417 protein-coding genes, 1 other RNA gene and 2 pseudogenes (2 of these 420 running past the window's edge) are annotated in these 454,035 nt (G+C 61.4%); 228 read left to right on the top strand and 192 right to left on the bottom strand.

All coding sequences use genetic code 11. From position 1 onward, the window contains the following. The 4 genes from glyQ to M2400_RS03110 form a co-directional block, all read left to right on the top strand. A protein-coding gene (glyQ, locus tag M2400_RS03125; RefSeq protein ID WP_003213601.1) for a glycine--tRNA ligase subunit alpha crosses the window boundary here: on the top strand, positions 1–678 show its 3' portion. It extends 276 nt beyond the left edge of the window; 678 of the gene's 954 nt are visible here — the last part of the coding sequence; its start codon lies beyond the left edge, outside the window; the stop codon is at positions 676–678. Then, on the top strand, positions 675–2,729 hold the full coding sequence (glyS, locus tag M2400_RS03120; RefSeq protein ID WP_177043603.1) for a glycine--tRNA ligase subunit beta: 2,055 nt from the start codon (positions 675–677) through the stop codon (positions 2,727–2,729). The genes glyQ and glyS overlap by 4 nt, the downstream gene beginning before the upstream one ends. Further along, positions 2,729–3,268: a D-glycero-beta-D-manno-heptose 1,7-bisphosphate 7-phosphatase gene (gene gmhB / locus M2400_RS03115; protein WP_177043878.1), complete on the top strand. Its 540-nt coding sequence runs from the start codon at positions 2,729–2,731 to the stop codon at positions 3,266–3,268. The genes glyS and gmhB overlap by 1 nt, the downstream gene beginning before the upstream one ends. Before the next feature lie 84 nt (positions 3,269–3,352). Beyond that, the gene (locus tag M2400_RS03110) at positions 3,353–4,123 is read left to right on the top strand and encodes a 1-acyl-sn-glycerol-3-phosphate acyltransferase (protein WP_003213596.1); all 771 of its coding nucleotides are present in this window, start codon (positions 3,353–3,355) and stop codon (positions 4,121–4,123) included. A gap of 227 nt (positions 4,124–4,350) precedes the next feature. Here the strand turns inward: M2400_RS03110 and M2400_RS03105 are convergent, their stop codons facing one another. The 4 genes from M2400_RS03105 to M2400_RS03090 form a co-directional block, all read right to left on the bottom strand. Further along, positions 4,351–4,626 (bottom strand): hypothetical protein, encoded by a 276-nt coding sequence (locus M2400_RS03105; protein ID WP_259198928.1) that lies wholly within the window; start codon positions 4,624–4,626, stop codon positions 4,351–4,353. Between the two features lie 49 nt (positions 4,627–4,675). Next, positions 4,676–6,979: a CHASE2 domain-containing protein gene (locus M2400_RS03100; protein WP_259198929.1), complete on the bottom strand. Its 2,304-nt coding sequence runs from the start codon at positions 6,977–6,979 to the stop codon at positions 4,676–4,678. An 18-nt stretch (positions 6,980–6,997) separates the two neighbouring features. Further along, a complete protein-coding gene (locus M2400_RS03095; protein WP_256348098.1) occupies positions 6,998–7,984 on the bottom strand; it encodes a FecR domain-containing protein in 987 nt (328 codons plus the stop codon). Positions 7,985–8,261: 277 nt separating this feature from the next. Next, positions 8,262–8,513 carry a hypothetical protein gene (locus M2400_RS03090; RefSeq protein ID WP_177043607.1) on the bottom strand — a complete coding sequence of 84 codons (252 nt, stop codon included), beginning with the start codon at positions 8,511–8,513 and terminating at the stop codon, positions 8,262–8,264. 173 nt (positions 8,514–8,686) lie between these two features. Between M2400_RS03090 and M2400_RS03085 the strand changes: the two genes are divergently transcribed. Next, on the top strand, positions 8,687–9,409 hold the full coding sequence (locus M2400_RS03085) for a response regulator transcription factor (protein ID WP_259198930.1): 723 nt from the start codon (positions 8,687–8,689) through the stop codon (positions 9,407–9,409). 97 nt (positions 9,410–9,506) lie between these two features. On the opposite strand, the gene gyrB is transcribed toward M2400_RS03085, so the two are convergent. The 4 genes from gyrB to dnaA are packed head-to-tail and all read right to left on the bottom strand — an operon-like array spanning position 9,507 to position 15,722. After that, the gene (gene gyrB, locus M2400_RS03080; protein ID WP_177043609.1) at positions 9,507–11,930 is read right to left on the bottom strand and encodes a DNA topoisomerase (ATP-hydrolyzing) subunit B; all 2,424 of its coding nucleotides are present in this window, start codon (positions 11,928–11,930) and stop codon (positions 9,507–9,509) included. Positions 11,931–11,934: 4 nt separating this feature from the next. Further along, positions 11,935–13,038 (bottom strand): DNA replication/repair protein RecF, encoded by a 1,104-nt coding sequence (gene recF, locus M2400_RS03075; protein ID WP_003213585.1) that lies wholly within the window; start codon positions 13,036–13,038, stop codon positions 11,935–11,937. A 20-nt stretch (positions 13,039–13,058) separates the two neighbouring features. Beyond that, positions 13,059–14,162, bottom strand: coding sequence for a DNA polymerase III subunit beta (gene dnaN, locus M2400_RS03070; RefSeq protein WP_003213582.1), 1,104 nt, complete (start codon positions 14,160–14,162; stop codon positions 13,059–13,061). A gap of 39 nt (positions 14,163–14,201) precedes the next feature. Continuing rightward, positions 14,202–15,722, bottom strand: a complete 1,521-nt coding sequence (dnaA, locus tag M2400_RS03065) for a chromosomal replication initiator protein DnaA (RefSeq protein WP_032868695.1) — start codon at positions 15,720–15,722, stop codon at positions 14,202–14,204. A 585-nt stretch (positions 15,723–16,307) separates the two neighbouring features. Between dnaA and rpmH the strand changes: the two genes are divergently transcribed. From rpmH to M2400_RS02950, 23 genes are all read left to right on the top strand, one after another. Beyond that, positions 16,308–16,442 (top strand): 50S ribosomal protein L34, encoded by a 135-nt coding sequence (rpmH, locus tag M2400_RS03060; protein ID WP_003213577.1) that lies wholly within the window; start codon positions 16,308–16,310, stop codon positions 16,440–16,442. A 16-nt stretch (positions 16,443–16,458) separates the two neighbouring features. Next, complete coding sequence (rnpA, locus tag M2400_RS03055) at positions 16,459–16,863, top strand: ribonuclease P protein component (protein ID WP_256390017.1); 405 nt, start codon at positions 16,459–16,461, stop codon at positions 16,861–16,863. Continuing rightward, positions 16,856–17,101, top strand: a complete 246-nt coding sequence (gene yidD, locus M2400_RS03050; protein ID WP_003213574.1) for a membrane protein insertion efficiency factor YidD — start codon at positions 16,856–16,858, stop codon at positions 17,099–17,101. The genes rnpA and yidD overlap by 8 nt, the downstream gene beginning before the upstream one ends. Positions 17,102–17,103: 2 nt before the next feature. Continuing rightward, positions 17,104–18,786, top strand: a complete 1,683-nt coding sequence (yidC, locus tag M2400_RS03045; protein ID WP_003213572.1) for a membrane protein insertase YidC — start codon at positions 17,104–17,106, stop codon at positions 18,784–18,786. 80 nt (positions 18,787–18,866) lie between these two features. Continuing rightward, positions 18,867–20,237, top strand: a complete 1,371-nt coding sequence (gene mnmE / locus M2400_RS03040) for a tRNA uridine-5-carboxymethylaminomethyl(34) synthesis GTPase MnmE (protein WP_259198931.1) — start codon at positions 18,867–18,869, stop codon at positions 20,235–20,237. A gap of 551 nt (positions 20,238–20,788) precedes the next feature. Then, positions 20,789–22,681, top strand: a complete 1,893-nt coding sequence (mnmG, locus tag M2400_RS03035) for a tRNA uridine-5-carboxymethylaminomethyl(34) synthesis enzyme MnmG (protein WP_259198932.1) — start codon at positions 20,789–20,791, stop codon at positions 22,679–22,681. Beyond that, positions 22,678–23,322: a 16S rRNA (guanine(527)-N(7))-methyltransferase RsmG gene (gene rsmG / locus M2400_RS03030; RefSeq protein ID WP_003213561.1), complete on the top strand. Its 645-nt coding sequence runs from the start codon at positions 22,678–22,680 to the stop codon at positions 23,320–23,322. The genes mnmG and rsmG overlap by 4 nt, the downstream gene beginning before the upstream one ends. Positions 23,323–23,340: 18 nt before the next feature. After that, entirely contained in the window at positions 23,341–24,138 is a 798-nt protein-coding gene (locus M2400_RS03025; protein WP_003213559.1) for a ParA family protein, read from the top strand. A 9-nt stretch (positions 24,139–24,147) separates the two neighbouring features. After that, positions 24,148–25,020, top strand: coding sequence for a ParB/RepB/Spo0J family partition protein (locus M2400_RS03020; RefSeq protein WP_177043613.1), 873 nt, complete (start codon positions 24,148–24,150; stop codon positions 25,018–25,020). Between the two features lie 148 nt (positions 25,021–25,168). Beyond that, positions 25,169–25,576, top strand: a complete 408-nt coding sequence (locus tag M2400_RS03015) for a F0F1 ATP synthase subunit I (protein WP_177043614.1) — start codon at positions 25,169–25,171, stop codon at positions 25,574–25,576. 16 nt (positions 25,577–25,592) lie between these two features. Continuing rightward, entirely contained in the window at positions 25,593–26,462 is an 870-nt protein-coding gene (gene atpB / locus M2400_RS03010) for a F0F1 ATP synthase subunit A (RefSeq protein WP_177043615.1), read from the top strand. 133 nt (positions 26,463–26,595) lie between these two features. Beyond that, positions 26,596–26,853, top strand: coding sequence for a F0F1 ATP synthase subunit C (gene atpE, locus M2400_RS03005; protein ID WP_002555987.1), 258 nt, complete (start codon positions 26,596–26,598; stop codon positions 26,851–26,853). A gap of 56 nt (positions 26,854–26,909) precedes the next feature. Next, the gene (locus tag M2400_RS03000) at positions 26,910–27,380 is read left to right on the top strand and encodes a F0F1 ATP synthase subunit B (protein ID WP_008439543.1); all 471 of its coding nucleotides are present in this window, start codon (positions 26,910–26,912) and stop codon (positions 27,378–27,380) included. A 12-nt stretch (positions 27,381–27,392) separates the two neighbouring features. Continuing rightward, on the top strand, positions 27,393–27,929 hold the full coding sequence (locus M2400_RS02995; protein ID WP_003213551.1) for a F0F1 ATP synthase subunit delta: 537 nt from the start codon (positions 27,393–27,395) through the stop codon (positions 27,927–27,929). Between the two features lie 21 nt (positions 27,930–27,950). Continuing rightward, positions 27,951–29,495, top strand: coding sequence for a F0F1 ATP synthase subunit alpha (gene atpA, locus M2400_RS02990; RefSeq protein WP_003213549.1), 1,545 nt, complete (start codon positions 27,951–27,953; stop codon positions 29,493–29,495). Positions 29,496–29,545: 50 nt separating this feature from the next. Continuing rightward, positions 29,546–30,406 (top strand): F0F1 ATP synthase subunit gamma, encoded by an 861-nt coding sequence (atpG, locus tag M2400_RS02985; RefSeq protein ID WP_003213547.1) that lies wholly within the window; start codon positions 29,546–29,548, stop codon positions 30,404–30,406. A 27-nt stretch (positions 30,407–30,433) separates the two neighbouring features. Continuing rightward, positions 30,434–31,813 (top strand): F0F1 ATP synthase subunit beta, encoded by a 1,380-nt coding sequence (gene atpD, locus M2400_RS02980; RefSeq protein ID WP_003213545.1) that lies wholly within the window; start codon positions 30,434–30,436, stop codon positions 31,811–31,813. A 44-nt stretch (positions 31,814–31,857) separates the two neighbouring features. Continuing rightward, positions 31,858–32,283, top strand: coding sequence for a F0F1 ATP synthase subunit epsilon (locus M2400_RS02975; RefSeq protein ID WP_008439541.1), 426 nt, complete (start codon positions 31,858–31,860; stop codon positions 32,281–32,283). A gap of 115 nt (positions 32,284–32,398) precedes the next feature. Then, positions 32,399–33,766, top strand: coding sequence for a bifunctional UDP-N-acetylglucosamine diphosphorylase/glucosamine-1-phosphate N-acetyltransferase GlmU (gene glmU, locus M2400_RS02970; protein ID WP_259198933.1), 1,368 nt, complete (start codon positions 32,399–32,401; stop codon positions 33,764–33,766). Between the two features lie 240 nt (positions 33,767–34,006). After that, on the top strand, positions 34,007–34,774 hold the full coding sequence (locus tag M2400_RS02965; RefSeq protein ID WP_177043617.1) for a DeoR/GlpR family DNA-binding transcription regulator: 768 nt from the start codon (positions 34,007–34,009) through the stop codon (positions 34,772–34,774). 10 nt (positions 34,775–34,784) lie between these two features. Continuing rightward, positions 34,785–36,617, top strand: coding sequence for a glutamine--fructose-6-phosphate transaminase (isomerizing) (gene glmS / locus M2400_RS02960; RefSeq protein ID WP_177130097.1), 1,833 nt, complete (start codon positions 34,785–34,787; stop codon positions 36,615–36,617). 161 nt (positions 36,618–36,778) lie between these two features. Next, positions 36,779–37,360, top strand: a complete 582-nt coding sequence (locus M2400_RS02955; RefSeq protein ID WP_177112317.1) for a LemA family protein — start codon at positions 36,779–36,781, stop codon at positions 37,358–37,360. Then, on the top strand, positions 37,357–38,523 hold the full coding sequence (locus tag M2400_RS02950; protein ID WP_259198934.1) for a hypothetical protein: 1,167 nt from the start codon (positions 37,357–37,359) through the stop codon (positions 38,521–38,523). The genes M2400_RS02955 and M2400_RS02950 overlap by 4 nt, the downstream gene beginning before the upstream one ends. Here M2400_RS02950 and pbpC read toward each other — a convergent pair whose 3' ends face one another. The 3 genes from pbpC to M2400_RS02935 form a co-directional block, all read right to left on the bottom strand. Then, positions 38,524–40,821, bottom strand: coding sequence for a penicillin-binding protein 1C (pbpC, locus tag M2400_RS02945; RefSeq protein ID WP_259198935.1), 2,298 nt, complete (start codon positions 40,819–40,821; stop codon positions 38,524–38,526). Continuing rightward, on the bottom strand, positions 40,802–46,645 hold the full coding sequence (locus tag M2400_RS02940; protein ID WP_259198936.1) for an alpha-2-macroglobulin: 5,844 nt from the start codon (positions 46,643–46,645) through the stop codon (positions 40,802–40,804). The genes pbpC and M2400_RS02940 overlap by 20 nt, the downstream gene beginning before the upstream one ends. A 79-nt stretch (positions 46,646–46,724) precedes the next feature. Next, positions 46,725–47,354 (bottom strand): LysE family translocator, encoded by a 630-nt coding sequence (locus M2400_RS02935; RefSeq protein WP_259198937.1) that lies wholly within the window; start codon positions 47,352–47,354, stop codon positions 46,725–46,727. Between the two features lie 145 nt (positions 47,355–47,499). Between M2400_RS02935 and M2400_RS02930 the strand changes: the two genes are divergently transcribed. Then, entirely contained in the window at positions 47,500–47,973 is a 474-nt protein-coding gene (locus tag M2400_RS02930; RefSeq protein WP_026078018.1) for an Lrp/AsnC family transcriptional regulator, read from the top strand. A 662-nt stretch (positions 47,974–48,635) separates the two neighbouring features. Here the strand turns inward: M2400_RS02930 and M2400_RS02920 are convergent. The 7 genes from M2400_RS02920 to M2400_RS02890 form a co-directional block, all read right to left on the bottom strand. Continuing rightward, positions 48,636–49,568, bottom strand: a complete 933-nt coding sequence (locus tag M2400_RS02920; protein WP_177079113.1) for a phosphatidate cytidylyltransferase — start codon at positions 49,566–49,568, stop codon at positions 48,636–48,638. Between the two features lies 1 nt (position 49,569). Continuing rightward, positions 49,570–50,190 (bottom strand): 1-acyl-sn-glycerol-3-phosphate acyltransferase, encoded by a 621-nt coding sequence (locus M2400_RS02915; protein ID WP_177043625.1) that lies wholly within the window; start codon positions 50,188–50,190, stop codon positions 49,570–49,572. A gap of 9 nt (positions 50,191–50,199) precedes the next feature. Beyond that, positions 50,200–50,643 carry a hypothetical protein gene (locus M2400_RS02910; RefSeq protein WP_259195375.1) on the bottom strand — a complete coding sequence of 148 codons (444 nt, stop codon included), beginning with the start codon at positions 50,641–50,643 and terminating at the stop codon, positions 50,200–50,202. Further along, positions 50,633–51,931 (bottom strand): phosphatase PAP2/dual specificity phosphatase family protein, encoded by a 1,299-nt coding sequence (locus M2400_RS02905; protein WP_259195376.1) that lies wholly within the window; start codon positions 51,929–51,931, stop codon positions 50,633–50,635. The genes M2400_RS02910 and M2400_RS02905 overlap by 11 nt, the downstream gene beginning before the upstream one ends. 3 nt (positions 51,932–51,934) lie before the next feature. Beyond that, entirely contained in the window at positions 51,935–53,689 is a 1,755-nt protein-coding gene (locus M2400_RS02900; protein ID WP_259195377.1) for a bifunctional alpha/beta hydrolase/class I SAM-dependent methyltransferase, read from the bottom strand. Between the two features lie 10 nt (positions 53,690–53,699). Further along, positions 53,700–54,320: a CDP-alcohol phosphatidyltransferase family protein gene (locus M2400_RS02895; protein WP_259195378.1), complete on the bottom strand. Its 621-nt coding sequence runs from the start codon at positions 54,318–54,320 to the stop codon at positions 53,700–53,702. A gap of 99 nt (positions 54,321–54,419) precedes the next feature. Next, entirely contained in the window at positions 54,420–54,902 is a 483-nt protein-coding gene (locus M2400_RS02890; protein ID WP_218171053.1) for a DUF6392 family protein, read from the bottom strand. Positions 54,903–55,385: 483 nt separating this feature from the next. Here M2400_RS02890 and hflK (M2400_RS02885) point away from each other — a divergent pair, with 483 nt between their 5' ends. From hflK (M2400_RS02885) to cfaB, 8 genes are all read left to right on the top strand, one after another. Next, a complete protein-coding gene (gene hflK / locus M2400_RS02885) occupies positions 55,386–57,317 on the top strand; it encodes a protease modulator HflK (RefSeq protein WP_259195379.1) in 1,932 nt (643 codons plus the stop codon). Between the two features lie 9 nt (positions 57,318–57,326). After that, entirely contained in the window at positions 57,327–58,325 is a 999-nt protein-coding gene (gene hflC, locus M2400_RS02880) for a protease modulator HflC (protein WP_173860313.1), read from the top strand. Then, positions 58,322–59,356, top strand: coding sequence for a protease modulator HflK (hflK, locus tag M2400_RS02875; RefSeq protein WP_177043631.1), 1,035 nt, complete (start codon positions 58,322–58,324; stop codon positions 59,354–59,356). Before hflC ends, hflK (M2400_RS02875) begins: the two co-directional genes overlap by 4 nt. Beyond that, positions 59,353–61,248, top strand: coding sequence for a cation-translocating P-type ATPase (locus tag M2400_RS02870; RefSeq protein WP_177130117.1), 1,896 nt, complete (start codon positions 59,353–59,355; stop codon positions 61,246–61,248). Before hflK (M2400_RS02875) ends, M2400_RS02870 begins: the two co-directional genes overlap by 4 nt. 116 nt (positions 61,249–61,364) lie before the next feature. Then, positions 61,365–61,616 carry a hypothetical protein gene (locus tag M2400_RS02865; protein WP_177043633.1) on the top strand — a complete coding sequence of 84 codons (252 nt, stop codon included), beginning with the start codon at positions 61,365–61,367 and terminating at the stop codon, positions 61,614–61,616. A 65-nt stretch (positions 61,617–61,681) separates the two neighbouring features. After that, positions 61,682–62,527, top strand: coding sequence for a DUF692 domain-containing protein (locus M2400_RS02860; protein ID WP_259195381.1), 846 nt, complete (start codon positions 61,682–61,684; stop codon positions 62,525–62,527). Next, complete coding sequence (locus M2400_RS02855) at positions 62,518–63,303, top strand: DNA-binding domain-containing protein (RefSeq protein ID WP_259195382.1); 786 nt, start codon at positions 62,518–62,520, stop codon at positions 63,301–63,303. Before M2400_RS02860 ends, M2400_RS02855 begins: the two co-directional genes overlap by 10 nt. 87 nt (positions 63,304–63,390) lie before the next feature. Further along, positions 63,391–64,575: a C17 cyclopropane fatty acid synthase CfaB gene (cfaB, locus tag M2400_RS02850; protein WP_177043636.1), complete on the top strand. Its 1,185-nt coding sequence runs from the start codon at positions 63,391–63,393 to the stop codon at positions 64,573–64,575. Positions 64,576–64,681: 106 nt separating this feature from the next. On the opposite strand, the gene cls is transcribed toward cfaB, so the two are convergent. Further along, positions 64,682–66,121: a cardiolipin synthase gene (cls, locus tag M2400_RS02845; RefSeq protein WP_177043637.1), complete on the bottom strand. Its 1,440-nt coding sequence runs from the start codon at positions 66,119–66,121 to the stop codon at positions 64,682–64,684. A 130-nt stretch (positions 66,122–66,251) separates the two neighbouring features. On the opposite strand from cls, the gene M2400_RS02840 reads away from it, so the two are divergent. Continuing rightward, the gene (locus M2400_RS02840; RefSeq protein WP_010168411.1) at positions 66,252–66,773 is read left to right on the top strand and encodes a DUF3617 domain-containing protein; all 522 of its coding nucleotides are present in this window, start codon (positions 66,252–66,254) and stop codon (positions 66,771–66,773) included. A gap of 134 nt (positions 66,774–66,907) precedes the next feature. On the opposite strand, the gene M2400_RS02835 is transcribed toward M2400_RS02840, so the two are convergent. Genes M2400_RS02835 through folE2 form a run of 7 tightly spaced genes read right to left on the bottom strand, consistent with a single transcriptional unit; the run spans position 66,908 to position 72,550 of the window. After that, on the bottom strand, positions 66,908–68,245 hold the full coding sequence (locus M2400_RS02835; protein ID WP_259195385.1) for a dihydroorotase: 1,338 nt from the start codon (positions 68,243–68,245) through the stop codon (positions 66,908–66,910). Positions 68,246–68,247: 2 nt separating this feature from the next. Then, positions 68,248–68,808 (bottom strand): carbonate dehydratase, encoded by a 561-nt coding sequence (locus M2400_RS02830; protein ID WP_177043639.1) that lies wholly within the window; start codon positions 68,806–68,808, stop codon positions 68,248–68,250. Further along, the gene (gene hisI, locus M2400_RS02825; RefSeq protein WP_259195388.1) at positions 68,805–69,230 is read right to left on the bottom strand and encodes a phosphoribosyl-AMP cyclohydrolase; all 426 of its coding nucleotides are present in this window, start codon (positions 69,228–69,230) and stop codon (positions 68,805–68,807) included. Before hisI ends, M2400_RS02830 begins: the two co-directional genes overlap by 4 nt. Further along, a complete protein-coding gene (locus M2400_RS02820) occupies positions 69,227–70,111 on the bottom strand; it encodes a metal ABC transporter substrate-binding protein (RefSeq protein WP_177043641.1) in 885 nt (294 codons plus the stop codon). Before M2400_RS02820 ends, hisI begins: the two co-directional genes overlap by 4 nt. An 11-nt stretch (positions 70,112–70,122) precedes the next feature. Then, the gene (locus tag M2400_RS02815) at positions 70,123–70,989 is read right to left on the bottom strand and encodes a metal ABC transporter permease (protein ID WP_017476789.1); all 867 of its coding nucleotides are present in this window, start codon (positions 70,987–70,989) and stop codon (positions 70,123–70,125) included. Continuing rightward, the gene (locus M2400_RS02810; protein WP_177112336.1) at positions 70,989–71,657 is read right to left on the bottom strand and encodes a metal ABC transporter ATP-binding protein; all 669 of its coding nucleotides are present in this window, start codon (positions 71,655–71,657) and stop codon (positions 70,989–70,991) included. The genes M2400_RS02815 and M2400_RS02810 overlap by 1 nt, the downstream gene beginning before the upstream one ends. Then, the gene (gene folE2 / locus M2400_RS02805; protein WP_177079127.1) at positions 71,654–72,550 is read right to left on the bottom strand and encodes a GTP cyclohydrolase FolE2; all 897 of its coding nucleotides are present in this window, start codon (positions 72,548–72,550) and stop codon (positions 71,654–71,656) included. Before folE2 ends, M2400_RS02810 begins: the two co-directional genes overlap by 4 nt. A gap of 128 nt (positions 72,551–72,678) precedes the next feature. On the opposite strand from folE2, the gene M2400_RS02800 reads away from it, so the two are divergent. Beyond that, on the top strand, positions 72,679–73,890 hold the full coding sequence (locus tag M2400_RS02800; protein WP_177043644.1) for an N-acetylmuramoyl-L-alanine amidase: 1,212 nt from the start codon (positions 72,679–72,681) through the stop codon (positions 73,888–73,890). On the opposite strand, the gene M2400_RS02795 is transcribed toward M2400_RS02800, so the two are convergent. Next, entirely contained in the window at positions 73,887–74,255 is a 369-nt protein-coding gene (locus M2400_RS02795) for a glutamine synthetase (protein ID WP_177043645.1), read from the bottom strand. The two genes, M2400_RS02800 and M2400_RS02795, sit on opposite strands and share 4 nt — an antisense overlap. 127 nt (positions 74,256–74,382) lie before the next feature. Here M2400_RS02795 and dksA point away from each other — a divergent pair, with 127 nt between their 5' ends. Genes dksA through M2400_RS02775 form a run of 4 tightly spaced genes read left to right on the top strand, consistent with a single transcriptional unit; the run spans position 74,383 to position 77,672 of the window. Next, a complete protein-coding gene (gene dksA, locus M2400_RS02790) occupies positions 74,383–74,787 on the top strand; it encodes an RNA polymerase-binding protein DksA (protein WP_177043646.1) in 405 nt (134 codons plus the stop codon). Positions 74,788–74,814: 27 nt separating this feature from the next. After that, positions 74,815–76,020 (top strand): zinc metallochaperone GTPase ZigA, encoded by a 1,206-nt coding sequence (gene zigA, locus M2400_RS02785; protein WP_259195391.1) that lies wholly within the window; start codon positions 74,815–74,817, stop codon positions 76,018–76,020. Beyond that, a complete protein-coding gene (locus M2400_RS02780; protein ID WP_177043648.1) occupies positions 76,020–76,664 on the top strand; it encodes a DUF1826 domain-containing protein in 645 nt (214 codons plus the stop codon). The genes zigA and M2400_RS02780 overlap by 1 nt, the downstream gene beginning before the upstream one ends. Before the next feature lie 45 nt (positions 76,665–76,709). Beyond that, positions 76,710–77,672 (top strand): GTP-binding protein, encoded by a 963-nt coding sequence (locus tag M2400_RS02775; RefSeq protein ID WP_259195393.1) that lies wholly within the window; start codon positions 76,710–76,712, stop codon positions 77,670–77,672. Here the strand turns inward: M2400_RS02775 and M2400_RS02770 are convergent. Beyond that, positions 77,666–78,064, bottom strand: coding sequence for a DUF3301 domain-containing protein (locus M2400_RS02770; RefSeq protein ID WP_259195394.1), 399 nt, complete (start codon positions 78,062–78,064; stop codon positions 77,666–77,668). The genes M2400_RS02775 and M2400_RS02770 overlap by 7 nt on opposite strands. 117 nt (positions 78,065–78,181) lie before the next feature. On the opposite strand from M2400_RS02770, the gene pdxY reads away from it, so the two are divergent. Both pdxY and M2400_RS02760 read left to right on the top strand, forming a co-directional pair. Continuing rightward, positions 78,182–79,054: a pyridoxal kinase PdxY gene (gene pdxY, locus M2400_RS02765; RefSeq protein WP_063033787.1), complete on the top strand. Its 873-nt coding sequence runs from the start codon at positions 78,182–78,184 to the stop codon at positions 79,052–79,054. 81 nt (positions 79,055–79,135) lie between these two features. Further along, complete coding sequence (locus M2400_RS02760) at positions 79,136–80,179, top strand: hypothetical protein (RefSeq protein ID WP_177043650.1); 1,044 nt, start codon at positions 79,136–79,138, stop codon at positions 80,177–80,179. 130 nt (positions 80,180–80,309) lie between these two features. On the opposite strand, the gene M2400_RS02755 is transcribed toward M2400_RS02760, so the two are convergent. Then, on the bottom strand, positions 80,310–80,795 hold the full coding sequence (locus M2400_RS02755) for an acyl-CoA thioesterase (RefSeq protein WP_177043651.1): 486 nt from the start codon (positions 80,793–80,795) through the stop codon (positions 80,310–80,312). 295 nt (positions 80,796–81,090) lie between these two features. Here M2400_RS02755 and M2400_RS02750 point away from each other — a divergent pair, with 295 nt between their 5' ends. Further along, on the top strand, positions 81,091–82,854 hold the full coding sequence (locus M2400_RS02750; RefSeq protein ID WP_010168375.1) for a cation:proton antiporter: 1,764 nt from the start codon (positions 81,091–81,093) through the stop codon (positions 82,852–82,854). A 167-nt stretch (positions 82,855–83,021) separates the two neighbouring features. Here the strand turns inward: M2400_RS02750 and M2400_RS02745 are convergent, their stop codons facing one another. The 3 genes from M2400_RS02745 to uvrD form a co-directional block, all read right to left on the bottom strand. Next, positions 83,022–83,429 carry an SMI1/KNR4 family protein gene (locus M2400_RS02745; protein WP_003213456.1) on the bottom strand — a complete coding sequence of 136 codons (408 nt, stop codon included), beginning with the start codon at positions 83,427–83,429 and terminating at the stop codon, positions 83,022–83,024. Between the two features lie 136 nt (positions 83,430–83,565). Continuing rightward, positions 83,566–84,438 carry a Tim44 domain-containing protein gene (locus M2400_RS02740; RefSeq protein ID WP_177043653.1) on the bottom strand — a complete coding sequence of 291 codons (873 nt, stop codon included), beginning with the start codon at positions 84,436–84,438 and terminating at the stop codon, positions 83,566–83,568. Positions 84,439–84,629: 191 nt separating this feature from the next. Beyond that, positions 84,630–86,813: a DNA helicase II gene (uvrD, locus tag M2400_RS02735; protein WP_003213452.1), complete on the bottom strand. Its 2,184-nt coding sequence runs from the start codon at positions 86,811–86,813 to the stop codon at positions 84,630–84,632. Between the two features lie 269 nt (positions 86,814–87,082). On the opposite strand from uvrD, the gene M2400_RS02730 reads away from it, so the two are divergent. Together M2400_RS02730 and hexR are read left to right on the top strand one after the other, a co-directional pair. Then, positions 87,083–89,956 carry a GGDEF domain-containing phosphodiesterase gene (locus M2400_RS02730; protein ID WP_177119952.1) on the top strand — a complete coding sequence of 958 codons (2,874 nt, stop codon included), beginning with the start codon at positions 87,083–87,085 and terminating at the stop codon, positions 89,954–89,956. Between the two features lie 161 nt (positions 89,957–90,117). After that, positions 90,118–90,984, top strand: coding sequence for a transcriptional regulator HexR (hexR, locus tag M2400_RS02725; protein ID WP_010168370.1), 867 nt, complete (start codon positions 90,118–90,120; stop codon positions 90,982–90,984). 108 nt (positions 90,985–91,092) lie between these two features. Here hexR and M2400_RS02720 read toward each other — a convergent pair whose 3' ends face one another. Beyond that, complete coding sequence (locus M2400_RS02720; RefSeq protein WP_256348109.1) at positions 91,093–91,272, bottom strand: hypothetical protein; 180 nt, start codon at positions 91,270–91,272, stop codon at positions 91,093–91,095. Between M2400_RS02720 and M2400_RS02715 the strand changes: the two genes are divergently transcribed. Beyond that, entirely contained in the window at positions 91,210–91,407 is a 198-nt protein-coding gene (locus M2400_RS02715) for a PA3496 family putative envelope integrity protein (RefSeq protein WP_084250771.1), read from the top strand. The genes M2400_RS02720 and M2400_RS02715 overlap by 63 nt on opposite strands. Here the strand turns inward: M2400_RS02715 and M2400_RS02710 are convergent. After that, entirely contained in the window at positions 91,337–92,311 is a 975-nt protein-coding gene (locus M2400_RS02710) for a LysR family transcriptional regulator (protein ID WP_177043656.1), read from the bottom strand. The genes M2400_RS02715 and M2400_RS02710 overlap by 71 nt on opposite strands. Positions 92,312–92,505: 194 nt before the next feature. Between M2400_RS02710 and M2400_RS02705 the strand changes: the two genes are divergently transcribed. Together M2400_RS02705 and oadA are read left to right on the top strand one after the other, a co-directional pair. Continuing rightward, positions 92,506–93,921 (top strand): acetyl-CoA carboxylase biotin carboxylase subunit, encoded by a 1,416-nt coding sequence (locus M2400_RS02705; RefSeq protein WP_003213442.1) that lies wholly within the window; start codon positions 92,506–92,508, stop codon positions 93,919–93,921. An 11-nt stretch (positions 93,922–93,932) separates the two neighbouring features. After that, the gene (oadA, locus tag M2400_RS02700; RefSeq protein ID WP_259195404.1) at positions 93,933–95,741 is read left to right on the top strand and encodes a sodium-extruding oxaloacetate decarboxylase subunit alpha; all 1,809 of its coding nucleotides are present in this window, start codon (positions 93,933–93,935) and stop codon (positions 95,739–95,741) included. Between the two features lie 70 nt (positions 95,742–95,811). Here the strand turns inward: oadA and M2400_RS02695 are convergent, their stop codons facing one another. Beyond that, positions 95,812–97,116 carry an autotransporter domain-containing protein gene (locus tag M2400_RS02695; protein WP_177043658.1) on the bottom strand — a complete coding sequence of 435 codons (1,305 nt, stop codon included), beginning with the start codon at positions 97,114–97,116 and terminating at the stop codon, positions 95,812–95,814. Between the two features lie 110 nt (positions 97,117–97,226). After that, positions 97,227–100,199, bottom strand: a complete 2,973-nt coding sequence (locus M2400_RS02690; protein ID WP_259195405.1) for an autotransporter domain-containing protein — start codon at positions 100,197–100,199, stop codon at positions 97,227–97,229. Between the two features lie 229 nt (positions 100,200–100,428). On the opposite strand from M2400_RS02690, the gene M2400_RS02685 reads away from it, so the two are divergent. Then, positions 100,429–101,763, top strand: coding sequence for a HipA domain-containing protein (locus M2400_RS02685; protein WP_259195406.1), 1,335 nt, complete (start codon positions 100,429–100,431; stop codon positions 101,761–101,763). Then, positions 101,760–102,035 (top strand): helix-turn-helix domain-containing protein, encoded by a 276-nt coding sequence (locus tag M2400_RS02680; RefSeq protein WP_177043661.1) that lies wholly within the window; start codon positions 101,760–101,762, stop codon positions 102,033–102,035. The genes M2400_RS02685 and M2400_RS02680 overlap by 4 nt, the downstream gene beginning before the upstream one ends. 100 nt (positions 102,036–102,135) lie before the next feature. On the opposite strand, the gene M2400_RS02675 is transcribed toward M2400_RS02680, so the two are convergent. The 3 genes from M2400_RS02675 to M2400_RS02665 are packed head-to-tail and all read right to left on the bottom strand — an operon-like array spanning position 102,136 to position 103,896. Continuing rightward, positions 102,136–102,807, bottom strand: coding sequence for a GNAT family N-acetyltransferase (locus M2400_RS02675; RefSeq protein WP_177043662.1), 672 nt, complete (start codon positions 102,805–102,807; stop codon positions 102,136–102,138). Between the two features lie 10 nt (positions 102,808–102,817). Continuing rightward, on the bottom strand, positions 102,818–103,264 hold the full coding sequence (locus M2400_RS02670) for a GNAT family N-acetyltransferase (protein ID WP_259195409.1): 447 nt from the start codon (positions 103,262–103,264) through the stop codon (positions 102,818–102,820). After that, positions 103,261–103,896 carry an FMN-binding negative transcriptional regulator gene (locus M2400_RS02665; protein ID WP_259195410.1) on the bottom strand — a complete coding sequence of 212 codons (636 nt, stop codon included), beginning with the start codon at positions 103,894–103,896 and terminating at the stop codon, positions 103,261–103,263. Before M2400_RS02665 ends, M2400_RS02670 begins: the two co-directional genes overlap by 4 nt. A 90-nt stretch (positions 103,897–103,986) precedes the next feature. Between M2400_RS02665 and M2400_RS02660 the strand changes: the two genes are divergently transcribed. After that, positions 103,987–105,549: a PLP-dependent aminotransferase family protein gene (locus M2400_RS02660; RefSeq protein WP_259195411.1), complete on the top strand. Its 1,563-nt coding sequence runs from the start codon at positions 103,987–103,989 to the stop codon at positions 105,547–105,549. A 30-nt stretch (positions 105,550–105,579) separates the two neighbouring features. Here the strand turns inward: M2400_RS02660 and M2400_RS02655 are convergent, their stop codons facing one another. From M2400_RS02655 to aspA, 7 genes are all read right to left on the bottom strand, one after another. Next, the gene (locus tag M2400_RS02655) at positions 105,580–106,671 is read right to left on the bottom strand and encodes a polyamine ABC transporter substrate-binding protein (protein ID WP_177079140.1); all 1,092 of its coding nucleotides are present in this window, start codon (positions 106,669–106,671) and stop codon (positions 105,580–105,582) included. Then, the gene (locus M2400_RS02650; protein ID WP_259195412.1) at positions 106,668–107,702 is read right to left on the bottom strand and encodes a histone deacetylase family protein; all 1,035 of its coding nucleotides are present in this window, start codon (positions 107,700–107,702) and stop codon (positions 106,668–106,670) included. Before M2400_RS02650 ends, M2400_RS02655 begins: the two co-directional genes overlap by 4 nt. Before the next feature lie 133 nt (positions 107,703–107,835). Continuing rightward, the gene (locus M2400_RS02645) at positions 107,836–108,828 is read right to left on the bottom strand and encodes an AraC family transcriptional regulator (protein WP_259195413.1); all 993 of its coding nucleotides are present in this window, start codon (positions 108,826–108,828) and stop codon (positions 107,836–107,838) included. 48 nt (positions 108,829–108,876) lie between these two features. Beyond that, positions 108,877–113,445, bottom strand: coding sequence for a hypothetical protein (locus M2400_RS02640; protein WP_259195414.1), 4,569 nt, complete (start codon positions 113,443–113,445; stop codon positions 108,877–108,879). Between the two features lie 100 nt (positions 113,446–113,545). Continuing rightward, positions 113,546–114,523, bottom strand: coding sequence for an asparaginase (locus tag M2400_RS02635; RefSeq protein WP_259195415.1), 978 nt, complete (start codon positions 114,521–114,523; stop codon positions 113,546–113,548). 86 nt (positions 114,524–114,609) lie between these two features. Further along, positions 114,610–116,061, bottom strand: coding sequence for a sodium:alanine symporter family protein (locus M2400_RS02630; RefSeq protein WP_259195416.1), 1,452 nt, complete (start codon positions 116,059–116,061; stop codon positions 114,610–114,612). Positions 116,062–116,496: 435 nt separating this feature from the next. Further along, positions 116,497–117,921 (bottom strand): aspartate ammonia-lyase, encoded by a 1,425-nt coding sequence (gene aspA, locus M2400_RS02625; RefSeq protein ID WP_010168341.1) that lies wholly within the window; start codon positions 117,919–117,921, stop codon positions 116,497–116,499. A gap of 181 nt (positions 117,922–118,102) precedes the next feature. On the opposite strand from aspA, the gene M2400_RS02620 reads away from it, so the two are divergent. The 5 genes from M2400_RS02620 to M2400_RS02600 all read left to right on the top strand — a co-directional run bounded on the left by M2400_RS02620 (position 118,103) and on the right by M2400_RS02600 (position 121,898). Then, positions 118,103–119,011: a LysR substrate-binding domain-containing protein gene (locus M2400_RS02620; RefSeq protein ID WP_177043671.1), complete on the top strand. Its 909-nt coding sequence runs from the start codon at positions 118,103–118,105 to the stop codon at positions 119,009–119,011. Positions 119,012–119,342: 331 nt separating this feature from the next. Beyond that, complete coding sequence (gene purE, locus M2400_RS02615; RefSeq protein WP_003195648.1) at positions 119,343–119,834, top strand: 5-(carboxyamino)imidazole ribonucleotide mutase; 492 nt, start codon at positions 119,343–119,345, stop codon at positions 119,832–119,834. A 12-nt stretch (positions 119,835–119,846) separates the two neighbouring features. After that, a complete protein-coding gene (locus tag M2400_RS02610; protein ID WP_083356067.1) occupies positions 119,847–120,932 on the top strand; it encodes a 5-(carboxyamino)imidazole ribonucleotide synthase in 1,086 nt (361 codons plus the stop codon). Between the two features lie 105 nt (positions 120,933–121,037). Then, positions 121,038–121,283, top strand: coding sequence for a GlsB/YeaQ/YmgE family stress response membrane protein (locus tag M2400_RS02605; RefSeq protein WP_003213408.1), 246 nt, complete (start codon positions 121,038–121,040; stop codon positions 121,281–121,283). A gap of 78 nt (positions 121,284–121,361) precedes the next feature. Further along, a complete protein-coding gene (locus tag M2400_RS02600) occupies positions 121,362–121,898 on the top strand; it encodes a DUF3299 domain-containing protein (RefSeq protein WP_177043673.1) in 537 nt (178 codons plus the stop codon). A 58-nt stretch (positions 121,899–121,956) separates the two neighbouring features. Here the strand turns inward: M2400_RS02600 and M2400_RS02595 are convergent, their stop codons facing one another. Further along, complete coding sequence (locus tag M2400_RS02595) at positions 121,957–122,856, bottom strand: D-hexose-6-phosphate mutarotase (RefSeq protein ID WP_259195420.1); 900 nt, start codon at positions 122,854–122,856, stop codon at positions 121,957–121,959. 58 nt (positions 122,857–122,914) lie between these two features. Continuing rightward, a complete protein-coding gene (locus M2400_RS02590) occupies positions 122,915–123,319 on the bottom strand; it encodes an acyl-CoA thioesterase (protein WP_003176975.1) in 405 nt (134 codons plus the stop codon). A 457-nt stretch (positions 123,320–123,776) separates the two neighbouring features. Here M2400_RS02590 and M2400_RS02585 point away from each other — a divergent pair, with 457 nt between their 5' ends. The 10 genes from M2400_RS02585 to M2400_RS02540 all read left to right on the top strand — a co-directional run bounded on the left by M2400_RS02585 (position 123,777) and on the right by M2400_RS02540 (position 134,927). Further along, positions 123,777–125,066, top strand: a complete 1,290-nt coding sequence (locus M2400_RS02585; RefSeq protein WP_177112351.1) for an MFS transporter — start codon at positions 123,777–123,779, stop codon at positions 125,064–125,066. A 262-nt stretch (positions 125,067–125,328) separates the two neighbouring features. Further along, positions 125,329–126,315 (top strand): phosphate ABC transporter substrate-binding protein PstS, encoded by a 987-nt coding sequence (locus tag M2400_RS02580; protein WP_065883793.1) that lies wholly within the window; start codon positions 125,329–125,331, stop codon positions 126,313–126,315. 487 nt (positions 126,316–126,802) lie between these two features. Continuing rightward, entirely contained in the window at positions 126,803–128,836 is a 2,034-nt protein-coding gene (locus M2400_RS02575) for an ABC transporter permease subunit (RefSeq protein WP_177043880.1), read from the top strand. 15 nt (positions 128,837–128,851) lie between these two features. After that, the gene (gene pstA, locus M2400_RS02570; RefSeq protein ID WP_177079145.1) at positions 128,852–130,522 is read left to right on the top strand and encodes a phosphate ABC transporter permease PstA; all 1,671 of its coding nucleotides are present in this window, start codon (positions 128,852–128,854) and stop codon (positions 130,520–130,522) included. A 175-nt stretch (positions 130,523–130,697) separates the two neighbouring features. Continuing rightward, a complete protein-coding gene (gene pstB / locus M2400_RS02565; protein WP_177043677.1) occupies positions 130,698–131,531 on the top strand; it encodes a phosphate ABC transporter ATP-binding protein PstB in 834 nt (277 codons plus the stop codon). Positions 131,532–131,603: 72 nt separating this feature from the next. Then, positions 131,604–132,365: a phosphate signaling complex protein PhoU gene (gene phoU, locus M2400_RS02560; RefSeq protein WP_177043678.1), complete on the top strand. Its 762-nt coding sequence runs from the start codon at positions 131,604–131,606 to the stop codon at positions 132,363–132,365. A 124-nt stretch (positions 132,366–132,489) separates the two neighbouring features. After that, entirely contained in the window at positions 132,490–133,389 is a 900-nt protein-coding gene (locus M2400_RS02555) for a response regulator (RefSeq protein ID WP_177043679.1), read from the top strand. A 190-nt stretch (positions 133,390–133,579) separates the two neighbouring features. Next, a complete protein-coding gene (locus tag M2400_RS02550; protein ID WP_259195425.1) occupies positions 133,580–133,903 on the top strand; it encodes a type II toxin-antitoxin system RelE/ParE family toxin in 324 nt (107 codons plus the stop codon). 4 nt (positions 133,904–133,907) lie between these two features. Then, positions 133,908–134,207 (top strand): helix-turn-helix domain-containing protein, encoded by a 300-nt coding sequence (locus M2400_RS02545; protein WP_259195426.1) that lies wholly within the window; start codon positions 133,908–133,910, stop codon positions 134,205–134,207. Between the two features lie 66 nt (positions 134,208–134,273). After that, positions 134,274–134,927 (top strand): M23 family metallopeptidase, encoded by a 654-nt coding sequence (locus M2400_RS02540; RefSeq protein ID WP_259195427.1) that lies wholly within the window; start codon positions 134,274–134,276, stop codon positions 134,925–134,927. Between the two features lie 3 nt (positions 134,928–134,930). On the opposite strand, the gene M2400_RS02535 is transcribed toward M2400_RS02540, so the two are convergent. The 3 genes from M2400_RS02535 to phoB form a co-directional block, all read right to left on the bottom strand. Next, positions 134,931–136,271, bottom strand: coding sequence for a hemolysin family protein (locus M2400_RS02535; RefSeq protein ID WP_076013189.1), 1,341 nt, complete (start codon positions 136,269–136,271; stop codon positions 134,931–134,933). A gap of 123 nt (positions 136,272–136,394) precedes the next feature. Then, complete coding sequence (gene phoR / locus M2400_RS02530; RefSeq protein WP_177043681.1) at positions 136,395–137,717, bottom strand: phosphate regulon sensor histidine kinase PhoR; 1,323 nt, start codon at positions 137,715–137,717, stop codon at positions 136,395–136,397. Positions 137,718–137,761: 44 nt separating this feature from the next. Next, a complete protein-coding gene (gene phoB / locus M2400_RS02525) occupies positions 137,762–138,451 on the bottom strand; it encodes a phosphate regulon transcriptional regulator PhoB (RefSeq protein WP_003195617.1) in 690 nt (229 codons plus the stop codon). Positions 138,452–138,603: 152 nt separating this feature from the next. On the opposite strand from phoB, the gene M2400_RS02520 reads away from it, so the two are divergent. Next, entirely contained in the window at positions 138,604–138,984 is a 381-nt protein-coding gene (locus tag M2400_RS02520; RefSeq protein ID WP_177043682.1) for a hypothetical protein, read from the top strand. A gap of 145 nt (positions 138,985–139,129) precedes the next feature. Here M2400_RS02520 and ubiA read toward each other — a convergent pair whose 3' ends face one another. Both ubiA and M2400_RS02510 read right to left on the bottom strand, forming a co-directional pair. After that, positions 139,130–140,020 (bottom strand): 4-hydroxybenzoate octaprenyltransferase, encoded by an 891-nt coding sequence (gene ubiA / locus M2400_RS02515; RefSeq protein ID WP_177043683.1) that lies wholly within the window; start codon positions 140,018–140,020, stop codon positions 139,130–139,132. Next, positions 140,020–140,583: a chorismate lyase gene (locus M2400_RS02510; RefSeq protein ID WP_259195428.1), complete on the bottom strand. Its 564-nt coding sequence runs from the start codon at positions 140,581–140,583 to the stop codon at positions 140,020–140,022. Before M2400_RS02510 ends, ubiA begins: the two co-directional genes overlap by 1 nt. Before the next feature lie 196 nt (positions 140,584–140,779). Here M2400_RS02510 and M2400_RS02505 point away from each other — a divergent pair, with 196 nt between their 5' ends. The 3 genes from M2400_RS02505 (at position 140,780) to M2400_RS02495 (ending at position 142,592) form a co-directional block, all read left to right on the top strand. Continuing rightward, positions 140,780–140,947, top strand: coding sequence for a rubredoxin (locus tag M2400_RS02505; RefSeq protein ID WP_003213373.1), 168 nt, complete (start codon positions 140,780–140,782; stop codon positions 140,945–140,947). Between the two features lie 29 nt (positions 140,948–140,976). Then, positions 140,977–142,125: an NAD(P)/FAD-dependent oxidoreductase gene (locus M2400_RS02500; RefSeq protein ID WP_259195430.1), complete on the top strand. Its 1,149-nt coding sequence runs from the start codon at positions 140,977–140,979 to the stop codon at positions 142,123–142,125. Between the two features lie 191 nt (positions 142,126–142,316). Continuing rightward, positions 142,317–142,592, top strand: coding sequence for an HU family DNA-binding protein (locus M2400_RS02495; protein WP_003213368.1), 276 nt, complete (start codon positions 142,317–142,319; stop codon positions 142,590–142,592). 762 nt (positions 142,593–143,354) lie between these two features. Here the strand turns inward: M2400_RS02495 and M2400_RS02490 are convergent. The 14 genes from M2400_RS02490 to tssA all read right to left on the bottom strand — a co-directional run bounded on the left by M2400_RS02490 (position 143,355) and on the right by tssA (position 161,911). After that, a complete protein-coding gene (locus M2400_RS02490; protein ID WP_177119963.1) occupies positions 143,355–143,918 on the bottom strand; it encodes a hypothetical protein in 564 nt (187 codons plus the stop codon). 123 nt (positions 143,919–144,041) lie between these two features. Further along, complete coding sequence (locus tag M2400_RS02485; RefSeq protein WP_177119964.1) at positions 144,042–144,239, bottom strand: hypothetical protein; 198 nt, start codon at positions 144,237–144,239, stop codon at positions 144,042–144,044. Positions 144,240–144,369: 130 nt separating this feature from the next. Then, positions 144,370–145,131 (bottom strand): pentapeptide repeat-containing protein, encoded by a 762-nt coding sequence (locus tag M2400_RS02480; RefSeq protein WP_259195432.1) that lies wholly within the window; start codon positions 145,129–145,131, stop codon positions 144,370–144,372. Further along, the gene (locus M2400_RS02475; protein WP_259195433.1) at positions 145,128–149,510 is read right to left on the bottom strand and encodes an RHS repeat-associated core domain-containing protein; all 4,383 of its coding nucleotides are present in this window, start codon (positions 149,508–149,510) and stop codon (positions 145,128–145,130) included. Before M2400_RS02475 ends, M2400_RS02480 begins: the two co-directional genes overlap by 4 nt. Positions 149,511–149,524: 14 nt before the next feature. Beyond that, positions 149,525–149,959 carry a DUF1795 domain-containing protein gene (locus M2400_RS02470; protein ID WP_259195435.1) on the bottom strand — a complete coding sequence of 145 codons (435 nt, stop codon included), beginning with the start codon at positions 149,957–149,959 and terminating at the stop codon, positions 149,525–149,527. 15 nt (positions 149,960–149,974) lie between these two features. Then, positions 149,975–151,921 carry a type VI secretion system Vgr family protein gene (locus M2400_RS02465; protein ID WP_259195437.1) on the bottom strand — a complete coding sequence of 649 codons (1,947 nt, stop codon included), beginning with the start codon at positions 151,919–151,921 and terminating at the stop codon, positions 149,975–149,977. A gap of 3 nt (positions 151,922–151,924) precedes the next feature. Then, complete coding sequence (tssH, locus tag M2400_RS02460; protein WP_259195439.1) at positions 151,925–154,588, bottom strand: type VI secretion system ATPase TssH; 2,664 nt, start codon at positions 154,586–154,588, stop codon at positions 151,925–151,927. Beyond that, complete coding sequence (gene tssG, locus M2400_RS02455; protein ID WP_259195440.1) at positions 154,581–155,624, bottom strand: type VI secretion system baseplate subunit TssG; 1,044 nt, start codon at positions 155,622–155,624, stop codon at positions 154,581–154,583. The genes tssH and tssG overlap by 8 nt, the downstream gene beginning before the upstream one ends. After that, positions 155,588–157,447: a type VI secretion system baseplate subunit TssF gene (gene tssF, locus M2400_RS02450; RefSeq protein WP_177043693.1), complete on the bottom strand. Its 1,860-nt coding sequence runs from the start codon at positions 157,445–157,447 to the stop codon at positions 155,588–155,590. The genes tssG and tssF overlap by 37 nt, the downstream gene beginning before the upstream one ends. Continuing rightward, a complete protein-coding gene (gene tssE, locus M2400_RS02445) occupies positions 157,444–157,959 on the bottom strand; it encodes a type VI secretion system baseplate subunit TssE (RefSeq protein ID WP_010168272.1) in 516 nt (171 codons plus the stop codon). The genes tssF and tssE overlap by 4 nt, the downstream gene beginning before the upstream one ends. 209 nt (positions 157,960–158,168) lie before the next feature. Beyond that, positions 158,169–158,657: a type VI secretion system tube protein Hcp gene (locus tag M2400_RS02440; RefSeq protein WP_003213345.1), complete on the bottom strand. Its 489-nt coding sequence runs from the start codon at positions 158,655–158,657 to the stop codon at positions 158,169–158,171. A gap of 174 nt (positions 158,658–158,831) precedes the next feature. After that, positions 158,832–160,328, bottom strand: coding sequence for a type VI secretion system contractile sheath large subunit (tssC, locus tag M2400_RS02435; RefSeq protein ID WP_017476732.1), 1,497 nt, complete (start codon positions 160,326–160,328; stop codon positions 158,832–158,834). Between the two features lie 2 nt (positions 160,329–160,330). Then, complete coding sequence (gene tssB / locus M2400_RS02430) at positions 160,331–160,837, bottom strand: type VI secretion system contractile sheath small subunit (RefSeq protein ID WP_010168268.1); 507 nt, start codon at positions 160,835–160,837, stop codon at positions 160,331–160,333. Positions 160,838–160,891: 54 nt separating this feature from the next. Further along, positions 160,892–161,911: a type VI secretion system protein TssA gene (gene tssA, locus M2400_RS02425; protein ID WP_259195442.1), complete on the bottom strand. Its 1,020-nt coding sequence runs from the start codon at positions 161,909–161,911 to the stop codon at positions 160,892–160,894. 404 nt (positions 161,912–162,315) lie between these two features. On the opposite strand from tssA, the gene tagH reads away from it, so the two are divergent. From tagH to M2400_RS02360, 13 genes are all read left to right on the top strand, one after another. After that, positions 162,316–163,638, top strand: coding sequence for a type VI secretion system-associated FHA domain protein TagH (tagH, locus tag M2400_RS02420; RefSeq protein ID WP_259195444.1), 1,323 nt, complete (start codon positions 162,316–162,318; stop codon positions 163,636–163,638). A 52-nt stretch (positions 163,639–163,690) separates the two neighbouring features. Next, positions 163,691–164,197, top strand: coding sequence for a type VI secretion system lipoprotein TssJ (gene tssJ / locus M2400_RS02415; RefSeq protein ID WP_177043696.1), 507 nt, complete (start codon positions 163,691–163,693; stop codon positions 164,195–164,197). A gap of 14 nt (positions 164,198–164,211) precedes the next feature. After that, the gene (gene tssK, locus M2400_RS02410) at positions 164,212–165,546 is read left to right on the top strand and encodes a type VI secretion system baseplate subunit TssK (RefSeq protein WP_177043697.1); all 1,335 of its coding nucleotides are present in this window, start codon (positions 164,212–164,214) and stop codon (positions 165,544–165,546) included. Positions 165,547–165,552: 6 nt separating this feature from the next. After that, on the top strand, positions 165,553–166,842 hold the full coding sequence (locus tag M2400_RS02405; protein WP_259195445.1) for a DotU family type VI secretion system protein: 1,290 nt from the start codon (positions 165,553–165,555) through the stop codon (positions 166,840–166,842). Beyond that, positions 166,839–170,339 (top strand): type VI secretion system membrane subunit TssM, encoded by a 3,501-nt coding sequence (gene tssM, locus M2400_RS02400; RefSeq protein WP_177079159.1) that lies wholly within the window; start codon positions 166,839–166,841, stop codon positions 170,337–170,339. Before M2400_RS02405 ends, tssM begins: the two co-directional genes overlap by 4 nt. Then, a complete protein-coding gene (gene tagF, locus M2400_RS02395; RefSeq protein ID WP_177112365.1) occupies positions 170,336–170,989 on the top strand; it encodes a type VI secretion system-associated protein TagF in 654 nt (217 codons plus the stop codon). The genes tssM and tagF overlap by 4 nt, the downstream gene beginning before the upstream one ends. Beyond that, positions 170,990–171,709 (top strand): PP2C family serine/threonine-protein phosphatase, encoded by a 720-nt coding sequence (locus tag M2400_RS02390; protein WP_177043700.1) that lies wholly within the window; start codon positions 170,990–170,992, stop codon positions 171,707–171,709. Beyond that, positions 171,706–174,708 carry a serine/threonine-protein kinase gene (locus M2400_RS02385; protein WP_259195447.1) on the top strand — a complete coding sequence of 1,001 codons (3,003 nt, stop codon included), beginning with the start codon at positions 171,706–171,708 and terminating at the stop codon, positions 174,706–174,708. Before M2400_RS02390 ends, M2400_RS02385 begins: the two co-directional genes overlap by 4 nt. Further along, positions 174,708–175,412: an ABC transporter ATP-binding protein gene (locus M2400_RS02380; RefSeq protein WP_177043702.1), complete on the top strand. Its 705-nt coding sequence runs from the start codon at positions 174,708–174,710 to the stop codon at positions 175,410–175,412. Before M2400_RS02385 ends, M2400_RS02380 begins: the two co-directional genes overlap by 1 nt. Further along, positions 175,412–176,596: an ABC transporter permease gene (locus tag M2400_RS02375; protein ID WP_259195449.1), complete on the top strand. Its 1,185-nt coding sequence runs from the start codon at positions 175,412–175,414 to the stop codon at positions 176,594–176,596. Before M2400_RS02380 ends, M2400_RS02375 begins: the two co-directional genes overlap by 1 nt. Further along, entirely contained in the window at positions 176,589–178,301 is a 1,713-nt protein-coding gene (locus tag M2400_RS02370; protein WP_177119974.1) for an SUMF1/EgtB/PvdO family nonheme iron enzyme, read from the top strand. Before M2400_RS02375 ends, M2400_RS02370 begins: the two co-directional genes overlap by 8 nt. A gap of 84 nt (positions 178,302–178,385) precedes the next feature. Next, positions 178,386–179,309 (top strand): type VI secretion system-associated lipoprotein TagQ, encoded by a 924-nt coding sequence (gene tagQ / locus M2400_RS02365; protein WP_010168230.1) that lies wholly within the window; start codon positions 178,386–178,388, stop codon positions 179,307–179,309. A 125-nt stretch (positions 179,310–179,434) separates the two neighbouring features. Continuing rightward, positions 179,435–179,815 carry a hypothetical protein gene (locus M2400_RS02360; RefSeq protein WP_010168229.1) on the top strand — a complete coding sequence of 127 codons (381 nt, stop codon included), beginning with the start codon at positions 179,435–179,437 and terminating at the stop codon, positions 179,813–179,815. 147 nt (positions 179,816–179,962) lie between these two features. On the opposite strand, the gene M2400_RS02355 is transcribed toward M2400_RS02360, so the two are convergent. The 9 genes from M2400_RS02355 to exbB all read right to left on the bottom strand — a co-directional run bounded on the left by M2400_RS02355 (position 179,963) and on the right by exbB (position 188,600). Beyond that, entirely contained in the window at positions 179,963–181,363 is a 1,401-nt protein-coding gene (locus tag M2400_RS02355; RefSeq protein WP_177112372.1) for an aminoacyl-tRNA deacylase and HDOD domain-containing protein, read from the bottom strand. 78 nt (positions 181,364–181,441) lie between these two features. Further along, positions 181,442–183,517, bottom strand: coding sequence for an ATP-dependent DNA helicase RecG (gene recG, locus M2400_RS02350; RefSeq protein WP_177043706.1), 2,076 nt, complete (start codon positions 183,515–183,517; stop codon positions 181,442–181,444). An 8-nt stretch (positions 183,518–183,525) separates the two neighbouring features. Continuing rightward, complete coding sequence (locus M2400_RS02345) at positions 183,526–184,446, bottom strand: hydrogen peroxide-inducible genes activator (protein WP_003213305.1); 921 nt, start codon at positions 184,444–184,446, stop codon at positions 183,526–183,528. Between the two features lie 113 nt (positions 184,447–184,559). Then, entirely contained in the window at positions 184,560–185,090 is a 531-nt protein-coding gene (locus M2400_RS02340) for an iron transporter (protein ID WP_024078112.1), read from the bottom strand. Between the two features lie 19 nt (positions 185,091–185,109). Further along, positions 185,110–185,928 carry an FTR1 family protein gene (locus M2400_RS02335; protein WP_177119976.1) on the bottom strand — a complete coding sequence of 273 codons (819 nt, stop codon included), beginning with the start codon at positions 185,926–185,928 and terminating at the stop codon, positions 185,110–185,112. Positions 185,929–185,931: 3 nt separating this feature from the next. Then, positions 185,932–186,267 carry a cupredoxin domain-containing protein gene (locus M2400_RS02330; RefSeq protein WP_177043709.1) on the bottom strand — a complete coding sequence of 112 codons (336 nt, stop codon included), beginning with the start codon at positions 186,265–186,267 and terminating at the stop codon, positions 185,932–185,934. Positions 186,268–186,435: 168 nt separating this feature from the next. Next, positions 186,436–187,185 (bottom strand): energy transducer TonB, encoded by a 750-nt coding sequence (locus M2400_RS02325; RefSeq protein ID WP_177043710.1) that lies wholly within the window; start codon positions 187,183–187,185, stop codon positions 186,436–186,438. Then, entirely contained in the window at positions 187,182–187,607 is a 426-nt protein-coding gene (gene exbD / locus M2400_RS02320; protein ID WP_017476711.1) for a TonB system transport protein ExbD, read from the bottom strand. The genes M2400_RS02325 and exbD overlap by 4 nt, the downstream gene beginning before the upstream one ends. Before the next feature lie 6 nt (positions 187,608–187,613). Continuing rightward, positions 187,614–188,600 (bottom strand): tonB-system energizer ExbB, encoded by a 987-nt coding sequence (gene exbB / locus M2400_RS02315; RefSeq protein ID WP_177079164.1) that lies wholly within the window; start codon positions 188,598–188,600, stop codon positions 187,614–187,616. Positions 188,601–188,789: 189 nt separating this feature from the next. Between exbB and M2400_RS02310 the strand changes: the two genes are divergently transcribed. Further along, the gene (locus M2400_RS02310) at positions 188,790–189,641 is read left to right on the top strand and encodes an SDR family oxidoreductase (RefSeq protein ID WP_177119978.1); all 852 of its coding nucleotides are present in this window, start codon (positions 188,790–188,792) and stop codon (positions 189,639–189,641) included. A gap of 5 nt (positions 189,642–189,646) precedes the next feature. Here the strand turns inward: M2400_RS02310 and M2400_RS02305 are convergent, their stop codons facing one another. The 7 genes from M2400_RS02305 to M2400_RS02275 all read right to left on the bottom strand — a co-directional run bounded on the left by M2400_RS02305 (position 189,647) and on the right by M2400_RS02275 (position 195,261). Then, positions 189,647–189,826 (bottom strand): hypothetical protein, encoded by a 180-nt coding sequence (locus M2400_RS02305; RefSeq protein ID WP_259195641.1) that lies wholly within the window; start codon positions 189,824–189,826, stop codon positions 189,647–189,649. 118 nt (positions 189,827–189,944) lie between these two features. Beyond that, positions 189,945–190,688: a hypothetical protein gene (locus M2400_RS02300; RefSeq protein WP_177079167.1), complete on the bottom strand. Its 744-nt coding sequence runs from the start codon at positions 190,686–190,688 to the stop codon at positions 189,945–189,947. A 63-nt stretch (positions 190,689–190,751) separates the two neighbouring features. Beyond that, entirely contained in the window at positions 190,752–191,132 is a 381-nt protein-coding gene (locus M2400_RS02295) for a RidA family protein (protein WP_003213288.1), read from the bottom strand. A 36-nt stretch (positions 191,133–191,168) separates the two neighbouring features. Continuing rightward, positions 191,169–193,274 carry a bifunctional GTP diphosphokinase/guanosine-3',5'-bis pyrophosphate 3'-pyrophosphohydrolase gene (gene spoT / locus M2400_RS02290; protein WP_008439435.1) on the bottom strand — a complete coding sequence of 702 codons (2,106 nt, stop codon included), beginning with the start codon at positions 193,272–193,274 and terminating at the stop codon, positions 191,169–191,171. Between the two features lie 60 nt (positions 193,275–193,334). Further along, on the bottom strand, positions 193,335–193,598 hold the full coding sequence (gene rpoZ, locus M2400_RS02285; protein ID WP_003176920.1) for a DNA-directed RNA polymerase subunit omega: 264 nt from the start codon (positions 193,596–193,598) through the stop codon (positions 193,335–193,337). 167 nt (positions 193,599–193,765) lie between these two features. Then, on the bottom strand, positions 193,766–194,386 hold the full coding sequence (gene gmk / locus M2400_RS02280; RefSeq protein WP_010168203.1) for a guanylate kinase: 621 nt from the start codon (positions 194,384–194,386) through the stop codon (positions 193,766–193,768). Between the two features lie 11 nt (positions 194,387–194,397). Beyond that, positions 194,398–195,261 (bottom strand): YicC/YloC family endoribonuclease, encoded by an 864-nt coding sequence (locus tag M2400_RS02275; protein WP_177128851.1) that lies wholly within the window; start codon positions 195,259–195,261, stop codon positions 194,398–194,400. Between the two features lie 216 nt (positions 195,262–195,477). Between M2400_RS02275 and rph the strand changes: the two genes are divergently transcribed. Beyond that, positions 195,478–196,200 (top strand): ribonuclease PH, encoded by a 723-nt coding sequence (rph, locus tag M2400_RS02270; RefSeq protein WP_003213280.1) that lies wholly within the window; start codon positions 195,478–195,480, stop codon positions 196,198–196,200. A gap of 22 nt (positions 196,201–196,222) precedes the next feature. After that, the gene (locus M2400_RS02265) at positions 196,223–196,591 is read left to right on the top strand and encodes a DUF4870 domain-containing protein (RefSeq protein WP_088422066.1); all 369 of its coding nucleotides are present in this window, start codon (positions 196,223–196,225) and stop codon (positions 196,589–196,591) included. Positions 196,592–196,649: 58 nt separating this feature from the next. On the opposite strand, the gene M2400_RS02260 is transcribed toward M2400_RS02265, so the two are convergent. After that, positions 196,650–197,429, bottom strand: a complete 780-nt coding sequence (locus M2400_RS02260) for an exodeoxyribonuclease III (RefSeq protein ID WP_003195493.1) — start codon at positions 197,427–197,429, stop codon at positions 196,650–196,652. 82 nt (positions 197,430–197,511) lie between these two features. Here M2400_RS02260 and pyrE point away from each other — a divergent pair, with 82 nt between their 5' ends. After that, positions 197,512–198,156, top strand: a complete 645-nt coding sequence (pyrE, locus tag M2400_RS02255; protein ID WP_177043716.1) for an orotate phosphoribosyltransferase — start codon at positions 197,512–197,514, stop codon at positions 198,154–198,156. Between the two features lie 69 nt (positions 198,157–198,225). Here the strand turns inward: pyrE and argB are convergent, their stop codons facing one another. The 4 genes and pseudogenes from argB to coaBC form a co-directional block, all read right to left on the bottom strand. Then, positions 198,226–199,131: an acetylglutamate kinase gene (gene argB, locus M2400_RS02250; RefSeq protein ID WP_003213275.1), complete on the bottom strand. Its 906-nt coding sequence runs from the start codon at positions 199,129–199,131 to the stop codon at positions 198,226–198,228. A 22-nt stretch (positions 199,132–199,153) separates the two neighbouring features. Then, positions 199,154–200,569: pseudogene (locus tag M2400_RS02245) on the bottom strand (phosphomannomutase/phosphoglucomutase); the annotation flags it as partial. A gap of 259 nt (positions 200,570–200,828) precedes the next feature. Beyond that, positions 200,829–201,284, bottom strand: a complete 456-nt coding sequence (gene dut, locus M2400_RS02240) for a dUTP diphosphatase (RefSeq protein ID WP_003213270.1) — start codon at positions 201,282–201,284, stop codon at positions 200,829–200,831. A gap of 5 nt (positions 201,285–201,289) precedes the next feature. After that, entirely contained in the window at positions 201,290–202,498 is a 1,209-nt protein-coding gene (gene coaBC / locus M2400_RS02235; RefSeq protein WP_010168193.1) for a bifunctional phosphopantothenoylcysteine decarboxylase/phosphopantothenate--cysteine ligase CoaBC, read from the bottom strand. 130 nt (positions 202,499–202,628) lie between these two features. Here coaBC and radC point away from each other — a divergent pair, with 130 nt between their 5' ends. Beyond that, a complete protein-coding gene (gene radC / locus M2400_RS02230) occupies positions 202,629–203,303 on the top strand; it encodes a DNA repair protein RadC (protein WP_177079169.1) in 675 nt (224 codons plus the stop codon). Positions 203,304–203,330: 27 nt separating this feature from the next. Here the strand turns inward: radC and M2400_RS02225 are convergent, their stop codons facing one another. Beyond that, complete coding sequence (locus tag M2400_RS02225; RefSeq protein WP_177128855.1) at positions 203,331–204,923, bottom strand: ABC transporter substrate-binding protein; 1,593 nt, start codon at positions 204,921–204,923, stop codon at positions 203,331–203,333. Between the two features lie 458 nt (positions 204,924–205,381). Between M2400_RS02225 and rpmB the strand changes: the two genes are divergently transcribed. Both rpmB and rpmG read left to right on the top strand, forming a co-directional pair. Next, positions 205,382–205,615, top strand: a complete 234-nt coding sequence (gene rpmB, locus M2400_RS02220; protein ID WP_003213263.1) for a 50S ribosomal protein L28 — start codon at positions 205,382–205,384, stop codon at positions 205,613–205,615. 11 nt (positions 205,616–205,626) lie between these two features. Continuing rightward, positions 205,627–205,782 (top strand): 50S ribosomal protein L33, encoded by a 156-nt coding sequence (gene rpmG / locus M2400_RS02215; RefSeq protein ID WP_003176906.1) that lies wholly within the window; start codon positions 205,627–205,629, stop codon positions 205,780–205,782. 71 nt (positions 205,783–205,853) lie between these two features. Here rpmG and M2400_RS02210 read toward each other — a convergent pair whose 3' ends face one another. After that, complete coding sequence (locus M2400_RS02210) at positions 205,854–206,216, bottom strand: cupin domain-containing protein (protein ID WP_177043720.1); 363 nt, start codon at positions 206,214–206,216, stop codon at positions 205,854–205,856. 230 nt (positions 206,217–206,446) lie between these two features. On the opposite strand from M2400_RS02210, the gene M2400_RS02205 reads away from it, so the two are divergent. Both M2400_RS02205 and M2400_RS02200 read left to right on the top strand, forming a co-directional pair. Beyond that, the gene (locus tag M2400_RS02205) at positions 206,447–207,940 is read left to right on the top strand and encodes an aldehyde dehydrogenase (protein WP_177043721.1); all 1,494 of its coding nucleotides are present in this window, start codon (positions 206,447–206,449) and stop codon (positions 207,938–207,940) included. Between the two features lie 183 nt (positions 207,941–208,123). Next, the gene (locus tag M2400_RS02200; protein ID WP_259195464.1) at positions 208,124–209,266 is read left to right on the top strand and encodes an MFS transporter; all 1,143 of its coding nucleotides are present in this window, start codon (positions 208,124–208,126) and stop codon (positions 209,264–209,266) included. 124 nt (positions 209,267–209,390) lie between these two features. Here M2400_RS02200 and M2400_RS02195 read toward each other — a convergent pair whose 3' ends face one another. Beyond that, positions 209,391–210,953, bottom strand: coding sequence for a phospholipase D family protein (locus M2400_RS02195; RefSeq protein WP_259195465.1), 1,563 nt, complete (start codon positions 210,951–210,953; stop codon positions 209,391–209,393). A gap of 62 nt (positions 210,954–211,015) precedes the next feature. After that, positions 211,016–212,440, bottom strand: coding sequence for a PLP-dependent aminotransferase family protein (locus M2400_RS02190; protein WP_177043724.1), 1,425 nt, complete (start codon positions 212,438–212,440; stop codon positions 211,016–211,018). A gap of 165 nt (positions 212,441–212,605) precedes the next feature. Between M2400_RS02190 and M2400_RS02185 the strand changes: the two genes are divergently transcribed. Continuing rightward, positions 212,606–212,842: a DUF1127 domain-containing protein gene (locus tag M2400_RS02185; protein ID WP_177079174.1), complete on the top strand. Its 237-nt coding sequence runs from the start codon at positions 212,606–212,608 to the stop codon at positions 212,840–212,842. Between the two features lies 1 nt (position 212,843). On the opposite strand, the gene M2400_RS02180 is transcribed toward M2400_RS02185, so the two are convergent. Beyond that, positions 212,844–214,136 (bottom strand): FAD-binding oxidoreductase, encoded by a 1,293-nt coding sequence (locus M2400_RS02180; protein ID WP_259195469.1) that lies wholly within the window; start codon positions 214,134–214,136, stop codon positions 212,844–212,846. A 115-nt stretch (positions 214,137–214,251) separates the two neighbouring features. Here M2400_RS02180 and M2400_RS02175 point away from each other — a divergent pair, with 115 nt between their 5' ends. Continuing rightward, the gene (locus M2400_RS02175; protein ID WP_177112377.1) at positions 214,252–214,605 is read left to right on the top strand and encodes a YkgJ family cysteine cluster protein; all 354 of its coding nucleotides are present in this window, start codon (positions 214,252–214,254) and stop codon (positions 214,603–214,605) included. 3 nt (positions 214,606–214,608) lie between these two features. Here the strand turns inward: M2400_RS02175 and M2400_RS02170 are convergent, their stop codons facing one another. Beyond that, positions 214,609–215,097, bottom strand: coding sequence for an Lrp/AsnC ligand binding domain-containing protein (locus M2400_RS02170; protein WP_003206849.1), 489 nt, complete (start codon positions 215,095–215,097; stop codon positions 214,609–214,611). A gap of 156 nt (positions 215,098–215,253) precedes the next feature. Between M2400_RS02170 and dadA the strand changes: the two genes are divergently transcribed. The 6 genes from dadA (at position 215,254) to M2400_RS02140 (ending at position 221,359) form a co-directional block, all read left to right on the top strand. Next, on the top strand, positions 215,254–216,555 hold the full coding sequence (gene dadA / locus M2400_RS02165) for a D-amino acid dehydrogenase (RefSeq protein WP_259195473.1): 1,302 nt from the start codon (positions 215,254–215,256) through the stop codon (positions 216,553–216,555). Next, complete coding sequence (locus tag M2400_RS02160) at positions 216,527–216,880, top strand: RidA family protein (RefSeq protein ID WP_046034864.1); 354 nt, start codon at positions 216,527–216,529, stop codon at positions 216,878–216,880. Before dadA ends, M2400_RS02160 begins: the two co-directional genes overlap by 29 nt. An 80-nt stretch (positions 216,881–216,960) precedes the next feature. After that, positions 216,961–218,037: an alanine racemase gene (gene alr / locus M2400_RS02155; RefSeq protein ID WP_177079177.1), complete on the top strand. Its 1,077-nt coding sequence runs from the start codon at positions 216,961–216,963 to the stop codon at positions 218,035–218,037. Positions 218,038–218,153: 116 nt separating this feature from the next. Further along, positions 218,154–218,702: a cupin domain-containing protein gene (locus tag M2400_RS02150; RefSeq protein ID WP_003208755.1), complete on the top strand. Its 549-nt coding sequence runs from the start codon at positions 218,154–218,156 to the stop codon at positions 218,700–218,702. Positions 218,703–218,884: 182 nt separating this feature from the next. Next, on the top strand, positions 218,885–219,301 hold the full coding sequence (locus M2400_RS02145) for a cytochrome c5 family protein (protein WP_003208757.1): 417 nt from the start codon (positions 218,885–218,887) through the stop codon (positions 219,299–219,301). A 135-nt stretch (positions 219,302–219,436) separates the two neighbouring features. Continuing rightward, positions 219,437–221,359, top strand: a complete 1,923-nt coding sequence (locus M2400_RS02140; RefSeq protein ID WP_259195486.1) for an acetyl-CoA hydrolase/transferase C-terminal domain-containing protein — start codon at positions 219,437–219,439, stop codon at positions 221,357–221,359. A 161-nt stretch (positions 221,360–221,520) separates the two neighbouring features. Here the strand turns inward: M2400_RS02140 and M2400_RS02135 are convergent, their stop codons facing one another. Both M2400_RS02135 and rep read right to left on the bottom strand, forming a co-directional pair. Further along, on the bottom strand, positions 221,521–222,093 hold the full coding sequence (locus M2400_RS02135) for a xanthine phosphoribosyltransferase (protein WP_177043730.1): 573 nt from the start codon (positions 222,091–222,093) through the stop codon (positions 221,521–221,523). Between the two features lie 58 nt (positions 222,094–222,151). Further along, a complete protein-coding gene (gene rep, locus M2400_RS02130) occupies positions 222,152–224,161 on the bottom strand; it encodes a DNA helicase Rep (RefSeq protein WP_008439414.1) in 2,010 nt (669 codons plus the stop codon). Positions 224,162–224,428: 267 nt separating this feature from the next. Here rep and M2400_RS02125 point away from each other — a divergent pair, with 267 nt between their 5' ends. Further along, on the top strand, positions 224,429–226,099 hold the full coding sequence (locus tag M2400_RS02125; RefSeq protein WP_177043731.1) for a bifunctional diguanylate cyclase/phosphodiesterase: 1,671 nt from the start codon (positions 224,429–224,431) through the stop codon (positions 226,097–226,099). A 157-nt stretch (positions 226,100–226,256) separates the two neighbouring features. On the opposite strand, the gene M2400_RS02120 is transcribed toward M2400_RS02125, so the two are convergent. After that, positions 226,257–227,660 carry a NorM family multidrug efflux MATE transporter gene (locus M2400_RS02120; protein WP_259195490.1) on the bottom strand — a complete coding sequence of 468 codons (1,404 nt, stop codon included), beginning with the start codon at positions 227,658–227,660 and terminating at the stop codon, positions 226,257–226,259. A gap of 152 nt (positions 227,661–227,812) precedes the next feature. Here M2400_RS02120 and M2400_RS02115 point away from each other — a divergent pair, with 152 nt between their 5' ends. Together M2400_RS02115 and M2400_RS02110 are read left to right on the top strand one after the other, a co-directional pair. Further along, the gene (locus tag M2400_RS02115) at positions 227,813–228,733 is read left to right on the top strand and encodes a LysR substrate-binding domain-containing protein (RefSeq protein WP_177043733.1); all 921 of its coding nucleotides are present in this window, start codon (positions 227,813–227,815) and stop codon (positions 228,731–228,733) included. Positions 228,734–228,911: 178 nt separating this feature from the next. After that, positions 228,912–230,888 carry a methyl-accepting chemotaxis protein gene (locus M2400_RS02110; protein WP_259195492.1) on the top strand — a complete coding sequence of 659 codons (1,977 nt, stop codon included), beginning with the start codon at positions 228,912–228,914 and terminating at the stop codon, positions 230,886–230,888. Positions 230,889–231,046: 158 nt separating this feature from the next. Here the strand turns inward: M2400_RS02110 and M2400_RS02105 are convergent, their stop codons facing one another. Continuing rightward, positions 231,047–232,543: a YifB family Mg chelatase-like AAA ATPase gene (locus tag M2400_RS02105; protein ID WP_177079181.1), complete on the bottom strand. Its 1,497-nt coding sequence runs from the start codon at positions 232,541–232,543 to the stop codon at positions 231,047–231,049. 97 nt (positions 232,544–232,640) lie between these two features. Further along, on the bottom strand, positions 232,641–233,549 hold the full coding sequence (locus M2400_RS02100; protein ID WP_177043737.1) for a LysR family transcriptional regulator: 909 nt from the start codon (positions 233,547–233,549) through the stop codon (positions 232,641–232,643). 234 nt (positions 233,550–233,783) lie between these two features. On the opposite strand from M2400_RS02100, the gene cfa reads away from it, so the two are divergent. Further along, entirely contained in the window at positions 233,784–234,896 is a 1,113-nt protein-coding gene (gene cfa, locus M2400_RS02095; protein ID WP_259195493.1) for a cyclopropane fatty acyl phospholipid synthase, read from the top strand. Between the two features lie 51 nt (positions 234,897–234,947). On the opposite strand, the gene M2400_RS02090 is transcribed toward cfa, so the two are convergent. Continuing rightward, positions 234,948–235,208 (bottom strand): accessory factor UbiK family protein, encoded by a 261-nt coding sequence (locus tag M2400_RS02090; RefSeq protein ID WP_003208783.1) that lies wholly within the window; start codon positions 235,206–235,208, stop codon positions 234,948–234,950. Positions 235,209–235,630: 422 nt separating this feature from the next. On the opposite strand from M2400_RS02090, the gene glnK reads away from it, so the two are divergent. The 4 genes from glnK (at position 235,631) to sutA (ending at position 238,409) form a co-directional block, all read left to right on the top strand. Then, positions 235,631–235,969, top strand: coding sequence for a P-II family nitrogen regulator (glnK, locus tag M2400_RS02085; protein WP_002555808.1), 339 nt, complete (start codon positions 235,631–235,633; stop codon positions 235,967–235,969). Between the two features lie 34 nt (positions 235,970–236,003). After that, positions 236,004–237,344, top strand: a complete 1,341-nt coding sequence (locus M2400_RS02080) for an ammonium transporter (RefSeq protein ID WP_177043739.1) — start codon at positions 236,004–236,006, stop codon at positions 237,342–237,344. A gap of 209 nt (positions 237,345–237,553) precedes the next feature. Next, the gene (locus M2400_RS02075) at positions 237,554–237,979 is read left to right on the top strand and encodes a secondary thiamine-phosphate synthase enzyme YjbQ (protein WP_017476675.1); all 426 of its coding nucleotides are present in this window, start codon (positions 237,554–237,556) and stop codon (positions 237,977–237,979) included. 103 nt (positions 237,980–238,082) lie between these two features. Beyond that, positions 238,083–238,409, top strand: coding sequence for a transcriptional regulator SutA (sutA, locus tag M2400_RS02070; protein WP_003208791.1), 327 nt, complete (start codon positions 238,083–238,085; stop codon positions 238,407–238,409). A 255-nt stretch (positions 238,410–238,664) separates the two neighbouring features. Here the strand turns inward: sutA and M2400_RS02065 are convergent, their stop codons facing one another. From M2400_RS02065 to M2400_RS02040, 6 genes are read right to left on the bottom strand one after another with little or no spacing between them, the layout of a single operon-like run. Then, positions 238,665–239,363, bottom strand: coding sequence for an HAD family hydrolase (locus M2400_RS02065; RefSeq protein WP_259195494.1), 699 nt, complete (start codon positions 239,361–239,363; stop codon positions 238,665–238,667). Beyond that, positions 239,360–240,259, bottom strand: a complete 900-nt coding sequence (xerC, locus tag M2400_RS02060) for a tyrosine recombinase XerC (RefSeq protein WP_177043741.1) — start codon at positions 240,257–240,259, stop codon at positions 239,360–239,362. Before xerC ends, M2400_RS02065 begins: the two co-directional genes overlap by 4 nt. 2 nt (positions 240,260–240,261) lie before the next feature. Next, on the bottom strand, positions 240,262–240,978 hold the full coding sequence (locus M2400_RS02055; protein ID WP_167664014.1) for a DUF484 family protein: 717 nt from the start codon (positions 240,976–240,978) through the stop codon (positions 240,262–240,264). 13 nt (positions 240,979–240,991) lie between these two features. Next, on the bottom strand, positions 240,992–241,822 hold the full coding sequence (gene dapF, locus M2400_RS02050; protein WP_177043743.1) for a diaminopimelate epimerase: 831 nt from the start codon (positions 241,820–241,822) through the stop codon (positions 240,992–240,994). A 4-nt stretch (positions 241,823–241,826) separates the two neighbouring features. After that, entirely contained in the window at positions 241,827–243,074 is a 1,248-nt protein-coding gene (lysA, locus tag M2400_RS02045) for a diaminopimelate decarboxylase (RefSeq protein WP_259195497.1), read from the bottom strand. A gap of 9 nt (positions 243,075–243,083) precedes the next feature. Then, positions 243,084–243,245, bottom strand: a complete 162-nt coding sequence (locus tag M2400_RS02040) for an LPS translocon maturation chaperone LptM (protein WP_003208801.1) — start codon at positions 243,243–243,245, stop codon at positions 243,084–243,086. Between the two features lie 239 nt (positions 243,246–243,484). Between M2400_RS02040 and cyaY the strand changes: the two genes are divergently transcribed. The 3 genes from cyaY to rnk all read left to right on the top strand — a co-directional run bounded on the left by cyaY (position 243,485) and on the right by rnk (position 244,580). Beyond that, positions 243,485–243,817, top strand: coding sequence for an iron donor protein CyaY (gene cyaY, locus M2400_RS02035; RefSeq protein WP_177043745.1), 333 nt, complete (start codon positions 243,485–243,487; stop codon positions 243,815–243,817). A 2-nt stretch (positions 243,818–243,819) separates the two neighbouring features. Then, positions 243,820–244,038, top strand: a complete 219-nt coding sequence (locus tag M2400_RS02030; protein WP_177043746.1) for a DUF1289 domain-containing protein — start codon at positions 243,820–243,822, stop codon at positions 244,036–244,038. 131 nt (positions 244,039–244,169) lie between these two features. Further along, positions 244,170–244,580: a nucleoside diphosphate kinase regulator gene (rnk, locus tag M2400_RS02025; protein ID WP_010168013.1), complete on the top strand. Its 411-nt coding sequence runs from the start codon at positions 244,170–244,172 to the stop codon at positions 244,578–244,580. On the opposite strand, the gene M2400_RS02020 is transcribed toward rnk, so the two are convergent. From M2400_RS02020 to M2400_RS02010, 3 genes are all read right to left on the bottom strand, one after another. Then, complete coding sequence (locus M2400_RS02020; protein WP_177043747.1) at positions 244,577–247,417, bottom strand: class I adenylate cyclase; 2,841 nt, start codon at positions 247,415–247,417, stop codon at positions 244,577–244,579. The two genes, rnk and M2400_RS02020, sit on opposite strands and share 4 nt — an antisense overlap. A 168-nt stretch (positions 247,418–247,585) precedes the next feature. After that, positions 247,586–247,834 carry a TIGR02647 family protein gene (locus M2400_RS02015; protein ID WP_177119991.1) on the bottom strand — a complete coding sequence of 83 codons (249 nt, stop codon included), beginning with the start codon at positions 247,832–247,834 and terminating at the stop codon, positions 247,586–247,588. A gap of 148 nt (positions 247,835–247,982) precedes the next feature. Then, positions 247,983–248,267, bottom strand: a complete 285-nt coding sequence (locus M2400_RS02010; RefSeq protein ID WP_088422102.1) for a hypothetical protein — start codon at positions 248,265–248,267, stop codon at positions 247,983–247,985. A 125-nt stretch (positions 248,268–248,392) separates the two neighbouring features. Between M2400_RS02010 and M2400_RS02005 the strand changes: the two genes are divergently transcribed. Beyond that, the gene (locus tag M2400_RS02005; protein ID WP_177043749.1) at positions 248,393–249,052 is read left to right on the top strand and encodes a glutathione S-transferase family protein; all 660 of its coding nucleotides are present in this window, start codon (positions 248,393–248,395) and stop codon (positions 249,050–249,052) included. A gap of 110 nt (positions 249,053–249,162) precedes the next feature. On the opposite strand, the gene argH is transcribed toward M2400_RS02005, so the two are convergent. Continuing rightward, positions 249,163–250,557, bottom strand: a complete 1,395-nt coding sequence (argH, locus tag M2400_RS02000) for an argininosuccinate lyase (RefSeq protein WP_177043750.1) — start codon at positions 250,555–250,557, stop codon at positions 249,163–249,165. A 564-nt stretch (positions 250,558–251,121) separates the two neighbouring features. Between argH and M2400_RS01995 the strand changes: the two genes are divergently transcribed. From M2400_RS01995 to M2400_RS01965, 7 genes are all read left to right on the top strand, one after another. Beyond that, positions 251,122–251,868, top strand: a complete 747-nt coding sequence (locus tag M2400_RS01995; protein WP_259195498.1) for a LytTR family DNA-binding domain-containing protein — start codon at positions 251,122–251,124, stop codon at positions 251,866–251,868. A gap of 138 nt (positions 251,869–252,006) precedes the next feature. Further along, positions 252,007–252,948 (top strand): hydroxymethylbilane synthase, encoded by a 942-nt coding sequence (hemC, locus tag M2400_RS01990; RefSeq protein WP_177043752.1) that lies wholly within the window; start codon positions 252,007–252,009, stop codon positions 252,946–252,948. Next, positions 252,945–253,712, top strand: a complete 768-nt coding sequence (locus M2400_RS01985) for a uroporphyrinogen-III synthase (RefSeq protein WP_177043753.1) — start codon at positions 252,945–252,947, stop codon at positions 253,710–253,712. The genes hemC and M2400_RS01985 overlap by 4 nt, the downstream gene beginning before the upstream one ends. Positions 253,713–253,730: 18 nt before the next feature. Further along, positions 253,731–254,849: a uroporphyrinogen-III C-methyltransferase gene (locus M2400_RS01980; protein WP_177043754.1), complete on the top strand. Its 1,119-nt coding sequence runs from the start codon at positions 253,731–253,733 to the stop codon at positions 254,847–254,849. Positions 254,850–254,854: 5 nt separating this feature from the next. After that, the gene (locus M2400_RS01975; RefSeq protein ID WP_177043755.1) at positions 254,855–256,096 is read left to right on the top strand and encodes a heme biosynthesis protein HemY; all 1,242 of its coding nucleotides are present in this window, start codon (positions 254,855–254,857) and stop codon (positions 256,094–256,096) included. A gap of 237 nt (positions 256,097–256,333) precedes the next feature. Further along, positions 256,334–256,855: a disulfide bond formation protein B gene (locus tag M2400_RS01970; protein WP_259195499.1), complete on the top strand. Its 522-nt coding sequence runs from the start codon at positions 256,334–256,336 to the stop codon at positions 256,853–256,855. A 206-nt stretch (positions 256,856–257,061) separates the two neighbouring features. Then, on the top strand, positions 257,062–257,520 hold the full coding sequence (locus M2400_RS01965; RefSeq protein ID WP_008439329.1) for an Rsd/AlgQ family anti-sigma factor: 459 nt from the start codon (positions 257,062–257,064) through the stop codon (positions 257,518–257,520). Positions 257,521–257,573: 53 nt separating this feature from the next. On the opposite strand, the gene M2400_RS01960 is transcribed toward M2400_RS01965, so the two are convergent. Beyond that, positions 257,574–258,239, bottom strand: a complete 666-nt coding sequence (locus tag M2400_RS01960; RefSeq protein WP_259195500.1) for an FKBP-type peptidyl-prolyl cis-trans isomerase — start codon at positions 258,237–258,239, stop codon at positions 257,574–257,576. A 192-nt stretch (positions 258,240–258,431) separates the two neighbouring features. Between M2400_RS01960 and M2400_RS01955 the strand changes: the two genes are divergently transcribed. Next, positions 258,432–259,682, top strand: coding sequence for an AlgP family protein (locus tag M2400_RS01955; protein ID WP_259195501.1), 1,251 nt, complete (start codon positions 258,432–258,434; stop codon positions 259,680–259,682). On the opposite strand, the gene M2400_RS01950 is transcribed toward M2400_RS01955, so the two are convergent. Next, positions 259,679–260,140: a TIGR02444 family protein gene (locus tag M2400_RS01950; protein WP_177119993.1), complete on the bottom strand. Its 462-nt coding sequence runs from the start codon at positions 260,138–260,140 to the stop codon at positions 259,679–259,681. The genes M2400_RS01955 and M2400_RS01950 overlap by 4 nt on opposite strands. A 50-nt stretch (positions 260,141–260,190) precedes the next feature. Here M2400_RS01950 and M2400_RS01945 point away from each other — a divergent pair, with 50 nt between their 5' ends. The 3 genes from M2400_RS01945 to M2400_RS01935 all read left to right on the top strand — a co-directional run bounded on the left by M2400_RS01945 (position 260,191) and on the right by M2400_RS01935 (position 263,500). Next, a complete protein-coding gene (locus M2400_RS01945; protein ID WP_177043760.1) occupies positions 260,191–262,101 on the top strand; it encodes an ATP-binding cassette domain-containing protein in 1,911 nt (636 codons plus the stop codon). Continuing rightward, on the top strand, positions 262,101–262,664 hold the full coding sequence (locus tag M2400_RS01940) for a mechanosensitive ion channel family protein (RefSeq protein ID WP_259195503.1): 564 nt from the start codon (positions 262,101–262,103) through the stop codon (positions 262,662–262,664). Before M2400_RS01945 ends, M2400_RS01940 begins: the two co-directional genes overlap by 1 nt. 203 nt (positions 262,665–262,867) lie before the next feature. Beyond that, complete coding sequence (locus M2400_RS01935; protein ID WP_259195504.1) at positions 262,868–263,500, top strand: LysE family transporter; 633 nt, start codon at positions 262,868–262,870, stop codon at positions 263,498–263,500. 138 nt (positions 263,501–263,638) lie between these two features. Here M2400_RS01935 and M2400_RS01930 read toward each other — a convergent pair whose 3' ends face one another. The 4 genes from M2400_RS01930 to M2400_RS01915 are packed head-to-tail and all read right to left on the bottom strand — an operon-like array spanning position 263,639 to position 266,782. Further along, complete coding sequence (locus tag M2400_RS01930) at positions 263,639–264,382, bottom strand: penicillin-binding protein activator LpoB (protein ID WP_259195505.1); 744 nt, start codon at positions 264,380–264,382, stop codon at positions 263,639–263,641. Positions 264,383–264,385: 3 nt separating this feature from the next. Beyond that, positions 264,386–264,973, bottom strand: a complete 588-nt coding sequence (gene lpoB, locus M2400_RS01925) for a penicillin-binding protein activator LpoB (RefSeq protein ID WP_010167979.1) — start codon at positions 264,971–264,973, stop codon at positions 264,386–264,388. Positions 264,974–265,002: 29 nt separating this feature from the next. Beyond that, entirely contained in the window at positions 265,003–265,374 is a 372-nt protein-coding gene (locus M2400_RS01920) for a YcfL family protein (protein ID WP_259195506.1), read from the bottom strand. Between the two features lie 10 nt (positions 265,375–265,384). After that, entirely contained in the window at positions 265,385–266,782 is a 1,398-nt protein-coding gene (locus M2400_RS01915; RefSeq protein ID WP_177128898.1) for a COG3014 family protein, read from the bottom strand. 296 nt (positions 266,783–267,078) lie between these two features. On the opposite strand from M2400_RS01915, the gene M2400_RS01910 reads away from it, so the two are divergent. Beyond that, on the top strand, positions 267,079–268,974 hold the full coding sequence (locus M2400_RS01910; protein WP_177112403.1) for an FTR1 family protein: 1,896 nt from the start codon (positions 267,079–267,081) through the stop codon (positions 268,972–268,974). Between the two features lie 2 nt (positions 268,975–268,976). Continuing rightward, positions 268,977–269,429, top strand: coding sequence for a YaiI/YqxD family protein (locus M2400_RS01905; protein ID WP_177043765.1), 453 nt, complete (start codon positions 268,977–268,979; stop codon positions 269,427–269,429). Here the strand turns inward: M2400_RS01905 and elbB are convergent. Continuing rightward, positions 269,426–270,091 (bottom strand): isoprenoid biosynthesis glyoxalase ElbB, encoded by a 666-nt coding sequence (gene elbB, locus M2400_RS01900; protein WP_177043766.1) that lies wholly within the window; start codon positions 270,089–270,091, stop codon positions 269,426–269,428. The two genes, M2400_RS01905 and elbB, sit on opposite strands and share 4 nt — an antisense overlap. Before the next feature lie 115 nt (positions 270,092–270,206). On the opposite strand from elbB, the gene M2400_RS01895 reads away from it, so the two are divergent. Then, positions 270,207–271,442, top strand: coding sequence for a sterol desaturase family protein (locus tag M2400_RS01895; RefSeq protein WP_259195507.1), 1,236 nt, complete (start codon positions 270,207–270,209; stop codon positions 271,440–271,442). Here M2400_RS01895 and M2400_RS01890 read toward each other — a convergent pair. Beyond that, positions 271,423–272,061 carry a DedA family protein gene (locus tag M2400_RS01890; protein WP_177043768.1) on the bottom strand — a complete coding sequence of 213 codons (639 nt, stop codon included), beginning with the start codon at positions 272,059–272,061 and terminating at the stop codon, positions 271,423–271,425. The genes M2400_RS01895 and M2400_RS01890 overlap by 20 nt on opposite strands. A 229-nt stretch (positions 272,062–272,290) precedes the next feature. Here M2400_RS01890 and hemB point away from each other — a divergent pair, with 229 nt between their 5' ends. Together hemB and ppk1 are read left to right on the top strand one after the other, a co-directional pair. Beyond that, positions 272,291–273,304 carry a porphobilinogen synthase gene (hemB, locus tag M2400_RS01885; RefSeq protein ID WP_177043769.1) on the top strand — a complete coding sequence of 338 codons (1,014 nt, stop codon included), beginning with the start codon at positions 272,291–272,293 and terminating at the stop codon, positions 273,302–273,304. A gap of 18 nt (positions 273,305–273,322) precedes the next feature. Next, complete coding sequence (ppk1, locus tag M2400_RS01880) at positions 273,323–275,551, top strand: polyphosphate kinase 1 (RefSeq protein ID WP_177043770.1); 2,229 nt, start codon at positions 273,323–273,325, stop codon at positions 275,549–275,551. Positions 275,552–275,698: 147 nt separating this feature from the next. Here ppk1 and ppx read toward each other — a convergent pair whose 3' ends face one another. Then, complete coding sequence (ppx, locus tag M2400_RS01875; protein WP_177043771.1) at positions 275,699–277,201, bottom strand: exopolyphosphatase; 1,503 nt, start codon at positions 277,199–277,201, stop codon at positions 275,699–275,701. Between the two features lie 478 nt (positions 277,202–277,679). On the opposite strand from ppx, the gene M2400_RS01870 reads away from it, so the two are divergent. The 4 genes from M2400_RS01870 (at position 277,680) to M2400_RS01855 (ending at position 282,245) form a co-directional block, all read left to right on the top strand. After that, on the top strand, positions 277,680–278,327 hold the full coding sequence (locus M2400_RS01870; protein ID WP_177128905.1) for a DUF1120 domain-containing protein: 648 nt from the start codon (positions 277,680–277,682) through the stop codon (positions 278,325–278,327). A 142-nt stretch (positions 278,328–278,469) separates the two neighbouring features. Then, entirely contained in the window at positions 278,470–279,162 is a 693-nt protein-coding gene (locus M2400_RS01865) for a fimbria/pilus chaperone family protein (RefSeq protein WP_259195511.1), read from the top strand. Between the two features lie 94 nt (positions 279,163–279,256). Next, positions 279,257–281,695, top strand: a complete 2,439-nt coding sequence (locus tag M2400_RS01860; RefSeq protein WP_259195636.1) for a fimbria/pilus outer membrane usher protein — start codon at positions 279,257–279,259, stop codon at positions 281,693–281,695. Continuing rightward, positions 281,649–282,245, top strand: a complete 597-nt coding sequence (locus M2400_RS01855; protein WP_256351975.1) for a hypothetical protein — start codon at positions 281,649–281,651, stop codon at positions 282,243–282,245. Before M2400_RS01860 ends, M2400_RS01855 begins: the two co-directional genes overlap by 47 nt. Here M2400_RS01855 and M2400_RS01850 read toward each other — a convergent pair. Genes M2400_RS01850 through M2400_RS01835 form a run of 4 tightly spaced genes read right to left on the bottom strand, consistent with a single transcriptional unit; the run spans position 282,217 to position 285,063 of the window. After that, the gene (locus tag M2400_RS01850) at positions 282,217–282,954 is read right to left on the bottom strand and encodes an amino acid ABC transporter ATP-binding protein (RefSeq protein ID WP_177128911.1); all 738 of its coding nucleotides are present in this window, start codon (positions 282,952–282,954) and stop codon (positions 282,217–282,219) included. The genes M2400_RS01855 and M2400_RS01850 overlap by 29 nt on opposite strands. Next, positions 282,941–283,591, bottom strand: a complete 651-nt coding sequence (locus tag M2400_RS01845; RefSeq protein ID WP_177043777.1) for an amino acid ABC transporter permease — start codon at positions 283,589–283,591, stop codon at positions 282,941–282,943. Before M2400_RS01845 ends, M2400_RS01850 begins: the two co-directional genes overlap by 14 nt. Continuing rightward, positions 283,588–284,256, bottom strand: coding sequence for an amino acid ABC transporter permease (locus M2400_RS01840; protein WP_003213995.1), 669 nt, complete (start codon positions 284,254–284,256; stop codon positions 283,588–283,590). The genes M2400_RS01845 and M2400_RS01840 overlap by 4 nt, the downstream gene beginning before the upstream one ends. Positions 284,257–284,277: 21 nt before the next feature. Then, positions 284,278–285,063 carry a transporter substrate-binding domain-containing protein gene (locus M2400_RS01835; RefSeq protein ID WP_017476630.1) on the bottom strand — a complete coding sequence of 262 codons (786 nt, stop codon included), beginning with the start codon at positions 285,061–285,063 and terminating at the stop codon, positions 284,278–284,280. A 254-nt stretch (positions 285,064–285,317) separates the two neighbouring features. Between M2400_RS01835 and M2400_RS01830 the strand changes: the two genes are divergently transcribed. From M2400_RS01830 to M2400_RS01805, 6 genes are all read left to right on the top strand, one after another. Then, on the top strand, positions 285,318–286,013 hold the full coding sequence (locus tag M2400_RS01830) for a FadR/GntR family transcriptional regulator (protein WP_177043778.1): 696 nt from the start codon (positions 285,318–285,320) through the stop codon (positions 286,011–286,013). A gap of 121 nt (positions 286,014–286,134) precedes the next feature. Then, complete coding sequence (trxA, locus tag M2400_RS01825) at positions 286,135–286,464, top strand: thioredoxin TrxA (RefSeq protein WP_003213989.1); 330 nt, start codon at positions 286,135–286,137, stop codon at positions 286,462–286,464. 234 nt (positions 286,465–286,698) lie between these two features. Further along, positions 286,699–287,958: a transcription termination factor Rho gene (gene rho / locus M2400_RS01820; protein ID WP_008438874.1), complete on the top strand. Its 1,260-nt coding sequence runs from the start codon at positions 286,699–286,701 to the stop codon at positions 287,956–287,958. A gap of 155 nt (positions 287,959–288,113) precedes the next feature. Next, positions 288,114–290,099: an acyltransferase family protein gene (locus M2400_RS01815; protein ID WP_259195513.1), complete on the top strand. Its 1,986-nt coding sequence runs from the start codon at positions 288,114–288,116 to the stop codon at positions 290,097–290,099. A gap of 89 nt (positions 290,100–290,188) precedes the next feature. Then, entirely contained in the window at positions 290,189–291,655 is a 1,467-nt protein-coding gene (gene ubiD, locus M2400_RS01810) for a 4-hydroxy-3-polyprenylbenzoate decarboxylase (protein WP_177128922.1), read from the top strand. Beyond that, a complete protein-coding gene (locus tag M2400_RS01805) occupies positions 291,655–292,623 on the top strand; it encodes a CDP-6-deoxy-delta-3,4-glucoseen reductase (protein ID WP_177043780.1) in 969 nt (322 codons plus the stop codon). Before ubiD ends, M2400_RS01805 begins: the two co-directional genes overlap by 1 nt. 52 nt (positions 292,624–292,675) lie before the next feature. On the opposite strand, the gene M2400_RS01800 is transcribed toward M2400_RS01805, so the two are convergent. Beyond that, positions 292,676–293,152, bottom strand: a complete 477-nt coding sequence (locus M2400_RS01800; RefSeq protein WP_259195514.1) for a sn-glycerol-3-phosphate transporter — start codon at positions 293,150–293,152, stop codon at positions 292,676–292,678. A 327-nt stretch (positions 293,153–293,479) separates the two neighbouring features. On the opposite strand from M2400_RS01800, the gene M2400_RS01795 reads away from it, so the two are divergent. Both M2400_RS01795 and M2400_RS01790 read left to right on the top strand, forming a co-directional pair. Beyond that, positions 293,480–295,873 carry a TonB-dependent siderophore receptor gene (locus tag M2400_RS01795; protein WP_259195515.1) on the top strand — a complete coding sequence of 798 codons (2,394 nt, stop codon included), beginning with the start codon at positions 293,480–293,482 and terminating at the stop codon, positions 295,871–295,873. Between the two features lie 40 nt (positions 295,874–295,913). Beyond that, entirely contained in the window at positions 295,914–296,567 is a 654-nt protein-coding gene (locus tag M2400_RS01790) for a gamma-glutamylcyclotransferase (protein WP_177043783.1), read from the top strand. On the opposite strand, the gene glpT is transcribed toward M2400_RS01790, so the two are convergent. From glpT to M2400_RS01775, 3 genes are all read right to left on the bottom strand, one after another. Further along, complete coding sequence (glpT, locus tag M2400_RS01785; RefSeq protein ID WP_177112411.1) at positions 296,564–297,901, bottom strand: glycerol-3-phosphate transporter; 1,338 nt, start codon at positions 297,899–297,901, stop codon at positions 296,564–296,566. The genes M2400_RS01790 and glpT overlap by 4 nt on opposite strands. A 220-nt stretch (positions 297,902–298,121) precedes the next feature. After that, a complete protein-coding gene (locus M2400_RS01780; RefSeq protein WP_177043784.1) occupies positions 298,122–298,739 on the bottom strand; it encodes a flagellar basal body-associated protein FliL in 618 nt (205 codons plus the stop codon). Between the two features lie 75 nt (positions 298,740–298,814). Further along, on the bottom strand, positions 298,815–299,792 hold the full coding sequence (locus tag M2400_RS01775) for an NADPH:quinone oxidoreductase family protein (protein ID WP_177128927.1): 978 nt from the start codon (positions 299,790–299,792) through the stop codon (positions 298,815–298,817). 149 nt (positions 299,793–299,941) lie between these two features. Here M2400_RS01775 and M2400_RS01770 point away from each other — a divergent pair, with 149 nt between their 5' ends. Continuing rightward, positions 299,942–300,349: a flagellar basal body-associated protein FliL gene (locus M2400_RS01770; RefSeq protein ID WP_177043786.1), complete on the top strand. Its 408-nt coding sequence runs from the start codon at positions 299,942–299,944 to the stop codon at positions 300,347–300,349. A 159-nt stretch (positions 300,350–300,508) separates the two neighbouring features. Here M2400_RS01770 and M2400_RS01765 read toward each other — a convergent pair whose 3' ends face one another. The 4 genes from M2400_RS01765 to M2400_RS01750 form a co-directional block, all read right to left on the bottom strand. Next, entirely contained in the window at positions 300,509–301,627 is a 1,119-nt protein-coding gene (locus M2400_RS01765; RefSeq protein ID WP_177112415.1) for an ABC transporter permease, read from the bottom strand. A 1-nt stretch (position 301,628) separates the two neighbouring features. Beyond that, positions 301,629–304,349: a ribosome-associated ATPase/putative transporter RbbA gene (rbbA, locus tag M2400_RS01760; protein ID WP_177112417.1), complete on the bottom strand. Its 2,721-nt coding sequence runs from the start codon at positions 304,347–304,349 to the stop codon at positions 301,629–301,631. Continuing rightward, positions 304,346–305,311, bottom strand: a complete 966-nt coding sequence (locus tag M2400_RS01755) for an HlyD family secretion protein (protein WP_177043789.1) — start codon at positions 305,309–305,311, stop codon at positions 304,346–304,348. The genes rbbA and M2400_RS01755 overlap by 4 nt, the downstream gene beginning before the upstream one ends. A gap of 139 nt (positions 305,312–305,450) precedes the next feature. Next, entirely contained in the window at positions 305,451–305,900 is a 450-nt protein-coding gene (locus M2400_RS01750; RefSeq protein WP_259195516.1) for an EVE domain-containing protein, read from the bottom strand. A gap of 196 nt (positions 305,901–306,096) precedes the next feature. Here M2400_RS01750 and M2400_RS01745 point away from each other — a divergent pair, with 196 nt between their 5' ends. Next, positions 306,097–306,246, top strand: a complete 150-nt coding sequence (locus M2400_RS01745) for a hypothetical protein (protein WP_177043791.1) — start codon at positions 306,097–306,099, stop codon at positions 306,244–306,246. A gap of 7 nt (positions 306,247–306,253) precedes the next feature. On the opposite strand, the gene M2400_RS01740 is transcribed toward M2400_RS01745, so the two are convergent. The 4 genes from M2400_RS01740 to M2400_RS01725 all read right to left on the bottom strand — a co-directional run bounded on the left by M2400_RS01740 (position 306,254) and on the right by M2400_RS01725 (position 307,672). Next, positions 306,254–306,883, bottom strand: a complete 630-nt coding sequence (locus M2400_RS01740) for a 5-formyltetrahydrofolate cyclo-ligase (RefSeq protein ID WP_177043792.1) — start codon at positions 306,881–306,883, stop codon at positions 306,254–306,256. Between the two features lie 56 nt (positions 306,884–306,939). Further along, positions 306,940–307,118, bottom strand: a non-coding RNA gene (gene ssrS / locus M2400_RS01735) — 6S RNA. 30 nt (positions 307,119–307,148) lie between these two features. Continuing rightward, a complete protein-coding gene (locus tag M2400_RS01730) occupies positions 307,149–307,466 on the bottom strand; it encodes a cell division protein ZapA (RefSeq protein ID WP_003213956.1) in 318 nt (105 codons plus the stop codon). Then, positions 307,463–307,672 (bottom strand): TIGR02449 family protein, encoded by a 210-nt coding sequence (locus tag M2400_RS01725; protein WP_003213954.1) that lies wholly within the window; start codon positions 307,670–307,672, stop codon positions 307,463–307,465. The genes M2400_RS01730 and M2400_RS01725 overlap by 4 nt, the downstream gene beginning before the upstream one ends. 138 nt (positions 307,673–307,810) lie before the next feature. On the opposite strand from M2400_RS01725, the gene M2400_RS01720 reads away from it, so the two are divergent. The 9 genes from M2400_RS01720 to gcvH all read left to right on the top strand — a co-directional run bounded on the left by M2400_RS01720 (position 307,811) and on the right by gcvH (position 317,282). Then, the gene (locus M2400_RS01720) at positions 307,811–308,368 is read left to right on the top strand and encodes a YecA family protein (protein WP_003213952.1); all 558 of its coding nucleotides are present in this window, start codon (positions 307,811–307,813) and stop codon (positions 308,366–308,368) included. A 20-nt stretch (positions 308,369–308,388) separates the two neighbouring features. Next, complete coding sequence (pepP, locus tag M2400_RS01715; protein WP_259195517.1) at positions 308,389–309,711, top strand: Xaa-Pro aminopeptidase; 1,323 nt, start codon at positions 308,389–308,391, stop codon at positions 309,709–309,711. Beyond that, complete coding sequence (ubiH, locus tag M2400_RS01710) at positions 309,708–310,895, top strand: 2-octaprenyl-6-methoxyphenyl hydroxylase (protein ID WP_259195518.1); 1,188 nt, start codon at positions 309,708–309,710, stop codon at positions 310,893–310,895. Before pepP ends, ubiH begins: the two co-directional genes overlap by 4 nt. After that, positions 310,888–311,373, top strand: a complete 486-nt coding sequence (locus tag M2400_RS01705; RefSeq protein ID WP_177043795.1) for a DUF4442 domain-containing protein — start codon at positions 310,888–310,890, stop codon at positions 311,371–311,373. Before ubiH ends, M2400_RS01705 begins: the two co-directional genes overlap by 8 nt. A 9-nt stretch (positions 311,374–311,382) precedes the next feature. Further along, entirely contained in the window at positions 311,383–312,600 is a 1,218-nt protein-coding gene (locus M2400_RS01700; RefSeq protein WP_177043882.1) for a 2-octaprenyl-3-methyl-6-methoxy-1,4-benzoquinol hydroxylase, read from the top strand. 209 nt (positions 312,601–312,809) lie between these two features. Continuing rightward, complete coding sequence (locus M2400_RS01695; RefSeq protein ID WP_259195519.1) at positions 312,810–313,814, top strand: extracellular solute-binding protein; 1,005 nt, start codon at positions 312,810–312,812, stop codon at positions 313,812–313,814. 177 nt (positions 313,815–313,991) lie between these two features. Continuing rightward, entirely contained in the window at positions 313,992–315,608 is a 1,617-nt protein-coding gene (locus M2400_RS01690; protein ID WP_259195520.1) for an iron ABC transporter permease, read from the top strand. A 156-nt stretch (positions 315,609–315,764) separates the two neighbouring features. Continuing rightward, a complete protein-coding gene (gcvT, locus tag M2400_RS01685; RefSeq protein WP_259195522.1) occupies positions 315,765–316,847 on the top strand; it encodes a glycine cleavage system aminomethyltransferase GcvT in 1,083 nt (360 codons plus the stop codon). A gap of 51 nt (positions 316,848–316,898) precedes the next feature. Then, positions 316,899–317,282, top strand: a complete 384-nt coding sequence (gene gcvH, locus M2400_RS01680) for a glycine cleavage system protein GcvH (RefSeq protein WP_177043798.1) — start codon at positions 316,899–316,901, stop codon at positions 317,280–317,282. A gap of 42 nt (positions 317,283–317,324) precedes the next feature. On the opposite strand, the gene M2400_RS01675 is transcribed toward gcvH, so the two are convergent. The 7 genes from M2400_RS01675 to M2400_RS01645 all read right to left on the bottom strand — a co-directional run bounded on the left by M2400_RS01675 (position 317,325) and on the right by M2400_RS01645 (position 323,403). Further along, complete coding sequence (locus tag M2400_RS01675; protein WP_177043799.1) at positions 317,325–318,464, bottom strand: DegT/DnrJ/EryC1/StrS aminotransferase family protein; 1,140 nt, start codon at positions 318,462–318,464, stop codon at positions 317,325–317,327. 158 nt (positions 318,465–318,622) lie between these two features. Beyond that, a complete protein-coding gene (locus tag M2400_RS01670) occupies positions 318,623–319,294 on the bottom strand; it encodes an outer membrane protein (RefSeq protein WP_259195523.1) in 672 nt (223 codons plus the stop codon). A gap of 158 nt (positions 319,295–319,452) precedes the next feature. Beyond that, the gene (locus M2400_RS01665; RefSeq protein WP_010167882.1) at positions 319,453–319,770 is read right to left on the bottom strand and encodes a DUF2388 domain-containing protein; all 318 of its coding nucleotides are present in this window, start codon (positions 319,768–319,770) and stop codon (positions 319,453–319,455) included. Positions 319,771–319,839: 69 nt separating this feature from the next. Then, positions 319,840–320,286, bottom strand: coding sequence for an NfeD family protein (locus M2400_RS01660; protein WP_259195524.1), 447 nt, complete (start codon positions 320,284–320,286; stop codon positions 319,840–319,842). A gap of 10 nt (positions 320,287–320,296) precedes the next feature. Further along, complete coding sequence (locus M2400_RS01655) at positions 320,297–321,217, bottom strand: SPFH domain-containing protein (protein WP_003213925.1); 921 nt, start codon at positions 321,215–321,217, stop codon at positions 320,297–320,299. Positions 321,218–321,276: 59 nt separating this feature from the next. Next, positions 321,277–322,980 (bottom strand): GspE/PulE family protein, encoded by a 1,704-nt coding sequence (locus M2400_RS01650; protein ID WP_177112431.1) that lies wholly within the window; start codon positions 322,978–322,980, stop codon positions 321,277–321,279. An 84-nt stretch (positions 322,981–323,064) separates the two neighbouring features. After that, the gene (locus tag M2400_RS01645) at positions 323,065–323,403 is read right to left on the bottom strand and encodes a hypothetical protein (RefSeq protein WP_259195527.1); all 339 of its coding nucleotides are present in this window, start codon (positions 323,401–323,403) and stop codon (positions 323,065–323,067) included. A 127-nt stretch (positions 323,404–323,530) separates the two neighbouring features. On the opposite strand from M2400_RS01645, the gene M2400_RS01640 reads away from it, so the two are divergent. Beyond that, entirely contained in the window at positions 323,531–324,001 is a 471-nt protein-coding gene (locus tag M2400_RS01640; protein ID WP_010167872.1) for an Lrp/AsnC family transcriptional regulator, read from the top strand. Positions 324,002–324,087: 86 nt separating this feature from the next. Here the strand turns inward: M2400_RS01640 and M2400_RS01635 are convergent, their stop codons facing one another. After that, on the bottom strand, positions 324,088–325,455 hold the full coding sequence (locus M2400_RS01635; protein WP_003213918.1) for an inorganic triphosphatase: 1,368 nt from the start codon (positions 325,453–325,455) through the stop codon (positions 324,088–324,090). A 158-nt stretch (positions 325,456–325,613) separates the two neighbouring features. Between M2400_RS01635 and argE the strand changes: the two genes are divergently transcribed. The 10 genes from argE to M2400_RS01585 all read left to right on the top strand — a co-directional run bounded on the left by argE (position 325,614) and on the right by M2400_RS01585 (position 336,066). Then, positions 325,614–326,762, top strand: coding sequence for an acetylornithine deacetylase (gene argE, locus M2400_RS01630; protein ID WP_177043804.1), 1,149 nt, complete (start codon positions 325,614–325,616; stop codon positions 326,760–326,762). Positions 326,763–326,897: 135 nt separating this feature from the next. Beyond that, positions 326,898–328,196, top strand: coding sequence for an amino-acid N-acetyltransferase (gene argA, locus M2400_RS01625; RefSeq protein WP_177043805.1), 1,299 nt, complete (start codon positions 326,898–326,900; stop codon positions 328,194–328,196). A 594-nt stretch (positions 328,197–328,790) separates the two neighbouring features. Next, positions 328,791–330,149: an OprD family porin gene (locus tag M2400_RS01620; RefSeq protein ID WP_177043806.1), complete on the top strand. Its 1,359-nt coding sequence runs from the start codon at positions 328,791–328,793 to the stop codon at positions 330,147–330,149. A 276-nt stretch (positions 330,150–330,425) separates the two neighbouring features. After that, a complete protein-coding gene (locus tag M2400_RS01615) occupies positions 330,426–331,064 on the top strand; it encodes a peroxiredoxin (RefSeq protein WP_177112435.1) in 639 nt (212 codons plus the stop codon). A gap of 315 nt (positions 331,065–331,379) precedes the next feature. Further along, positions 331,380–331,973 (top strand): NADPH-dependent FMN reductase, encoded by a 594-nt coding sequence (gene ssuE / locus M2400_RS01610; protein WP_177043808.1) that lies wholly within the window; start codon positions 331,380–331,382, stop codon positions 331,971–331,973. Positions 331,974–332,080: 107 nt separating this feature from the next. After that, the gene (locus M2400_RS01605; protein WP_177043809.1) at positions 332,081–333,049 is read left to right on the top strand and encodes a sulfonate ABC transporter substrate-binding protein; all 969 of its coding nucleotides are present in this window, start codon (positions 332,081–332,083) and stop codon (positions 333,047–333,049) included. A gap of 25 nt (positions 333,050–333,074) precedes the next feature. After that, complete coding sequence (ssuD, locus tag M2400_RS01600) at positions 333,075–334,223, top strand: FMNH2-dependent alkanesulfonate monooxygenase (RefSeq protein WP_003213905.1); 1,149 nt, start codon at positions 333,075–333,077, stop codon at positions 334,221–334,223. Positions 334,224–334,232: 9 nt separating this feature from the next. Continuing rightward, complete coding sequence (ssuC, locus tag M2400_RS01595) at positions 334,233–335,021, top strand: aliphatic sulfonate ABC transporter permease SsuC (RefSeq protein ID WP_010167854.1); 789 nt, start codon at positions 334,233–334,235, stop codon at positions 335,019–335,021. Then, the gene (gene ssuB, locus M2400_RS01590; protein ID WP_177043810.1) at positions 335,018–335,821 is read left to right on the top strand and encodes an aliphatic sulfonates ABC transporter ATP-binding protein; all 804 of its coding nucleotides are present in this window, start codon (positions 335,018–335,020) and stop codon (positions 335,819–335,821) included. Before ssuC ends, ssuB begins: the two co-directional genes overlap by 4 nt. Before the next feature lie 29 nt (positions 335,822–335,850). Beyond that, on the top strand, positions 335,851–336,066 hold the full coding sequence (locus M2400_RS01585) for a molybdopterin-binding protein (protein WP_003213899.1): 216 nt from the start codon (positions 335,851–335,853) through the stop codon (positions 336,064–336,066). A 103-nt stretch (positions 336,067–336,169) separates the two neighbouring features. Here M2400_RS01585 and M2400_RS01580 read toward each other — a convergent pair whose 3' ends face one another. Continuing rightward, positions 336,170–336,805 (bottom strand): TetR/AcrR family transcriptional regulator, encoded by a 636-nt coding sequence (locus tag M2400_RS01580; RefSeq protein WP_259195528.1) that lies wholly within the window; start codon positions 336,803–336,805, stop codon positions 336,170–336,172. 250 nt (positions 336,806–337,055) lie between these two features. Next, positions 337,056–338,432 carry a glutamine synthetase family protein gene (locus M2400_RS01575; protein WP_003213894.1) on the bottom strand — a complete coding sequence of 459 codons (1,377 nt, stop codon included), beginning with the start codon at positions 338,430–338,432 and terminating at the stop codon, positions 337,056–337,058. Positions 338,433–338,710: 278 nt separating this feature from the next. Between M2400_RS01575 and M2400_RS01570 the strand changes: the two genes are divergently transcribed. The 8 genes from M2400_RS01570 (at position 338,711) to M2400_RS01535 (ending at position 347,883) form a co-directional block, all read left to right on the top strand. Further along, positions 338,711–339,490, top strand: a complete 780-nt coding sequence (locus M2400_RS01570; protein WP_259195529.1) for a gamma-glutamyl-gamma-aminobutyrate hydrolase family protein — start codon at positions 338,711–338,713, stop codon at positions 339,488–339,490. 39 nt (positions 339,491–339,529) lie between these two features. Further along, complete coding sequence (locus M2400_RS01565) at positions 339,530–340,888, top strand: glutamine synthetase family protein (protein WP_177043813.1); 1,359 nt, start codon at positions 339,530–339,532, stop codon at positions 340,886–340,888. A 58-nt stretch (positions 340,889–340,946) separates the two neighbouring features. Next, positions 340,947–342,311, top strand: coding sequence for an aspartate aminotransferase family protein (locus M2400_RS01560; protein ID WP_093203921.1), 1,365 nt, complete (start codon positions 340,947–340,949; stop codon positions 342,309–342,311). 207 nt (positions 342,312–342,518) lie between these two features. Continuing rightward, entirely contained in the window at positions 342,519–343,613 is a 1,095-nt protein-coding gene (locus M2400_RS01555; protein WP_177043883.1) for a polyamine ABC transporter substrate-binding protein, read from the top strand. 164 nt (positions 343,614–343,777) lie between these two features. Then, a complete protein-coding gene (locus M2400_RS01550) occupies positions 343,778–344,872 on the top strand; it encodes a polyamine ABC transporter substrate-binding protein (protein ID WP_177043814.1) in 1,095 nt (364 codons plus the stop codon). Positions 344,873–344,939: 67 nt separating this feature from the next. Continuing rightward, the gene (locus tag M2400_RS01545) at positions 344,940–346,082 is read left to right on the top strand and encodes an ABC transporter ATP-binding protein (RefSeq protein WP_003195240.1); all 1,143 of its coding nucleotides are present in this window, start codon (positions 344,940–344,942) and stop codon (positions 346,080–346,082) included. Further along, the gene (locus M2400_RS01540) at positions 346,079–346,999 is read left to right on the top strand and encodes an ABC transporter permease subunit (RefSeq protein ID WP_177043815.1); all 921 of its coding nucleotides are present in this window, start codon (positions 346,079–346,081) and stop codon (positions 346,997–346,999) included. The genes M2400_RS01545 and M2400_RS01540 overlap by 4 nt, the downstream gene beginning before the upstream one ends. Beyond that, positions 346,996–347,883, top strand: a complete 888-nt coding sequence (locus tag M2400_RS01535) for an ABC transporter permease subunit (RefSeq protein ID WP_259195530.1) — start codon at positions 346,996–346,998, stop codon at positions 347,881–347,883. The genes M2400_RS01540 and M2400_RS01535 overlap by 4 nt, the downstream gene beginning before the upstream one ends. Before the next feature lie 143 nt (positions 347,884–348,026). On the opposite strand, the gene M2400_RS01530 is transcribed toward M2400_RS01535, so the two are convergent. Then, positions 348,027–348,668 carry an HD domain-containing protein gene (locus M2400_RS01530; protein WP_177043817.1) on the bottom strand — a complete coding sequence of 214 codons (642 nt, stop codon included), beginning with the start codon at positions 348,666–348,668 and terminating at the stop codon, positions 348,027–348,029. Positions 348,669–348,923: 255 nt separating this feature from the next. Here M2400_RS01530 and M2400_RS01525 point away from each other — a divergent pair, with 255 nt between their 5' ends. Beyond that, positions 348,924–349,889, top strand: coding sequence for a GlxA family transcriptional regulator (locus M2400_RS01525; protein WP_177043818.1), 966 nt, complete (start codon positions 348,924–348,926; stop codon positions 349,887–349,889). Here the strand turns inward: M2400_RS01525 and M2400_RS01520 are convergent. Next, complete coding sequence (locus M2400_RS01520; RefSeq protein ID WP_016973032.1) at positions 349,867–350,220, bottom strand: carboxymuconolactone decarboxylase family protein; 354 nt, start codon at positions 350,218–350,220, stop codon at positions 349,867–349,869. The two genes, M2400_RS01525 and M2400_RS01520, sit on opposite strands and share 23 nt — an antisense overlap. A gap of 100 nt (positions 350,221–350,320) precedes the next feature. Here M2400_RS01520 and M2400_RS01515 point away from each other — a divergent pair, with 100 nt between their 5' ends. Further along, positions 350,321–351,223 (top strand): AraC family transcriptional regulator, encoded by a 903-nt coding sequence (locus tag M2400_RS01515; RefSeq protein ID WP_259195531.1) that lies wholly within the window; start codon positions 350,321–350,323, stop codon positions 351,221–351,223. A 160-nt stretch (positions 351,224–351,383) separates the two neighbouring features. Here M2400_RS01515 and M2400_RS01510 read toward each other — a convergent pair whose 3' ends face one another. Then, positions 351,384–353,738, bottom strand: coding sequence for a penicillin acylase family protein (locus tag M2400_RS01510; protein WP_177043821.1), 2,355 nt, complete (start codon positions 353,736–353,738; stop codon positions 351,384–351,386). A gap of 226 nt (positions 353,739–353,964) precedes the next feature. On the opposite strand from M2400_RS01510, the gene M2400_RS01505 reads away from it, so the two are divergent. Further along, positions 353,965–355,050: a GNAT family N-acetyltransferase gene (locus M2400_RS01505; RefSeq protein WP_259195533.1), complete on the top strand. Its 1,086-nt coding sequence runs from the start codon at positions 353,965–353,967 to the stop codon at positions 355,048–355,050. After that, positions 355,047–355,928 (top strand): hypothetical protein, encoded by an 882-nt coding sequence (locus tag M2400_RS01500; protein ID WP_177079215.1) that lies wholly within the window; start codon positions 355,047–355,049, stop codon positions 355,926–355,928. The genes M2400_RS01505 and M2400_RS01500 overlap by 4 nt, the downstream gene beginning before the upstream one ends. On the opposite strand, the gene M2400_RS01495 is transcribed toward M2400_RS01500, so the two are convergent. The 4 genes from M2400_RS01495 to M2400_RS01480 form a co-directional block, all read right to left on the bottom strand. Continuing rightward, positions 355,918–357,144 carry a DegT/DnrJ/EryC1/StrS family aminotransferase gene (locus M2400_RS01495; RefSeq protein ID WP_259195537.1) on the bottom strand — a complete coding sequence of 409 codons (1,227 nt, stop codon included), beginning with the start codon at positions 357,142–357,144 and terminating at the stop codon, positions 355,918–355,920. The two genes, M2400_RS01500 and M2400_RS01495, sit on opposite strands and share 11 nt — an antisense overlap. Then, the gene (locus M2400_RS01490; RefSeq protein ID WP_177043825.1) at positions 357,141–357,554 is read right to left on the bottom strand and encodes a multidrug efflux SMR transporter; all 414 of its coding nucleotides are present in this window, start codon (positions 357,552–357,554) and stop codon (positions 357,141–357,143) included. The genes M2400_RS01495 and M2400_RS01490 overlap by 4 nt, the downstream gene beginning before the upstream one ends. After that, positions 357,554–357,910: an EamA family transporter gene (locus M2400_RS01485; protein WP_177043826.1), complete on the bottom strand. Its 357-nt coding sequence runs from the start codon at positions 357,908–357,910 to the stop codon at positions 357,554–357,556. Before M2400_RS01485 ends, M2400_RS01490 begins: the two co-directional genes overlap by 1 nt. 109 nt (positions 357,911–358,019) lie before the next feature. Then, positions 358,020–358,604 (bottom strand): DUF6436 domain-containing protein, encoded by a 585-nt coding sequence (locus M2400_RS01480; RefSeq protein ID WP_177043827.1) that lies wholly within the window; start codon positions 358,602–358,604, stop codon positions 358,020–358,022. A gap of 112 nt (positions 358,605–358,716) precedes the next feature. Between M2400_RS01480 and M2400_RS01475 the strand changes: the two genes are divergently transcribed. Further along, complete coding sequence (locus M2400_RS01475; RefSeq protein ID WP_177079217.1) at positions 358,717–359,658, top strand: alpha/beta hydrolase; 942 nt, start codon at positions 358,717–358,719, stop codon at positions 359,656–359,658. A 103-nt stretch (positions 359,659–359,761) separates the two neighbouring features. Here the strand turns inward: M2400_RS01475 and M2400_RS01470 are convergent, their stop codons facing one another. Further along, the gene (locus M2400_RS01470; protein WP_177043829.1) at positions 359,762–360,514 is read right to left on the bottom strand and encodes a DUF2059 domain-containing protein; all 753 of its coding nucleotides are present in this window, start codon (positions 360,512–360,514) and stop codon (positions 359,762–359,764) included. Positions 360,515–360,645: 131 nt separating this feature from the next. Between M2400_RS01470 and M2400_RS01465 the strand changes: the two genes are divergently transcribed. Beyond that, positions 360,646–361,278 (top strand): 2OG-Fe(II) oxygenase, encoded by a 633-nt coding sequence (locus M2400_RS01465; RefSeq protein WP_177128989.1) that lies wholly within the window; start codon positions 360,646–360,648, stop codon positions 361,276–361,278. 2 nt (positions 361,279–361,280) lie between these two features. Then, positions 361,281–361,775 carry a DUF523 domain-containing protein gene (locus tag M2400_RS01460; protein WP_177128991.1) on the top strand — a complete coding sequence of 165 codons (495 nt, stop codon included), beginning with the start codon at positions 361,281–361,283 and terminating at the stop codon, positions 361,773–361,775. A 109-nt stretch (positions 361,776–361,884) separates the two neighbouring features. Here M2400_RS01460 and M2400_RS01455 read toward each other — a convergent pair whose 3' ends face one another. Continuing rightward, positions 361,885–362,664 (bottom strand): transporter substrate-binding domain-containing protein, encoded by a 780-nt coding sequence (locus M2400_RS01455; RefSeq protein ID WP_177079218.1) that lies wholly within the window; start codon positions 362,662–362,664, stop codon positions 361,885–361,887. A gap of 126 nt (positions 362,665–362,790) precedes the next feature. Between M2400_RS01455 and M2400_RS01450 the strand changes: the two genes are divergently transcribed. Next, positions 362,791–363,231 carry a DUF4399 domain-containing protein gene (locus tag M2400_RS01450; RefSeq protein WP_017139512.1) on the top strand — a complete coding sequence of 147 codons (441 nt, stop codon included), beginning with the start codon at positions 362,791–362,793 and terminating at the stop codon, positions 363,229–363,231. A 140-nt stretch (positions 363,232–363,371) separates the two neighbouring features. On the opposite strand, the gene serA is transcribed toward M2400_RS01450, so the two are convergent. Further along, on the bottom strand, positions 363,372–364,601 hold the full coding sequence (gene serA, locus M2400_RS01445; protein ID WP_003213846.1) for a phosphoglycerate dehydrogenase: 1,230 nt from the start codon (positions 364,599–364,601) through the stop codon (positions 363,372–363,374). A 204-nt stretch (positions 364,602–364,805) separates the two neighbouring features. On the opposite strand from serA, the gene M2400_RS01440 reads away from it, so the two are divergent. The 4 genes from M2400_RS01440 (at position 364,806) to M2400_RS01425 (ending at position 369,080) form a co-directional block, all read left to right on the top strand. Continuing rightward, on the top strand, positions 364,806–366,200 hold the full coding sequence (locus M2400_RS01440) for an FAD-binding oxidoreductase (RefSeq protein ID WP_259195538.1): 1,395 nt from the start codon (positions 364,806–364,808) through the stop codon (positions 366,198–366,200). A gap of 22 nt (positions 366,201–366,222) precedes the next feature. Next, complete coding sequence (locus M2400_RS01435; protein ID WP_177043831.1) at positions 366,223–366,888, top strand: fumarylacetoacetate hydrolase family protein; 666 nt, start codon at positions 366,223–366,225, stop codon at positions 366,886–366,888. 237 nt (positions 366,889–367,125) lie between these two features. After that, positions 367,126–368,055 (top strand): SdiA-regulated domain-containing protein, encoded by a 930-nt coding sequence (locus M2400_RS01430; RefSeq protein ID WP_259195540.1) that lies wholly within the window; start codon positions 367,126–367,128, stop codon positions 368,053–368,055. Between the two features lie 119 nt (positions 368,056–368,174). Next, positions 368,175–369,080: an SdiA-regulated domain-containing protein gene (locus M2400_RS01425; RefSeq protein ID WP_177043833.1), complete on the top strand. Its 906-nt coding sequence runs from the start codon at positions 368,175–368,177 to the stop codon at positions 369,078–369,080. A 119-nt stretch (positions 369,081–369,199) separates the two neighbouring features. Here M2400_RS01425 and rpiA read toward each other — a convergent pair whose 3' ends face one another. Beyond that, positions 369,200–369,871: a ribose-5-phosphate isomerase RpiA gene (gene rpiA / locus M2400_RS01420; RefSeq protein WP_259195541.1), complete on the bottom strand. Its 672-nt coding sequence runs from the start codon at positions 369,869–369,871 to the stop codon at positions 369,200–369,202. 136 nt (positions 369,872–370,007) lie between these two features. Here rpiA and ilvA point away from each other — a divergent pair, with 136 nt between their 5' ends. Next, positions 370,008–371,522 carry a threonine ammonia-lyase, biosynthetic gene (gene ilvA / locus M2400_RS01415; RefSeq protein WP_003213834.1) on the top strand — a complete coding sequence of 505 codons (1,515 nt, stop codon included), beginning with the start codon at positions 370,008–370,010 and terminating at the stop codon, positions 371,520–371,522. 40 nt (positions 371,523–371,562) lie between these two features. After that, the gene (locus M2400_RS01410; protein WP_259195542.1) at positions 371,563–371,976 is read left to right on the top strand and encodes a DUF2269 domain-containing protein; all 414 of its coding nucleotides are present in this window, start codon (positions 371,563–371,565) and stop codon (positions 371,974–371,976) included. A 120-nt stretch (positions 371,977–372,096) separates the two neighbouring features. Here the strand turns inward: M2400_RS01410 and M2400_RS01405 are convergent, their stop codons facing one another. Then, positions 372,097–372,753 (bottom strand): HAD family phosphatase, encoded by a 657-nt coding sequence (locus M2400_RS01405; protein ID WP_177043835.1) that lies wholly within the window; start codon positions 372,751–372,753, stop codon positions 372,097–372,099. A gap of 143 nt (positions 372,754–372,896) precedes the next feature. Between M2400_RS01405 and M2400_RS01400 the strand changes: the two genes are divergently transcribed. Continuing rightward, the gene (locus tag M2400_RS01400) at positions 372,897–373,376 is read left to right on the top strand and encodes an RNA pyrophosphohydrolase (protein WP_003176750.1); all 480 of its coding nucleotides are present in this window, start codon (positions 372,897–372,899) and stop codon (positions 373,374–373,376) included. Between the two features lie 22 nt (positions 373,377–373,398). Then, positions 373,399–375,678 (top strand): phosphoenolpyruvate--protein phosphotransferase, encoded by a 2,280-nt coding sequence (ptsP, locus tag M2400_RS01395; protein WP_010167790.1) that lies wholly within the window; start codon positions 373,399–373,401, stop codon positions 375,676–375,678. 112 nt (positions 375,679–375,790) lie between these two features. Here ptsP and M2400_RS01390 read toward each other — a convergent pair whose 3' ends face one another. Further along, positions 375,791–376,537 carry an NRDE family protein gene (locus M2400_RS01390; protein WP_259195543.1) on the bottom strand — a complete coding sequence of 249 codons (747 nt, stop codon included), beginning with the start codon at positions 376,535–376,537 and terminating at the stop codon, positions 375,791–375,793. Between the two features lie 89 nt (positions 376,538–376,626). Between M2400_RS01390 and M2400_RS01385 the strand changes: the two genes are divergently transcribed. The 3 genes from M2400_RS01385 to M2400_RS01375 all read left to right on the top strand — a co-directional run bounded on the left by M2400_RS01385 (position 376,627) and on the right by M2400_RS01375 (position 379,173). Next, complete coding sequence (locus M2400_RS01385) at positions 376,627–377,409, top strand: sulfite exporter TauE/SafE family protein (protein ID WP_177043837.1); 783 nt, start codon at positions 376,627–376,629, stop codon at positions 377,407–377,409. Positions 377,410–377,475: 66 nt separating this feature from the next. Continuing rightward, on the top strand, positions 377,476–378,288 hold the full coding sequence (lgt, locus tag M2400_RS01380) for a prolipoprotein diacylglyceryl transferase (RefSeq protein WP_010167785.1): 813 nt from the start codon (positions 377,476–377,478) through the stop codon (positions 378,286–378,288). 51 nt (positions 378,289–378,339) lie between these two features. Beyond that, positions 378,340–379,173 (top strand): thymidylate synthase, encoded by an 834-nt coding sequence (locus M2400_RS01375; protein WP_076013026.1) that lies wholly within the window; start codon positions 378,340–378,342, stop codon positions 379,171–379,173. 93 nt (positions 379,174–379,266) lie between these two features. On the opposite strand, the gene cadR is transcribed toward M2400_RS01375, so the two are convergent. After that, positions 379,267–379,716: a Cd(II)/Pb(II)-responsive transcriptional regulator gene (gene cadR, locus M2400_RS01370; RefSeq protein WP_259195545.1), complete on the bottom strand. Its 450-nt coding sequence runs from the start codon at positions 379,714–379,716 to the stop codon at positions 379,267–379,269. Positions 379,717–379,801: 85 nt separating this feature from the next. Between cadR and M2400_RS01365 the strand changes: the two genes are divergently transcribed. From M2400_RS01365 to M2400_RS01335, 7 genes are all read left to right on the top strand, one after another. Then, positions 379,802–382,072, top strand: a complete 2,271-nt coding sequence (locus M2400_RS01365) for a heavy metal translocating P-type ATPase (protein ID WP_259195546.1) — start codon at positions 379,802–379,804, stop codon at positions 382,070–382,072. 16 nt (positions 382,073–382,088) lie between these two features. Beyond that, the gene (locus M2400_RS01360; protein WP_259195547.1) at positions 382,089–382,952 is read left to right on the top strand and encodes a LysR family transcriptional regulator; all 864 of its coding nucleotides are present in this window, start codon (positions 382,089–382,091) and stop codon (positions 382,950–382,952) included. A 229-nt stretch (positions 382,953–383,181) separates the two neighbouring features. Then, positions 383,182–384,246 carry a putative 2-aminoethylphosphonate ABC transporter ATP-binding protein gene (locus M2400_RS01355; RefSeq protein ID WP_177120016.1) on the top strand — a complete coding sequence of 355 codons (1,065 nt, stop codon included), beginning with the start codon at positions 383,182–383,184 and terminating at the stop codon, positions 384,244–384,246. A 1-nt stretch (position 384,247) separates the two neighbouring features. Continuing rightward, positions 384,248–385,972, top strand: coding sequence for a putative 2-aminoethylphosphonate ABC transporter permease subunit (locus M2400_RS01350; protein ID WP_177043841.1), 1,725 nt, complete (start codon positions 384,248–384,250; stop codon positions 385,970–385,972). 23 nt (positions 385,973–385,995) lie between these two features. Beyond that, the gene (locus M2400_RS01345; RefSeq protein WP_177079226.1) at positions 385,996–387,021 is read left to right on the top strand and encodes a putative 2-aminoethylphosphonate ABC transporter substrate-binding protein; all 1,026 of its coding nucleotides are present in this window, start codon (positions 385,996–385,998) and stop codon (positions 387,019–387,021) included. A 126-nt stretch (positions 387,022–387,147) separates the two neighbouring features. Next, positions 387,148–388,272 (top strand): TIGR03364 family FAD-dependent oxidoreductase, encoded by a 1,125-nt coding sequence (locus M2400_RS01340; RefSeq protein ID WP_259195548.1) that lies wholly within the window; start codon positions 387,148–387,150, stop codon positions 388,270–388,272. Next, complete coding sequence (locus tag M2400_RS01335; protein ID WP_177043844.1) at positions 388,272–388,826, top strand: phosphonate degradation HD-domain oxygenase; 555 nt, start codon at positions 388,272–388,274, stop codon at positions 388,824–388,826. The genes M2400_RS01340 and M2400_RS01335 overlap by 1 nt, the downstream gene beginning before the upstream one ends. Here M2400_RS01335 and M2400_RS01330 read toward each other — a convergent pair. Both M2400_RS01330 and M2400_RS01325 read right to left on the bottom strand, forming a co-directional pair. Further along, entirely contained in the window at positions 388,823–390,196 is a 1,374-nt protein-coding gene (locus M2400_RS01330) for a DUF3482 domain-containing protein (protein WP_177112464.1), read from the bottom strand. The genes M2400_RS01335 and M2400_RS01330 overlap by 4 nt on opposite strands. Beyond that, positions 390,189–391,568 carry a DUF2868 domain-containing protein gene (locus M2400_RS01325; RefSeq protein WP_259195549.1) on the bottom strand — a complete coding sequence of 460 codons (1,380 nt, stop codon included), beginning with the start codon at positions 391,566–391,568 and terminating at the stop codon, positions 390,189–390,191. The genes M2400_RS01330 and M2400_RS01325 overlap by 8 nt, the downstream gene beginning before the upstream one ends. Positions 391,569–391,658: 90 nt before the next feature. On the opposite strand from M2400_RS01325, the gene M2400_RS01320 reads away from it, so the two are divergent. Beyond that, positions 391,659–392,171, top strand: a complete 513-nt coding sequence (locus tag M2400_RS01320) for a dihydrofolate reductase (protein WP_259195550.1) — start codon at positions 391,659–391,661, stop codon at positions 392,169–392,171. Between the two features lie 167 nt (positions 392,172–392,338). Here the strand turns inward: M2400_RS01320 and M2400_RS01315 are convergent, their stop codons facing one another. Further along, positions 392,339–393,730, bottom strand: a complete 1,392-nt coding sequence (locus M2400_RS01315) for an L-cystine transporter (protein WP_177043848.1) — start codon at positions 393,728–393,730, stop codon at positions 392,339–392,341. 241 nt (positions 393,731–393,971) lie between these two features. On the opposite strand from M2400_RS01315, the gene M2400_RS01310 reads away from it, so the two are divergent. From M2400_RS01310 to M2400_RS01295, 4 genes are all read left to right on the top strand, one after another. Further along, entirely contained in the window at positions 393,972–395,030 is a 1,059-nt protein-coding gene (locus M2400_RS01310) for a haloacid dehalogenase-like hydrolase (RefSeq protein WP_256348106.1), read from the top strand. Positions 395,031–395,241: 211 nt separating this feature from the next. Continuing rightward, positions 395,242–395,775 (top strand): RNA polymerase sigma factor, encoded by a 534-nt coding sequence (locus M2400_RS01305; RefSeq protein WP_177079232.1) that lies wholly within the window; start codon positions 395,242–395,244, stop codon positions 395,773–395,775. Continuing rightward, on the top strand, positions 395,772–396,719 hold the full coding sequence (locus M2400_RS01300; RefSeq protein WP_259195551.1) for a FecR family protein: 948 nt from the start codon (positions 395,772–395,774) through the stop codon (positions 396,717–396,719). Before M2400_RS01305 ends, M2400_RS01300 begins: the two co-directional genes overlap by 4 nt. A gap of 131 nt (positions 396,720–396,850) precedes the next feature. Then, entirely contained in the window at positions 396,851–399,298 is a 2,448-nt protein-coding gene (locus tag M2400_RS01295) for a TonB-dependent receptor (RefSeq protein WP_259195552.1), read from the top strand. A 55-nt stretch (positions 399,299–399,353) separates the two neighbouring features. Here M2400_RS01295 and ilvD read toward each other — a convergent pair whose 3' ends face one another. The 3 genes from ilvD to M2400_RS01280 form a co-directional block, all read right to left on the bottom strand. Beyond that, a complete protein-coding gene (ilvD, locus tag M2400_RS01290) occupies positions 399,354–401,195 on the bottom strand; it encodes a dihydroxy-acid dehydratase (RefSeq protein ID WP_122716573.1) in 1,842 nt (613 codons plus the stop codon). A 259-nt stretch (positions 401,196–401,454) separates the two neighbouring features. Beyond that, positions 401,455–402,648, bottom strand: coding sequence for an MFS transporter (locus tag M2400_RS01285; RefSeq protein ID WP_177043852.1), 1,194 nt, complete (start codon positions 402,646–402,648; stop codon positions 401,455–401,457). A gap of 199 nt (positions 402,649–402,847) precedes the next feature. Continuing rightward, positions 402,848–404,044: a class I SAM-dependent rRNA methyltransferase gene (locus tag M2400_RS01280; protein WP_259195553.1), complete on the bottom strand. Its 1,197-nt coding sequence runs from the start codon at positions 404,042–404,044 to the stop codon at positions 402,848–402,850. Positions 404,045–404,357: 313 nt separating this feature from the next. On the opposite strand from M2400_RS01280, the gene M2400_RS01275 reads away from it, so the two are divergent. Next, the gene (locus M2400_RS01275; RefSeq protein ID WP_259195637.1) at positions 404,358–405,170 is read left to right on the top strand and encodes an HDOD domain-containing protein; all 813 of its coding nucleotides are present in this window, start codon (positions 404,358–404,360) and stop codon (positions 405,168–405,170) included. 21 nt (positions 405,171–405,191) lie between these two features. Continuing rightward, positions 405,192–406,004 carry a bifunctional DNA-formamidopyrimidine glycosylase/DNA-(apurinic or apyrimidinic site) lyase gene (gene mutM, locus M2400_RS01270; RefSeq protein ID WP_259195554.1) on the top strand — a complete coding sequence of 271 codons (813 nt, stop codon included), beginning with the start codon at positions 405,192–405,194 and terminating at the stop codon, positions 406,002–406,004. Here the strand turns inward: mutM and M2400_RS01265 are convergent. The 5 genes from M2400_RS01265 to M2400_RS01245 all read right to left on the bottom strand — a co-directional run bounded on the left by M2400_RS01265 (position 406,001) and on the right by M2400_RS01245 (position 410,659). Further along, the gene (locus M2400_RS01265) at positions 406,001–406,252 is read right to left on the bottom strand and encodes a YfhL family 4Fe-4S dicluster ferredoxin (protein WP_003213796.1); all 252 of its coding nucleotides are present in this window, start codon (positions 406,250–406,252) and stop codon (positions 406,001–406,003) included. The genes mutM and M2400_RS01265 overlap by 4 nt on opposite strands. A gap of 183 nt (positions 406,253–406,435) precedes the next feature. Further along, the gene (gene coaD, locus M2400_RS01260; RefSeq protein ID WP_003176711.1) at positions 406,436–406,915 is read right to left on the bottom strand and encodes a pantetheine-phosphate adenylyltransferase; all 480 of its coding nucleotides are present in this window, start codon (positions 406,913–406,915) and stop codon (positions 406,436–406,438) included. Positions 406,916–407,028: 113 nt separating this feature from the next. After that, the gene (locus M2400_RS01255; RefSeq protein WP_259195555.1) at positions 407,029–408,624 is read right to left on the bottom strand and encodes a GMC family oxidoreductase; all 1,596 of its coding nucleotides are present in this window, start codon (positions 408,622–408,624) and stop codon (positions 407,029–407,031) included. Between the two features lie 33 nt (positions 408,625–408,657). Further along, positions 408,658–409,203: a twin-arginine translocation pathway signal protein gene (locus tag M2400_RS01250; RefSeq protein WP_177043855.1), complete on the bottom strand. Its 546-nt coding sequence runs from the start codon at positions 409,201–409,203 to the stop codon at positions 408,658–408,660. Positions 409,204–409,231: 28 nt separating this feature from the next. Continuing rightward, positions 409,232–410,659, bottom strand: a complete 1,428-nt coding sequence (locus tag M2400_RS01245) for a coniferyl aldehyde dehydrogenase (RefSeq protein ID WP_259195556.1) — start codon at positions 410,657–410,659, stop codon at positions 409,232–409,234. A gap of 147 nt (positions 410,660–410,806) precedes the next feature. Here M2400_RS01245 and M2400_RS01240 point away from each other — a divergent pair, with 147 nt between their 5' ends. Further along, positions 410,807–411,478, top strand: coding sequence for a TetR/AcrR family transcriptional regulator (locus M2400_RS01240; RefSeq protein WP_003213791.1), 672 nt, complete (start codon positions 410,807–410,809; stop codon positions 411,476–411,478). Positions 411,479–411,517: 39 nt separating this feature from the next. Then, positions 411,518–412,373 (top strand): annotated as a pseudogene (locus M2400_RS01235) (sulfurtransferase). 120 nt (positions 412,374–412,493) lie between these two features. Here the strand turns inward: M2400_RS01235 and M2400_RS01230 are convergent. From M2400_RS01230 to M2400_RS01215, 4 genes are all read right to left on the bottom strand, one after another. After that, entirely contained in the window at positions 412,494–413,489 is a 996-nt protein-coding gene (locus M2400_RS01230; protein ID WP_259195557.1) for a hydrolase, read from the bottom strand. Between the two features lie 252 nt (positions 413,490–413,741). After that, on the bottom strand, positions 413,742–414,359 hold the full coding sequence (gene rsmD / locus M2400_RS01225) for a 16S rRNA (guanine(966)-N(2))-methyltransferase RsmD (RefSeq protein WP_177112478.1): 618 nt from the start codon (positions 414,357–414,359) through the stop codon (positions 413,742–413,744). Beyond that, positions 414,359–415,849, bottom strand: coding sequence for a pitrilysin family protein (locus M2400_RS01220; RefSeq protein ID WP_177043860.1), 1,491 nt, complete (start codon positions 415,847–415,849; stop codon positions 414,359–414,361). The genes rsmD and M2400_RS01220 overlap by 1 nt, the downstream gene beginning before the upstream one ends. Next, positions 415,842–417,197, bottom strand: a complete 1,356-nt coding sequence (locus M2400_RS01215) for a pitrilysin family protein (RefSeq protein WP_177043861.1) — start codon at positions 417,195–417,197, stop codon at positions 415,842–415,844. The genes M2400_RS01220 and M2400_RS01215 overlap by 8 nt, the downstream gene beginning before the upstream one ends. Before the next feature lie 231 nt (positions 417,198–417,428). On the opposite strand from M2400_RS01215, the gene ftsY reads away from it, so the two are divergent. From ftsY to rpoH, 4 genes are all read left to right on the top strand, one after another. Then, positions 417,429–418,838, top strand: a complete 1,410-nt coding sequence (gene ftsY / locus M2400_RS01210) for a signal recognition particle-docking protein FtsY (RefSeq protein ID WP_259195559.1) — start codon at positions 417,429–417,431, stop codon at positions 418,836–418,838. Further along, a complete protein-coding gene (ftsE, locus tag M2400_RS01205) occupies positions 418,835–419,506 on the top strand; it encodes a cell division ATP-binding protein FtsE (RefSeq protein WP_003213784.1) in 672 nt (223 codons plus the stop codon). The genes ftsY and ftsE overlap by 4 nt, the downstream gene beginning before the upstream one ends. Next, positions 419,503–420,525: a permease-like cell division protein FtsX gene (gene ftsX, locus M2400_RS01200; protein WP_177043863.1), complete on the top strand. Its 1,023-nt coding sequence runs from the start codon at positions 419,503–419,505 to the stop codon at positions 420,523–420,525. The genes ftsE and ftsX overlap by 4 nt, the downstream gene beginning before the upstream one ends. Positions 420,526–420,654: 129 nt before the next feature. Further along, positions 420,655–421,509, top strand: a complete 855-nt coding sequence (gene rpoH, locus M2400_RS01195; protein ID WP_003176698.1) for an RNA polymerase sigma factor RpoH — start codon at positions 420,655–420,657, stop codon at positions 421,507–421,509. A gap of 210 nt (positions 421,510–421,719) precedes the next feature. Here rpoH and mtgA read toward each other — a convergent pair whose 3' ends face one another. Further along, the gene (gene mtgA / locus M2400_RS01190; RefSeq protein WP_177043864.1) at positions 421,720–422,442 is read right to left on the bottom strand and encodes a monofunctional biosynthetic peptidoglycan transglycosylase; all 723 of its coding nucleotides are present in this window, start codon (positions 422,440–422,442) and stop codon (positions 421,720–421,722) included. Between the two features lie 74 nt (positions 422,443–422,516). Between mtgA and M2400_RS01185 the strand changes: the two genes are divergently transcribed. The 4 genes from M2400_RS01185 to trmB all read left to right on the top strand — a co-directional run bounded on the left by M2400_RS01185 (position 422,517) and on the right by trmB (position 424,761). Beyond that, positions 422,517–422,894 (top strand): DUF423 domain-containing protein, encoded by a 378-nt coding sequence (locus tag M2400_RS01185; RefSeq protein WP_003213781.1) that lies wholly within the window; start codon positions 422,517–422,519, stop codon positions 422,892–422,894. A gap of 71 nt (positions 422,895–422,965) precedes the next feature. After that, positions 422,966–423,166: a sulfur carrier protein ThiS gene (thiS, locus tag M2400_RS01180; RefSeq protein WP_010167710.1), complete on the top strand. Its 201-nt coding sequence runs from the start codon at positions 422,966–422,968 to the stop codon at positions 423,164–423,166. 65 nt (positions 423,167–423,231) lie between these two features. Then, positions 423,232–424,026 carry a thiazole synthase gene (locus tag M2400_RS01175; protein WP_259195560.1) on the top strand — a complete coding sequence of 265 codons (795 nt, stop codon included), beginning with the start codon at positions 423,232–423,234 and terminating at the stop codon, positions 424,024–424,026. Positions 424,027–424,035: 9 nt separating this feature from the next. Then, positions 424,036–424,761, top strand: coding sequence for a tRNA (guanosine(46)-N7)-methyltransferase TrmB (trmB, locus tag M2400_RS01170; protein WP_259195561.1), 726 nt, complete (start codon positions 424,036–424,038; stop codon positions 424,759–424,761). A 138-nt stretch (positions 424,762–424,899) separates the two neighbouring features. Here the strand turns inward: trmB and M2400_RS01165 are convergent, their stop codons facing one another. The 9 genes from M2400_RS01165 to M2400_RS01125 form a co-directional block, all read right to left on the bottom strand. After that, positions 424,900–425,223, bottom strand: coding sequence for a DUF3392 domain-containing protein (locus M2400_RS01165; RefSeq protein WP_003213776.1), 324 nt, complete (start codon positions 425,221–425,223; stop codon positions 424,900–424,902). A 19-nt stretch (positions 425,224–425,242) separates the two neighbouring features. Beyond that, entirely contained in the window at positions 425,243–426,445 is a 1,203-nt protein-coding gene (hemW, locus tag M2400_RS01160) for a radical SAM family heme chaperone HemW (protein WP_259195562.1), read from the bottom strand. Beyond that, complete coding sequence (gene rdgB, locus M2400_RS01155) at positions 426,442–427,038, bottom strand: RdgB/HAM1 family non-canonical purine NTP pyrophosphatase (protein WP_177043868.1); 597 nt, start codon at positions 427,036–427,038, stop codon at positions 426,442–426,444. The genes hemW and rdgB overlap by 4 nt, the downstream gene beginning before the upstream one ends. Then, the gene (locus M2400_RS01150) at positions 427,035–427,469 is read right to left on the bottom strand and encodes a DUF4426 domain-containing protein (RefSeq protein WP_010167700.1); all 435 of its coding nucleotides are present in this window, start codon (positions 427,467–427,469) and stop codon (positions 427,035–427,037) included. The genes rdgB and M2400_RS01150 overlap by 4 nt, the downstream gene beginning before the upstream one ends. A gap of 21 nt (positions 427,470–427,490) precedes the next feature. Beyond that, positions 427,491–428,111 (bottom strand): methionine biosynthesis protein MetW, encoded by a 621-nt coding sequence (gene metW, locus M2400_RS01145; RefSeq protein ID WP_010167698.1) that lies wholly within the window; start codon positions 428,109–428,111, stop codon positions 427,491–427,493. A 7-nt stretch (positions 428,112–428,118) separates the two neighbouring features. Further along, entirely contained in the window at positions 428,119–429,258 is a 1,140-nt protein-coding gene (locus M2400_RS01140) for a homoserine O-acetyltransferase (RefSeq protein WP_026077845.1), read from the bottom strand. Positions 429,259–429,386: 128 nt separating this feature from the next. Next, a complete protein-coding gene (locus M2400_RS01135) occupies positions 429,387–429,974 on the bottom strand; it encodes a YggT family protein (RefSeq protein WP_177043870.1) in 588 nt (195 codons plus the stop codon). A gap of 24 nt (positions 429,975–429,998) precedes the next feature. Continuing rightward, positions 429,999–430,817: a pyrroline-5-carboxylate reductase gene (gene proC, locus M2400_RS01130; RefSeq protein WP_010167692.1), complete on the bottom strand. Its 819-nt coding sequence runs from the start codon at positions 430,815–430,817 to the stop codon at positions 429,999–430,001. Between the two features lie 33 nt (positions 430,818–430,850). Beyond that, positions 430,851–431,537, bottom strand: coding sequence for a YggS family pyridoxal phosphate-dependent enzyme (locus M2400_RS01125; RefSeq protein WP_177079246.1), 687 nt, complete (start codon positions 431,535–431,537; stop codon positions 430,851–430,853). Between the two features lie 57 nt (positions 431,538–431,594). Between M2400_RS01125 and M2400_RS01120 the strand changes: the two genes are divergently transcribed. Further along, a complete protein-coding gene (locus M2400_RS01120) occupies positions 431,595–432,629 on the top strand; it encodes a type IV pilus twitching motility protein PilT (RefSeq protein WP_259195563.1) in 1,035 nt (344 codons plus the stop codon). Between the two features lie 173 nt (positions 432,630–432,802). On the opposite strand, the gene M2400_RS01115 is transcribed toward M2400_RS01120, so the two are convergent. Beyond that, positions 432,803–433,438 (bottom strand): C40 family peptidase, encoded by a 636-nt coding sequence (locus M2400_RS01115; RefSeq protein ID WP_177043889.1) that lies wholly within the window; start codon positions 433,436–433,438, stop codon positions 432,803–432,805. Between the two features lie 250 nt (positions 433,439–433,688). Here M2400_RS01115 and M2400_RS01110 point away from each other — a divergent pair, with 250 nt between their 5' ends. Further along, a complete protein-coding gene (locus tag M2400_RS01110) occupies positions 433,689–434,117 on the top strand; it encodes a TM2 domain-containing protein (RefSeq protein WP_177043873.1) in 429 nt (142 codons plus the stop codon). A gap of 138 nt (positions 434,118–434,255) precedes the next feature. Here M2400_RS01110 and M2400_RS01105 read toward each other — a convergent pair whose 3' ends face one another. The 7 genes from M2400_RS01105 to gshB form a co-directional block, all read right to left on the bottom strand. After that, positions 434,256–435,527: a dihydroorotase gene (locus M2400_RS01105; protein ID WP_259195564.1), complete on the bottom strand. Its 1,272-nt coding sequence runs from the start codon at positions 435,525–435,527 to the stop codon at positions 434,256–434,258. Beyond that, on the bottom strand, positions 435,524–436,528 hold the full coding sequence (locus tag M2400_RS01100) for an aspartate carbamoyltransferase catalytic subunit (RefSeq protein ID WP_177112488.1): 1,005 nt from the start codon (positions 436,526–436,528) through the stop codon (positions 435,524–435,526). Before M2400_RS01100 ends, M2400_RS01105 begins: the two co-directional genes overlap by 4 nt. 24 nt (positions 436,529–436,552) lie before the next feature. Then, positions 436,553–437,059, bottom strand: a complete 507-nt coding sequence (pyrR, locus tag M2400_RS01095) for a bifunctional pyr operon transcriptional regulator/uracil phosphoribosyltransferase PyrR (RefSeq protein ID WP_177079248.1) — start codon at positions 437,057–437,059, stop codon at positions 436,553–436,555. A 72-nt stretch (positions 437,060–437,131) separates the two neighbouring features. After that, on the bottom strand, positions 437,132–437,569 hold the full coding sequence (ruvX, locus tag M2400_RS01090) for a Holliday junction resolvase RuvX (RefSeq protein ID WP_008434150.1): 438 nt from the start codon (positions 437,567–437,569) through the stop codon (positions 437,132–437,134). Next, positions 437,569–438,138, bottom strand: a complete 570-nt coding sequence (locus M2400_RS01085; protein WP_003213742.1) for a YqgE/AlgH family protein — start codon at positions 438,136–438,138, stop codon at positions 437,569–437,571. The genes ruvX and M2400_RS01085 overlap by 1 nt, the downstream gene beginning before the upstream one ends. 190 nt (positions 438,139–438,328) lie before the next feature. After that, a complete protein-coding gene (locus tag M2400_RS01080; protein ID WP_003213740.1) occupies positions 438,329–439,228 on the bottom strand; it encodes an energy transducer TonB in 900 nt (299 codons plus the stop codon). A 77-nt stretch (positions 439,229–439,305) separates the two neighbouring features. After that, positions 439,306–440,259 carry a glutathione synthase gene (gene gshB / locus M2400_RS01075; RefSeq protein ID WP_003213738.1) on the bottom strand — a complete coding sequence of 318 codons (954 nt, stop codon included), beginning with the start codon at positions 440,257–440,259 and terminating at the stop codon, positions 439,306–439,308. Positions 440,260–440,498: 239 nt separating this feature from the next. On the opposite strand from gshB, the gene pilG reads away from it, so the two are divergent. The 10 genes from pilG to M2400_RS01025 form a co-directional block, all read left to right on the top strand. Further along, entirely contained in the window at positions 440,499–440,906 is a 408-nt protein-coding gene (gene pilG / locus M2400_RS01070) for a twitching motility response regulator PilG (RefSeq protein ID WP_010167670.1), read from the top strand. 47 nt (positions 440,907–440,953) lie between these two features. Further along, complete coding sequence (gene pilH, locus M2400_RS01065; RefSeq protein ID WP_017476512.1) at positions 440,954–441,319, top strand: twitching motility response regulator PilH; 366 nt, start codon at positions 440,954–440,956, stop codon at positions 441,317–441,319. Between the two features lie 12 nt (positions 441,320–441,331). Continuing rightward, complete coding sequence (locus M2400_RS01060) at positions 441,332–441,856, top strand: chemotaxis protein CheW (RefSeq protein ID WP_259195572.1); 525 nt, start codon at positions 441,332–441,334, stop codon at positions 441,854–441,856. Further along, a complete protein-coding gene (locus tag M2400_RS01055) occupies positions 441,853–443,904 on the top strand; it encodes a methyl-accepting chemotaxis protein (RefSeq protein WP_259195573.1) in 2,052 nt (683 codons plus the stop codon). The genes M2400_RS01060 and M2400_RS01055 overlap by 4 nt, the downstream gene beginning before the upstream one ends. A 185-nt stretch (positions 443,905–444,089) precedes the next feature. After that, entirely contained in the window at positions 444,090–449,921 is a 5,832-nt protein-coding gene (locus M2400_RS01050; protein WP_259195574.1) for an Hpt domain-containing protein, read from the top strand. After that, positions 449,914–450,369 carry a chemotaxis protein CheW gene (locus M2400_RS01045; protein ID WP_088425480.1) on the top strand — a complete coding sequence of 152 codons (456 nt, stop codon included), beginning with the start codon at positions 449,914–449,916 and terminating at the stop codon, positions 450,367–450,369. The genes M2400_RS01050 and M2400_RS01045 overlap by 8 nt, the downstream gene beginning before the upstream one ends. Positions 450,370–450,867: 498 nt before the next feature. Further along, positions 450,868–451,194 carry a DUF6124 family protein gene (locus tag M2400_RS01040; RefSeq protein ID WP_177043121.1) on the top strand — a complete coding sequence of 109 codons (327 nt, stop codon included), beginning with the start codon at positions 450,868–450,870 and terminating at the stop codon, positions 451,192–451,194. Positions 451,195–451,490: 296 nt separating this feature from the next. Then, positions 451,491–453,161, top strand: a complete 1,671-nt coding sequence (gene mdcA / locus M2400_RS01035) for a malonate decarboxylase subunit alpha (RefSeq protein ID WP_177079252.1) — start codon at positions 451,491–451,493, stop codon at positions 453,159–453,161. After that, positions 453,162–454,010, top strand: coding sequence for a triphosphoribosyl-dephospho-CoA synthase (locus M2400_RS01030; RefSeq protein WP_259195578.1), 849 nt, complete (start codon positions 453,162–453,164; stop codon positions 454,008–454,010). Next, positions 454,010–454,035, top strand: partial view of a malonate decarboxylase subunit delta gene (locus tag M2400_RS01025; RefSeq protein ID WP_003216806.1) — the 5' portion only. 274 nt of this gene lie beyond the right edge of the window; only the first 26 of its 300 coding nucleotides appear in the window; it begins with the start codon at positions 454,010–454,012; the stop codon falls past the right edge of the window. The genes M2400_RS01030 and M2400_RS01025 overlap by 1 nt, the downstream gene beginning before the upstream one ends.

The raw sequence follows: 454,035 nt of genomic DNA, 5'->3' as shown, positions 1-454,035 counted from the left end.
CCGGACAACTTCCAGGAGCTGTACCTCGGCTCGCTGAAACACGTCGGCCTGGACCCGCTGGTCCACGACATCCGTTTCGTCGAAGACAACTGGGAATCGCCAACCCTCGGCGCCTGGGGCCTGGGCTGGGAAGTCTGGCTCAACGGCATGGAAGTGACGCAGTTCACTTACTTCCAGCAAGCCGGCGGCATCGAGTGCTACCCGGTGACCGGCGAGATCACCTACGGTCTCGAGCGCCTGGCCATGTACCTGCAAGGCGTGGATTCGGTCTACGACCTGGTGTGGGCTGACGGCCCGTTCGGCAAGGTCACCTATGGCGACGTGTTCCACCAGAACGAAGTGGAGCAGTCGACCTACAACTTCGAACACGCCAACGTCGAGAAGCTGTTCGAACTGTTCGACTTCTATGAAAGCGAAGCCAAGCGCCTGATCGAACTGGATCAGCCGCTGCCGTTGCCGAGCTATGAAATGGTTCTGAAGGCATCCCACACCTTCAACCTGCTGGACGCCCGCCGTGCCATCTCGGTAACCGCGCGCCAGCAATACATCCTGCGTGTACGCACCCTGGCGCGTTCCGTCGCCCAAGCCTACCTGCTGGCTCGCGCCAAGCTGGGCTTCCCGATGGCAACCCCGGACCTGCGTGATGAAGTGTTGGCTAAGCTGGAGGCTGCACAATGAGTGCTCAAGATTTCCTGGTTGAACTGGGCACCGAAGAGCTGCCACCCAAGGCACTGAACACCCTGGCCGATGCGTTCCTGGCCGGTATCGAAAAAGGCCTGCAGACCGCTGGCCTGAAGTTCGCCGCAAAGAAGGTCTACGCCGCGCCGCGCCGCCTGGCTGTGTTGCTCACCGCACTGGAAACCCAGCAGCCGGACCGCAGCATCAACCTCGACGGCCCGCCACGCCAGGCCGCCTTCGATGCTGAAGGCAACCCGACTCAAGCCGCCCTGGGTTTCGCCAAGAAGTGTGGTGTTGAGCTCAGCGAAATCGACCAGAGCGGTCCGAAACTGCGTTTCAGCCAGGTGATCACCGGCAAGCCGACCGCCAGCCTGTTGCCGACCATCGTCGAAGACTCCCTGAACGACCTGCCTATCCCCAAGCGCATGCGCTGGGGTGCGCGCAAGGAAGAGTTCGTGCGTCCGACCCAATGGCTGGTGATGCTGCTCGGTGACCAGGTCATCGACTGCACCATCCTCGCCCAGAAGGCAGGCCGTGATTCCCGTGGTCATCGCTTCCACCATCCTGAAGCCGTGCGCATCACCTCGCCGGCCAACTACGCCACTGACCTGCGTGCCGCCTACGTGCTGGCGGACGCCAATGAGCGTCGCGAGCTGATCAGCAAGCGCACCGAAGAGCTGGCCCGCCTGCAGGAAGGCACCGCCATCGTGCCGCCAAGCCTGCTGGACGAAGTGACCGCTTTGGTTGAATGGCCAGTGCCGCTGGTGTGCTCATTCGAGGAACGTTTCCTCGACGTGCCGCAAGAAGCGCTGATCACCACCATGCAGGACAACCAGAAGTATTTCTGCCTGCTGGACGTGGACGGCAAGTTGCTGCCGCGCTTCATCACCGTGGCCAACATCGAAAGCAAGGACCCGCAGCAGATCATCGCCGGTAACGAAAAAGTCGTTCGCCCGCGCCTGACCGACGCCGAGTTCTTCTTCAAGCAAGACAAGAAGCAGAAGCTCGAAGACTTCAACCTGCGCCTGCAAAACGTGGTGTTCCAGGAAAAACTCGGCAGCGTCTACGACAAGGCGGTGCGGGTTTCCAAGCTGGCGGCCTACATTGCGCCACGCATTGGTGGCGACGCGGCCTGGGCTGCGCGTGCCGGCCTGCTGTCCAAGTGCGACCTGGCCACCGAGATGGTCGGCGAGTTCCCGGAAATGCAAGGTGTTGCCGGTTACTACTACGCCCTCAATGACGGCGAGCCGGACGACGTCGCCCTGGCGCTGAACGAACAGTACATGCCGCGCGGCGCTGGCGCCGAGCTGCCGACCACCCTCACCGGTGCGGCCGTGGCCATCGCTGACAAGCTGGATACCCTCGTCGGTATCTTCGGTATCGGCATGTTGCCTACCGGCAGCAAAGACCCGTATGCCCTGCGCCGTGCAGCCCTGGGCGTGCTGCGCATCCTGATCGACAAGAAGCTCGACCTCGACCTGACCCAGGCCGTGGTGTTTGCTGTCGGCCAGTTCGGTGCCAAGGTCAAGCAAGCCGGCCTGGCCGAGCAAGTGCTGGAGTTCGTGTTCGACCGCCTGCGTGCGCGTTACGAAGACGAAGGCGTGGACGTTTCGGTCTACCTGTCGGTGCGTGCCCTGCAACCGGGTTCGGCGCTGGACTTCGACCAACGCGTGCAGGCCGTACAAGCCTTCCGCAAGTTGCCGGAAGCCGATGCCCTGGCCGCCGTGAACAAGCGTGTGTCGAACCTGCTGAGCAAGGCCGACAACCTCGGCAATGCCGAAGTCGACCCGGGCCTGTTCGCCGATGCCAAGGAGTTCTCGCTGAACTCGGCCATCGCCAAGGCAGAAAATGCAGTGAAGCCGCTGATCGCCGAGCGCAACTACGCCGAAGCACTGGCGCGTCTCGCGACTTTGCGTGAGCCGGTGGATGCGTTCTTCGAAGCGGTGATGATCAATGCCGAAGACGCAGGTGTGCGGAAAAACCGCTACGCCATGCTGGCGCGTCTGCGTGGCCTGTTCATCAATATCGCTGACATTTCCGTACTGGGCTGATCATGTTGAAACTGCTGATTCTCGATCGGGACGGAGTGATCAATTACGACTCCGACGCTTACATCAAATCGGTGGCGGAATGGATTCCACTGCCCGGCTCGATCGAGGCCATCGCGCAGTTGAGCAAAGCGGGCTGGACGGTGGCCATCGCCACCAACCAGTCCGGCATCGCCCGCGGCTACTACGACATCGCCACCCTCGACGCCATGCACGCGCGCCTGCGCACGCTGGTGGCCGAGCAGGGCGGTGAAGTAGGGCTGGTGGTGTATTGCCCCCACGGCCCGGACGAAGGCTGCGATTGCCGCAAGCCCAAACCGGGTATGCTTAAAACTATTGCTGAACATTACAACGTGCCGTTGGCGGGTCTATGGTTTGTCGGGGACAGCCTCGGTGACCTGGAAGCCGCCAAAGCCGTCGACTCTCAGCCAGTTTTGGTAAAAACCGGGAAAGGCGAAAAGACCCAGGCTAAAACCCTGCCGGTAGGTACCTTGATTTTTGACGATCTGGCGGCGGTTGCCGCAGAACTTATCAACAACTAGCAGCCCTTCTGACTTCCTGACCAAGGACTGTTCGGGAGCGCGCTTTTAACAGGCGGGCGTTGTCCCGCAACGGTAAATGCCGCCATGTCGATTTTGCAGGCCATCAGAACCTTCTTCTTTTACCTGCTGCTGGGCACCAGTTCCTTTCTGTGGTGCACCCTGAGCTTTTTTATCGCGCCTTTTCTGCCGTTCAAGGCGCGCTATCGTTTCATCAACGTCTTTTGGTGTAACTGCGCGTTGTGGTTGACCAAGGTGTTCCTGAACATTCGTTTCGAGATCAAGGGCGCCGAAAACGTCCCGGACCAGCCTTGCGTGATTCTGTCGAACCACCAGAGCACCTGGGAAACCTTCTTCCTGTCTGCGTACTTCTCGCCCCTGAGCCAGGTGCTCAAGCGGGAGCTGCTGTACGTGCCGTTCTTTGGCTGGGCCATGGCCATGCTGCGACCGATCGCCATCGACCGCGACAACCCCAAGGCCGCACTCAAGCACGTGGCGAAGAAGGGCGACGAGTTGCTCAAGGACGGGGTTTGGGTACTGATCTTTCCGGAAGGTACGCGGGTGCCCTACGGCACTGTGGGCAAGTTCTCACGCGGCGGTACAGCTTTGGCGGTGAACGCCGGCCTGCCGGTGCTGCCGATTGCCCACAACGCCGGCAAGTTCTGGCCAAAGACGGGCTGGGCCAAGCGGGAAGGCACCATCACCGTGATCATTGGCGAACCGATGTATGCCGAAGGCGAAGGCCCACGGGCGATTGCAGCGCTGAACGACCGTGCCCAGGCATGGAATGAAGCGCAACAACGGGCCATGGGTTCACTGCCGCCGGAGCCGGTCGTGGTCGACACGCCGGTGATTTGAGTTTCTGTGGATAACCTGTGTACGGTTTGTTGGCGAATTGAGCTTTTTAGCTTATAGGCTGCTGATTTAATTACATATTTCTCAAGCTCATAAAACAGCGGAAAAGGTGCATAAGTTTTTCCCAGCCTCGCTCAGAGACGATTTAAAGTCATAAAAAAAAGCCCCACATCTGTGATATGGGGCTTTTTTATGGCTTTTTTCAAAGCGATCTGCAAACCAGCAAGCTCTTACCGAGACAGCGCATTCTGACTGGCATCAACCATCGCCCGCGTGAGCATTAGAAAACTGTCATCGTCGAGGCTCCCATTGCTGACTTTAGCCGCCAGATCCCCAAGCGCACCGGAAAATTGATCTTTGTAACGGAGGTCAAGGGCAGCCACAAATCCCCGGGCCTGATCCTGGTTGCTTATTACCGGTTGAGACAGTGGTTGAGGTTGCTGCGTATCAACGTTAGTCGGCGCATTAAGGGCAGGCGAAGAAAGCGACAGATGTGGACCGTTCATGAGTTACTCCAAGACATTTCAGAGCACTTGGGTGGCGAAGACCTCATGATCAGTTCCATTCTTTCCCTTCTAACAATGGAAACAGGAGTGTGAACGTCGTGCCTTTACCGACAAAGCTCTCACAAAAGATCCGACCTTGATGTCGGTCAACTACAGCCTTGACCATCGTCAGCCCCAATCCTAAACCCTCCACATCCTTCACTGAATCAAAGCGCCGATATTGAATGAACAAATCGGGCAAATCTTCAGGGGCAATACCTGGGCCTTGATCGCTGATCCGGCATCTCAGCCCTTGGTCCGAGCAATTCAAGCTCAAGGTTACCCTCGTTCCAGACGGGCTGTATTTGACAGCGTTTTCCAACAAATTGAACAAGGCACGGGTGAGCAGCGATTGATCCGCCCAGACCATCTCGTCGCCGTCTTCATCCAGGTCGTGAACCAGCTGTATACCTTTCAACTGCGCGTGCACCGCGACTTGATCAAATGCATCCAGCACCAGCATGGCGAACAGGCTGGGCTGGAACTGATAACCGTCAGATTCAGCTTTCGCCAGTTGCACGAATGATTCGGTCAGGTTGAGGGCACGGCGGACCTGTTGTTCGATCTGGGCAAATATCGGCTCGGCGCTGTCCTGGACATCCAACAAGGCGAGGATCGCCGAATGCGGCGCACGCAAGTCGTGGGACAGAAAGCGCAGCAAGGTTTCCCGCTGCTGCTGGGCGTCGCGCTCGATACTCAGGTCTGTGAGGCTCAGCAGCCAGCCGAGGGCCACGTCACCGTCTGCGGGTAGCAGTGGGGCCAGGTCGAGGCGCAGGCTGCGATTCAGGGTGTCACGAAACTCGATGATTTCCAGCGCCGCCAGGGCAGGGCGAAAGCCGCCCTGCAGCGGTGGATAACCCAAAGCGGCGAGCTGTTCCAACAGGTTTTCAGCCGCCAGTTCGTTGCCGAACACATCACGGGCGATCCGGTTGGCCAGCAGGATATTGCCCTTGGGGTCGGTAATCAAAGTCGCTACAGGCAAACACTCCAGGCCATCGGCCATAAAGCGTCGAGTGTCCCGAGTACGGCTGACCGCCTGTTCAAGGGCGAAGATTCGTCCCTGCAATACATCGCCCTGGCTGGCGGGCGCCCGGCGGCGCTCAGGGAGTACTTTGGGCTCGTTGTCCAGGCGTGCCAGTTCCCAGCCGAAGTAGGCCAGGATCACGCTCAGGCGCCGCCAGTTCCAGATCAGGTAGCTGAGTAGCATGCCAATCAGGCTCGCCGCCGGCGACCACCAATGGCCCAGGCGCAACAGGCCCCATGAACCGAGAAGCGCGGCGCCCATGCAACCGAGGGTCAGCCACAGGGCATAACGCGGGCGAAGTAGCAGAAGGCCCAATAGCAAGGCGACCATCGCGGTGGCCAGCAGCGTCGTCATCCACACGGGCAGATCGACGATGCTGCGCCCTTGCAGCAAGCCATTGAGGATGTTTGCCTGGATCTCCACGCCCGGCGTGGTACCGACGCTGGCCGACAGCGGCGTGACATAACGGTCGCCCATGCCCGGTGCAGTAGCGCCGATCAAAATCAGGCGGCCACGCAGCAGTTCGGGCGGCACCTCCCCTCGTAATACGCTGGTATACGGCACGCTGGGGAAGCCGGCGCCACTTGCAATGAAAGGAATTCGAATGGCATTTTCCCGCTGCCAGTTGGCGCTGTCCGATGGACCAGGCGCGCCCGGCATCACGGATTGCTGGCCGCTCAGTTCAAAGGCCAGCCAGGCGAGCTGCGGCGTCATATTCCCTGGCGGACCTTCGCGCAAATACAGGCTTCGAACGATACCGTCACTGTCCGCTTCTACATTGATATGGCCGACACTCCTGGCGCAGTCACGCAGCGGCAGCACAGGCAGGATTTGCGCCACAGGCTGGCCGTAGCGGGGCGTGCCTTCACGGATCAAGGGCAACAGGACGGTCCCGGCGTTGCACATCGCCTCGGCCAGGCGCAGGTCATTGGCCGGTTCCCGGGCGGGCTCGCTGAAGATCACATCAAACAGAATGCCTGCAGGCTTGGCCGCAGTCAGCCTATCCAGAAGGTCGGCATGTACGCGCCGGGACCACGGCCACTGGCCGAGTTCTTTCAGGCTTCGGTCATCAATGGTTACCAGCAGGATGCGGGGATCCACCGACAACGGTGCCAGGCGACGCAGGCTGTCATACAACAGATTATTGAGGGCCAGACCTGGGCTCAGCGACAGAAACGCCGTGATGGGCAACAGCAAAAGGCTGACCCAAAGCCATTCGCGCACCAGCCCATTGAACAGCCGCTGCGCCTGAGTCGGCTGGCGCTTTTCAGCCCTGTGCCACAGCCTCACCGGCACGCTTCCGAAGCGCTATTGCACACGCGTCGCAGGCGGGTAATAGAAGATGTCATAGACGCCGGTTTCTCCCTCCAGCCCGTGTTCATCATAGGCCGACAAGCGAACGTGATAGAACGATGCTTTCAGCCCAGTGAAGCGCATTTGTGGCTTATCGGAGAAGTTTTCCTGCTTGATATTCAGAAACTCCTTATCGGTCGCGACCTGAGCCCTGTAACGCTGGGCACCGGCCAATGGCCGCAGGAACAGAGTCCAGACAGGCGCGTCACCCTTTTGGCCGTCCTGGCCGACCAGCCGCGGTGCATCAAGCAGTTCCACGGGTTTGAGTTCACCTTGTTTCTTGAACGCCAGGCCCTGCCGGGCACCGACCTTCACTTCACCCGCCACCGGACCGGTAATGGGTTTTTTCTTGATGGGACGCGGGGTGGCTGGAGCATCATCACGATTGACCGCCACTTGCCCATTGAGCACTTCCACCAGCGATTGTTCGCCATCGTTGCGCACACGGAAATGCGTACCGCGTACACCCAGGACGCCCACCGGGGTCATGATCTGGAAACGGTCATAGTCGCTGGCACGCTTGATCACGTAAGCCTCGACCTGACCTTCTTCAAGAATGACCTGGGGGATGGATTGTTCTTCGACCAGATGCAGCCGGACCTGGGAGCTGGACGGCAAGACAATACGCGAGCCGTCCCCCAGCAGCAGGCTGACAAACGCCGCCGGTGAGGTTTTTACGCTCTCTTGTTCATCGATGAGCATGCCTTCTTCCAGGACAGTGGAAACACCCTTGGCATCCAGTTTCCAGGCTTCACCCGTCAAGTGCTGCACCACCGCCGGAAGAGGCTGCGCGCGGCACATCCGGTTGTCGTCAATGTAAGGCGCGCGCGGAGGGGCGGGACGTGCCAAGGCCGGCAGACTCACTACGCCAAGCGTAACGATCAAGCCAGAACCCAACAGGGTAGAAACGGCAAAGCGGAATCGGCAGGGGAAAAAGGTCATGGCGCTCGTCAAGATTCTAGTTCTAATGGGGCATCAGAAAGCACGTTCAGGAAGCGTCTTACAGCGGGAAGACCTTGAGTACCGTCTACGATACTCGATGAGGTATCGCGGTCGATAGCCGAAATGTCTGGGGAGTGGGATCCATGCTGAAGATGACACGTCCCTGTGTCGGAGCACTTCCCTCGCCCCAATCCGTGTGTCATCCAGCGACAGCGAATTTACCTACAACATAGGTGCATCGGATCGATTCGCAACATTTGTTCAGATTTGGCGGTACTTAAAATACCCAGCGTTGGGTCTGCTGCTGTTCGCGGAGCTGCTGAAACGGTGAGCTGGCGAAGCCCATACCATCACCGGGCTCACTCAAGGTTTGACGCTCATCGAACGGCGCTGGTGTTACCGGCTTGGATGCGCCCACCGTTTCCGTCCCCAGGGTTGCCGCCACTACCACCAACACCAGTCGTCCCCAAACACTAACCTTCTCTAGAACGGCCTCACGTCTCGAAACAGCATAAAACCAGATTGCCATTGATCCTTTTCCTGAAGGTCTCGAGCCGGTATCTTCCCAGCTTGGGTATTGACGAATTCCAATGGCTTACGGCCATTTGATATCAGCGTACCGAGAGATTCAGAGGGCCTGAGAATCTGGCCATAATTGTTCAGATTCAACGCCCGCATTCTTCAATAAGAAAGGACCCTGCCATGCGTGTCGCAATACTGGATGACGAACCTGCCGAACTGCGGCGGGTGGAACAGACACTGCGACAAATCCCCAGCGCTGCGGATCAGCCATGGACCCTGCACTGCTTCGAGCGTGGAGAAGACCTGCTACGCCAACTGCGCCGGGAAACCTTCGACCTGCTGATCCTGGACTGGCAACTGCCCGACCTCAGCGGCCTGGCGTTGCTGCGCTGGACCCGCGAGCACATGGAAGCGCCACCTGCCGCCATCATGCTCACCAGCCGCGATGCCGAGAGCGATATTGTCCAGGCGTTGAACAGTGGCGCGGATGATTACGTCAGCAAGCCGTTTCGTCCCAACGAACTGAAGGCACGGGTGAACGCCGTTCTGCGGCGTCACGGCCTGCAAAAGACCGCGGCCAGTGAAGTGTTGACCTTCAACGACCTGACCTTTGATGATGCTGAACTCACGGTGAGCAGGGCAGGGAAACCCATCAGCCTGACGGAACGTGAATACCGCCTGGCTCGGTGCCTGTTCGAAAACCTGGCCCGGCCGCTGTCTCGGGAATATCTGTATGAGCGGTTCTGGACCCATGAAGAAATGGTGTCATCACGGCCGCTGGATACGCATATTTATAGGCTGCGGAATAAGCTGGGACTGACAGCGGATCGGGGTTGGCAGTTGCTGACGATTTATGGGTATGGATATCGGTTGGAGAGTGTAACGGCGGCTACCGAGGATTGAGATGTTCCACGTGGAGCATTTATAAAACCCCGTCTTCCACCCAATAAAAAAGGCCAACGCTAAGCGTTGGCCTTTTTTGTTTTGCGCTACGACCTGATCAGAAGTCCAGGTTGGACACCGCCAGGGCGTTGCTCTCGATGAAGTCACGACGAGGCTCGACCGCATCACCCATCAGGGTGTTGAAGATCTGGTCCGCGCCAATGGCGTCTTCGATGGTCACACGCAACATGCGACGCTGAGCTGGGTCCATGGTGGTTTCCCACAGCTGATCCGGGTTCATTTCGCCCAGACCTTTGTATCGCTGAATGGTGTGACGCTTGGTGCTTTCAGCCATCAGCCAGTCCAGGGCTTCCTTGAACTCTTTGACGGCTTTCTTGCGTTCGCCACGCTGAATGTAGGCACCGTCGTCCAGCAGGGTGCTCAGTTGCGCGCCGAGGGTGACAACCGTCTTGTAGTCGTTGCTGCCGAAGAAGTCGCGGTTGAAGGTGACGTAGTTCGACAGGCCGTGGGAGATCAGTTCGACCTCTGGCAGCCAGACGTTACGTTCACGGTCTTCACGCAGGCTGGCTTTGTACACCAGGCCAGATTTTTCAACGGTGCGCAGACGCACTTCGTACTGGGCCAGCCAATCCTGCATGTGTGCATGATCGCCCAGCTGTTCCAGGGTGACGGCTGGCAGGTAGATGAAGTGCTCGGTCAGCTCCTGAGGGTACAGGCGCGACAAACGCTTGAGGGTCTTCATCACCATGCGGAAGTCGTTTACCAGGCGCTCCAACGCTTCACCGGAGATGCCCGGGGCTTCGTCGTTCAAGTGCAGGCTCGCATCTTCCAGGGCCGACTGCGTCATGTACTCTTCCATGGCGTCGTCGTCTTTGATGTATTGCTCTTGCTTGCCCTTTTTCACTTTGTACAGCGGCGGCTGGGCGATGTAGATGTAGCCGCGCTCGATCAGCTCCGGCAACTGACGGAAGAAGAACGTCAGCAGCAGGGTACGGATGTGCGAACCGTCGACGTCAGCATCGGTCATGATGATGATGTTGTGGTAGCGCAGCTTCTCGATGTTGTACTCATCGCGGCCGATGCCACAGCCCAAAGCGGTGATCAAGGTGCCGACTTCCTGCGAGGAAATCATCTTGTCGAAACGCGCCTTCTCGACGTTGAGGATCTTCCCCTTCAACGGCAGGATGGCCTGGGTGCGACGGTTACGACCCTGCTTGGCGGAACCGCCAGCAGAGTCACCTTCCACCAAGTACAGTTCGGAAAGGGCAGGGTCTTTCTCCTGGCAGTCAGCCAGTTTGCCTGGCAGGCCAGCGATATCCAGTGCGCCTTTACGACGGGTCATCTCACGGGCTTTACGCGCCGCTTCACGAGCCCGCGCCGCATCGATCATCTTGCCGACGACCAGCTTGGCTTCGTTCGGGTTTTCCAGCAGGAAGTCGGAGAAGTACTTGCCCATTTCCTGTTCAACCGCGGTCTTCACTTCGGAAGACACCAGCTTGTCTTTGGTTTGGGAGCTGAACTTCGGGTCCGGAACCTTGACCGAGATAATCGCAGTCAGGCCTTCACGTGCATCGTCACCGGTGGTGGCGACTTTGTGCTTCTTCGCCAGGCCTTCCGCTTCGATATAGGTGTTCAGGTTACGCGTCAGTGCCGAACGGAAACCCACCAGGTGAGTACCGCCATCGCGCTGAGGAATGTTGTTGGTGAAGCACAACAGGTTCTCGTTGAAGCTGTCGTTCCACTGAAGGGCGATTTCAACGCCGATGCCGTCTTCACGCTGGATGTTGAAGTGGAACACCTGGTTGACCGCAGTCTTGTTGGTGTTCAGGTATTCAACGAACGCACGCAGGCCGCCTTCGTACTTGAACAGCTCTTCCTTGCCGCTGCGCTCGTCCTTGAGGACGATACCCACACCGGAGTTGAGGAAGGACAGTTCACGAATCCGCTTGGCCAGGATATCCCAGCTGAAGTGGATGTTTTTGAAGGTATCAGCCGAAGGCTTGAAGTGAATCTGCGTACCGGTGCTTTCGCTGTCACCGACGATTTTCATCGGTTCCTGTGGAACACCGTGGACATAAGTCTGTTCCCAGATCTTGCCGCTACGGCGCACGGTCAGGATCAGCTCTTCGGAAAGGGCGTTTACTACCGAAACACCTACACCGTGCAGACCGCCGGATACTTTATAGGAGTTATCGTCGAACTTACCGCCGGCGTGGAGCACGGTCATGATGACCTCTGCCGCCGAAACGCCTTCTTCTTTATGCACATCTACCGGAATGCCGCGACCGTTGTCGCGTACGGTAATGGATTCGTCCGGGTGGATGATGATGCTGATGTCGTCGCAGTGACCGGCCAAAGCTTCGTCGATCGAGTTATCGACCACCTCGAACACCATGTGGTGCAGACCGCTGCCATCATCGGTATCACCGATGTACATACCGGGACGTTTGCGTACGGCATCCAAACCTTTAAGCACTTTAATGCTGGTCGAGTCGTACGTATTCGTATTTTCTTCGCTCATGCCTTCACTCCCGATGGTCGTGGGTCTGGGTGATACGGCCTTGTTCCACGTGGAACAAAGCGACTGGCGTTTCCGTCTGCCAGCCTTCCCTCAATAATTCGTGGTCTACACAGGTGATAAACACCTGGCAGCGTAAGTCTTCCAACAAGCGGCATAACGCGCGGCGGTGCTGCTCGTCCAGTTCGGACGGCAAGTCATCCACCAGATAAATACACTGCCCGCGCCGGGCCTGGCTAACCAGATGCCCTTGGGCGATACGCAGGGCGCAGACCACCAACTTTTGCTGACCGCGGGACAAGATATCCGCGGCATTATGTGCGCCCAATCTAAGGCGCAAATCAGCCCGTTGTGGTCCGGCCTGGGTGTGACCAATTTGCTGATCCCGCTGTAAGGACGTCGCGAGCACTGCACTCAGTTCCCGGTCTTTGTCCCAACCACGGTAGTAGCTCAACGTCAGCCCTTCGAGTTCAAGCAACTCGCTCAAGGTCTGCTCAAAGACTGGTTTCAAGGCTTTGATATAGGCACGGCGGTATTCATCTATTTCAGCGCTGGCCAGGCACAGTTCCCGGTCCCAAGCAGCTTGCGAAGCGGCGTCAAGTGTACCATGCCGCAGCCATGAGTTCCGCTGCCGCAGGGCCTTCTGCAGGCGCTGCCAAGTGGCCATGAAACGCGGTTCCACGTGGAACACTCCCCAATCGAGGAATTGTCTGCGGATCTTTGGTGCACCTTCCAGCAAGCGAAAGCTATCCGGGTTGATCAGTTGCAGCGGCAGAATTTCCGCCAGTTGCGCGGCACTGCGAGCGTTTTGCCCGTCAATGCGGATTTGAAACTCTCCCTGCCGGTCTCGAGAGATCCCCAGGCTGCTGTGACCGCCTTCCGCCAATTCGACTTGGCCAAATACCGTGCACGCCAGTTGTTCGTACTGAATCACCGGTAATAGGCGGGCGCTGCGAAAGGAACGGGCGAGCCCCAGCAGGTGAATGGCTTCCAGCACGCTGGTTTTGCCACTGCCGTTGGCGCCGTGGAGGATATTGATGCGGGGGGAGGGGGAGAAGGTCACCGGGTGCAAATTGCGCACCGCGGTGACCGAGACACGACTGAGGGACATCTAGCTTCTGCTGAACATGATTACAGGCGCATCGGCATGACAACGTAAGCCGAGTCATCGTTGTCGGATTCTTGTACCAGGGCGCTGCTGTTGGAGTCGGACAGGATCAGGCGGACCTGTTCGGTGGTCATCACGCCCAGCACGTCGAGCAAATAGCTGACGTTGAAGCCGATTTCCAGGTTGCCGCCGTTGTAGTCGACGCCCACTTCTTCTTCCGCCTCTTCCTGCTCCGGGTTGTTCGCCTGGATTTTCAGTTGGCCGTTGGCCAATTGCAGGCGAATACCGCGGTACTTCTCGTTGGAAAGAATCGCAGTACGGCTGAACGCTTCACGCAGGGCCTGACGATCGCCGATCACCAGTTTGTCGCCACCTTTAGGCAGCACGCGCTCGTAATCCGGGAACTTGCCGTCAACCAGCTTGGACGTGAAGGTGAACTCACCAGTGGTCGCGCGGATATGGTGCTGACCCAACACGATGCTGACATTGCCGTCCGGCTCGGTCAGCAAGCGGGCCAGTTCCAGGATACCTTTACGCGGCACGATGACCTGATGGCGATCCGGCTGACCGATATCGGCTTTCATCGAGCACATAGCCAGACGGTGACCGTCGGTGGCGACGGCGCGGATGATGCCTTCAGAGACTTCCAGCAGCATGCCGTTGAGGTAGTAACGCACGTCCTGCTGGGCCATGGCGAAGCTGGTGCGCTCGATCAAACGGCGCAGTCGGCTTTGCTCCAGGCTGCAGGTCAGCGAGCCAGGACCTTCTTCCACGGTCGGGAAGTCGTTGGCAGGCAAAGTCGACAGCGTGAAGCGGCTGCGACCGGCCTTGACCACCAGCTTCTGCTCATCAACCTTGATGTCGATCAGCGCGTCGTTGGGCAGGCTTTTGCAGATGTCCATCAGCTTGCGCGCCGGCACGGTGATCTCGCCCGGTTCGGCGGGCTCTTCCAGCTGGACACGACCGACAAGCTCGACTTCCAGGTCGGTACCGGTCAAGGACAATTGCTGGCCTTCTACAACCAGCAATACGTTGGAAAGCACCGGCAAGGTCTGTCGGCGCTCGACGACGCCTGCGACCAGTTGCAGGGGTTTCAACAGGGCTTCGCGTTGAATGGTGAAATGCATGGTCTAGTCCCTTGCCTTAATAAGCTGCGCTGGTGTTCATCAAGTAGTCAGTGTACGCAGCAGGTTCTTGTAGTCCTCGCGAATATCCGCGTCGGATTCCTTAAGTTCGTTGATCTTGCGGCACGCGTGCAAGACCGTGGTGTGGTCGCGACCGCCAAACACATCACCAATTTCCGGCAGGCTATGGTTGGTCAGCTCTTTGGAGAGCGCCATCGCCACCTGACGGGGACGTGCCACCGAGCGCGAACGGCGCTTGGACAGCAGGTCGGAAATCTTGATCTTGTAGTACTCGGCCACGGTGCGCTGGATGTTATCCACACTCACCAGCTTGTCTTGCAACGCCAGCAGGTCTTTCAGGGATTCGCGAATCAGCTCGATGGTGATGTCGCGGCCCATGAAGTGCGAGTGAGCGATGACCCGCTTGAGCGCGCCTTCCAGCTCACGCACGTTGGAACGAATGCGCTGGGCGATGAAGAACGCGGCGTCATGAGGCAGATCGACTTTAGCCTGGTCGGCCTTCTTCATCAGGATTGCGACGCGGGTTTCCAGCTCCGGCGGCTCTACCGCAACGGTCAGGCCCCAGCCGAAGCGCGACTTCAGACGCTCTTCCAGACCTTCGATTTCCTTCGGATAGCGGTCACTGGTCAAGATGACCTGTTGGCCGCCTTCGAGCAATGCGTTGAACGTGTGGAAAAACTCTTCCTGGGAACGTTCCTTGCGGGCGAAGAACTGAATGTCATCGATGAGCAAGGCATCAACGGAACGGTAGAACCGTTTGAACTCGTTGATTGCGTTGAGCTGCAGCGCCTTGACCATGTCGGCCACGAAGCGCTCCGAGTGCAGGTACACAACCTTGGCGTTCGGGTTCTTCTTTAACAGGTGGTTACCCACAGCGTGCATCAAGTGAGTTTTACCCAAGCCAACGCCGCCATAAAGGAAGAGCGGGTTGTAACCGTGCTTGGGGTTGTCGGCGACCTGCCAGGCAGCCGCACGGGCCAACTGGTTGGATTTACCTTCGACAAAGTTCTCAAAGGTGAACGTGCGGTTCAGGTAACTGGTGTGCTTGAGCGCACCTTCTACCTGGACGGTGCGCTGTTCAGCACGAACCGGAGCCTGTTGGGAGCTGGCGCCGGCCATTGGGTCAAAGCTGTCGCGGGACGGCTCTTCATTTATAGGCGCGTTTTTCTGCGACGAGGATTTCGAAGGCGTCTGGGCAACCGGTGCTGGCGAGTTATTAACAGGTGCCGCCGCGGCCTGAGCCTGCGAAGCACTCGCTGCCAGCGGTGCATTCGGCGCAGCACGAGGTGCCGAGCTGCGTTTGCTGCCTATTAATAAGGAGAGTACCGGAGCAAGCCCGTTGCCGTGTTCGTCGAGCAATTCGAGAACGCGGCTCAGGTATTTCTCGTTGACCCAGTCGAGAACAAAACGATTGGGTGCGTAGACACGCAACTCGTCGCCTTCGGCTTCGACCTGTAGCGGACGGATCCAGGTGTTGAATTGCTGGGCAGGCAGCTCATCGCGCAAAAGCTCCACGCACTGCTGCCAAAGTTCCACTGACACGGATATCCCCTAAGTTGAAAGCCGGTGAGGCAAAAACAGCCGCCATTGTAGCGGCCAGCCGTCCACTTATCCACATGTAGGTTGCTCACAGGGCGCCAAGAATCAATGCCTTAACCGTAAAAAAGGCGACAAATGGTCTGTGCATAAGCTCTGTGGATAAGCGACCCTAAGCCCGTTGTACAAGTGGGGTCGAAAGTCTGTGGGTAACTGGCCTGTGGATAAGTAGCCATTCCACACACAGCTTATCCGATAGCGCAGCACAGGCAGAGCACCGTTTCTCCCCCGTGTTGTCATTCTCTGTACATCACGTGGAATATGGGCTGAAGGTAGTTATCCACAGAAGATCGCCTCCCTAGCTTTTATAAGCTTTACAGAAAAGCTTTAAATAACTTCCTTCTTTATTTTTATATCTATGGCATTGCTCGTGAAAGCCGAACCGCACGGATTCGGTTCAAATGCCTCCAGAGATCTAATTAAAGGAAAAGCTGGTTGGAAATTGACCTAGAGGCTTGCTTTCTCTAGAATCGCCGGTCTCTTAAAACGGGGGCCATTCCGGCCCGTTGTGGACGAACCAGGTAACACGCCATGAAACGTACTTTCCAACCAAGCACCATCAAACGCGCCCGTACTCACGGCTTCCGTGCTCGCATGGCCACCAAGAACGGCCGTGCTGTCCTGTCGCGTCGCCGCGCCAAAGGTCGTGCGCGTCTGGCAGTTTGATAATCCGGTACTGGTGGTGAGTCAGGACTTCAGTCGGGAAAAGCGTCTGCTAACCCCCCGGCATTTCAAGGCAGTCTTTGACTCCCCCACCGGCAAGGTTCCGGGGAAAAATCTCCTGCTCCTTGCGCGTAACAACGATCTGGATCACCCCCGTCTCGGGTTGGTGATCGGCAAGAAGAGCGTAAAGCTCTCCGTTGAGCGCAATCGCCTCAAGCGTCTGATGCGCGAATCGTTTCGCCTCCACCAGGAGACTCTGGTTGGTTGGGATATTGTTATCGTCGCGCGCAAAGGCTTGGGGGACGTAGAAAACCCCGAATTGATTCAGCATTTCGGCAAGCTCTGGAAACGTTTGGCTCGTACCAACAAGCCAACACCAGCTGTCAGCACCGAAACTGTAGGGGTAGACAGTACTGATGCGTAAACTGGCACTCGTTCCGATCCAGTTTTACCGCTATGCCATTAGTCCCCTGATGGCAAATCACTGTCGTTTCTACCCCAGTTGTTCCTGCTACGCGTTGGAAGCCATAGAAAATCATGGCCTTCTGCGCGGTGGCTGGCTGACCTTTCGTCGTTTAGGTCGCTGTCATCCGTGGAATCCCGGTGGTTATGACCCGGTTCCACCTATCCCTACCTCCCGTTCTTCTTCGATGGCCGAGTAATCATGGATATTAAACGCACGATCCTGATCGTCGCCCTGGCAATCGTGTCCTACTCTATGGTTCTTAAGTGGAACCAGGATTATGGCCAAGCTGCCCTGCCGACTCAGAATGTTGCTACCAATCAGTCGGCGCCGGCTATTCCGGACACGCCACTGGGTAACAATGCTGCCGCCAGTGCCGATGTACCCAGCGCGAATGCCGATACCAGCACCCCGGTAGAAACCCCGGTCGTCACCAATAAAGACCTCATCCACGTAAAAACGGATGTACTGGACCTGGCTATCGATCCACAAGGTGGTGATATCGCCCAGCTGAAGCTGCCGCTGTATCCACGTCGCCAAGACCATCCGGATGTTCCGTTCCAGCTGTTCGATAACGGCGGCGAACGTGTATATCTGGCGCAAAGTGGCCTGACCGGCACTGACGGTCCGGATGCTCGTGCTACCGGTCGTCCGGTTTATTCGACCGAACAGAAGACTTATCAACTGGCTGATGGCCAGAACCAGTTGAACGTCGACCTGAAATTCAGTCACGACGGCGTCAACTACATCAAGCGTTTCAGCTTCACCCGCGGTTTGTACGATCTGAAAGTCACCTATCTGATCGACAACGAAAGCGCGAAGCCGTGGACTGGCAACCTGTTTGCCCAGCTCAAGCGCGACAACAGCGCCGATCCTTCTTCCAGCACCGCCACCGGCACCGCGACTTACCTGGGCGCAGCCCTGTGGACAAGTAGCGAGCCGTACAAAAAAGTGTCGATGAAAGATATCGACAAGGGCGCGCTGAAAGAAACAGTCCAAGGTGGCTGGGTTGCCTGGTTGCAACACTACTTCGTGACCGCATGGATCCCGAACAAGGGTGATGCGAACCTGGTTCAAACCCGCAAAGACAGCCAGGGCAACTACATCATTGGCTTTACTGGCCCGACGTTGACCGTCGCTCCGGGTGCCAAGGCTGAAGCCAGCGCTACTCTGTATGCCGGCCCGAAAAGCCAGGCAGTCCTCAAAGAGTTATCCCCAGGTCTGGAACTGACTGTGGATTACGGCATTCTCTGGTTCATTGCCCAGCCGATCTTCTGGCTGCTGCAACATATCCACAGCATTGTGGGTAACTGGGGTTTCTCGATCATCCTGCTGACCATGCTGATCAAGGGGATCTTCTTCCCACTGTCGGCTGCCAGCTACAAGTCGATGGCGCGTATGCGTGCCGTGGCCCCGAAACTGGCCGCGCTGAAAGAACAACATGGCGATGACCGGCAGAAAATGTCGCAGGCCATGATGGAGCTGTACAAGAAAGAGAAGATCAACCCGCTGGGTGGATGCTTGCCGATTCTGGTGCAGATGCCGGTATTCCTGTCGCTGTACTGGGTTCTCCTGGAAAGCGTGGAAATGCGTCAGGCACCGTTCATGCTGTGGATAACTGACCTGTCGATCAAAGACCCGTTCTTTATCCTGCCGATCATCATGGGCGCGACCATGTTCATCCAGCAGCGTCTGAACCCGACTCCGCCGGACCCGATGCAGGCCAAGGTAATGAAAATGATGCCAATCATCTTCACCTTCTTCTTCCTGTGGTTCCCGGCTGGTCTGGTGCTGTACTGGGTGGTCAACAACTGCCTGTCGATCTCTCAACAGTGGTACATCACACGTAAAATCGAAGCGGCTACCAAAAAAGCCGAGGCGTAATTTACTCTGTGGATAACACCACTCAAGACGCCCCCTAGTGGGGCGTTTTGCTTTCCGTCACTTTTAGCCGGGTACCCGCCATGAGCGCTCCTCGTGAAACCATCGCCGCTGTCGCCACCGCTCAAGGTCGTGGTGGTGTCGGTATCGTTCGTATTTCCGGGCCGCTCGCCGGCGTGGCGGCCCAGGCCATCAGTGGGCGGGAGCTGAAGCCTCGGTATGCGCATTACGGGCCTTTTCTAGGCGTCGAAGAAGAGGTTCTGGACGAAGGGATTGCCCTTTATTTCCCGGGCCCGAACTCATTTACCGGCGAAGATGTGCTTGAACTGCAAGGCCACGGCGGCCCGATCGTTCTGGATATGCTGCTGCAGCGTTGCCTTCAACTGGGTTGCCGCCTGGCACGCCCGGGCGAATTCAGCGAGCGCGCGTTCCTCAACGACAAGCTCGACCTGGCCCAGGCCGAAGCGATTGCCGACCTGATCGAAGCCAGTTCTGCACAAGCCGCGCGCAATGCGTTGCGCTCATTGCAGGGTGCGTTTTCCCTACGTGTGCATAACCTCACCGAGCAGTTGATCAGCTTGCGCATCTACGTAGAGGCGGCGATTGATTTCCCCGAGGAAGAAATCGACTTCCTCGCCGATGGCCATGTCCTCGCGATGCTGGATAAAGTCCGTGACGAGTTATCCACAGTACTGCGTGAAGCGGGGCAAGGAGCCTTGCTGCGCGACGGTATGACCGTGGTGATTGCCGGCCGGCCCAACGCTGGCAAGTCGAGCCTCCTCAATGCCCTGGCCGGACGCGAAGCGGCCATCGTTACCGAGATTGCCGGCACTACACGGGATATCTTGCGCGAACATATCCACATCGATGGCATGCCGCTGCATGTCGTGGACACGGCCGGGCTGCGTGACACCGATGACCAGGTAGAGAAGATCGGAGTAGAACGCGCGTTGAAGGCAATCACTGAAGCCGATCGCGTGCTGCTGGTGGTTGATGCCACCGCGCCGGAAGCTGCGGACCCGTTCGCACTGTGGCCAGAATTCCTCGAACAACGGCCAGACCCCGCCAAGGTCACGCTGATTCGTAACAAGGCTGACCTGACGGGCGAAGCAATCGCCCTGGAAGTCAGCGACGATGGCCACGTCACCATCAGCCTCAGCGCCAAGTCGGCAGGGGATGGCCTGGAGTTGCTGCGCGACCATCTGAAGGCCTGCATGGGTTACGAGCAGACCTCGGAAAGCAGCTTCAGTGCTCGCCGCAGGCACCTGGAAGCGCTGCGGCATGCCAGTGCGGCCCTCGAGCACGGTCGGGCCCAGTTGACCCTGGCAGGTGCTGGTGAGCTGCTGGCAGAAGATCTGCGCCAGGCTCAACAGTTATTGGGCGAGATTACCGGTGCTTTCAGCTCCGATGATCTGCTGGGACGGATCTTTTCCAGCTTCTGCATCGGTAAATAACGTTTACCGTTCCCCAGACAGGCCATTCGGGCCTGTCTGTTTTGCCCGTTTCAGGGCATTCAATTCTTTTTTCTGAATAACGCGAACGTCGCGACGGCTTTCCTGCGTCCGGGATTTGCCTCATTTGACGCTTTTCTGTGGATTAAGCCCTGTGAATAACCGCCCCTGTGCCCAGTTGATAACAGGGCGTAAAACCTGAGTAAAAACCCCTCTGTGGATAACCACTTGTTTAATCCACAGGCTTACACCACTTATCCAAGGGCCTCCTTGGCACCTAACCACAGACTTTTGAATCTCTGTACATAAAGTAAATAAAGGCCTGTAGCGATCTATCCACAGAAACATGCCTCAGTAGAAATAAACATAAAAACAAAGATTTAATAAATTTCTCTCTTTTAATTTCTATTGTTCGTGATTCATCCACAGCTGGTTAAATTTTGTGCAAAGGGTTCTTTAGGAAGGGCGAAGTCCCTATACTTGCCGACTCGTTCGAAAACCTGATCTCGAACGCTCATTCCTAATTACCTACAGAAGCAGGCACGAGGTGCGTGGTGGATTTCCCTTCCCGTTTTGAAGTGATCGTCATCGGCGGCGGTCATGCCGGTACCGAGGCAGCACTGGCGTCAGCACGCATGGGGGCAAAAACCCTGTTGCTGACGCATAACGTGGAAACCCTCGGTGCCATGAGCTGCAACCCCGCGATTGGCGGGATTGGCAAAAGCCACCTGGTCAAGGAAATCGATGCCCTGGGCGGCGCGATGGCCATGGCTACCGACAAAGGTGGTATTCAATTTCGCGTATTGAACAGCCGCAAAGGCCCGGCCGTGCGAGCCACTCGTGCTCAAGCCGACCGGATCCTGTACAAGGCCGCTGTCCGCGAAACCCTGGAAAACCAACCGAACCTGTGGATATTTCAGCAGGCAGCCGATGACCTGATCGTCGAGCAGGACCATGTACGCGGTGTTGTCACCCAAATGGGCCTGCGTTTCTTCGCAGAATCCGTGGTGTTGACCACCGGTACGTTCCTCGGTGGACTTATCCACATCGGTATGCAGAACTATTCCGGTGGCCGCGCTGGTGATCCGCCGTCAATCGCCTTGGCACAACGCCTTCGCGAACTGCCACTGCGCGTTGGTCGCCTGAAAACCGGCACGCCGCCACGTATCGATGGCCGTTCGGTGGATTTCTCGGTGATGACCGAGCAAGCCGGCGACACACCGATCCCGGTCATGTCGTTCATGGGCTCCAAGGAACAGCATCCGAAACAGGTCAGTTGCTGGATTACCCACACCAACGCCCGAACCCACGAAATCATTGCCGCGAACCTCGACCGTTCGCCGATGTATTCCGGTGTGATCGAAGGCATTGGGCCACGCTATTGCCCGTCGATCGAAGACAAGATCCATCGCTTTGCCGACAAGGAAAGCCACCAGGTCTTCATCGAGCCGGAAGGTTTGACTACCCACGAGCTGTATCCGAACGGGATTTCCACTTCCTTGCCGTTCGACGTGCAAATCCAGATCGTGCAGTCGATTCGCGGTATGGAAAATGCGCACATCGTGCGGCCTGGCTATGCCATCGAGTACGACTACTTCGACCCGCGTGACTTGAAATACAGCCTGGAAACCAAGGTGATCGGCGGTTTGTTCTTTGCTGGCCAAATCAACGGCACCACCGGTTACGAAGAAGCCGGCGCCCAGGGTTTGCTGGCCGGAGCCAACGCCGCACTGCGTGCACAGGGCAAAGACAGCTGGTGCCCGCGTCGCGATGAGGCGTACATCGGTGTGTTGGTCGACGACCTGATCACCCTCGGCACCCAGGAACCGTACCGGATGTTTACGTCCCGGGCCGAATATCGCCTGATCCTGCGGGAAGACAACGCCGACCTGCGCTTGACCGAAAAAGGTCGCGAGCTGGGCTTGGTCGACGACGCGCGTTGGGCTGCCTTCTGCAAAAAACGCGAAAGCATCGAACTGGAAGAGCAACGCCTGAAAAGTACCTGGGTTCGCCCGGGCACCGAGCAAGGCGATGCGATTGCCGAGAAATTCGGCACCCCGCTGACCCACGAGTACAACTTGCTGAACCTGCTGTCCCGTCCGGAAATCGACTACGCTGGTCTGATCTCGGTCACCGGTGGTGGCGCAGAAGATCCACAGGTCGCCGAGCAGGTCGAAATCAAGACCAAATACGCCGGTTACATTGACCGTCAGCAGGATGAGATCGCTCGTCTGCGGGCCAGTGAAGACACCAAGCTGCCTGTGGATATCGATTACACAAATATTTCCGGCCTGTCGAAAGAGATTCAAAGCAAGCTGGGGATAACTCGACCAGAGACCCTGGGCCAGGCTTCCCGTATCCCAGGCGTCACGCCGGCAGCCATTTCGCTGTTGATGATTCATTTGAAAAAACGCGGCGCGGGCCGTCAGTTGGAGCAAAGCGCTTGAGTTCGTTGGTCACCTCGCAACACGCCGAAGAGTTATCCACAGGTGCTCGCCAGCTTGGCGTCAACCTGACTGAAGCCCAGCACGAGTTGCTGCTGGGTTATCTGGCCCTGTTGATCAAATGGAACAAGGCTTACAACCTCACTGCAGTGCGTGACCCGGACGAAATGGTTTCTCGCCATCTGCTCGACAGTCTCAGCGTGATGCCGTTTATCGAAAACGGCCGCTGGCTCGATGTTGGCAGCGGTGGCGGTATGCCAGGCATCCCGCTGGCGATCCTGTTTCCCGAGTCGCAAGTGACGTGCCTGGACAGCAACGGCAAGAAAACCCGCTTCCTGACCCAGGTCAAACTCGAACTCAAGCTGGATAACCTGCAAGTTATCCACAGTCGCGTCGAAGCCTTCACGCCTGAACAGCCTTTCAACGGAATTGTTTCCCGGGCTTTCAGCAGCATGGAGAACTTCAGCAACTGGACCCGCCACCTCGGCGACCGCGACACCCGTTGGCTGGCAATGAAGGGCGTTCATCCAAGCGACGAGCTGTTAGCATTGCCGGCAGACTTCCACCTCGATAGCGAACACGCCTTGGCCGTACCCGGTTGCCAAGGCCAACGCCATCTGCTGATACTGCGCCGCACGGCATGATTGGGAACACAAGCAAGAATGGCTAAGGTATTCGCGATAGCGAACCAGAAAGGTGGCGTGGGCAAAACCACCACCTGCATCAACCTCGCAGCATCCCTGGTCGCTACCAAGCGTCGGGTGCTGTTGATCGATCTCGATCCACAGGGCAACGCCACCATGGGTAGCGGTGTGGATAAACACGGCCTGGAAAACTCGGTCTATGACTTGCTGATTGGCGAGTGCGACCTGGCCCAGGCCATGCACTTCTCCGAGCACGGCGGTTACCAACTGCTGCCGGCCAACCGCGATTTGACCGCGGCGGAAGTGGTGCTGCTGGAAATGCAGATGAAAGAAAGCCGTCTGCGCAGCGCCCTGGCGCCGATCCGCGAGAATTACGACTACATTTTGATCGACTGCCCGCCGTCGCTGTCGATGCTGACACTGAACGCATTGGTTGCCGCCGACGGGGTAATTATCCCCATGCAGTGCGAGTACTTCGCGCTGGAAGGGTTGAGCGACCTTGTGGATAACATCAAGCGTATCGCCGAGCTGCTCAACCCGAACCTGCAAATCGAAGGCCTGCTGCGGACCATGTATGACCCGCGCCTGAGCCTGATGAACGATGTGTCGGCGCAGCTCAAGGAACACTTCGGCGATCAGCTCTACGACACCGTGATTCCACGCAACATCCGCCTGGCCGAAGCGCCAAGCTATGGCATGCCCGCGCTGGCGTATGACAAGTCATCCCGCGGTGCCATTGCCTATCTGGCTCTGGCCGGTGAGATGGTTCGTCGTCAACGCCGCAATTCACGCACCGCTGCAGCCCAGCCAACTTAAGGAATCCCCATGGCCGTCAAGAAACGAGGTCTCGGACGTGGACTGGATGCACTGCTGAGTGGTCCGACTGTCACGACCCTTGAAGAGCAAGCGGTGCAGGCCGACGAGCGTGAGCTGCAGCACCTGCCGCTGGACCTGATCCAGCGCGGCAAATACCAGCCGCGCCGGGACATGGATCCCCAGGCGCTGGAAGAATTGGCGAACTCGATCAAGTCCCAGGGCGTGATGCAGCCGATCGTGGTGCGCCCGATTGGTGCAGGCCGCTTTGAAATCATCGCCGGCGAACGCCGCTGGCGTGCCAGCCAACAGGCTGGCAAGGAAACCATCCCGGCGATGGTGCGCGATGTACCGGATGAAACCGCCATCGCCATGGCACTGATCGAGAACATACAGCGCGAAGACCTCAATCCGATCGAGGAAGCGATCGCCCTGCAGCGTTTGCAGCAGGAATTCAAACTGACTCAGCAGGAAGTCGCGGATGCGGTGGGCAAGTCCCGGGTTACCGTGTCCAACCTGTTGCGTCTGATCGCACTGCCGGAAGTCATCAAAACCATGCTTTCCCATGGCGACCTGGAAATGGGTCATGCCCGTGCTTTGCTCGGTTTGCCGGAAAATCAACAGGTTGAAGGGGCGCGACACGTTGTCGCACGAGGCCTCACCGTTCGTCAGACCGAGGCCCTGGTTCGCCAGTGGCTCAGCGGCAAACCTGCACCGGTCGAAACTGCCAAACCTGATCCGGATATTGCACGCCTGGAGCAGCGCCTGGCCGAACGCCTAGGCTCTGCGGTGCAAATTCGCCACGGAAAGAAAGGCAAAGGGCAATTGGTCATCGGATATAACTCATTGGATGAGCTTCAGGGCGTTCTTGCCCACATCCGCTGAAACAATTGCTTCTGTAGCGCGCAGTCGGAAATCACTACCCGGCAGTTGAATAGGGGCTGAACCGCCCCTATACTCTGCGCGCATTTTGTCGGCACAAATTATGCCAAGTTATTGATTTCCGGCAGCCGACTATTGAGGAGCAAGAGTGATGGAAACCCGCACGCCAAACACGTCGCCGTTCCATCGCTTGGCCGTTTTCCCGGTTTTAGTGGCTCAATTTGTCATTTTACTGATCGCCTCTTTGGCGCTCTGGTATTGGTATGGAGTCGTAGCCGGGTACTCAGGACTCTGCGGAGGCCTGATAGCCTTGCTGCCCAATATGTATTTTGCTCACAGGGCCTTTCGGTTTTCCGGCGCCCGAGCAGCCCAGGCTATCGTCCGGTCTTTTTATGCCGGCGAGGCGGGGAAACTGATTTTGACGGCAGTGCTGTTTGCACTGACCTTTGCAGGTGTGAAGCCATTGGCGCCGCTAGCTGTATTCGGCGTCTTCGTGTTGACCCAATTGGTCAGCTGGTTCTCGCCCCTGCTGATGAGAACAAGACTTTCGAGACCTTAGGGCGTTTGAGGCAACCATGGCAGAGACAACCGCTTCGGGCTATATCCAGCACCACTTGCAGAACCTGACCTTCGGTCAGCTACCCAATGGCGGCTGGGGCTTTGCCCACACCGCAGCAGAAGCCAAAGAAATGGGCTTCTGGGCATTCCACCTGGATACTCTGGGCTGGTCTGTCGCATTGGGTCTGATTTTCGTCCTGATTTTCCGCATGGCGGCAAAGAAGGCGACTTCCGGTCAGCCAGGTGCATTGCAGAACTTCGTTGAAGTATTGGTCGAATTCGTCGATGGCAGCGTGCGTGACAGCTTCCATGGTCGTAGCGCGGTGATTGCACCGTTGGCACTGACCATCTTCGTCTGGGTGTTCCTGATGAACGCCGTCGACCTGATTCCGGTCGACTGGATTCCTCAGCTGGCCATCCTGATCTCCGGCGATCAGCACATTCCATTCCGTGCAGTTTCCACCACGGACCCTAACGCCACCCTGGGCATGGCCCTGTCGGTGTTTGCGTTGATCATTTTCTACAGCATCAAGATCAAGGGTATCGGCGGCTTCATCGGCGAACTGACCCTGCACCCGTTCGGCAGCAAGAACATCTTCGTTCAAGCCCTGCTGATCCCGGTGAACTTCCTGCTGGAATTCGTGACCCTGGTCGCCAAGCCGATTTCCCTGGCCCTGCGACTGTTCGGCAACATGTATGCCGGCGAGCTGGTGTTCATTCTGATCGCTGTGATGTTCGGCAGCGGTCTGCTCTGGCTTAGCGGCCTGGGCATTGTTCTGCAGTGGGCGTGGGCTGTGTTCCACATCCTGATCATCACCCTGCAGGCGTTTATCTTCATGATGCTGACCATCGTCTACCTGTCGATGGCGCACGAAGAGAACCATTAAGACCAGTTTCGACTAGTCTGATGTCCCTCCCGGTCAAACGGGAGGGGAGCCCTGAAGGGCTATGAAACGATTTGTTTTACCGCTTTAAAATCTAAAAAACCTAAACCATACGACGTAAAAGTCGGGAGGAAAGATGGAAACTGTAGTTGGTCTAACCGCTATCGCTGTTGCACTGTTGATCGGCCTGGGCGCCCTGGGTACTGCCATTGGTTTCGGCCTGCTGGGCGGCAAGTTCCTGGAAGGCGCAGCGCGTCAGCCAGAAATGGTTCCAATGCTGCAAGTTAAAATGTTCATCGTCGCCGGCCTGCTCGACGCCGTGACCATGATCGGTGTTGGTATCGCTCTGTTCTTCACCTTCGCGAACCCCTTCGTTGGTCAACTCGCCGGTTAATCACTCGTTTTTTCGAGTGATTGGTGTGTTGTGCAACGAACGAGCGAGGTATTGGCGTGAACATTAATGCAACCATTATTGGTCAGTCCTTAGCGTTCTTGATTTTTGTTGTTTTCTGCATGAAGTTCGTATGGCCTCCGGTCATCGCGGCTTTGCACGAACGTCAGAAGAAGATCGCAGACGGACTGGACGCTGCCGCACGAGCAGCTCGCGACCTGGAGTTGGCCCAAGATAAAGCGGGTCAACAACTGCGCGAAGCGAAAGCTCAGGCAGCTGAAATCATTGAGCAAGCCAAGAAACGCGGTAACCAGATCGTTGAAGAGGCTGTTGAAAAAGCCCGTATCGACGCTGACCGTGTGAAGGTTCAGGCTCAAGCCGAGATCGAGCAGGAACTGAACGGTGTCAAAGATGCGCTGCGTGCCCAACTGGGTGCTCTGGCCGTCGGCGGTGCTGAGAAGATCCTGGGTGCCACAATCGATCAAAACGCGCACGCGGAGCTGGTAAACAAACTGGCTGCTGAAATTTAAGCGAGGGCGATCATGGCAGAATTGACCACGTTGGCCCGACCTTACGCTAAGGCAGCCTTCGAGCACGCCCAGGCCCACCAGCAGCTGGCCTCTTGGTCAGCCATGCTCGGCCTGGCTGCAGCAGTGTCGCAAGACGACACCATGCAGCGCGTGCTCAAGGCCCCGCGACTGACGAGCGCAGACAAGGCCGCCACGTTTATTGACGTGTGCGGCGACAAGTTTGATGTAAAAGTGCAGAACTTCATCCACGTCGTTGCCGAAAACGACCGTCTCCCGCTTCTGCCGGAGATCGCCGCTCTGTTTGACCTGTACAAGGCCGAACAAGAGAAATCGGTAGATGTTGAAGTGACCAGTGCTTTTGCATTGAACCAAGAACAGCAAGACAAACTCGCCAAGGTTCTCAGTGCACGACTCGACCGGGAAGTGCGCCTGCAAGTTGCGGAGGATGCCACCCTGATTGGTGGTGTCATCATTCGCGCCGGCGACCTGGTTATCGATGGCTCGATTCGCGGCAAACTCGCGAATCTTGCCGAAGCATTGAAATCTTGAGTTTGAAGGGGCAGCAGAGCAATGCAGCAACTCAATCCTTCCGAAATAAGTGAAATTATCAAGGGCCGCATCGACAAGCTCGATGTGACCTCCCAAGCCCGTAACGAAGGCACTGTCGTCAGCGTATCTGACGGCATCGTGCGGATTCACGGTCTGGCCGACGTAATGTACGGCGAGATGATCGAGTTTCCGGGCGGCGTCTACGGTATGGCCCTCAACCTGGAGCAAGACTCTGTAGGTGCCGTTGTATTGGGCTCCTACCAGACTCTGGCCGAAGGCATGAGCGCCAAGTGCACAGGCCGCATCCTGGAAGTTCCGGTTGGTAAGGAACTGCTGGGTCGCGTTGTCGACGCACTGGGTAACCCAGTTGACGGCAAAGGTCCGCTGAACAACACCGAGACCGATGCGGTCGAGAAAGTTGCTCCAGGCGTGATCTGGCGTAAGTCGGTAGACCAGCCTGTACAGACTGGCTACAAGGCTGTCGATGCCATGATTCCTGTCGGCCGTGGCCAGCGTGAGCTGATCATCGGTGACCGTCAGATCGGTAAAACCGCTCTGGCGATCGACGCGATCATCAACCAGAAAGACAGCGGGATCTTCTGCGTCTACGTAGCTATCGGTCAGAAACAATCGACCATCGCCAACGTGGTTCGCAAGCTGGAAGAAAACGGCGCCCTGGCTAACACCATCGTCGTGGCCGCCAGTGCTTCCGAATCCGCTGCACTTCAGTTCCTGGCACCGTACTCCGGTTGCACCATGGGCGAATACTTCCGCGACCGCGGTGAAGACGCGCTGATCGTTTATGACGATCTGTCCAAGCAAGCAGTGGCTTACCGCCAGATTTCCCTGCTGCTGCGCCGTCCACCAGGCCGTGAAGCTTACCCAGGCGACGTGTTCTATCTCCACTCCCGTCTGCTGGAGCGCGCATCCCGCGTTTCGGAAGAATACGTAGAGAAGTTCACCAACGGCGCAGTGACCGGCAAAACCGGTTCCCTGACCGCACTGCCGATCATCGAAACCCAGGCTGGCGACGTTTCCGCGTTCGTTCCGACCAACGTGATTTCCATCACTGACGGTCAGATCTTCCTGGAATCGGCCATGTTCAACTCCGGGATCCGTCCTGCAGTGAACGCCGGTGTTTCGGTATCCCGTGTGGGTGGTGCCGCTCAGACCAAGATCATCAAGAAGCTCTCCGGTGGTATCCGTACCGCTCTGGCTCAGTACCGTGAACTGGCGGCATTCGCCCAGTTCGCTTCTGACCTGGACGAAGCGACCCGTAAGCAACTTGAGCATGGTCAGCGCGTTACCGAGCTGATGAAGCAGAAGCAATACGCACCAATGTCGATCGCTGACATGGCGCTGTCGCTGTATGCCGCTGAGCGTGGGTTCCTGACCGACGTTGAAATCACCAAGGTCGGCAGCTTTGAACAAGCGCTGATTGCTTACTTCAACCGCGATCACGCCGAATTGATGGCGAAGATCAACGTGAAGGGTGACTTCAATGACGACATCGATGCTGGCATCAAAGCCGGTATCGAGAAGTTCAAGGCCACCCAAACCTGGTAAGCCGCAGCGGGGGCCGCGAGGCTCCCGCTTGCTAACCTGATAGGTGTTACATGGCAGGCGCAAAAGAGATTCGCAGTAAGATTGCGAGCATCAAAAGCACGCAAAAGATCACCAGCGCCATGGAAAAAGTGGCGGTCAGCAAAATGCGCAAGGCACAAATGCGCATGGCTGCTAGCCGTCCCTACGCGGAGCGTATCCGCCAGGTTATTGGTCATCTGGCCAACGCCAACCCGGAATATCGCCACCCGTTCATGATCGATCGCGAAGTAAAGCGCGTTGGTTATGTCGTGGTGAGCAGTGACCGTGGTTTGTGCGGTGGTTTGAATACCAACCTGTTCAAGGCCCTGGTCAAGGACATGGCGGTAAACCGCGAAAAAGGCGTCGAGATCGATCTGTGTGTGGTCGGTAGCAAGGGTGCGGCCTTTTTCCGCAACTTCGGCGGTAACGTCGTTGCAGCTATCAGCCACCTGGGCGAAGAACCGTCGATCAATGATTTGATCGGCAGCGTCAAAGTGATGCTGGATGCATACCTGGAAGGCCGGATTGACCGCCTGTCCGTGGTATCCAACAAGTTCATCAACACCATGACGCAACAGCCTACCGTGGAGCAGTTGATTCCATTGGTGGCCGCCCCGGAACAAGAACTCAAGCACCACTGGGACTACCTCTACGAACCAGACGCCAAAGAGCTGCTTGACGGCTTGATGGTGCGCTACGTGGAGTCGCAGGTGTACCAGGCGGTGGTCGAGAACAACGCGGCTGAACAAGCTGCGCGGATGATCGCGATGAAGAACGCTACCGACAACGCCGGTGATTTGATCAGCGATTTGCAGCTGATCTACAACAAGGCGCGTCAGGCTGCGATCACCCAAGAGATCTCGGAAATCGTCGGCGGCGCTGCCGCGGTTTAACGGTTCAAATATTCAGAGGATCCAGCTATGAGTAGCGGACGTATCGTTCAAATCATCGGCGCCGTTATCGACGTGGAATTCCCACGCGACAGCGTACCGAGCATCTACAACGCTTTGAAAGTCAAAAGCGATGCAGGCACCACCCTGGAAGTTCAGCAGCAGCTGGGCGACGGCGTGGTTCGTACCATTGCAATGGGTTCCACCGAAGGCTTGAAGCGCGGTCTGGAAGTCACTGACTCTGGCGCAGCCATCTCCGTACCGGTCGGTAAAGCGACCCTGGGCCGGATCATGGACGTCCTCGGTAACCCGATCGACGAAGCCGGTCCAATCGACACCGAAGAGCGCTGGGGCATTCACCGTCCTGCGCCTTCCTTCGCGGAACAAGCGGGCGGCAACGACCTGCTGGAAACCGGCATCAAGGTTATCGACCTGGTTTGCCCGTTCGCCAAGGGCGGTAAAGTCGGTCTGTTCGGTGGTGCCGGTGTAGGCAAAACCGTAAACATGATGGAACTGATCCGTAACATCGCCATCGAGCACAGCGGTTATTCCGTGTTCGCCGGTGTGGGTGAGCGTACTCGTGAGGGTAACGACTTCTACCACGAGATGAAGGATTCCAACGTTCTGGACAAAGTGGCACTGGTTTACGGTCAGATGAACGAGCCGCCGGGTAACCGTCTGCGCGTAGCACTGACCGGCCTGACCATGGCCGAGAAGTTCCGTGACGAAGGTAACGACGTTCTGCTGTTCGTCGACAACATCTATCGTTACACCCTGGCCGGTACTGAAGTATCCGCACTGCTGGGCCGTATGCCTTCCGCGGTAGGTTACCAGCCGACCCTGGCCGAAGAGATGGGTACTCTGCAAGAGCGTATCACTTCGACCAAAAACGGTTCGATCACCTCGATCCAAGCGGTATACGTACCTGCGGATGACTTGACTGACCCGTCGCCAGCGACCACGTTCGCCCACTTGGACGCCACCGTCGTACTGTCCCGTGACATCGCCTCCCTGGGTATCTACCCAGCGGTCGATCCACTGGACTCGACTTCGCGCCAGCTGGACCCGAACGTCATCGGCCAGGAACACTACGACACCGCTCGCGGCGTCCAGTACGTTCTGCAGCGTTACAAAGAACTGAAGGACATCATTGCGATCCTGGGTATGGACGAGCTGTCGGAAACCGATAAGCAGTTGGTATCCCGCGCTCGTAAGATCCAGCGTTTCTTGTCGCAGCCGTTCTTCGTGGCTGAAGTCTTCACCGGTGCCTCGGGTAAATACGTTTCCCTGAAAGACACCATTGCTGGCTTCAAAGGCATCCTCAACGGTGACTACGACCACCTGCCAGAACAAGCGTTCTACATGGTCGGCGGCATCGAAGAAGCGATCGAGAAAGCCAAGAAACTGTAATTCCGGCGCCCGGTAACGGGCGCTAATCAGGTTGAGGCAAGCAGATGGCTATGACATTCCATTGCGATATCGTCAGCGCGGAAGGGGAAATCTTCTCCGGTCAGATCGAGAGTGTGATTGCACACGGCGAACTGGGCGACCTGGGTATTAACTTTGGCCACGCGCCATTGATTACATCCTTGAAGCCTGGTCCGATCACTCTGACCAAGCTGGGCGGGGAACGGGAGGTGTTTTACATCTCCGGTGGTTTCCTCGAGGTTCAGCCGAACATGGTCAAGGTACTTGCCGACACCGTGCAACGTGCTGCTGACCTGGATGAAGCCTCCGCTCAGGAAGCCGTCAAGGCTGCCGAGAAGGCCCTGAACGAAAAAGGCGCAGATTTCGACTACGGTTCTGCTGCTGCACGTCTGGCCGAGGCCGCAGCTCAGCTGCGCACCGTCCAGCAGATCCGCAAGAAGTTTGGCGGCTAAGCCGTCAAGCCTCATGTGTGATTGATTAAAAAGGGTAGCCTCGGCTACCCTTTTTCTTTTTTAGCAAAACACTTCTTTGGTCTTAAGTCTGACCGCCCAGGATTGGTAGCCATTCATGTCTCTCGAAATCGTAATTCTTGCCGCAGGCCAGGGCACCCGCATGCGTTCGGCCTTGCCCAAGGTGTTGCACCCGGTTGCCGGCAACTCGATGCTCGGCCATGTTATCCACAGCGCCCGGCAACTTGATCCACAGCGCATTCATGTGGTGATTGGCCACGGCGCCGACGTGGTGCGTGAGCGGCTGGCGGCGGACGACTTGAATTTCGTATTGCAGGACAAGCAATTGGGTACCGGCCATGCCACCGCGCAAGCGGTGCCGTTCATCAAGGCCGACACCGTGCTGATCCTTTACGGTGACGTGCCGCTGATCGAAGTGGAAACCTTGCAGCGCCTGCTCAAGCATGTGGTGCCTGGCCAGATGGGCCTGCTGACCGTTGAGCTGGATGACCCGACCGGCTACGGCCGCATTGTGCGCAACGCTGACGGCAAGGTCGCGGCCATCGTCGAGCACAAAGACGCCAGCGAAGCCCAGCGTGCCATCACCGAAGGCAATACCGGAATCCTCGCCGTGCCGGCCGATTGCCTGGCTGACTGGATGAGCCGCCTGTCCAACAATAACGCCCAGGGCGAGTACTACCTGACCGATGTCATCGAGATGGCTGTCAGTGATGGCCTGTTGGTCGCCACCGAACAGCCCCACGACCCGATGGAAGTGCAGGGCGCCAACGACCGCAAGCAACTGGCGGAGCTGGAGCGTCACTATCAACTGCGCGAAGGCCGCCGCTTGATGGCGCTGGGCGTGACACTGCGGGATCCGGCACGTTTCGATGTGCGGGGTGATGTCACTGTGGGTCGCGACGTGCTGATCGACATCAACGTGATCCTGGAAGGTCGCGTGGTGATTGAAGATGACGTGATCATCGGCCCGAACTGCGTGATCAAGGACAGCACCCTGCGCAAAGGCGTGGTGATCAAGGCCAACAGCCATATCGACGGCGCGGTGATGGGTGAGGGCAGTGACGCTGGTCCATTTGCACGCCTGCGTCCGGGTAGCGTGCTGGGGGCCAGGGCCCATGTGGGTAACTTTGTAGAACTGAAAAACGCACAGATGGGCGACGACGCCAAGGCCGGGCACCTGGCCTACCTCGGTGATGCCGTGATTGGTGCGCGCAGCAATATCGGCGCCGGCGCCATCACGTGTAACTACGACGGCGCCAACAAGTACCAGACGACCATTGGCGAAGACGTGTTTATCGGCTCCAACAACTCGTTGATTGCACCCGTCAGCATTGGTGATGGTTCAAACACAGCGGCAGGCTCAACCATCAACCAGGATGTGGATAAGTCTCAACTGGCGGTGGCCCGCGCCCGCCAGCGCAACATCGACGGCTGGAAGCGCCCGGTCAAGATCAAGAAGACCTGAGTTATCCACAGTCTGATTGACCACCACTTTCACCTGTAGGAGCTGGCTTGCCGGCGATGACGGAGTGCCAGACAACATCAACGTTGGCTGTCAGACCGCTATCGCAGGCAAGCCAGCTCCCACAGTTGTTTAGTGTTGTTGCCAGACTTTTCGCAAAAATTGACCTCGCTCCCTTGACGATCCTCAGCCAATAGGTTTTGATTGCCTTCGTTATCTTTCGAAACGAAACTTATCATCACCATGTCGAAACGAAATACACCCCAACGTCGCCACAACATCCTTGCCATGCTCACTGAGCAAGGTGAAGTCAGCGTGGACGAATTGGCCAAACGTTTCGAAACGTCGGAAGTCACCATCCGCAAGGACCTGGCGGCCCTCGAAAGTAACGGCCTGTTGCTGCGTCGCTATGGCGGCGCCATCACCATGCCCCAGGAACTGGTCGGCGATCCGGCCCAGCCCATTTCGGTCTACAAGCGCGCCATCGCCCGTGCGGCCGTCCGGCGTTTGCGCGAACACGCCCGCATCATCATCGACAGCGGCAGCACCACCGCCGCCATGATCCCCGAACTGGGCCATCAGCCCGGCCTGGTGGTGATGACCAACTCCCTGCACGTGGCCAGCGCCCTGAGCGAACTGGAACACGAGCCGGTACTGTTGATGACCGGCGGCACCTGGGACCCGCATTCGGACTCGTTCCAGGGCCAGGTCGCCGAGCAAGTGCTGCGTTCCTACGATTTCGACCAGCTCTTCATTGGCGCCGATGGCATCGACCTGGAGCGCGGTACCACCACCTTCAACGAGTTGCTGGGGCTGAGCCGCGTCATGGCCGAGGTCGCCCGCGAAGTGGTGGTGATGGTCGAGTCCGACAAGATTGGCCGCAAGATCCCCAACCTGGAACTGCCCTGGAGCAGCGTCCATACCCTTATTACCGATGATCGCCTGCCGCTTGAGGCCCGCGACCAGATCCAAGCCCGCGGCATCACGCTGATTTGCGCGGCAGTCATCTAGGAGAAAAACCATGTGTGGAATTGTTGGCGCAGTCGCTGAACGAAACGTCACCGCCATTTTGCTCGAAGGCCTCAAACGCCTGGAATACCGCGGCTACGACAGCGCCGGTGTGGCGCTCTTTACCAACGCCGGCAAGCTTGAGCGCATGCGTCGCCCGGGCAAGGTCAGCGAACTCGAACAAGCGTTGGCCGGTGAGCCGCTGGTAGGCCGCCTGGGTATCGCCCACACCCGTTGGGCCACCCACGGCGCACCGTGCGAGCGCAACGCTCACCCACACTTCTCCGGTGACCTGGCGGTGGTGCACAACGGCATCATCGAAAACCACGAAGTGCTGCGTGAACAACTCAAAGGCCTGGGCTACGTCTTCACTTCGGACACCGACACCGAAGTCATCGCCCACCTGCTGAACCACAAGCTTAAAGACCTGGGCGACCTGACCAACGCCCTCAAGGCCACCGTCAAGGAACTGCACGGCGCCTATGGCCTGGCCGTGATCAGCGCCAGCCAGCCCGACCGCCTGGTCGCCGCCCGCAGTGGCAGCCCATTGGTGATCGGCCTGGGCCTGGGCGAGAACTTCCTCGCCTCCGACCAACTGGCCCTGCGCCAGGTGACCGACCGCTTCATGTACCTGGAAGAAGGCGACATCGCCGAGATCCGCCGCGAAAGCGTGTCGATCTGGGACGTCAACGGCAAGTCCGTTGAACGTGAAGCCGTGCAGTACCGCGACGGTGCCGAAGCCGCCGACAAGGGCGAGTTCCGCCACTTCATGCTCAAGGAAATCCACGAGCAACCGGCCGTGGTGCAACGCACCCTGGAAGGTCGCCTGAGCCAGAACCAGGTGTTGGTACAAGCCTTCGGCCCGCAAGCCGCCGAGCTGTTCGCCAAAGTGCGCAACGTGCAAATCGTCGCCTGCGGCACCAGCTACCACGCCGGCATGGTCGCCCGTTACTGGCTCGAAGAACTGGCCGGCATCCCGTGCCAGGTCGAAGTCGCCAGCGAATTCCGCTACCGCAAGGTGGTGGTGCAGCCCGACACCCTGTTCGTCACCATCTCCCAGTCCGGCGAAACCGCCGACACCCTGGCCGCCCTGCGCAATGCCAAGGAACTGGGCTTCCTCGGCAGCCTGGCAATCTGCAACGTCGGCATCAGCTCCTTGGTGCGCGAGTCCGACCTGACCCTGCTGACCCAGGCCGGTCGCGAAATCGGCGTGGCCTCCACCAAGGCCTTCACCACCCAGTTGGTGGGCCTGTTGCTGCTGACCCTGTCCCTGGGCCAGGTGCGCGGCACGCTGGAAGACGGCGTCGAAGCCAAGCTGGTGGAAGAACTGCGCCGCCTGCCGGCCCGCCTGGGCGAAGCGCTGGCCATGGACAGCACTGTGGAAAAAGTCGCCGAGCTGTTCGCCGACAAACACCACACCCTGTTCCTTGGCCGTGGCGCGCAATACCCGGTGGCGATGGAAGGCTCGCTCAAGCTTAAGGAAATCTCCTACATTCACGCCGAAGCCTACCCAGCCGGTGAGCTCAAGCACGGCCCGCTGGCCCTGGTGGATGACGACATGCCAGTGGTGACCGTCGCGCCGAACAACGAACTGCTGGAGAAGCTCAAATCCAACCTGCAGGAAGTGCGCGCCCGTGGCGGCCAATTGATTGTGTTCGCCGACGAAAAGGCCGGCATGACCAATGGCGAAGGCACCCACGTCATCAACATGCCGCACATCCACGACACCTTGTCGCCGATCCTCTACACCATCCCGCTGCAGTTGCTGTCGTACTACGTGGCTGTGCTTAAGGGCACTGACGTTGACCAGCCGCGCAACCTGGCGAAGTCGGTGACGGTGGAGTAAAGCCTCACCCGTACCAGCAAAACCCCCGATATTCGGGGGTTTTGCTTTTTCAGGCTACCGAGCATCGGCTCCTGCCGTTTCTGTGGACTAATTCCGGGAGTATTCCCCCGCTTTACCCCTAGAATGCGCCCTGTGGATAACTAGCCAGGGAATGCCGCACCATGAACATCGAACTGCTGATCGCCGGTATCGTCGTGCTGATTATTGTCGTCGGCCTGGTCGGCTGGCTGGTGGGGGTCTACAACGGCCTGGTGATGCGGCGCAACGATGTGGATAAAGCCTTCGCCAACATCGACGTGCTGCTCAAGCAACGGGCCGACCAGATTCCCGACCTGATGCGCGTGGTGCAAACCGCCATGAACCATGAGAACGCGCTGTTCACCCGCCTCAGCGACGCCCGTACCGCGTACCTCAACGCCAGCAACCTCACCGATAAGGTCGATGCCTCCAACCAGCTCAATACGGCGCTCAAGTCGGTGATTGCGGTGGCCGAGAATTATCCGACGCTGATCTCCGGCCCCAACATGGTCGAGTTGCAGCAGGCGATCTCGGCGGTGGAAGAACGCATCGCCGACCGCCGCGAGTTCTTCAATGAGTCGGTGAACCTCTACAACATCGCCATCGCGATTTTCCCGGATCTGTTCTTTGCCAAGATGCTCGGCTACCAACGTATCCCGCTGCTGGCCATCAGTGCCGAAGAAACCCGCTACGAAGGCGTAAAGCTTGAGGTGCCGGGAGCATGAAAACTACGCAGGCGGGTGTTGTCGCGAAAAAGCCGGCTTGGAAAACCGTGGTGGCGCTGATCTTTCTCGCCGGCTTCATCGGCCTGATGGTTTACGCCCCGACGATCCTGGTTGCGCTGTTTTTCCCCGTCTGCATTTTGATCGGTTTGCTGGCCAGCTTCGGCCCCAACTTCTATCGCACCGAACAGCGCCTGGCCACCAGCCAGATACGCTCTTTGGCCATGGGCCTGGTGGAGGTGAACGGCAAGGTGATCGTCGACACGCCGCTGATCTCTCCGGTCAACGGCAAACCCTGCGCCGGCTACGTGTGGATCATCGAGGAAGGCACTAAAGACAAGGATGGCGACTGGAGCTGGAGCGAGGTCTCGGCCGAGGCTCGCTGCAACGACTTCCGCCTGCAGGACGCCACCGGTGAAGTGACGGTGATTGCCGAAGGCATCGACTTGTTCGGCAAGAAGCGTCCTGACGACCATGAGTGGATCAGCAACTCCCGCCGCCAGGGCGAACTGCTCCTGACCCAGGATATGCAGGTGATGCTGATTGGCGACGCCTGCGAACGTGAGGGCAAGACGGTGATTGCCCAGGGCCGGCAACGTGACGCGGTGTTCGGCCTGGCCGAGACCAAGGATGTAGAAAACCGCCGGGTGCTGGCGCCGCTGTGGCGCGCCGGTGGTTTCTACGCGGTGGTGGTGGGGTTGATCGGTGTCGGCATCATGGCCATGACCCCGGAACATTTTGCCCAGCTGCATTTGCCGGGCCCCGCCACTTATCAGCAAATGGCGGCGCTGAACCCGGCCTATCGTTTTCTGGCCTGGTTGTACCGTGACAACGGCTTCGTGATTCCCTTCATGGCCGCGTTTGGCTTCTTGCTGTCGATGTTTGTGGTGTTGCTTGCACTGCGACTCTTGCTGCCCAAGGGCATGCGCCTGGCGGTAGGCCGTGTGCTGGGCGCCTGGATGGGCTTGGGCATGGTGATTGGCGGCGTGGTGACCTTGTTGCTGGTGGTGGCCCAGGTGGACACCATGAAGGTGTTCCTGGTGTGGATGATGATTCTGCTGGGCACCCTGGTGTTCTCGATCTTTGAGCAACGCAAGCTCGGCGCGGCGTACAAGCATTTTACAAAAGACGCAGGCGCCGCCAGTTTCGGCGACGAAGACGCCTGATCAGGGCACGAACTCCACTTTCAAGCCCCGGCTCGCGCTGCGCCCCTGATCATCAGTGACCCGCAGCCGGTACTCCCCCGATTTACCCGGCCGCCAGTTCAGCGTGGTTTGCGGCGGGCCCTGGCCGATCAAGGTCTGGTCGGCAAACCAATACAGCGTCAGCGCATCACTGGCCGCGTTGGCGTTCAGCGGGATGCTTTCCTGGGGTTGCGACAGGCGCAGGTGATAGCTGACCTGGGTCAGCGGCGAGCGAATCTGCGGCGCTTCGCTCTGGTCGCCGATTCGATTGGGTTGGCAGCTTTTCTGCACATTGGGCGGCGTGCGCCGTGGTAGCCCGGCGGCGCGGAACAGCCGCTGCACATCGCTGGGCCAGAATTCGAAGACTTCTTCACGGGTGTACTGCGGATCGAACGGCGGGCACGCGGCCTTGCCGGTGCGGGTGTCGATCAGCACCGGGCGGTGCAGGTTGGACACGCGAATCGGTGACACGCCCGGGATGTACCAGGTCTTGCGGGTGCGCGGACACCAGCGGTTGGGCAACTCGCCGGAGGCGGCGCAGACGTCGATGCGGATCAAACCGGCGGGTGGCTTGTCGGGTTTGATCACCACGTTGGGCAAGGCCAGGGGCAAGGCGTCGGCGATACGGAAGAACAGCGGCGCTGCGGTTTTCGCGCCGATAAATTCCGGATTCGGACGACCGTCGAAGTTACCTACCCACACCACCAGCACGTACGGGCCTACGAGGCCGGCGCTCCACGCATCGTGAAAACCCCATGAGGTGCCGGTCTTCCAGGCTGTGCGCCAGTGGCGTCCCGGCAGCCCGTCCGGGCGCGGGTTGCGCCGCAGCATATCGCGCACCATAAACGTGGCCTGCGGGGTGAGTAACTGGGCGCCGGTGGTTTGCGGCTGCTCCTGCAAGTAGCGCAGGGGCCGCAAATGCCCGTCACCCGCCAACATCACATACAGCCGCGCCAGTTCCTCGGGGGTCATCTCGCCGCCGCCCAGGGCCAGCGCCAGGCCGTAATGGCTTTCGCCACGCAGGCCCTTAATGCCTGCGCGTTGCAGCAAACCATAGAGTGACGGCGAGCGGACCTGACTGGCCAGCCAGACCGCCGGGATGTTGCGGCTGCGGATCAACGCATCGCGGGCTGTCACCGGGCCGACAAAACTGCCGTCGAAATTTTCCGGCTGGAAGTAGCCGAAGTTACTCGGCATGTCCTTGAGGATGCTCATGGGGTGAATCACCCCTTGGTCCAGCGCCAGGCCATACAGGAATGGCTTGAGGGTGGAGCCCGGCGAGCGCCGCGACAACACGCCGTTGACCTGGCCGTGGATGCCTGTGGATAAGTAGTCCGCCGAACCCACCAGGGCTTTTACGCTCCGGTCGCGACTGTCGACCAGAATCGCCGTGGCGTTTTCCACACCGCTGCTGCGGCGCTCGGCGATGAAGCCGGTGATCAGGCGTTCCAGCAATTGTTGCAGCGGCAGGTTGAGGGTGCTGTTCAACTCGTTGCCGGTTTGCGATGCCAGCAGCTGTTCGCTCAAGTGTGGCGCCAGAAACGGGATCTGCTGGCGGTTACGGGCTTCCAGGGGCAGGTCCAGCAAACTGTCATTACGCGGGTCCTGTGGATAAGTTTCCCGCCAGTCGGCCATCAGCCGTTGCCGGGCGGTTTGCAGCGATGGCCCGAAGCGCGCGCGGCGACCGGGCTGTTGGGGAATAACTGCCAGCGCCAGCGCTTCAGACAACGACAATTGCGCCGCAGACTTGCCAAAATAAATCCGGCTGGCCGCCTCGGCGCCTTCGATATTGCCGCCCATGGGCGCCAGGTTGAGGTAGGCCTCCAGGATGTCGTGCTTGCTGTAACGTGCCTCCAGCCACAACGCCAGGGCCATCTGCTCCAGCTTGCCGGGTACCTGACGAGTGTTGAGATCCCACAGGCGCCTGGCCAACTGCATGCTCAGGGTTGAACCGCCCTGACGCTGGCCACCGCTGTAGGTGGCCATGGCCGCCCGCAGCAAGGCCGGGGGATTGACCCCCGGGTGCCAGTAGAAATTGCGGTCTTCCTTGAGCAGCAGCGCTTCAACCAGTGACGGAGAAATCCGCTCCAGTGGTAGCCACAGGCGATATTGCCCGTCAGCCGCCAGGGTCATGCGCAGCAGCGAACCGTCGTCGGCCAGCACCACCCGTGAGGAGGTGGCCGCCTGTTCCAGCGGTGCGTGGGGCCACAACCGCAGCCCCGCCAGAATCAACGCCGCTGCCAGCAGCGGCGTCAGGCGTTTAAGGCTTGGTAATTTCAAGCTGGCCTACTTTGCCGCGTCCTTGCAGGGTGGTTTCGTACATGCCCTCGGCGTAGGCCGGTGGCGTATTGAAGGTGCCTGCGTTGGTGGCGCGTACGCGGTACACGAAGGTGCCTACATCCCGCAGCGCGGTGCCGTACAACACCACTCGGTCATCACGCACATCAACATAGTCCGGCTGCCAGTTGCTCAGGTCGGTCTCGCCGATCGGCGCTTGCCAGGCGTCGGCTTCCTCGGTGTCTTCGCTGGTTTCAACGTACTCCGAATCGTCACCTTCGCTTTCCTCGCTGCTGGCCGCTTCCGGTTCCGGCGGCAAGTTATACACAGGCTCGACGCCACCCGGCAGCAAGTCGACCACGGCCACTTGCTGCACCTGATCACGGTCGGTGGCCCGCAGGCGCAGGCGCACCAGGAATTCATCACCTACGGCGACCTTGCTGACTGGATTGCCTTTGAGGTCGAGGTATTCGTGGATGATTTCCAGGCCGTTGTTGATCGGCTTGAGGTTGGCGCCCTTGTCATAACCCGCTTCGCTCAGCATGTAGAACGCCGCCGGGCCGTCGGATTTTTCCATCTGCAGTTTTTGCGTGCCGGCAGGCACCGCTGCACGTGGCGGCTGGCCGGCCATCTGCAACAACTGTTGCTGCTTGTCGCCGAGCCACGCGGTGGCTTTGAGGGTCATATCGCTTTGGGCGCGTTGGCCATAATTGTCCAGGGCCCGCAGCAACAGTGCCGCCGACAGCGAGTTGTAGCGCTGCTCGTTGAGGCGCTTGCCAAGTTTATCCAGCAGGCTGGCCGGCACGTCGTCGAGCAACTCGGGGAAGTGACGGGCCAGCAAATGCAGGTGCTCGGCGTCGTGCACCAGCGGGTCGTAATACAGGCCGTCGCTGTCCCACTTATCCGAGAGCGAGAGCCATGGCACCTTGCGGAACAGCGCATCGGCCTGACGATCCTGCTTGAGCAACTTGTAGCTGGCGGCCAGGTACGCGGCGCCAATGTCGTTCTGCCAGGTGTCCTTGAAGTAGCTTTCGTAGCGCTCGCGGATATCGCTTAAGGCGCCGCTCACCAGAATCCCCTGACGGCTCAACAGGTAACTGGCGTAGGCGCGGTTGCGCAATTCCGACAGGCCTTCGCTTGGGCCATTGGCCAGGTCGGTGAGGTACGCGTTGGAACGTTGCAGCAAGTCTTCCGGCACCGGCAGTCCGCGTTCCCGGGCTTCGATCAGGAAGTCGGTGGCGTACAGGCTGGCGTACGGCGCCACGTCCGGGTTGGCCGCCCACAAACCGAAACCACCGGCCTGGTTCTGCCGCTGACGCAGCATACGCACCGCACCGCTGAAGGCCTGCTCGGCCTCGGGTGCATTACCGCCCCAGATCAACGCCGGCATGGCCTTGGACACCAATTGCTCGGTGCAGGCGTAGCCGTAGTCATCCAGGTAATGCTTGAGGCCGTTGGCCCAGACCAGCGGGGACGCGGCGACGCCCAATTGCACGTCGCGCAACTGGCCGAACAGCTCGCGGGTCGGTTTCAGCTCTTTGCTGGCGCTGTCGAAACGGCCCAGGCTCAGCGCCACCCGATGCTCGCTCAATGGCCGGATCGACGTGGTTTCCGCCACCTGGATCCGCTTGCCATCCGGCAGCACCGCGACGAAGCGCAAGTCTGCCGAGCCGAGGGTTTCACCGACCTTGATCTTGAACTCGGCGACGCCTTCCTTGCGCGGTTGCAGCGCCAGGGTGCTGGCCTTGTCGCCCTGTACCTGCAGGCCATCGCTGGTCTGCACTTCAAACTTCACGTCGGCTGCCGCTTCCAGGTTGCTGAACACCCCGGCGCTGACACTGAACACATCCCCCGGTGCGACAAAAGCCGGCACGTTCGGGGTGATCACCAGCGGCCCGCGCACTTCAGTGTTGGCCTCGCTGACGCCCACGCTGTCGCTGTCCACCGCCACTGCAAACAGGTGCAGCTTGCCGTTGAAGCTGTCCGGCACCTGGTAATGCAGTACGGTTTCACCGGCCGGCAAGTCCACCAGGCCAGACCACCAGGCCACAGGCGGCTGATGTTTACGCTTGAACGGGTTGAGATGGTTGGCCAGGGCGCCTTCGGTATCGCCACCGGGCGCTGCCCCACTGAGCAGGCGGCTGAATTCCGGCAGGATCAGGTCAAGGATCTGACTGGTACCGACCTCCAGCGCACGCTTCTGGAAGAAGAAGCCCAGCGGGTCCGGTGTCTGGTAACGCGCCACCTGCAGGATGCCTTCGTCCACCGCATAAACCACTGCGCGGCCCGGGCGGTCGGCGTTGACCTTGATGTCCAGGGTCTGCCCCGGTTCGATCTTCGCCGGGCCTTCGACTTTCAGTGCCATGCGCCGCGCGTCCAGGTTGATGCTGAACGGCACCACGCCGTAGGACAGCGGGCTCATGTAGACCTCGGACGAACCGATGTCCCGCACGAACTGCACGTTGACGTAGGCATTGCCCTCAAGCCCTGCGGGAACGCGGATGTGTTGCACGCTGTTGGTGCTGTCGGCCTTGAACCACTGCTGGGTGTAGACCTTGTCCCGTTCGATGGTGATCAACCCGGCGCCGGTGTACGGCGCGCGAATGCTGATGGCGATCTCATCACCGGTGGCGTAGCTGCGTTTATCCAGGCGCAGTTGCAGCTCGGCGTTACGTTCCAGGGAGCGTGAGGTGTTGCCCCGGCCGGCGACGCTGTAGTCGATCTGGTTCAGCAGGTTGCCGTTGGCGTCTTTCAGTTGCAGGGTGAAATCACCCGGGGTGCCGGTGTTCAGGGTTTGCTTGGCGCCGTCCTTGGTCATCACCAGCGGCGAGGCCGGCTGGCTGATGTTCTTGATGCGCGACTCGTATTTGTAGGTGCCGTTGGACTGCTTCACCAGCACCGAAACGTAGCGGTGCTCGACCACTTCGCTGGTCAGGCCGTCGACTGCGACGGGCGTGAGGTCTGGCGCCACGGCCAGCCATTGCACTTCACGCGGGGCGTCCTTGGCGACGAACGACAGCGAATCCTTGCTCTTCACACCCACCAGGTACGGCGCCGCCGAGACCAGCAACGCGCTTTGTGCGGCGACGTTGCGACCGCCTTCGGCTTCGTACACCTGGGTCATCACTTGCAGGCGATAGGTGCTGTTGGCGAAGCGTTGCAGGTTCAGGTCCAGCACGGCCTGGCCATTGTCGTCGACGGTGGTTTCGGCCAGGTCTTCGGAACTGGCTTCTTCCAGCGAGTCATTCAGGCGGAAACGGTAATCCGGGTAGCGATCAAAGGCCGCGAGCGTCGGGCTCAGGGACATTTTTGCGGTGACGCGACGGCCCGCCGCCGGAGCGCCGAACAAGTGCATCGCAGTGACCTTGGCCACCACCTGGTCCGGCGGGATCCAGCCCGGCACCGGCGTGTCGTGCAGGCTCAGGCTGACCTTCATGCGGTCCGGTTCAAAGTCGCGGACCTTGAAGCTGACGCTGCCCAGGTCAGTGCGCCGCTGCTTCTCGCCGATCAGTTGCAGGGTCGCGGTGTAATCGCCGGAAGGCGCCACTTCGCTGCTTGGGAAATCAAAAGTTTCAAAGCCGCTGGCGGAGAGCTTCAATGGCTGGCGAATCACCTCCAGGCCACGTGGGTCGGTGATTTGCAGCTCCACCGGCAGGCCTTGCAGCGCGCCTTTCCAGTCGCCGCTGCGCACGATCATGCCCAGGTGCGCGGTCTCGCCGGGCCGGTACAGGCCGCGGTCGGTAAACAGATAAGCGCTGAGGCGATTGATCGCACCGTCTTCTTCCAGGCCGCCTACATCAAAGCGCGACAAATCCAGCTGTTGGGACTGACGGGCAATCGGCAGGAAGGATTGGTCGTTGCCACGACTGACCACATACATCAGCGGGGTTTTCTCGCGGCGCAGTTCATCCAGCTTGGCAAAGTGCGCATGGCCTTCGGCGTCGGTGCGGCCGCTGGCGACCGGCAAACCGTTGCGGCCGATGATATCGACCTGGGCGTCGGACACTGGCGAGCCGTTGCCGATGGACTGCACATAAACGTCGTGGCTGCCATCGCTGGAGCGCTTGGCGATGATGCCCAGGTCGGTGACCACGATGAAACGCAGGTCGCTGGTGGTGTTGCGTTCGTACTCGAAGGTGCGATCAGCCGGGTCGTCCTGCGGGCTGAGCTTGAGCACGAAAATGCCCCGGCGGCCGCCGTTGGCTGTCAGGTAGTTGCTCAGGTCGACGTTGTCGTAGACGGTTTTGGACGGGTCGCTAGCCGACAGCGGAATGTCCAGGCTCTGACGCTCCACCATCCGGTCGAAGTAGTCATTGGCAAAATTCGGTCGGGCAAAGCTGCCGCTGCTCTGGTCCACCAGATGTTGCAACTGGTTGGGCAACAGGCGGGCGATTTCCACATGGGCGCCGGGCACGCCACGGGCCATGAAGCCCAGGCGTTTTTCGCCGGTGAGGCTGAGCAGGGCGCCGTCGGACAGGAACTGCAACGTGCGCGGATAAGCCGGCATGCTCACGAGGGAAGCTGTAGGGTTTTTCGCCAGGTAGCCGCCGATGGCTTCCAGGTTGGCCGGTACCCGCACATACAGGGCGCGGCCAGGCGGGGCCTTGAATTTGAAGGCGTGCAGGGTATTCAGCGGTTCGACGCTCGGCACGTGGGTCAGTTTGACCTTGGTGCTGCTGGCCAGCAGCTTGTCGTCGATGTCTTGCAGGTTCCAGGGGCGTGTATCGTCCTCGGCTTTTTCCGGCAGCATCCAGGCCTGGACCTTGTTGGCGATAGTCTCGTCGGCCACGGCGCTGGAACTGCTGAACATCAATACCGGCTCGGGCTCGGCGCGCTCGTTGTCGACAAAGCTGACTTCGGCACCGGTAAAGGTCAGGCGATAGCGGCCGGGCACGGTGACTTCGGCCACCAATGGCGCAGGGCTGGCATTGCCGCCGTCGCGGGCCTTGAGGCCTTCATCGAGCTTGGCACTGACCGGGGTGCTTTCCAGCGGTGTGGCCAGGGCGGCGGAGCGCACGAAGGCGTTGAGCTTGTGCTCGTCAAAGGTGATTTCCGGGCGATTGGGCAGTTGCGCGTCGCGGTAGGCCAGGCCTTTGCCGAGGGTTACGGAGGCACGTTTGCGTACGCTGTCTTCGTCTACCGGGTGGGAAAAGTGGAAGGTCGCGACCAGCTGTTTCTGCGTCGGATTGCTCGGGTCTTGATACAGCTCGTTTTGCGCCAAGGTGGCGCGGAACGGCTGGGTGGAGAATTGGCTGCTGTATTGGCTTAGCAGTACGCCATCGGCCAACAGGTTCTTCTTGGCCAGGTCGATGGTGTAGTGGGCGTCGACGGGCCAGTCTTTTTCCGGGGTGAACACCAGGCTGCGGTCATCCGCCCAGCGCCAGGCGCCGGCGATGGCAGGCTTGAGGGTGATGCCTTCGGTGACCGGCTTGCCGATGGCCGCCAGCGGTGCCACGGATTCGGCGAAGCGAACCTGCAAGTTATCCACAACCGGCTGCGGCTGGGTGTAATCCGTCAGGTTGGGCTTGTGCAGCGAATAGCCCACGGTGTGGGGCTGCGGCAGGTGGGAATACCAGTGCCAGCCATACACGCCAGCGGCCACCAGCAACACCAGGGCCAGGACTCCGCCGGCCGCCTGGCGCGGATAAGCCCGGGCCTTGTGGCCGAGATTGACCAGGCCGTTGCCTGTGGCTTGCAGCCAGCGCGGCGGTTGCCACTGGCCAAACAGGCTACGGGCCAGCCATCGCACGGCGCTGAACAGAACACTCACCACTGAGATCAAGGCCCCGAAAAAACGGCGGCTGGTCGCTTTTAACGAATCAAACATGGTGAGCATCCCTGGCAATGTGTCGCGTATCTTACACGTCTCTTTGATACAAAAGATGACGGCAAATGCGCCGCAAAGCTCAGGCTTGCTGTACGAAGGTGAGGCGTATCGCAAAACCGATCAAAAGGCTGCCAAACAGCCATTGCTGAAGGCGCTGGGCGGACGGGCTACGCTCCAGCCAGCGGCCGATTCTGGCACCGGCCAATCCATAGCAACCGTCGAAAGCCAGGCCGACCGCCACCAGAATCGCGCCCAACAGGGCGAACTGTGCCGTCACCGATGCGCCGTGTGGATCGATGAATTGCGGCAGCAGTACGGAGCAGAACAGCAGCGCCTTGGGGTTGAGCAGATTGGTCAGCAGGCCGCGCTGGAAGGCTCCGCGCCAGGCGTGGGCCGGTGCGGTACCGTCCTCGGCGTTCAGGTTGGGCAGCAGGTTGGCGCGCAGGCACTGGATGCCGATCCACAGCAGGTACGCTGCCCCGCCCAGGCGCACCACATCGAAGGTCCAGGGCGCGACCTTGAACAGGGTCGCCAGGCCCATCCCTGCCAGCGCGACGTGGCAGGCCCTGGCCAGCCCCAAACCGGCTGCGGTTGCCAGCGCCATTGCCTTGCCCTGGCGGGCGCCGGTTTGCAGCAGCAGGATCATGTCCGGGCCGGGCAACAGGTACACCACCGCCAGCGCGAGTAAAAACAACCAGAGTTCTGCCATGTGCCTGCCCCTTGCGGTAGGTGATTCGTAGGGCAATTTTAGGGGCGAAGGCCGGGGCAGGTGCTTGCGTAGTCAGCTGGAAAAGCGTCTAGTCTTGGCACAATCTGCCACTTCTGCTAGGCGAAACACTTCACTTATGCCAAATCTGAAACTGGATGCGTTTGACCGCAAGATTCTTGAAGCCCTGCAACGGGATGGCCGCCTGAGCAATGTGCAACTGGCGGATGAGATCGGCCTGTCGGCCTCACCTTGTTTGCGCCGGGTGCGACTGTTGGAAGAGGCGGGCGTGATCCGTGGTTACCAGGCGAGTCTTGACCGGGATGAGGTCGGGTTGGGGCTGACTGTGTTTGTCGGGGTAAAAGTGGAGCGGCATAACGACGAACAGGCGGAGGCGTTTCGGTTGGCGGTGACGGCATTGCCTCAGGTGATTTCGGCGTTTCTGGTGTCGGGGGAATCGGACTTTCTGCTGCAAGTGGTGGTGCCGGATTTACGCGGGTATGAGCGGTTCCTGACCGGGAGTTTGTTGAAGTTGCCGGGGGTGAGTGATATCCGCAGCAACTTTGCGATTCAAACGGTGAAGACGCCGGGAGCGTTGCCGTTGGGGCATCTTCCCGGCTGACGATTTCTTATTGTGATGAGGACGCTTGTTGTGGCGAGGGAGCTTGCTCCCGCTGGGCTGCGTAGCGGCCCCAAAATCTTGGGAGCGCTGCGCACTCCAGCGGGAGCAAGCTCCCTCGCCACAGGGGTTGTGTGTGCTCGGGCTATTGGGGATGCAGGCATCCACCATCACCTTGGCCATTTCCACCAGGTGCATGACTGCGGGCGAAGTTTCGCTCAACTCCTGAGCGCAGTGAAGCAGGTCCGATGCATAGGCCAAGGCGTCTTCGAAGCTGAGTTCTGGATGCGTTGTGAAGAAAGGGAATAGGTGGCCGGGCGTTACTTTGGTCATGGAATAACTCCAATTGTGCGCCCAATGTTGAACGTTCGAGCTGCTAAACCCGGTCACTGAATTGACAGTGACGGACGCTGACTAGACGCCGAAAAGACGGGGCACAAGCGGCTGGGATTCTCTCGGAAATGTCCTGCGAAGGAAAGGGAAGGGGCGCTCAAGCGGAGCATTTTCAGACTTTGTCGCAACCTTGAAAACACCGCAAAAAAGTGTGGGAGCTGGCTTGCCGGCGATGACTGACTAACCTTCAACAGTAATGTTGACTGTTAAACCGCTATCGCAGGCTAGCCAGCTCCCACATTGGAATTTAGTCGTGTTGGAGGTGGGTGTTTTCAGGTCCACCAATAGCGCACGAGATGGAAGAAGATCGGCGCCGCAAAACACACGGAATCCAGCCGATCCAGCATCCCGCCGTGCCCTTCGATCATGTGCCCCCAATCCTTCACGCCCCGGTCGCGCTTGATCGCGGACATCACGATCCCGCCGGCAAACCCCAGCAGGTTGATCAATAGCGCAATCAGGAACGACTGCCAGGGATTGAACGGTGTGGTCCACCACAGCGCCGCACCGATCAGCGATGACAACAGAATCCCGCCGACAAACCCTTCCACGGTCTTCGACGGCGACAGGTTGGGGGCGATCTTGTGTTTGCCGAACAGCTTGCCGCACACGTACTGCAGTACGTCCGACAGCTGCACCACGATCACCAGGTAGGCGATCAGCAGCAGGTTGCGGCCTTCATAGCCGACGATGTCCAGGGTCAGCAGCGCCGGGACGAAGGACACGCAGAACACCGCGATCATCAGCCCCCATTGCACTTTCGACGCCCGTTCCAGGAAGTGCGTGCTGTCACCGCCCAATGAAGCAAGGATCGGCAGCAGCAGGAACACGTACACCGGGATAAAGATCGAGAACAGCCCGTACCAGTCGAAGTAGATCAGCAGGTATTGCAGCGGCAGGGCCAGGTAAAACGCCGCCACCAGTGCCGGGTAATCGCTGCGCCGGGTCGGCGTGAGGGTGAGGAATTCCCGCAGCGCATAAAACGACACGGCGTAGAACAGCAGGATCACCGCGCCGGTGCCGAGCCAGAAGGCCACGCCGATCACCACCACCATCACCCACCAGGCGTTGATGCGGGCGTTGAGGTTGTCGATTACCGCGTTCGGCGAGCCACGGGTGCGCAGTTTGAGGATCAGGCCGATCAGTGAGGCGAGCACCAGGATCGCGCCGATCCCGCCGAACAACATCAGGGTTTGGCTATCCATCTCAGGAATGCTCCGGGGCGAGGGCAAGCAAGGCGTCGCGGGTGCGGGCGAGGAACAGCGCCTTGTCTTCGCCGTCCTCCAGTTGCAGCGGTGCGCCGAAGCTGGTGGTGCACAGCAATGGCAGCGGCAGCACGCGGCCCTTGGGCATGACCCGGTTGAGGTTGGCGATCCACACCGGGATCAATTCGGCTTGTGGATAACTCTTTGCCAGGTGATACAGGCCGCTTTTGAAGGGCAACAGGCCGTCTTCCAGATTGCGCGTGCCCTCAGGGAAGATGATCAGCGAGTCACCGTTTTCCAGAGCCTGGAGCATCGGTGCCAGTGGGTTATCCACAGGGTCCTTGCGCTCACGATCAATCAGCACGCCGTTGAACACCCGGTTGATGATGTAGCGGCGCAGGGCGCTTTTGTTCCAGTAATCGCTGCCGGCCACCGGACGGGTGAATTTACGCAGGTTCTGTGGCAACGATGCCCACAACAGTACGAAGTCGCCGTGGCTGCTGTGGTTGGCGTAATAGATGCGTTGCACCGGCACGGGCGCACAGCCAAGCCACAGGCTGCGGGCGCCGGTGACGGTGCGGGCCATGGAGGTAATCAGGGTGGCGACCACGGGTTCGAACATGAGGATTCCTTATCCGGCGAAGGGCAGCCAGGGGCTGGCCAGGATGACGGCCACGGTCAGCAGCACTTGCGCCGCCAGCAGGTAGGCTTGCTTGCGCAACAGTTTCAGGGCGCCGCGACGGCGTTCGGTCCAGGGCCGGCCGGCGCGCTTGGCGGATTGCAGGCCGAGGGCTTGCATGGCCTCGTCGAAGTCGGGCGTGCGCTCGATGTCGCGGGCCAGCAGGGCGAACAGGTCGGCGTCGAAGGCCACCCGCAGCGCCCAGTATTTTTCCAGCAGCCCGAGCACAATCATCCACAGGCTGAGGATCAGGCAGATCGGCGTGATGCTGGCCATCAGCAGTTGCGCCAGGCCAAACAGTACGCCGAGCAAGGTCAGGCCTGTGGATAACTGGTCCAGGGAACGGCCCCGGCGCAGCAGGCTGGCGACGACCTGTAATTCCATATCAGCGGGCATGGGTTAAACCCTCCAGGGCTTCACGGTGAGCAGGATGCAGGACCACACGTGGGCGTGCTGTACAAATAATAGCCACCGCCTCGTCGACATTGGCTGCGCGCCCGGTGTGGAGCAGCCATGCGGCCACGGCGGTGGCGCTGCGCGAGTAACCGAGGGCGCAGCACACCAGCAGCGGCCCGGCTGAGCGTAGCCGTTCAATGGCCTGGGCGGCTTCCAGGCATTGCGCCGCAGTGGGTGCCGTGAGATCGAGTACAGGCAGGCTGTAATAGGCGCGGCCCTGTGGATTAATCGGCAATTCGGCGCATAGATCGACGACGGCCTTGAATGAATCCATCTCAGTGCCTGCAGGAATTCGCCCCAGCCAAACGTTATCCACAACCTGATCGGGCTGTGGATGTTTACGTGTCCACAGGCGGGAATTGATCCAGGCGGCTGCCAGATAGGGCGCGAACAACCAGCGCGCCGCCGGAGTGAGTCGTCCGTCCGCACGCTTCTGAAAGCCCGAAACGCCCAGCACCAGGTAATTCGCCTTCATCAATCCAAGGGAAACCGCCGGCCAAAGTAGCCATAACCAACCGCCGCCGAGGCTGAACGCCAGGATCAAACACACCAACGATCCGAAGCCATAGCGCAATCCCAGCCGCCAACGCTGCCGGTCCCGGGTCAGGTGGGCATTCAGCAGCGGGCTCGGATGCTCCAGCGGCCACAGCCATACGCACAGCCAGCCCGCGAGGGCGCCTGTGGGTAAGTCGATAAAGTGATGTTGATAAGTGGTCAGCACCGAAAGGCCGATCAACGCGAACCAGCCATGCACCAGCCAGCGCCACAGGCCTTGGCTATGCCGCAGGTACATTATCCACAGCACCACCAGCAGGGCGATGTGCAGCGACGGTGCTTGGTTGAACGGCTTGTCGAACCCGGCGAGTACCGCAAACAGCCAGCCGAATACGCCATCCAGCTCCGGCCGTTCGAAGGTGAAGCGCAACGGCCAGATGAGGAAGCAGGTGACAGCAATCACCTGGGCCGTGAGCAGGCGCAGGGCATGCTGTTTCAGCTCATGGCGCGTACTGGGCAGTAGCAGGGAGAAGCCGTAAAGCAGGTCGATGGACCAGTAGGGCACGATGGTCCAGGCCCAGAACGGGATATGAGTTTCCCAGCCGAACACCATCGTACCCACGTCGCTGCGCTGGCTGGTGACCCACGTGGCAAAGCCGTAGGTGCTGAAAAACAGCGGCGCCAACAGCAGCAGCCACAGCACCGCCGGTTTTAACAGGCCCGGTTCACGCATGGGTCAGACCCGCTGCGCCAGGGACACGCTGAAAATCCCCCATTCATCCACGCGTTGGGTGATCTTGCGGAAACCGGCAGCTTCCACCAGTTGATCCATTTCCGCCTGGCTGCGCCGGCGCATCACCCAGGCCTGGCCCTGACGGTGGCTGGTGAGGGCGCGGGCGATCAGTTCCAGTTGCGGGTGCCACGGTTGGCCGGTGTACACCAGGTAACCACCGGGCTCCACAGCTTCGGCCAGGCCGGCGAGCGAGCCACCGACCATCGCGTTATCCGCAAACAGCTCATACAGCCCGGACACCACCGCCAGCGTCGGCTTGGGTTCCAGCGCCGCCAGGTCTGCCCGGTCAAACGCATCGCCTTTGACGAACCGGGCGATGTCGCCCAGGCCTTTCTCACGAATCAGCGCGCCACCGTCCCGCACGTTGATGTCGCTGTAGTCCCGCAACAGGATCGATTCCGGCAACGGCGAAACGCCCTGCAAGGCTTCCAGAATGTACCGACCATGCCCGGCGGCGATGTCGACGATGCGTACTTCCTTCTGCTCATCACGCAACTTGCCCATCGCCAGGCGCAGCAGCTCTTCCACGTTCAATTTGCGCTGGCGAATGCCGCGCCAGCCGATGGAGTTCAGGTAGTTGGTGTCGATCATCCGCCCCAGCCCGCCTTTGCCGGTGGGCGTATTGCGGTACACATAGTCCAGGGTGCTGCCGGAGTCGAAGCCAGTGTCGAAACCGAGCTTCACGCCATCCGACAGCTTGCTGCCCAGGCCCATGCTGGCGCGGGTCATGCGCCAGTAGAGGTCGCGCGGCGAGTTGCGCGGCAACGGTGCGGCCAGGGATTCGGATTCGGCGCAGGTCAGGCCTATCTTGTCGGCATCCAGCAAGTTGGCGCGGTCCAGCGGGTGCTCGAAGTTCTGCAGGATAAAGCGCCGGGCGCTGTTCAACGCCACGGCGCGGTCACGCTCACCGAGGGTGTCGTGGAAGAAACCGGGCAGGATGTGCAGCTCTTTCTTCAGGCTGCCCAGGCGGTCGAAGAACTGCTGCTGGGGTTTGCGGTGCACCACAAAGTCCGAGCCGGAGATCAACAGCTGGGTGGGCACCTGAATCGCCTGGGCATCGGCTACAACCCGGTCGGCCGCTTCGTACAGGCCCAGCAGCACATTCACCGAGATGGCTTTGGTAATCAGCGGATCAGTGTCGTAGGACGCCACGCGCTCCGGGTCATGGCTCAGGAACTTGGCCTTGACGTAACTGTTGACGAAAAAGTTGCCGCGAAACTTGCGCATCAACCCCAGGCCCGGGCGGGCGAAGGGCACGTAGAGCTTGACCTTGAATGCCGGGGAGGCGAGCACCAGCGAGCGAATCTTCGGCGCGTAGTCGTGCACCCACGTGGCCGCGATCACCGCGCCGACGCTTTGGGCGATCACCGCGAGGTTCTCTTCCTCAATGCTGTAGGTGGCGCCGATATGGTCGACGAAGGTCTGCACGTCCCGGGCGCTGGTGGCGAAGCTGGGGCTGTCGCCGCGTTCGCCGGGGGATTGGCCGTGGCCGCGGGCGTCCCAGGCGAAGAAGTCGAATTCCGGCAGGTTGAGTTCGTCCACCAGGTGGGCAATGCGTCCGGAGTGCTCGTGGCCGCGATGGAACAGCACGATCGCCTTGCGCGGCGCAAAGCCCGCCGGTGCGGTGGCGGGCCAGTGACGGTAGAAAAGCTCCACCCCGTCATGGGTGCTGAAGGTGTGCTCTTGCTGTTCACGCATCGCAAAATCCTTATGCAGAAGGGGAGGTTTGTTCTTCTTTGAGGCCTTGGCGCACGCGGTTGACCAGGGTGTAGGCCAGCAACGCCGCGACCAGCCACATCACCGCGTCGACCCAACCGGCACCGAGCCAGCCCAGCGCCACACCGGTGGCCAGCACACCGAGCACAAACGCCCGATCACTCTTGCCCATGGGCCCGTCGTAGCGCCGGGAAGCCCCGACCATCGGCCCGAGCACGCCGGCGTACTCGCTGAACACCGCCAGCAGCGCTACCAGCAGTACCGGCGCCAGGCTGACCTCGGGGATCAGCGCAAACGGCAGGATCAGCGCGCTGTCGGCGATCACGTCACACAGTTCATTGAGGTAGGCGCCGAGTCGCGACTGCTGGCCGAATTCCCGGGCGAGCATGCCGTCGATGGCGTTGAGGGCCATGCGCAGGATCATCCACAGCGGGATCAGCGCAAACAGCCACACATGTTGAGCAAAGCCGGCGATCAGCAATCCCACCAGCAGGGAAACCACCCCGGCGAGCACGGTGATCTGGTTGGCGGTGGTACCGTTGTCGTAGAGGCGCTGCACCAGCGGACGCAGCAGGTTCTGAAAACGCGGTTTAAGCTGATAGATCGAAATCATGGGGAGTGACGCTTCCTTGTCCGTAAGCCCGCGAAAAACTGTGGGGAGTGTGCCGATTTATCACGGCTGAAACCAGTGATGGCTCGTGTTTCTGGGGACTTAGTCATGCCCTTCAGTTATCAGGGAGAAACAGATGTTGTTCACAACAAGGTTTTCGAGGTAGCTGAATGTCACCTTGACGTTGAGGTGAGTTTTTTGATCCATGGCATAGGTGTCAGAGCCGCCTTGTATTCCCAGAACACCGGGAAGTCTGGCCGGAGGAATGGAGTCCATTGGTGTTCCCAGAACGTTACGTATGAAGCTCTGGTCCATGTTCAATGTGAATGGAGCGGGCAGTTGGCCGATATAGACGGGCTGGCCTACGGTCTGCACCAAGATGATCAATACTTCTTTCAGACGATGGGTGTCCGCCGAGAACCAAAGTTCGATGCCGGCAATTGGCTTTTGGATCAAGTCTTCGTTGTCATCATCTTCAAACAGTGGCATCAGGGGGGCGCCAGAACCAGTACCCTCCCTCACAAGTTCGTGGTACTCACGACCGAGTGCTGTCACCCAATGCTGAATTTTTTCTGCATCCACCATCAGTACCACCCCTGATCTTCATTAGTTTTGTGCATTTTGGTGCGGGGTATTGGCGATGAAACCTGTGGTGCCGCAAGCAGCACCGAATCACCTTCCCGGGATATGGGCTGGCCCCCGATATTGGCCCGGTTGCAGCCGGTCAGCACGGTGCCGCCTGCCGTGGTTTTCGCCCCCACGGTGATATTGCAGCGCCTCATATCGCGCGCTCTATTTTTGGACTGTCCATTGTCTTTCCTTTTCTCCCGCTCAAGCGCGCTCGAACACTGTAAAAGTGTTGATTCAAGAGGGAGCCTGAATGGCGGGGGAAAGATGCTGCTAAATAACCCTGGACCAAACAACTGACCGTTCGGTTAGGTGGTGTACTTGTTAGCAGAGCAAGGAGACTCTCTACGCCAGGGAATTCGTATGTTTTGCAATGACCAAACAAAAATTTCACGCCCCGCGTTATAGGGTAACCAATTGTTTCTGGGTGGGCGTTTGGGGATGCGAGTGGATCTGGACGCTGATGACGTGGCCATTGAAGGGCTGCCGCGTTTTCAGCAAGGGTTGTTTCATGCCCGCCGGTTAAGGCAGGCCGGCATTGGCCTGACGGTGCTGGCGGTTGGCGGCTGGATGCTGGCACTGTTTGTGGCGCTGTTCGCCCCGCTGTCGATCTGGCCGGTGGTGCTGATCAACTGTGCCTCGGCGTTGCTGGTGCTGGTGGCCGGTTTGCAATCGGCGTGGTGGGTCGCGGACTGGCGGGCCATGGCGCTGGGGGAACCGACGGCGCTGCTGATCGAGCCGCCGTTGCCGGCAGAAGACTCCGGTTGGCTCAACCGTCTGTTCGGCCGCGTCGGTAGCGGCTTGCTGACGCAGATTGGCGCTCCGGTGTTCTGGCTGTGCGGCTGGTCGTTGCTGGCGCTGTTCAGCGTCCTGGAATTCTGGAGCCTGACATTGCCCGCCGCCGCGGTGGGCCAGGCTGCCAGCGTGGGCGCGGCCATTGCCCTGGCGCTGGCCTTCGGCTTGCTGGTGTTTGAACGGCGCATGGCCCAGGAAAGCACCGCCCAATGGCCGGAAGCGGCGCAACTGGCGCAATTGAGCCGGGTGGCGATTATTTGCCTGGTGATCAGTGCGATTTGTCTGCTGTTTGCCGGTGAAGAATCCGTGTGGCCGTTGCGCCTGGCGGTGTTGATCGGCCTGTTGCCGGCCCTGGTGGCGCTGGAGTTTCTGCTGCGAGGCCTGCTGTCGCTGTTCAGCCCGCGCCAGGAGCGCCTTGAGCCACGGCTGATGGCGCAGAGTTTTATCGCCGGGATGCTGCGCTGGCCGCCGCAACCGTTGCTCGCCCTGCAGCATGAATTGCACAACCGTTTCGGCATCGACCTGCGGCAGATCTGGGCCTTTACCTACATGCGCCGGGCGTTCCTGCCGGTGCTGGTGGTGGTGCTGGCCGTAGGCTGGATGCTGACCGGCGTGCATGAAGTCGCCCTACAAAGCCGTGGGATTTATGAACGCTTTGGCAAGCCGGTGGAGGTCTTCGGGCCTGGCCTGCATGCCGGTTTGCCGTGGCCGCTGGGCCGGGTGCTGAACGTGGAAAACGGTGTGGTCCATGAACTGGCCACCAGCGTTGGCGAAGCGGCGACCACCGACGTCGCACCCGCCGAAGGCCCGGCGCCGTTGATCGCCAACCGCCTGTGGGACGCCAGCCATGTGAATGACAAATCCCAGGTAATCGCCAGCAGCAGCGGCGACAAGCAGAGCTTCCAGATCGTCAATATGGATGTGCGCTTCGTGTACCGCATCGGCCTGAGCGACCAGGCGGCACTCGCGGCCACCTATAACAGTGCCGATGTGCCCACGCTGATCCGCAGCACCGCCAGCCGTATCCTGGTTCACGAATTTGCCTCGCGAACCCTCGACGAGTTGCTCGGCGAACAACGCAACAGCCTCGCCGACGAAATTGGCCAGGCGGTGCAGGCGGACCTGAAGAAACTCGACAGCGGCGTGGAAATCCTCGCCACCGTGGTGGAAGCCATTCACCCACCTTCCGGTGCGGCCAATGCCTACCACGCGGTGCAAGCGGCGCAGATCGGTGCCCAGGCGCTGATCTCCCGGGAGCGCGGCGCCGCCAGCGAGCAGACCAACCAGGCGTTGCTGCAAGCCAGCACCGCCCGCGACCAGGCCCAGGCCACGGCCCATGAGGTCAGTGCCGGCGCCCAGGCGGCGGACCTGCGTTTCAGCGCCGAACAAAAGGCCTATCAACAAGCTGGCCAGGCCTTCGTGCTGGAGCAGTACCTGAGCCAACTGAGCCTGGGCCTGGCCCACGCCAAATTACTCATTCTTGATCATCGCCTGGGCGCCAGTGGCGCACCGACCATCGATCTGCGTTCCTTTACCTTACCGGCCGACCCTGCGGTGCCGCGTAAAGCCGTTCAATAAGGAGTTCATCTGTTGAGCGCTCATTCTCACGATCACGCAGGCCATGGTCACCACCACGGCCATCATCATCACCATCACGGCGATGAACAGGAAGCCGGCCCGTTCCCTTGGCGGCGCATGGGCTGGGCGGTGCTGCTGGTGCTGTTCGCCGTGGCTGCGGCGAGCCTGGTGCAGGTGCGTTCCGGCGAAGCCACGGTGATTACCCGCTTCGGCAACCCGTCGCGGGTGCTGCTGGAGCCGGGCCTGGGCTGGCGCTGGCCGGCGCCGTTCGAAGCGGCGATTCCGGTAGACCTGCGCCTGCGCACCACCTCCAGCGGTTTGCAGGATGTGGGCACCCGCGATGGCCTGCGGATCATCGTGCAGGCCTACGTGGCCTGGCAGGTGCAGGGCGACCCCGACAATGTGCAGCGTTTTATGCGTGCGGTGCAGAACCAGCCGGATGAAGCGGCGCGGCAGATTCGCACCTTCGTCGGCTCGGCGCTGGAAACCACCGCCGCCAGTTTCGACCTGGCCAACCTGGTGAACACCGATGCCAGCCAGGTGCGCATCGCCGATTTTGAAGCGCAGTTGCGCCAGCAGATTGATCAACAATTGCTCACCACCTATGGCGTGCGCGTGGTGCAGGTTGGCGTTGAACGGCTGACCTTGCCCTCGGTGACACTGGCTGCCACCGTCGACCGCATGCGCGCCGAGCGCGAGACCATCGCCACTGAACGCACCGCCGTGGGTAAACGTGAAGCGGCGCAGATTCGTTCTGCCGCCGAACGTGATGCGCGGATCGTGCAGGCCGATGCCACGGTGAAAGCCGCCGATATCGAAGCGCAATCCCGGGTGGAAGCCGCACAGATTTATGGCCGTGCCTACGCCGGCAACCCGCAGCTGTATAACCTGCTGCGCTCCCTCGACACCCTCGGCACCGTGGTTACGCCGGGCACCAAAATTATCCTGCGCACCGACGCTGCACCGTTCCGCGCCTTGGTGGACGGGCCGAAGGATGTCCAGCCATGAGTGAGCGGGAAAGCCTCGACAGCCCGTGGATCCAGGCTGGACGGCTGACGTTCCTGGCGCTGTATGCGGTGACGGTATTGGCCGCGTTGGCGTGGGCGTTTTCCAACGTACGGCAGATCGACCCGCAGAACCGCGCCGTGGTGCTGCACTTCGGCGCGCTGGACCGGATTCAGAATGCCGGGCTGCTGCTGGCCTGGCCGCGCCCGTTTGAACAAGTGGTGCTGTTGCCTGCAGCGGACCGGGTGATCGAGCGCCGGGTGGAAAACCTGCTGCGTTCCGATGCGGCCACGCAAGCCGATCGCGTGGCCAGTTTTGCTACGCCCCTGAGCGACGCCCTGGCCGGCTCCGGCTACCTGCTGACCGGCGATGCCGGCGTGGTGCAGCTGGATGTGCGGGTCTTCTATAAGGTCACCGAGCCTTACGCTTTTGTGTTACAGGGCGATCATGTGCTGCCGGCCCTGGATCGATTGGTCACCCGCAGCGCCGTGGTGCTGACCGCGGCGCGGGATCTGGACACCATCCTGGTGGCGCGCCCCGAGCTGATCGGCGCCGACAACCAGGCGGCCGAACGTCGCGAGCGGCTGCGCGGTGATCTGGTGCGAGGCATCAATCAACGCCTGGCTGACCTGGCGTCCACCGGTCTTGGCCTGGGCATCGAAGTCACCCGGGTCGACGTGCAATCGAGCCTGCCGGGCCCGGCAGTCAACGCTTTCAACGCGGTGCTGACTGCCAGCCAGCAAGCCGACAAGGCCGTGGCCAATGCCCGCACAGACGCGGAAAAACTCACCCAGACCGCCAATCAGGACGCCGACCGCGCCGTGCAGGTGGCCCACGCCCAGGCCAGCGAGCGCCTGTCCAACGCCCGGGCGCAAACCGCCACCGTCGCCAGCCTGGCACAGGTCAAGGACCCAGGCCTGTTGCTGCGCCTGTACCGCGAACGCCTGCCGAAGATTCTCGGCCAGGCCGGTTCCGTGACCACGGTGGACCCTAAAGACGATTCCCGCCTGATCATTCAGGGAGCCGAACAATGACTGCCCACGCCGCCCCGATGCTCTCATCGGCCGAACAACGCAGCGCCGCGCGGCAACTGACCTTGGCGATGCTCGCCTTGGGCCTGCTCAGCCTGGGCCTGGTATGGCGCTGGCTGGCGCCGGACCAGACCGGCGTCAGCCAATTGCTGCTGGGCGTTGCCTCGTTGCTGGTGGCTGTGCCCGTGATGCGCTCGGCCTGGTACAGCCTGCGTTATCCGAGCCTGCATGGCATCACCGACCAACTGATCGCCCTGGCGATGCTCGGCGCCTGGGCCACCGGTGACCTGCTGACCGCCGCGCTGCTGCCGATCATCATGATCTTCGGCCATGTGCTGGAAGAGCGCAGCGTCATCGGTTCCCAGGAAGCGATTCATGCCCTGGGCAAACTGACCCGCAGCCACGCGCGCCTGGTGCAGGTGGACGGGACGATTCTGGAAGTCGACAACGGCATCCTGAAGACCGGCGATATCGTCGAAGTGCGCGCCGGTGACCGGGTGCCTGCTGACGGCGTGGTGCTGTCGGGCCAGGCCAGCCTCGACACCGCGCCGATCACGGGCGAATCGGTGCCGCTGGAGGCGAGTGTGGGCGTGCAGGTGTTTGGCGGCGCGATCAACCTCGACGGCTTGCTGCGCCTTGAAGTGACCCGCACCGGCAATGAGTCGACCCTGGGCAAAGTCATCGCCCTGATGCAGAGCGCCGAACGCTCCAAGCCGCCGATCACCCGGCTGCTGGAGCGCTACGCCGGTAGCTACATGGTGCTGGTGTTGTTGCTGGCGGCGGTCACCTGGTTTGTCACCAATGACGCCCAGGCGATGCTTGCGGTGCTGGTGGCGGCGTGCCCGTGTGCGCTGGTGTTGTCGGCACCGGCCACGGCGATTGCGGGAATTGCCGTCGCAGCTCGTCATGGGATTCTGATTCGCAGCTCGGCGTTTCTTGAAGAGTTGGCGGACCTGACGTCACTGGTGGTCGACAAGACCGGCACCCTGACGTTTGGCACCCTGCGTTTGCAGTCCATCGACACCCGCGAGCCGGATCGGCAGGTGTTGCTGAATCTGGCGGCCAGCCTCGGCTCGGCCAGCAGCCATCCGGTCAGCCGGGCGTTGGCGGGGTTGGCGACTCAGGAGCAAATGCTGGTGCTGTCGGATATTCGTGAGCGTCAGGGCCTCGGTGTGGTGGCGAAGACGGAGCAGGGCGAAGCGGCTCTTGGCCGGCCGGAATTGTTTGAGCAACTGGGCATCGCGACCACGGCAGTTCCCACTCATGATGGCCCGATTGCCGGGTTGGCGTTGAACGGACAATTCCTCGCCTGGTTGCTGCTGGCGGACAGCGTGAAACCTGAAGCCCGCCAAGCGATGAAGGAGCTGCGTGAATTGGGTCTCGGTCGCCAACTGCTGCTGACCGGCGACCGCCAAAGCGTGGCCGACAGCCTGGCACTGGAAGTGGGCATCAGCGACGTCGAGGCCCAGGCCCTGCCGGAAGACAAACTCAACCGCGTATTGGGCGAAATCGGCAGCGGCTTCCGGCCCATGGTGGTGGGCGACGGGATCAACGATTCCCTGGCGCTCAAGGCCGGTGTGGTCGGCGTGGCGATGGGCGCGGGCGGGGCGGATATCGCCTTGGCATCGGCGGACGTGGTGCTGATCGGCAGCGACCTGCGACGCCTGGGCACGTGTGTGCGCTTGAGTCGCCAATGCCGGCACACGTTGCAGGTCAACGTGATCATCGGCCTGGGCTGGACGCTGGCCATCGTGGTGTTCGCCGCATTCGGCTGGCTGGGCGCGGCGGGCGCCATGATTGCGGCGGTGTTGCACAACCTCAGCACGCTGCTGGTGCTGGGGAATGCGGGGCGTTTGTTGCGCTTTCAGGAGCCGCTGTTGAAGCTCGACGAATAAATTTTAAAATTTTTTCAGCCTCGCTGTAACGCCATTGGGGGACCTCACTCTAGTGCTATGTCGAGACTGAACAATCCGTTCAGACCGACTCCACAATCGATCATGAGGAATACACAATGAACATCAAATCCGCTGCTGCTGGTGCCGCCCTCGCTTTCGCTGCTGCCGGCATGTTTGCTGGTGTTGCTACCCAGGTGCAGGCAGCAGACGCGCCGATCCATTGCTATGGCGTCAACGCCTGCAAAGGCCAGAACGACTGCAAGACCAAAGACCACGCTTGCAAAGGCATGGGTTCTTGCAAAGGCCAGGGCTTCTTGTCGATGAGCAAAGCCATGTGCGACCAGAAAGGCGGCAAAGTCGGCGAGTAACCGACCACCGAGTGCAACCGCAGCGGGGCCCCCGCCGCTGCGGACACTTTCCCCAGGAGTGTTTTATGTCCGCCTCCCTTCCGAGCCTGGGTTACGGCCTGGGTTTACGCAGCGAGTACTACCAGCAGATCCTTGAACAATCGCCGGCCGTGGATTGGTTCGAAGTGATCTCCGAGAATTATCTGGTCCAGGGCGGCAAGGCCTTGTACTACCTGGATGCGATAGCCGAGCGTTATCCCCTGGTGATGCATGGTGTGTCCCTGTCCATCGGCGGGCCCCATGCCCTCGATATCGATTACCTGAAACAACTCAAGCAGCTCGCCGAGCGCATCCAGCCGGCGTGGATTTCCGATCACCTGTGCTGGAGCCGTGGCAACGCGCACCAGCTGCATGACCTGCTGCCACTGCCTTATACCGAAGAAAGCCTGTACCACGTTGCCGGTCGCGTACGGCAAGTGCAGGACGTGTTGCAGCGTCCTTTCGTGCTGGAAAACGTCTCCAGCTACGTGCGCTTCAAGGCGGACGAGTTTACCGAGTGGGAGTTTCTCAACGCCCTGACCCATCTCACCGGCTGTCAGCTGTTGCTGGACGTGAATAACGTCTACGTCAGCTCACGCAATCACGGGTTCGACGCCTGGGAATTTATCCGCAACCTGCCGCCCGAAAGCATCCGCCAACTGCACCTGGCCGGGCACATGGATTACGGCGACTACGTGATCGACACCCATGACCACCCGGTTTGCGATCCGGTGTGGGCGCTGTATCAGCAGACGCTGGAACACCTTGGGCCGGTCTCCACCTTGCTGGAGCGCGATGACCATTTCCCGCCGTTCCAGGAGCTGCTCGACGAACTGGCCAAAGCCCGCGAACTGGGCGCCAGCGCATTGGACAGGAGGGCGTTATGCGCCTGATCGACTGGCAATTGGCGTTCGAGCAGCATTTGCTGGCGCCGACGTTCACGGCCGAGAAAGGCTTCAGCGCCACCCTGATCGGTGGCCCGACCCTGGATGTCGAGACGGGCCTGGCGATTTACCACAACGCCTATCACGCGCGGCTGCTGGAAGTACTGCGGGATGACTTCAGCGCCGTGTGGTACTGGCTGGGGGACGATGAGTTTGCGCAGATGGGTTCGGCCTATACCTGCCGTTATCCCTCGGCTCATTACAGCCTGCGCTGGTTTGGCGAGCGTTTCCCGGGGTTTATCCTCGAGCATTTTCCCGAGCAGGGTGCACCGCTGGCCGAGCTGGCACGGCTGGAATGGGCATTCACCCTGGCCTTTGACGCGCCGCAAGGCGAGCCGCTGACCGTGCAAGACATGGCAACACTGCCGCCGGAAGATTGGCCAGGGTTGCAGGTCCAGTTGGCGCCCTCGGTGCAGCAGGTGCTGTGTGATTTCAACAGCCTGGGCATCTGGCGCGCCAGCAAGGGCGAGTGGGACTTCCCTGGCAGCGAGGCCTTGCCGTTGAAGCAGGTGTGCCTGGTGTGGCGCCACCAGAATGTCTGCCAATACCGCAGCCTGGAACCGGCTGAAGCCAGCGCGCTGGCGGGCATGGCCACCACCGGCTGGAATTTTTCCGAACTGTGTGCCGAGCTGGCAGTCACTTATCAGGAGGGCGCGCCATTGCAGGCGGTTACCTGGCTGAAACAGTGGATCCAGGACGGCTTGCTCCAGCGGCGGGCACCATAGAAAAGGGCTATCGTTTCGATAGCCTGCTAATTTTTCCGTGGATGGTCTACCCTCATTTCAGACGTCTGAAACAAGGGGGGACTACTCATGCTCGCGCAACTTCCACCGGCCTTACAGAATCTCAAGCTACCGCTGCGTCTTCGACTCTGGGACGGCCATGAATTCAACCTGGGCCCGGATCCCAGTGTCACCATTGTGGTCAAGGACCCCATGATGGTTTCAACGCTTAGCCATCCGACGCTCAATTCACTGGGCGAAGCCTTCGTCGAGGGCAAACTGGAGCTGGAAGGCTCCATTTCCGAAGTGATCAGGGTGGTTGACGAGTTGAGTCATGCCCTGGTGGATGACGACGAGGACACTCGTCCGGTGCGCTCGATCCACGACAAGGCAACTGACGCAGCCGCTATTTCCTACCATTACGACCTGTCCAACGAGTTCTACCAGCTCTGGCTGGACCGCGACATGGCCTATTCCTGCGGGTATTTCGAGACTGGCAGCGAATCCCTCGACCAGGCCCAACAAGACAAATTCCGCCACCTGTGCCGCAAATTGCGGCTGCAGCCGGGGGAGTATTTGCTCGACGTGGGCTGCGGTTGGGGCGGGCTGGCGCGGTATGCCGCGCGGGAATTCGGGGTCAAGGTGTTCGGCATCACCCTGAGCAAGGAACAGCTTGAGCTGGCTCAAGAGCGAGTGAAAGCCGAAGGCCTGGAAGACCAGGTCGAACTGACACTGCTGGACTACCGCGATTTGCCCCAGGATGGCCGCTTCGACAAGGTGGTGAGCGTGGGCATGTTTGAGCATGTGGGCCACGCCAACCTGGCGGAGTACTGCAAGATTCTAAATGGCGCGGTACGTGAGGGCGGCCTGGTGATGAACCACGGCATTACCGCCAAGCATACCGATGGCCGGCCGGTGGGCCGTGGCGCCGGGGACTTTATCGAGCGTTATGTGTTTCCCAATGGCGAGTTGCCGCACCTGGCGATGATGACCGCCGAGATCAGCGAAGTGGGGCTGGAAGTGGTCGACGTCGAAAGCCTGCGCCTGCATTACGCGCGCACGCTGGATCACTGGAGCGAGCGCCTGGAAGACAACCTGGAGGCGGCGGGCAAGATGGTGCCGGAGCAGGCCTTGCGCATCTGGCGGCTGTACCTGGCTGGCTGTGCCTATGCGTTTGCCCGGGGCTGGATCAACCTGCATCAGATTCTGGCGGTGAAACCCCATGCCGATGGTAGCCATGAGCTGCCGTGGACACGGGATGACTTGTACCAGTAAACCTCTGTGCCTGTAGGAGCGAGCTTGCTCGCGAAAAACCGGAGGGCGCCGCGTTTATCCAGAATAAACGCGTCATCGTTAACGTTTTTCGCGAGCAAGCTCGCTCCTACAGGATTGGAGAGATAAGCCGTGCGACCCGCATGCCAAGCTGTTGCAGGCGGTGGGTCTGGCGGTTTTCTTCCTGGCTGATTTCATGGGCCAGGGCGAAATCGTCCAGCAGCATGCGCTCCACCTGGCTGGCGAAGGTGTCATCCACCGTCAGCAACATCACTTCGAAATTCAGCCGGAACGAACGGTTATCCAGGTTCGCACTGCCGATGGCGCTGATTTCGCTGTCTACCAACACCACTTTCTGATGCAGGAACCCGGGCGTGTAGCGGAAGACCCGAACCCCGGCGCGCACCGCTTCGATCGCATACAGGCTGGAAGCGGCATAGACGATGCGGTGATCGGGCCGCGACGGCAGCAACAGGCGCACATCGACGCCGCGCAACACCGCCAGCCTCAGGGCAGAAAACACCGCCTCATCGGGAATGAAATACGGGCTGGTGATCCACACCCGCTCGGTCGCCGCGTGAATCGCCTCGACGAAAAACAGCGAACAGGTTTCATAAGGATCCGCCGGCCCGCTGGCCAGCAATTGGCAGAGCACGCCGTCATCCGGGTAGGTATCCGGCAGCAGCAGCGGCGGCAACTCCCGCGCAGCCCAGAACCAATCCTCGGCAAACGACTCCTGCAAGCACGCCACCACCGGGCCGCTGACCTGCACATGGGTGTCGCGCCACGGCGCCAGGGGCGGTTTCTTGCCCAGGTATTCATCGCCCACGTTATGCCCGCCGACAAACCCGGTGATGCCATCGACCACCACGATCTTGCGGTGGTTGCGGAAGTTGACCTGGAAGCGGTTGAGCCAGCCGCTGCGCGTGGCGAAGGCCTTGACCTGCACCCCGGCGTCCCGCAGCGACTGCACATAACGATGGGGCAGGGCGTGGCTTCCGATGCGGTCGTACAGCACGAAAATCGACACGCCTTCGGCGGCTTTTTCCTTGAGCAAGGTGTGCAGTTGGCGGCCGAGTTCGTCGTCATGAATGATGAAAAACTGGAACAGCACAGCGGTCTTTGCCGACCGGATCGCCTCGAAAATCGCGCCGAACGTGGCCTCGCCATTGATCAACAAGCGCACCTGATTGTTCGCCAGGCACGGCATGCGCCCCAACTTGGGCATGGCCCGCAGCGAGGCGTAGGCCTGGGAGTTGCGCGCGGCCAGCGCTTCTTCGACCCACGGGCGCCAGTTCAGCTCGGTGATCGCCTTGTGCATTTCCTGGTTGGCCTGGCGTCGCGCCTGAATGTAGGCGTCGAAGGTGCTGCGGCCGAAGATCAGGTAGGGAATCAGCGTCAGGTAAGGAATGAACATCAGCGACAAGGCCCAGGCAATCGAGCCTTGGGCGGTCCTGACGGTCAGCACCGCGTGGATGGCGGCAAGGGTGCCCAGAAAATGCAGCGTGGCAATGAAATAGGCGAGCAGGTGCGGGCCAAAGAAATCCATGGACAACGGTACTCCTGACAAACAAGTGCCTAACAGACCATGTTCGGCCCCGAATGTCGCTATTTTATTTGCTGTGCAACACTGGCGTTTTTGCGGCGTCTAACGCCGACAATTACCCAGGAGTTACCCGATGAATGCTCGTCTGCTTGGTTTGGCCATGGTTGTTGGTTTAACGCTGCCCGTGGCGGCGCAAGCGCAGATGCTGGCGCCGGGTTTGTGGGAATTGACCACCAGCAACATGAAGGTCGATAACCAGGACCTGCCGGACTTGTCGCTGATCCTCGGTCAGCTCAAGCAACAGATGACCCCGGAACAGCGCGCCATGCTCGAGAAACAAGGCATCACCATGGCTGGCAAAGGCGTGCAGGTGTGCCTGACACAAGCCCAGGTGGCGTCCGATTCCATCCCGCTGACCGACCCCCAATCGGGCTGCAAGCAGGAAGTGACGGACAAGACCGGCAACCAGTGGAAATTCCGCTTCAGCTGCCCGAAAGCCCAGGGCACTGGCGTGGCAACGTTTCAGAGCCAGCAGGAATTCACCACCACGGTTAACGGCACCTTCAACGCCACCGGCGTGCAGCAGAAGGGCAGCCTGGACACCCACGCGCAGTGGCTGGGCAGCAACTGCGGTACCGTCAAACCCCGCGCTTAAGAACCACCGCACCCAAGTGTGGGAGCAGGCTTGCCTGCGATTGCATCACCTCGGTCTCACTGAAAAACCGAGTCGCTCGCATCGCAGGCAAGCCAGCTCCCACAGTTGATTGGGTTGCCAGTTCCGGACTCTCTTCAGCGCTGAAAATGCAGCGGCAAACCCTGGCAGCTGTCATGCACGCGCCCGTCGTGCCAGGCCACGTGGCCGGAGACCAGCGTGGTGCTGACGCTGTGCCGGAAGCTGCGTTCGGCAAAGGGCGTCCAGCCGCAGCGCGCCAGGATCGGCTGGCCGCTGACGGGCTTGCCGTGGGGCTCGGGCTGGATCAGCACCAGGTCGGCCCAATAACCTTCCCGCAGATAGCCTCGATCAGGGATTGCAAACAAGTCCGCGACGCGATGGCTGGTTTTTGCCACCAGCGTGGTCAGCGGCAGCAGCCCGTCGGCCACCAATTCCAGCAGCGCCGGCAGGGCGTGTTGCACCAGCGGCAAGCCTGACGGCGCTTCGCGGTACGGCAGCTGTTTTTGCGCCCAGGTGTGGGGCGCATGATCACTGCCGATCACATCCAGACGATCACTCAACAACGCCAGGCGCAGGGCGTTGCGGTCGGCGCGTGTCTTGATCGCCGGGTTGCATTTGATCTGGTGGCCGAGGTGCGCGTAGTCGCGGTCATCGAACAACAAGTGATGCAGGCAGACTTCCGCCGTGATGCGTTTTTCCGCCAGGGGCTTGTCTTCGAACAGCGCCAGCTCGCGTTCGCTGGTGATGTGCAGCACATGCAGGCGCGTGCCATGCCGCTTGGCCAGTTCCACCGCCAAAGACGATGAGCGATAGCACGCCTCGGCGTCGCGAATCAGTGGATGAGCCACGGCCGGTATGTGCTCGCCGAAGCGCTCGCGCATCCGTTGTTCATTGGCCTGGATGCTGGGCGTGTGCTCGCAGTGGGCCAGGAGAATGGTCGGTACTTCAGCGAACAGACGCTCGAGAATCTTCGGATCATCCACCAGCATATTGCCGGTGGAGGCGCCCATGAATACTTTGACGCCGGCGACTTCCCGCGGGTCCAGTGCGGCCACGGTGTCGAGGTTGTCGTTGCTCACCCCGAAGTGAAAACCGTAGTTGGCCACCGAATGCAGCGCCGCGCGGCGCTTCTTGTCAGCCAGGGCTTCCAGGTTCAGGGTCGCCGGGCTGGTGTTGGGCATGTCCATGAAACTGGTGATGCCACCGGCCACCGCCGCGCGGGACTCGCTGTAGAAACTGCCTTTGTCCGGCGCTCCGGGTTCACGGAAGTGCACCTGGTCGTCGATCATCCCCGGCAGCAGCCACTGGCCTTGGGCATCGATTTCCACCGCGGCATTGGCGTTGTCGATGCTGCTGGCGATCTTCTCGATACGGCCATTGGCGACCAGCAGGTCGGCCTCGAATGTCTGGCCTTCGTTTACCAGGCGGGCGTTGCGGATCAGCAGGCGGCTCATGGTCAGAACTCGTTTTGCAGGGCTTTGTAACCCAGTACCAGGTCGACATTGGTGCGCGCCACGTCTTCGGAAAACTCCGAAGCGCTGACACTCACCGGCGGGAATTGGGACAAGTCGGTGTTGGGGCCGATCCGGGTGGTGGAGGGCACGTAGAACGCATCGGGCAAGTCGCGGCCGTCGACTACGGAGTTGTGGCGCACCACGCAGCCGTCGCCGACGACGCAGTTGAACAGCACGCTGTTGAAGCCGATGAATACCCGGTTACCGACGGTGCAAGGGCCGTGGACGATGGAGCGATGGGCGATGGAGGTGAACTCGCCAATGGTCACGGCGGCGCCGGACTTTGAGTGGATGACTACGCCGTCCTGGATATTCGAATTGGCGCCGATGGTGATCGGGTCCATGTCGCCGTTGGCGTCGACTTCGTCGGCGCGGATCACCGCGTAAGGGCCGACAAATACGTTTTCGCCGATGATCACCTTGCCGCAGATGATCGCGGTTTTGTCGACGTAGGCCGATTCGGCAATCACGGGCAGATCGCCGGAAGGGTTTTTGCGGATCATGGGTCTGGCTCCTTGAGGGGCGCGGTGATGATGTGTACGTGGCCGCCTTCGATGGCGTTGTAGAAACAGGTGGGCCGGCCCGTGTGACAGGCCGGTCCTTGCTGGTCGACGATCAGCAGCACGGCGTCGCCGTCGCAATCCAGGCGCGCCTCCACCAGCTGTTGCCAGTGGCCGGAGCTTTCGCCCTTGCGCCACAGTTGCTGGCGCGAGCGGGACCAGTAGCAGACCTGCCCGGTGGCCAGGGTTTCGTCGAGGGCCCGGCGGTTTATCCAGGCCAGCATCAACACCTCGCCGCTGCCGTGTTGCTGGGCGATGGCGGCAATCAGGCCATCACTGTTCCACGGCAGGGCGTCGAGCACGCGGTCGAGTGGAAAGCGGCTGCCGACGGCAGCCCCTTCCAGGTCGAGCATGCTCAGGGTCATGGCTTGCTCAGGGCCGCACACAGAGTGTTGAGGTTGTATTCGAACAGGCCGGTAAAGGTGCTGGCCGGGCCTTCTGCGGCCAGGGCGTCCGAGTACAGCGTGCCGCCGATTTGCGCGCCGCTTTCGTCAGCGATCTGCTTGAGCAGGCGCGAGTCCTTGATGTTTTCCATGAACACGGCCTTGACCTTGTCCTTGCGGATCTGGGTGATCAGCGTGGCGACTTCGGCGGCAGACGGTTCACGTTCGGTGGAGAGGCCTTGAGGCGACAGGAACTCGATACCGTAGGCCTGGCCCAGGTAACCGAAGGCGTCATGGGAGGTCACGATGCGGCGGTTGCCCGGTGGCAGCGCGCCGAACTTGGCCTTGGCTTCAGCCAGCAGGCGGTAGATTTCTTTCAGGTACACCTGGCTGTTGTGCTCGTAGTCCGCCTTGTTGGCCGGGTCGGCAGCGATCAGCGCCTTGGTGATGTTGTTCACGTAGATAACGGTGTTGGCCAGGTTGTGCCAGGCGTGCGGGTCGGGGATGGTCTCGCCGTCCTCTTCCATGGTGTGGGACAACACGCCTTTACTGGCGGTGACCACAGTCGCCTTGGTCTCGGTGCTGGTGACCAGTCGATCCAGCCACGGCTCGAAGCCCAGACCATTTTTGATGATCACCCGGGCCTTGAGCAGCGCCTTGGCATCGTCCGGCGTCGGCTCGTAGGTGTGGGCATCGGCGTCGGGGCCGACCATGTTGCTGATCTGAATATGATCGCCACCGACCTGGTGGGTCATGTCGTCAAGAATACTGAAGCTGGTAACCACCTGAAGCTTGTCGGCAGCCTGGGCCGTCGCGAACGACAGCGGCAGCAACACACTGAACAGCACGAGTAGAGCGCGCATCGGGAAACACCTCATTGGGATGTAAGCAAAGGCGGGCGGCGCAGCAAGCCGTGCACCGGACCGAAGACCACGGACAGCAGGTACAAGCCGCCAGCCACCAGCACAATGGCCGGGCCGCTGGGCAGCGAGTAGTAGAACGACAGCAACAAGCCAAGCCACACCGACAGGCATCCCAGCACCGCGGATATGGCGATCAACACCGGCAGGCGCCGGCTCCAGAAGCGTGAAGCAATCGCCGGCAACATCATCAAGCCGACCACCATCAGGGCGCCGATGGCCTGGAAGCCGATCACCAGGTTCAGCACCACCAGCGTCAAAAACAGGCCGTGGGCCAGCGGGCCCAGGCGGCTGACGGTTTGCAGGAACAGCGGGTCGAGGGTGTCCAGCAGCAGCGGTTTGTAGATCACCGCCATGGCGATCAGGCTGAATCCCGAGACCCAGAGCATGCCGGTGAGGGTCGGGCCGTCGACCGCCAGGGCCGAGCCGAACAGCAGGTGCAGCAGGTCGAGGCGCTTGCCGGCGAGGCCGAGGATCAGCACGCCGCTGGCCAGGGAAATCGGGTAGATGGCGGCGAGGCTGGCGTCTTCCTTAAGGCCCGTGCGACGGGTGATCCAGGCGGCGAGGCCGGCCATGCTCAGGCCGGCGCCCAGGCCGCCGATGGTCAGCGCGGGCAGGCTCAGGCCGGCAAACCAGAAGCCCAGGGCGGCGCCGGGCAGGATGCCGTGAGACACCGCGTCACCGATCAGGCTCATGCGCCGCAGGATCAGGAACACTCCCAGCGGCGCCGTGCTGCATGCCAATACCAATCCGCCGACGAGGGCGCGGCGCATGAAAACGAAGTCGAGAAACGGCATCCACAGGTGGGCGGCAAAGTGCATCAGGCCACCTGCATCTGAGGCTGTGGGCGGATCAGCTCTTTGCTTGAACCGAATACGCAGCCACTGCTTTTGATCTGCACCACTTGCTGGGTGTGTTGGCGCACGGAGCCGAGGTCATGGCACACCACGACCACGGTGCGGCCTTCGTCGTGCCAGGCGTGGATGTGTTTCCAGCACAACGCCTGGCCGTCTTCGTCGAGGGCGGCGTGGGGTTCGTCCAGCAGCAATATCGGCGACTCGGCCAGGCTCATGCGAGCGAGCAGGGCGCGTTGCAGTTCGCCACCCGACAACGCCATCAACGGCCGATGCTCCAGGCCGCTGAGGCACCAGTCTTCGAGCACGGCACTCAGGCGTTTGGTGCGTTGTTCAGGGGGTTGCTTGCTGCCCCAGAAGCCGGCCGCCACCAACTCTTCGAGGCTTATAGGAAACTGGCGATCGAGGTTCTGTTGCTGGGGCAAAAACGACAGCCCACCACGGCGTGGAACATCAATCGTCACTTTCCCGGCCAGGGGCTTCTGCAGGCCGGCGATGACTTTCAGCAAGCTGCTTTTGCCGGTGCCATTGGCGCCGATGATGCCAGTGAGGCTGCCTTTTTCCAGGGTGAAATCTATAGCCGGGGTGAGAGGTTGGCCGGGAGCGCCCCAGCGCAAGGCGGTGCAGGTGATCATTCGGAAGGTCTCGTCCAGCGGCTTTCAGCTACGGCATCGTGCGCGTGCAGGCTTTCGGCGTGGATCACTTTCAAGTGGAAGGCAATGACCGCATCCGAGCGTTTCAAGGCGAGGTTAAGGCGGCGGGCGGCGTCTTCGCAGAACATCAGGTTCTGCCCGTTGGCCAGGGCGAAGGCTTGTTCGTCCGCACGCTTTACGGCGGTTTGTACGGCAGTGCCGAGGGCGGCTTCGGTTTCGTCGATCAATTGCGTCAGCGGCAGTGTGGGCTGATCGCCTTGAAGACGGACCTGCAACAGCGCGCTGCTGCGCTGGCTGTGGGGTGTGGCGACGATGCCGTTGGCGCTGCCCAGCCAGGTCAGCACGTCTTCGTGTTGCAGCGGTGTGTTACCGAAGTCTTCGATAAATTGCTGCTGAATCAATTGCCTGGCGAGGGCAGCCGAGCAAGGGCAGGTTGAAGAGTAAGTAACGTCAATTTTTAGTTCCACGTGGAACATCTGGTTTTCCAGACGCGCCTCGATGCTCACTGGATAGCTTTTCCAGCCGGCTAACGGGCTGACCAACGCGGGACGTTTCAGCAGCAAGTCTGCATGAATCCGCAGGTAGGCATTTGTGGATAAACCTTCATGACTGTCGAGAAAACGTTGCAATACACTGCGCAGCAGTGCTGGCGAAAGCGGCTGCTGTTCAAGCATTTCCAGCGCCAGGTAAAGCCGCGACATATGAATGCCACGGGCCTCGCCATCGTCCAGGCTGACGCCCGCATCAGCCTTGGCGCTGAGGCGCTGGCCGTCGATCTGAATGGGCAGGGCAATGCCGCACATGCCTACCCAATCCAGCGGCAAGGCTTGGCGTGAAGCCTGCGCGGCGATATCGGGCAGAGTCAGCGCGTTCATGAGCAGGTCCATCGTTGGAAATAAAAAGACATGTTATATTATAACTATTGAGTCGACGAAATTTTTTCTGCTCTGTCTTTTATTCAGTCATGTCGAGTACGGAAGCTCCTTTATTTGCGGTGTAAGTCATGCACAGACGTCAACTCCTCAACCTGCTGCTGGCCAGCGCGGTGTTCACCTTGCCCTTTGGCGTGTCTGCCGCGCAGATCCGCAATGCACGGCTGTGGCGCTCGGATAACAAGCTGCGGCTGGTGCTGGATCTCAGCGGCCCGGTGCAATACAAGACCTTTACCCTGACCGCGCCGGAGCGGTTGATCATCGATTTGAGCGGCGCGAAGCTGACCGGTGATTTCAGCCAACTGGCCCTGACCAACAGCGGCATTACCTCGATTCGCTCGGGGCACTTTGGCCAGGGTGATACGCGGATCGTGCTGGATTTGAAGGCGCCGATGCAGCTCAACAGCTTTCTGCTGCCACCGCAGGATGGCCAGGGCCACCGCCTGGTGCTGGACCTGACCAGCGCCACCCATGCCCCTCAGCAAATCGCGGCCGCGCCTGCACCCTTGGCGGCGCCGGTGGACAAGGCCCATCCGAAACGCGACATCATCGTGGTGGTCGACCCAGGCCATGGCGGCAAGGATCCTGGTGCTATCGGCTCTAAAGGGCAGCGCGAAAAAGACGTGGTGCTTTCCATCGCCCAATTGCTGGCCAAGCGCTTGAAACGCGAGAAGGGTTTCGACGTGAAGCTGGTGCGCAACGACGACTTCTTCGTACCGCTGCGTAAACGCGTGGATATCGCCCGCCAGCACAAGGCCGACATGTTCATCTCGGTGCACGCCGATGCGGCGCCACGGCTTACGGCGTCTGGCGCCTCTGTCTATGCGTTGTCCGAAGGTGGTGCGACGTCCGCCACCGCGCGCTTCATGGCACAACGGGAAAACGGCGCCGACCTGTTGGGCGCCACCACCTTGCTCAATCTCAAGGACAAGGACCCGATGCTCGCCGGGGTGATTCTCGACATGTCGATGAACGCCACCATCGCCTCCAGCCTGCAACTGGGCAGCTCGGTGCTGGGCAGCCTGCAAAGCATCACCACGCTGCATCAAAAACGTGTGGAACAGGCCGGCTTTGCGGTACTGAAGTCGCCGGACGTGCCGTCGATCCTGGTGGAAACCGGGTTTATCTCCAACACCCAGGACGCCCAGCGGCTGGTCACCGCGCGCCATCAACAGGCGGTGGCAGACGGTTTATTTGAAGGGTTGAAAAACTACTTCCAGAAGAACCCGCCGATGAACAGCTACATGGCCTGGGTTCAGGAACAGAAAAACGGCCAGGTCTAACAGCCGGTAATCCGGCTGCAGGTGAACTTGGCGCTGGCACCACCGGAACTGGAAAACCGGTTGATGGTGGTCCAGCCCACTCGCCGCGTGTAGCCCACCCACGCCTCACCGTCGGACGCCAGCCCGGTAAAGAACGTCAGTTGCCCGTAGCGGCTGCTGGTCTGTGCCCAATAGCGTTTGCCGATCACCTCGAACCCCCGCAAATACGTAGTGCTGCCCACTGTCGCGACGCTGTAGGCATTGCCCTGCGCGTCGACGCACGCCAGCAGGTTGGCGCTGCGCGTGCAGTTGGCCAGCAGGCTTGGCACCTGGGCGCCGGCCTGGCCCGTCACCATCAGCAACACACCGCACAACAGGTATTTCATAGAGGCTCTCGGGGCGTTAATCGGCTGCCAGCATTGCGCCCTTCGTCACTCTGAGCAAGGGGGATTGGCTTATTTGCATTGTTATACTATAACATTAAAAAACAGCCTGACCCGTGAACCGCCTCCGATGACCGAACAAGACCTTCTCGCCCAACCGTCCGCCGATTATATGAATGAAGCCCAGCAGGGTTTCTTCCGCGAGCTGTTGCTGGCCCAGCGCAATGAGCTGCAAGTGCGCATCGACGCTGAATTCATGGTGCTGCGCGAACAGGAACCCAACAGCGACCCCGCCGATGTCGGCAGCGCCGAAGAACAGCGCCAATGGCAACTGCGCCTGCTGGAGCGCGAAAAAAAGCTGTTGGACAAGATCGACGAAGCCCTGGAGCACCTGGCCCGCGGCGAGTACGGCTGGTGCCGTGAAACCGGCGAGCCCATTGGCCTCAAGCGTCTGTTGCTGCGCCCCACGGCCACCCTGTGTATCGAAGCCAAAGAACGTGAAGAGCTGCGCGAACGCCATCAACGGGCGATTTGACCGGCCAACCCTGATGAGGAACACCTGATGCCCAATCGTCTCCCCGTTACTGTGCTGTCCGGATTTCTCGGCGCCGGTAAAAGCACGCTGCTCAACTACGTCCTGCGCAACCGCGAAAACCTGCGGGTGGCGGTGATCGTCAACGACATGAGCGAAATCAACATCGATGGCAGTGAGGTCCAGCGCGACGTCACCCTCAACCGCTCCGAAGAAAAACTGGTGGAGATGAGCAACGGCTGCATCTGCTGCACCTTGCGCGAAGACTTGCTGGAAGAAGTCGCAAAGCTCGCCAAGGAAGGCCGGTTCGATTACCTGTTGATTGAATCCACGGGCATTTCCGAACCGCTGCCGGTGGCCGAGACCTTCACCTTTCGCGATGAAGAAGGCCAGAGCCTGGCGGATACCGCCCGGCTCGACACCATGGTCACCGTGGTCGACGGCATGAACTTCCTGCTCGACTACCAGGCCGCTGAAAGCCTGGCGTCCCGGGGCGAAACCCTGGGTGAAGAAGACGAGCGCTCGATCACCGACCTGTTGATCGAGCAGATCGAATTCGCCGACGTAATCCTGATCAGCAAGATCGACCTGATCAGCAGCAGCGAGCGCCAGGAGTTGATGGCGATCCTGGAACGCCTGAACGCCCAGGCGGAAATCATCCCGATGGTCATGGGCGAAGTGCCGCTGGAGAAGATCCTCAACACTGGCCGCTTCGACTTCGAGCGCGCTTCCCAGGCGCCCGGTTGGTTGCAGGAGCTGCGGGGCGAACATGTGCCGGAAACCGAGGAATACGGCATCGCCTCCACCGCCTATCGCGCCCGTCGCCCGTTCCATCCACAGCGGTTCTTCGACTTTATCGACCGGCCTTGGGTGAATGGAAAACTGCTGCGCTCCAAGGGCTTTTTCTGGCTGGCCAGCAAACACCAGGACGCTGGCAGCTGGTCCCAGGCCGGCGGCTTGATGCGCCATGGCTTTGCCGGGCGCTGGTGGCGTTTCGTGCCGAAAACCCAGTGGCCGCAGGATGAGGAGGGTGTGGCCGCGATAATGGGCAACTGGCAGCCGAGCACCGGCGATTGCCGGCAAGAGCTGGTGTTTATCGGGCAGAACATCGACTTCGCGCAGATGACTGCCGAGTTGGACGCTTGCCTGCTGACCGACGATGAAATGGCCACAGGTGTCGAAGGCTGGCGCTTGTTGGCTGATCCCTTTGGCCCTTGGTTCGAAGAGGCAGCCTGATGCTGGCACCGACTCTGAAACTGCGCCCGGTGATTCGCCAGATCCACGGCGAAACCCCGGCCGTGCTCACCGATATCCTTGAAGACGGCGTAAACCTTGCGGTGTGGCAGCGCCAGTTGCCGCTGCACATCGCCGAGTTCGGCGCGTTGCTGGTGGCGCTCAATGAACCATTGGCCGAGTCGCTGGTGGTTGAGCTGAACACTGAAGACGCCGAGCCCAACTTGCAGGACTTCGCCTCGGGTTGCCGCGACCTTGAAGGCTACGAAGGGTTTATTGCCGACGTGTCGTGGCTGGTCAGCGCCTTTGCCTGTTTGCTGGGTGCCAAGCGCATCGGCGTGCGTTTGCGGCTATTGGACAAGGCCATGTGCCCGCGCTTTCACGTGGACCATGTGCCGGTGCGGCTGATCACCACCTACGCCGGCATCGGCAGCCAGTGGCTGCGCGAAGGTGTGATGGAGCGGCGGCACCTCAGCCAGGCAAGCGCGGAGCCGCAAGAGCGCATCGAGCAAATCAACTGTGGCGAAGTGGCCTTGCTCAAGGGCGAAAAATGGCACGGTAACGAAGGCTTTGGCCTCATCCACCGCTCGCCGCCGCTGCAAGCCGATCAACGACGGTTGATTCTGACGCTGGATTGGTTGGCGTAACCGGGTAGGATCAAACCTCTCTACACGGTCTGAATGATGTCCACCATGCTGCAGAATATTCCCACCCATGTGATTGCCGGGCCCCTGGGCGCCGGCAAGACCAGCCTGATCAAGCACCTGCTGGCCCAGCGCCCGGCCAACGAGCGGTGGGCGGTGTTGATCAATGAGTTCGGGCAGATTGGCCTGGATGCAGCGCTGCTGACCCGTGATGACGACGGTATTGCCCTCGGTGAAGTGGCGGGCGGCTGCCTGTGTTGCGTCAATGGGGCGCCGTTCCAGGTAGGACTGGGCCGTCTGCTGCGTAAGGCCAAGCCCGATCGGCTGTTTATCGAGCCGTCCGGCTTGGGGCATCCGGCTCAATTGCTCAAGCAACTGCGGGAAGCGCCCTGGCAGCAGGTGCTGGCGGTGCAGCCGTGCGTGCTGGTGCTGGACGCCCAGGCGCTGGCGGCGGGCAAGCCGTTGCCAGGGGCTCAGCTTGAAGCGTTGGCCAGCGCCGGGCTGCTGGTATTGAACAAGCATGAAACCCTGAGTGACGCGCAGCGCGTAGCGATTGAAGAACAGCTACCCGAGCGGCCGATCTACTGGACACAGCAGGCTCAGTTGCCCTTGGCGCAGTTACCTGGCTTGAACGCTCAAGCCAGGGTGGCTGTGGATAACGTCGAGGTGCCCAAAGGTGTAGGGCAAATGCCGGCCATCTGGACGGATCCGACATCGCCGATCTGCCTCAGTCAGGGCCAGGAAGACGGCTGGAGCATCGGCTGGCGCTGGCACCCGAGCCAACAATTCGACCGGCGGCGCCTGCAGCAATGGCTGGAGCCGTTGGCGTGGCGGCGGGCAAAACTGGTTATCCACAGCCTGGACGGCTGGGTATCGGCCAACGCTGTGGATAACGCCGCCTTGGCCTGGCAGCCCAGCGAATGGCGGCGGGATTCGCGTATCGAATTGATCTTCAGCGAGGCGCAGGATGTTGCGCAATTGCAGCGTGCCTTGGCCGATTGCCGTCAGTGACGGGTCTTGCTGCTCCCGTGCTCCTGGCGCCACTGGCTTAGCTCGATGATTTCGGCGCTGGGCAGCGGGGTCTTGATCTCGAACGGGTAGGGCGCCAGCTCGATTTGCGCGCTGTGGGCGCCGAACTGGGTGATGGTCCCCGTGTGCCGCGTTTCGCCGGTCACGGTGAATTCAAAGTTGTAGATCCGCGCCAGGCGCCGCCGACCGCTGGCATCCTTCACAAACCCGATGCGCTTCAATGCCACGGCGCCATCGAGCAGCTCGATATCGAGCTTGGCGCAATGCTGCTTGACCCTTTCCAGCGCCCGCTCGCGCAGGCCGTGGTTGTGCCACAGCCAGGCGGCACCGGTCGCCAGCAGCATCAGCACGAAGATATTTCCGAGGGTCAGCATTCGATGAACTCCAACAAAGTAGGGCCAGCTTAACTGCGTCTCCGGTCTGTCGTACAGGCCGCGTTTAGTCGCATACTGCGCAGCCAGAATTTCAACGGCTTTACGGAAATCCCCTGCATGAAACGTACGCCCCATCTGCTTGCGATCCAGTCTCATGTGGTCTTTGGCCACGCCGGAAACAGCGCCGCCGTGTTCCCCATGCAACGGGTCGGGGTGAACGTGTGGCCGCTCAATACCGTGCAGTTCTCCAACCACACTCAGTATGGCCAGTGGGCGGGAGAAGTGTTGGCGCCGCAGCAAATTCCTGCGTTGGTGGAAGGCATCGCGGCGATCGGCGAGCTGGGCAACTGTGATGCGGTGCTGTCGGGCTACCTGGGCAGCGCGGCCCAGGGCCGGGCGATTCTTACCGGCGTGGCGCGGATCAAGGCGATCAACCCCAAGGCCCTGTACCTGTGCGACCCGGTGATGGGCCATCCGGAAAAAGGCTGCATCGTGCCCCAGGAGGTCAGTGACTTCCTGCTGGACGAAGCAGCAGCCATGGCTGACTTCCTGTGCCCCAACCAGCTGGAGCTGGACAGCTTTGCCGGGCGCAAGCCGCAGTCGCTGTTCGATTGCCTGGGCATGGCCCGTGCCTTGTTGGCCCGTGGGCCGAAAGCGGTGTTGGTCAAACACCTGGATTACCCCGGAAAACTGCCGGACGGCTTTGAGATGTTGCTGGTGACGGCCGAAGGCAGCTGGCACCTGCGCCGGCCACTGCTGGCGTTCCCGCGCCAGCCAGTGGGCGTGGGTGACCTGACGTCGGGCCTGTTCCTGGCGCGGGTATTGTTGGGCGACAGCCTGGTGGCGGCCTTTGAGTTCACGGCCGCGGCGGTGCACGAAGTGCTGCTGGAAACCCAGGCGTGCGCCAGCTACGAGTTGGAACTGGTGCGTGCACAGGATCGGATTGCCCATCCGCGGGTACGCTTTGAGGCGACGCCAATCGGGCTGTAGGAATATTCCTGATTGAGCGAGGCAAAGGACGTCCGGTACCATCGGCCGTCTTTTTGCCCTCTGCGTTCATCAAGGAAGATCATGTCGCTATCCCTGCTTCATTCGCCACGGGCATTGGCTGCCCTGGTTCTGGCATCTCTGCTCAGCGGATGCAGTATCCACGGCGCCTACACAGATGCCAGCGCGCCCGACGCGGCGAAGCTACGGTTCATCTCCAACACGTCGAACACCACCCTCGATATCTACGACGCACAACACTGCACGGGCCAGAACACGGGCATGCTCAACAACTTCCTGGTGGTGGACACCAAGCGCCGGGCCGATATGCTCGTGCCGCCGCCGGCCAAGGCCCGGGGCATGCTGGAGGTCAAGCTGGCGCCCGGCAAGGAAACCATGCTGGCGATCAACACCAACGGTGGTAGCTACATCTGCGGCAAGACCTTCAGCTTCACGCCCAAGGCGGGCGAGGAATATGAAGTGACCTTCGATATGGCGGGCGGCCGTTGCAGTACGCTGTTCCAGCGCCTGACCCAATTTAACGGCAAAGACGTGCGCATCCCGCAGCCGGTGTTTGATACGGGTTTCCCGGTGTGCCAGGGGCAAAGTCCGATATTCGCCAAACCGTTGCCCGATACGGCGCAGCGGACGGTACTGATCGATCGGATCCTCGCGGAGAACGCGCAGGCGATCACAACCCTGGACCCGCCCAAGGCCGACAGTTCGATGTTTTCGCCGGAAAAAATCGACGCGCTGATTGCCAAGCGAAAGGCATCGATGGGCACGGTCACCTTGCCGGACGAATACTGGACCCAGTACCGGCAGAACCTGAAGCTGTTTCATGACGAAGCTGCCGGGCGCCAGGCGCGGGCGCTGGGCATGTTTACCGATGTGTACCGCCTGCGCTTGCGCAGTACCAACGACATCATGTTGCAGCAGTGGCTGCAGCCCACGGACAACGCTGTACGCCAGATGATTACCGCGAGTGACGAGTACATGCTGCGGTACTACATGAACACCAACAAGAGCGTGGCGCTGGACATCCTTAATCACCACATTGAGCGCATGGCCCAGTTGGACCAGCGCTTTGATGTGTGTGCGCGATTTGACGATTGCTGGCACTACTGATAACACCGCAGAACCCATGTGGGAGCGGGCTTGCCCGCGATGGGATCAACTCGGCTTGTCTGAAGCACCGAGGTGTCTGCATCGCAGGCAAGCCAGCTCCTACAGTTTGATTGGGTTTACAGCGTAGGACTTACGGCGCGTCTGCCTTGATTTCCTGATACCGCTTCTCCAGCTCCTGGCGAATCTGCCGGCGCTGTTGAGCCTGCACAAACCGGCGCTTGTCTTCGCTGTTCTGCGGTTGCAGCGGCGGCACGGCGGCCGGTTTGCGCTGGTCATCCACCGCGACCATGGTGAAGAAGCAGCTATTGGTATGGCGCACCGAACGCTCGCGGATGTTCTCGGTGACCACCTTGATCCCCACTTCCATCGACGTGTTGCCGGTGTAGTTGACCGAGGCCAGGAAGGTCACCAGCTCGCCGACATGGATCGGCTCGCGAAAAATCACCTGGTCCACCGACAACGTCACCACATAGCGTCCGGCATAACGGCTGGCGCAGGCGTAGGCCACTTCGTCGAGGTACTTGAGCAGCGTGCCGCCGTGCACATTGCCTGAGAAGTTGGCCATGTCAGGGGTCATCAATACTGTCATCGACAGCTGGGTGTTTCCGGGTTCCATAGCACACTCACGGGTTGTAGGCATTGGGTGGGGAGGCACCTCTGCGGGTGCTGGAATCTTTGCAGAGCCATTCATAACGGGACGCTGGCCCTCGGCTTGCCGTCACGCCAGTGGCGATCTGTTTCCATATATTGCACCGGCTTTCTGTCGCAAGTCGCGGTGTTACCCTTCAAAAGCCCGCCTCAAGGGCAATTCTTACGATCAAGGCAGACTTTTCTTTCCGTTCATTGCGACCTTTCGGGGCGAATGCGTGGAAATGGGAAAAGCGCCAGTACCCCTCAAGGAGCCCCTCGCCATGCACGCCATCAGCTTTATCCAGGACCTGGCCGTGATCATGCTGGTGGCCGGGGTGGTGACGATCCTGTTTCATCGGCTCAAGCAGCCGGTGGTGTTGGGTTATATCGTCGCCGGCTTCATCATCGGCCCTCACACCCCACCGTTTGGCCTGATCCACGACGAAGACACCATCAAGACCCTGGCCGAGTTGGGGGTGATCTTCCTGATGTTCTGCCTGGGCCTGGAGTTCAGCCTGCGCAAGCTGTTCAAAGTCGGCGCCACCGCGTTTATTGCCGCGTTCCTCGAGATCATCCTGATGATCTGGATCGGCTACGAAATCGGGCGCTGGTTCGACTGGAACACCATGGACTCACTGTTCCTCGGCGCGATCCTCGCGATTTCCTCGACCACCATCATCGTCAAGGCACTCAATGACCTGAAGATGAAAAACCAGCGCTTTGCCCAGCTGATTTTCGGTGTGCTGATCGTCGAAGACATCCTTGGCATCGGCATCATCGCCTTGCTGTCGAGCATCGCCGTCAGCGGCACGGTCAGCTCCGGCGAGGTGTTTTCCACCGTCGGCAAGCTCTCGTTGTTCATGATTGTTGCGCTGGTCATCGGGATTTTGCTGGTGCCACGCCTGTTGGAGTACGTGGCCAGGTTCGAAAGCAACGAGATGCTGCTGATCACCGTGCTGGGCCTGTGCTTCGGCTTCTGCCTGCTGGTGGTCAAGCTGGAATACAGCATGGTGCTGGGCGCTTTCCTGATTGGCGCGATCATGGCCGAATCCCGGCAATTGCTGAAGATTGAGCGCTTGATCGAACCGGTTCGCGACATGTTCAGTGCGATCTTTTTTGTGGCGATTGGCTTGATGATCGATCCGCAGATCCTCCTGCAATACGCCTGGCCGATTGCGGTGATTACTGTGGCGGTGGTGCTGGGCAAGATGTTGTCCTGCGGCCTTGGGGCGTTTATCGCGGGTAATGATGGCCGTACCTCGCTGCGGGTGGGGATGGGCCTGTCACAGATTGGCGAATTTTCATTCATCATCGCTGCGCTGGGGATGACGTTGCAGGTCACCAGTGACTTCCTGTATCCGGTGGCGGTGGCTGTGTCGGCGATCACCACGCTGCTCACGCCGTATCTGATTCGTGGCGCAGACCCGCTGTCGCTGAAGATCGCGGCGGTGATGCCCAAGCGTTTGAGCCGGGTGTTCGGGATGTATGGCGAATGGCTGCGCAGCATTCAGCCCCAGGGCGAGGGCGCGATGCTGGCGTCGATGATCCGCAAGATCATTTTGCAGGTGGGGGTAAACCTGGCGCTGGTGGTGGCGATCTTCTTTGCCGGCAGTTTTTTCGCGGCGCGCATTGGCAGTTATCTGGAAGGTTGGGTCAGTGATCCGAGCTGGCAGAAGGCGTTGATCTGGGGCGGGGCGTTGCTGCTGTCGTTGCCGTTCCTGATCGCGGCGTACCGCAAGCTCAAGGCATTGTCGATGCTGCTGGCAGAGATGAGCGTGAAGCCGGAAATGGCCGGGCGCCACACGCAGCGTGTACGACGGGTGATCGCCGAAGTGATCCCGATTCTTTCGCTGCTGGTGATTTTCCTGCTATTGGCAGCCTTGTCGGCCAGTATCCTGCCGACCAACAAGTTGCTGGTGCTGATCGCCGTGGTGACGGCCGCGGTGGCCGCGGTGCTCTGGCGCTGGTTCATCCGCGTGCATACGCGGATGCAGGTCGCCTTGCTGGAGACCCTGGATAACCACAAGGATACCCCGGAGCACTGACCGGTTTTGTGGCGAGCGAGCTTGCTCGCGCTGGGCTGCGAAGCAGCCCCAAAACCTTCACCTCATATCCCGCCAGGAAGAGCGCGTTGCTCTGACAGGGGCTGCTTCGCAGCCCAGCGCGAGCAAGCTCGCTCGCCACAACAAGCACCCTCGGCACACAGTAGGTCTCAGCTTTCCAGCCAGACGTCCCGCGCCCAGTGCCACACCGACTCCCAGGTTTCTTCGGTGACGAGTTCTTCTTCGCCGGACCACAGCACCACAGTGCCGTCTTCTTCGACGCAGTAGTAGTCGTCGCCGTCCTGGCAAATCGGGATCATGCTGCGGTCGACACCGGCATCCCAGGCGTTGGCGGCAACGTCCGGCAGGTAGGTGTGGGACTGTGGGTCGGTGACGGTCACCGGCTCCAGGCTGCCGTAGACCACATCGCTGACGGTCAGCAGAAATTCACGGAAGACGAACGGGATATCGATGAACAGTTGTTCCTCGATTTCCACCAGTTGGTCTTCGTCAGGCAGTTCCAGAGGAACCGGTACCGGTTCGTTGGCTTCACGCAATTGTTCGATAACTTCTTCCACGGCCGGGATCCTCTTGCTAGATGGCGCGGTTTATAGGGGCGTTTTATACAGTAGCTCGCTATAAGTGCAACCGTGAAATAGAAAACCCCGGACAAGTCCGGGGTTTTTGCTACTGCGTATTCAAAGCGAGCAGGGATCAGCCGTTCTGGCGGATACCGGCCACCAGCCAAGGCTGGTTTTCGCCTTGCGGGCGTTCCATGTTCCAGCTTTCGCTGAACACTTCGCCCTGGTCGAAACGCGAGGTCTTCGACACGCCGCTGAAGGTCAGGGTGGCGATGGTCTTGTCGGCGCGGTCGTCCACACCTTCAAGCTGCACTTTCAGGTCTTCGATGTAGGTCGACTGGAAGCCGTCGCCCAGGTCGGCACGTTCGCGCTTGAGGAACTCCAGCAATTGCGGGGTCACGAACTCGGCGATCTTGTCCATTTCGTTGGCGTCCCAGTGTTGCTGCAGGGACTGGAAGTGGCTGCGGGCCGCTTCGACGAAACGCTCTTCGTTGAACCAGGCTGGCGCATTGATCACCGGGCGAGCAGCAGCCGGTGCGGCCGAACCACCAAACATCGAGTTCAGGGCTGGCTTTTGCTCGAACACTTCACGCTGCATCGGCGCGCCGGCTGGAGCCATGTGCTCCTGCTGCTTGCGGCGACGGGCGGCGATAAAGCGGAAGATCAGGAAGGCGATGACCGCCATGATCAGGATGTCGAAGATTTGCATGCCCTGGAAGCCGCCGCCCATGAACATGGAGGCGAGCAGGCCGCCGGCCGCGATACCGGCCAGAGGGCCCAACCAGCGCGAAGCACCGCCAGCCTTGGCAGCAGCGCCTGCGGCACCGGCAGCACCAGCGGTCGCAGCTGCGCCGCCCATGCCGCCGCCGGATGGGGCCATTTGGCTGGTCTGGTGGCTCGGCGCCGAGCCCATGGATTTGCCGCCACCGAAGCGCTTGGCGTTGGCGTCGAGGCTCATCGTCAGGCCGATGCACAACGCCATGGCGATGCTAAGAAAACGTTTCATAAAGGGAATTCCCATTTGTGGATTGCACGCGCGCCATGTTGCACAGGTGTGATGTCAGTGGCTAGCGGCATAGTGTTTCGGGCTTTTGCGTAGGGCCAATACCGAATCGTCTGTAGGACTTGTTACAGATATTGGCCCCACCCCTGCCAAATACAAGGGCGGACCCACATCCTTCATCTTCTACAGTTGTTTCAGATTGCTTCGAGCTTGGCGTAGCCCATCATCAGCCACTTGCTGCCTTCGGCGAAGTTCACCTGCACCCGGGCCTGGGCGCCGGCGCCTTCGAAGTTGAGGATCACGCCTTCGCCGAAGATCGCATGCTTGACCTGCTGGCCAAGGCTGAACGGCGTCTCGGGGATTTCCGAGCCGGCAAACATGCTGCTGGAGTTCTGCTGCTGGCCGCCGCCGAACGGTCGGCTGACGCTGTTGGACAGGCGCACTTCCTGAATCAGGCCTTTGGGCACCTCACGTACGAAACGCGATACCTTGTTGTAGGTCTCGCTGCCGTACAGGCGTCGGGTTTCGGCGTAGGTCATCACCAGGTTCTGCATGGCCCGGGTGATGCCCACATAGGCCAGGCGGCGTTCTTCTTCAAGGCGGCCGGGTTCTTCCAGGCTCATCTTGTGGGGGAACAGGCCTTCTTCCATGCCCACCAGGAACACGTACGGAAATTCCAGGCCCTTGGCGCTGTGCAAGGTCATCAGCTGGATGCTGTCTTCGTGCTCGTCAGCCTGGGTGTCGCCGGCTTCCAGCGAAGCGTGGCCGAGGAATGCCGCCAATGGCGTCAGGTCTTCGTCTTCTTCGGTGTTTTCGAACGCGCGGGCGGCGCTGACCAGTTCCTCAAGGTTTTCTACCCGTGCCTGGCCTTTCTCGCCTTTTTCCGCTTCGTGGTAGGCGATCAAACCGGACTGCTCGATCACTGTCTGGGTCATCAGGTGCAGGGGCATTTCCATGCACTTGGCGGCCAGGTTCTCGATCAGTTCGACAAACACGCTCAGGGCGCCGGCGGCGCGGCCGGTCAGGCCCTTGTTGGCGATCAGCAGGCGCATCGCTTCCCACATCGACACATCGCTGTGGCGGGCGTGGTCGCGAATGGCTTCGACGGTCTTCTCGCCGATGCCACGGGCCGGGATGTTGATCACCCGCTCCAGCGCCGCATCGTTGCCACGGCCTTCGAGCAAGCGCAGGTAGGCCATGGCGTTCTTGATTTCGGCACGCTCGAAGAAGCGCTGGCCGCCATAGATGCGGTACGGAATGCGTTCGCGCAGCAAGGCTTCTTCCAGCACCCGCGATTGGGCGTTGGAGCGGTAAAGAATCGCGATATCGCTGCGGGCCAGGCCGGTTTTCAGGGCGCTTTCGATGGTTTCCACCACGTAGCGCGCTTCATCGTGCTCGTTGAAGGCGGCGTAGAGGTTGATCGCCTCGCCTTCGCCGCCGTCGGTCCACAGCTCTTTGCCCAGGCGCCCGGTGTTGTTGGCGATCAAGGCGTTGGCGGCCTTGAGGATCCCGGCGGTGGAGCGATAGTTCTGCTCCAGGCGAATGGTTTCGGCGTCCGGGAAGTCGTCGCTGTACTGGTAGATGTTCTCGATTTTCGCGCCGCGCCAGCCGTAGATCGACTGGTCGTCGTCGCCCACCACCATCAGGCTGTCGCCGCCCTTGGCCAGCAGGCGCAACCAGGCGTACTGCACGGCGTTGGTGTCCTGGAACTCGTCCACCAGGATGTGGCGGAAGCGCTTCTGGTAGTGCGCCAGCAAGCCCGGGTTGTCGCGCCACAGGTCGAGGGCGCGCAGCAGCAGTTCGGAGAAGTCGATGACGCCGGCGCGTTGGCAGGCCACTTCATAGGCTTCATAAATGCTGCGCATGGTGGCCAGGAACAGGTCACCGCTGGCCTGGATATGTTGCGGGCGCAGGCCTTCATCTTTCTGGCCATTGATAAACCACTGGGCCTGACGGACCGGCCAGCGTTGTTCATCCAGGCCCAGCTCGCGGATCACCCGCTTGACCAGGCGTTGCTGGTCGTCGCTGTCGAGAATCTGGAAGGTCTGGCTCAGCCCGGCTTCCTGCCAATGGGCCCGCAACAGGCGGTGCGCCAGGCCGTGGAAGGTGCCCACCCACATGCCGGCCGGGCTGATGCCCATCAACTGCTCGATGCGATGACGCATCTCGGCAGCGGCCTTGTTGGTGAAGGTCACCGACAGGATGGAATGCGGTGAGGCGTTCTCGACCTGGATCAACCAGGCGATACGGTGCACCAGCACTCGGGTTTTACCGGAGCCAGCACCGGCCAGGACCAACTGACGGCCAACGGGGGCTGCTACAGCCTGGCGTTGGGCATCGTTGAGGGAGTTCAGCAAAAGGGAGAGATCATCGCGCATCGGCGCATTCTAGGGTGCCCGGGGGAGTCGGGCAAATCCCAATGCCGGATGGTCGATGGAAAACTTCACCGGTCTGTTTTTGATAAGTGCCTGGTGATGACCGGTCGGTCATTGGCCACAGCCCGCGCCCCGTCTCACTCAAACCGTCTGGGACCAAGGTTTGCGGCCAATTATTGCGATATTTTAATGACGTAGAGCAGTTTGGCCCCGGCGTTTGCTTGTGTATGCTCCGTGCACGTTTCGGGCTCACCATTATAAGAACACTGCCTATGACCCTTAGCATTGACCTGGCTGGCCCCTCGGTGGCGCCGGCGCAGGTTATCCGCAAACACTACGCCATGGAGATGGCGGTCGAGCGCACGCGCCTGCTTTACCAAGGCTCCCTGCTGCCTACCTTATTAATGCTGGTGAATGGACTGGTCTGCGCCTGGTTGCTCTGGAGCCCGCAGCGCTACCTGCTGGACAGCATTTGGCTGGTGTGGCTGCTGGCGCTGGTGGCCCTGCGGGTGATTCAGGTGGCGGCGTTCGATTCCGCGATGCCCAGCCGCCAGGCGCAGCCGATCTGGCGGCGGATGTTCATGCTAGGGTCCGCGGTCAGTGGCCTGACATTGGCCAGCGCCGCCATCGCCCTGGTACCGGTGGACAGTTTCGCGCAACAAGCCTGGGTGTTCGGCCTGCTGGGTGCGGCGACCTTGTCCGCCAGCGTTGCTTATGCCGTCAGCCTGCCCGCCTTCCTGTCGTTTGCCGTGCCTTGCCTGGTGCCGGCGATTATCTATCTGTTCTGGAGCGGCGATCCGCAGCAGCAGGGCTGGGGCTGTTTGGGCCTGATCCTGCTGGCGTCCCTGAGCCTGGTGGCGTGGCAGGTCAATCGCCTGATTCAGCGCGGGCTGCTGCGGCGTTTCCAGAACCAGGCGTTGATCGAGCATTTGCAGCAAGCGCAGCACCGTAGCGAGCAGCTCAATCAGGAACTGGTGCGCGAAGTGGAGCAGCGGCGCCAGGTTGAACAAGAGTTGCGCGAGGCACAGACCGGCCTGCAGCAGCGCGTCGATCAGCGCAGCCAGGAGCTGGACGCGGCGAGCCTGGCCCTGAGCAAAAGCGAGGCGCGCCTGGCGATGGCGTTGCAGGCCAGCGAACTGGGCCTGTGGGACTGGAACCTGCAAACCGACGAGGTCCACCACACCCAGCTCAAGGAGCTGTTCGGCCTGGAGCCGGAATACGTCACGGCGATGCTCAGCCATCTCAAACCAAGGCTGCACCCGGACGACTTGCCACTGCTCAAGCGCGCGCTGGTGGAGCACCTTAAAGGCCGCAGCGAGGACTACCTGGTGGAATACCGGGTGCGCCATGGCGCCGGCCATTGGGTGTGGATCCAGGACCGTGGCCGCGCCGTGGAGCGCTCGCCGAGCGGGCGTGTGACGCGGATGCTGGGCACCCGGCGCGACATCAGCGCCGGCAAGGCTCTGGAGGAGGAGCAGCGCCTGGCGTCGACGGTATTCGAGGCGGCCAGCGAAGGCATTGTGATTCTCGACCCGAACTACGTGCTGATCGCCGTCAACCAGGCGTTCAGCCGCGTCACCGGCTTCGACATTGACGACATGATCGGCCGCAATGTCGTCGAGCTGCCCAGCAGCCGCGACGCACGTCGCCACTTCCCGGTGATCCGCCAGGCGCTGCTCAGCCACGGCACCTGGCAGGGTGAGCTGGTGGAAACCCGCAAGAACGGCGAACTCTACCCGCAATGGCTGCAATTGAATGTGGTGCGTGATGTTCGAGGAAACGTCAGCCATATCGTGGGCTTCTTCGCCGATCTTTCTGCGCGGCGCGAATCTGAGGAGCGCATGCGCTACCTCACTCACTATGACGAATTGACCGGGCTGGCCAACCGTTCGCTGTTCCGCGAGCGGCTGCGCGAAGCCCACCAGCGGGTGCGCCAGGGCGGCCGCAGCCTGGCCTTGCTGCATATCAACCTGGACCGTTTCAAGCTGCTCAACGACAGCCTCGGCCATGAAGTGGCCGACCAGCTGTTGCAGAAAATGGCCCGCCGCTTGATCAACGCCTTGCCTGAGGCCGACACCATCGCACGCCTTTCCGGCGATGAATTCGCCGTGTTGTTCGACGCCTACGGCAACCTGTCGAGCCTGGCGCGGGTGGCCACACGGTTGCTGGCCAAGTTGCGGGTGCCGGTGACGGTGGAAGGGCACGAGCTGGTGGTCAGCGCCTCAATGGGCGTCAGCCTGTTGCCTGACAATGCGCGGGAAATCTCCGCACTGGTCAGCCAGTCGAACATGGCCATGCAGCACGCCAAGCATCTGGGCGGCAACAATTTCCAGTTCTACACCGACAGTCTGCAAGCCAGCACCCTGGAGCGTTTGCAGTTGGAAAACCAGCTGCGCAAGGCGATTGATGAGCGTCAACTCACGGTGTTCTACCAACCGAAGTTGTGCCTGGCCAGCGGCAAGTTGAATGCCGCCGAGGCGTTGATTCGCTGGGAGCATCCCCAATGGGGCATGGTGCCGCCCGGCGATTTTATCGGGCTGGCCGAAGAGACCGGCCTGATCGTGCCACTGGGGGAGTTCGTGTTGCGTCAGGCCTGCTGGCAGGCCTGTGAGTGGCAGCGCCAGGGGCTGGCGCCGATCCGTGTGTCGGTCAACCTGTCGGTGCATCAGTTGCGCCAAGGCAAGCTGGTCAGCCTGGTGCGTCAGGTGCTGGAGGAGACCGGGCTGGATCCGCAGTACCTGGAGCTGGAGCTGACCGAAAGCCAACTGCTCGACAGTGTCGAGCACATCATCTTGACCTTCCAGCAACTGCGCGACCTGGGCGTGAAGCTGGCGATCGATGATTTCGGCACCGGCTACTCGTCCCTCAGCTACCTCAAGCGTATCCCCGTGGACTACGTGAAGATCGACCAGACCTTCATCCGGGGCCTGGGCCAGGGGCGGGAAGACGCTTCGATCACCCGCGCCATCATCGCCATGGCCCACGGCTTGTCGCTGAAGGTAGTGGCCGAGGGCGTGGAAGATCAGCAGCAGCTGGATTTCCTGCGGGCTGAGCAATGCGACGAGGTGCAGGGCTATTTGATCAGTCGGCCGATGGAAGCAGACGGCCTGGCGGATTTGTTACGAAAAAATGCCGATTTTCTGTAGTTGAGCCCAAGCCGCGCGCGGGGCTACATCAAGCCTGCCCGCTGAATCAGCGGGCAGCAGCGCGATTTAGTGATGCATCGAGCGGGCAAATCGGTAATTCTTGTAGTATAACTACAAGCTTGCTACATCCCTGGCTCCGCCCATAACAAGAGTCCTGCCCTTTGAACCTGTTGCAACATATCGCCCAGTCGCGCCACCTGTTACGCAAATCGGAACTCAAGGTTGCCGATCACGTGCTGCTTGACCCTGCGGCTGTGATGCACAGTTCCATGGCCGACCTGGCCCACAGCGTGGGTATCAGTGAGCCGACCATCGTGCGTTTCTGCCGCGCCATCGGTTGCTCCGGTTTCCAGGACTTGAAGCTCAAGCTGGCCCAGAGCCTGGCCGCCGGTGCGAGCTTTGGCCAGTTCGCGATTCACGAAGACGATTCCGTCGCCGACTACAGCCTGAAAATCTTCGACACCACCCTGCACACCCTGATGGAAGTGCGGGAAAAGCTCGACCCGGTGGAACTGCAAAAAGCCGTGACCGCCATGTCCCAGGCCCAGCGCGTGGAGTTCTACGGCTTTGGCGCGTCCGGCGCAGTGGCGGCGGATGCCCAGCACAAGTTCTTCCGGTTGCTGCTGACGGCGGCGGCCTACAGCGACCCGCACATGCAGGCGATGTCGGCGGTGACGTTGAAGCCTACCGACGTGGCGATCTGCATTTCCCAGTCCGGCCGTTCCAAGGATCTGCTGATCACCGCCAACCTGGTGCGTGAAAGCGGTGCGACCCTGATTACGTTGTGCCCGAGCCAGACACCGTTGGCGGAGCTTTCCACCGTCAACCTGGCGATCGACGTGCACGAAGACACCGAAATCTACACGCCGCTGACCTCGCGTATCGCCCACTTGGTGGTGATCGACGTGTTGGCGATGGGCGTGGCCATGGCGCGCGGCCCGAGCCTGGTCAACCACCTCAAGAGCGTGAAGCGCAGCTTGCGCAGCCTTCGGTTGTCGCCCAAATCCGTAAAAGCCCTCGACGACTGACTCAAGGGCATACTCGGTCAAAATGTGGGAGCTGGCTTGCCTGCGATAGCGATCTGTCAGTTGCCATCTTCATTGGCTGATGCACCGTTATCGCAGGCAAGCCAGCTCCTACAGTTGATCGTGTTTGAGCCTCAGAAGATTCATCGTCCTGTCATCCCCGCGCCGCCAAACCGTCATCGCCTGCGCCCATCCTGAACTCCCCGTACTCGCATTGGGAGACTCGAAATGGCTCGGCAATACGAAGAAAGCAACAGCACCGTCAAGACCCGCCGCCAACAGGAAGACCAGCGCCGCATGGCCTTCCGTCGTGCAATTGAAGACCGCTGCGATCAGCGTCAATTGCAACAGAGCATCAGTGACTATCCGGAACTCCATTGGCAGGCGCCCGCAGCTGCCCAGCGAAGCGCTCAGCCAGGGCGCTGATCTGCAGCCGCTCGCTGCGGATAAAGCCCAGGAACGCATGGGCAACCGGTGACAGGCGCTTGGCCTTGGCCTGCACCAGGCACCAACTGCGGTACAGCGGCAGCTCTTCCACCGGCAGCTCCTTGAGCCCGCCGGTGGCCAGTTCCAGGTTGACCGCGTGGCGCGTCAGCAACGCCACGCCCAACCCGGCGGTCACGCACTCGCGTTGCGCTTCGGCGGAAGACACTTCTACCGTCTGGGTGAAATGCACGCGCTTCTCCTTGAAGTACTCCTCGCACGCCATCCGCGTCCCGGACCCCGGCTCGCGCAGCAGCAGCGTGTAAGGCTCAAGATCCTGCAGGCGCAACGGCCCTTGATGACTCAGCGGGTGGTCGTGGGGCGCCACCGCCACAATCGGGTTATTCAGGAACGGCAGGAATTCCAGGCCCATGTCCTGGGGCACCATGGACATGATCACCAGGTCATCCCGGTTGTCTGAAAGCCGGCGAATCACCTGGGCGCGGTTGACCACCGTCAGGTGCAGGTTGACCTCCGGGTGCTGGCGCTTGAAGGCGGCAAACAGGTGCGGCACGAAGTACTTGGCGCTGGACTCCACCGCCAGTTTCAGCTGGCCTTGCAGCGAGCCCTGCATGTCCGAGAGCTGCATGTCGAGGTTTTCCAGGCGCCCGAAGATGTCGCGGCTGGCCCGTTGCAGGGCTTCAGCTGCTTCAGTCATATAGAGCTTTTTGCCGACGTAATCGAACAGCGGCTGGCCCAGCAGCTCTTCCAGCTGCTTGATTTGTAGGCTAACGGCCGGTTGCGTGAGTGACATTTCCTCGGCTGCGCGGCTGTAGGAACGCAAATCACAGACTTCATTGAAAATCTGCAACTGACGCAATGTCATACGCATCAATGACTTACGCATTATTCAAGCACTCCCGCCGACCTCTGATGCGACGACTATAAGTCTTTGCTTATACACAACCCAATTATTATTGATTTTTGTTAATCCCTGCAGGGGCATAGTGTGTGTCACGCGACTGCCATGAAACATTTGGTCACGCGCCGACCCGCCTCCAGGGTCGAAGTAGGTAGCAATCGGCTCAAGGGAATTTCCAAGTGATAAAAAAGATCCTGATCGCCAACCGTGGTGAGATTGCCGTACGTATCGTGCGTGCCTGCGCCGAGATGGGCATTCGTTCGGTCGCGGTCTATTCCGATGCCGATCGCCATGCACTGCATGTAAAGCGCGCAGATGAAGCCCACAGCATCGGTGCCGAGCCGCTGGCCGGTTACCTGAACCCGCGCAAGCTGGTGAACCTGGCGGTGGAAACCGGTTGCGACGCGCTGCACCCCGGCTACGGCTTCCTCTCGGAAAACGCCGAGCTGGCAGATATTTGCGCCGAACGTGGGATCAAGTTTATCGGCCCGTCGGCGGAAGTGATTCGCCGCATGGGCGACAAGACTGAAGCCCGCCGCAGCATGATCAAGGCCGGCGTACCGGTCACCCCTGGCACCGAAGGCAACGTTGCCGACATCGCCGAAGCCCTGACCGAAGGCGACCGTATCGGTTACCCGGTAATGCTCAAGGCCACCTCCGGTGGTGGCGGTCGCGGCATTCGTCGCTGCAATAGCCGTGAAGAACTCGAACAAGCTTTCCCCCGCGTGATCTCCGAAGCCACCAAGGCGTTCGGGTCGGCGGAAGTGTTCCTGGAAAAATGCATCGTCAATCCCAAGCACATCGAGGCGCAGATCCTCGGTGACAGCTTTGGCAACGTGGTGCACCTGTTCGAGCGCGATTGCTCGATCCAGCGCCGCAACCAGAAGCTGATCGAAATCGCCCCAAGCCCCCAGCTGACCCCGGAACAGCGCGCCTATATCGGCGACCTGTCGGTGCGCGCCGCCAAGGCCGTGGGCTACGAGAACGCCGGCACCGTGGAGTTCCTGCTCGCCGAGGGCGAGGTGTACTTCATGGAAATGAACACCCGGGTGCAGGTGGAACACACCATCACCGAGGAAATCACCGGCATCGACATCGTGCGTGAGCAGATCCGCATCGCGTCGGGCCTGCCGCTGTCGGTCAAGCAGGAAGACATCCAGCACCGGGGTTTCGCGTTGCAGTTCCGCATCAACGCCGAAGACCCGAAGAACAACTTCCTTCCAAGTTTCGGCAAGATCACCCGTTACTACGCGCCCGGCGGTCCCGGCGTGCGCACCGACACGGCGATCTACACCGGCTACACCATCCCGCCGTTCTATGACTCCATGTGCCTGAAGCTGGTGGTGTGGGCGTTGACCTGGGAAGAAGCCATGGACCGTGGCCTGCGCGCCCTGGACGACATGCGCCTGCAAGGCGTGAAGACCACCGCCGCCTATTACCAGGAAATCCTGCGCAACCCGGAATTCCGCAGCGGCCAGTTCAACACCAGTTTCGTGGAAAGCCACCCTGAGCTGACCAACTACTCGATCAAGCGCAAACCCGAAGAGCTGGCCCTGGCCATCGCCGCCGCCATCGCCGCCCACGCAGGCCTGTGAGGAATATAAGAATGAGCAAGAAGATCTTCGTAACCGACACCATCCTGCGCGACGCCCACCAATCGTTGCTGGCGACCCGCATGCGCACCGACGACATGCTGCCGATCTGCGACAAGCTCGACAAAGTCGGCTACTGGTCCCTGGAAGTCTGGGGCGGCGCGACCTTCGACGCCTGCGTACGCTTCCTGAAAGAAGACCCGTGGCAGCGCCTGCGCAAACTGCGTGCGGCACTGCCTAACACGCGCCTGCAAATGTTGCTGCGTGGCCAGAACCTGTTGGGCTACCGCCACTACAGCGACGACGTGGTCAAAGCCTTCGTTGCCAAGGCTGCCGTCAACGGTATCGACGTGTTCCGCATTTTCGACGCCATGAACGATGTGCGTAACCTGCGGGTGGCCATCGAAGCGGTAAAAGCCGCCGGCAAACATGCCCAGGGCACCATCGCCTACACCACCAGCCCGGTGCACACCGTCGAGGCGTTCGTGGCCCAGGCCAAGCAGCTGGAATCCATGGGTTGCGACTCGATCGCGATCAAGGACATGGCCGGCTTGCTGACCCCGTACGCCACCGGCGAGCTGGTCAAGGCGCTGAAGGCCGAGCAAAGCCTGCCGATCTTCATCCACTCCCATGACACCGCGGGTTTGGCTGCGATGTGCCAGCTCAAGGCGATTGAAAACGGTGCCGACCATATCGACACCGCCATCTCCAGCTTCGCCTGGGGCACCAGCCACCCGGGCACCGAGTCGATGGTCGCGGCCCTCAAAGGCAGCGAATTCGACACCGGCCTCAGCCTGGAACTGCTGCAGGAAATCGGCCTGTACTTCTACGCCGTGCGCAAGAAGTACCACCAGTTCGAAAGTGAATTCACCGCCGTCGATACCCGTGTGCAAGTCAACCAGGTACCGGGCGGGATGATTTCCAACCTGGCCAACCAGTTGAAAGAGCAGGGCGCGCTGAACCGCATGAGCGAAGTGCTGGCGGAAATTCCGCGGGTGCGTGAAGACCTCGGCTTCCCGCCACTGGTCACCCCGACCTCGCAGATCGTCGGCACCCAGGCGTTTTTCAACGTGCTGGCCGGCGAGCGCTACAAGACCATCACCAACGAAGTGAAGCTGTACCTGCAAGGCGGCTACGGCAAGGCGCCGGGCACCGTGAATGAAAAACTGCGGCGCCAGGCCATCGGCAGCGAAGAGGTGATCGACGTTCGCCCGGCCGACCTGCTGAAGCCGGAAATGACCAAGCTGCGCGGCGAAATCGGTGCGTTGGCCAAGTCCGAAGAAGACGTGCTGACCTACGCGATGTTCCCGGACATCGGGCGCAAGTTCCTCGAAGAGCGCGACGCCGGCACCTTGAACCCTGAAGTGCTGTTGCCGATTCCTGAAGCCGGCGGCGTGGCCCGTGCCGGTGGTGAAGGCGTGCCGACCGAGTTCGTGATCGACGTGCACGGCGAGAGCTACCGCGTGGACATCACCGGGGTTGGCGTCAAGGCTGAAGGCAAGCGCCACTTCTACCTGTCCATCGACGGCATGCCGGAAGAAGTGGTGTTCGAACCGCTCAACGAGTTCGTCAGCAGTGGCGGCAGCAAGCGCAAGCACGCTACCGCGCCAGGCCATGTCAGCACCGCGATGCCGGGCAATATCGTCGACGTGCTGGTCAAGGAAGGCGACGTGGTCAAAGCCGGCCAGGCCGTGTTGATCACTGAAGCGATGAAGATGGAGACCGAAGTGCAGGCGGCCATCGCCGGCAAGGTCACCGCCGTTCACGTGGCCAAGGGCGACCGGGTCAACCCGGGTGAAATCCTGATTGAAATCGAAGGCTGAACAACAGCCTTCGTGACTACCGCTTAAACCTCGGGGGGGCATGTGCCCCCTTTTTTTTCGCCTGCAAGAATCAGAACGCCAGGGTCCATTGGCCGGTCAGGCCCTGGTTGCGACTGCTGCTGGCGAACTCTGCGGTGTAGGCCAGGCCCACGGTGTGTCGTTTCGACAGCGCCAGGTCGAGCCCGGTGTGAATGGCCACGCTGTCCCGGTCCAGGGAGGCGCCCTCAATCGTGAAGTTGCTGTTGAAGCCAGGCCTTTTTACCCAGGCGGAGGATTGGCGAACGCGGCTGCCCACATCGCCGTAGAGGTGTTTCCAGCTCGTGCTCAAGTGGGGTTTGAGGACCATTTGACCGTCCAGGGTGTAGGCGCTGGCCAGGCGAACGCCGAAGGTGCTGCTGAGATTTTGCTGGGTCTGTTTGTCGACGTTCAGGGCGTTGATGCCGCCTTTTTCCTGGTAACGGCCGCGGTGATAACGCTGGTAGCCCAGGCCGCCGAAGGGTTCGGCACTGAAGCCGTCGGTGCCCAGCTGGTAGCCCAGCTCGGCGAAGGTATTCTGGCTTTGGGCGCTGTACTTGCCACTGAGTTGTTCCCGGTAATCCACCAGATTGAAGTCGACGCTGCGCTTGTTCTCGCCGGTGTGGCTGCTATGGATTGCTCCCAGGCGCAGCGCCAGAGGCCCGTCCTGACGCACTGCGTAACCGCCCAGGTGCCAGCTGTCCAGCGTGCCGTTGAAGCGGTTGGCACTCAGGTCGCTGGCGGATTTGGCGCCCAGCACGCCGACGCGCCAGGCGTGGTCCACCGCCCAGTCGGTGCCCAGCACCAGGCCCTGGGTGTGTTGCCGCAAGCCGAGGCCGCCGTGCTGCCCGTAGAGCTTGCCGCTGTTTTCCAGGCCCTGTAGCCAGACGCGTGGGGCACCGCCGGTGTTGTGTGTGTCACTCAACTGACGCATCGCTGAAAGCAGGCTGTTGTTCAGGGCTTTCTGGCTGTTCTGGGTGGCGGCAGCCAGGTTGGCATTCTGGCTGCCTGCCAGTTGCTCAAGGAACGCACCCAGGCGCCCGGGCTGCAAGTTGCCCAGCTCCCGGGCAAAATTTTCAACTTCGTACTCTTCCCACTCGTTCAGCTCGCCTGATGCCAGCAGCGTATCCAGGGCGTGATCCAGCACACGGGCGATGCTTTGGCCATTGTGGGTGGTAGCGTGGTCGGCGAAGTGAAAGTCATGGCTGGGCTCCGGATGAGCAGGGTAGCCGCCGACGGGTGTAGGGGTTATCCACTCACTGTCGGGCTCGATATCCCCGCGTGCCAAGGCGTGTTGGACGCTGGCAAGACCCAGGGTGAGGGTGATGGCGAACGCGATTTTTTTCTTTATGAACGGCATGTAGACCCGACCTCTTGATGGATGAGGCCGGGAATTTAGCGAGGTGACGGGCAGATAAATGTCAGGCTGCCGACCCGTCGCGTGCGGGAGAAGTCTCTAGTGGGCGACGATTAAAAACTCATCTGCCATTGCCCGATCAGCCCGTGATTGCGGCTGTTACTGCCTATTTCTCCGGTGTAGCCCACACCTAAGGTATGGCGGGCCGACAGGCCTACGTCCAGGCCGGCCTCCAGCAGCAGGCTGTCGCGGTCCAGGGCGCTGCCTTCGACATTGAACGCGGTGCCGCCCATCAGGAAGGCCTGGCGCGTGCTGCTGTCGACATCGCCGTAGGTGTGTTTCCAGCCGGCGCTGACCCGTGGCGTGAGGCTGATGCCATTGTCCAGTTGGCTCAGGTGCGCCAGGCGCAGGCCGAAGGTACTGCTGAAATTATCCTGGGTTTGCCCGTCGACATGCAGGGCCGCGGCACCGCCTTTTTCGTTGTAGCTGTCGCGGTGGTAGCGCTGGTAGCCGAGGTTGGCGAACGGTTCGGCACTCAGGCGCCCGCTGCCCATGGCGTAACCCAGTTCGGCGAAGGCTTGCTGGCTGTTGGCGTCGTAGTCACCTTTGGGCCGGTCGCTGAAACCGTCGAAGGCTACGGTGCGTTTGCTGTCGCCCTGATGCCCGCTGTAGGCGGCGCCCAGGCGCAAGGCCAGCGAGCCGCTCTGGCGCATGGCGTAGACGCCGGCGTGCCAGCTGTCGACGCTGCCGTCGACGCCCGTGGTGTCCAGGTCGGTCTTGGAGTAACCGCCCAGCACACCTACGCGCCAGTCCGAATCGAGTGCCCAGTCGGCACCCAGCACGCTGCCTTTGGTGCGTTGGGTCAGGCCGTTGCTGCCGTGGTCGCCGTCGAGCTTGCCGTAGCTGCCGATGCCTTGCAGCCACAGGCGGCCCCGGGCATTGGGGTCATTGAGGTTGCGCGCCTCGGCGGGTACGCCGGTGGCGGCCAATACCGGCGTGTCTTTTTGATCGAAGCCCACCAGCAATCCTGCGCCTCCACCCAGTTGATGCATGGCGCTCAGCATGCTGTTGCCCACCTGGGCGCTGGCGCCAAGGGTGGCGCTGGTCAGGTTGGCGGTGCTGCTGCCCGCCAGTTGTTCGATGGCGGCACCGGCGCTGCTGTTGGTGGTGTTGAGCAGGGCGTTATACAGCGGGTTGTTCTTGCCCAGGCTCGCCAGGGCGTTGGCGGCGCTGGTGCCGTTGCCGGTGTTGGCGAATTGATTGAAGGCCACATCGTTGCGGGTATAGGTCAGGCTGACCTGGGTGGGGCTGTAATCCAGGGTCGGCGTGAGGAAGGCATAGTCGCTGGTGACCTTGCCGAACGTGCCATTGATACTGCCGGCTTGCAGCACCGTGTAGTGGCTCTGCCACGGGTAGGTGCCGCTGCCGGGATTGATCGCCAGGGTCGCGCCATTCAGGTAGGCGGTGCCACCGACCTGCACCGGGGCGCTGCTGCCGTCGGCGTTCACGCCATAGGCCAGGGTCGAGCCGTTGGTCATGGTCAGGTCGCGGGTGATGCTGGCGGTGCCGAGTGCGGTATTGGTCTGCAAGGTGCCTTTGACCAACAGGCTGCCGACGCTGCCGCCACCGGCATAAATACCGCCTTCATCGATGGTCAGGTTGCCGGCGATCCCGCCCTGGTTGATCAGCTTGGCGCCGCTGAAAATCTCGCCGCCGTCGCTGAAATCGCCGCTGCCGGTGAGGGTCCAGGTGCCTTGCTTGACGTCCAGCCATTCGAAGTTGCGGCTGTCGCCAAAACTGCCGCCGGCGGCGTCGTCCATGGTCAGGCGGTCGTAGCCCGTGCCGCCGTCCACCACGCCGACGAAGCGGCTGCCACCGAGCAGGGTCAGCGTGTCATCGCCGCCGCCCAGATCCAGGGCCAAGCCGTTGCTGCCGCTGATGGTGCCTGCGTTGACCACCGTGTCGGCAAACTCGCCGACGAACTTCACACCAAAGCCGTCCAGGCCCTGGATGGTGCCGTGGTTGATCAGGGTGGTGGCTGCCAGTCCCGGGCCGTCGCTGCCGTCGTCCACCAGGATCGCGTTGTTGGCACCGCTTACCAATGCACCGACGCCGTTGAACACGTAGCCACCGCCGAGGGCGATGCCTTCGCTGCCGTTGGCAAAGCCGTTCTTGTCCACGCCGCCGGCGCCCACGCCCTGGATGATGCCGTAGTTTTCGATGTGGGCGATTTTGTCGATGTCCACGCCATCGCCGTCGCCATCGGGTTGCAGCCCGGAATAGGCGCCGGTGATGGTGCCGTGGTTGATCACCGTGCCGTCGCCGTCAGAACCAAAGCCCGAGCCGTTGCGGCCGATCACCGTGCCGTAGTTGGTCAGCGTGGCGCCCAGGTCGGTGGTGATGCCGTGGCGCCCGCCGGAAATCAGGCCGTAGTTGGTCACCGTCACGCCGGTGGCGGAGTCGATGTCGACGCCGTCGAACTTGTCGTCCCGGGAGAAGGTGTCGCCGGTGGAAATCTCACCGTAGTTAGTGATGGTGGCGTTGGCGCCGGTCTTCATGCCGTCGCTGGCGTCGCCGCGAATCAACCCGCCCAGGCGGTTGATGATGGTGGTCGTGACGTTGGGGCTGCGGATCGCATCCAGGTCCAGCCCTTGGCCGGTGGCGGAGCGAATGGTGCCGCTGTTGTCGATCAACAGGCTGCCGCTGGCGAAATTGCTGTCGATGCGCAGCGCGTCGTTGGCGCCCTGGATCACACCGCCGGCGCGGTTGTAGATGCTGTAGTTGCGCGTGCCGGTGAGGTCGCCGTTGCTGTCGATGGCGCGGCCGCCGGTGGAGATGATACTGCCGGAGTTGTCGATCACTACGCCATTGCCGCTGGTGCTGCCAGCCAAGGTGACGGCCACTTTATTGGTGGTGACGCTACCGGGTGCCGAGATCGTCAGCGAGTCACTGCCGCCCAGGGTGAGCGCGGTGGTGGTCGGGGTGTCGATCTGCAATGTCTTGGGTGGAGCGGGTGCTGCGTCAGCCAAACCGCTGCCCACCAGCAGGCCGAGGGTGAGTGCGAGGCGCTGGGGTGACGGAGGCATGGCGGACGTCCTTGTTTTTAGAAAAGAGTCGACCTGTATAGCGGAGGTTTTTTACAGAATGATGGCGGGGAGCAAAATGGGAGTAGATTTGCATTTTATTGCGTTGTAGGGCCCTGACTTCATCAGGATATGCATTTTAATGCATAAATATAATCTGCGACAAAGCGGTTTATGCACTATATTGCATTTTTGAGTGACCCAATTCCCCTATAGGTGCATTAAATTGCAGATGGCGACCACCTACCGATTGATGCTTCAGATATTTGCCAACGGCCGTTGGCATGACGCTGTGCGATTGGAATTTACTGAGCCGCAAAAGGGCTTCGACGGGCCTTGTCAGTTTGCTTATAGGCAGGACTATCTCGTCGAAAATCTTGAGGATATTCAGTTACCTTTTTCCAAAGCCGTTAGTGCGCGAGTGCCTTTGGATTGGGATGTTAAATTTCTGAAGACGGCCCCTGCCTTTCTACACGACATCGCACCTGCGGGTGCGGCAAAGCGATTTCTCATGGCGCATGTCGGTCGAGAGAAGCCTGACTATCTAAGTGCCGATTTATTTTTGCTGGGCCGCAGTACGCCAGCACCGATTGGCAATATGCGAATCAAGGAGTCAGTCGAGGTAGTGGATGACAGGCCTCCCATCGGGTTTCCTCGCAACGAGGTCGTTATACGAGACCAGAATTTCCTGGAGTATGCCTATGAACAAGGCGCGGCTATTGGCGGTGCAAGTGGGGCGGGCGGGGAAGCACCTAAGTTATTGATGGCTGAAGATGCAGAAGGGCTCCTGTATCCGGATGCCATATTGGTTGATGCGGATGTATCTCAACACTGGTTTATCAAGTTTGCCCGCAATAACGCGACCCAGAATGACCAAGACATATTGAGAAGCGAGTTTCACTACTACAAAGCACTCCAGGTACTGGGAATCGAAACGGTTGCCGCCCAGGGGCTTGCATTGGAAGAGGCCGCCAAGCCTAGCCTGTGGATGCACCGCTTTGATCGCAAGGTTACTGATCAAGGAGTCGAGCGTCTTGCTATTGAGTCGATCTACTCCCTGGCGAATGAGGTCATCCCTGGTGCCAGAATGGACCATATGGAGGTGATCCGGTTGTTGGTCAACCAATGGAACAGTGCGGGTCAGGGCGACCAAACAGACGAACTGGTGGCGGAATATCTGCGCCGGGACCTATTGAATAAAATTTTGGGCAACTCAGACAATCCTGGACGTAACACTTCGATTATCCGGGGGGAGGACTCGTTGCGACTGGCACCGATTTATGATTTGGCACCCATGGTAATGGACGCTGAAGGTATTCCCCGAACAACCAAGTGGCCAAAAAACTTAGAAGTGGGCGGTCAGATAGATTGGCGCGGGGTGTGCGATGCGTTGGTTGGCATTGTGGATCCCGAACAAGCCTTTGAGCGGTTGCGCAAAGATGCCGATCATTTGCGTGCGTTGCCGGATATTTTGGCGGGCAGTGGGCTGCCGTCAGTCACTATGAACCATCGTCACATCCCCCTCGGGAAGCTTGACCAGCGATTACAGGAGTGGGGGTTGAGATGACGATTACCATTGATGCTCGTGCCCTTTTAATTGAGAGCATTGAGCAAGGGTTAGCGGATGGTTCGCTTGAGATAGGCGAAGCCGTGCGTCGCTTGCGAAACGAAGTCACCGGTCTTCACCAAAGCCAATTCGCCAAGATGTGCAAAATTTCAGTGCGCACCTTGGTACATATCGAACATGGCGAGGGCAATCAGACGCTCAAATCGTTGAATGCGGTATTCAGGCCGTTTGGGTTGAAGATGGGGGTGGTGAAGGTCCGTAGAAATATGTAGGAAAGGCGATGGCGGTGTGTCAGTCGACGCAGTCAGTGACTGAGCCACCGCTATCGCAGGCAAGCCAGCTCCCACAGGTGTTTGGTGGCGTTTTATAGATTCAGGTTCGGCACTCTGCCAGTGTTTTCAATTGACCGGAGCCCGCCTGGTTTGCATCCGACAGCCACGCTTCAAACCCCGCCCCAATCGCTGGCCATTCCCCATCCAGGATCGAATACCACGCGGTATCCCGGTTCTGCCCCTTGACCACCATGTGCTGGCGAAACACCCCTTCAAAGCTGAATCCCAACCGCTCGGCCGCGTATTTGGAGCGGGCATTGCCGTTGTTGCACTTCCATTCCAGGCGACGGTAACCCTGTTCGAACGAGTACTTGGCCAGCAGGTACACCGCCTCGGTGCTTTTTGGTGAACGTTGCATCGGCGCGCCGAAGGTGACGTGGCCGATTTCGATGCGGCCCTGGGCCGGGACGATGGACATCAGGCTGAGGATGCCCTGTACGTCGCCGCTGGCTTTGTCGATCACGCTGAAGAAGTACGGGTCGCTGTTGGCTGCATGGTTGTTCAGCCAGGCATCGAAGGCGGCGCGCTCCAGAAACGGGCCGTAAGGCAAATAGTCCCACAACTTCGGATCGGCGCCCGGGCCTTGCAGGGCTTGCCACAAACCATCGCCATGGCGGGCCGGGTCGAGTTTTTCGAGGCGGATGAAGCGCCCTTCGATAACGGTCGCGGTGGGCGCCGGAACACCTTTCCAATCGGCCAATGATGTCGACATGCTGCTCTCCTTAAAGACCTTTGCGGAACTGGATAAAGCCGGGGCGTTCGGCGATGCGTTCGTACAGCTGGATGGCGGTGGCGTTGGTCTCGTGGGTCAGCCAGTGGACCTTGCAGCAGCCGTCGGCCTTGGCGGTGGCGTAGACGAATTCGATCAGTTTGCGCCCGACGCCGGTGCCGCGTTGGGCCGGGTCGACCAGCAGGTCCTGCAAGTAGCAGGAGTTTTCAATGCTCCAGTTGGAACGATGGTAGATGAAGTTGACCATGCCCACGGCCTTGCCGTCCTGCCAGGCCAGGGCCGAATGGGTCGGCTCATTGGCGTCGATCAGGCGTTGCCAGGTGTTCTGGCTGACGGCGTCCGGCAGCTCGGTGTTGTAGAAGCGCAGGTAGGCTTGCCACAGGGGCAGCCATGCGGCGTGGTCGGCGGCGGTGACTGGGCGAATCTCGATCTGGCTCATGTTGGCTCCTTGGGAATAAAGCGGGCGAGGGTCTGGTCGCGCACGTCGGTGCTGGCGGCCAACCCTTCGCGAACGCCGGCGATATCCGCCGCGCTGCGGTTCTGGCTGAGTTTGCGTTTGCCTTCCAGGCGCTGGATCGGCAGGGCAAAGCCGACGATGGCCTTGAGCATGCCGTCGATGTAGTCGGCCGGCGCGTCGCTGACTTTCCACGGCTGGGTACGATTGCCTTCGTGGCGGTCGGTGAGGGCGCTGACCAGCGCGAGCAGGCGCTCGGCATCGGTGAACACTTCCCCGGTACCGTAGGCGTGTACCGCGATGTAGTTCCAGGTGGGCACGACTTTGCCATGCTCAGCCTTGGCCGGGTAAAACGCCGGGCTGATGTAGGCCTCGGCGCCGGCAAAAATCACCAGGGCTTCGCTGCCATTCTGCAGGTCCTGCCACTGGCGGTTGGCTTTGGCCATGTGCCCGTACAGCGTGCCGTTGGGGCCTTCGTCGGGGTTGAGCAGCAGAGGCAAGTGGCTGGCTTGCAGGCCTTGCTCGCCACAGGTGATCAGCTGCGCCAGGCGGGTGTGCTGGATCAGTTGCTGGATTTCGGGCAAGTCGTCGAGGGCAAAGGCGCGTGGTGTGTACATGAAGATTTTCCTTGGCGAATGCCTGCATCCTAGGCAGGCTATTGGTTCGTTGTAAGAGCCATCTAGCACCAATTTCATAGGTCCAATGTCATGCCTCCGATTGAGCCACCGTTGTCGTTCAACCCCGCCGGAATTGAACTGGATCGCCGTCAAGGCCTGACGCGCCAGCTTTACCATGCACTACGCCAACGGGTGCTGGACGGGCGGCTGGTGAGCGGCACCCGGCTGCCCGCCAGCCGTGATCTGGCGGCGGCGTTGTCGATCTCCCGCAACAGTGTGGTGCGCGCCTACGACCAGCTGTATGCAGAAGGTTTTATCGAAGGTCGGGTCGGTGATGGCACTTACGTCGCGCAGTTGCCGCAAACCCGGGGCGTCGACAAAAAATTATCCACAAAAGTATCCACAGGGTTTTCCACAGGCTTATCCCCAGGGTTATCCACAAATTGGCTGGATTTACCTGTGGTTTCATCCAGCCAGGTTATCCACAGCCCCGCCTTGGAACGGGTGGAAATTAACCATTTGCCCCTCCCGCCGACGGGACCGCCACGGGCGTTTCGGGTGGGCGTGCCGGCCTTCGATCTGTTTCCCTTTGACGTGTGGGCCAAGCTGAATGCGGCTTTCTGGCGCAAGCCGGACCTGCAGCAACTGTGTTATGGCGACCCGGCAGGTGACGAGCGCTTGCGCGGCCTGATCGCTGCGTACTTGCGCAGTTCCCGCGGCATGCAGTGCACGGCTGAGCAAATAGTGATCACCAGTGGCGCACAGCAGGCAATCAGCCTTTGTGCACAGCTGCTGGTGGCGCCGGGGGACAGCGTGGCGGTGGAAAACCCGGGGTACCGCGCCGCAGGCCATGCCTTCGCGATTGCCGGGGCGAAACTTCACGGGGTGGCTGTGGACGGCGAGGGCATCGATTGCACGGCGCTGCATGCCATCGACCAGTGTCGCCTGGCCTATGTCACGCCTTCTCACCAGTACCCGTTGGGCGTGGTGATGAGCCTGGCGCGGCGCCTGGAACTGCTGGCCTGGGCCGAGCGCACCGGGGGCTGGATCATCGAGGACGATTACGACGGCGAGTACCGGTACAGCGGCGCACCGCTGGCGCCGTTGGCGGCGCTGGACCGCAGCGGGCGAGTGCTCTACGTCGGCACCTTCGGCAAGGTGGCGTTTCCGGCATTGCGCCTGGGCTATCTGGTATTGCCCCAGAATTTGGTGCAGGCCTTCGCCCGGCGCCGGGCGGTGGATGTGCGCCATTCCGAGGTCAGTACCCAGGCGGTGATGGCCGAGTTCATGGCGGCCGGGCATTTCCAACGGCATGTGCGCCGCATGCGCCGCGCCGCCTTGAGCCGTTTGAACACCTTGCTTGGCGAATGGCCCGAGGGCATCGACGGCATTGGCAAGCTGCCCAGTGTGGCGGCCGGCTTGCACCTGACGGTGCCGGTGGATGATCTGGCGCGGGAGCGGGTTCTGGTTGCCCAGGCCGCAGCGGTGGGTGTGGAAATCAACGGGCTGAGCAGCTATTGGTTGCCCGACTCCAGCCCCTTGCCCGACCGGCATGCCGGGCTGGTCCTGGGCTTCGCCGCCGTGCCTGAAGCGCAAATCAGCCTCGCGCTGAGCCGCTTGGGCCAGGCGTGGGCATCCGCTGTAGTGAGTTAGCGGCACCCGCAGGTGCCGCCATTGCGCCGGTCAGGTGCCGGATTTGATCTTGGTCCAGGCCCGCGTGCGTGCGCGCTCGGCATCACGGCCCAGGGGTTTCAAGGTGTAGAGCGTGGCCATGGCCGCCTCGGTAGGGTACAGGTTGGGGTTATTGCGGATCGCCGGGTCCACCAGGCTGGTGGCGTCCTTGTTCGGGTTGGGGTAGCCGACAAAATCGCTGATCGGTGCGATCACAGCCGGTTGCAGCAGGTAGTTGATGAAGGTGTAAGCGTCTTCCGGATCTCTTGCTCCCTTGGGAATCGCGAGCATGTCGAACCAGATCGGCGCGCCTTCCTTGGGCAGGCGCATGTCCACGGTCACGCCGTTCTTCGCTTCTTTGGCACGGTTGGCGGCCTGGGAGAAACTGCCGGAATAACCGACGGCCACGCAGATGTCACCGTTGGCAATATCAGCCATGTACTTGGACGAGTGAAAGTAGGTGATGTACGGGCGGATTTTCATCAGCAGCGCTTCGGCTTTGACATAGTCCGCCGGGTTGCTGCTGTTGGGGTCCAGGCCCAGGTGCTGCAAGGCCAGCGGCAGGATCTCCGACGGCGAATCCAGCAGCGCCACACCGCACTGCTTGAGCTTGCTGATGTTCTCTTCGTTGAAGATCAGGTCCCAGCTGTCCACTGGCGCATTTGCACCGAGCGCGGCCTTGACCTTGTCCGGGTTGAAGCCGATGAGGATGGTACCGTACATGTAGGGCACGGCGAATTTGTTGCCGGGGTCGTTGGCTTCGATCAGCTTCATGAGCTTGGGATCGAGGTGGTTCCAGTTGGGTAGTTTGCTGCGGTCCAGAGGCTGGAACACCGAGGCTTCGATCTGCTTGGCCAGGAACACGTTGGACGGCACCACCACGTCATAGCCGGAGTTGCCGGTCAGCAGCTTGGCTTCCAGGGCTTCGTTGGTGTCGAAGATGTCGTAGACCAGTTTGACCTTGGGGTTCTGGGCCTTGAAGTCTTCCAGGGCCTTGGGGGTGATGTAGTCGAACCAGTTGTAAACCCGCAGGGTGGTTTCTTCGGCGTGTGCCACACCGCTGAACACCGCGGCGCACAGGACCAGATGCTTGAGCATGTTCATGATGCTGCCCCCTCAAACCCTTCAAGAACGTTGACGGCGTTGATGCCGATTTCTTCGACGGCGTAGCCGCCTTCCATCACAAACAGGGTCGGCTTGCCCAGTTGGGCGATGCGCGCGCCCATGGCCAGGTAGTCCGGGCTGTCGAGCTTGAACTGCGAGATCGGGTCGTCCTTGAACGTGTCGACACCCAGGGACACCACCACGATGTCGGCGCCATAGCGCTGGATTTCCTCACAGGCCTGTTCCAGTGCCGCACTCCAGGTATCCCAGCCCGAACCGGCCGGCAGCGGATAGTTGAAGTTGAATCCTTCGCCCGGGCCTTCTCCCAGCTCATCGGCATAACCCAGGAAGAACGGAAACTCCGCCTCCGGGTGGCCGTGGATCGAGGTGAACAGCACGTCGCTGCGTTCGTAGAAGATCGATTGGGTGCCGTTGCCGTGGTGGTAGTCCACGTCAAGAATCGCGACCTTTTTGTGGCCCTGGTCGAGAAACGCCTGGGCGGCGATGGCGGCGTTGTTGAGGTAGCAATAGCCGCCCATCAAGTCGCTGGCGGCGTGATGCCCGGGTGGGCGACACAGGGCGAAGGCACTGCGGGCGCCTTGCTGGATCGCTTGTTGGGCGGTCAGTGCAACCTGGGCTGCGCTGTAGGCGGCTTGCCAGGTGCCGGCGGTAATCGGCGCGCCGCCGTCGAAGCTGTAATAGCCAAGTTGGCCGTGCAGGCTGGTGGGAATCACCTTGCGCAAGGTGCGGGCGGGCCAGGTGTAGGGCAGCAAGTCGCCGTCCTGGTTAAATTCTGTCCAGCGTTGCCAGGCGCCTTTGAAGAAGTCCAGGTAGGCCGGGCTGTGGATACGTTGCAGCGGCGCCAGGCCGAAGTCCTGCGGCGCATGCACCGGGCCCAGCTCGCGCTCCTTGACCCGTTGCAGCACATGGTCGGCGCGGGAGGGCATTTCGAAGCAGGGCATCAACTGCCCGTCCATCAACTCGCAGCGGCCGTGGTGCAGGTGGTGATCGTCTGAGTAGATCGTCAGCATATTGTTGTTCTCCGCAGGCTGTATCGGTGCATGCAGTCTTGCGGCGGGCAGGGTTTATGAGAACGGCAGGAGCGGCCAAAAGGGGATAAATACGGCCAATGTGTGTGACCGCAATTCGCCCCTCAATGGGGCGTCATGCGCGAAATTGGCTCGGCGCGACGCCGCTCCAGCGTACAAACGCGTGGCGGAAGCTGGCGGTCTCGCTGAAACCCAGGGTTTCGGCGATCCGATAGATCGGCAGTTCATCCTCCCCCAGCAACTGCTTGGCCCGCTCGAAGCGTAGCTCGTCGAGCAGTTCCTGGTAGCTGCAACCCTGTTCGTGCAGGTGCCTGCGCAGGGTGCGCGCCGAGCAGTTCATCTGTTGGGCCAACCCCTCAAGGCCGGGCGCGGCCTGCAATTGGCCGGCGAGCACTTGGCGGATTCGGCCCAGCCACGCCTGGCGGCCGGTGAACTCCAGGTTCTGCTTGCGGCAACGCTCGGCCATGGCTTGGTGGGTAACGGCGTCGGCCAGTGGCAACGGCTGGTCGAGCCAGCGTCTGTCGAAGGCAAAGGCATTGGCGGTGGCTTGAAACTGCAACGGGCAGTCGAAGCGTTCGCGGTAGCGCGCCTGATAATCCGGCGCGTCGTATTCAAAGCGCGCACCGAGCAATGGCAGCGGATGGCCCAGCAAGTCGTCGCAGATGACTTTCAGGGAGACCAGGCAGAACTCGACGTTGAAGGTTTCCAGCGCCGGGTTCTCGCGATAATCGCCGGCGCTGAACCAGATGCGCTCGCCGTCTTCCACCAGGCTCAGCTCGAAAAGTGTTCCCAACAGCGCCGGATAACGCAGGGCCAGGCGCAAAGCGTCACCGAAGGTGGCACTGGTGAGCAGGGCGTAGCCGAGCATGCCGTATGACGAAACGTGCATGCGCCGGCCCAGTTCCAGGCCGATATCCCGCTGCAACGCCACGGCATTGGCGCACACGCGCATCTCCTGGTTAGTGGTGATACGTGTGTCGGCACGGCTCAAGTCCGCCGGGCAGATGCCGCTTCCGGCGAGCAGGGTTTCAGCGGGCAGGCCCAGGTGCTTGAACGCGTCGAGTACCAGCGAGACGGCATTGAGGGTGGTGAGGTGGGAGTGCAGCATGCGGGGTTCCAGGCAAGGGTTGCCTGGAACCGAGCAAGTTGTGTGCCGTCACTCCGCCCCGAAGAACACTCGCCTTGCCTGTTCCAGGCTGATTTCACTGCGGTAGAAGTCGATCTTCTGTTGATCGCTCAGGTTTGGGATGTGGTTGGCGTCCGCACCTTGGCGCACTTCTTCCGGGGTTTTAAGGCGTGCCGAGATAAATGACTTGGCCATGGTCCACGCGGCTGAATAGTGAAAGTGTGCGTACCAGAGGAGCATGTGGGTGCTGCGTTCGCTGATGGTGTACACGTCCAGATAGTCGGTCGGCCCCTTGCGCTGGCGGTTGACGGTTTTTTTGATGCTGATCTCATTTTTGCTTTTGAGCCACTCAATGCCCTCGACGGTGGGTGGCCGTTGCTTGATGGTGAGCAGCCGGTAGCTGCTGGCCTCCTCATACAGCTTCTTCACCGCAGTGCTGAGCTGTTTGCCCACGGTGGCGGCCGAGCGTGTCTCGCTTTCGGTGGCATTGCTCTGGGTAAGGGCGTGCTCGACGGCGTCGTTGGCCCGCTCCAGCGACATGGCATGCTGGTGCAGCATGTATTCGATGCCGGACGCGGTGCGGGTAGCCTCGCTGATCTGGGTACTGGCGCGTTGATTGAATACCGGCAACCCGTCAAGCAATGCCTGGCCGGCGTCGATACTGGCCGACAGGTCGAGCGCCGGAGCCGGCGTTGGGGAGGGCTTGATTTGCTGGACCCATTGCCCGGGCTGTTTCTCATGAAAGGTCGCCATCACTTGCTGGGTCAGCGGTGAGCGAATGTCCACCATGTCGGTCTCCAGCCCCGCCGGCGTCAGACGCGGCTCGCCGATGAGCACGCCGTTGTAGCGTGTGTTGATGAATTTCTTCTTGGGCCTGGGGGGCGTGGGAGGCGGGGTCGGGCGGCTTCTGAGGGATTCTCGGTCAGTGTGCAGCATGCCCAGCTCGATCAATGCCCGTCGAGCATAGATGCCGATCTGCTCACGCAAGCGCGCAATCGGCTGGTCCTGGGCCTGGTCGGGGAAGTCTTCCTGGAAGTCCTGCAAGCGTTCGTCGAGCGTCTTGAACTGCTCGATCAGGCTGTTGAGGGTTTCGATGCGTTCGTCGAGCCGTGCTTCGCTGCGTTCCTCCAGAGTATCGCGCAGGCTCTGCACGGCGATTTCGGCGGTATCGACAATGCGGTCGATGGCCACCCAGGCGTCTGGTGCGCTGGCTGTGCTGTTCTCGGACAAACACAAATTGCGCGCCAGGGTGACTTGCAGGGCGTTGAGGTCCTCGCGGGTGTACGCGGGCATCAGGCGTTTGGTGTTCTGGATCAGTTGCAACCCTTCCCGTGCCAACCCCTGGAGACGGATGAAACGCGACTGCACGTAATCCAGGCGCGCGATCATGTCGCGGTTCATCTCGCTCATCTGCCGGGCGTCCGCGACATGCCGCTGTTGCGGGGATTCGGCTTGGATTTCGATCTGGTTGAGGACGGTCCTGAGCTTGGGCGTAAAGGTGGTAAGGGCTTCGGTAATGCCGGCCTGTGAGAGGTCCAGTTGCGCCTTCAGGTAGCCCAGGGCTTGTTGCTGATAGTTCGTCACCGGCGCAAAGACATTCAGAGTCTGCAGTTGCGTCAGTGCGGTGTCGTAGTCCTGGCGCTGGTTTTCCAGAGTGGCCAGGTACAGCCGGCGATGGGTGGCTTGCGCGGAGGTGGACGGCGCGTCGGCCATGGCATTCTGGACTTGTTGCAGATGGGTTTGAGCGGCGGTTTTTTCGCGCTCGAACTTCTCCAGCTTGGCACGCACCTCAAGGGCTTTCAGGCTCGCCACGTCCTTGGCCTTTTTGGTCTTGAACTTGGGACCGCCACCACGCAGGCGCAGGCGCGTATCGATAAACCATTCGCCCTTGGCATTGTTGATCAGGGGTGGGCCGTTATGGCCTGGCTGTTTCGGGTCGATGATGACGACGGTATCGCCTTCATCCACCGTGACCTCAAACCAGCGCGGCCCCACCGGGGCATACCATTTTGGCCCCAGCGGGTAGAGATGCGTGTAGGCACCGGTGGCGGTGTTCTGGCTGCCCAGGCCTTGAGGCTTGCTGACTTTGATGCTGTCCAGCCGCTTCGCCAGGCTGCTTGCGGTGAGTGTTATGGCACCGCCGGTGTACAGGGATTGTGGATGATCGTGCGGCAGTTCGGGGCCGCTGATGTCCTTGAGTTGTTTCACATCCAGCGCGACGGGGGAGGCAGATACCGGCTTCTCGGCAGAGCTTGCGGGCAAACGGCGCCTGGCGGGCTGGGTGCGACGCACAGCGTGCAAGGTGATCGCCATGCCCAGGTTCATCAGCAGTTCAACGAGGGCCGCCCAGCGCTCCTGGTCTTTATGGCGCTGCTGGGCGTCGACGATCTGTTGCAGTTGGTCCATGACTTGCCAGACCCACGCGGCGGCGCCCGCGGTACTGCCCAGAAATGGCAGCGCGGCATTCAGCACCAGCCAACCGGCGTGCTTGAAGGTGGCCCAGCGGTTTTCCGCATTCGACACCGATTGGCGGTCGGCCAACTCCACCAACGCATTGGCGTTGGCCTTGAACAGGCTGGCGAGCAGGTCGCCGTTGAGCGGCGTGCCGCCAAGGCTCATGGGGCCGCTCATGATGAGCAGTTTGGCCGGGTCCACCAGAAAACGCACAACCGCCCACGGCGACGGCAATTGCCCCGGGAAGGTGTAGTTGGCGTAGTCATTGCGCACGGCCTCTGGCAGCCAGGCGAGCACTGCGTCCCGCAGGTCGAGGTCCTGGGTTATCGCGTAAAGCAGGTTGGTGGGTGACGGATATTGGATCAGCGGCGGTTCGAACAGCGGGCGATACAACAGGCACGGGCCAGTGCTTGGGTCCTGGGGGCCGATGACATACATATTCGCCACCTCATCGGCGGCGCCGCCGTCCCGGCGCAAGGGCAAAAAGGCCAGGGGCCGCAAGACGATGGGTTGGCCGTCTACCTGGCGGTCGGCGTCCAGTGGCTCCATCAGTGCCGCCACATACCGATAGCCGCGCTCGTCGATGCCGGACTGCCCGAGAATCTTGTACTGCAGGGCCAGCAATGGCAGTTGGATGCGCAGGTGCTGGCTGTACAGGGCTTGCCGGTGTGCCGATTCCTGCGGGTCGTCCAGCAGTTTTTGCTTGATCAGCAGGGGGTATTGGCGGCCGATATCGACCTGGCTTACGAGGCTTTCCACATAGTCCGTGGTCAACCACTCGGGCACGCTGCGCGCGTTGTGCAGCACCAGGCTCTTGTTGCCCAAGGGCAGGGCGATCAGGTTTTGCAGCGCCAGGTCGACCAGGCTGAAGGTGGCCGTCTCGACCTTGCCAGGCACCGTGAACAGCCCCCAGACCACCTGGCTTTGCACGCGAATCTCGAGGTCGCCGAGGGTGAGCGCTGCGGCGTCGGCATGTTGCGCAATCATCTGCGTGCGCAGCGCATCGAGGGTGTACTCGCGCAGCGGCGCGATACCTTCCTGATAGGACGCGCCGGCGTTAGTGCTGTGCAGCGCCGCCAGCTCCTTGAGGTGTCTGGAGTACAACGCCATGTCGCTGCTGGACGCGCTCTTCAACCACTCGGGCAGCGCGTCCTGATACCACTGGATGTCCGGGCCATTGGAGGGAGTCAGGGTCTCGACTGCGGGCGGGGAGCTTAGCGTCACGCCGTTGGCATCACCTTGGCGCATGGCGGAAAAATCAATCGCGCCGATGGCCTCGAGCTGGATTGCAATCAGCGCGCAGGCCTGCTGGTCGAAGAAGTTGCCGTCGGGTTCGAACAGTCGCCATTGCAGGGGCGCGTCGGACCCCGAGGCGATCACATACCGCGGCAAGGCCTTGCCCAGCTCCGCCAGGGAGTCGAATCGTTCATAACCGTGCAGCAGCGAGTACGTGAGAATAATCGTGCGGGTTTCATGGGTGCCGGCCAGTACTGCGATTGGCAGTACCTTGAGGCTGCTGGTATCTGCCTCCACACCTTGCCCAATATCGATCAGGCAGGCTTTGCAGGCGAACGGATCGCCCGTCCGGTTCAGGCGGTCGGGGTTGTTGAACAGCTGGCGCGCCATGTCGAAGTCCTTGCCTTTCCAGTTGGGGGCCGTGGTCACATCCCACATGTTGCGCAGGCAGGTGGACAGCATCTGCCACTGCGGCGCCATGCCGTTGCGGGTGTTCCAGAAGGCGAGCTGCTGCTCCTGATAAGCGCTGAGCATCACCGGCGCCAGCAGGTTGATCAGGTTACCGACCTCGCTGATGCGCACCGGCAAATGCACGGCCGGTACGGTAATGGGCTGTTGGGTGAGGAAGTGTTCACTCTCAATGAACACGCTTGGTACAGCAAGTACGGCCTGTATGGCGAGCACGTCGGTCAGCGCCTGGTAGTGCGCGGGGGCAGGCAGGATCTGATCGTCCACGATGTGCCAGGCGGGTGTGCAGACCAGGGTGATATCTGGGTCGATAGCCAGCGTCGGATATAAGTCCCGCAGCGATTGACGCAGCAGCGTTGCGGCGATTTCGCGGAAGGAGGGGCCGAGGCGCAGTTGGGTCAGCAAGGCGTCGGCGGCGTTGGAGTGGGTGGGTGAGGTCATGGGCGTGCCTGTCATGCGCATAGGGAAACCCGAGGCAAGACCTCGGGGTTTCCATGCTAAGCAGCGGCGCGCCAGGCAGGCGGTGGATATGTAGCGGGCTTTAGCTCAGCTCACCGCAGAGGTCGAGTTCGATCAGCCGGCGAACTTCGGCATTCTCCAGGCCCGCGCCGAGCAGCGCATTGAGCTTGCCGAACACCGCTTCCCGGGTCATCCCGCCGCCGGACAACACGCCCACGCTGCGCAAGCGGCTGCCGGCTTCATACACATCTAGCTCCACGCCGCCTTCATGGCATTGGGTAATGGCGACGACGATTACGCCGTTGTCCTGCGCCCGCTTGAGGCTGGCGAGGAATTCGGGGTTATCGCTCGGCCCGGTGCCGCTGCCGAAGCATTCGAGCACCAGCGCCTGGATGCCGCTGTCGATCAGCGCGTCCAACTGCGCGGCGCCAATGCCGGGCACCAATGGCAGCACGCCGACATTGGCCAGCCCCTTGGCCTGGCGGTAATGCAGCGCCGCGGGAAGCATTTCTGCCTGGGCCACGCCGCCGTTACGCTGCAACGCGGCAAACGGATGGCGACCAAAACTGCGGATTTTTGCGCAGCGGGTTGGGGCCATCAGCACGCCGTGGAAATACAACTGCACGCCCGGTACCAGGCCTTCGCCCAAGGCCACCAGCGCGCCGCTGACGTTTTCCCAGGCATCGCTGTCGGGCACGCCGGCCGGCAGCATCGAACCGGTAAACACCACCGGTACAGGCAGGCCCAGCAGTTGGAAACTCATGGCGGCCGCACTGTAGGCCAGGGTGTCGGTGCCGTGCAGGATCAGCACGGCGTCGCAGCCGGCATCGACTGCTTCGATCACGGCCACACGCAAGCGCTGCCAATAGGCGGGCGTCATGTTGGCGCTGTCGATCAGCGGGGACATTTCCTGGAAGCGCCAGGCCGGCACGTCCAGTTGGGCGAGGGCTTCGCTCATGCGGGCTTCAAAACCCGAAGCCGGCGCCAGGCCGTTGGCACTGGCCTGCATGCCGATGGTGCCACCGGTGTAGAGCACCATGATGTTAGTAGCTGGGGACATCGAAGAATCTCCTGAACGAAAAACGCCGCCGGGCCCAGAGCATGCCCAAGGCCGGGCGGCGTGTCATCTATCTAGGCTTGCGCCGCTTAGCGCTGGGCTTGAGCGTTCAGCTCTGCCGTTGCTTGAGCGGCAGGTTCCGGCTTCACCGGATTGGCCGGCCAGGCCTTGCGGTCCAGGTCCAGGTCCGGGAACTGGCTGGAATCGAACACCGGAGTCTTGATGCCCGCAGCGCGCTGGTTGTCGTAGTCGTTCAGGATGCGCATGGCGATCTTGAACAGGAACGCCAGGGCGAACAGGTTGACGAACGCCAGCAGGGTCATGGTGATGTCGGCGAAGGCGAACACGGTGCCGAGGTTCTCGATGGAACCCCAGAAAATCAGCACCAGCACCAGCGCGCGGTAGCCCATCAACACCTTGCGGTTGTCGCCCACAATGAAGCGCAGGTTGCTCTCGCCGAGGTAGTAGTTGTACATGATCGAGGTGAACACGAACAACGCCAGGGCTACCGAGATGAACATCCGGCCCCAGTCACCCACCACGGCCGCCAGGGAGTTCTGGGTCAGGGCAATGCCGTCGCCTTCGAAGCCCGGGGTGTAGAAACCGGACAGCAGGATCAGCAGCGCGGTGCAGGTGCAGATCACGAAGGTGTCGAGGAATACGCTGAACGCCTGAACCACGCCTTGGGCGATCGGGTGTTCAACCGAGGCCACGGCTGCCACGTTAGGCGCACTGCCCAGACCGGCTTCGTTGGCGAACACGCCGCGCTTCACACCCATGATGATTGCGCTGCCCACCAGGCCACCGAAGGCTTGGTCGAGGCCGAAGGCGCTCTTGACGATGGTCGCGAGCATGGCCGGCACGTGGTCGAATTGCAGCACGATCACGTACAGGGTCACGGCGATGTAGACCAGGGTCTTGACCGGTACCAGCAGGTCCGCAATCGAGGCGATACGCTTGATCCCGCCGATGAACACCAGGCCCAGCAGCACGGCCAGGGCCAGGCCGGTGTAGGTGGTGTCCAGGCCAAACGCATTGTTCAGCGAGTGAGTCACGGCGTGGGCTTGCAGGCCGTTGAAGGCGAAACCGAAAGTCACCAGCAGCAGGAACGCCATCACCATGCCCAGCCAGCGTTTTTGCAGGCCGTGCTGAATGTAGTAAGCCGGGCCGCCACGGTAGGTGCCTTCAGCGTCGGTGCGCTTGTAGAGCTGGCCGAGGGAGCATTCGATAAAGCTCGAGGACATGCCCACCAGTGCGGTGACCCACATCCAGAACACGGCACCGGGGCCGCCCAGGGTCACGGCAATGCCGACGCCTGCGATGTTGCCGGCACCCACGCGCCCGGCGAGGCTGAGCATCAGCGCCTGGAACGAGCTGAGCTGGCCGGAGCTGCTCTTGAGGCTGTCTTTGAACACCGAAAACATGTGGAAAAAGTGACGCAACTGAACGAAACGCGAGCGGATCGTGAAGTAACCACCGAGCCCGACAATGAGCACGATCAATACTTTCCCTGAGAGGAAGTCGTTGATGACTTCTAGCATGGAGTGTTCCTCGCTGATTTTTCTAATGGCAAACGCAGGACGGTCCGACGCATCGCTCGGCACCAGGCAGTGCACGACGCTTCGCCCCAATCCTTTTGCGGGTGTTGTTATTCATGCGGTTTCGCGCTTCCCAGGGTCTCGTTACCGACGACCGCTGACGCGAAGAGGGGCGGCACTATACCTAGCAGCATTCAATCCGTCTGCATGCGGTGACTAAAGGTCTGTAGGAGCGAGCTTGCTCGCGAAGGTCTTTAACGATGATGAGTTCCTCCTGGATTAACGCAGCGCCTTGAAGTTTTTCGCGAGCAAGCTCGCTCCTACAAGACGCGCGTGGGGTATTTCGAGCAAAAAAAAGGGCCTGAAGAACGAGCCTTCAGGCCCTCAAAAGGTGAGAGGTGTCTAGTCCCTCAACCTGGTGAGCGGTGCAACAAACGCTTAGGCCTTCAACGGGACCAAACGTGGGGCAATCATGTTTTCGGGGCGCAGGATGTCGTCGAGCATGGCGTCGTCGAGCAAGCCTTCTTCGCGCACCAGTTCCAGCACGCCGCGGCCGCTTTCAAGGGCGATACGGGCGATGCGGGTGGCGTTTTCATAGCCGATGTACGGGTTCAGAGCGGTGACCAGGCCGATGGAGTGTTCCACCAGCTCGCGGCAGCGGGCTTCGTTGGCGGTGATGCCGACGATGCAGTGCTCGCGCAGCATGTCCATGGCGCGTTGCAGCAGGCGGATCGAGTCGAAGATCTTGTAGGCGATCAACGGCTCCATCACGTTCAGTTGCAGCTGGCCGCCTTCGGCCGCGATGGTCAGCGCCAGATCGTTACCGATGATCTGGAACGCCACCTGGTTCACGGCTTCCGGGATTACCGGATTGACCTTGCCGGGCATGATCGAGCTGCCTGGCTGGCGGGCCGGCAGGTTGATTTCGTTGATGCCGGTGCGTGGGCCGCTGGACAGCAGGCGCAGGTCGTTGCAGATCTTCGAGAGCTTCACCGCGGTACGCTTGAGCATGCCGGAGAACAGCACGAAGGCGCCCATGTCGGAGGTGGCTTCGATCAGGTCGGCAGCCGGTACCAGCGGCTGGCCGCTGATGGTGGCCAGGCGTTGAACGGCCAGGGCCTGGTAACGCGGGTCGGCGTTGATGCCGGTGCCGATGGCGGTGCCGCCCAGGTTCACTTCGGTCAGCAGCTCTGGCGCCAGGGTTTTCAGGCGGGCCAGGTCTTCACCGAGGGTGGTGGCGAAGGCACGGAATTCCTGGCCGAGGGTCATCGGCACGGCGTCTTGCAGCTGGGTACGGCCCATTTTCAGGACGTGGCTGAATTCTTCACCTTTGGCGGCGAACGACTGGATCAGGCTGTCGAGGCTGGCCAGCAGGGCGTCGTGGCCCAGCAGCAGACCCAGGCGGATCGCGGTCGGGTAGGCGTCGTTGGTCGACTGCGCCATGTTCACGTCGTTGTTGGGGTGCAGGTACTGGTATTCGCCCTTGTTGTGGCCCATGGCCTCCAACGCGATGTTGGCGATGACTTCGTTGGCATTCATGTTGGTTGAAGTGCCAGCGCCGCCTTGAATCATGTCCACCACGAACTCTTCGTGGAAATCGCCGCGGATCAGACGGGCACAGGCTTCGCTGATGGCAGCGTGCTTGGCTTCGCTGAGCTGGCCCAACTCGCGGTTGGCGTCAGCGGCCGCTTGCTTGACCATTGCCAGGCCGACCACCAATTTCGGGTAATGCGAAATCGGAACGCCCGAGAGGCGGAAGTTATTCACCGCTCGCAGGGTCTGGATGCCGTAATACGCTTGAGCGGGTACTTCGAGTACGCCAAGCAGGTCTTTTTCTGTGCGGAAAGATGCAGCGGAGGACATGACGGAAATCATCTCGATAGGGACCCGGGCTAGGCCGGAACGCTGTGAATGCTAGGCTTGCGGGAAGTTTTGGGCCAATGCTGTTAAACACTGGCCTATGCATAAACGGCATAATGTCGGTGTGACCCCGTTACCATGGCGGACGTGTGTGCCAAAATGGTGCGTGCCCCGGGAGGATGTGATGAACCTTGAAAGCAAATGGCTGGAAGACTTTAGCGCCCTGGCTGCCACTCGCAGCTTCTCCCAGGCGGCGGAGCGGCGCTTTGTCACCCAGCCGGCGTTCAGTCGGCGCATCCGCAGCCTGGAGGCCGCGCTTGGCCTGACCCTGGTCAATCGCTCGCGCACCCCGGTCGAACTGACGGCAGCGGGGCAGTTGTTCCTGGTCACCGCGCGTACCGTGGTCGAGCAGCTCGGCGAAGTGCTGCGGCACTTGCATCACCTGGAAGGCGGGCAGGGCGAAGTCATGCAGGTGGCGGCGGCCCACTCCCTGGCGCTGGGCTTTTTCCCACGCTGGATCGCGCAGTTGCGCAATGAAGGACTGAACATCGCCACCCGGTTGGTCGCCACCAACGTCGGCGACGCGGTGCACGCGCTGCGCGAAGGCGGCTGCGACTTGATGCTGGCGTTCTACGACCCGGACGCGGCGATGCAGATGGACCCGGAGATCTTCCCGTCGCTGCACCTGGGCAACACCGAGATGCTCCCGGTGTGCGCCGCCGATGCTGACGGCAAGCCGCTGTTCGACCTGGAAGGCGAGGGCAGCGTGCCGCTGCTGGCCTACAGTGCCGGCGCGTTTCTCGGGCGTTCGGTAAACCTGTTGCTGCGCCAGCGAGCGCTGCGCTTCACCACGATTTACGAAACCGCCATGGCCGACAGCCTCAAAAGCATGGCCCTCGAAGGCCTGGGCATTGCCTGGGTGCCGCAGTTGAGCGTGCGGGCGGAGCTGGCGCGGGGCGAACTGGTGGTGTGCGGCGGTGCGCAATGGCATGTGCCGCTGGAGATTCGCCTGTACCGCTGCGCCCTGGTGCGCAAGGCGAACGTGCGGTTGTTGTGGCGCAAGCTGGAAGGTGGTGCGGCGCAGAATACCTGAGCCAACACAGGTCAAATGTGGGAGCTGGCTTGCCTGCGATTGCGGTGGGTCAGCGCCTGAAATGTTGGCTGATACACCGCTATCGCAGCCAAGCCAGCTCCTACAGGGTTTTGTGGTGTTTTCGCTGACCTGGAAGTCAATAAAACCGCTACTTTGCGCCACTGGACAGATGGTCATTCCAGGGGCTGTTTATCTGCGTTATTACGGTATACTGCGCGGCCTTCGGCCGGTCCCACCGGCCTTAATTCGTACACCAAGCCACGCCGGATTTCCCGCGTGGCTTGTTGTTTTTTGACGCGCCTGCGGGCGCCCAGAGAGAAGAGGCACGACGATGAGTGCATTGGTTGGCGTGATCATGGGCTCCAAGTCCGATTGGTCCACCCTTAGCCACACCGCCGATATGCTGGAAAAACTCGGCATTCCCTACGAAGTGAAGGTGGTTTCCGCCCACCGCACGCCGGATTTGCTGTTCCAGTATGCCGATGAAGCAGAATCCCGTGGCATCGAGGTGATTATCGCCGGTGCCGGCGGTGCCGCTCACCTGCCTGGCATGTGTGCCGCCAAGACTCACCTGCCCGTGCTGGGCGTACCGGTGCAGTCGTCGATGCTCTCGGGCGTGGATTCGCTGTTGTCCATCGTGCAGATGCCCGCCGGTATTCCGGTGGCTACCCTGGCGATCGGCAAGGCCGGCGCGATCAACGCAGCATTGCTGTCTGCCAGCATCCTCGGCGCCAAGCACCCGCAGTTCCACGCGGTGCTGAAAAAATTCCGTGCTGAGCAGACAGACAGCGTCCTGGACAATCCGGACCCACGCATTGCCTGAGGTTGTTGATTGATGAAAATCGGTGTAATCGGTGGCGGCCAACTGGGTCGCATGCTGGCCCTGGCGGGTACGCCGCTGGGGATGAACTTCGCTTTCCTGGACCCGGCGCCAGACGCCTGCGCGGCTGCGCTGGGTGAACACCTGCGGGCTGACTACAGCGACCCGGATCACCTGCGCCAGCTGGCCGATGAAGTCGACCTGGTGACCTTCGAGTTCGAAAGCGTCCCGGCTGAAACCGTGGCCTTCCTGTCGCAGTTCGTGCCGGTGTACCCGAGTGCCGAAGCCTTGCGTATCGCTCGCGACCGCTGGTTCGAGAAGAGCATGTTCAAGGACCTGGGCATCCCGACGCCGGCCTTCGCCGACATCCAGTCCCAGGCCGACCTGGACGCTGCAGTCGCCTCCATCGGCCTGCCGGCCGTGCTGAAAACCCGCACCCTGGGTTACGACGGCAAGGGCCAGAAAGTCCTGCGCACCGCTGCCGATGTGGTCGGTACCTTCGCCGAGCTGGGCAGCGTCGCCTGCCTGCTGGAAGGCTTCGTGCCGTTCACCGGTGAAGTCTCGCTGATCGCCGTGCGTGCCCGGGATGGCGAAACCCGCTTCTACCCGCTGGTGCATAACACCCACGACAGCGGCATCCTCAAGCTGTCCGTGGCCAGCACCGACCACCCGCTGCAAGCCCTGGCCGAAGATTATTCGAGCCGCGTGCTCAAGCAGCTGGATTACGTCGGCGTGATGGCGTTCGAGTTCTTTGAAGTCGACGGCGGCCTCAAGGCCAACGAAATCGCTCCGCGAGTGCACAACTCCGGGCACTGGACCACCGAAGGCGCCGAGTGCAGCCAGTTCGAAAACCACCTGCGGGCGGTAGCGGGCTTGCCATTGGGCTCCACGGCCAAGGTCGGCGAGAGCGCCATGCTCAACTTCATCGGCGTGGTGCCGCCGGTTGAGCGCGTGATCGCCATCGACGACTGCCATCTGCATCACTACGGCAAGGCCTTCAAGGCCGGGCGCAAGGTCGGCCACGCCAACCTGCGCTGCAAGGACCGCGCGACGCTGCAAGCGCAGATCCTCAAGGTAGAGGCGTTGATCGCCGAGCAATAAGCCGAGTCCGACGGGAACCATTGGTGACCGTCGTCTCTCTGATTGCAGGACGCCAAAGTCTGACTAGGCTTTGGCTTACGCACACTCAATTCAGAGGGAAATGCCATGGGCATCATTGGAACCATCTTTATCGGCCTGATCGTCGGCCTGCTGGCGCGTTTCCTGAAACCAGGCGACGACAGCATGGGCTGGATCATGACCATCCTGCTGGGTATCGCCGGTTCGCTGGTTGCGACCTATGGTGGCCAGGCACTGGGCATCTATCAGGCTGGCCAGGGTGCAGGCTTTATCGGCGCGCTGGTAGGTGCCGTGGTACTGCTGGTGATCTACGGTCTGCTGAAAAAGAAGTAATTTAGCGACCAGGCCCTCTGCGCTGCGCAGGCGCAGAGGGCTAGAATGCCGGCACTGTATTCCTTGCCGAGCCTCTCCATGCGCCGTCTCCTGTTGACTCTTCTTTTGCTGGGCTGTGGCCTGGCGCACGCTGGCGAACTGCCGGAAACCGACTGGCTGGAACTGATGCCCAAGTCGGACCAGAAAGCCCTCGAAGAAATGCCCGAAATCGACCACAACTCCCCGGAAGCCCAAGGCACCTTCACCGCAAAGGGTGGCCTGAAGCAGAGCAAGGGCTTGCCAGCGGTGATGTATTCCACCAAGACCGTGGCCGCGATGAACGGCAAGAACATTCGCATCGGCGGCTACCCTGTGCCGCTGGAAACCGACGCCAAGGGCCGCAGCACGCTGTTCTTCCTGGTGCCTTACCCGGGCGCGTGCATCCACGTGCCGCCACCGCCGCCCAACCAGTTGGTGCTGGTGCGTTATCCCAAGGGGTTGAAGCTGGATGATATCTACACGCCGCTGTGGGTCACGGGCACGCTGAAGGTGGAGAAGGTCAACAACGACCTGGCCGATGCGGCCTATGCGCTGGATGCGGGGAAGGTACGGGCAGTCAAAGAGTCGGACTTGTAAGCCGCGACGCAATTCAAAATGTGGGAGCTGGCAAACCAGCTCCCACATTTGATTGGGTTTACAGGGCGATACCGCTGATGCTCACACCCAGGGTATGGCTTTCGCCCGGTGCCAGTGTCACCGCATCGTCCAGCACGTTCGCCGTCTCGATGCACAGCATGCCCTGCCAGCCGTCGTCGGCCATGTCGCTGAAGGCCTTGGCACGTTCGGTCCACGGGTTCCAGATCACCGTCGAGCGCGAGCCCGTGCTGGTGAGCTGGACGCGACGCTGCCAGTCTTTATCGACAATGTTCAGTTGCGCCGGCGTGTCGAGGTAGATGCGGTCGGTCTCGGCGGTGAAGTGCAGGAGCCCGGATTGCTGCTTGTGGGTCCAGCCGTCGGCGGTATCGATATAGGTCAGGCCGTCCAACCCTTCGACCTGCACCTTGCGTACATCACTGACGGCAAAGTAGCTGTGCAGCGCCTGGCTGAGGCTGACGGTCTCGGTGCCACGGTTATGGCTGGTCAGGCGGATGTGCAGTTGATCATCCAGCAGGATGCTCATCTTCACGTCGACCTGATGGGGCCAGCCCGGGAATCCACCTTCGGGCACCGGCAGTTCCAGCTCCACACGCAGCGCTGTGCCTTGCGCTTCAACGCCCGCCAACGTCCAGTCGGCGGTCCGCACGAAGCCATGGGCGCCAGCCGGCTCATCACCCTGGTACATGGCCTTGACGCTCTGCGGGTTACGGTCAAATACGCCAAACCACGGCCAGCACACCGGCACGCCGGTACGAATGCCTTTGCCTTTCTTGAACACCACTTCGTCGTTGGGCCAGATCAGCGGCTTCTCGCCGGCGCGCTGGTAGCTGACGATGTGCGCACCTTGCTGGGCCACCACCAATTCGGCGCCGTCATGGCGGATGCGCCAGGCGTTCAGCTCATCCAGTTTTACGGTTTCAACGTTGGGTGTAGACATGGGCGCGCGCTCTCAATGGCAGACAATGTGGCAATGGACCGTCAAAACGTCGCGATGTTTAACGCGCCCGCGACGGAACCGAGCGGGTGCGACCGCTGCCGTCGATGGCCACGAACACAAACACCGCCTCGGTCACTTTGCGCCATTCGCTGGACAATGGGTCGTCGCTCCACACTTCGACCATCATCTGGATCGAGCTGCGGCCGATTTCCAGGGCCTGGGTATAGAAGGACAATTGCGCGCCGACGGCTACCGGCACCAGGAATGCCATGCGGTCAATGGCGACGGTCGCCACGCGGCCACCGGCAACCTTGCTCGCCATGGCCGTGCCGGCCAGGTCCATCTGTGCGACCAGCCAGCCGCCGAAGATGTCGCCGAAACCGTTGGTTTCACGCGGGAGTGCGGTGATTTGCAGGGCGAGATCGCCTTGCGGGATAGGATCTTCTTGTTCGAGTTCGATCATGCCGGTGCCTCTGACCCGTGACGCTTCATGGGTATTTCAAGTGGATAGCCGTCTTCTGGAAAAACGTTTCAGCACCAACATACACCGCTCGATGCGTTTCTCGTAAGGCGTACTAAAGGGAAACTCTGCCAAATCGGCTGGCGGGCGGCCAACGACGTTTTGGCACAGCAGCCCCTCAAGGATGCGGGTCTGGCGCTTGCAATGGCCGAGTATATCGAGCCGTCGGCGCCACGACGACCTCCCGCCGCTCATTTGGTCGGTAAATCGACGCTGTATCGCGGCTTTTTCCGGCAACTGTGCTCTTGCTCATGTTAATTGCCCATCTGCGACGGGAATATTTCGCGGATCTGAACTGTTAAGTGCTCAACGCTGTGCTTTTTCAAGCGATTTGCTATCTTGCCAAGCCTGCCGCAAGTCCCGGGCTTGCCGTCCTGACTACTATAAGAGAAGCCTTGCCATGTCCTCCGTGCCCGCAAGCAGTGCGCAACCGTCGCGCCCGCTGACCCGCAACGACTACAAAACCCTGTCGCTGTCTGCCTTGGGCGGGGCGCTGGAGTTCTACGACTTCATCATTTTCGTGTTTTTCGCCACGGTGGTCGGGAAGCTGTTCTTCCCTGCCGACATGCCTGAATGGCTGCGCATGATGCAGACCTTCGGCATCTTCGCCGCCGGCTACCTGGCGCGGCCGCTGGGCGGGATCATCATGGCGCACTTCGGTGACCTGCTGGGCCGCAAGAAGATGTTCACCCTGAGCATCTTCATGATGGCCGTGCCGACCCTGATCATGGGCCTGCTGCCGACCTACGCGCAGATTGGCCTGTGGGCGCCGATCCTGTTGCTGCTGATGCGGGTGATCCAGGGCGCGGCGATTGGGGGTGAAGTCCCGGGCGCCTGGGTATTCGTGTCCGAGCACGTGCCGCCGCGTCATATCGGTTATGCCTGCGGCACCCTGACCAGCGGCCTGACGGCGGGCATCCTTTTGGGTTCGCTGGTGGCAACCGCCATCAATACCCTCTACAGCCCGGAGCAGGTGTCGGATTACGCGTGGCGGATTCCTTTCCTGTTGGGCGGAGTGTTTGGCCTGCTGTCGGTGTACCTGCGTCGCTGGCTGCATGAAACCCCGATCTTCGCCGAAATGCAGCAGCGCAAGACCCTGGCGGCTGAACTGCCATTGCGTGCCGTGCTGCGTGACCACCGTGGTGCCATCGTGCTGTCGATGCTGCTGACGTGGCTGCTGTCGGCGGGTGTGGTCGTCGTTATCCTGATGACGCCGACCGTGCTGCAAACGATCTACCACTTCAGCCCCACGGTGGCGCTGCAGGCCAATAGCCTGGCCATCGTTACCCTGAGCCTGGGGTGCATTGCCTCCGGTGCCCTGGCCGACCGTTTTGGTGCCGGCCGCGTGCTGATCATCGGTTGCGCCTTGTTGCTGGCCACTTCCTGGACGCTCTATCACAGCCTGATGGCTCACCCGGACTGGCTGTTCCCGTTGTACGCCTTGACCGGTCTGTTTGTAGGCACCATCGGTGTGGTCCCCTACGTCATGGTGAAAGCGTTCCCGCCGGTGGTGCGTTTCAGTGGCTTGTCGTTCTCCTACAACGTCGCCTACGCCGTATTCGGTGGCCTGACGCCATTGGCGGTGTCGCTGCTGATGAAGGAAAGCCCGATGGGCCCGGCCTACTACGTCGCTGTTCTGTGTGTGATGGGGATGCTGGTGGGTGCTTACCTCTGGAAACGCGGGCGCTGACTTACCGATAACCTTGTGGTGAGGGGGCAAGCTCCCTCACCACAGATTTTGCTCGGCAACGCTTACAGTGTGTTTCCAGCGAACTGCTGCAGTCGCTTCAACCTCCTCGCAAGCTCCCGGATTTATTGATTTTCCCCTTCCTGACAGGTTTTTCATAAATGATGGCCTTTCATCTAATTGTCATATTCCAGACATAGAGTGTTCACACGGCCTACCGATACTTGGCCCCGATCCAATTATCCCTATCTGCTAGGAGCAAGGCATGAAACTGAAACGTTTGATGGCGGCAATGACTTTTGTCGCTGCTGGCGTTGCGACCGCTAACGCGGTAGCCGCTGGTGTTGACCCGGCCATTCCGGCTTACGTGAAGACCACTGGTGTGTCGGGCAACCTGTCCAGCGTTGGTTCCGATACCCTGGCAAACCTGATGACCTTGTGGGCTGAGGGTTACAAGAAGGAATACCCGAACGTCAACATCCAGATTCAGGCCGCCGGCTCCGCCACTGCACCACCTGCGCTGACTGAAGGCACCTCCAACCTGGGCCCGATGAGCCGCAAGATGAAGGACACCGAACTGGCTGCCTTCGAGCAGAAGTACGGCTACAAGCCAACCGCTATCCCGGTTGCCGTGGATGCCTTGGCCGTGTTCGTGCACAAGGACAACCCGATCCAGCACCTGACTATGGAACAGGTCGACGCGATCTTCTCCTCGACGCGTCTGTGTGGCGCCAAAGCTGACGTCAAGACCTGGGGCGACCTGGGCGTGACCGGCGACCTGGCCAACAAGCCAGTGCAACTGTTCGGTCGTAACTCGGTATCAGGCACCTACGGCTACTTCAAGGAAGAAGCCCTGTGCAAAGGCGACTACAAACCTAACGTGAACGAACAACCTGGTTCGGCGTCGGTTGTACAGTCCATCAGCTCCTCGCTGAACGGCATCGGTTACTCGGGCATCGGTTACAAGACCGCCAGCGTGAAAACCGTGGCCCTGGCCAAGAAAGGCAGCACTGAGTTCATCGAAGACAGCGAAGAAAACGCCCTGAACGGCAAATACCCGCTGTCGCGCTTCCTGTACGTTTACGTCAACAAAGCCCCGAACAAGCCTCTGGCCCCGCTGGAAGCCGAGTTCGTGAAGCTGGTTCTGTCCAAACAGGGCCAGGAAGTGGTAGTGAAAGACGGCTACATCCCGCTGCCAGCCAAAGTTGCCGCCAAGGCACTGGCTGACCTGGGTCTGAAAGAAGGCAACTAAGCCTGTAATACCCTGTGTAGGGGCAGGCTTTTAAGTGGGAGCGGGCTTGCCCGCGATGCTGGCGACGCGGTTCAAGGTTGAAATCGTGTTGATGCCATCGCGGGCAAGCCCGCTCCCACACAAGCCCGGCCTACACCATCAATTTTTTAATCCGCTGCCAGCCATGCTACGCGGCGGATTTCTTGCGTCACTACACTGTCATCTTTCTGTCATACAGGACCGCTAGGGTGTGCGCATGAATGATCTGGCCAATTCCACCATGACGACGACTTCTCCCCCCAAGCGCATTGATTTCAATACGCCTGAGCTGCAACGCAAGCGCCGTATTCGCGCGCTCAAGGATCGCCTGACCCGCTGGTATGTGCTGATTGGCGGCCTCGCCGTGCTGGGCGCGATCACCTTGATCTTCTTCTTTCTGGCCTACGTGGTCGCGCCACTGTTCCACGGTGCCAACCTGACCAAGGAAGATGCGTTGACGCCGGCCTGGCTGCAGGACGCCGGCAAGCCGCTGATGATCTCCATGGAAGAGCAGAACCAGGTCGCCATGCGGGTTTCCGACAAGGGCCAGGCGCTGTTCTTCAACGTTGATACGGGTGCCGAGCTCAAGCGTGTAGACCTGCCGTTGCCGGCCGGTGCCACAGTCGCCTCCATTGGTGAAGACCAGCCCGGCAGCCCGCTGGTGATCCTTGGCCTGTCCAACGGCCAGTCGCTGGTGTTCCGCCACACCTATAAAGTGTCGTACCCGGACGGCAAGAAAACCATCTCGCCAGCCATCGAATACCCTTACGGCGAAACGCCGATCGTCCTCGACGAACAAGGCCTCCCGCTTGAGCACGTAGCCTTGAACGCTACCGACTCGTCGCTGGTGGTGGCCGGTTCCAGCGGCGCCCATCTGAACGTGCTGTCCATCAGCCGTGAAGAAAACATGATGACCGAGGAAGTCACCACCGAGCAGAAGCGCATCGAACTGCCGCAGATGACCGAGCCGGTGAAAGCCATCTTCGTCGATCCGCGCCAGCAGTGGCTTTACGTGATCAACGGCCGTGCCCAAGCCGACGTTTTCAGCCTGCGGGACAAGAGCCTCAACGGTCGATACAAATTATTGGAAGATGGCGTGGCGCAAGTCACGGCCAGCACCCAACTGGTGGGCGGCATTTCGCTGATCATCGGTAACTCCAGCGGTGGACTGGCGCAGTGGTTCATGGCCCGCGATCCGGACGGCGAGCAGCGCCTGAAGCAGATCCGCACCTTCCAGATGGGCACCGCGCCTATCGTTGAAATCACCGCCGAAGAGCGTCGCAAAGGCTTCACCGCCCTCGATGCTTCCGGCAAGTTCGGCGTGTTCCACAGCACCGCCCACCGCACGCTGCTGGTGGACAAGGTGGTCGACGGCACCGGTGTCTTCGGCATGTCGCCACGGGCCAACCGGGTGATCGTCGAGGCCGGCGGCAAGCTGCAACCGCTGTTGCTGGACAACCCGCACCCGGAAGTTTCCTGGAGCGCGTTGTGGAGCAAGGTCTGGTACGAAAACTACGACGAGCCTAAATACGTCTGGCAATCGACCGCCGCCAACACCGACTTCGAACCCAAGATGAGCCTGGCGCCGCTGACCTTCGGTACCTTGAAGGCTGCGTTCTACGCCATGCTGCTGGCGGCGCCACTGGCGGTTGCCGCTGCGATCTACACTGCCTACTTCATGGCCCCGAGCCTGCGCCGCAAGGTCAAGCCGGTGATCGAATTGATGGAAGCGATGCCGACGGTGATCCTCGGTTTCTTCGCCGGCCTGTTCCTGGCGCCGTATGTCGAAGGGCATCTGCCGGGGATTTTCAGCCTGCTGATGCTGTTGCCGATTGGCATCCTGGTGGCCGGTTTCATCTTCAGCCGCCTGCCTGAGTCGATCCGCCTGCGGGTCCCGGATGGCTGGGAAAGCGCGATCCTGATTCCGGTGATCCTGTTTGTGGGCTGGCTCTCGCTGTACATGAGCCCGTACCTGGAAACCTGGTTCTTCGGCGGCGACATGCGCATGTGGATTTCCCATGACCTGGGCATCACCTACGACCAGCGCAACGCCCTGGTAGTCGGCCTGGCCATGGGTTTTGCGGTGATCCCGAACATTTACTCCATCGCTGAAGATGCCGTGTTCAGCGTGCCGCGCGGCCTGACCCTGGGCTCCCTGGCCCTGGGCGCCACGCCATGGCAGACCATGACCCGCGTCGTCATCCTGACCGCCAGCCCGGGCATTTTCTCGGCGTTGATGATCGGCATGGGCCGTGCGGTGGGTGAAACCATGATCGTGCTGATGGCCACCGGCAACACCCCGGTGATGGAGATGAACCTGTTCGAGGGCCTGCGCACCCTGGCGGCCAACGTCGCGGTGGAAATGCCCGAGTCGGAAGTCGGCGGCAGCCACTACCGCGTGCTGTTCCTCTCGGCGCTGGTGCTGCTGCTGTTCACCTTCGTCATGAACACCCTCGCCGAGCTGATTCGTCAGCGTCTGCGCAAGAAATACTCGTCGCTTTAAGAAAGGTAGAAGTCTGTGAAACAGAACTCCCTGAATGGATGGTTCAAGAGCGGCGCCCCGGGCGTCTGGATCAGCGGTGGCGCGGTGTCCATCGCGGTCATCATGACCATTGGTTTGCTGGCCGTGATTGCCGTGCGTGGCCTGGGCCACTTCTGGCCGGCCGACCTGATCCAGGCCAACTACAACGTGCCGGGCCAGGAAAACCATATCGTCATCGGCGAAGTGGTGCAGAAAGAAGAAGTGCCCCGCGAGCGCCTGAAAAGCGCAGGCTTGCCGGTGCCGGACCAAGGCCCGGAGTTCATGACCCGCGAGTTGATCAAGGTCGGCAACCGTGACTTGAACGGCAACGACTTCACCTGGATCGTCGGCGAGTGGCTGACCAATCAGACCAAGCCCGCCGAACTGATGACCATCGAGCGTCGTGAGTGGGGCAACTTCTACGGCACCCTGGTCAACGTCAAGCAGGACGGCAAGGTGATCGCTGAAGGCGAGGCCGCCTGGCCGGAGCTGCAAGCCCGTGTCGACCGCGTCAACAAGCTCGCCGCCCAGCTCAAGACCCTTGAGAAGTCTGACATCGGCGCGATCAACGCCGGCCTCGAACGCATCCGCCTGCACGGTCGCAAACTGGAGCTGGAAGGCAAGCTGGACGCCACCGCCCAAGCCGACATGGACAGCGGCCGCGCCGAACTGAACAACCGCTACAAAGACATCGAAGCCCGCCTGGCCGACCTGCACACCCAGTTCAACCGCGACAGCCTCACCGCCCGCGATGGCAACGGCAAGGAAATCGAAATCGGCATCGGCAAGGTGGTGCACGCTTACCAGCCGAACGCCATGGGTTACCTGACCAAGGTCGGTTTCTACTTCAGCAAGGTCTGGGAATTCCTCAGCGATGACCCACGGGAAGCCAACACCGAAGGCGGGATTTTCCCGGCGATCTTCGGCACCGTGATGATGACCCTGATCATGGCGATGATCGTGACCCCGTTCGGCGTGCTGGCGGCGGTGTACCTGCGTGAGTACGCCAAGCAGAACACCCTGACCCGCATCATCCGCATCGCGGTGAACAACCTGGCCGGTGTGCCTGCCATCGTTTACGGCGTATTCGGCCTCGGCTTCTTCGTCTACGTACTGGGCGGCTCGGTCGACCGGCTGTTCTTCGCCGAAGCGTTGCCGGCGCCGACCTTCGGTACGCCGGGCCTGCTGTGGGCATCCCTGACCCTGGCGCTGCTGGCGGTGCCGGTGGTGATCGTGGCCACCGAAGAAGGCCTGGCGCGGATTCCCCGCACCGTACGTGAAGGCTCCCTGGCACTGGGCGCGACCAAGGCGGAAACGCTGTGGAAGATCGTGCTGCCGATGGCCAGCCCGGCGATGATGACCGGCATGATCCTCGCCGTGGCCCGCGCCGCCGGTGAAGTGGCGCCGCTGATGCTGGTGGGTGTGGTGAAACTGGCGCCGTCGCTGCCGGTGGACGGCAACTACCCTTACCTGCACCTGGACCAGAAGATCATGCACCTGGGCTTCCATATTTATGACGTCGGCTTCCAGAGCCCCAACGTCGAGGCCGCTCGGCCGCTGGTGTACGCCACTGCGTTGCTGCTGGTGCTGGTGATTGCCACGCTCAACCTGTCGGCGGTGTGGATTCGTAACCACCTGCGCGAGAAGTACAAGGCGCTGGACAGTTAAGCGGGCACCTGTGGGAGCTGGCTTGCCTGCGATGCAGGCGACTCGGTTGAACAGGTACACCGCGGTGATGCCATCGCAGGCAAGCCAGCTCCCACAGGGTTGGCGCTAGACACAGATTTTGAGTAAGCCGCCCCGGCGGTTCAACGAAACGAATTGGTAGCACAGGGAGCATCCCATGCAACAAGAAACCCATTCCCACGGCATCAACATGTCAGCCCTGGGTCGCGACAAGCAGAGCCTGAGCCTGGCCCAGGAAACCGTGGCCATCGAAGTGCCGGGCCTGAGCCTGTACTACGGCGACAAGCAGGCGCTGTTCGACGTCAGCATGAATATTCCGAAGCAGCGCGTGACCGCCTTCATCGGCCCGTCCGGCTGCGGCAAGTCGACCTTGCTGCGCACCTTCAACCGGATGAATGATCTGGTGGACGGCTGCCGCGTCGAGGGCGCGATCAACCTCTACGGCACCAACATCTACCGCAAGGGCGAAGACGTGGCCGAACTGCGTCGCCGGGTGGGCATGGTGTTCCAGAAGCCCAACCCGTTTCCCAAGACCATCTACGAAAACGTGGTGTACGGCCTGCGCATCCAGGGCATCAACAAGAAGCGCATCCTCGACGAAGCCGTTGAGTGGGCACTGAAAGGCGCGGCACTGTGGGATGAGGTCAAGGACCGCCTGCACGAATCGGCCCTGGGCCTGTCCGGCGGCCAGCAGCAACGTCTGGTGATCGCCCGCACCATCGCCGTGGAGCCGGAAGTGCTGCTGCTCGACGAACCGTGCTCGGCACTCGACCCGATCTCCACGCTGAAAGTCGAAGAGCTGATCTACGAACTGAAATCCAAGTTCACCATCGTGATCGTGACCCACAACATGCAACAGGCGGCGCGTGTTTCCGACTACACCGCGTTCATGTACATGGGCAAACTGGTGGAGTTTGGCGACACCGACACCCTGTTCACCAACCCGGCGAAGAAGCAGACCGAAGACTACATCACCGGTCGTTACGGCTAGCAGCTGGCAGGTTGCACACTGAACTGATGCTGCGGTCGACCGCACCTTACCGGACGTTCCAAGGACGCCAACATGATTAGCAAAGAAGGCCTTACCCATCACATCTCCGCGCAGTTCAACGCCGAGCTTGAGGAAGTGCGCAGCCACCTCCTCGCCATGGGCGGGCTGGTGGAGAAGCAAGTCAACGATGCCGTCACCGCGCTGATCGAGGCCGACTCGGGCCTGGCCCAGCAAGTGCGCGAGATCGACGACCAGATCAACCAGATGGAACGCAACATCGACGAAGAATGCCTGCGCATCCTGGCCCGTCGTCAGCCGGCGGCGTCCGACCTGCGTTTGATCATCAGCATCTCCAAGTCAGTGATCGACCTGGAGCGTATCGGCGACGAAGCCACCAAGATTGCCCGTCGCGCCATCCTGTTGTGCGAAGAGGGCGAAGCGCCGCGGGGCTACGTCGAAGTGCGCCACATCGGCGACCAGGTGCGCAACATGGTCCGTGATGCGCTGGATGCGTTTGCCCGTTTCGACGCCGAGCTGGCGTTGTCGGTGGCCCAGTACGACAAAGTCATCGACCGCGAATACAAGACCGCCTTGCGTGAACTGGCCACCTACATGATGGAAGACCCGCGCTCTATCTCGCGGGTGTTGAACATCATCTGGGTGCTGCGTTCCCTGGAGCGCATCGGTGACCACGCGCGCAATATCTCGGAACTGGTGATCTATCTGGTGCGTGGTACCGACGTACGGCACATGGGCCTCAAGCGCATGAAAGCTGAAGTTGAAGGCACCGCCGATCAAATCCCTAATGTTCCTGGCGTTCCTGACGATAAGTAAGATTGCCCGAGAAATAAACGCCCGGCCTTTGGTCGGGCGTTTTTGTTTGCGGTGTCTGAATATTTGGCAAATTGCCATCAGGGAAGCGTTATGCTTGCCGAGGTTTTTATAGGATGAAGGGTCGATGAGCAAAGTCAGTGTATTAGTGGTGGATGACGCCTCGTTTATTCGCGATCTGGTGAAGAAGTGCCTGCGCAACTACTTCCCGGGGATCAAGATCGAAGATGCGGTGAACGGCAAAAAGGCCCAGGCCATCCTGATGCGCGAAACCTTCGACATGGTGCTGTGCGACTGGGAAATGCCGGAAATGTCCGGCCTGGAACTGTTGACCTGGTGCCGCGAGCAGCCTCATCTCAAAGCCATGCCGTTTGTGATGGTGACCAGCCGTGGCGACAAGGAAAACGTGGTGCAGGCGATCCAGGCCGGCGTTTCCGGCTACGTCAGCAAGCCGTTCACCAACGAACAGCTGCTGAACAAGGTCAAGCAGGCGCTGAACAAGATCGGCCGCCTCGACGCACTGATCGCCAGCGCACCGACCAAGATGAACTCGGCGTTCGGCAACGACTCCCTCAGCGCCCTGACCGGCGGCAAGCCTGAAGCGGTCAAGCCGGCTCCAGTGGCGGCACCCAGCAAAGGCCTGCTCAACAGCCCGCCGGTGCAGGCCGCTCCGGCAGCGTCGCCTGCCAGCGGGCGTGGCCAGGGCCAGTTACGGCTGTCCAGCGGCACCCAGCAATGTGTGATCAAGGCGCTGAGCATCAAGGAAGCGCTGCTGGTGGTGCGTCGCGGTGAAGTCCTGCCTCAGGTACTGGAAAGCGCCGTGCTCGACCTGGAGCAGGGCGACAACGCCGAAGTGGCGCGCCTCAACGGCTACCTGCACGCCGTTGTGGCCTACGAGCCCAAGCCGGACAGTGATTGGCTGCAACTGACCTTCCGGTTTATCGACCAGGATGCGCAGAAGCTCGATTACATCTCGCGGCTGATCGCCCGCGGGACTGCGCAGAAGCATTTTGTGCCGGGTGCGTGATTTCCCCTCTAATACCGGGAATCGACCAACCGTCTGATTCTCGGTCTTCGGCTTGATTTATATCGATTTGGATATAGTCTTTCGTTGGCAGCACCACTGCTATCAACTGTTCGCTACGCCTTGAAACATACCGCCCCCTCTCTGAGCTGAATCATCTATTACGCTTCTCCTTCCAGAACAGGAGAAGTGGATGCCAAGGCACAAGGATGTGGTGTTTGTGGGGAGCTCGCTCAAGGATCTCAAGTCGTTCCCGCTTGATGCGCGACGAGCCGCCGGTTTTCAGTTGGACCTCTTGCAGCAGGGGGAACAGCCTTTTGACTGCAAGCCGATGAAGACCATCGGGCGTGGCGTTCATGAGATCAGGATTTTCGACGAATCAGGAGCGTTTCGGGTTTTTTATGTGGTCAACCGGCCGGAGGCCATCTATGTGCTGCATGCGCTGCGCAAGACCACTCAGAAAACCGAAATGCGGGATATTGAATTGGCTCGCGCCAGACTGCAGGAGCTAGGTTAAGCCCATGACAGATCAACAGTTTCAAACCGAACGTTTCAGCAGTGTTTGGGATGCCCTGGAAGATACTCCCCAGCAGGCGGCCAACATGCGTTTGCGTTCAAAGCTCCTTCTGGAGCTGTGCAAAACCATTCGCAGTTGGGAGCTTTCCCAGAACGACGCAGCCCATCGACTTCACATCAGCCAGCCGCGCCTTAATGACGTTCTGAGCGGCAAGATCGACAAGTTCTCGCTGGATGCTTTGGTTAACCTGTCAGCAGCGGCTCATATGGACGTGGATATCTGCTTCACACCACTGCCGGCCTGAGGCCACTTAGCACTGTCATGATCCCTTGTTAGCCTGCCATTCAGTCGTCCCTGGCAGGCCAACCCCATGCTCGTGCGCTCACTGCTGTTCTGTGGACTGTTCGCCGTCGCCACGTCGGCGATGTCCATGACCCTCTACAAATCCATCGATGCGGACGGTGTCGTGGTCTTCAGCGACCGGTACACGCCCGGGGCGCAGGCGTTTGTGTATCAGGAGCGGGTGATACCCAAGCGGGTCTATCCTGCCCAACCCGCCGCGTCCTATCGTTATCCCTTGCCCTGGCGCGGCGGCCCGTTCCGTCTCACCCAGGGCCCGAATGGCACGTTCAGCCATTCCGAGCTCAAAAGCCGCTATGCGATGGACATCGCCATGCCTGAAGGCACGCCCATCATCGCGGCCCGTGGCGGCGTGGTACTGAAAACCGAGAACGACCAGAGCGGGCGCGGCGGCGACCCGTCGGGGAATTTCGTGCGGGTGCAGCACGATGACGGCACCCAGGGCGTGTATCTGCACCTCAAGCAAGGTTCGGTCAGCGTCAGGGAAGGGCAGCGAGTGGCGGTGGGCAGCCCGCTGGCGCTGTCGGGCAATACCGGCAACAGCAGCGGGCCGCATCTGCATTTTGTGGTGCAGCGCACGACGGCGTCGGGGCTGGTGTCGATTCCTTACGAATTCAACCAGCCGGTGCAGGCGTTGCCCAATTTTGCATTGGGCACGCGGTGAGGCTTAATCGAGCAGCAGCACCTTGGCCAATACGATCTTCGGCCCTTTCATCTTCTTGATAATGATGCGCAGGCCTTCGACTTCCAGCACTTCTTCCTCTTCCGGCACCCGTTTCAGGGTGTCGTAGATCAGCCCGGCGAGGGTTTCAGCTTCGATGTGGTCCAGGTCGACGCCCAGCAGGCGCTCGACCTTGAACAGCGGCGTGTCGCCCCGTACCAACAGCTTGCCCGGCTGATACGCGAGGATGCCGCGCTCGGCCTTGCGGTGTTCGTCCTGGATGTCGCCTACCAGCACTTCCAGCACGTCTTCCATGGTCAGGTAGCCGATGATCTTGCCGTCGGCTTCTTCCACGAGGGCAAAGTGCGCGCCGCCTTTGCGGAACTGCTCGAGCAATTGCGACAGCGGCATGTGGCGCGATACGCGCTCCAGTGGGCGGGTCAGCTCGGCCAGGTTGAACGACTCGGGAATGTGGTCCAGGGCCGCCAGTTCCAACAGCAGGTCCTTGATGTGCAGCAGGCCGACGAACTCGTTGCGCACCGCGTCGTACACCGGGTAGCGGCTGAACTTGTGGCGACGGAACAGTGCCAGGATTTCCTTGAGCGGGGCGTTGAAGTCCAGGGTCACCAGGTCTTCCCGGGAGTTGGCCCAGTCCACCACTTCCAGCTCACCCATTTCCACGGCGGAGGCCAGTACACGCATGCCCTGGTCGCTCGGGTCCTGGCCACGGCTGGAGTGCAGGATCAGTTTCAGTTCTTCACGGCTGTAATGGTGCTCGTGGTGCGGGCCTGGCTCGCCCTGGCCGGCGATGCGCAGGATGGCATTGGCGCTGGCGTTGAGCAGGTAGATCGCCGGGTACATGGCCCAGTAGAACAGGTACAGCGGCACGGCGGTCCACAGCGACAGCAACTCGGGCTTGCGGATGGCCCAGGACTTGGGCGCCAGTTCACCGACCACGATGTGCAGGTACGAGATCACGAAGAAGGCGGCAAAGAACGACACGCCCTTGATCACTTCCGGCGATTGCACGCCGATTGCACCCAGTAACGGTTCGAGGATGTGCGCAAAGGCCGGCTCACCGACCCAGCCCAGGCCCAGGGAGGCGAGGGTGATACCCAGCTGGCAGGCCGACAGGTACGCGTCGAGCTGGCTGTGTACGGTGCGCAGGATCTGCCCGCGCCAGCCGTTTTTGTGGGCGATTGCCTCGACCCGGGTCGAGCGCAGTTTGACCATGGCAAATTCCGCCGCAACGAAGAAGCCGTTGAGCAGTACCAGGATCAGTGCAAAAAGAATCATGCCGAAGTCGGCGAAGAGTGTCGCGAGGGTGATGCCAGGGGAAGGGTCCATGATGGGGTTTTGCGGGTTCCGTCTAATCAAAAAGGGTGAGCAGGTGGCCTGAAAGGCAGGCGCAAGTCAGCCAATGTAGCGGCTGACGGGGCGCTTGCCTAGTGGCGGCTGCCGGGTGGAGGGTCACTCGTCCTGATGAACGACCCGTGAACGTGTCACCTGGGCCGGCGGGAAATGACAGGTGAAGGTACTGCCATGGCCCAGCACGCTGCTGATTTCCAGCCGCGCGCGATGGCGCAGCAGCACATGCTTGACGATGGCCAGACCCAGCCCCGTGCCGCCGGTGTTGGAGTTGCGGCTGGAGTCGACGCGGTAGAAGCGCTCGGTGAGGCGCGGCAGGTGTTTGGCGTCGATGCCCATCCCCGAGTCCTGCACGCTGAGGTGTGCGCCCTGGTCATCGGCCCACCAGCGGATGCGGATATTGCCCTTGTCCTGGGTGTATTTGACGGCGTTGAACACCAGGTTGGAAAACGCGCTGCGCAACTCGCCCTCGCTGCCCTTGAGCAGGATCGACGGGTCGGCTTCCAGGGTGATGTTCTGTTCGCGTTGCCCGGACAGGGCCTGGGCGTCGCCCTTGATGGTCTGCAACAGGCTTTGCACCGACACCGGATGGTTGTCGGAGGGGTAGTCGGTGGCTTCGAGCTTGGCCAGCAACAGCAGGTCGTTAAGCAGGGTCTGCATGCGCGAGCCTTGCTGCTGCATTTGCTGCAGGGCGCGGGTCCAGCGCGGGTTCACGTCTTCGACGTTGTCGAGCAGCGTCTCCAGGTAGCCGCAGATCACCGTCAGCGGGGTGCGCAGTTCATGGGAGACGTTGGCGACGAAATCCTTGCGCATCTGTTCCAACTGATGGATGCGCGTGACATCGCGCACCAGCATCAAATGTTCGTTATTGCCATAGCGCGTCAGGTACAGCTGGATGCGTACGCGGTCGTTGGTCGGTGACGGGATTTCCAGGGCTTCTTCGTAGTTGTCCTGCTCGAAGTACTCCTTGAAGCGCGGGTGACGCACCAGGTTGGTCACCGGCTGGCCGCTGTCCTGGGGCGTCTTGAGGCCCAGCAGGGTTTCTGCGGCGCGGTTCCACCATTCCAGGTTGCCGTCGCTGTCGAGCATGATCACCGCGTCTTTCAGTGCGGCGGTGGATTCCTGCACGCGGTCGATCACTGCCTGCAGGCGCCCGCGTACGCGTTGGTCGCGGCGTTGCAGGTGATAGATGCTGTCGAACACCTCGCCCCACAGGCCGTAGCCGTCGGGCGGTGCTTCGTCGGGTTTGTGCTGGCGCAGCCACTCGTGCAGGCGCAGCAGTTGCTTGAGGGTCCAGCCGAGGTAGAGACCCAGGCCGACGGCCAGGCTCCAGCCGTAATAGCCGCTGACCAGGCCCACCAGCAGGCAGCCGGTGATCAACAGCAACATGTGGCGGATCAGGGTGCCATACCAGTTTTGGTTCACTTAAACACGCGTCCTTTCAGCTGTCTGGGGCAGTTGGATCCGGTTCAGCCTTTGGTGGAAAACCGGTAGCCGGTGCCGCGCACGGTTTGTACCAGATTCTCGTAAGCGTCGCCCAAGGCTTTGCGCAGGCGGCGGATATGCACGTCGACGGTGCGCTCCTCCACATACACGTTGCCGCCCCAGACCTGGTCCAGCAGTTGGCCGCGTGTGTAGGCGCGCTCCTGATGGGTCATGAAGAATTGCAGCAGGCGGTATTCGGTAGGGCCCATCTCGGCGGGTTTGCCGTCGATGGTCACGCGGTGGCTGATCGGGTCGAGGATCAGGCCGTCGACTTCGATAGGCGCTTCGCCATCGGTGGGGCCGGCACGGCGCAGAACGGCTTTCAGACGGGCGACCAGTTCCCGTGGGGAAAAGGGCTTGGTGATGTAGTCATCGGCGCCAACTTCCAGGCCCTGGATCTTGTTGTCCTCTTCGCCCTTGGCGGTGAGCATGATGATCGGAATATCCCCGGTCAGCTCGTCACGCTTCAGCCGGCGGGCCAGCTCGATGCCGGAGGTGCCGGGCAGCATCCAGTCCAGCAGGATCAGGTCAGGCTTGCGGTCGACGATAATGGCATGGGCCTGCTGGGAGTTCTCCGCCTCCAGGCAGTCATAGCCGGCCATTTCCAACGCAACGGCGATCATCTCGCGAATGGGCGCTTCGTCGTCAACGATCAGAATGCTCCTGCCAACCATGCTAAATCCTCTTGTCATTTAACTGTCTTGCGCCGCATTAGATAACGGAATTATTGCAGTCGTGTGACAGTAATTTAGTCGCTTGGGCAATCCTTGCCTCCCTGGACTACGCTTTGGGTCCGAATCCTGACAACCACAAAAGGAAGGTTCCCATGACTCACAGTACTTTTTCCTGGAAAGCCCTGCTGGTAACGGCCGCGTTAACGCTGCCGACACTGGCCTTTGCGGCAGACCCTGCGATGACCAAGGACGGGATGCTGGTGGACCACAAGGGCATGACCCTCTACACCTTTGCCAAGGATGCTGATGGCAAGTCCATGTGCAACGACAAGTGCGCCACCAACTGGCCGCCACTGATGGCCGAATCCACCGACAAGCCCATGGGCAAGTGGACCGTCATCACCCGTGACGACCAGAAAAGCCAGTGGGCCTACAGCGGCAAGCCGCTCTACACCTTCGTCATGGACAAGAAGGCCGGTGACATGACCGGCGAAGGCAAAATGGACGGGGCCTGGAAGGTTGCCAAGCCCTGATCTACGTCGACCTTGAGACCATCGCGGGCAAGCCCGCTCCCACAGTTGATCTTCAGCGCACACAAAATATGTGTTCAACAGAGATCCCTGTGGGAGCCGGGCTTGCCCGCGATTGCGTCGGCTCGAACGCCGCCATTCCCAAGCTCTAGCGAAACCCGTAGTCCGCCACAATCCCGACAAAAATCGCCAACCCGGCCCAGTGGTTGTGCAAAAACGCCTTGAAGCATTTGAGCCGGTCCTTGTCCCGGGTGTACCAGAACTCCCAGGCAAAACACCCGGCGGCCGCCAGCAAGCCCAGGTGGAACCAGCCGCCCAGCTCAAAGCGCATTCCCGCCAGCCACAGGCACACCAGTGCCAGGCCCTGCAAGGTCAGGATGATCACCCGGTCGGCATCGCCGAACAGAATGGCGGTGGATTTGACCCCGATTTTAAGGTCATCGTCGCGATCGGTCATGGCGTAGTACGTGTCGTAACCCACCGTCCACAACAGGTTGGCGATGTACAGCAGCCAGGCCGCCGCCGGCAGGCTGCCCGTCTCGGCGGTGAACGCCATCGGCATGCCCCAGGAAAACGCCGCGCCCAATACCACCTGCGGGTAATAGGTGTAGCGCTTCATGAACGGGTAGCTGGCCGCCAGCGCAAGGCCGCCCAGGGACAGCCAGATCGTCGTGGAGTTGGTCAGCAGCACCAGCAGGAAACTGATGAACATCAGCACCGCGAAGAACACCAGCGCCTCTTTCGAGCTGATCTTGCCGCTCACCAGCGGGCGCTGCTCGGTGCGCTTCACATGGCCGTCGACCTTGCGGTCGGCCCAGTCATTAATGACGCAGCCACCGGCCCGGGTGAGTACCACGCCGAGCACAAAGATCAGGATATTGAGCAGCGATGGCGAACCCTTGCCGGCAATCCACAGCGCCCACAGCGTAGGCCACAGCAGCAGATAAATGCCGATGGGCTTGTCCATGCGGGTCAGCTGGACGAAGTCCCAGGCCCTGGGGTTCAGGTGATTCAGGGATTTGAGCAGGCGCTGATACATCAGCAATTCTCCGGGTGGTCGTGCACGGCTTGCCACAAGGTCGGCAGGAAGATTTCGGCCACCAGCACGCTCAGCGGCCCGCGATCAAAGCGCGAGCGGCGCGCCCACAGGTGATCGGCCTGGTCCGCCGTGGGCAGCCATTCCCGTGGGTAACGGCACACCTCGATGGCCTGGCGCGTGAAGGCGTGGTCACAAAACAGCAACTCCCCCAGCGACCGGCTGCCCAACTCATCCATGTGCAAACCGTCACCCTGCAAGGCGCTGCGGGCCGCCACGCTGCGGGCAAACACCCACGGCTGGCCATGGCCACGCAAATACACCTCGCGCACCCAGCCGATGCTGGCGGCGGGCAAGTCCAGCGTGGCGCATTCGTCGTCCCGCAGTGGCTGCCAGCCTTCGAACAGCGGCGTCACGCTGAAGCCATCACCGGACAGGCGCGTGAGGCGCCGGGTCAGCGAACCTTCATCGAACAGCCAGTTGAGTGTCAGCGGCGCGGGCAGGGGGCTCAGAAGGCTCTGGGTCAGCCATCGGCAAACATCTGGAAGGGCGTTTGAATGCGGCACGGAGGGTCATTATTGGCAGTTAATGAGGCGGCGAGCTTACCATGGCGCCCTGGACTTTTGCCGGAGCGCGCCAGGCCCATGCGTCGATCATGCTTGCATCTGCGCCGGCTGATCAGTACAAAACGCCCTGAGCCGTGCGGCAAGGTTACATCTATCGACCGTCGGCCAACGCGCCTGGACCCTGAGGAAGCAAGTAATGAAGAAGTGGCAATGTGTCGTCTGTGGCCTGATCTACGACGAAAAAGACGGATGGCCGGATGACGGTATCGCTCCGGGCACCCTGTGGCAGGACGTTCCCGAAGACTGGCTGTGCCCGGACTGCGGTGTGGGCAAGATGGATTTCGAAATGATCGAAATCGGCTGAAACCAGAATTTAACTACAAGGAGAAAGGAATGAACGCACCTGTCGTGATCGTCGGCACGGGTTTGGCCGGTTATAACCTGGCTCGGGAGTTTCGCAAGCTCGATAGCGAGACCCCGCTGTTGCTGATCACTGCAGATGACGGGCGCTCCTACTCCAAGCCCATGCTCTCCACCGGCTTTGGCAAGAACAAGGAAGCCGACGGCCTGAGCATGGCCGAACCGGGCGCCATGGCCGAGCAACTGAAGGCCGAAGTGCGCACCCACACCCGCATCAGCGGCATCGACCCGGGCCACAAGCGCTTGTGGATCGGTGAGGAAGCGGTGGCCTATCGCGACCTGATCCTGGCCTGGGGCGCAGAAACCGTGCGGGTGCCGGTACAGGGCGACGCCGCCGAGCTGATTTTCCCGATCAACGACCTTGAAGACTACGCACGCTTTCGCGCGGCGGCGGCGGGTAAACGCCGGGTGCTGCTGCTGGGCGCCGGCCTGATCGGCTGCGAGTTCGCCAACGACCTGATCCTTGGCGGCTACGAGATCGACCTGGTGGCGCCGTGCGAGCAAGTCATGCCCACCCTGCTGCACCCGGCAGCGGCCGCAGCGGTGCAGGCCGGGCTGGAAGGCCTGGGAGCGCGTTTCCACCTGGGCCCGGTGCTCAATCGCCTGCAACGCAGCGCTGACGGCCTGGAAGCCCACCTGTCTGACGGTGAAGTAATCCAGTGCGACCTGGTGGTGTCTGCCATCGGCCTGCGCCCGCGGGTCGACCTGGCCGCCGCCGCCGGCTTGCAGACCAACCGCGGGATCATGGTCGACCGTCACCTCAAGACCTCCCACGCCAACATCTACGCCCTGGGCGACTGCGCCGAGGTCGATGGCCTGAACCTGCTGTACGTGATGCCGCTGATGAGCTGCGCCCGCGCGCTGGCCCAGACCCTGGCGGGCAACGCGACGGCCGTCAGCTACGGCCCGATGCCCGTCACGGTCAAAACCCCGATCTGCCCGCTGGTCGTCTCGCCACCGCCACGGGGCACCGAAGGCGTTTGGAGCGTCGAAGGGCAGGGCGCGGACATCAAGGCCCTGTGCCGCGACGCCAACGGGCGCCTGCTGGGTTATGCCCTGACTGGCACGGCCGTGATGGAAAAACTGGCCCTCAACAAAGAACTTCCGCCGTTGCTGGCGTAAATAGCGGTCGTTCTGTCGGATTAAGCATCATTTTGACCGTAGAAAGGTCGCCGTGAGACTGGCGCAGGCCCCGATGGCATGCCATCCTCACTCCCGTCTGCCGCAGAGTAGAGCCTGCGGCGCCTTGGGCGCTGCTCCGATAGAGAGCAGCACGGACATAACAACAAAAAACCGTCAAAGAGGCTTCACTTATGCGTAAACCAGAACTCGCAGCCGCTATTGCAGAAAAAGCAGACCTGACCAAAGAACAGGCCAACCGCGTACTCAACGCCGTACTTGAAGAAATCACCGGCGCGCTGCATCGCAAGGACAGCGTCACCCTGGTGGGCTTCGGCACCTTCCTGCAGCGCCACCGCGGCGCCCGCACCGGCAAAAACCCGCAAACCGGCGAGCCGGTGAAAATCAAGGCGAGCAACACCGTTGCGTTCAAGCCAGGCAAGTCGCTTAAAGACAGCGTCAATCCGTAAGTCATGTAGAACGCGCTACGCACATGCGAGTGTGAGCGCGGGATGAAAAATGGGCACGCCGACTGGGTCGGGTGCCCATTTTTTGTTGGGGGCTGGTACGTATGCCAGATTAAGCCAGTTCGCCTAAACGCGTTTTTAGAGCGTCGATTTGCTCTTCCACTGCCTTGATGACATCAGCACTGCCTCCCCACATATCAAGAAACCCCAGTCTTCATTGGGTGGGTCAATCATTTGGGTCAGTATTGAAATCGCGTGCTGGATCAGGGGCTTCAGTTCTGCCAAAGGCTCCGCTGGCCATATATAGGGGTTGCCTAGGGTTTGTAATAGATAACAGGCAGCCCTAAAGGCGTCATAACGTTCTTCAGTGGGATCAAACTGGTTAATTTCGTTGATCAGGACTGCGAAATTCTGTTGTTTCCAAAATTCTTGAAACCAGTCGGCGGCTTCATCGTTTTCTCAAGGATTGTAATTCCAGGCGCCCACTTTTTACTCCTCAGAAAATTTTCCGCCGGTGACGGGGAAGGATTTATTTAATTGATCTGATGATGATTGGTCTAAATAAATCTGCCAATTTTATAGTTCTCAGGCCTAGTGCTCACCCTATAAGTATTGCACTTTATAATACTATAGGGATGTACGAAATAATTTTGTCGGCGATGAACTCGGCAGTCTATCCATGTTGGAAAATATAGGTAAAGGGGACGGATTTATTTAATTTATCTGAAGGCCTTTTATCTAAATAAGGCTGTACCTTTATACCCATTAATTTTGAGGCGAAATAATTTTACTGATGTCGGCTCCTCTCAGTTTTAATGATTTTATCGCGCTTTTAATCTCAAGTGCGGTTTCGATACCGAGAATAATGGAGGGGCTCTTTTCCTTGCCGCTACCAAAGCCAATACTTGTGAAAAATATCCCGTACTCAAGCGGTTTGCCAGTTTCCTGATAGAAAATTGGGAGCGGCGCCACACAGTCAAAGTACTGGTGACAGGTACTGCAGAGGTTTTCCTGCTGTTGAGCACTGTAACTGATGCCATGTTTTGGCTGGATGAGAAAAATCTGTTTTTTTTCATTGATCAATGAGAAGTCAGTATCCAGCTTTAAACTTTCAATATATTCCTTGAATCGTAGTGACACGATGAGGCGCCGATCATACGTTGCGCCAATATCAGCTTTGTTAGTTGTTTTAAGCTCAGCAGGTAGGTAGCAGGGATCGATACAGCAACCGCATGTTTTACAAAATATATTTTCAGGTGCCCCCTCAAAAAAATAGGCATGATTATTTATGGCACTTAAGTCGTAGGCAATGGTTACGAATTTAGTCACTACTTCAACCTCGATATAAAGGGGCGGATTTATCTAATTTATCTGATAGCCTTTCTCTAAATAAATCTTTCCCCTTTGCTCTTTGCTTCACAGGCCTAGTACTCACCCTATAAGGATTGCACTTTATAATACTATAGGAACGTACGAAATAATTTTGTCAGCGATGAACTCAGCGGTCCATTCATGTTGGAAAATATAGTTGACAGCATCCGGATCTAAAACACTATTTACCAATAAGTCTATGTCCGCATCTACCTCTTCTTCAGTTCCTTCGTTGTGCTGAATTTTCAATATAAGCTTTATTAATTCGTGACGAGACATAGGCAACTCCTAAGAAGTGATTTTCTCTGCCTAGTACATCCAAATTGAGTTTATAGACGTAGGAGGGCAGATTGGTGTGCGGTAATTAAACGGCCACCCCCTCTTAATGTGTCTTTTCCCTGCGCCTTGCTTAAGCATCTTGAAGAAGTGAAATAAATCGTGAGGTGAATTCCCTACCCTCATAATCTTCAAGGTTTTCAATGTTGAAAACAGCGCCTCTTTGAGTTGTAAGCTTTAACAGTCGACGCTTCAATATTTTATTGATCTGACTTTCAGGTTCTGCAGATATGATAGTAAGTGCTTTTTTCGCACGGACCGCCACGTCTTCGAAGAAAATGTGTTTAGGGTCGATGGGTGGGATTATATTTTCCAGGTTGCAGTTTTCAAAGGTTACATAATCGAGTTTGCAAAGTTCAAAGTCGGCAGAAAGTGGGATGTTGGACTGTTCTGATATGAAATTAACTTCCTGAAGTTTTCCAGCGAATTTAATCGTGGATATGTTTTTTGCATTAAATGAATTGTCAATAATCTTGCACTGAGAGAATGTGCAGTTGAGGAAGGTGCAGTCCCTCAAGGACGCTTCTCGAAAGTCGCACTTCACAAATGTGCAGTTCTCAAATTTGCTATTGCTGAATCCTGATCCTTGAAAGTTTGTGTTTTTGAACGAGCAACGGGTCAAAGATGTTTTATTGAAGAATCGCGATCCGGAAAAGTCGGCTTTCTCAAAGTCGCAATCTTCCAAAATGCATTGATCAAAAATCGGATCGCAGAGTTTCGCGTCTTTTAATTTACAACCACTGATCAGCTCGTTTTCAAAACGCGTTTTTTTAGGTAAAACGAGTCCGTCCTGCGAAACGCTGGAAAGTACTTTTGATGAAATTTTGTCACTCACCATAATATTCCTTCATAACCATTGCCCCAGTCCCCATAACGCCGCTGATGCGTTCCTCTTTTCCAGTCAGCCTTCGTCGTGAGATCCCACCAGGTTTTAGTTTTAGTTTCATACACATCGGGTAGACGTTGCCCTGATTTTGACACCTCCAAATGCCCAAGTGACGGATCATTTTTCACTCTGATTTTGAAGTCTGCATCTATTCGCTGCCCTACATACCGACGATAGCGTGAGCGTGCTTGTCCGAGATCGCCTCTGTCATAGGCTCGTTTTACTGCTGCTCTTTGTTTTGGGGTCAAAGACCTTTGAGGGTTACTGTAAACGGCCTTTCTAGCGGCATTGGCGTGTGCCTGAAGCTTGCTAGTTGTTGCGCCGCAAGGTGCCCACCCCAACGGATCGATCCATCCCGAAGGGTTAGGAGAATACTGATAAAGGTTAAAACCTCCTGCCAGCCCGACAGGGTCAGGCGTTGTAAAACGGCCCACATCCGGATCATAAAACCGAAATATATTGAAATGCAGCCCCGTCTCCCGGTCCAGGTACTGTCCCTGAAACCTTAGATTCTGCTCTTCAAGGTAGTAAGGCTCGCGCACCTCCTCCGACGTATTGCCCCACACTTGGTAACTGGCCTGCCAGAGGGTGTGTCCATCGATCTCGGTCAACTGCTCAGGGAGCCCGTTCAGATCATTGTGGTAGTAGCGAATTTTTTGCAGCGACCCGGTACCGTCTATTCGGGCTAGAGGCTCGTAGCTTTCCCCATCATAAACATAAAGGCTGGTCTGGCTGTGTTTGTGTTCCTGCAATAGGCGTAAACCATCCCAGATAAAACGCGTCTGGCCCAGTAGATTGCCATTGTCGTCATGCTCTGTTTTTTCGACGCGTCGCCCCAGTGGGTCATAGCTTATCCTGACAACGCTGCCGCTCTCATTTCGCACTTCAACCAGGCGACTTTCAGCGTCGTAGGCAAAGCGCTGAAAACCCCGGACGCTACTGCGTTTTTCGATCATACGACCCAAGGCATCGTATCGATAACGCTTGTCCTGATAGGTGAGCAACCGGTTATGCCGTACAAGGCCCCCCTGATGCGGGCTATCCACCAGGTTGGCTGCGGCGTCATAGGCGTAGGTTTCGCTCCTTCCCACTTGGTGGCAGACAAGAATCCGGTCGGTACTGTCGTAACCCAAGTGCTCTTGACGATCATGAACACGGTCAACACGCCGACGCCCGATCAGGTTATCGCTGGGATCGTAGCTGTAGTCAGTTTCAACCAACGGCGGCAACTGCCACGGTTGATCAATACTGCGGCGCTGGAGCGAGCGAACCCTTCCACTGCGGTCATACGCGGTGTTCGTTCTGAGTTGGCCCTGAGTGCGCTGCACTTCGCGATGCAGACGATCACGCTCGAAGTCGCTGATGACCTTCCCATCGAGATTCAACTGATGCAGGTGACCGCTGCCGTAGTAGAGGCGGTTCAGCCATCGACCGTCGGGCAATTGGGTCTGAATCAGGTTCCCCAATTCGTCGTAGTGATGCTGCAAGGAGCCCGCTGTGCTTTGCTCCTGCAGCAGTTGCCCCAGCGCGTCGTAGCTGAAACCCAGTCGCTGCTGCTGACCGTCAAGCGCGGTGAACGTGACGCCGACCAGTTGGTCGTTCAGATCATGTTCATAAACGGTGGAACCGTCCGCTGTCACTTTGCTGACCAGACGTCCAACAGCATCTCGCTGAAACTGGTGCGACAACGGCGCTACCGGTTCGCCTTCCGTCCCCGGCAGGTAGTCCACGGCGACGACATCATCCAGCGGATCATAGGTGTAGCAGCGCCGACTCTGGTCGAGGTCTTGCTGCTGAACCATGCGGTCGCACGCATCCCACTCAAAGCGATAGCTTTCGCCGTTCTCATTGGTCAGCTTGCGCAGTCGCCCATAGGCGTCGTGATCGAACATGACTGTGCGGTTGTGCGCGTCCCAGCGTTGTTTGACCAGGCCACGCAGGTCATAGGCATAGCGCGTGGTGCTACCGGCCGGGTCGACATGGGCCGTGAGGTAACCGCTGGTACTGCGTTGGAACTGCTCCACGCGACCATCCGGGAGCTGGCATTCCAGCAATAACCCCTCGGGTCCGTACCGGTAGCGAACCGACTCACCTTCCGCATTGGTCTGCACCACCAGATTGCCGAAGGCGTCGTATTGATAACGGGTGGGATAACCCGAGCAATCCACCGCTTCGACCAGTTGGCTCCATTCGTTCCAATGCAGCGTTTTGGTTTTTTCGGTGGCATCGATAATGCGCACCGGCTGGCCGAACCCGTCATAGACGTAGCGTGTGCTGTTGCCCAGTGGGTCGACTTCCTCGATACAGTTGCCGCGCTGGTCGTAGCGATAATGCCAACTGTTGCCTGCCGGGTCGGTTTCCACCTGGGGCAATGCCCAATGTGCCAACCACTGTGTGCCGCTGGTTCTGGACAGTGGGTCGATCACCGCGCTCAGGTTGCCGGACTCATCGTAATTGAAGCGCCACTGGCCGTTTTGTGGATCAATCGCGCCGAGCAACAGGCGATCTTCGTTCCATTCGAATTGCCAGGTATGGCCCAGGTTGTCGACGTAGCGGGTGATCTGGTACTGAGGGTTCCAATGCCGGGTGCTGACACGCATCAGGCCGTCGGTCACCCGGGTAATGCCGGCGTCGAGATCGTAGTCGAAGCTGTATTCATCGCCTGCGTCTGTCCAGTGGCGACTCACGCGCCACTCCTCACCGTGGGGCCCGGACACTGCCGCCCATTGATAGAAGCAGCGCAGGCCACTCGGCAGCTGGTGTTCGACCATTCGCCGGCCATGGTCATAAGCAAAGCGTCGACGGGTTGTACCTTGCACGTCCAGGACTTCAGACAGGTCGCCGTTGCTGTCATAGCGGTAACTGACGAGCACATCGCTGCGCGCATCGAAATGTTCCTGGCGCAGGTAACGCCGTTCGATGTGGCTCACGCGCCGTGGGTGTTCGGCCGAGTAGTTCAGCTCGACGTGCATCAAGTCATGGGTGTCGCGCAGGCGATGCAGCCGGCCCTGAGTGTCGTAGTCGAGAAAGATCCGCCCTTCATTGCGATCACCCAGCAGCTGCAGACGCATCCGCGCGCTGTTCAGCGGGTCGGGCTCGAACAGTCGATACAGACCGTCGATGCTCTCGATCAATACCGCGCCGTCGGCACTGCGCCTGACCGCAAGGCCTTGGCCCGGGTCGAACGCTCCGCCAAACAACGGGATGTAGCCGATCTCCAGGCGGCGCCCTTGCTCATCGATGTAGAGCAGGTTTTCGTCTGCATCTACCTCGATCGACACTTCATACGCAACGCTCCAGCCCGCGCCAAAGAGGCCGTCCTGGCGTGTGTCGAGGCTGCTGTAGAAGCGCTGCCAATCTATCGGGAGCAAGCCCGGCAGCACGAAATCCAGCTCTTCATCCCCGCCGAGGATCTTGGCCCCAGTGGCACTGTGAACCGGATTGGGCGAACCATTCATGGCGCTCTTGAGCGCCGAAGTGACCTTGCTGGTTGCGTATGAGATGGCGCCACCCACCAGCAAACCACCGACCAGGCACGGCAGCTTGGTCCAGAAGCATTTCAGGTTGCCCCGCAACGCCATCACCACGGCAATTGCCAGGCCTACGCCCGGCGTTTTTCCGCTGCGAATTTCCTGCACCACGATGGTCCCGCCACCGATGCGCACATCCGGCGAGATCAGGCCCGGGGCTGTACCAATCTTGGCGTCGCACGTACTGCGATCGCCACTGCGCGCCGCAGGCTGGCCGTTGATGAACACCGAGCTGGACCCCTCGGCAATGAATTGCAGGGGCATGGGCGGGTGCTTGGTGCACGCCACGGTATCCAGCGGGCAAGGCTCGGTGCCGGGGGCAGGCGAGGCGACGGTCGGGCGCCACATTTGTGAGAAAAACTCCCCGGCCATGTCCAGGAAGCTGGGCGCCGGTGGCTCGCTGGGCGCGACCGGCACGGCCGTCATCTTGCCGGCGGCGCGGGCCGCCTTTTTGCCATTGATGAAGACGTCGTCCGAGCCGCTGGTGATAAAGGCGTCGATCACCGGCGGGAACACCCAGTTGGCGGCTGACTCGCACCAACTGGATATTTTCAGATCAGCCCCTGTTAGCCCCGCGGTAATGCCTACGACGGCACCCACGACCAACACCAGGGCAACGCCGCCGGTAGCGATAGTCGCACCGGTTGTTATGGCAACAGCCGCCGCTACCGCCAGGCAGCCCACAGTGGTGATCGCCGCATAGGCTGCCACTTCCAGTACACCGCCGAGAATATCGGCCATCACCGAGGTGTGCAGCAGTGCGTCGCCTTCGCGGGCAGCCCAGAGGTCTTCACTCATTGTTCAGACTCTGCTCAGGGGGTGACGGCAAAGTTGAGCGTGTTCTTGAGCGTTGCCCAATGTGCCGCCTCGGCAGGCCCCAGGGGCTGGGTCTTGACGTAGCTCAAGGCGATCAGGTTGCGTGTGCCGGGTATCTGCATTGCCAACTGATATTGGTAAATATTGTCGCTGCCCTTGTTGAAACGGTTCTGGACTTCAAAGGCGTCGATGTCCTGCGCCGGCCCCACCTTGATGGCTTGCGCTGGCGAATAACGAAGGTCTTTGACCTGCTGTTCGAGCTTTTTCAGCTGGCCCTCGAAGTTGTCTTGCAAGGTCTCGCCATCGGCCAACGGGCTGCGACTCACCACCAGCGTGGTGCCCAGCTTGGCGAATTTGAGAATGTTGATCGAGGTGTCCTGTACCTCAGCGTCGGGCAGGGTGAATTGGGCTTCGTTGATCAGGTAATTCATGGTGGATAAATCTCGTTATTGACCAGCGCCGGGCTTGCCGGGAAATTTTGATTCGACGGCGGACTTGATCGTGCTTTGCACGCCTTGGGCGCCGGGCACCGTGCCCTTGTCGCTGCCCAGGTTGATATCCAGTTTGCCCTTCGTCTGGATTTTGCTGCTGCCGGTGGAAAACAGATTGAACGAGCCACAGGTCAGGTTGATGTCGCCGCCAGCCTTGAGCTCGATGACGCTGTCACCGCATACCAGGCGAATACTGTCGCCGGCCTCGATGGTGTAGGTCGTGGCGGCGCTGTCGGACTTGGCACCGCCCACAATCACGGTGTCGTTGTTGCGCACAACCCGCAGGCGGTTACTACCAATCGTCACCGTCTCGTTATGCCCAATACTCTTATTCCGGTCATGCCCCACCGAATGACTTTCATCCACCTCCACCACGATGTCCTGATTCCGCTCGGCATGGATGTACAACTGCTCCAACCCCTTCTTGTCCTCCATGCGGATTTCATTGAAGTTGGCCGGTGTGCCGCCTTTGCTGGAGCGGCTTTTCATCCCGCTTTGGGTGGCGTTTTCCGGCAAGTCGTAAGGCACGGTCTGCTCGGCGTTGTACACCCTTCCGGTGATGATCGGCCGGTCCGGGTCGCCTTCCAGGAAGCTCACAATCACTTCCTGGCCGATCCGTGGAATCTGCATCGAGCCCCAGTTTTTCCCGGCCCAGGACTGTGACACGCGAATCCAGCACGAGCTGTTTTCGTTGGATTGGTCGTGGCGGTCCCAATAGAAATGCACCTTCACCCGGCCATATTGGTCGGTCCAGATTTCCTCGCCCTTGGGGCCCACCACCAGTGCGGTTTGCGGGCCTTTGACGATGGGCCGGTAGGTGTTGGCCAGCGGGCGGAAGCTCTGTTGTGCGTCGATGCAGGTGAGGGTGCTTTCGAACTGGGCCGAAGGCGCGGCGCCGCCGCTTTCGAGGCTCTCCTGGGAGATGTAGTAACGGGCGCCGACGATCAGGTATTCGCGGTTCTGGTCGCGGCGGCTGAAGCCGGTGAGGCTGAACAGGTGGCCGGAACCCAGGCCTCGCGCGTTGCCGCTGAACTCCACTTGTTCGTGCAGGGTTTGCAGGGCTTCGATGCGGGTGCGCGCGTAGTGTTCGCCGTCTTCGCTTTTGACGTAGGTGCCGGGGTAGTCGTACAGCGGGTAGTCGCCGGCGGTGTGCGGGCGCGGCATGGCCGAGCGCACGTCGATGCTGGCGCTGGGGCGCTGGAAGTCGTAGTCGTTGAGCTCAAGGGAACCGGGCTGTACTTCCTGCGCCAGGTGCCAGTTGTGCATATGGTCGCGCTCGCGCTGCTGCGCGTCCTTGGGGTAGTACGGCACCGAGGCGTAGCCAGGCACGTTGGCGTGGGCGCCGTAGGCGTCGGCCAGCACCAGCACATGGCGGTCCTGTTCGTGGCGGAAGAAGTAGTAGATGCCTTCCTGTTCCATCAGGCGGCTGACGAAATCGAAGCTGGTCTCGCGGTACTGCACGCAGTATTCCCACTCGCGGTACGGCCGGCTCAAGGCGTCCTCGAAGTCGGAAAACCCCAGGTCGCGGAACACCTGCTTGATGATCTGCGGGATGCTCAGGTTCTGGAAAATCCGGCAGTCGGAGGTGCGGCTCAGCAGCCACAACCATGGGCGCAGGGTCACCTGGTAACTGGCGAACTGGCCCTGGTCGATGTTCTGGCTGCAGCGCGCGACGATGCCATGAAAGTGCCGCTCGCCACCGTCCGCCAGTTGCAGGTTCAGGCTCATCGGCTTGCCCAGCAACTGGTTGAGGTCGATGTTGGCGTCCAGCGAGGTCAGCTGCAATTCGAAGTTGAACAGCCGACCCAACTCTTCGCCGCCGCCCATTTCATTGAGCAACAGCACATCCGGCCCCAGGGGGCTGGTGATCTTGGCCAGGCGTGACGATTGGTTGAATAGCATTGTTTACGCCGCGTCGCTGAAGTCGTAGTGCAATTCGTTATCCCGCGTGCTGATGCGCACGCCTGCCAGTGCCTTGCCTTCGAGCATGCGGGTGAGGAATTCGCGGCTCATGTCCGGCAGCAGGCTGTTGGTCAGGAGGGTGTCGATCATCCGCCCGCCGCTTTCGGTTTCGGTACAGCGGGACACGATCAGGTCGACCACGTCGTCGTCGTAGTTGAAGTCGACCTTGTGGGTGTTCTCCACGCGCTTTTTGATGCGGTTGAGTTGCAGGCGAGTGATCGCTTTCAGCATCTCGTCGCTCAGCGGGTAGTACGGGATGGTCACCAGGCGGCCGAGCAGCGCCGGCGGGAAAATCTCCAGCAGCGGCTGGCGCAGGGCCTTGGCGATTTCTTCCGGCTCGGGGATGTTCGCCGGGTCCTTGCAGACCCGGGAAATCAACTCGGTACCGGCGTTGGTGGTGAGCAGGATCAAGGTGTTCTTGAAGTCGATCACCCGGCCTTCGCCGTCTTCCATCACGCCTTTGTCGAACACCTGGAAGAAGATCTCGTGCACGTCCGGGTGGGCTTTTTCCACTTCGTCCAGCAGCACCACGCTGTAGGGTTTGCGCCGCACGGCTTCGGTCAGCACGCCGCCTTCGCCGTAGCCGATGTAGCCCGGTGGCGCACCCTTGAGGGTGGACACGGTGTGGGCTTCCTGGAACTCGCTCATGTTGATGGTGATCACGTTCTGCTCGCCGCCGTACATGGCTTCGGCCAGGGCCAGGGCGGTTTCGGTCTTGCCCACGCCGGAGGTGCCGGCGAGCATGAACACGCCAATCGGCTTGCTTGGGTTGTCGAGGCCGGCGCGGGAGGTCTGGATGCGCTTGGCGATCATCTGCAAGGCATGGTCCTGGCCGATGATGCGTTTCTTCAGGTGCTGGTCGAGGTTGAGCACCGTCTCCAGTTCGTTGCGGGCCATGCGGCCCACCGGGATGCCGGTCCAGTCGGCGACCACCGAGGCCACGGCCTGGTAATCCACGGTCGGCAGGATCAGCGGGGTTTCACCTTGCAGGGTGCTGAGGCGCTGTTGCAGGTCGACCAGTTGGGCGCGCAGTTCATCGTTGCCGCTGTCCACGACGCCGGCTTTTTCACGCAACGTGGCGCGGGTAGCGAGCAGCTCATCGACCAGGGTTTTTTCTGCGGCCCAGCGGGTTTCAAGGGTGGCCAGGCGCTCGCGTTCGGCGCTGAGCAGGGCTTCGCTGTTGGTCTGGCGCGTACCGATGGCGATGCCGATTGCATGCTCGCGGGCGATGATTTGCAGCTCGGTTTCCAGTGCCTCGATACGGCGCCGGCTGTCATCCACTTCCGCCGGCACCGCGTGCAGGCTGATGGCGACGCGGGCGCAGGCGGTGTCCAGCAGGCTCACGGATTTGTCCGGCAACTGGCGCGCCGGGATGTAGCGGTGGGACAGCTTCACCGAAGCTTCCAGCGCTTCATCGAGGATCTGCACCTGATGGTGCTTTTCCATGGTCGAGGCCACGCCGCGCATCATCAGCAGCGCCTTGTCTTCCGAGGGCTCGGCCACTTGCACCACCTGGAAACGGCGAGTCAGGGCCGGGTCTTTTTCGATGTGCTTCTTGTACTCGGCCCAGGTAGTGGCGGCCACGGTACGCAAGGTGCCGCGAGCCAGTGCAGGCTTGAGCAGGTTGGCCGCGTCACCGGTACCGGCGGCGCCACCGGCACCCACCAGGGTGTGGGCTTCGTCGATAAACAGGATGATCGGTTTCGGCGAAGCCTGGACGTCTTCGATGACCTGGCGCAGGCGCTGCTCGAACTCGCCTTTCATGCTCGCGCCGGCTTGCAGCAGGCCCACATCGAGGCTGCGCAGTTCCACGTCTTTCAGTGCCGGCGGCACGTCGCCGGCGACGATGCGCAGGGCGAAGCCTTCCACCACAGCGGTCTTGCCGACGCCGGCTTCACCGGTGAGGATCGGGTTGTTCTGGCGCCGACGCATCAGGATATCCACCAGCTGGCGGATCTCTTCATCGCGCCCCACGATCGGGTCCAGCTTGCCGCTGCGGGCCTGCTCGGTCAGGTCGACGGTGAAGCGCTTGAGGGCTTCCTGCTTGCCCATCGCGCTCGGCGCCATGGCACCGCTGGCTTCGCCGGGTACGGCCCCGGCGTTGAAGCCGTCGCTGGCGCTCAGGGCGTTTTCCGGCGAATCACCGACGTATTCATCAAAGCGTTCGCTCAGTGCTTCGGCCTTGATCTTGTCGAACTCACCGGACAAGCCCAACAGCGCATGGCGCAGGCTTGGCGTCTTGAGAATCCCCAGCACCAGGTAACCGGTGCGCACCTGGCTTTCGCCAAACATCAGGCTGCCGTAGACCCAGCCACGCTCCACGGCTTCTTCCACATGGGACGACAGGTCGGTGATCGACGTCGAACCACGGGGCAGGCGGTCCAGGGCCTCGGTCAGGTCACGAGCCAGCCGCGCCGGCTCGACATTGAACTGGCGGATGATGCGGTGCAGGTCCGAGTCCTGCAGTTGCAGCAACTGGTGGAACCAGTGGGCCAGTTCCACATACGGGTTGCCCCGCAGTTTGCAGAACACGGTGGCGGCTTCGATGGCCTTGTAGGCCACGCTGTTGAGTTTGCCGAACAGTGCGGCGCGACTGATTTCACCCATGCTCTGGATTCCTTGAGGTGTTGGCGTGTTCGGCGTAATGCCGGGCCAGGATTAGGTCGTTGGCGTCGTGCCCGGGTTGGCCGAGCCAGGTGTTGAAGCCCAGGCGGAACTGGCCGTTGAGTTGCAGGGCCGGTACTTCCGGTTGTTGCAGGATCAGGTTCAGGTCCCAGTCCAGTTCATGGCCCAGGTACTCGGCGACCCACGCCACCAGCTCGTTGAACGGCTGGCTGCCGGGCAGCATGCCCATGTAGTCATCGAGCTTCAGCGGGCCGAGACGAATGCGGAATTTATGCTGGCGGTCCCACACGTGGCTGCCCAGGCAAAAGTCCACGCCCAGCTGGTTGGCACTGACACTCACGCGGCTGCGCTCGGGCAGTTCCAGCCATTGGCCGACGTATTCTTCGATCTCCACCGGCAGCCCGAAGTACTCGCCGAGAATCGCCTTCAGGCCGTCCGGGTAGCGGGTTTGCGCCGACAGGTGGCCGCTGTAGTGCAGCTTTGCCGTGTCGGGGATCAGGCCCTGGTTGAGCAGGCTCGGGGTGCCTCGACCGCTCAAGGCGGCCAGGCGCGCCGACCAGTAGTCATCGTCCGGGCGGTCGTGGCTGACCGTGGGCCGCGCCTCCGCCCAGGCCCGGTAGAACAGGGTCAGCAGACGGTGGTGGAACACATCCAGGAAGCGCTTGCTGGTGCTGTCGGCATTGTTGCGCTGACGCTCGCGCACGTATTCGGTGATGTGCAGCGGCAGCGGGCCGTTGGGGCCGCCGAGGCCAAAAAAGAACTGCTCCAGCCGTGCCGGATTGCCATCCGCACCGGGCTCGACCGAGGCGAGTGTGGCCGGCGCAAAGGTGCAATCGGCCTGCTGCCCGAGGCGCAACGGATCATCCGCCAGGCGCAGGGAATGCCCCAGGCGTGGCAGCTCCGGCGATTCGCACTCGATACGACGCAGCGCCTGGAAGAAGTCATATTCCCAGGGCTCCTGATGCATCGCATCCAGGGTGGTCACAGGGTCGGACGACGTCCGGGCTTGGCTTTCCATCGCATGATCTCGCCGCGTTCGGTGGTACGGATCACCGTCTCGGTAAAACTGTTGATCGACACGTAGCGTGCCAGGAACCGTTCAAACACCGCACCGAGCAGGAACACGCCGGTGCCGCGGAACGCGTTTTCATCAAATTCCAGGGTGATCTCCAATCCCCGGCCAAACACGATCGGGCCGGGCATCGGCAGGCGGCGGGTCACCGCCTTGCTGCTGACCTCGCGCAGGCCCTCGATCTGCAGTTGCAGGGCGGCGTCGTTGCTGTCGCCATACAGGCGCAGCAGCTCGCGCAGTGCGGCGGCGCCCTGGCCTTGTTCGCTCAGCGACAGGTAGTTCAACGACAACTGGCTGATCAGGCGCCAGGCCTTGGCATCATGGGCATGGCTGGCGCGCGGGCGGCTTGGCCCGGCGACGCAGCGCACCGCCAGCACCGGGGCACTGTCGGCCAGTGTGAAGTCGGTTTTGCCATTGCCCACGCTCATGAACAACGGCAAGTCGCGGTTGGTGCACAGGGCGGTGACGCCCAGTTGGCGCAGGTCATGACGGTACGGCGCTTGCTGGCTGTCCACCAGGCTGACGAAGGTTTCGCTGCCCACGTAGGTGGAGCGCGGCCCGTTGCGGCGTTGGTCGCTCGACAACACGCGGGGTTCGCGACGCACCGTGTAGTAAGCCTGGTCACGACCGTAGCGCGACGGATCGCGCACGGCGTAGAACGGCAAAAAAGGCTGCTCCGGCCCGGTGCCGTGGCCCGTGATACCGCTCAGGGAGTGAATCTCGAAATCCATCGGCCGGGTGCGGTCGGCGATCACGTGGTGTTCGTTGACCCGCTCGGACAAGTGAATCCGATCCACGCGCTTGGGAAACAGGTTGATCGCCGGGGTGCAGAACGGCACGAATTGCGCCTTGCCGACGCTGCCTTCCAGGCTCGGATCGTGACGGTCGAACAGCACGATCAGCTCCAGCTCCTGGCCGTCACAGCGTTTGACTGCGCGGCTCAGCTCAGCGAACTCCACGAACAGGAATCGGTGGGGCAGGGCGAAGTATTCCTGGAGCAAGCGATAGCCCTGGAAGGCGCGGGGCACCACCGGCATCGCAGCATCGGCGTCGTCAAAACCCCGGGAACGCAATGCGTCCGGCGGCAGGCGCTCGACCCAGTCGCCACCAGGTTTGCGTGCAAACACCGCGCAGGCATTGCCCAGCAATTGTTCGTAGAGGCGGAACGGTTGCTCGTCGGCACCGCTGAGGTATAGCGGCAAGTTATCCAGAGCGAGGCTGTTGAACGGCAGTTCGGCGCCGGTTCGCAGGGTCAGGCGCAGGCCGGCCTTGGCCTTGGGCTCACTGGCGGCCAGGCGTCCCAGCACCGCGGACGGGTTGCCGAAATACTCGGCCTGGGCGACCTGCAACGGCCACAGCGTCACCGGGTGAGCGGTGCGGTACTCGCAGCAGGTCTGGGTTTCGCGGCCCAATGCGGCGCGCAATACGGTGTCGCGGGGCAGCGGAAAACCGCTGGCCAGGGAACCTTCATCGGGATCGGCCTGCAACTGCACCACGGTCATCGACGGGGTCGGCGCCAGGTAGTGCGGGTAGGCGATCTCCAGCAGGTTATTGGTGAAGGTCGGGTACTCGGCGTCGAGCTTGAGCTGGACCCGGGCCGTGAGATAGGCAAAGCCTTCGAGCAAGCGTTCGACGTACGGGTCGGCGCAGTCCATGCCGGACAGGGTCAGCCGACTGGCGATCTTCGGGTATTCCTTGGCGAACTCTGCGGCGCTTTCGCGCACGTGGTGCAGTTCCTGGTTGTACAGCTCCAGCAGGCGCGGGTTCATGGGCGTCTCCGCTGGTCGGCGTTCACCACACGCACATGGCCGGACTCCAGGTCCAGGTCGGTTTGCAGCAACAGGCGCAACGGCACCGGCTGCGCCCACAGGTCGCCCTCGATCTCGAAGCTCAAGGCGTTATGGTTCATCTCGCCATGGCCGACGCGTGCCTTGACCCGCAGGGTATGGCGCAGGATACGTGGCTCGAAGGTCGCGATAGCCTGTTGGATCAAGGCCTCCAGGGCACTCACGTCGACACTGGAGACACTGTTGCCCGCCAGCGCCGGCAGCCCGTAATTGACCACCGAGGTACCGGCCGGCGTGTGCAGCGTGGCATCGGCGTTGAGCAGTGAGGTGGTGTTGAGCAGCCACGTCAGGTCACGCAACACCGAGGCTTTCAATTGGCTCAGGGACAGCACGCGTTTGTCGGCGCTTTCCTTGGGATTGGTCGGGTCATCGTCGGTCAACCGGTCCAGCAGGGACGGTTGCAGACGATCGCGGGAAGCAATTTCAGTTACCACCAAAGCAGCTCCACGGACTGGTTGCGAGAGGAACAAAGTACCGACCCGTAGCAGCTGTCGAGCGAAGCGAGGCTGCGTTCGGCTGCGAAGCAGTCGTAAAACGGACACCGGGACTTATCAGTCAATTATCGGTGGCCGGATTGCGAGGACTTCGTCCTCGAACGCAGCCTCGCTCCGCTCGTCAGCGGCTACGGGGCGAGGGTTACAGATCAGCGTTTGGTGTTGGAGCGGATGTTCCAGCCAAACTTGATCGCGCCACCGTCTTTGGTGCCGTCGGCTTTCTGTGGCTGGTAGTCCACCATCACCTGGGCAAAGTTCAGGGTGACGTTTTCGGTCAGGCGATCATCGCTGCCCGAGCCGCCGGTGCTCAGGGAGGTCACCAGCACTTCTTCCAGGTTGATGATCATGTATTCGACCTGGCTTTCACCGCCGGCCTTGCGCACGGTCAGGGTGACCTTGTCGATGTGCTTGCCGCTGGCGCAGTGCATCATCAGGTTCGGCGAGGCCTTGTCGACGTACTTGGTCAGCGACAGGTCCTGGATGTTCACCTTGCCCGCGCCGCCGCCACCGCCCACGTGCATGTTGCCGGACTGGGCCATGCCCCAGCTCCAGTTCAATACGTCGATTTCGTCCTTGTGGGCCTTGTCCATGGACTCGCCCTTGATGTCGCCGATCTTGATGAAAATATCAACAGCCATGTTTTCTCCCTGTGTGGTCTCAGCCACGATATTTGGTTAACCCAAGGGCGGTGCTTTTCTGTGGGAACCGGGCTTGCCCGCGATGGCATCACTGCGGTCTGACTGACAGACCGCGTCGCCTGCATCGCGGGCAAGCCCGGCTCCCACAAAAAGCCCGGTCCCGGCGGATCTTTATTACGCGCCTTTCGCCGAAGGCAGTTTCGATACCAGACGCAGCGACACGGTCAGCCCTTCGAGCTGGTAGTGCGGGCGCAGGTAGAACCTGGAGTTGTAGTAACCCGGGTTGCCTTCAACGTCTTCCACGATCACTTCGGCGGCCGCCAATGGATGCTGGGCCTTGGTGGTTTCGGTGGAGTGCGCCGGGTCACCGTCGACGTAGTTGAGGATCCAGTCCTGCAACCAACGCTGCATCTCGTCCTTCTCTTTGAAGGAGCCGATCTTGTCGCGCACGATGCACTTCAAGTAGTGGGCGAAACGGCAGGTGGCGAACAGGTACGGCAGGCGTGCGGCCAGGTTGGCGTTGGCGGTGGCGTCCGGGTCATCGTATTCGGCCGGTTTCTGCAACGACTGGGCGCCGATGAAGGCGGCAAAGTCGGTGTTTTTCTTGTGCAGCAGCGGCATGAAACCGTTCTTCGCCAGTTCCGCTTCACGGCGGTCGCTGATGGCGATTTCGGTCGGGCACTTCATGTCCACGCCGCCGTCATCGGTCGGGAAGGTGTGGGCCGGCAGGTTCTCGACTTCACCGCCCGACTCCACGCCACGGATGCGCGAGCACCAGCCGAAGTGTTTGAACGAACGGTTGATGTTCACCGCCATCGCGTACGCCGCGTTGGCCCAGGTGTACTTGGAGCTGTCAGCACCGTCGGTGTTTTCTTCGAAGGCGAAGGCTTCCACCGGGTCGGTCTTGGCGCCATACGGCAGGCGCGCCAGGAAGCGTGGCATGGTCAGGCCGATGTAGCGCGAGTCTTCCGATTCACGCAGGGAGCGCCAGCCGGCGTATTCCGGGGTGGTGAAGATCTTGGTCAGGTCGCGCGGGTTCGACAGTTCCTGCCACGAGCCCATGCCCATTACGGTCGGCGAGGCAGCGGCAATGAACGGCGCGTGCATCGCAGCGCAGACTTTCGACAGCTCGCCCAGCAGTTCCACGTCGGGAGGCGACTGGTCGAAGTAGTAATCGCCTACAAGGCAACCGTAAGGTTCGCCGCCGAACTGGCCGTATTCTTCTTCGTACATCTTCTTGAAGATCGGGCTCTGGTCCCACGCGGTGCCCTTGAATTTCTTCAGGGTCTTGTGCAGGTCCGGCTTGGAGATATTGAGCACGCGAATCTTCAGTTGCTCATCGCTCTCGGTGTTGTTCACCAGGTAGTGCAGGCCACGCCAGGCGCTTTCCAGCTGCTGGAAATCCTGGTGATGGATGATCTGGTTGACCTGGGCGGTGAGCTTGGCGTCGATGGCGGCGATGATCGATTCAATCGACTTGATCGCGTCGTTGGACACCAGGTCCGTCTGGGCCAGTGCCTGCTCGGCCAGGGTGCGTACTGCCGTTTCGACGGCTTCGCGGGCGCGCTCGGTCTTGGGTTTGAATTCTTGCAGCAGCAGCGACGCGAACTCGCTGGTTTCTTCGGTGGCGCCCAGGTTCTGGGCGCCTTCGCGTGCGGTATTCTCGGTCATGATTACTGATCCCCTGCCGGCTTCGGCGCGCTCGCAAGGGCCTGCAGCAATGCCGGGTCCTTGATCGCTTTCATGATGATTTCTTCAGCGCCGGTCTTGCCGTCCATGTAGGTCAGCAGGTTGGCCAGTTGCGTGCGGGCTTCGAGCAGCTTGTTCAGCGAATCGACCTTGCGCGCCACGGCGGCGGGGCTGAAGTCGTCCATGCTTTCGAAGGTGATGTCCAGGCTCAGGTTGCCTTCGCCGGTCAGCTCGTTGGGCACGTGGAACGCGACGCGTGGCTGCATGGCCTTGAGGCGCGAGTCGAAGTTGTCGACGTCCACTTCAAGGAACTTGCGGTCGGCCACAGGCGCCAGAGGTTCGGCGGGCTTGCCGGCGAGATCGGCCATCACACCCATGACGAAGGGCAACTGGACCTTTTTCTCGGCGCCGTAGAGCTCGACGTCGTACTCGATCTGCACTCGAGGCGCACGGTTGCGCGCGATGAATTTCTGAGAACTTTGCTTCGCCACGTTGCTGCTCCTGGTCGCTTGAGCGACGGTGTTGTAACTGCGCGATCCGTACGCTTACTCGCTGTCCGGCCCACGCAGATTTTCAAATTGGGACATGCCGTCCGGAATCAGGTTGCGCACGATGGCCGCAAAGTCGGCGTGCACCAGATTCTTCGCCCGGTTCAACAGCACCGGCAGCGGGCTCGAAGGCTCGTGCCGGGTGTAGTACGCAAGGATTTTGTCGAGGCTGCGCAGCACTTCGTCGCGGTTGGCGATGTCGCCGCTGGGGCGTGCTGCAACGGGCGCGGCGGCGTATTCAACCGAGGGGGCATTGTCGTCACTGACAACCTCGGGCTCGCTGGCGGCGCCACTGTGTGGGGCATATTGGTTGAGTATCTGCACGGCCTGCTTGAGCAGTTGCTTCAAGGGGCCGAGGTCTACGCCCTGGGCGGAACCGACCTGGTCGCTGACGTATTGTTCGATGGCTTCGCAGGCCGTACGGGCGGCGTTCAGCGCGTCGCGGGTGGCTTGCAGTTGCTCGGCGTCGCTGTCGAGGAATGCGCCGTTGAGCTGTTCGGCACCGAGGTTTTCGCCGGGGAAAGGTTGCAGCCCGCTGGCATTCAGCGCAGCCCGCAGGCTGACGGGGCCGAAGGTGCGCGAGCGGGTGAGAATGGCTTCGCGCAGCAGGCGGATGTTCGCGTCGCTGGTCACGCCGCTGAGGGCGTTGATGCGCACGGTGGGGTCGTTGTCGTCATCGGCATCCAGGCGCGGATGCAGGTCGGCCCAGTACTCGCGCAGCAGCGCGTTGATCAGCGTGAGCACGTCGGCAAGCCCCGCAATACCCTGGAGGGCGAGGGCGCTTTGCAACAGGAAATGGGTGATGCGCAGGTCTTTGCTGCGTTGCAGGAGGTCGAGGCTTTGCTGCTGGATGCTGCGCCATTCCGGAGGTTCGGCAGGCAGGATCGAGTCGCCCATGCTGCGCTCGGGTTGACCCTGTGCGGCACGCTCAAGATGCAAATAATCGGCGTCATATTCCAAGTCTTCGCCACAAGGCGAAGTCGCGGAAACGGCGGCGAGCAGCAGAGGCACATCCACTAAATTCGATCTCCCTATCAGCCCGTTAGATGACGGGCAACTCATGCATTAGTTGCGCGAGGAACTTTGCATGTTTTCTTGGTCATATTAAGCGCTTTGACATCGTGCTGATTTCAAAGTGCCATCATTGGTGTTCAAGAAGTTGTGCATTTTTGGTGTAGTACTTATGCCTTGTCAAGGTAAGCTATTCGCCCTCTATGACAGATGTGCGGTGCTTAACATCTTGTGCGACTGATCAGTCGAAGCAGGTGCCGGGGCAGGATTTTTGTCATAGAGGCCGGTTAAGATCAGCAATTACGCGGGTTGAAGCAGGCTTTCAAGGTATTGGAAGGATCTGTCGTGGATCTCTCGGGAGCACTTCTCCCCAGAGATGGCCGCGCGCGAAGTATCAGCAAGGAGGCAAGATGTCGCTGTGCTTGACTATCACTAGTTATCACAAGATTACCCCTGGCCAGTGCCCTGAAAAGTCCATGGAACAGGGAGTGATGGCTATTGGCCGCGGTTCCGAAAATGACTGGATACTGCCTGATCCCGAGCGCCTGGTTTCCACGCAACATTGCGTTATTCAGTACAAAGATGGCCGTTACTATTTAACCGATAACAGCACTAATGGTGTTGAGTTAGTGCATGCCGGTATTCGTTTGCGCCGGGGAAACAGCGAGCCATTACACGACGGCGAACTGATCCGCATCGGTGATTACGAGATCCAGGCGCGCATCGATTTCAACCTGAAAGTGACAGACAACCCGGCGTTCGCCGGCGACTCCTCCAACAGCTTCGAAGCCCTGATGGGCGCCGCCGTGAAGGCCCCGACGCCGCAACCGGTGATCGCGCCGCAGTTCCAGGGCGCCTCGTCGATGGACACCCTGCCGGACCTGTTCGACTTCCTCGCGCCCACCAGCGTCCCGCCGGCTACCGTGCACGATCACGTGCCGGCCGAACAACACGACTTCCGCCCGCCGACGCCGCAGCCTGTGGTTGAGCCACCGGCGCCGGTGGTCTCCGGCTCGGTGATTCCTGAAGACTGGGATCTGTTCGGCGACGCCCCAGCGCCCAAGCCGCTTGCGCCGCCACCAGCGCCACCACCGATCATCGAGCCACCCAAGGTCGAGCAACCGCTCCCGGTGGCCGACGCCAATCAACCAGACTTATTGCAAGCCTTCCTGCGCGGTGCGGGCCTTGATCAATTGCGCCTGGACAAGGCCCAGGCTGAAGCGCAGATGGAAAGCATCGGCCGCAGCTACCGGCTGATGGTCGAAGGCCTGATTGACGTGTTGCGTGCCCGCGCCAGCCTCAAGGGCGAGTTCCGCATGCAGCAGACGGTGATTCAACCGGTGGAAAACAACCCGTTGAAATTCGCCCCGAATGCCGATGAAGCGCTACTGCTGCTGCTACGCCACAGCAACCAGGCGTTTATGGCGCCGGACTTGGCCGTGCGCGACAGTTTCGACGATTTGCGTGCTCACCAACTGGCCGTCATGGCCGGGGTCGAGGCCGCCATCAAACACCTGCTGACACGCTTCGAACCGGCGCAGCTCGAAGAGCGCATGGGCAAGCCCGGCGGGCTGTCGAGCCTCTTTAACGGTTCGCGCCAGGCCCAGTACTGGCAACAGTTCACCGAGCTCTACAGCAATATTTCCCGCGAAGCCCAGGAAGATTTCCAGGACCTGTTCGGGCGTGAATTCAGCCGTGCCTACGAAGAGCACAGCACCCGACAGCGACGTTGACAACGCGGTACATGGAACAACGGATAGCTAAGTACGTCATTGAGGACGCAGGATGATTCCCAGGTTTTTACTCGCAGCCGCTACAGCGTTTCTGCTGACGGCGTGTGCCAAGGACGCAGCCAAACCCGAGGCCCCCGAGGCTGAGGCCGACACCGCCGCCGTCGAGCTGCATTTTCACGCCATCTCCGGGCTCAACCCCGGTTCCAATGGCCAGGCAGCCCCGGTGCGGGTGCGGATTTTCGAACTGAAAAACGCCGCCACCTTCAGCCGTTCCGACTACTTCGCCCTGGCCGATCGCGCCCAGTCGACCCTCGGCCTCGACCTGCTCGACCAGGACGAAGTGGTGATCCAGCCCGGCCAGCAATTGAGCGTCCAGCGCGACCTCGACCCGTCCACCCGCCAGATCGGCCTGCTGGTGGGCTATCGCGAACTGGACCGCGCCGAGTGGCGCACCGTACTGAATGTGCCGGCGCGTCAGTACACCGAATACCAGATCAGCCTCGATGTGCATGCGGTGCGTGCCGACGTCGTGGCTCCCCCCTCCAGCCCTGCCCAATAAGAATCGGAGCCCCCATGTCCTGGAACAATCGCGTGGTCTGGTCGGAAGGCATGTTCATCGGAACGCAGCACTTCCAGCAGCATGACCGTTACCTGGAAAACCTGATCGATGCGCGCAGTCGCCCGTTGTCGGCGGGGGCCTGGGGTTTCTCCGAGTTGTTGATCGACCAGGGCCTGCTGGCCCAGGGCAAGCTGGCGATCGTCTCGGCGCGTGGCCTGTTGCCCGACGGCACACCGTTCAATATCCCCCAGGATGACCTGGCGCCGAGCCCGCTGAACATCGACGAGCACCTGCGGGATGGGCTGGTCTACCTGGCGTTGCCCCTCAAGCGTGCCGGCGCCCGCGACACCGTCGACGAAGGCGAAGCCCTGGAAGCGGCGCGCTACGTCAGCCAGGTGCGCGAAGTGCGCGACGACAACGCGCCCTTCGAAAACCGCGCGCCCGTGGCGGTCGGCTCCCGCGCCTTGCGCCTGTTGACCGCCCAGGATGGCATCAGCGATTACGCCGCCATCGGCCTGGTGCGCATCAAGGAAAAACGCGCCGACCGCGCGCTGGTGCTGGACGACAGTTACATCCCGCCGGTACTCGACGTGACCGCCAGCAAACCGCTGACTGCGTTTCGCAGCGAGCTGCTGGGCCTGCTGCACCAGCGTGGTGAAGCATTGGCCGGGCGCGTGGTCGCTTCTGGCGCCGGTGGTGCTTCAGAGATTGCCGACTTCATGCTGCTGCAACTGGTGAACCGCGCCCAACCGCTGATCCAGCACCTGAGCCAGTTGAGCCCGCTGCACCCGGAACGGTTCTTCAGCGAACTGGTAAGCCTGGCCGGCGAGTTCTCCACCTTCTCCACCAGTGGTCGCCGCCCCCAGGAATACCCGCAATACCAGCACGACGACCTGAGCCTGAGCTTCACCCCGGTGATGCAGGCCCTGCGTGAAGCACTGTCGATGCTGATCGACAGCAAGGCCACGCCGATCCCGATTGTCGAGAAAGCCTACGGCGTGCACGTGGCGATGCTGGCCGACAAAACCCTGATCGACAGCGCCAGTTTTATCCTGGTGGTACGCGCCGACGTGCCCGGCGAAACCCTGCGCGCGCGCTTCGGCCAGCAAAGCAAAGTCGGCTCGGTGGAACACATCCGCGACCTGGTCAACCTGCAACTGCCGGGCATTGGCCTGCTGCCGTTGCCGGTGGCGCCACGGCAGATTCCGTACCACGCAGGCTCCACCTACTACGAGCTGGACCGGGGCAGCGAGCACTGGCAGCAACTGAGCAACTCCGGTGGTTTTGCGTTCCACATCGCCGGCCAGTTCCCGGGGTTGAACCTGGCTTTCTGGGCCATCCGAGGATAATCCGCGATGCATCCGAATGACGATGACCGCACCCAGTTCATGCCGCGCCCGGGTGGCCGCGCGCCGGAGCCTGTTCGTGCAGAGCCGGCGCCGCTGTCGATGCCTGCGGCACCGATTTTGACCGGCAAGGCCCAAGGCCTGAACCCGCTGGAAAGCGCCGCCGGCCCGCTGCTGTCGCTGCTGACCCGCCTACGCAATACGATCTCGCACCCTGCGCCGTCGAGCCTGCGTGCGCAGTTGCTGGCCTACCTGCGCCAGTTCGAAGAGCGTGCCGAGGCGGCCGGCGTGGCGCGCAATGACGTGCTGCTGGCGCGTTACGCGCTGTGCACCGCCCTCGATGAAGCGGTGCTGAGCACCCCGTGGGGCAGTGCCAGTGACTGGGGCAAGCAGAGCCTGTTGATCACCGTGCACAACGAAGCCTGGGGCGGCGAAAAGGTCTTCCAGTTGCTGGATCACTGCCTGCAAAGCCCGCGCGAACGCCTGTACCTGCTGGAGCTGTTGTACCTGTGCCTGTGCCTGGGTTTCGAAGGCCGCTACCGCGTGATGAATGACGGCCGCAGCCAGTTGGAAGCCCTGCGTGAGCGCACGGCGGCGGCGATTCGCAGTGCCCGTGGTGAGCATGAGCGCGAGCTGTCGCCCCACTGGCGTGGCGTGACCGTGGCCCGCGATCGCCTGGCGCAATTCATGCCGCCGTGGATCGCCGTGGCCATCGGCGTGGCGCTGCTGCTGGCGTTGCTGTTCGGGTTGCGGATGAAACTGGCGTCGGATGCCGAGCCGGTATTCAAGAACATTCATGCCTTGGGCGAGATCCCGGTGCAGGCCATCGACCGTCCGGTAGCCCAGCCGAAAATCATCGAGCGGCCGCGCCTGGCGGGCTTCCTGGTGGAAGACATCAAGGCCGGTCGCGTCGCGGTGGAAGATGCCGTCGACCGCTCCGTGGTGACCATCCGTGGCGACGAACTGTTCGCCTCGGCCAGTTCCAGCATCGTCGATGACTTCCAGCCGCTGATGCTGCGCATCGCCGACGCCATCCGCAAGGTCAAGGGCCAGGTGCGCGTTACCGGCCACAGCGATAACCGTCCGATTGCCACCCTGCGGTTCCCGTCCAACTGGGCGCTATCCGAGGCGCGGGCCAAGTCGGTGCTGGAGATTCTCGCGGCCAAGACCGGCCAGCCGGAACGCTTCAGCGCCGAAGGCCGCAGCGACACCGAGCCGGTGGCGACCAACGCCACCGCTGAAGGCCGCGCGCGCAATCGCCGGGTAGAAATCACCGTATTGGCGGAGGGGGTCGAGTGAAGGCGTTTTTCAGTTTTGTGATTCGCTGGGTGATCCCGTTGCTGGGCCTGATCGCCTTGAGCCTGATCATCTGGTTTGTGGGCCCGTTGCTCGACGTGCTGGTGCCGGAAGGGCGCCGCTGGGCGCTGATCATCCTGGTGTTCGCGGTGTGGATTGCCTACCGCGTATTCCGGGTGATCCAGGCCCGCCGTCAGGCGGCCGAAGTGATGCGCAGCCTCGCCGCAGAAACCCCGCCAGACCCTGCCAGCGTTGCTACTGCCGAAGAGCTGGCGACCCTGCGCCAGCGCATGGACGAAGCCCTGGCCCTGTTGAAAAAGGCCAAGCTGGGCGGTGATGAGCGCCGCAACCTGTATGAGTTGCCGTGGTACGTGATCATCGGCCCGCCGGGTTCGGGCAAGACCACCGCGCTGGTCAATTCCGGGCTGCACTTTCCCTTGGCCGCGCAACTGGGTGCCGGTGCGGTGCGTGGCGTGGGCGGTACGCGCAATTGCGATTGGTGGTTTACCGACCAGGCCGTATTGCTCGACACCGCTGGCCGCTACACCACCCAGGACAGCAACTCCACGGTGGACAAAGCCGCCTGGCTGGGCTTCCTCGACCTGCTGAAAAAGCAGCGTTCCCGGCGCCCGATTGACGGTGCGTTTATCGCCATCAGCCTCTCGGACCTGCTGCTGGGCAGCGACGCCGAGCGTGCTGCCCATGCCGCTGCGATCCGCCTGCGTATCCAGGAACTGTACACCCAGCTGGGCGTGCGTTTCCCGATCTACCTGATGCTCACCAAGCTCGACCTGGTGCCGGGCTTCATGGAGTTCTTCGACAACCTGAGCAAGGAAGAGCGCGCCCAGGTGTGGGGCATGACCTTCGCCCTGGACGACGGCAAGAACAGCGACAGCCCGCTGGCCCACCTGCAAAGCGAATTCGCCGGCCTGGAACAGCGCCTCAACGAGCGCCTGGTGGAACGCCTGCAACAGGAACGCGACCCGGCGCGGCGCGACCTGATCTACGGTTTCCCGCAGCAGTTCGGCGCGTTGAAGGATTGCCTGCAAGGCTTCCTCGAAGGCGTGTTCAAACCCAATGCCTTCGAAGAACGCGTGTTGCTGCGCGGCGTGTACTTCACCAGCGGCACCCAGGAAGGCAGCCCGATTGACCGCCTGATCGGCGCCATGGCCCAGAGCATGAACCTGGACCGCCAACACCTGGCGCGCCAGACCGGCACCGGGCGCAGCTACTTCATCGAAAAACTGTTCACCGCCGTGGCCTTCGCCGAGCGTGGCCTGGTGGGCGTCAACCCGAAGGTGGAGCGCCGCCGCAAGTGGATTGCCCGTGGTGTGCTGGCCGCAACCGTGGCGTTGGTGGTGGTGGTGAGCACCCTGTGGTGGGTGAGTTATCGCGCCAACCAGGCCTATATCGCCCAGGTCGACCAGAAGGTCGCGCCCCTGGGCCAGACCGTGCAGAACCTGAGCCCGGCACAGCGCGAAGTGCTCGCGGTATTGCCGTTGCTCAATGCCGTGAAGAACCTGGCGGGCGACTCGCCGAGTTGGTCCGAAGGCTTGGGCCTGTATCAGGGCGACATGCTTGAGGCCGAATCCGCCAGCGTCTACCGCAAGCTGTTGATCGCCGTGTTCGCGCCCCGTCTGGTGACGCGCATCGAGGAGCAATTGCATGGCGGCGGCAATTCCGATTTCCTCTACGAAGGCTTGAAGGCCTACCTGATGCTCGCCGATAACGAGCATTACGACCCGGACTTCATCAAAGCCTGGATCGCCCTGGACTGGGATCGCAACCTGCCGCGGGACCTGCCGGCTGATCAGCGCCAGGCGTTGATCGGACATTTGCAGGCGTTGTTCGAACGTCATCCGCCAAGCGCCCGTCTCGACCCGCGCTTGATCGACGACCTGCGCCGGCAACTGCAACAACTGCCGGTGGCCCAGCGGGTGTACGACCGCATCAAACGCCAGAAACTGCCCGAAGGCGTGCCGGACTTCCGCCTCAATGAGGCAGCGGGCCGCGATGCGGCGCTGGTGTTCAGTCGCAAGAGCGGCAAGCCGCTGGGTGAGCCATTGAGCGGCTTCTTTACCGCCAAGGGTTATCGCCAGGGCTTCCTGCTGACCAGCCTGAACCAGACCGGCACCCTCGCTGAAGAGCAATGGGTGCTGGGCCGCGAACAGGCCGATCAACAGAACGTGGTCAGCCTCGCCGCCGATGTGCGTCGCCTGTATTTCCAGGACTATCAACGCCAGTGGGACGCCTTGCTGGCGGATATCGACTTTGTGCCGATCACCAGCGTGGCCCAGGCGGCCGACGTGTTGCGGGTGATATCCGGGCCGACCTCGCCGCTGAAAAAACTGCTGGTGGCGGTCTCCAAGGAGACCGACTTGCAGGCGGAGGAACGCCTGCTGGCCGCCAAGGGCGCGCCGGTTGAAGGCGGCGTGGACAAGCTCAAGGAGCGCCTCGGCAGCCTGTTGGGTCAGGACCAGCCGAGCGCGAATGCACCGGCGGCCAGTGAAGATCCGGTGACGGCGCACTTCGCCGAACTCAACAGCATCGTCAGCAAGAACGAAGGCGAACCCGCGGCCATCGACGGCTTGCTTGCGGACATGAACGCGCTGTATGTGCAGGTCAGCGCCATGGTCGGCGCCAGTGGCGATGCGCTGCTGGGCGAGGCGAAAAACCAGGCGGCGGCTGCGGCCACGCGGGTCAGCCTGAATGCCGAACGCCAGCCGCCGCTGGTGCAGGGCATGGTCAAGTCGGTGGTCAACTCCACCACCAACAGCATGATGGGCGGGGTGCGCAATCAACTGAACGCGGCGTGGGTCAGCGAAGTGGTGAACGTGTATCGCCAGTCCCTGGCCGGGCGTTATCCGATGTCGCCCGGCAGTGCGCGGGACGCGACGCTGGATGACTTCGGCCAGTTCTTCGGGGTGGGCGGGGTGATGGACAACTACTTCCGCAAGTACCTGCAGCCTTACGTCGACACCTCCACGCAGACCTGGCGCTGGCAGCCGGGCGCGGCGCAGAAGCTCGGCATTGCGCCGGGCGTGCTGCAAACCTTCCAGCGGGCGGCGACCATCCGGGATGCGTTTTTCCGTGCCGGTGGCACTCAGCCGATCGTGCGGTTCGAACTCAAGCCGGTGGCGATGGACGCGACCATCACCCAGTTCCTGCTGGACCTCGACGGCCAACAATTGAGCTACGACCACGGCCCGAGTCGCCCGGTCGCGATGCAGTGGCCCAACCCCGGCAGCATTGGCGTGGTGCGCATTTCCATCATGCCGCCGTCGGCCAGCGGGCGTTCCGGCGTGACGCTGGACGGGCCGTGGGCCTGGTTCCGGCTGCTTGAGCAATCGGATCTGACCGCCGGCAACTCGCCGGACCGCTTCAACCTGCGGCTGCGGGTCGATGGTGCGAGCATCTCCTACGAGCTGCGGGCCAACAGCGCCTTCAACCCGTTCAAGAGCCGCGTGCTTAACGGCTTCAGCCTGCCGGAGCGGTTATGACCACGTTGGGCTTCTACGGCAAGCTGGCCAGCCGTGGCGACTTTGTCAGCCGCGCGCTGCCACAGAGTTTTATCGGCCCCTGGGACAGTTGGCTGGCGTCCGGATTGCTCGCCAGCCAGAACCACCTTGGGGCTGGCTGGTTGAACGCTTACCTGGTCAGCCCGCTGTGGCGCTTCGTGCTGGCGCCGGGCGTGTGCGGGCCGGACGCGGCGGTGGGCGTGGTGATGCCGAGCATCGACCGGGTGGGGCGCTATTTCCCGCTGACGGTGGCTGCGCTGTTGGATCACGACACCGACCCGGCCTCCGTCATCTGCGGCCCGGACGCCTGGTTTGAGCAGGCGGAAGAATTGCTGCTGAGCACGCTGGATGCCGGCGCTACGTTCGAAGGGTTCAGCGACGGCATCGACCGCCTCGGTGCGCCAGCCTGCCAGCCACGCCTGTTGGGCCGCCGCTTCGCCAGCCTGCAGCGCGTCGATGTCACTGACCCGCAAGGGCGGATGACCGCACTCGCCGAGCTGGCCTGTGAAGGTGCCAGCTTGTGGTGGGGCCGTGGCTCGCAACAGATTTCCCCCGGTTTATTGCGGTGTCAGGGCCTGCCTGCCGCCGGCGATTTTGCGCAATTTTTGCTCGGCCAAGAAGGTGTTGTGTAGATGCGGTCCACGTTCAAATCCGCCAGCAAAAGCCATGTCGGCATGGTTCGCCAAGTGAATGAAGACGCCTGCCTCGACCTGCCGGAAAACGGCCTGTGGGTGGTGGCCGATGGCATGGGCGGGCACGCGGCGGGAGATTACGTCAGCAGCCTGATCGTCGACAGCCTGCGCAGTCTGCCCGTGGGCCGTTCCCTTGAGGAATACACGGCGGCGTTGCGCAGCGACCTGTTGCGGGTCAATGGCGCGGTGCGCGAAGAAACCGCCCACCGGGGCGTGACCATGATGGGCAGCACGGTGGTGCTGCTCGCCACCCGAGGCTTGCGCGGCGTTTGCCTGTGGGCCGGCGATAGTCGCCTGTATCGCCTGCGGGACGGCGTGCTGGAAGGCATCTCCCGCGATCACAGCTACGTGCAGGACTTGCAGGACAGCGGCCTGCTCAGCGAAGCCGACGCCCGGGTGCATCCTCGGGCGAATATCGTCACCCGCGCCATTGGTGTGGAAGCGCAGCTGGCGTTGTCGTCGGTCGACCTGTTGATCGCTCCTGGCGACAGTTACCTGCTGTGCAGCGACGGCCTGAACAAGACCGTCGAAGACCACGAGATTCGCGAAGTGCTGAGCCATGACGAGCCGGATGAAATCGTCCGCAGCCTGGTGCACCTGGGGCTCAACCGCGGCGCGCCGGACAACATCACCGCCATCGTTGTGAAGGTGTCGACATGAACATCATCATTCCCGGCTACGACATCGAAGGCGAGATTGGCGTTGGCGCCATGGCCAGCGTGTACCTGGCAACCCAGCGCTCCCTGGAGCGCAAGGTTGCGTTGAAGATCATGGCGGCGGCGCTGGCGGCCGACCCAAGCTTCTGCGAACGCTTCCTGCGCGAAGGCAAGACCCTGGCGCGCCTGTCCCACCCACACACCGTGACCATCCATGACATCGGCAATGTCGGTGAGCTGTATTACATGGCCATGGAATACCTGCCCAACGGCACGCTCAAGGAGCGCATCGCTGCCGGCCTGACGCCGGAGCAGGGGCTGACGTATATCCGCCAGATCGCGTCGGCGTTGGGTTATGCCCACGCCCAGGGTTTGGTGCACCGCGATGTGAAGCCGGCGAACATTCTGTTCCGCGCGGATGGCACGGCGGTGCTGTCGGACTTTGGTATCGCCAAGTCGCTGGATGACCGCACCCAGTTCACCCAGGCCGGGTTTGCCGTCGGCACGCCTAGCTACATGAGCCCGGAGCAGGCGCGGGGCCAGGAGATTGATGGCCGGGCCGACCTGTATGCGCTGGGCGTGGTGCTCTATGAAATCCTGGTGGGCAAGCTGCCGTACAACGGCACCGATGCGCTTTCCACGGCGCTGGCGCACCTGACTGAACCGCTGCCGGAATTGCCGGTGCACCACGGGCGTTATCAGGAAGTGCTGCGCAAGTTGCTGGCCAAGGACCCGGCGGAACGTTTCCCGGATGCGGCGGCGTTGCTGCTGGCATTGGACCACTTGCCGAAGGAGGAGCAGGTGGAGGCGACGCTGATTCGGCCTTTGCCGATTCCGGTTCCAGTCTCGAATGACCTGGCCGGACTCACGCCGGTTTCCATCGAAATCCCGACCGATAAACCCCAGCCACAACCGGTGCGCCAGCCGGTAGTGACACCGACGCAGCACTCCGCCGTGTCCGAACAAAACCGTGGGCCGGTGCTGGCGTTGGCGGCGGTTGCCGTGGCGGTCGCGCTGGCGATTGGCGGTGCGAGTTACTGGTGGCTGAAAGATGACGCGCCAGCCGCCGCGCCGCCGGTTGTCGAGGCTGCCAAAACCGTTACGCCGCCAGCCGCGCAACCTGTGGTCGTGGAGGCCGACGGCGGTCAACGCCCGTTGCTGATGGCCGGCAAGAAAACCCTGTTCCAGCGCGTATTGAGCAAGCCGGGCGCCAAGCTTTCCCACGAAGCGGCCGGGGCGCCGGGCGAAGGCTTGCCGGCGTTTTCTGTGCTCTATGTCTATCAGCGCAAGGACATCGACGGCAGCCCGTGGCTGCGTGTGGGCGCCGCCACCGACGGGCGCAGCGACGGCTGGTTGCCGGCGGCGCAAGTCAGCGACTGGAAGCAAAGCCTGGTGCTCAGGTTCACCGAGCGTTCGGGCCGGGCGCCGGTGATGTTCCTGCGCCAATCCGCCGAAGTGGAAAAGCTGCTGGCCGACCCTGCGGCGGCAAAAAACCTGCTGCTCAAGGTTCAGAAAAACAGCGAGGACAACCAGCAAGTGCTGGCCCTGGAACCCACTGCCAGCGCCGTCCCGCAGAACCAGTTCTACCTGCTGCCGATTTTCGACTCCAAGGAGAGCTTCGACGAGAACGGCCAGCCGGTGCAGTTGCTCAACGTCGCCTCCATCGACCCCGGCAACACGCCGAACACCGTGGCCAAGGCCGTTGCGCGCGCACCCGTGGCGGATGCCGACGCCTTCCGTACCGCGGTGGTGCTGGTGGTCGACACCACCGTCTCGATGCAGCCCTATATCGACCAGGTGCGCGACGTGGTGCACGAGCTGCAGACCCGCATCGCCGAGCGTGGCGAGCTGGACAGCGTGAGCTTCGGCCTGGTGGGCTTTCGCAACAGCATCAAGAAAACCCCGGGCCTGGAATACGTGGCCAAGACTCTGATCACCCTCGACCAGGGCCGCGACCCGCAACGCTTCCTCGACATGGCGCGGCAGGTGAAGGCATCCACCGTGTCCAGCCACTCGTTCAACGAAGATGCGTTCGCCGGGGTGATGCAGGCGGTAGAGGGCATGGACTGGTCCGGCTACGGCGGACGCCTGATCCTGCTGGTGACCGACGCCGGTGCGTTGCGCAAGAACGACCCGTTCGCCACCACCCAGATGAACGAGGCCGAAGTGCGCCAGGCGGCATTGGGCAAGCAGATCAAGATCTACGCCCTGCACCTGCGCACCGACGCCGGCAAGAAAACCCACAGCGGCGCCGAAACCCAATACCGCACCCTGACCGCCGACGCCAACCCGCAGATCGGCGATTTGTACACGCCGGTTCCGGGGGGGGATGTGCGCAAGTTCGGCGAGCGCGTCGATGAGATCGGCACCGTGTTTGCCAACCTGGTCCATCAGGTGCGCAGCAATACGCCGCAGCCGGTGCCGCTGCTCAGCGCTGCGCCGACCCTGGCAGACAAGTCCGCCGCCGTCGGTTATGCGATGCACATGGATTTCCTCGGGCGCAAAACCGCGAGCCAGGCGCCGCAACTGGTGAGTGCCTGGACCGCCGACCGCGACCTGACCAACACCGCGCTGCCGGCCTTCCAGGTGTGCGTGATGCTGACAAAGTTGCAGCTCAACGATTTGCAGCAATCGCTGAAACTGATCGTCGACGCGGCGCGCAAGACCCAGACCTCACCGAAGGATTTCTTCCAGGAAATCGCCAGCGCCTCGGCCTATATGAGCCGCGATCCACAGGCCTTGAAAAAAGGCGGAAACCTGGCTGACGGCGGCATCCTTGGCGAGTACCTGGAAGGCCTGCCGTACCGCAGCAAGTCGCTGAACATGACCCAGGACTTGTGGCTGTCGTTGAGCGTGGCCGAGCAGGAAGACTTCATCGACGAGTTGGATTCGAAGATTCGCCTCTACGAAACCTTCCACAACGATGTGGCGAATTGGGTCCGTTTCGGCGATGCCGAGCCGGGCGATGCGTTGTACCGCGTGCCGTTGTCGACGCTGCCGTAATGCTGAACCTGAGCGCGGTGCACAAGAGCCGGGGCGTGGGCGCCCAGCGCTACAGCCTGGTGATTCCGGGCCTGCAACTGCGTGCGGGTGAACAGCTGGCGGTGGTCGGGCCGAGCGGCTGCGGCAAGAGCACCCTGCTGGATTTGCTGGCGCTGGTATTGGCGCCGGATCAGGTCGGGCAGTTTGATTTCAACGGTGCCGACATCGCCGGGCTTTGGCGGGCTGATCAGCAAAGCGCGCTGGCGGATTTGCGCAGTCGGCACCTGGGTTATGTGCTGCAAACCGGTGGCCTGCTGGGCTTTCTCGATGTGCGCGGCAACATTGCGCTGTCGCGGCAACTGCTGGGCTTGAAGGACGACGGCAGCGTGGCGCGGTTGGCTGAGCAGTTGGAGATCACCGATCAGTTGGCTAAGAAGCCGGCGGCTTTGTCCGTGGGCCAGCGTCAGCGGGTCAGTTGCGCGAGGGCTCTGGCCCACGGCCCGCAACTGTTGCTGGCGGATGAGCCCACCGCGGCGCTCGACCCGTTGAACGCCGAGCGGGTGATGCAGGCGCTGCTGGCCCAGGCCCGGAATAACAGCGCCTGCTGCGTGATCGCCACCCATGACGAACCCCTGGCCCGTGCCAGCGGCTTGCAGGTGCGGCGCATCAGTTGCCGTCGCGACACCGACGGCGGCGTCACCGCCACCCTCGGGGAGGCCTGCTGATGCGTATCGCATTGGTGGCCTCCCTGGCCTGGCAGGATTACCGCAACGATGCGTGGCTGTCGGTGTGTTCGGTGCTTGCGCTGGTGGCCGTGATCGCGCCGCTGCTGGTGTTATTCGGCCTGAAATATGGACTGGTTGGCAGTTTGACCGAACGTTTGGAAAACGACCCGGCCACCCGCGAAATTATTCCGTTGGGCGGTGGTCGATTCAGCAGCGAATTTGTCCAGCAGCTCCGCCAGCGCGGCGACGTGGCGTTTGCCTTGCCGCGCACCCGGCAGATTGCGGCGACGGCGCAGTTGGGCGCCGTCACGGTGGAGATGCTGCCAACCGCTGACAACGACCCGTTGCTGGCCGGCATGCCAATGCCCAAGGGCCTGGATCAAATCGTCCTGAGCCATACCGCCGCCGAGAAGCTCGGGGCAAAGGCCGGGGATTGGCTGCAGGCGAGTTTCGGTCGCCAGGTGGCGGGCCGGGTCGAGGCGCAACGCACTCGTCTGCAAGTGCTGCAGGTGTTGCCGCTGGAAGCCTTCGCCCGGGATGGATTGTTTGCGCCTCTGGGCTTGCTGGAGGCGGCGGAAGATTATCGCGATGGCCGCGCCGTGCCGGCGTTTGGCTGGGACGGCGATGCGGTAGGCGTGAGTGAGCAGCGGGTTTACCCGGGGTTCCGCTTGTATGCGCGGCGCCTGGTGGATGTGGAGCCGCTGCGGGTGTATTTCGCCGGGCAGAACGTGCTGGTGTCGACCCAGGCCCAGACCATCGCCCAGGTGCAGTCGTTGAGCCGCAACCTGTCGATCGTGTTCTGGATCATCGCCGGGCTGGCCCTGGCGGGTGCGTTTGCCGCGATTTTTGCCGGCGCGCTGGCGGCGGTTGCACGCAAGCGCCGGGAATTGTCGGTGCTGCGGTTGTTGGGTTTTTCCACGGCGGGGCTGTTGCTGTTCGTGGTGTTGCAGGCGCTCTACAGCGCAGGGTTTGCCGCGGTGTTGAGCGGCGTGTTGTACGGCCTGGCAGAGTCAGGCCTGAACCAATTATTCGTGCAGGTGCCGGGCGAGTACGCCAGTCACCTGCTGGCGCGTCATTACGGCCTGGCCCTGGCTGCTGTCCTGGGCGTCAGCGCCGTGGCGGCGGCCTGTGGCGGTTGGCGAGTGGCGCGTATCCAGGCTTCTGAAGGAATCAGAGATGTATAAGTTACTGGGCGCCGCCGTGGCGCTGACCCTGTCCTGCGTGGCATGGGCCGATGAGGCAAGCGACAAGCTGGACAACCCCAAGCCGTTGCCGGACGACGTCAGCCTGCCGCTGCCCTGCGAAGGCAACATGGTGTTCCGCTACGCCTATGTGCTGGCCCAAGGCACCCTGGACGACCGCGAGATCAGCCTCGGCTACCCGTTCAGCGAAGGCGAGGCGGGCTACCAGCAGTCGTTCATTTCCGGTTATCGCCGCGACTTTATCAACGGCCAGTTCACCCTCAAGGACCTGCCCAAGGACTGGAACAAGGTCATCGCCCCGCTGATGCCCAAGACCGACGCCAAGACCCCGCTCAAGCCGATGCTGTACTTCATCGGCAAGTACGAAGTCACCGCCCGGCAATACGCCCAGGTCATGTCCCAGGCGCAATCCCTGGCCAGCGGCGAGCCGGCCCCGGCGTGCGACGTACCCACCGGCATGGCGGCGCGGTTGCCCAAGGTCAAGCTGTCGCGCTTTGAGGCTGAGCGCTTCTCGGCGGTGTACAGCGCCTGGCTGATGAAATACCACCGCGACTTGCTCCCGGTGAGTGGTCGCGGCGCTTCGGCGGATGACGGCGGCCTGGGCTTTGTGCGCCTGCCCACCGAAGTGGAATGGGAGTTCGCCGCACGCGGCGGCCAGGCGGTCAGCCGTCAGGACCTGGAAGGCCGGCTATTCCCGCGGCGCACCGAAGGCAGTGAAAGCGACGGCCCGCTTGCCGATTACGCAGTATTCAACCAGGTCGCCGGTGGCACCGGCCAGGCTGCACGGTTGATGCCCATCGGCACCAAATTGCCCAACCCGATCGGCATGTTCGATGTGATCGGCAACGCGGCGGAAATGGTCCAGGAATCGTTCCAGCTGGTGCACGCCGGGCGTCGCCAGGGCACCTACGGCGGCTTTGTGGTCAAGGGCGGCAACTACCTGGAAGGCGAGGGCACGCTGTTTACCGGCATGCGCCGCGAGTACCCGTTGTTCGCCGCCGACGGCACCGAACAAAGCAACGAGACCACCGGCTTTCGCGTGGCGATTGGCGCCTTGTCGGCACCCCGCTCGCGCTACAAGGAACTGTTCGCCCAGTGGCAGAAAGAAGGCCGCCTGGCCTCGCTGACCGACGCCATCGACGACGCCCAGGACCCGACCAAGCGCCTGGACAGCATCATCGCCGCCAGCGTCGACCCGCGCCTGCAAGCCGAACTTGGACTGGTCAACGAAGAGCTCAAGCGCAACGTCTCGCTGATCGCCCAGCAGCGCGAAGAAGCGGCCGGCAACCTGATTCAGTCTGCGGCCCTGGTGGCCGAGACCATCAACAACTACAACATCCGCCTGATCAATTTGCAGAAGAGCCGCCAGCAGGCCATCGACGCCAAGGACGAGGCCAGCGCGCAGCTGTTTGCCACGGCGATCACCAATGGCCGCAGTGCGCTGGACGGTGCGGTGGCGATCTACATCGACAACCTGGCCACCGGCACGCGCTACACCGATGCGGTGATCCAGGCGCAGTTTCAACGGATCAAGGAAGAGTTGGATCGCAAGCCGGTGCTGGGCAAGAGCCTGGTGACGCGCGCGACGTTATTCGTTCGCCATGTGGGCAGCTACCGCAAGCAACAGCGGGCCGACCCGGCAACGATTTTGAAGGAATTGCTCGCAGCGAGCGGTCAGCGGTCTTGACCGTTGGTTGTATGGCGAGCTTGGAAGGGACTCAGGCGGCGGTGGGCCGTGCTGGGCAAGTCAAACTTAAAAGAGAACACACCTATGCTTTTTTCCCGTAAGGCGGTTTCCAAGCGTCATCTGCTGTTGATCGCTGCCGGTTTCAGCACTGTGCTGACCGGTTGCGCAACGTCGCCGACCTCCAAGGTCGCCTCGACCACCAAGGTCGAGTACTACCCGAACTGCTACGAGCCGGTGCAGCACCTGCGCGCAACCGATTCGGACCTCACCAAGTCGGTCGTCACCGGTGCGGCTATCGGCGCCGCCGGTGGTGCACTGTTGGGCGCCCTGACCGGCGACTCCGACAAGCGCGGCCGCAATGCCGCCATCGGCGCAGCGGGCGGCGCCCTGGCTGGCGGTGCAGCGGGTTACTACACCGAGCGCCAGAAGCAGATCACCGATGACAACCAGCGCATCGCTTCCTACGCCACTGACGTCAACAAGCGCGCCTCCGACATCGACCGCAGCACCGCGTACGCCAAGGCGTCCCAGCAGTGCTACCAGAGCGCGTTCACCAAGCTGGTGGCTGACCGCAAGGCCAAGACCGTCAATGACGTTGAAGGCCGCAAGCGCCTGGCAGAAATTGTCTCCGGCCTGAAAGAGTCCAACGACCTGATCGTGGCAGTCAACGGCAAGGCCAGCGAAGACCTGAACAACTACACCCAGGCTTACGAGCAGGACCTGCAACAAGTGGGCGTACAACGTGCCGACGTAGTAACGGTTGCGACTGCCGATACCACGCCGGTGGTGACGCCAGCCAAAGGCAAGAAGCCGGTAAAAGTGGCGAAGAAGCCTGTGTTGCCAACCGTGCCGAAAGAAGCGGTCGCCACCGAGAAAACCATCCAGACAGCGCAGACCAAGCAAGCTGAAAGCAAGCAGGTCGCCAGCGCCGGTAAAGCGCAGATCGAAGGCACGTGCCGCGATCCAAACCTGGCGGACTGGGCTCCGGTTCCTTGCCCTAACGTCTGAGTGAAGTTGTTGCTATAAGCGTTAAACGCCAGCCGATCTCCTGCTAAAACGGGAGATCGGTAGCGTTATTTGCACAAATCGTTAAACTGCTGCGGCCACTCAATAATTACACTGAGGCCGTGTGCATGAAATTTCGTTTTCTTCTCTGGATGCTTGGCCTGTTGATGGGCAAAGCCAGCCGCACCAACCCTGCGTTCCAGCAGCAGTTGGGTGACAAGGACCTGGCGTTCCAGCTGCAAACCCTCGACGGCAAGGTTGCCCGTCACTTCATCGTCAAAGACCAGCGCATCACCAGCCGTTCGGGTGTTCATCCTGCGCCGGCGTTTGCCATTGCCTTTAAAGACGCCGCCTACGGCTTTGCCACGATGCAGGCGAAGAACAAGCAACTGGCGTTCATGACGGGGATTCAGGACAAGTCGATCCAGATCAAGGGCAACCCGGCGCTGGTGATCTGGTTCCAGGGGTTGACCAAGTATTTGAAGCCGAAGAAAAAGCCGAAGGCTTGATGGCTGCACCCCAACTCATGGGGTGAGAATGCTTGCTGTGGCGAGGGAGCTTGCTCCCGCTGGGCTGCGAAGCGGCCCCGGCTTTTTTGGGAGTGCTGCGCACTCCAGCGGGAGCAAGCTCCCTCGCCACATTGATCTCCTGAGGCTTCAGGCCTGGCTGAACTGGGATGCCAACTCCCGCAGCAACGTTTCCGCATCCAGCACTTTAGCCACCACATCCTCCGCCTTGTCCCGGGTCAGCCCCAGGCGCTCAAGCAGTTCGTCCGGGATCTCTTCATCCGGCCCGGAACCGATGCCACGACTGCGCAACAGGCGCACGGCCAGGCACACCAGGTTCGGGTACTCAGCATATTGCCCGTCGTAGGTCGGGTCGTGCTGGAAGCGCAGGGCGGTGGACAGTTCGTCCGGCATGTCCCAATAACGCATCAGCCACGCACCAATCTGCTCGCGGCTGATGCCCAGCAGATGCTGCTCGATGTAGCTGTGGCACAGGTGCGGGTTGACCTCCAGGTGCCGGCAGATCAGCGAAAAGTGCGGCGGGAACACGTGGGCCAGCAACAGGTAGCCGAAGTTGTGCAGCAGGCCGGCGAGGTACGTCAGGCCGGCTTCCGGGCGCTGGGCGCGGGGCATGGCACGGGTCAGCCCTTCGATCACGGCGGCGGTGTAGATCGACTGGTGCCAGTACGGAGTGGCCTGTTGCGGCTGGTCCTTGGGCAGGCTCAAGGTCTTGCCCAGGGCCAGGCCCAGCGCGAGGTTGATCACCAAATCAAAGCCCAGCACGCGGACGATGGCGTCTTCCACCGAACGGATCTTGCCCGGCGAAGCGTAGTAGGGCGATGCCGCCCAGCTCACCACTTGGGCGGCCAGGGCCGGGTCGGTTTCCACCACACCGGTGATGTCGTCGATGGTGGCGTTGGGGTCGACCCGCAGCTTGATGATCTTTTGCGCCGTGTCGGCCAGCGGTGGAATCTCGATGGTCGCTTCCAGGCGCTGCTGGATACGGCGGGCGGTGAACGCCTGCATCGCCTGGGTGATTTCCTCGCGGTCGTCGTTGGGGCGATCAAGGTTCGGCCGGATGCTGCTCAGCGGCTCGCCGAAGCTGGCGGCGCTGGCCTTGGTCAGCATGCTCTTGAAGGCGTCGCTGGAAATCTCCAGCAGCAGCCCCGCCTCACCCGAGTGCACCAGCACGGTGGGTTCACGCAGCAGGCTTTCTTCGTACAGGCACGGGGAGCTGGTCAGCGGCGGCAGGCCGGGCAGCAGGCTCAGGCTGTGTTTGCCAAGCATGCGTTCGAGGCGCTCGGGGGACACGGCCGTGAGGCGCCGGCCGGTCAGTTCGGCCAAACGATTGAGGTCCAGCAATTGGTTCTGCGGAAACATCACCATGAGTGCACCCACGGCATCATCGAGCAGCACTGCCTGAACCTTTTGCGCCGGGTTCAGGCCAGGCCGTTCGGCAACTTCCGTGTAGCTGATGGCGAGCTTTGCAAGCAGCGTCCGAATCACCGAGGGTGCGGTCGGTGGGGCTGTGGCGAGGGCAACTTCTGACATGGCCTGAATCCAATTTCCTACAGTCATTGGAGTATAACCAGCTTGATACAAGTGAGGGTTGTCTAAGTGAGTCAGCCGTCACACTTGGCCGTATTGCTGCCCATGTCGAAGCCAGCGGTCCAGCAATGGGCTGACATGTTCCGGCCAGCGCTCGATCAACGCCTGGGCGGCATCTCGCACGGCGGGCAGCAGGTCGGCGTCGCGCATCAGGTCAGCCACCTTGAATTGCAGCAGGCCGGTCTGGCGGGTGCCGAGCATTTCGCCGGGGCCGCGCAGTTCGAGGTCTTTTTCAGCGATCACGAAACCGTCGTTGGTTTCACGCATGATTCCCAGGCGCTGGCGGCCGATCTGTGACAGCGGCGGGTGGTACAGCAGCACGCAATGACTGGCGGCGCTGCCCCGGCCCACGCGACCACGCAATTGGTGCAGTTGCGCCAGGCCCAGGCGCTCGGGGTTTTCGATGATCATCAGGCTGGCGTTGGGCACGTCGACGCCGACTTCAATCACCGTGGTGGCCACCAGCAGTTGCAGGTTGCCGGCCTTGAACTCGGCCATCACCGCGGCTTTTTCCACGGGCTTCATGCGGCCGTGAATCAGCCCGACCTTGAGTTCGCCCAACGCACTGGTGAGGTCTTCGTAGGTGGTTTCGGCGGCCTGGCAGGTCAGCTCTTCGGACTCTTCGATCAGCGTGCACACCCAATACGCCTGGCGGCCTTCGGCACAGGCGCCGCGTACCCGTTCGATCACCTCGACCCGGCGGGTGTCGGTGACCAGCACGGTGTTGACCGGCGTTCGGCCCGGCGGCAGTTCGTCGAGGATCGAGGTGTCGAGGTCGGCGTAGGCACTCATGGCCAGGGTGCGCGGGATCGGCGTGGCGGTCATGATCAGCTGGTGCGGGCTCATGCGGCCGCCTACGCCTTTCTGGCGCAGGGCCAGGCGCTGTTGCACGCCGAAACGGTGCTGTTCGTCGATGATCACCAGCGCCAGGTTCTTGAATTTCACTTCGTCCTGGAACAGTGCGTGAGTGCCCACCACCATCGGGGCGCCGGCGGCGATCTGTTCCAGGGCGGCTACGCGGTTCTTGCCCTTGAGTTTGCCGGCCAGCCAGGCGACTTCCAGGCCCAGGGGCTCGAGCCAGCGCTTGAAGGTGATGAAGTGTTGTTCGGCGAGAATCTCGGTGGGCGCCATCAGCGCCACCTGATAGCCGGCTTCGAGAGCTTGCAGCGCGGCGAGGGCGGCGACCACGGTTTTACCCGCGCCCACGTCACCCTGGATCAGCCGCAGCATCGGCTCTTTCTGGCTCAGGTCGTAGGCGATTTCATTGCCGACCCGCTGCTGGGCGCCCGTCGGTGCAAACCCCAGGTTGGCCAGGTATTGCGCAGGCAGGCGCTTGGCCTTGGGCATGGCCGGCGCGCGCAGCGAACGCATGCTCTCGCGCAGGCGTTGCTGGGACAGTTGGTGGGTCAGCAGTTCTTCGAACGCCAGGCGATGCTGGGCCCAGTGATGACCGAGTGCGAGTTCGTCGACGTCGGCGTCGGCGGGTGGGTGATGCAGGTAACGAATCGCATCATCCAGCGGTGCCAGTTGGTAGTCGCGCGCCAGTTCCTGAGGCAGCCAGTCGGGCAGGCTTTTCGGCCCGAGCATCGTCAGGGTTTGCATGCACAGCTGGCGCAGGCGCTGTTGGGTCAGGCCTTCGGTGAGCGGGTAGATCGGCGTGAGGGTGGTGTCCACCGGCGGCGGCTCGTCGCCGGTAATGGCGCGGTATTCCGGGTGGTAGATTTCCAGCCCCGAAGCGCCGGGCCGGGCTTCGCCGTAGCAACGCACGCGGGTGCCCCGCTTGAGGCCTTCCTTCTGGGCGTTGCTGAAATGGTAGAAGCGCAGGCTCAGGCCGCCGGTGCCGTCTTGCAGGCGCACGACTAAACTGCGGCGTTTGCCCATCACCACGTCGGCGCCGCTGACGGTGCCTTCGACCACCGCGTCCTGCCCGGGACGCAATTGGCCGATGGGCACCACGCGGGTGCGGTCCTGGTAACGCAGGGGCAGGTGGAACAATACGTCCTGGAGATTTTCCAGGCCGACCTTGGCCAATTTCTCGGCCATGGCCTCCCCGACACCCTTGAGTGCCGTCACCGACACCTGCGACAGCTCAGTCATACCGTTACTTAGCTCGCAGCAGGCGGCTTGGCCACCGAACACAGGCGGATCGAGTCGGCGAGGATTTCAATCGCTTTCGGGCGTGGGAAGCTCGCGCGCCAGGCAATCGCCACGGTGCGGAACGGCACCGGCGGCGTGAGTGGGCGCACGGCGATCACGCCTGGGGCGTAGTGATGGCTGTCGACCGCCGACAGCGGCAGGATCGAAATGCCCAGGCCGGAGGCGACCATATGCCGAATGGTTTCCAGGGAACTGGATTCCACGGTGGTGTGCTTGGCGCCGTCGTTGCCCTTGGTCAGGGTCGGGCAGGCTTCCAGTACCTGGTCGCGGAAGCAGTGGCCTTCGCCCAGCAACAGCAGGCTCTTGTCGTTGAGCAGGCCCGCGTCGATGGTGTCTTTCTGCGTCCAGGGGTGGGACGCCGGCATCAGCACGTAGAACGGCTCATCGTAGAGTGGCAGGGTCAGCACATCTGCCTCGTTGAACGGCAGGGCGATGATGATCGCGTCGAGCTCGCCGTTGCGCAGTTTGTCGCGCAGCACGTGGGTGAAGTTTTCTTCGATATACAGCGGCATCTGCGGCGCGACGCGGTGCAGTTGCGGAATCAGGTGCGGGAACAGGTACGGGCCGACGGTGTAGATGGCGCCGACTTTCAGCGGTGCGGTCAACTGGTTCTTGCCGGCCTGGGCCAGTTCGCGAATGCTTTGGGCCTGTTCCAGGACCTTCTGGGCCTGGGCGACGATGCCTTCGCCCACGGGCGTGAGGCGCACGGCGCTTTTGCTGCGCTCGAAAATCAGCACACCGAGTTCGTCTTCAAGCTTTTTCACACCCACCGACAGCGTCGGCTGGCTGACGTGGCAACGCTCGGCCGCGTGGCCGAAGTGCTGCTCTTGGGCGAGGGTAACGATGTAGCGTAATTCTGTAAGAGTCATAGCGGGCGTCCATGAGGTTGCGGGCCAAGCATACCGGCTGCAATCGATAGACGCACGTTATCAGACAGCATGGGGTTTACGACACCTGGTAATCAGGTGTCGCGCTCATGCTTTCAGCTTTGCGGGTATTTGAAGGTGAAGGTTTTGGTGAAAGGGCCCCACCATTCCGGTACGCCGGTTTCCTTGTCCACATGGTGGAAGAAGCCTTTGATCTGCGGGCTCTCATAGCGCAATACCACGGTGTAGGTGCCGGGGCCGTCCATTTTCACGTTGTTGGCGTAATGGGCGCCGTCTTTGGCCACCATCGGCAGCAAGGTGCCGATTTCCTTGTAGTCGGGCGAGCCCTGCTTGACCAGCGAGTAGGTGATGGTCAGGTAGGGCACCCACTCGCCGTTGGACAGGCCGTACTTGTTGTCGGCGGTGGCGTGCACGTCCGTCTCAAGGTGCACCGAATCCTTGCTCATCACCATGCCCGGTGGCATGGGGGCCATTTCGATGCCGACCAGATAGGAGGAGGCGATTTCCATGTCGTTGACCTGGACCGGTCCGCCAATCGGGTACTCGCGGGCTTGGGTCAGGGTGGAAGCGGCCAGGGCGCTGACGAGTACCAGTGCGGTGGCCAAGGGGTTGCGCAGGTGTTTCATGGTGGGGCTCCTAGGGCAGTTAGCGTGATTGCGTCGGACGTGAATGCAGCAAGCGGTTACCCAGCACCAGGAGCGCGAGGGTGACGGACCAGGCGACCAACTGGACCCCCAGCGGCCGGTCGGTGTAGCCCACCAGCGCAGTCAATGCGCGGCCGGTGAGGCTGCCATCGGAGACCAGCCAGGAGGTGTCCCAGAGTTGGTAGCCCCAGGCGGGAATCAGGTCGATACCGGCGAGGATCGCAGCGGCCCGACCGGCCATGCCGGCGGCGAGCAAGGCAATCATCCAGCCGGTAATCGAGAACAGGCGCTTGAGGCTGATGGCGACCAGCCCGCGGTACATCAGCCAGGACAGCGCGGCGCCGGCGGCGATGCCGAGCACGCCGCCGGTCAGCATCGACAGTGGGTCCGCCTGGCTTGATGCAGCGATGCCATAGAGGAACAGCACGATTTCCGAGCCTTCGCGCAGCACGGCCACGGTGATCACCACGGCCAGGGCCCAGAGCGATTTTTCGCCAGTGAGTACCGCATTGCCCGCACTGCGCAGTTGGGTTGCCAGCTCGCGACCGTGGCTGGCCATCCACAGGTTGTGCCAGCCCAGCATCACGACGGCGACCACCAGAATGGCCGCGTTGAAAATTTCCTGGCCGAAGCCTTGCAGCGCCTGGGTGATTGCGCCGGTAAAGAGCGCGAGGATGCCGGCGCCCAATACGCCGGCCGCGATCCCGCCGCCGATAAACAGTCCGCGCCTTGCCAGGCCTTGGGTGGCGGCCATCACGATGCCCACCACAATCCCGGCTTCCAGTACTTCACGAAACACGATCAACAGACAGGCCAGCATGGCTTACTCCTTGGCCGCGACGGCAGTGACCGTGCCTTTGGCCTGGTCTGGGTGGTAGTCATCGAAGAAGGTGTAGGTGCCGGGATGCAGCGGGCCTGCAAACACCGTCACGGTGTTGCCGGGGACGATGATTTTTTCGAATTTCATGTCGTAGCTTTCGAACTCATCGACGCTTTCGTCGTGGCTGGTGAGTTGAATGCGAAAGCGCTCGCCGGCCGGTACCTCGAAACTTGAGGGGCTGAAGGTGTGGTTTTGAATGACCAGGGTGACCAGCTGATCCGCATGGGCTGCGACGGGAAAAGCCAGTAGGAGGAGAGCCAGCCGGGCAAGGTTGGGCATGCCGAATGTCCGCTAATGAGAACTATTCGCGGATGATTGGCTTTGTCTTTAAATGTTACAAGTGAAGATGGAGTTAGGTGGCGGCCTGTTCAACCGTGGTTCAGGTTGCGGTGGCGCGGGGGGGAGGGAACAGCAGCCGTGGGCACCCGAGAGTGCCCACGGAGGTGATTACCGGCGACGTTTTTCGATGTTGTAAACGAACGGCGCAACGATCTCGATGCTGCCGCCTTTCAACATGTCGGCCGGCGGCTTGGGCAGCGGCTGGGCACGACGGATCATGTCGAGAGTCGCGCGGTCCAGGTCGGCGTTGCCGGAGCGGCCGACCAGTTCGTAGGACAGCACGTTGCCATCGGCATCCACCACGAAACGCAGGCGGTTCAGGCCTTCCTTGCCGCGTGCCTGGGCACTTGCCGGGTACTTTTTATACTTGGCCAAGTGTCCGAGCAGCGTGCTTTCCCAGGTGGCCTTGGCAGCGATCTGCTGCGGCGAAGGGCCCGGTTGAGGCTGGGCGGATTTTTCCGTAGGCGCGTTGTTTTGCGGAGTTTCGCTCGGCGGCTCTTCGGAAGGTTTTTCCTTGGGCGGATCGGGCTTCTTCTCTACAGGCTTGGGCGGCTGCGGTTTTGGCTTGGGCTTGACCGGCTTTGGCACCTGGATCGTCGGCTTGGGTGCTTCCGCCAGTTTCGGCAATGGCAGCTCTTCCACCGGCGCGGGCGGTTGCGGCGGCGTGATCACCTTCGGCGGGGCCGGAGGTGGTGGCGCCGGCATCGGTGCCAGGTCAATGACCATGGCCGCCGGTGGCAGTTGGACCATATGTGGCGCCGACCACTGGAGCGCGATGATGATCGCGACGGCGTGGACGCCCAGCACGACGGCGAGGCTGGTGCCATAACGCGTCAGTTTGTGGCGCGTCGTGATCATTTCTTGGCTGCCGTCTCAAGTCCGACCAGGCCTACCTTGAGGTAGCCGGCTGCCCGCAGGGCATCCATCACGCTCATCAGGTCGCCGTAGTCCACGCCCTTGTCGGCCTGGAAGAAGATGGTGGTGTCTTTCTTGCCCTGGGTCTTGGCGTCGAGCACCGCGCCCAGGGTTTCGGATTTCACTTCTTCTTCGCCCAGGAACAGACGCTGGTCCGCCTTGACGCTGAGGAATATCGGCTTCTCTGGCCGCGGCGCAGGTTTCGCGCTGGAGGCAGGCAGGTCGACCTTGATGTCCACGGTAGCCAATGGTGCGGCCACCATGAAGATGATCAGCAGCACCAGCATCACGTCGATAAACGGCGTGACGTTGATTTCGTGGTTCTCGACGAGCTCGTCGTCGCCTTGATTCAAATGCAGGCCCATGGCCGATTACCCCACTTTCACCATGTGCGGTTGCGAGCTGCGCTCGGTAGGCAGGTGATCGAGGTCACGGCTGACCAGCAACAGGACTTCTGCCGAAGCGTCGGACACCTGGGCCTTGTAGCCGGCGATCGAACGGGCGAAGACGTTGTAGATGACCACCGCAGGAATCGCGGCAACCAGGCCCAGTGCGGTTGCCAGCAGGGCTTCGGCAATGCCGGGCGCCACGACGGCGAGGTTGGTGGTCTGGGTTTTGGCGATGCCGATGAAGCTGTTCATGATGCCCCACACGGTACCGAACAGGCCGACGAAGGGCGCGGTGGAACCGATGGTTGCCAGCACGCCGGTGCCGTTGCTCATGTTGCGACCGCAGGCGGCAACCAGGCGCTCCAGGCGGAAGCTGACGCGTTCCTTGATGCCTTCTTTTTCACGGCTGTTGGCCGACAGGCGCATCTCTTCGAGTGCGTCGTGAACCAGCAGGTGCGCCAGGGTTCCCTTCTTCGCCGCGCTTTCGCTGGCTTCTTTGAGGGTGGTGGCTTTTTTCAGGTGGACGATTTCAGTGCGCAGGCGACGCTTGGCGCCCAGCAGCTCGAAGCCCTTGGCGATCCAGATGGTCCAGGTGATGATCGAGGCGATGGCCAGGCCGATCATCACGATCTTCACGATGATGTCAGCGTTCTGGTACATGCCCCAGGGCGACAGGTCGTGGGCCATGCCCAGGCTGTTGTCTTCTTCCAGCACGACGCCGGTCTCGTCAGCCGGTGCGCCTTCGGCGGCGAGGGCAGGGTCGGTGGCAGCCGGTGCGGCAGCCGGAGCAGGAGCATTTTGCTCGTGGGCTGGCGCGGTGGCAGCAGGCTGGGCAGCCGGCGCAGTGTTGTCGGCGAATGCGGCGGTCGGTGCCAGCAGAACGCTGAACAGCACTGCAGCAATCGCACGCCAGGCGCGGGACGGGCTGTGAGGCTTGGTTGGCGAAGCGGGGGATGTATTGCGTGTCATGCTGGCCGGACCTGAGAGAAAAAATGAGTGGTTGTCCTTCCAGACCTGTAACGGGTCGAGGACAAAAGGGCGGTTATTATTGCAAGTAATTCTTGTTAACAGAAGCAATACGGATACTTTATTTGTCGTTTTGCTGGCCGCTGGTCATCTGCGGGGGCTAATCTTGACCTTTGAGAACGGAGTTTTGTGATGTCTGCGCCTTCTGTGGTGATTGCCGGTTGCGGCGATGTCGGTAGCCGTCTGGCCACCCAATTGCTGGCCCAGGGCTGGGAGGTTCATGGCCTGCGCCGGGATATCTCGCGCCTTCCCAAGGGTGTTATTGGCATTGCCGGCGACCTCTTCAATGAAGACTGCCCCGACACCTGGCCGGTGGGCGGGGTGGATTACCTGGTGTACTGCGCGGCGGCCACCGATCACGACGAGGCCGGCTATCGCGCCGCTTACGTGCAGGGGTTGCAGCATGTGCTGGAGTGGTTGAACGACTACGGCCAGGAGCCTAAACATCTGCTGTTTGTATCCAGCAGCAGCGTGTATGGGCAGCAGAATGGTGAGTGGGTCGACGAAAGCTCCGAGACCCAGGCGGGCGGTTATTCCGGGCAAGTGATGCTGGAAGCCGAGCAAGTGGCATTGAATAGCGGCATTCCCGCGAGCGTCGTGCGCCTGACCGGTATCTACGGCCCCGGCCGGGAATGGCTGTTGAGCCAGGTGCGCCAGGGTTATCGTGTGGCGATTGATCCACCTTTATATGGCAACCGCATCCACGCGGATGACGCTGCGGGTTTGCTGGCGTTTTTGCTGCAACACGTGGAGCAGGGCGGTGTGCTGGATAAATGCTACATCGGCGTCGACGACGCGCCGGCACCGTTGGCCGATGTGGTGGGCTGGTTACGCGAGTACCTTGGCGTGACCGAATGGGCCGAGAACGCCAGCGTGCGTCGGGCCGGCAGCAAGCAATGCAGCAACGCCCGGGCCAAGGCGCTGGGCTGGGTGCCACGTTATCCCAGTTATCGCGAAGGGTATGCGGCCATTCTCGAGGGTTGATGGTGTCACTGTTTTTCCAGCAGCCACTGGCGTGGGCCTGGAGTGAGTTGGGGGATTTCGTCGGGCTGGGACAGGTTGATCGCCTGGAGAATTTCCAGCCGTTTGCCGTAGCGGACGAAAATCCACCCGTCTCCGACATCGCCCTTGCCGAGCTCGAACGCATTGCTGACTTGCGCCAAAACCATGGGGCCCAATGTAGGAGCGAGCTTGCTCGCGAAAAACGCAAAGACACCGCGTTAATTCAGGATGCTGGCGTTATCGTTGACGCCCTTCGCGAGCAAGCTCGCTCCTACAGATTCTGTATCACTGTTTTTCCAGCAGCCACTGCCGCGGCCCCGGGGTAAACGAGGGCACCTCGTCGGCCTGGGCGGTATTGATCGCCTGGAAGATTTCCAGTTGTTTGCCTTTGCGCGCAAAGATCCACGGGTTGCCCTGGCCGTTCAGTTGCAGCCAGATGCTGTCGTAGCCGCCGCTCATGGAGGCGCAATCGCCTGCCAGGCACAGCGAGTACTGATCGGCGCCCGGCAGGCCGGTCACCTGGCCATTGGCCTGGAACTGCACGGTCGCGCCTTCGCCATTGCCGCTGCTGATCTTCCAGGTGCCGCCCATATAAGCGGCGTACAGCGTGCGCTCGAAGTTGGCGCCCAGCGGCGCGCCTTCGGGGGCAGGGTCTTTGGCACGGGCGAACAGTTGCTCGGGCTCGTTATCATTGGCCCCTTGCAGCAGTTGTTTGCCTTTACGCTTGAGTTCGGTGGCGGTGCCACCGTAGAAATCGACACTCCAGGCGCCGGATTTTTCACCCAGCAACTTGCCTTCAGCTACTTCAAAACCGTTGTAGTAGCGGGCCTGGGATGCTTTGGTGTTCACCTCCCATTCGAGGTTCGGACCATAGCTCTGCAGGGCTTCACGCAAAGGGCCGCCCTTGGCTGCCGCATCGATGGCGGCCTGGTTGATCCAGGTGCCGCTCACATCCAGGTCGGCGGGATTGCTGGCGCAGCCGCCGAGCAGCAGGGCGAGCAACGAAGAGGCAACGAGCGCTTTGCGCATTACGAAATCCTTCCAAGAACCAATTCGGCGCAGCCTTCCCGTGGAAGCGCTGCGCCGGATGTTTTACTCGATGACCAGAATGGCGTCCATCTCAACCTGCGCGCCCTTTGGCAGGGCGGCAACGCCGATGGCGGCGCGGGCTGGGTAGGGTTGTTCGAAGTACTTGCCCATGATCTCGTTGACCTTGGCGAAGTGGCTCAGGTCGGTGAGGAAGATGTTCAGCTTGACGATGTCCTTGAACGAACCGCCCGCGGCTTCGGCAACCGACTTCAGGTTTTCGAAGACCTGGATGGTTTGTGCTTCAAAGCCTTCAACCAACTCCATGGTTTTTGGGTCCAGTGGAATCTGGCCGGACATGTAGACGGTATTGCCCGCCTTGATCGCCTGGGAATAAGTACCGATTGCTGCTGGTGCCTTGTCGCTGGTGATAACAGTCTTGGTCATGAGGACTCCTTGTAATGGGCGGGGCTAAATGAAGAGCTAGGCGCGCATCCGGGTGATGCGGATGACCCCGGTCAGGGCGCGCAGTTTCTTGATTACGCGGGCCAGGTGCACGCGGTCGTGCACGCTGACCACCAGTTGGACCACGCTGATGCGGCCATCGCGTTCGTCCATGCTGATTTTCTCGATATTGCCGTCGGCCGCATTGACGCTGCTGGCCAGCAGGGCGATCAGGCCGCGCTGGTGTTCCAGCTCGACCCGCAGTTCGACGTTGAATTCGCCGGTGACATCCTTGGCCCACGAAAGCTGGATGCATTTCTCGGGGTTGTGGCGGATTTCACTGATGTTGCGGCAGTTGTCCAGGTGCACCACCATGCCTTTGCCGGCGGACAGGTGGCCAACAATCGGGTCGCCCGGGATCGGCGTGCAGCATTTGGCGTAGCTGAGCACCAGGCCTTCGGTGCCGCGAATCGCCAGCGGGCCTTCGGGGCTTGGCAGTTGTTCGCCTTCGCCCAGCAGGCGGCGGGCGACCACATAGGCCATGCGGTTGCCCAGGCCAATGTCTTCCAGCAAGTCTTCGATCAGTTCCTGGCGGTACTCGTGGAGCATCGCCTGCACGCGCTCGGCCGGGATCTTGTCCAGGGAGCTGTCGAAGCCGTTGAGCACCTTGTTCAGCAGGCGTTCGCCCAGGCTGATGGACTCGGAGCGGCGTTGCAGTTTCAGGGCGTGACGGATGTGGGTACGGGCCTTGCCGGTAACCACGAAGTTGAGCCAGGCCGGGTTCGGGCGTGCGCCCGGTGCGCTGACGATCTCCACCGTGGAGCCGCTTTGCAGCGGTTCCGACAGCGGGGCCAGTCGACGATTGATCCGACAGGCTATGCAGCTGTTACCCACGTCGGTGTGCACCGCGTAGGCGAAGTCGACCGCCGTGGAGCCTTTGGGCAGCTCCATGATCCGGCCTTTGGGTGTGAACACGTAGACCTCGTCCGGGAACAGGTCGATCTTCACGCTTTCGATAAATTCCAGGGAGTTGCCGGCACGTTGCTGCATTTCCAGCACGCCCTTGACCCACTGGCGGGCGCGGGCATGGGTGCCTTTTGGCTGCTCGTCACCGGTGGACTTGTACAGCCAGTGGGCGGCGATGCCGTTGTTGGCCATCTCTTCCATTTCGCGGGTGCGGATCTGGATCTCGATCGGCACCCCGTGCATACCGAACAGCGTCGTATGCAGCGACTGATAGCCGTTGGCCTTGGGAATCGCGATGTAGTCCTTGAAGCGTCCCGGCAGGGGTTTGTACAAATTATGTACAGCGCCCAGCACGCGGTAGCAGGTATCGACCTTGTCGACGATGATCCGGAACGCGTACACGTCCATGATTTCGTTGAAGGCCCGGCGCTTGCCGCGCATCTTCTTGTAGATGCCGTAGATGTGTTTCTGCCGGCCGCTGACCTCGCCCTCGATCTCATCGATCGCCAGGCAGTGGCTCAGGGACTCTTCGATCTTGTTGACGATTTCCTTGCGATTGCCCCGGGCGCGCTTGACTGCCTGGTAGATGCGTGCGGAACGCATCGGGTGCATGGCTTTGAAGCCGAGGTCTTCGAACTCGATACGAATGGCGTGCATGCCCAGCCGGTTGGCGATGGGCGCGTAGATTTCCAGGGTTTCCTTGGCGATGCGCCGGCGTTTTTCGCCGGACAGCACTTCCAGCGTGCGCATGTTGTGCAGCCGGTCGGCCAGCTTGACCAGGATCACGCGGATGTCCCGGGCCATGGCCATGGCCATCTTCTGGAAGTTTTCCGCCTGGGCTTCGGCCTTGGTCTCGAAGTTCATCTGGGTCAGTTTGCTGACCCCGTCGACCAGTTCGGCCACGGTTTCGCCAAATTGCGCACTGAGCGCTTCCTTGGCAATGCCGGTGTCTTCGATCACGTCATGCAGCATCGCAGCCATCAAACTCTGATGGTCCATGTGCATGTCGGCAAGAATGTTTGCCACGGCAAGAGGATGCGTGACGTACGCCTCACCACTGCGGCGGCGTTGGCCGTCGTGGGCTTGTTCGGCGTAGAAATACGCTCGGCGGACCAGGTTGACCTGGTCTGGGCCGAGGTAGGTCGATAAGCGATCGGCGAGGGCGTCTATGCTCGGCAAAGTATTAACTCCTGCCGTTGGCTGTGACCCCGCGCCGTGCTACGTCGACCAGGCATAGGCTTAGACGGCCTCGTTGGACTCGTCCTCGAACGCTGCAAACAGCGGTTCGTCTTCAACGATTTCGGCGTTGGCGATGAACTCGTAGCTCATCAGGCCTTCAGCGATTTCACGCAGGGCTACAACGGTAGGCTTGTCGTTTTCCCACTGGACCAGGGGCTCTTTGCCGCCAGTGGCCAGTTGACGGGCACGCTTGGTAGAGAGCATGACCAGCTCAAAGCGGTTATCCACGTGTTCTAGGCAGTCTTCAACGGTTACGCGGGCCATGGTATTCCTCGGAGCGAATGCAATATGCGCGCTGCCCGGTTGGGCGAGCGGACTGAACAGTTTAAAAAATCACCAGCGTTTAGGGAAGCGCTGATTTTTCGCAGGCCATCGCAAACGCGCTACAAGTGCCAATGTAAAGCCCTTGCAGCGGTTTTGGGAAGAGCCAATCAGCCGAGCAGTTCAGCCAATAATTTGCCGAAACGCTGCTGCTGACGCTTTTGCTGAAGCTGATTGGTGCGGAAAATTGCCTTCAAATCGTCCAAGGCGTGGGCGAAATCGTCGTTGATGATCAGGTAGTCGTAGTCGACGTAGTGGCTCATTTCACTGACGGCTTCGCGCATGCGGCCTTCGATGATCTCGTCGCTGTCCTGGCCACGGTTGGTCAGGCGCTGGTGCAACGCTTCCAGCGATGGCGGCAGGATGAAGATCGAACGGGCTTTCGGCATCAGCTGGCGCACCTGCTCGGCGCCCTGCCAGTCGATTTCCAGGATCAGGTCGTGGCCTTCGTCCAGGGTCTGCTGCAGGTGGCTTTGCGAGGTGCCGTAGAGGTTGCCGAACACTTCGGCGCGCTCGAGGAAATCACCGTGCTCGATCATCTTCACGAACTCGGTGCGTTCGACGAAGTGGTAGTGCACGCCGTTCACTTCACCCGGGCGCATGGCGCGGGTGGTGTGGGACACCGAGATGCGGATCTGCTCGTCAGCGTCGGTCAGGGCTTTGACCAGGCTGCTTTTGCCCGCGCCCGATGGGGCAGAAATGATGTAGAGGGTGCCGGTGCTGTGGGTCATGTCAGGGTGCCTTACTCGATATTCTGTACTTGTTCGCGCATTTGCTCGATCAACACTTTGAGGTTGACCGCCGCCTGTGTGCTGCGCGGATCAAAGGCTTTGGAGCCCAGTGTATTGGCTTCGCGGTTGAGTTCCTGCATCAGGAAGTCCAGGCGCCGACCGGCGGCACCGGCCGACTTGAGCACGCGGCGCACTTCCAGGATGTGGGTGCTCAGGCGGTCGAGTTCTTCGGCGACGTCGCTCTTCTGTGCCAGCAGCACCATTTCTTGCTCAAGACGTACCGGATCCAGCTCGGCCTGCATGTCGGTGAAGCGGTCCAGGACCTTCTGGCGCTGGGTGGCAAGCATCTGCGGCACCAGTTCGCGCAGGGTCACCACGTCTTGTTCGATGGAGGTCAGGCGGTCGCTGATCAGGCGGGCCAGTTCGGCACCTTCGCGTTCGCGGCCGGCCTTGAGTTCTTTCAAGCCCTGGTTGAACAGGGCAAGGGCCTCGGCATTCAGGGCTTGCGGGTCGGTGGCGTCGGCCACCAGCACGCCGGGCCAGGCCAGCACTTCCAGTGGATTGATGGCGGCAGGCTGTTTGATCAGGCTGGCGATGGTTTCGGCGGCGGCGACCAATTGGGCTGCGCGCTCGCGATCCACTTGCAACGGCTTGCCAGTGGTTTCCTCGGTAAAGCGCAGGGTGCATTCCAGCTTGCCGCGGGAGATGCCTTGGCGCAGTGCCTCACGGACCGCGCCTTCGAGGTCGCGAAACGATTCCGGCAGGCGCAGGTGCGGCTCCAGGTAGCGGCTGTTGACCGAGCGCAATTCCCAGCTCAGGGTGCCTTGGACGCCGGCTTTTTCGACGCGGGCGAAGGCGGTCATGCTGTGCACCATGGAGGTACCTCGCGATGCAGTCCCGCAAACGGGCGGGCTGATGGGTAGATTGAAGCCGACAGGCTGCGAAGGCGCAGGATTGTAGCTCAACGGGACGGGTGGCCCCAAACAGTGGCTTCGCTGCCTGGTTTGTAACAGGATTTTTTAGCCGTGCCGATCAGGGCTGGCGGCTCTATAATGCTCGGCAGTTTTTCGTCCTCCGTACAGGTATCCCCTATGAAACGTCCAAGTGGTCGCGCTGCCGATCAGCTCCGCTCGATCCGCATCACCCGCAACTACACCAAACACGCCGAGGGATCCGTACTGGTCGAGTTTGGCGATACCAAGGTTATCTGCACCGTCAGCGTCGAAAACGGCGTGCCGCGTTTCCTCAAGGGCCAGGGCCAGGGTTGGTTGACCGCCGAGTACGGCATGCTGCCGCGCGCCACCGGCGAGCGTAACCAGCGTGAAGCCAGCCGTGGCAAGCAAGGCGGCCGCACCCTGGAAATCCAGCGCCTGATCGGTCGTTCCCTGCGTGCTGCGCTGGACATGTCCAAGCTGGGCGACGTCACCCTGTACGTCGACTGCGACGTGATCCAGGCCGACGGTGGCACCCGCACGGCATCCATCACCGGTGCCATGGTTGCCCTGGTCGATGCGCTCAAAGTCATCAAGAAACGTGGCGGCCTGAAAGGCGGCGATCCGCTCAAGCAGATGATCGCGGCAGTGTCGGTCGGCATGTATCAGGGCGAGCCTGTGCTGGATCTAGACTATCTTGAAGATTCGGCTGCCGAGACCGACCTGAACGTGGTGATGACCAGCACCGGTGGTTTCATCGAAGTGCAGGGCACCGCCGAAGGCGCGCCATTCCAGCCGGCAGACCTGAACGCCATGCTGGCGCTGGCCCAGAAAGGCATGACCGAGATCTTCGAACTGCAGAACGCCGCATTGGCGGACTGATTCAACCCCAAGGAGCTACGCCATGAGTGACAGTCAACTTCCACTGCCGACACCGTCCAAGGAAGTTCGCCAGTGGGCGATGCTCTGTCACTTCGCGGCGTTCTTCGGGTTGATGTTCCCGTTCGGCAGCCTGCTGGGGCCGTTGATTCTCTGGCAGGTGAAGAAGGACACGGACCCGTTCATTGATGACCAGGGCAAGGAAGCGCTGAACTTCCAGATCACCGTGGGCATTGCCTGGGCGGTCTGCTTCCTGCTGGGCTTTATCGTGATCGGCTTTGTGTTGATGACCGTGCTGGTGATTGGCGCGGTGGTGATGACGATCATTGCCGGCATCAAGGCCAACAAGGGCGTGGCTTATCGTTATCCGTGGACGTTGCGGTTGATCAAATAACCACCGCCCACAAAAAAACCGACAGCGATGTCGGTTTTTTTGTGCCAGGAAAAAGACCTTAGATGGTCAGTGTCCAGTCGTAGTCCACGATCAGCGGCGCGTGCTGCGAGAAGCGCGGCTGGCGTGGCAGGCGTGCGCTGCGAACGAAGCGGCGCAGGCCCGGGGTCAGCAGTTGGTAATCAAAACGCCAGCCCAGATTCAGCATCTCGGCCTGTTCGTTATCCGGCCACCAGCTGTACTGGTCGCCTTCGCGGCTGACTTCCCGCAGGGCATCGACATAGCCCATGTTGCCGACAATCTCGTCCATCCAGGCCCGTTCCGGCGCCAGGAAACCCGGGGATTGCTGGCTGTCGCGCCAGTTCTTGATATCCAGCTTCTGTTGCGCCACGTACAGCGAGCCACAGTAAATGTACTCGCGACGTTTGCGCCGCTGTTTATCCAGATAACGGGCGAAGTCGTCCATTAGCTTGAACTTCTGGTTCAAGTCTTCATCGCCATTCTGCCCTGATGGAAGCAGCAAGGTCGCAATGCTGACCTTATCGAAATCGGCTTGCAGGTAGCGCCCGTAGCGGTCGGCTGTCTCGAAGCCGAGGCCGCTGATGACCGCCTTGGGTTGCAACCGCGAATACAAAGCCACGCCACCTTGGGTGGGAACTTCGGCATCACAGGCATAAAGGAAGTAGCCATCCAGTTGGAAGGCTGGGTCGTCCAGTTCAAAGGCGGAGGCGCGGGTGTCCTGCAGGCAGATGACGTCGGCATTCTGGGCTTGCAGCCAACTGAGCAAACCACGCTCGACTGCAGCCTGAATACCATTGACGTTCACACTGATGATCCGCATAAATGGCCCCAAAAATCGCGTGCGTGTATGATACACGCCGTCTACCTAATTAGCTAAATCCGTGGTATCTGAGGCTTTTTTCATGCAGGCGTATCAACGCGATTTCATTCGTTTTGCCATCGATCGCGGCGTATTGCGCTTCGGTGAGTTCACTCTGAAGTCCGGGCGCACCAGCCCTTACTTCTTCAATGCCGGCCTTTTCAACTCGGGTTCTGCCCTGGCGCAGCTGGGTCGTTTCTATGCGGCCGCCATCGTTGAAAGCGGTATTTCCTTCGACGTGCTGTTCGGCCCGGCCTACAAGGGCATTCCCCTGGCCGCCGCGACCGCCGTGGCGTTGGCTGAACATCACGGGCAGGATCTGCCATGGTGCTTCAACCGCAAGGAAGCCAAGGCACACGGCGAAGGCGGCAGCCTGGTGGGCGCACCGCTCAAGGGCGACGTGCTGATCATCGATGACGTGATCACTGCCGGCACCGCGATTCGCGAGGTGATGCAGATCATCGCTTCCCAGGACGGCGCCAAGGCCGCCGGCGTGTTGATCGCGCTGAACCGCCAGGAGCGTGGCAACGGTGAATTGTCGGCGATCCAGGAAGTGGAGCGCGATTTCGCGATTCCGGTGGTGAGCATCGTGTCCCTGAACCAGGTGTTGCAGTTCCTGGAAGATGACCCGCAGCTCAAGCAGCATTTGCCGGCGGTCAAGGCCTATCGCGAGCAGTTCGGCGTTTGATCTGAAAGCCAGGCAATAAAAAAGCCCCCGCTCAACCAGGTTGAGCGGGGGCTTTTTGTTTTCTGCGCTTTAAGGGCGCTTGCGATTGCTGATCAGGGTACCCACACCGGTGTCGGTGAAGATTTCCAGCAGGATCGCATTTGGAACCCGGCCGTCCAGGATCAACGAACTGCCGACGCCGCCTTGCACCGCTTCCAGTGCGCAGCGGATCTTCGGCAGCATGCCGCCGTAGATGGTGCCGTCGGCGATCAGGTCGTCCACTTGCTGGGTCGTCAGGCCGGTCAAGACCTTGCCTTCCTTGTCCATCAAGCCGGCGATGTTGGTGAGCAGCATCAGCTTCTCGGCCTTCAGCGCCTCGGCCACCTTGCCGGCCACCAGGTCGGCGTTGATGTTGTAGGACTCACCGTTGGCACCCACGCCGATAGGCGCGATCACCGGAATGAAATCGCCTTTCACCAGCAGGTTCAGCAGATCGGTGTTGATGCCGATCACTTCGCCCACCTGGCCGATGTCGATGATTTCCGGCTGGGTCATCTCCGGGGTCTTGCGGGTCACGGTGAGCTTCTTCGCGCGGATCAGCTCGGCGTCCTTGCCGGTCAGGCCGATGGCGCTGCCGCCATGGCGGTTGATCAGGTTGACGATGTCTTTGTTCACCTGGCCACCCAGGACCATCTCCACCACGTCCATGGTCTGGGCGTCGGTCACGCGCATGCCGTCGATGAAGTGACTCTCGATGGACAGGCGCTTGAGCAGGTCACCGATTTGCGGGCCGCCACCGTGTACCACCACCGGGTTGATCCCGACGGCTTTCATCAACACGATGTCGCGGGCAAAGCCGGTCTTCAGCTCGTCGCTTTCCATGGCATTGCCGCCGTACTTGATCACCAGCGTCTTGCCGACGTAGCGTCGAATGTAAGGCAACGCTTCGGAAAGGACCTTGGCGGTATTGGCGGCGGCTTCGCGTTCGAGGGTCATTCAGGGCTCCGGTACAAAAAAATCAGAACGGTAATTGGAGATCAGGGGCAACACGTTTCAACTGGGCGTGGAACACGTCCTTGATGCGCTGCAACTCAGCCTCGGAATCCGCCTCGAAACGCAGCACCAGCACCGGTGTGGTGTTGGACGCGCGAACCAGGCCCCAGCCTTTGGCGTAATCGACCCGCACGCCGTCAATGGTGGTCAGGTTGGCGCCTTCGCCCCATTGCGCATCGTGCAGTGCGTCAATGATGCTGAATTTGCTCTCTTCGGTCACATGGATATTGATCTCTGGCGTAGAAATATCATCCGGGAAGGTTGCAAACAGGTCTTCGGCGGTGGATTTTTCGTTGCTGAGGATCTCCAGCAGACGAGCGGCGCTGTAAATACCGTCGTCAAAACCGAACCAGCGCTCTTTGAAGAACACGTGGCCGCTCATTTCGCCGGCCAACAGGGCGCCGGTTTCCTTCATTTTCTTTTTGATCAACGAGTGACCGGTCTTCCACATTAGCGGACGACCGCCGTATTCCTTGATCAGCGGCGTCAGGCGGCGGGTGCATTTGACGTCGAAGATGATCTCGGCGCCCGGGTTGCGTGCCACGACGTCGCGGGCAAACAGCATCAGCAGGCGGTCCGGGAACACGATATTGCCGGTGTTGGTCACCACACCGACGCGGTCGCCGTCGCCATCGAAAGCCAGGCCCAGGTCGGCGCCGGTTTCCTTGACCTTGGCGATCAGGTCTACCAGGTTTTCAGGCTTGCCCGGGTCCGGGTGGTGGTTGGGGAAGTTGCCGTCGACCTCGCAAAACAGCGGGATCACTTCGCAATTCAGCGCTTCGATCAGTTGCGGGGCGATCACGCCGGCCGCGCCGTTGCCGCAATCCACCACCACTTTCAGGCGGCGGGCGAGTTTGACGTCGCGGGTGATCTCGTCCGAATAACGATCGAGAATCTCAACCTTGGTGATGGTGCCGGCACCGCTGGTCAGGTCGTTGGTCTTCAGGCGGGTGTGCAGGGCCTGGATCTGTTCGTTGGCCAGGGTATCGCCGGCGATCACGATCTTGAAGCCGTTGTAGTCCGACGGGTTGTGGCTGCCGGTGAGCATCACGCCCGACTTGCCGGCCAGTACGTTGGCCGCGTAGTACAGCGCCGGCGTCGGCACCAGGCCTACATCGCTCACATGGCAGCCGCTGTCGGCCAGGCCCTGGATCAGTTGCTCCACCAGCTCGGGGCCGGACAGGCGGCCGTCACGGCCTACGGACACGTTGGGCTCGCCCTGGGCCAGGCTCTGGGAGCCAATGGCGCGGCCGATCCAGTAGGCGGTCTCGGCGGTCAGGGTCTTGGGGACCACGCCACGGATGTCATAGGCGCGGAAAATGCTGTCGGGAAATGACGGGGCGACTCGGGCTGCGTTGCTCATTGCGGGGGGGAACTCCATCTGAAAAGGGCGGGGCTGGCCTCAAGGGTGCTGACCGGCAGGCTCAAACTGAAGGGTAAGACGGCGTTTTTGGCATAGAGTTCGTGGTGCAAAAGTGCCATCGGCGCCGGAGCTCCGCTCTTTTGCCCGCTTAATGCCCTGATTTCACTGGGGAAATCTTGCTGATAAGTTCCGCGCATTCTTCATCCTGAAAGGCCATGCGTTGGCGTCAGGCCAGGTGAGGCACCCGGCCAGGTTCGGCTAAGTCAGTTCAGCTTAGTCAGTGGCTGCCGGAATGCCCGAAGCCGCCTGCACCGCGCTGGGTTTCGTCGAATTCTTCGACCAGTTCGAAGTGCGCCTGCACCACCGGCACCAGTACAAGCTGGGCAATGCGCTCGCCGACGGCGATGTTGAACGCGGTCTGGCCGCGGTTCCAGCACGACACCATGAGCTCGCCCTGGTAGTCCGAATCGATCAGGCCCACCAGGTTGCCGAGGACGATCCCGTGTTTGTGACCCAGGCCGGAGCGCGGCAGGATCAGCGCCGCCAGGCCAGGGTCGCCCACGTAGATCGACAGGCCGGTCGGAATCAGAATGGTCTGGCCCGGCTCAAGCACGGTGTCCTGCTTGAGCATGGCGCGCAGGTCGAGGCCGGCGGAGCCCGGAGTGGCGTAGGCCGGCAGCGGGAATTCGTTGCCGATGCGTGGGTCGAGGATCTTGGCTTGCAAAGCGTGCATGGAAATTAAACCTGGTTCAGCCGTAGGGCGATAAAAGAGATCAGTTGGCGGGCAATCTTGCCCTTGCTGGTCTGGGCGAAAACGGTAGCGTGCAACTCGCGGTCGATCACGCTGATGGCATTTTCCTCGCTGTTGAAGCCGATGCTCGGGTTGGCGACATCGTTGGCGACAATCAGGTCGAGGTTTTTGTCTTTCAGTTTGCGTGCGGCGTAGTCCAGCAGATGCTCGGTCTCGGCAGCGAAACCGACGCTGAACGGACGGTCTTCACGGGTGGCGATGGTGGCCAGAATGTCCGGGTTGCGGACCATTTGCAGGAGCAGGCCGTCGCCGCTTGTAGGGTCTTTCTTGAGCTTCTGTGGTGCAACCACTTCCGGGCGGTAGTCCGCCACCGCTGCCGAAGCGATGAACAGGTCGCAGGGAATCGCCGCCTCACAGGCCGCCAGCATGTCGCGGGCGCTGACTACGTCGATTCGGGTGACGCGATCCGGGGTCGGCAGATGCACCGGACCGGTGATCAAGGTCACCCGTGCGCCTGCCTCGACCGCTGCTTCAGCCAGGGCAAAGCCCATTTTTCCTGAGCTATGGTTGGTGATGTAACGCACCGGGTCGATGTTTTCCTGGGTCGGGCCGGCGGTGATCAGCACGTGCTTGCCGGTCAGGGCCAGGTGCTGGAAGCAGTCGGCGGCACATTGGGCGAGGTCGGTGGCTTCGAGCATGCGGCCCATGCCCACGTCGCCACAGGCCTGGCTGCCGGAGGCCGGGCCGAAGACCTTGAGGCCGCGGCTTTGCAGGAGTTGGGTGTTGGCCTGGGTGGCCGGGTCGCGCCACATGGCCTGGTTCATGGCCGGGGCGATGGCCACGGTGGCGTCGGTGGCCAGCACCAGGGTGGTCAGCAGGTCGTCGGCAATGCCCTGGGCCAGGCGGGCGATCAGGTCGGCGGTGGCCGGGGCGATCAGTACCAGGTCGGCCCATTTGGCCAGCTCGATGTGGCCCATGGCAGCTTCGGCCGCAGGGTCCAGCAGGTCGAGGTGAACCGGGTGGCCGGACAAGGCTTGCATGGTCAACGGGGTAATGAATTCACTGCCGCCACGGGTCATGACCACGCGCACTTCGGCGCCTTGGTCCAGGAGCCTGCGAACCAGCTCTGCGCTCTTGTAGGCGGCAATGCCGCCGCCGACGCCGAGAACGATGCGTTTCCGATACAGACGCTGCATTGGCTTGCCTTTCCAGTTCAGTGATGGCGTTGCGATGCCCCCTCCCCAGGTGAAATCGCACGCAAAAAGATGGCCTAAGATACCACAGCGTCCGCCATGCAACAGCGGCGCACATGCACACGGAGGTGGGATGAGTATTCGCGATTGGCCCGCAGCAGAGCGTCCGCGGGAGAAGCTGTTGGAGTTGGGCGCGGAGAACCTTTCCGACGCTGAGTTGCTGGCGATTTTCCTGCGTACCGGGGTGGCCGGTAAAAGTGCCGTGGACCTGGCACGTCACCTTCTGGCGCAGTTTGGCAGCCTGCGCTCGCTGATGGAGGCCAGGCAGGCGGTGTTCAGCCAGCATTTGGGGTTGGGGGCGGCCAAGTTCGCCCAGCTCCAGGCGGTGCTGGAAATGGCCCGCCGTCATTTGGCCGAGCGTCTGCGTAACGATTCGGTGCTGGAAAGCCCGGTGGCCGTGCGCGACTACCTCAAGGCGCTGCTACGCCATGAGCCCCACGAGATATTCGGCTGCCTGTTTCTCGACGCCAAGCATCGGGTGTTGGGCTTTGAGAAGCTGTTTCAAGGGACTATCGACAACGCCACGGTCTACCCCCGGCAAGTGGTCAAGCGCGCCCTGGACTACAACGCTGCGGCACTGATCCTGTGCCACAACCATCCTTCCGGCAACGCCGAGCCAAGCATGGCTGATCGAAAATTGACCAAGGTGCTGCAAAAGGCCCTGGAAATGGTGGACGTGCGGGTACTGGACCACATCATCGTGGGGGAGGGTGACCCGCTGTCGATGGCGGAGTATGGGTGGATGTAGGGGCCGGCATGCCGGCCCCGGGCAGGTTCAGGGTTTGACGCTGACCTTGGAGTAATCCTGGCGACCAAACGGGCTCACCTGATACCCCTCGACATTCTTGCGCGTCAGGGCAAACGCGGTCGGGTGCGCCAGTGGCAGCCATAGCGCCTGTTGCTGGATCTGCGCCTGGGCCTGTTGGTACAGCTTGCTGCGCACGCCTTGTTCGCTGGTGGTCTTGCCGGCGCTGATCAGCTTGTCCAGCGCAGGGTCGCAGTAGCGGGCGAAGTTGGTGCCGGACTTCACCGCCGCGCAGGAGAACTGCGGCGTGAGGAAGTTATCCGGGTCGCCGTTGTCGCCGGCCCAGCCCATGAACAGCAGGTCGTGCTCGCCGGCCTTGGCGCGGCGGATCAGTTCGCCCCATTCGATCACGCGGATTTCAGCCTGGATGCCGACCTTGGCCAGGTCTGCTTGCAGCAACTGTGCGCCCAGGCTTGGGTTGGGGTTCAGCAGGCTGCCCGACGGCCGGGTCCAGATGGTGGTCTTGAAGCCATCCTTGAGCCCGGCGCGGTCAAGTAGCTGCTTGGCCTTGGCGATGTCTTGCGGATAGCCCGGCAATTCCCTGGCGTAGCTCCAGGTGTTGGGCGGATACGGGCCGTTGGCGGCTTCGGCGGTGCCTTCAAATACGGCCTTGAGGTAGCTGGCCTTGTCGAAGGCCAGGTTGATCGCCTGGCGAACTTCAGGCTTATCCAGCGGCGGATGCTGGCTGTTGATGGCGACGAACGCGGTCATGAAGGCTGCGGTTTTCTCGATCTTCAGGTCAGCGTCTTTCTTGGCGGCATCGATGTCCAGCGGCTTGGGCGACAAGGCGATCTGGCATTCGTCGCGACGCAATCTCTGCAGGCGCACGTTGGCGTCCGGGGTGATCGCAAAGATCAGGTTGTCCACCGCAGGCTTGCCGGCGAAATAGTCCGGGTTGGCCTTGTAGCGAATCGTCGCGTCTTTCTGGAAACGCCCGAAAACGAACGGCCCGGTGCCGATAGGCTGGCTGTTGAGCTTCTCGGGTGTGCCGGCCTTGAGCAGCTTGTCGGCGTACTCCGCCGGGTAGATCGAGGCAAAGCCCATGCTCAATGCGGCGAGGAAGGTCGAGTCGGCGTGGTCCAGGGTAAAGCGCACGGTCAGCGGGTCGAGGGCGTCGATCTTTTTGATCAGCGTGGGCAATTGCAGCGACTGGGCGTGGGGGAAGCCGCTCTGGGCGATCTTGTGCCACGGGTTGGCCGGGTCGAGCATGCGCTCGAAGCTGAAGCGCACGTCTTCGGCGGTCAGGGTGCGGCTTGGGGTGAAGTACTCGGTGCGATGGAATTTCACATCCGGGTGCAGCTTGAAGGTGTAGGTCAGGCCATCCGGCGACACTTCCCAACTGTCCGCAAGGCTCGGGACCAACTTGCCGCTGGTGGCGTCGAAGTCCACCAGGCGGTTCATCAATACGTCTGCCGAGGCGTTGGTGGTGGTCAGCGAGTTGTATTGCACTACGTCGAAGCCTTCGGGGCTGGCTTCGGTGCAGACGCTCAAGGTGGTGGCCGCCTGGGCGTGTGCAGCGATAAAAAGAGGGGCTAGCAATAGCGGTAGGGCAGCGAGGCGCATATTCGGTTTCCTTTGCAGATCGAAGGCCCATCTGCGAGTGCAGTCTGGAAAAGTCCTACCGTAGTGGCCTGATTCACAAATGACTAGCCCATTTTTGCCTGTGCTTTTGCCTCAAATACTGTTTTGATGGCGCCTCAGGTCGTTTTGCCGAGCACTTTGCAGTGCGCGCGGGCGCTGTAAATCATTCTGTGCGACGAGCGGTTAGCTTCTATAGCGGCCCACCCTGGCAACGGCTCAGGCGTCCATGGCCTGGATTTACGCGTGTAAAAACACACGGCCTGTTGTTGCACTGGGGTCTTTCTGGTATAAAGCAGCGCTCTTTTCTAGGGGCCCGGTTCCTTCGCTAGTAGGTGTAGCCGGTAAGACCCTAAAGAAACGCGGCGCCTGGCGCCAAATGACTGAGAGATTAAGCGGCCAACCCATGCCGGGTTGGGCATGTGGTTTTAGAGGGCTGAGGCATGTCGAGAGTCTGTCAAGTTACCGGTAAGGGTCCGGTGACTGGGAATAACATTTCCCACGCAAACAACAAAACCCGTCGTCGTTTCCTGCCAAACCTGCAGCATCATCGCTTTTGGGTTGAAGAAGAGAAACGTTTTGTCCGTCTGCGCGTATCTGCCAAAGGCATGCGTGTTATCGACAAGCGTGGCATCACTGTCGTGCTGGCCGAACTGCGCCGCGACGGCAAAATCTAAGGAGCTAAATCATGCGTGAATTGATTCGAATGATCTCTAGCGCCGGTACTGGTCACTTCTACACTACCGACAAGAACAAGCGTACTACCCCGGACAAGCTCGAAAAGAAAATGTTCGACCCGCGCGTTCGCAAGCACGTGATCTACAAAGAAGGCAAAATCAAGTAATTGGTTTTCTTTCTTGTGAAAAAAAGCCCGTATCTCACGATGCGGGCTTTTTTTTGTGCCTGAAGAATTGATCAGGCCTTTTCTTCGAACACCACGTAGATCTTGCGGCACGGCTCCAGCACTTCCCAGGTGCCGCTGAAACCGGCCGGGATGACGAAGCGGTCGCCGGCCCGCAAGGTCTTGGCGTTGCCATCGGCGTCACGCAATACAGAGACGCCCTGCACGATCTCGCAGTACTCATGCTCGGTGTAGTTGACCTTCCACTGCCCGACGTCACCCTCCCAGACCCCGGCGCTCATCTGGCCGCACGGACTGTTGTAGTGGTTGTAGACGGTTTGCTCGGGATCGCCCTTGAGGATTTTCTCCGCGGCCGGACGGTAGCGGTCAGGTTCGGTCCTGGCCTGGCTGAAGTCGACGATATTCTGGATGTTCATGGGCGTGTCCCGTCTGGCCTGCGGTTGGAGAGCTCAAAGTCTATGTTTATTAAAATGAACATCGCAAGGGCGTTTGCTGGCGTTATGTCAAATATATTGAAACATCCATCGTCGCTGGTTTAGGGTGGCAGCTGCCTTGAGCCGAACAGCTGGCTGGCCGGGCAAGAATTCTTCGAAGGTGCCTGGGTACATCGCCCGGCCCTTGTATTCAATAAGAGGAGGACACTCGCATGACCACCCTGACCCGTGCCGACTGGGAACAGCGCGCCAAGGATCTGAAGATCGAAGGCCGCGCCTACATCAATGGCGAATACACCGCCGCCGTTTCCGGCGACACGTTCGAATGCCTCAGCCCGGTCGATGGCCGCCTGCTGACAACCGTTGCCAGCTGTGACGTCGCCGACGCCCAGCGTGCCGTAGAAAACGCCCGCGCCACGTTCAATTCCGGTGCCTGGTCGCGCCTGGCGCCGGCCAAGCGCAAAGCCACCATGATCCGTTTCGCCGGCTTGCTCAAGGCCAACGCCGAAGAGCTGGCCCTGCTTGAAACCCTGGACATGGGCAAGCCAATCAGCGATTCCCTGTACATCGACGTTCCCGGCGCGGCGCAAGCCCTGAGCTGGAGCGGCGAGGCCATCGACAAGATCTACGACGAAGTCGCAGCCACCCCCCACGACCAACTGGGCCTGGTGACTCGTGAGCCAGTCGGTGTTGTCGCGGCCATCGTGCCGTGGAACTTCCCGCTGATGATGGCCTGCTGGAAACTCGGGCCGGCGCTGTCCACCGGTAACTCGGTGATCCTCAAGCCGTCTGAAAAGTCGCCGCTGACCGCCATCCGTATCGCTGCCCTGGCCGTTGAAGCCGGGATCCCGAAAGGCGTGTTCAACGTGCTGCCGGGTTATGGCCACACCGTGGGCAACGCCTTGGCGCTGCACATGGACGTCGACACCCTGGTGTTCACCGGCTCCACCAAGATCGCCAAGCAACTGCTGATTCGCTCCGGCGAGTCGAACATGAAGCGCGTCTGGCTGGAAGCTGGCGGCAAGAGCCCGAACATCGTGTTTGCCGATGCCCCGGACCTGCAAGCCGCCGCCGAATCCGCGGCCGGCGCCATCGCCTTCAACCAGGGCGAAGTGTGCACCGCGGGTTCGCGCCTGCTGGTAGAGCGCTCCATCAAGGATAAATTCCTGCCGCTGGTGATCGAGGCCCTCAAGGCCTGGAAGCCGGGCAACCCGCTGGACCCGGCCACCACGGTCGGAGCACTGGTGGACACCCAGCAGATGAACACCGTGCTGTCGTACATCGAGGCCGGGCACGCCGATGGAGCCAAGCTGGTGGCCGGTGGCAAGCGCACGTTGCAGGAAAGCGGCGGTACCTATGTCGAGCCGACGATTTTCGACGGCGTGACCAACGCCATGAAGATCGCCCAGGAAGAAATCTTCGGCCCGGTACTGTCGGTGATTGCCTTCGACAGCGTGGAAGAAGCCATCGCGATCGCCAACGATACCCAATACGGCCTGGCCGCTGCGGTGTGGACGTCGAACATCTCCAAGGCGCACCTCACCGCCAAGGCACTCCGTGCCGGTAGCGTGTGGGTCAACCAGTACGATGGCGGCGACATGACCGCGCCGTTTGGTGGCTTCAAGCAGTCGGGTAACGGCCGCGACAAGTCGCTGCACGCGTTCGACAAGTACACCGAGCTGAAGGCGACCTGGATCAAGCTGTAAGTAACACTCGCAATCCCCTGTAGGAGCGAGCTTGTGTGGGAGCTGGCTTGCCTGCGATAGCATCACCGTGGTGTGACTGACACACCTCGGTGCCTGCATCGCGGGCAAGCCCGGCTCTCACATGGGTAAGCTCCTACAGTTCGTTTGCAGCCCTGAAAAATAATGATCCACAGGAGCGTGGAAATGCGTTGGGCGACCTATTTCGCCGTGCTGGCGTCGGTCTTGAGCGTGGGCCTGGCCCTGGGCGTGAGCATGCCACTGGTGTCCCTGCGTCTGGAAAGCTGGGGCTACGGCAGCTTCGCCATCGGTGTGATGGCCGCGATGCCGGCCTTCGGTGTGCTGCTCGGCGCCAAGGTCTCCAGCGGCCTGGCCTCGCGCCTGGGCACGGCGAACCTGATGCGCCTGTGCCTGTGGGGCGGGGCGATTTCCATCGGTTTGCTGGCAGTATTGCCCAGCTACCCGGTGTGGCTGGTGCTGCGGCTGATGATCGGGGTGATCCTGACCATCGTGTTTATCCTCGGCGAAAGCTGGATCAACCAACTGGTGATCGAACGCTGGCGCGGCCGTCTGGTGGCGCTGTATGGCTGCAGCTATGCCTTGAGCCAGCTGTCGGGCCCGTTGCTGCTGGGCGCGCTGGGCACCGATAACGACATTGGCTTCTGGGTGGGCGTCGGCCTGCTGACGTTCTCGCCGATCCTGCTGCTGGGCCGCTCCGGCGCGCCCACCGCCGAGTCCTTCAGCGTGACCTTCGGCGACCTGCTGCGCTTCTGCCAGGGCTTGCCGGCGATTGCCTGGGCGGTGGCGTTATTCGCCGCATTTGAGGCAATGATTCTTACGCTGTTGCCGGTGTATTGCCTGCAGCAGGGCTTCACCGCCGAGATCGCCCTGGCGATGGTCAGCACCGTGGTGGTCGGTGATGCGTTGCTGCAGCTGCCGATTGGCGCATTGGCGGATTACCTGCCTCGACGCACGCTGTTTCTCGGCTGTGCGCTGATGCTGCTGGCGACGAGCCTGGCGATTCCGCTGTTGCTCGAAACGCTGATGATCTGGCCGGTGTGGGTGCTGTTCGGCGCCAGCGCCGGCGGGTTGTTCACCCTGTCGCTGATCCTGATTGGCGAGCGCTACCGCGACGACGCGCTGGTGCGCGCCAATGCCCACATCGCGCAGCTGTGGGGCATTGGCTGCCTGATCGGGCCGTTGGTGGCGGGTGCCGGCAGCCAGTGGATCAGCGGGCATGCCTTGCCGCTGCTGATGGCGGCGGGAGCGTTGGGGTTGGTGGTTCTGCTGCTTCGCCAAGGAGCATTCGGGGCTGTGCAGCCAGCCTGAACTTGAAATGCGATCACCTGTGGGAGCCGGGCTTGCCCGCGATAGCGGAGTGTCAGCACCGGATACGTAAACTGACACTCCGCCATCGCAGGCAAGCCAGCTCCCACAAGGCTCTGTGCTGTTCTTAAAGCATGCGTTCCAGCCCGACGGATGTGGCGAACCAGGCATTGAACCGGCGCCACCAACTGCCCGGTTCGCGGGTCAGGGTGTGCAGTTGGCCGTTGTCTTCGGTCACCCATACCACCTGGCCATCCTGCAGCTTCGCCTCGTAGCTGAGGGCCGGCGCCATACCTTCCAGTGCCAGGTTGCGCGCGTGCTCCGCCAGTTCCGGGCTGTCCACCAGCACTCCGACTTCGGTGTTCCACAGCACCGACCGCGGGTCAAAGTTGAATGAGCCGATGAAGGATTTCTCCCGGTCAAAGATGATCGCCTTGCTGTGCAGGCTGGAATCCGAGCCGTGGAAGGTGCCTTTGCGGAACAGATGCGGGCCACTGCCGCCGCCGTCTCCGGGCTGGCGGCGCAACTCGTACAGCTTTACCCCGTGTTCCAGCAGCGCCTTGCGATAGGGCGCATAGCCGCCGTGCACCGCAGGCACGTCGGTGGCTTCCAGGGAGTTGGTCAGCAGGCTCACCGACACCCCGGCATCCGCACGACCCGTCAGGTACACCAGGCCAGGCTGCCCCGGTACGAAATAAGCCGAGATCATCATCAGCTCATGGCTGACACCTTCCAGCTCCGGCGCCAGTTGGGTGGTCAACAGCAGCCGTGGATCCGGGTCGGCCTTGGCCAGCACTTTGCTCGGCGCGTCCCACAGCGCCTGGTTCCAGGCCCAGATCAGCTCGCGGCGCCAGATGTCCATGCGCGGCTGGGTCTTGTAGGTGCGCAGGCGGTTATACAGCGCATGATTCTGCTGGCGTGACTGCGCAAGGGACTCCTCCAGGCGTACGCGAGCGCTGGCCAGGTCGCCTTTGGAGGCGCTGCTGACGAAGTCGCCGATGGGCTTGCTCAGCGCACTGTTCCAGTACTGATCGAAGCTGTGGCCCAGTTGCTCGGCCACCGGGCCCACGCTGAGCATGTCGATATCGGTGAAGTTGAGGTTGGGTTCGGCATCGAAATACTCATCCCCCAGGTTGCGCCCGCCGACGATGGCCACACTGTTGTCCGCCAGCCACAGCTTGTTGTGCATGCGCCGGTGTTGCAGCGAGAGGTCGAACAGCCGCGCCATGGCCCGCGTCACGCCTGTGCTGCGGCCCAGGTGCAGCGGGTTGAACAGGCGGATCTGGATCTGCGGGTGGGCGGCGAGGGTGGCGATGATCTGGTCCAGGCCGTCGCTGGTGGTGTCGTCCAGCAGGATGCGCACGCGCACGCCACGGTCGGCGGCCTTGAGCAGCTCATCCACGAGCATGCGGGTGCTGATACCGTCGTGGACGATGTAGTACTGCAGGTCGAGGCTGGTCTGGGCGTTGCGGATCAGTTCGGCACGGGCCATGAAGGCTTCGCTGCTGTTGGGCAGCAGGCGGAACCCGGAGCGGCCTTTGTATGGCGCGGCCTGGGCCTGGATCGAGCGGCCGAATGACGACTCACTGGCTGGCAGCGCCTCGCTGGGTGTGCGCGGCGTATCAATTGTGGCGCAGCCGCCCAGCGCCAGGATGCCCAGCAGGAAAAACGGTAAGAGCCGTTGGGTCATCAATGACATGGGTTCCGTATCAGCGCAGTTGTCGGCATATGACGGCTATTTCCCGAGAAAGGTCAGTCCACTGTTTCGGCCAGCATCCTGATGGCAGTTGCACCGACCTTGCGCACAGCCTCTTCGATTTGTGGCGTTGGCTTGGCAGCGTAGTTCATGCGCAGGCAGTTCCTGTACTTGCCGGACGCGGAAAAGATGCTTCCCACAGCAATCTGTACACCTTCATCCACCAATACCCGGTTGAGCTTCAAGGTGTCGAAGCCTTCGGGCAACTCCACCCACAGCATGAAGCTGCCCTGGGGACGGCTGGCACGGGTGCCCGCCGGGAAGTAGCGGCTGACCCAATCGAGCATCAAGTCGCGATTACGCTGGTATTGGGTACGCATCCGCCGCAAATGCGGTTCGAAATGCCCGTTCTTGAGGAATTCGGCAATGGCGATCTGCGGCTGGGTCGCGGTAGAACCGGTGCTGATGTATTTCATGTGTAGCACGCGCTCCAGGTAACGACCGGGTGCAACCCAGCCGATCCGCAGCCCGGGCGCCAGGGTTTTCGAGAAGGAGCTGCACAGTACGACGCGGCCATCTTCGTCGAAGGATTTTATGGTGCGTGGACGCGGGTAGCTGTAGGCCAATTCTCCATACACATCGTCTTCGATGATGGCCACGTCAAAACGCTGGGCCAGGGTCAGCAGAGCGCGTTTACGCGACTCCGGCATGATGTAGCCCAGCGGGTTGTTGCAGTTGGGGGTCAGCTGGATGACCTTGATCGGCCACTGTTCCAGGGCCAGCTCCAGCGCGTCCAGGCTGATGCCGGTGAGCGGGTCGGTGGGGATTTCCAGGGCCTTCATGCCCAGGCCCTTCAGGGTTTGCATGGCGCCGTGGAAGCTTGGCGAGTCGACGGCAACGATGTCGCCGGGCTCGCAAATCGCGTGGATGCTGGCGGACAGCGCCTCGTGGCAGCCGGTGGTGATCACCAGGTCCTGGGGCGTCAGTTGGCAGCCTGAATCGAGCATCTGGCGGGCAATCTGTTCGCGCAGGTCCAGGTTGCCGTGGATGGTGTCGTAATACAGCCCCGGCATGTCCTGGCGTCGACTGATCCGCGCCAGGCTGCGCAGCAAGGGTTTCATGGTTGGCGACAATACATCCGGCATGCCACGGCCCAACTGTATGGTGTCTTTGCGTGGCACTGCGCGGATCAGCTCCAGCACCTGGTCCCACTGGGAAATCTCCACCGGGCGCTGGGCCGGGCGGCCTACGGCGGGCAGGGCCGGCAAGTCGCGGCCTACTGGCACGAAGTAGCCGGACTTGGGCTTGGGCATCGCCAGGCCGTTGTCTTCCAGCACACGATAGGCCTGCTGCACGGTGCTCAGGCTGACCCCGTGCTCCACACTCAAGGCCCGCACCGACGGCAATCGATCCCCCGGGCGATAGAAGCCCTGCTCGATGCGCGTGCCCAACAGTTCGGCGAGGTTGACGTATAGCGTCATGGCGATACTTCCTGGTGACCAGTACAGATAGCCTGAAAATACAGGATTCAGCCGCAGAGAGGCAGGTTCTGTATGGATTTAATACTAGGTGGTTGAATCTGTCATGGTTTCGCCCACCGGCTCATCCTACGGACTCATGGCAATGCGTAAATGAGGGGCAGGAAAATGAGCGGTTTGAGCGATGTACGGTTGGCGTTACACAGTCAGGAACTGGAAGCCGGGCAGGAGCGGCGCATGGTGGCGCGCACCGCGGCCTGCGCATTCAGTTCATGGGCGCTGTTCTGGCACCGCATACACACGCGCAAGACCTTGCTGGAACTGACCCCGGAGCAACTGCGTGACGTGGGCCTGAGCGCCGAACAGGCACGCCGGGAAGGGTTGAAACCCTTCTGGCGCGGTTGATTCAGACCAGCTCTTTCAACCGGTGCCAGAGCATTCCCAAGGCCAACAGCGGCGAGCGCAAGTGCTTGCCGCCCGGGAAGGTGATGTGCGGCACCTTGGCAAACAGATCAAACCGCCCGCTTTGCTGGCCGCTGATAGCTTCTCCCAGCAGCCTGCCTGCCAGGTGTGTGGCATTGAGGCCGTGGCCGGCATAGGCCTGGGCGAAATATACGTTGGGCTGGTCGGCCAGGCGGCCAATCTGCGGCAGGCGGTTGGCACCGATGCCGATCATGCCGCCCCACTGGTAATCAATGTTCACGTTGGCCAGCTGTGGGAACACCTGCAGCATTTTCGGACGCATATAGGCGCCGATGTCCTTCGGATCCCGTCCGGAATAATGGCAGGCACCGCCGAACAGCAAGCGTCGGTCGGCTGACAGCCGGAAGTAGTCCACCGTCACCCGCTGGTCACACACCGCCATGTTTTGCGGCAGCAACTCGGCTGCCTGGGCTTCGCTCAACGGCTCGGTGGCGATGATGTAGCTGCCGGCAGGCAGCACCTTGCCGCTCAAATGCGGGTTGAGGCCGTTCAGATAGGCGTTGCAGCCCAGCACCAGGGTCTTGGCGCGCACGTTGCCTTGGGCGGTGTGCACGTTGACCTCGGGGCCGTAATCAATGCGCACCGCCGCGGAATGCTCGAACAACTTCACGCCCAGCTGCTGTGCCGCAGCCGCCTCGCCGAGGGCCAGGTTCAGCGGGTGCAGGTGGCCGGAACCCATGTCGATCATGCCGCCCACATAGCGGTTGGAGCCAATCACGCTGCGCATCTCGCTGGCTTGCAGCAGGCGCACTTCATGGCGATAGCCGAGGCCTTGCAGCTCTTCGGCGTCGGCGGCCAGGTGTTCAAGGTCGCGGGGCTTGTTGGCCAGGTCGCAGTAGCCCCAGGTCAGGTCGCAGGCGATCTGCGAGCGCTCGACTCGCTGGCGCACGATTTCCACGGCTTCCAGGCCCATCAGTTTCATCTGGCGCACGCCATCGGTGCCGATGACGTTGGTGAATTGATCCAGGCCATGGCCTACGCCGCGAATCAACTGCCCGCCGTTGCGCCCGCTGGCGCCCCAGGCGATTTTGCGGGCCTCCAGCAGGACCACGCTGAGGCCCCGCTCGGCCAGTTCCAGAGCGGTATTCAGCCCCGAAAAGCCGCCGCCGACCACGCACACATCGGCCACGATTTCACCTGTCAGCACCGGATAATCGGGCTGCGGGAAACTGCTGGCTGCGTAGTAGGAATTGGCGTGCCGGGCGCTGGCGGTCATGGGGAGCATCCCTGTTTGGAAAATTTGACGCAGGATACAGCGGTCGGGCGAAGCTGTCTCACCGGGGGCTTTTAGGGCAGAATCCACGCCTATTCGCCGTTCGGTCCCTGTGTCGATGAGTTGCAACAGTCAGAAAGTCAACGCGCTGCGCCGCCAGATTCCCTCGTTCGAGTGCGTCCCGGGTTGCCATGACTGCTGTGGGCCGGTGACCACTTCCACTGAGGAAATGTCGCGCCTGCCGCGCAAGACCGCCGCCGAGCAGGAAGCGGCGATGGACGAACTCAACTGCGTGCACCTGGGCCCCAATGGCTGCACGGTGTACGACGAGCGCCCGCTGATTTGCCGGCTGTTCGGCACTACGCCAACCTTGCCATGCCCCAATGGCCGCCGCCCGGTGGAGTTGATTCATCCCCGGGTGGAGAAGCAGATTCATGAGTACATGGCGAGCACGCGGCAAGTGCTGGTCTAGCGCTTAGTCCGGGATCGGCAGGTTCAAGCTCTCCTTCACCTCTTCCATCACGATATAGCTCTTGGACTCCCGCACATGGGGCAGCTTGAGCAGGATATCGCCGAGCAATTTGCGGTACGACGCCATCTCTGAAATCCGCGCTTTCACCAGATAGTCGAAGTCCCCGGACACGAGGTGACACTCCAGTACATGGGGCAGCTTCAGCACGGCGCGTCGGAATTCTTCAAAGGTGTCGCCAGACTTGTAGTCGAGGCTGATCTCGACAAACACCAGCAAACTGCCCTTCAAATGCTGCGGATTGAGCCGGGCGTTGTAGCCCATGATGATCCCTTCGCGCTCCAGGCGCCGGACCCGCTCGGTGCACGGCGTGGTCGACAGGCCAACCTTTTCCCCCAGCTCAGTAAACGAAATCCGCCCGTCTGCCTGCAGGATGCGCAGGATGTTGCGGTCGATCTTGTCCAGCTCCCGCTTGGTCTGAGTGTTGGTCCGCATAGGGGATGCTCCTCCGTGAAAAGGGTTTTTGCCGAGAATTGTCGCCAAATATAGGCAGTTATATAGTGAAATGCACTGGCGATTGCTTTTTATACTGCCCACATCTTTGTGCTGAACAACAAACGTCAGCGGTCAAGCCGTGATGAGGGAATAAAAATGCGCGTTCTGGTCTTGGGTAGCGGTGTCATTGGCGTGGCCAGTGCCTACTATTTGGCACGAGCTGGTTTTGAAGTGGTCGTGGTCGACCGTCAGCCGGCCGTGGCCATGGAGACCAGTTTTGCCAACGCCGGGCAGATCTCGCCGGGCTACGCCTCGCCATGGGCCGCACCGGGGGTGCCGCTCAAGGCCATCAAGTGGCTGCTGGAGCGCCATGCGCCTCTGGCGATCAAGGCCACTGCCGACATCGACCAATACCTGTGGATGGCGCAGATGCTGCGCAACTGCACCGCCAGCCGGTATGCGGTGAACAAGGAGCGCATGGTGCGCCTGTCCGAGTACAGCCGTGACTGCATCGACGAACTGCGCGCCGAGACCGGCATTGCCTACGAAGGCCGTACCCTGGGGACTACCCAGCTGTTCCGCACCCAGGCCCAGCTGGATGGTGCTGCCAAAGACATCGCGGTACTGAAAGAGTCTGGCGTGCCCTACGAGCTGCTGGACCGCGCCGGCATTGCCCGCGTCGAACCGGCCCTGGCCAGCGTCACCGATATCCTCGCCGGTGCGCTGCGCCTGCCGAACGACCAGACCGGCGACTGTCAGATGTTTACCACCCGCCTTGCCGACATGTGCAAGCAACTGGGTGTCGAATTCCGATTTGAGCAAGATATCCAGCGCCTGGACTACGCCGGTGACCGCATCAACGGCGTGTGGATCGACGGCAAGCTGGAAACCGCCGACCGCTACGTGCTGGCTCTCGGCAGCTACTCGCCGAAGCTGCTCAAGCCGCTGGGGATCAAGGCGCCGGTGTACCCTCTCAAGGGCTACTCGATGACCGTGCCGATCACCAATGCGGCGATGGCCCCGACCTCGACCATTCTCGATGAGACCTACAAGGTCGCAATCACCCGTTTCGACAACCGCATCCGCGTCGGTGGCATGGCTGAAATAGGCGGTTTTGACCTGTCGCTGAACCCGCGCCGGCGGGAAACCCTGGAGATGATCGTCAACGACCTTTATCCTCAGGGCGGTGATTTGAGCCAGGCCAGTTTCTGGACCGGCCTGCGCCCGACCACCCCGGACGGCACGCCGATCGTGGGGGCCACCCCGTTCAAAAACCTGTTCCTGAACACCGGCCACGGCACCCTCGGCTGGACCATGGCCTGTGGCTCTGGTCGTTTGCTGGCCGACCTGATGGCGAAGAAAACGCCGCAGATCAGTGCCGAAGGCCTCGATATTTCCCGTTACGGCAACCACCAGGAGTCCGCAAAACATGTCAATCCAGCGCCAGCTCACCAATGAGCGCATGAGCCAGATCGTTGTCCACAGCGGTACCGTGTATCTGGCGGGGCAAGTCGGCGACGACATGAGCGCCGGGATTGAACAGCAGACCCGCGAAACCCTGGTCAATATCGAGCGTTTGCTGGACCTGGCCGGTACCGACAAGAGCAAGTTGCTGTCGGTGACCATCTACCTGAAAGACATCGACGCGGACTTCGCCGGGATGAACGCGGTATGGGACAAGTGGCTGCCAAAAGGCGTCGCGCCGGCCCGTGCCACGGTTGAAGCGAAACTCTGCGAACCGGAAATCCTGGTTGAGCTGTCTGTTGTGGCCGCTCTGCCTTAAGCAAAAAATCCTCTCCCGGTGCCTGCGTTGTCAGCGGGTACCGGTTTTTTCTTCCCACTGCCGCCTAGAAGCCCGCCGCCATGCGTCCTGCCCGTGCCCTGATCGACCTCCAAGCCCTGCGCCATAACTACCAACTGGCCCGTGAAGTCACGGCCGGAGCGAAAGCCCTCGCCGTGATCAAGGCCGATGCCTACGGGCATGGTGCCGTGCGTGTTGCCCAGGCGCTGGAAGCCGAGGCGGACGGGTTTGCGGTGGCGTGCATCGAGGAAGCGTTGGAGCTGCGGGCCGCCGGGATTCGCGGGCCGGTGCTGTTGCTCGAAGGGTTTTTCGAAGCCGACGAACTGCCGCTGATCGTCGAGCATGATTTGTGGTGCGTGGTGCATTCGCTGTGGCAACTGGACGCGATTGAACAGGCGCCCCTCAGCAAACCGCTGACCGTCTGGCTCAAGCTCGATTCCGGCATGCACCGTGTTGGCTTGCACCCCAAGGACTATCACGACGCCTACCAGCGCCTGCTGGCCAGCGGCAAGGTCGCGAAGATCGTGCTGATGAGCCACTTCGCCCGTGCCGACGAGCTGGACAGCACCAGCAGCGACGAACAAGTGGCGGTGTTTGAAGCGGCGCGCCAGGGCTTGTCGGCTCAGGTCAGCCTGCGCAATTCGCCGTCGGTGCTGGGCTGGCCGAACGTTTCCAGCGACTGGGTACGCCCGGGCATCATGCTCTACGGCGCCACGCCGTTTGGCGAAGACCAGGCCATCGCCGCGCGTTTGCAGCCGGTGATGACCCTGGAATCGAAAGTCATCTGCGTACGTGAACTGCCGGCCGGCGAGCCGGTGGGTTACGGCGCGAAGTTCATCACCCCGAAGCCGATGCGCATCGGCGTGGTTGCCATGGGTTACGCCGATGGCTACCCGCGTCACGCCCCGACCGGCACGCCGGTGCTGGTGGCCGGCCAGCGCAGCCAGTTGCTGGGCCGGGTGTCGATGGACATGCTGTGTATCGACCTGACGGACGTGCCCCAGGCCGGGCTCGGTTCCACCGTCGAATTGTGGGGCAAAAACATCCTCGCCAGTGACGTCGCCACCGCCGCCGACACCATTCCCTACCAGATATTCTGCAACCTGCGCCGGGTGCCACGGCTCTATTCCGGCGCTTGAGCGGCACCCACGAATGGCAGATCCCGGGATTTAGGCCAAAGTGTTGTAAATACTGAACGCTGTCGCCATGATAACGCTCAATTACAACAACGCCTGAATCCTAGGAGGCTCCTGCATTGGACGTCGGCGAACGACTGCAATCCATCCGTAAACTGAAAGGTCTTTCCCAGCGTGAGCTTGCCAAGCGCGCGGGCGTCACCAACAGCACCATTTCGATGATCGAAAAAAACAGTGTCAGCCCCTCCATCAGCTCCTTGCGCAAGGTGCTGGGCGGCATCCCCATGTCGATGGTGGAGTTCTTTTCCGAGGAGATCCTCCAGGAAAAACCGACCCAGATCGTCTATAAAGCCAATGAGCTGATCGACATCTCCGACGGCGCCGTCACCATGAAACTGGTGGGCCGCGCGCATCCGAGCCGTGCGATTGCGTTCCTCAACGAGATCTACCCGCCAGGTGCTGATACCGGCGAAGAGATGCTCACCCATGAGGGCGAGGAAACCGGGATCCTGGTGGAAGGTCGCCTGGAGCTGGTGGTGGGCCTTGAAACTTTTGTGCTCGAAGCCGGCGATAGCTACTACTTTGAAAGCACCAAGCCGCATCGTTTTCGCAATCCGTTCGAAGTGCCGGCGCGACTAATCAGCGCAGCCACACCCGCGAACTTTTAAGAAAAGAGGCGTCCTGCCTACGTCGCAGAGACTCCCGTAGCAGCATTCCGCCATGCTGAATCTCCCCTTGGTTAATAGGGTTGTTTCGGCGGGGCGGGCTAACCGTTATACTTTCGCCGCCTGCGAAACCGTGGCCGCAGGCGTGAATAGCCACCATTGAGGGTGAACGCGTGAACCTAATTATGAAAATGCTGGCTGCACCAGCAACCGTACTGGCCCTATGGGCCGTCAGCGCTCAAGCTGCGACCAATGATGAAATTGCCAAACGCCTGGAGCCTGTCGGCCAGGTGTGTGTCCAGGGGCAAGAGTGCAAGGGGATGGAAGTCGCCGTGGCCGCGGGCGGCGGCGGTGGCGCGAAATCGCCGGATGACGTGATCGCCAAACACTGCAACGCTTGCCACGGTACCGGCCTGTTGGGCGCACCGAAAATCGGTGATACCGCCGCCTGGAAAGACCGCGCAGACCACCAGGGTGGCCTCGACGGCCTGCTGGCCAAGGCCATCACCGGCCTGAACGCCATGCCGCCAAAAGGCACCTGTGCCGATTGCTCGGATGCCGAGCTCAAAGGCGCGATCGAGAAGATGTCGGGTCTGAAATAAACCGATCTTCGCCAAAAAAGCCGCTGACCAGCGGCTTTTTTGTGCCCGCGATTTACCTTTTGAGGCTGTTCTTTGCAGCAAAGACCCTGCAAGCTCGGTCCAACCCCAATTCATGGAATGTTCGGGAGAAGTCGGATGGTGCAGTTGTGTTCAATCGAGCAAGCGGTCGACGACGTACTGGCACGGTTGCCGGCGCATATTCACATGGGCATGCCCCTGGGCCTGGGCAAACCCAACCTGTTCGTCAATGCGCTGTACCGGCGCATCGCCAAGCTGCCGGACCGGGCGCTGACGATCTACACCGCATTGGCCCTGGGTCGCCCGACCTTGGGCGATGGTTTGCAGAAGCGCTTTCTGGAACCCTTTATCGAACGGGTTTTTGGTGATTATCCCGAGCTGGATTTCCTCGCCGCCCTGCGCAAGGACAACCTGCCATCCAACATTCACGTGCAGCAATTTTTCATGCAGCCCGGCAGTTTGCTCCACAGCCTTTCGGCCCAGCAGGATTACGTCAGCAGCAACTACAGCCACGCCGCCCGTGATATCAACGCTGCCGGCCTGAACCTTGTCGCGCAACTGGTTGCCAGCAGCGCCGAACACCCGGACCGCCTGAGCCTGAGCTGCAACCCCGACATCACCCTCGACCTGTTGCCGATGATCGCCAAGCGCCGTGAGGCCGGTGAGACCATTCTGGTGGTGGGCCAGGTTCACAGTGATTTGCCCTACATGCCCGGCGATGCCGAGTTGGGCATGGACGCATTCGACTTCCTGATCGACGAGAAGGACAGCACCACGCTGTTTTCCACCCCGAACATGCCGGTGGGTTTCCAGGATCACTTTATCGGTTTGCACGCCAGCACCCTGGTGCGCGACGGCGGCACCTTGCAGATCGGCATTGGTTCCATGGGCGACGCACTGACCGCCGCCTTGCTGGCGCGCCAGGCAGACAATGAGGCGTATCGCCTGCTGTTGACCGACCTGGATGTGTACCAATGGGCGCCGCTGATCAGCCATGAAGGCGGCGTCGCGCCCTTTGCCCGTGGCCTGTACGGTTGCAGTGAAATGTTCGTCAACGGCCTGCTGGTGCTGGCCGATGCCGGGATTGTGCGGCGCAAGGTGTACCCGGACGTGGCGACCCAGGAGCGGGCCAACGCCGGCACCCTGGACGAAGCAGCGCAGACCGACGGGATCTCGGTGCACGGCGGCTTCTTCCTCGGCCCGCGCAGTTTCTACGAGCGCCTGCGGGACTTGCCCCAGAGCAAGCGCCTGGAATTCAACATGACCCGCATCAGCTACATCAACGAGCTGTACGGGCAGGAAGAACTCAAGCGTTTGCAGCGCCTGGATGCGCGGTTTATCAACAGTGCGTTTACCGTGACCCTGATGGGCGCGGGCGTGGCCGACCAGTTGGAAGACGGTCGCGTGCTCAGCGGCGTGGGCGGCCAATACAACTTTGTTGCCCAGGGCCATGCGCTGGAAGGCGCGCGTTCGATCCTGATCCTGCGCAGCTGGCGCGAATCGGGTGGTGACGTCAGCTCCAATATCGTCTGGGAGTACGGCCACTGCACCATTCCCCGGCACCTGCGAGACATCGTGATCACCGAATACGGGATCGCGGATTTGCGCGGGCAGACCGATGCCAAAGTGATTGAAAGGCTGCTGAACATCACCGACTCGCGCTTCCAGGACGACTTGATCGAACAGGCGCAAAAAGCCGGGAAGTTGCCGAAGGATTTCCAGCTGGATCCGCGCTTTGCCGACAACACGCCGGAGCGTTTGCAGGGGATTCAGGCGCGGCATCCACGGTTGTTCCCGGAGTATCCGCTGGGTAGTGATTTCACCGAGGAAGAGCGGGATTTGTTGCGGGCGTTGAACTGGCTCAAGAGCAAATTCAAGCTGACGGAGATTCTGGAGTTGGGCAAGGCGGCGCTGGATGCACCGGAGCCGGAAGCCTTTCCCGAGCACTTGGTGCGGATGCGGTTGGATAAGCCGGAGGGGTTGAAAGAGGACCTGTACCAGCGGCTGCTGCTCGCCGGCCTACAGGCCACCGCGCACTAACAAACATCACAAATCAAATGTGGGAGCTGGCTTTTGTGGGAGCTGGCTTGCCTGCGATAGCATCAACTCGGTATGAATGAAGTACCGAGGTGCCTGCATCGCAGGCAAGCCAGCTCCCACATTTTGAACTGTGCTCACCCCAGCATTTGAGGCGTTATCGATTACTCGATGAAGGTCACGACCCCACCCGCCAACGACTGCACCCGCGCCAGCGACTCAACCCGGTAACCCTGCGCATCCAGCTCCGCACGGCCGCCCTGGAACGACTTCTCGATCACAATCCCCAAACCCGCCACGGTCGCGCCGGCCTGCTTGATGATCGAGATCAGCGCCTGGGACGCCTTACCATTGGCCAGGAAGTCATCGATGATCAGCACGCGGTCGCTGCTGGTCAGGTGGCGCGGGGAAATCGCCACGGTGCTTTCGGTTTTCTTGGTGAAGGAATACACCGTGGCCGACAGCAGGTTTTCAGTCAGGGTCAGGGACTGCTGCTTGCGGGCGAAAATCACCGGCACGCCCAGGTTCAGGCCGGTCATGATCGCTGGCGCAATGCCCGAGGCTTCGATGGTGACGATCTTGGTGATCCCCGAATCCTTGAACAACGCAGCGAATTCGTCGCCGATCAGTTTCATCAGCGCCGGGTCGATCTGGTGGTTCAGAAAGGCATCGACCTTGAGTACCTGATCGGAAAGCACGATGCCCTGTTCGCGAATTTTTTTGTGCAGTGCTTCCACGGAAAGCTTCCTCTGTTGGCGCAACACGCGCCGAAAGTAGATTAAAAAGTAGTCGATTCTAGCGCTTTAACATCGCGCGTATATCCGCCAAGGCGGTGTTGCCGCGAACGGCTTTGACTTCGGTGGGTGTGTCGTCGTTGCCTTCCCACGCCAGGTCGTCCGGCGGCAGTTCGTCGAGGAACCGGCTGGGGGCACAATCGATGATTTCGCCGTATTGCTTGCGCTTGGCGGCAAAGGTGAAGGCCAATGTCTGACGCGCGCGGGTAATGCCCACGTAGGCCAGGCGCCGTTCTTCCTCGATGGTGTCGGCCTCGATGCTGGAGCGGTGCGGGAGGATTTCCTCTTCCATGCCCATGATGAACACGTAGGGGAATTCCAGGCCCTTGGACGCATGCAAGGTCATCATCTGCACGCCTTCGGCGCCGTCTTCCTCTTCCTGCTGGCGTTCAAGCATGTCGCGCAACACCAGCTTGCCGATGGCGTCCTCGACGGTCATCTCGCCTTCTTCGTCCTTCTCCAGGGTGTTTTTCAACGCCTCGATCAGGAACCACACGTTGCCCATGCGGTAATCGGCGGCCTTGTCGCTGGAGCTGTTGGTGCGCAGCCAGTTCTCGTAGTCGATGTCCATGACCATGCTGCGCAGGGCGCTGATGGGGTCTTCGCCGGCGCACTGCTCGCGCACCTTGTCCATGAAACGCTTGAAGCGCGCCAGGCGATCGGTGAAGCGGGTGTCCAGGTGTTCGCCCAGGCCGATTTCGTCGGTGGCTGCGTACATCGAGATCTTGCGTTCGGTGGCGTAGTTGCCGAGCTTTTCCAGGGTAGTCGAACCGATTTCCCGGCGTGGGACGTTGATCACCCGCAGGAAGGCGTTGTCGTCGTCCGGGTTCACGATCAGCCGGAAGTAGGCCATCAGGTCTTTCACTTCCTGGCGTCCGAAAAAGCTGTTGCCGCCCGACAGACGATAAGGAATCTGGTGGTGCTGCAGTTTCAGCTCGATCAGCTTGGCCTGGTAGTTGCCGCGGTACAGGATCGCGAAATCGCTGTAGGGCCGGTCGGTGCGCAGGTGCAGCGTGAGCAGTTCGACGGCCACGCGCTCGGCTTCGGCGTCTTCGTTGCGGCAGCGGATCACACGGATCTCGTCGCCATGGCCCATCTCGCTCCACAGCTGTTTTTCAAACTCGTGGGGGTTGTTGGAGATCAGCACGTTGGCGCAACGCAGGATGCGGCTGGTGGAGCGGTAGTTCTGCTCCAGCATCACCACTTTCAGGGACGGGTAATCGTCCTTGAGCAGCATCAGGTTTTCCGGGCGGGCGCCGCGCCAGGCGTAGATCGACTGGTCGTCGTCGCCCACCACGGTGAACTGGTTGCGCTTGCCGATCAGCAACTTCACCAGCAGGTATTGGCTGGCGTTGGTGTCCTGGTATTCGTCCACCAGCAGGTAGCGGACTTTGTTCTGCCACTTTTCGAGGATGTCGGCGTGTTCCTGGAACAGCTTTACCGGCAGCAGGATCAGGTCGTCGAAGTCCACCGCGTTGAACGCCTTGAGCGTGCGCTGGTAGTGGGTGTAGACGATGGCGGCGGTCTGTTCCTTGGGGTTGCGCGCAGCTTCCAGGGCTTCGGCGGGCAGGATCAGGTCGTTTTTCCACGAGCCGATCATGTTCTTGATCTCGTCGACGCCGTCGTCGCCCGCGTATTCCTTCTGCATGATGTCGGTCATCAGCGCCTTGACGTCAGTCTCGTCAAAGATCGAGAAGCCCGGCTTGTAGCCCAGCCGCACGTGCTCCTTGCGGATGATGTTCAGCCCCAGGTTGTGGAAGGTACACACGGTGAGGCCACGGCCTTCGCCACCCTTGAGCAGGGTGCCGACGCGCTCTTTCATCTCCCGCGCCGCCTTGTTGGTAAAGGTCATGGCGACGATGTACTGGGCACGGATGCCGCAGCTCTGGATCAGGTGCGCGATCTTGCGGGTGATCACGCTGGTCTTGCCGGAACCGGCACCGGCGAGCACCAATAGAGGGCCGCCGACGTAGTTCACGGCTTCTTGCTGCCGGGGATTGAGTCGGGACATACGAAATTCAGGAAGTCATTGATCAAAAGGGCGGGCATTTTAACAGGCTGGCAAGATTCTGCTGCCTCTGAACGACAGTGTGACGTACCACTCGATCTAAATTTGCCGGTTTTGTTACTTTGCCGCAGGATGTGCAGGGTATTTCGGACTATTGTTCGGTCTAGAGCTGCGCAGTGCGTATTTGATAAGCCCTATCATTGGTCATTATCGGGTCGCACGTCATAATGCCCGCCGCCAACGAAATTTTGCAGAGTCTAGGGAGCTAGCTTGTCTACGCCTGTCGAACCCTTGCGTTTGCTGCTACTGGCCGATGAGCCAGCGTGGGCAGCGTTATTGCGCGAGTGCCTGGCGCCGATGGGCATCGGTGCCGTGTTGATCAGCGCACCCAACTGGGAGTCTGTGAGCAATCTGTTCGACGACGATCACAGTGCGGTGTTGCTGACCACGGCCAACCTTCAGCCCGGCCCCGGTCGTTGCAGCTTGCCAACGGTATTGCTGTTGGAAGAGGAACCTTTGGTTTCGCCCCTCGGCGTCAGCGACTGGCTGGTGCTGAATGCATTGGATGTGGATACATTGCGCCGTTGCCTGCGGCATGTGCGCGAGCGCGGTGTATTGGAAAACACCCTGCAACGCTTGGCCGAGCAAGACCCACTGACCGGTATCGCCAACCGCCAGGGTTTCCAGACCCTGTTGACCGCCCGGTTGGCGGAAAACGACGGCCGTGGCGTCGCCCTCGGTCACCTCGACCTGGACAACTTCCGCCACGCCAACGACGCCCTCGGCCACCAGGCCGGCGACCGGCTGATCCTGCAAGTGGTCTCGCGGCTCAAGAGCCAGCTGGAGGCCGGCGACCAACTGGCGCGCCTGGGCAGCGATGAGTTCGCCCTGCTGATCGACACCCGCCGTGCGCCCCAGCGCGCCGAATGGATGGCCGAGCGCATCGTCGAAGCCATGGCCGAACCGTATTGGGTCGATGGCGAAAGCCTGCTGATCGGCTGCAGCCTCGGCGTGGCCCATGCCCGCGCCAAGGCCGGCGCCGACCCGCTGATGTGGCACGCCCATATCGCCATGCAGCAAGCCAAGAGCACCCAGGGCTGCACCTTTCATATCTTCAACGAACGCATCAACCGCAATGCCCGCAGCCTCGCCGACCTTGAAAGCGAACTGCGCCGCGCGTTGCGCCGTGACGAACTGGAGCTGCATTACCAACCGCGGCTGGACCTCGACGACGGTCATATCGTCGGCCTCGAGGCGCTGGTACGTTGGCGCCACGGTGAGCGCGGCCTGTTGCCGCCGAGCGAGTTCGTGCCGCTGGCCGAGCAAAGCGGGTTGATCGTGCCGCTGGGTTACTGGGTGATCTCCCGGGCCCTGCGCGACATGCAAGACCTGCGCGAACGCGGGATTGCGCCGCTGCACATGGCGGTCAACCTGTCGTTCCGCCAGTTCCAGGACAGCCAATTGCTCAGCACCCTCAGCCGGCTGATTGCCGAGCGTGGCGTGGAAGCCCAGTGGCTTGAGTTTGAGCTGACGGAAACCGCCGTGATGCGCCGCAGCGACCTGGTCAAGCAGACCATGGACGCCCTCGGCCGGCTGGGCGTGCGCTTTTCCCTGGATGACTTCGGCACCGGCTTCTCGTCGTTCGTGCACCTCAACAGCCTGCCGATTGCTTTGCTCAAGATCGACAAGAGCTTTGTCGGCGGTATGGAAGAGCGCGAAGAGAACCGCAAGCTGGTCCACGCCATGATCAACCTGGCCCACAACCTGAACCTGGAAGTGGTGGCCGAGGGTGTGGAAACCGCGGAACAACTGGCGTTGCTGCGGTTGTTCGGCTGTGATCAGGCCCAGGGTTACCTGATCAGCAAGCCGCTGCCGTTGGCGGAACTGGTGGACTACCTGACCTTTGGTGACAGCCAGCAGTTGGTAGGCGGCGTGATCTGACCGTGTAAACCCAATCAAACTGTTGGAGCCCGCTTTTGTGGGAGCTGGCTTGCCTGCGATAGCATCACCGCGATGTGTCTGACCGACCGAGGTGCCTGCATCGCGGGCAAGCCCGGCTCCCACATAAGCCAACTCCTACACTGACCGAGTACAGTCGTTACTCAGGCTGCGTGGCTTGAAACCTGCGGTGGGTTTCGGGTTCCTGGCGAATCATCCGCTTCATCTTCCGTTCAAACGCCCAGGTCAGGCTGACTGCCGCGCACGCCAGGCCCAGGGCCAGGCCCCACCACACGCCCGTCGGCCCCCAACCAAGATTAAACGCCATCAGCCACGCGGCCGGTGCGCCGATCAGCCAGTAGCAACCCAGCCCGACCAGGAACGTGGTCTTGGCGTCCTTGAGCCCGCGAATGCAGCCCATGGCGATAGTCTGCACACCGTCGAACAGCTCAAACCACGCGGCCACGGCCAGCAGGCTGACGGCGAGGTTGATCACGTCGCGAAAGGCCGGGTCGTTCTGGTCGAGGAACAAGCTGATCAATTGGTGCGAAAACAGCCACAGCACCGCTGCAAAGCCCAGCATCACCAGCGCGCCAAAGCCGATACCGACCCGCCCGGCGAGCCGTGCTTCCAGCAGGTTCCCGGCACCGTAATGCTGGCCGATGCGCATGGTGATCGCGTAGGACATGCCTGCCGGCACCATGAACGCCACCGACACAATCTGCAGGGCAATCTGGTGCGCAGCGAGTTGCGTGCTGCCCATGGTGCCCATGCACAGCGCCGCGAAGGCAAACAGCCCGACTTCCACCGCATAGGTGCCGCCAATCGGCAGGCCCAGGCGCCACAGTTCCCGCAGGTAATGCAGGTTGGGCCGCAGCAGGCCCTTGCGCAGCGGATAGGCGTCGTAGGCGCGGTTGTATTTGATGTACCAGATCAGCGCCAGGGCCATGCAGTTGGCGACGATGGCCGTGACCAGGCCGATGCCCACCAGCCCGAGTTTCGGCAGGCCGAACATGCCTTCGATCAGGGCATGGTTGAGCAGGTAGTTGATCACCGTGCCGCCCAGGCTGATGACCATCACCGGCGTGGCTTTGCCGATAGCGCTGGTGAAGCCGCGCAGGGCCATGAACGTCAGGTAGCCGGGCAGGGCGAACGGCAGGATGGTCAGGAACTGGCCGGCGGAGGCGACGTTGGTTTCGGTCTGGCCGAACATCAGCAGCACCGGCTTGAGGTTCCACAGCAGCAAACCGGCCACCAGCGCCATCAACCAGGCCAGCCACAGCCCGGCCTGGGTCAGCCGGGTGGCGCCTTCGATGTCGCCCGCGCCCTGGCGGATCGCGACCAGGGTGCCCACGGCTGCGATCACGCCGATGCAGAAAATCGACACGAACGAATAGCTCGCCGCCCCCAGGCCGCCGCCGGCCAGGGCCTCGGGGCTCAGGCGGGCCATCATCAGGGTGTCGGTCAGCACCATCAGCATGTGGGCCAACTGTGAGGCAATCAGCGGCCCTGACAGCCGCAGAATGGCCCAGAGTTCGGTACGTGCCGGATGCTGCATGATCATCACGCTCAAAAAGTCAGGGAAGGGTGGAAGGGTTGATTCTCGGCGCTCACAGCGCTTTGCACAAAGGGATAAATCCGATGGTTAGCATGATTAAAACTCATGCCTGAATGATTCTGGTAGGGTTTCGATATTGCGCCGTCGGAGCTTTCGCCATGTCTCGTCGTCTTCCTCCTCTTTACGCCTTGCGCGCCTTTGAAGCCGCGTCCCGCTACAACTCGTTCACCCGCGCGGCGGAAGAGTTGTCGATCACCCAAAGTGCGGTGAGCCGGCACATTCGTACCCTGGAGGAGCATTTCGCCTGCCGCCTGTTCCAGCGCAGCGGCCGCACCTTGCAGCTCACCGAGGCGGCGCGCCTGCTGCTGCCGGGCGTGCGCGAAGGCTTTGCGGCCTTGGAGCGCGCCTGCCATACGTTGAATGCGGAAGACGACATCCTGCGCATGAAGGCCCCGTCCACCCTGACCATGCGCTGGTTGCTGGCGCGCCTCAGTCGCTTCCGGCACTTGCAGCCGGGCAATGAAGTGCAACTGACCAGCGCCTGGATGAGCATCGATGAAGTGGACTTCAACCAGGAGCCGTTTGATTGCGCGGTGTTGCTGAGCAATGGCCATTTTCCGCCGGACTGGGAGGCGAGCTACCTGTTCCCCGAGTTGCTGATTCCGGTGGGCGCGCCGAACCTGTTGAGCGACGGCCCCTGGGATGTCACGCGGCTGGCCACTGCCGAATTGCTGCACCCGACGCCCGACCGTCGCGACTGGCGCTACTGGCTCGAGCGCATGGGGCTGTCATCCCAGGTTTCGCTCAAGGGCGGGCAGGTGTTCGACACCTTGGAGTTGGGCATGATCGCCGCCGCCCGAGGGTACGGCGTATCCATGGGCGACTTGCTGATGGTGGCCGAAGACGTCGCCCAGGGCCGCTTGAGCCTGCCATGGCCCACCGCCGTGGCCAGTGGGGAAAATTACTACTTGGTGTGGCCGAAAACCCGGCCCGGAGGCGAGCGTTTGCGACGCTTGGCGGACTTTCTCCAGGGCGAGGTGCAGGCGATGGAATTGCCCCGGGTGGAGCGCCTCGATTGAGGTGTTTGCGCGCCTCGGAGCAATCGTTTGCGTGATACCCCTGCGAATTGCTCAAGTATTGAGCTTGCCCGCCGAAGTAGGGTTGTTGGAACTAGCGTTCTACAACGTTTCCCCTATTAGAATTTTGCCGAGCAGCGCTATGAGATCAGGATGATCCTGGCCTCGGCCAGGAGCCTTCATGTCTCAACCTCGCGCCCGGATCGCCTCCCAACTGGGGCTTGCCCTCGCCGTGATACTGGCGGTCGTCATCAGCGGCAGCACGGTGTTCGCCTTGCGTTCGCTGGACTCCGCCAACCTCGACACCCGCGAGGAACACCTGGCCAGCGAGGCCCGGTTGCTGGCCGACCAACTCAATACCTTCCACAGCACCCTGCGCGAAAGTACCCAGCGTTTGAGCGGGCTGTTTGAAAAGCGCTTCAGCGCTGGCTTGAGCACGCGCCCCGACCAACCGGTGACGGTGGCGGGCGTGCAGACCCCGGGCCTGTACCTGGGCGAGGAAGTGCTGAACAACAACTTCGCTGAAGTCGACGAGTTCAAGCAGATGTCCGGCGGCGTGGCGACCTTGTTCGTACGCAGTGGCGAGGACTTTATCCGCGTCAGTACCTCCCTGACCAAACAGGACGGCAGCCGCGCCATCGGTACGGCGCTGGATCACCAGCACCCGGCCTATCAGCGTTTGCTCGGCGGGCAGGGCTACGTCGGCCGCGCGGTGTTGTTTGATCGCTCCTACATGACCCAATACAGCCCGGTGCGTGACGCCAGCGGCAAAGTGATTGCGGTGCTGTTTGTCGGCTTCGACTACACCGATGCGCAGAACGCCCAGTTCGACAACCTCAAGCGCTTCCGCATCGGCCAGACCGGCTCCCTGGCGCTGCTGGATGAACAGAAACACTGGCTGGTGCCGCCGGCGGGTGTGCAGGCGCTCGACCAGGCGATCCCGGTGATGCTCGACCTGGCCGCCAAACCCGGCAAAGGCCGCTTCTGGAGCGACAAGAACGAAGACTTCTACAGCGTCGCGGTGCCGTTTGAAGGCGGCCCGTGGTCGGTGGTGGCGAGCATGCCGAAAGCCGAAATTCGCGCGGTGACCTGGTCGGTGGGCATTCGCCTGGTGATCGGCAGCTTGCTCGCGATGTTGCTGGCGGTGGGCGCTGCGGTCTGGCTGCTGCGCAGCAAGTTGCAGCCGTTGGGCGACTTGGTGCGTCAGGCCGAAGCCCTGGGCGCTGGTGATTTGAGTGCGCGCCTGAACGTTTCCAGTCATGACGAAATCGGCCAGTTGGCCCGCAGTTTCAACCAGATGGGCGAAGCGCTGTCGACCATGGTGTCGCACATCCGCAAGGCCGCTGAAGACGTGAACAGCCGCGCCCAGGCGCTGTCGGGTTTGTCTGGCGGTGCCTATGAAGGCATGGAGCAACAGTCCGGCGAAATCACCAGCATGGCCGGCGCGGTGGAAGAGTTCAGCGCCACCTCGCTGAACATCGCCGACAACATGGGCAATACCGAACGCCTGGCCCAGGACAACGCCCAGCAAACCAAGATCGGCCGCACCTCGATGCAAGAGGCGTCGTCGTCCCTGGAACACATCGCCACTGCACTGAACAGCACGGCCACGGTGATTAACACCCTGGGCCAGCGCTCCCAGGAAATCGGCGGGATCGTCGGTGTGATCACCGCGATTGCCGAACAGACCAACCTGCTGGCGCTCAACGCCGCCATCGAAGCCGCACGGGCTGGTGAGCAGGGGCGCGGGTTTGCGGTGGTGGCGGATGAAGTACGCAACCTCGCGTCGCGCACCCGTCAGGCCACGGACGAGATCTCCGGGATGATCCAGAGCATCCAGCAGGAAACCGGCAACGCCATCAGCACCATGGAGCAAGGCAACGTGCTGATGCAGGAAGGCCTGGCGCGCAATGCTGACGTGGCATCGGCGCTGGCGCGGATCGACGAGCAAAGCCGCTCGGCCGGCCAGCAGTTTGCGGCGATTACCACTGCCACCCAAGAGCAGAGCAGCACGGCGACCTTGCTGAGCAGCAACCTGCAGAGCATTGCCCTGGCCAACAGCGAGCAGCGTGAAGTGGTGTCGAACCTGGCGATCACCGCCAAGGAACTGGAAACCCTGGCGGCGGGCTTGCGGCATGAGGTTGACCGGTTTCGTTGATTGACTGTTCGGGCCCCATCGCGGGCAAGCCCGCTCCCACAGTTGACCGTGTTGTTCTGAAGTACGCGGTCCACTGTGGGAGCCGGGCTTGCCCGCGATGACGGCCGACCCGACGCCTCAAGCCTCGGTCCGACAGCCCAGCACCTGGTTGCGCCGCGCTAGGAAGCGCTGGCAGGCCGGTACTGCAAGGCTTCCGCCAGATGATGGCGGGCGATGGCATCCACCTGTTCCAGGTCTGCCAGGGTGCGGGCGACCTTGAGCAGGCGATGCGCCGCCCGCAACGACAGCGTCAGCCGTTCGCACGCGCTCTCCAGCCAGCCTTCATCGGCCTTCACCAGCTTGCAGTGCTGGCGTAGCCCCGGCAGGTCAAGAAAGGCATTGGCGCAGCCCTGGCGCCGTTGCTGACGCTCCCGGGCCTCGGCGACGAGCACGGACGCGCTGGCGGTGTCATCGCCGGACTGTTTGCCCGGGTTCAGCGCGGTGCTTTCCCGGGCGACAGTCACGTGCAGGTCAATCCGGTCCAGCAGCGGCCCGGAGAGTTTGTTGCGATAGCGCTGGATTTGCTCCGGCGTGCAGCGGCAACGGCCGCTCGGCTCGCCCACATAGCCGCAAGGGCAGGGATTCATCGCCGCCACCAACTGGAAACGCGCCGGGAAACTCACTCGGTCGCGGGCGCGGGAAATCACGATATGCCCGGATTCCAGCGGCTCCCGCAGCACCTCCAGGACCTTGCGATCAAACTCCGGAAGCTCATCGAGAAACAACACACCGTGATGGGCCAGGGTGATTTCCCCCGGCTGCGGTTTCGACCCACCGCCCACCAGCGCCGGGCCGGATGCCGAATGGTGCGGCTGGCGAAATGGCCGGTGCGGCCAGTGGCTCAGCGGCGCCAGGCTGACCACCGACTGAATCGCCGCGACCTCCAGCGCTTCCTGCTCACTCAAGGGCGGCAACAACCCCGGCAGCCGGCTGGCGAGCAAGGTCTTGCCGGTGCCCGGCGGCCCGCTGAGCAACAGGTTGTGGGCGCCCGCCGCAGCGATCAACAGGGCGCGCTTGGCTGCCAGTTGGCCCTGCACTTCACTGAGGTCCGGGTAGGGCTTGTTCAGGTACATCAGGCCACTGGAAACGAAGGGTTCGATCGGCACGTGACCGTTCAGGTGCGCCACCACTTGCAGCAGATGATCCACCGCAATCACCTTCAACCCCGAGGCAAGGCACGCTTCCTCGGCATTGGCCCGAGGCACGATCAAGGTGCGCCCGGCCTTGCGCGCCGCCAGGGCTGCCGGCAACACACCTTTCACCGCCCGCACCTCGCCGGACAGCGCCAGTTCGCCCAGGCATTCCACGTTATCGAGGGTCAGCGTCGGCACCTGCACGCTGGCGGCGAGAATCCCCAGGGCAATCGCCAGATCAAAACGCCCGCCGTCCTTGGGCAGGTCGGCGGGCGCGAGGTTGAGGGTGATGCGGCGGGACGGGTATTGCAGCGCGGAATTGAGAATGGCGCTGCGCACGCGGTCTTTGCTTTCCTTGACCGCGGTCTCCGGCAGGCCCACCAGCGTCAGCGACGGCAAGCCGTTGGCCATGTGCACCTCGACGGTGACGGCGGGGGCTTCGACGCCAATCTGGGCGCGGCTGTGGACAATGGCGAGGGACATGCTCGATCCTTGAAATGAGTGGCCGCTTCCTGCGGTTTTTCAAGGGTAGTTGAGCGCTGGCGGAGTGCGGCGGCGAGGTTTTACAGAACGTATCGCGCTAGCGGTCCGGCGGCGGCACACACAGAAACTCCTTCGCCAACGTCAACCACGCCTGCGCCGCAAACGACAGCTTGCACTGGCGCCGCCACGCCAGCATCAGCCGCCAGTTCAGGGCCGGCGACTGAATTTCCGCAATGCTGAATTGGCTGGCGTCGAGGGTGTCGCAGAACGCCCGGGGCAGCAGGGTGATGCCCACGCCCAGCCGCACCAGGGAGGCGATAAAGTCCCATTGGCTGCTGCGGCCGCTGATGCGCGGCTCAAAACCGGCTTGGGCGCAGGCATCGAGTACAAACTGGTTCAGGGTGAAGGTGTCATCGTAAAAGATGAATTCGCAGGCGTGCAGTTCGCTCAGTTGCACCGAGCTGCGTCCCTGCCAGGGCGAGTCGTGGGGCGCGAGCAGGCACAGCGGCGATTCGAACAAGGGCATTGATTCGAATTCGGACCAGATATCCGCCACGCGCGGTGAGTCCAGAATGGTGCCGAACTCCAGGGTGCCCTGGCGCAGGTCCTGAAGGGTGACGTTGCCGCCGCTTTCAAACAGTTTCAGTTCGATCTTCGGATAGCGGGCGTGATATTCGGCAAAGATCGGCGCCAACGCGAGGTGCGTGGAGGGTGAAAGCCCCATGCGCAGGGCGCCACGGCCGACCTGCTGCAGGTCTTGCAGCTCTACGGTCATCTCGTCGTGCAGCGCGATCATTTCCTTGGCGCGCTTGAGCACGATCTCCCCGGCGTCCGTCAGGGTGAAGCGTTTTCCCATGCGGTCCAGCAGCCTCAGGCCAAGGCTCGATTCCAGTTGCTGCACCATCTTGCTGACCGTGGGTTGGGTCAGGTGCAGTTTGGTGGCGGCTTTGGTGAAGCTCTGCTGGTCCACGACTTCTACGAAATAACGGAGCGCCCGGATGTCCATCTTGCATTCCAATTTTGCATGGTTTTCATAATATTAATTCATTATATCTTTAAAAATTGGCTGGATAAGATTTGTTACATCTGTTCCCAGCCAGCGTTCCCGGTCATGCCGCAAGGGCCTTTCCAGACGCTTCCATGGCCAGATTTCTCGCAGTGTATGAATCAAAGGCAACGCTATTTCTGGAGAGCAATTGTGCTTAACAAAACGCGTCATTCTTTTTCCGGTTCTGATGAGATGTCTCAGGGAGCGCGCTTCGTTAAGGAGTTGCTGGCGCAGGCGCAGATCGAGGTCAACGGACCGTCGGCTGCAGATATGCAACTGCACCACGGTGCCACGTTCGACCTGGCCCTGGCCAAGGGAAACCTGGGGCTTGGCGAAGATTATATGGACGGCGGCTGGGATGCCGAGGCGCTGGATGAGTTTTTCTACCGGCTCATGCGCTCCGGCGTGATCGACCAGGCCAACCCGGCCACCTTGTTGTTTCACGCGTTCAGTTCCCGATGGCTGAACCTGCAAAACAAGAAGCGCGCCTGGCAAGTCGGCGAAGCGCACTACGACCTCGGTAATGACTTTTACGCAAGCATGCTCGACTCGCGCATGACCTACACCTGCGGCTACTGGAAAGACGCCACCACCCTGGAACAGGCGCAGTTCGCCAAGCTGGACCTGATCTGTAAAAAACTGGGGCTCAAGCCGGGCATGCGCGTGCTGGATATCGGCTGTGGCTGGGGGAGCTTCATGAGCCATGCCGCCGAGCACTACGGCGTCGAGTGTGTCGGTGTGACCATCTCCAAGGAGCAGGCGGAGTGGGGCCGCGCCAAGTACGCCCATCTGCCGATCGAGTTTAGGCTGCAGGACTATCGGGATATCGACGAGCAATTCGATCATATCGCCAGCGTCGGCATGTTCGAGCACGTGGGCCGCAAGAATCATCGGGCGTATATGGAGGTCGCCAACCGCTGCCTGAAGGACGAAGGGCTGTTCCTGCTGCACACCATCGGCAAGAACCAGCGCAACAGCACGCCGGACCCGTGGATCGATAAATACATCTTTCCAAACGGCGATTTGCCCTCGATCGGGCAGGTTGGCGATGCCATGGACGGATTATTTGTTGCCGAAGATTTGCACAACTTTGGCGCCGATTACGACAAGACGCTGATGGCCTGGTGCGAAAACTTCGAGTTGGCGTGGCCCGAGTTTGCAGAAACCTTTGGCCAGCGTTTCTACCGGATGTGGCGCTATTACCTGCTGTCGTGTGCAGGGGCGTTTCGCGCGCGGGATATCCAGCTGTGGCAGTGGGTGTTGTCGAAGAAGGGCGTTGTCGGCGGGTATCAGCGGGTAAGCTGACGGTAGCAACGGTTTAACGGGGACAGGCAAGACCTGCCCCGGTTGGCCGGTTTATTCGGCGGCAGGCGTCAATCGCGCTTCCAGCTCCGCCACCTTGGCCTCAAGGCTTTCCAGCCGCGCCCGAGTGCGCGCCAACACCACCATCTGGCTATCAAACTCTTCCCGGCTGACCAGGTCCAGCTTGCTGAAGCCGCTCTGCAGCAGCGCCTTGAACTGGCTTTCAATTTCATTGCGTGGCAGCGGTGTGTCGCTGCTGAACAGGCGGGAGGCGTGGCCGCTCAGGGCGTCGAGGAGGTCTTTGGGCGCGAGCATGGGAAATAGTCCGGAAAATCTGTTGGCCGGCAGTGTATCACGCAGCGTCTATAGTCTTTTTTACCGCCGCCGGCGCACGCTTTTCGCGCATGGGGCCGGGCGGTCGCGCACTGTTTTCGTGCGTATCTTCGCGGCAACAGCGCCCGGCAGGTGGGCACAAGCGAACAAAGGACTGATTTCAGTGATTTTTACGGAGCTGGCAAGCTTTCTGCTTAGACGATCATGACCCATGCACTGATGCAGTCGCTGTGACGATGCAGTGCGCCGACGGACCAGCGGTACATGTTTCGTCACCAGTGGTTAGCGAGCGTCGCAATGGCAAATGCCAGGGCGACGAAGCGTTACAAAGCCAGGCACTGCGCTTAGACTTGAGACGGGTTTGTTTTCCTGGGGCAAGTCCACCAATTCGGGAGAGAGTTTTCATGAAGCTAGTCACTGCCATCATCAAGCCGTTCAAGTTGGACGATGTACGCGAGTCACTGTCCGAGATCGGCGTGCAGGGCATTACCGTTACTGAGGTCAAAGGCTTCGGTCGGCAGAAGGGTCACACCGAGCTGTATCGCGGCGCGGAATACGTGGTCGATTTCCTGCCAAAGGTGAAGATTGATGTCGCCATTGACGACAAGGATCTTGACCGGGTTATCGAGGCGATAACCAAGGCCGCCAACACCGGCAAGATCGGTGACGGCAAGATCTTCGTGGTCAATCTGGAACAGGCTATTCGCATCCGTACCGGCGAAACCGATACCGACGCAATCTAAGCCGCCAAACCCCAACGCCCCAGGAGAAAACAATATGACTCTGCGTAAATTCGCAGGGCTAGGAGCCCTGTTGTCCCTCGTAATGCCGGCCCTGGCCATGGCGGCGGACCCAGCACCTGCTCCAGTCCTCAATTCCGGCGACACCGCGTGGATGCTCACGTCCACCGCGCTGGTGCTGTTCATGACCATTCCAGGCCTCGCGCTGTTCTACGGCGGCATGGTTCGTTCCAAAAACATTCTTTCCGTGATGATGCAATGCTTCGCCATCACCGGCCTGATCACCATCCTGTGGTTCGTCTACGGCTACAGCATGGCGTTCGACACCACCGGTATGGAAGCAGGCGTCGTCAACCTCAACTCGTTTGTGGGTGGCTTGTCCAAACTGTTCCTCTCGGGTGTGACCCCGGCCAGCATCACCGGCCCGGCGGCGTTGTTCCCTGAGGCGGTGTTCGTGACCTTCCAGATGACCTTCGCGATCATTACCCCGGCGCTGATCGTCGGTGCGTTCGCCGAGCGCATGAAGTTCTCCGCGATGCTGATCTTCATGGGCGTCTGGTTCACCCTGGTCTACGCACCGATTGCCCACATGGTATGGGGCGGTCCGGGTTCGTTGCTGGGCGACTGGGGCGTGCTGGACTTCGCCGGCGGCACCGTGGTGCACATCAACGCCGGTGTGGCTGGCCTGGTAGCGTGCCTGGTACTCGGCAAGCGTAAAGGCTTCCCAACCACCCCGATGGCACCGCACAACCTGGGTTACACCCTGGTGGGCGCGGCCATGCTGTGGGTCGGCTGGTTCGGCTTCAACGCCGGCTCCGCTGCTGCGGCCAACGGCACTGCCGGCATGGCGATGCTGGTCACCCAGATCGCTACCGCTGCTGCAGCGCTGGGCTGGATGTTCGCCGAGTGGGTCACCCACGGTAAGCCAAGCGCCCTGGGCATCGCCTCGGGTGTGGTTGCGGGCCTGGTGGCAATCACTCCAGCCGCTGGCACCGTGGGCCCGATGGGCGCCCTGGTGATCGGCCTGGCTGCCGGTGTGGTGTGCTTCTTCTGCGCCACTACCCTGAAACGCAAACTGGGCTACGACGACTCCTTGGACGCCTTCGGCGTGCACGGTATCGGCGGTATCCTCGGCGCGATCCTGACCGGCGTATTTGCTGCACCGGCGATGGGCGGCTTCAACGCCACCACCACCGACATCGCGGCACAAGTCTGGATCCAGTGCAAAGGCGTCGGCTTCACCGTCATCTACACCGCTATCGTGACGTACATCATCCTCAAGGTGCTGGACGTGGTGATGGGCCTGCGGGTGACCGAAGAGGAAGAGGCAGTTGGCCTCGATCTGGCGCAACACAACGAACGCGGCTACAACTTGTAAGTACGCGAAAAAAAGATGCCCGGCTTGCCGGGCATTTTTTTGCCTGGGGTTTGTCTGTGGCTAAAGGTGTATGGGTTTTTTCACGACTTTGTGATGCTATCCACACCGCACTTTTCACTGTGCGAATGTCTTACAGGCATGTAGGCGTATTCGGCACTTTGTTTTTTCCCTGAGCGCGCTAGAATGCGCGCCGATGGGCGGAGAACTGTATGTGGCAACAGACCCTGATAACCCTGCGGGCCAAGCCCCGGGGCTTTCATCTGGTAACGGACGAGTTGCTCGCCGGCCTGCCTGAATTGAAGGCCTGTCGGGTGGGCCTGTTGCATTTGTGGCTGCAGCACACCTCGGCCTCGTTGACGGTCAACGAGAATGCCGACCCGGCGGTTCGCCGTGACTTCGAGCGTTTTTTCAATGCGCTGGTGCCGCAAGGCATGGCGGGATATGAACACAACGACGAAGGTCCGGATGATCTGCCGGCGCACTTCAAGGCCAGTCTCCTGGGCTGCCAGCTGAGTTTGCCGGTAAGGGCCGGCCGCTTGGCGATGGGGACCTGGCAAGGTGTTTATCTGGGCGAGCACCGTGATCATGGCGGTGCTCGTAAAGTCCTCGCCACCTTGCACGGTGATGGGGCATAAGCCACTGGTTAACCGGTGGATGTTGATTTTTTTCCGGCCGCCGTCGACAGGTGGCGAAGCTGGGCTATAACTAATCTGCTTTTCGCAAGTCATGAGGTAGAACATGAGCGACGATGATCTGGAAAACGACGACCTCGAAGTAGGCGACGACGACGAAACCGAAGAAGGTCTTGAGGCGGCTGCCGAAGACGTGGCTGACGACGACGGTGGCGACGACGCACCGGTCCCGGCAGCCAAGGGCAAGGCCAAGGCTGCGGTGTCGGTTGACGAACTGCCGAGCGTAGAAGCCAAGAACAAAGAGCGCGATGCGCTGGCCCGTGCGATGGAAGAATTCCTCGCTAAAGGCGGCAAAGTGCAGGAAGTCGAGGCTAACGTGGTGGCTGATCCGCCGAAGAAGCCGGATAACAAGTACGGCAGCCGGCCTATCTAAGGCCCGCTGTCCGCTTGCTGAAAAAGCCCGCCGTCGCTGCGGGCTTTTTCATGGGCGAATCAAAAGGGTCAGGCCCAACACCCATCTAAGAATGAAGCGTTTGTGGTGGCGAGGGAGCTTGCTCCCGTTGGGGCGCGAAGCGGCCCCTGGTTGGGTCGACGCGGTCTTTCAGAAAGGCCGTCGTGGCTGGTTCAGGGGCCGCTTCGCAGCCCAACGGGAGCAAGCTCCCTCGCCACAAAAGCGCTTCATCGTCAGTTATACGTTCCAACGGGCGAGGACTTCTGGCAACTCGGTCAGGCTGCGAATCTCGGCATCCGGGCGCTTTTGCGCTTCCCAGGCCTTGCCCGCCGGGTTAAACCACACCGCCCGCAGGCCCGCCTGCTGCGCCCCGGAAATGTCATCCCCCGGATGATCCCCGACATGCACCGCCGCGCCCGGCGCTACGCCACCGCGCTGCAAGGCCTCCTGGAACAACCGCGCATCCGGCTTGGCGATACCAATGTCTTCAGCCCGCAGGGCAAAGTGAAAGTAATCCGCCAGCCCCACACGCTGCACATCGGCATTGCCGTTGGTGATCACCCCAAGCAAATAGTGCTGACGCAGCGCCTGGAGCATCGGCTCGGCCTCGGGAAACACCGTGAGCTGGTGGCGCGCGTGGATAAACGCTTCAAAGCACACATCCGCCATCTGCGCCGCTTCGGGCAGTGGGTATCCGGCTTCCTCGAAGGCATGTTGCAGCACCTTGTGACGCAACACGCTGATGCGGTATTTGAGCTCTGGATGGCGCTCCAGCACCTGCTGGCGAAGGCGGGCGAACTTCTCCAGGGGCAAGTCGCCCACCTTGGTGGCATGGGTCGCCAGCCATTCGCGCATCGATGCCTCGGCACTGATGATGACCGGCACGTTATCCCAGAGTGTGTCGTCCAGGTCGAAGGTGATCAGCTTGATGCTCATGAGTCACTGCCCTTAATGCGTTTGGCCCGTGGATGGGCGCTGTCGTACACCGTTGCCAGGTGCTGGAAGTCCAGGTGGGTGTAGATCTGGGTGGTCTTGATGTCGGAGTGGCCCAGCAGCTCCTGCACGGCGCGCAGGTCCTGGGACGACTCCAGCAAGTGGCTGGCAAAGGAGTGCCGCAGCATGTGCGGGTGCAGGTTCTGCCCCAGCTCGCGCTCGCCGGCGGCCTTGACCCGCACCTGAATGGCCCGCGGCCCGAGGCGGCGGCCTTGCTGGCTGATGAACACGGCATCATCCGCCGGGCTGGCCAGGGCGCGCAGCGGCAGCCATAGCAGCAAGGCTTCGCGGGCCTTTTTGCCCACCGGCAATACGCGGGTCTTGCTGCCTTTGCCGAGCACCTGCACCAGGCCGTCCGCCAGGTCCAGTTGATCGAGGTTAAGCCCGGTCAGTTCCGACAGGCGCAGGCCCGAGGAATAGAACAGTTCGAGGATCGCCTGGTCGCGATGGGCCAGGAAATCGTCCTCCACGGCGCCATCAAGCAATTGCAGGGCGCGATCCGTGTCGAGGGTCTTGGGCAGGCGGCGTTCGCCCTTGGGCGGCGCCAGGCCGTTGGCCGGGTCGTGGTTGCACAGGCCTTCGCGGTTCAGGTAGTGATAGAGGCCGCGCACCGCCGACAGCAGGCGTGCCAGGCTGCGGGAGGATTGGCCTTGCTGGTGCAGGCGGGCGATCAGGCTGCGCAAGCCCTGGATGTCCAGGGCCTTCCAGCTGCTGATGTGGTGTTTCTCACAGAACGCCAGGACCTTGTTCAAGTCCCGCCGGTAGGCTTCCAGGGTATGCGGCGACACCTGGCGCTCGCTGCGCAGGTGAGCGCAGTAGGCGTCCAGTTGTCGTTCCATGGCTAGCGCACCGCGCGCAGGGCGGTGGTGAAGCGTGGCAGGACGCGGCCCAGCACTTCGGCGATATAGCTCAGGAACAGTGTGCCCACCGAGCTTTTGTAATGCTGTGGATCACGGCTGGCGATGGCCAGCACGCCATGCAAACCTTGATGACTGAGGGCGACCACGGCGGTGGAGCCGATCTGCTGGCGCTGCTCGGCGCCGAACAGGAAGTCCAGCTCATGCTCACGCAGGGTGCCGCTGATGGTCTTGCCTTCGGACAGCAGGCCGCCAATGGCGGTCTGGGCGTCGCTGCCACTGACCCAGCGGCCCACCGGCATCGGGTTGTCACTGAACAGGATCAGGCTCACAAAGGGCACCTGGAAGTCCTGGCGCAGGCTGTCTTCGACGGCAATCACCGCTTCTTCCAGGCTGGCGGCGTCCATCAGGGTCAGGACCAGGCGGCGGGTCTTGTCGAACAGGCGGTCGTTGTCGCGGGCCACGTCCATCAGCTGCGAGAGCCTGTGGCGCATCTCGATATTGCGCTCGCGCAGGATCTTCATCTGGCGCTCCACCAGCGACACGGTGTCGCCGCGCTGGTGGGGAATACGCAGGGCCGGCAACAGCTCTTCGTGTTCGACGAAGAAGTCCGGATTAGCCTCCAGATACGCCGCAACGGCTGCGGCCTCCAGACTTTCGCTTGGGGATGCTTGCGCGGGTACTTGAGGCTTATCAGTCATTAGATTTGCTCACTCATAGACGGACCTGTCCTTCGTAGACGCGGGTGGCCGGGCCGGTCATTTTCACCGGTTGGCCGGGACCTGCCCATTCGATGGACAAGCGTCCACCGGGCAGGTCGATCAGCAGCGGCGAATCCATCCACCCCTGGCTGATGGCGGCGACGGCAGCGGCGCAAGCACCGGTGCCGCAGGCCTGGGTTTCGCCGGCACCGCGCTCCCAGACGCGCAACTGCGCACGGGAACGGTCGATGACCTGCAGGAAACCCACGTTAACCCGCGCCGGAAAGCGCGGGTGGTTTTCGATCTTCGGCCCCAGTTCGTGAACCGGTGCGCTGTTGATGTCATCCACCCGCAGCACGGCGTGGGGGTTGCCCATGGACACGGCGGCCAGGTTGACGGTCTTGCCGTCCACGTCCACCGGGTAGCTCAGCGCCTGCTCGGTAGCCTGGAACGGAATGTCCGCCGGCACCAGCCGTGGCGCGCCCATGTTGACGCCGATCTGGCCGTCGCTGCGAATATCCAGCTCGATGATGCCGCTTTTGGTCTCGACGCGAATCTGCCGTTTGGCGGTCAGGCGCTTGTCCAGCACAAAGCGGGCGAAACAGCGGGCACCGTTGCCGCACTGTTCCACTTCGGAGCCGTCGGAGTTGAAGATCCGGTAACGGAAATCCACTTCCGGGTTGCTCGGTGCTTCCACCAGCAGCAACTGGTCGAAGCCGACACCGGTGTGCCGGTCGCCCCACAGCTTGGCGTGTTTGGGCAGGATGTGCGCGTGCTGGCTGACCAGGTCGAGGACCATGAAGTCGTTGCCCAGCCCGTGCATCTTGGTAAAACGCAGCAACATGACCTTACTCCGGCAGCAGGCTTTCGCCAGCAAACAACTCGGCTACCGTCTCGCGGCGACGCACTTCAAACGCTTGATCACCGTCCACCAGCACCTCGGCGGTACGCCCGCGGGTGTTGTAGTTGGAGCTCATGACAAACCCGTAGGCACCGGCCGAATGCACGGCCAGCAGGTCGCCTTCTTCCAGGGCCAGCTGACGTTCCTTGGCCAGGAAGTCGCCGGTCTCGCAGATCGGGCCGACGACGTCGTACGCGCGGCCAACGCCTGCACGTGGCTTGACGGCCGTCACGTCCATCCAGGCCTGGTACAGCGCCGGGCGGATCAGGTCGTTCATCGCCGCGTCGACGATGGCGAAATCCTTGTGCTCGGTGTGCTTGAGGTACTCGACCTGAGTCAGCAGCACGCCGGCGTTGGCGACGATGTAGCGGCCCGGCTCGAACATCAGCGTCAGGTCGCGGCCTTCGGTGCGCTCGCGCACGGCCTTGATGTAGTCGCTGACCAGCGGCGGCTCTTCATCGCGATAACGCACGCCCACGCCGCCACCGAGGTCGATGTGGTGCAGGTAGATGCCGCACTCGCCGAGGCGGTCGATCAGCGCCAGCAGGCGGTCGAGGGCATCGAGGAACGGTGGCAGGCTGGTCAGTTGCGAGCCGATATGGCAGTCGACGCCCAATACTTCCAGGTTCGGCAACTGGGCGGCGCGGATGTACACGTCCTCGGCGTCGGCAATGGCGATGCCGAACTTGTTCTCTTTGAGACCGGTGGAAATGTATGGGTGAGTGCCGGCGTCTACGTCCGGGTTGACCCGCAGGGAGATCGGCGCGCGAACGCCCATCTCGGCGGCCACCACTTGCAGGCGCTCCAGCTCGTCGGTGGATTCGACGTTGAAGCAATGCACGCCCACTTCCAGGGCGCGGCGCATGTCTTCGCGGCTCTTGCCGACACCGGAGAACACTATTTTGTCAGCCTTGCCGCCGGCGGCCAGTACACGCTCGAGCTCGCCACGGGACACGATGTCAAAACCAGCGCCCAGGCGCGCCAGGACATTCAGTACACCCAGGTTGGAGTTGGCTTTTACGGCGAAGCACACCAGGCTCGGCGTGCCTTCCAGTGCGTCGGCAAAGGAGCGGTATTGGGCTTCGATGTGGGCACGGGAGTACACGTACGTCGGGGTGCCAAAGCGCTCGGCAATGGCGGACAGCGCGACACCTTCCGCGAACAGCTCGCCGTCCCGGTTGTTAAAAGCGTCCATGATGTTCCCTTAGTAGGTGTCGTGCTTGTGCGCTTTGGTTTGCGACGACTGCGCCTGTTCATTCGGGTCTTTGCTGTCATCGGGCAGATACAGCGGGCCTTTTTGACCACAGGCACTAACGAGGCAAGCGACCGCGACGAGCGCAGCAAGGGAAGAGATCAGGCGCTTCATGGCGAAATCCTTGAATATGCATTAATTGCGCCCGAGTATACCGACCACCTGCCGGATTGCCTATGCGCCGAAATACCCGTCCGGCGGGGCTTTGCCGAGTTTGTCGCGATTGCGCTTACATCAGTTGAGGATAATTCACACGGCTTCGGGTAATGAAATCGGTATCCTTTGCAATCATGATGGCGCGTCCGTATTGTGCGGCGCTTGAGCGAGACCAGACACTTTTCGAGGTTCCCACAATGAGTTTGACCGAAGCGCGTTTTCACGACCTGGTGGATTCGACCCAGCAAGCGCTGGAGGATATTTTCGACGACAGCGGCCTGGATGTGGACCTGGAGAACTCGGCCGGTGTACTGACCGTCAAGTTTGAAAATGGCACCCAGCTGATTTTCAGTCGCCAGGAGCCTCTGCGTCAGCTATGGCTGGCGGCGCGTACCGGTGGTTTCCACTTCGATTACGATGAAGAAGAAAACCGCTGGACCCACGACACCACCGATGAGCTGCTGAGCGAAATGCTCGCGCGCCTCACCCAGGAACAAGCCGGCGTCGAGCTGGACTTCGACGAGATCTGATCGTGACGCAGCCCGCACCTGTACGCCCGCCCAAGCCGCTGTTCAGCAATGTCAGCCCGGCGGTGCCGTCACCTTGTATCAGTTTATGTCGGCTGGATGAGCAGAAAGTCTGCCTCGGCTGCTTCCGCCACGTGGAAGACATCCGTGAATGGCGCTCTGCCGATGATGCGCGGCGCCGCGTGATCGTCGCCCAGGCCGAGCAGCGCAAGGCCTCCACCTGAGGCCGTCTTGTTTATTTATTGTGCTGTGGTAGTGTCCGGGTACACCTCAACTCATCGAGGTCCGTGAGAACCCCGCCTTTTCCTGGCGGGGTTTTGCTTTTTTGTGCAGAAAAAAGGAGTCTGCCTGAATCATGACCGCACCTTCCATCATCCTCACCCGTCTTGACGTGCAGCGTCTTGAGCAACTGATCGACCGTGTAGGCGAGGCGTCGCCGGGGGTTGAAGCCCTGCAACACGAACTCGACCGCGCCGAAGAAGTGGTTGGCCACGATGAAGTGCCTGCAACTGTCGTGACCATGAACTCCAGCGTGCATTGCCGTGAACAAGGCAGTGGCAAGGACTATCACCTGACCCTGGTCTACCCCAAGGACGCGAACGCCGACGAAGGCAAGATATCGATCCTGGCGCCGGTGGGCAGCGCGTTGCTGGGTCTGCAAGTCGGCCAGCACATCGACTGGCCAGCGCCGGGCGGCAAGACCCTCAAGCTTGAATTGCTCAGTGTCGAAGGCCAGCCAAAAGACGGCGGCGCGTTCTCGCTTTAAACCTGATTCAGCGCTTCATTGAGCGCCAGTTCCAGATCAGCCTTGTAGCGCAGGTACAGATTGCTCGGGCTTTGAACATCACCGAGCAGGCCGGACAGGTCCAGATCGGTGATGTAGCAGCGGTAGCGCTCGGCCTCCTGGCGTTGCCCGACGATTTGCTGGGCGACCACCGCAAACAGCTGGTCGCCAAATTCCAGCTCGGAAAACTCCCGTTGATTGCAGTACAAGGTGATGCCCACCTGGCCCGGTGCTGCCTTGCCGATAATCGCCTGCACGTCGTAGAACGGTTTATTGGCCGGGGTTTGCGGCGCCGGGCGTGGTTCAGCCCGGCGTGCGCGACTGCTGCCGGACGGCAACAGCTGGTAATACAGGATTTGCACCGCGCCCAGCGGCTGTTGCGGGTCCAGCGGCAGCAGTGCGTCGCGGCGATAAATGATCGACTGCAGGAAACGCTGCAACGGCACCAACAGGCTTTGCTCGTCGTGAAACGGCAGGCGCTGCTGCCAGAGTGCGTTGAATTCATCCAGCACGTACAGCTCGGCGACCCCCTCGTTGATCCGGTAGAACACCTGTACGCAGTCGGGCAGGCCCATGGGCAGCAGCAGTGCCAGGTCGTGGTCTTCCAGGGCCATGGTATCGAGGTGCAGCGGGCTGTAGCTGGCCTGTTCTTCGCTGAGGTAGGCGATCAACGCGTCCTGGGTCGCCAGTGACACATGGTTGGCCTGGCCGGGCGTCAGTTCCATCACGTGGTAGTGCTGTTGCACCTGCACCAGGTAGCGATGGTTTTCCTGGCCCAGCAGCAGGTTTTGCGCGGTGTCGAAGATTTCTTCCACGCGCTGGGCGATGAATTGTGCGCGGTTGTGACAGAAGCAGCGTACCCGCAACCGTGGCAAATGATCGGCGGGTAGCTGATTCAAGTAGTCCCGCAGGCAGTCGAGCAGTGCGTGGGGGCCGTCGTAGCGACTGACCATCACCTCGTTCCAGCTGTTGACGGTGACCTGGTCCAGGGTCAGCACCAGGTTTTCCCGTACGCCCGCATAACTCAGGGAGTCGGTGCGCTCGGTGGTCATCAGGATGTTCAGGTCGCGGTGATGCTTGAGCGGGTCGACACCGACGTTGATCAGCAGCAGCACTTCCTCGGGCACTGCCGAGCGTAGCAGGCGTTCCTCATCCACGCTGGCCAAAGGCAGCACGACAGTCTGTTGCAGGCTGCCCAGCAGGTTGAACAGCTCGAACTCGGTCATGTCACTGCTACCGGGATGCAGCGCCAGGCGGGTACTGCTGTCGATCACGCCGTTGCGGTGGCACCAGGTGAGCATTTCCAGCAGGTCGCGGCTGCGCTTGATCGGCGCAAAATGCTCCCATTCCAGGGCGGTCAGGCTGCCGTTGTACAGGCCCCAGTGGTACTGGCCCGGCTCTTTGCGGTTGGGCGACTGCACCAGCGTCAGGGTGTCTTCGGCCAGGTCCGGGGCGATGCCAGGGTTGATGAACTCGACCTTGCCGGCCTTGCGCTCGAATGCGGCGTACAGGCGCCGGCCCAGCACATTGAGGTCGCGCTTGTTGATCAGGCTGACGGTCTGTTCGGTGCGGGCAAACTGAGTCAGGAAGCGGTAGCTGTAGTTCAGCTCGTTGACCAGCGCCCGGCGCTCGGAGGCCACCTGGCGGACTTTCCATTGGCTGCGGCTGTCCAGCAGGGCCAGTTGGCGCTGGTCCCAACCCCACTCATGGGCCAGGCGCTCCAGCAGCAAGCGCTGCCAGCCGGATGCGCGCTGGCCGGCCGTGAGTTTGCGGTTGACCTTCAGGTACAGGCTGCGCCGTACCAGTTCCAGGCGTTCCGGCTCGTTGCGGGCCTTGAGGTATTCCTCGATCCGGCGATAGACCACGATGTACGGGTCCAGCTCGTCCAGGTCCATCTGGTTGGCAAACACGGCACGCTTGAAGCGCAGGCTCAGGCACTGCACCTTCGGGTGCTCGCTGGCGTAGACCTCGGTCAGCAGGAGTTTGAGCACCGACTTGTAGGGCGATTCGATGCCCTTGAACAATTGCCACAGGCCGGCGCCGATAAATTCACCCGGCGGGATGTGGGCCAGGTGGCCCAGGTCGAGGGTTTCGTCGGCGCGGATAAAGCGCTTGGAGATCAGCGCATGGGTGAATTCGGCGTAGCGGGTTTCTTCGTACACCGGCACCAGCCACCAGATCGGCGTGCGCCCGGCCAGCCAGATGGCGGTGCGGTAGAACTCGTCCAGCAGCAGGTAATGCTGGCTGGTGCCGCAGTCTTCGGAGCTCAGTTGGGTGTCACGCTCGCCCTGGATAAAGCGCGTCGGCTCGATCAGGAAGAAGTGCGCCTCGGCGCCCATGCTCAGGGCCCAGGTTTCCAGCAGCTGGCATTTTTTGCGCAGCTCGGCCAGTTCGTTTTCCCCAAGATCGGCGGCGTGGCAGACCCACACGTCCATATCACTTTGATCGGCCTGGGCCAGTGTGCCCAGGCTGCCCATCAGGAACAGGCCGTGAATCGGTCGCGGCGGGTTGCCGTGCCGGGGCTTGTAGGAAAACGTGCGGGTCAGGCGCTGGGCCTCGGCCAAGGCTTGTGCGTCGGGTTCAAAATTCGACAGGCCGGCCGGCGTACTGCCCGACACATAGCCCGGCAGCAGTGGGTGATTGACGTGGAAAAACAGTGGCAGCAGCGTCAATACGCTTTGCTGGCGCGGCGTCAGCCCTTCAACGGCCCGGGCCATGCGGCCCTCGTTCAGGGCCAGAAACCGCGCGCGCAACTGGGCCAGCACCTTGCGGTCGATGCCTTCGTCCAGGTCGGGGCGGATTTCGTGGGTGCGGGTCATGTCGAACTCGGTGGCTCGCAGGGCCCGACGTGGGCGGCCGTTGGGGAGTTTACAGCCAGTAGCGTAGGAGGTTTAGCGGGAATTTGTGTTTGGCGCCGGAATTTTATCCCGGGCGCAGGAATGCCCGCGGAATCCGTGAAAAGAGGATCCCGTGGGCGATACGAAATGTCAGGCGGCTTCTTTGGCGGTCTTCAGAATAGTCAGCAGGCTTTGTGCGTGTTCGGCAGCATCCCGGCCGAGGCTGGTGAGGTAACCACCGTCTGGCTGGTCGATCAGGTCTTTATCAAACAGGCGCCGGGCAGCGGCAATGGCAGTGGGAGCGGCAGTCTGATGAACTTTCAGACCTTCCTGGGAGCTGCCCAGGTTGAAGAGTGCAAGGATTTCCAGTTCGGCAACCAACTCAGGGGTATACGACATAAGGACTCCAGACTTTCTAGGAATTTTTAGACGTTAGCAGCCATAAGGTGAACGCACTTGGGCGAGCTGTCCAGTCGGAACTCATGTGGTGTTGATGTGGGGCAGGATTGTGGCCAGCAAGAGCTTGCTGGCCAGCGCGGGGTGGCGCTTATTGCTTCTCTGGCGGCAGCTCTGGCAGTGCGCGCAAGGTAGTTTCATACCATTCGGTATTGAAGGCGCGGTCTTCTTCGAGCAGGGCGTCGATTTCGATGGCCAGGACGTGGGCCATCATTTGCAGGATGTCTTCGCGCTCGTAGCCCACCAGGGTCAGCTTGTTGAACGTGGCCTTGGCGGCGGGCGGGTTGTCGCTTTCGATCTGGTTTTCGATCGCTTCAATCAAGGTGGTCTCGGCGAACTCTTCTTCGTCGTTGTCGATATCGGTTGGCTCGCTCATGGCAGGCTCCTGAAGGAAAGGGCGCCAGTCTACCCCCATTCACTCGGGTGATGCTGCTGGCCAGGCGTGGCATCCCGATCTATAACCACTGCTGCCAACCCCGTACACGGCCTGGAGGCTTTGTGATGCTCAAGCTTTATGGATTTTCGGTCAGCAACTACTACAACATGGTCAAGCTGGCGCTGCTGGAGAAAGGGCTGCCCTTCGAAGAGGTGCCGTTCTACGCAGGCCAGACCCCTGAAGCCTTGGCCGTGAGCCCGCGGGGCAAGGTGCCGGTGCTGGGTGTCGAGCAAGGGTTCATCAATGAAACCAGCGTGATCCTCGAATACCTCGAACAGACCCAGGGCGGGCGTTCGCTGCTGCCGAGCGATGGGTTCCAGCGGGCCCAGGTGCTGGCGTTGTGCAGGGAGATCGAGCTGTATATCGAGTTGCCGGCCCGGGCGTGTTTCGCCGAGGCGTTTTTCGGGATGCCGGTGCCGGAGGCGATCAAGGACAAATCCAGGGCTGAGCTATTGCTTGGGGTTGCGTCACTGGGGCGGCATGGGAAGTTCGCGCCGTATGTGGCGGGGGACAGTTTCACGATTGCGGATCTGTATTTCGTGTACAGCGTGGACCTGGCGTGTGCCGTGGCCGGGAAGCTGTTCGGGCTGGATCTGTTGGCTGAGATGCCGAAGGCCAAGGATTTGCTGGCGCGCTTGCAGGCGCTGCCGAATGCCCAGCGGGTGGCGGCGGACAAGGAGGCGGCGATGCCGGCGTTTATGGCGATGGTTGCGGCGAAGAAGTAGATAGCTGGCGTCTGTGAGGGCGCCATCGCGGGCAAGCCCGGCTCCCACAGGTGACCGAGTTGTTCTGAAGAACTCGATCTACTGTGGGAGCTGGCTTGCCTGCGATGCTTTTAGCGGCTGGCGAGCAACGCCTGGCCGCGAACCACGGCAGCCTTCACCTGCGCCGGTGCAGTCCCGCCGATATGGTCACGGGCATTCACCGACCCTTCCAGGGTCAGTACCGCAAAGACGTCCTGCTCGATCTGGTCGCTGAACCGGCGCAGTTCTTCCAGGCTCATTTCCGCCAGGTCCTTGCCAGTGTCCACGCCGTACTTCACCGCATGCCCGACGATTTCGTGGCAGTCGCGGAACGGCAGGCCACGGCGTACGAGGTAGTCCGCCAGGTCGGTGGCAGTGGAGAAACCGCGCAGGGCCGCTTCACGCATGATGGCGTGCTTGGGCTTGATCGCCGGGATCATGTCGGCAAACGCCCGCAGCGAGTCGCGCAGGGTATCGGCGGCGTCGAACAGCGGTTCCTTGTCTTCCTGGTTGTCCTTGTTGTAGGCCAGCGGCTGGCCTTTCATCAGGGTCAACAGGCCCATCAGCGCGCCGAATACCCGGCCGCTTTTGCCGCGTACCAGCTCCGGCACGTCGGGGTTTTTCTTTTGCGGCATGATCGAGCTGCCGGTGCAGAAGCGGTCCGGCAGGTCGATGAACTGGAATTGCGCACTGGTCCACAGCACCAGCTCTTCGGAGAAACGCGACAAGTGCATCATCGCAATGCTGGCCGCGGCGCAGAATTCGATGGCGAAGTCACGGTCCGACACGCCGTCCAGGGAGTTGCCGCCCACGGCGTCGAAACCCAGCAGTTGCGCGGTGTATTCGCGGTCGATCGGGTAGGTGGTGCCGGCCAGTGCGGCGCTGCCCAGCGGCATGCGGTTGGCGCGCTTGCGGCAGTCCACCAGGCGCTCGTAGTCGCGGCTGAGCATTTCGAACCAGGCCAGCAGGTGGTGGCCGAAGGTCACAGGCTGCGCGGTTTGCAGGTGGGTGAAGCCGGGCATGATGGTGCCGGACTCACGCTCTGCCTGTTCCAGCAGGCCTTTTTGCAGGCGGGTGATTTCCGCCAGGATCAGGTCGATCTCGTCCCGCAGCCACAGGCGGATATCGGTGGCCACCTGGTCGTTACGGCTGCGACCGGTGTGCAACTTCTTGCCGGTCACACCGATGCGGTCGGTGAGGCGGGCCTCGATGTTCATGTGCACGTCTTCCAGGTCGACGCGCCAGTCAAAGGTGCCGGCTTCGATCTCGCCACGGATGGTGGTCAGGCCGTCGATGATGCTGTCGCGCTCGGCGTCGGTCAGCACGCCGACCTTGGCCAGCATCGTGGCGTGGGCGATCGAGCCCATGATGTCGTGGCGGTAGAGGCGCTGGTCGAAGGTGACGGAGGCGGTGAAGCGCGCGACGAAGGCGTCGACGGGTTCACTGAAGCGGCCGCCCCAGGACTGGTTGGTCTTGTCGGTGCTCATGGATTCGCTCGTGATCTGCTGGAAAGAGGGCATGAAAGTGTGGCGCCGATAATAACAGGGTTGCCCCCGGAGGCGATGATGCCGGGGCGCGGCATTTTTATTTGTTTCCAAGATGGCTAAGTGCCTTGCTCCCGGCCTCGCGCAGGACGAGACTGGAGCCAGGACCGAACGGGGGTTTAAAACTTGCGGTCCTGGGCCTGGCAAAGCGTGTTTATTGAAACGATATTTGACGATTGAGCAATATCGTCTTCGCGAGCGTCTACAGTTGCACTGATAGAGCATCGCGCTGACAGAAGGTGCATTGCACCAATGCCGGGCGATGAGGTCGAACTCCAGGCTATCCATTAGAGAGGGGGTGTTCGTATTGTGTATCAGCAAACCCTACGACGATGCCCGAAGGCAGCAGGCTTTGGGCGCGATTGAACAGGTCCGGGTAAATATTGGTGCCACTCTCGGGGCACTTTTTGCCGCTCGCGCTAGTCTTAGCGTGGATCGCCGTGACGGAAGTCACCGCACCTGTCTACGCTATCCTTGTGCGAGACTCACGCAGGAATCCAGCGCAATATGAATGTCCTGATCGTTGATGACGAACCCCAAGCCCGCGAGCGACTGAGCCGTTTGGTCAGTGAACTCGAGGGTTACAGTGTCCTTGAGCCGAGCGCCACCAGTGGCGAGGAAGCCTTGGCCCTTATTGACAGCCTCAAGCCGGATGTCGTTTTGCTCGACATCCACATGCCGGGCCTTGATGGCTTGCAGGTAGCTGCCCGCCTGAGCGAGCGAGAGTCGCCGCCTTCGGTGGTGCTGTGCGCCTCCCAGGATGAGTTCTCTTCCGAGGCCCTGGATGCCAGCGGCGTCAGCTTCCTTGTCAAGCCGATCAATGCCGATGCACTGCTTCGTGCCTTGAAGAAGGCCGAGCGTCCCAACCGTGTCCAGCTCGCCGCCTTGACCCAGCCCGCAGCCCAGGGCGGCAACGGGCCGCGCAGTCATATCAGCGCCCGCACCCGTAAGGGCATCGAGCTGATTCCTTTAGACCAGGTGGTCTATTTCATCGCCGATCACAAGTACGTGACCTTGCGTCACGAGGCCGGTGAAGTGCTGCTCGATGAGCCGCTCAAGGCCCTGGAAGACGAATTCGGCGACCGCTTTGTGCGCATCCACCGCAACGCGCTGGTGGCCCGCGAGCGTATCGAGCGCTTGCAGCGCACGCCGCTTGGGCACTTTCAGCTGTTCCTGAAAGGCCTCAATGGCGACGCCCTGATCGTCAGCCGGCGCCATGTCGCCGGTGTGCGCAAGATGATGCAGCAGCTTTAGCCCGAGGGCTGAGGCGAGCTTCACCGCCCATATCCCGGTGCGACGCGGCCAGGGAGGCCCCGCACTTGCTGATTCAAATCAAAGCGCCTTTGCCTGAGCTGTTATTATCTGCCGTATCTATTCAGTACGGATTGATCCATGTCCTCTCGCGAAATCCGCATCGCCACCCGTAAAAGCGCCCTGGCCTTATGGCAGGCCGAGTACGTCAAAGCACGCCTTGAGCAGGCCCATCCCGGCCTCAAGGTGTCCCTGGTGCCCATGGTCAGTCGCGGCGACAAGCTGCTTGATTCGCCATTGTCGAAAATCGGCGGCAAGGGTCTGTTCGTCAAGGAGCTGGAAACCGCGCTGCTGGAGAACGAAGCCGACATCGCCGTGCATTCGATGAAAGACGTGCCCATGGACTTCCCTGAAGGCCTGGGCCTTTTTTGCATCTGCGAGCGCGAAGACCCGCGTGACGCCTTCGTTTCCAATACCTACGCCTCCCTTGATGAATTGCCCCTGGGCAGCGTCGTCGGCACCTCCAGCCTGCGTCGCCAGGCACAGTTGCTGACCCGTCGCCCGGACCTGCAGATCCGCTTCCTGCGGGGCAACGTCAATACCCGCCTGGCCAAGCTCGACGCCGGCGAATATGACGCGATCATCCTCGCGGCAGCCGGTCTGATTCGCCTGGGCTTCGAAGACCGCATCACCTCGGCCATCAGTGTCGAAGACAGCTTGCCAGCTGGCGGGCAGGGTGCCGTAGGTATCGAATGTCGCACCGCCGACAGCGAAATCCATGCGCTGCTCAAACCCCTGGATCACCACGACACTGAAGTTCGCGTCACCGCCGAACGTGCCCTTAACAAGCACCTCAACGGTGGCTGCCAGGTGCCGATCGCCTGCTACGCGGTGCTTGAGGGCGAGAACCTCTGGCTACGTGGCCTGGTGGGTGACCCGAGTGGCGGGCTGCTGCTCACCGCAGAGATTCGCGGGCCGCAAAGCGAGGCGACCAGCCTCGGTATCAAAGTCGCCGAAGAACTGCTGGAAAAAGGCGCCGGTGCCATCCTGCAAGCCGTGTACGGCGAGGCCGGTCCGCAGTGACGCAATGGCGTGTGCTGCTGACGCGGCCTGGCGATGAGTCGGCCGCCTTGGCGGCGACGTTATCCGAAGCAGGCATCTTCAGCAGCAGCCTGCCATTGCTGGAGATTGAAGCGCTGCCCGTCACGCCTGAACAGCAGGCGGTTTTTCGCGAGCTGGACCGTTATTGCGCGGTGATCGTGGTGAGCAAGCCGGCGGCGCGCCTCGGCGTGCAGTTGCTGGCTCAACACTGGCCGCAGCCACCGGCCGTACCGTGGTTCAGCGTCGGCGCTGCCACGGCGCAGGTCCTGGCGGATCACGGCCTTGATGTCAGCTATCCCCAGGACGGCGATGACAGCGAAGCCTTGCTTGAACTGGCCGCCTTGCGCGAGGCTATCGCACGGCCCGCTGCCCGGGTGCTGATCCTGCGGGGCGAGGGCGGGCGCGAGCTGCTGGCTGAGCGTTTACGCGAGCAAGGTGCTAGTGTCGACTATCTGGAGTTGTATCGCCGTTTCCTGCCGGATTACGACAGTGCAACCCTGACCCGGCGCATAAACGTGGAACGCTTGAACGGCGTGGTGGTCAGCAGTGGGCAGGGTTTTTTACACCTGCAGGCCCTGGCTGGCACAGAGTGGCCCCAGGTGGCCCGGCTGCCGTTGTTCGTGCCCAGCCCGCGAGTTGCCGAAATGGCGCGTGCCGCTGGCGCGCAAGAAGTTGTGGATTGTCGTGGCGCGAGTGCCGCGGCTTTGTTAGTGGCGTTACGGAGCGTTTCCGTTCCCACTCTCTAATACGCAAAGGATGGATACGTGAGCGAAACAGCCTTGCCTAAAGATGAAGCTCAGCCCGTGCTTGAAGCGCCTGTTGAGACACCGGTCACCACCGCTCCGCGCCGTGGCAACGGCCTGGCCATCGTGGCCTTGTTGCTCGGTGCTGCTGGCGTTGCTGCCGGTGGCTGGGGGATCTGGCAGGTCCGCGCACTGCAGGCGAGCAGCCAGCAACAGCTGGGCCAAGTGCAAACCCTGGACGACCAATCCCAGAGCCTCAAGCAGAGCCAGCAGCAGTTGTCGGCCCGCTTGGGCCAACTGCCAGGCGCTGATGAACTGGAAGAGCGCCGCCGGCTGGTGGCGCAATTGCAGGGCGATCAACAGCGCTTGAGCCAGCGCCTGGAAACCGTGCTGGGTGCCAGCCGCCAGGACTGGCGCCTGGCCGAGGCCGAGCACCTGATTCGCCTGGCCAGCCTGCGTCTGTCTGCCTTGCAGGACATCAACAGTGCGCAGGCGCTGGTCCAGGGCGCCGACGAGATCCTTCGCGAACAAAGCGACCCGGGCTCCTACGCCGCGCGTGAGCAGTTGGCCAAGAGCCTCGCAGCCTTGCGCAGCCTTGAGCAGCCGGACCGCACCGGGCTGTATCTGCAACTGGCGGCATTGCGCGATCAGGTGGTGCAACTGGCGGCCATCGCCCCGGAATATCAACTCCCGGAAGCCGCCAATGAGGGTCGCCCGACCACCGATACGGACAGCCGCTGGAGCCAGTGGTGGGAGCAGATCTCGCGGTATTTCCGCATCGACTTCAACCCGGATGACAACATTCGCCCTCTGTTGGCAGGTCAAGGCCTGAACCAGGTGCGCCTGGCCCTGAGCCTGGCGCTGGAGCAGGCGCAGTGGGCGGCACTCAACGGCGAGCCGGCGGTGTACAGCCGATCCCTGGGCGAGGCCCGCAGCGTGTTGCAGGACAACTTCAATCAGGACAACCCGCAAAGCAAAGCCATGCTGGCCCGTATTGCCGAGCTTGAGCCCAAGGCCGTCTCGGTGGTGACGCCGGACCTGGCCGCGAGCCTGGCCGCCGTGCAGGCTTACCTTGACCGTCGCCACCTGTCTGCCGAAGAAGCCAAGGCTTCCGCTGGCAAACCGGCGACCCAGGAGTAAAGCCGATGAAGCGTTTCTATGTGATCCTGGTGCTGGCGATTGCGATCGCCCTGGCACTGGCTGTGGGCATTTCGAAACACACCGGCTACGTGTTGATTACCTATCCCCATGTGCTGCATTACGAGTCCGGGCTGTGGTCGACGCTGGTGGCGCTGTTTGCCATCGGCCTGGTGATCTATTTGGTCCGGGTGCTGCTGGGCCTTGTGCTGACCTCCGGTGGCGTGGTCAATCCGTGGTCGCGACGCAACCGCAGCCGCCGGGTCCAGGTCGCCATTGAGCAGGGCCAGATGGACCTCGCCGAAGGGCGTTGGGCCAGTGCCGAGCGTCACTTGCACCGTGCTGCCGAAGCCGAACGCCAGCCATTGCTGTATTACCTCGGCGCTGCCCGCGCAGCCAACGAGCAAGGGCGTTATGAGGAGGCGGACGGCTTGCTGGAGCGTGCCCTTGAACGACAGCCCCAGGCCGAACTGGCGGTGGCTTTGAGTCATGCGCAGTTGCAGATGGACCGTGGCGACACTGACGGTGCCCTGGTCACCTTGCAGGCCATGCATGAGCGCCACCCCCATAACGTCCAGGTATTGCGTCAGCTGCAGCGCCTGTATCAACAGCGCGGTGATTGGTCTTCGGTAATCCGGCTGTTGCCGGAACTGCGCAAGGACAAGGTGCTGCCACCTGCCGAACTGGCCGACCTCGAGCGTCGCGCCTGGGGCGAGAACCTGACCCTGGCTGCCCAGCGCGAAGAGCTGGGCGAGGCGGGCCAGCAGTCTCTGGAGCGAGCGTGGCAACAACTGACTTCAGCCCAGCGCCAGGAGCCACAACTGGTGCTGGCTTACGCCGAACAACTGCGCCAATTGGGCGCAGACGCCAAGGCCGAAGAAGTGTTGCGCGGTGCGCTCAAGCGCGAATACGACAGCCATCTGATCAGGCTCTACGGTTTGCTGCGTGGCAGCGACTCGGCGAAGCAGTTGAAGTTTGCCGAAGGCTGGCTAAAGGATCATCCAGGCGATGCCAGCCTGTTGCTGACCCTCGGGCGCCTGTGCCTGCAAAACAGCTTGTGGGGCAAGGCGCGGGACTACCTGGAAAGCAGCCTGCAGGTGCAGCGCAACCCTGAAGCCTGCGCCGAACTGGCGCGCCTGTTGGCGCAGTTGGGCGATACCGAGCGCAGCAACCAGTTGTTCCAGGAAGGTCTGGGCTTGCTGGACAAGCGTTTGCTGGCATCACCGCTGCCGGTACCGGCCCGGGTTTGACGTAGGAAACAGCGTTAGGGTTGGCTCAGAAATGTCTGGCGGCCAACCCTTCGATGCCACCCACTAGCTGTAGTCAATACGGCTTGTAGTAAACTCCTACACAGACGCGCGTTTAATCACTCTGCTTTTGGCGGGATATCCCTACGCTCTCGCGGAATCGTCTGCTCTGGCGCGTATTGAAAGGGGTAAGGCCTTTCCTCTACCGTAACTACCTATCTCTTGCGTTGCGGATAAACAATGTCTTTGGCCCCCTCACGCTCCCTCTTCCTCCTGGCTTTTTTGGCTGGTGCGCTGACGCTGGGCGCGTCCTTTTACCTGGAATATGCCGCGCTTTTGCGTCCTTGTTTCCTGTGCCAGGTGCAACGAGTTCTTGTGGCTGCCTTCACGCTGATCAACCTGGTGGCGGCAATTCACGGGCCCAGGCGGTTCGGGATCTACCTGTATTGGCTGGCGAGCATGGGCTGTGCCGTATTGGGCGCCATCACCGCTGTACGCCAGGTGCTGTTGCAAAATACGCCGCCGGAACAGCTACCGACCTGTTGGCCCAGCCTCCAATACATGATCGAAAACCTGTCGCTGCGGGAGGCGTTGGCGCTCGTGTTCAAGGGCACCGTCGACTGTGTGGAAATCAACTGGACGCTGTTCGACTTGAGTATTCCCGAGTGGAGCCTGCTGTTCTTCGTGGCCATGCTGATCCTTGGCGCGACGCAGTTCTCGCGGTTGCTGCTGAGCCAGCGTTTTGGCCTTGCGCGGCACTGACCGGTGCCAGCGGGTTGTAGGAAGGGATTAAACACTTGTATGAACTTTCTCTCCTGCGTACCTTGATGCCATAGTCGTGCGGGCATAATCTGGCCCGCACGCGTTATTGAAACAGACTGTTCGATGCACCTTTGCCCGGTGGCCGCTTTAACCTTGAAGTGTTGCGCGGGCAGCGGGCGGCGCCCCTATAGGGAAGAGAGATCATCATGCTGGAAAGTTGTCAGAATGCTCAGGAACGCTGGGGTGGGGTGCACAAACTGATCGATGGTTGGTTGAAAGCGCGTCACGAACTGGTTCGGGCCTTTGATGCTCTCGGTGCCAAGCCCGAAGCGCTAAGCGAGAACCGCAAGCCATTGCAGGAGTTCTGCGGCGTCTTGGTGGATTACGTCTCGGCGGGGCACTTCGGTGTCTACGAGCAGTTGACCAAAGAGGCCGAGGCCTTCGACGATCAACGTGGCCTGGACTTGGCCGAGACGATTTACCCGCGCATCGACGTCATCACCGAGAAGCTGCTGGCGTTCAACGACCTGTGTGATGCCGGCAAGTGTGTTGCAGAAAAATTCAAAGAGCTGGGCGGTTTGCTTCACGAGCGTTTCGAGCTGGAAGACTGCCTGATCGAAGTGCTGCACAACGCTCACAAGGAAGAGTTGACGGCCAAGGCCTGACTCGTCGCAACACAAAAAAACGGTGCGCATTGCGCACCGTTTTTCGTTTGGGCTCAGGCGCCCGCGGCGAGCAACTCGATCTCGAATACCAGTGGCGTATAAGGCGGGATCAACTCGCCGGCACCATCAGCGCCATAGGCCTGGTTGGATGGAATCACCAGGCGCCATTTCGCGCCCACCGGCATCTGTTGCAACGCACTGCGCCAGCCGCTGATCACACTGTCCAGACGAAACCACTGCGGCTGCGTGCTCTTGTCGAAGACGGTCCCGTCGGGTAATCGCCCCACGTAATTCACTTGCACGCGATCATCGGCCGCCGGTTTTTTTCCGCTGCCGGGGGTCAGTTCGGTCAGCAGGATGCCGTCTGCCAATTCGCGCACACCAGTTTTGGATTTCTCGCTCGCCAAAAATTGTTGCTCTGCCGCGAGTGCCTGTTCACTTTGTGGCGCCCGATTGTCTGGCGCGTTTTGCGCTTCGTGCTGGGCGAGGATCTGTTCGATGCGGGTGTCGTCCAAGGCCAGTGGCTTGCCTTGGTAGGCCTGTTTGAGTCCGTCGATCAGCGCCTCCATCTGCAGGCCCGGCATCTCCTGGCGCAGGCGTTCACCCAGGCTTGCGCCCAGGCTGTAGGCCAGGTCGTGGTCATCTTTGGACGGGGATTTCTCGCTCGCATTGGCCACTGAAAGCGCCAGGCTCAACACTAAAAAAAGGTAACGCGACATGGGCGTTCTCCAGCCGAAAGTGCGATGGATTATGCCAGTGTGAATGCTTAAAAAGTGGCGTGGATTTTCGTTATATCGATAAGAATTTTCGTGCGGTGCAACGCAAGCCATTCGATACTGTCAACATGCCCTAGCGGCGGTAAGAGCAGAGGGCTAGTATGAGCCGCACCCACGTCAGCCAGGAGGTAAACCATGTCGGCCAAACAGAAGCCTGTAAATACCCCGTTGCATTTGCTCCAACAACTTTCGGGCAGCCTGCTCGAGCATTTGGAAAGCGCCTGTTCACAAGCCTTGGCTGATGCTGAGAAGTTGCTCGCCAAGCTTGAAAAACAACGCGGCAAAGCTCAGGAAAAACTGCACAAATCCCGTACCAAACTGCAAGGCGCAGCAACCGCTGGCAAAGCCAAGGCACAAGCCAAAGCCAAGGACGCCGTCAAAGAACTTGAGGACCTGCTCGACGCCCTCAAGGATCGTCAATCCGAAACCCGCACCTACATTTCCCAACTCAAGCGTGATGCTTCCGAGAGCCTGAAACTGGCTCAGGGCATTGGTCGTGTGAAGGAAGCTGTCGGCAAAGTGCTGAGCACCCGTGCTCCGGCCAAAGCCGTTGCAGCCAGCGCGGCGAAAAAGCCTGCCAGCAAAGCAGTCGCCGCCAAGGCACCTGCAAAAGCTGCGACCAAGCCTGCGGTAAAAGCACCGGCTAAACCGGCGGCTAAAACTGCTGCTGCGAAACCAGCTGCCAAGCCAGCCGCTAAAACTGCTGCTGCCAAACCGGCCGCCAAGCCAGCTGCTAAAACTGCTGCTGCGAAACCGGCCGCCAAGCCAGCTGCTAAAACTGCTGCTGCGAAACCGGCCGCCAAGCCAGCTGCTAAAACTGCTGCTGCGAAACCAGCTGCCAAGCCAGCCGCTAAAACCGCTGCTGCCAAACCAGCCGCCAAACCAGCTGCTAAAACTGCTGCTGCCAAACCGGCCGCGAAGCCAGCTGCTAAAACTGCTGCTGCGAAACCAGCTGCCAAGCCGGCTGCTAAAACTGCTGCTGCAAAACCAGCTGCCAAGCCGGCGGCTAAACCTGCTGCTGCAAAACCAGCTGCCAAGCCAGCGGCTAAACCTGCTGCTGCGAAACCAGCCGCGAAGCCAGCTGCTAAAACCGCTGCTGCCAAACCAACTGCTGCCAAGCCGGTCGCTAAGCCGGCTGCCGCTAAACCAGCTGCTGCCAAGCCGGCCGCCAAGCCAGCTGCCGCAAAACCTGCTGCTGCGAAACCAGCCGTCAAGCCAGCCGCAAAACCAGCAGCCGCCAAGCCTGCACCGGCCAAACCAGCAACTCCAGCTGCCAAGCCTGCAACTGCAGCCGCGCCTGCTGCCAGCACTGCAGCACCTGCCGCACCGGCCAGCAGCACGCCTGCACCGGCAGCGCCAAGCGTCACTCCAACCAGCGCTTCCTAAGTGCCGGTAACCGCGGCGCGCAGCTGATGCAGCGCGTCGTGGTCAAGGTTGGCGGCTTCGGCCGCCAGTCCTTCAAGCCATGCTTGATCTTTCACCTCGGCCATCGGCCAATCCTGCGCCACACCTTCCAGTCGCAATAACAGCAAGCGCTCGGCTTCCAGCTCCAGTGCCTTGACCCGCTCCCGTAACGCGCCCAGTTCAGCATCGTGCTGCGCCAGGGGCCGCCATTGCGTGCGTACGTGCCGCAGCGGTTCAACCACCTCGGCCTGCCACGGCCCGGCCATCTGCCGCAATGCCTGCAAACGCGACGGTTGCGCCGCCACACCGCGCTGCTCCAGCCACAACCCGCACAACACCAGGCACACATCAGCCCCTTGCGCCTGCAAGCGCAGGCAAGCGTCCTCGACGCCCGGGCGGGCGTAAGTCGAGAGGGCAAAGCTCCACAGGTCAGCGCACATATTCACACCCAAGCCAGCGGCCAACGAAGCTGGTAGACTCCGCCGCCATTATGATCCGACTTCAAAGCCTAACATTACAGCGTGGCCCGCAACGTCTTCTCGAAGACGCCGAGCTGACCCTGCACGCCGGTCACAAAGCCGGCCTGATCGGTGCCAATGGCGCCGGCAAATCCACGTTGTTCGCCTTGCTGCTGGGTGAGCTGACGCCCGACTCCGGGGATTGTCTGCTCCCGGCCGACTGGCGCATCGCCCATATGCGGCAGGAGATCGACACCCTCGACCGCATTGCGATCGACTACGTGCTCGATGGCGACCTGCGCCTGCGCCAGGTGCAACACGACCTCGCCGAGGCCGAGAAAGCCCAGGACGGCGCCGCACAGGCCCGCCTGCACTCGGAACTGGACAGTGCCGACGGCTACACCGCCGACGCCCGTGCCCGCAAGATGCTTGCCGGCCTGGGCTTTACCAACGAACAGATGGACCGCCCGGTCGCCGACTTCTCCGGTGGCTGGCGCATGCGCCTGAACCTGGCCCAGGCACTGATGTGCCCCTCGGACCTGTTGCTGCTCGATGAACCGACCAACCACCTGGACCTCGATGCGATCCTGTGGCTGGAAGACTTCCTGAAGAGCTACCCGGGCACCTTGCTGCTGATTTCTCACGACCGGGATTTCCTCGACGCCGTGGTGGACAACATTGCCCACGTCGACCAGAAGAAAATCACCCTGTACCGCGGCGGCTACAGCGCCTTCGAACGCGCCCGTGCCGAACGCATGGCCCAGCAACAGCAGGCCTACGAGAAGCAGCAGGCGCAACGTGCGCACATGGAAAGCTACATCGCCCGGTTCAAGGCCCAGGCCACCAAGGCCCGTCAGGCCCAGAGCCGGATCAAGGCCCTGGAGCGCATGGAAGAACTGTCGGCGGCCCACGTCGATTCACCGTTCGACTTTGTGTTCCGCGAGTCGGTGAAAATCTCCAGCCCGCTGCTGGACCTGTCCGACGCCCGCCTGGGTTATGGCGACAAGACCATCCTCGAGAAGGTCAAGTTGCAGCTTACCCCAGGCGCGCGGATCGGCCTGCTTGGGCCCAACGGTGCGGGCAAGTCGACCCTGATCAAAAACCTCTCGGGCGAATTGCAGCCGTTGGCCGGTCGCCTGGTGCGCGGTGAGAACCTGGTGGTGGGCTACTTCGCCCAGCATCAGCTCGACTCCCTCGACGCCAAGGCCAGCCCGCTGCTGCACTTGCAGCGCCTGGCGCCGACCGAACGCGAACAGACCCTGCGGGACTTCCTCGGTGGTTTCGACTTCCGTGGTGCGCGCATCGACGAGCCGGTGCTGAACTTCTCCGGTGGCGAAAAGGCCCGCCTGGCCTTGGCGTTGATCGCCTGGGACCGGCCAAACCTGCTGCTGCTCGATGAACCCACCAACCACCTGGACCTGGAAATGCGCCTGGCGCTGACCATGGCCCTGCAGGAGTTCAGCGGCGCGGTGTTGGTGGTGTCTCACGATCGGCACCTGCTCAAGAGCACCACGGATAACTTCCTGCTGGTGGCTGACGGCAAGGTCGAGGAATTCGACGGCGACCTGGAAGACTACGCCCGTTGGCTCTCGGACTACCGCCTGCGCAACGCGCCGGTCAGCAACACGCCGGTCAACCCGGACAAGACCGACAAGAAGGCCCAGCGCCAGGCCGCCGCTGCCTTGCGGCAGCAGCTTGCACCCCACAAGCGCGAAGCCGACAAACTGGAAGCCGAGCTGGGCAAAATCCACGAGAAGCTGGCGAAGATCGAAACCAGCCTCGGTGACAGCGCCGTGTACGAGCCGGCCCGCAAGGATGAGTTGCGCGACCTGCTGGCCGAACAGGCCAAGCTCAAGGTGCGTGAAGCGCAGTTGGAGGAGACCTGGATGGAAGCCCTCGAACTGCTGGAATCCTTGCAAGCGGAGCTGGAGGCGCTGTCCTGATGGAAGCGCTGCAACTGCCGCTGCCGGCACAATGGGTCGCGCCGATCTGGGTGGCCGTACAAATTCTGCTGATCCTGCTGGCCGGCTACTTCACCCAGCGTTTCGTCGCCAAATGCCTGAACCGCCTGGGGGAGCGTTATCCGTTCCCGCCGCAGTTGCTGATGCCCCTGCGCGGCGGCCTGCGCTGGCTGATCATGGGCAGCGCGCTGATATTCGTGCTGGAGCGCCTGGGCGTGTCCGCCACGGTGCTGTGGACGGCGTTGTCGGGTTTCGTGGCGGTGGCGGCGGTGGCGTTCTTCGCCATGTGGTCGGTGTTGTCCAACCTGCTGTGCGCCATCCTGATTTTCACCGTGGGACCGTTCCGTCTTGGCGACGTGGTCGAGCTGGTGGACACCGTCGACAAGCCTGGCGTCAAAGGTCGGGTGGTGGCAATCAACCTGCTCTACACCACGCTGATCGAAGTGGAAGAGGCCGGGACGGGCAGCGTCATGGTGCAAGTGCCCAACAGCCTGTTCTTCCAGCGCTCGGTGCGCCGCTGGCGCGGCAGTGACACGCTGCCTTAACCTGTGGCGAGGGAGCTTGCTGTGGTGAGGGGGCTGATGTGGTGAGGGGGCTGCTGTGGCGAGGGAGCTCCCTCGCCACAGTAAGCTCTGTGGCCACAGCAAACTCCCTCACCACCCAGGCCCAGACCAAAATTTTTGTAGCCATTTCTCGGGCAGCAGCGTTAGTTTAGAAACATTCAGCAAACTCAGCTCTGAGGTGTGTAATGGCACTCGACACATGGCTGGCCTTTTTCCTGGCCAGTTGGATCATCAGTCTCTCTCCTGGCGCCGGCGCCATTGCGTCGATGTCCAGCGGCCTGCAGTACGGTTTCCTGCGTGGCTACTGGAACGCCCTGGGCCTGCAACTGGGCCTGGCGATGCAGATTGCCGTGGTCGCCGGCGGCCTGGGGGCGATTCTCGCCGCATCCTCTACCGCGTTCTATGCGATCAAATGGTTTGGCGTGGCGTACCTGGTGTACCTCGCCATCAAGCAATGGCGCGCACTGCCCACCGACCTGAGCGATGACGCGGCGATCCGCCCGATCGGCAAGCCGATGGCGATGATGTTCCGCGGGTTCCTGGTCAACGCCAGCAACCCCAAGGCCCTGGTGTTCATGCTGGCGGTGCTGCCGCAGTTCGTGAACCCACAGGCGGCGCTGCTGAATCAATACCTGATCCTGGGCGCGACGATGATCTGCGTGGACATGATCGTGATGGCCGGCTACACCGGGCTGGCCTCGAAAGTGTTGCGGTTGCTGCGCACACCGAAGCAGCAGAAGCGCATGAACCGCACGTTTGCCGGGTTGTTCGTTGGGGCGGCGGGTTTTCTTGCCAGCCTGCATCGCGCAACGGCGTAACTGGCGAAACCGGATCAAAAATGTGGGAGCTGGCTTGCCTGCGATAGCATCACCCTGGTGTAACTGATACACCGAGGCGTCTGCATCGCAGGCAAGCCAGCTCCCACATTGGTTTTGTGTTGCTTGTACTTGCAGTAATCAGCGCAAGATCTTCGGCGCTTCATCCCGTGGCAGGTTATTGCGCAATGCAGGCTGCCCAGGTGCTTCCTGATAACCACCGCCGAGTTGTTCGGCCAACTGCCGCGCCACATCCTCGCCCAACGCCTTCGACACTTCCCGCACCACACGCGGCCGGTTCAGGCTCACGCGCACGTCACGGTTGTTCACCAGCTTGGTGTCCTGGCCTTCGCCCATCGCGGTAAACGCCGAGGTGATTTCAAAGGTGCGGGTGTTGATCAGGCTGAAATCCGCCACCAGCGTCAGGCCCAGCACCGCCGAATAGCTGTTGGTGTGGTCCAGCGCATTTACATCCTGTGTGAAGTCGATGTCCGACAAGGTGCCGAACAGCACGTAGTCCGCGCCCTTGAAGTTGCCGGCCTTGATCCGCTTGATTACGTCGTACACATCGCCCTTGGCGTCTGCGGTGTACGGCGTGCCCTGCACCAGCTGGAACTGCCGCAACTTGAGGATTTCACCCTTGATGTCGCCGCTGAACTTGCGCAGTTCGGTCTGCTCGATGTAGCTGGTACGGCTCTCGTACTCGCTATAGCTCGAACCGCCGCTGGCGTTGTAGGCGCTGGCCTGGAAGTTGTTGCTGGCAGCGACCTGGTGGATGTACTCCTCCACCCGGGCCTCGTAGGCCAGGTCGGTCACCGCGATCTTCGGTGCTGCCGAGGCGCCAAAGGCGCACAGCAGGCCGATCATGCCGATCCATGCACGCATTGCTTAGCGCTCCGTGGTCTTGCGGATTTCTTTTTCGTCCATCCACTCGGCCAGGCCGCTTTCAACATCCACCAGTTGCAGGCTGAACTTGTAGAACACGTCCTTGTAGTCCGAGCTGCGCTTGACGATGGAGCTGATGGAGCCTTCCAGGCGGTACTTGGCGGCGACCATGTTGCCGGTCTTGCTGACGGTGGACTTCTTGTACAGGCCGCTCTGGTTCTGCAACTTCAACTGGTCGACCTGGCTTTGCATGTCGGTGTTGTCGCTGGCGAAGCGGGCGGTGCCGGTCTTCATCAACTGGGTCTTGATCGACGTGGTGATCTCGCGGGTGTCGATGTACTCGCTGGTCTTGTTCTTCACGTCGTACACCTGCACCACCGGGCGGCCTTGCAGGATGCCGGACTGGGCCAGGGAGCGGGTCATGCTTTCGGCGATCATCTGCAGGTCGGTGGAGCCGAACTCGTTGGTCACCAGTTCCACGGCCTTGGTGTCGCCGTAGCTGATGTTTTTACCGCCCAGTACCGGCGATGTGTTGGCGCAGCCACTGGCCAGGACGGCCACCACGGCGAGGAACGAAAAGCGTGCAAACATGGGGAAATCTCTCAAGAAGGGTGGACGGCTCAAGGGGTTTTGACTTCAAGACGGAAGTCCGCCGCCTGGGGCAGGTTGGCGATGGCTGGCAGGAAGGTCGCCTGGTTGGCGTAGAGGTTCAGCACCTTCCAGGCCTCTTCATCGCCCACCGGGAAACCGTCGGCCCCCAACCAGGCGAAGCGGTAATACATCATCTGGTTGCTGCTGGTGATGTTGCTCAACTGCACCTTGGCGGTCAGGAAACCGTTTTCCCGGGCGACGCGGATGGCGCCGACGGCAATGCCCTTGAACTTGCCCATCACCACGATTTTGCTCGCGGCGCTGCCGGGTTCCGGTGGTGGCGGGGTGGCGCAGCCGGCCAGCAGGATCAGCGCCAGGGCGCCGAGGATGAAGTGACGCATAGCGTGCTCCTTAAGGTTGTTTGAGAGTGGCGACGGCTTGCGGCGGGTTGCTCTGCACCACGTGGGCCGCAAGACCGCCGGCGAATACCTGGTTGCCGACCACGCGCAGGGTGATCACCTGATAGCGCTGGTCGGCCTTGACCGTCACCAGCGTGCCGCCCAGGGCGTTGGGCAGGCTGACCTGGTGCTCGCCGTGCTTGAGGCGCAGGCGTGTCACCTGGGTCATGTCCGGCAGGGTGCGCCAGGTGCGGGTGTCGGCGCCTTCGGTGACGGCCGAGGCGATACCGAGTACCAGGCCGGCCATCGGGTTGGTCTTGTTCAGGTTGTTCTGGGTGATACCGCGAGTGACGGCGCGCACGGTAGTGCGCAGGATGATGCCCGGCATGTCATCACGCAGAGCACGACGAGACATGGCGGTGGTGCTGCTGAGGGCAGTGAGGTTCTGCTGCTGGCCGTCGACGCCGATCTGGGCGAAGGTCGCGGTGGAGGTGTCGGGCTTGATCACCGGGAACGACAGCGGGGTGATCACCAGGTGGCCGTCGATGGGGATCGGCAACGGCAGGCGAATCGAGTCGCGGGCCGGGGCCAGGCCGCTCTGCACCACGATCAGCACGTCGGTCTCGTCGGCGCCGACCTTGGATTTGTCGAGGTCGAGCAGGGCCTGTTCCAGCAGCGGTGTATTGGGGCGCAGTTCGGCCGCCTTGCGATAACCCGGCGCGGCCAGGTCTTTTTCCCCCAGGGCTTCGTAGACGAAACCGGCCAGGTAATGGCTGAACGCACTCTGATAGCTGTTCTTCAGGCCCACCACTTCCGGGGCATTGAGGCTTTCCACCGGGTAGCCGCGCAGGTCCTTGAACTGGGTCGCGATGCCCTGGCGCTCGGCTTCGTTTTCGCTCTTGAGGTATTCCTTGTCCCGCAGGTCGGCAATCACCGCTTCGCGTTCATGGGTTTTCTTGATCTCGGTGCGGGCACCGTCGAAGTCATTCAACGCCAGCAGGTTCAGGGCCATCTGGGTGGTGAGCATGACTTTTTCGTAGTCGTAGCCTTCGTAGCGGCGGACCTTGTCATTGACCAGGAAGGCGCCGAACTGCGCGAGGTACTTGTCGGTGTCGAACTTGACCGACTCTTCCCACTTGTAGACTTGCAGGTCGGCACTGCGCCAGGCGACCTGGCTGCCGGTCAGGTCGCCCTTGGCCCGCAGCAACTCACCCTTTTCGAAGTAGTAGAGAAGGTCTTTGTCGTCGCCGGTGTTGTTCTTCTCAAGCAGGGTCAACGCGCCATCGACATTGCCGGTGGCCAACTGCTGGTTGGTGGCTTGCAGCTCGGTGTCGTAGCTGCGAAACATCGAACAACCGGACAACAACGTGACCGCCGCGAGCGCGAGCGAAGTAAAGGCGCGAGATGCCATCGAAGAGCTTCTTCCCTGAACGTAATCGGCCGAATGTGCTGGTCGGGCCGAATCACCAATGGCAGGAAAGCGTCGCGATCCTGTCAATTCCTCATAAAAAGAGGAGCAAAAATGCCATTTCGCAATAACGAAGGCGCGGCATTATAAGCTGCATTACTGGCAAAACAATGGCCTTTTGGATCCATATTTCAGTGAAGATGCCACTACTTGCGCCTACACAAAATCACTAACGCCTTGAGTCAAACGGCTTAAGGTTTGACAATGTGTTACTTCGTATTTCCATTTGAGATTCATTCATGATTGCCCCTTCCCGCTTTCTTGCCTGGCTGGTACTGCCGGCGTTGATGTCGTGCAGCGTCAACCTGCTGGCTGCAACTGCCGAGGGTGCCCCCCAGGCCCTGCATTTACTGGACTACATCGGCGCGGACTACCCGCCGACGGTGGAGGCGGGCAAGGTCATCGATGATTCGGAATACCGCGAACAGGTGGAATTTCTTGGGGTTTTGCAGGGGTTGGTGGCTGAGCTACCGGAAAAAACCGAGCGAGCCGAGCTGATAAAAGGCGTGGATGAATTGCTGGCCGCCGTGACGGCCCATCAGGATGGCGCGGCGGTTGCCCACCAGGCCCGGCAATTGGGCGCCAAGCTGGCGGTGGCATATGAAGTCAGCCAGGCCCCGGCCATTACCCCCGACCCGACCCGTGGCGCGCCGCTGTACGCGCAAAACTGCTCGGTGTGCCACGGCGCCACCGGCGCCGGTGATGGCCCCGCAGGCGTCGGCATGACCCCGCCGCCCGCCAACCTGCGGGACGCTGCACGCCTCGACCGCTTGAGCCTCTACGCGATCTACAACACCCTTGGGCTGGGCGTCGAAGGCACCGACATGCCGTCGTTCGCCGATCAACTGGACGACCGCCAGCGCTGGGACCTGGCCACCTATATCGCAGGTTTCACCGCCGACCCGGCTGCCGCGAAAAGCGAAAAGTCCTTCAACCTCGCCGACCTCGCCCGCCAGACCCCTAACGAAGTGCTGGCCGCCGAAGGTCCGGACGCAGTTGCCACCTTCCGCGCCCAGCGCGCCCAACCGCCACAGGTCAAGCGTGGCCCGGCGCAGTTGCTCGATTACACCGCCGCAACCCTTGATAAAAGCCTCGCCGCATTCCGCAATGGCGAGCATGAGCAGGCCTACGACCTCTCGGTAGCGGCTTACCTGGAAGGTTTCGAGCTGGTTGAAAGCTCCCTCGACAACGTCGACGCCAACGTACGCAAGGACACCGAAAAGGCCCTGATGGCCTACCGACAGTCGTTGCAGGACGGTTTGCCGATCGAACAAGTGCAGCAGCGCCTGGACGTGGCCAAGGGCAAGCTCACCGAATCGGCCGGCTTGCTGGGCAGCGATGGCCTGAGTTGGTCCCTGAGCTACATCTCCGGTTTGCTGATCCTGTTGCGCGAAGGCCTGGAAGCGATCCTGGTGCTGGCGGCGATCCTCGCGTTCCTGCGTAACACCGGCCAGCAATCGGCGGTGCGCAGCGTCAACGTCGGCTGGGGCCTGGCGCTGTTGGCCGGTTTGGCGACGTGGGCGTTGGCGGCGTATGTGATTGACGTCAGCGGCGCCCAGCGTGAGTTGCTGGAAGGCTGCACCGCGCTGTTTGCCAGCGTGATGGTGCTGTGGCTCGGGGTGTGGATGCACGACCGTCGCCACGCGGCGGCCTGGCAGGACTACATCAAGAGCAGCCTGGTGGGCGGTGGCGGGCGTTTCGGCTTTGCCATGCTGGCGTTCTTCTCGGTGTACCGCGAGCTGTTCGAAGTGATCCTGTTCTACGAAACCCTGTGGTTGCAGGCCGGTCCCGCCGGGCACAACGCGGTATTGGCCGGTGGTGCCACGGCGCTGGTGCTGTTGGTGGGCCTGGCGTGGGTGATTCTGCGGGGCTCGGCGAAACTGCCGCTGGCGCTGTTCTTCGGCATCAACGCGGCGTTGCTGTGCGCGCTGTCGGTGGTGTTCGCCGGGCATGGCGTCAAGGCGTTGCAGGAAGCCGGGATCTTCGGTACCCGGCCGGTGGCGTTCTTTGACTTCGACTGGTTGGGCATTCACGCCGATGCGTATTCGTTGAGTGCCCAAGCGGTGGCGATCCTGGCGATTGTGGTGCTGTACGGCCGCAGCCGGCTGGCTGAAAAACGCCGCGTTGTGGCCTAGCCATGCGCGTGTGGATCGATGCAGACGCCTGCCCGCGGGCGGCCAAGGACCAGGTGGTGAAGTTCGCCCTCAAGCGCCAGTTTGAAGTGGTGCTGGTGGCCGGGCAGAGCCAGATCAAGCCGAGCTTCGCGTGTGTGAAGCTGATCGTGGTGCCCAGCGGCCCGGATGCGGCCGATGACTACCTGGTGGAGCACGCGGTGCCCGGCGACCTGGTGATCTGCAGCGATGTGCCGTTGGCCGACCGCCTGGTGAAGAACGGCGTAGCGGCGCTGGACCCGCGAGGCAAGGAGTTCAGCCCGCAGAACATGAGTGAACGGCTGGCGGTGCGTAACCTGTTCACCGATTTGCGGGAACAGGGGCAGATGGGCGGCGGCCCGCCGCCCCATGGGGACAAGGACAAGCAGGCGTTTGCCAACTCGCTGGATCGGATCCTGACCCGGCTGATGAAGGCCTAATCGTTCTCGTGAGTCAGTTCCAGCACCCGGTCCACCAGCTTGTTGATGCCTGAAGCCACTTCGCTGATGCGCTTGCCCAGCATATAGGCCGGCGTGCTCACCAGTTTGCGCGCCTTGTCTTCGACGATGTCGTCTACTGCGCATTCCTGGTGGGTGGCGCCCATCTTGTCCATGGCGGCGGCGGTGTCGGCATCGTTGCCGATGGTGCAGGTCACGCCCGGGCCATAGATCTTCGCCGCCAGGGCCGGCGAGATGCAGATCAGCCCGACCGGCTTGCCCGCTTCGGCAAACGCCTCGGCCAATTCCAGCACCTGCGGGTTGACGCTGCAGCCGGCGCCTTCCACGGCAAAGTTCGACAGGTTTTTCGCTGCGCCAAACCCGCCGGGCACGATCAGCGCGTCGAAATCCTCGGCGTTGGCGTCACGGATGTCCTTCACCTCGCCCCGGGCGATACGCGCCGATTCCACCAGCACGTTGCGCGACTCGGGCATCTCTTCGCCCGTGAGGTGGTTGATCACATGCAACTGGGCAATGTCCGGTGCAAAGCACTGCACCTCGGCGCCGCGCTGGTCCAGGCGCAGCAGGGTGATCACGCTTTCATGAATCTCGGCCCCGTCGTACACGCCACAGCCGGAAAGGATCACTGCAATCTTTTTGCTCATGGGCATTTCTCCTGATTCATGGCGTTAAATGTCTACTCATTTGTCACTCATTGCCAATGGGATATCCAGCCGCTACACCTACTCTAGATGTAACAATAATTGACCGGAGTTGCCCATGGACTTCGTCCCTTACGCGGTACCGTTTTTCATTGCCTTGATTGTGGTCGAACTGCTGGCCGACTACCGGCGCGGCCAGCGCAATTACCGGGTGGCCGACGCCATCAACAGCCTCAGTACCGGCGTGTTGTCCACCACCACGGGGCTTTTGACCAAAGGGGTGGGCATCCTCACCTATGCCTTCGCCCTCAAGCACCTGGCAATCATCGAACTGTCGGCCCAGAGCGTCTGGACCTGGGTATTCGCCTTTGTGTTCTACGACTTCTGCTACTACTGGCTGCATCGCTGTGGCCATGAACGCAACATCCTCTGGGCCGCCCATTCGGTGCATCACCAGAGCGAGGACTACAACCTCAGCACCGCCTTGCGCCAGACCAGCACCGGCTTTCTGCTGAGCTGGATCTTCTACCTGCCGCTGGCCGTGCTTGGCGTGCCGCTGGTGGTGTTTATCAGCGTGGCGTCCCTCAACCTGCTGTATCAATTCTGGGTGCACACGCGCCATGTGCCGAAGCTCGGCTGGTACGAGTGGTTCTTCGTCACGCCGTCCAATCATCGGGCCCACCATGCACAGAACGCTCTCTACATGGATCGCAACTACGGCGGTGTGTTCATTATTTGGGACCGTCTGTTCGGCTCCTTCCAGGAAGAAGACGATAACGAACCGGTGATCTTTGGCGTGACCACGCCATTGGCCAGTTGGAACCCGTTGTGGGCCAACCTGCAGTTTTATGCACAGCTGTGGAGTGATGCGCGGCGCACCGAAAGTGGGTGGGACAAGCTGCGTATCTGGTTCATGCGCACCGGCTGGCGGCCGGCCGATGTGGCGGCGAAGTACCCGATGAACAAGCCGGATTTGAGCCAGTTCCGCAAATTCGAGGTGCCGCTGGATGGGCGCCAACAGATCTACATTGCCCTGCAATTTGCCGCGTACGTGGGGTTTGGCAGCTATCTGATGAATTTTGGCGAGGGCTTGCCGACCGCCGCCCTGGTGTTGGGCTGGAGCGCGATGGCGTTGGGGTTGTTCACCCTGGGGGTGGCTTTGGAGAATCGCCCGTGGGCGCTGAAGGCTGAGCTGGTGCGCCTGGCGCTGAATGTGCCACTGGTGTGGCTGGCGCCGCTGGTTGGGCTGTGGCCGGCCAGCTCGTTAGGCTGGCTGGGCCTGGTCAGTTACAGCTTGCTCAGTGGCATCGGTCTCTACTGTTGCAGAGACCGGCTTACTCGACTGGCGTCGTAGGTTTTTCGGTTGTTTCCGGTTCGCCTGCGGCCAGGCGAACCTTTTCGGCGGCGCAGGCTTCACGGGTCAGCCGGGCGTTCTTGATGCGCCGGCGTAGCCACAAGCCCAGGCCCAGCACCAGCAGCGCGCCCAGCACCCACAGCTCATACTTCTTGACGCTGCCCAGCATGCCTTCCAGTACCGCGCCGAAATGGTAAGCCGCAGCCCCCAGCGCAGCGGCCCACACGGCGGCGCCGATCCCGTTGAGTAACAGGTAGCGGCCCGGCGGGTAGCCCGACAAACCGATGGCGACCGGCATCACCGTGCGCAAACCGTAGACGAAGCGGAAGCTCAGCACCCAGATGTCCGGGTGCTTGCGGATATGCTCCAGGGCCCGGTCGCCCAGCAATTGCCAGCGCGGTTTGCGCGCCAGCAGTTTGCGGCCGTGCTTGCGTCCCAGGAAGTACCACAACTGGTCGCCGGCGTAGCTGCCGAAAAAGGCAACGACCACCACCAGGTTGATATCCATGTATCCACGGAACGCCAGGAAGCCTGCGAGAACCAAAATGGTTTCGCCTTCGAAGAAGGTGCCTAGGAACAGCGCAAAGTAGCCGAAGTCATGCAGAAATTGTTGAAGCATGGTCTGGGTGCTGGCGAAATGAACGCGCAGCCTACGCCTTCGTGAACATTCATGAAAGTATCGAGATGTGTCACGAAGTGAACAATTCCTACATAAACGACGAATGCGACTACAGGTCGCACGACGGTTGCCTTACTGCGTATGAGCTAACCACAACTGTAATTCCTTCGTCATAATGGCCGCTTATAACTGTCACGCTCGCCCGTCAACCCGGGCTCAGGAGTCTGCCGTGAGCTTTACCCCCGCCAACCGTCTGTTTCCCGCCACTCGTCTGCGTCGCAACCGTCGTGATGACTTTTCACGTCGTCTGGTGCGTGAAAACGTCCTGACGGTGAATGATCTGATCCTGCCGGTGTTTGTGCTGGACGGTGAAAATCGTCGGGAAGCGGTGGCGTCGATGCCGGGCGTGGAGCGCTTGACCATTGATTTGCTGCTTGAAGAAGCGGCGAACTGGGTCGAACTGGGGATTCCGGCGCTGGCGCTGTTTCCGGTCACGCCGCCCGAGCTCAAGTCTTTGGACGCCGCCGAAGCCTGGAACCCGGACGGTATCGCCCAGCGCGCCACCCGTGCCTTGCGCGAACGCTTTCCGGAACTGGGGGTGATCACCGACGTGGCCCTGGACCCGTTCACCACCCACGGGCAGGATGGCATTCTCGACGAAGAAGGCTATGTTCAGAACGACATCACCGTTGATGCACTGGTCAAGCAGGCCTTGTCCCACGCCGCAGCGGGCGCCCAGGTGGTGGCACCGTCAGACATGATGGACGGTCGTATCCAGGCGATTCGCGAAGCCCTGGAGCTGGCCGGCCACGTCAATGTACGAATCATGGCCTACTCGGCCAAGTACGCCAGCGCCTACTACGGCCCGTTCCGCGATGCGGTGGGTTCGGCGCTGAACCTGGGCAAGGCCAACAAGGCCTCGTACCAGATGGACCCGGCCAACAGCCACGAAGCCCTGCACGAAGTGGCGGCGGACCTGGCCGAAGGTGCCGACATGGTCATGGTCAAGCCCGGGATGCCGTACCTCGACATCCTTTATCGGGTCAAAGAGGAATTCAAGGTGCCGACCTTTGTCTATCAGGTCAGCGGTGAATACGCCATGCACATGGCCGCGATCCAGAATGGTTGGTTGAGTGAAGGGGTGATCCTTGAATCCCTGACTGCCTTTAAACGCGCGGGTGCCGATGGCATCCTGACTTACTTCGCCGCCCGCGCCGCCCAATTGCTTAGAGAGCAACAATAGCCCTCACAGGAACACTCGATGAATACCGAAGGACTCACAGAAGTTGCCGTAAAAGACGCTCACCCGGTGGTCGAACAAGTCACCGAGACCCCGCCGGAGCTGGAGCCGGCGCCACCTGCTGCGGCAGCGGAAGCGCCAGCCGCCGCGCCGGCGCCGGTGGTTGCGATTACCAACCTGGATGACAGCAGCCTGTACATCCATCGCGAGCTGTCACAACTGCAATTCAACATCCGCGTGCTGGAACAGGCGCTGGATGAGTCCTACCCGTTGCTGGAGCGGCTGAAGTTCCTGCTGATCTTCTCCAGCAACCTGGACGAGTTCTTCGAAATTCGTGTCGCCGGCCTCAAGAAGCAGATCACCTTCGCCCGTGAACAAGCCGGCGCCGACGGCCTGCAACCGCACCAGGCCCTGGCCCGCATCAGCGAGCTGGTGCACGGCCATGTGGACCGCCAATACGCGATCCTCAACGACATCCTGTTGCCGGAACTGGAAAAACATCAGGTCCGCTTCATCCGTCGCCGCTACTGGACCACCAAGCTCAAGACCTGGGTACGCCGGTTCTTCCGCGACGAGATCTCGCCGATCATCACCCCGATCGGCCTCGACCCGACGCACCCGTTCCCATTGCTGGTGAACAAGAGCCTGAACTTCATCGTCGAGCTGGAAGGTATCGACGCCTTCGGTCGCGACTCGGGCCTGGCGATCATCCCGGCGCCGCGCTTGCTGCCACGGATCATCAAGGTACCGGAAGAGGTGGGGGGGCCTGGCGATAACTATGTATTCCTTTCGTCGATGATCCACGCCCACGCCGATGACCTGTTCCAGGGCATGAAGGTCAAGGGCTGCTACCAGTTCCGCCTGACCCGTAACGCCGACCTGGCGCTGGACTCCGAAGACGTCGAAGACTTGGCCCGTGCCCTGCGCGGCGAGCTGTTCTCCCGTCGCTACGGTGACGCGGTGCGGCTGGAAGTGGCGGACACCTGCCCGAAACACCTGTCTGACTACTTGCTCAAGCAGTTCAACCTGAGCGAGAGCGAGCTGTATCAGGTCAATGGCCCGGTGAACCTTACGCGCCTGTTCAGCATCACCGGCCTGGATAGCCATCCGGAGCTGCAATACAAGCCGTTCACCCCGCAGATCCCGAAACTGCTGCAAAACAGCGAGAACATTTTCAGTGTGGTGAGCAAGCAGGACATCCTGTTGCTGCACCCGTTCGAGTCCTTCACTCCGGTGGTCGACCTGCTGCGCCAGGCCGCCAAGGACCCGCACGTGCTGGCCGTGCGCCAGACCCTGTACCGCTCCGGTGCCAACTCGGAAATCGTCGATGCGCTGGTAGACGCCGCGCGTAACGGCAAGGAAGTCACCGCGGTGATCGAGCTGCGCGCGCGGTTCGACGAAGAATCCAACCTGCAACTGGCCAGCCGCCTGCAAGCGGCCGGTGCGGTGGTGATCTACGGTGTGGTGGGCTTCAAGACCCACGCCAAGATGATGCTGATCCTGCGCCGAGAAGCTGGCGAGATCGTGCGTTACGCCCACTTGGGCACCGGTAACTACCACGCCGGCAACGCCAAGCTCTACACCGACTACAGCCTGCTGACCTCCGACGACGCCTTGTGTGAAGACGTCGGCAAGTTGTTCAGTCAGTTGATCGGCATGGGCAAGACGTTGCGCATGAAGAAGCTGCTGCATGCGCCGTTCACCCTGAAGAAGGGCATGCTCGACATGATTGCCCGCGAGACCCAGTTCGCCCTCGAAGGCAAGCCGGCGCACATCATCGCCAAGTTCAACTCGCTGACCGATCCGAAGATCATCCGCGCGTTGTACAAAGCCAGCCAGTCGGGCGTACGTATCGACCTGGTGGTGCGTGGCATGTGCTGCCTGCGTCCAGGCATCGCCGGGGTTTCCCACAACATCCACGTGCGTTCGATCATCGGGCGCTTCCTGGAGCACACCCGGGTGTTCTACTTCCTTAACGGTGGCGAGGAGCAAATGTTCCTCTCCAGTGCCGACTGGATGGAGCGCAACCTCGACAAGCGTGTGGAGACTTGCTTCCCGGTGGAAGGCAAGAAGCTGATCATGCGGGTCAAGAAGGAGCTGGAGAGTTATCTCACCGACAACACTCACAGTTGGAGCCTGCAGTCGGACGGGCGCTACGTGCGCAACACGCCGACCGGCAACCAGAACCCGCGCAGCGCCCAGGCGACATTGCTCGAGAAGCTGGGCAGCCCGATTCTGACGGTGAATTAAGCAAGGTATACGCGGGCCCATGTGGGAGCTGGCTTGCCTGCGATGCAGACGCCTCGGTGTACCAGCTGCACCGAGGGGATGCTATCGCAGGCAAGCCAGCTCCCACACAAGCCCACACATTTTTTTTGTGGCGTTATATAGACCGTTTTAGCGCACGTTCAGCGCGAACCCAACCCGCGTCAGCCACTCCGCTTCCTGGGCGAAATCCGCCTGGGTCAGCTGGTTTTCATCCAGCCAGTCCTTGGGGAAAACCACGTCCAGGCTGTCGGCATTGGCGCGCAGCACCACTTGCGGCATTTCCTGGGTACCGCGGATGTGGTGGAACAGGATCGCAAAGCGCAGCAGGGCGCACAGGCGAATCAGCTTGATGCCCTCGGCGCCGAACTCGGCAAACTTGTCTTTCGGAATATTGCGACGGTGGCCGCGTACCAGCAGCGCGAGCATCTGTTGGTCTTCCCGGGAGAAACCGGCCAGGTCCGAGTGCTCGATCAGGTAGGCGCCGTGCTTGTGGTAATGGTAGTGGGCGATGTCCAGCCCCACTTCATGGACCTTGGCCGCCCAGCCCAACAGTTCGCGCCAGACGCCATCTTCCAGGTCCCAATCCTCGGCCACCTGGTCAAACGCATGCAGCGCCTTGCGCTCAACCCGCGCCGCCTGTTCCAGGTCGACGTGGTAACGCTCCATCAGCGAGCTGAGGGTGCGTTCACGGACGTCCTCGTGGTGATGGCGGCCCAGCAGGTCGTACAGCACGCCTTCACGCAGGGCGCCGTCGCAGTGGTCCATGCGTTGCAGTTCGAGGGCATCGAAAATCGCTTCGAGGATCGCCAGGCCCGCCGGGAAAATCGTGCGGCGGTCAGGCTTGATGCCCTCGAAGTCGATCTTCTCGGCATCCCCCAGCTTGAACAGCTTGCGCTTGAGCCAGGCCAGGCCTTCGGCGTTGACCTCGCCGGTGCCGTGGCCGCCGGCCTTGAGCGCCAGGCCAATGGCGCGGATGGTGCCGGACGAACCGATAGCCTCATCCCACGTCAGGCGGTGCAGCGCGTGCTCGATGCTCATGATCTCCAGCCGCGCCGCCGTATAAGCCTGGGCGTAGCGGGCCGGGGTGATCTTGCCGTCCTTGAAATAGCGTTGGGTGTAGCTCACGCAACCCATCTGCAGGCTTTCGCGCAGCAGCGGTTCGAAGCGCTGGCCAATGATGAATTCGGTACTGCCACCGCCGATGTCGGCGACCAGGCGCTTGCCCGGTGTGTCGGCCAGGGTGTGGGACACGCCTAGGTAGATCAGGCGGGCCTCCTCGCGACCGGAGATGACCTCTACCGGGTGCCCGAGGATCTCTTCGGCGCGGCGGATGAATTCGCCACGGTTGCGGGCCTCGCGCAGGGCGTTGGTGCCGACGATCCGCACGGCGCCCGGGGGCATGCCGTTGATCAGTTGGGCAAAACGCTTCAGGCAATCGAGCCCGCGTTGCATGGATTCTTCATTGAGTTGACGTTCGTCGTCGATCCCGGCGGCCAGTTGCACTTTCTCGCCGAGCCGCTCAAGGATGCGGATTTCGCCGTTCTGGGCCTTGGCCACGACCATGTGAAAGCTGTTGGAGCCCAGGTCGATGGCGGCGATCAGGGACAGATTCTTGGCTTGGGATTGCGGCATGGTTAGGGGGTCTCGGTCGATAACCTCGACATCGTGCCACGATCAACCGCTGACGCCAACGCGAAGTGCTTGGGGAATTTCTCCAGGGGTGCTTGGGATCAAGGATTGTAGGAAATGCCGGTTTTGTTCTTTGACTTTTGGAGTTTGGCCTGTGGGTTGCGTCTGCGGGTGTGAAAACTACCGAGTTTGTATGTATTGGCTGAATTTACCTACGTTTAATGATCAGCTGTTCAGGGCAATAATTTTTTTTGGACTACTGGTTAACTGCGCTGATTCGACAACTATTTTTTACTCCTCCGACGATGGTTAGAGGGGCGTCTTATTTTATTGCTGATATTTACGAGACAGACTGTCACTCGGCAATGATGCCGTGGTGTTACTTATTTATAGTTTTTTATGTCAAGGATGATTGGCAGTGGGCATGGGTTGCCCAGACGATAATAAAGAACACCTGATAACTTCTAGTGACAGGTTGAACATGAAGAAAATAGTGGGTTTGACTATAGGTGTTGTTTGCCTTGCAGCGAGTATCGCTGCCCAGGCAACAACTGTTGCTCAACTGGTTGTAAGGGGGACCATCACCCCTGCAGCTTGCAATCTCAGCCTCGGTGCCGGCGGGATCATCGACTACGGGACCATTCGTTCTGGTGAGCTGTCCCAGACGGCTTTCAATCCCCGTGAAGAGAAGACTACGTCCCTCATTGTCAATTGCGGGACCACGCCGGCGATGTTCGGGCTGACGCTGACGGACCTGCAGGCTGGCTCCAAGGTTGCGGGTATCCTGGGCACCGGTTTCACCGAGGCGCAGAACTACGGGCTGGGCGCGGTAGGCACCCGTCGCACCGGCGGCTACTCGGTCACCCTCAGGGATCTGCGGTCGTCGGGTGCTGTGTTGAACCCGATCGTGCGGGTCAGCAGCGGCGCCTGGCAGAACAGTGACGGGCGGGTTGCTCAGACCCCCAGCCAGTACTCGTGGCGCAATGGTACTGCCGTGACCCCTGCTTCGATATCCCAACTGACAGGTGTCCTGGCGGTCAGGGCTGTTATCAACCGCGGTCAGGATCTGGACCTTACCCGTGATATCACCCTCGATGGGCGCGCCACCCTGGTATTGAGTTACATCTAAACGATTGAGAAACAGCCGATACGAATACAGAAGCTGTTAAGTGGTTTCTGTTTCTTGTCGGCTGCCTTTATCTGGCCGTTTTACGGGTAGTCAGTTTTACTGTTGTGGGGAAACCTCGGTGAGTAGTCTTTCAAGAACAACTATGGCGCTGCTGTGGTGTACAACTTTGTGTGTCTGTTTTTCTGGTGTGGCAATAGCCGACGGGATGCGGCCTGAAACAACGGTTGTTGTGCTTTATGAGGAGGACGGTGAGGCGACCATCAATATCAAGAATACTGATGCCGGTCCGGCACTTCTTCATTCCGTAATAGAAAATGTGCCGGAGGATCTGGAACCCCTGTTGATTGTCACCCCACCGATCACCCGAGTGGAGGGCGGTGATACCCAGCTTGTCCGCTTTATCAGTACGTTGAAGGCGCCACTCAAGACCCAACGGTTAAAGCGCGTTTCGTTCGAAGGTATTCCCCAGGCCCGCACGGCCGGTGGTGCGACCATCGGTCTCACCCTTCGGCAGAATCTGCCGTTGATCCTGCATCCGAAGGGGCTGCCCAGGCACGACAAGCCTTGGGAGCTGTTGGCGTGGAAGCGCAACGCAGGGCATCTGACGGTGCATAACGACAGTGCGTACGTGGTGCGTCTGGCGCCGGATTTACAACTACTGCCGCACAAGGGCGTCGCCACGCTGCCGCGCACCTACATCCTGCCGGGTGAAGTACTGACGGCCAAAGTCGACGGCTCCTTGAATGGCGTGGCGTCGGTGGAGATTCAGCCCGCCACGGTCTATGGCTTTTCGGTCGAGAGTTACCAGGCCCTCGTCATTGCCGATGCGCGTTGACCAAGGCATGAAAAACAAACCTGCTGGCGGCAGGGCCAGGAACCTGGGGGGGGCCAATACATCGGCCTCGCGGCCGTCTCGCACAAAAGTGCTGATAGGGCTTGCGACGCTGTGGACTGTACCTTGCCATAGTGCGGCGATAGGCCTGGGTGAGGGCTTTGACCTCGCCGCGCTGACCACCCACGGAATCGATCCGAAGGTCTCCGAATATTTTCGCAGCGCCGCGCGTTTTCGAGAGGGTATCCATGTGGTGGGGCTGCGGGTCAACGGCAACCCGTTGGGGCTGGTGGATGCGCGCTTCGATTATCAGGGGCAGCTGTGTTTTACCCCCGGTTTGCTGGAGAAGGCCGGCCTGCTGAAGCCGACTGGGATCATCCAGTCGGGAGTCACGCCTGACCAGGCCTGCCATGACTTTCTCGGTGAGTTTCCCGCGACGATGGTGAGGCTGCGTCCGGGCAGTGATGAAGTCACGTTGATCGTGCCCACCCAGGCGCTGCGCGAGCCTGAATGGGAGGCCGGCGAGTTTTCCAGGGGCGGGACGGCAGTGCTGTTCAACTATGACGTGCTGGGTTTCGACACCCGCTCGCGCAGTGCGCCCAGTCGTTTTGTGTCGGCTTACACCGAGGCGGGTTTCAACCTGGGGAACTGGATTGTTCGTAGTCGCCAGTTCTACGTTTCCGACAATGGCAAGACCAGCACCGAGCATGTGCATGCCTATGCCCAGCGGGATATCGCGGCGTTGCGATCAACGTTCCAGGTTGGCCAGATTTCCAGCAATAACCCGGTATTTGGAGGCATTCAGCTGTCGGGCCTGCAGCTTTCCCCTGACGGGCAGTCGCGTATGCCAGCAGGTAGCAACGACGTGGTGGTCGAGGGGCTGGCCGAGAGCCAGTCGCGTATCGAGGTTCGTCAGTCCGGGGTGTTGGTTTACACCACCCTGGTGCCGGACGGTCCCTTCAGGCTCACCGGCTTGCCGTTGATCAACGGCACCGATGACCTTGACGTCAGCGTGATCGACGTGCGCGGTACGCGCCGCAGTTTCGTGGTGCCAGCGGCGTCCTTCCGGGGGGCTGCGCCGGTAACGCCGGGTTATTACTTTTCCCTTGGCAAGGTGCGCGACAGCTCCGTTGATGGCCTTGAGCAACCGATAGTAGCCATGGGCAGCGGGACCTGGGGGCTGGGCCGTGGGTCATCCGTCGGATTCGGCTTGTTGAGTACCGATGACTATCAGGCGGCAGGCGGCACCTTGGGCAGCGTGTTTTTCCAGCAGGTTTCCGTGGGCCTTCGGCACAACCTGTCCCGCGATGGCCTGGATGCAGTGTCCGGCGCGCGCAGCGCAGTGTCTGTCAGCAGTCCATTGATCGCAGGCATTGATATGAGCCTGAGCGCCACGTCCCAGACTCAAGGTTACCGTGAGGTGCTTGAGGCGGGCCAGTCGTCGAGGGGCATCGATCTCGATACTCACTTCAAGCATCAGTACACCGCAGGCTTGAGCTGGGCGGAGCCGTCATTGGGAGGTTTCTCGATCAGTTATACCCGCAGCTCGCAATTCGACGGGCGATCCAGCGAACACCTGTTTGCTGCGTGGAACAAATCCTTCAGCGGCGCTGATGTGGCGTTAGTCGCCGATTCGCGTATCGGTGGGTCGCGGTCTCGCCATCGCAACGAGCCTGGCGGAAGAAGGCCTGACGGGCAGTTGGAGGAGGGCGTGTCTGTTCGACTGCAGGTCAGCGTCCCGTTGGGAGCGGACCGTCGACTCACTTCCTACGCCAGCCGTCGCGGTGACAGGGTTGATGCCGGTGCATCCCTCAGTGAGCGGGTGAATGAGTATGTGAACTACGAGGTGGGTGTCGAGCGTGATATCGCTGACCGCGAGCAAACCGTTCGCGGCCATGTGGATGTGATGCCTCGTTACACGCGTGTCGGCTTGGGCGTGAGCCGGGCCCCGTCGGGCACCAGCTATACCGGGCAACTGCAAGGCGCAGTTGTAGCCCATGAGCGCGGGCTGACATTTTCGCCCTACGCTGTGCAAGACACCTTCGGCATTCTCTCGGTAGGCGATCTTGGTGCGGCGAAAGTCGCGACGCCCCAAGGGCCGGTCTGGACTGACTATCGCGGGCAGGCAGTGATCGCCGGTCTGCCGGCCTACACCAGCAGCCGTATCGAGGTGCAGACCCAGTCCTTGCCCAAGCGCGTCGACTTGAAGAACGGCACGAAAATACTCGCCGCCGGCCGTGGGTCCTTCAGCACCGTGGATTTTGATGTAGTGAAGGTTCGCCGCCTGTTGCTGGAGGCGCAAGACGAGCAGGGGCGCCCGCTGCCTCAGGGCACCGCGGTGTTTGACCACGACAACCGCTTCCTGACCAGTGTGGTGGGTGAGGGAATGATTTTCCTCAACAACGCCAGTGAGCCGCAAACCCTGCGGGTTTCGTTGCCGGACTCCAGCGCCTGCCTGTTGCACCTTGACCCTGAGCAAGAGACCGACGATGACAAATTCTACGACTCCGCTGTGGCGGTGTGCCGTGCACGGTGATCCAGGCAGCCTGCGTATCGGGCTTTTACTTTTCCTGTTGCTGCTGGTCATCATCTTCGCAAAAGAGGCACGTGCCGATACCTGCCGGCTGTCGTTGAGCCAGTCCCGGGTGGATTACGGTGTTATCCGCCCGCCTGAGCGTGCGGGTAGCGCGTCCTTGGTGACGCGCACGCTGCACCTGAATATTGTTTGTGCCGATCCATCGATCATGGCGCTACGATTCAACGGTGTGCCGGCCGACGGGCAAAGCTTCCGGTTTGGCCGGCTGGGGCGCTTCGCCCTGGGTCTCAAGCACGCGCAGGTAGATGGCCAGGCTGTAGAGTGGGCGACTGTGCAGTTGCCCGGCGAACCTGCGCCCGGACGTCTGGTGCCCGGCCACGTGCTGCTTGCCCAGACGGCCGGAGCACGAGCATTGGGCCGTCGTTTGACGGCCCAGGTCGAGATTGATGTAGACCTGCCATCTGCCGCCTATGGGGTGCGCGGCGAGACGCTGCTGGAGGGCCTCGGAAGTTTCGAACTGGTCAGGCTGGCTGTTCCACAGAGCCAATGAAATTGGCCAGCTCGGCCGTCTGCGGGTTGGCAAACAGGACTTTCGGGTCGCCCACTTCGTGCACCTTGCCTTGGTGCATGAACACCAGTTTGTCACCCACTTCCCGGGCAAACCGCATCTCATGGGTGACCATGATCAGGGTCATGCCATCCTTGGCCAATTGGCGCACCACGCTGAGCACTTCGTTGACCAGCTCCGGGTCCAGGGCCGAGGTGATTTCATCGCACAGCAATACCTTAGGCGACATGGCCAGCGCCCGAGCGATGGCTACCCGCTGCTGCTGGCCGCCGGACAAGCGATCGGGAAAGGCGTCGAACTTCTCCCCCAGTCCCACCCGTTCGAGCATCTGCCGCGCCAGTTGCGCGGCCTTGGCCTTGGGTACTTTCTGCACCACTTGCGGAGCGAGCATGACGTTCTCGCCCACGGTCAGGTGTGGGAACAGGTTGAACTGCTGGAACACCATGCCGACCTTCTGGCGCAAGGTACGCAGGTCGGCACGGGCGGCGTCGAGGTATTCACCGTCGACTTCGATCACCCCGTCGTTGATCGATTCCAGGCCATTGAGGGTGCGCAGCAAGGTGGATTTACCCGAGCCGCTGCGGCCGATGATCGCCACCACCTGGCCTTCTTCGACACTCAGGTCGATGCCCTTGAGTACGTGGTGATCGCCGTAATACTTATGCAGGGCGGAAATTCTAAGCAGAGGCATGCAGTCTCCTTTCCAGGTAGCGCGCACTGAGGGACAACGGGTAGCAGAGCAGGAAGTAACCCAGCGCCACCAGGCCATAGACCATGAAGGGTTCGAAGGTAGCGTTGGCGAGCATGCCGCCGGTTTTGGTCAGCTCGGTAAAACCGATAATCGAGGTCACGGCGGTGCCTTTGACCACTTGCACCGAGAAACCCACGGTTGGCGCCACGGCAATGCGCAGGGCCTGGGGCAGGATCACGTAGCGCAATTGCTCGAGCGGGTTGAGGGCCAGGCTCGCGGACGCCTCCCATTGCCCGTGGGCGATGGAGTCGACGCAGCCGCGCCAGATCTCGGCCAGGTAGGCGCTGGTAAACAGGGTCAAGGCAATCGCCGCCGCCAGCCAGGGTGAAATGTCCACCCCAAGCAAGGCGACACCGAAAAACACCAGGAACAACTGCATCAACAGCGGCGTGCCCTGGAACAGTTCAATGTAGGTACGGGCGAGGTTGCGCGGGAACGCTTTGCGGCTGATGCGCATCGTCATCACCAGCAAACCGATCACGCCGCCGCCAATAAACGCCACCAGCGACAACAACAACGTCCACTGCAAACCGGTGAGCAGGTTGCGCACGATGTCCCAGAAGGAAAAATCACTCATCGGGCGTTCCTCATCACATAGCGCCGGCCGATCCAGTTCAGCAGTTGGCGGATCATCAGCGCCATGCACAGGTAGACCAAGGTCGTCAGCGCGTAGGTTTCAAACGCGCGGAAGTTGCGCGACTGGATAAAGTTGGCGGCAAAGCTCAGCTCTTCAGTAGCGATCTGTGAGCAGACCGCCGAACCGAGCATCACGATGATGATCTGGCTGCTCAGGGCGGGCCAGACCTTGCCCAGCGCCGGCAGCAACACCACATGGCGGAACGCCTCGAAACGCGTCATCGCCAGTGCGGCCGCTGCTTCCAGTTGGCCGCGAGGGATCGCCTGGATCCCGGCGCGGATGATCTCTGTGGAGTAAGCCCCCAGGTTGATCACCATCGCCAGCACAGCTGCTTGCCATTCGGTGATTTTCAGTCCGAGGGACGGCAGGCCGAAGAAGATGAAAAACAACTGCACCAGGAACGGCGTGTTGCGGATCAACTCGACATACACCCCGAAGATCCAGCTGAAGGGCTGGATCTTCCACGCCCGCACCACGGCGCCAACGATTCCCAGCGCCACCCCCAGCACCGCGCCGATGGCGGTCAGCTCAAGGGTGAACAGCGCGCCGCGCAGCAACAGATCGGTATTGGCCAGCACCGGCACAAAGTCGAATTGATAGGCCATGTGTAACCCTCGTTACCGCGATCAGAGATCAGCCGGCAGCGGCTCTTTGAGCCACTGCATTGCATTCTTTTCCAGGCTGCCGTCGGCCTTGGCCGCGACCAGGATCTGGTTGACCTTGTCCAGCAGCGCCGGCTCGTTCTTGTTCACGCCCACGTACACCGGCGAGTCCTTGAGCTTCACTTTCAGTGCAGGTACGCGCTTGGGATTGCGCTCGCTGATGGCCACCATCACCACGTTGCCGCTGGCAATCAGGTCCACCTGGCCGGCCAGGTAGGCGGCGATGGTCGAGTTGTTGTCCTCAAAACGTTTGATCGTGGCTTCCTTCGGGGCAACGGCAGTCAGCTCGATGTCCTCGATGGCGCCACGGGTCACGCTGATGGTTTTGCCCTTGAGGTCGTCAACGGTGCTGATCGGCGCATCCGGCGGGCCGAATACGGCGAGGTAGAACGGCGCGTAGGCCTTGGAGAAGTCGATGACCTTCTCGCGCTCGGGGTTCTTGCCCAGGCTGGAAATCACCAGGTCGACCTTGCCGGTGGTGAGGAACGGAATGCGGTTGGTGCTGTTGACCGGGGTCAGTTCAAGTTTGACCTTGAGTTGGTCGGCCAGCAGTTTTGCGGTGTCGATGTCCAGGCCACGGGGCTTCATGTCGGGGCCTACCGAGCCGAACGGTGGGAAATCCTGAGGTACGGCCACCTTGAGGGTGCCACGGGCGACGATATCGTCCAGACCGTTGGCCTGGGCGGGCGCCTGGCTCAGCATCAGGCTGGCAAACAGGGCAGTGAGCAGGGCGCTGCAACGCTTGGTCATGGCAACTCTCCGAAAAGGACGAAAGGATTTTCTGAGTTTCGCCAGTGCACAGCCCATGCCAGCACTGCCTTAATGACCGCAGAGGCCGGTAGTCATTGAGTTCTGGCGGTCTTACTGGTCTGAACAGTTGCTGCGCTTTCTGCACCCTTTTCGAGCGTCGCCAAAAACCCGCGAGCCCCTTTGGGGCGTGGCTTGCCGGGCGCCGTGAATAGCTTTACAACTAGCTGCTCAGTTGACTGGAAACTTGAGTTTTTATGAATTCCATCGCCCAAGCCGTACCGGAAGTGGCGCTACAGGCCATCCGCAAATTGATCGCTGACGAGGGCTTCGGGCCGGGCGATGCATTGCCCTCCCAGCGCGATTTGGCGCTGCAATTGGGCGTGAGCCGGGCCTCGTTGCGTGAAGCCTTGTCATCCCTCAGTGCCTTGGGCGTGGTGAGTGTGCAGCCGGGCAAGGGTGTGTTCGTCCAGGCGGCTGAAGAGCCCCCGGGTTTGGCCTGGCCGTTTACGGCGCAGGCGACGCCGCTGGATATCTTTCAGCTGCGCTACGCCCTGGAAGGCTTTGCGGCGGGGCTGGCAGCCGTGACGTTGACCACCGGGGAGCTGGACATCCTGGAAGATAATGTCGAGGCGATGCGCAAGGAGCTCAAGGCCTTGGACTTTGAAGCGGCGGCTCGGCTGGACTTCGAATTCCACCAGCGCATCCTGCTGGCCAGCGGCAATCAGGCGATGGTGAGCATCCTCAGTGCCAGTGCCGAGGTGTTCCTGGAGAGTCAGAAGCTACCGTTCATCCGGCCGGAACGGGCCATGGAGACCTGGCAGGAGCACCGCAAGATCCTCCGTGCACTGGCCCGGCGCGCCAGCGGGGCGGCGCAGAAAAGCATGCAGGAGCACGTACGTAACGCCGCGCTGCGCACCGGCATTGCCTTCATCACTCCCGTGACCCCTTGAGTTGGGCTATACCCAAACTCATGCGCCATCATAGGAAGAGTCAATCAGCTGCGGCTTCCTGAACGCGGGAAGGGCGGCTATGATGGGCAACGTTTTTTTTGCTTACAACCCGGAGACATCCATGAGCAACGATCTTATCAAGCACGTCACCGACGCGACCTTTGAGGCCGAAGTACTGAAGGCCCAGGGCCCGGTGCTGGTTGACTACTGGGCTGAGTGGTGCGGTCCTTGCAAAATGATCGCTCCGGTCCTGGACGACATTGCTACCACTTATGAAGGCAAGCTGACCATCGCCAAGCTGAACATCGACGACAACCAGGAAACCCCGGCCAAGCACGGCGTGCGTGGTATCCCGACCCTGATGCTGTTCAAGAACGGCAACGTCGAAGCCACCAAGGTCGGCGCACTGTCGAAGTCCCAGCTGCAAGCTTTCCTCGACGCCAACATCTAAGCGTCCTCAAAAGGCCCCGCAAATTGCGGGGCTTTTTCGTGAAACAGGGCTAGACGCTCTGAAACTCAGGTGGTACATTCGGCCCCGCACTGGTTTCTCCACTGCCCCCTGCAAGCCGTCGCCGACGCTCTCCTTTTCGATTAGTACGCGATCCTGTCGCCTTCTCTGCGGCGCGGCCTCATTAAGCCAAAAGCTTAATTTCCCCCCCTCCATAAATGATTACGTCATTCCTATATGAATCTGACTGAACTCAAGCAAAAGCCGATTACCGAACTGCTCGAATTGGCCGAACAGATGGGCATAGAAAATATGGCCCGTTCGCGCAAGCAGGACGTGATTTTCTCCCTGCTGAAAAAGCACGCGAAAAGCGGCGAGGAAATCTCCGGTGATGGCGTGCTGGAGATTCTCCAGGACGGCTTCGGCTTCCTCCGCTCTGCAGACGCCTCCTATCTTGCCGGCCCAGACGATATCTACGTCTCGCCGAGCCAGATCCGTCGCTTCAATTTGCGCACCGGTGACACCATCGTTGGCAAGATCCGCCCTCCAAAGGAAGGCGAGCGTTATTTCGCCCTGCTCAAGGTCGACACGATCAACTACGATCGTCCCGAGAACGCGAAGAACAAGATTCTCTTCGAGAACCTGACCCCGCTGTTCCCGACCGTGCGCATGAAGATGGAAGCCGGCAACGGTTCCACCGAAGACTTGACCGGTCGTGTCATCGACCTGTGCGCCCCGATCGGTAAAGGCCAGCGCGGCCTGATCGTTGCGCCGCCGAAAGCCGGTAAGACCATCATGCTGCAGAACATCGCAGCGAACATCGCCCGTAACAACCCTGAAGTTCACCTGATCGTGCTGCTGATCGATGAGCGTCCGGAAGAAGTGACCGAAATGCAGCGCACCGTGCGCGGCGAAGTGGTTGCCTCGACGTTCGATGAGCCGCCAACCCGCCACGTGCAGGTTGCCGAAATGGTGATCGAGAAGGCCAAGCGCCTGGTCGAACACAAGAAAGACGTGGTGATCCTGCTCGACTCCATCACCCGTCTGGCCCGTGCCTACAACACCGTGATCCCGAGCTCCGGCAAAGTGCTCACCGGTGGTGTCGATGCCCACGCCCTGGAGAAACCGAAACGTTTCTTCGGCGCTGCGCGGAACATCGAAGAAGGCGGCTCGCTGACCATCATCGCCACCGCGCTGGTTGAAACCGGCTCGAAGATGGATGAAGTGATCTACGAAGAGTTTAAAGGTACCGGTAACATGGAACTGCCTTTGGACCGTCGTATCGCTGAGAAGCGTGTGTTCCCGGCCATCAACATCAACCGTTCCGGCACACGCCGCGAAGAGTTGCTGACCGCCGACGACGAACTGCAGCGTATGTGGATCCTGCGCAAGCTGCTGCACCCGATGGACGAAGTTGCAGCCATCGAGTTCCTGATCGACAAGCTGAAAACCACCAAGACCAACGACGAGTTCTTCTTGTCGATGAAGCGCAAGTAACACGACGCTTCAGGTCCAAAAGAATGGCGCCCCACGGGGCGTCATTTTTTTTGTGTCAAAAAAGGGAGGTTTGGCGCAAGCGTGTGTCTGTTTAGAGACAAAAGGCGAGCGTGACTGCGCTTGCTGTCAATCTGACCGGGCTAATAACAAGATTTATGACCACTCTCGCTTATCGCAGGGACATTGACGGCCTGCGTGCCATAGCTGTTATCGCGGTTGTGCTGTTTCATTTTGGTGTGCCGGGTTTCACTGGCGGTTTTGTTGGTGTCGACGTTTTTTTCGTGATCTCCGGTTATCTGATCACCTCGATCATCTGGCGCGAACGTCAGGCGGGGCGTTTCAGTTTCATCGAATTCTGGGCCCGACGCGCTCGGCGTATCCTGCCGGCGCTCTTTGTGATGATGCTCGGCACGCTGGCGGTGGGATGGTTTCTGCTGGCGCCCAAGGATTACAGCGAGTTGGGCCGCTCGATGCACAATCAGGTGGTGTTTATCTCCAACCTGTTTTTCATGCGCCAGGATGGCTATTTTGACGTGGCCTCCGACCTCAAGCCATTGCTGCATACCTGGTCGTTGTCAGTTGAAGAGCAGTTCTACATTGTTTTCCCGCTGCTGCTGACGCTGCTGTCGAGCCGGCTCAAACACTGGCGTACAGCGCTGTTCGTGTTGTTGCTGGTGTCTTTCGGGATGAGCGCGTGGGCGGTCGCTCACGCTCCGGAAAGAGCCTTTTTCCTGCTGCAGATGCGTGCCTGGGAGCTGCTGGCCGGTGCCATGCTGGCGGTTATCCCGGCACGCGAGTACCGCGCGAGCCTGGCCTTGGCGCAGGCCGTCAGTCTTGCCGGCCTTGGCCTGATCCTGCTGGCGGTCTTCGCCTATGACCCGAGCACCCCGTTTCCCGGTGCTGCGGCCCTGTTGCCGGTGCTGGGTGTGGTGTGCCTGATCTGGGCCAACGGCCAGCAAGCCACCCTGGCGGGCAAGCTGCTGGGCAGTCGTTTATTGGTGGGGATTGGCCTGATTTCCTACTCCTGGTACCTGTGGCATTGGCCGGTGTATGTGTTCGGCAAGTACGCCAGTGTCGACGGGCTGGGTCCGTGGGAGCTCGGCGCGCTGTTTGGGTTGAGCCTGGTGCTGGGTTATGGATCCTGGCGCTTCGTCGAGGCGCCGTTCCGTGAGCGTCGGTTGTTGGCAGGGCGCAAGCCAATCCTGGTGGTGGCGGGTATCGCGCTGCTTGGGGTGGGGCTGCTCGGCAAAGGACTGGTCTGGACGCAGGGTTTGCCTTGGCGCCTGTCGCCCGAGGCGTTGCAATTTGCCCAGGCGCGCACGTGGAGCCCGGACCTGATGGCCTGCCTGGTGGATGGGGGGAAGAATCGCCACCATGGATTTTGTCATTTCGGCCCTCAGTCGGGCCCGACACGCGCGCTGGTTTGGGGCGATAGTCATGCCACGTCCCTGGTTCCGGCATTGCAAGACGGTGCAAGCAAGTACGGGGTCAGCGTCACCCAGGCGGGTTATGCCGGTTGCCTGCCGTTTAATCGCAAAGAGAGCGTTCCAGGCTGCTTGAGCTTCAACCAGAAGGTCACCCAACTGCTGGGCCAGGAAACCTTTAGCGACGTGGTGCTGGTGGCGCGCTGGAGCCTGTACGTTTATGGGCAGCGCGATGGCGACACCGAGTTCTCGCTGCTCGACCCGAAGACCGGAACCTATGACCGGGCCTTCGCCGAGCAGCGTTTCGACGAAAGCATACGTGCCCTTGTGCAGCAGTTGCGCTCCGGTGGCCATCGGGTGTGGCTGGTCAAGGAAGTCCCCCTGCAGGAGTTCAGTGCGCCTTATCGCCTCAGCCGCCTGGCGATGCTCGGCCGGCCCACCGACAAAGAGGGAATGCCCCTGGCTGAACATCTCCAGCGCCAGGCCTATATCAGCCACGTATTCGAAAAAATCGCTGCTGCTGATCCTGGGGTGAAGGTGCTGGATCCGGCCCCGAAGTTATGCAGTGTGAATGACTGGTGCCGTGTGGAGCTGGGGGGCCAGTCGCTGTACACCGACGACAATCATCTCTCTGCAGTCGGTTCGCGGTATGTCGAGGGGTTCCTTGAACCGTTGTTCAAGGCCTTGAGAGATGAAACCCAGGCGTCGGCTCTTTGAGTCGGTGTAGTCGGCAATGCTGCTCAATAAGCTGCCAGCGACCGTAAGAGCAGGTAGGATGTACGCCTATTTTACGGGTGGCATGGTTAATGAAATTCAAGGATCTTCGGGATTTCGTGCAGCAACTTGAGCAGCGCGGAGAGTTGAAACGTATCCAGGTGCCGATTTCCCCGGTGCTGGAAATGACTGAGATTTGCGACCGCACCTTGCGCAACAAGGGCCCGGCGTTGCTGTTCGAAAAACCGGTGGGCTTTGATATCCCGGTGCTCGGCAACCTGTTCGGCACCCCCGATCGCGTGGCGTTTGGCATGGGCGCCGAGTCGGTCAGCGAACTGCGCGAGATCGGCAAGCTGCTGGCCTTCCTCAAGGAGCCCGAGCCACCCAAGGGGCTGAAGGATGCCTGGTCCAAGCTGCCGATCTTCCGCAAGATCATTGCCATGGCCCCCAAGGTCGTCAAAGACGCGGTGTGCCAGGAAGTGGTTATCGAAGGTGATGACGTCGACCTCGGCATGCTGCCCGTGCAGACCTGCTGGCCCGGCGACGTCGGCCCGCTGATCACCTGGGGCCTGACTGTCACCAAGGGCCCGAACAAGGACCGCCAGAACCTCGGCATCTACCGTCAGCAAGTGATTGGCCGCAACAAGGTCATCATGCGCTGGCTGAGCCATCGTGGCGGCGCGCTGGATTTCCGTGAGTGGTGCGAAAAGCATCCCGGCCAGCCATTCCCGGTATCCGTGGCCCTGGGCGCCGACCCGGCGACCATCCTTGGCGCCGTGACGCCGGTGCCCGACAGCCTGTCCGAGTACGCCTTCGCCGGCCTGTTGCGTGGCAACCGTACCGAGCTGGTGAAATGCCGCGGCAACGACCTGCAAGTGCCAGCCACCGCCGAAATCATCCTTGAAGGGGTGATTCATCCGGGCGAAATGGCTGATGAAGGCCCTTACGGCGACCACACCGGCTACTACAACGAAGTGGACAGCTTCCCGGTGTTCACCGTGGAGCGCATCACCCACCGGATCAAACCGATCTACCACAGCACCTACACCGGCCGTCCGCCGGATGAGCCGGCAATCCTCGGCGTGGCGCTGAACGAAGTGTTTGTGCCGATCCTGCAAAAGCAGTTTCCGGAAATCACCGACTTCTACCTGCCGCCCGAAGGCTGCTCGTATCGCATGGCCATCGTGACGATGAAGAAGTCGTACCCGGGCCATGCCAAGCGGGTAATGCTGGGTGTGTGGTCGTTTTTGCGACAGTTCATGTACACCAAGTTCGTTATTGTCACCGACGACGACATCAACGCCCGGGACTGGAACGACGTGATCTGGGCCATCACCACGCGCATGGACCCCAAGCGCGACACGGTGATGATCGACAACACGCCGATCGACTACCTCGACTTCGCCTCGCCGGTATCGGGCCTCGGTTCGAAAATGGGCCTGGATGCCACCCATAAATGGCCGGGTGAAACCACCCGTGAATGGGGCCGCGTGATCGTCAAGGACGAAGCGGTGACTGCCCGTGTCGATGCGCTCTGGAAAGAATTAGGAATAGATTGATGCGTGTAACCCTGCAGCCTTCCGGTGCGGTACTTGAACTGACGCCCGGCGAGCGGATCCTCGAGGGCGCGCGACGCCTGGGCTACGATTGCCCCCAGGCGTGCCGCAATGGCGTGTGCCACGTGTGTGCGGCGCTGTTGGTGGAAGGCCGGGTGCAGCAAGCCGGCGAGGTGCGTGACCATGGCGAGTTCTATACCTGCATTGCCGAACCGCTGGAAGATTGCATCGTGTTGTGGGATGGCGTGCTGGCGCCGGGAGAGTTGCCGGTGCGCAAATTGTCTTGCCAACTGAGTGAGTGCGTTGAAGTGGGCGGTGACGTATGGCGCGTGCGCCTGCGGGCTCCGGCCGGTAAACCGGTGCGCTACCACGCCGGGCAATACCTGATGATCGAGCGGGAAAACGGCGAGAAGTCGGCGTTCTCCCTGGCCTCGGCGCCCCATGCCGGGCGCGAGCTGGAGCTGCACGTACTGGCCCGGGAAGACAGCGCCCGCAGCCTGCTGGAGCAGTTGCAGCGCAACCAGATGGCGCGCATCGAGCTGCCATTTGGCGATACCCACCTGGCGGAATTGCCCGACGGGCCATTGGTGCTGATCGCCGCCGGTACCGGCATGGCGCAGATGCACAGCCTGATCGAACACTGCCGCGCCAGTGGCTTCAAGTACCCGGTTCACCTGTATTGGGGTGTGCGCCGGCCAGAAGATTTCTACGACATCGAGCACTGGGACCAGTGGCTGCAGCTGCCCAACCTGTTCCTGCACAAAGTGGTCAGCGACCTCTGCGGCTGGGAAGGGCGCTGCGGGCTGTTGCATGAAGCAGTGTGCGAAGACATCAGCGACCTCAAGGCCGTGCACGTCTATGCCAGCGGTTCACCTGCGATGATCTACGGCACGCTGGATGCCTTGGTCGAGGCCGGCATGGATGCGCACCAGATGCGCGCTGACGTATTTGCCTACGCGCCCCGTCCGTAACATGTGCTGAGGGAGCAAGCTCCCTTGCCACAGAAGCCCTTCAGCGGCTCAATCAGAACCGAACGCCTGTCGTCACCATCGCCGCATTGAACCCGAGCAACACCAGCTCGGCGGCGACCGGCCCGTAGTGAGTACCCACCGACGGGATGATCACGGGTGCTATCCCCAGCCCATTCAGCGGAATCTTGTCGCGGTACTTGCCGCGATAGCCCTGGATCAAGCCCCCCGTCAGCTTCAGGTATACCGGGTAATCGGTCATGTCGTAGCGCTTGCCGGCATAGACGTAGTACGAACGCTGCCTGAACGAGTTGCGAAACGTTGCCCCGCCATACACCAGGCCTGACGCTTCATTGCGTTCCAGGCCGATCAGGTCTTGATGGTTGTTGTGATCCTTGTCCGGCGCAAAGTGCCGGGTGTAGACGCTTGTCTGCGCATACCAGAAGCCTTTCTCGTCCTGGGTCGGTGCTTCGACCGCCAGGGCGGTGGTGGCCTGTGCCAGGAGCAGCAGGCTGGGAAGTCGGTATTTCATGGTGCGACCTCGATAGTCGGTGATTGGGCGGCTAAGTGGGTCGTGACAGATGGCCATTTTGAAGGCTTAAGCCCCGTAAAGGCTGAACGGGCGCTGAAGGTACCGGGCTTGCACGGCTCAATCCTGATGAGCGGACGGGCGGTGCTTATGCATTCGCTTATTCTTTAAAGGTATTTAATTTGTTACATAAATATCATTAAGCTATATGACAACGGACTACCGACTATCTGCCAATAACCAATAAATGACCGCCACCGTCCGCCACACGGATCGATCGTATGAGCTCAGAGCATTGACGTTCTGGCTTTTGATTCCAAGGGGAGCGGTATGGGGAGCAACAAGCAGCACCTGCTGTACACGGCGATTTTGTCGGCTAATTTGCTGACCGCCGTAGGATTCAATCCAGTGGCAGCCGCCGAAGCAGCCACTGCCGATGTACCCAAACTCGATACAGTCATCGTGACCGGCACCCGGGCCCAGGAGCGCACCGCCAGTGCTTCGCTGTCACCCATCGACGTGATTTCCGGCGACACCTTGCGCAGTACCGGCTCTGATGAATTGGGCGCGGTACTGGCCCGCCTGATTCCTTCCATCAACTTCCCGCGTCCAAGCCTGGTAGACGGCGCCGAACTGGTGCGTCCGGCGCAACTGCGCGGCCTGTCGCCGGACCAAGTGTTGGTGCTGGTCAATGGCAAGCGCCGCCACACCAGCGCCTTCGTCAACCTCGGCGGCGCGGTGGGGCGCGGCTCGGCCCCGGCAGATCTGAATGCGATCCCGCTGTCGGCGGTGGACCATATCGAAGTGCTGCGTGACGGCGCCTCCGCCCGTTATGGCTCCGATGCGATTGCCGGGGTGATCAACGTGATCCTCAAGCATGACGACCACGGCGGCTCGATCACCAGCAAGTTCGGCGAGTACAAGAAGGGTGACGGGATCCAGCGTAACCTCAGTGGCAACACCGGTGCGGCGTTGGGGGATAACGGTTTTATCAATATCTCGGCCGAAGGGGCCGACAACGATTACACCAACCGCGCCGGCAAGGACTTGCGGCCGGGCAGCGTCGGTTCGACGACCTATGGCCAGCGCGTGTTCCGCCAGGGCGAACCGGCTACCGACCAGGGCAAGCTGTTTCTCAACTCGGCCTATTCCTTCAGCGACGCGGCTGAGTTCTACGCGTTTGGCGGCTACAGCAAGACCCGCGGCGAGACCGCAGCGTTCTATCGGGCCAGCAACGCGAGCAACAACATTCCTGCGCTCAACCCCAACGGTTACCTGCCGCTGATTCGCGGCGACGTGGAAGACACGTCCCTGGCGGTGGGCCTGCGCGGGTTGTTGGCCTATGACTGGCACTACGATGTGTCGGTCAACTACGGCAAGAACCAGTACCAGATCGGCACTGAAACCATCAACACCTCGCTGGGCCTGGCCACGCCGCGCAAGTTCGACAACGGCACCCTGGTCAATGACCAGAAGCAACTCAGCCTGGACCTGTCGCGGGAATTCAGCCTGGGCTGGTTACCGTATCCGGTGTCGGTGGCGTTTGGTGGTGAATACCTGGATCAGGGTTATCAAATCAAGGCGGGTGATCCGGCGTCCTACTACCAGACCGGCAGTTCGGGCCTGGGCGGCTTCCGTGATTCAGACGCCGGCACCAGCACGCGGCATAACTGGGCGCAGTACCTGGACCTGGAAACCAACTTCACCGAAAAACTCAGCGCCTCGGCTGCCGTGCGTCACGAGGACTACAGTGATTTTGGCTCCAACGTCAGCGGCTCGCTCTCGGCCCGCTACGACTTCACCCCGCAAGTGGCCTTGCGCGGCAGTGTTTCCAACGGTTTCCGCGCGCCGTCACTGGCGCAGCAGAACTTCGCCTACACCTCGTCGCAATTGATCGGCAACACCATCCAGGAAGCCGGTACGTTCCCGGCCAACAGCCAGGTGGCACGCCTGTTGGGTGCTGAAGACCTGAAAGCCGAGAAGTCCCGCAACTACAGCCTTGGCCTGGTGCTGGAACCAACTGACAACCTGACTGTGACTGCCGACGTCTACCGTATCGACATCAGCGACCGCATCAGCCTGTCCTCCAACCTGGACCTGAGCAAGAACCCGGCCGCGCTCGCGTACCTGCAGGCCAACGGCGTGGGCAACATCAACTACACCACTGTGCGTTACTTCACTAACGCCACCGACACCACCACTAATGGCATCGACCTGGTGGCCAACTACCGCTACCAGCTGGATAACGGTGTGCGCTGGAACAGCACCGTGGGCTACAACTACAACCACACCAAGGTCACCGACGTAAAAGCCAACCCGGCTGTACTGGATAGCCTGGGCGCCAGCCTGGTTCGGGTGGACCGGCGCGAGCGCATCGGCCTGCTGGGCGACACCACGCCCCAGCACAAGCTGAGCCTGGGCAACGACCTGAGCTTCGGCAATTGGGCGCTGCACAGTAATCTGGTGCGCTATGGTTCATTTACCAGCTACCAGGCAGATCCGACCAACGACCAAAGCTTCAAGGCCGCCTGGCTGTTGGACCTGTCGGCCGACTACAAGCTGAAAAACTGGACCTTCACCGTCGGCGGCGACAACGTCACCGACAAGTACCCGGAAAAGCTCAATGCCTACGCCAGCAGTGGTGGCAATTTGGCCTATAGCACTTTTTCGCCGTACGGTTACAGCGGCGCGTTCTATTACGGTAAAGTTGCTTACAACTGGTAACAGCTTCTCGTAACCACAAAGGAGACCTAAGCGATCTGCCATGACCGCCATTGAATCTGATCTTTTGCAATTGGCTTACCCTCCGCGGCTCGATCTGGGGCCGCAGCTCACTCACGAACAGTTGATGAGTTCGATGCAGGCCACCATGGCCCGGCACAAGGGTGGGCCGGTCTGGCTATTCGCTTACGGTTCGCTGATCTGGCGGCCTGAATGTTCGTCGACCCAACGGATGCGGGCACGGGTCCACGGTTATCACCGGGGCTTGTACCTGTGGTCTCACGAGCATCGGGGCACGCCGGAAATACCGGGGTTGGTGTTTGGCCTGGATCGCGGCGGCTCGTGCAGCGGGTTTGCCTACCGCTTGCCGGAAGATCAACTGGAGGCTTCGCTTTATGCCCTGTGGCAGCGCGAGATGCCTTATCCCTCCTACCGGCCACACTGGCTGACCTGCCGTCTTGAAGATGGCAGCCAGGTGCAGGCATTGGGATTTGTCCTGGAACGGCACCTGCCCAGTTATGCCGGCAACTTGCCCGATATTGTGCTCAATCACGTGCTGCAAAGCGCTTGCGGGCGTTACGGCACTACGCGCGATTATGTCGAGCAGACCGTCAACGCCCTGCGTAGCCACGCCATGCCAGACAAGAATCTGGAGGCGCGGCTCAAGCGGTGTTCCAAAGGCAATGCCTGCGATTAACGCGCGGCACTGACGCTATTGGTGTGCCACAAGGTGGGGATCAGGAACGCAATCGCCAACAGGCACGCGCCGATCAGCAGTACAAAACCGCCGTCCCAGCCGAAATGGTCAACGGTGTAGCCCATGGCCGCACTCGCAGCCACCGAGCCACCCAGGTAACCGAACAAGCCCGTAAAGCCCGCTGCGGTACCGGCGGCTTTCTTCGGTGCCAGTTCCAGCGCCTGCAGGCCGATCAGCATCACCGGGCCGTAGATCAGGAAGCCGATGGAGAACAGCGCGATCATGTCGACCATCGGGTTGCCCGGCGGGTTGAGCCAGTAAACCAGGGTCGCCACCGTCACCAATGCCATGAACACAATGCCGGTCAGGCCACGGTTGCCACGGAAGATCTTGTCCGACATCCAGCCGCACAGCAGCGTGCCCGGAATGCCCGCCCATTCGTAGAAGAAGTACGCCCACGAGGTTTTATCCACGTCGAAGTGCTTGGCTTCCTTGAGGTACGTCGGTGCCCAGTCCAGCACGCCGTAGCGCAGCAGGTAGACGAACACGTTGGCGAAGGCGATGTACCAGAGCATTTTGTTGCGCAGCACGTACTTGACGAAGATTTCCTTGGCGCTGAATTCGTCTTCGTGGCTGGCGTCGTAGCCTTCCGGGTAATCGTTCTTGTACTGCTCGATAGGCGGCAGGCCCACCGATTGCGGGGTATCGCGCATGGTGATGAAGGCAAACGCCGCCACCAGCAGGGCCACGGTGGCCGGGACGTAGAACGCCGCGTGCCAGTCGTTGAACCAGGCCATGCCCAGCAGGAACAGCGGGCCGATCAGGCCACCGCCGACGTTATGCGCCACGTTCCACACGGAAACCACGCCGCCGCGTTCCTTCTGCGACCACCAGTGCACCATGGTCCGGCCACTTGGCGGCCAGCCCATGCCTTGGGCCCAGCCGTTGATGAACAGCAAAATGAACATCATGGTCACACTGGACGTCGCCCAAGGTGCGAAACCGAAAATGAACATCACCCCGGCGGACACCAGCAAGCCGAAGGGCAGGAAGTAGCGCGGGTTGGACCGGTCGGACACCAGGCCCATGAGGAACTTGGACAGGCCGTAGGCAATCGCGATCGCCGACATCGCCAGGCCCAGCTGGCCGCGGGTGTAACCCTCGTCGATCAGGTAGGGCATGGCCAGGGAGAAGTTTTTGCGCAGCAGGTAGTACCCGGCGTAACCGAAGAAAATACCGGCGAAGATCTGCCAGCGCAGGCGTCGGTACGTGCTGTCTATTTTTTCTTCAGGCAGGGGCGCCTGATGTGCGGCAGGACGGAAGAAAGCAAACATTCAAGAGCTCCAGATTTCTTGTTTTGACTGCGGATGCGAATGTTACAGTTTCGTTACCGAAAATAGCACCGCCTCTTATCTGCGGGCATAGGAATTGAGTGCAATTGCATGTTCTTTTACGAACATGTCGCTTAGAGGCAAGTGAGGGGCGTTTTCAGGCGGGAATTTCAAGAACCTGTGGCAAGGGAGCTTGCTCCCTTGCCACAGGCAGCGATACGGCTCAGCCGCCGTTGGCGGCTGCAATATCGCCTGGAAGCAGGTGTTCCTGGACCTTCTGGCTGCGGGATTCCACCAGTTGGCCCTGGTCGTCGAAGCGCAGCACGATCAGCCAGTCATACACATTCTCCGGCCATTTTTTCATGCCGGTCAGCGCCGGGCCGTCGCCGCCAAAGGCTTCGATCAGCTTGTCGATATGCCCATGGTGCCAGGCGATCAGTACGGTCTGGGCCTGGTTGGACTTGCGCAGCGACTTCACCAGCTTGCCCACTTCATTGTCGGCGTAGGGTGTCTCCAGCGGGAGTTGCAGGCGCTGGGCCAGGGGCGTGAGGGTCAGGCGCGGGCGTGAGCTTTCCTTGCTGTCGCTGGTGGCGATCAGCCGCTGAGGCACCACCGAGATACCGTTCAACAGCAAGGGGTCGAAGTAGCTGGCATAGGCCGCCGCCCTTTGTTCGCCTTTGGGGCTCAGCAACGGGCCGTCATCGGGTTTTTCCGCATGGCGCACGATCAGAACCGTCACATTGCTCAGCCCTCGTACGTCCTTGTCCTCTTTATGGGCAAGGGCTTGGGCCGACACCACCATCAATACTCCCAGGAACAGCGCGCGCAACCGTGTGACCATTATTCTTCCTGCCAATGAGTGAGTGCCTCGGCCGATCATGGGCCCAGGCACCTCGTGGACAAAATGAAACAATGGTCAGCGTAGCTGCACCACGACCTTGCCGACAGCCTTGCGCTGGCCCAGGTCATTGATCGCCTGCGCCGCCTGCTCCAGTGGATACACCTGGGACACCAGCGGCTTCAGCTTGCCCTCGGCAAACCAGCCGAACAGTTGCTGGAAGTTGGCCGCGTTGTCCTGGGGCTGGCGCTGGGCAAACGAACCCCAGAACACGCCGACCACCGACGCGCCCTTGAGCAGAGCCAGGTTCACCGGCAGCTCGGGAATACGCCCGCTGGCAAAACCCACCACCAGCAGCCGGCCATTCCAGGCGATGCCACGGATGGCCTGGTCAAACAGGTCGCCGCCCACCGGGTCGTAGATCACATCCACACCGTTGCCGCCGGTGAGGCGTTTGATCTCGTCCTTGAGGCTGGCTTCGCTGTAGTTGATCAACTCATCGGCACCGGCGGCCTTGGCCACCGCCAGCTTGTCGGCACTGCTGGCCGCAGCGATCACCCGGGCGCCCATGGCCTTGCCGATTTCCACCGCGGCCAGTCCGACGCCGCCGGAAGCACCGAGCACCAGCAGGGTTTCCCCGGGTTGCAGGTTGGCGCGCTGCTTGAGGGCGTGCATCGAGGTGCCGTAGGTCATGCTGAAGGCGGCGGCGGTGTTGAAGTCCATGCTCGGCGGGATCGGCAGCACGTTGTAGCCCGGCACGGCGACCTGCTCGGCGAAGCTGCCCCAGCCGGTCAGCGCCATCACCCGGTCACCGACTTTCAGGTGGCTGACCTTTTCGCCGACCTCGCTGACCACGCCCGCCGCCTCACCGCCCGGTGAAAACGGGAACGGCGGCTTGAACTGGTATTTGCCCTCGATGATCAGGGTGTCCGGGAAATTCACCCCGGCGGCATGCACGTCCAACAGGATTTCGTTCTTCTTGATCGCCGGGCTTTCGACGTCTTCCAGCACCAGGGTTTCGGCGGGGCCGAAGGCTTTGCACAGCACAGCTTTCATCGGACTATTCCTTTTGGCGTGTTGGCCGATAAGTGTAGGTGGGCGGGGCGACGGGTCAACGAGCATGCCCCGGCCTGATAAGCCGCCATAAGCTTGTGCTCAGGGCTGCTAGCGTTATGCTACTGGGCAACCGAATTGAGGAATGAACTGTGAAAGCGTGGATCCTGTTGATGCTGGCCCTGACACTGCCGATGGCAGCCCAGGCCGAAGAAGCCAAAGAAGGCGACGCGCCGAAGGTCAGCTATATCAGCCTGAGCCCGCCGTTCGTCGGTAACTACGGCCTGGATGGCACCGCGAAGCTGCGGGTGTTCAAGGCGGATATCGCCCTGCGGGTGACCGGCCCCGAGGCGGCCGCTGCCGTCAAAGCCAACGATGCGTTGATTCGCAACCAGTTGGTGGCGCTGTTTACCCAGCAGACCAGCGACGCCATGAGCAGCGTCGACGGCAAGGAAAAACTGCGCCAGGAAGCCCTGAAGCAAACCCAGCAAGTGATGAACGACGAAACCGGCAAGCCGGTGGTTGAGGATTTGTTGTTCAACAACCTGATCATCCAGTAACACCACGGAATTGACGTCTGGTAAAAGGGCGCTCCTGTGGCGAGGGAGCTTGCTCCCGCTGGGCTGCGCAGCGGCCCCAAAATCCTGGGAGCGCTTCGCACTGGAGCGCCAGCCCGGTCCAGCGGGAGCAAGCTCCCTCGCCACAAGAGCGCATCGCTCTCAAGAGGCAAGGCTCTTCCTGAATCGCATCAACGCCACCGCAAAAAACAGCAGCCCGATCCCCGCCAGCGCCAGCAAATCCGGCCACACCACGCTCACCCCCGCATCCCGGAACAGAATCGCCGCACTCAAACTCACAAAGTGCGTCGACGGCGAGCCCTGCATTACCCATTGCAACCACTGCGGCATGCTGTCCAGCGGCGTGCTGCCGCCAGACAACAACAGCATCGGGATAATCACCGGGATCGCCAGCAAGCCGAACTGCGGCGTCGAGCGGGCGAGGGTGGCGAGGAAGATACCCAAGGCGGTACTGGCAAACAGGTACAGCGCAGTCACCAGCAGAAACAACGTCAGCGAGCCGGCCAGCGGCACGCCGAGCAAGCCTTTCACCACCACTTCCAGCGACAGCCAGGTGCACAGCACCACCACCAGCATGTTGCTCCAGATTTTCGCCAGCATGATTTCCAGCGCCGTCAGCGGCAGCACCAGCAGATGGTCGAGGGTGCCATGTTCGCGCTCACGCAGCAGCGCGGTACCGGTGAGCACGATGGCGAGAATGGTGATGTTGTTGACGATCTGAATCACCGCCAAAAACCAGCCGCCCTCCAGGTTGGTATTGAACAGCGCCCGGGTGGTCAGCAGCGCCGGTGCCTTTTGGGCGGCGTCAGCCTGGTTGCCATAGGTGAGCAACTCCCGCTGGAAAATCCGCCCGATGTACCCGGCGCCCATAAATGCCTGGCTCATGGCCGTGGCATCGACGTTGACCTGCACCGCTGGCTGGCGCCCGGCCAACAGGTCGGCCTGGAAATTCGCCGGCACATTGATCACGAAGGTGTACTGGCCGCTGTCCATCACCTTGTCCAACTGGTCATACGGCAACGGCACCGCTGCCTGGAATTCCGGCGGTTGCAGCGCTTCGGCCAGTTGCCGGGACAGCGCGCTGTGGTCTTCATCCACAAAGGCCACGCTGGCGTTGTGCACGCCGATCACCGAACCGGCGGCAGGCATATAGATGGCAACGGTAAAGGCGTAGAACAGGAACAGCAGCAACACGCTGTCATGGCGCAGGCTGGTCAGTTCCTTGATGCCAAGGCGCAGGATATGGGCGAACTTGTGCATCTCAGGCCTCCTGCTTCTTGAGCATGATCAGGCTAAGCCCGGTAAACCCCAGGAAAAACCCGAACAGCGCCAGGCACTGTGGCCACAGCTGACGCAGGTCCAGGGCCTTGGTAAAGGTGCCCACCGCAATGTCGAGGAAGTAACCGGCCGGGAACAACATGCCCATCAACGCGGCGGCGCCTTCCAGGGACGAGCGCGGCACGATCAGCCCGGAGAACTGGATGGTCGGCAGGCTGGTGATGATCATGGTGCCCAGGATCGCCGCGATCTGGGTGCGGGTGAACGCGGAAATCAGCAGGCCCATGCTGGTGGTGGCCAGCACATACAGCAGGCCGCCAAAGGCCAGGGTCACGCCGCTGCCCTTGAACGGCACGCCAAACAGCCAGCGGTTCATTGCCACCAGCAGCCCCAGATTGATCAGGCTTACGGCCAGGTACGGCGCCTGCTTGCCCAGCAGGAATTCCAGGCGGGTGAGCGGCGTGGCGTAGAAGTTGGTGATCGAGCCCAGCTCCTTTTCGCGCACGATGCCCAGGGCGGTGAGCATCGCCGGGATAAACGCAAGGATCAGCGCCATCACGCCGGGGCCGATGGCGTTCACGCTGACCACGTCCTGGTTGTAGCGAAAGCGGGTTTCCAGTTTGGCGGCGGCCTGCTGGTTAAGCGGTGTGCTGTTCAGCTCGGCCAGTTGCTGCAGATTGGCCTGATGCACGGCCTCGACATAATTGCGGCTGGTTTCCGCACGGAACGGCATGCCACCGTCGAGCCAGGCGGCCACGGCAGGTTGGCGACCGGCGTAGAGATCGCGACCGAAACCCGGCGGAATCTCCAGCGCCAGTTTGATTTCCGAACGTTGCAGACGTTTGTGCAGTTCGTTGGCGTCGGTGATCGGCGGCTGCTCGGCGAAGTAGCGCGAACTGCGAAACGCCTCCAGATAGGCGCGGCTTTGTGGCGTCTGGTCCTGGTCGTAGACGGCGAAGGCGAGCTTTTCCACGTCCAGGGAAATGCCGTAGCCGAAGATCACCATCATGAAAATCGCACCCAGCAAGGCGAAGGCCATGCGCACCTTGTCCCGCAGCAGTTCCTTGCCTTCGCGGCTGGCGACGGCCAACAGGCGGGCGACGCTGAACCCGCGTTTGCTAACGGGCGGCGCCATGGGTTCGCTGACGGTTTCGGCGGGCGCGGCTGCTGCTTCAGGTGCGCCTTGGGCTTGCTCCAGGCAGGCGACAAACGCCGCTTCCAGGGTCTCGCCGTGGAACTGCTGTTGCAGCGCATCCGGCGTGTCGCAGGCCAGCACCTTGCCTGCGTGCATCAGCGAGATGCGGTCGCAGCGCTGGGCCTCGTTCATGAAGTGGGTGGACAGGAAGATCGTCACGCCTTGTTCCCGGGACAGCTCGATCAGCAACCGCCAGAAATCATCCCGCGCGGCCGGGTCGACGCCCGAGGTCGGCTCATCGAGGATCAGCACTTCCGGGCGATGCAGCACCGCCACGGCCAGGGACAAGCGCTGGCGCAAACCCAGGGGCAACTCGCCGGAAGGCTGCTCGGCGACGTCGCCCAGGTCAAAACGCTTGATCAGCTCGTCGATACGTTGGCCGCTCTCGACCTTGGGCAGGTCGAACAACTGCGCGTGCAGCACCAGGTTCTGGCGCACGCTGAGTTCGCCGTACAGCGAGAAGCTTTGGGACATGAAACCCACGCGCTTGCGGGTGGCCAGGTCCTTGGCATTTACCGGGTTGCCCAACAGCGTAGCGGTGCCCTCCGTGGCGGGCATCAGCCCGGTGAGGACTTTCATGGTGGTGGTCTTGCCGCAGCCGTTGGAGCCGAGGAAGCCGAAGATCTCGCCCCTGCCAATCGCAAAGCTGACCTTGTTCACTGCCGTGAAATCGCCGAAGCGCAGGGTCAGGTCGTGGGCTTCGATGGCGATGTCGGTGTTGTCGCTTTCCCGTGGCGGTATCACCAGCGGTTCGTTGTTATGGGCGCTGTCGCCCTGGAAATGGGTGAAGGCTTCGTCCAGCTTGCCGCTGGGTGTCGCGGCAGCCAGTTCGCTGCTCAGGCCGTCGGCGATCAGCTTGCCGCGGTCGAGCATCAGGCAGTGTTCGAACTGCTCGGCTTCTTCCATGTAGGCCGTGGCCACCAGCAATGTCAGCTGTGGACGTTCGCTGCGTACGGTTTCTACCAGTTCCCAGAAACGCCGGCGGGACAGCGGGTCGACGCCAGTGGTGGGCTCATCGAGGATCAACAGATCCGGGTCGTGGATCAGCGCGCAGCACAGGCCGAGTTTCTGTTTCATGCCGCCGGAGAGTTTGCCGGCGGGGCGCTCGGCGAAGCGTGCGAGGTCGGTGGCCAGCAGCAGGTTGTGCATGCGCTGGTCGCAATCGGCTTTCGACAGGCCGAACAGCGTGGCGAAGAACCGGATGTTTTCGCTGATGGACAGTTCGGGGTACAGGTTGCCACCCAAGCCTTGAGGCATGAAGGCGATGCGCGGGTACAGGCTGTTGCGGTGACGGCGGTCTTCGATGGAGCCACCGAGCACTTCCAGCTCACCGTGTTGAAGCTTTTTGACCCCGGCGATCAAGCCCAGCAGGCTCGACTTACCGGCGCCGTCCGGGCCGATCAGCCCGCAGCGGGTGCCGGCGGGCAGGCTGAAGGCGATGTCGATCAGCGCCTGTTGCTTGCCGTAGCGATGGTTGATCCCCGTGGCGTGCAGCGCCAGGCCGCTCATTGCAGGTTGGCCGGCCAGTCCAGGTCAGCGGTGCGCACATAGCCGGCGCCGGGCATGCCCGGTTTGGCTTGGGGCACGGCGCTTGGTTGGGTCAGGCGCAGCTTGACCCGGAACACCAGCTTCTGGCGCTCGTCGCGGGTTTCCACTTCCTTGGGGGTGAACTGCGATTTGGCCGCGACAAAGCTGATTTTCGCCGGCAGCGGTTGCTTCGGCAGGGCGTCGAGAAGGATCCGCGCTTCGCTGCCGACGGTCAGTGCGCCGGTCACCGAGGCGGGCAGGTAGAGGTTCATGTATTGGTCGTTGGGGTCGATCAGCAGCAACACGCGGCCACCGGCGCCGAGCACCTCGCCGGGCTCGGCCAGGCGCAGCTGGATGATGCCGTCAATGGGCGCCCGCAGGCTGCTGTCTTCGATTTCGCTGGTGAGTTGCGCGACCTGGGCCTGGGCGGCGCCGATGGCGGCCTTTACCGAATTGACCTGCGCTTGGGCCGCGATTACGGCGGCGTTGCCGGTGTTCTGTTTGGCTTGCTGCTGGTCGATCAACTGGCCGCTGGCGAAACCGCGCTTGTATAACTCCTGGGTGCGCTTGAGCTCCTGGCTGGCCAGCAGTTGCTCGCTCTGGCGCAGTTGCACATTGGCTTCGGCGGCGGCGAAATTTTCCTTGGCCCGCAGCACTTCGGCTTCGGCCTGGGCGCGCTGGGCTTCCAGGGTGCGGGTGTCCATGCGCGCCAGCAACTGGCCCTTGAGCACCTTGTCGCCTTCGTCCACCCGTACTTCGGCCAGGCGCCCGGGGATCTTGGTGGCGATCTGCACTTCAGTCGATTCCAACCGGCCATTGCCCATGCTCAAGCCTTCGGGCAGGCGGTCCTGGGTGGATTGCCAATAGCCGAAGCCGCCGGCGGCCAGCAGCAAGACAATCAATGGAATGGCGAAAAGATGGGAGGTGCGGTGGTTCGTCGACATGGGTGCATCCTGCGGCGTTAGCGTCCTAGTTTGACCGATCCTGCCCGAGGGCCCTTGATGCGGGTCAAATGAAGCGCAAGCCTAACCCGGTTGACGCGCAGATGCATGCGCCACGGGCGTGACCGCAGGGTTCTGCCTTTTAGTGCAAGCCGAGCACAGCGGCCCACTGCTCGGCGGTGACGGGCATCACCGAAAGGCGGCTGCCTTTTTGCACCAGGGGCAACTCGGCGAGGGCGGTTTGCTGTTTCAGGTAGCCCAGCCCCAGGACCTTGGGGAAGGTCTCTACATGGGCGACATTGATTGCGCTCCACGGGTTCTTTTCGGGTGTCGCCTTGGCGTCGAAATAATGGCTGTCAGGCTCCAGCGCGGTGGGGTCCGGGTAGGCCGCCTCGACGATTTTGCCGATGCCGGCAATCCCCGGTTCCGGGCAACTGGAATGGTAGAAGAAGAACTGGTCACCCACCGCCATCGCCCGCAGGAAGTTACGCGCCTGGTAGTTGCGAACCCCATCCCACCGGGCTTCTCCGAGCTTTTCCAGGCCGGTGATGGACAGTTCATCGGGCTCGGATTTCATCAGCCAATAGGCCATGTTTTCGCTCCTCAAAAGGCGATTGGGAAAGTTGTCCTGCAATTTTATGACAAACCGACAGTCGGTTGGCGTCAAGGTTTGCGTGTTGGTTCACGTTAACGCAGAATGCCGGGGTTTTGAGCTTGACGCAGCTGGCACGGACTACTAATGGAACGTTGCTGTCATCGTGTGCAAGATGCCTGAAGGGGGGCAATCGATGAAACGCAAACCGGATTTACTATGGATTTTGGTTATTTTGTTCGGCCTGGGCGTTGTGACCACCGGCTATGCGCAGAGCTTGTGGTCGAACAAGACTGACGCACCGATTGAGCTCGCACAGCAACAGCAGCAACCGTTCAAACGCTGACCCGTCTTTAAGGCGCTGCTGATTCCAGTAGCGTCTCTGCCATATACCAATCCTTATCGGTGACTGTGCCCTCAAGCGGTACATCCCAGCTTGCCTGCGCCAATCTTTCGACCTTCTGACATTCATGGGCCAGGCCCAGCAGCGTCGGCTTGCGCCAGGATTTACGGCGGGCCATGTAGGCCAGGCTACGGTCATAAAAACCGCCGCCCATGCCCAGCCGTCCGCCCACATCATCGAACCCGACCAAGGGCAGCAGCACCAGGTCCAGCGCCCAGACCTTGCGTTGGCGGCTGACATTCACCTGCGGCTCGAGGATGCGAAACCGGTTGGGCCTCAGCTTCTCGCCGGGCCGCACTCGCTGGAACACCATCTTGGTTCGCGGCCACGCGCTGAGCACCGGCAGATACGTCGCCTTGCCCCGGCGCTGTGCGGCGCGCAGCAGCAGGCGCGGATCGATTTCACCGTCCGTGGGTAGATATAAGGATATGTGTTTGGCCCGGCGAAACAGCGGGTGCTGTGCCAGTTGCCGATACAGGCCAAGGGCGGCCTGGCGTTGCTCGCTGGGCGTCAGGGCGCGGCGGGCTTTGCGCAGCATGCGTCGAAGTTGCGGGCGGGAAAGCGGCGCAGGTTCGGTCATGGTTTTCGGCTCATAAAACAATGCCAGTCCTAAGACTGGCATTGGATTTGGGAATCAGGCTCCCCGACAGAACCGCTGTCGACTTAGCCCTTGAACCCGAAAGTTCAAGGTGGAAGAAACAGTAGGCTTTAAGGCTTTCCGTCTAGCGGACATGCACACCAGCCCAACGTGTAACTTCCAGGGTAGTGCGAATCGGCTCAGGGACATCGCCGACTGGCAAGCACGCCAGGGAGTGGGGCGAGTATACCCGAAACCGACGCCGCAATCAGCCCTTGGGTGGCTCTGGATCGGTAGAGAGTACCAGATCGACCCGCTCCAGCAGGTCGCGTACCTGCTCGCGCGTCGAGCCGCTGGCCTGCACGTCAGGCCGTTCCTGCTTATGCAGTAAATCGTGGGTAATGTTCAGTGCGGCCATCACGGCGATGCGATCGGCGCCGATGACTTTGCCGCTGCTGCGGATTTCACGCATCTTGCCGTCCAGGTAGCGGGCAGCGCTCACCAGATTGCTGCGTTCTTCCTGTGGGCAGATGATGGAATATTCTTTGTCGAGAATCTGCACGGTGACGCTATTGCTTGAACTCATGAGTCTTGCTCCAGGGCCTTCAGGCGCGAAATCATCGATTCGACCTTACGCCGGGCGATTTCGTTTTTTTCAATGAGGTGAGCGCGTTCCTCGCGCCAGGTCTTTTCCTGAGCTAATAGGAGTCCGTTTTGGCTCTTAAGTTGCTCGACCCGGTTAATTAGCAGCTCGAGTCTGGCCATCAGCGCTTGCAGGTCGGTGTCTTCCATTGGGTTCCACTGGATTTGTCTGATGAATGGCAACTGCTGGATAAACGATCTGACGCCCTCGATAGTCTTGGTACGTCTGCCGATGCTAGGATACAGCGCTTCATTCTAGACATTGCGCCGCCTGGCGCCTAGCTCACCATGCCCATTCAGAATTCCCCGTACGATGCTTTTTCCAAACTGCTGAGTTCCAGCGGTCATCCTTGCTCGCCTGCCGAACTGCACGGCGTGCTGCTGGGCCGCAGTTGCACCGGTGTCGGCTTTGACGCCGACAACTGGCTGGCCGACGTCGCCGAGCTGCTGGAAACCGAGCCCACCGAAAACGTGCGCAACGCCCTCATCGGCCTGCAAGAGATGGTCAAAGGCGAGCTGACCGGTGATGACGTCACCGTCGTGTTGCTGCTGCCTACCGATGACGCACCGCTCACCGAGCGCGCTGCGGCACTGGGCCAATGGTGCCAGGGCTTTCTCCACGGCTTTGGCGTGAACGCCGGCGGCCTCGACCTGAGCACCGATGCCCAGGAAGTGCTGCAAGACCTGGCCGCTATCTCCCAGGTGCAAGACGCCCTGGAAGAGTCCGAAGACGGCGAAAGCGACTACATGGAAGTCATGGAATACCTGCGCGTTGCGCCGTTGCTGCTGTTCACCGAGACCCGTAAATCGGCTGAGCCCGCTGCACCCAAGCCTTCGTTGCACTAAGAAAGGAAGCCCATCTGCCCATGATCCATATCCCCAAAGCGGAATACACCCGGCGCCGCAAGGCGCTCATGGCGCAGATGGAACCCAACAGCATCGCCATCCTGCCGGCAGCCGCGGTTGCCATTCGCAACCGTGACGTCGAGCACGTCTATCGTCAGGACAGCGACTTCCAGTACCTGAGCGGCTTCCCTGAACCGGAAGCGGTGATCGTGCTGATGCCCGGCCGCCAGCACGGCGAGTACGTGCTGTTCTGCCGCGAACGCAACGCCGAGCGCGAACTGTGGGACGGCCTGCGGGCCGGTACCGAAGGCGCGATCCGCGAATTCGGCGCCGATGATGCATTCCCGATTACCGATATCGACGACATCCTGCCCGGCCTGATCGAAGGCCGCGACCGGGTGTACTCGGCCATGGGCAGCAACGCCGAGTTCGACCGGCATCTGATGGAGTGGATCAACGTGATCCGCTCTAAAGCGCACCTCGGCGCCCAGCCACCGAACGAATTTGTTGCCCTGGATCATCTGCTTCACGACATGCGCCTGTATAAATCGGCGGCGGAAGTGAAGGTGATGCGCGAGGCCGCGCGGATTTCCTGCGCGGCCCATGTGCGGGCGATGCAGGCCAGTCGCGCCGGATTGTATGAGTTCAGCCTGGAAGCGGAGCTCGACTACGAGTTTCGCAAGGGCGGGGCAAAGATGCCGGCCTATGGCTCCATCGTCGCCTCGGGGCGCAACAGTTGCATCCTGCATTACCAGCAGAATGACGCGGTGCTCAAGGACGGCGACCTGGTGCTGATCGATGCCGGTTGCGAGATCGACTGCTATGCCAGCGACATCACCCGCACCTGGCCGGTGAGCGGCAAGTTTTCCGCCGAGCAGAAGGCGATTTACGAGATCGTGCTGGCCTCCCAGGAAGCCGCCTTTGCCGAAATCGCCCCGAACAAACATTGGAACCAGGCCCATGAGGCGACGGTGCAAGTCATCACCGCCGGGCTGGTGACGCTTGGGCTGTTGCAGGGCGACGTCGACGAGTTGATCGCCAGCGAAGCCTATAAAGCCTTCTACATGCATCGCGCCGGGCACTGGCTGGGGATGGATGTGCACGATGTCGGCGAATATAAAGTAGGCGGCGAGTGGCGGGTGCTGGAAGTCGGCATGGCGCTGACCGTGGAGCCGGGAATCTACATCTCGCCCGACAACCAGAACGTGGCGAAGAAATGGCGTGGCATTGGCGTACGCATCGAGGACGACGTGGTGGTGACCAAGCAAGGCTGTGAAATTCTGACCGGTGGCGTGCCCAAGGCCGTCGCCGAGATTGAAGCGCTGATGGCGAGCGCCCGATGAGCCGGGTCAACCTGGCGATTATCGGCGGCGGCCTGGTGGGCGCCAGCCTTGCGTTGGCGTTGCAGGCCGGGGCCAAGGCCCGTGGCTGGAAGATCGTGCTGATCGAGCCGTTTGCCCCAGGAGACAGCTACCAGCCGAGCTACGACGCGCGTTCTTCGGCGCTGTCCTTTGGCGCGCGGCAGATTTATCAACGGTTGGGCGTGTGGCAGGAGATTTCCCGCCGCGCCGAGCCGATCAAGCAGATTCATGTGTCGGACCGTGGCCGCTTTTCTACCGCGCGCCTGTCGGCCATGGAAGAAGGCGTGCCGGCCCTCGGCTATGTGGTGGAAAACGCCTGGCTCGGCCAATGCCTGTGGCAAGGCCTGGACAAGGAAGTGGTCAGCTGGCGTTGCCCGGCGGAAGTCACTCGCATGGAGCCGCTTGCCGATGGCTACCGCCTGACCCTCAATGATGAAACCGTACTTGAATGCGACCTCGCGGTGCTGGCCGACGGCGGCCGCTCCGGTTTGCGCGAGCAGTTGGGGATCGGCGTTAAAACGCGGCCATACAACCAGAGCGCACTGATCGCCAACATCACCCCGAGCGAAGCCCACAACGGCGAGGCCTTCGAGCGTTTCACCGACGAAGGCCCGATGGCCTTGCTGCCGTTGCCGGACAACCGTTGCGCGCTGGTGTGGACCCGCATCGGCATGGACGCCCAGCGCCTGGCCGCGCTGGACGAGCGCAGTTTCCTCAGCGAGTTGCAGGGCGTGTTCGGCTACCGCCTCGGCACCTTGAAGCAGGTCGGCGCGCGTCACTTGTACCCGTTGACCCTCGTGGAAGCCGAAGAACAAGTGCGCTCTCACCTGGCCGTGCTCGGCAATGCCGCCCACAGCCTGCACCCGATTGCCGGCCAGGGCTTCAACCTGTCCCTGCGTGACGCCTACGCCCTGGCCGAGGCTTTGCTGGCCGGTCCAGCAATTCCGGGTGACCTGGCGACCTTGCAGGCGTACCGCGAGCGCCAGCGCCTGGACCAGAAACTCACCGTCGGCTTCTCCGATCAGGTCACCCGCCTGTTTGGCAGTGCCCAGCCGCTGGTAGCGCTGGGCCGCAACATGGGCCTGCTGGGCCTGGATTTGCTGCCGCCGGCCAAGCGCTGGTTTGCGCGTCAGGCCATGGGCCTGGGCACCCGCCCCGATGCGTGAGTGGCTGACCCAACGCCTGGGCAAGGCACGGCTATTGCGCTGGATCATGACCCTGTACCCGCCGTACCTCGGTGCCGGGGTGCGGGTGTTGCACATCGGCAGCGATTTTCGCGAGGTCAAGGTGCGCATGGGTTTGGGCTGGTACAACCGCAATTACGTCGGCACGCAGTTTGGCGGCAGCCTGTATTCGATGGTCGATCCGTTCTACATGCTGATGCTGATGGAGAACCTGGGCCGCGACTACATTGTCTGGGACAAGGCGGCGAGCATCGATTTCATCTCGCCGGGCAAAGGCCCGGTGTATGCCGAATTTTCCATCGACCAAGTGTTGCTGGACGAGATTCGCCAGCACACCGCCAGCGGCGACAAGTACTTGCCGCAGCTCAAGGTGCAGATTCATGACGGCTCCGGCACCCTGGTGGCGCGGGTCGACAAAACCCTTTACGTGCGGCGCAAGCCGCAATCGAGACAGGCTTAAAGCATGGACATGCGCGCAGATGTGCTGATTGTCGGGGCCGGAATGGTCGGGAGCGCCCTGGCGCTGGCGTTGCAGGGCAGTGGCCTGCAGGTGCTGCTGCTCGACGGCAGCCCGCTGAGCGTCAAACCGTTCGACCCGCAAGCCGCGTTCGAGCCGCGGGTGAGCGCATTGTCGGCCGCCAGCCAGCGCATCCTCGAGCGCCTCGGCGTGTGGGACGGCATCGTCGAGCGACGTGCCAGCCCTTACGGCGAGATGCAGGTATGGGACGGCAGCGGCACCGGGCAGATCCACTTTTCGGCGGCCAGCGTGCATGCCGAGGTGCTGGGGCATATCGTCGAAAACCGTGTGGTCCAGGATGCCTTGCTCGATCGCCTGCACGACTGCGACCTCGGCCTGCTGGCCAATGCGCGCCTGGAACAGATGCGCCGCTCCGGTGATGACTGGCTGCTGACCCTGGCCGACGGCCGCACCTTGCGCGCGCCGCTGGTGGTGGCAGCAGACGGTGCCAACTCGGCAGTGCGCCGCCTGACCGGCACCGCCACCCGTGAGTGGGATTACTTGCACAACGCTATCGTCACCAGTGTGCGCAGCAGCCAGGCGCATCAGCAGACGGCCTGGCAACGGTTTACCGACAACGGGCCGCTGGCGTTCCTGCCGCTGGTGCGGGATGGGCAGGAGGACTGGTGTTCGATCGTCTGGTCGACCACCCCGAGTGAGTCCGAGCGTTTGATGGCGCTGGACGACGAAAGCTTTTGCCGTGAGCTGGAGCTCGCCTTCGAAGGCCGCCTGGGTACGGTGTTAAGCGCCGATCCACGGCTTTGCGTGCCACTGCGCCAGCGTCACGCCAAGCGTTACGTGGCCGAGGGCCTGGCATTGATTGGCGATGCGGCCCACGTCATTCATCCATTGGCGGGGCAGGGCGTGAACCTGGGCTTCCTCGACGCGGCGGTGCTGGCCGAAGTGCTGTTGGCCGCCAACGAGCGCGGCGAGCGCCTGGCGGATGTGAAGGTGCTCAGCCGTTACGAGCGCCGACGCATGCCGCACAACCTGGCGTTGATGGCGGCGATGGAGGGCTTTGAACGGTTGTTCCAGGCCGATCAACTGCCGTTGCGCTGGTTGCGTAATGCCGGGTTGAAGGTGGTCGAGCAGATGCCGGAGGCCAAGGCGTTGTTTGTGCGTCAGGCATTGGGTTTGACGGGGGATTTGCCGGAGCTGGCCAAAGCCTGAGATTCTCGCCGGGGCTAATGGCCTCATCGCGGGCAAGCCCGGCTCCCACAGGGGAACGCATTCCCTTGTGGGAGCCGGGCTTGCCCGCGATAGGGCCTCAACCGCGCCACCTATTTCAGCTGTGCAACATCTGGTAACGGCTCCGTTGAGCGCTACCAAATGTGAGTCCTTATCATTTGCCCTCTTTTCGCAAATGAGAGACCGCACCCATGTTGGCACCCAAGCGCCTCCTGACTGCCCTGGCACTCACCCTTATCGGCAGCACCACCGTGCAGGCGGCCGACGAAGTCGTGGTCTACTCCTCGCGTATCGATGAACTGATCAAGCCGGTGTTCGACGCCTACACCCAGAAGACCGGCGTGCAGATCAAGTTCATCACCGACAAGGAAGCGCCGCTGATGCAGCGCATCAAGGCCGAAGGCGAAAACGCCACCGCCGACCTGCTGCTCACCGTCGACGCCGGCAACCTCTGGCAGGCCGAGCAGATGGGTATCCTGCAGCCGTTCACCTCCGCGGTGATCGACAAGAACATCCCTCTTCAATACCGCTCTTCGGCCCATGCCTGGACCGGCTTGAGCCTGCGCGCGCGGACTATCGCGTACTCCACCGACCGCGTGAAGCCGGGCGACCTGACCACCTACGAAGCCCTGGCTGACAAGCAATGGGAAGGCCGCCTGTGCCTGCGCACCGCGAAGAAGGTCTACAACCAGTCGCTGACCGCCACCCTGATCGAAACCCATGGTGCGGCCAAGACCGAAGAAATCGTCAAGGGCTGGGTCAATAACCTGTCCACCGACGTGTTCTCCGATGACATCGCCGTGCTGGAGGCGATCAATGCCGGGCAGTGCGACGTCGGTATCGTCAATACCTACTACTACGGCCGCCTGCACAAGCAGAAGCCGGACCTGGCGGTGAAGCTGTTCTGGCCGAATCAGGGCGACCGTGGGGTGCACGTCAATCTGTCGGGTATTGGCCTGACCAAGCACGCGCCACATCCGGAGGCCGCCAAGGCCTTGGTTGAGTGGATGACCACGCCGCAAGCGCAGAAGATCTTTGCGGACGTGAACCAGGAATTCCCGGCCAACCCGGCGGTGCCGCCGTCGGCGGAAGTGGCGACCTGGGGCAAGTTCGTGGCCGATACATTGCCGGTGGAAGTGGCGGGCAAGCGCCAGGCCGAGGCTATTCGCTTGATGGATCGGGCTGGCTGGAACTAAGTACACTCTTCCAAACACCGCAAGACAGTGTGGGAGCTGGCTTGCCTGCGATAGCATCACCACGGTGTGGCTGACACACTGTGGTGCCTGCATCGCGGCGGTGCGACGGTTCGACAAGCCCGGCTCCCACACTGTTTTGTGGCGAGTTCAAGATATTATTCCCAGAGATACGATCCTTTGGCCCATCCCGCCCAACGCCGCTGGTACCTGCCGGTCTTCACCGTCGCCGCCCTGGTGCTGCTGCCGCTGAGCGTCTTGCTGCTGTCGTGGCAAACCATCGACCAACAGATCTGGTCCCATCTGTGGGAAACCCAGATGCCACGCCTGTTGGGCAACACCTTGACCCTGGTGCTGGGTGTCGGTGTGGGTGTCACGCTGTTGGGCGTGAGCCTGGCCTGGCTGACCAGCCTCTGTGAATTCCCCGGCCGGCGTTGGCTGGACTGGGCGTTGATGCTGCCATTCGCGATTCCCGCCTACGTCCTGGCCTTTGTCTTCGTCGGCCTGTTGGACTTCTCCGGCCCGGTACAAACCCTGCTGCGCGACGTGTTCGGCATGGGCCTGCGCCTGCCCCGCGTGCGATCAACCAGCGGCGTGATCATCGTGCTGGTGCTGGTGTTCTACCCCTACGTTTATCTGCTGGCGCGCACGGCCTTTCTGGCCCAGGGCAAAGGCCTGATGGAAGCAGCGCGGGTATTGGGCCAGTCGCCGTGGCAAGCATTCTGGCGGGTGGCCTTGCCCATGGCGCGCCCCGCCATCGGTGCGGGCGTGGCCTTGGCGCTGATGGAGACCCTGGCGGATTTCGGCGCGGTCTCGGTGTTCAACTTCGATACCTTCACCACCGCCATCTACAAGACCTGGTATGGCTTTTTCAGCCTTTCCAGTGCCGCGCAACTCGCCAGCCTGCTGTTGCTGGTGGTGATGCTGGTGCTCTACGGCGAACGCCGCGCCCGGGGCGCCAGCCGGCCGAGCAACGAGCGACCGCGCGGCAAGGCGTTGTACCACCTGCGCGGGTTCAAGGCGCTGGCAGCCAGTGGCTGGTGCGGTTTGGTGTTCGCCTGCGCCTTTGTGATTCCGATGCTGCAGCTGGTGGCCTGGTTCTGGCAGCGCGGGCGTTTCGACCTGGACGAGCGCTACGCCGGTCTGATCGTGCATACCCTTTACCTGGGTGGCATGGCGGCCCTGATCACCGTGAGCGTGGCGCTGGTGCTGGCGTTCGCCCATCGTTTGGCGCCTACCCGAGCCATCCGCTCCGGCATCAGCCTGGCCAACGTGGGCTACGCACTGCCGGGCTCGGTGCTGGCGGTGTCGATCATGTTGGCGTTCAGCTACCTGGACCGTGAACTGGTGCTCCCGGTTTCCGGCTGGCTGGGCGGGGCCGGCAAGCCGCTCCTACTGGGCAGCCTGTCGGCGCTCTTGCTGGCGTATCTGGTGCGTTTCATTGCGGTGGCCTACGGGCCGCTGGAAAACAGCCTGGCGCGAATCCGCCCGTCCTTGCCCGAAGCCGCGCGCAGTCTGGGGGTCAGCGGGCCGCGACTGTTTTGCAAAGTGTATCTGCCACTCTTGCTGCCGGGCACCCTGAGCGCGGCGTTGCTGGTGTTTGTCGATGTGCTCAAGGAAATGCCGGCCACCCTGCTGATGCGCCCGTTCGGCTGGGACACGCTGGCGGTGCGGATTTTTGAGATGACCAGCGAAGGGGAGTGGGCGCGGGCTTCACTGCCGGCCCTGACCCTGGTGCTGGTGGGCCTGTTACCGGTCATCGGGCTGATCCGACGTTCGGCGAGACGAATCGGCTAGGTGCCAGTCCTACGCCTTGAGGCTACAATGCGCGGCATTCGGTGCGGTCGATCTTCCAGGTCGGGTTGCTGAGCCCGGCTACAGGCCTTGTATTTCAAGGCGTGTGGCCCGAACGGCAACCGTCCGCACCTTCGCCACGCCCGGAAGGAGAAACCCATGGGACAGCGCACGCCTCTGTATGACCTGCATCTCGCCCTTGGCGCGAAAATGGTCGATTTTGGCGGTTGGGATATGCCTTTGCACTACGGCTCGCAGGTTGAGGAGCACCATCAGGTGCGCCGCGACTGCGGGGTGTTTGATGTATCCCATATGACCGTGATCGATGTCACAGGCCCCCAGGCCAAGGAATGGCTCCAGCATTTGCTGGCCAATGATGTTGACCGACTGCACGGCTGCGGCCGTGCGTTGTACAGCGCCATGCTCAACGAACAGGGCGGCGTGGTGGACGACATGATCGTGTATCGCACCGAGGGCGGTTACCGGCTGGTGGTCAACGCCGCCACCCGCGACCAGGACATGGCCTGGATGCAGGGCCGACTCGGCAGCTATCAAGCCCAGCTTCACGAGCGGCCCGAGTTGGCCATGCTCGCCATTCAAGGCCCCCATGCCCGGCAGAAGATCGCCGAACTGGTGACCCAGTCCCGCGCCACCCTGATCCACCAGCTCAAGCCCTTTGAAGGTTTGGCCGACGGTGATTGGTTTATTGCGCGCACCGGCTATACCGGTGAAGACGGCCTGGAAATTGTCCTGCCGGCCGATCAGGCCCCGGCGTTTTTCAACGACCTGGTAGGCGCAGGCATTTCGCCGATTGGCCTCGGCGCCCGCGACACGCTGCGCCTTGAGGCCGGCATGAACCTCTACGGTCAGGATATCCACCAGGACGTATCGCCCTTGGCGGCCAATATGGCCTGGAGCATCGCCTGGGCGCCGGCCGAGCGAAACTTCATCGGCCGTGCGGCCCTGGAGGCCGAGAAAGCAGCCGGCGTGAAGTCCAAGTTGGTCGGTCTGGTGCTGGAAGAACGTGGGGTTTTACGCGCGCATCAGGTGGTTCGTATCGCCAATGTTGGCGAAGGAGAGATCACCAGTGGTAGTTTCTCTCCTACGCTAAGCAAATCCATTGCCCTGGCGCGTGTGCCGTCGGCGACTGCTGACCGGGCCGAGGTGGAAATCCGCGGCAAGTGGTACCCGGTTCGGGTGGTCAAACCGACGTTCGTGCGCCATGGCAAAACATTGATCTAACTTTTCCGGCGGGCCGATGGCCGCTGACATTTTTTCTTGAGGACACAGACTATGAGCGATATCCCTGCCGACCTGCGTTTTGCCGAAAGTCACGAATGGGCCCGTCTGGAAGCTGACGGCACCGTGACCGTCGGGATCTCGGACCATGCCCAGGAAGCATTGGGGGATGTGGTGTTTGTTGAGTTGGCCGAGGTGGGCAAAGTGTTTGCCGCAGGTGATACCGCAGGCGTTGTCGAGTCGGTGAAAGCCGCTTCGGATATCTACTCGCCGGTTGCTGGCGAAGTGATTGCGGTCAACGAAGACCTGAGTGGCGAGCCTGAGCAGTTGAATTCCACGCCTTACAGCGCCTGGATCTTCAAACTCAAGCCAAGCAACACCGCTGATCTGGAAAAACTGCTGGATGCCGCTGCCTACAAGGCTGCCATCGGCGAGTGATCCCGCTGCGGGAGCCGGCAACCGGCTCCCGCAAAGGTTTGATCAGCGCTTCAATACCGCTTTGACTGCTGCTACCGAACGCTCTACGTCCGCTTTCGTCATCGCCGTGAACATCGGCAACGACACAATCAACCGCCCCACTTTTTCCGCTACCGGGAACATGCCTTCCTTGAATCCCTGCGCCTTGTACAAGCTCAGCAGGTGGATCGGCGGGTAGTGATAGCCAATGCCGACGCCATGGGCCTGCATCTGCTCCATGAACGTGGCGCGTGCCGGCAAACCGTCCTGGCGCTCCGGGAGTACCAACTGGAACAGGTGCCAGTTGCTGTTTTCGAAATCGGCCGGTGGCAATTGCGCACCGTACTTCTCTTCAAAGTCACTGCCGAAGCACTCGAAATAGTGCTGCGCCAGTTCCTGGCGGTGGGCGGTGATTTTCTCGATATGGGCAAATTGACCCAGGCCGATGGCCGCAGCAATGTCGGTCATGTTGAATTTGCCGCCAAGTACGTCCACGTCCAGGCCGTCGAAGCCGGTGCGGGTCACGCCTTGCAGGCGATATTTCTCGGCCAGGCGCGCTTCTTCAGCGTTGTTCAGCACCAGGCAGCCGCCTTCGGACGACGTGATGTTCTTGTTCGCCTGGAAGCTGAAGGACACGAAATCGCCCGTGGCACCAATCCGCTGGCCATCCCAGCTGGAACCCAGGGCCTGGGCGGCATCTTCGACGATGCGCAGGTTGTACTTGTTGGCCAGCGCGTAGAGCAACGGCATGTCCAGCGGCAGGCCGGCCAGGTAAACCGGAATAATCGCCTTGGTGCGTGGCGTGATTGCCGCTTCCACCTGGGCCAGGTCGATATTGCGGGTCACCGGGTCAATATCGGCGAACACCGGCGTGGCACCCACCTCGAGGATCACGTTGGCCGTGGCGACCCACGAAATCGGCGTAGTAATAACTTCATCCCCAGGCCCGATACCGGCGATGCGCAAGGCAATCTCCATGGTGCAGGTGCCCGAGTTGAAGGTGCGCACCGGACGCCCGCCAAAGTATTCCGACAACTGCGCTTCGAACGCCTGCACTTTCGGCCCGCTGGTGATCCAGCCTGAGCGCAGTACGTCGCCCACCGCCGAGATGGTGGCTTCATCGATGGTGGGCTTGGAAAACGGCAGAAAAGGCAGTTGGCTCATGGCGTTGAAGGCATCCGTTTCAGGTAGACGATGAGAGAAAAGCATATCAATGCCGGGCATGGTTGCACGGCTCGACTGAATATAGCCTGTCGTCTGTGAATGAAACGTCACCCTCTGGAGAAAATGCCGCCTCGGCAGCGGCACTCCTGGAGCCTGGTTCAGAAGGAAACGCGGGCCTCAAGGAACACATTCTGTTCCTTGAGCTTGCCTTTGAGCTGCTCGTCGCGGGCGTTGATACGGTTGGCGAAAGTGTTGTAGCCGGTTTCAATCCGGCCCATGTCCACGTAGCGCCAGCCTGTGCCCAGGGTCAGGGTTTCGCTGACCTTGGCGTCCAGCCCGAGGCCCACGTTGTAGGCGAAGTTGTATTGGCGATTGTCGGCGAAACGCCGGGTCTTGTTGGTCTGGTAACCCTCGGCGTCAATTTGGGCCAATCCCACTCCCGCCATGCCGTAGAACGACAGCCACTCGTTGATCGGGATGTTTTTATAACCATTGAGCATCAAGCGCTGGCTGTCGGTCTGCAGGCTGTTGACGTTGGCATTGAATGGCGCCCATTGGGATTTGAAGTTCGAATGGCTGGGCGTGGTGTATTCCCCTTCCAGGCGCCAGCCATCGGCAAAGGCATAACCCACGGCAAATGATCCGGTGAACGTTTTGCTGCTATCGGGGGCCGACACGCGGTCGGTGACGCGCGGGCTGGTCAGCAGGGAGCTGGACAGATTCTGGCGGGCGCTGTTGAGCTTCGCCGACCCGTACCAGCCTTCTGCCTGAGCATAAGGGGTGGCAATCGCGGCGAGCAGCAGGGCGCAGGAGAGTTTTTGCATGGTCATCGATTCACTAGAACGAAAGGAATCGACAGCTTGTTGCGTGGCGTGCGGGTATCTCGACAGGACTTTTCCTGTTTGGGCGCTGAAACGCCAATATAGACTGTAGGAAAGCCAGGCAAAAAAATGCCGCTCTCAAAGAGCGGCATTTTTATGTGGCGGTGTTACTCGGAAGCAATGGCGTTTTTTGCCAGGATCGCGTTAGCCAAATCCATGTCCGTGGCTTTGAGGCCAGGGTTATCGGCGCGAACCTTCTGCATCGCAGCTTCCAGGTACGGGCCACGGATGCTGCCGTCGCTGGCGACGAAGCTACCGGCGTCGTCCTGGGCGGCGACCACCATTTTGTGGTCCTTGAACGTCAGGTACGTCGAGCCGGTTGTGGCACCCGATGAGATGACATTACGCCAGAAGCTGTCGGCCATGGCTGAACCGACAGGAAGGGAAAGCACAGCGAGGGTAGCGACAGCATATTTTAGACGCATGATGGGTGACTCCGACTGGGTTATCTGTACAGTTTGATTGTAGATAGCCCAGCCGAGTTCCATGGCTGACTAAACAGTTTCAACCTTCAGAATCACGCCGTCCTGACCGATGACACGCACATGTGCTCCCACGGGCGCGTCCGGGCCGGCTGCGATCCATACGCCATCGCCGATCTTGATCTTCCCACGGCCCTCGATAATTGCCTGATGCACCACAAAGGTGCACCCAATCAACTCCGAACCGCGCATGTTCAGCCCCGGCTGGTCGCTGACCTTGGCGCTGCTGCGCTGGCGTCTCCACCAGTACACCGCCGTCAGGATCGACAACACCGCGAACAGCAGCAGTTGCCACTCCAGCCCGAGGCTCGGAACCAGGAACTTGATCACGCCCACGGCTGCCGCAGCGATACCCATCCACAGCAGATAACCACCGGCACCGAACACTTCAAGAATCAATAGCACGGTGCCCAGTGCCAGCCAGTCCCAAAACGACAGGTGCTGCAGGAATTCCCACATGGTGCGTGCCTCAGGCTTTCTTGTTGTCGAAGGTGGCCTTGACGATCTCGCCGATGCCGCCGACGGCGCCGATCACCTGGCTGGCTTCCAGCGGCATCAGGATCACCTTGCTGTTGTTGGCCGACGCCAGCTTGCCGAGGGCGTCGATGTATTTCTGGGCGACAAAGTAGTTGATGGCCTGCACGTTACCGGTGGCGATTGCTTCCGATACCACCTGGGTGGCGCGGGCTTCAGCTTCGGCCTGACGTTCGCGGGCCTCGGATTCCAGGAACGCGGCCTGACGACCGCCTTCTGCCTCAAGAATCTGCGCCTGCTTCTTGCCTTCGGCGGTCAGGATTGCGGACGCTCGCAGGCCTTCGGCTTCGAGGATCTGTGCGCGCTTGATCCGCTCGGCCTTCATCTGGCCGGACATGGCGGCCATCAGGTCGGCGGGCGGGCTGATGTCCTTGATCTCGATCCGGGTGATCTTGATGCCCCACGGTGCGGTGGCTTCGTCGACGGTGCGCAGCAGTTTCTCGTTGATGCCATCCCGCTGGCTGAGCATCGCGTCCAGCTCCATGGAGCCGAGCACGGTACGGATGTTGGTTTGCAGCAGGTTGCGGATGGCGTGCTCGAGGTTGTTTACCTCGTAGGCAGCCTGGGCGGTGTTGACCACCTGGAAGAAGCACACGGCGTCGATCTGTACCGTGGCGTTGTCGGCGGTGATGACTTCCTGGGGCGGAATGTCCAGCACGCTTTCCATCACGTTGATCTTGCGACCGATGCGGTCCATGACCGGGATGATGATATTCAGGCCCGGCTTGAGGGTGTTGGTGTAGCGGCCGAAGCGTTCGACCGTCCACTGGTAACCCTGTGGAACGACCTTGAAGCCCATGAAGAGGATGGCGACGGCCAAGCCTACAAATAGCAGCAGTACGGTTCCGATCTGCATAACGATTCCTTGTCTGGTGTTGGCGGTAACGCGAGGTTTGACCGATTGTAACGGTGTTGTCAGGGATAAGGACGGTTTACCGGCCCATCAAGCAAAGGATTTGTTTCTGAATCCCCAGGCGTCACTCGCAGTACTTCTTCCAGCGTTGTCAGCCCGGCCATGACCTTGCGCGTGCCGGCAGACCGCAAGCTGCACATTCCCTGGTCCAGGGCCGCGCGGCGCAGTGCCTGGATGTCGGCGCCCGGGGTGATCAGGGCCTTTAGACGGTCGTTCAGCAGCATGACTTCATAGATCCCGGCCCGCCCTTGATAGCCGCTTTCCCGACAGTCCCCGCAGCCCACAGCCTCATAGACCTGCCCGGCAGGCCGCTTGCAGTGTGGGCACAACAGCCGCACCAGGCGCTGGGCCATCACCCCCAGCAGCGTCGCATTGATCAGGTAATGGGGAATGCCCAGTTCCAGCAAGCGGCTGATGGCACCGGGGGCGTCGTTGGTGTGCAGCGTCGACAGCACCAGGTGGCCGGTGAGGGCGGCCTGGATCGCCATTTCTGCGGTTTCCAGGTCGCGAATCTCGCCGATCATGATGATGTCCGGGTCCTGGCGCATCAGCGCGCGGATGCCGCTGGCGAAGGTCAGGTCGATGTTGTGCTGGACCTGCATCTGGTTGAAGGCCGGCTCGACCATCTCGATCGGGTCTTCGACGGTGCACAGGTTGACCTCCCGGGTGGCCAGTTGCTTGAGCGTGGTGTACAGGGTGCTGGTCTTGCCCGAGCCGGTGGGGCCGGTGACCAGGATGATGCCATTAGCCTGGCCGGTCATGGATTGCCAGCGTTGCAGGTCGTCGCTGGAGAGCCCCAGTTGCTGGACGTCCTTGTGCAGCACCTGCGGGTCGAAAATCCGCATCACCAGCTTTTCGCCGAAGGCCGTGGGCAGGGTCGACAGGCGTAGTTCCACTTCACCGCCTGCGGGGCTTTTGGTTTTCACGCGGCCGTCCTGGGGTTTGCGTTTTTCCGCCACGTTCATCCGGCCGAGGCTTTTCAGGCGGCTGACCACCGCCGTCGTGACCTGGGACGGGAATTGATAGACGTCATGCAGCAGGCCATCAATGCGAAACCGCACGCGGCCCTGGTCGCGGCCGGGTTCGAGATGGATATCACTGGCCCGTTGGCCGAAAGCGTACTGCAGCAGCCAGTCGACGATATTGACGATGTGCGCGTCATTGGCGTCGGGTTCCTGGTCGCTGGCGCCGAGGTTGAGCAATTGCTCGATGCTGGGTGAACCGGCTGTTTTTTGATCGACCGCGCCGCTGACCGATTTCGCCAGCCGGTAAAATTCCACCGTGCAGCGCTGGATAGCCTGGGGATTGGCGACCACACGCCGGATGGAGCGCTTCAAGACCTGGGCCAGGCCGGCTTCCCAACTGCTCACGTAGGGTTGGGCACTGGCGACGGTGACGCTGTGGGCGTCGACCGCAACCGCCAGGATCCTGTGCCGCTGGGCAAAGGCGTAGGACATCAGCGGCACCACCGCCGCGACATCGATTTTCAACGGGTCGATACGCAGGTAAGGCTGGCCACAGTGTCGGGCGAGCCATTCGGTCAGGGTTTCCAGGGACGGGCCATGGCTGGCAATGCATTCAAGAGGGTGCAGCCCGCTGTTGGCCGGTACGTTCAGATCGGCGGGCACTACGCCCTGGTCGATCAGGGCTGGCAACAACTGATGGATTTCCAGCCAGCGATCCTGGGTGTTTGGCGCAACAGACATGGTGACATTCCTGGGCAACGGTTAGGCGTAGTCCTCAGGCTAGTCACCCATTGCAGTTCGGCTTCCGGGGTTTATTGCAGGCTTTTACTGACTGGCCGCCTGCACCGCCAGAGGCCGCGCGGCATCAGCCGGTTGCAGTTCCAGCGAGCACACGCTGATCAGGTTACGAAGTTTTTCACCGATCACCTGGGCGCGGTGCCAGCTCAGGCCATCCATCACGATATCGATCGCCAGCAGGTCGTCTTCGCGGTGTACGTTCACCTGGAGAGGAACCAGGAACTGCAGGGCAAAATAGTTGAGCACCCGGCACAGCACGTCGGGCTCAGCCTCGGCGAGGATTTGATAGTGCGCCTGGCAGTGGGCATTGCTGACGGCCCAGGCATCGACGCGTGGGGCGGGGCTGGTGGCTTCGACGACATGCATGATGGCTCTCCTGATTCGACTGGAGAAATTTTTACATTCGTCGTGGGAGATTTCTTGTCTAAAAAAGCCGGTAATGGCTTATAAGGGAATCATTCAATTCAAAAAAACATGATCGGCGGGTATTTATATGCACAGTGAGCTGGACGTGTACGACCGGCGCATCCTGGCGCTGTTGCAGGAAGACGCTTCGCTTTCCAGCGCGCAGATCGCCGAACAGGTCGGCCTGTCACAGTCACCGTGCTGGCGGCGGATTCAGCGGTTGAAAGAGGAGGGCGTGATTCGCGGCCAGGTCACCTTGTTGGATCGCAAGAAAATCGGCCTCAACACGCAGATTTTCGCCGAGGTGAAACTCAACGCCCACGGCCGTTCCAACTTCACGGAATTCACCGAGGCGATTCGCGGCTTTCCGGAAGTGCTGGAATGTTATGTGCTGATGGGGGCGGTGGATTTTCTATTGCGGATCGTCACGTCGGACATCGAGGCGTATGAGCGGTTTTTCTTCGAAAAACTGTCGATGGTGCCGGGGATTCAGGAGGTCAACTCGATAGTGGCCTTGTCGGAGATCAAGTCCACCACGAGTTTGCCGGTGTTGCGCTGATAGCGGCGGACCCATCGCGGGCAAGCCCGGCTCCCACACTGGAATGCATTCCAATGTGGGAGCCGGGCTTGCCCGCGATAGCGATCTTACAGGCGCAGCAGGGTTTTCCAGGCACGATTCTGATAAACCGCGATCGCCTGATGCATCCGCGCATCCAGTGACTCATCGGTAATCGGCTGGTTGGCCAGATGCGCCAGCTTGTTCAGCTCGCCATACAAACGGTCCAGCTCGGCGATATCCAGCACTTGGCGTGCATGGTGCAGCCAGGCCAGGATGCGCTCGATACGCGGCAGTTGCTCGGCGAGGTCTTCCGGTTGTTGCTGGTAACGCGGCAGTTGCAGGGCGACGGCGTCGTCGGCCAGCAGGCGCGGCAGCCAGTTGGCGAGTTGTGCAGCGCCCTGGCGGTTGCCACGCACGTTGCGATCGGCAGCCCAGGTACGGGCCAGCAACCAGCGGGAGGTGGTCAGGGAGAACAGGCCCCAGCGCACGTCTTCCAGTTCTTCGGCGAACTGTTCCGGCGCGGCTTTGCGGATGTCTTCGTCGTCGTCACCGGCCTGGACCAGCGGACGCCAGTCTTCCAGCAACGCGTCCAGTGCGGCCCGCAGTTCGCTGGTGGACTGGCGGGGTGCGGCCTGGCCGAGGCTGCCGAGCAGGGCGCGCAGTTCGCCGAGGTTTTCCACCCAGTCTTGCAGCAGGCGCCAGTGGCCGTTGAAACGGTATTGCTCGGCCAGGCGCTGGCTGCTGCCCAACAAGTGCCACATGACGGCGGCGAATGCGTCGTCCAGCGGCATTTCGGCGTGCAGCACCGGCGCCGGCAGACTCAGGGAATAGCTGTTGGCGTCGAACAGGCGATAGCCACGCTCGGCCTTGCTGATATCGCAGGGCATCAGTGCCAGGGTCGCGGCGAGTTCAGCGGCCAGTTCCAGCAGGGCGGCCGGGTCGCCTTCGCGCAGCTCAAGTTCCAGCTCGCAGATTTCTTCTTTCTGCTTGCCGGCGACCACGTGGCCCAGGTCCAAAGCGGCTTCGATCACGACCTTGGCCTTGCCACGGCCCCAGGCGATTTCGGCGCGCTCACGCACGAAGTCAGTAGTGAAGATCGGCTTGAGGGTCTTTTTGTCCAGTTCGGCCAGTTGCTCGGGCCAGCATTCGCCGTCGAGTTTCTTCACGTCGAGCTTGGCTTTGGCCAGGTCCCAGTTGTACTCATTGCGTTCCGACAAACCGGCGACGCTCTGGCCACGGGTCTTGAGAGTCTGGATCACTTCGTCGCCGTCTTTGCGCAGGCGCAGGGCGACTTTGGCCTGGGCCAGGTCGCGTTCCGGGGTGTCGAAGTACTGGTTCATCAACTCACGGCGTTCCCAGCCACTTTTGTTGCGTTTTTTCAGTAGCGGGTGCTCACGCAGCGCGGCGAGGGTTTCGCGGCTGACGCGGAGCTTGATTTCGGTTTCTTTCTGCATGGCCGGAAAATCCAGGATCGGGAGCGCAGCCGGGGAAATGTGTGGCTGCCAAGGTCGTGCAGTGTACAGGACTGAGCCCGGCAACGTGCCGCAACGGTTTATTGTGTTGTGCAGATGGCTCTATGATGGGGTTCGTCCGGGAAGTTGAGAGACAGCGCATGCCTTTACCGTCCATGAAAGAACAATTCGCCGCGCTGATTGCCGCGCCTTCGGTCAGTTGTACCCAGGCCTCTCTCGACCAATCCAACCGCCCGGTTATCGATTTGCTCGCCACCTGGCTGGGGGACCTGGGCTTTGCCTGCGACATCCAGCAGGTCAGCCCCGGCAAATTCAACCTGCTGGCCAGTTTCGGCACCGGCCCTGGCGGCCTGGTGTTGGCGGGGCACAGTGACACCGTGCCGTACGACGGCGCGTTGTGGCAGACCGATCCACTCAAGCTGACGGAAGTCGACGGTCGCTGGGTAGGACTGGGCAGCTGTGACATGAAAGGCTTTTTCGCCCTGGTGATCGAAGCGGTACAGCCATTGCTGGACCAACCCTTCAAGCAACCACTGCTGATTCTCGCCACCTGCGATGAAGAAAGCTCCATGGCCGGCGCCCGTGCGCTGGCCGAGGCGGGTCGTCCTTTAGGTCGCGCAGCGGTGATCGGTGAGCCCACCGGCCTCAAACCCATCCGTCTGCACAAGGGCGTGATGATGGAGCGCATCGATATTCTCGGGCGCAGCGGCCATTCGTCGGATCCAAGCCTGGGCCACAGCGCCCTCGAAGCCATGCATGACGCCATCGGCGAGCTGCGCGGCCTGCGCCTGGCCTGGCAACGCGAATACCGCAACCCGCAGTTCAGCGTGCCGCAACCGACCATGAATTTTGGCTGCATCCACGGGGGCGACAACCCCAACCGCATTTGTGGCCAGTGTTCCCTGGAGTTTGACCTGCGGCCCTTGCCGGGCATGGATCCCCAGGTGCTGCGCGCCGCCATCCGCCAGAAGCTCGAGCCCTTGGCCGAGCGCCATCAGGTGAAGATCGACTACGCGCCGCTGTTCCCCGAAGTGCCGCCCTTCGAGCAGGCCGAGGATGCCGAGTTGGTGCGGGTGGCTGAACGACTTACCGGTCATCGCGCCGAAGCAGTAGCGTTCGGCACCGAAGCGCCTTATCTTCAGCGCCTTGGTTGCGAAACCCTGGTGCTTGGCCCTGGCGATATCGCCTGCGCCCACCAGCCCGGCGAGTACCTTGAAATGTCACGCTTGACGCCTACAGTGCGTCTATTGCGGGAACTGATTCAACATTACTGCCTGACACCTGCATAAATTAACCCCGGCCCATCCGTACATAGAAGGAGAGCGAGCGTGTCGCCAAGCCTGTTCCGACGATAACCAACAGCCCGCTGTGCGTTTCCATGAATCATCCTTTTTTGGCTGCTTTTTATTACAGGCCCAGGTTTTATGCCCGAATACGTCAATTGGCTTCGTCACGCTTCGCCTTACATCAATGCCCACCGCGACTGCACCTTTGTGGTCATGCTGCCGGGCGATGGTGTGGATCATCCGAACTTCGGCAATATCGTCCATGACCTGGTGCTGCTCCACAGCCTGGGCGTGCGGCTGGTGCTGGTCCATGGTTCACGCCCGCAAATCGAAACCCGCCTCGCTGCCCGCGGCCTGACGCCGGCTTACCACGAAGGCTTGCGCATCACCGATGCCGCGACCCTGGAGTGTGTGATCGATGCGGTTGGCCATCTGCGTATCGCCATCGAAGCGCGGCTGTCGATGGACATGGCCTCGTCACCGATGCAGGGCTCGCGCCTGCGGGTGGCCAGCGGCAACCTGGTGACGGCGCGTCCGATCGGCGTGCTCGAAGGTGTCGACTATCACCACACCGGCGAAGTGCGCCGGGTCGACCGCAAGGGCATCAACCGCCTGCTGGACGAGCGCTCCATCGTGCTGCTGTCGCCCCTGGGCTACTCGCCCACCGGTGAAATCTTCAACCTCGCCTGCGAAGACGTCGCTACCCGCGCCGCGATCGACCTGGGCGCGGACAAGCTGCTGCTGTTTGGCGCCGACCTTGGCCTGATCGACGAACACGGGCGCCTGGTGCGCGAACTGCGGCCGCAACAGGTGCCCGCGCATCTGCAACGCCTGGGCAGCAATTACCAGGCCGAGTTGTTGGACGCGGCCGCCGAGGCGTGCCGCGGCGGCGTAGGGCGCAGCCATATTGTCAGTTATGCAGAAGACGGTGCCTTGCTCACCGAGCTGTTCACCCGGGACGGCGGCGGTACGCTGGTGGCCCAGGAGCAGTTCGAGCTGGTGCGCGAAGCGGCGATTGAAGATGTGGGCGGATTGTTGGATCTGATCAGTCCGCTGGAAGAGCAGGGGATTCTGGTGCGTCGTTCCCGGGAAGTGCTGGAACGGGAAATCGAGCAGTTCAGCGTGGTGGAACGTGAAGGCATGATCATCGCCTGTGCGGCGCTGTATCAGATCGCCGACTCGGACGCGGGCGAGCTGGCGTGCCTGGCGGTGAACCCGGAGTACCGCCACGGCGGCCGCGGTGATGAACTGCTGGAGCGCATCGAGACCCGCGCCCGGGCCCAGGGTTTGAAGACCTTGTTCGTCCTCACCACCCGTACTGCCCACTGGTTCCGCGAGCGCGGTTTTGTGCCGAGCACGGTGGATCGTCTGCCATCGGCGCGGGCGTCGTTGTACAACTATCAGCGTAATTCGAAGATTTTCGAAAAGGCGTTGTAAGCCTGAAGGGGCGAGGGGGCAATCCTCTCGCCTGTCAATTTGGCGAGTCATGCATCCGGGGCGGGTGCATCGGCCCTGAATACAGGGCTTGCCGATTTATACACATAACTGACATCAAAGTGACATTATCACCGAGTACGGTGAGGTGGATTGCTGGGACGGCAAAAAAGTTTCATCGATACAAAAACTGTAACAAATTGACGGAATGATGTGCGTTTGGCCATGATGGCGTCGCATTTTTGATCGTGAGTGACGTATTGACCTTTGGGTCAGCGCGAAACGATCTAAAAAGGCGAAAAGACATGCTCTTCAGGAACACCCTTATGGAGCGGTACCGCCTTACTGGCTCGACCGTGCCATGGAAAGCGTTATTCCTGAATCGTATGAAAAAGGACGAAACAATTCTTTTTGGGTGTATGAAAAACTCATTACCCTGCAAGGACCAAATTAACTGCGGTTAGACGAAAGTAGTAGACACACAAGGTTACGATTGACTTGTCAGTCACTATCCGGTGCTAATCGCGCATCTGTGGATCGAGGGCGTCAGACCCGAGACCTAAGAAATACAAAAATTAGAAATGAGAGGAGCGGTACATGAAGAAGTCAACATTGGCGTTGGCCGTAGCTTTGGGGGCAATCGCTCAACAAGCAGGCGCCGCTGGTTTTATCGATGACAGCAAGATCACACTCGGCGTACGTAACTTTTACATCAACACCGACAACCGCGACCTGAAGCCATCGGCTACCTCGAACACCCGCAGCAAAAACGCTGAATGGGGCCAAGGTTTCGACCTGCGTTTCATCTCGGGTTTCACCCAAGGTACTGTGGGCTTTGGTCTTGACGCCATCGGCCTGTACGGCGTGCGTCTGGATTCCAGCCGCGCTGATCACGGTAACTACACAGGTACTGCCTCCGGCGGCACCGTGTTCCCAAGCGATGGCAACAAAGCTGTCAACGATTTCGCCAGCCTGGGCGTGACCGGTAAGGTCAAGATCTCCCAGACCGTGCTGAAGATCGGTACCTTGCAGCCGAACAACCCGGTGATCAAGACCAACGATGGTCGTCTGTTGCCACAAACCTTCCAGGGCGGCGAGATCTCCTCGAACGAGTTCAAGGACCTGACCCTGACTGCTGGCCAGATCGAGCACTCCAAGGGCCGTAACTCCAGCAACAATGAAGGTCTGTCCCTGGCCGGTGCCAACGGCAGCTCGAACTATGACGCAGGTAACTTCGTCAACAAGTTCTACTACGCCGGTGCTGACTACAAGATCACCAAAGACCTGACTGCTTCGTACTACTTCGGCGAGCTGAAGGATTTCTACGCTCAGAACTTCCTGGGCCTGGTCCACAACTGGGCGATTGGTCCTGGCGTCCTGAAAAGCGACCTGCGCTACTACCGTAGCCGTGACAACGGTGCCAACGGTGATACTGCTGGCTACTACACCTCCGGCTACTACTCGGATCATCCGACCAATGCCACCAAGGTCAAGGGTAAGGTCGACAACGACCTGTACAGCTACCTGGCGTTGTACTCGGTTGCCGGTCACACCTTCGGCGCTGGTTACCAGTACACCAAGGGCGACAGCGACTTCCCTTGGCTGAACCAAGGTGACGGCTCGTCGAACAGCACCATCACCGACATGCAAATCCAGAAGTTTGCCCGTGCCGGCGAACGTACCTGGCAAGCTCGCTACGCGTATGACTTCGCCAAGATCGGCGTGCCTGGCCTGACTGCCGGTGTGGTCTACCTCAAGGGTAGCAACATCGACACCACCGTCGGCGAGCGTAACGAGTGGGAACGCGACCTGACCCTGGCTTACGTTGTTCCAGAAGGTCCGCTGAAAAACCTGGGCGTTGCCTGGAAAAACGCGATGTGGCGTACCGACCTGGCGAACACTCGTTCCCAGGACGAAAACCGCGTAATTCTGAGCTACACCTACGCGTTCAAGTAAGAGCGTAAAACCTTGCCCGGCGCAACGCCGGGCAGGGTGCTTTTTACTGTTCAAGTCGGGCTCAACCCCCGCAAGCCCTTCCTGAATCCCCTCTTTGTACAGCGTCTCAAGGCCTTCTCGAACCTTGAAGCCGATGTTGATCCTCGGCTGCAGCCAAGTCCAATGAACAGATTTTTAATATTCCTTTATCGTCTAGATAAATCGATATTTATTCTTTTTAAATAATCCGCGACACAGGCACAGTGGGCTCTATAAGCACTCATCAGGAGCCACACCATGAGCCTCAGACTGGGCGACATCGCCCCCGACTTTGAACAGGATTCCAGCGCCGGCAAGATTCGCTTCCACGAGTGGCTGGGCGATAGCTGGGGCGTGCTGTTTTCCCACCCGGCAGACTTCACCCCGGTGTGCACCACCGAACTGGGCTTCACCGCCAAGCTCAAGGATGAATTCGCCAAGCGCGGCGTCAAGGCCATTGCCCTGTCGGTGGACCCGGTGGACTCCCACCACAAGTGGATCGAAGACATCAACGAAACCCAGAACACCCTCGTCAACTTCCCGATCCTGGCCGACGCAGACCGCAAGGTCTCCGACCTGTATGACCTGATCCACCCGAATGCCAGTGACACCCTCACCGTGCGCTCGCTGTTCGTGATTGATCCGAACAAAAAGATTCGCCTGACCATTACCTATCCGGCCAGCACCGGTCGCAACTTCCACGAAATCCTGCGGGTGATCGACTCGCTGCAGCTGACCGACAACTACAAAGTCGCCACCCCAGCCAACTGGCAGGACGGTGACGAGGTGGTGATCGTGCCGTCGCTCAAGGACGAAGAAGAGATCAAGAAACGCTTTCCGAAAGGCTACCGGGCGGTGAAGCCGTACCTGCGGCTCACGCCTCAACCGAATCGTTAAGGCTGATATCGCCATCGCGGGCAAGCCCGCTCCCACAGGGGAATGCGGTTCAACTGTGGGAGCGGGCTTGCCCGCGATGGCGGCCTGCCAGCAACAGAGAGTTCAGGTTGTAAACCGTTTCACATGCAGGGGTTTTAAGGCCGTTTCGACGGCCTTTTTTTATGCCTGGAGTTTGATGAACGGCATATGCATTTAGGGAATAAACAAATGAAAAAATAAGATTTATAGATATATAAATTGGCTGATATGGTCTGTCCCATCTTGGCGCCATCGCCACATAGCGAACCGCCGACACTTTCCAAAGGAATTTCCTAAATGCTGGTCGTAACACTTGGTGGTAGCCCCAGCCAACGTTCCCGGTCCGGGGTGTTGCTGGATCACACCCGCAACTGGTTGCAGCAACAAGGTGTGGAAGTGGTGAGTTATCAGATACGGGACTTCCCGGCCGAAGACTTGCTGCACGCGCGGTTCGACAGCCCCAAGATCATCGACCTGCTGCAGCAAGTGGCGAATGCCGATGGCCTGGTGATCGCCACGCCCGTGTACAAGGCCTCGTTTTCCGGCGCCCTGAAAACCATCCTCGACCTGCTGCCCGAGCGCGCCCTGGCCCACAAAATCGTGTTGCCGATGGCCACCGGCGGCAGCATCGCCCACATGCTGGCGGTGGACTACGCACTGAAGCCGGTGCTGTCGGCCCTGAAAGCCCAGGAATTGCTCCACGGGATTTTTGCCGAAGACAGCCAGATCGCCTACGGCGAAGGCAGTGCCCAGGCGCAGCTGGTGCCGGTGCTGGAGCAACGCCTGAGCGAGGCCCTGGAGACGTTCTACGCCGCCATGGCCCGCCGCCCGAAACCCCTTGATCCCCATGTGTTGAATGAACGTTTGTTGAGTGCTCGCTGGAGCATTTAAGCCTTACCCAGCTTTACCTGGATTCAATAAGTACTACTCACCTTACTCAGCCGCCAACGGCCAAGCAGGTGCAGCCAACCCCCTAATCGTATTGTGGAGAGAGCGCCATGCGCACTGTCATTTTGCGTCGTGGTCTGGTCGCACTGTTTGCTGCGGCTGTGTCCTTCGGCGCCATTGTTCAAGCTCAAGCGGCCGAGACCCTGCGGATCGGCTATCAGAAATACGGCACCCTGGTGCTGCTCAAGGCCAAGGGCTCGCTGGAGAAGCGGCTGGCCGAGCAGGGCGTGCAGGTGCAGTGGACCGAATTTCCCGGCGGCCCCCAGCTGCTGGAAGGACTGAACGTCGGTTCCATCGACTTCGGCGTGACGGGCGAAACCCCGCCGGTGTTCGCCCAGGCCGCCGGTGCCGATCTGCTCTACGTCGCCTACGAACCACCAGCGCCCACCAGCGAAGCGATCCTGGTACCGAAAGACTCGCCGATCAAATCGGTGCAAGACCTCAAGGGCAAGAAAGTCGTCCTCAACAAAGGCTCCAACGTGCACTACCTGCTGGTACGTGCGCTGGAAGATGCCGGCCTGAAATACACCGACGTGCAGACCGTTTTCCTGCCGCCCGCCGATGCCCGTGCTGCGTTCGAGCGTGGCAGCGTCGATGCCTGGGTGATCTGGGACCCGTACCAGGCGGCCGCCGAGAAACAGCTGCAAGCCCGCACCCTGCGTGACGGCACCGGCATTGCCGACAACCATCAGTTCTACCTGGCCACCAAGCCTTACGCCGAAAAACACCCTGAGGTGATCAAGGCGCTGGTGGAAGAAGTGCGCGCCGTGGGCGAATGGTCCAAGGCCAACCCGGAACAAGTCACCGAACAAGTTGCACCGCTGCTGGGCCTGCCCGCCGACATCACCCTGACCTCGGTGAAACGCCAGGGCTACGGCGCGCTCTTCCTGACCCCGGAAGTGGTCGCCGCGCAGCAGAAAATCGCCGACAGCTTCTACCAACTCAAATTGATCCCCAAGCCCTTGAGCGTCAAGGACGTGATCTGGACACCACCCGCCGCCGTTGCCAAAGCGCCGTAATCCGACTTCTTCAGGAGACAACTCCATGAGCCTCAATATTTTCTGGTTTCTGCCTACCCACGGCGACGGCCATTACCTTGGCACCGCCGAAGGCGCTCGCGCCGTTGATCACGGTTACCTGCAGCAAGTGGCCCAGGCGGCAGACCGCCTTGGCTTCGGCGGGGTACTGATTCCCACCGGCCGCTCCTGCGAAGACTCGTGGCTGGTGGCGGCGTCGCTGATCCCGGTGACCCAGCGCTTGAAATTCCTTGTCGCGCTGCGCCCCGGGATCATTTCCCCGACGGTGGCTGCGCGCCAGGCCGCGACCCTGGATCGGTTGTCCGGTGGCCGGGCGTTGTTCAACCTGGTGACCGGTGGAGACCCGGATGAATTGGCCGGCGACGGTTTGTTCCTGAGCCATGAAGAGCGTTACCAGGCGTCGGTGGAATTCACCCGCATCTGGCGCCGCGTGCTGGAAGGCGAAACCGTGGATTACGACGGCCAGCACATCAGCGTCAAAGGCGCCAAGTTGCTCTACCCGCCGATCCAGCAACCGCGTCCGCCGCTGTATTTCGGCGGGTCCTCCGAAGCGGCCCAGGACCTGGCAGCCGAACAAGTGGAAATGGTGTTGACCTGGGGCGAGCCACCGGCTGCGGTAGCGGAAAAGATCGCACAGGTTCGCGCCAAGGCCGCCAAGCTCGGGCGTACCCTGCGCTTCGGCATTCGCCTGCATGTGATCGTGCGTGAAACCAACGCCGAAGCCTGGCAGGCCGCCGACAAACTGATCTCCCACGTGGACGATGAAACCATCGCCCGCGCCCAGGCCTCGCTGTCGCGCTTTGACTCCGTTGGCCAGCAACGCATGGCCGCCTTGCACGGCGGCAGCCGCGACAACCTCGAAGTCAGCCCCAACCTGTGGGCCGGCGTCGGCCTGGTGCGCGGCGGTGCGGGCACCGCCCTGGTAGGCGACGGCCCGACCGTGGCGGCCCGAGTTAAGGAATACGCTGACCTGGGCATCGACACCTTTATCTTCTCCGGTTATCCACACCTGGAAGAGTCGTATCGGGTGGCCGAGTTGCTGTTCCCGCACCTGGACATCGAACGTCCCGAGCTGCCCAAGGGCGCCGGCTACGTCAGCCCGTTCGGCGAAATGGTCGCCAACGACATCCTTCCCAAAGCTGCGTCCCAGAGCTGAGGCGCCGCCATGAACCTCGAAAAGTTAAGTCATCGATTGGCGCCCTGGGCGCTGCCGATTCTGTTGCTGGCGGTATGGCAGTTGTCCGTCTCGGCCGGTTGGCTGTCGACGCGCATTCTGCCGGCACCCAGCGCCGTGATCGAAGCGGGCATCAGCCTGGTGCGCAGTGGCGAAATCTGGACACACCTGGCTATCAGTGGCTGGCGTGCGGGCCTGGGTTTTGTGATCGGCGGCAGCATCGGCCTGGCCCTGGGCTTTATTACCGGTCTGTCGACCTGGGGTGAACGCCTGCTGGACAGCTCGGTGCAGATGATCCGCAACGTGCCGCACCTGGCGCTGATCCCGCTGGTGATCCTGTGGTTCGGCATCGACGAGACCGCGAAGATATTCCTGGTGGCCCTCGGCACGCTGTTCCCGATCTACCTCAATACCTACCACGGCATCCGCAACGTCGACCCGGCGTTGGTGGAAATGGCCCGCAGTTATGGCCTGTCCGGTTTCAGCCTGTTTCGCCAGGTGATCTTGCCGGGTGCCTTGCCTTCGATTCTGGTGGGCGTGCGCTTTGCGTTGGGCTTCATGTGGCTGACGTTGATCGTCGCCGAAACCATCTCCGCCAGTTCCGGCATCGGCTACCTGGCGATGAACGCCCGGGAGTTCCTGCAAACCGACGTGGTGGTACTGGCCATCGTGCTGTACGCGGTACTCGGCAAGCTGGCAGACCTGGCGGCTCGCGGCCTGGAACGTGTCTGGCTGCGCTGGCACCCAGCCTATCAAGTGAATAAAGGAGGTGCGGCATGACCGCTCAACCTCCACGCCTGCTGCGGGGCATTCCCCTGGCAGTGCGCAAGTTGCGCAAGGCTTTCGGCACCCGCGAAGTGCTGAAGGACATCGACCTGCATATTCCGGCCGGTCAATTCGTAGCAGTCGTGGGCCGTAGCGGCTGCGGCAAAAGTACCTTGCTGCGCCTGCTGGCGGGCCTGGATAAGGCCAGCGGTGGTGAACTGCTCGCCGGCTCCGCACCGCTGAGCGATGCGATTGAAGACACGCGGTTGATGTTCCAGGAAGCACGCCTGCTGCCGTGGAAAAAGATCATCGACAACGTGGGCCTGGGGCTCAAGGGCAACTGGCGCCCACAGGCGTTGGAAGCGCTGGAAGCGGTCGGCCTGGCCGAGCGCGCCAACGAGTGGCCGGCGGCGTTGTCCGGTGGCCAGAAGCAGCGCGTGGCCCTGGCCCGCGCCTTGATCCACCAACCGCGCCTGTTGCTGCTGGACGAGCCGCTGGGGGCCCTGGATGCCCTGACCCGGATCGAGATGCAACAACTGATCGAGAACCTCTGGCGCAAGCACGGTTTCACCGTGTTGCTGGTGACCCACGACGTCAGCGAAGCCGTGGCCATTGCCGACCGGGTGATCCTGATCGAAGACGGCGAAATCGGCCTCGACCTGTACGTGGAACTCCCACGTCCGCGGGTGCGTGGCTCCCACCGCCTGGCGGCGCTGGAAACCGAAGTGCTTAACCGTGTGTTGTCGCTGCCCGGCACTCCGCCGGAACCCGAACCTGTTTCACCGCTGCCTACGCAATTGCGTTGGGCTCAATAACTCACTTGTCTTACACAGGAAGAACGACCATGACTATTAAAGCCATCAACGTACGTAACCAGTTCAAAGGCACCATCAAGGAAATCGTCGAAGGTGACGTGCTGTCGGAAATCGACGTGCAGACCGCGTCCGGCATCGTGACTTCGGTGATCACCACTCGCTCGGTGAAAGAGCTGGAGCTGGTGATTGGCAGCGAAGTGATTGCCTTCGTCAAATCCACCGAGGTGTCGATCGCCAAGTTGTGATTGGCGTTCTTGAAACCGCCATCGCAGGCAAGCCAGCTCCCACATTTTGATCTGTGTGGGAGCTGGCTTGCCTGCGATAAGGCCTTTGTGAGCAACACATCAATCAGGCACTGACCACCCGTTTGGGCAAGAACGCCGGCAAGTAAAGCCCCACATACGCATCAAACACCCGCATGCCTTCCTCGGCCATGCGCGGGGTGATCTGCCCGTGCTGATGCACCGAGCGCGCGTAGACGCGGTCGCTCAGTTCCAGGGCCAGCGCAAACACGTCGACATCGGCGGGCAGGCTCGGCAGCTCGAAGTGCCGGTTGAACACTTCATGCATCAGGTTTCCCAGCTCCAGATCGTGCTGGCGGTCAGCCTGTGTCACTTCGGTCAACCCATGCTGGGCGAGGATCAATTGCCGGGCGGCGGCGTCGTTGCTGTAGATGGTGAGCATGCGCTGTTCCACCACGCCGGACAGGTCGCGCCAGTGTTTGAGTGAATCATGATCGATGGGCGCTTGGATGGCTGCGCGGAAGGCGGCGTGCACATCGGCGGTCAACGCTTCGAGCAAGGCCGGCACACTGGCAAAGAAGTGGTACACCGACGAAGGCGGAATCTGCGCCCGTTCGGCCACGCTGTAGATCGACAGGCTCGCCACGCCTTCGGCGGCCAGCAAGGTGCGGGCGGCGTCGAGTATCGCGTCGATCCGGGCCTGGCTGCGGGCGCGGGGTTTGCGAGGGGCGGGGCGATTCATTGAAGTCTCCTACAGGGCAGCGGGCATTGTACGCAGAGCCACTGGATGATCCATACCTTGTGGCGAGGGAGCTTGCTCCCGCTGGGCTGCGCAGCAGACCCAAACCGGCACCCCGGTCCTGCCTGAAAGAGCGCGGTGTTCTGATGGGGGCCGCTTCGCAGCCCGGCGGGAGCAAGCTCCCTCGCCACAACCGGCATAAAAAAACGCCGCAGGCCAAAAGCCTGCGGCGTTCCTTTAATCAAGCAACCGCTTACACGGTATGCAGGTACCAGTTGTACTCAAGGTCGGAGATGGAGTGTTCGAACTCTTCCAGCTCACTTTCCTTACAGGCGACGAAGATATCGATGTATTTAGGATCGATGTACTTGGCCATCACCTCGCTGTCGTCCAACTCGCGCAGGGCATCACGCAGGTTGTTCGGCAGGCTCTGTTCGTTCTGCTCGTAGCTGTTGCCTTCCACCGGTGCGCCAGGCTCGATCTTGTTGGTCAGGCCGTGATGCACGCCCGCCAATACCGAAGCCATCAGCAGGTAAGGGTTGGCGTCGGCGCCAGCCACACGGTGTTCGATACGTACGGCGTCGGACGAGCCGGTCGGTACGCGAATCGCTACGGTGCGGTTATCCAGGCCCCAGCACGGCGAGTTCGGCACGTAGAACTGTGCGCCGAAACGACGGTAGGAGTTGACGTTAGGGCACAGGAACGCCATTTGGGCGGGTAGGGTCTCCAGCACACCGCCGATCGCGTGACGCAATGCGGCGTTCTGCTCGGGATCCTCGCTGGCAAAGATGTTCTTGCCGTCCTTGTCCAGGATCGAAATGTGTACGTGTAGGCCGTTGCCTGCCTGGCCCGGGTAAGGCTTGGCCATGAAGGTGGTGTCCATCTCATGGTCGTAGGCGATGTTCTTGATCAAGCGCTTGAGCAGTACCGCGTAGTCGCAGGCCTTTATAGGGTCGGCAACGTGGTGCAGGTTCACTTCGAACTGCGCCGGGGCACTTTCCTTGACGATGGCGTCGGCAGGGATGCCTTGCTCTTTTGCACCTTCCAGAATGTCCTGGAGGCAGTCGACGTATTCGTCGAGGTCGTCGATCAGGTAGACCTGTGTCGAGTGCGGGCGTTTGCCGGAGATCGGCGAGCGGGGCGGTTGTGGCCGGCCATTCACGTTCTCCTGGTCAATCAGGTAGAACTCCAGCTCGAATGCGGCGCAGATGGTCAGACCGAGGTCGTCAAACTTGCTTACAACCTGGCGGAGAACTTCGCGAGGATCGGCGAAGAAAGGTTCACCTTCGAGTTCGTGCATGGTCATCAGCAGCTGCGCGGTTGGGCGCTTTTGCCAGGGTTCATTGCACAGGGTGTCGGGGATTGGATAACAGATTCGGTCAGCATCACCGATGTCCAGGCCCAGGCCGGTGCTTTCCACCGTTGAGCCGTTGATATCCAGGGCAAATAGAGAGGCAGGCAGGTTAATGCCCTTCTCGTAAACCTTGTGGAGGCTGGTGCGTTCGATGCGCTTGCCGCGCACCACACCATTCATATCCGCAATTAGAAGGTCTACGTACAGAACCTCAGGATGATCCTTAAGGAACGCGTTCGCTTCGTTAAGCTGAACGGCACGCGGGGGTACCGACATGATGCAACACCTTTGTTGTTAAAAATATCAATCATTGATCTCTTCGGGTTTCAGTCAACCCGAACGGCATGCCGAAGTCAAGCGAGGCCTTTTTTGCCCTAAAAAAGCGCCATGAGGGCTTTTTTGGGGCTTTTTGGGGCGGTTTTTTGGGATTGGGGCTCTTGGAACCAGCACGTTTGAGCGGGCCGTGTTGTATTTTTTACGGGGGTGTTGTGTAAAAAAATGAACAAGGCTAAGCTCGATTCAAACCCATAACAGCAATAATACCGGGGTGCTTCATGTCTCGCCTGCCGTTAATCGGCGTCACCGCCTGCTCCAAACAGGTCGGTCTGCATGCTTATCACATCAGTGGCGACAAATACGTCCGTGCAGTGGCCACCGCTGCCAAGGGCTTGCCATTGATCATTCCGTCCCTGGCGGATGTGCTCGACCCGGCCAATATTCTTGACGGCCTGGACGGCATTCTTTTTACCGGCTCACCTTCCAATATCGAACCCTTTCACTACGACGGTCCGGCCAGCGCGCCCGGGACTGCTCATGATTCTGCACGGGACCAAACCACCCTGCCGCTGCTGCGTGCCGCCATCGCGGCCGGCGTTCCGGTGCTGGGGATTTGCCGTGGCTTCCAGGAAATGAACGTGGCGTTTGGCGGCAGCCTGCACCAGAAGGTTCACGAAGTGCCGGGCATGATGGATCACCGCGAAGACGACACCCAGCCGCTGGAAATCCAGTATGGCCCGGCGCACCCGGTGGCCATCTCCCCGAATGGGGTATTGGCAAGCCTGGGCTTGCCGCCGACGATCCAGGTCAACTCGATTCATTCACAGGGCATCGACCGCCTGGCGCTGGGTTTTCAGGTCGAGGCCACCGCGCCGGACGGCTTGATCGAAGGCTTTTCGATCCCCGCGGGCAAGGCTTTTGCTTTAGGAGTGCAATGGCACCCCGAATGGCAGGTAAGCTCTAACCCGCACTACCTCGCAATCTTCCAGGCATTTGGCAATGCCTGTCGAAAGCGGGTGATGCAACGCGACGCGGATGCTGCGTCAACTTACGCCTGACCTTTAATGGATGTCAGGAAACACAGCCCAGAGGCATTTATGAGTAACAACCTCGACCAGCTCACCGATTGGTTGAAAGACCACAAGATCACAGAAGTCGAATGCATGATTGGCGACCTCACCGGCATCACCCGGGGCAAGATCTCGCCGACCAACAAGTTCATCGCCGAAAAAGGCATGCGCCTGCCCGAGAGCGTTCTGTTGCAGACCGTGACCGGCGACTATGTCGAAGACGACATCTATTACGAATTGCTCGACCCGGCCGATATCGACATGATCTGCCGCCCGGACGAGAACGCGGTGTACCTGGTGCCCTGGGCCATAGAGCCTACCGCCCAGGTGATCCACGACACCTACGACAAGCAAGGCAACCCGATCGAGCTGTCGCCGCGCAACGTGCTCAAGAAAGTCCTCAAGCTCTACGCCGACAAAGGCTGGCAGCCCATCGTGGCGCCGGAGATGGAGTTCTACCTGACCAAACGCTGCGAAGACCCGGACTTCCCGCTGCAACCGCCGATTGGCCGCTCCGGTCGCCCGGAGACTGGCCGCCAGTCCTTCTCTATAGAAGCCGCCAACGAATTCGACCCGTTGTTCGAAGACGTCTACGACTGGTGCGAGCTGCAGGAGCTGGACCTCGACACGTTGATCCACGAAGACGGCACCGCGCAGATGGAAATCAACTTCCGTCACGGCGATGCATTGTCCCTGGCCGACCAGATCCTGGTGTTCAAGCGCACCATGCGCGAAGCGGCGCTCAAGCACAACGTGGCGGCCACCTTCATGGCCAAGCCCATGACCGGCGAGCCCGGCAGCGCGATGCACCTGCACCAGAGCATCATCGACATCGCCACCGGCAAGAACGTCTTCTCCAATGAAGACGGGAGCAAGAGCGAGCTGTTCCTGCACCACATCGGTGGCCTGCAGAAATTCATCCCCGAGTTGTTGCCGCTGTTCGCGCCCAACGTGAACTCGTTCCGTCGCTTCCTGCCCGACACTTCGGCGCCGGTCAACGTGGAATGGGGCGAAGAAAACCGCACCGTTGGCCTGCGGGTACCGGATGCCGGCCCACAGAACCGTCGGGTGGAAAACCGCCTGCCGGGCGCCGACGCCAACCCGTACCTGGCGATTGCCGCCAGCCTGCTGTGTGGCTACATCGGCATGGTCGAAGGCATCAGCCCAAGTGCGCCAGTGGTTGGCCGTGGTTACGAGCGCCGCAACCTGCGCCTGCCGCTGACCATCGAAGACGCCCTGGAACGCATGGAAAACAGCAAGACCATCGAGAAATACCTGGGTCACAAATTCATCACAGGCTACGTCGCGGTCAAGCGGGCCGAGCATGAAAACTTCAAGCGCGTGATCAGTTCGTGGGAGCGGGAATTCCTGCTCTTCGCCGTCTGATGCGCCGGGCGCGCCCTTTAAACGGCGCGTCCTCACCTGAAACATCTAGGAGATTGGTATGTCCAGCAACAACCCGCAAACCCGTGAATGGCAAGCCTTGAGCAGCGATCACCACCTGGCGCCGTTCAGCGACTTCAAGCAATTGAAAGAGAAAGGCCCACGGATCATCACCAAAGCCCACGGCGTTTACCTGTGGGACAGCGAAGGCAACAAGATTCTCGACGGCATGGCCGGCCTGTGGTGCGTGGCGATCGGTTACGGTCGCGACGAACTGGCTGATGCGGCCGCCAAGCAGATGAAAGAGCTGCCTTACTACAACCTGTTCTTCCAGACGGCCCACCCGCCGGTGCTGGAACTGGCCAAAGCCATCTCCGATATCGCCCCGCAAGGCATGAACCACGTGTTCTTCACCGGTTCCGGCTCCGAAGGCAACGACACCATGCTGCGTATGGTCCGCCACTACTGGGCGATCAAAGGCCAGCCGAACAAGAAAACCATCATCAGCCGCAAGAATGGCTACCACGGCTCCACCGTGGCCGGCGCGAGCCTGGGCGGCATGACCTACATGCATGAACAGGGCGACTTGCCGATCCCGGGCATCGTCCACATCGCCCAGCCGTACTGGTTTGGCGAAGGCGGCGACATGAGCCCGGAAGAGTTCGGCGTGTGGGCGGCCAACCAGTTGGAAGAGAAGATTCTGGAACTGGGCGTGGACAACGTCGGTGCCTTTATTGCCGAGCCGATCCAGGGCGCCGGTGGCGTGATCGTGCCGCCTGCCAGCTACTGGCCGCGCATCAAGGAAATCCTCGCCAAGTACGACATCCTGTTCGTGGCCGATGAAGTGATCTGCGGCTTTGGCCGTACCGGTGAGTGGTTCGGTAGCGATTTCTACGACCTCAAGCCAGACATGATGACCATCGCCAAGGGCCTGACCTCGGGCTACATCCCGATGGGCGGCCTGATCGTGCGCGACGAAGTGGTCGCTGTGCTGAACGAAGGCGGTGATTTCAACCACGGTTTCACCTACTCCGGTCACCCGGTGGCGGCGGCTGTCGCCCTGGAAAACATCCGCATCATGCGCGATGAACAAATTGTTAAGCGCGTTCACGACGAAACGGCACCCTATTTGCAAAAGCGTCTGAGGGAACTGGCTGATCACCCGCTGGTGGGTGAAGTTCGCGGTGTGGGCATGCTCGGTGCGATCGAGTTGGTACAGGACAAGGCAACACGCAAACGTTACGAAGGCCGTGGCGTTGGCATGATCTGCCGTACGTTCTGCTTCGAGAATGGCCTGATCATGCGCGCCGTGGGCGACACCATGATCATTTCGCCACCGCTGGTGATCAGCAAGGCCGAGATAGACGAGTTGGTGACCAAGGCGCGGCACTGCCTGGACCTGACTTTGGCGGCATTGCAGGGCTAAATGCTAGGCTCAGAACGCAGCGCCGGTTGGGCGCTGCTTCTGGGATGTTAGAAAAGTGGGGCATTGGTTGAAAGCCGGCCCTTGAACTTGCCAGACTGTCGCCCTGTTTTGTTGCCCTTAGACGGGCTGCGAAACACGTTGTACGTAAAGAACGAACGTGGCCCAAAAAAGAAAAAATTGGAGCATGACCGAATGAAGGCATTAGGTTTGAAGAACGCTGGCAAGACCCTCCTGGCCTTGTCCCTGATGGGGGCCATGGCAGGCGCGGCGCACGCCGACGATAAAGTGCTGCACGTTTATAACTGGTCCGACTACATCGCACCGGACACCATCGCGAACTTTGAAAAAGAGTCCGGGATCAAGGTGGTCTATGACGTGTTCGACTCCAACGAAACCCTGGAAGCCAAGTTGCTGGCAGGCAAGTCCGGTTACGACATCGTCGTGCCGTCGAACAACTTCCTGGCCAAGCAGATCAAGGCCGGTGTTTACCAGGAACTGGACAAGTCCAAACTGTCGAACTACGACAACTTGAACAAATCCCTGCTTAAAGCCGTGTCCGTCAGCGACCCGGACAACAAGCACGCCTTCCCGTACATGTGGGGCTCGATCGGCATCGGTTACAACCCGGAGAAGGTCAAGGCCGCACTGGGCATCGACAAGATCGACTCGTGGGACACCATCCTCAAGCCGGAAAACCTCGCCAAGCTCAAAGGCTGCGGTGTGAGCTTCCTCGATTCGCCAACCGAAATGCTGCCGGTGGCGCTGCATTACCTGGGCCTGCCGACCGACACCCAGAAGAAAGAAGACCTCAAGCAAGCCGAGGCGCTGTTCCTCAAGCTGCGTCCTTCGATCGGCTACTTCCACTCGTCCAAGTACATCTCCGACCTGGCCAACGGCAATATCTGCGTAGCCGTGGGTTACTCGGGTGACGTGCAACAGGCCAAGTCCCGCGCGGCTGAAGCCGGTGGCAAGGTCAAGGTTGCCTACGACATTCCGAAAGAAGGTGCCGGCAGCTTCTACGATATGGTCGCCATCCCTAAAGATGCCGAAAACGTCGACGCCGCCTACAAGTTCATGAACTACCTGCTCAAGCCGGAAGTCATGGCGAGCATTACCAACAGCGTGCGTTTCCCGAACGGTAACGAGAAAGCCACCGCACTGGTCGACAAAGACATCACCAGCGACCCGGGTATCTACCCGCCGGCGGACGTGCAAGCCAAGCTTTATGCAATTGCTGACTTGCCGGCTGCTACTCAGCGGGAAATGACCCGCAGCTGGACCAAAATCAAATCGGGCAAGTAAGCCGACTTGATACCCGTTTTGTTAACCGCCGCGATGCGCGCGGTGGTTAACAAAACAATTTAATGACAGAAAGTTTTGCCGGATCGGTTTATCGAGGGTAAGTTGCGCGCCGGTTTTGTTGCCGGGCAACAACTTCGGGCCCAACTATTTAAGAGGACCTCCACTTGCCAATTTCTTTATTTCGCAAAGCCATGCTGGTGGGTGCAGGTATCACGCTGGCTGTCAGCGTGCAGGCCGCGCCGACTGTGCATATTTATAACTGGTCGGACTACATCGGCCCCGACACCCTGGCCAACTTTGAAAAGGCCACCGGCATCAAGCCGGTCTACGACGTGTTCGACTCCAACGAAACCCTGGAAGGCAAGTTGCTGGCCGGGCGTACCGGGTATGACGTGGTCGTGCCGTCGAACCACTTCCTCGGCAAGCAGATCAAGGCCGGGGCGTTCCAGAAGCTCGACAAGTCGCAGCTGACCCACTACGCCAACCTCGACCCGGCGCTGCTCAAGCGCCTGGAAAAGAATGACCCGGGCAACCAGTACGCCGTGCCGTACCTGTGGGGCACCAACGGCATTGGCTACAACGTCGACAAGGTCAAGGAAGTGCTGGGCGTCGACCATATCGATTCCTGGGCCGTGCTGTTCGAGCCGGAAAACATGAAGAAGCTGGCCACCTGCGGCGTGTCGTTCATGGACTCGGCGGATGAAATGCTGCCGGCGGTGCTCAACTACATGGGCCTGAACCCCAACAGCACCAACCCTGAAGACTACAAGAAGGCTGAAGAGAAACTCCTGAAAGTGCGTCCGTACGTGACCTACTTCCATTCTTCCAAGTACATCTCGGACCTCGCCAACGGCAACATCTGCGTGGCGGCCGGCTTTTCCGGTGATGTGTTCCAGGCCAAGGCCCGTGCGGCCGAGGCGGGCAAAGGCGTGAACATCGCCTACGTGATTCCCAAAGAAGGCGGCAACCTGTGGTTCGACGTGCTGGCCATCCCCAAGGATGCGACCAACGTCAAAGAGGCCCTCGCCTTCATCAACTATTTGCTGAAACCTGAGGTGATCGCTCAGGTCAGTGATTACGTCGGTTATGCCAACCCTAACCCAGGGGCGGACAAACTGATGGAGCAATCGATACGCACTGACGAAGCGGTTTACCCACCGCAGGCGGTTCTCGACCGGACTTTTGTCAACTTCGAGCTACCCCCGAAAGTGCAACGTTTGATGACCCGTAGCTGGACCAAGGTCAAGACGGGCAAGTAAGGCTCAAACTATCCAAGGCTCGTCCGTATTGGGCGAGCTGCACTCTTTTTTTCTGGGAGTTTCGTAAATGGCAGTTGCCTCCGGCGCCTATAAGAAAGCCCTCGAGGGCGACCAGACACCGAAAAAGGTGCTGGTCAAAATCGACCGGGTCACGAAGAAGTTCGACGAGACGATTGCCGTGGACGATGTGTCCCTGGAAATCAAGAAAGGCGAAATCTTCGCCTTGCTCGGCGGATCGGGTTCGGGCAAATCCACCTTGCTGCGCATGCTCGCAGGCTTCGAGCGCCCAACGGAAGGACGCATTTACCTCGACGGTGTAGACATCACCGACATGCCGCCCTACGAGCGGCCGATCAACATGATGTTCCAGTCCTACGCCTTGTTCCCCCACATGACCGTGGCCCAGAACATCGCGTTTGGCCTGCAACAGGACAAGATCCCCAAGGCCGAGGTCGACGCCCGCGTGGCCGAAATGCTCAAGCTGGTGCAGATGAGCCAGTACGCCAAGCGCAAGCCGCACCAGCTGTCTGGCGGCCAGCGTCAGCGGGTGGCGTTGGCGCGTTCCCTGGCCAAGCGTCCGAAACTGCTGTTGCTCGATGAGCCGATGGGCGCATTGGACAAGAAGCTGCGTTCGCAGATGCAACTGGAGCTGGTTGAGATCATCGAGCGCGTGGGCGTGACCTGCGTGATGGTGACCCACGACCAGGAAGAGGCCATGACCATGGCCGAGCGCATCGCGATCATGCACCTGGGTTGGATCGCCCAGATCGGCAGCCCGATCGACATCTATGAAACGCCTACCAGCCGCCTGGTGTGCGAGTTCATCGGCAACGTCAACATCTTCGACACCCAGGTGGTGGACGACGCCGAAGGCCACGCGGTGCTCAAGTGCCCGGACCTGGACCGCGACATCTACGTTGGCTACGGCATCGCCACTTCGGTGGAAGACAAGTCGGTGACCTACGCCATCCGCCCTGAAAAGCTGCTGGTGACCACCGAAATGCCGACCTGCGAGCACAACTGGTCCAGCGGCAAGGTGCACGACATCGCCTACCTGGGCGGCCACTCGGTGTTCTACGTCGAATTGCCGAGCGGCAAGCTGGTGCAATCCTTCGTGGCCAACGCCGAACGCCGTGGCCAGCGCCCAACCTGGGGTGACCAGGTGTACGTGTGGTGGGAAGACGACAGCGGCGTGGTACTTCGCTCATGAACATGAAGAAGTTCAAACGCCAGCTGCAACGAATAACGCCCGGTGGCCGGCATGTGGTCATCGGGATCCCTTTCCTCTGGCTGTTCCTGTTCTTCGCGCTGCCGTTCTTCATCGTCTTGAAGATCAGCTTTGCCGAAGCCGACGTGGCGATCCCGCCGTACACCGAGATCTACACCTTCGTTGAACAGAAACTGCAGTTGGTGCTGAACCTGGCCAACTACGGGATGCTGGGCGATGACGAGCTGTACATCGCGGCGTACCTGGGCTCGCTGAAGATGGCGTTTTTCAGCACCATCCTCTGCCTGCTGATCGGCTACCCGATGGCCTACGCCATTGCCAGCGCCCGCAAGGAAATCCAGACCGTGCTGGTGCTGCTGATCATGATGCCGACCTGGACGGCCATCCTGATCCGCGTGTATGCGTGGATGGGCATCCTCAGCAACAACGGTTTGCTCAACAGCTTTTTGATGTCCATCGGGCTGATCAACGAACCGCTGCAGATCCTCAACACCAACATCGCGGTGTACATCGGCGTGGTTTATTCGTACCTGCCGTTCATGATCCTGCCGCTGTACGCCAACCTGGTGAAGCACGACCAGAGCCTGCTGGAAGCCGCATCGGACCTGGGTTCGAGCACCTTCAACAGCTTCTGGAAAATCACCGTGCCGCTGTCCAAGAACGGCATCATCGCCGGCTGCATGCTGGTGTTTATCCCGGTGGTGGGCGAGTTCGTGATCCCGGAACTGCTGGGCGGTCCGGAAACCCTGATGATCGGTAAAGTGTTGTGGCAAGAATTCTTCAACAACCGTGACTGGCCGGTGGCGTCTGCCCTGGCGGTGGTGATGCTGGCGATCCTGATTGTGCCGATCATCCTGTTCAACCGCAGCCAAGCCAAAGAGATGGAGGGCAAGATATGAAGCGCGTCAGTTTCTCAAGCTTCATGCTGGTGGCGGGGTTGCTGTTCATCTACCTGCCGATGCTGATCCTGGTGATCTACTCGTTCAACGAATCCAAGCTGGTGACAGTGTGGGGCGGTTGGTCGGTGAAGTGGTACGTCGGCCTGTTGGACAACACCCAGTTGATGGGCTCGGTAGGGCGCTCGCTGGAAATTGCCTGCTACACGGCGATTGCGGCGGTGGCGCTGGGTACATTGGCGGCGTTCGTGCTGACGCGTATCAGCCAGTTCAAGGGCCGCACGCTGTTCGGCGGCCTGGTGACGGCACCGCTGGTCATGCCGGAAGTGATTACCGGCCTGTCGCTGTTGCTGCTGTTCGTGGCCATGGCGCAGATGATCGGCTGGCCCCAGGAACGTGGCCTGGTCACCATCTGGATTGCCCACACCACGTTCTGTTCGGCGTATGTGGCGGTGGTGGTGTCGGCGCGCTTGCGTGAGCTGGACCTGTCGATTGAAGAGGCCGCCATGGATTTGGGGGCGCGGCCGTGGAAGGTGTTCTTCCTGATCACCATCCCGATGATCGCGCCGTCGCTGGCGGCGGGCGGCATGATGTCGTTCGCGCTGTCCCTGGATGACCTGGTGTTGGCCAGCTTCGTGTCGGGGCCGGGCTCGACCACGTTGCCGATGGAAGTGTTCTCGGCGGTGCGCCTGGGGGTTAAACCCGAGATCAACGCCGTGGCCAGCCTGATTCTGTTGGCGGTGTCGCTGGTGACCTTCCTGGTGTGGTTCTTCAGCCGTCGTGCCGAAGAACACCGCAAGAAAGCCATCCAGCAGGCGATTGAAGAAGCGGCTGCGGATGGTTGGGAGAAGCCGGCGGACTCGCGTCGTGCACCGGCACCGATCTAACTGACGGAACCGGCTTAAAAAAATGTGGGAGCTGGCTTGCCTGCGATAGCGGTGTATCAGTCAACAAATTAGTCGACTGTCACACCGCCATCGCAGGCAAGCCAGCTCCCACAGTGGTTTTGTGGTGTTTACAAGGTTGTGTTTCAGGCCACCCAAGGCGACTTGCGAATCACCTCGACAAAGTTCATCGGCTTGAACCCAGGCTCCTGATCCACCAACACATCGGTCTTCACGTTGCCAAACGTGGTCTGCGGACGATGGCGCAAGCCGTCGGCAAACGCGCAGATGATGCACTCCTTGAACCCTTCACCCCGAGGGTGCGCATGCACCACGGCTTCGCGCTGCACGCTGCTGAACGCCGCGTACTCCATCCCCAGCACATCCATTTCCACGCCGGCCGTCACCAGCGCCACGGTCGGACGCAAGTGCTTGGGCACACCCGGTGTGGTGTGCAGGGCGATCGACAACCACACTTGCTCGATATCGTCGTCGCTCAACCCGTACGGCTTGAGAAAGTCCGCCGCGGCGTTGGCGCCGTCCACTTCAAAACGCTCGTCGTCACTGCGGTGACCGTCCACCAGGCCCAAATCGTGGAACATCGCGCCGACGTACAGCAGCTCCGGGTTATAGGCCAACTGCTGGCGCTCACCGCTCAAGGCGCCGAACAGGAATACCCGGCGGGAGTGGTGGTACAGCAGGTCGGATTCGATGTCGCGGATGTATTCGGTGGTGGCCTTGGCCAGGGCGCTGTCCGGGATCTTGATGCCGGCGATGGTGGTGCTCATGGTCGTTCTCCTCAAGAAAGCGCCGGGGTTGGCGCTGATGAGTCCAGTCTGGTCGCGCACCCGCGAGGGGGCTACCGCGGCGAGGGCGCGATCCCGGCCAATGTGCCGCGATATCGCGCCAAGCAGCCTGTGGGAGCTGGCTTGCCTGCGATGCGGCCAACGCGGTCTGTCAGTTAGACTGAGGTGATGCCATCGCCGGCAAGCCAGCTCCTACAGGGGTTTGTGTTTATTCAGTTGAAAAAGGTGTTCCTGCTCATGGGCAAAACCGTCGCCATCCTGATCTTCCCCGGCGTCCAGTCACTGGACGTGACCGGGCCCCTGGATGTGTTCTGTGAGGCCAACCGGTTTCTGCCGCCCGGGGAGCATTACCAGCTGGAGGTGATTGGCCTGGGGCACGGCAACATGGCCTGTTCCAACGGTTTGTCATTGCAGGCGCACCGGCATTTCAGCGACGCCCTCGAGCCTTACGACCTGCTGTTGATGGCCGGCGGGCCGCAGCTGCCGTTCGAGGATTTTGGCCCGGTATTCAATCAATGGCTGCGGGACGCCAGTGCTCGAGCGAAGCGCTTCGGCTCCATCTGCAACGGTGCCTTCCTGCTCGCCCGCGCCGGGTTGCTGGACGGGCGCACGGTCACCACCCACTGGGGCGACGCCGCCGATCTGGCCAGCTTATGCCCGTCGGCCCAGGTGGAAGCCGACCGCCTCTATGTGCAGGACGGCAACCTCTACACCTCCGCCGGGGTGACGGCGGGCATTGACCTGTCGCTGTACCTGCTGGCCCAGGACCACGGTCCGGAAGTGGCCCTCAGCGTGGCCAAGCGTCTGGTGGTATTTACCCAGCGTTCCGGCGGGCAGTCGCAGTTCAGCCCGTTTCTCACGCCCCACGCCGAAGCCACCTCGGCGGTGGCATTGGTGCAGCTGTACGTATTGGCCAACCTGACGGGCGACCTGACCATCGCCGACCTGGCCAAGGCGGCGAACATGAGTGCGCGCAACTTCTCGCGGGTATTTGCCCGGGAAGCGCAGATCACCCCGGCGGAGTTCGTCGAGCGGGCGCGGGTGGATGCGGCGCGGGTGATGCTGGAAAGCACCCACGCACCGCTCAAGACCGTGGCGTATCAGTGCGGCTTTCGCGATGCCCAGCACATGCGCAGTGTGTTCAATCGCCGGCTGGGCGTGACGCCGCAACAATTCCGGCTTAACTTTGCGGCGCCGGTTTGAGCGTGTCGTAGGCTTCCAGGGCGCGCAGCGAATAGATGTACGCTGCGCCGGCATTCAGCGAGATCGCCGTGGCCAGGGTCGCGGCCACTTCTTCGCGGGTGGCGCCGGCCTTGATCGCTGCGTCGGCATGTACACCGATGCAACCGTCACAGCGGGTAGTGATGGCCACGGCGATGGAAATCAGCTCGCGGGTCTTGGCATCGAGGACGTTGTTTTCCTCGGCAGCTTCCCCCAGCGCCATGTAGGCTTTGACCATCTTCGGGTTGCTCTTGCCCAGTGCGCCAAAGGCTTTCTTCACGGTAGGCAGCAAGTCGGACCAGTTATTGAACATTGCGTTAACTCCTCAGCGGGTTTGGGTGTGAAGCCAGTTTGCGCGGTTCAGGTTTGGCGCTTTTGTTCGATCCACTCACCTTTTTGACCGATGCTCGCAAATGAACTCCATCGACACCCTGATCGCCTTGGCCAACCTGCGGGGCAGCCTGGACCTGCGTTGCCAGTTCCAGGGCGCCTGGGCCATGGACCACGAGCCCGAGCCGCTGGGCGTGGCGCCGTATCACATCGTGCTGGCGGGCACCTGTCGCGCCGAATTGTCCGGCGGCCAGCAAGTGACGCTGGAGGAGGGCGACATCCTGTTGATGCCCGGTGGCGCGACGCATCTGGTGCGCAGCCAGGGCGCGCGGGTAGAGCCGGTGGCGCAGACCGTGATCAAGGGCGGCCTGCTGCCGATCCATCGCCTGGGGAGTGATCAGCCGGACGTGGACATGCTCTGCGGCAGTTTTCGCTACAACCGCCAGTCGCTGTTGTTCAGTGCGTTGCCGGACTACCTGGTGGTGTCCAGCCGGCAGTGGCAGGCCGATGGACAGTTGGCGGCACTGATCGCCTTGCTGCGCAGCGAGGCGGACGGTCAGCAGTTGGGCGCGCGGTTTTTTATCGATGCGCTGTCGTCGGCGTTGTTCACCCTGATTTTGCGGGCCTGGCTTACGCAGCAAGCCCCGGCGGCGGGCACCTTTGCCTTGCTGGCCGACAAACGTCTGGGCAAGGCCTGGCAGGCGATGTTGGCCGAGCCCGGGCATGAGTGGACCATCGACAGCCTGGCCAGCGCCGCGTCGATGTCCCGGGCAACGTTCATGCGGGCGTTTGTCAAAGTGGCCGGCGTTTCGCCGTGGGTGCTGCTGACGCAGTTGCGCATGGAGCTGGCGTTCAACCTGCTGCATCAGTCGCGGCTGAGCCTGACGGACATCGCCGCCCAGGCGGGGTATCAATCCCAGGCGGCGTTCAGCAAGAAATTCAAGGAAACCTACGGTGAGGCGCCGGGGCGGCTTCGAGCACGGTAGATGCCACGATGGAGCGCTAAATGTGGGAGCTGGCTTGTGTGGGAGCCGGGCTTGCCCGCGATGGCATCACCGCGGTGTAACTGAGATACCGAGGCGCCTGCATCGCAGGCAAGCCAGCTCCCACACAAGCCAGCTCCCACACAGTCCGTATTTCAACCACCTATCTGGCAGGCAACAGCTTCAGCGTACTGCGGGTATTCGCCGTCACTTCCTCATCATTGAAATGCGCCTGCTCATACCCGCCCTCGATATACGTCTGCGCCTGGTCGGAGTAGTGCTTGTCGAACGGCACGCCACTCTGCCCGACCGGGTTGATGGTCAGCGCATGCGCAGCATCGGCGAAGTCGATCAGGCGCCGGGTCGATGGGCCGTAGGTCACTGGCCACGGCGCCGGGCCGATCTGTGCCGACAGGTTGTTGGGCACTTCATGGGTACCGGGAGCGGCAAACGGGCCGACGTTGACGATCTTGTCCAACGGCTTCTGCGAGCCCAGCGGGTGGCCGTGGGTCAGGGTGTGGGCCTTGCCCCACTGCCACTGCGACGGGTCATCGCCGAAGGTCGCCTTGAGGTGTTGCAGGCTGTTGTCCCAGGCGAGCTTGACGGTGTCGGCGCGGTGGCCGTCCCACCAGGGCGAATCCGCTGAAGCCGTCAGGCGCGGCAAGGCGGCGTCCACCACGCGGGTGCTCAGGAGCGTCTTGAACATCGCGTCCCCCAGTTTCGGGCGAAACGCTGCATCGGTGAGGTTGAACAGGAACTGGTTGAACAGCGTGGCACTGGTGGAATCCAGCGGGTAATCACCTTTCCACGTTGCCAGTTGCTCCACCAGTTTCAACTGCGCCGGGTCCTTGACCACTTCGCGCAGTACCGGCAACAGCGGCGCCAGCAGTCGCGGGCCATAGGCGGTAGTGGTGCCGAGCTGCAAGGCCTGGCTGTTCTCCACGTCCCATTTCACGCTGTTGTCGCTCAGTTGCGCGTTCAGCTGCTGGCCACGGTCGGCGAGGTTGTAATAACCGGGGATCGGCATGCCGGTGGGCGACGCCGGCTGGGCGTTGGCGGATACCACATAACCCCGCGCCGGGTTTTCTTCCTGGGGATTGGCGCTGAACGGGTAGAACCCGAGTTTGTCCGCCTGGGCGGTGCTGCCGTCGAGGATAAAACCCGGGTTGACCCCCGCCGGGCGGATCGGCAATTGCGCTGCCGCCCACCAGCCGATATCGCCCTTGGCATTCGCCCATACGATGTTCAGGCCAGGCGCCTGGACCTTGGCCGCCGCCGCCCGGGCCTTGGCCAGCGTGTCGGCACGGTTGAGCTGGTAGAAACCGTCGAGGATCGGGTTCTCGGTATCGAGGAACGCCCACCACATGGCGATCGGGGTCTTGCCGGCGTTTTCCCCGAGTACGTCATTGATGATCGGGCCGTGGGGCGAGGTGCGCAGGGTGAGGGTCACCGGGTCCTGGCCCTTGACTGCGATCTGCTGCTCGCTGCTGGTCATGTCCACCCACTTGTCGTGGTACCAGACCTGGTTGGGGTTGTCCGGGTTGACCTTCTCGGCGATCAGGTCGAGGTCATCGTTCTGGAACATGGTCAGGCTCCAGCCGAAATCCTTGTTGTGGCCCAGGAACGCCACGGGCACCAGCGCGTTGTGATAACCGTAAAGCTCGAAGCCCGGCGCCGACAGCTGCGCCTCGTACCACACCGACGGTACCGAGAAGCGAATATGCGGGTCACCCGCCAGCAACGGCTTGCCGCTCTTGGTGCGGCTGCCGCTGATGGCCCAGGCGTTGCTGCCTTCGAACTGCGGCAGGCCGTTGTCGGCCAGGGCCTGTTCGCTCAATTGGGCGATGGCGCCGAGATCTTTCCAGTCACCGGCCGCCAGGTTCAGCGCGCCCTTGGGCTGCCAGTCGAGGTCGAAGACTTTCAGGTAGTCGTTGCCCAATTGGTCGCGCACGTAAGTCAGCAAGGGTTCGGTGCGAAAGGCGGCGGCAAAGCTGTAGGCCAGGTAGCCGGCGACGCTGATGGTGTCTTCGGCGGTAAACGGGCGCTTGGGGATGCCCAGTACGTCGAACTCCATGGGGCTGGCGTGGCTGTCCTGATACTGGTTGACCCCGTCCAGGTAGGCTTGCAGGGCCTTCCAGGACGCCGACTCATGGTCCATGTGCTCGACGTAGCTCAAGGCGCGTTCGCGGATGCGCAGGCTGCGGAACAGTTTGTCGGTCTCCAGCAGCTTGGGGCCCAGCACTTCGGCCAGTTCGCCACGGGACAGGCGCCGCATGATTTCCATCTGGAACAGCCGATCCTGGGCGTGCACATAGCCGAGGGCGCGGTACAGGTCGGTCTCGTTCTCGGCGCGGATATGCGGCACGCCACGGTCGTCGTAACGCACGGTGACCGAGCCTTGCAGGTGGGCCAGCTCCACCGTGCCCTGGCGGGTCGGTTGCTTGCTGTACACGTACCAGCCGGCGCCCACCATAAGGGCGACGAGCAGGATGGCCAGCGCGGTCAGGATGCGTTTCATGGGTTGTCCCTTATTAGTGATCCGGGCAGTTTAGTGGGTTTGGCGAGCGGTGAGGAAGAAGCTGTTGGCTTTGCGTTCCCTGAACCTCACCTGCATGAAGTTGGGGTTCTGAAGTTCGACGCGGATGGGCGGGTTATTATGTTTGCTCTGTTACATGAAGCCCGCTGCGCCGTGATCAACCAGGCCATCCGGGCGCGCCTTTGCTATCACTTTCGGAATGCAATTTATGTCAGATCCCAGCCGTGCACAGGTGCCTTATGCCTGCTGCATGGAAACGCCAGCGCTGATCAGCAGCTTTTTGCGCCACCCGCCGGTGGGCTTCAATGCCCAGCTGTCAGCACAGGGACTGCCGTACTTTTTCACCCGGTTCGACCTGCTGACCACCGCCGACGATGAGCTGCGTGCCCGCCTGCACAGTTGGCCGGGGTATCGGTTGTGGCAGTCATGGCTGCATATCGACACCTGCTTTGTCGGCACCACGGTCAGCGAATATTCTCCGTTCCCGCTGAGCGTGCCACCGCAGGACCTGGCGCAATGGCTGCAACAGGAATGTGCCCCGCAACGCAAACTCACCATCGTCAAGGATGTGCCGCTGGATTCTCCGCTGCTCAGCGTCGAGGACAATCGCTATGCACAGGCGTTGATCGAAGCCTGCACACAGCGCGGGTTCATCAGCGTGGAGGGCCAGGCGCTGGCCTACGTGCCCATCGACTTCACCTCGACCGACGAGTATCTGTCGCGCTTGTCCCACAGCCGCCGGCGCAATATCCGCCGCAAGTTGCGCAGTCGCGAGGCATTGCGCATTGAAATCCTGGACACCGGCGATGCACGGTTCAGCGACGAGCAATGGCAGCAGGAGCTGTATCGGCTGTACAAGGCGGTGTATGCGCAGAGCGAAATCCACTTCGATTTGCTCACCCCCGAATTTTTCATCCAGTTGCTGACCGATGCCGACAGCGGTGGGCATGTGTTCTGCTATTGGGACGAGGATGAGCTGGTGGGCTACAACCTGTGCTACCAGCAAGACGGCAAGCTGCTCGACAAGTACATCGGCCTGAACTACCCGCTGGCGCTGGAGCACAACCTGTACTTTGTCAGCTGGTTTGTGAACCTGGAATACGCCCTGGAAAAGGGCCTGCAGTTTTACGTGGCGGGCTGGACCGACCCGCAGGTCAAGTCCAGCCTCGGCGCCAAATTCACCTTCACCCGCCATCTGGTGTGGGTGAGGAACCCGCTGTTACGCAAGGTGTTGAACCGCTTCCGTCACCACTTTGAAAGCGACATGCAATGGCAGCAGGAGCAAATCTCATGAGCCAGGCCCGCCCGGCGTTGATCCTCGATTTTGATGGCGCGGTGAGCAACATCCCTGGCGCCATCACCCTGCCGATGCAAACCTGGCAGGAGAAGATTCGTTTCGGCTGCCGCTGGGCGCAGTTCAAGGAACTGGAGAGCGCCCTGCAAGCGCAGATGCCCAGCGACTACGGCTGTGTGTTTACCGGCAGCGGCGATTATCACCACCTCAGCCAGCTGTTGTTGAACCGCCTGCCCAGCCAGCAAAAAATCCAGCTGATCATTTGCGACAACCACCCGGACAACATGCGTTATCCGTTTGGCATCCATTGCGGGTCCTGGGTCTACTGGGCCAGCCGCCTGCCGCAGGTCGAGCATGTTCACGTGCTGGGCATTGGCTCGCCGGATATTTCCCTCAAGCACGCCTGGGAGAATCACTGGTCGCCGCTGGTGAAACGCAAGCTGACCTACTGGAACACCAACGTCGATACCCGCTGGTTGAACTGGATCGGCGCGGGCCGCAGCAACCGGGCCTTCAGCAATGCCGACGAACTGATGAGCGCGTTCCTGGCGCAGCTCGACCGGTCGCTGCCGGTGTATCTCTCCATCGATAAAGACGTGTTGAGCCCGGAGGTGGTGAACACCAACTGGGACCAGGGCGAGTTTCTGGAGAAGCACCTGAATGAGCTGATCGATGCATGCCAGGGCAGCATCATTGGCGCCGACATTACCGGTGACGTGTCGGCCTACCACTACCAGAGCAAGTTCAAGCGTTGGCTGAGTGCGTCGGATGGCCAGGAAGAATTGCCGGAGAACCAGGTGGTCATCTGGCAACAGCAGCAGAATGAGTTGAATGCACGCTTGCTGACCCGTATCGATCAGAGCTGGGTCAGCGCTTAAGAATCCGCCGCAGATGATCCAGCACCTGCTCAAACAGGTCGTCTGTCAGCCAGTGGCTGTTGCTGATCGATAGCGTCTGGGCGGCGAAGCTTTGCGCGCAGGGGATAGCGGCGCCTGGCTGTAACAGCGAAGTGAGTGCCGGGTAGCCCGGCAATACGTGGATAAACAGGCGGGTGACGCCCAGGCCCGCCGTCCACAGTTGCGCCATGGCGGTATCGCGGGTTTGTGCGCTGGGCATCACCACCATCAGGAACGGCCAGGTGCCTTGCTGGCCCGGGCCGTCGGTCAGTACCGACACGCCGGGCAAGCTGTTGAGCAACGCCACGCGACGCAGCGCTCGCAGGCGCCCTTGCTGCAAATGTTCGGGCAAGCGTTTCAGCGCTGCGGCGCCGACCTTCTGGCGATAGCCGCCCAGGCGATGCAGCGGAATGTCGTTGACGGAAAAGTCGTCGCCCACCGCCGCCACTTCATCGCCCCGCGCCAGCGCCGCCCGCAGTGGATTGCCGTACACGTACTTCAGCCCGCGGGGCTGATAGGCCGCGGCATAGCCCCACAGCTCGGCGCTGCGTTGCAGTTCCCAGCGCAGGCTGAAGGGCAAGTCCTGCCGGCATTGCCGATGCAACGCCTGATGCAACGCGGCATCCCGGCTGAACAACACGCCACCTTCGGCCGTTGTCAGGCCTTTGCCCAGCGCCATGCTGAAAAAGCCTATGTCGCCTTTAAGCCCGACGCTTTTGCCCTCATCCCGCGCGCCCATGGCCTGGGCGGCATCCTCGATGACGGCTACGCCGAAAGGCTCGGCAATGCGTGTGGCGGCATCCACATCCGCCACGCGCCCGGCGAGGTGGGTGACGACGATGGCCAAGGTGTTTTCGTTGCACAGCTGCGCCAGCTGTTGCTCGTCGAGGTCGATGCTGCCCGGCTTTAAATCGCACGGCACCACGCGTAACGGCGGGCAGTGATGGGCCGCCAGGGCCACCAGCGGGCAGGTATAGGCCGGCACGATCAGCTCGGTGCGCCCAGGCATGCGCTGCTGCAACACGCGCAGCGCCATGATCAGCGCGGCGGTGCCGGAGCAGGGCAGGGCCGGCAGCGGGATATCGAGTTGTTGGGCCAGGTCGCGGGCCAGGTCGCCCGAGCGGTTGAACAAATCCTGCCAGCGCAGGGGAAGCCCCGCCGTCGGCGGAATCTCCCGCTGGCCGGCAACGCGGGTCATGAGGCCAGCGTCTGCGAGGGTTCGGCCTCGACGGTCTTGCTCTCTTTGTCTTCACTGCGCGCCAGGCACAGGATGCCCGCGATAATCAGCGCGCCCCCGACGATTTTAGGCAGGGTCAAGGTGTCGTTGAACAGCCACACGGAAATCAGCGTCACGCTGATCAGCTCCAGGTGGGACGCCGCAAATGCCGGGCCCACCGGCGCGTACTTGAGCAAGGTCATCCAGGTAAAAAACGCGCCGATGTAGCCCACGAAGGCGCCGTAGATCCACGGCGCACCGAACACGCGTACCAGCCACGCGGCGTCCATGGTCAGCGGCTCGGCATGAATCGAGGCGAATTTGAAACTCACCTGCGCCAACGTATCGAAAATGATCAGCGACAGAAAACCCAGGATATAAAAACGCTTCATTACTCAAACCCCACGACGGTCACGCCACAGGCGATCAGCATGATGCCGATCAACCGCCACTTGGTCAGGCTTTCCTTGAACAGGAAACGGCCCGCAATCATGATCACCACGATATTGATGGAGCCCAGCATCACGCCCACCGACAACGGTACCAGCGTCAGGAACGCCAGCCACAGCACGAATTCGAAGACGTAGCAGATCACGCCAATCCAGATCCAGGGCCGCTTGAGCATATGGCGCCAGTGGGCCATGCCGTCATGCTCGGCACTGGCTGAGGCAGCGGCTTTAAATGCCAGCTGGCCGGACGTATCAACAATGACGTTGAGTATCCAGAGGATGATGGTTAATTGGCTCATGTGTTCCCGTGTCGTCAGCTGGTACGGCTAGCTGCTTACGATACAGCAGCATGCCGATACAGTTGTCCGAGTTTGCCGAACGAACAGCGTCTGTTCAGCTTGCGCCCGGTCAGGGTGGCGACGTTTCGCCGCTCCACTCGCAATAGCAGCCCACCGCCAGGGTGTGGGTGGCATTGACCTCGCGCCCGCCTTCGAGGGCTTGCAGGATGGGTTCGATAAAACTGTTGCTCGAATTACACGTCAGCCCTTCGCTGTAGGGCCCGAAATACGCGAGCTTGCCGCTGCGGTCCCAGATGCCCACGGCGGGGCTGGCGGGCAGGTGCTGGGCGCCGGGCACGGCCTTGAGGGCCTTCATCGCGCCGAGGGTGGCGGGCAGCTGGCCGTGGCTGCCGGCTTTCTGCAGGGAATAGAACTCCACGCCCCGGGGCGCGTACTGCTCGATCAGCTCGCCGAGGTGCTGCTGGTTGCCGACGTTGCACGGGCAGGCCGGGTCCCAGAAGTGCACCAGGCGGATCGGGCCGGGGCCGGCAAGCTCGGCGGGCAGGCTCAGGCTGTCACCGGAAAACACCGCCGTATGCTCACTGAACGCCCGCAGGTAGCGACCCTGGAACCAGTCATACGCCGCCCATAACACGCCGGCGCAAATAATCACGATCAGGCTGGCGAAGAGGGTGGTGCGGTAGGGCTGTCGCATTTTGGATCAATCCTCGGAGGACGCGTAGCTTGCCATGCTTGCCCTGACAGATGAATATCGCGACTCGATATTCATCTGTTCAATGCGTTGAAGCCACAGTCTGGAAGTTTTTATGCCCGTTACGTTTGACCCTGATCATCTACGCGAAAGCTTGCGCCCCCTGGTGGACGCGCAGCCGCTTTCTGCCGAGGCCCGGGTCTACCAGCGCTTCTACGGCCTGGACCTGGCGACCCGCAAGGCGCCTGCAACAAGCCGCCTGGGCCGCTTTGCGGTGGACGGGTTCGAGGTGGTCTGCCAGGTGTGGTGGCCGCCCGTTCCGGTGGCGACGATGTTCCTGTTCCATGGCTTCTACGACCATATGGGCCTGTACCGCCACGCGGTGGATTGGGCGCTGGACCAGGGTTTTGTGGTGATCGCGTGCGACTTGCCGGGCCATGGCCTGTCCAGCGGCGAGCGGGCCAGCATCGATGATTTTGCGGTGTATCAGGACGTGGTGCAGGCGCTGTTCGAGCAGGCCAGGTCGTTGCAGTTGCCGCAGCCCTGGCACCTGTTCGGGCAGAGTACTGGCGGGGCGATCGTGGTGGATCACCTGCTTGACCATGGCACTGACAGCCCGGCCCAGGGCAAGACGTTCCTGCTCTCGCCGCTGGTGCGGCCTCGTGCCTGGGGCTGGTCGCAGCTCAGTTATTACCTGCTTCGGCCGTTCGTCAAAGGTATCGCCCGGCGTTTCAGCGATAACACCAACGACCCGCAGTTCAAGCCGTTCCTGGAAGCCGACCCGCTGCAACCCCGGCAACTGCCGACTGCCTGGGTGGGCGCCCTGGCGCGTTGGATCAAGCGCATTGAAGCGGCGCCACGCAGTACGCGGCGGCCGTTGATCGTGCAGGGTGAAGAGGACATGACGGTGGACTGGCAGCACAACCTGAAGGTGCTGCGCAGCAAGTTCGACCAGCCGGAAGTGTTGATGCTGCCGCGCGGCAGGCATCACTTGGCGAATGAGATTCCAGAGATTCGGCAGCAATACTTCAGGTTTCTCACCGACCACCTGAAATAACGCTGTTCCCTGTGGGAGCTGGCTTGCCTGCGATAGCGGTGTATCAGGCCACACGTTCATTACTGACCCACCGCTATCGCAGGCAAGCCAGCTCCCACATCGTTTACGGTGCCAGGCTTGAAGTACTTTGCCCTACCGCCAGCCCGGCCCGAATCGCCGCCAATGCCGCCTTGTAGTACGCCTTGCCATCCGGCGACTCAGCAAAGGTGGCAAATTCTTCCAGCTCCGGGTCGGACAAATCCCGGTAGACGTACAGCAGCGTGTTGTTCAAATCATTGCCAATCTGCTGCATCAAGCGCTCGCGCTGGCCGTTCAACATGCCTTGGGCCTGACCGCCGCCCAACAGGCCGGGGATCATCTGGCTCAAACTGTCGGCGGCCACTCCGGCGATCGCCAGGCTGACCTCAGCTCCGGCTTCCCGCGCCGGCAGCGCCTGGGCCAGGTGGCCGATGATCAGGCTGCGGGTAGCGTCGGCTTCCATGTGCGGCAAGCCCTGGGCATTCTTCGCCAATTGATCGCGGCGGGTCGCCAGCAACTCGGCGGCGACAATCTTGCGGCCAAGGGGCGACTGGAAAAAGGCCAGGGCCGGCTTCGGGTCCGTCAAATTCTTGCGCAGCTGCGCCTCGGCCCGCTGGTCTACCGACTGGGGCGCAAAGCGTTTATTGCTGTTGTCCACCAGCGCCTGATACACGGCCGGCGGCAAGCTGTTGCGGTAGCGTTGCTGGGCGGCACTGAGGGCGTCATTAAAATGCGCGCGTTGGTCTGCCCAGCCGGCGACCTTGTACAACTGGTCATGGCCGTCTGCCCAAGCGGGCAAAACGCAGAACATCAGCAAGGAAAAAAACAAACGACGCATATGGACTCCTGTCAGTCGGCCACTATTGTCCGTGTCGGGCGTAGGATTTGTCGAGAAATCCTATCGGTCACCTGACTAAAGTGTATTCAGACGCTCGGCGGCTCTGTCGGATTCACAGGCGTATGGATACTATGCGCGCCATGCCCATACCCTCCGATCACCCGCTGCTGCTACGCATTGTCGATGACCTGGCCGCACAAGGCTGGTCGCAGCAGAATATCTTCCTGCCCGAGGCTCTGACCCTCGAACTGGCGGCTGAGTGCCAAAAACGCGCCGCCGAAGGTGAATTGGCGCCGGCAGCCGTCGGACGCGGGCCGTCCCAGGAGATTCGCGAGGGCATTCGGGGTGACCATATCCAATGGCTGGAGCCGGGCGAAGTGGTCGCCTGCGACAACTACCTGGAGCTGATGGACAGCCTGCGGGTAGCGATGAACCGCGGCCTGTTCCTGGGGCTGGAAGATTTCGAAAGCCACTTCGCGATGTACCCGCCGGGGGCGTTTTACCTCAGGCATGTGGACCGCTTTCGCGATGACGACCGGCGCATGGTGTCGGCGGTGATCTACTTGAACAACGCCTGGCTGCCGGAGCACGGTGGCCAGTTGCGCATGTACCTCAAGGGCGACGTCGAATACGATGTGGTGCCCACCGGCGGTTGCCTGGTGGTGTTCCTGTCGGGGGAAATCCCCCATGAAGTCATGCCCGCCACTCGCGAACGCCTGTCCCTTACCGGTTGGTTTCGCCGGCGGGGTAACGAGCCGTTCTGATGATGCAAAAGATTCTGGTCAGCCGCTGCCTGCTGGGGCACCGGGTACGCTACGACGGAGGGGCCAGCGGGCCTTTCGACCAATTGGCCGCGTGGCAGGCCGAAGGTCGGGTGGTTGCCGTGTGCCCGGAAGTGGCGGGTGGCTTGCCGACGCCGCGCCCGTCTGCCGAAATCCCCGGTGGGCAGGGCATTGATGTGTGGGAAGGCCGCGCCCAGGTGCTGACGGCCCAGGGCGAAGACTTCAGCGAAGCCTTCCTCGATGGCGCCCGGCAAGCGTTGGGGTTGGTGCAACGCCACGACATCCGGGTTGCGGTGCTCAAGGCCAACAGCCCGTCTTGCGGCAACCTGCTGACCTATGACGGCACTTTCACCGGCGTGAAGGTGACGGGTGAGGGCGTGACGGCGGCGCTGCTCAAGCGCCATGGGGTGCTGGTGTTCAGTGAGCTGGAGTTGCCCGAGGCGGCAGCGGCCCTGGCAAGACTCTCAAGCCCGACATAGATCAAAATGTAGGAGCTGGCTTGCCTGCGATAGCGGTGTATCAGCCTACATTTTTGGTGCTGACCCACCGCTATCGCAGGCAAGCCAGCTCCTACACTGACCGAGTCGTTTATTCGGCCCTGGCCACCGGCTTGCTCGCATCCATCCCGAACCACTTCTCCGACAGCGCCGTCAGCCGGCCATCGGCCTTCACCCGTTGCAGGGCCTTGTCCAGGCTGGCCTTGAACGCCGGGTTACCCTTCTGGAACGGAATCGCCAGGCTCAACGTCGGGCCCACATCTGCGCCTCCCTTCACCGGTAACTCGCTGTCGCGAATCGCGTAGGGAATCAGCAAGCGGTCACTGATGGCGGCATCAATCTGCTGGTCGGCAACGTCCTTGATCGGCTGTTTGGCATCGGCATAACTGCGCAGATCAACGCCCTCGGCGGTGCGCGCCTGTTCCACAAACTGGCTGCCCTGGGCCACGCCCAACGCCTTGCCCTTGAGCGCCGCAAAGCTGCCCAGCGGGCGTTGTTCCTGCTTGCGCACGATGAGTTGCGCGCTGGAGTAGCTGTAGGGCTCGCTGAAGTCGAAACGATCCGCCAGTTCAGGAGTCATAGCGATATGGTTGATCGCCACGTCGTACTTGGCGCTTTCCACGCCAGCCAGTAACTCGGCGGCATCGACGGTGATAAAGGAGGGGCGTACGTCCATTTCCTTGGCCAGCAACTCGCCCAGTTCCACTTCAAAACCGGTGAGTTTGTCGCCTTCCTTGAAATTGAAGGGTGGAGTGTTGGCTTCCAGGGCGATGCGCAGTTCCCCGCGGTCAAACACATCGTCGATCAGTTCGGCATGGGCCAAGGGGCTCACAAGGGGCAGTAAAAGTAACAGGCCAGGCAGGAAGCGCATGGTCTCTCCTAAAAAATTCGAATGAGCGAGGCGTTGTTCAGGCTCGCTTTGCTATGGTGTTGAGTGCCTTGGACAGCAATTTGTCGCGAAGTTGTCATAACCCTACAGATTAAACTGGAGAAGTGAATGAAAGCTCTTTTGTCTCGTGCAACCCTGGCCAGCCTGCTGCTGGGCGCTTCGATGCTGGCAACCGCCGCCGATGGCATCCCGCGTAGCGCGCCACCTGAAGGTGCCAAAGTGTTCATCGTGTCGCCGAAAGATGGCGCCACTGTCGACAAGACCTTCACCGTGAAATTCGGCATGGAAGGTCTGAAACTGGCACCGGCCACCAGCCAGGACCCGGGCACCGGCCACCACCACCTGCTGATCGACCAGAAAGAATTGCCCGACGCCAGCGTGCCGATCCCGGCCACCGACACCGTGATCCACTACGGCAAGGCCCAGACCGAAACCGAGCTGACCCTCACCCCGGGCAAGCACACCCTGCAACTGGTCGCCGGCGACAAACTGCACATGCAGTTCAACCCGACTGTAGCGTCAAAAGTCATCACGGTTAACGTGAAATAAAAAACGGGAGCCCCTTGCGGGGCTCCCGTTTTTTATTTGTAGGAGCGAGCTTGCTCGCGAAAAACCTGAGGGCGCTGCGTGCATCCAGGATGCACGCGTTTTCGTTAACGTTTTTCGCGGGCAAGCCCGCTCCCACAGGATTAGAACAACACGCGGCTACGGATAGTGCCGTTGATGTGTTGCAGCTTCTCTTGCGCCAGGTCCGAGTACTCGGCGTCTACGTCGATAACCACGTAGCCGACTTTCTCGTTGGTCTGCAGGAACTGACCGGAAATGTTGATGCCGTTTTCCGCGAAGACCTTGTTGATCTCCATCATCACGCCAGGGATGTTCTGGTGGATGTGCAGCAGACGGTGCTTGCCAGGGTGAGCCGGCAGGGCCACTTCCGGGAAGTTGACCGAGGACACCGACGTACCGTTGTCGCTGTACTTGACCAGTTTCTCCGACACTTCCAGGCCGATGTTGGCTTGGGCCTCAGCGGTGGAACCGCCGATGTGCGGGGTCAGGATCACGTTGTCCAGGCCACGCAGCGGGCTTTCGAAGATGTCGTCGTTAGAGCGCGGCTCTACCGGGAACACGTCGATGGCGGCGCCGATCAGGTGCTTGTCCTTGATCGCGTCGGCCAGGGCGTCCAGCTCGACCACGGTGCCGCGTGCAGCGTTGATCAGGATCCCGCCCTTCTTGATGGCGCGGATTTCCTTCTCGCCGATCATCCACTGGGTTTCAGCGGTTTCCGGTACGTGCAGGGTCACGATGTCGGACATGCCCAGCAGCTCGGTCAGGCTCGACACCTGGGTGGCGTTGCCCAATGGCAGCTTGGTCAGGGTGTCGTAGAAGAACACCTGCATCCCCAGGCCTTCGGCCAATACCGACAGTTGAGTGCCGATCGAGCCGTAACCGACGATACCCAGCTTCTTGCCGCGGATTTCGAAGGAGTTGGCTGCGCTCTTGATCCAGCCGCCACGGTGGCAGGAAGCGTTCTTCTCAGGAATGCCGCGCAACAGCAGGATCGCCTCGGCCAATACCAGCTCGGCTACGGAGCGGGTGTTGGAGTACGGTGCGTTGAACACCGCGATGCCGCGCTCGCGCGCCGCGTTGAGGTCGACCTGGTTGGTGCCGATGCAGAAACAGCCCACAGCCACCAGCTTCTTGGCGTGATCGAAGATCTCTTCGGTGAGCTGAGTGCGGGAGCGAATGCCGATAAAGTGCGCGTCGGCGATCTTTTCCTTGAGCTGGGCTTCCGGCAGAGAACTGGTGATGTACTCAATGCTGGTGTACCCGGCGGCCTTCAGGACTTCGACGGCCGATGGGTGGACGCCTTCCAGAAGAAGGAACTTGATCTTGCTCTTATCGAGAGAAGTCTTGCTCATCTGCGTAAACCTGTATCCCGGAGAAAAATGGCAGGGAATCGGATCGCTTAAGCTGACCCGGACGGCAGGAAAGCCGTCACCGCAGAACGCCCTTGGGCACTATCCTGCGGGGGCGGTATGCTAGCATACGTGCCCCGCTAAACACCCATTCCTGCGACGTGAAGCGTTCTCAGGATGACCATGAATTGTTCGAGAGTTCTGTCGATGACCCATCCTGCCCTGATTGATGAGCTGAAGACCCTGGTTGAGCCTGGCAAGGTCCTGACCGATGCTGACTCCCTTGAGGCTTACGGCAAGGACTGGACCAAGCATTTCGCGCCGGCCCCGGTGGCCATCGTCTTCCCGAAGACCACCGAACAGGTGCAGGCCATCGTCCGTTGGGCCAATGAACACAAGGTGGCGCTGGTGCCGTCCGGTGGTCGTACCGGCTTGTCGGCCGCTGCGGTGGCGGCGAATGGCGAAGTGGTTGTGTCGTTCGACTATATGAACCAGATCCTCGACGTGAACCTCACCGACCGCACCGCCGTGTGCCAGCCGGGCGTGGTCACCAAGCATTTGCAGAACGTCGCTGAAGAAAAAGGCCTGTACTACCCGGTGGACTTCGCCTCGTCCGGTTCCAGCCAGATTGGCGGCAATATCGGCACCAATGCCGGCGGGATCAAGGTGATTCGCTACGGCATGACCCGTAACTGGGTGGCCGGCATGAAGGTCGTCACCGGCAAGGGCGACCTGCTGGAACTGAACAAAGACCTGATCAAGAACGCCACCGGCTACGACATGCGCCAACTGTTCATCGGCGCCGAAGGCACCCTGGGCTTTGTGGTGGAAGCCACCATGCGCCTGGACCGTGCGCCGAAAAACCTCACCGCCATGGTGCTCGGCACCACCGATTTCGACTCGATCATGCCGGTGCTGCACGCGTTCCAAAGCAAGCTGGACCTGACGGCCTTCGAGTTCTTCTCCGACAAGGCCCTGGCCAAAGTCCTCGGTCGCGGCGACGTACCGGCGCCGTTCGAGTCCGACTGCCCGTTCTACGCGCTGCTGGAATTTGAAGCGACCACTGAGGAAGTGGCCAACCAGGCCCTGGAAACCTTCGAACACTGCGTGGAGCAGGGCTGGGTGCTGGACGGCGTGATGAGCCAGAGCGAAACCCAGCTGCACAACCTGTGGAAGCTGCGCGAATACATCTCCGAGACCATTTCCCACTGGACGCCGTACAAGAACGACATTTCGGTGACTGTGTCGAAAGTGCCGGCCTTCCTCAAGGAAATCGACGCGATCGTCGGCGAACACTACCCGGACTTCGAAATCGTCTGGTTCGGTCATATCGGTGACGGCAACCTGCACTTGAACATCCTCAAGCCGGAAAACCTGAGCAAGGACGAGTTCTTCGCCAAGTGTGCCACCGTCAACAAGTGGGTGTTCGAGACCGTGCAGAAGTACAACGGCTCGATCTCCGCCGAACACGGCGTGGGCATGACCAAGCGCGATTACCTGACCTACAGCCGTTCGCCGGTTGAAATTGAATACATGAAGGCAGTGAAAGCGGTGTTCGACCCTAACGGGATCATGAACCCGGGCAAGATTTTCGCTGTTTAACAGTCCCTGAAGGAGTCGGTCCATGAGCTACCAGCACAAGTATGTCGACGGCACCAATATTCACTTTCCCCTGGGGAAAGTGGTGTGCATCGGGCGTAACTACGCCGAACACGCCAAGGAACTGGATAACCCGGTACCGACCGAGCCGCTGCTGTTTATCAAGCCCGGCAGCTGCGTGGTGGCACTGGAAGGCGGTTTCGCCATTCCTACCGAGCGCGGTTCGGTGCATTACGAAGCGGAAATCGCGGTGTTGATCGGCAAGCCGTTGTCGGCCAAGCCGAGCCGCGAGGAAGTGCTGGACGCCATCTCCGGCTTCGCTCCGGCCCTGGACCTGACCCTGCGCGACAAGCAGGCCGAGCTGAAAGCCAAGGGCCTGCCGTGGGAAATCGCCAAGTCGTTTGATGGCGCGGCGGTGATTGCCCCGTTCGTCGTCGGCAGCACCTTCCCGGACGTGACCGACATCGGCATCCGCCTGACCATCAACGGCGAAGTGCGCCAGGACGGCAACAGCGCGATCATGCTCAACCCGATCATCCCGATGATCCAGTACATGGCCGGCTGCTTCTCGCTGCAGGCCGGGGATGTGATCCTTACGGGCACGCCGGTGGGCGTGGGCCCGCTGAATGTGGGTGATGAGCTGGTGCTGGAATTGCCGGGTGTGAGCCGCTTCGAAAGCAGCGTTCGCTAAGACACGGTCAAAAATGTGGGAGCCGGGCTTGCCCGCGATGACGGTGTGTCAGTCGCCTTGAATGTTGACTGACCCGCCGCCATCGCGGGCAAGCCCGGCTCCCACATTGTTTTGTGTTTGCCTGGAAATATCGGTTTTTGCATTTTTTTCACACCCCATCCGGATAATCCTCAGCCTCCTGCGCGCGGACCTTGTGATCCTGTGCTATCCCCTAAAGCTGACTTTCTGGAAAGCGTAATGGCCGTGCCCCTCCCTTCCGTAAAACCCACGTTGCGTTCCCGCCTCGCCATGCGCTGGTATTCCTGGTTGTTCCTGGCCGGTGCCATCATCTATGGCGTTGCCTGGGCGATGCACTGGGACGACCGTGGCTTGCTGTGGGTCGCAGAACGCTTCGAAACCCCGAGCGAGCGCCTGCAAAGCGTCTGGCTCCCGGACTACCACGCGGTGATCGACGCCAAGCTGCTGCCCGGCATGGAGAAGGACGAAGCCTCGGACCTGACCTATAACCCGCAGACCAAGACCCTGTTCTCGGTGATGGGCAAGAACCCGTTCCTGGTTGAATTGACCCTGCAAGGCGACGTGCTGCGCAAGATGCCGCTGAACGGTTGGAACAACCCCGAAGGCGTGACCATGATGGAAAACGGCCTGATGGCCGTGGTCGACGAGCGTCAGCACAGCCTGACCCTCATCAAGGTCGACCCGCAGACCCAGCAGTTGAACAAAGCCGACTTCCCGTCCTACGACCTCGGCCCGTCGAAAGACCAGAACAAAGCCTTTGAAGCGGTCACCTGGGACAAGCGCAACCAGCAGCTGATCCTCGGCGAAGAGCGGCCACCAGCCCTGTTCACCTGGAAAAGCGACGGCAGCCAGACCCTCACCGGTGACAAACACAAGCTCGCCAGTACCGAATTGGACATGCGCAACCTCTCGGCACTCGCCGTCGACCCGCGCACCGGCCATCTGCTGGCGCTGTCGGCCGATTCCCACCTGCTGCTGGAACTGGACGAGAAAGGTGAGCAAGTCAGCTTCATGACCCTGCTTGGCGGCTTCAATGGCTTGAAGAACACCATTCCCCGTGCCGAAGGCGTGACGATGGACGAGAACGGCACGCTGTACTTGGTCAGTGAACCCAACCTGTTCTATCGCTTCGAGAAGCAGGCGCAGTAGTTCGATTACGTCAGATTTTTCTCTATCTGCGGCATCCGCCACACACCCGGGGCGTTTAAGTTTAAATTCAGGCGACCGTGATATTCATTCGCCAGTTTTTACTTTGAGCCCCGCCTCCGATGCGCCGACTTGCACGCCCCAAACCTGCTTTTTTCATCCTGATCCTGATCGCCCTGGTGGCTGTCGGCGTGGTCGCCCAGCAATTGCGCCTGTTCGAACGTGCCTGGTTCAATTGGCAGACCTGGCGTCATCCTGCCGGCGAGCATTCCATTGGCCTGGGGGATTACCGGGTGACCCTGGAGGCGCAGGTGATCGACGGCCTCGACGATGATGTCTCGGCCCTGACCTTTGATCCGGCGCGCAACAGCCTGTTTACCGTCACCAACAAGAATGCCGAGCTGGTGGAGCTGTCCCTGGACGGCAAAATCCTGCGGCGCATTGCGCTGGTGGGGTTTGGCGATGCCGAGGCGGTGGAGTACATCAGCGACAACACCTATGTGATCAGTGATGAGCGCCAGCAGCGGCTGATCAAGGTCCATGTGGATGACGACACCCGGTTCCTGGACGCCGCGGATGCCGAGCAAATGACCCTCGGCGTGCATCTGGGTGGCAACAATGGTTTTGAAGGCCTGGCCTATGACTCGGTGGGCAAGCGCCTGTTTGTGGCCAAGGAACGCGACCCGATGCTGATCTACGAGGTCCACGGTTTTCCCCATTTCAAACCGGAAAAAACCTACTCGGTGCACGTGATCAACAACCCCAAGCGCGATGCCGGGTTGTTTGTGCGCGACTTGTCGAGCCTGCAATACGATGAGCGCAGCGGCCATCTGCTGGCGCTGTCGGATGAGTCATTCCTGGTGCTGGAACTGGATATCGACGGTCGCCCCTTGAGCAGTCTGTCACTGCTCAAGGGGCGCCATGGCCTGAAGCAACGCGTGCCTCAGGCCGAAGGGATCGCCATGGACAACGACGGCACGTTGTACATGGTCAGTGAGCCCAATCTGTTTTACGTCTTCAAAAAATAAACCCGATCCCGGCCATGGCGAGGATCGAATGTGGGAGCTGGCTTGCCTGCGATGCAGACGACGCGGTTTTTCAGTAGTGCCGAGGCGATGCCATCGTAGGCAAGCCAGCTCCCACACTTTTATGCCTTGAGGGTTTTCACGCCTTCCGGGGTGCCCAGCAGCAGTACGTCAGCCGGACGGGCGGCGAACAGGCCGTTGGTGACCACGCCGACGATGGCATTGATCGAGCGCTCCAGCTCCACCGGGTTGGTGATCTGCATGTTGAACACGTCGATGATGATGTTGCCGTTGTCGGTCAGCACGCCTTCGCGGTACACCGGGTCGCCGCCCAGTTTCACCAGCTCGCGGGCCACGTGGCTGCGGGCCATCGGGATCACTTCCACCGGCAGCGGGAACGCGCCGAGTACCGGCACCAGTTTGCTGGCGTCGGCGATGCAGATGAAGGTCTTGGCCACGGCCGCGACGATCTTCTCGCGGGTCAGGGCTGCGCCGCCGCCCTTGATCAGGTTCAGGTGGGCGTCGCTTTCATCGGCGCCGTCGACGTAGAACTCCAGGTCGCTGACGGTGTTCAGCTCATACACCGGAATACCATGGCCCTTGAGGCGCGCAGCGGTGGCTTCGGAACTGGCGACCGCGCCGTCGAACGCGCCCTTGTGCAGGGCCAACGCATCGATAAAGCAATTGGCGGTGGAACCGGTGCCGACACCGACGATGCTTTTATCGTCGAGTTTAGGAAGGATTAAATCGACGGCGGCCTGGGCCACTGCCTGTTTGAGTTGATCCTGGGTCATGCGGGCTCCGGAACGGGCGGGGAGTAAAGAGGGGCGCGAGTATAACCCAACAAAACCTCGGTTTTCGTGTGGTCGCCCGGCCAAACGCTGGGTTAGACTCCTTGGCCCTGCCCAACCCGCCCAGTGATGCTTTCCGATGCTTGAACAGTACGTCAAAAAGATCCTCACCTCGCGCGTTTACGACGTTGCCGTAGAAACCCCGCTGCAGACCGCCCGCCAGCTCTCCGAGCGCCTGGGCAACAAGGTCTGGCTCAAGCGCGAAGACTTGCAGCCGGTGTTCTCGTTCAAGATTCGCGGTGCCTACAACAAGCTGACCCAGCTGAGCGCCGAAGAACGTGCGCGTGGTGTGGTCACCGCCTCGGCGGGCAACCATGCCCAGGGCCTGGCCCTGGCGGCCAAGGTGCTGGGGGTCAAGGCCACCATCGTGATGCCCAAGACCACCCCCGAGATCAAGGTCGAAGGCGTGCGCTCCCGTGGCGGCAAAGTGGTGCTGCACGGGGATTCTTTCCCGGAGGCGTTGGCGTATTCGCTGAAGCTGGTCGACGAAAAAGGCTACGTCTACATTCACCCCTACGATGATCCGCACACCATTGCCGGGCAGGGCACCGTGGCGATGGAGATCCTGCGTCAGCACCCGGGGCCGCTGGACGCGATTTTCGTCCCGGTGGGCGGCGGCGGCCTGATCGCCGGTATCGCGGCGTACGTGAAGTACCTGCGGCCCGAAATCAAGATCATCGGCGTCGAGCCTGACGACTCCAACTGCCTGCAAGCCGCCATGGCCGCGGGCGAACGCGTGGTATTGCCGACCGTAGGCATCTTCGCCGACGGCGTGGCGGTGGCGCAGATCGGCCAGCACACCTTCGACATCTGCAAGGATTACGTGGACGAAGTGATCACCGTCAGCACCGATGAAATCTGCGCGGCGATCAAGGACATCTACGACGACACCCGTTCGATCACCGAGCCGGCCGGCGCCCTGGGCGTGGCGGGTATCAAGAAGTACGTCGAGACCCGTGGCATCACCGGGCAAACCCTGGTGGCCATCGATTCCGGGGCCAACGTCAACTTCGACCGCCTACGCCACGTGGCCGAGCGCGCCGAGCTGGGTGAAGGCCGCGAAGCCATCATCGCCGTGACCATCCCCGAGAAACCGGGCAGCTTCAAGGCCTTCTGCGAAGCCGTGGGCAAGCGCCAGATCACCGAATTCAACTACCGCTACCATTCCGGCCGTGAGGCGCACATTTTTGTCGGCGTGCAGACCCATCCGGAAAACGACCCGCGCAGCGCGCTGATCGCCAGCCTCACCAGCCAGGGTTTCCCGGTGCTGGACCTGACGGAAAACGAGCTGGCCAAGCTGCACATCCGTCATATGGTCGGCGGCCATGCGGCGCACGTCAGCGATGAAGTGGTGTTTCGCTTCGAATTTCCGGAGCGTCCGGGTGCACTGTTCAACTTTCTTAACAAATTGGGCGGGCGCTGGAACATCTCGATGTTCCATTATCGCAACCACGGCGCCGCCGACGGGCGCGTGGTGGCTGGCCTGCAAGTGCCGGCGGACGAGCGCCACCTGGTGCCGGCGGCGCTGGAAGCCATTGGCTACCCCTACTGGGATGAAAGTGATAACCCGGCCTACCAGCTGTTCCTCGGTTGAGCGACTACGCTGACTGGGCGGCCTTCAAGGAATAGAGAACATGGAAACGCTGACCACCCTTAAAGTTATCCACATCGCGGCCACGGTGTTGCTGCTGCTCAGCGGCCTCGCCCTGGCGGTGCTGGCCTGGCGCAAGCGCAGCGCGGGGCCGGCCGATACCGTGCAGCGGCCGTGGGTGTTTGTGTGGTTGTTGATGGGCATTTGCGTGGTGAGCATGCCGTTCACCGGCTGGTGGCTGGCGCACTTGATGGGCTGGCCGCTGGGGCAAACCTGGATTCTGGGCTCGAGTGTGATCTACACCGTGGCGGCACTGAGCTGGTTCTGGCTGGTGGCGCGGCTTAATCGACTGCGGTTGGGCGGGGCGGGGAGTGTGAACTTCACCGTGGCGCTGGCGGTGGTGAGCCTGGTGGGGTTTGTGGCGATTGCCGGGTTGATGGGCGCCAAGCCGGTTTAAGGCTTGGGACCGAGTTGCCTTCATCGCGGGCAAGCCCGGCTCCCACATTGGACCCTGTTCACAAATCAAAATGTGTGAATACATTCAAGTGTGGGAGCTGGCTTGCCTGCGATGGCGTCCTCAGCCGCGCAGGCTAATCACCGGCCAGCCACGCTTCTGGGCTTCAGCCCGCAGATTCGGATCCGGATCCACCGCCACCGCGTGCGTCACCTGCTCCAGCAGCGGCAGGTCATTCATCGAGTCGCTGTAGAAGTAGCTGTCCTCCAGGTTGTACCCGGTCTCTTCCAGCCAACGATTCAAGCGCGTCACCTTGCCCTCGCGAAAGCACGGGATATCCGTACTGCGCCCGGTGTAACGGCCATCCTGCATCTCGCATTCCGTGGCAATCAGGGTCTCAACCCCCAGCCGCTCGGCAATCGGTGCGGTCACAAAGCGGTTGGTCGCGGTGATGATCACCAGCTTGTCGCCCGCCGCCCGATGCTTGGCCAGCAATTCAATCGCCTGTGGCAGCAGGATCGGCTCGATGCAGTCGCGCATGTAGTCGCGGTGCCATTCATCCAGCTGGGCCATCTCGGTGCGACCGAGGATTTCCAGGCAGAAGTTCAGGTACTCGGCGTTATCCAGCTTGCCGGCCAGGTAATCCTGGTAGAACTCATCGTTGCGGGCCTTGTAGGCCACCGCGTCGAGAATCCCGCGTTCACAGAGGTAATCGCCCCAGGCGTGATCGCTGTCACCCCCCAAAAGCGTGTTGTCCAAGTCGAATAAAGCCAGGCGCATTGCAGTTACTCGCTGAAAAGTCTGTAAAAAGGCGTCCAGAATACGGTCTTTTCACAAGAGTGCACATAAGGTAAGCAGCCTCGTTGCCGCTGTATCAATCTTTGTGGAACAATGCGGTGACATGCGTTTGCGAGGTTGTTGCCGTGATCGACCCCGATGGTTTCCGTCCTAATGTCGGGATTATTCTTACGAATGATGCCGGACAGGTGCTATGGGCTCGCCGTATCAACCAAGATGCCTGGCAGTTTCCTCAAGGCGGAATCAACCCCGACGAAACCCCTGAAGACGCCTTGTACCGTGAGTTGAACGAAGAAGTAGGCCTGGAACGCGAAGATGTGCAAATTCTGGCCTGCACCCGAGGCTGGTTGCGCTATCGTTTGCCGCAACGTCTGGTGCGTACCCACAGCCAACCGCTGTGCATCGGCCAGAAACAGAAATGGTTTCTCCTGCGCCTGATCTCCAACGAGCAGCGGGTGCGGATGGATTTGACCGGTAAACCGGAGTTCGATGGCTGGCGCTGGGTCAGTTATTGGTATCCGTTGGGCCAGGTGGTGACATTCAAGCGCGAGGTTTATCGTCGCGCTCTTAAAGAGCTTGCCCCGCGCCTTTTAGCGCGCGACTGACGACGGAGTTCGACCCCGAGCCATGCTCAATACGCTGCGCAAGATCGTCCAGGAAGTTAACTCCGCCAAGGATCTCAAGGCGGCGTTGGGGATTATTGTGTTGCGCGTCAAGGAAGCCATGGGCAGCCAGGTCTGCTCGGTTTACCTGCTGGACCCCGAGACCAACCGTTTTGTCCTGATGGCCACCGAGGGCTTGAACAAGCGCTCCATCGGCAAGGTCAGCATGGCGCCCAATGAAGGTCTGGTGGGCCTGGTGGGGACGCGTGAAGAACCCCTGAACCTCGAAAACGCGGCCGACCACCCGCGTTATCGCTACTTTGCCGAAACCGGCGAAGAGCGCTACGCCTCGTTCCTCGGTGCGCCGATCATTCACCACCGCCGCGTTGTCGGCGTGTTGGTCATCCAGCAAAAAGAACGCCGCCAGTTCGACGAAGGCGAAGAAGCCTTCCTCGTGACCATGAGCGCGCAGCTCGCCGGGGTTATCGCCCACGCCGAGGCCACCGGCTCGATTCGCGGCCTGGGGCGCCAGGGCAAGGGCATCCAGGAAGCCAAGTTCGTCGGCGTACCGGGTTCGCCGGGTGCAGCCGTCGGTACCGCCGTGGTCATGCTGCCGCCGGCCGACCTGGACGTGGTGCCGGACAAGACCGTCACCGACATCGACGCTGAAATCATCCTGTTCAAGACCGCCCTCGAAGGCGTGCGCAATGACATGCGCACCCTGTCGACCAAGCTGGCCACCCAGCTGCGGCCTGAAGAGCGGGCGCTGTTCGACGTGTACCTGATGATGCTCGACGACGCGTCCCTGGGCAGCGAAGTCAAGGACGTGATCAAGACCGGTCAATGGGCCCAGGGCGCGCTGCGCCAGGTGGTCACCGATCACGTCAACCGTTTCGAATTGATGGACGACGCCTATCTGCGCGAACGCGCCTCGGACGTGAAGGACCTCGGTCGCCGTCTGCTGGCCTACCTGCAGGAAGAGCGCTCGACCACGTTGGTGTACCCCGACAACACCATCCTGATCAGTGAAGAACTGACCGCCACCATGCTCGGCGAAGTGCCCGAAGGCAAACTGGTGGGCCTGGTTTCGGTATTGGGTTCGGGCAACTCCCACGTCGCGATCCTGGCTCGGGCCATGGGCATTCCGACGGTGATGGGCCTGGTGGACCTGCCGTATTCCAAGGTCGACGGCATCGAAATGATCGTCGACGGCTACCACGGCGAGGTCTACACCAACCCCAGCGAAGTGCTGCGCAAGCAATACGCCGAAGTGGTGGAAGAGGAACGCCAGCTGTCCCAGGGCCTTGATGCCCTGCGGGAACTGCCGTGCGTGACCCTCGACGGCCACCGCGTGCCGCTGCTGGTCAACACCGGCCTGCTGGCGGACGTGGCCCGTGCTCAGCAGCGCGGCGCCGAAGGTGTTGGGTTGTACCGCACCGAAGTGCCGTTCATGATCAATCAGCGTTTTCCGAGTGAGAAGGAGCAGCTGGCGATTTATCGCGAGCAACTGTCCGCCTTCCATCCGTTACCGGTGACCATGCGCAGCCTGGACATTGGCGGCGACAAGTCACTGTCGTATTTCCCCATCAAGGAAGACAACCCCTTCCTTGGCTGGCGCGGTATTCGCGTTACCCTCGACCACCCTGAAATCTTCCTCGTCCAGACCCGCGCCATGCTCAAGGCCAGCGAAGGCCTGAACAACCTGCGCATTTTGCTGCCGATGATCTCCGGCACCCACGAGCTGGAAGAAGCCCTGCACCTGATCCACCGGGCCTGGGGCGAAGTGCGCGACGAAGGCGCCGACGTGCCGATGCCGCCGATTGGCGTGATGATCGAGATTCCGGCGGCGGTGTACCAGGCTAAAGAGCTGGCGCGGCAGGTGGACTTCCTGTCGGTGGGCTCCAACGACCTGACCCAGTACCTGCTGGCCGTGGACCGCAACAACCCGCGGGTGGCCGACCTTTACGACTACCTGCACCCGGCGGTGCTGCAAGCCTTGCAGAACGTGGTGCGCGACGCCCATGCCGAAGGCAAGCAAGTGAGTATCTGCGGCGAGATGGCCGGTGACCCGGCGGCGGCGGTGTTGTTGATGGCGATGGGCTTTGACAGCCTGTCGATGAACGCCACCAACTTGCCGAAGGTGAAATGGATGCTGCGCCAGATCAATTTGAGCCGGGCCAAGGAGCTGCTGGCGGAGTTGATGACCATCGACAACCCGCAAGTTATCCACAGCTCGCTGCAATTGGCGCTGAAGAACCTTGGGTTGGCGCGGATGATCAATCCGGCGTCTGCAAAAACCTTATAGAGGGGTAACGCGTACGTAGCAGCTGTCGAGCCTTGGCGAGGCTGCGTCCGCGGTGTGTCAGGCACACCGCTAACGCAGCCTCGCCAAGGCTCGACAGCTGCTACGTGAGTAATTACACCTTCAGTTCAACTTCACCCAACTGCCCACCATATGGCCCAAAACTGCGCTCCACGATATGCCGCGTCCCGTCGGCATTCACAATCAGCGCCGTGCTCGCCCGCGTCCCATAGCTGGGGCTGGTAATAAACACACTCGACAATAAACTCTCCGTCGCCAACCCCACGCCGGTGTCCGGCAGGTCGGCAAACGGTGCGGTTTGCGGGTCGCTCAAAATCCCCAGCAAGGCCTCAGGCTGCGGATCTTCCAATAAGGCCTCCAGCGCCGCCTTGGCCTTCACCAACTTCGGCCAGGGCGTATCCAGCCCGGCATTGGATAACCCATAAACCCCTGCCACCAATTGACTCGGCGCTGAATCCTTGGCGTTGTAATGCCACAGTTCATCCCGCGTTCCGACCAACAGGTTAAACCCGGCATATTCAATTGACCTGCCGTTAACATCGGCCAAATAGTCGTCAATCGGCAGCGAACCACTGAGAAAGCGCGCTACCAACTCACCCCTGGACTTGCGCGCCGGCGGCTGGTGCGGATCCCGAATATTGGTCAGCGCCGCAAAGCGCCCATCTGCGCCAACCCCCAGCCAGGTCCCGCCCGCTTCCTGGTCGCGGCCCGCGTAAACATGAGGCACATCCAGCCATTGGGCCAACGGCAAGCTGGGCCGGGCATAAAATTCATCACGGTTGGCCGCGACGATCAGCGGCTGGGCGTGGCCCGGCCGCCAGGCGAAAACAATCAGGCACATAAGGCGATCCCTTTGTGTTTTGCCCACTCTACCCATAGAACCCTGTGCTTTGCATCCGTTAACATGCCGGTCTGTTTTCGGGGGCTGCCATGGAATTTCTGCTGTATTTGCTGCTGGGTTCCTGTGCGGGCATGCTCGCGGGGCTGTTCGGCGTGGGCGGCGGCATCATTATTGTGCCGGTGCTGGTGTTCAGTTTCACCTTGCAGGGCTTTGATCCCTCGGTGCTGACCCACCTGGCTGTGGGCACGTCCCTGGCGTCTATTATCTTCACGTCGGTGAATGCGGTGCGTGAGCATCACCGACGCGGCGCGGTGCGCTGGCCGATCTTCGTATGGATGGCCGTGGGCATCCTGCTGGGCGCAGGCGTCGGCGCGCTGACCGCCGAGGCGATCTCCGGGCCGCATCTACAGAAAATCATTGGTGTATTCGCCCTGGTGATCGCCGTGCAGATGACCCTGGAGCTCAAGCCCAAGGCCAGCCGCCAGGTGCCGGGTAAGCTGGGCCTGACGTTGGCGGGCGGGGTGATTGGCTGGTCGTCGGCGATTTTCGGTACGGGTGGCGGTTCGTTGACCGTGCCGTTCCTGACCTGGCGCAGCGTGCCGATGCAGCAGGCGGTGGCCACTTCATCGGCCTGCGGCTTGCCGATTGCCCTGGCCAGTGCGTTAAGTTTCATGATTCTGGGCTGGCATGATCCGCTGCTGCCCGATCATAGTCTCGGCTTTGTGTATTTGCCGGCGCTGCTGGGCATTGCCCTGACCAGCATGGTGGCCGCCCGTTTCGGCGCGCGCCTGGCGCACCGGTTGTCGCCGCGCTTGCTCAAGCGGCTGTTCGCCGGGCTGCTGTTTTGCGTAGGGCTGAATTTTTTGCTGTAACGCAGGCTTAATCGCGCACCGGCATGGTCCGATGCGCCATGACTATTGATTTAACGAGGAGTCGCAATGCTGCCTTACCCGCAGATCAACCCGGTGGCCGTGGCCATCGGTCCGCTGCAAATCCACTGGTACGGGTTGATGTACCTGATCGGCATCGGCGGTGCCTGGCTGCTGGCTTCCCGGCGCCTGAACCGTTTCGACCCGACCTGGACCAAGGAGAAGCTCTCCGACATGGTGTTCTGGATGTCGATGGGGGTCATCGTCGGCGGACGCCTGGGGTATGTGCTGTTCTACGACCTGCCAGCCTACATCGCCAACCCGACGCTGATCTTCGAGGTGTGGAAGGGCGGCATGGCGTTCCACGGCGGGTTTGTGGGCGTGATGATCGCCGCCTGGTGGTTTGGCCGGCGTAACGGCAAGTCGTTCTTCCAGTTGATGGACTTCGTCGCCCCGTTCGTGCCGATTGGCCTGGGTGCCGGGCGTATCGGTAACTTCATCAACGCCGAATTGTGGGGCAAGCCGAGCGATGTGCCGTGGGCCATGGTGTTCCCGCCGTTCAGCGACCCGGCGCAGTTGCCTCGTCACCCGTCGCAGCTGTACCAGTTCGCCCTGGAAGGTGTGGCGTTGTTCCTGATCCTTTATATCTTCTCGCGCAAGCCACGCCCAACCATGGCCGTGTCGGGCATGTTCGCGTTGTTCTACGGGATCTTCCGCTTTATCGTCGAGTTCGTCCGGGTGCCGGATGCGCAGTTGGGCTACCTGGCGTGGGGCTGGGTGACCATGGGTCAGATTCTCAGCCTGCCGATGATCATCGCCGGCCTGGGCCTGCTGTGGTGGGCTTACAATCGCCCCCAAGGCATCAAGAACACCGCGCTTTAAATTCGAACGCCGGGGCCCGAGGGTCCCGGCTTCAACGATACAGGTATACACATGAAGCAATATCTCGAACTACTGAACGATGTCGTGACCAATGGCCTGACCAAGGGCGACCGCACCGGCACCGGCACCAAGGCCGTGTTTGCCCGTCAGTTTCGGCATAGCTTGGCCGACGGCTTCCCGCTGCTGACCACCAAGAAGCTTCACTTCAAAAGCATCGCCAACGAATTGATCTGGATGTTGAGCGGCAACACCAACATCAAGTGGCTGAATGAAAACGGCGTAAAGATCTGGGACGAATGGGCCACCGAAGACGGCGACCTGGGCCCGGTGTACGGCGAGCAGTGGACCGCCTGGCCAACCAAGGACGGCGGCAAGATTAACCAGATCGACTACATGGTCGAGACGTTGAAGACCAACCCCAACAGCCGCCGCATCCTGTTCCACGGCTGGAACGTCGAGTACCTGCCGGACGAGACCAAAAGCCCCCAGCAAAACGCCCGCGACGGCAAGCAGGCCCTGCCGCCGTGCCACCTGCTGTACCAGGCGTTTGTGCATGACGGTCACCTGTCGATGCAGTTGTATATCCGCAGCTCCGACGTATTCCTCGGCCTGCCGTACAACACCGCGGCCCTGGCGTTGCTCACCCATATGCTGGCCCAGCAGTGCGACCTGATCCCTCACGAGATCATCGTCACCACGGGCGACACCCATGCGTACAGCAACCATATGGAACAGATCCAGACCCAGCTGGCGCGCACGCCGAAGAAGCTGCCGGAACTGGTGATCAAGCGCAAACCCGAGTCGATCTACGATTACAAATTCGAAGACTTTGAAATCGTGGGCTACGACGCCGACCCGAGCATCAAGGCTGATGTAGCGATCTGAGACCGCAGTGTCTGCATCGCAGGCAAGCCCGCTCCCACAGTTGAAATGCATTCCCCTGTGGGAGCGGGCTTGCCCGCGATGGCGCCAAGCTTCTCAATGGCCGTGGCTCCTGCCCACATGCGAGGGCTCAGCCTCGCTGGCCGCGACACTCCCGCTGACTTCCAGCCGCTGCAAAATTCCGCACTGATCCAGGTCCGGCCCACCGCCACAGCGTTGGCGCAGGTCGAGCAACTGTTCCTGCAACGCCAGCAGCCCGTCGATCCGCGCCTTGACGTGGTGAATGTGCTCGTCGATCAATGCGTTCACGCTTTCGCACTGGTCCTGAGGGCTGTCCCGCAGGCCCAGCAGGCTGCGAATCTCCTCAAGGGTCATGTCCAGACTGCGGCAATTGCGGATAAACACCAGCCGTTCGGTGTGCGCCTGGGTGTACAGGCGGTAGTTCCCGTCGCTGCGCGCAGGCGGCGGCAGCAGGCCTTCCTTCTCGTAATAACGGATGGTTTCCACATGGCAATCCGTCAATTTTGCCAATTCGCCGATCTTCATCGCAGCAATCTCCAAAAGGGTGCTTGACCCTATAGTGGCTACAGGGTCTTTACTTGGCAACAGGCACCTTTACGGACGCGACAGAATGAGCGACTCCATCCACACCCCGCACAAGCACGACCATGATCATGACCACGCGCACGATCATGGCCCCAAGCTGCAACCTGTGCAGAAGCACGACCATGGCAGCCATGGCGATTCCTGCTGTTCCAGCAAGGCCGCGCCTGCGCTGGTGAAGCTGACCGAAGCCCCGACAGCGGGCTCGCGGCTGAGCACCTTCCGTATCGAAGCCATGGACTGCCCCACCGAACAGACGCTGATCCAGAACAAACTGGGCAAGCTCGCCGGCGTGCAGCAGCTGGAATTCAACCTGATCAACCGCATCCTCGGCGTGACCCACGACCTGCCGACTACTGCGCCGATTGTCGAGGCCATCAAGTCTCTGGGCATGCAGGCAGACCCCATCGAAGAAGGCGTAGCTCCGGCTGAACCGCCTGCGAAGAAACACTGGTGGCCGCTGGCTGTGTCCGGCATCGGTGCCTTGGGCGCCGAAGTGCTGCACTTCACCAACGCCGCCCCGACGTGGGTGATTGCCCTGGTCGCAATGGTCTCGATCTTCAGCGGCGGCCTCACCACCTATAAAAAGGGCTGGATCGCCCTGAAGAACCTCAACCTGAACATCAACGCCCTGATGAGCATCGCCGTGACCGGTGCGATCCTTATTGGCCAGTGGCCGGAAGCGGCGATGGTGATGTTCCTGTTCACCGTGGCCGAACTGATCGAGGCCAAGTCCCTCGACCGCGCGCGCAATGCCATCAGCGGCTTGATGCAGATGACGCCGGAGCAGGCCACTGTGCGTCAGGCTGACGGCAGTTGGGTTGAACAAGACGTCAAAGTCATCGAACTGGGCGCCATCGTGCGGGTTCGTCCCGGCGAGCGTATTGGCCTGGATGGCGAAGTCACCTCCGGCCAGTCCACCATCGACCAGGCGCCGATCACCGGCGAAAGCCTGCCGATTGAAAAGACCGTGGGCGACAAAGTCTTCGCGGGCACCATCAACCAGGCCGGTTCCCTGGAGTACAAAGTCACCGCCGCCGCCAACAACTCCACCCTGGCGCGGATCATCCACGCCGTGGAACAGGCCCAGGGCGCCCGCGCGCCGACGCAGCGGTTTGTCGACAGCTTCTCGAAAATCTACACCCCTGCAGTGTTCCTCTTTGCCTTGGGTGTGGCCCTGATTCCGCCACTGTTCATGGGCGGCGTCTGGTTCGACTGGATCTATCGCGCCCTGGTATTGCTGGTGGTCGCGTGCCCGTGTGCACTGGTGATTTCCACACCGGTGACCATCGTCAGCGGCCTGGCCGCCGCGGCGCGCAAAGGCATCCTGATCAAGGGCGGCGTGTACCTGGAGGGCGGTTACAAGCTCGACTACCTCGCCCTCGACAAGACCGGCACCATCACCCACGGCAAGCCGGTGCAAACCGATTACCTGGCGCTGTTCCCGAACATGCAAGACAGCGCGCCGGCCCTGGCCGCCAGCCTGGCCGGGCGTTCCGATCACCCGGTGTCCCTGGCGATCGCCAACGCGGCTGTGGATAAGAATCTCAGCGTGCACACTGTGGATAACTTCGAGGCCCTGACCGGTCGCGGTGTGAAGGGCGAGATCAACGGCGAAGTCTATTACCTGGGCAACCACCGTCTGGTGGAAGAGCTGAACCTGTGCTCGCCGGCCCTGGAGAAGAAGCTCTTCGCCCTGGAAAAACAAGGCAAGTCCGTGGTCCTGTTGCTGGACAAGTCCGGCCCGCTGGCGCTGTTCGCCGTGGCCGACACCGTGAAGGACACCAGTCGCGAAGCCATCCAGCAGTTGCATGACCTGGGCATCAAGACCCTGATGCTCACCGGCGACAACACCCACACCGCCAAGGCGATCGCCGATCAGGTCGGCATCGACCAGGCCCAGGGCGACCTGTTGCCCACCGATAAACTGCAAGCCATCGAAGCGCTCTACGCCAAGGGCCACCGGGTCGGCATGGTCGGCGACGGCATCAACGACGCCCCGGCGCTGGCCCGTTCCGAGATCGGGTTTGCCATGGCGGCCGCCGGTACCGACACCGCCATCGAGACCGCCGACGTGGCGCTGATGGACGATGACCTGCGCAAGATTCCGGCATTCATTCGGCTGTCGCGGCAAACGTCGAGTATCCTCAAGCAGAACATCGCCCTGGCCCTGGTGATCAAGGCGATCTTCCTGGCGGTGACCTTCCTCGGAATGGCCACCATGTGGATGGCGGTGTTCGCCGACATGGGCGTGAGCCTGCTGGTGGTGTTCAATGGTCTGCGCCTGTTGCGCAAATAGTCGATGAGAGGATGGTGTGCTGAGTACCGAGCTGAAGGCGTTTTACATGGTCGCCCGCCTGGGCAGCATTACCCAGGCGGCGAAAAAGCTCGGGCTGAGCCAGCCCACGGTGACCACCCAGATTCGTCACCTGGAAAGCCAGTACTCGGTAGAGTTGTTCTACCGCGGCGGGCGCCGCCTCACCGTCAGCGACGAAGGCGCGCGGCTGTTGCCGATGGTCAAGGCGCTGTTGCAGCAGGAAGCGGATATCGAGTTTTTCCTGCGCAACAGTGGCCAGGTGCAAGGCGCGTTGAGGATTGCCGCGACGGCGCCGTATTACATCCTCGACCTTGTCAAAACCTTCCGCGAGCGGCTGCCGCAGGTTGAAGTCTCGGTGGAAATCGGCAACTCCCAGCAAGTGCTGGAAGCGCTGGATGATTACCGCGTCGACGTCGCCGCCTCATCCCAGTTGCTTGAAGACCCGCGCCTGATTCGCCGGGTGCTGGGCATGGACCCGCTGGTGCTGGCGGTGCATCGCAACCATCCGCTGGCGGTGCTCGACCATGTACCGCTGACCGCGCTGGCCGGGCACACCTTGCTGATGCGCGAACCGGGCTCCACCACCCGCCGATTGACCGAAGAAATGCTGCAGGGTGCCGGCGTGAATTACGGGCCGCTGCTGGAGATCGGCAGCCGGGAATCGATCCGTGAGGCGGTGCTGCGCAACATCGGCATCAGCATCATTGCCCGTCAGGAAGTGCCCCACGACCCGCAATTGCGCGTGCTGACCATCGAGAATGCCCCGCAGATTCCTGAGTACTTGTACTGCCTCAAAGAGAGAAAGAGTGCGCGGTTGCCGGCGGCGTTTCTGGGGTTGGCGCAGGAAATGTCGCCGATCTGAAGGCGCCATCGCAGGCAAGCCAGCTCCCACAGCTGGAATGCATTTCGCTGGCCCGACTCGATCAACTGTGGGAGCCGGGCTTGCCCGCGATGGCGCCGGTCCAGGCAAAACCTTCCTCAAGCCCTACCCAAATCCACCAATACCACTATCGCCACGTTTTGCCTTTCTGCCACAAGAGGGACGCATTGCCTGCCTAGGATGAGCTTCATCAGTTTGATGAGGTGCCTCCATGAACACAGTCCTGAGCAACCCCGGCGCGCCAATGAAAGTGCGCGGTGTACAGAAACGCTTCGGCGCCTTCACCGCGCTGGATAACGTGTCCCTGGACGTCGCCGCCGGCGAACTGGTGTGCCTGCTGGGCCCGTCGGGCTGCGGCAAGACCACCTTGCTGCGCTGCATTGCAGGCCTGGAGCGTCAGGACAGCGGCGAGTTGTACCTCGGCGAACGCGACGTTTCCCTACTGGCACCCCAGGCGCGGGACTACGGCATCCTGTTCCAGTCCTACGCGCTGTTCCCCAATCTCACTGTCGAAGCAAACATCGGCTACGGCCTCACCGGCAGTGGTCGCGATGAAGTGCGCAAGCGCGTCGGGCAGATGCTGGAACTGGTGGGCCTGGTAGGCAGCGAAAAAAAATACCCCGGCCAACTCTCCGGCGGCCAGCAACAACGTGTAGCCCTGGCCCGCGCGTTGGCACCGGCGCCATCCTTGCTGCTGCTGGACGAACCCATGTCGGCCCTCGACGCCCGGGTGCGCGAGCATCTGTGCACCGAGCTGCGCCAGCTGCAACGCCGCCTGGGCATCACCACGTTGATGGTCACCCACAACCAGGACGAGGCCATGTTGATGGCCGACCGCATCGCCGTGATGAACAACGGCAAGGTCGAGCAATACGCCACGCCCCAGGAAATCTACGACCGCCCGGCCACGCCGTTCGTGGCCGAGTTCGTCGGCCAGGGCAACTGGCTGCCGTTCAGCCGCAACAGCGCCAGCCACGCCCAGGTCGGCGGGATGAATATGCGCCTGGCGGAAAACTCCGGTGCCGCAAAGTCGGGCCGTCTGTTCTGCCGCCCGGAAGCCATCAGCGTCAACCCGCCGGTGCATGAAGAAAACCTGTTCCCGGCCAAGGTCCGCGAGATCACCTTCCTCGGCAACCGCTGCCGCATGAGCTTCGAGCTGGACCAACTGCCTGGCCATCCGCTGCTGGCCGAGCTGGCCCCGGAAGCCATGCCGCGCCTCGGCGCCCAGGACATCTGGGTCGCGCTGCCCCCGCGCAGCCTGCAGGTGTTTGCCTGAGATGGCCCGCGATATGACGCTGCCGATACCCGATAACGTGGCTCGACAGGTTTCCCGTGCCGACGTCGGCGACCGTATTTTTGTGGTCGGCGGCAAGCTGCTCTGGCTGTGCCTGTTGAGCGTTGCGGTGCTGATGCCGCTGGCGGCTATCTTCTGGCGCGGCTTCAGCAGTGAAGCCGGGCAGGGCGGCGGCCTGGTGGCCGCGCGGGAGTTGGTCACCAGCGATAACTTTCACTGGTTGCTGGGTAACAGCCTGAAAGTTTCCCTCAGCGTGGCGGCCATCGTCGTACCGCTGGCTTATCTGTTTGCCTACGCCCTGCAACGCACGCTGATTCCCGGCAAGGCGATCTGGCGCGGCATGTCGCTGCTGCCGTTGATGGCGCCGTCGATGCTGCCGGGGATTGCACTGGTCTACCTGTTCGGTAACCAGGGCATGCTGCGCGGGCTGCTGTCGGACAACATCTATGGTTTCTGGGGCATCGTGCTCGGTGAAGTGATCTACACCTTTCCCCATGCCTTGATGATTTTGTTGTCGGCGCTTTCCCTGGCGGATGCGCGATTGTTCGATGCCGCATCGAGCATGGGCGCGAGCCCGTCCCGGGCGTTTCGCAGCATCACCTGGCCCGCGACCCGCCAGGCGGTGTTCGCCGCGTTTTGCCTGGTGTTCACCCTGACCATCACTGACTTCGGCGTGCCCGTCGTCGTCGGTGGCGACTACCAGGTGCTGGCGCTGGAAGCCTACAAGGCCGTGGTCGGCCAGCAGCAATTCGGCCGTGGCGCCTTGATCGGCATGGTCCTGCTGTTGCCGGCGCTGTTCAGCTTCGGTGTGGACGCCTGGTTGCGCCGCCGGCATGGCGACTCCATGAGCGGCCGCGCCCAGGTGTTCCAGCCGGCGCCGTCGAAGCTGCGGGATAGCTGCTACCTGGCCGTCGTCCTGCTGATCTGCGCGACCTTGCTGTTGGTGTTCGGCATGGCGGTCTATTCATCGCTGGTGAAATTCTGGCCCTACAACCTGTCGCTGTCGCTGGCCCACTACCAGTTCGAAGACACGGCCGGCGGCGGTTGGCTGGCCTATCGCAACAGCATCACCATGGCCCTGTGCACCGCGTTGATCGGCAGCGTGCTGATCTTCACCGGTGCCTACCTGATGGAAAAAACCCGCGGCCAGAAGGGCCTGAACCTGGCATTGCGCATGCTCAGCTTCGTACCGATGGCGGTGCCGGGGTTGGTGCTGGGCCTGGGCTACGTGTTCTTTTTCAACCTCAATGGCAACCCGCTGCATGTGTTCTACGGAACCATGAGCTTGCTGGTGGTGTGCACCATTGCTCACTATTTGACCACCGCACAAATGACCGCCACTACGGCCTTGCGCCAACTGGATGCGGAATTCGAAGCCGCCGCGCTGTCGCTGAAGGCGCCGCTGTACCGCCATTACTTGCGGGTCACCGTGCCGATCTGCCTGCCGGCGTTGCTGGACATCGTGCGCTACCTGTTCGTGTCGGCGATGACCACCGTTTCCGCCGCGATCTTCCTCTACAGCCCCGACACCATCCTCGCCGCCGTCGCCGTGCTGAACATGGACGACGCCGGCAACGTCGGCGGCGCGGCGGCCATGTCGACCCTGATTCTGTTCACCTCGGCGGGCGTGTCCCTGCTGCTGGCGTGGGCCTCACGCGGCTTGTTGCGCCGCTCCCAGGCCTGGCGCCAAACCGCGCCCGGCCAATAATTCACCCATAAAGGAACTGCACCATGTTCAAGCCCCTGGCGTTAGCCGCTGCTGTGCTCACTGCGTTCAGCCTGAATGCCTTTGCCGCCAAGACCGAGTTGACCGTGTACACGGCCCTCGAAGCCGAGCAATTGAAGACCTACAAACAGGCCTTCGAAAAGGTTAACCCGGACATCGAGATCAAATGGGTGCGCGACTCTACCGGCATCATCACTGCCAAGCTGCTGGCCGAAAAAGCCCGCCCGCAGGCTGATGTAGTGTGGGGCCTGGCGGCGTCCAGCCTGGCGATCCTCGACCAGCAAGGCATGCTGCAAAACTACGCTCCGGCCGACTTGGGCAAGATCGGCGCGAACTACCGCGACGCCGCCAACCCGCCGGCCTGGGTCGGCATGGACGTGTGGGCCGCAACCATCTGCTTCAACACCGTCGAAGCTGAAAAGCAGGGCCTGAGCAAACCGGTGAGCTGGCAAGACCTGACCAAGCCCGAGTACAAGGGCAAGATCGTGATGCCCAACCCGGCCTCGTCCGGCACCGGTTTCCTGGATGTGAGCGCCTGGTTGCAGACCTTCGGCGAAAAGCAGGGCTGGCAGTACATGGACGACCTGCACCAGAACATTGGCCAGTACGTTCACTCCGGTTCCAAGCCGTGCAAGCTGGCGGCATCGGGTGAATTCCCGATCGGCATTTCCTTCGAATACCCGGCCGTTCAACTGAAGCGCCAGGGTGCACCGCTGGACATCATCCTGCCGAAAGAAGGCCTGGGTTGGGACATCGAGGCTACCGCCGTGATCAAAGGCACCGCCCATGCGGACGCGGCACAGAAACTCGCCGACTTCTCCGCAAGCCCGGCGGCGATGGAGTTGTACAAGGAAAACTTCGCGGTCCTGGCCCAGCCGGGGATTGCCAAGCCGCAGACCGAATTGCCGGCGGATTACGAGCAGCGGTTGATCAAGAACGACTTCGCCTGGGCCTCGAAAAACCGCGACAACATACTGACCGAGTGGCGCAAGCGCTATGACGGTAAGTCGGAAAAGGTGGCCGGCCAGTAGGCATTTCGTTTGGGCTGATGGCCTCATCGCGGGCAGGCCCGGCTCCCACATTTTGGATTGTGAATACCTTCCAATGTGGGAGCTGGCTTGCCTGCGATAGCGGTCTCGAATTCAGGACATCACTTCATGACACAACTGCTGATCATCGGCGCCGGCATCCTCGGCCTGTCCCACGCCTACGCGGCCGCCAAGCGCGGCCTCAAGGTCAAGGTCTTCGAACGCAGCGCCACACCGCTGGGCGCCTCCGTGCGCAACTTTGGCCAGGCCCTGGTCACCGGCCAGCCGCCCGGGCCGATGCTCGACCTGGCCCGTGAAAGCCACGATATCTGGGGCCAGTGGGCGCAACTCGCCGGCATCCAGCTCAAGCGCAATGGCTCCTACCTGTTCGCCCGCACCGAAGCCGAAGAGCACCTGCTTGAAGCCTTCTGCGCCGGGCGCGCCCAGGAGCACGGCTATCGCGTCGAACTGCTCCAGGGTGCAGCGCTGCAAGACCTGTACGGCGGCCAGTTCGCCCATCACCGCGCTGCGCTCCATGGCCTGGACGATCAACAACTGTATTCCCGGGAAGCCATCCCGGCGCTGATCAACTACCTCGGCCGCGAACTCAACGTGGAGTTTCATTTCTCCACCCTCGTACGCGACATCGAGCCCGGCCAGGTGCACACCAGCGCCGGCTCCTTTCGCGGCGAGCAGATCATTGTCTGCTCCGGCCACGACTACCAGACGCTGCTGGCCGAGCAGATCGCCGAACTCAACCCGCAAATCTGCCGCCTGCAAATGCTGCGCGCCCGGCCTGCTGTGGATTTGAACCTGCAACATGCCGTGCTGACCGGCCTCAGCTGCGTGCACTACGGCGCGTTCGCCGACTTGCCGGAAGCGGCGCCGGTACAGGCCGAAATCCTGCGGGACGTCCCGCACTTGCACGAAAACGGCATCCACCTGCTGATCAGCCCGACACCGTACGGAGAACTGATCATCGGGGATTCCCATCATTACGGCAGCGATCCATCACCGTTCAACGCCGAACAGGTGGACAACTGGATGATCGAGCTGGCGGAGCACACCCTGGGCTGCAAGATCCAGGTCGTGGAACGTTGGCAGGGCGTCTATGGTTCCCGTGGGCCGGCGCCGTTCTCGTTCCTGCGGGCGGCACCGGGGGTGAGTGCGGCGTTGATGCACACCGGTGTGGGCATGAGCGTCGGGCCGGCGATGGCCGAGCGCAATATCACCGAGCTATGGGGGAATGCGTGATGAACGCTGAGCAGGCAATCGCCGAAGTCTTTGGCTTATACGAACAGCACGGCACCGCCGATTACATCGGTGAGCCGGTCTCGCAGATCGAGCACATGTCCCAGGCTGCGCAGTTGGCCATGGCCGAAGGCTTCGATGATGAAGTGGTGCTGGCGGCGTTCTTCCACGATATCGGGCACATCTGCGGTCAAGGCGGCGAGAACATGGGCGGTTATGGCGTGGTCAGCCATGAACGGCTGGGAGCTGATTATCTGCGCCGGGCAGGTTTCAGCGAGCGCATGGCCAAGCTGGTGGAATATCACGTGCAGGCCAAGCGTTACCTGACCTTCAGCCAGCCGGATTACTACGCGCGCCTGAGCGAAGCCAGTCGCCGCACCCTGGGTTACCAGGGCGGCGTGATGACGGCCGAAGAAGCCCGGGCGTTCGAGCAGGACCCTTTGTGCGCCGTGAGTCTGCGCATGCGCCATTGGGATGAACAGGCCAAGGAAATGCACGTGCCGGTGCTGGACCTTGAGGTGCTGAAGTCCAAGGCCCGGCACCTGTTGGCGGCTTAGGTCTCGTCGAGGCGCTGGGCCAGGGCTTCGATCTGTTCCTGGCGCTCGGCCTGGCTCAGTTTCGGATGCGGGTTGAGGGACGACCATTGCGGGTGGGCGCGGGCCCTGTTCAGGGCTTCCGGCAGCTTGCCTTCGCGCCAGGTCTTGTCCTGGGGCGTGTCGACCTTGATGCTGTGGATCGCCGCATGCCCGCGCAGGTTCAGGGCCTTGAGCAGTTGCCGCTGGCGCAGGGCCAACAGGCGCAGCACGCTGTCGTCGACGGTCAGCTCGCGCTGGCCCTTGATCTTGCCCAACAGGCGGCTGCCATAGCTGCGAGCAGTTTGCAGGGCACCGCCGGCGATGGCCCCGGCGAGGGCGGCGGCGCCGAGAGTCAGGCCGCCCACCAGTAGATCCACACCCGCACCAGCTGCCGCGCCGGCCGCGATGCCGCCGCCGACCCGCACGCCCAGTTGCTTGAGGGTTTCGGGGTTGAACAGGTCATCGCCCCAACGGCCGTCCAGCAGCGGCAAGTCGCTGGCGGCGGCGTCTTGGGGGCGGAAGCCGAACAGTTTGAGCAGGGCCTCCACACACTTTTGTTCGCGCTGGCGCACGGCTTTGCGCAGTTCGCTGATGGCTTGTTGCTCCACTTCAGCTTCGCTGACCACGCTGCGGCGGCAGGCGGCGCAGTCGATCAGCAGTTCGGCAATCAGCCGCGCCGCGCTTTGCTGGCGTGCCTGGCGTTGGGCTTCCTGGTCGAGGATCAGCCGCTCCAGTTGCCCACGGGAATTTTCCAGCAGCAGGGCGAGGCTTTCATACAGGCGGCGCTCGCCGTCTTCCGGCGGCGCCACGCTGTCGAAACGCACCAGTGCGTGCAGGCCGAGACGGGCCAATGCTTCGCGCCAGTCCGGCTCGCGGTGGTCGGCGCTGCTGACAAAATTGAGCACCGGCAGCAGCGGTTTGCCGCAGCTGGCCAGCACTTGCAGCTCATCGCGATATTTGGCCAGCACCGGTTCACGGGCGTCGATTACGTAGAGGCCAGCATCCGAGGCCAGCAGTTGGCGCAGCACCTTGGCTTCCTGCTCGAAACGCTGGCGGGCCTCGCTGCCTTCCAGAAAACGCGCCAGCCGAGCCGGGCCGTCGAGGCGTTCGCCGGGGCGGTCCAGGCGTTCGAGGTAGTCGAGCAGGGCGATGGCATCTTCCAGGCCGGGGGTGTCGTACAGCTCCAGCAAGGCTTCGCCGTCTACCGACAGGCGTGCGCCCTCGACGTGCCGGGTGGTGCTGGGCCGATGGGACACTTCACCAAAACCGACGTCTCGTGTGAGGGTGCGCAGCAACGAGGTCTTGCCGACGTTGGTGTGGCCGACCACCGCGAGTTTCAGGGGCTTAGTCATGACCGGTCTCCAGCCAAGTGAGCGGCGCGCAATCGGCGAACGGAATCTCCAGTTGTTGCAAGGCCGCATGCCAATCACCCAGGCGTTCTGCGTCCAGGGCCTGGCCCGCCGGCGCTTGCAGCAGCCAGACGCGGGTGGCTGTGGCGCTGCGGGCCAGTTCGGCGATCAGCGCGAGGCTGCCGCGATCCGGCGAGCGCCGTGGGTCGCAGGCGATGGCCAGGCGTGCGGGCGGGAAGCGAGTGAGCTGTTCCAGCAGCTTGTTGCGCGATTCGCGGCTGTCGAGGATGCCGGCGTCCTTGACGCTGGCCGGGAGCTTCGGCGGCCACGGGCGCTGTTCGTCCAGCTCGATAGCCACCAGCAGGGCGCCGTCACTTTGCAGTTCACTGACGCCGCCGGTCACGTGATGCAATTGGTCGGGCGCTGCATCGTTGACCCCAAGCCGTTCGCTGCTGGGCATCAGCCGTTCGCGCAGTTGGCTGTAGCCGGGCAGGTTGAGGTCGAGGCTCAAGGCGGCGCGCCCGCGTTTCCAGCGCCACAGGCACAGCAGCGCGAGGATCAGCCGCGGCAGGATGCCGTACACCAGCAGCACGCCCACCAGCCAGGCGGCCCAGGCCTGGCGGGCACTTTCGATATTCAGGGCGGCATCGCCGCTGGCGCGGATCATCTCGACGGTGGGCACGTTGAAGCCCAGCAACGCCGGCAGGGCGCCAAGGGTTTGGGTCACGGCGACAAAGGTGTCGGCCCGCAAAATGGTGGTTTCCCACACAAAGCCGTAGCGCCGGGTGGCCAACAGCGTCAGCAGGATCACCATGGCGCTGAGCAGCGCCAATAGCCATAGGCTGTTGACCAGCACGCCGACGGCCCAGCGATTGAGCTTGCGCCGTTGCAGCAACAGCAGCAGGGCGGGCGCCAGTTGCGCAGCCTTGGCGTCGCGAGCGAGTTTTTCGCTGAGCCATAACCACAGGCGCCCGAGGCTGGCGCCGTGTTCACCGGCAAACAGCAGGCCCAGGGCCCAGCTCAACAACAGGATCAGGTTCAAGCCCAGCAGGCTGCCCAGGGCCCAGAACACATTCACCGGCACCAGGCCATTGCCCAGCGCGGCAAACGCCAGGCCGGCGCCGCTGATAATAGCGACCGCCGCCAGCAGGATCAGCGCCAGGCGCGCACCTTGCAGCCAGCGGGTCAGGGCGGCGGTCAGGCCATCGCGTTCGGCCAGCCACAGCGCACGGTTCTGGATGCGCGTGGGCAAGTCACCGCCGGTGCTGCGGGCCAGGCGATTGGCTTCCTGGTCTTCCAGGGCGCCCGCGTGTTCCTCCCGCAGGCGCACGGTTTCGGTCAGCCAGAGTGTTTGCAGGGGATTCAGAGCAGTCACGCGTCGTCCTGTTGAGCCAGTGAGTCTGGAGCATAACCGCTGGAACGCCGGTTGGGGTATGCCGCGCGCGGCTCTGGTATTCTCGTCGCCATGAAAAAAACTCTCCCTTTAAGCCTGATCGCAGCCCTCGGTGAAAACCGTGTGATCGGCGTCGACAACAGCATGCCCTGGCATTTGCCGGGGGATTTCAAATATTTCAAGGCCACCACCTTGGGCAAGCCGATCATCATGGGGCGCAAGACCTGGGATTCCCTGGGCCGACCGTTGCCGGGCCGGTTGAACATTGTGGTCAGCCGTCAGACCGACCTGGCGCTGGAAGGTGCGGAAGTTTTTCCGTCACTGGACGCGGCCGTGGAGCGGGCGGAGGAATGGGCCAAGGCGCAGGGCGTGGATGAGCTGATGCTGATCGGCGGAGCGCAGTTGTATGCCCAGGGGCTGGAACAAGCGGATCGCCTGTATTTGACGCGCGTGGCATTGAGCCCGGAAGGGGATGCGTGGTTTCCCGAGTTTGATTTGAACCAGTGGAAGCTGGTGTCGAATGTCGAGAATGCGGCTGAGGGTGACAAGCCGGCGTACAACTTCGAAGTCTGGGAAAAAGCCTAAAAACTCATGTGGCGAGGGAGCTTGCTGTGGCGAGGGAGCTTGCTCCCGCTGGGCTGCGAAGCGGCCCTAAAAGCTGATCCCTCAATCTCTCAGAAAACTCGGTCGCCTGCTTTGGGGCTGCTGCGCAGCCCAGCGGGAGCAAGCTCCCTCGCCACAAAGTTCGGCCGTTAAGCCTGCGCCAGTTCCGCATGCTCATCGGTATTGAGCAGCTCTTTATCCGTCTGCTGCATGATCTGGCTGGTAATCGCCCCCGCCGTCATCGAACCGTTCACGTTCAACGCCGTACGGCCCATGTCGATCAGCGGCTCAACCGAAATCAGCAACGCCACCAGTGACACCGGCAAGCCCATCGCCGGCAGCACGATCAGCGCGGCAAACGTCGCACCGCCGCCCACGCCCGCCACACCGGCCGAACTCAAGGTCACAATCGCCACCAGTGTTGCGATCCACAACGGGTCCAGCGGGTTGATGCCCACGGTCGGCGCAACCATCACCGCCAGCATCGCCGGGTAAAGACCTGCACAACCGTTCTGGCCAATCGTCGCGCCAAACGAGGCGGCAAAGCCGGCGATGGACTGCGGAATCCCCAGGCGACGGGTCTGCGCTTCAATGCTCAGCGGGATGCTCGCGGCGCTGGAACGGCTGGTGAAAGCAAACGTCAGCACCGGCCACACCTTGCGGAAGAACCGCAGCGGGTTGATCCCGGCCAGGGACAGCAGCACGCCATGCACCACAAACATCAGGCCCAGGGCGAGGTACGACACCACCACAAAACTGCCGAGCTTGATGATGTCTTGCAGGTTGGAGCTGGCGACCACCTTGGTCATCAGTGCCAATACGCCGTACGGGGTGAGTTTCATCACCAGGCGCACCAGGCGCATCACCCAGGCTTGCAGGGTGTCGATGGCGTTGAGGACTTTCTGGCCTTTTTCCACGTCATCCTTGAGCAGTTGCAGCGCGGCAACCCCGAGGAACGCAGCAAAGATCACCACGCTGATAATCGACGTCGGCTTGGCCCGGGCCAGGTCGGCGAACGGGTTCTGCGGGATGAACGACAGCAGCAGTTGCGGGATATTCAGGTCGGCGACCTTGCCCGCGTAATCACTCTGGATCACTTGCAGGCGCGCCATTTCCTGGGTGCCGGCCACCAGGCCTTCGGCGGTGAGGCCGAACAGGTTGGTCAGGCCGATACCGATCAGCGCCGCAATCGCCGTGGTGAACAGCAGCGTGCCGATGGTCAGGAAGCTGATCTTGCCCAGGGACGAGGCGTTGTGCAGGCGGGCCACGGCGCTGAGGATCGAGGCGAACACCAGCGGGATCACGATCATTTGCAGCAACTGCACGTAACCGTTGCCGACCAGGTCGAACCAGCCGATCGAGGCCTTGAGCACCGGGTTGCCGGCGCCGTAAATGGCGTGCAGCACCACACCGAAGATCACGCCGAGTACCAGCGCGAACAACACCTTCTTGGCGAGGCTCCAGTGGGTACGACGGGTTTGTGCCAGGCCCAGCAACAGGGCCACGAACACCAGTAAGTTGAGAATCAGGGGCAGATTCATTGAAGCTCCGTTGAGAAGGCAGCCAATCGCGTGAGCCTGCGATTGCGAACCGGCATGCCTAACAGCTTGATATTTATTGATTTAATACCTTTATAGAATGGTGACTGTCGTTTTTGGAATAAGCGAATGGCGCCCAGGTGTATGGCGTTGGCGCGATCACGACGAAAGCGGTCGCGCTCGGACGGAAACTGTCACAGGGATTTGTTAGCGTCGATGTCTTTCACTCAGGGAGAAAACGCACATGAAGCTAGCGCCGAAACTGTTTGCCGCCGCGCTGTGCCTGGGCCTTGCGAGCCAGGCCTTTGCCGCCACCGAGTTGAAACACTGGCCGGCGGCGGCCGCCAAGCAACTGGACACGATGATTGCCGCCAATGCCAACAAGGGCAACTTCGCGGTGTTCGACATGGACAACACCAGTTACCGCTACGACCTTGAAGAGTCGTTGCTGCCGTACCTGGAAAACAAGGGCCTGATCACCCGCGACACCATGGACCCTTCCCTGAAGCTGATCCCGTTCAAAGACACCGCCGACCACAAGGAAAGCCTGTTCAGCTACTACTACCGCCTCTGCGAAGTCGACGACATGGTCTGCTACCCGTGGGTGGCGCAGATTTTCTCCGGCTTCACCCTCAAGGAGCTCAAAGGCTACGTCGACGAGATGATGGCGTCGGGCAAGCCGGTGCCGGTCACCTACTACGAAGGTGACGTGGTCAAGAACATGGAAGTGCAGCCGCCGAAAGTCTTCACCGGCCAGGCTGAGCTGTTCAACAAGCTGATGGAAAACGGCATTGAGGTCTACGTGATGACCGCCGCGTCCGAGGAACTGGTGCGCATGGTCGCGGCCGATCCGAAGTACGGCTACAACGTCAAACCCGAGAACGTGATTGGCGTGAGCACCCTGCTCAAGGACCGCAAGACCGGCGAACTGACCACCGCGCGCAAACAGATCGCCGCCGGCAAGTATGACGAGAAGGCCAACCTCGGCCTGGAACTGACCCCGTACCTGTGGACCCCGGCCACCTGGATGGCCGGCAAGCACGCGGCGATCCTGACCTATATCGATGAGTGGAAAAAACCGGTGATCGTTGGTGGCGACACGCCAACCAGTGACGGCTACATGCTGTTCCACGATGTGGACGTGGCCAAGGGCGGCATCCACCTGTGGATCAACCGCAAGGACAAATACATGACCCAGCTTAACGGCATGATGGCCAAGCACGCGGCGGCCCAGGCCAAGGAAGGGTTGCCGGTGACGGCGGATAAGAACTGGGTGATCGTCAAGCCGGACGAGATTCAGTAATACCGAGGCGTGGCCATCGCAGGCAAGCCAGCTCCCACCTGGACCGAGTTCGCTCAGGCAACTCGGTCCATGTGGGAGTCGGGCTTGCCCGCGATGAGGCCATCAGCAGCACTGCAAAGCCCCAGCAAAAATAGATATCAATTGCGAACAAATCTCATCTTCTGCTAGCGTGCGCACTTCCTGAACATCCCGTTCTTCTCAAGGTAGTGCTGTGCTCTCCTGGAATTCTCAGATCGCGCGCCTGTTTGCGGAGCAGAAGAAGGCCCTCGAAGCCTTCGTCACCCGCCGCACCGGCAGCGCCCAGGTGGCCGCCGACCTGACCCAGGAATCGTTCCTGCGCCTGGCCCGGCTGGACTCCGGCGAGAAGATCGACAACCTCCCTGCCTTCCTCTTCACCATCGCCAGCAACCTGGTGCGCGACCATCAGCGCCAGGCCATCCGCCGCGAGCGCCTGGATGCCGGCGAGCCCAGCGAAGAACTGCCCTGCAGCAACCCAGGTGCCGACGAGCAATTGGCCGCCTATCAACAGGAGCAACTGATGCAGGATGCGATCCTGGCGCTGCCCGAAGCGACTCGGCAGATCTTCCTGCTCTATCATGTCGACGAACTTTCCTACCGCGAGATTGGTGAGCGCCTGTCGATTACCCCGCGGAGTGTGGAATACCAATTGCGTCGGGCCTTGATCGAATGCCGTGCCTTTATCAAGGCGCGGCTGGCCTGTGATGAACAAGGACGCCGGTCATGATCGCCGCACCCACTGCCGACGAGTTGTTTGCCGAAGCGTCCGGCTGGTATTTCCGGCTCCAGGCCGACGACGTCACAGCGGCCGAAATCGAGGCGTTTTCCGTCTGGCTGGGGCAGGGCGCCGCCCAGGATGATGCGTGGCAGGAAGTCCAGGCGATGCTGGGCGGCCTACGCGAACCGGCGCGAGTGATTCGCCGGGCCGAGCAAGCCGCCTGGCGCAAGCCGGCACGGCGTTGGGCGTATGCTGCCGCGATGCTTTTGGCGGTCGGGCTGACGCTGCAAAACACGCCATGGCTGGATCGCCTGCGGGCCGACTACGCCACCGGCACCGGTGAATCGCGCACGGTCGAACTGGCGGATGGCTCGCAACTGCAACTCAACACTGACAGCGCGGTGCAGATCCGCATGAGTGCCGGTGAACGCCAGGTTCGCCTGCTGCGGGGCGAAGGGTTTTTCAGCGTGACCAAGGATCCATCGCGGCCTTTCGTGGTGCAGTCCGGCGATGGCTGGGTGAAGGTGGTGGGCACGCAATTCAGCGTCGCCCGCCGCGATGCACAGACCCAGGTGCAAGTCGCCCAGGGCAAGGTGCAGGTCAGCTCCGGCCTGGGTGAGCCGGTGTATCTGGAGCCGGGTCGTGCGGTGGAGTATCAGGACCAACGCCTGACGGCGGTCCACGCGTTCGACCCTGCCAGTGGTTTTGCCTGGCGCCAGCGGCAACTGGTGTTTCGCCAGCAACCGCTGTCCGATGTGGTTGCCGAATTAAATCGCTACTGGCCCGGCAAGACGCTGGTGCTCGGCGATAGGTTGCGCAACCGCGTGGTGTCTGGCGTGTTCGAGATCGACAAGCCCGATGCCGTCATCAAGGCGCTGGAATACACCCTTAACCTGCGTGCCGAGCATTACACCCCGTATTTGCTGGTGTTGCGCGAAGGCAAAGCGTCCTAGACGAATCTTTTTCAAAAAACTTTCAGGGTTTCTCCCCAAGCCATCGTCCTTGATCACTGAGGCGTAAATAGTAAGCACTCTCAAGTAGTGCCGCGCCCGTTCACTGACTTTTGCACCGGGGAGCATCATCCATGGCACACCGATTTGCCGCACGGCCCTTGCTGGCGCTGGCCATTTCCTTGGCGTGCGGCACTGCGCCGTTGTATTTGCAGGCTGCTGAGACGACGCAGGCCCAGACCTACCGCTTCGATATCCAGGAGCAAAGCCTGGACGGCGCGTTGGCGGCGTTTTCGGCGGTGACGCGGCTTCAAGTGCTGGTGCCCAGTGAGTTGACGCAGGGGCTGCTGTCGCCGGGAGTGAGTGGCAACCTGGGGCAGCGGGACGCCCTGGCGAGGTTGCTTGCGGGGACGGGGTTGAGTGCGGCATTTATCAACGCAGATACCGTGACCCTGGAAAAGCGTGTGTCATCAGGCACAGCCCTTGAAGTGGGTGCCACCACCATCAGCGCCGAGCACCTTGGCGCTACAACCGAAGGCACCGGCTCCTACACCACCGGCGCGGTGACCATCGGCAAGGGCGAGCAGAAGCTCAAGGACATCCCGCAATCGGTCAGCGTCATGACCCGCAAGCAGATGGATGACCAGAACACCACCAAACTCTCCGAGGTGGTCAAGCGCACGCCGGGCCTGACGGCGACCAAATCCCCCGGCCCCGGCATGTTCATCTTTTCCCGTGGCTTCGAGGTGGGCACCCTGCAATACGATGGTGTGGGTATCCCGCGTAACACCTACGCGCTGGGCAGCTACCTCACCGAGAACATGGCGATCTATGACCGGGTAGAGACCTTGCGCGGCCCGGCTGCCTTGCTACAGGGCGCCAACAGCCCCGGCGGCACCATGAACCTGGTGCGCAAGCGCGGCCAGCAGGCGCCGACAGTCACCATCACCGCCAAGGCCGGCTCCTGGGACCACTACGGCACCCAGGTTGATGCCGGCGGCCCGCTGAACTCGGAGGGCACCTTGCGCGGCCGGTTTGTGGCGGATTACGACACCACCAACTCCTTCGTCGACTACGCCGGCAGCTGGAACCAGACGGTGTATGCCGCCGTCGACTATGACTTCACCCCCGACACCACCGTCGGCGTCGGCATCAGTAACCAGAAAGGCCACGCCCGCCCGAACTTCATGTCGCTGCCGCGTTATGCCAACGGCAGCGACATCGGTCTGCCACGTTCGACGTTTGTGGGGGCCAGCTGGAACCGCAACGTCAATAACCAGACCCAGGTGTTTGCCGATATCGAGCATCGCTTCAACGATGACTGGAAAATGAAGGCCGCCCTGGTGGCCATGGATGAACACAACGACGCGACTTACCAAGCGACATGGGACACCATCCCCAACCCCGGTGACAGCGGCACCGTGCGTTACGTGGACTGGGTCACCGACTTCAACACCAAGAGTCGCGGTGTGGACGTGTATGTCGACGGCAAGTTCGAAGGCTTTGGTTTGCGGCAGGAGATGGTACTGGGCGCCAACTATTCCAAACTCACCACGGATGATTTCTGGGCGCGTGCGGCAACGCCGGGAGCGGATATCTTCAACATCGACCACAACCGTCCGCAGCGCGACAGGAACCAGTTGTTCCAGGCAGGGAATGCGACGAAGAGCTGGTATGACATTCGCCAGAAGGGGATTTATGGCACCTGGCGCGTCCAGCTATTGGACCCGCTGACGTTGATCCTCGGTGCGCGCACCAGTTGGTATGACTATTCCTACAAGGACGAGAGCGGTTTCCAGGGTGTCTATGGCGACCCGACCCAGAGCACCACGCAAAGCAATGGCCACGTCACTCCCTACGCCGGCCTGGTCTATGCGCTCAACGAGCAATGGTCGGCCTACGCCAGCTATACCGACGCCTTTGAGCCACAAACCAACCTGACCACCTCATTGACCGTGCTCAAGCCCATTGAGGGCCAGAACTACGAACTGGGCCTGAAGGGCGAACTGGCTGACGGCCGGCTCAATACGTCGTTCGCTATCTTCCGCTATGACCAGGAAAACCGTGCGGCTCAAGACCTGCAAGGCGGCAAAGTCTGTGGCGGCTGGTACTGCTCGCTCGCTTCCGGCAAGGTCCGCAGCCAGGGCTTTGAAGCCACCTTGAGCGGTGAGGTGTTGCCTGGCCTGCAACTGGTCTCCAGCTACACCTACAACACCACCAAGTTCCTCAAGGACGACACCTACGAAGGCAAGATCTTCAGCACCTGGACTCCTAAACACCTGCTCAAGGTGTGGGGTGACTACCAGTTGCCGGGCGATTGGGAGAAAGTCAGCGTCGGCGCCGGCGTCACCGCGCAAAGCAGCACCGTCGCCTATGACCGCACGTTCAGTGTGCCGGGCAACGCGCTGTGGGATTCGCGGGTGGCCTACAAGGTCAACCAGGAGTTCACCGTCGCGGCGAACCTGAACAACATGTTCGACAAGAAGTACTACATCCCCGCGTACAACGCGAACTGGGGCAGCAATTACTATGGCGACCCGCGTAACGTGATGTTCACCATGACCTACACGCCGCAATTCTGATTCGAGCAGGCAAAAAAATGCCCCGCACCTGGCGGGGCATTTTTAGGGGCGAGGCTTACAGGCCGTCGAGCATCGCCTTGTTACGTACTGCACCCTTGTCGGCACTGGTGGCCAGCAGGGCGTAAGCCTTCAACGCGGTAGTGACTTTGCGCGGACGCTTCTCTACCGGCTTCCAGCCTTTCTTGTCCTGCTCGACCCGGCGTGCCGCCAGTTCTTCATCGCTGATCAACAGGTTGATCGAGCGGTTCGGAATGTCGATCAGTACCTTGTCGCCATCCTGCACCAGGCCAATGGCGCCGCCGGCAGCGGCTTCCGGCGAAGCGTGGCCGATGGACAGGCCCGAGGTACCGCCGGAGAAACGGCCATCGGTCAGCAAGGCGCAGGCTTTGCCCAGGCCCTTGGATTTCAGGTACGAGGTCGGGTAGAGCATCTCTTGCATGCCCGGGCCGCCTTTCGGGCCTTCGTAGCGGATGATGACGATGTCGCCTTCCTTCACTTCGTCAGCGAGGATGCCGCGTACCGAGCTGTCCTGGCTTTCGTAGATCTTGGCGCGGCCTTCGAACACGTGAATCGACTCATCCACGCCGGCGGTTTTCACCACGCAGCCATCCAGGGCGATGTTGCCGTACAGCACGGCCAGGCCACCTTCTTGGGAGTAGGCGTGCTCGACGCTGCGGATGCAGCCGTTTTCACGGTCGTCGTCGAGGGTTTCCCAGCGGGTCGACTGGCTGAACGCGGTCTGTGTCGGGATGCCGGCCGGGCCTGCCTTGAAGAAGGTATGCACGGCTTCGTCGTCAGTCTGGGTGATGTCCCACTTGGCGATGCCTTCGGCGATGGATTTGCTGTGCACGGTCGGCAGGTCGGTGTGCAACAGGCCGCCACGGGCCAACGAGCCGAGGATCGAGAAGATCCCACCGGCGCGGTGCACGTCTTCCATGTGGTACTTCTGGATGTTCGGCGCGACTTTGCACAGTTGCGGCACGTGACGGGACAGGCGGTCGATGTCCCGCAGGTCGAAGTCGATCTCGGCTTCCTGTGCGGCGGCGAGCAAGTGCAGGATGGTGTTGGTGGAACCGCCCATGGCGATGTCCAGGGTCATGGCGTTTTCGAACGCCTTGAAGTTGGCGATGTTGCGCGGCAACACCGACTCATCGTTCTCGGTGTAGTAACGCTTGCACAGCTCGACGATGGTGCGGCCGGCCTGCAGGAACAGCTGCTCGCGGTCGCTGTGGGTGGCCAGTGTCGAGCCGTTGCCCGGCAAGGCCAGGCCCAAGGCTTCCACCAGGCAGTTCATCGAGTTGGCGGTGAACATGCCGGAGCACGAACCGCAGGTCGGGCAGGCGCTGCGCTCGTATTCCGCGACCTTCTCGTCAGAAGCGCTGGAATCGGCGGCGATGACCATGGCGTCGACCAGGTCCAGGCCATGGGAGGCGAGTTTGGTCTTGCCGGCTTCCATCGGGCCGCCGGAGACGAAGATCACCGGGATGTTCAGGCGCAGGGCGGCCATCAGCATGCCGGGGGTGATCTTGTCGCAGTTGGAGATGCACACGATGGCGTCGGCGCAGTGGGCGTTGACCATGTATTCCACGGAGTCGGCGATGATCTCGCGGCTCGGCAGGGAATACAGCATGCCGTCATGGCCCATGGCGATGCCGTCATCCACGGCGATGGTGTTGAATTCTTTCGCTACACCGCCGGCGCGTTCGATCTCGCGGGCGACCAGTTGGCCCAGGTCCTTGAGGTGGACGTGGCCGGGTACGAACTGGGTGAACGAGTTGGCAATCGCGATGATCGGCTTCTTGAAGTCGTCATCTTTCATCCCCGTGGCGCGCCACAGAGCGCGGGCGCCGGCCATGTTGCGGCCGTGGGTGGATGTTTTCGAGCGGTAATCTGGCATGGAACACTCCGGGCGGCTAATCAGGTATCAAAGGGGAGTGAGCTTCTATTGACGTCTGGAACACTCAGAAAATGGCCGTGTGTCCGGAAGTTGCCTCAAACGCTGCGGGATCGCCGTGCGCATTGGCCTTGAGCTCATAAACCCGCCGGGGGATGACTGGCGATGAATAGGTCCGATTCTACACCGCTGGCGGCCGGAGGGAATGGCCGCGAGCGTGTAGATGGCGCTTACGAGACGTGTGGGTGTGCAAGTTTCACGCTCAGCGACCGACCCGGGCGTTCGTCACCACCCCCCAGACGCTGAACACGATGAAGCTGATGGCGATGGTCATCAGCAAGTTGCTCCCGGCTTGCGCGAGCGCGGCGCTGCTGACGGCGGCGGTGATGAACATGATGCTGTTGCCGGCCGAGGCGGCGGTGCCGGCGCTGCTGGAGAACAGCAACATGGCCGCAGAAATCGCGGCGGGGCGAACCAGGGTCACGGCCAGGGCGCTGATCAGCATCGGGATGAGCAGGCTGATGGTGGTCATGGCCTCAAAGCGGATGATCAGCGCCAATAACACGCCCGCGACGCCCAGCAGGCCCAGCCCGATATTGATTTGCCGCGTGAGCGAGATGTGTTTTTGCAGGGCGCTCGCCGCAACGCCACCCAGCAGATAGGCGATGCCGTACACCATCAGCACCACCGCGTACTGGTATTCGGACAGTTTCAACTCATCCATGAATATCAGCGGCGTGACGCTGATCAAGGCGAAGTAACAGGCGAATACCAGCGCGGCGATCCACCAATAGCGGATGAAGTCCCGATTCCCGGCGATGGATTTCAGCGTGGTGATGATCGAGACGGGGGCTCTTTCAGGGCTGGCGGCCTTGGACGGCAATAACAGGCAGGCATGGATAAACATGCCCAGCGCCATTACCGCAAACCCGTAGAAGCTGCCCTGCCAATCGAATGTGGTTTGCAGCCAGGAGCCCAGCAGCGGCGACAGCGCAACAAACGAGCCGCTCAAGGTCATGTAATAGATGCGGATGCGGGCGCGGTCCTGTTCTTCGAACAGGTCTTCCACCAGCGCATGGCCGAGTACAAAAAAGCCACAGCCAATGGCCTGCACGGCGCGAAACAGCAGGAAGCTCGGGTAGCTTGTTGCGAGTGCGCAGCCGATCGAGCCGAGAGTGGAAACCACGATGCACCCCAGCAGCACTTCCTTGCGCCCGAATTTGTCTGAAAGCGGGCCGGCGATCAGTTGGGAAATTGCAAATACCAGGGTGAACAGGCTGATGGATAAGGCAACCTCGGCGGTTGACGTGTCGAACTTTGCGGCGAGGGCAGGAAAGGAGGGCAGCAGGATATTGATCGGGAAAAAGCTGATCAGGGAGATGCAGGTGATGAGGATGAACCGCGAGAAATGTTGGCGTTTTGCGTCGCCAATGGGCTGGGAGTAAGACTCAGACATTGTTGTTGTTTTCCGGAGTTAAACCAGAAACCGATACTAGTCTGCGAAAAATGGAATTCAATCAAAACCGTTGCGGGAAGCTATAGGGGCTTGTGTGGGAGCCGGGCTTGCCCGCGATGCAAGCACCTCGGTATGTCAGATACCCGGCGGTGATGCTATCGCAGGCAAGCCAGCTCCCACATTGGGTCCGCGGTGTTACTTAGCTATTGGGCAACAACCGGCAAGTAATGCTCTTGATATACCGAGTCTCGGCAATCGCCGGGTGCACCGGGTGGTCCGGGCCCTGGCTGCCGCGTTCCAGCATCTGGATATTGCGATCCAGGTGACGGGCGCTGGTCAGCAGGATGTTCTGCAGGTCATCTTCCGGCAAGTGCATGGAGCACGAAGCGCTGACCAGGATGCCGTCCTTGCTGAGCAGGCGCATGGCTTGCTCGTTCAGGCGGCGGTAGGCGCCTTCGCCGTTCTTCATGTCTTTCTTGCGCTTGATGAAGGCCGGCGGGTCGGCCACGATCACGTCGAAACGTTCTTCGCTGGCTTTCAGCTCTTTGAGGGCTTCGAACACGTCGCCTTCGATGCAGGTCATCTTTTCGGCAACGCCGTTCAGCGCGGCGTTGCGCTCTACGCCGTCGAGGGCGAAGGCGGAGGCGTCGACGCAGAACACTTCATTGGCACCGAAGGCCGCGGCTTGCACGCCCCAGCCGCCGATGTAGCTGTACAGGTCCAGAACGCGCTTGCCCTTGGCATACGGGGCCAGGCGGGCGCGGTTCATGCGGTGGTCGTAGAACCAGCCGGTTTTCTGGCCCTGGATCACCGGCGCTTCGAACTTCACGCCGTTTTCTTCGAGGGCAACCCACTCCGGCACCAGGCCGAACACGGTTTCGACGTAGCGGTTGAGGCCTTCGGCGTCACGGGCGGCGGAGTCGTTCTTGAACAGGATGCCGCTTGGCTTGAGCACCTGAGTCAGTGCGGCGATCACGTCTTCCTTGTGGGCTTCCATGGTCGCCGAAGCGATCTGCACCACCAGGATGTCGCCGAAACGGTCGACCACCAGGCCCGGCAACAGGTCGGAATCACCGTACACCAGGCGGTAGAACGGCTTGTCGAACAGACGGTCACGCAGGGACAGGGCCACGTTGATGCGGTGCACCAGCAGCGATTTGTCCAGCGCCAGCTTGATGTCGCGCGACAGCAGGCGGGCGCAGATCAGGTTGTTCGGGCTCATGGCCACGATGCCGAGGGTCTTGCCGCCGGCTGCTTCCAGGATCGCCTGGTCGCCTGCCTGGAAGCCGTGAAGAGGTGTGGCGGCCACATCGATTTCGTTGCTGTAGACCCACAGGTGGCCGTTGCGCAAACGACGATCGGCGTTGGCTTTGAGACGCAGGCTTGGCAGGGACATGACGTCGCTCCGGAAAAAAGAGCGGGAGTATACCGTGTTGTGTAGTACTTGGCGGCGCCGCCGGACATGTGGGTGGTGATATCCCTGTGGGAGCTGGCTTGCCTGCGATAGCATCACCTCGGTTATCTGAAAGACCGAGCCGTCTGCATCGCAGGCAAGCCAGCTCCCACATTCGATCCGGTTTCAGTTCGGTTTTTTGAGGTGTCAGCCCGGTTGCCATAAAGGTTAGAATCGCCGCCTAGTCCAGAGTGTGCCCCCTATGTCCCAAGAGCTATCCGCCGAACAGATCCAACAGAGCCTCCAGGGCATCAGCGTGCCGCCTCAACCGCAAATCATGGTGGATTTGCAGATGGAGCAGTACATGCCTGATCCGGACCTGGAAGTGATTGCCCGGCTGATCGGCCAGGACCCGGGCCTCTCCGGCTCGCTGCTGAAAATCGTCAACTCGCCGTATTACGGGCTGAGCAACAAGATCGTCTCGATCCAGCGCGCGGTGAACCTGCTGGGCAGCCGCTCCATCGTCAACCTGATCAACGCGCAGTCGATCAAGGGCGAGATGAGCGACGACACCATCGTCACCCTCAACCGTTTCTGGGACACCGCCCAGGATGTGGCCATGACCTGCCTGGCCCTGGCTAAGCGCACCGGCAGCCAGGCCGTCGATGAAGCCTACGCATTGGGGCTGTTCCACGATTGCGGCGTGCCGTTGATGCTCAAGCGTTTCCCGAATTACATGAGCGTGCTGGAAGAAGCCTATGCCAGCGCCGGCCCGGAATGCCGCGTGGTCGACACCGAGAACCAGGCGTTCAACACCAACCACGCCGTGGTGGGTTACTACACCGCCAAATCCTGGCGTCTGCCGGAGCATGTGACCGACGCCATTGCCAATCACCACAACGCCCTGGCGATTTTCAGCGATGAGTCCAACCAGAAGCCGCAGCTGAAAAACCTGCTGGCGATCCTGAAAATGGCCGAGCACATCTGTGCGTCCTACCGCGTGCTGGGCAACCAGGTGGATGACCACGAGTGGAACGCCATCGGCCCGCTGGTGCTGGACCATATCGGCCTGTCGGACTACGACTTCGAGAGCCTGAAGTTGTCGATCCGCGAGCTGGGCGCGCACTAACCCTTTTTCCAAGAGGTACACATGCCCGAGTTACCGGAAGTCGAAACCACCCGGCGTGGTATTGCGCCGCACCTGGAAGGCCAGCGGGTCAGCCGTGTGGTGGTGCGTGAGCGGCGCCTGCGCTGGCCGATCCCGGAAGACCTGGATGTGCGCCTGTCCGGGCAGCGCATCGTGCTGGTGGAGCGGCGGGCCAAGTACCTGTTGATCAATGCCGAAGTCGGCACCTTGATCAGCCATTTGGGCATGTCGGGCAATTTGCGCCTGGTGGACGCCGGGAGCCCGGCGGCCAAGCATGAACACGTGGACATCGAGCTGGAGTCGGGCCTGGCCCTGCGCTACACCGACCCGCGACGCTTTGGCGCGATGCTCTGGAGCCTCGACCCGCTGAACCATGAACTGCTGATTCGCCTCGGGCCGGAGCCGTTGACCGACCTGTTTGACGGCGAGCGGCTGTTCCAGCTGTCCCGCGGGCGGTCGATGGCGGTGAAGCCGTTCATCATGGACAACGCGGTGGTGGTGGGCGTGGGCAATATCTACGCGACAGAAGCGCTGTTTGCCGCCGGGATTGATCCGCGCCGGGAAGCCAAGGGCATCTCCCGTGGGCGTTACCTGAAGCTGGCGATCGAGATCAAACGCATCCTGGCCGCGGCGATCGAACGCGGCGGCACCACGCTGCGGGACTTTATCGGCGGCGACGGCCAGCCGGGGTATTTCCAGCAGGAATTGTTCGTCTATGGCCGTGGAGGCGAGGCGTGCAAGGTCTGTGGGACCGAATTGCGCAGTGTGACGCTGGGGCAGCGGGCAAGCGTGTTTTGCCCGCGGTGCCAGACTTAGGCCTTCCCGGTAATCAACCGGTACTTCTCCATCAGTTGCTCTTCCGTCTCCGGATGAGCCTCGTCCAGCGGGATGCAATCCACCGGGCAGACCTGCTGGCACTGGGGTTCGTCGTAGTGGCCGACACACTGGGTGCACAGGTTGGGGTCGATCACGTAGATCTCCTCACCCTGGGAAATGGCAGCGTTCGGGCACTCGGGTTCGCAGACGTCGCAGTTGATGCAATCGTCGGTGATGATCAGGGACATGGAAACTCCTGCCAGGGCTGTCAGCCAAGGCATCTGAAAACTAATGCGCGCAATTGTGCCGCATTGGCGCCCGCAGTGCGAGTCACAGCGATGGACTGTAGGAGCCGGCTTGCCGGCGATGGCGATGGGGCAGTTGCACCGTGGCGCCTGGATCGCTGGCAAGCCAGCTCCTACAGTTCGGGATTATTTCTTGAATCGCAGGGTTAGCGCATCCGCCACAGCCGGGTGCACAAACTTGGTGATATCCCCGCCCAGCGCGGCTATTTCCCGCACCAGCGTCGAAGAAATGAACGAATAACGCTCCGACGGCGTAAGAAACAGGCTTTCCACGTCCGGCGCCAGTTGGCGGTTCATGTTGGCCAGCTGGAATTCGTATTCGAAGTCCGACACCGCTCGCAGGCCGCGCAGGAACACATTGGCATTCTGTTCCTTGGCGAAGTGCGCCAGCAGCGTCGAGAAGCCGACCACTTCAACGTTGGGCAGATGCTTGGTGACCTCACGGGCCAGCTCCACGCGCTGTTCCAGGGGAAACAGCGGGTTTTTCTTGGGGCTGGCAGCGACCGCGATAATCACATGGTCGAACAAGCGCGAGGCGCGTTCGACCAGATCGCCATGGCCCTTGGTGATTGGGTCGAAGGTACCTGGGTACAACACTCGGTTCATCGCGTCGTCCTGGCGGAGTCCGTTGGGGAACCGGATGGTATCGCAGCATTACCGGTGGGCCAAGTCGACTTATTCAGAAGAAAGCACTATAGACACCGCGAATACCCGGTTTTTCAGGCCGTTTTCAGACGTTCGGCCAGCGCCGTCGCCAGTTGCGCGGTCAATCCGTACACCGACAACTGCGGGTTTGCCCCAATGCTGGTGGGGAACAGCGAGCCATCGTGAATCGATAGATTGCGCAGTTGGTGATGGCGCCCAAGGCTGTCGGCCACGGCGTTTTTCGGGTCTTCGCCCATGGCGCAACCGCCCATCACATGGGCACTGCCGAGCCGGGTGCGGTGCAATTCCAGGTTCAGGCCGTCAATCATGCTGCGGGCTTCGGCCAATGTGTTCACGTAGCGTGCATCGCCGTGCAGCGGCATCACCGATTTGGCGCCACCGGCAAACTGAATCTCCGCCATGCTGTGAAACGCCCGGCGCAGGCCATCCCAGGCGTAGGGCGAGACCTGATAGTCGAGCACCGGCGTGCCATCGCCGCGCAATTCGACACTGCCGCCCGGGCTGTCAGGGTGGAAGCCGTCCCGCAGCAGCGCAAGCATGGCGTGGGTCTTGGGCAGTTGGCCCATGTCCAGCGCGTTCTGCGTGCCGTAGCCGCCGAGCAAGGTACTGGCCAGCCCCGGATGCAGCGGCGGCACTTCGAGCTTGTAGGACATTTTGCCGGTGGTGCCGTCCTGCCATTGGAAGTGGTCGGAATAGATCGACTGCGGCGCGCCGTAGAACGGGTTGATCACTTCGTCGAACAACCCGGCGGAAAAATTCACCAGGTGCAGGAAGGTACGTTTGCCCAGGCGTGAATGAGGGTCGGGCGCGTCGGAGCGCATCAGCAGCGCCGGGCTGTTGATACCTCCGCCGGCCAGCACGTAGTGCTTGGCTTTGACCGTGATCTTGCGGCCGGTGGGGGCCACGCAGTACTGATCCATGGCCACGCATTCGAGGCTGGTGATGGTGTCACCGGCGAATTTCAGGCGTTCGGCGCGGGCCAGGTACAGCAGCTCGCCGCCTTTCTCCAGGGTGGACGGAATGGTCGTCACCAGCATCGATTGCTTGGCATTCACCGGGCAGCCCATGCCGCAATACCCCAGGTTGAAGCAGCCGCGCACGTTGCGCGGGATCACGTGCCAGCTGTAGCCGAGCTTTTCGCAGCCTTTGCGAATCACGTCGTTGTTGGCATTCGGCGGCATGGCCCAAGGCGCGATGCCCAGGCGCTGTTCCATTTTTTCGAACCAGGGCGCCATCTCGGCGCTGCTGTGGCCCTTCACCGCGTATTCGCTGGCCCAGTGGGCGAGGGTCGGGTCCGGGGTGCGGAAGCTGGAGGTCCAGTTGATCAATGTGGTGCCGCCGACGGCGCGGCCTTGCAGGATGGTGATGGCGCCGTCCTTGCTCATGCGGCCGATGCCTTCCTGATACAAGCTGGCGTAGGCCTCGTCCTCCAGTAGCTTGAAGTCATTGCTGGTTTTCAGCGGGCCTTCTTCGATCAACAGCACCTTGTAGCCAGCGGCGCTGAGGATCTCGGCGGTGGTGCCGCCGCCGGCGCCGCTGCCGATGATCGCGACGTCGGCCTCCAGGGTCAGGTCCTGGTCGAGGGTGGCGCCATTGTGGGTCTTCCAGCCGCGGGCCATGCCATCGCGGAACAGATCAGGTACGGGCATCAGGGTCGTCTCTTGTTTTTATAGGGATGCGAATCAGATTTTCGGTGGGCCGGGGTAACCGCAATGCGCCCAGGACTCGGGGCGGAAATACCAGGCCATGATCACCAGCTTGAGCAGCGAGCCCTGGCCCATGCGCAGCAGGTTGAGGTAGCTGTTTTCCCAGCGGTGCAGGAAATTGCGGATCTGCTCGGCGCTGGCGTTTTCCCAGCTGCCCCACACGCCGGTCAGCGGCCCGCGGGTGACGGCCATGCCCAGTACGTCGAACAGTTGCTGGGTGAGCTTGAACATCTCGGGCGACAGGTGCTGCAGGCTGAAATCGAGTTTTTTCAGGGTGTCGTCGATGCCGGCCACCACCACTTCGGCGCTGGCTGCGCCCTCCAGCAGCACCGGAATCACCGCCCGCAGAAACGGCAGGTCACTGCTGCGCAGCATCGCAAAGCCGCTGGCCGGGGTGCTGCTGGAGCAGCCACTGAGGCTGGCACCCAGCCCGGCGGTGGCCAGGAAGGCGCTGGCGCACAGGCCGAGTTTCAGTACGCCGCGCCGTGACAGCGCGGGTGATTCAGTCAGGCTAGGGTTCATTCTTATTGTTATCCCGGTGCTGGGGTTGTTAGCGGACGAACAGCTTCTGGATCAACTTCTGGATGGATTTGCCGTAGGGCGGGTAAATCAGCTTGGCCGCGTTCAGGCGTTGCTTGATCAGCACGCCCTTGGCCTTGCTGAAGGTCAGGAAACCCTCGTGGCCGTGGTAGTGGCCCATGCCCGACGGGCCGATGCCGCCGAAGGGCATGTCGTCCTGGGCCACGTGCAGCAGGGTGTCGTTCAGGCACACGCCGCCGGAATGGGTCTCGTGCAGTACGCGGTTCTGTTCGGCCTTGTTGTAGCCGAAGTAATACAGCGCCAGTGGGCGAGGGCGCTGATTGATGTAGGCGAAAGCCTGGTCGAGGCCGCGATAGGGCACGATCGGCAGCACCGGGCCGAAGATCTCGTCCTGCATCACGGTCATGTCGTCGCTGACATTCAGCAGCAGGCTGTGGGCCATGCGCCGTTCCTGGCCCTGGTCGTACAGCGGGACCAGGGTGGCACCCTTGTCGGTGGCGTCTTTCACGTAGCCGTTGAGCCGGGCCAACTGTCGTTCGTTGATGATGGCGGTGTAGTCCGGGTTGTCGGCCAGGGTCGGATAGAACCCGCGAACCGCCTTGCTGTAGGCCTCGACGAAGCCGTCTACACGGTCTTCCGGCACCAGCACGTAGTCTGGCGCCACGCAGGTTTGCCCGGCATTCAGGGCCTTGCCGAAGGCGATGCGTTCGGCGGCGTCCTTGAGCGGCACGTCGGCGGAAACAATCGCCGGTGATTTGCCGCCCAGTTCCAGGGTCACCGGGGTGAGATGTTCGGCCGCCGCGCGCATCACGTGCTTGCCGATGCTGGTGGCGCCGGTGAACAACAGGTGATCGAAGCGCAACTTGGAAAACGCCATGCCGACTTCCGCTTCGCCGAGCACCACGCACACCAGGTCTTCGGGAAAGATCTTCGCCAGCAGGGCCTTGAGCAACTGGCCGGTGGCGGGGGTGGATTCGCTGAGCTTGAGCATTACCCGGTTGCCGGCCGCCAGGGCGCCCACCAGCGGACCGATGGCCAGGTACAGCGGATAGTTCCAGGGCACGATCACCCCGACCACCCCCAGCGGCTGATAGATGACCTTGGCTGACGCGGGCTGGAAGGCAATGCCTACAGCGCGACGGGAAGGTTTCATCCAGCCCTTGAGGTGTTTGCTGGCGTAGTGAATGCCATGCAGGCTGGGCATCAGTTCGGCGAACAGGGTTTCGTCGGCGCTGCGGTGGCTGAAATCACTGCTGATGGCGTTGATCAGCGCCTGGCGCTCATCGCTCAGCAGGTCGCGCAGGGCCTTGAGCCACTGCTGGCGCTGGGCCACCGGCGGCATCGGGTTGGCCGCGTAGGCCCGGCGTTGAGCGTCGTACAGGGCCTGGAGCTGGTCCAGCGCCTGGGAATCTTGCAGGTAGGCAACGTTGGCAGACATGGCGAAGTTCCCGATTGTTATTGGAATGCTTCAGTTTTTAGAGTCATTGCTCTAAATTGTCAAATAACATTGCACGAACGTGCCGATTTATCCGGACAAGGATAGTCCGTAAGATGCCGCCATCACGGGTCTAGAAGTTGATTTCCCATGGCACCACGAGTAAAGACCAGCGAGCGCATTGTGCAAACCAGCCTGGAGCTGTTTAACCAGCAGGGCGAGCGCAGTGTCAGCACCAACCATATCGCTGCCCATATGGAAATTTCCCCGGGCAACCTGTACTACCACTTCCCCAACAAGCAGGCGATTATCGCGGTGCTGTTTCGTGAGTACGAAGCGTTGGTGGACAGTTTCCTGCGCCCGCCCCAGGGCCGCGCGGTGACCGTGGAAGACAAGCGCTTCTACCTGCAGGCCGTGCTGGCCGGCATGTGGCGCTACCGCTTCCTGCACCGCGACCTCGAACACCTGCTGGAAAGCGACCCGGAACTGGCCACCGGCTACCGGCGGTTTTCCCAGCGCTGCCTGATCCAGGGCGCCGCCATCTACCAGGGGTTTGTCGATGCGGGCATCCTGAACATGGACCCGGTGCAAACCGAAGCGCTGACCCTCAACGCCTGGATCATCCTTACCTCGTGGGTGCGTTTCCTGTGCACCACCAATGAAAAGTCCACCCACCTGAGCGCCGAGGCGATCAAACGCGGTGTGTACCAGGTGCTGGTGCTGGAGGCCGGGTTTATCACGCCCAAGGCCAAGGATGCGGTGGATGCGCTGTTCAAAGAGTTTTATGTGCCGTTGAATCAGGCGCTGGAAGAAGTGAAGTAGGATGTTTCCCGAACGCTAACGTCGCCACAGGAGTCAGTCATGCCGCTTGCCCAACTGATCAGCCCCCAGCAACTGGCCGAGCGGCCAGAAGGCCGGCGGGCTGGTGATCCTTGATTGCCGCTTTGCCCTGGAAGACCCGGATTACGGCCTGTGTAGCTACGCCGAAGGGCATATCGAAGGGGCGCAGTATGCGGATCTGGAACGCCACCTCAGCGGGCCGGTGACCAAGGGTGTGACCGGCCGCCATCCGCTGCCGGCGCCGGATGCGTTTATCCAGCAACTGCAGGCATGGGGCGTTAACGCCGACAGCGATATCGTTTTGTATGATGACGGCCCCGGTGCCTACGCCGCCCGCGCTTGGTGGCTGCTGGCCTGGCTGGGCAAGCGTGATGGGGTTTTCATCCTCGATGGCGGCCTGAAAGCCTGGCACTCGGCGGGTTTCCCCCTGAGCCTGGACGCGCCGGTGATTGAGCCCGGCGCCTTCAGCGGCAAGCCGGACAACCACTTGCTACTGGACGCCGAACACCTGCAAAAACGCCTCGGCCAACCCGGCCTGACCCTGATCGACGCCCGCGCCCAGCCGCGTTTTCGCGGTGACGTGGAGCCGATTGACCCGGTTGCCGGGCATATTCCGGGCGCGCAATGTGCGGCGTTCAATGAAAACCTTGGTGGCGACGGACGTTTCCTGCCGGCCGAGCAGCTCAAGCAACGCTTTGCCGCCAAACTGCAAGACCGCTCGCCGGATGAGCTGGTGGCGTACTGCGGCTCGGGCGTGACGGCCTGCCACAACCTGTTCGCCCTGTGCCTGGCGGGTTATCCGTTGGGCAAGCTGTATGCGGGGTCGTGGAGCGAGTGGATCACTGATCCTAAGCGGGAAGTTGCAACAGGCGACTGAGTCTCACCTGATTCATCTGGATAAAAACTGTGGGAGCTGGCTTGCCTGCGATGGCGGTATATCAGCCACCTATTTGTTGGCTGATATACCGCCATCGCAGGCAAGCCAGCTCCCACAGTTTTATCGGCGTTGTGTCAGTAGCCACTCTGGGATGCGCCGTTCCAGGTAGTAACCGGGCTGCTTCAACGTGCCATCCACAAACCCCACATGCCCGCCCTTGGCCAGCAGCTCGAACTCGGTGCAATCCGACAGTTCGCTGGCCTCCGGCAGGCTGTGGGCGAACACGAACGGATCGTCAGCGGCCTGGATGATCAGGGTTTGCGTGCGAATCGCCCCCAGGTAATAGCGGCTGGAGGCGCGGCGGTAGTAGTCCTCGGCGCTGAGGAAACCGTGCAGCGGCGCGGTGACGCGGCCGTCGAAGTCCCAGAACGTGCGCATCTTCTCCAGCGAACCCAGGTCGGCCAGGGTTTTCAGGCCTGCCTCGCGGCCATCCTTCAGAAACCGGCTCTGCTTGACGCGAATATAGGCCAGCATTTCGCGCATGAAATGCTTCTGATAAACCCGTGAAAAACCGAGACCAATGCGATCGGCGCACTGATCCAGGCGAAACGGCACCGACACCGCTGCCGCGCCTTGCAACCCGGAGGCTTCGCCGGTTTCGCCCAGGTGCTTGAGCAGCACATTCCCGCCAAGTGAATAACCCACCGCATACAGCGGCGCCAGCGGGCGCTTGGCCCGCAAGTGAGCGATGGTTTCGGCCAGGTCTTCACTGGCGCCGGAATGGTAGCTGCGGGCGAGCAGGTTGGGTTCGCCGGAACAGCCACGCCAGTTCAGCGCCACGCTGGCCCAGCCTTGAGCCGCCAGGGCTTTTTGCAGGCCGGCCACGTAAGGCGAGTTGGACGAGCCGGTCAGGCCATGCAGGACCAGCACCAATGGTGTTTGCGCGTCGTGAGGCCCATGCCAGTCGAGGTCGAGAAAGTCGCCGTCGGCCAGCCACAGGCGCTCACGCTGGCGTTCGATGTGGGTGGTTTTGCGCCACAGCGGACCCCACAGTGTTTGCAGGTGCGGGTTGCCGAGGCCGAAGGCGGGGGTGAAGCGGTCGGGCGTTTTTGACACGATGGTTCTCGCGGCGTATGGCAGGGCGGATGAGCAACCTGTGGCGAGGGAGCTTGCTGTGGTGAGGCGCTTGCTGTGGTGAGGGAGCTTGCTGTGGCGAGGGAGCTTGCTCCCGCTGGGCTGCGAAGCGGCCCTAAACGCTAACCCATCAGTCTCTCAGGAAACCCGGTCGCCTGCTTTGGGGCTGCTGCGCAGCCCAGCGGGAGCAAGCTCCCTCGCCACAGCAAGCTCCCTCGCCACAGGTTCAGGAGCTTAGGCGGCGTCTGCCGTCGTACGTTGCCACAACGCGTAATACACCCGCCCGGACTTCTGCTCCCGGTGCAGGCGCCACGTGCCCGGCAGGCCCAGCGTCGACGGTGCAGTCTCGCTTTCAGTGTAGATCCAGGCATCCGGCGCCAACCACTGGCGCTCTTCCAGCAGCGCGCAAACGGTCGGCAGCAGGTTCTGGTTAAACGGCGGATCCAGGAACACCACGTCAAACTCGCGGGCTTCCTGGGTCTCCAGATAGCGAAGCGCATCGGCGGTCTGCACCTGGCCGGTGGTGCAACGCAGGGTGCCCAGGTGCTCCTTGAGGCTGGCCACCGCAACGTTGCTGGCATCCAGCGCCTGGCCCAATGCGGCGCCACGGGACAGCGACTCCAGGAACAGCGCGCCGCTGCCCGCGAACGGGTCCAGCACCTTGGCCCCGGCGATATACGGCGCGAGCCAGTTGAACAGGGTTTCACGCACGCGGTCTGGCGTCGGGCGCAGGCCCACGACGTCGGGGAAGCTCAGTTTGCGGCTGCCCCATTCACCACCAATGATGCGCAGTTGGCCCACACCGTTATGAACGTTGTGGACAGGTTTTTTGGGACGGGATGGACGGGCCATTAATGCTCCGGAACCCCGAGCGGTTGCTCGGCGGGTTTATCTGTGGGGGGCGGTAGTGGCTTTTGCGCAATCGTCGGGCCGGCGGTCACGATGACCATCTTGTCGGCACTCAAATGTTTGTTCAAAGCAGCTTTGACCTGATCAACGGTCAGCGCCTGGGATTGTTTCATGAAATCTTCCAGGTAGCTCAGCGGCAGGTTGTAGAAACCCATGGCGCCCAGCTGCCCGACGATGTCGGCGTTGCTCGCGGTGGACAGCGGGAAGCTGCCGGCCAGTTCACGCTTGGCGTCGTCGAGTTCCTTTTGTGTCGGACCGGTCTTGAGGTAGTCGGCCAGCACGTCCTGTACCAGTCTCAGCGTACCGGCGCTCATTTCGGCGCGGGTTTGCAGGTTGATCATGAACGGGCCGCGCACCTGCATCGGTGAGAAACCGGAGTATACGCCGTAGGTCAGGCCGCGTTTTTCGCGAACTTCACTCATCAAGCGGGTACCGAAGCCGCCGCCGCCGAGGATCTGGTTGCCCAGGGACAGCGCGGCGTAATCCGGATCGGCACGGTCGATGCCCAGTTGTGCCAGCAGCAGGGTTGTTTGCTTGGACGGGAACTCGATATGCGTGGTGCCCGCCTTTGGTTCCACCGGCTGGGCGATTTTCGCCAGCGCCGGGCCTTTAGGCAGGGACGCGGAAACCTTGGCGGTCATGGCTTCGGCTTCGGCGCGGGTCAAGTCGCCGACTACAGAAATCACGGCGTTGCCGGCGGCGTAGGCCTTGGCGTGGAAGTCCTTCAACTGCGCGAGGGTCACCTTCGGCACGCTCTCGGCGTTGCCTTCGCTCGGGTGGGCGTAAGGGTGGTCGCCATAGAGCTGCTTGAACAGCTCGATGCTCGCCAGTTTGCCGGGGTTCTGCTTCTGGTATTCAAAGCCGGCCAGCAACTGGTTCTTGATTCGCGCCAGGGAGTCGGCCGGGAAGGTCGGCTTGCCGATCACGTCGTCAAACAACGCCAGGGCCGCATCGCGTTTGTCGCTGGCACTCAGGCTGCGCAAGGAAACCAGCGCCATGTCGCGGTAGGCACCATTGCTGAAATCCGCCCCCAGGCCGTCGAAACCGGCGGCAATCTGGCTGACATCCTTGCCCGGCACGCCTTCGTTGAGCATCGCGTTGGTCAACAACGCCAGGCCCGGGGTGTTGCCGTCCTGGCTGCTGCCGGCGGCAAACAGGATGCGCATGTCGAACATCGGCAGTTCATGGGCTTCGACGAACAGCACCTTGGCGCCTTCGGCGGTGGTCCAGGTTTGCACGTCGAGCTTGCGGTTGGTGGGTGCCTTGTCGTCCAGCTCGGCCAACGATTGCAGCTTGTTGGCCGACTTGGCCTGCTCCAGCGCCTGGCTGGCCACGGATTCGCTGGGGCGCAGGAAATACACCGCGCACGCGGCAGCCAAAGTGACCACGATCAGGCCGGGCAGCACCAGGCGGTTGTTTTTACGTTCACTCATGAGCGGTCTCCTCAGGCAAGACATGGGCGACGCTGAGACGTTCGCGGGTGAAGTAGGTGCGTGCAGCTTTCTGGATGTCTTCGGCGGTGACGCTTTGCAGCTCGGCAAGCTCGGTGTCCATGAGTTTCCAGGACAGGCCGACGGTCTCCAGGGAGCCGATGGCGGTGGCCTGGCTGGTGATCGAGTCGCGCTGGTAAACCACGCCGGCGATGACCTGGGCGCGGATGCGTTCCAGTTCTTCAGCGCTCGGTGGCTTGGCCTTCAGTTCATCCAGCAGGCGCCACAGGCCGGCTTCAGCCTGGGCAACGGTCTTTTTCTTTTGCAGGTTCGGTGTGGCGGTCAGGGTGAACAGGCTGTCACCGCGGGTGTAGGCGTCGTAGCTCGACGAACCGCCGGATACCAGTTCTTCACCGCGCTCCAGTTGCGTCGAGATGCGTGCGCTGTAGCCGCCGTCCAGCAGCGCCGAGATCAGGCGCAGGGCGTTGACCGAGCGTTTGTCTTCAGCGGTGGCGAGGCTCGGCACGTTGAAACCCAGGATCACGCTCGGCAGTTTGGTCTGTACGTGCAGGGTCAGCAGGCGTTCGCCGGGCTCGGCCAGTTCCAGCGGGATTTTCGCCGGCGGCACGTCGCGCTTGGGAATCGGGCCGAAGTAGCGTTGGGCCAGTGCTTTGACCTCATCCGGGGTCACGTCGCCCACCACCACCAGCGTGGCGTTGTTCGGCACGTACCAGGATTGGTACCAGTGGCGCAGTTCTTCTACCTTCATGCGGTCCAGGTCGGCCATCCAGCCGATGGTCGGCGTGTGGTAGCCGCTGGCGGGGTAGGCCATGGCCTTGAAGCGCTCGTAGGCTTTGGACATCGGGTTGTCGTCGGTGCGCATGCGGCGCTCTTCCTTGATCACCTCGATCTCGCGGCTGAACTCGTCGGCCGGCAGGCGCAGGCTGGCCATGCGGTCGGCTTCGAGCTCGAAGGCGACGCCCAGGCGGTCGCGGGCCAACACTTGGTAATAGGCGGTGTAGTCATCGCTGGTGAAGGCGTTTTCTTCGGCGCCCAGGTCACGCAGGATCAACGAGGCTTCGCCTGGGCCGACCTTGGCGCTGCCCTTGAACATCATGTGTTCCAGGGCGTGGGACAAACCGGTCTGGCCCGGGGTTTCGTAGCTGGAGCCCACTTTGTACCAGACCTGGGAAACCACCACCGGGGCGCGATGGTCTTCGCGCACGACCACCTTGAGGCCGTTGTCCAGGGTGAATTCGTGGGTGGGTTGTGGGTCGGCAGCCAAAGCTGAAAGGGGCAGACAAACTGTGCTGAGCAGCAGGCCTGCGGCGCGGCGGGCTAGAGCATTCATTCGTTTTTAAACCTGTTGGACTGCCCGCTTGGTCTTAGCGTCGGCGGGCGAGGAGGTGCTAGGATACTGATCCGACCTAGGGACGGCCACTGCGGCTGTCTTGTTGAGGCCCTATTTTGGCCTTCAAAATGTTGCGCATGAACGAGCTGGCTAAAAAACAGTCTGTTACGCATCGAATTTTATTTACCGGCGCGCCCCCTGGCGCGTCGCTACCTTGAGATAGCCGTCTCCATGTTTGGTTCCAACGACGACAAGAAGACCCCAGCTGCGGCTGGCGAGAAAAAAGGCCTGTTCGGATGGCTGCGCAAAAAGCCGCAGGAAACCGTCGTCGAACAGCCGCAGGTTCAAGCCGAGCCGATCCCCGAATCCATAGTAGAAGCCGAACCGGTTGCCGAAACACCGGCCCCGGTGGTGTTGCCGATGGCCGAGCCGGTGTTGCAGCCGGTGGTTGAGGCAGAGCCAGAACCAGAACCTGCGCCTGAGCCGTGGCTGGTGTTGCCTGTGGCGGAAGAGCCCGTTGCGTTGGTTGAAGACGAGCAGGCCGAACACGTGACGCCGCCGATTCCGGCCGTTGTCGAGCCCGTGGCTGTCGTGGTTGAAGCGCCGCCTGTGGTTGAAGCGCCTGCACCGGTTGCCGCCGAGCCCGTTCCGGTCGTGGTTGCCGAGCCGGCGATCATCGAAGAGCCTGCCGCGCCCGCCGAAGTCGGCAAGACCGGCTTCTTTGCCCGCCTCAAGCAAGGCCTGAGCAAGACCAGCGCCAGCATTGGCGAAGGCATGGCCAGCCTGTTCCTGGGCAAGAAGACCATCGATGACGAGTTGCTGGAAGACATCGAGACCCGTCTGCTGACCGCCGACGTGGGCGTCGAAGCCACCGCCGTGATCATCCAGAGCCTGACCCAGAAGGTCGCGCGCAAGCAACTGACCGACGCCGATGCGCTCTACAAGTCGCTGCAGGCCGAACTGGCCAATATGCTCAAGCCGGTGGAAGCGCCGCTGGTCATCGATACGCAGAAAAAGCCGTTTGTGATCCTGGTGGTTGGCGTCAACGGCGCCGGCAAGACCACCACCATCGGCAAGCTGGCCAAAAAGCTGCAACTGGAAGGCAAGAAAGTCATGCTCGCCGCCGGTGACACCTTCCGTGCCGCCGCCGTGGAGCAACTGCAGGTCTGGGGCGAGCGCAACAAGATCCCGGTCATCGCCCAGCACACCGGCGCCGATTCGGCCTCGGTGATCTTCGACGCGGTGCAGGCCGCCAAGGCGCGCAACATCGATGTGCTGATCGCTGATACCGCCGGTCGCCTGCACACCAAAGACAACCTGATGGAAGAGCTGAAGAAAGTGCGCCGCGTGATCGGCAAGCTCGACGCCGACGCGCCCCACGAGGTGCTGCTGGTGCTGGACGCCGGTACCGGCCAGAACGCCATCAGCCAGGCCAAACAATTCCACCAGACGGTTCAGCTGACCGGCCTGGCATTGACTAAGCTCGACGGCACGGCCAAAGGCGGCGTGATCTTCGCCCTGGCCAAGCAGTTCGGGTTGCCGATTCGTTATATCGGCGTCGGTGAAGGCATCGACGACCTGCGCACTTTTGAAGCCGAACCCTTTGTACAGGCACTGTTTGCCGAGCGGGAGCGTTCATGATTCGTTTCGAACAGGTCGGTAAACGCTACGCCAACGGGCATGTCGGCTTGCATGAGCTGAGTTTCCGGGTGCGTCGCGGCGAATTCTTGTTTGTGACCGGCCATTCGGGTGCCGGTAAAAGTACCTTGTTGCGCCTGCTGCTGGCCATGGAACGCCCAACCACCGGCAAACTGCTGCTGGCGGGCCAGGACCTGGCAACCATCAGCAACGCGCAGATTCCGTTTTTGCGCCGCCAGATCGGCGTAGTGTTCCAGAATCACCAGCTGCTGTTCGATCGCACGGTGTTCAACAACATCGCCTTGCCGTTGCAGATTCTCGGCCTGTCCAAGGCCGAAATCGTCAAGCGCGTGGATTCGGCCCTGGAGCGCGTTGCGCTGTCGGACAAGACCGACCTCTACCCGGGCGACCTGTCCACCGGCCAGCAACAGCGCGTCGGCATCGCCCGCGCCATCGTGCATCGCCCGGCCTTGCTGCTGGCGGACGAACCCACCGGTAACCTTGACCCGCGCCTGGCCGCCGAAATCATGGGCGTGTTCGAAGACATCAACCGCCTGGGCACCAGCGTGCTGATCGCCAGTCACGACCTGGCATTGATCGCCCGCATGCGCCACCGCATGCTCACCCTGCAACGCGGCCGCCTGATCGGCGACGGGGAGGCTGGGGTATGAGTGCGACACGCAGCCCGAAGGTTTCCGAGCGCGTTGCGCCAAAACCGGCCGACCCGCAGCCACAGAAGAAAAAACGCGACGAAGACGACGGCCCGGACTTCGGCACCCTGGTGCACGCCTGGATTGAAAGCCACCGCGCCAGCCTGGTAGACAGCCTGCGCCGCCTGGGCAAACAGCCGATCGGCAGCTTCTTCACCTGCCTCGTCATGGCCGTGGCCTTGAGCCTGCCGATGGGGTTGTCGCTGCTGCTGAATAACGTCGAGCGCCTGGGCGGCTCGTGGCAGCGGGCGGCGCAGATTTCCCTGTACCTGAACCTGGATGCCAGCGCCAAAGACGGCGAGGCCCTGCGGGACGAGATCAAAGGCCTCCCGGGTGTGGCCGAGGCTGAATACATCAGCCGCGATCAAGCCCTGGAAGAGTTCCAGCAACAGTCCGGCCTGGGCGAGGCGCTCAAGGAGTTGCCGCAAAACCCGCTGCCGGGCGTGGTGCTGGTCACCCCGAATGAAGTCGACAAGACGACCCTGGAAGCCCTGCGACAAAAACTCGCAGAGCTGCCGAAGGTCCAGCAGGCACAACTTGATCTAGTCTGGGTAGAGCGGCTGGCCGCGATCCTCAAGCTGGGTGACCGGTTTGTGTTCGGCCTGACGGTGTTGCTGGTGTCTGCATTACTTTTGGTGATAGGCAATACCATTCGTCTTCATATTGAAAACCGCCGCACCGAGATAGAAGTGATTAAACTCGTCGGCGGCACGGACAGCTATGTGCGTCGTCCATTTCTGTACATGGGCGCGCTTTATGGCTTCGGTGCGGGGATTTTGTCCTGGGGCGTGCTGGCTTTTGGCCTGAACTGGCTGAACGACGCGGTGGTAGGGCTCGCCGGCTTGTACGGCAGTGATTTCGCCCTGGCCGGCGTGCCGGCAGCCGACGGTCTGTCATTGTTGCTTGGGGCAGTGCTCTTGGGGTATATCGGTGCTTGGATTGCGGTCGCACGGCATTTACGTGAGCTGGCGCCGAAGTAGTTAATGTCAAGGTAATGTGGTTTCGTTTGTATTGACCGTATCAGTGGTTTAGGGAACTTGTCCTACGGTTCCCGGTCAATTTTCGCAGTGCTGAACTGCACGAGTTATGTGAGTCGGAGGTTTTTTCGTATGACCACTTCTTTGCAACCTGCTTATGCTCTGGTCCCGGGTGCGAACCTGGAGGCCTATGTGCACACGGTCAACAGCATTCCATTGCTGACGCCCGAGCAGGAGCGTGAACTGGCCGAGAGTCTCTACTATGAGCAGGATTTGGGGGCGGCTCGGCAGATGGTGCTCGCCCACCTGCGTTTTGTCGTACATATCGCCCGTAGCTATAGCGGCTACGGTCTGGCCCAGGCTGACCTGATTCAGGAAGGCAACGTTGGCCTGATGAAAGCTGTAAAGCGCTTCAACCCGGAAATGGGTGTGCGCCTGGTGTCGTTTGCCGTGCACTGGATCAAGGCGGAAATCCACGAGTTCATCCTGCGCAACTGGCGCATCGTGAAAGTCGCGACCACCAAGGCCCAGCGCAAACTGTTCTTCAACCTGCGCAGCCAGAAGAAGCGTCTGGCGTGGCTGAACAACGAAGAAGTGCATCGCGTGGCCGAAAGCCTTGGCGTTGAACCCCGTGAAGTGCGCGAGATGGAAAGTCGCCTGACCGGCCATGACATGGCCTTCGACCCGGCCGCCGAAGCGGACGACGACAGCGCTTTCCAATCGCCGGCCAACTACCTGGAAGACCACCGGTACGACCCGGCGCGTCAACTGGAAGACGCCGACTGGAGCGACAACTCCAACCACAACCTGCACGAAGCGCTGGAAGTGCTGGACGACCGCAGCCGTGACATCCTCTACCAACGTTGGTTGGCAGAAGAAAAAGCCACGCTGCACGACCTGGCGCAGAAGTACAACGTGTCGGCTGAGCGGATTCGTCAGCTCGAGAAGAGTGCGATGAACAAGCTGAAACTGTCGATCGCGGCCTAAACAGCTGCGAGGTGACAAAAAAATGCCCCGATCGAGAGATCGGGGCATTTTTGTATGCGCAAGTTGCCTTACGCCCTCGTAGCAGCTGTCGAGCCTTGGCGAGGCTGCGTCAGGCGCGACGCGGTATTGAAGACTGCGGCGTGGCCCACGCAGCCTCGCCAAGGCTCGACAGCTGCTACGACGAGAATGTTGGGAGGCCGCAGTGGTGTGTCAGTCGGACCAGGGGGCTTTGCGCGAGTTGTTCAACTCATTCAGGTAACCGTCGCCACCCAACTGACTCATCTGCTGGCGAATCCACGCGGCCCGTCGCGCGACATACGACGTTGGATGGCTGGCACTCCACACCCGCGGGTTAGGCAACACCGCCGCCAGATAGCTGGCCTGCTGGCGGGTCAGCGCCTTGGCGCTCACGCCAAAGTGATGCCGCGCCGCCGCTTCGGCGCCGAACACGCCTTCATCCCACTCCACGCTATTGAGGTACACCTCAAGAATTCGCTGCTTGGACCAGAAAATCTCGATCAGCCCGGTAAACCAGGCCTCCAGGCCCTTGCGGAAATAACTGCGGCCCGTCCACAGGAACAGGTTCTTCGACACCTGCTGGCTCAAGGTGCTGGCGCCCCGAATCGAGCCGCCGCGCTCGTTATGCTGGAGTGCCGCCTGGATCGCGCCGAAGTCAAAACCCCAATGCTGCGGGAAGCGCTGGTCTTCGCCGGCCATCACCGCCACTTTCAGTTCGTCGGAGATCTGGTCCCACGGCACCCAGGTGCGCTGTACGTCAATCGGCTCGCCATCGACCCAGGACTCGACCTTGCGCTCAACCATCAGCGCGGTCCCCGGCGGCGGCACGAAACGGAACAGCAGCACCAGCAGCACACTGCCAATGGCAAACCACTTGAGGACTTTGAGAAAACGCTTGAAGAGGAGACGCAGCATAGAGATGGCTTGGCCGAACCCGTTGAGCGGGCCATTATACAGACCCTGCCCACCGAGTCTGACTGGAGTTCCTCATGTTGCGTGGCTTTCTGATGCTGGCTGCCTTTTTCGGTTTCACCGGCGTTGCCCTTGGCGCGTTTGCCGCCCACGGCCTGAAAAACCGCCTGAGCGCCGAATACCTGGCGATTTTCCACACCGGCGTGACTTACCAGTTGGTGCACACCCTGGCGCTGTTCGGCGTGGCGCTGCTGGCGGCGCATATTCCGGGCCGCCTGGTGACGTGGGCGGGCGTGTCCTTTGCCGTGGGCATCCTGCTGTTTTCCGGCAGCCTGTATGTGCTGACCATGACCGGCATCAGCAAGCTCGGCATCATCACCCCGTTTGGTGGCCTGGCGTTCCTGCTGGGCTGGTTCTTCCTGGGCCTCGCTGCGTGGCGCTTGCAGGCTGCCTGACCAAGGGGCTTGGGCCGGCAACGCCAATCACGCTAGAATGCTGGCCCCTAAAAACGATGGCGGCCCGTGGCATGCGCATTCAGTTGAACGGCGAATCCTTTGAACTGCCCGACGGTGAAACCGTTGCGGCCCTGCTGACCCGTCTGGACCTGACCGGACGCCGCGTTGCAGTGGAGCTCAACCAGGATATCGTCCCGCGTAGCCAGCACGCCGAGACCGCGCTCACCGAAGGTGACCAGGTCGAAGTGGTCCACGCCATCGGCGGCGGCTAGCCGCCCGGCGCTCAAGGGCGCCAACCCGCATTCTGCAGAACCTCACCCCATTTCGAGGATTTCCCATGAGCATCGTTCGTAGCGACAAGCCTTTCGTCCTGGCCGGTCGGACCTTCCAGTCCCGTCTACTGGTCGGTACCGGCAAGTACCGCGACATGGAAGAAACCCGCCTGGCCATCGAAGCCTCGGGTGCCGAGATCGTCACCTTCGCCGTGCGCCGCACCAACCTCGGCCAGATCGAAGGCGAGCCGAACCTGCTCGAAGTGTTGTCGCCGGATCGCTACACCTTCTTGCCGAACACGGCCGGCTGCTACGACGCCATCGAGGCCGTGCGCACCTGCCGCATGGCCCGTGAGCTGCTCGACGGCCACAACCTGGTGAAGCTGGAAGTGCTGGCCGACCAGAAAACTCTGTTCCCCAACGTGATCGAAACCCTCAAGGCCGCCGAGACCCTGGTCAAGGAAGGCTTCGACGTGATGGTCTACACCAGTGATGATCCGATCATTGCTCGTCAGTTGGCCGAAATCGGCTGCATCGCGGTGATGCCGCTGGCCGGCCTGATCGGTTCCGGTCTGGGCATCTGCAACCCGTACAACCTGCAGATCATCCTCGAAGAAGCCAGGATCCCGGTACTGGTGGATGCGGGCGTAGGCACTGCCTCCGACGCCACCATCGCCATGGAGCTGGGGTGTGATGCAGTGCTGATGAACTCGGCCATCGCCCACGCGCAGCAACCGATCATGATGGCTGAAGCCATGAACCACGCGATCGTCGCGGGCCGCCTGGCGTACCTCGCCGGGCGCATGCCGAAAAAACTTTACGCCAGCGCCTCCTCGCCGCTGGATGGTCTGATCAAGTAAGAGCCATTGATGACTGAATCAAACGAAACGCCGAACACCCTGGAAGAAGGCGACGAGTCCAAGCACCGCCGCATCAAGAGTTTTGTGATGCGCGCCGGTCGCATGACCGAAGGCCAGCAAAAGGGCCTGGAGCAGGGCACGCCGCTGTTCGTCCTGCCGCTGGTGGATGAGCCGGTGGATTACGACCAGGTGTTCGGCCGTTCGGCGCCACGCTCCCTGGAAATCGGCTTCGGCATGGGCCATTCCCTGATGGAAATGGCCGCAGCTTCGCCGGAACAGGACTTTATCGGGGTTGAAGTACACCGCCCAGGTGTCGGCGCGCTGCTTAACGGCGTGCTGACTCAAGGCCTGACCAACTTGCGGGTCTACGATTGCGACGCAATCGAAGTGCTCAACCGCTGCATCGCCGACAACAGCCTCGACCGCCTGATGCTGTTCTTCCCGGACCCATGGCACAAGAGCCGCCACCACAAGCGCCGCATCGTCCAGGCTTCCTTCGCGGAACTGGTGCGCAGCAAGCTGAAAGTGGGCGGCATCCTGCACATGGCCACCGACTGGGAACCGTATGCCGAATACATGCTGGAAGTGATGGATGTAGCCCCGGGCTACCGCAACCTGGCTGAAGACGGCAAATGCGTCCCGCGCCCGGCCGAGCGGCCGATCACCAAGTTCGAACGTCGCGGCGAGCGACTCGGGCATGGGGTTTGGGATTTGAAGTTCGAGAAGCTGGACTGATTAGCTCGAAGCCAATAACACAATCAACTGTGGGAGCTGGCTTGCCTGCGATAGCATCACCTCGGTATCACTGATACACCGAGGTGTCTGCATCGCAGGCAAGCCAGCCCCCACATTTTGTTTTGTGCTGAGTCGGCGTCAGCGGCGATCCGCCACAACCCCAATCAACACCAGCACCACCAACAGCACCGGCGCCAGGCTGTAGTTATTGAACTGGCTCAACCCGCGAACAATCCACGGCGTGGCATAGATCAACGCGGCCCCGCTGCCGATCATGCACACCAGCGCCATCAGCGGTACGCGCAGCGCACCCGCAATGCTGCCCAACCGCGCTTCGACCCAGCCCTTGATGTCGGCGCCAAACAGCACCAGCAGGCAGCCGACGAGCGCCAGGGATATTTCCGACAGGTTGCTACGGCTCCAGCGGGACACGGTGGCGAGTAGATCGAGTACCAAATCCATTCGATTTCCTTAAGAGCAATCAGCTCAAAAACTTCTGCAGCAGGTCATTGAGAAAGAGTTGCCCGCGGTCGGTGGCCGCCAGGCGTGACGGTTCGACCTGCATTAAGCCACTTTGTTCGGCATCCTTACGGGCTTCATCGAGGCTGGCCAGGTCCAGGCCGGTACGCTCCGCGTAAAGCTTCGCTTCGACACCATCGGTCAGGCGCAGGGCGTTCATCAGGAACTCGAACGGTAACTCTTCGTTGGTCAGTTCTTTCGCGCCGGCCTGGTAGTTTTTCGCCGGGTTGAGGTAGTCCTTCGGCGCCCGGGTTTTCCAGGTACGCACGATGCGCCCGTCCGGGTGGCTGAGCTTGCCGTGGGCGCCGGCACCGATGCCGATGAAGTCGCCGAAGCTCCAGTAATTCAGGTTATGCCGCGCCGGCCGGCCCGGTTGGGCGTAGGCCGAGACTTCGTACTGCGCGTAACCGTGCTCGGCGAGCAGCGCCTGGCCGGCTTCCTGGATGTCCCACAGGGTGTCGTCTTCCGGCAGCACAGGCGGCTGGTTCCAGAACACCGTGTTGGGCTCCAGGGTCAGTTGGTACCAGGATAAATGCGTGGGCTTGAGGGCGATGGCCTGGCGCAGGTCGCCCAGGGCGTCGTCCAGGGACTGATCGGGCAAACCGTGCATCAGGTCCAGGTTGAAGTTGTCGAACCCGGCCTGGCGCGCCATGCCGGCGGCACGCACGGCTTCGTCACCGTTGTGGATGCGGCCCAGGGCCTCAAGCTTTTCCTGCTGGAAACTCTGGATACCAATCGACAGCCGATTGATCCCCAGCTTGCGGTACGCCACGAACTTCTCTTGTTCGAAGGTGCCGGGGTTGGCTTCCAGGGTGATTTCGATGTCGCCGGCAAACGGGATGCGCGCTTGCACGCCCTTGAGCAGTCGGCCCAGTGCAGCAGCGCTGAACAGGCTCGGCGTGCCGCCGCCGAAGAAGATCGAACTCAGCTCACGGCCATACACCGCGTGCAGGTCCTGATCGAGGTCGGCCAGCAATGCGTCGACGTACTCTTCTTCCGGCAGCACCTTGCTGGCGGTGTGGGAGTTGAAGTCGCAATAAGGGCATTTGCGCACGCACCACGGGATGTGGATGTACAGCGCCAGGGGCGGCAGGTGAGGCAGGGCCGCCCGAGGTGTTTGCGCGCCACCGTGAATCAGTGGCTGCGCGGAGGTGTTCTGGGTCATTTCAGGCCCAGACGCTGGCGCAGCAAATCCATTGCGCGGGCGCGGTGGCTGATCTGGTTCTTGTCGGCCGGGCTCAGTTCGGCGCTGGAGACATTGCGCTCCGGCACCCAGAACAGCGGGTCATAACCAAAACCGTGTTCACCGCTGGCCGCGTGCAGGATGCGCCCGTGCCACAGGCCTTCGCACAGGATCGGCAGCGGGTCATCGGCGTGACGCACCAGGGCCAGCACGCAGACGAACTGCGCGCCACGCATCGCGTCCGGCACGTCCTTGAGGGCGTCCAGCAGCTTGGCGTTGTTGGCTGCGTCGCCTTTGCCATCGGCATAGCGTGCGGAATAGATGCCCGGCGCACCGCCCAGGAAGTCCACCGCCAGCCCCGAATCGTCGGCCAGTGCCGGCAGGCCGGAAATGCGCGCGGCATTGCGGGCCTTGAGGATGGCGTTCTCGACAAATGACAGGCCGGTCTCTTCCGGCTCTACCTGGCTGAACTCGCCAATCGAACGCAGTTGCACCGACTGGCCGAGCATGGCCTGGAGTTCTTTGAGTTTGCCAGCGTTATGACTGGCCAGTACGAGTTGTGTGAGGTTCATCATTCGGCCGGAAACAGTTCCTGGTTGAAACTGAAACCGTGGGCTTTGCCGCCGGTTTCAACGTTGATCGTGAAAATTCGTACTTCCTGCTGCGGCACGGAGTACTGGGCGAGGTAGTAAATCGCACCCTTCTCGGTGATCTGCTTGAAGGTCAGCATCTCACTCTTGCCGCTCAGGTCCTTGACCGTGCCTGTTACCTGGGCAACCACGGGCGTGACGCCCTTGATCACCGACACATTGATCACGCCCTTGTTCTTGCTGCGCACCAGCTCAACGGCCTGGGCCACATCCGGCTGCAGGAAGCTGGAGGTGAAGGTGTTGTAGTGCACGGTGATGTCGCCGAAATCTTTCTGGCGATTGGGGTCGATAACGTCCGCGGCCATGGCGCTGACGCCCAGGCAGGCAGTGAGTAGAAAAACAGCCAGGCGACTCATGATCGTCCTCCTTGAATATGGTTAGACGGCAATCTGGTGGTCCGTCAGGCCCGGGCTGCTGACCCGGTAGATCCCGATCTCACCCAACAGGTTAGGCCATAGCTTACTCGCCCAGCCGTGACGGTGCTGTTGATCGACGGCAAGGCGGTTGATGACCTTGGCATCACGCTCGCCACACAGGGCTTCGAAGTCTTCGAAGGTGCAGAAGTGGATGTTCGGCGTGTTGTACCAGGTGTACGGCAGGAAGTCCGACACCGGCATGCGGCCCTTGGTGGCCAGGTACCAGCGGCAGCGCCAGTGACCGAAATTGGGGAAGGTGATGATGCACTGGCGGCCGACGCGCAACATTTCGTCGAGGATCCGGTCCGGGTAATGCACGGCTTGCAGCGCCTGGGTCATGACCACGATGTCGAAGCTGTTGCTGGCAAAGTTGCCCAGGCCCTTGTCCAGGTCCTGCTCGATCACGTTGATGCCCTTGGCCACGCACTGGGCGATGTTGTCCGGGTCGTTTTCCAGGCCATAGCCGGTGACTTGCTTGTTGTCGCGCAGCCAGCTCAGCAGTTCGCCATCGCCGCAACCCAGGTCGAGCACGCGGCTGCCGGCGGGGATCCAGTCTTGGATGATTTCCAGGTCGGCTCTCATGGCGTTCTCACAGTGCGATTCGGTTCATGTAGTTGCTGAAGGCCTGCAGGTAACGCGGGATCGGGATCAGAAAGGCGTCATGGCCCTGCGGTGCATCAATCTCCAGGTAGCAGACGTCTTTCTTGGCGGCCATCAGTGCATCCACCAGTTCCCGCGAGCGGGCCGGGGAGAAGCGCCAGTCGGTGGTGAACGACATCACGCAGAACTTGGCGGTTGCCGCCTCGAAGGTGCGCGCCAGGTCATCGTCGAAGTTCGCCGCCGGGTCGAAGTAGTCCAGGGCCTTGGTCATCAGCAGGTAGGTGTTGGCGTCGAAACGTCCGGAAAACTCCTCGCCCTGATAACGCAGGTAGCTCTCGACCTGGAACTCGACGCTGTGGAAGTCGTAGTTGAGCTTTTCGCTCTTGAGGCCACGGCCGAATTTCTCGCCCATGGAGTCATCCGACAGGTAGGTGATGTGCCCGACCATCCGCGCCAGCATCAGCCCGCGTTTGGGGATCACGCCCGCTTCCTGGAACGAACCGCCGTGGAACTCGGGGTCGGTGAGGATCGCCTGGCGCGCCACTTCGTTGAAGGCGATGTTCTGCGCCGACAACTTGGGGGCCGAGGCGATGGCCAGGCAATGGCGCACGCGGTCCGGGTAGGTGATGGTCCATTGCAGTGCCTGCATGCCGCCCAGGCTGCCGCCGATAACGGCGGCCCATTGGGCGATGCCCAGTACGTCGGCCAGGCGCGCCTGGCTGTGCACCCAGTCTTCCACGGTCAATACCGGGAAGTCGGCACCAAACGGCTTGCCGGTTTCCGGGTTGAGGCTGCTGGGGCCGGTGGAGCCGTTGCAGCCGCCGAGGTTGTTCAGGCTGACCACGAAGAACTTGTTGGTGTCGATGGGCTTGCCGGGGCCGATGCAGCTGTCCCACCAGCCAGGCTTGCGCTCATCCATGCTGTGGAAGCCCGCAGCGTGGTGATGGCCGGACAGGGCGTGGCAGATCAGCACGGCATTGCTGCCGGTGGCGTTCAGTTGGCCGTAGGTTTCATAGATCAGGTCGTAGGCGGGCAGCGAACGGCCGCAGGCCAGGGCCAGCGGTTCGCTGAAGTGCGCCACTTGGGGCACGACCAGTCCAACAGAATCGGGGGGGAAGGCAGCTGGCATCGACCCTGCTCTCGTTTAAATGAGGCGTAAGTCTAAAGACCGCTGCACCCAGCGGCAAGCAAAGGCCGGCGGCTGGTGTTTTTAGAGTTTTTTGGGGCAAGGGAGCAAGCTCCCTTGCCTTCCAACTATCAGATCAGACCGAACAGTTCTTTGGGCATGAATGCATAGAACGCCAGACGTGGAATCACCCAGCTTTGCAGCAACTGAATCGCGATAAACGCGAAGATCGGCGAGATATCCAGGCCGCCCAGGTTCGGAATCAGGCGACGGAACGGTGCCAGTACCGGCTCAGTGATCTGCGCCACCAACTCGGCACCCGGGCTGCGGCTGCCTGGAGCGACCCACGAGAGGATTACGCTGATGATCATCGACCAGAAAATGATCTTCAAGAACAGCGAGAAGATCCCGATCAAGGCCCACGGCAGCAACAGCAGCGTGGTGGCCTGGTAGCCGTTGAGCAGCAGGATCACCGCGAACAGCAGGATCTGCAGCAGCAGCGCCAACACCAGCGACGACATGTCCAGGCCGAACAGGCTCGGGATCACCCGACGCAGTGGCTTGAGCAACGGCTGCGTAGCCTTCACCACGAATTGGCACAGCGGGTTGTAGAAGTTCGCCCGCACCAGTTGCAGGATAAAACGCATCAGCACGATCAGCAGATACAGGCTGCCCAGGGTCTGGATGATGAAAATGGCAGCGTCATTGATTCCGAGCATGTTTGATTCCTATGTTGGGGACGACTATTTGCCCAGCTGCTCGGCCATTTCGGCCGAACGATGTGCTGCGGCACCCAGTGCTTTTTCCACCAGGGCTTCAAAGCCCCCGGCCTGGAACGATTCGATGGCGGCCTGCGTGGTGCCGCCCGGCGAGGTCACGCGACGACGCAACTCGGCGGCATCGACATCGCTGCCGACTGCCATGTTCGCGGCGCCCAGGGCGGTTTGCTCGGCCAGTTGCTCGGCGATTTCGTGGGGCAGGCCCAGTTTCACGCCGGCGGCGGTCATGGCTTCGATCAGCAGGAAAAAATACGCCGGGCCGCTGCCGGACACGGCGGTGACCGCGTCCAGTTGCTGCTCCTGTTCCAGCCACAGGGCGATGCCCACGGCGGACAGCAGCTCTTGTGCCTGGTCGCGCTGCGCAGCGGTCACTTCGCGGGTGGCGTACAAACCGCTCACGCCCTTGCGCAGCAGCGCCGGGGTGTTGGGCATGCAACGCACGATCGGCTGGGCGCCCAACCAGTTGTTCATGCTGGCGCAGGTGATGCCGGCGGCGATGGACACCACCAATTGATGGGGCTTGAGGCTTGGGCGCAGGCTTTCGCACACGGCTTTCATGGCTTGCGGCTTGACCGCCAGCACCACCACGTCCACGCCTTCAATCGCTTGTGCGTTGTCGGCGAAGGTTTCGATACCGTGCTCGGCGCTGACGCGGGCGCGGGTGTCGGCGCCCGGGTCGCTGGCGCGAATCTGTTGTGCTTCCAGGCCCTTGGCCCGCAGGCCGCCGATCAGGCTGGCCGCCATGTTACCGGCACCGATAAAGGCAATACGCGTGTTGCTCATGACAGGTCCTTACTCAGATGGATGTCAGCCATTTCACGGCTGGCCGTAGTCGCGGGCACCAAACAGGGCGGTACCGATCCGCACCCAGGTGGCCCCTTGGGCGATGGCTGACTCAAGGTCATGGCTCATGCCCATGGAAAGTGTGTCGAGCGCCAGGTTCAGGCTCGCTTGCAGGTCGCGCACGGTAGCGAAGGCCGCGTCCTGTTCTGCACGGTCGTCGGTGGGCTCGGGGATCGCCATCAGGCCGCGCAGCTTCAGGCGCGGCAGGGCGCTGATGGCTTCGGCCAGGGCGGGCAGGTCGGCGGGTGTACAGCCGGACTTGCTGGCTTCGCCACTGACATTGACCTGGATGCAGATATTCAGCGGTGGCAGGTCGGCCGGGCGTTGCTCGGACAGGCGTTGTGCGATTTTCAGGCGGTCCACGGAATGCACCCAGGCGAAGTTCTCGGCGATCGCACGAGTCTTGTTCGATTGAATGGGGCCGATGAAGTGCCAACTCAAGGGCAGGTCGGTTAATTCGGCCTGTTTGCCCAGGGCTTCCTGCAGATAGTTCTCGCCAAAGTCTCGCATCCCCGCGGCATGGGCTTCGCGCACGGCGTGTGCCGGTTTGGTCTTGCTCACGGCCAGCAGGTGCACGCTATCAGCGTCGCGCTGCGAGGCCTCGGCCGCTGCACGGATCCGCTCGGAAACCAGGCTGATGTTGTCTGCTATGGTCGACATTCAAGTTGCGCCCGTGGATATGGAGTCCGCGGCATTCTACTGGAAATGGAAAGCCCTATGGATATCACTGAACTGCTGGCCGCCGGCGTGCGCCTGCGGGCCTCGGACCTGCATCTGTCGGCCGGGTTGGCGCCGATGTTGCGAGTCGATGGCGAAGTCTGGCCCTTCGACTGGCCGGTGCTCGAGCCTGCGCAAGTGGCGGAGTTGCTCAGCCCTTTACTCAACAATCAGCAGCAAAAGGATTTCGAAATATCTCTTGAAACGGATTTTGCCTTCGAGTTGCCCGAGGTGGCGCGGTTCCGGGTGAATGTGTTTCAGCAGCACCGGGGCATGGGCGCGGTGTTTCGGACCATTCCGTCAACGGTGCAAAGCCTGGAGGGCCTGGGGTTGGGCGAGGTGTTCCGGCGCATCGCAGACTTGCCCCGGGGGCTGGTGTTGGTCACCGGGCCCACCGGTTCAGGCAAGTCCACGACCCTGGCAGCGATGATCGATTACCTCAATACCCATCGCCGCCAGCACATCCTCACCCTTGAGGATCCGATCGAGTTCATCCACCAACCGAAAAATGCCCTGATCAACCAGCGGCAGGTGCATCGCGACACCCACAGTTTCTCGACCGCCCTGCGTTCGGCATTGCGGGAGGACCCGGATGTGATTCTGGTGGGGGAATTGCGCGACCTCGAGACTATCCGCCTGGCGCTGACAGCGGCGGAAACCGGGCATCTGGTGTTTGGCACGTTGCACACCACGTCAGCGGCGAAAACCGTGGATCGGGTGGTGGACGTATTTCCGGCCGGGGAAAAGGCCATGGTCCGCTCGATGCTCTCGGAGTCATTGCAGGCGGTGGTGTCCCAGGTGCTGGTGAAGAAAGTCGGCGGCGGGCGGGTGGCGGCTCACGAAATCATGCTCGGCACGCCGGCAATCCGTAACCTGATCCGCGAGGACAAGGTGGCGCAGATGTACTCGGCGATCCAGACCGGCGGGGCGCTGGGGATGACGACGCTGGATATGAGCTTGAAGGCGTTGGTCAGCCAGGGGCTGATCAGCCGGGAGCATGCCCGGGAGAAGGCGAGGGTGCCTGGGGATATTTGAGATCGCTTGGACGATGAACATTTAATGCAGGACTGGCTTATGTGGGAGCCGGGCTTGCCCGCGATGCAGGCACCCCGGTGTATCAGTCACACCGCGGTGATGCTATCGCAGGCAAGCCAGCTCCCACACAAGCCCGCTCACCACAGCAAGCCAGCTCCCACATCAGCCTCAGATCAGCGCTGCACAATCCGCAGATTATTCTGTTCTTTAGGCAGGACACGCTTGGCAATCACGTAGTTCTTGTCCCAGAACGGCTTCTTCAGCGTATCGATGCTGACCGCTTTGCCACGACGCGGTGCGTGGATGAAGCGGTCGTTGCCCAGGTAGATGGCAACGTGGTTCACCTGGCGGCTCTTCAGTTTGAAGAACAACAGGTCACCCGGCTTCAAATCCTTGCGCTCAACCTTCAGCCCGTGGCCAGCGGCCATGGCGTTGGAGGTGCGCGGCAAATCCACGGCTTTTACGTCGTTAAACGCATATTTCACCAAACCGCTGCAGTCGAACCCTTTACTTGGGCTGCTGCCGCCCCAACGATAAGGAGTACCGAGCACGTTAACGGCGCGGCTGAGGACGTTGCTGCTTTGCTTGGTGTTGACGGCCATCAGCCCTGGAGCTGTTTTACCGTGGGCCTTGCTCAGTTGAGTCGGGCGCTTCACGGTCAGCTTTACCGATTTGGCGGAGCTGGTGGCAGCGTGAGCTTTAGGGGTGAAACCGTTAACTTCTGGAAGACGTTGCTCACGATTGGTGGCGTGGGCGGCCAGTGGCATTAATAGGCAAATGGTTAGCCATGTCTTGAAAAATGGTCGCATTAGGCGTGGCTCTTTTTGGTTTGCGCGCAACTTTATAACAGCTTTTTGTGTCTTTCTCAGGCCGTTTGTCGACTGAACCTTGGGGTCAAATTCAGGAAAATCGTGACGAATTGCCGCGATTGTCCTACACAAGTCAGGCGGTACAAGGCTTTGAGGGATGCGAAGATACCATTTGCCGCATGTCGGGCGCCCGTAAAAAAGTCACAAAGAAACCAGAAATATTTATCTATCGAGGCAAAAGAGGTACTCCATGAACACCTATCGACAGGATGTTTCGCAACAAGACACCCACAGCAAGGTGATCGGTTACCTGCTCTGGATTTTCGGTTTTACCGGTGCTCACCGCTTTTATTACGGCAAACCGGTGACCGGGACGATCTGGTTTTTCACCTTCGGTTTGCTCGGGATTGGCTGGCTGATCGACTTGTTCCTGATTCCGGCGATGGACCGGGAAGCGGACCTGCGATTTACCGCTGGCCCCATTGAGTACAACGTGGCCTGGATCCTGTTGGCGTTCCTGGGGGTGTTCGGTTTGCACCGCATGTATCAGGGCAAATGGATCAGCGGGATCATTTACCTGCTGACCGGGGGTTTGTTCCTGATCGGCGTGCTGTACGACTTCTGGACGTTGAATACGCAGATTTCGATCCGCAATGCCGAGCGGCTTGGCGGCCGCTAAGCACGTGAACCCAATCAAGTGTAGGAGCTGGCTTGCCTGCGATGCGGGCACCTCGGTGTATCTGATGTACCGAGGTGATGCTATCGCAGGCAAGCCAGCTCCTACATTTGGCCGTGCCCACATTAGAGGTGCGAGGGGTCAAGCCTGGTAGCTGATCCGCCCATCCACCAGCGTGTACCGCACCGTCGCCGGCAGGCTATGGCCGATGAACGGGCAGTTCTCGCCCTTGGACAGCCACTGCTCCCCGGCAATCGTGGAGCTGGCCGGGTCAAACAGCACAATATCCGCCGCCGAACCCACCGCCAGCTTGCCCGCCGGCAGGCGCAGCGCCTCGGCAGGGCCCGCACTGAGACGCGCCAGCAGCGTCGGCAGGTCCAGCAAACCATCTTCCACCAGCGTCATCGCCAGCGGCAGCAGCAGCTCGACACTGCTGATGCCCGGCTCTGTCGCGCCGAACGGCGCCAGCTTGGCATCCCGCTCGTGAGGCTGGTGATGGCTGGAAATCGCCGAAACCACCCCGGCCTTCACCGCCGCCCGCAAACCGTCACGGTCAGCGCGAGTGCGCAATGGCGGCTGCACGTGATACAGGCTGGAGAAGTCGATCAGCGCCTCATCCGTCAAAATCAACTGATACAACGCCACGTCCGCCGTCACCGGCAAACCGCGGGCTTGCGCCTGGGCGATCAGGGCCACGCCCCGGGCGCTGGTCAACTGGCTGAAGTGTGCGCGTACGCCGCTTTGCTCCACCAGCAACAGGTCCCGGGCCAGGGCCACGGTCTCGGCGGTTTCCGGGATGCCCGGCAAGCCGAGGAAGCTTGCGGTGGCGCCTTCGTGGGCCAGGCCGCCTTCGGCCAGGTCACGGTCCTGGGAGTGGAAAATCACCGTCAGGTCGAAGGTCGCTGCGTATTCCAGCGCACGGCATAGGGTACGGGTGCTGCGAAAGCTCTCCAGGCCGTTGCCGAAGGCCACGCAGCCGGCATCGCGCAAGGCGATCAGCTCGGCCAGTTGTTCGCCGTCCAGGCCTTTGCTCAGGGCGCCGATAGGGAACACTTTGCAGTTGCCGGCTTCGCGGGCGCGGTCCAGGATCAGCTCGGTCACGGCCGAGGTGTCCAGCACCGGTTTGGTGTGGGGCGGGCAGCACAGGCTGGTGACGCCACCGGCTGCGGCGGCGCGGGTTTCGCTGGTGATGTTGCCTTTGCGGCTGTAGCCCGGCTCGCGCAGGGCGACGTTCAGGTCCACCAGCCCGGGCGCGGCGATCAGGCCTTTGGCGTCGATGGTTTCACTGGCGCTGAAGCCTGCGGGTGCGGCGCCGATGGCAATGATCTTGCCGGCTTCCAGGTGCAGATCGGTGACTTGATCCAGGCCGCTGGCCGGATCGATGACTCGGGCGCCGAGAATGCTGAGCTTCACTGGGCGTTCTCCTGCTCGAATTGACGTTGTGCGGTTTGCCCGCTCATGGCCATGGACAACACGGCCATGCGGATGGCGATGCCGTACGTAACCTGGTTGAGGATCACCGACTGCGGGCCATCGGCCACTGCCGACTCAATCTCCACGCCACGGTTGATCGGCCCCGGGTGCATCACGATGGCGTCCGGCTTGGCGCCGGCCAGGCGGGCGGTGGTCAGGCCGAACAGGCGGTAGAACTCGCCCTCGCTCGGCAACAGGCCGCCGGCCATGCGCTCGCGCTGCAGGCGCAGCATGATCACCACGTCCACATCCTTCAGGCCTTCGGTCATGTCGGTGTAGACCTTCACGCCGTATTGCTCGATGCCGACCGGCAGCAGGGTCTTGGGGGCGATCACGCGGATGTCCGGGCAACCCAGGGCCTTGAGGGCCAGCATGTTCGAGCGTGCGACCCGCGAGTGCAGGATGTCGCCGACGATAGCCACCGAGAGGTTTTCAAAGCTGCCCTTGTGCCGACGGATCGTCAGCATGTCGAGCATGCCCTGGGTCGGGTGGGCGTGGCGGCCGTCGCCGCCGTTGATGATTGCCACGTTCGGGCACACGTGCTCGGCGATGAAGTGCGCGGCGCCGGAGTCGCCGTGGCGCACCACGAACATGTCGGCGGCCATGGCTTCCAGGTTGCGCAGGGTGTCGAGCAGGGTTTCGCCCTTGCTCGCCGACGAAGTGGACACGTTCAGCGTGATCACGTCAGCCGACAGGCGCTGGGCCGCCAGCTCAAAGGTGGTGCGGGTGCGGGTCGAGTTCTCGAAGAACACGTTGCAGATGGTCTTGCCACGCAACAACGGGACTTTTTTCACCGCCCGGCCACCGACTTCGAGGAACGAGTCGGCCGTGTCGAGGATTTCGGTGAGCAGTTCGCGGGGCAAGCCGTCGAGGGACAGGAAGTGTTGCAGCTGGCCCTGAGCATTGAGCTGCAGCGGGCGCTTGGCATCTAGAGGCGTCATCGCGGGGACTCTTTACAAGGCGGTTTAAAGGGCAAGGTCTTGCAGTTCGAGTTCGAGCGGCGTGGGACCGGACAATTTTACCCGCTGGTGGGCTTCGAGGGACAGCGTGGCGCCGACCACATCCGGGCTGATCGGCAATTCGCCGGCGTCCAGGTCCAGCAGGCAGACCAGGGTCACGCTGGCCGGGCGGCCGTAGTCGAACAGTTCGTTCAGGGCGGCGCGGATGGTGCGACCGCTCATCAGTACGTCATCGATCAGCACCAGGTGCTGGCCTTCGATCTCGAACGGCAGGGCCGAGGGGCGCACTTGCGGGTGCAGGCCGTTCTGGCTGAAGTCGTCGCGGTAGAAGGACACGTCCAGGGTGCCCAGGGGCGAGTTGCTGCCCAGTTCTTCCAACAACGCCTGGGCCACCCACACGCCACCGGTGCGAATGCCGATAAAGCGCGGCTCGCTGATGGCACGGTGTTCCAGGTGCGCCTTGAGGCGGATCGCCATCTGGCTGATCAGGTCGGCGGGATTGGGCAGGCTCATGGGTGCTCCTTCTAGGCCTCGCGCAGGCAAGGTCCGGGCTCAAACGTAAGAAGACGCGGCAAGCCGCGTCAGTCAGGATTCAAATAAAGCGGCGTTTTCATCCAGCCATCCCTGCAACAGCAAGGCGGCGGCGATGGCATCCACCGGGTTGTCACGGTAACTGCCTTTCTGCCCGCCACGGTCGCGGCGCTCGCCTTTGGCTTCAAAGGTGGTCAGGCGTTCGTCGTGGGTATAGAAGGGCAGGTTGTAGCGGCCATTCAGGCGGCGGGCGAATTTTTCGGCCCGCAGGCACATCTCGCTCGGGGTGCCGTCCATGTTCAAGGGCAGGCCGACGACTACGGCGTCGGGCTTCCATTCCTTGATCAGGGCTTCGACCTGGTTCCAGTCCGGCACGCCGTTCTGGGCTTTCAGGGTGCACAGCTCGCGGGCCTGGCCGGTGATGACCTGGCCGACAGCGACGCCGATCTGTTTGGTGCCGTAGTCAAAACCGAGGATCAGACGCAAGGCCATCAGGCGTGCCCCGCCTGGCTGGTCAGCAGGCTGAGGTTGATCCGCAGCTTGGCGGCGGCGGCTTCCAGGCGCAGTTCGCTGGGGGTGTTGAACAGGATGTCGGCGTCAAACGGGCAGGTCAGCCAGGCATTGCTCGCCAGCTCCGCCTCCAGTTGCCCGGCTTCCCAGCCGGCGTAACCCAGGGTGATCACACTTTGATCAGGGCCCACGCCATCGGCAATCGCGAACAACACGTCCTGGGAGGTGGACAGGGACAGCCCTTCAAGGTCCACAGTCGCCTGGAATTTCGGCCCGGTGGGGTGCAGCACAAAACCCCGGTCCGTCTGCACCGGCCCGCCGATGTAGATCGGTACGTGCTGGCAGCTGGCGGGTGGGTCGATGTCCGGGCGCAATTGCTCGAGGATATCGGCCAGGTTCAGGTCTTGCGGGCGGTTGACCACCAACCCCATCGCACCATTGGCGGTGTGCTCGACGATGTAGGTCAAGGTCTGCGCAAAGTTCGGGTCGGCCATATGGGGCATGGCGATCAGGAATTGGTGCTTGAGGTAGGTCGGGCTGACATTTTTCATGTCCGCTAGTGTGGCGTTGGAGGGGCGAACTGACAAGCTGAGGATGTGCAGGAATTGGTTTGGCGTGTTGATTCTCTGTAGGAGCGAGCTTGCTCGCGAAAAACCTGAGAGCGCCGGGTTAAACCAGAAAGCCCGCGTTATCGTTAGCGACCTTCGCGAGCAAGCTCGCTCCTACAGAGAGCAGGGTCGGTTAGTTGCTGGACAGCCGATCACCCTTGGCAAAGCGCCAGGTGCGAATGATTTCCAGGCGGTCGATGTCGTTCAAGTCCCCGGTAAACGGCGCAAAAGGCGCCGCCAGGCGCACGATGCGTTGCGCCGCCTGGTCCAGCAGCGGCTGGCCGGAGGACTCCAGCACCTGCACTTCGTACAAGGTGCCATCGCGGTTGATCGACACCAGCAGGCGCAAATTGCCGTAGATCTGCTGGCGGCGGGCTTCGTCCGGGTAGTTCAGGTTGCCGATGCGCTCGACCTTCTTGCGCCACTCGTCCTTATACCAGGCGCCTTTGTCGCGCATGGTGGAGGCGGCATTCAGGCGGTAAATGCGTGGGCGCTTGGCGTACAGCTGTTGTTCGTGGGCCAGTTCGGCTTCCAGGCTGGAGATTTCACTGGAGAGTTGCGAGCTGTCAAACGTCGGGGCCGGCGGGGCAGGCGTGGGTTCGGTCTTGGCCTTTTCCCGTTGGGTGGGGGCCTTTTGCGGTTTGGGCGCAACGGTGGTGACGGCGGCCTTGGGGGCGGCCTGTTTCACTTCCGGCTTGGGCGCCGGCGGTGGTGTGACCTTATTGACCTTGTTGTCCTGGAACGGCGCCACTTCGGTGGTCTTGGGCACGGCCTTCTTGTCGAGGGTGCCGCTGCCTTGCTGGTTGTCCTGGGCGAGAAAGTCAGCCTTTTCGGGCTTCTTTTCGCTTTTGAAGGTGGCGAGGGTGATTTCCAGGGTCTTGGTGATCTGCTTGGGTTCGGCAAAGGTGAAGCCCAGGCCGAGGATCAACGCCAAGTGAATCAGCGCCGCCAGAAACAGGGTAAATCCGAGCCGATCAGCCGGGCGCACGCCGCTGTGGGAGAGTTCGGGGGGCAGATCGGACGGGAGCGTCATGACAAGAAAACCAACATCGCGCATTTCACAGGTGGGGCATGATAGCGCAATGTTGGTTTGTGTCCGGCTGTTCTATGTCACTTGGCTTGTAGCTTGGCGGCAATCGCCGCCATCAGCATTTCGCCGATGTTCGTGCCAAATGCATTGTCGATCTCGCGAATACACGTCGGGCTGGTGACGTTGATTTCGGTGAGGTTCTCGCCGATAACGTCAAGTCCTACAAACAGCAGGCCTTTTTCCCGCAGAGTTGGGCCGACTTGGGCTGCAATCCAGCGATCCTTGTCTGTCAGCGGGCGGGCTTCACCCCGACCACCGGCCGCCAGGTTGCCGCGGGTCTCGCCGGCGGCTGGAATACGCGCCAGGCAGTAAGGCACCGGCTCGCCATCAATCATCAGGATGCGCTTGTCGCCGTCCTTGATCGCCGGAATGTAGGCCTGGCCCATGATCTGCTGGGTGCCCAGCGCGGTCAGGGTTTCGAGGATCACCGACAGGTTCGGGTCGCCGGCGCGGTGGCGGAAGATCGACGTGCCGCCCATGCCGTCCAGCGGCTTGAGGATCACATCACCGTGCTTGGCGGCGAATTCACGCAGCACATCGGCGCGGCGGCTGACCACGGTTGGCGGCGTGCACTGCGGGAACAGCGTGGCGAACAGCTTTTCATTGCAGTCGCGCAGGCTCTGGGGCTTGTTGACGATCAGCACGCCGGCGCGCTCGGCCTGCTCCAGCAGGTAGGTGGAGTAGACGAATTCCATGTCGAACGGCGGATCCTTGCGCATCAGGATCACGTCGAGGTCGCTCAGGGGGCTGTCGATTTCGTCTTGCAGTTCAAACCACTTCTCAGGGTTGGCAAACACCTGCAGGGGGCGCATCCGTGCCCGCGCTTCACCGTCACCCTGGTAAAGGTCCGGCTGTTCCATATAGAACAGGCTCCAGCCGCGGGCCTGGGCGGCCAGCAGCATGGCCAGCGAGCTATCCTTTTTATAGGAGATGCTGGCGATAGGGTCCATGACAATGCCGACGCGAACGCTCATGGGGGATTTCCTCTAGCAAATAAGGGCGCATAAAAGTGGCGTCAGAGTGGCGCTGCGGCTGTTGTGGGTCAAGGAAAAACCACCGCGCGGGTCGGCCGATAGATTGCGTTCTGAGACTGTGCTAAAAAGGCTGCCATGGCGTATCAGCCCTTGAATTCCAAGGCTTCTGGCGCTCATCCTGTGCAACATCAGGCAGTACACACCGAAAACCTATTCGCTGTGGCGATGGTAGAGCAGATATGGAACAGCATTCCAACGCCTTGAAAGTGATGGTGATCGACGATTCGAAAACGATTCGCCGCACCGCCGAAACACTGTTGAAGAACGTAGGGTGCGATGTCATCACGGCCATCGACGGTTTCGATGCCCTGGCCAAGATTGTTGACCATCACCCGCACATTATCTTTGTCGACATCATGATGCCGCGCCTGGATGGCTATCAGACCTGCGCGCTGGTGAAGAACAACCCGGCGTTCAAGTCGACCCCGGTGATCATGCTGTCGTCCAAGGATGGTCTGTTCGACAAGGCCAAGGGGCGTATCGTCGGTTCTGATCAGTTTTTGACCAAGCCTTTCAGCAAGGAAGAACTGCTGAGTGCGATCAAGGCCTATGTGCCGGGCTTCGCTGCAGTAGAACAAGCACACTGACGGGGGCCCCACGAGGGCTTGCGTCTACTAAAGAAGTGGGGAAAACCATGGCACGTGTTCTGATCGTCGACGATTCGCCGACTGAAATGTACAAACTGACCGAAATGCTCGAAAAGCACGGTCACGAAGTCCTCAAGGCCCAGAATGGCGGCGATGGCGTCGCGCTGGCCCGCCAGGAAAAGCCCGACGCGGTCCTGATGGACATCGTCATGCCCGGGCTCAATGGTTTCCAGGCTACCCGCCAGTTGACCAAGGACCCTGAAACCGGGCACATCCCGGTGATCATCATCACCACCAAGGATCAGGAAACCGACAAGATCTGGGGCGAACGCCAGGGCGCCAAGGATTACCTGACCAAGCCGGTAGATGAAGAGACGCTGATCGCCACCCTGAACAAGGTGCTGGCCGGCTGACGGCACGTTCCCATGACCGAGTCGCAAACCGCCTTCGAGCTGCTGCTGGACATCGACCGCCGCTGCCGCTTGCTGGCCGCCGACCTGCCGTCCCAGGAAACCCGGCTGCACAGCTGGAGCGGTATCGGCTTTCGCTTGGGCGAGCAGTGGTACGTGGCGCCCATGGGTGAAGTCGCCGAAGTGCTGCACGAACCACGCTGCACCGTGATGCCCGGGGTCAAGCCGTGGGTCAAGGGCGTGGCCAACCTGCGCGGGCGCTTGTTGCCGGTGATGGACCTGGGCGCTTTCCTCGGCCTTGAACGGTCGGTGGCGCGCAAACAACGGCGGGTGCTGGTGGTGGAATATCAGGACGTGTTTGTCGGCCTGTTGGTGGACGAGGTAGTGGGCATGCAGCATTTTGCACAAGACGCACTGCACACGAGCACCGTGCCCGGCGCGCCGTTTATCCAGGGCCAGTTTGACGGCGACCAGCTGTGGCAGGTCTTCAGCCCCTTCGCCCTGGCCCAGGCTCCAGGCTTCATGGATGTGGCCGCATGAGTACCGTCACCCCGGTCAAACCCCAGGAAGCGTCCCGCAGCCGCTCGCAGATCATCGTGCTGTTTATCGCGCTGATCGTGTTCATCATGCTGCTGTTCGCCAACTTCGCGTACCTCAACACCCAGTCCACCTACGACAAACAGTACATCGGCCACGCCGGTGAGCTGCGGGTGCTGTCCCAGCGCATCGCCAAGAACGCCACCGAGGCCGCCGCCGGCAAGGCCGCTGCGTTCAAGCTGCTGGGGGATGCGCGCAACGATTTTGCCCAGCGCTGGGGTTACCTGAAAAAAGGCGACCCGGCCACCGGCCTGCCCGCCGCACCTACCGCCGTGCGCGCAGAAATGCGTGCGGTGCAGACCGACTGGGAAGCCCTGCTGAAAAACGCCGATGCGATTCTGGCCAGCGAGCAAACGGTGCTGTCGCTGCATCAAGTGGCTGCGACCCTGGCGGAAACCGTTCCGCAGCTGCAGATGGAATCGGAAAAGGTCGTTGATATCCTCCTGCAACGCGGCGCTCCGGCCAGCCAGGTGGCGTTGGCCCAGCGCCAATCGTTGCTGGCTGAACGTATCCTCGGTGCGGTGAACACCGTGCTGGCGGGCGACGAGACCGCCGTGCAGGCCGCCGATGCCTTTGGCCGCGATGCCAACCGTTTCGGCGTAGTGCTCAGCGGCATGCTCAACGGCAATCCCGGGCTGCGCATCAGCCAGGTTGAAGACCACGACGCCCGCGCCCGTTTGGCGGAAATTTCCGAGCTGTTCGAATTCGTTTCGGGTTCGGTGGATGAAATCCTCGAAACCTCGCCGCAGCTGTTCCAGGTGCGGGCTTCGGCGAGCAATATCTTCAACCTGTCGCAAACCCTGCTGGACGAAGCCTCGCACCTGGCCACCGGTTTTGAAAACCTGGCAGACGGGCGCACCTTCGACACCATCGGCGGCTACGTGCTGGGCTTGCTGGCGCTGGCCTCGATCATCCTGATCGGCCTGGTGATGGTCCGCGAGACCAACCGCCAGTTGCGGGAAACCGCCGAGAAGAACGAGCGCAACCAGAACGCGATCATGCGCCTGCTGGACGAAATCGAAGACCTGGCCGACGGGGACCTGACCGTCACCGCCTCGGTCACCGAAGACTTCACCGGCACCATCGCCGACTCCATCAACTATTCCGTGGACCAACTGCGCGACCTGGTGGCGACCATCAACCTCACCGCCGGCCAGGTGGCGGGCGCGGTGCAAGACACCCAGGCCACCGCCATGCACCTGGCCCAAGCGTCGGAGCATCAGGCACAGCAGATTGCCGAAGCCTCCACGGCGATCAACCAGATGGCCCAGTCCATCGACCAGGTCTCGGCCAACGCTGCCGAATCTTCGGCCGTGGCCGAGCGCTCGGTGGAGATTGCCAACAAGGGTAACGAGGTGGTGCACAACACCATCCACGGCATGGACAACATCCGCGAACAGATCCAGGACACCGCCAAGCGCATCAAGCGCCTGGGGGAATCGTCCCAGGAGATTGGCGACATCGTCAGCCTGATCGACGACATCGCCGAGCAGACCAACATCCTCGCCCTCAACGCTGCGATCCAGGCGAGCATGGCCGGTGATGCCGGGCGCGGTTTTGCGGTGGTGGCCGATGAGGTGCAGCGGTTGGCCGAGCGCTCTTCGGCAGCGACCCGGCAGATCGAAACCCTGGTGCGAGCGATCCAGACCGACACCAACGAAGCCGTGATTTCCATGGAACAGACCACCACCGAAGTGGTGCGCGGTGCGCGGCTGGCCCAGGACGCCGGGGTGGCGCTGGAAGAGATCGAAGGCGTGTCGAAAACCCTGGCGGCGCTGATCCAGAGTATTTCCAATGCAGCGCAGCAACAGACGTCGTCGGCGGGGCAGATTTCCCTGACGATGAACGTGATTCAGCAGATCACCAGCCAGACTTCGTCGGGCTCCACAGCCACGGCCGAGAGCATCGGCAACCTGGCGAAAATGGCCAGTCAGTTGCGTCGGTCGGTGTCGGGGTTCACGTTGCCGGCGGCGAAGCAGGTGGATGAGTGAAATACTATCTGCCAAGCACCACCGAACCCCTGTGGGAGCTGGCTTGCCTGCGATAGCGGTGTGTCAGTGCCGAAGATGCAAACTGATGCACCGCCATCGCAGGCAAGCCAGCTCCCACATTCGATCTCCATGGTCCTTGGAGTCGTCATTCACAAAGCGACAAATGAATTCAGGCGGGAGCAGTTATGGTTGATCGGCACGACTACGTGGCCCTCGAATGGGTCAAGGGCGAGATTGCCGAAACCCTGAAACAGGCCCGTTCGGCGCTGGACGCCTATGTGGAAGACGGCAGCAGCGAGGCCATCGGCCAGTGCCTGGAATGCATTCATCAAGTCCACGGCAGCCTGCTGATGGTCGAGTTCTACGGCGCGGCCCTGTTCGCTGAAGAAATGGAACAACTGGCCCTCGCCCTGCAAGGCGCGCGCGTCAGCCAACACGATGAAGGCATTCGCCTGCTGCAACAGGGCCTCGGCCAACTGCCGCTGTACCTCGACCGTGTGCACAGCGCCCGACGCGATTTGCCCTTGGTGGTGCTGCCGCTGCTCAACGACCTGCGCAGCGTGCGCGGCGAAAGCCTGCTCTCCGAGACCAGCCTGTTCAGCCCGCAACTGCTGGTGATCCCGCCGCTGCCCGAAGAGGCACTGGCCCAGCGCACGCCGCAGGATTTCCCCGGGCTGCTGCGCCAATGGCGGCAGATGTTGCAACAGGCGTTGGTCGGTTTGCTGCGCGAAGACCACGGCCCCAGCAACCTGGAAGACATGGCGCGGGTGTTCGCCCGCCTCGAAGCCCTGTGCCATGGTGCGCCGCTGTTACCGTTGTGGCAGGTGACCTCGGCGCTGGTGGAAGGCATGCTGATCGGCGTGGTCGCCAACAGCCCGGCGTTGCGCAGCTTGCTCAAGGCCAGCGACAAGGAACTCAAGCGCCTGCTGCACCAGGGCATCAGCGGGATCAACACCCCGGCCCCGGACGAGTTGCTCAAGAGCCTGTTGTTCTACGTCGCCAAAGTCACCCGACCGACCCCACGGATGCAAAGTTTGAAAGAACGTTATGGCCTCGATGAAGCCCTGCCCGACAGCGCCGTAGTGGACGCCGAACGCGCCCGCCTGGCCGGCCCGGACCGCGACGCCATGGGCTCGGTGCTGGGCGCGTTGTGCGAGGAACTGGTGCGGGTCAAGGAACGCCTGGACCTGTTCGTGCGCAGCGACCGTCAACACGCCTCAGACCTTGAGGCCTTGCTGGCGCCGTTGCGCCAGATCGCCGACACCCTGGCGGTATTGGGTTTTGGCCAGCCGCGCAAAGTGATCATCGACCAATTGGCGGTGGTGCTCGGCCTGGCCCAGGGGCAGCGCGAGCCCAACGACGCGGTGCTGATGGACGTCGCCGGTGCCTTGCTCTACGTCGAGGCCACGCTGGCCGGGATGGTCGGCACGGTCGAGCCGGAACGCCGCGAAGAAAGCCGCCTGCCCACCACCGACCTGACGCAGATCCACCACCTGGTGATCCGTGAATCCTGCCAGTGCCTGACCCAGGCCAAAGAGCTGGTGATCGACTGCATCGAGGCCCACTGGGACCGCCAGCGCCTGGAGTCGCTGCCCGAGTTGCTGACCCAGGTGCGCGGCGCCCTGGCGATGATTCCGCTGCCCCGTGCGGCGAGCCTGATGCGCGGCTGCAATGACTACGTCAACGAGCAACTGATGGTCGGCGAGGCCGCGCCTTCCGAGGCGCAGCTTGAGCATTTTGCCGATGTGCTCACCAGCCTCGAATACTACCTGGAGCGGATGCTCCAGGACCACGACGCCCCGGGCGAGCGTGTGCTGGAAGTCGCCGCCGAAGGCCTCGCAGCGCTGGGCTATCTGCCGGCCGAAAAACCCTGGCGCCAGGCACTGCTTGCCCAGGACGACTCGCCTTCGGAGCAAACCCCGTTTCTCGCGGACGCGCTGGCCAGCCCTACCTCACGCCTCAACCCTCCGGCCCTGCAACGCCCTGGCAGCTTGCTGCCACCGCCTGCTGACGAAGAGGGCATCGACGACGAACTGCGTGAAGTCTTCCTCGAAGAAACTGCCGAAGTCCTCGACGTGCTGCACCGCTACGTACCCGCCGGCACCGCCAGCCTTGAAGACAAGGCCACCCTGAGCGAAATGCGCCGCGCCTTCCACACCTTGAAAGGCAGTGGCCGCATGGTCCGCGCTTTGGTGTTGGCGGAGCTGGCCTGGGCCGTGGAAAACCTGCTCAACCGTGTGCTGGAGCGCAGCGTCGCACCCGGCCCGGAGGTGCAAGCAGTGCTGGATGACGTGCTGGAATTACTGCCGGAGCTGATCACCGATTTTGCCGCCGATGCCCAGCGCCAGCGCGACGATGTAGACGAGTTGGCCGCCCGGGCTCACGCCTTGGCCAGTGGTGCAGAACCGTCGGCCACGGCCCTCGACCCTCAGTTGCTGGAGATCTTCCGCAACGAAGCCCAGAGCCACCTCGACAGCCTCAACCATTTCCTGCAACAGGCCACCGAGCACCTGCCGCTGCAAGTCAGCGATGAACTGCAACGCGCGCTGCACACCCTCAAGGGCAGCGCCTACATGGCCGGCGTGTTGCCCATCGCCGAGCTGGCGCGGCCGCTGGACCACCTGACCCGCGAATACAAGGCCCACCGCCTGCCGCTGGACCTGGATGAAATCGAATTGCTGCTGGAGGCCGAGGCACTGTTCCAGCGCGGCGTGCGCCAGCTGGACAGCGATCCCCACGCGCCCATCAATGGCGCGGCCGGGTTGATCGAACGCACGCAAACCCTGCTGAACAGCCAGCTTGAAGCTCTGCTGAATGCACCCAACACCGGCCTGCGCATCAAGCGCGACCCGCAGTTGATCGCCAACTTCCTGGCCCAGGGCATGGACATCCTGCTGGATGCCGAAAGCCTGCTGCGCCGCTGGCAACAGCACCCCGGCGAGCGCCAGGAACTGAGTGCGCTGCTGGACGAACTGACCACCCTCGGCGAAGGCGCGCACCTGGCCGACCTGCACCCGATGGATGAATTGTGCGAAGCCTTGCTCGACCTCTACGGCGCGGTGGAAGAAAGCAGCCTGGCGGTCAGCGAGCGCTTCTTTCACGAGGCCGAACAGGCCCACGAAGCCTTGATCAACATGCTCGACCAACTGGCCGCCGGCCAGGAAATCAGCGCCGCCCCCGCCCGGGTGCGAGCCTTGCGCGAACTGCTGGATGAAGGCCTCGACCCGTCCGCCACCGGCCTGATCAAAAGCGATGGCAGCCGCGCCCTGAGCATCTCCGAACTCGGCGCCGCCACGGCGAAGCTGGACCAGGGCTTTGCGGTGGATGACGAGATTGTCGAGATCTTCCTTGAGGAAGCGGTGGACATCCTCGACAGCGCCGGCCAGTCCCTCAAGCGCTGGCTGCTGGACCCAGATAACGCCGCGCCGCTCTCGTCGTTGCAGCGGGATTTGCACACCCTCAAGGGTGGCGCGCGCATGGCTGAAATCGGCGCGGTGGGCGATCTGGCCCTTGAGTTGGAAAACCTTTACGAAGGCTTGGTAGACCGGCGCTACAGCTACTCCAGCGAACTGGGGAACGTGCTGATGGCCAGTCATGAGCGACTGGCGCTGCTGCTTGAGCAGTTGCAACACCAGCAACCGCTGAGCGACTCGTCCGAGCTGATCAGCCGCTTGCGTGAATTGCGCCACGGCACCGGGCCAGCCGCACCTGCAGCGGCAGTCGAAGTCGAGACGCCGGGCACTGATCCCGAGCTGCTGGATATCTTCCTCGAGGAAGCCGCCGACATCCTCGACAGCTCCGGCGCCGCGCTGTTGCGCTGGCAGGCCGAGCCGAAAAATCGCCAGGAAGTCGAGACCCTGCTGCGGGACCTGCACACCCTCAAGGGCGGCGCGCGCATGGTCGAGATCGGCCCGATTGGCGACCTGGCCCATGAACTGGAATTTCTCTACGAAGGCCTGTCGGCCGGGTTGCTGGCGCCTTCGGCTGAACTGTTTGCACTGCTGCAAGGTTGCCACGACCGCCTCGCGCAGATGATTGATGCGGTGGCGGCGGGGCTGCCGGTGGGCTCGGTGGATTCGCTGATCGAGCGGATCAAAAGCCTGGTGCATCCGGCTGAAGTGAGCGCCGCGCCAGTGGCGTTGGCGGCGACCAAAACCGAGGCCGCGCTGGCCAGCGATCCGGCCGCCGACATGGTGAAAATATCAGCCGACTTGCTGGATGACCTGGTCAACCTGGCGGGTGAAACCTCGATCTTCCGGGGGCGTATCGAACAGCAGGTCAACGATGCACGTGTCGCCCTCAACGAGGTGGAAACCACCATCGAGCGCATGCGCGACCAACTGCGCCGGCTCGACACCGAAACCCAGGGCCGCATCCTCAGCCGCCAGCAGGCCGAGGCCGAGCGCCTGGGCTACGAAGAATTCGACCCGCTGGAAATGGACCGCCATTCCCAGCTGCAACAGCTGTCCCGGGCCTTGTTCGAATCGGCCTCGGACTTGCTCGACCTCAAGGAAACCCTTGAGCGGCGCAACCAGGATGCCCACAACCTGCTGCAGCAACAGGCGCGCATCAACACAGAACTGCAGGAAGGCCTGATGCGCACGCGCATGGTGCCCTTCGAACGCATGCTGCCGCGCCTTAAACGCATCGTGCGGCAAGTGGCGGGCGAACTGGGCAAGGATGTGGAGTTCATCGTCGGCAACGCCGAAGGCGAGATGGACCGCAACGTGCTGGAACGCATGGTCGCGCCCCTGGAACACATGCTGCGCAACGCCGTCGACCATGGCCTGGAATCCCGCGAGGCGCGTCTGTTGGCGGGCAAGCCGGAAAAAGGCCGCATCACCCTGGACCTGACCCACGAAGGCGGCGACATCGTTTTCGACATGCGTGACGACGGCGCCGGCGTGCCACTGGAAGCCGTGCGACGCAAGGCGATCAAGCGTGGCTTGCTTGACCCCAACCTGGAGATCAGCGACCGCGACGTGTTGCAGTTCATCCTGCAACCGGGGTTTTCCACCGCCGAAAAAATCACCCAGATTTCCGGGCGTGGCGTCGGCATGGACGTGGTGCATGAAGAAGTGCGCCAACTGGGCGGTTCGATGGTCATCGACTCGACGCCGGGGGAGGGCGTGCACTTTCGCATCCGACTGCCGTTCACCGTGTCGGTCAACCGGGCGATGATGGTGCAGTGTGCGGACGATCAATACGCGATCCCGCTGAACACCATCGAAGGCCTGGTGCGGGTCATGCCCCATGAGCTGGAAGGGCACTATCAGCAAGACCCGCCGCGCTACGAATACGCCGGCCAGCGCTACGAACTGTTCTACCTCGGCGACCTGCTGCACACCGTCGGCCGCCCGAATTTGCTCGGCCAGTATCAACCGCTGCCGGTGCTGCTGGTGCAATGCAACGAGCGGCGCGTGGCGGTGCAAGTGGACGCCATGGCCGGCACGCGAGAGATCGTGGTCAAGGGCCTGGGGCCGCAGTTTGCCGGGGTGAAGGGGCTGTCCGGCGCCACCATCCTCGGCGATGGTCGCGTGGTGCTGATCATCGACCTGCTGGCGCACATCCGCGCGCGGCCACCGGCGTTGCCGGCCCAGGCGGCCGACGCACCGTTGATCCTCAACGACCCGCTGAAAAAGCGCCCGCTGCTGGTGTTGGTGGTGGACGACTCGGTCACCGTACGCAAAGTCACCAGCCGGTTGCTGGAGCGCAACGGCATGAACGTGCTCACCGCCAAGGACGGCATCGACGCCATGGCCGTGCTGGAAGAACACACCCCGGACCTGATGCTGCTCGACATCGAAATGCCGCGCATGGACGGCTTCGAAGTGGCCATCCAGGTGCGCGACGACCCACGGCTGATGCGCATGCCCATCATCATGATCACCTCCCGCACCGGGCAAAAACACCGCGACCGCGCCATGGCCATTGGCGTCAACGACTACCTCGGCAAGCCTTATCAAGAGTCGGTGCTGCTGGAAAGCATCGCGTATTGGAGCAAGTCCCGTGCTTGATCACCGCGCTACCCAACTCACCGGCTTGCTGCTGCCATTGGCCGACCGCCACCTGTTGTTGCCCAACGTCGCCGTGGCCGAGCTGATCGACTTCCAGCGCGGCGAGCCTGCCAGTGATGCGCCGCCGTGGTATTTGCGGCAGGTGACGTGGCGGGATCGGCAGTTGCCGTTGATCAGCTTTGAGGCCGCGTGTGGCGAGTCGGGCGTGGTGGGGGAACGGGCGCGGATTGTGGTGTTGAACACCCTCGGAGGACGGCCGACGTTGAAGTTTATTGCGTTGGTGATCCAGGGGATTCCGCGCTCGTACAAGCTCGATAGCCAGTTGAGTTATGTGGATGTGCCGTTGTGCCCGCTGGAATTGGCGGCGGTGCAGGTGGGGGAGCATGTGGCTAAGGTGCCGGATTTGATGGGGTTGGAGGCGTTGTTGGTCGAAGCCGGATTGGCCTGAACGGCCCATTCCCCAAACCCAACGATGACCCCCTGTGGCGAGGGAGCTTGCTCCCGCTGGGCTGCGAAGCGGCCCCAAAATCTGCAACCGTGTACTACCTGGAGGAATTCAGCGCTCTTATTGGGGCTGCTGCGCAGCCCAGCGGGAGCAAGCTCCCTCGCCACATTGTTTATCACTACCTTCGGATTTTTCCTGCAACCTCTCGCGCTGTGCATGAACTTGTTGTGCCCTGCGATCGCGCCTAGTCTTCGTCCGTCATCGCAAAAAACGGTGACACGGACGTGCAAGTCCGACGAAACTGTTTAGGCGTACAAACGCCCAGCCATCCAACGGGCGTTTTTTGTGCTCGCTGCTTTATGGCGGCTGCGCGCAGGAGGTCTTCGGACCTGCTGGGTGTCCTAAACAGGCCCGGTCTTGCACACCTGCGCACGGTCGCCACCCTCATTCGCGTGCAAGCGAACGGTGGCGCTCCTTACTCATCTGTTTAGGAGTTTCATCATGTTCAAACCTACCCCCAATCCGCCCCACAACGCCGAAATCGAACGCCGCAAACTCCAGGCTGCCGCCGAGCGTGCCATGGATCATTACTTTCCGACTTCTGCTTCATCCTCACTTTTTACCGTCTCTCCCTCTCAGTCCACTGAAGCCTTGCTGGCCAACGCCTCTGAAACCTTTGCCTCACTCAACGCGTTGACCTCCAACCTGGCCTTTGAATTGGAAGGCTCCCAGCGCGGCGTGGTGCTGGCCATTCAACAGATGAGTGAGTTGGGGCAGTTGTTGGTGGATCAGGCGCTGGAGCAGGTCGCCCCCACTTCCGCCGCCTAAACTTGATCGTTCCCAAAAAGGGACCCATCGTTCCCTTTTTGGGACTCTCGCCAGCACCACCTATCAAAATGTGGGAGCTGGCTTGCCTGCGATGCAGGCAACTCGGTCTTCCAGGTACGCCGCGGTGATGCCATCGCAGGCAAGCCAGCTCCCACATTTGATCTCGGTGGGTCCCAATCCCGCGTTTGCTGATGAACCATTACTCCAATCGTAACGATCCACCGCCCAGCTTGATTGATGCCCCCCCAATACCCTCCTAAGGTACAGCCCACGACAGCACATCCCGTGGAGCGACCATGACAACAACAACTTCCCCCGACTCGCGCTGGACGCGGCGGCGCGACGAGAAGCAGCGCCGCCTCGCATTGGTGCGATCCTTCGCCGATGGCGCCGTGCTCCCCAGCGACCGCATCGTCGAAGCCCTGGAAGCCCTGATCCTCCCCGGCGACCGTGTGGTGCTGGAAGGCAACAACCAGAAGCAGGCCGATTTTCTCTCCCGCTCCCTGGCGAAGACCGACCCCGCCAAGCTCCACGACCTGCACATGATCATGCCCAGCGTCGGCCGTTCCGAGCACCTGGACCTGTTTGAAAAGGGCATCGCCCGCAAGCTGGATTTCTCCTTCGCCGGCACCCAATCCCTGCGCATCAGCCAGTTACTGGAAGACGGCCTGCTGGAAATCGGCGCGATCCACACCTACATCGAACTCTATGCGCGGCTGGTGGTGGACCTGATTCCCAACGTGGTCCTGTCCGCCGGTTTCATGGCCGACCGCGCCGGCAATATCTACACCGGCCCGAGCACCGAAGACACGCCCGCGCTGATTGAGCCGGCGGCCTTCAGCGATGGCATCGTCATCGTCCAGGTCAACCAGTTGGTGGATGACGTCACCGACCTGCCACGCGTCGACATCCCCGCGAGCTGGGTCGACTTCGTGGTGGTCGCCGACAAGCCCTTCTACATCGAACCGCTGTTTACCCGCGACCCACGGCACATCAAGCCGGTGCATGTGTTGATGGCGATGATGGCGATTCGTGGCATCTACGAAAAACACAACGTCCAGTCCCTGAACCACGGCATCGGTTTCAACACCGCCGCCATCGAATTGATCTTGCCGACCTACGGTGAATCCCTGGGTTTGAAGGGCAAGATCTGCCGCAACTGGACCCTCAACCCGCACCCAACTCTGATCCCGGCGATTGAAAGCGGCTGGGTGGAAAGCGTGCATTGCTTCGGCACCGAACTGGGCATGGAAAACTACATCGCCGCCCGGCCGGATGTGTTCTTCACCGGCCGCGACGGCTCGCTGCGTTCCAACCGAATGTTCTGCCAGCTGGCCGGCCAATACGCGGTGGACCTGTTTATCGGTGCTACCTTGCAGGTCGACGGCGACGGCCATTCCTCCACCGTCACCCGTGGCCGCCTCGCCGGTTTTGGTGGTGCGCCGAACATGGGCCACGACCCGCGCGGTCGCCGCCATGGCACACCCGCCTGGCTCGACATGCGCCACGACGACGCCCCGGAAGCCTTGCTCGAACGCGGCAAAAAGCTCGTGGTGCAAATGGTCGAGACCTTCCAGGAAGGCGGCAAACCGACCTTCGTCGAAACCCTCGACGCGGTGGAAGTCGCACGCAAAAGCGGCATGCCCCTGGCACCGATCATGATCTACGGCGACGACGTCACCCACCTGCTCACCGAAGAAGGCATCGCCTACCTGTACAAGGCGCGTTCCCTGGAAGAGCGCCAGGCGATGATCGCCGCCGTGGCCGGGGTGACTGCCATCGGCATGCGCCACAACCCCAAGGACACCGCGCGCATGCGCCGCGAAGGCCTGATCGCGCTGCCCGAAGACCTCGGCATCCGCCGCACCGACGCCACCCGTGAGCTGCTGGCCGCCAAGAGCGTGGCCGATCTGGTGGAGTGGTCCGGTGGTTTGTACAACCCGCCCGCCAAGTTCAGGAGTTGGTAAATGCACGCACTCAAATTGCACGACCTGACCCTGGCGGAACGCCTGGCCGACATGGCCGTCGATGCGCTGATCGATGAAGCCGACCTGTCACCCAAACCTGCACTGGTCGACCGTCGCGGCAACGGCGCCCATACCGATTTGCACCTCGGCCTGATGCACGCATCGGCCCTGTCGCTGTGGCCGGCGTTCAAGGAAATGGCCGAGGCCGCTATCGAATTTGGCGAAGTTGGTTTGCCCTTGCGCGAAGCCCTCGGGCGCATCGGTCGCGAAGGCGAACAGGCGATGCTCGTCACCACCAACGGCGTGAATACCCACCGCGGTGCGATCTGGGCGCTCGGCTTGTTGGTCGCCGCCGTCGCCCTGCAACCCGAGTCCAGCAGTGCCAACGCCGTGACGTTACGCGCTGCCCGCCTGGCCTTGCTCAACGACCGTTACGCACCACAACCACTGAGCCACGGCGCCCAGGTCGCACAACGCTACGGCGCTCGCGGTGCCCGCGAAGAAGCGCAATTGGGCTTCCCATCGGTGCTGCAACGCGGCCTGCCGCAACTGAAAAAAAGCCGCCTGCAGCAACACGGCGAACAGAACGCTCGCCTTGATGCCTTGCTGGCGATCATGACCGACCTGGCCGATACCTGCGTGCTCTACCGCGCCGGCCCCGAAGGCTTGCAGGCCATGCAACAAGGCGCCCAAGCGGTGCTGGACGCCGGTGGCAGCGCAAGCCTCGCCGGGCGCCGCCAACTGCACGAGCTGGACCAGCAACTGCTGGCGCTGAATGCCTCCCCCGGTGGCGCCGCCGACCTGTTGGCCGCCTGCCTGTTTATCGACCGCCTCGACGGAGCGCTGTGATGGAAACCTTATCCTTTGAATTCCC

The sequence above is a fragment of the Pseudomonas sp. BIGb0558 genome (assembly GCF_024807515.1).
Classification (GTDB): Bacteria; Pseudomonadota; Gammaproteobacteria; order Pseudomonadales; family Pseudomonadaceae; genus Aquipseudomonas; species Aquipseudomonas yamanorum_A.
Note: the sequence above shows the minus strand (reverse complement) of the source record. Positions and strands in the feature narration are given on the sequence as shown.

What these genes read in the sequence shown, in the direction of transcription:
- M2400_RS02345 (WP_003213305.1), bottom strand. Translation starts at nt 184,446, where the DNA reads ATGACTCTTACAGAATTACGCTACATCGTTACCCTCGCCCAAGAGCAG.
- tssK (WP_177043697.1), top strand. Translation starts at nt 164,212, where the DNA reads ATGTCCTGGAACAATCGCGTGGTCTGGTCGGAAGGCATGTTCATCGGA.
- M2400_RS02170 (WP_003206849.1), bottom strand. Translation starts at nt 215,097, where the DNA reads ATGCGGACCAACACTCAGACCAAGCGGGAGCTGGACAAGATCGACCGC.
- M2400_RS02585 (WP_177112351.1), top strand. Translation starts at nt 123,777, where the DNA reads ATGTCCTCCGTGCCCGCAAGCAGTGCGCAACCGTCGCGCCCGCTGACC.
- M2400_RS01730 (WP_003213956.1), bottom strand. Translation starts at nt 307,466, where the DNA reads ATGAGTTCAAGCAATAGCGTCACCGTGCAGATTCTCGACAAAGAATAT.
- M2400_RS01640 (WP_010167872.1), top strand. Translation starts at nt 323,531, where the DNA reads ATGCACAGTGAGCTGGACGTGTACGACCGGCGCATCCTGGCGCTGTTG.
- M2400_RS02640 (WP_259195414.1), bottom strand. Translation starts at nt 113,445, where the DNA reads ATGACCTCACCCACCCACTCCAACGCCGCCGACGCCTTGCTGACCCAA.
- M2400_RS01905 (WP_177043765.1), top strand. Translation starts at nt 268,977, where the DNA reads ATGCGCGTGTGGATCGATGCAGACGCCTGCCCGCGGGCGGCCAAGGAC.
- M2400_RS01725 (WP_003213954.1), bottom strand. Translation starts at nt 307,672, where the DNA reads ATGGAAGACACCGACCTGCAAGCGCTGATGGCCAGACTCGAGCTGCTA.
- mutM (WP_259195554.1), top strand. Translation starts at nt 405,192, where the DNA reads ATGCCCGAGTTACCGGAAGTCGAAACCACCCGGCGTGGTATTGCGCCG.
- M2400_RS01575 (WP_003213894.1), bottom strand. Translation starts at nt 338,432, where the DNA reads ATGTCGGTACCCCCGCGTGCCGTTCAGCTTAACGAAGCGAACGCGTTC.
- rpoH (WP_003176698.1), top strand. Translation starts at nt 420,655, where the DNA reads ATGACCACTTCTTTGCAACCTGCTTATGCTCTGGTCCCGGGTGCGAAC.
- M2400_RS01870 (WP_177128905.1), top strand. Translation starts at nt 277,680, where the DNA reads ATGAAGAAAATAGTGGGTTTGACTATAGGTGTTGTTTGCCTTGCAGCG.
- M2400_RS01040 (WP_177043121.1), top strand. Translation starts at nt 450,868, where the DNA reads ATGTTCAAACCTACCCCCAATCCGCCCCACAACGCCGAAATCGAACGC.
- M2400_RS01565 (WP_177043813.1), top strand. Translation starts at nt 339,530, where the DNA reads ATGAGTAACAACCTCGACCAGCTCACCGATTGGTTGAAAGACCACAAG.
- M2400_RS01920 (WP_259195506.1), bottom strand. Translation starts at nt 265,374, where the DNA reads ATGCGTCACTTCATCCTCGGCGCCCTGGCGCTGATCCTGCTGGCCGGC.
- mnmE (WP_259198931.1), top strand. Translation starts at nt 18,867, where the DNA reads ATGAGCGCTCCTCGTGAAACCATCGCCGCTGTCGCCACCGCTCAAGGT.
- M2400_RS01495 (WP_259195537.1), bottom strand. Translation starts at nt 357,144, where the DNA reads ATGACCCGCGTTGCCGGCCAGCGGGAGATTCCGCCGACGGCGGGGCTT.
- rpoZ (WP_003176920.1), bottom strand. Translation starts at nt 193,598, where the DNA reads ATGGCCCGCGTAACCGTTGAAGACTGCCTAGAACACGTGGATAACCGC.
- uvrD (WP_003213452.1), bottom strand. Translation starts at nt 86,813, where the DNA reads ATGCGCGATGATCTCTCCCTTTTGCTGAACTCCCTCAACGATGCCCAA.
- M2400_RS02265 (WP_088422066.1), top strand. Translation starts at nt 196,223, where the DNA reads ATGAGTGACAGTCAACTTCCACTGCCGACACCGTCCAAGGAAGTTCGC.
- M2400_RS01955 (WP_259195501.1), top strand. Translation starts at nt 258,432, where the DNA reads ATGTCGGCCAAACAGAAGCCTGTAAATACCCCGTTGCATTTGCTCCAA.
- M2400_RS02475 (WP_259195433.1), bottom strand. Translation starts at nt 149,510, where the DNA reads ATGAGTGAAGACCTCTGGGCTGCCCGCGAAGGCGACGCACTGCTGCAC.
- proC (WP_010167692.1), bottom strand. Translation starts at nt 430,817, where the DNA reads ATGAGCAACACGCGTATTGCCTTTATCGGTGCCGGTAACATGGCGGCC.
- M2400_RS02380 (WP_177043702.1), top strand. Translation starts at nt 174,708, where the DNA reads ATGCTGAACCTGAGCGCGGTGCACAAGAGCCGGGGCGTGGGCGCCCAG.
- M2400_RS02760 (WP_177043650.1), top strand. Translation starts at nt 79,136, where the DNA reads ATGTCGCTATCCCTGCTTCATTCGCCACGGGCATTGGCTGCCCTGGTT.
- M2400_RS02535 (WP_076013189.1), bottom strand. Translation starts at nt 136,271, where the DNA reads ATGGACCCTTCCCCTGGCATCACCCTCGCGACACTCTTCGCCGACTTC.
- M2400_RS02655 (WP_177079140.1), bottom strand. Translation starts at nt 106,671, where the DNA reads ATGAACATGCTCAAGCATCTGGTCCTGTGCGCCGCGGTGTTCAGCGGT.
- M2400_RS02795 (WP_177043645.1), bottom strand. Translation starts at nt 74,255, where the DNA reads ATGAAATACCTGTTGTGCGGTGTGTTGCTGATGGTGACGGGCCAGGCC.
- M2400_RS02340 (WP_024078112.1), bottom strand. Translation starts at nt 185,090, where the DNA reads ATGAAACACCTGCGCAACCCCTTGGCCACCGCACTGGTACTCGTCAGC.
- atpG (WP_003213547.1), top strand. Translation starts at nt 29,546, where the DNA reads ATGGCAGGCGCAAAAGAGATTCGCAGTAAGATTGCGAGCATCAAAAGC.
- rpiA (WP_259195541.1), bottom strand. Translation starts at nt 369,871, where the DNA reads ATGACCCAGGATCAACTCAAACAGGCAGTGGCCCAGGCCGCCGTCGAT.
- M2400_RS01310 (WP_256348106.1), top strand. Translation starts at nt 393,972, where the DNA reads ATGAAGCTAGCGCCGAAACTGTTTGCCGCCGCGCTGTGCCTGGGCCTT.
- trmB (WP_259195561.1), top strand. Translation starts at nt 424,036, where the DNA reads ATGACTGAATCAAACGAAACGCCGAACACCCTGGAAGAAGGCGACGAG.
- M2400_RS02995 (WP_003213551.1), top strand. Translation starts at nt 27,393, where the DNA reads ATGGCAGAATTGACCACGTTGGCCCGACCTTACGCTAAGGCAGCCTTC.
- M2400_RS02200 (WP_259195464.1), top strand. Translation starts at nt 208,124, where the DNA reads ATGCGTTGGGCGACCTATTTCGCCGTGCTGGCGTCGGTCTTGAGCGTG.
- alr (WP_177079177.1), top strand. Translation starts at nt 216,961, where the DNA reads ATGCGTCCTGCCCGTGCCCTGATCGACCTCCAAGCCCTGCGCCATAAC.
- M2400_RS01340 (WP_259195548.1), top strand. Translation starts at nt 387,148, where the DNA reads ATGACACAACTGCTGATCATCGGCGCCGGCATCCTCGGCCTGTCCCAC.
- M2400_RS02905 (WP_259195376.1), bottom strand. Translation starts at nt 51,931, where the DNA reads ATGCGTGAACCGGGCCTGTTAAAACCGGCGGTGCTGTGGCTGCTGCTG.
- M2400_RS01330 (WP_177112464.1), bottom strand. Translation starts at nt 390,196, where the DNA reads ATGACTAAGCCCCTGAAACTCGCGGTGGTCGGCCACACCAACGTCGGC.
- M2400_RS02385 (WP_259195447.1), top strand. Translation starts at nt 171,706, where the DNA reads ATGAACATCATCATTCCCGGCTACGACATCGAAGGCGAGATTGGCGTT.
- M2400_RS02840 (WP_010168411.1), top strand. Translation starts at nt 66,252, where the DNA reads ATGAATGCTCGTCTGCTTGGTTTGGCCATGGTTGTTGGTTTAACGCTG.
- M2400_RS01670 (WP_259195523.1), bottom strand. Translation starts at nt 319,294, where the DNA reads ATGACCATGCAAAAACTCTCCTGCGCCCTGCTGCTCGCCGCGATTGCC.
- M2400_RS01050 (WP_259195574.1), top strand. Translation starts at nt 444,090, where the DNA reads ATGGTTGATCGGCACGACTACGTGGCCCTCGAATGGGTCAAGGGCGAG.
- recF (WP_003213585.1), bottom strand. Translation starts at nt 13,038, where the DNA reads ATGTCCCTCAGTCGTGTCTCGGTCACCGCGGTGCGCAATTTGCACCCG.
- rbbA (WP_177112417.1), bottom strand. Translation starts at nt 304,349, where the DNA reads ATGAGCGGCCTGGCGCTGCACGCCACGGGGATCAACCATCGCTACGGC.
- M2400_RS01975 (WP_177043755.1), top strand. Translation starts at nt 254,855, where the DNA reads ATGAAGCGTTTCTATGTGATCCTGGTGCTGGCGATTGCGATCGCCCTG.
- recG (WP_177043706.1), bottom strand. Translation starts at nt 183,517, where the DNA reads ATGACTGAGCTGTCGCAGGTGTCGGTGACGGCACTCAAGGGTGTCGGG.
- lpoB (WP_010167979.1), bottom strand. Translation starts at nt 264,973, where the DNA reads ATGTTTGCACGCTTTTCGTTCCTCGCCGTGGTGGCCGTCCTGGCCAGT.
- M2400_RS02675 (WP_177043662.1), bottom strand. Translation starts at nt 102,807, where the DNA reads ATGTCGACATCATTGGCCGATTGGAAAGGTGTTCCGGCGCCCACCGCG.
- M2400_RS02600 (WP_177043673.1), top strand. Translation starts at nt 121,362, where the DNA reads ATGCGCCGTCTCCTGTTGACTCTTCTTTTGCTGGGCTGTGGCCTGGCG.
- aspA (WP_010168341.1), bottom strand. Translation starts at nt 117,921, where the DNA reads ATGTCCTCCGCTGCATCTTTCCGCACAGAAAAAGACCTGCTTGGCGTA.
- M2400_RS02800 (WP_177043644.1), top strand. Translation starts at nt 72,679, where the DNA reads ATGCACAGACGTCAACTCCTCAACCTGCTGCTGGCCAGCGCGGTGTTC.
- M2400_RS01655 (WP_003213925.1), bottom strand. Translation starts at nt 321,217, where the DNA reads ATGCAGATCGGAACCGTACTGCTGCTATTTGTAGGCTTGGCCGTCGCC.
- M2400_RS01650 (WP_177112431.1), bottom strand. Translation starts at nt 322,980, where the DNA reads ATGTCTGTTGCGCCAAACACCCAGGATCGCTGGCTGGAAATCCATCAG.
- M2400_RS01460 (WP_177128991.1), top strand. Translation starts at nt 361,281, where the DNA reads ATGCAAAAGATTCTGGTCAGCCGCTGCCTGCTGGGGCACCGGGTACGC.
- M2400_RS01450 (WP_017139512.1), top strand. Translation starts at nt 362,791, where the DNA reads ATGAAAGCTCTTTTGTCTCGTGCAACCCTGGCCAGCCTGCTGCTGGGC.
- M2400_RS02870 (WP_177130117.1), top strand. Translation starts at nt 59,353, where the DNA reads ATGACTGCCCACGCCGCCCCGATGCTCTCATCGGCCGAACAACGCAGC.
- M2400_RS01440 (WP_259195538.1), top strand. Translation starts at nt 364,806, where the DNA reads ATGACCCATCCTGCCCTGATTGATGAGCTGAAGACCCTGGTTGAGCCT.
- M2400_RS01970 (WP_259195499.1), top strand. Translation starts at nt 256,334, where the DNA reads ATGTCTTTGGCCCCCTCACGCTCCCTCTTCCTCCTGGCTTTTTTGGCT.
- rep (WP_008439414.1), bottom strand. Translation starts at nt 224,161, where the DNA reads ATGTCCCGACTCAATCCCCGGCAGCAAGAAGCCGTGAACTACGTCGGC.
- hemC (WP_177043752.1), top strand. Translation starts at nt 252,007, where the DNA reads ATGTCCTCTCGCGAAATCCGCATCGCCACCCGTAAAAGCGCCCTGGCC.
- pilH (WP_017476512.1), top strand. Translation starts at nt 440,954, where the DNA reads ATGGCACGTGTTCTGATCGTCGACGATTCGCCGACTGAAATGTACAAA.
- M2400_RS01525 (WP_177043818.1), top strand. Translation starts at nt 348,924, where the DNA reads ATGGGCAAAACCGTCGCCATCCTGATCTTCCCCGGCGTCCAGTCACTG.
- M2400_RS02325 (WP_177043710.1), bottom strand. Translation starts at nt 187,185, where the DNA reads ATGATCACGACGCGCCACAAACTGACGCGTTATGGCACCAGCCTCGCC.
- M2400_RS02440 (WP_003213345.1), bottom strand. Translation starts at nt 158,657, where the DNA reads ATGGCTGTTGATATTTTCATCAAGATCGGCGACATCAAGGGCGAGTCC.
- ruvX (WP_008434150.1), bottom strand. Translation starts at nt 437,569, where the DNA reads ATGGCCTTGCGTCTGATCCTCGGTTTTGACTACGGCACCAAACAGATC.
- M2400_RS01665 (WP_010167882.1), bottom strand. Translation starts at nt 319,770, where the DNA reads ATGCGTCTAAAATATGCTGTCGCTACCCTCGCTGTGCTTTCCCTTCCT.
- M2400_RS02370 (WP_177119974.1), top strand. Translation starts at nt 176,589, where the DNA reads ATGTATAAGTTACTGGGCGCCGCCGTGGCGCTGACCCTGTCCTGCGTG.
- ssuB (WP_177043810.1), top strand. Translation starts at nt 335,018, where the DNA reads ATGACCGCTCAACCTCCACGCCTGCTGCGGGGCATTCCCCTGGCAGTG.
- ppk1 (WP_177043770.1), top strand. Translation starts at nt 273,323, where the DNA reads ATGAATACCGAAGGACTCACAGAAGTTGCCGTAAAAGACGCTCACCCG.
- rnk (WP_010168013.1), top strand. Translation starts at nt 244,170, where the DNA reads ATGACCGCACCTTCCATCATCCTCACCCGTCTTGACGTGCAGCGTCTT.
- M2400_RS01085 (WP_003213742.1), bottom strand. Translation starts at nt 438,138, where the DNA reads ATGAAAAATGTCAGCCCGACCTACCTCAAGCACCAATTCCTGATCGCC.
- M2400_RS02545 (WP_259195426.1), top strand. Translation starts at nt 133,908, where the DNA reads ATGACAGATCAACAGTTTCAAACCGAACGTTTCAGCAGTGTTTGGGAT.
- M2400_RS01385 (WP_177043837.1), top strand. Translation starts at nt 376,627, where the DNA reads ATGGAATTTCTGCTGTATTTGCTGCTGGGTTCCTGTGCGGGCATGCTC.
- glnK (WP_002555808.1), top strand. Translation starts at nt 235,631, where the DNA reads ATGAAGCTAGTCACTGCCATCATCAAGCCGTTCAAGTTGGACGATGTA.
- folE2 (WP_177079127.1), bottom strand. Translation starts at nt 72,550, where the DNA reads ATGAACGCGCTGACTCTGCCCGATATCGCCGCGCAGGCTTCACGCCAA.
- M2400_RS01490 (WP_177043825.1), bottom strand. Translation starts at nt 357,554, where the DNA reads ATGAAGCGTTTTTATATCCTGGGTTTTCTGTCGCTGATCATTTTCGAT.
- pyrR (WP_177079248.1), bottom strand. Translation starts at nt 437,059, where the DNA reads ATGAGCCTGCCCAATCCCGCCGACCTGATCAGCCAGATGGCGATCCGC.
- M2400_RS01175 (WP_259195560.1), top strand. Translation starts at nt 423,232, where the DNA reads ATGAGCATCGTTCGTAGCGACAAGCCTTTCGTCCTGGCCGGTCGGACC.
- atpE (WP_002555987.1), top strand. Translation starts at nt 26,596, where the DNA reads ATGGAAACTGTAGTTGGTCTAACCGCTATCGCTGTTGCACTGTTGATC.
- M2400_RS01965 (WP_008439329.1), top strand. Translation starts at nt 257,062, where the DNA reads ATGCTGGAAAGTTGTCAGAATGCTCAGGAACGCTGGGGTGGGGTGCAC.
- M2400_RS01960 (WP_259195500.1), bottom strand. Translation starts at nt 258,239, where the DNA reads ATGTCGCGTTACCTTTTTTTAGTGTTGAGCCTGGCGCTTTCAGTGGCC.
- M2400_RS01865 (WP_259195511.1), top strand. Translation starts at nt 278,470, where the DNA reads ATGGCGCTGCTGTGGTGTACAACTTTGTGTGTCTGTTTTTCTGGTGTG.
- M2400_RS01505 (WP_259195533.1), top strand. Translation starts at nt 353,965, where the DNA reads ATGTCAGATCCCAGCCGTGCACAGGTGCCTTATGCCTGCTGCATGGAA.
- M2400_RS02775 (WP_259195393.1), top strand. Translation starts at nt 76,710, where the DNA reads ATGCTGCAGAATATTCCCACCCATGTGATTGCCGGGCCCCTGGGCGCC.
- M2400_RS02940 (WP_259198936.1), bottom strand. Translation starts at nt 46,645, where the DNA reads ATGTTTGATTCGTTAAAAGCGACCAGCCGCCGTTTTTTCGGGGCCTTG.
- M2400_RS02815 (WP_017476789.1), bottom strand. Translation starts at nt 70,989, where the DNA reads ATGCACTTTGCCGCCCACCTGTGGATGCCGTTTCTCGACTTCGTTTTC.
- M2400_RS02590 (WP_003176975.1), bottom strand. Translation starts at nt 123,319, where the DNA reads ATGATCGAACTCGAACAAGAAGATCCTATCCCGCAAGGCGATCTCGCC.
- ftsX (WP_177043863.1), top strand. Translation starts at nt 419,503, where the DNA reads ATGAGTGCGACACGCAGCCCGAAGGTTTCCGAGCGCGTTGCGCCAAAA.
- M2400_RS02950 (WP_259198934.1), top strand. Translation starts at nt 37,357, where the DNA reads ATGAAAACTACGCAGGCGGGTGTTGTCGCGAAAAAGCCGGCTTGGAAA.
- M2400_RS01140 (WP_026077845.1), bottom strand. Translation starts at nt 429,258, where the DNA reads ATGCCAGCTGCCTTCCCCCCCGATTCTGTTGGACTGGTCGTGCCCCAA.
- M2400_RS02555 (WP_177043679.1), top strand. Translation starts at nt 132,490, where the DNA reads ATGAGCAAAGTCAGTGTATTAGTGGTGGATGACGCCTCGTTTATTCGC.
- M2400_RS02225 (WP_177128855.1), bottom strand. Translation starts at nt 204,923, where the DNA reads ATGCGCCTCGCTGCCCTACCGCTATTGCTAGCCCCTCTTTTTATCGCT.
- hemW (WP_259195562.1), bottom strand. Translation starts at nt 426,445, where the DNA reads ATGACCCAGAACACCTCCGCGCAGCCACTGATTCACGGTGGCGCGCAA.
- M2400_RS02695 (WP_177043658.1), bottom strand. Translation starts at nt 97,116, where the DNA reads ATGCCGTTCATAAAGAAAAAAATCGCGTTCGCCATCACCCTCACCCTG.
- M2400_RS01830 (WP_177043778.1), top strand. Translation starts at nt 285,318, where the DNA reads ATGAATTCCATCGCCCAAGCCGTACCGGAAGTGGCGCTACAGGCCATC.
- M2400_RS01255 (WP_259195555.1), bottom strand. Translation starts at nt 408,624, where the DNA reads ATGCCCGTACCTGATCTGTTCCGCGATGGCATGGCCCGCGGCTGGAAG.
- M2400_RS01805 (WP_177043780.1), top strand. Translation starts at nt 291,655, where the DNA reads ATGCGTGTAACCCTGCAGCCTTCCGGTGCGGTACTTGAACTGACGCCC.
- M2400_RS01115 (WP_177043889.1), bottom strand. Translation starts at nt 433,438, where the DNA reads ATGCGACCATTTTTCAAGACATGGCTAACCATTTGCCTATTAATGCCA.
- M2400_RS01250 (WP_177043855.1), bottom strand. Translation starts at nt 409,203, where the DNA reads ATGAACCCTAGCCTGACTGAATCACCCGCGCTGTCACGGCGCGGCGTA.
- M2400_RS03105 (WP_259198928.1), bottom strand. Translation starts at nt 4,626, where the DNA reads ATGAACGGTCCACATCTGTCGCTTTCTTCGCCTGCCCTTAATGCGCCG.
- M2400_RS01245 (WP_259195556.1), bottom strand. Translation starts at nt 410,659, where the DNA reads ATGTCTGCCAACGTTGCCTACCTGCAAGATTCCCAGGCGCTGGACCAG.
- M2400_RS02715 (WP_084250771.1), top strand. Translation starts at nt 91,210, where the DNA reads ATGGCTCGGCAATACGAAGAAAGCAACAGCACCGTCAAGACCCGCCGC.
- M2400_RS01585 (WP_003213899.1), top strand. Translation starts at nt 335,851, where the DNA reads ATGACTATTAAAGCCATCAACGTACGTAACCAGTTCAAAGGCACCATC.
- M2400_RS01240 (WP_003213791.1), top strand. Translation starts at nt 410,807, where the DNA reads ATGGCACCACGAGTAAAGACCAGCGAGCGCATTGTGCAAACCAGCCTG.
- tagF (WP_177112365.1), top strand. Translation starts at nt 170,336, where the DNA reads ATGACCACGTTGGGCTTCTACGGCAAGCTGGCCAGCCGTGGCGACTTT.
- M2400_RS03090 (WP_177043607.1), bottom strand. Translation starts at nt 8,513, where the DNA reads ATGGCAATCTGGTTTTATGCTGTTTCGAGACGTGAGGCCGTTCTAGAG.
- argA (WP_177043805.1), top strand. Translation starts at nt 326,898, where the DNA reads ATGCCCGAATACGTCAATTGGCTTCGTCACGCTTCGCCTTACATCAAT.
- M2400_RS02075 (WP_017476675.1), top strand. Translation starts at nt 237,554, where the DNA reads ATGTGGCAACAGACCCTGATAACCCTGCGGGCCAAGCCCCGGGGCTTT.
- dksA (WP_177043646.1), top strand. Translation starts at nt 74,383, where the DNA reads ATGACCGAACAAGACCTTCTCGCCCAACCGTCCGCCGATTATATGAAT.
- M2400_RS02005 (WP_177043749.1), top strand. Translation starts at nt 248,393, where the DNA reads ATGCTCAAGCTTTATGGATTTTCGGTCAGCAACTACTACAACATGGTC.
- ubiA (WP_177043683.1), bottom strand. Translation starts at nt 140,020, where the DNA reads ATGTATCAGCGCCTGCTCAAATCCCTGAATCACCTGAACCCCAGGGCC.
- mtgA (WP_177043864.1), bottom strand. Translation starts at nt 422,442, where the DNA reads ATGCTGCGTCTCCTCTTCAAGCGTTTTCTCAAAGTCCTCAAGTGGTTT.
- M2400_RS02180 (WP_259195469.1), bottom strand. Translation starts at nt 214,136, where the DNA reads ATGACCGCCAGCGCCCGGCACGCCAATTCCTACTACGCAGCCAGCAGT.
- ubiH (WP_259195518.1), top strand. Translation starts at nt 309,708, where the DNA reads ATGAGCCGGGTCAACCTGGCGATTATCGGCGGCGGCCTGGTGGGCGCC.
- M2400_RS02665 (WP_259195410.1), bottom strand. Translation starts at nt 103,896, where the DNA reads ATGTACACACCACGCGCCTTTGCCCTCGACGACTTGCCCGAAATCCAG.
- M2400_RS03020 (WP_177043613.1), top strand. Translation starts at nt 24,148, where the DNA reads ATGGCCGTCAAGAAACGAGGTCTCGGACGTGGACTGGATGCACTGCTG.
- gmk (WP_010168203.1), bottom strand. Translation starts at nt 194,386, where the DNA reads ATGACCCACAGCACCGGCACCCTCTACATCATTTCTGCCCCATCGGGC.
- M2400_RS02120 (WP_259195490.1), bottom strand. Translation starts at nt 227,660, where the DNA reads ATGATCATGCAGCATCCGGCACGTACCGAACTCTGGGCCATTCTGCGG.
- M2400_RS03085 (WP_259198930.1), top strand. Translation starts at nt 8,687, where the DNA reads ATGCGTGTCGCAATACTGGATGACGAACCTGCCGAACTGCGGCGGGTG.
- M2400_RS01530 (WP_177043817.1), bottom strand. Translation starts at nt 348,668, where the DNA reads ATGAGCACCACCATCGCCGGCATCAAGATCCCGGACAGCGCCCTGGCC.
- M2400_RS02020 (WP_177043747.1), bottom strand. Translation starts at nt 247,417, where the DNA reads ATGACCCGCACCCACGAAATCCGCCCCGACCTGGACGAAGGCATCGAC.
- gcvT (WP_259195522.1), top strand. Translation starts at nt 315,765, where the DNA reads ATGGGACAGCGCACGCCTCTGTATGACCTGCATCTCGCCCTTGGCGCG.
- M2400_RS02015 (WP_177119991.1), bottom strand. Translation starts at nt 247,834, where the DNA reads ATGTCGTATACCCCTGAGTTGGTTGCCGAACTGGAAATCCTTGCACTC.
- M2400_RS01455 (WP_177079218.1), bottom strand. Translation starts at nt 362,664, where the DNA reads ATGCGCTTCCTGCCTGGCCTGTTACTTTTACTGCCCCTTGTGAGCCCC.
- M2400_RS01435 (WP_177043831.1), top strand. Translation starts at nt 366,223, where the DNA reads ATGAGCTACCAGCACAAGTATGTCGACGGCACCAATATTCACTTTCCC.
- M2400_RS01835 (WP_017476630.1), bottom strand. Translation starts at nt 285,063, where the DNA reads ATGACCAAGCGTTGCAGCGCCCTGCTCACTGCCCTGTTTGCCAGCCTG.
- cls (WP_177043637.1), bottom strand. Translation starts at nt 66,121, where the DNA reads ATGGATTTCTTTGGCCCGCACCTGCTCGCCTATTTCATTGCCACGCTG.
- lgt (WP_010167785.1), top strand. Translation starts at nt 377,476, where the DNA reads ATGCTGCCTTACCCGCAGATCAACCCGGTGGCCGTGGCCATCGGTCCG.
- phoU (WP_177043678.1), top strand. Translation starts at nt 131,604, where the DNA reads ATGATTAGCAAAGAAGGCCTTACCCATCACATCTCCGCGCAGTTCAAC.
- M2400_RS01845 (WP_177043777.1), bottom strand. Translation starts at nt 283,591, where the DNA reads ATGAGTGATTTTTCCTTCTGGGACATCGTGCGCAACCTGCTCACCGGT.
- M2400_RS02175 (WP_177112377.1), top strand. Translation starts at nt 214,252, where the DNA reads ATGAGTTGCAACAGTCAGAAAGTCAACGCGCTGCGCCGCCAGATTCCC.
- M2400_RS02040 (WP_003208801.1), bottom strand. Translation starts at nt 243,245, where the DNA reads ATGAAGCGCCTGATCTCTTCCCTTGCTGCGCTCGTCGCGGTCGCTTGC.
- M2400_RS01365 (WP_259195546.1), top strand. Translation starts at nt 379,802, where the DNA reads ATGAGCGACTCCATCCACACCCCGCACAAGCACGACCATGATCATGAC.
- M2400_RS01185 (WP_003213781.1), top strand. Translation starts at nt 422,517, where the DNA reads ATGTTGCGTGGCTTTCTGATGCTGGCTGCCTTTTTCGGTTTCACCGGC.
- M2400_RS02635 (WP_259195415.1), bottom strand. Translation starts at nt 114,523, where the DNA reads ATGTCCCCAGCTACTAACATCATGGTGCTCTACACCGGTGGCACCATC.
- M2400_RS02610 (WP_083356067.1), top strand. Translation starts at nt 119,847, where the DNA reads ATGAAAATCGGTGTAATCGGTGGCGGCCAACTGGGTCGCATGCTGGCC.
- M2400_RS02210 (WP_177043720.1), bottom strand. Translation starts at nt 206,216, where the DNA reads ATGAACATCCAGAATATCGTCGACTTCAGCCAGGCCAGGACCGAACCT.
- M2400_RS02375 (WP_259195449.1), top strand. Translation starts at nt 175,412, where the DNA reads ATGCGTATCGCATTGGTGGCCTCCCTGGCCTGGCAGGATTACCGCAAC.
- M2400_RS02730 (WP_177119952.1), top strand. Translation starts at nt 87,083, where the DNA reads ATGACCCTTAGCATTGACCTGGCTGGCCCCTCGGTGGCGCCGGCGCAG.
- M2400_RS01940 (WP_259195503.1), top strand. Translation starts at nt 262,101, where the DNA reads ATGGAAGCGCTGCAACTGCCGCTGCCGGCACAATGGGTCGCGCCGATC.
- M2400_RS03095 (WP_256348098.1), bottom strand. Translation starts at nt 7,984, where the DNA reads ATGACCTTTTTCCCCTGCCGATTCCGCTTTGCCGTTTCTACCCTGTTG.
- lysA (WP_259195497.1), bottom strand. Translation starts at nt 243,074, where the DNA reads ATGGACGCTTTTAACAACCGGGACGGCGAGCTGTTCGCGGAAGGTGTC.
- M2400_RS01660 (WP_259195524.1), bottom strand. Translation starts at nt 320,286, where the DNA reads ATGTGGGAATTCCTGCAGCACCTGTCGTTTTGGGACTGGCTGGCACTG.
- M2400_RS01135 (WP_177043870.1), bottom strand. Translation starts at nt 429,974, where the DNA reads ATGCTCGGAATCAATGACGCTGCCATTTTCATCATCCAGACCCTGGGC.
- M2400_RS01930 (WP_259195505.1), bottom strand. Translation starts at nt 264,382, where the DNA reads ATGCGTGCATGGATCGGCATGATCGGCCTGCTGTGCGCCTTTGGCGCC.
- gcvH (WP_177043798.1), top strand. Translation starts at nt 316,899, where the DNA reads ATGAGCGATATCCCTGCCGACCTGCGTTTTGCCGAAAGTCACGAATGG.
- M2400_RS01350 (WP_177043841.1), top strand. Translation starts at nt 384,248, where the DNA reads ATGGCCCGCGATATGACGCTGCCGATACCCGATAACGTGGCTCGACAG.
- M2400_RS01750 (WP_259195516.1), bottom strand. Translation starts at nt 305,900, where the DNA reads ATGGCCTATTGGCTGATGAAATCCGAGCCCGATGAACTGTCCATCACC.
- M2400_RS02595 (WP_259195420.1), bottom strand. Translation starts at nt 122,856, where the DNA reads ATGTCTACACCCAACGTTGAAACCGTAAAACTGGATGAGCTGAACGCC.
- tagH (WP_259195444.1), top strand. Translation starts at nt 162,316, where the DNA reads ATGTCGCTGTGCTTGACTATCACTAGTTATCACAAGATTACCCCTGGC.
- M2400_RS01695 (WP_259195519.1), top strand. Translation starts at nt 312,810, where the DNA reads ATGTTGGCACCCAAGCGCCTCCTGACTGCCCTGGCACTCACCCTTATC.
- M2400_RS02055 (WP_167664014.1), bottom strand. Translation starts at nt 240,978, where the DNA reads ATGACTGATAAGCCTCAAGTACCCGCGCAAGCATCCCCAAGCGAAAGT.
- M2400_RS01300 (WP_259195551.1), top strand. Translation starts at nt 395,772, where the DNA reads ATGATCGCCGCACCCACTGCCGACGAGTTGTTTGCCGAAGCGTCCGGC.
- M2400_RS02750 (WP_010168375.1), top strand. Translation starts at nt 81,091, where the DNA reads ATGCACGCCATCAGCTTTATCCAGGACCTGGCCGTGATCATGCTGGTG.
- oadA (WP_259195404.1), top strand. Translation starts at nt 93,933, where the DNA reads ATGAGCAAGAAGATCTTCGTAACCGACACCATCCTGCGCGACGCCCAC.
- phoB (WP_003195617.1), bottom strand. Translation starts at nt 138,451, where the DNA reads ATGGTTGGCAGGAGCATTCTGATCGTTGACGACGAAGCGCCCATTCGC.
- M2400_RS01570 (WP_259195529.1), top strand. Translation starts at nt 338,711, where the DNA reads ATGTCTCGCCTGCCGTTAATCGGCGTCACCGCCTGCTCCAAACAGGTC.
- M2400_RS02105 (WP_177079181.1), bottom strand. Translation starts at nt 232,543, where the DNA reads ATGTCCCTCGCCATTGTCCACAGCCGCGCCCAGATTGGCGTCGAAGCC.
- glyS (WP_177043603.1), top strand. Translation starts at nt 675, where the DNA reads ATGAGTGCTCAAGATTTCCTGGTTGAACTGGGCACCGAAGAGCTGCCA.
- M2400_RS02195 (WP_259195465.1), bottom strand. Translation starts at nt 210,953, where the DNA reads ATGACCCAACGGCTCTTACCGTTTTTCCTGCTGGGCATCCTGGCGCTG.
- M2400_RS02740 (WP_177043653.1), bottom strand. Translation starts at nt 84,438, where the DNA reads ATGAAACGTTTTCTTAGCATCGCCATGGCGTTGTGCATCGGCCTGACG.
- M2400_RS02780 (WP_177043648.1), top strand. Translation starts at nt 76,020, where the DNA reads ATGCTGGCACCGACTCTGAAACTGCGCCCGGTGATTCGCCAGATCCAC.
- elbB (WP_177043766.1), bottom strand. Translation starts at nt 270,091, where the DNA reads ATGAGCAAAAAGATTGCAGTGATCCTTTCCGGCTGTGGCGTGTACGAC.
- M2400_RS01510 (WP_177043821.1), bottom strand. Translation starts at nt 353,738, where the DNA reads ATGAAACGCATCCTGACCGCGCTGGCCATCCTGCTCGTCGCCCTTATG.
- cyaY (WP_177043745.1), top strand. Translation starts at nt 243,485, where the DNA reads ATGAGTTTGACCGAAGCGCGTTTTCACGACCTGGTGGATTCGACCCAG.
- M2400_RS02145 (WP_003208757.1), top strand. Translation starts at nt 218,885, where the DNA reads ATGAAAATGCTGGCTGCACCAGCAACCGTACTGGCCCTATGGGCCGTC.
- pilG (WP_010167670.1), top strand. Translation starts at nt 440,499, where the DNA reads ATGGAACAGCATTCCAACGCCTTGAAAGTGATGGTGATCGACGATTCG.
- rdgB (WP_177043868.1), bottom strand. Translation starts at nt 427,038, where the DNA reads ATGATGAACCTCACACAACTCGTACTGGCCAGTCATAACGCTGGCAAA.
- rpmB (WP_003213263.1), top strand. Translation starts at nt 205,382, where the DNA reads ATGTCGAGAGTCTGTCAAGTTACCGGTAAGGGTCCGGTGACTGGGAAT.
- M2400_RS01055 (WP_259195573.1), top strand. Translation starts at nt 441,853, where the DNA reads ATGAGTACCGTCACCCCGGTCAAACCCCAGGAAGCGTCCCGCAGCCGC.
- M2400_RS01150 (WP_010167700.1), bottom strand. Translation starts at nt 427,469, where the DNA reads ATGAGTCGCCTGGCTGTTTTTCTACTCACTGCCTGCCTGGGCGTCAGC.
- mdcA (WP_177079252.1), top strand. Translation starts at nt 451,491, where the DNA reads ATGACAACAACAACTTCCCCCGACTCGCGCTGGACGCGGCGGCGCGAC.
- M2400_RS02855 (WP_259195382.1), top strand. Translation starts at nt 62,518, where the DNA reads ATGCGCCTGATCGACTGGCAATTGGCGTTCGAGCAGCATTTGCTGGCG.
- M2400_RS02405 (WP_259195445.1), top strand. Translation starts at nt 165,553, where the DNA reads ATGCATCCGAATGACGATGACCGCACCCAGTTCATGCCGCGCCCGGGT.
- M2400_RS02355 (WP_177112372.1), bottom strand. Translation starts at nt 181,363, where the DNA reads ATGTCAGAAGTTGCCCTCGCCACAGCCCCACCGACCGCACCCTCGGTG.
- radC (WP_177079169.1), top strand. Translation starts at nt 202,629, where the DNA reads ATGAGTATTCGCGATTGGCCCGCAGCAGAGCGTCCGCGGGAGAAGCTG.
- M2400_RS02965 (WP_177043617.1), top strand. Translation starts at nt 34,007, where the DNA reads ATGTCGAAACGAAATACACCCCAACGTCGCCACAACATCCTTGCCATG.
- rpmG (WP_003176906.1), top strand. Translation starts at nt 205,627, where the DNA reads ATGCGTGAATTGATTCGAATGATCTCTAGCGCCGGTACTGGTCACTTC.
- dapF (WP_177043743.1), bottom strand. Translation starts at nt 241,822, where the DNA reads ATGTTGCTGCGTTTTACCAAGATGCACGGGCTGGGCAACGACTTCATG.
- M2400_RS01890 (WP_177043768.1), bottom strand. Translation starts at nt 272,061, where the DNA reads ATGCTTCAACAATTTCTGCATGACTTCGGCTACTTTGCGCTGTTCCTA.
- M2400_RS02550 (WP_259195425.1), top strand. Translation starts at nt 133,580, where the DNA reads ATGCCAAGGCACAAGGATGTGGTGTTTGTGGGGAGCTCGCTCAAGGAT.
- hflK (WP_177043631.1), top strand. Translation starts at nt 58,322, where the DNA reads ATGAGTGAGCGGGAAAGCCTCGACAGCCCGTGGATCCAGGCTGGACGG.
- ssuC (WP_010167854.1), top strand. Translation starts at nt 334,233, where the DNA reads ATGAACCTCGAAAAGTTAAGTCATCGATTGGCGCCCTGGGCGCTGCCG.
- M2400_RS01815 (WP_259195513.1), top strand. Translation starts at nt 288,114, where the DNA reads ATGACCACTCTCGCTTATCGCAGGGACATTGACGGCCTGCGTGCCATA.
- M2400_RS02895 (WP_259195378.1), bottom strand. Translation starts at nt 54,320, where the DNA reads ATGATTTCGATCTATCAGCTTAAACCGCGTTTTCAGAACCTGCTGCGT.
- M2400_RS01645 (WP_259195527.1), bottom strand. Translation starts at nt 323,403, where the DNA reads ATGCATGTCGTCGAAGCCACCAGCCCCGCCCCACGCGTCGATGCCTGG.
- M2400_RS01840 (WP_003213995.1), bottom strand. Translation starts at nt 284,256, where the DNA reads ATGGCCTATCAATTCGACTTTGTGCCGGTGCTGGCCAATACCGATCTG.
- M2400_RS03025 (WP_003213559.1), top strand. Translation starts at nt 23,341, where the DNA reads ATGGCTAAGGTATTCGCGATAGCGAACCAGAAAGGTGGCGTGGGCAAA.
- M2400_RS01895 (WP_259195507.1), top strand. Translation starts at nt 270,207, where the DNA reads ATGGACTTCGTCCCTTACGCGGTACCGTTTTTCATTGCCTTGATTGTG.
- M2400_RS01120 (WP_259195563.1), top strand. Translation starts at nt 431,595, where the DNA reads ATGGATATCACTGAACTGCTGGCCGCCGGCGTGCGCCTGCGGGCCTCG.
- M2400_RS02505 (WP_003213373.1), top strand. Translation starts at nt 140,780, where the DNA reads ATGAAGAAGTGGCAATGTGTCGTCTGTGGCCTGATCTACGACGAAAAA.
- rho (WP_008438874.1), top strand. Translation starts at nt 286,699, where the DNA reads ATGAATCTGACTGAACTCAAGCAAAAGCCGATTACCGAACTGCTCGAA.
- M2400_RS02630 (WP_259195416.1), bottom strand. Translation starts at nt 116,061, where the DNA reads ATGCTAGAAGTCATCAACGACTTCCTCTCAGGGAAAGTATTGATCGTG.
- ssuD (WP_003213905.1), top strand. Translation starts at nt 333,075, where the DNA reads ATGAGCCTCAATATTTTCTGGTTTCTGCCTACCCACGGCGACGGCCAT.
- M2400_RS02465 (WP_259195437.1), bottom strand. Translation starts at nt 151,921, where the DNA reads ATGCTATTCAACCAATCGTCACGCCTGGCCAAGATCACCAGCCCCCTG.
- M2400_RS02305 (WP_259195641.1), bottom strand. Translation starts at nt 189,826, where the DNA reads ATGGTTTTGGCGCAAGTCAGCAATGCGTTCGAGCTCGGCAAGGGCGAT.
- M2400_RS01635 (WP_003213918.1), bottom strand. Translation starts at nt 325,455, where the DNA reads ATGCAGAAAGAAACCGAAATCAAGCTCCGCGTCAGCCGCGAAACCCTC.
- M2400_RS02820 (WP_177043641.1), bottom strand. Translation starts at nt 70,111, where the DNA reads ATGCGCGCTCTACTCGTGCTGTTCAGTGTGTTGCTGCCGCTGTCGTTC.
- ilvA (WP_003213834.1), top strand. Translation starts at nt 370,008, where the DNA reads ATGCTTGAACAGTACGTCAAAAAGATCCTCACCTCGCGCGTTTACGAC.
- coaD (WP_003176711.1), bottom strand. Translation starts at nt 406,915, where the DNA reads ATGAACCGAGTGTTGTACCCAGGTACCTTCGACCCAATCACCAAGGGC.
- M2400_RS01080 (WP_003213740.1), bottom strand. Translation starts at nt 439,228, where the DNA reads ATGACGCTCCCGTCCGATCTGCCCCCCGAACTCTCCCACAGCGGCGTG.
- M2400_RS01465 (WP_177128989.1), top strand. Translation starts at nt 360,646, where the DNA reads ATGCGCGCCATGCCCATACCCTCCGATCACCCGCTGCTGCTACGCATT.
- M2400_RS01855 (WP_256351975.1), top strand. Translation starts at nt 281,649, where the DNA reads ATGACAAATTCTACGACTCCGCTGTGGCGGTGTGCCGTGCACGGTGAT.
- M2400_RS01775 (WP_177128927.1), bottom strand. Translation starts at nt 299,792, where the DNA reads ATGAAAGCTGTGCTGTGCAAAGCCTTCGGCCCCGCCGAAACCCTGGTG.
- M2400_RS01935 (WP_259195504.1), top strand. Translation starts at nt 262,868, where the DNA reads ATGGCACTCGACACATGGCTGGCCTTTTTCCTGGCCAGTTGGATCATC.
- M2400_RS01755 (WP_177043789.1), bottom strand. Translation starts at nt 305,311, where the DNA reads ATGTCGACGAACCACCGCACCTCCCATCTTTTCGCCATTCCATTGATT.
- M2400_RS02495 (WP_003213368.1), top strand. Translation starts at nt 142,317, where the DNA reads ATGCGTAAACCAGAACTCGCAGCCGCTATTGCAGAAAAAGCAGACCTG.
- M2400_RS01470 (WP_177043829.1), bottom strand. Translation starts at nt 360,514, where the DNA reads ATGCGTCGTTTGTTTTTTTCCTTGCTGATGTTCTGCGTTTTGCCCGCT.
- M2400_RS02865 (WP_177043633.1), top strand. Translation starts at nt 61,365, where the DNA reads ATGAACATCAAATCCGCTGCTGCTGGTGCCGCCCTCGCTTTCGCTGCT.
- M2400_RS02810 (WP_177112336.1), bottom strand. Translation starts at nt 71,657, where the DNA reads ATGATCACCTGCACCGCCTTGCGCTGGGGCGCTCCCGGCCAACCTCTC.
- M2400_RS02080 (WP_177043739.1), top strand. Translation starts at nt 236,004, where the DNA reads ATGACTCTGCGTAAATTCGCAGGGCTAGGAGCCCTGTTGTCCCTCGTA.
- cadR (WP_259195545.1), bottom strand. Translation starts at nt 379,716, where the DNA reads ATGAAGATCGGCGAATTGGCAAAATTGACGGATTGCCATGTGGAAACC.
- M2400_RS01220 (WP_177043860.1), bottom strand. Translation starts at nt 415,849, where the DNA reads ATGAGTGAACGTAAAAACAACCGCCTGGTGCTGCCCGGCCTGATCGTG.
- atpA (WP_003213549.1), top strand. Translation starts at nt 27,951, where the DNA reads ATGCAGCAACTCAATCCTTCCGAAATAAGTGAAATTATCAAGGGCCGC.
- dnaN (WP_003213582.1), bottom strand. Translation starts at nt 14,162, where the DNA reads ATGCATTTCACCATTCAACGCGAAGCCCTGTTGAAACCCCTGCAACTG.
- M2400_RS02920 (WP_177079113.1), bottom strand. Translation starts at nt 49,568, where the DNA reads ATGGATAGCCAAACCCTGATGTTGTTCGGCGGGATCGGCGCGATCCTG.
- M2400_RS02690 (WP_259195405.1), bottom strand. Translation starts at nt 100,199, where the DNA reads ATGCCTCCGTCACCCCAGCGCCTCGCACTCACCCTCGGCCTGCTGGTG.
- dut (WP_003213270.1), bottom strand. Translation starts at nt 201,284, where the DNA reads ATGCACGCTTTGCAAGCCAAGATCCTCGACCCACGCATCGGCAACGAA.
- exbB (WP_177079164.1), bottom strand. Translation starts at nt 188,600, where the DNA reads ATGACACGCAATACATCCCCCGCTTCGCCAACCAAGCCTCACAGCCCG.
- hisI (WP_259195388.1), bottom strand. Translation starts at nt 69,230, where the DNA reads ATGACCCTGAGCATGCTCGACCTGGAAGGGGCTGCCGTCGGCAGCCGC.
- M2400_RS02580 (WP_065883793.1), top strand. Translation starts at nt 125,329, where the DNA reads ATGAAACTGAAACGTTTGATGGCGGCAATGACTTTTGTCGCTGCTGGC.
- M2400_RS03015 (WP_177043614.1), top strand. Translation starts at nt 25,169, where the DNA reads ATGGAAACCCGCACGCCAAACACGTCGCCGTTCCATCGCTTGGCCGTT.
- M2400_RS02470 (WP_259195435.1), bottom strand. Translation starts at nt 149,959, where the DNA reads ATGAATTACCTGATCAACGAAGCCCAATTCACCCTGCCCGACGCTGAG.
- M2400_RS01740 (WP_177043792.1), bottom strand. Translation starts at nt 306,883, where the DNA reads ATGACCGAACCTGCGCCGCTTTCCCGCCCGCAACTTCGACGCATGCTG.
- M2400_RS02115 (WP_177043733.1), top strand. Translation starts at nt 227,813, where the DNA reads ATGTCTCGTCGTCTTCCTCCTCTTTACGCCTTGCGCGCCTTTGAAGCC.
- M2400_RS01850 (WP_177128911.1), bottom strand. Translation starts at nt 282,954, where the DNA reads ATGCCTCTGCTTAGAATTTCCGCCCTGCATAAGTATTACGGCGATCAC.
- M2400_RS02935 (WP_259198937.1), bottom strand. Translation starts at nt 47,354, where the DNA reads ATGGCAGAACTCTGGTTGTTTTTACTCGCGCTGGCGGTGGTGTACCTG.
- rpmH (WP_003213577.1), top strand. Translation starts at nt 16,308, where the DNA reads ATGAAACGTACTTTCCAACCAAGCACCATCAAACGCGCCCGTACTCAC.
- M2400_RS01520 (WP_016973032.1), bottom strand. Translation starts at nt 350,220, where the DNA reads ATGTTCAATAACTGGTCCGACTTGCTGCCTACCGTGAAGAAAGCCTTT.
- trxA (WP_003213989.1), top strand. Translation starts at nt 286,135, where the DNA reads ATGAGCAACGATCTTATCAAGCACGTCACCGACGCGACCTTTGAGGCC.
- yidC (WP_003213572.1), top strand. Translation starts at nt 17,104, where the DNA reads ATGGATATTAAACGCACGATCCTGATCGTCGCCCTGGCAATCGTGTCC.
- M2400_RS02650 (WP_259195412.1), bottom strand. Translation starts at nt 107,702, where the DNA reads ATGCTGACGATCTACTCAGACGATCACCACCTGCACCACGGCCGCTGC.
- dadA (WP_259195473.1), top strand. Translation starts at nt 215,254, where the DNA reads ATGCGCGTTCTGGTCTTGGGTAGCGGTGTCATTGGCGTGGCCAGTGCC.
- M2400_RS01320 (WP_259195550.1), top strand. Translation starts at nt 391,659, where the DNA reads ATGAAAAAAACTCTCCCTTTAAGCCTGATCGCAGCCCTCGGTGAAAAC.
- M2400_RS01615 (WP_177112435.1), top strand. Translation starts at nt 330,426, where the DNA reads ATGAGCCTCAGACTGGGCGACATCGCCCCCGACTTTGAACAGGATTCC.
- M2400_RS01800 (WP_259195514.1), bottom strand. Translation starts at nt 293,152, where the DNA reads ATGAAATACCGACTTCCCAGCCTGCTGCTCCTGGCACAGGCCACCACC.
- M2400_RS02090 (WP_003208783.1), bottom strand. Translation starts at nt 235,208, where the DNA reads ATGCTCGCGCCCAAAGACCTCCTCGACGCCCTGAGCGGCCACGCCTCC.
- M2400_RS02260 (WP_003195493.1), bottom strand. Translation starts at nt 197,429, where the DNA reads ATGCGGATCATCAGTGTGAACGTCAATGGTATTCAGGCTGCAGTCGAG.
- M2400_RS01390 (WP_259195543.1), bottom strand. Translation starts at nt 376,537, where the DNA reads ATGTGCCTGATTGTTTTCGCCTGGCGGCCGGGCCACGCCCAGCCGCTG.
- M2400_RS01675 (WP_177043799.1), bottom strand. Translation starts at nt 318,464, where the DNA reads ATGAGCCAACTGCCTTTTCTGCCGTTTTCCAAGCCCACCATCGATGAA.
- M2400_RS02110 (WP_259195492.1), top strand. Translation starts at nt 228,912, where the DNA reads ATGTCTCAACCTCGCGCCCGGATCGCCTCCCAACTGGGGCTTGCCCTC.
- xerC (WP_177043741.1), bottom strand. Translation starts at nt 240,259, where the DNA reads ATGGAACGACAACTGGACGCCTACTGCGCTCACCTGCGCAGCGAGCGC.
- M2400_RS01915 (WP_177128898.1), bottom strand. Translation starts at nt 266,782, where the DNA reads ATGGCATCTCGCGCCTTTACTTCGCTCGCGCTCGCGGCGGTCACGTTG.
- M2400_RS02160 (WP_046034864.1), top strand. Translation starts at nt 216,527, where the DNA reads ATGTCAATCCAGCGCCAGCTCACCAATGAGCGCATGAGCCAGATCGTT.
- glpT (WP_177112411.1), bottom strand. Translation starts at nt 297,901, where the DNA reads ATGTTTGCTTTCTTCCGTCCTGCCGCACATCAGGCGCCCCTGCCTGAA.
- M2400_RS01295 (WP_259195552.1), top strand. Translation starts at nt 396,851, where the DNA reads ATGGCACACCGATTTGCCGCACGGCCCTTGCTGGCGCTGGCCATTTCC.
- M2400_RS02185 (WP_177079174.1), top strand. Translation starts at nt 212,606, where the DNA reads ATGAGCGGTTTGAGCGATGTACGGTTGGCGTTACACAGTCAGGAACTG.
- M2400_RS01910 (WP_177112403.1), top strand. Translation starts at nt 267,079, where the DNA reads ATGATTGCCCCTTCCCGCTTTCTTGCCTGGCTGGTACTGCCGGCGTTG.
- M2400_RS01355 (WP_177120016.1), top strand. Translation starts at nt 383,182, where the DNA reads ATGAACACAGTCCTGAGCAACCCCGGCGCGCCAATGAAAGTGCGCGGT.
- exbD (WP_017476711.1), bottom strand. Translation starts at nt 187,607, where the DNA reads ATGGGCCTGCATTTGAATCAAGGCGACGACGAGCTCGTCGAGAACCAC.
- gyrB (WP_177043609.1), bottom strand. Translation starts at nt 11,930, where the DNA reads ATGAGCGAAGAAAATACGAATACGTACGACTCGACCAGCATTAAAGTG.
- argE (WP_177043804.1), top strand. Translation starts at nt 325,614, where the DNA reads ATGCCTTTACCGTCCATGAAAGAACAATTCGCCGCGCTGATTGCCGCG.
- M2400_RS02680 (WP_177043661.1), top strand. Translation starts at nt 101,760, where the DNA reads ATGACGATTACCATTGATGCTCGTGCCCTTTTAATTGAGAGCATTGAG.
- M2400_RS01790 (WP_177043783.1), top strand. Translation starts at nt 295,914, where the DNA reads ATGACCGCCATTGAATCTGATCTTTTGCAATTGGCTTACCCTCCGCGG.
- M2400_RS01945 (WP_177043760.1), top strand. Translation starts at nt 260,191, where the DNA reads ATGATCCGACTTCAAAGCCTAACATTACAGCGTGGCCCGCAACGTCTT.
- rsmD (WP_177112478.1), bottom strand. Translation starts at nt 414,359, where the DNA reads ATGGCCCGTCCATCCCGTCCCAAAAAACCTGTCCACAACGTTCATAAC.
- M2400_RS02685 (WP_259195406.1), top strand. Translation starts at nt 100,429, where the DNA reads ATGGCGACCACCTACCGATTGATGCTTCAGATATTTGCCAACGGCCGT.
- M2400_RS02500 (WP_259195430.1), top strand. Translation starts at nt 140,977, where the DNA reads ATGAACGCACCTGTCGTGATCGTCGGCACGGGTTTGGCCGGTTATAAC.
- metW (WP_010167698.1), bottom strand. Translation starts at nt 428,111, where the DNA reads ATGAGAGCCGACCTGGAAATCATCCAAGACTGGATCCCCGCCGGCAGC.
- M2400_RS01515 (WP_259195531.1), top strand. Translation starts at nt 350,321, where the DNA reads ATGAACTCCATCGACACCCTGATCGCCTTGGCCAACCTGCGGGGCAGC.
- M2400_RS02755 (WP_177043651.1), bottom strand. Translation starts at nt 80,795, where the DNA reads ATGGAACCCGGAAACACCCAGCTGTCGATGACAGTATTGATGACCCCT.
- sutA (WP_003208791.1), top strand. Translation starts at nt 238,083, where the DNA reads ATGAGCGACGATGATCTGGAAAACGACGACCTCGAAGTAGGCGACGAC.
- M2400_RS01280 (WP_259195553.1), bottom strand. Translation starts at nt 404,044, where the DNA reads ATGTCCCTGCCAAGCCTGCGTCTCAAAGCCAACGCCGATCGTCGTTTG.
- M2400_RS01535 (WP_259195530.1), top strand. Translation starts at nt 346,996, where the DNA reads ATGAAGCGCGTCAGTTTCTCAAGCTTCATGCTGGTGGCGGGGTTGCTG.
- M2400_RS01580 (WP_259195528.1), bottom strand. Translation starts at nt 336,805, where the DNA reads ATGAATCGCCCCGCCCCTCGCAAACCCCGCGCCCGCAGCCAGGCCCGG.
- M2400_RS02360 (WP_010168229.1), top strand. Translation starts at nt 179,435, where the DNA reads ATGAAATTTCGTTTTCTTCTCTGGATGCTTGGCCTGTTGATGGGCAAA.
- M2400_RS01405 (WP_177043835.1), bottom strand. Translation starts at nt 372,753, where the DNA reads ATGCGCCTGGCTTTATTCGACTTGGACAACACGCTTTTGGGGGGTGAC.
- atpB (WP_177043615.1), top strand. Translation starts at nt 25,593, where the DNA reads ATGGCAGAGACAACCGCTTCGGGCTATATCCAGCACCACTTGCAGAAC.
- rph (WP_003213280.1), top strand. Translation starts at nt 195,478, where the DNA reads ATGAAACGTCCAAGTGGTCGCGCTGCCGATCAGCTCCGCTCGATCCGC.
- M2400_RS01485 (WP_177043826.1), bottom strand. Translation starts at nt 357,910, where the DNA reads ATGAGCCAATTAACCATCATCCTCTGGATACTCAACGTCATTGTTGAT.
- M2400_RS01795 (WP_259195515.1), top strand. Translation starts at nt 293,480, where the DNA reads ATGGGGAGCAACAAGCAGCACCTGCTGTACACGGCGATTTTGTCGGCT.
- M2400_RS02645 (WP_259195413.1), bottom strand. Translation starts at nt 108,828, where the DNA reads ATGCTGCACTCCCACCTCACCACCCTCAATGCCGTCTCGCTGGTACTC.
- ppx (WP_177043771.1), bottom strand. Translation starts at nt 277,201, where the DNA reads ATGCCGCAATCCCAAGCCAAGAATCTGTCCCTGATCGCCGCCATCGAC.
- M2400_RS02975 (WP_008439541.1), top strand. Translation starts at nt 31,858, where the DNA reads ATGGCTATGACATTCCATTGCGATATCGTCAGCGCGGAAGGGGAAATC.
- M2400_RS01745 (WP_177043791.1), top strand. Translation starts at nt 306,097, where the DNA reads ATGAAACGCAAACCGGATTTACTATGGATTTTGGTTATTTTGTTCGGC.
- M2400_RS02860 (WP_259195381.1), top strand. Translation starts at nt 61,682, where the DNA reads ATGTCCGCCTCCCTTCCGAGCCTGGGTTACGGCCTGGGTTTACGCAGC.
- thiS (WP_010167710.1), top strand. Translation starts at nt 422,966, where the DNA reads ATGCGCATTCAGTTGAACGGCGAATCCTTTGAACTGCCCGACGGTGAA.
- M2400_RS01110 (WP_177043873.1), top strand. Translation starts at nt 433,689, where the DNA reads ATGAACACCTATCGACAGGATGTTTCGCAACAAGACACCCACAGCAAG.
- M2400_RS01215 (WP_177043861.1), bottom strand. Translation starts at nt 417,197, where the DNA reads ATGAATGCTCTAGCCCGCCGCGCCGCAGGCCTGCTGCTCAGCACAGTT.
- ftsE (WP_003213784.1), top strand. Translation starts at nt 418,835, where the DNA reads ATGATTCGTTTCGAACAGGTCGGTAAACGCTACGCCAACGGGCATGTC.
- ptsP (WP_010167790.1), top strand. Translation starts at nt 373,399, where the DNA reads ATGCTCAATACGCTGCGCAAGATCGTCCAGGAAGTTAACTCCGCCAAG.
- M2400_RS01500 (WP_177079215.1), top strand. Translation starts at nt 355,047, where the DNA reads ATGAGCCAGGCCCGCCCGGCGTTGATCCTCGATTTTGATGGCGCGGTG.
- M2400_RS02190 (WP_177043724.1), bottom strand. Translation starts at nt 212,440, where the DNA reads ATGACGCTATACGTCAACCTCGCCGAACTGTTGGGCACGCGCATCGAG.
- M2400_RS02890 (WP_218171053.1), bottom strand. Translation starts at nt 54,902, where the DNA reads ATGGTGGATGCAGAAAAAATTCAGCATTGGGTGACAGCACTCGGTCGT.
- tssF (WP_177043693.1), bottom strand. Translation starts at nt 157,447, where the DNA reads ATGAACCCGCGCCTGCTGGAGCTGTACAACCAGGAACTGCACCACGTG.
- pstB (WP_177043677.1), top strand. Translation starts at nt 130,698, where the DNA reads ATGCAACAAGAAACCCATTCCCACGGCATCAACATGTCAGCCCTGGGT.
- tssH (WP_259195439.1), bottom strand. Translation starts at nt 154,588, where the DNA reads ATGGGTGAAATCAGTCGCGCCGCACTGTTCGGCAAACTCAACAGCGTG.
- M2400_RS01265 (WP_003213796.1), bottom strand. Translation starts at nt 406,252, where the DNA reads ATGTCCCTGATCATCACCGACGATTGCATCAACTGCGACGTCTGCGAA.
- M2400_RS01475 (WP_177079217.1), top strand. Translation starts at nt 358,717, where the DNA reads ATGCCCGTTACGTTTGACCCTGATCATCTACGCGAAAGCTTGCGCCCC.
- M2400_RS01060 (WP_259195572.1), top strand. Translation starts at nt 441,332, where the DNA reads ATGACCGAGTCGCAAACCGCCTTCGAGCTGCTGCTGGACATCGACCGC.
- serA (WP_003213846.1), bottom strand. Translation starts at nt 364,601, where the DNA reads ATGAGCAAGACTTCTCTCGATAAGAGCAAGATCAAGTTCCTTCTTCTG.
- M2400_RS01480 (WP_177043827.1), bottom strand. Translation starts at nt 358,604, where the DNA reads ATGCGACAGCCCTACCGCACCACCCTCTTCGCCAGCCTGATCGTGATT.
- glmS (WP_177130097.1), top strand. Translation starts at nt 34,785, where the DNA reads ATGTGTGGAATTGTTGGCGCAGTCGCTGAACGAAACGTCACCGCCATT.
- M2400_RS01375 (WP_076013026.1), top strand. Translation starts at nt 378,340, where the DNA reads ATGAAGCAATATCTCGAACTACTGAACGATGTCGTGACCAATGGCCTG.
- M2400_RS01720 (WP_003213952.1), top strand. Translation starts at nt 307,811, where the DNA reads ATGCCCATTCAGAATTCCCCGTACGATGCTTTTTCCAAACTGCTGAGT.
- hflK (WP_259195379.1), top strand. Translation starts at nt 55,386, where the DNA reads ATGCGAGTGGATCTGGACGCTGATGACGTGGCCATTGAAGGGCTGCCG.
- M2400_RS02065 (WP_259195494.1), bottom strand. Translation starts at nt 239,363, where the DNA reads ATGAGCATCAAGCTGATCACCTTCGACCTGGACGACACACTCTGGGAT.
- M2400_RS01315 (WP_177043848.1), bottom strand. Translation starts at nt 393,730, where the DNA reads ATGAATCTGCCCCTGATTCTCAACTTACTGGTGTTCGTGGCCCTGTTG.
- M2400_RS01165 (WP_003213776.1), bottom strand. Translation starts at nt 425,223, where the DNA reads ATGGATTTGGTACTCGATCTACTCGCCACCGTGTCCCGCTGGAGCCGT.
- M2400_RS01425 (WP_177043833.1), top strand. Translation starts at nt 368,175, where the DNA reads ATGCGCCGACTTGCACGCCCCAAACCTGCTTTTTTCATCCTGATCCTG.
- M2400_RS01125 (WP_177079246.1), bottom strand. Translation starts at nt 431,537, where the DNA reads ATGTCGACCATAGCAGACAACATCAGCCTGGTTTCCGAGCGGATCCGT.
- ubiD (WP_177128922.1), top strand. Translation starts at nt 290,189, where the DNA reads ATGAAATTCAAGGATCTTCGGGATTTCGTGCAGCAACTTGAGCAGCGC.
- M2400_RS02955 (WP_177112317.1), top strand. Translation starts at nt 36,779, where the DNA reads ATGAACATCGAACTGCTGATCGCCGGTATCGTCGTGCTGATTATTGTC.
- M2400_RS01100 (WP_177112488.1), bottom strand. Translation starts at nt 436,528, where the DNA reads ATGACGCCTCTAGATGCCAAGCGCCCGCTGCAGCTCAATGCTCAGGGC.
- ssuE (WP_177043808.1), top strand. Translation starts at nt 331,380, where the DNA reads ATGCTGGTCGTAACACTTGGTGGTAGCCCCAGCCAACGTTCCCGGTCC.
- M2400_RS01545 (WP_003195240.1), top strand. Translation starts at nt 344,940, where the DNA reads ATGGCAGTTGCCTCCGGCGCCTATAAGAAAGCCCTCGAGGGCGACCAG.
- M2400_RS02660 (WP_259195411.1), top strand. Translation starts at nt 103,987, where the DNA reads ATGCCTCCGATTGAGCCACCGTTGTCGTTCAACCCCGCCGGAATTGAA.
- argH (WP_177043750.1), bottom strand. Translation starts at nt 250,557, where the DNA reads ATGAGCACCGACAAGACCAACCAGTCCTGGGGCGGCCGCTTCAGTGAA.
- cfa (WP_259195493.1), top strand. Translation starts at nt 233,784, where the DNA reads ATGTCTCAGGGAGCGCGCTTCGTTAAGGAGTTGCTGGCGCAGGCGCAG.
- M2400_RS01285 (WP_177043852.1), bottom strand. Translation starts at nt 402,648, where the DNA reads ATGTCTGAGTCTTACTCCCAGCCCATTGGCGACGCAAAACGCCAACAT.
- M2400_RS02910 (WP_259195375.1), bottom strand. Translation starts at nt 50,643, where the DNA reads ATGCCCGCTGATATGGAATTACAGGTCGTCGCCAGCCTGCTGCGCCGG.
- M2400_RS02295 (WP_003213288.1), bottom strand. Translation starts at nt 191,132, where the DNA reads ATGACCAAGACTGTTATCACCAGCGACAAGGCACCAGCAGCAATCGGT.
- M2400_RS02205 (WP_177043721.1), top strand. Translation starts at nt 206,447, where the DNA reads ATGACCACCCTGACCCGTGCCGACTGGGAACAGCGCGCCAAGGATCTG.
- purE (WP_003195648.1), top strand. Translation starts at nt 119,343, where the DNA reads ATGAGTGCATTGGTTGGCGTGATCATGGGCTCCAAGTCCGATTGGTCC.
- M2400_RS01605 (WP_177043809.1), top strand. Translation starts at nt 332,081, where the DNA reads ATGCGCACTGTCATTTTGCGTCGTGGTCTGGTCGCACTGTTTGCTGCG.
- M2400_RS02275 (WP_177128851.1), bottom strand. Translation starts at nt 195,261, where the DNA reads ATGGTGCACAGCATGACCGCCTTCGCCCGCGTCGAAAAAGCCGGCGTC.
- ilvD (WP_122716573.1), bottom strand. Translation starts at nt 401,195, where the DNA reads ATGCCAGATTACCGCTCGAAAACATCCACCCACGGCCGCAACATGGCC.
- M2400_RS02830 (WP_177043639.1), bottom strand. Translation starts at nt 68,808, where the DNA reads ATGATCCGCAAAAACCCTTCCGGCGATCTGCCCGTGATTGCCGAATCG.
- M2400_RS02485 (WP_177119964.1), bottom strand. Translation starts at nt 144,239, where the DNA reads ATGTCTCGTCACGAATTAATAAAGCTTATATTGAAAATTCAGCACAAC.
- tssC (WP_017476732.1), bottom strand. Translation starts at nt 160,328, where the DNA reads ATGACCGAGAATACCGCACGCGAAGGCGCCCAGAACCTGGGCGCCACC.
- M2400_RS01345 (WP_177079226.1), top strand. Translation starts at nt 385,996, where the DNA reads ATGTTCAAGCCCCTGGCGTTAGCCGCTGCTGTGCTCACTGCGTTCAGC.
- M2400_RS01780 (WP_177043784.1), bottom strand. Translation starts at nt 298,739, where the DNA reads ATGGTCACACGGTTGCGCGCGCTGTTCCTGGGAGTATTGATGGTGGTG.
- M2400_RS01030 (WP_259195578.1), top strand. Translation starts at nt 453,162, where the DNA reads ATGCACGCACTCAAATTGCACGACCTGACCCTGGCGGAACGCCTGGCC.
- M2400_RS02300 (WP_177079167.1), bottom strand. Translation starts at nt 190,688, where the DNA reads ATGCGCAAAGCGCTCGTTGCCTCTTCGTTGCTCGCCCTGCTGCTCGGC.
- M2400_RS01700 (WP_177043882.1), top strand. Translation starts at nt 311,383, where the DNA reads ATGCGCGCAGATGTGCTGATTGTCGGGGCCGGAATGGTCGGGAGCGCC.
- M2400_RS03110 (WP_003213596.1), top strand. Translation starts at nt 3,353, where the DNA reads ATGTCGATTTTGCAGGCCATCAGAACCTTCTTCTTTTACCTGCTGCTG.
- M2400_RS01995 (WP_259195498.1), top strand. Translation starts at nt 251,122, where the DNA reads ATGAATGTCCTGATCGTTGATGACGAACCCCAAGCCCGCGAGCGACTG.
- M2400_RS02390 (WP_177043700.1), top strand. Translation starts at nt 170,990, where the DNA reads ATGCGGTCCACGTTCAAATCCGCCAGCAAAAGCCATGTCGGCATGGTT.
- tssJ (WP_177043696.1), top strand. Translation starts at nt 163,691, where the DNA reads ATGATTCCCAGGTTTTTACTCGCAGCCGCTACAGCGTTTCTGCTGACG.
- M2400_RS02310 (WP_177119978.1), top strand. Translation starts at nt 188,790, where the DNA reads ATGTCTGCGCCTTCTGTGGTGATTGCCGGTTGCGGCGATGTCGGTAGC.
- cfaB (WP_177043636.1), top strand. Translation starts at nt 63,391, where the DNA reads ATGCTCGCGCAACTTCCACCGGCCTTACAGAATCTCAAGCTACCGCTG.
- M2400_RS01540 (WP_177043815.1), top strand. Translation starts at nt 346,079, where the DNA reads ATGAACATGAAGAAGTTCAAACGCCAGCTGCAACGAATAACGCCCGGT.
- atpD (WP_003213545.1), top strand. Translation starts at nt 30,434, where the DNA reads ATGAGTAGCGGACGTATCGTTCAAATCATCGGCGCCGTTATCGACGTG.
- M2400_RS01620 (WP_177043806.1), top strand. Translation starts at nt 328,791, where the DNA reads ATGAAGAAGTCAACATTGGCGTTGGCCGTAGCTTTGGGGGCAATCGCT.
- M2400_RS02520 (WP_177043682.1), top strand. Translation starts at nt 138,604, where the DNA reads ATGACTCACAGTACTTTTTCCTGGAAAGCCCTGCTGGTAACGGCCGCG.
- tssG (WP_259195440.1), bottom strand. Translation starts at nt 155,624, where the DNA reads ATGGAAAGCCAAGCCCGGACGTCGTCCGACCCTGTGACCACCCTGGAT.
- coaBC (WP_010168193.1), bottom strand. Translation starts at nt 202,498, where the DNA reads ATGCAGCGTCTGTATCGGAAACGCATCGTTCTCGGCGTCGGCGGCGGC.
- M2400_RS02710 (WP_177043656.1), bottom strand. Translation starts at nt 92,311, where the DNA reads ATGCGTAAGTCATTGATGCGTATGACATTGCGTCAGTTGCAGATTTTC.
- M2400_RS02770 (WP_259195394.1), bottom strand. Translation starts at nt 78,064, where the DNA reads ATGCTGACCCTCGGAAATATCTTCGTGCTGATGCTGCTGGCGACCGGT.
- M2400_RS02670 (WP_259195409.1), bottom strand. Translation starts at nt 103,264, where the DNA reads ATGAGCCAGATCGAGATTCGCCCAGTCACCGCCGCCGACCACGCCGCA.
- M2400_RS01705 (WP_177043795.1), top strand. Translation starts at nt 310,888, where the DNA reads ATGCGTGAGTGGCTGACCCAACGCCTGGGCAAGGCACGGCTATTGCGC.
- pepP (WP_259195517.1), top strand. Translation starts at nt 308,389, where the DNA reads ATGATCCATATCCCCAAAGCGGAATACACCCGGCGCCGCAAGGCGCTC.
- zigA (WP_259195391.1), top strand. Translation starts at nt 74,815, where the DNA reads ATGCCCAATCGTCTCCCCGTTACTGTGCTGTCCGGATTTCTCGGCGCC.
- M2400_RS02140 (WP_259195486.1), top strand. Translation starts at nt 219,437, where the DNA reads ATGGTGCAGTTGTGTTCAATCGAGCAAGCGGTCGACGACGTACTGGCA.
- M2400_RS02900 (WP_259195377.1), bottom strand. Translation starts at nt 53,689, where the DNA reads ATGCGTGAACAGCAAGAGCACACCTTCAGCACCCATGACGGGGTGGAG.
- M2400_RS02620 (WP_177043671.1), top strand. Translation starts at nt 118,103, where the DNA reads ATGAACCTTGAAAGCAAATGGCTGGAAGACTTTAGCGCCCTGGCTGCC.
- glmU (WP_259198933.1), top strand. Translation starts at nt 32,399, where the DNA reads ATGTCTCTCGAAATCGTAATTCTTGCCGCAGGCCAGGGCACCCGCATG.
- M2400_RS01410 (WP_259195542.1), top strand. Translation starts at nt 371,563, where the DNA reads ATGGAAACGCTGACCACCCTTAAAGTTATCCACATCGCGGCCACGGTG.
- pyrE (WP_177043716.1), top strand. Translation starts at nt 197,512, where the DNA reads ATGCAGGCGTATCAACGCGATTTCATTCGTTTTGCCATCGATCGCGGC.
- M2400_RS01335 (WP_177043844.1), top strand. Translation starts at nt 388,272, where the DNA reads ATGAACGCTGAGCAGGCAATCGCCGAAGTCTTTGGCTTATACGAACAG.
- M2400_RS01950 (WP_177119993.1), bottom strand. Translation starts at nt 260,140, where the DNA reads ATGTGCGCTGACCTGTGGAGCTTTGCCCTCTCGACTTACGCCCGCCCG.
- M2400_RS02835 (WP_259195385.1), bottom strand. Translation starts at nt 68,245, where the DNA reads ATGAGCCGCCTGCTGATCCGCAACGCCCGCCTGGTAAACGAAGGCCAG.
- argB (WP_003213275.1), bottom strand. Translation starts at nt 199,131, where the DNA reads ATGACCCTCGAACGCGAAGCCGCCGCCAATACCGCCAAGGTCCTTTCC.
- gshB (WP_003213738.1), bottom strand. Translation starts at nt 440,259, where the DNA reads ATGAGCGTTCGCGTCGGCATTGTCATGGACCCTATCGCCAGCATCTCC.
- M2400_RS02540 (WP_259195427.1), top strand. Translation starts at nt 134,274, where the DNA reads ATGCTCGTGCGCTCACTGCTGTTCTGTGGACTGTTCGCCGTCGCCACG.
- M2400_RS02915 (WP_177043625.1), bottom strand. Translation starts at nt 50,190, where the DNA reads ATGTTCGAACCCGTGGTCGCCACCCTGATTACCTCCATGGCCCGCACC.
- M2400_RS02100 (WP_177043737.1), bottom strand. Translation starts at nt 233,549, where the DNA reads ATGGACATCCGGGCGCTCCGTTATTTCGTAGAAGTCGTGGACCAGCAG.
- M2400_RS01430 (WP_259195540.1), top strand. Translation starts at nt 367,126, where the DNA reads ATGGCCGTGCCCCTCCCTTCCGTAAAACCCACGTTGCGTTCCCGCCTC.
- M2400_RS02330 (WP_177043709.1), bottom strand. Translation starts at nt 186,267, where the DNA reads ATGCCCAACCTTGCCCGGCTGGCTCTCCTCCTACTGGCTTTTCCCGTC.
- yidD (WP_003213574.1), top strand. Translation starts at nt 16,856, where the DNA reads ATGCGTAAACTGGCACTCGTTCCGATCCAGTTTTACCGCTATGCCATT.
- ftsY (WP_259195559.1), top strand. Translation starts at nt 417,429, where the DNA reads ATGTTTGGTTCCAACGACGACAAGAAGACCCCAGCTGCGGCTGGCGAG.
- pdxY (WP_063033787.1), top strand. Translation starts at nt 78,182, where the DNA reads ATGAAACGTACGCCCCATCTGCTTGCGATCCAGTCTCATGTGGTCTTT.
- tagQ (WP_010168230.1), top strand. Translation starts at nt 178,386, where the DNA reads ATGCTTTTTTCCCGTAAGGCGGTTTCCAAGCGTCATCTGCTGTTGATC.
- M2400_RS01765 (WP_177112415.1), bottom strand. Translation starts at nt 301,627, where the DNA reads ATGCACAAGTTCGCCCATATCCTGCGCCTTGGCATCAAGGAACTGACC.
- M2400_RS02335 (WP_177119976.1), bottom strand. Translation starts at nt 185,928, where the DNA reads ATGCTGGCCTGTCTGTTGATCGTGTTTCGTGAAGTACTGGAAGCCGGG.
- M2400_RS02605 (WP_003213408.1), top strand. Translation starts at nt 121,038, where the DNA reads ATGGGCATCATTGGAACCATCTTTATCGGCCTGATCGTCGGCCTGCTG.
- M2400_RS02010 (WP_088422102.1), bottom strand. Translation starts at nt 248,267, where the DNA reads ATGAGCGAGCCAACCGATATCGACAACGACGAAGAAGAGTTCGCCGAG.
- M2400_RS01560 (WP_093203921.1), top strand. Translation starts at nt 340,947, where the DNA reads ATGTCCAGCAACAACCCGCAAACCCGTGAATGGCAAGCCTTGAGCAGC.